Below are 459,257 nucleotides of genomic sequence, written 5' to 3'. Positions count from 1 at the left end.
AACCGCTCGCGGGCGACGTACTCGGCCGGGGTGCGGGGCGTCCGGGGGGCGGGCAGGGCGGTGGCCCCGGCGAAGCGACGGGCAGCGGTCTCCGCCTCGTCGTACGCCCGCCAGGCCTGGTCGACCCGCTCCTGCGCGGTCAGCCACTCCGTCCGACGGCGGCGGGCGGTCTGCGCGGCCCCGGCCGCGGCGACGGCCACCTCCTCGGCGTACCGGCGCAGGTCGGCCGGGTCGCCGACGGCGGGGTCGCCAGCGGCCGGGTCCGGGGCGGGTGGGGGCGGCACCCCCTCCCGTTCCCGCTCGGGGCGTGCCACCAGGACGGTGAGCACGGTCAGGGCGAGCACGAGCAGGGCGGACCAGATGGCGGCCGCCCGGGGCACGTCCACCAGGAACTCGTAGAGAACGATGTCCATCGTCGGCACCTCACGGAACACGGAGCGGGTGGGGGCCGCACGGACGCCTCGGGCGCGGGGCGCGACCATCGTCGCAGCCACCGGTGGACCGTCGGCGGTGCGGGGTGAGGTTCGTCGGATCAGCTCGGACCCCGGGGACGGGACACCCGGGGCGGACAGGTCAGCGAGGCGGTGGTGCCCGGGAGCCGGCCGCACCGGCGTCGGTGCCGACCAGCGGCCGGACCGGGGGCTGGCCGACCGCACTGGACGCGACCACCACGACCGGTACGCCGCCGGCCGGGCCGGTGCCGGAGGGCGTGCCCGCCTCGTCGCGGGCCACCGGCTCGACCCCGTCAGCCGTGACCCGGTGGGCGGGGTACGACCCGACCAGGACGGGCAGCCGTCCCACGGAGAGGCTTCCCCCGGCGAGGGCTGGCACACCGCCAGCGGAGAGGCCGCCGGCGAGGGCGCCGCCGCTCAGCGCGAGGGCGACCGCCACGGCGAGGCTGGTGAACACCCGGAACGCCCGGCGCACCGACCGCCATCGATGGCAGTCGAGCACGACGGGAGACACGCAGAGCAGGTTACCCCGAACGTCGGGTACCCGCATCGATGCCGGCCGTGCCGGAACCCGCGGCCTGGTCACCGGCCGGGACCACGGCGTGTCCGCCCCGGCCGCCGCCGTCGGCGGCCCGCTGCCGGGGCGTCACGGCCGCCCGGTCCCCGGTCGCGGACGGATCTGCGGCCGGGGCGGGACGCTTCCGGCTGGGGGCGAGCAGGCGCATCATCGGGGTCTCCACCCACCGGTACAGCAGCCAGGCCAGCAGCAGGTTCAGCAGCAGGAAGCCGACCGCCACCAGCGGCCCCGTCCAGCCGGTGAAGCCCACGCCGTAGTCACCGGTGAGCCGGAGGATGGTGACCATCACGAAGACGTGCACCAGGTAGAAGGCGAAGGACACCTCGCCGAGCCAGACCAGCGGCCGGGATCGCCACGGCGAGGGCAGGCCCCGCACGTCGGCCCGGGCCGCCGCGGTGATCACCAGGATGTACGCGGCCGACAGCAGCGCCGCCCAGAGTTCCGCGCGGATCCACTCACCGGCCACCGCCCAGGTGACCACGAAGACCAGGCTGGCCAGCGGCAGGGCGGGACCGCGCCAGTGGCCGCGCCGCATCAGCTCGGCCGCGGCGACGCCCATCCAGAACTCGGTGGACCGCACCAGCGGGAAGATCTGGGTGAACCACCAGCGGCTCTCCTCGGGCACCAGGAGCTGGCCCGGCCAGAGGGCGAGGATCACCAGCGGTACCGCGACCACGACGGCCCAGAGCACCCACGACGACGCCCGGCGCAGCGCCGGCAGGACGAAGGGCAGACAGAAGTAGAAGAACAGCTCGCAGGAGAGCGACCAGCTCACCGTGTTGACGCTGTAGAAGTAGCCCGGGGTGGGGTTCCAGGCCTGCACGAGCAGCAGGTTCTGCACCGCCGCCGAGGGGTGGACCGGGTCGGCGAACCAGAGCCCGACCAGCAGCACCACCGCCCACATCAGCACGTGGTTCGGGTAGATCTTGGCCATCCGGCGCCGCCAGAACGCCCACTTCGTGTCCTGCGGACGGGCGGACCAGACCAGCACGAACCCGCTGAGGACGAAGAAGAACTGCACCCCGGACAGGCCCAGGGTGAACAGTTGGTCCACCACGGCCTTGAACTCCGGCTCGACGATGATCCGCATCGTCCCGACGTGGAAGCCGAAGACCAGCATCGCCGCGATCCACCGCAGTCCGGTCAGGGAGGGCAGGCGGGACAGGGACCGGTCGGCCCCCGCCGTCGGGGTGAGGCTGGTCATGACACCGCCCGCGGGTACGGCTCGCGGATCGGCATGCGGGTTCTCCCGTCGGTCGGCCGGCGTACGCCGGATTGGTCACACCGGGCGGAACCGGTCGGCGCCGCCCCGCCGGGCACCCTACCCCGACCGACCGCCTCTCGTACGCGTGTACGAGAGGCGGGTAGGATCGGCCGGGTGGCCGACATCGCGTACCAGCCCTCGATGCTGGACCTCACCGACCAGGGCCCCGCCCTGGAACCGCTGGTCGGGCGGGTACGCCGGCACGAGTTGGGCCGGGGCGCCTGGGTCGACCACCTCCCCGGCTGGGTACGCGGCTCCGATCCGGTCCTCGCCACGCTGCTGCGGGAGGTGCCGTGGCGGGCCGAGCGCCGCCGGATGTACGACAACGAGGTCGACGTGCCCCGCCTCCTCTGCTGGTACGCCGCCGGCCGCCCGCTCCCCCACCCCGTGCTGACCGCGGCCCGCACCGCCCTCAACCAGTACTACGCCGCCGAACTGGGCGAGGAGTTCGTCACCGCGGGCATGTGCCTCTACCGGTCCGGCCGGGACAGCGTCGCCTGGCACGGCGACACCATCGGCCGGGGCGCGCACGCCGACACCATGGTCGCGATCGTCTCGTTCGGCACCCCCCGACCGCTGCTGCTGCGCCCGCGCGGCGGCGGGACCGGTCCGCGCTTCCCGCTCGGCCACGGCGACCTGGTCGTCATGGGCGGCTCCTGCCAGCGCACCTGGGAACACGCCGTCCCGAAGACCAGTCGTCCGGTCGGGCCCCGGGTCAGCGTGCAGTTCCGCCCCGCCGGCGTCGCCTGAGCCTCCCGCGCCGACCGTCCGCCCCGCGTCCGCCGCCACCGACGGCCGGTCCAGCGGGCCGGCCGCCGCCGGCACTCTGCTACAAACGTCCAGGGTCGCCGCCGCCCCACCAGGTCCCACCGACGTGAAGGGCAGTTGCGCCATGACCCCACCCCAGACCGGGACGCCCACCACGCCGCCGCGCCGGGGCCCCTGGCGCCTGCACGGCGACGGCCGGGCGGTACGCCCCGGTGACGTGGTCGCCCCGGACGAACGCCTCTCCTGGCCGCGAACCGTCGGCGTCGGCGTGCAGCACGTGGTGGCGATGTTCGGGGCCACCTTCACGGTGCCGCTGATCACCGGTTTCCCGCCGGCCACCACGCTGCTCTTCTCCGGGCTCGGCACCCTGCTGTTCCTGCTGGTCACCGGCAACCGGCTGCCGTCGTACCTCGGCTCGTCGTTCGCCTTCATCGCCCCGGTCATGGCGGCGAAGGCCGGCGGTGACATCGGCCCGGCGCTCGGCGGCATCGTGGTCGCGGGCGCGGCGCTGGCCCTGGTCGGTCTGGTCGTCCAGGTGGCCGGCACCCGGTGGATCGACGCGCTGATGCCCCCGGCGGTGACCGGCGCGATCGTCGCGCTGATCGGGCTCAACCTCGCCCCGGTCGCCTGGGACGGCAACGGCAGCGGCACCGGCGTCAAGGCGCAGCCACTGGTCGCGGTGGTCACCCTGGCCGCGATCCTGCTCACCACGGTGGCCTTCCGGGGCTTCCCGGGCCGGCTGTCCATCCTGGTCGGTGTGGTGGTCGGCTGGCTGTTCGCCGCCGCGACGGGCGGGCTCGACACGGCCACCTTGACCCGGCTGCGCGAGGCCGCCTGGGTGGGGCTGCCCGAGTTCCACGCGCCCAGCTTCAGCCTCCGCGCGGCGGTGCTGGTGATCCCGGTGGTCCTGGTGCTGATCGCGGAGAACGCCGGGCACGTGAAGGCGGTCGCCGCGATGACCGGCCGCAACCTGGACCGGGACATGGGTCGGGCGTTCCTCGGCGACGGGATCGCCACCGTGCTCGCCGGCTCGGCCGGCGGCTCCGGGACCACCACGTACGCGGAGAACATCGGCGTGATGGCGGCGACCCGGGTCTACTCCACCGCCGCGTACTGGGTCGCCGGGGCGGCCGCCGTGCTGCTCGGGCTCAGCCCGAAGTTCGGCGCGTTGATCCTGACCGTGCCGGCGGGGGTGCTCGGCGGCGCGACCACCGTCCTGTACGGGCTGATCGCCGTCCTCGGCGCGCGGATCTGGATCGAGAACCGGGTCGACTTCCACGACCCGGTGAACCTGTTCACCGCCGCGGTCGCCCTGATCATCGGAGCCGCCGACTACACCCTCACCGCTGGCGACCTCGCCTTCAACGGCATCGCCCTGGGCACCACCGCCGCCCTGGTCACGTACCACTGCATGCGCGTCGTTGCCCGCCTGCGTTCGCCCCGCGTCCCGACCTGACCCCCGCCCCGGGCACCCGGGGTACGGCCGGAGGCCGGCCGTACCCCGGGTGAACGGTCACTCGCGGGTCTGGTGGTGGCCCAGGAGGGTGGGGCCGAGCATGACCGCGAAGCCGGACCCGTCCCGCCGCGGGTCCTCCGCCGGCAGCTCGACCGGTTCGCCGGTGGCGGTGGAACCCACCGGCCGGGGGCCGACCCACGCCACGACCAGGTCCGTCTCGCCCTTGAGAAAGCGCTGGGCACGCACCCCGGCGGTCGCCCGCCCCTTGGCCGGGTACGCCGCGAACGGCGTCACCTTGACCGTGGCCCCGGTCGAGGTGACCACCATCGGCTCCCCGTGCACCGGGTCGTCGGTGCGCACCGCCCCGAAGAAGACCACCCGCGCCCCGGCCGGCAGGTTGATGCCGGCCATCCCGCCGCCCCGGACACCCTGCGGCCGGACCAGTCCGGCCGGGAAGCGCAGCAGCGACGCCTCGGAGGTGACGAAGGCCAGCGTCTCCGCCCCGTCGGTCAGCCAGGTCGCCCCGACCACCTCGTCCCCCTCGCGTAGGGAGATCACCTCGAACTCGTCCGAGCGCACCGGCCACTCCGGCGCGCACACCTTGACCACCCCCTGCCGGGTGCCCAGGGCCAGACCGGGCGAGCCCTCGGCGGTCGGGCCGAGCGGGGCCAGGGCGACCACGGACTCCCCCGCCGCGAGCGGCACCAGCTCGGCCACGGACATCCCACCGCTGAGCGAGACCGTGCCGGCCTGCTGGGGCAGGACGGGCAGCGGCAGCACGTCGACCTTGAACGCCCGCCCGGCACTGGTCACCACGAGCACCCGGCCCCGGGCGGTGGAGTGCACCAGCGCGCGTACCGCGTCGTGTTTCACCCGGCCACGGCGTCCACGCCCCTCGGCGGCCTCCTCCGACTCGGCCGCGGTCCGGGCGATCAACCCGGTGGCGGAGAGGATCACCTGGCACGGGTCGTCGGCGACCTCCAGCGGCCCGGCCGGCACGGACGCCGCCAGGACCTCCTTCAGGTCGCCGTCGACCAGGGTGGTCCGGCGCGGGGTCCCGAACTGCTTCACCACCGCGCCCAGCTCGTCGGAGACCAGCTTCTGGAGCACCTTCTCGTCGTCGAGGATCCGGGACAGCTCGGCGATCTCGCCGCGCAGCTTCTCCTGCTCGGCCTCCAACTCCAGCCGGTCGTACTTCGTCAACCGGCGCAGCGGGGTGTCGAGGATGTAGGTGGCCTGGATGTCGGACAGACCGAACCGGCTCATCAGGCCGTCCTTGGCGGCCTGGGCGTCCTCGCTCTCCCGGATCAGCCGGACCACCCGGTCGATGTCGAGCAGGGCGACGAGCAGGCCGTCGACCAGGTGCAGCCGCTCCTGACGCCGACGCCGCCGGTACGTGGTGCGCCGGGTCACCACCTCGTACCGGTGGGCGAGGAAGACCTCCAGCAGGGCCTTGAGCCCCAGGGTCCGGGGCTGCCCGTCGACCAGGACCAGGTTGTTCACGCCGAAGGACTGCTCCAGCGGGGTGAGCCGGTAGAGGTCGGCCAGGAGCGCCTGCGGATTGACCCCGACCTTGCACTCGACGACCAGCCGGGTGCCGCTCTCCCGGTCGGTGAGGTCCTTGACGTCGGCGATGCCGGTCAGCCGCTTGGTCTTCGTCACCTCGTTGGTGATCGCGGCGATCACCTTCTCCGCGCCGACGCCGTACGGCAGCTCGACCACGGTGATCGCCTGCCGGCCCCGGCTGCCCTCCACCGGGCCGATCTCCACCTTGCCGCGCATCCGCACCACGCCCCGCCCGGTCTCGTACGCGCGACGGACCTCGTCCAGACCGAGCAGCAGACCGCCGGTGGGCAGGTCCGGGCCGGGGACGAACTCCATCAGCTTGTCGAGGGTGGCGTCCGGGTGCCGGATCAGCCAACGGGCCGCCGCGACCACCTCGCCGAGGTTGTGCGGGATCATGTTGGTGGCCATCCCGACCGCGATCCCGGACGCGCCGTTGACCAGCAGGTTCGGGAAGGCGGCCGGCAGCACGGTGGGTTGGGTCAGCGAGCCGTCGTAGTTCGGCTCGACGTCGACGGTCTCCTCGCCCAGCTCGCCGACGAGCAGCATCGCCTCGCGGGACATCCGGGCCTCGGTGTAACGCGCCGCGGCGGGACCGTCGTCCGGGCTACCAAAATTCCCATGCCCGTCGATGAGTGGCACGTTGAGCGAGAAGTCCTGGGCGAGCCGGACCATCGCGTCGTAGATCGCGGTGTCGCCGTGCGGGTGGTAGCGCCCCATCACGTCACCGACCACCCGGGCGGACTTGACGTGCGCCCGGTCCGGGCGGAACCCGGACTCGTGCATGGAGTAGAGGATCCGGCGGTGCACCGGCTTCAGGCCGTCCCGCGCGTCGGGCAGGGCCCGGGAGTGGATGACCGAGAACGCGTACTCCAGGTAGGAGTCGGAGACCTCGGTGACCAGCGGGTTGTCGAACACCCGCGCACCGGCCCGGTCGAAGGCGGACAGGTCGACCTTGTCGCGGGTTTCCTTACGGCGTGCCATGGTTACGCTCTCTCCCGGGACGGGGGGTGGTCATGCGTCGATCGCCTCGCGGTCGACGCGGTCGGCGGACTCGATCAGCCAGTTGCGGCGCGGTTCGACCTTCTCCCCCATGAGCAGGTCCAGGATCCGCTCGGCGGCGTCGACGTCCTCCAGAGTGATCCGCCGGACCGACCGGGTGGCCGGGTTCATGGTGGTCTCCCAGAGTTCGTCGGCGTCCATCTCCCCCAGGCCCTTGAACCGGGGGATCGGGGTGACGATCTGTTTGCCGGCCTTCTCCAGCTTGCGGACCGTCGCCTCCATCTCGGCCTGGGTGTAGGTGTAGACGGTCTGCGGGTTGCGCCCCCTCGTGGTGATCTTGTGGAGGGGTGGCATCGCGGCGTAGAGCCGACCGGCCTCGATCAGCGGACGCATGTAGCGGGCGAAGAGGGTGATCAGCAGGGTACGGATGTGCGCGCCGTCCACGTCGGCGTCGGCCATGATCAGGACGCGGCCGTACCGCATGGCGGAGAGGTCGAACGTCCGCCCCGAGCCGGCCCCGAGCACCTGCACGATCGCCGCGCACTCGGCGTTGTCCAGCACCTGCTGGAGGTTCGCCTTCTGCACGTTGAGGATCTTGCCCCGGATCGGCAGGAGCGCCTGGTACTCGGCGGACCGGGCAAGCCGGCCGGTCCCGAGGGCGCTGTCCCCTTCGACGATAAATAATTCACTTCTGTCGATGCCTGCGGAGCGGCAGTCGACCAGTTTCGCCGGCATGGCCGCGCCCTCCAGGGCGGTCTTGCGCCGGGCGGCATCCTTCTGCTGCTTCTGGGTCAGCCGCACCCGGGCCGCGTCGACGATCTTCTGGAGGACGGTGCGCGCCTCGGCCTTGGTCCGGCGGTCCTCCAGCCACGCCTTGAGGTGCTGCTCCACCAGGGACTGCATGACCTTGGTGATGCCGGCGGTGGAGAGTTCGTCCTTGGTCTGCGAGGTGAACTGCGGCTCGGGGATGCGCACGTGCACCACGGCGGTCATCCCCTCCAGGACGTCGTCCAGGGTGGGCGGGTCCTCCTTGGCCCGGAGCAGGCCCCGGGTGTTGCGGACGGCGTCGGCGAGGGTCCGGGTCAGCGCCCGCTCGAAGCCCTTGCGGTGGGTGCCGCCGTGCGCGTTGCGGATGGTGTTGGTGAAGCACTCGACGGTGCGCTCGTAGCCGGTGCCCCAGCGCAACGCCACCTCGACCTCGGCGCGGCGCTGCACGTTGGACTGCATGACGCCGTTGGCGTCGGCGGCGTTCTCCCGGTAGGTGCCCTCGCCGGTGACCAGCAGGGTGCCGGAGACGGCCCGGTCGCCGGCCGGGGCGAGGAACTCCACCATGTCCGCGAGCCCGTTCGGGTAGTGGAACTCCTCCCGGGTCGGCTCCTCGCCGGTCTCGTCGCGCAGCAGGTAGTTGACGCCGGGCACCAGGAAGGCGGTGTTGCGCAGTTTCATCCGGACCGCGTCGACGTCCAGTTGCGCGCCGGTCTCGAAGTAGCGCGCGTCGTGCCAGTACCGGATCGAGGTGCCCGTCCGCTGGCCACGCTTCATCGCGCCGACCACCTGGAGGCCGGGGCCGGGGGTGAAGGGGTCGTCCGGGCCGGGGCCGTCGAAGATGCCGGGCACCCCGTGCCGGAACGACATGGCGTGGACCTTGCCGCCCCGGCGCACCGTCACGTCGAATCGACGGGAGAGCGCGTTGACCGCCGAGGCGCCGACGCCGTGCAGGCCGCCGGAGGTCTTGTAGCCGGAGCCGCCGAACTTGCCGCCGGCATGCAGCCGGGTCAGCACCAGTTCGACGCCGGAGATGCCGGACTTGGCGTGCACGTCGGTGGGGATGCCCCGCCCGTCGTCGTCGACCTGCACCGAGCCGTCGGCGTGCAGCACGACCTCGATCCGGGTGGCGTGGCCGGCGACCCCCTCGTCGGTGGAGTTGTCGAGGATCTCGTTGACGAGGTGACCCACGCCACGGCTGTCGGTGGAGCCGATGTACATGCCGGGGCGCTTGCGGACGGCGTCCAGCCCCTCCAGGTGGGTGAGGTCATCGGCCCCGTAGAGAGGCTCAAGCTCTGCGGTCAACTTGGTCGTACTCCCAGGTCTCGGCGGTGCGGGGCCACCTCCGGCGAAGATCGCCGGTGGACGGCACGCCGCAGCGAGCCTAGCCGGATGCGCCGACATAACGTCGCCGCCCCGCGCCGCGCCCGTCCGGGCGGACCGATCGTGAGCAGGGCGAGGGGCGTACCGCGCGGGGTCGGCCCGGGTCCGTCCGGCTCCGCGGGGCACGAATTCCATCGATCGAAACGGTGCCGAACCGTTGACGCCCGCGAGAGGGGCGTGATGTGATCGCGATCTCGAAGACTTTCTCACATTTCCATCATTGGATGGAGGTTCGATGTCCCTGTTCCGTCGTACCGCGCTCGCGGCGGCGCTGGTCGTGGCCTCGGCCGGCTTCACCGCCGCGGTCGCGTCCCCCACCCCGGCGACCGCCGCGCTCCCCACCGCCGCGGTGGCACTCGGCGACAGTTTCATCAGCGGCGAAGGTGCCGGCGCGTACGCCCCGGTGGTCGACGTCAACGGGGTGGCCCAGGGCTTCCCGGGCTGGTCCGCGCCGAACAACAACGCGTACTTCTGCCACCGCTCGTCGAACGCGTCCCTGCACCGGGCCAGCCTCCCGGGCATCCAGGACCGGTTCAACCTGGCCTGCTCCGGCGGGCAGCCGTACGACATCGGCGCCGCCTCGGCGGCGCGGGCCAAGGGCCGGCAGGTGGCCTCCCAGCTCGACCAGCTCCGCACGGTCGCCCGGACCCACGACATCGACCTCGTCCTGGTCGGGCTCGGCTCCAACAACAGCTCGTTCACCTTCGGCTCGGTGGCGGAGAAGTGCGCCAACCGGTTCATCGCCGACGCCTGGACCGGCTGGTGGGAGTTCTGGGCGTACCTCGGCGGCCCGGTCCCGCAGGAGCCGTGCAGCGACGCCGACCTGGCCACCCCGGCGCAGCTCACCGCGGCCACCGGGGAGACCACCTCGGCGGTCCGGCAGATCCTCGCCACCCTCGCCCAGGTCGACGCCGACGGCCAGCACCGGGTGGTGTTCCAGGACTACACCAACCCGCTGCCGTTCGACCTGTACCCGACCTTCCACGAGCAGGACAGCCGGGACGACACCCGGGACAAGTTCCGGGACCTCGGTGCCGAGCGGTACGCGGCCGGCTGCCCGATCCACCGGGCCAGCCTCGCCCCGGGACACCGCTTCTCCGCCAGCCTCGGCACCCTGGTGCGGTCGACCCGGGACGCTCTCGCCGCCGAGTTCCCCGGGGCGGACCTGGTCTACCTGAACGTGCAGCGCGCCTTCGACGGTGCCCGGCTCTGCGAGTCACCGACCAGCCCCACCGGCACCCTGGCCACCCCGATCCGGCTCCAGGACGGGCCGTCCGGGGTCTTCGTGACCAGCCTCTCCGGTTACGACAAGCTGGACATCCAGGACATCGCCAACACCTGCGTCACCTACTTCCAGACCTGCCAGGAGTCGTGGCACCCGAACGCCGCCGGGCACCAGGTGCTCGGGCAGTGCCTGACCGCGGCGGCCACCGCCGCCGCCCGCAGCGTGGCCTGCGTACGGGCACCGGACGGCAGCATCAGCGTCTCCTGATCGTCGCCGTCGTCGACGGACCACCGGGACCCCGCCCATCTCCGGCGGGGTCCCGTCGTGTTCCTGCCGGTCCCGTCTCCGAGGTGCGGCGGTCGGGGTCCGGCGCGTCCGGGCGGCGGTCAGCCCGACCGGCCGCCGAGGGTGAGCAGCACCGGGCCAGCCGAGCCCGCGACCAGGTCACCGAGGCGGACCTGGTCGAGCACGTCGAGGAAGGCGTCCTGCGCCCGGCGCAGCGCGCCGCGCAGGCGGCACCCGGGCAGCAGCGGACAGGCCGGACGGTCGCAGTCCACCACCTCGTCGTCGCCCTCGAACGCGCGGACCAGCGCGCCGACGGTCAGCCCGGTCGCCTCCTCGGCGAAGACCACGCCGCCGGAGCGCCCCCGGATGGTGACCAGCACGCCGAGCCGCTGGAGGCGTTGGACGACCTTCGCCACGTGGTTGCGGGGCAGGGCGAGCCGCGCGGCGAGTTCGTCCACGGTCGTCCGGTCCGGTGACGCGGCGGTCAGCATGGCGATCCGCAGCGCCATGTCGGTGGAGCGGTTGAGCTTCACCTCACGACCCTAGCCAGCGCGGCAGGTGGGCCGGCACGGCCGGAGGTCCCGCCGGGGTGTGATCCGGACAACCGTGGATCCGGGACTTTCGACCCTGAAGAGGTATTTGATCTACCTGTTTAGCTGGACGCGATCGATCGATCAGTGACCAGAAGGAGTGAGTCGTGCTCACGGAGTCATCAGCAGCGGTGGTCAAGGCGACCCTGCCGGCCGTACAGGCGCACGGGGAGCAGATCACCGGCCGGTTCTACCAGCGGATGTTCGAGGCCCACCCGGAGCTGCTCGACATCTTCAACCGGGGCAACCAGGCGACCGGGGCCCAGCGCGCGGCGCTCGCCGCCGCCGTGGTCGCGTACGCCGAGCACCTGGTCGGGGTGAGCAACCTGCCGTGGGGACCGGTGATGGACCGGATCGCGCACAAGCACGCCTCGCTCGGGATCACCCCGGCGCAGTACACCATCGTCGGCCGGCACCTGATGGCCGCCGTCGGCGAGGTGCTCGGTGACGCGGTCACCCCCGAGGTCGCGGCGGCCTGGGACGAGACGTACTGGCTGCTCGCCTGCGAGCTGGTCGCCCGCGAGGCGCGGCTCTACCACACCGCCGGGATCGGCGAGGGCGAGCCGGTGTGGCGGCCCTGGCGGGTCGAGCGGCGGACCCGGGAGACCGCCGACGTCGTCTCCTTCACCCTGGTCCCGGCCGACGGCGGGCCCGTGCCCGACTTCGTCCCGGGCCGGTACGTCTCGGTCGCCGTCGACCTCGGCGAGGGACGCGGCCAGCAGATCCGGCAGTACAGTCTCTCCGGCCGTCCCGGCGCGGACCACTGGCAGATCACCGTCAAGCGGGTACGCGGCATCGACGGCGCCCCGGACGGGATGGTCTCCACCTTCCTGCACGAGCAGGTGGCCGTCGGGGACACGCTGCGACTCAGCCCGCCCTTCGGCGAGGTCGCCTCCGCCCCCGGGGAGGGTCCGCTGCTGCTGGTCAGCGCCGGCATCGGGGTGACCCCGGCGATGGCCGCCCTGGAGCACCTGGCCGCCACCGCCCCGCACCGGCCGGTGACCCTGGTGCACGCCGACCGGGCCGGTGGCACGCACGCCCTGCGCAACCAGCTCCCCCGGCTCGCCGCCGCCCTGCCGGGGCTGCGCCTGCACCTGTGGTACGAGGAGGACGGCGACCTCATCGACGGGCTGGCCGCCGAGGTCAGCGCCGGTCGGGTGGACCCGGAGCTGATCCCGCTCACCCCCGACGCGCACGTCCACCTCTGTGGACCGCTGCCGTTCATGAACCAGGTCCGCGGCGGGCTGTTGCGCCGGGGCGTACCGGCCGGGCGGATCGCGTACGAGGTGTTCGGCCCCGGCATGCTCCGCGACGACGCCTGACCCCCACCGAGCCGGACGTGACCTGATCGGTTGGTTAGGTCGGACGGCTCAGGGTAGGGACCTGCCATGCGGGTCGGGCGTCCGCCCCCACCGGAACGTCACGGACGCGCCCCGGTCGGTACCCGCCGACCGGGACGCGCTCCGCCGGCCCGCGTCGGACGCGGGACGGCACGCCAGACGTTTCGACAGACCGTTCCCGAAGGCGACGGGACCGGTTGATGGAGGAGGAAGCATGCGCATCGCGATGATCTCGGAGCACGCCAGCCCGCTCGCCCTACCCGTCGAGCCCGATGCCGGCGGCCAGCACACGCACGTCGCGGAGCTGGCCGCCGCGCTCGTCGACGCGGGCCACGACGTACGGGTCTACACCCGCCGGGACTCCACCGCGATGCCCGACGCCGTTCCCGCCGGGGACGGCTACCTGGTCTGCCACGTGCCCGCCGGACCGCCGGAGCGGCTGCCCCGGGACGAGCTGCTGCCGTACCTCGGCGAGTTCGGACGCTGGCTCGCCGGAGCGTGGCGGGACGGGGACTGGCTGCCCGACGTCGCGCACGCGCACTTCTGGATGAGCGGCCTGGCCACCCTGCACGCCGCCCGCAGGACCGGGGTGCCGGTCGTGCAGACGTACCACGGGCTCGGCACGGTGGCCCGCCGGCAGCTCGGCAACCGGGACACCAGCCCACCGGGGCGGATCGGCTACGAACGCGCCATCGGCCGGGCCGTCGACCGGGTGGTCGTGCAGTGCCAGGACGAGGTCGGTGAACTGCTCCGGCTGGGGGTGCCCCGGTCCCGGATGACCCTGGTTCCCACCGGGGTCGACCAGGAGCTGTTCCGCCCCGACGGGCCGGTCGCGCCCCGGGACCCGGCCCGGCCACGGATCCTCACCGTCGGTCCGCTGGTCGCCGCGCAGGGCCTGCCGGACGTGGTACGGGCGCTGCCGGGCGTGCCGGAGGCGGAGTGCGTCGTGGTCGGCGGTCCCCCCGCCGACCTGTTGCACACCGACGGCACGGCCCGCCGGCTGCGGGCCCTCGCCACGGCCTGCGGCGTGGCCGAGCGGGTCCGCCTCGTCGGCGCGGTCCCGCGCCCGGAACTGGGCCGCTGGTACCGCTCCGCCGACATCCTCGTCGCCGCTGGCTGGCAGGAGCCGTTCGGCCTCACCCCCCTGGAGGGCATGGCCTGCGGGGTGCCCGTGGTCGGGACCACCGTCGGCGGGATCACCGACTCCGTGGTCGACGGGCTCACCGGCGACCTCGTCCCGCCCCGCGACCCCCGGGCACTCGGTACGGCGATCCGCCGGCTGCTGCGGGACAACGTCCGCCGGTTCTCGTACGCCACCGCGGCGCTGGACCGGATCCGCAGCCGGTACTCCTGGAAGCGGGCCGTCGAACAGCTCGGAGCGGTGTACACCGCGGTCAGCGGCGTGGCCCGGCCGGCCCCGGCGGTCGCCTGACCACCTCCGGCGACCGGTCGTCGGGAATAGCCGTCCGGGGGGTGGGTATGCCGCAGCGCCCACACGGCGGAAGGGGATCAGATGTCCGAACGACACACCGTACTGCGCTCGATGCACGACCTCGGCCTGGCGGCCTGGTTCGGCGGCTCCTTGATGGGCGCCACCGGGGTCAACGGCGCGGCAGCGAAGATCAGTGACAAGACCCAACGGCTGCCGGTGGCGTCGGCGGGCTGGGCCCGGTGGACGCCGGTCAACGCGGCGGCCATCGGGACCCACCTCGCCGGCGCGGTCGGCGAACTGGTGACGGAGAGCCCACGGGTGCTCACCCAGTCCGGGGTCGGCCGGATGAGCGCGATCAAGACCGCACTCACCGTCGCCGCCCTGGCCATCACCGGGTACAGCCGGATGCTCGGCATGCGGTTGGAGAAGTCGGGGCATCCACCGGTGGCCGGGGTCACCGAACCCCAGCCCGACACGCCGCGCGCGGTCGCGACCTCGCAACGGCAGATGAAGGTGCTCCAGTGGGCCGTCCCGGCCGTCACCGGGGCGCTGATCGTGGTCACCAGCTACGCCGGTGAGCAGCAGAAGCCCGGCCAGGTGTTCCGGGGCTTCCTCGGTCGCGCCGGCGGCATGATGACCGGGGCGGGCAAGGGCATGGGCATGGGCATGCTCAGCACGAACGGGAACGGCCGGACGCACCGCATGATGGCCCACCGCTGACGGCGGGCCGCGCGACCCGCGACCGACTACGGTCGCGGGTCGCCGCGTGGGTGGAAGCAGGGGCCCCCTGTTACCGCTTTCTGTCGAGCAGGGGGCCCCTGCAGGCACCCCGGCCCGGCGCGTCGACGGTCAGCGGCGGGCGGGCAGCGGGACCGGTCCGCCCGCCGGCACGCCCAGCAGGTCGGCCAGCCGGGCGGCGTCCCGCTGCGCCTGGTCGCCACAGCAGTTGTTCATCAGCACGTGCAGCTCGTCGGCCTGCCCGGCCAGCTCGGTCAGCAGTCCCGCCCAGTGCGCGAGCTCGTCCTCGGCGTACGCGTAGCGGAACCTCTCCTGCTTGTCGCCGCTCTCCCAGGCGCTGCTGTGCCCGTGGAACCGGATCATCGCCAGCCCGGCGGTGACGGTCAGGATGGGCGGGACCGACGAGGCGAACCCCTGGGGCATGTCGACGCAGACGAAGGTCAGGTCGTGCTCCCGGAGCAGGTCGAGGGTGTCCAGCACGGTGGGCTCGGCGAACCAGGAGTGGTGGCGCAGTTCGACGGCGACCCGGTGGGGCCGGCAACGCCCGGCGAGGTCGGCGACGCGCCGTTTCGCCGCCTCACCGTGGGCGAACCACGGCGGGAACTGCAACAGCACCGCGCCCAGCCGGTCGGCCCCGGCGAGCGGGGCCAACGCGGCGTGGAACCTCACCCACAGCTCGTCGTACGCCCCGTCCGGCAGGTCGCGGCGCTGTACCTGCCGGCGGGTACCGGCCGGACGCAGGTCCCGGGGCAGCACGGAGACCGGGGTCGGGTGTCCGGTGAACAGGCTGAACGCCTTGACGTCGAAGGTGAAGCCGTCCGGTGTGGCCGCCGCCCAGCCCTCGGCGGTCTCCGGTGTCGGCACCGCGTAGTAGGACGTGTCCACCTCGACCAGACCGAACCGGCCGGCGTAGTGACCGAGCCGGGCCGCGGGGGTCCGGGCGGTGCGGGGGTACCAGCCGGAGCGCAGCAGCATCTGGTCGGCCCAGGACGACGTACCTACCTTGATCACACCCATGGGTCCAGTTCACCCCCGGTGTCCGGATTCGGCAACCGGGGGGCGTCCCGACCGGGTCGTCCGCCGGGAAAGTGTCGGGGGCGACTCGTAGCGTGACTCCGCATCGGACGACCCGGAAGGACTCCCCCATGACCGTTTCCGACATCCCGGCGACCGGCGAGCGCGCCGACCTCCTCCACTCGCTGGCCCTGCACCGCGGCTTCCTCCGGCGCACCGTCGACGGGCTCACCGACGAGCAGGCCGCCCGCCGCACGACGGTCAGCGAGCTGTGCCTCGGCGGCCTGGTCAAGCACGTCGCCGGGGTCGAGGAACGGTGGCTGCGCTTCGTGGTCGAGGGTCCGGCCGCGATGCACGCCGATCCGGACGCCTGGGCGACGCAGTTCCGCATGGTCGACGGGGAGACCCTGGCCGGTCTCCTCGACCGGTACGCCGAGGTCGCACGTCGCACCGACGAGCTGCTGGCCACCGTCGACCTCGACGTCTCCCGTCCGCTGCCGTCGGCGCCCTGGTTCGAGCCGGGCGCCCGCTGGTCGGTGCGTCGGGTGGTGCTGCACGTCATCGCCGAGACGGCCCAGCACGCCGGGCACGCGGACATCATCCGGGAGGCGCTCGACGGGCAGAAGACCATGGGCTGACCCGCCCCGACGCCCCGGGCACCTCGGCCCGGGGTCGGTACGGGGGTGGGGGGGGATGGGGGGTGGGTCAGGCGCGGGGTGGGCCCTGGTAGTTCGGTGCGACGTAGACCGGCAGGCGCTCACCGCCGGCACGGGCGTAGCGACGGGTGTACGTCACGTGACCATCGGCTCGGGAGGGCGGGAACCCCTCCGCGAGGTCACCTGTCCGCTCCGAGGGCAGCGGGACGGTGAAGCTGACCGGGAGCGACCGCAGGGCGGCGGCTGCCCGGGCGGGCGTCACCTCGTGACGTTCGTTGTGCCAGGGACCACCGAGGAAGAGCACCTTCATGCCTTCATGTTCTCCTGTCGCTAACTGTGACGCCTCATCCATCGGTCCGTCGACTACTACCGTCCCGGTTGGACCTTGAGGTGTCGATCCGTCCGTTCTGCCGGTGACCCCAGGGATGATCCCGGACCGGTCCCGGGGACCGGGAGGATGATCCTCCGGTCGGTCATCCCGGCAGACCGGCACGTCCCGTGTGACGCCGGACGGTCCGGCGGCGCTGATCGACACGAGATGACCCCACACCACCAGCACCAGATCGACCGGGATACCGTCGAGCGCCTGCTCGACGGTGCCGCCGTCGACCGCCGACGGGTGCCCGACGACCTCGTCCGGCTGCTCGACGCGGTCCGCGCCGCTCCCCTGACGGAGGAACTGCGCGGCGAACACCTGGCGGTGCGGGCGTTCCACACCGCGCGACTGACACCGGCGCGGCGACCGTCGCCGCATCCCGCCCTCCGGGGCACCCTGGCCCGTCTGCTGGCGGCGAAGACGACCATCGCCGCACTGGCCGTGGCCGCGACCGGCGGCATGGCCCTCGCCACGGTACAGGGTGTGGTGCCCAATCCGCTGCGTCCGGCACCGCCGGCGACGACCGCTCCCACGCACGGACCGTCCCCCGGCAGCGACCCGGGCCGGGTCCGGACGTCACCCACCGGCAAGCCGCCGGCGCCGGAGCTGGTCGACTCGTGCCGGGCCTGGCGGGACGCGCGCGCCACGGACCCGGAGCGGACGCTGCGGAACCCGACGTTCGCCCCGCTGGTCCGAGCCGCCGGTGGGCGGGACGGGGTCGACGCCTGGTGCGACACGGTGCTGGGCGGCAACGGGACGCCGGGACCCCCGGCCGGCAGGCCGACCACCGGTCCCGGCGCTCCGGCGTCCGGTCGGCCCCACCCGTCGCCCTCGCTTCCGGCGGCCCCGACCACGCGCCCAGCGGTCCCGTCGACGAGGCCGACCGGGCAACTGACGGTGCCCACCCCGCTGCCGACGGTGCCCACCCCGCTGCCGACGGTGTCCACCCCGCCGACGGACGACCTCCCGGGCCGGCCCGGCCACACGACCGGCCCGCCAGCCCCGGTGGACGCCCTGCCGGAGCCCACCGGGGCTGGCGGGGACACCGCTCGCCGGTGACGGGCCCGCGAAGGACTGTTAACGTGCGCGGATGACTCTGCGGCGTAGGCCGGCGGCGCTGGTCCTCCGGCTGTTGGTCGTCGGCTGCGTACTGGCCGGGATCGTGCTCACCGCCGTCGGTCCGGCCACGGTGACCGGCCTGCTGCCGTACTTCACCATCCAGAGCAACCTCGCGGTCGGGCTGCTTGCCGGCTATACCGCCACCCGGGCCTGGCGGGGATTGCCCGACCCGCCGTCGGCGCTCAGGGGCGCGGTCACCCTGTACATCACCATCACCGGGGTGGTCTACCACCTGGTCCTGGCCAACCCGGCCAGCCCGTTCGCGATGCCGCAGCCGGACCGCACCCTGGCCGACGCGGCCGGCAACCAGTTCCTGCACACCGTGGTCCCGCTGCTCGCGGTGGCGGACTGGGCGTTCTTCGACCGCCGGGGCCGGCTGCGCCCCCGGTACGCGGCCTGGTGGCTCGCCTTCCCCCTGGCATACCTCGGGTTCGCGCTGGTCAGAGGGGTCCTGGTGGACTCCTACCCGTATCCGTTCGTGGACGCCGGTCAGCTCGGCTACGCCGGGGTGACCGTGAGCGCGCTGGGCTTCGCGGTGGTGTTCTGGCTGCTCGGCCTGGTCTTCGTGGGGGTGGACCGGGTCCTGGCCCGCCGCGCGCGGCCTCCGGTACCGGCCATCCCGGCGCAACCGGCCCCGAACCAGACGGCGGAGACATCCGGAACGGCGGCATCCGCGCAGGGCGTCACCCGGGACGGGTGAGTTCCCGTCGAGGCCGGGTAGTCGGGGCGGGCGACCACGACGAAGGGCGACGACCATGCGCGCGCTGCGACTGCCGGACTGGAAGAGTGAGCCGGAACTCGTCGAGGTGGACGAGCCGACTCCGGGACCTGGCCAGGTGGTGATCAGGGTCGGGGCGGCCGGCGCCTGCCACTCCGACCTGCACCTGATGCACGACTTCGAGGCGGGCACGGTGCCGTGGAACCCGCCGTTCACCCTGGGGCACGAGAACGCGGGGTGGGTGCACGCCCTCGGCGCCGGTGTCACCGGGCTGGAGGTGGGGCAGCCGGTCGCCGTCTACGGGCCCTGGGGCTGCGGCACCTGCGCACGGTGCCGGGTGGGTGTCGACACCTACTGCGAGAACCCCGCCGGTGCGCCGGTGCCCGGCGGGGGCGGCGGCCTGGGGCTGGACGGGGGCATGGCCGAGTACCTGCTCGTACCGTCCGCCCGGCACGTCGTCCCGCTGCCCGACGGGATGGATCCGGTGCAGGCCGCTCCGCTGACCGACGCCGGCCTCACCCCGTACCACGCGGTGCGCCGCTCCTGGGCCAAGCTGCCGCCGGGCAGCACCGCCCTGGTGATCGGGGTGGGCGGTCTCGGCCACGTGGGCGTGCAGATCCTCAAGGCCACCACCGCGGCACGGGTGATCGCGGTGGACACCCGGGACGAGGCGCTCGCCCTGGCCCGCGAGTGTGGGGCCGACCTGACCCTGCGCTCGGAGTCGGACCCGGTGGCCGAGATCCGCGCGGCCACTCCCCGAGACCGGGGCGTGGACGTGGTGCTCGACTTCGTCGGGGTCGACGCGACCCTCAGGCTGGGTGCGGCCAGCGCCCGCACCCTGGGTGACCTGACCGTCGTCGGCATCGGCGGCGGCACGCTGCCGGTCTCCTTCTTCTCGGTGCCGTACGAACTGAGCATCCAGACCACGTACTGGGGGAGCCGGCCGGAGCTGAGCGAGGTGCTCGACCTCGGGGTCCGAGGGCTGGTCCGGCCGAAGACCAGCACGTTCGGGCTGGACGAGGCGGTCGACGTCTACCACCGGTTGCGGGAGGGGAAGGTGGCGGGACGGGCGGTGATCGTGCCCTGACCGCCTGCCCTAGGGTGGGCCGGTGGTCGCCGCGCTGGAGTTGTATCTCGACACCGACGCCACCCGGCGGATCCGGGTGCTGTGGGAGGCGTTGGAGGCGGAGGGGGTGCAGAGCCTCCGGTACCTGCTCGACCAACGCCACCGGCCGCACGTCTCCCTGGCGGTGGCGCCCCGCCTGGACCCGGAGCGCGTCGCCGGGGCACTGGCCGGGATGACGGTGGCCGCGCCGCTGCGGCTGTCGTTCCTGCACGCCGGGCAGTTCGTCGGACGGGTGCTCTGGCTCGGCCCGACGCCGACGGCGGAACTGCTCGCCCACCACGCCGAGGTGCACGCCCGGCTCACCCGGGCCGGGGTGGGCCTCTCCGAGCACTACCAGCCGGGCCGCTGGGTGCCGCACTGCACGCTCTCGATGCGGGTGCCCAACGCGCTGATGGCTGCCGCCGTCCGCCGCTGCCTGGAGGTGCTGCCGATCGAGGCCCGGGTGGTCGGCGCGGCGGTGACCGACCACGCCCGGGGCATCGCCCACCCCCTGTCCTGACCGTCTCCACCCCGGTACGGGCCGGCGGGGGCGGGTGACGGCGGACTCAGGTCCAGCCGTACTCCGCCCGCAGGACCGCGGCGACCCGGTCGAACCGGGTCCGGTCCAGCACCGCCCCCTCCCGCCGGATGCCGTCCTCCCGCATGGTGAGCACCCGGTCGAGCCGTACCCAGCTCGGCCGGCTGTCCCGGTCCCACGCGCCCGGGCCGAGGGGGAACCAGTGGCGCTGGCCGTCGCGGTCGCTCTGGCTGGAGAGCATGAGCCCGAACAGCGTCCGGCTCTCCCGGCCGACCACCAGCACCGGCCGGTCCTTGCCCTGACGGGGGTCGTCCTCGTAGGCCACCCAGGTCCAGACGATCTCGCCAGGGTCGGCCCGACCGTCCGGTTCGGGCGCGTAGACGAGGTGCCGCCGACGCAGGGCCGCCGCCTGGCGCCCTCGGGCGACCTGGGCGGGGATGTGCGCCGGGGTTCCGGCACCGCTCCGGACGACCCGACCGACCCGTGCCGCCACGCTTCTGAAGAGTCCCGCCACGGCCGGAAGCCTAGCCGCCGGCCGCCAACCCCGCTGGGTGGCGACCACGCCGTCGGCGGGAACGCCCGGCGCGGACCGTGGTCGTCAGGGGGTCACCAGGTAGTTCCAGGAGCTCGGTCCGGGCGGCGGGGGGATCAGCGCGGGGCCGGCCCCGTCCCGCGACTCGGCGAGCACCCGCATCTCCACCTCGTGCCGAGCGGGCACGGAACCGGGGAGCCGGAGCAGGACGTTCGAGCGGACCCGGTCCTCCCCCCGGTTCCAGCGCATGGTGTTCGAGGGCAGGTGGCACACGGTGATGGTGACCCCGATCCGCGCGGCGAAGCGGGCCAGCCCGGACCGCCAGGACCTGCCGCCCCCACCCGCGGAGTCCGCGACGATCAGCAGCTGGCGGGCCTGCTGACTGGACTCCGCCCACCAGCTGCTGACGGTGGCCAGCGCCACCGCCCAGGTGTCCCGGTCGACGGGCTGGTCGGTCCAGTCGCCCTCGCCGGCGGGACCGGCCGCGCCCGGGTCGGCCGTCGGGGTGTCGGCGACCGCCGGCCCGCCGGCTCCGGCCGCGTCCGCCTGTTGCCGGCGGCGCAGGCTGAGCACGATCACCGGTTGCCCGGCGAGGACGCACCGTTGCACGTGGTCGTTGACCCGGTGGAACTGGGCGTCCCGGTCGAGTTGCTGGCCGGCGAGGAGCGGACGGGAGCTGGTCGACAGCCGGAAGCCGGCCTCCCGCAGCAGCCGGCTCACCGACCAGGCCGAGACCCGGTGCCCCAGTCCGGACAGTTCCTCGGCGAGCCGCCGGGTCGAGCGGGTGGTCCACTGGAGCACCGGACGCGGCTGGTGGCGGGGTTCCATCAGCCCGAGCAGGTCGGTCATCAGGCCGGGATCGGTCTCGGTGAGTCGCTTCCGCCCCCCACCCGGACGCCGCACGCGTGCCGGCCGCGCCCCCGGGGACTCGAGCTCCTCGATCCCCTTCGAGACGGTGCTCGGATGCACCCCGGCGGCGAGTGCGATCCGGCTGATCCCACCCCGCCCCAGCGACCGGGCGCGGGCCGCGAGCACCAGCCGGCGCTGCCGCTCGTCGAGATGCGGTTCGAGCATTCGGAACTCTTCGGCAAAACCCTTTACGCCATCCCCGTTCGTCCCCATGACTTGACGAGTATACGCATCTCAAACCACCGCACGAGATAGCTTGTGGTGAATTTCTGCACAGTCTCGCGCCCATTCTCGCCACCAACCGCGCACATCGTGACGCGTCTGACACCCATCGACACGGGTCGCAGTGCCTCATTCCGGCCCGACCGCACCGACCACACCGGCTCCGCAGCTCAGCGCAGCAAGGAGGCCCGTACCCCCTCGACCCGACCGCCCGGCGAGCCGAGGCGAGCCGGGCCGAACCAACCACACACAGCCGCCAACTGCCACGTAGTTATTTCCTCGCGAAACGCGTCTACGACTCAAGCCACACGCAACTCGAATCGCGCTACCTGCTGTTGCGGCGGGGCCGGATCAACATGTGGAACCACAAGTGGTCGCGCGAGAAAATAGGTATTTGGCGGCCATGGGAAAGTCGTGCTACCTCATTGGATCTGCGCGGCGCGAACTCGGGGGAACACAAGAGCCGGTTGGAGGCGTCAGTGTTGTTCGACCACGACAGACCGAACTGGCCGCTGCTGGGTGCCCAGTCCGGGATCTGGTACGCCGAGTCACTGGACCCGACCGGGGCGTCCTGGAGCATCACCGACCGGGTCGACATCCACGGCCCGGTCGACCCCGCCACCATGACCGCCGCCCACCACCAGGTGGAACGGGACTGCGAGGCGCTCCGCCTCCGGTTCGCGGTCACCGCCGCGGGGCCCGTACAGCACGTCGACCCGGACGCCTCCTCGCCGCTGCACCTGGTCGACGTCAGCGCGGAGGCCGACCCGGAAGCGGCGGCGGACGCCTGGACGACCGCCGACATGGCGGCCCCGGTCGACCGGCTCGGCACGGGGCTCTGCACCACCGCGCTGATCCGGTTGGCCCCGGAACACTTCGTGCTCTACCGGCGGGTGCACCACCTGATGGTCGACGGCTGGAGCATCGCCCAGCTGCACCGCCGGACGGCGGCGACGTACACCGCCCTGATGACCGGACAGGCCCCGCCGCCACCGCCCCCGCCGCTGCGGATCCTCGGCGACGGCGAGGCCGCGTACCTCGCCTCCGACCGGGTGGAACGGGACCGTCGGCACTGGCTGGACCGGCTGGCGGACCGGCCGGAGCCGACCCGGCTCGCCGGACGGCACGGCCGGCGCGGCGGACCGGTGATCCGTCGCCGGGCCAACCTCGGCGTCGCCCTGACCGAGCGGATGCGGGCCGCCGCCGGGCGGTTCGGGGTCGGCTGGTCGGAATTCGCCGTCGGGGTCGCGGCGGCCTACGTCGGGCGGATGACCGGCGGCACCGACGTGCTGCTCGGGCTTCCGGTCACCGGCCGGATGAGCCGCGCGGAACGCGACGTGCCCGGCATGACCACGAACGCCATGCCGCTGCGGGTCCGGATGCCGGCCGGCACCAGCCTGGCCGCCCTCCTCGCCGGGGTGGGCGCGGAACTGCGGGCCGGCCTGCTGCACAGCCGCTACCCCGCCGCCATGCTCGGTCGCGACCTGGGCCGGACCGGGCAGGGGCGGCCCTTCTGGGGGGCGGTGGTCAACGTCATGGGCTCGACCGCCCCGCTCCACTTCGCCGGACATCCCGCCACGGTGCGCACCCTCTCGCTGCCGGACGTCGACGACGTCTCCCTCGTCTTCTTCCAACTGCCCGACGGGGACACCGAACTGCTCCTCGACGCCGACTCCGTCGCCCACCCGCCCGCGGAACTCGACGCGCACCTGCGGCGGTTCCTCTTCTTCCTGGAGGCGGCGACGTCGGCGGAGCCCGGCACCGCGGTCGACGACCTGCCCCTGGTGGACGCCGGGGAACGGGAGCGCCTCCTCGGCTGGGGCCGGGGGCCGGTCCGGGACATCCCGCCGGTCGGCATGCACCAACTCGTCGAGCAGTGGGCGGAACGGACCCCGGACTCCCCCGCTCTCGACGACGACGGCACCCCGGTGAGCTTCCGCGAGCTGGACCGGCGGGCCAACCGGCTGGCCCGGCACCTGGTCGACCGGGGCGTCGGTCCGGGTCAGGTGGTGGCGTTCGCGCTCCCCCGGTCCGTGACGCTGGTCACCGCCGCGCTGGCGGTGCTGAAGTCCGGGGCGGCCTTCCTCTCCCTCGACCCCGCCTACCCGCTCGCCCGGCTGTCGTTCATGGTCGACGACGCGGAGCCGAGCCTGCTGCTGCTGTCCCGGGAGACCACGGCGCTCGGCGACCACCTGCCGGTACGACGGCTGCTCGTCGACGATCCGGAGCTGACCGCGCGACTGGCCACTCTCGACGCCGGTCCGCTCTCCGACCGGGAACGGACCCTGCCCACCTCCCCCTGGCAGCCGGCGTACCTGATCTACACCTCCGGTTCCACCGGCACCCCGAAGGGCGTGGTGGTCCGCCACCGGGGGGTGGTCAACCTGACCGCGGCCATGGTGGACCGGCTGGGCTCCGGTCCGGGCACCCGGACCCTCCAGTTCGCCTCCGCCAGCTTCGACGCCTTCGTCGGCGAGATGACGCAGTCGGTGCTGAACGGTGGCACCCTCGTCCTCGCCCCGGCCGAACGGTTGACGCCCGGCCCCGAGCTGACCCGGCTCATCCGGGAACGGCAGGTCAACGACCTCGTCCTCGCCCCGTCCGTGCTCGACGTGCTGTCCGGGCAGGACCTTCCCCCGGGCACCACCGTGTCGATCGTCGGAGAACTGTCCGCGCCGACGGTGGTCGAACGGTTCGCGCCGGTCTGCCGGCTGATCAACGGGTACGGGCCGACCGAGGCGACGGTCTCGACCGCGATGAGCGGCCAGCTCACCGGGGACCGGGCCGCCGCCCCACCGATCGGGACCCCGCTGCGCAACGTCCGGGTCTACCTGCTCGACGCGCACCGGCGGCTGGTGCCCACGGGCGCGGTCGGTGAACTGCACATCGGCGGCGCGGGGGTCTCGCTGGGTTACCGGGGCAACCGGGCGCTCACCGAGGAGCGCTTCCTGCCGGACCCGTTCGCCGCCGACGACGACGGCGAGGCGCGGATGTACCGCAGCGGCGACCTGGCCCGGTGGACCGCCGACGGCGAGTTGGTCTTCGTCGGACGCGACGACGACCAGGTGAAGATCCGGGGCTTCCGGATCGAGCTGGGTGAGGTCGAGGCCGCGCTGGTCCGGCAGCCCGGGGTGGTCCGGGCCGCGGCCACGGTCCGCGACGACGGCGCCGGGGGCCGGCAGCTCGTCGGGTACGTGGTGCCGGCCCCGGAGAGCGCGGTCGACCCGGCCCGGATCCGCGCCGGGCTGGCCGAGGCGCTCCCCGCCCATCTGGTCCCCGGGATCGTGGTGCCGGTCGACGAGCTGCCCCGCACGGCCAGCGGCAAGCTCGACCGGGGGGCCCTGCCCGACCCGTACGCCGCGACGCCCCCGTCGGACGCGACCGGCGGCCGGACGACCCGCCGGACCGACGCGGAGGAGGTGCTGGCCGCGCTCTTCGCCGAGTTGCTGGGCGTGCCGGCCGTCGGCGCCGACGACAGTTTCTTCGACCTCGGTGGACACTCGCTCTCCGCCACCCGCCTGCTGGGCCGGGCGCGGACCCTGCTCGACGTCCACCTGTCGGTACGCGACCTGTTCCGCCATCCGACCGTGTCGGCGCTCGCCGCCCGGATCGGTCCCCCACCGGTGGCCGCCACCGGCCCGGTCGCCGCCGTGCCGCTGCGGCGCACCGGCAGCCGGCCGCCGCTGTTCTGCCTGCCGCTGCCGGACGGCCGGAGCTGGCCCTGGCTGCGCCTGGTCGCCCGGCTGCCCGCCGAGGTTCCCGCGTACGGCCTCCAGGGCGGGGTGACCGGCTCGGCCGGCTTCGAGGAACTGGTCGCCGGGTACGTGGCCCGGATCCGCGAGGTCCGGCCCGAGGGCCCGTACCACCTGCTCGGCTGCGGGACCGGCGGCTACCTGGCGTACCAGGTGGCGGTGGCGTTGCAGGCGGCCGGCGCGGAGGTCGGGTTGCTGGCGCTGCTGGACAGCTTCCCGCCGGACGAGACGCATCCGTCGCCGCCACTGACCGATCGGGAGGCGCTGCTCGGCGTCCTCGACCTGTACGGCGTACCGCGCCCCGCGTCGGGCCCGCCGGACGCCGCCACCGTGGCCGGTCTGCTGCACGCCCGGGGCGGCGGGCTGACCGGGGTCGACGAGACGGCGGTACGCGACCAGGCCGACGCCCTCGCCCGGCTCAGCCACCTGGCGCACGAGTTCACGCCCGGCCGGTTCGTCGGGGACCCGCTGGTCCTCGCCACCCGCTCGGACGGGGCGGGGCAGCCGCCGACCGTGCCGGACTGGGGCAAGTACGTGACGGGTCGGGTCCGCGAGCGGCTGCTCGACGTCGACGGCGCGGATCCGCTGGGCCCCGACCCGGTGAGCGCCCTCGCCACCGCGCTGGCGGTGGCCCTCGACCCGGCCGGCCCGACAGCGGCGGACGGCACCGCGCCCGGGGAGCCGGCACCACCCGACACCGTGGCCACCGAGCGACCGCAGGAGGAGACGGGTACCCGTGAAACCCACCGATGAGGCCACCGCGCGCGCCACCCGGGCGGACGTCCGCAACGCCGCCCGGCATCTGCGCACCGAGGTCGACGACCGGTCCTTCGCGTCGAAGCTGACGCTCTGGGCCCTGCTGACCGTTGCCGGCGGGGTGCTGGCGGCCCGCCCGGAGATCACCCTGCGGGTGCTGGGCGTGGTGGTGTCGGGCTGCATGTTCGCCCACGCCGCCGAGTTGCAGCACCAGACGCTGCACGGGCTGGGATTCCGCCACGCGCGGGCGAACCGGCTGGTCGGCGTCCTGCTGGGACTGCCGATGCTGATCTCGTTCTCCGCGTACCGGGCCACCCACCTGCGGCACCACCGCGACCTGGGCACCCCGGAGAACCGGGAGTTCTTCGACTACGGCGACCAGTACGGCACCGACCGCCCCCGGTCCCGGCTGCGGACCGCCTGGGACTGGACGGTGCGCTTCACGATGCTGCACCACTACGGGCTGTTCCTGGTCGACGCCGGACGGGCGCTGCGCGGTGCGGACCACCCCGGGGAGACCGCCACCACCTCCCGCCGGATCCGGGCAGAGCACCGGCTCGTCCTCGCCGTGCTCGCCGCCGCGACCCTCGGCTCGGTGCTGCTCGGCGAGGCCCTGGTGGTGTGGTGCTGGCTGGCCCCGCTGCTGCTGGTCGCCGGGCCGGTGCACGCGTTGGTCGAGCTGCCGGAGCACTTCCGGTGCGCCACCCTGGACCGCGACCCGTTCGCCAACACCCGCACGATCCGGTCGAACCGGCTGATGACGTGGTTCACCAACGGCAACAACTTCCACGTCGAGCACCACCTGATGCCGAACCTGCCGATCGAACGCCTGCCCGAGCTGCACCAGCAGGTGCGGCACCAGCTGCACCACTTCCACCCCGGGTACGTGGACTTCTTCCGGACGTTGGTGCGCCGGTGAGCGCCCCGTCCACCACCGGGATGGTGTTCCGGCTGGCCGAGTCGACGGCGGACCGGGCGGCGGTGCTGCGGCTGCGGGACGCGGTCTACGTCCAGGACCAGGGGCGGCTGCACGACGCCGCCGACACCGAGCAGACCTTCGACCGCTTCGACCCGTACGCCCACTACATCCTCGCCCTCGACGGCGACGAGCCGGTCGGCACGGTCAAGGTCATCCCCGACCAGGCGGCCGGGCTGCCCTGCGAGGACGTGGTCGACCTGACCGCGCTGCGACCGGGCAACCGGCTGGTCGAGTTCGGGCACCTGATGACCCTGCCGGCGATCCGCAGCCGCTCGGTCGGGCTGGCGCTGATGCGCGAGGCACTGGTGCACAGCGTCCGGCGCTTCGGCGCCACCCACATCATCGGGGACTTCTTCGTCGACGAGAACTCCGGCCAGCTCCGGGACTTCTACCTGGAGATCGGCTTCGTGCCGCTCGGCGAGCCGTACCTCGACGAACGGTTCGCCGGGGGGCCGCTGAGCCTGGTGGCCTACCTGGACGTACCGGACGCGGTGGCCCGGTCCCGCACGCCCGAGGGGCGGCGCAGCCGCCTGTTGCAGTTCTTCTTCGCCGACTACCACGCGTACGCCAGTGCCCGGTGACCCCGGGCGGGAGGAGACGAGGGTGCGAACACGTCGTCAGGAGCTGGCCGAGGCGAAGGCGGCCCACAACCATCCGACCTACTCGACGATGTCTTTCGTCATGGGCTGCGGCGTGCAGGGTCCCGGCTCCGGCGCGCACGTGACCGACGGCGACGGCCGGGACCTGCTGGCCCTGTTCGACCAGTACGGCAACCAGTCGTTCGGCTACTCGCACGAGCGGATCGTGGCCGCCGTCGCCGAGCAGCTGGCCTCCGGCCGGCTGAACAGCACGAAGATCCTCTTCGAGGAGGAGCAGATCCGGCTGACCGCCCGGCTGGCCGAGCTGACCGGCGGCCGGCTCCCGTACGCCTATCTGGCCAACGGGGGCGGGGAGAGCATCGACAACGCGCTCAAGCTGGCCCGCGCCGCCACCGGCCGGACCACGTTCGTCAGCGCCCTCGACTGCTTCCACGGCAAGACCTTCGCCGCGCTCAGCGCCGCCAACCGGCCCGAGCACGCCGCCCTGTACCGCCCGTTCCTGGAGCGGTTCCGGCAGGTGCCCTTCAACGACCTGGCCGCGCTGGACCGCGCGGTGGACGGCGACACCGCGGCGGTGCTGCTGGAGCCGGTGCAGGCCGAGGGGGGCGTGGTCGTCCCCGACGAGGACTACCTGGCCGGGGTGCGGCGGATCTGCACCGAGCGGGGAGCCCTGCTGATCCTCGACGAGATGCAGACCGCCTTCGGCCGCTGCGGGCCCTTCTTCGCCTTCGACCGGTTCGGGGTCACCCCCGACCTGGTCTGCGTGGGCAAGGCGTTCGGCGGCGGGGTGGTCCCCCTGTCGGCGGTGCTCGGCACCGAGGCGGTGTGGACCAGCCTGCGGGCGCTCCCGTCCACCTTCGGTTCCAGCCTGGGCGGCAACCCGCTCTGCTGCCGGGTGGGGCTGGCCGCCATCGAGATCGCCACCGAGGAGTCGTTCGGCCGGACGGTGGCCGCGCACACCGAGACGCTCGGCACCCGCCTGCCCGCCCTGGTGGCCCGCTTCCCCCGGCTGCTCGCCGCGCACCGGGGCATCGGCATGATGCACGGCCTGGAGTTCCACGACGAGACGCTCGGTGGGATGGTGCTCGCGCTGCTGCTGCGGCACGGGGTGACGTCGACGTACTCGCTCTACCACAACCGGGTGCTGCGGGTGCAGCCGCCGATGGTCATCTCCCCGGCCGACCTGGCGTACGGGCTGGACGTGCTGGAACGGGTGCTGACCGAGGTGGACGCCCGGCAGGACGACCCGACCGGGCGACCGGCGGTGCCCTGCTCGCCCGTCACCCGCACGGCGCTGCTGCCGCTGCCCTGCGCCGAGCTGCGCGACCTGCTGCACCGGCAGCCCCACCTGCTGGATCCGTTCGCGCTGGACCCGGCCGGGTTGGCCCCGAGCGACGACGGGCTGGAGCCGGAGTTCGCCGGGACGCTCGGGCACGACCGGGTGGTCTGGGCCGACCGGGTCACCCGTACCCCGGAGGGCGTGACCGCCTCGGCCGTCCCCGACTGGCTCTGGCGACGGCTGGACCGCACCGTCCGGGTCCGCCCGGTCGACGGTGACGACCGGCGCAGCGCGGTCGAGGTCCGCATCGACTGGGACACCGGCTCCGGGCCGTACGAGCCGCTGCTGGCCGGACAGCTCGGGCCGTTCGTCAGCGACCGGCTCGACGCCCTGCTCGCCCGACTGGCCGACGAGATGGCAAGGACTTGACCATGAACCTGGCAGACCTCACCGACCGGTACCGCGATCGGCGCACCGCGCGGATCGTGGAGATCGACGCCGCTGGGCAGCGGCGGGAACTGACCCACGCCGAGCTGGCCGAGGCCGTGGACGAGCGGGTCGGGCGACTGCGTGCCGCCGGGGTGGGCCCCGGTGACGTGGTCGGCATCCGGGCCGGCAACAGCATCGACTGGGTGGTGTGGGACCTGGCGGTGCTGGCGCGCGGCGCGGTGCTCCAGGCGTTCGGCGACGAGACCACGATCGACGCGGGGTTCGCCGACCGGCACGGGCTGGCCCTGCTGGTCGACGGCGACCGGGTACACCCGACCGGCCGCCGGCCGCACCCGGTCGGCGAGATCCCGCCGGACCTGCACAGCCTGGTCTACTCCTCGGGCACCTCCGGCACGCTGAAGGGACTGCGGATCAGCCGGGCCGGCACCGAGTACGTGATCAGCCGGTTCGTGGACGCCTTCGCGGTCACCCCGGCCGACCGCCACCTGATCTTCCTGCCGTTGGCCAACTACCAGCAGCGGCTCTCCGTCTACTGCTGCCTGTGGGTGGGGGCCGACCTGGTGCTCGCGCCGTACCAGCGGGTCTTCACGGCGATCCGGCAGGAGCAGCCGACCTTCGTCATCGCCCCGCCGGTCTTCTACGACGCGGCCCGGCAACTGCACGCGCGGAGTGCGGCCGGCACGCCGTTGCCCGAGTTCCTGGGCGGCCGGATGCGCTTCATGATCACCGGCATGGCCCCGATCTCCCGGGCCACCCTGGACGCGTTCTGGGCCGGCGGGGTCCGCCTGCTGGAGGCGTACGGGATGACCGAGAGCGGCATGATCGCCTGGAACACCGCCGACGCGCACCGGCTCGGCACGGTCGGCCGCCTCATCGACCCGGACGCGGTGGAGTTCCTGCCCGACGGTGAACTGCTGATCCGGCGACCGGCCCCGTTGAGCCTCGGCTACTTCGACGTGCCGGCGGAGGTGGCCGGCGAGACCTTCCGCCCGGACGGCACGATCGTCACCGGCGACTACGGCCGGCTGGACTCCGACGGCTTCCTCACCCTCGTCGGGCGGAAGAAGGACGTGATCACCCTCGGCAACGGCCGGAAGGTGCACCCGGCCGAGATCGAGGCCCGCTTCACCGGCGTACCCGGGGTGGCCGACCTGATCGTGGTGCCGACCCGGTCGCACCGGCTCGGCGCGATCGTCACCCCGACGGCCGACTCCCCCGAGCAGCGGACCGCCGTGCGGGACGGCGTCGAGCGGGTCAACACCGGCCTGCCGAGCCACGAACGCCTCGCCGCCGTGGCGTTCAGCGCCACGCCGCTGCGCGGGGACCCCCGCTTCCTGACCGCCAACCTGAAGCTCAGCCGCACCGCGGCGGCGGACTGGTTCGCCGACCACGTCGGGGCGGACGAGCCGGCCGACTCGGCCCGCGTCGCGGTCGACGCTCCCGCCCAGGCGGGTTCCGCATGATCGTCGACGGGCACGTGGTGCTGGCCAGCGACCGGGTCATCCCCCGGGAGTACCTGGAGGAGCAGGCCGCGAACATCCACCACCGACTGGCCGCGCACGGGCGGGGCGGGAACCGCGCGGCGGTGACCGAACGGCTGCTGGCCATCCACTCCGACCACGACGCAGACCGCCTGGTCGCCGAGCTGGACGCCGCCGGGGTGGATGTGGCGTTCCTGGTGGCCGCCGACTTCTCGCACGTCTCACCCCGGGCCACGCCCCCGGACGAGCTGGCCCGCCTGCACGACCGGGTCTGCCGCCGGCACCCGGGCCGGTTCCGGGTGTTCTGGGGCGTGGACCCGCGCGCCGGGGCGGCCGGGCCGGAGGAGTTCGAGCGGACGGTGACCGGGTACGGCTTCGCCGGGCTGAAGCTCTACCCGCCGGCCGGCTACTCCCCCAGCGACCGGCGGCTCTACCCGTACTACGAGATCTGCGCGGCGCGCGGGCTGCCGGTGCTGACCCACACCGGTCCGGGCTGGGCGCCGCTGGACTTCACCTACGGCCCACCGCTGCTGGTCGACCAGGCGGCCCGGGACTTCCCGGGGGTGAACTTCGTCCTCGGCCACGGCGGGGTGACCCACGTGGAGGAGGCCTCGTACCTGTGCGCCCACCGGCCCAACGTCCATCTGGACGTCAGCCAGTTCCCGTCGATGCTGGCCGCCGACGGCTGGGTGGCGCACCTGAACCGACTGTTCCGCAGCGGCATCAACCACAAGATCGTGTTCGGCACCTGCTGGCCGTCGTACCGGATGTCGACGACCCTGCCGGCGGTGCTGGCCGCCTTCACCTCGGACGGCGTCTTCGCCGGCGTCCGTCCCTCCCACCAAAGAATGATCATGGGAGAGACCATCCTTCGCCTGGCCGGCGACCCGGTCGCCGCCACCACCCCGGGAGGCCACCAGTGAGTGTCGACGCGACCGTGTTGCAGGAGGAAGCGATCGAGTGGGTCCGGGAGTGGAACGAGGGTGACCTCCCGGTCGACCTGGACGCCGACACCCCCCTGCTGGCCAAGGGCCTGCTCGACTCGATGGGCATGGTCGCCTTCGTGTCGTTCCTGGAGGAGCGGTTCGACCTCCGGTTCGACTTCACCAGCTTCGTGCCGGGACCGAACGCGTCGATCCGCACCCTGCTCGACCACTGCCTCGGACGATGATCCACGACGGCCACTGCCACGTCGCCTCCACCGACTTCATCCCCCGGGCCTTCCTCACCGACGTCGCGGCGGGCATGCACCGGGGGCTCAGCGCGGTCACCACCGCACCGCCGCTGGCCACCCTGGTCGAGCGGTACGTCGCACAGCACCAGGACCACCACGCCGACCGGCTGGTGGCCGAGATGGACGCGGCGGGGGTGTCCACGGCGGTGCTGCTCGTCCCGGACTTCGGGCTGGTGATGTCGACCCCGCTGTCCCTGGCGGAGATGGCCCGGCGACACCACGGGATCCGGACCCGGCATCCCGGTCGGTTCCGGGTCTACCTCGGCGCGGACCCGCGCCGGGGCGAGGCGGGGGCGCGCGAGTTCGCCGACCTGGTGGACCGGTACGGCTTCGAGGGGATGAAGCTCTACCCGCCCTGCGGCTACTCACCGTCGGACCGGGCGCTCTACCCGTACTACGAGGAGTGCCGGGCCCGGTCGATGCCGGTCTTCGTGCACACCGGACCGACCGGGCGGAGCCTGAGCTTCAACCCCGCCCACCCGCTCCTGGTCGACCAGGCGGCCCGGGACTTCCCGGACCTGGTCTTCGTGCTCGGCCACGGCGGGGTCAGCCACGTCGACATCACCTCGTACCTGGCCCTGTACCGGCGCAACGTCTACCTCGACACCGGCGGCTTCGCCGGCTCGCCCGGCACGGGCTGGCCGCAGCGGTTGAACCAGCTGTTCCGGCTGGGCGTCAACCACAAGATCATTTTTGGTACGGACTGGCCGCTGAACCAGCTCACCGGCGGGCTGCCCCGGCTGCTCGCCGAGGTGTGCGACGGGTCCGAGGTCTTCGCCGGGGTGTCCCGGGGCGACCGGGACCTGCTGCTCGGCGGAAACCTGCTGCGGGTGCTCGCACCGGCGGACCGGCCGGCGCGGGCCGGGGCGGGACCGTGACCCGCCCGGCCGTCCCGCGGCGGCGGGTGGCGGCCGGGCCGGGCCCGGCAGGTGCGCCCCCGACGCCGTCAGGCCCCGGGCACCCCGGCGTACTGTCCCCGGACGATCTCGTCGAGGAACCGGTCCAGGAACTCCTCCAGGTGGTCGAAGGACTCCGCGCAGAACAGCACGGGCTGGTAGTCCTCGACCCGGTACCGCTGGGCGCCCATCGCCGCCGCGTCCAGCGGCCGGATCTGGGCCGCCGTGCGGAACTGGTCCAGTTCACCGATCGAGGAGAGCAGGCTCGCCCCGCAGGCGCGCACCTCGCCGTCCTCGCGGACCAGTCCGTACTCGAGGGTGAACCAGAAGACCCGGGAGAGCACGGACAGCGCCTCGTGGCTCTCCAGCCGCCGGGCCGCCGCCCCCACCCGCCGGTAGATCGCCGCGAGCCGGTCACTGGCCAGCGCGCTGCCGTGCCCGACCACCTCGTGGATCATGTCCGGCTCCGGGGAGAACCGGGGCGTCGAGCAGTGCCGGATGTACTGGGTCGCCTGGAACAGCCCGTCGGCGAGCGAACCGTAGAAGTCGCGCATCTCGACGATGCCGGCGGCCGGCCGGAAACGGAACCCGGTCAGCGCGGTCAGGCGCGCCGAGGCCGCCCCGAGCTGGGGCAGCCGGTCGGTCGGCAGGTCGAGTCGGCGTACGCCGTCGAGGAACTCCCGGCAGGCGTACCGCTGGTGCCGCTCCCGCAGCTCCGGGCCGACGATCCGCCACAGCTCGTGCTCCTGTTCGGTGTACTCCACGTCGGCGACCGGGCCGCCGGGCACGTGGTCCAGGGCGGCCTTCGCGATCCGCGCCCGGTGCCGTTGGTACGCCGGGTCGTCCCGGCCCGGGTGTCCATCGGCGAACACCACGGAGACCGTGCCGTTCTCCGTCCGGATCACCGGCGAGTACAACGTCGCTTCCTTGAACATCGTCGATTCCTCCCCCACGCCCGGCTCACGCGCGTCGAGAGACCGGCGTGGTGCCACACCCTCCGGCCGGTCCCGCGTTGCCATCGGATCGGGCGGCGGCATTTCCGCACCAGCCCGGTACGACCTCGTCCGCACAATTTCACGGGTGGTCACATGAACCGAGCATAACCCAGACGTCCACATAGTTGAGTGCCAGTAAATAAGTAGTGGAAAACGCTCCGGAATGAGCTGGAAACCGGCGGCGGGCGACACACGCTGCCCATTTGTGGCGCCACCGTTCCGGCCATTCCGCGTCTCGATCGGAGGGACCGTGCTGACCCGTACTCCCGTGTTCACCGCCGGCGGATCGGACTTCGACCCGACCGATCCCCACCTGTTCACCACCGACCGGCACCTGGAGGTCTGGCGGCAGGCCCGCAGCCGGCATCCGGTCGCCTGGCAGGAGTCGGCCGACGGCGGCTTCTGGTCGGTCACCGGCCACCGGGCGGGCAGCGAACTGCTCCGGCGGCCCACCGAGTTCACCTCGACCCTCGGCATGCGCCTGGGCAGCAGTCCGCAGGCCGTCCGCGCCGCCGCCGGACGGATGCTGGTGGTCGCCGACGGTACCGCGCACCGCCGGCTGCGGACCGCCCACTCGGCATGGTTCACGCCCCGGGCACTGGCCGGGCTCCGCGCCGACCTGCTCCGCCTGCTCGACGCGCGCCTGGCGGAACTGCTCGACCGGGGCACCCCGTTCGACGTGGTGGGTGAGCTGACCGCGCTCCTGCCGGCGTGGGCGCTGCTCGGCATGATGGGGGTGCCGGCCGCCGACTGGGACCACCTGGTCGGGCTGACCCTACGGGCCTTCGACGACGACGAGCGCGGCCCGGAGGCGGCGGCGGCCCGGACCGAGGCGCACACCGAGGTCTTCCTGTACTTCGGTGACCTGCTCGACCGGCGGCGCGCCGCGCCGGGCGACGACATGGTGAGCGCGCTGGCGCAGGCCGTGGTGGACGGCCGACCGCTGACGGACGAGGAGATCGTCCTCAACTGCGACGGCCTGATGAACGGCGGGTTGGAGACGACCCCGCACGCCGCCTCCGGCGCGATGCTCGCCTTCGCCCGGCACCCGGACACCTGGCGGCGGCTGCGCCACACCCCGGAGCTGGCCGACCGGGCGGTCGAGGAGATCCTCCGCTACACCTCACCGCCGATGCACGCGATGCGGACCGCCACCGTGGACGCCACCCTGGGCGACGCCACGATCCGGGCCGGCGACCGGGTGGTGGTGTGGTTCCCCTCCTGCAACGCCGACGACACCGTCTTCGCCGAGCCGGGGCGGTTCCTCCTCGACCGGTGGCCCAACCCCCACCTCGGGTTCGGTGGAGGGCCGCACTACTGCATCGGGGCGGCCCTCGCCCGGCTGGAGCTGCGCTGCCTGCTGGAGACCCTGGCCCGGCGGGTCGAGGCGTTCGAGGTCGCCGGTGCGGTCGTCCGCCAGCCGTCGAACTTCCTCAACGGCCTCCGCCGCCTCGACCTGGCACTGACCCCGGCCGGCACGGCGGCCGGGGCCGACCCGCTCACCGGGCCCCGGCACTCCGGGACGCCTCGATGACGTGCATCCCGGGTGGACCGGCCACGGTCCGCCCGAACACCCAACCCGCCCGCTCCAGCAGCGCCCGGTACTGCCCGAGGGTCCGTTCCCGCGCCCCCGGGTACAGCACCATCATCACCACGTCCGACCAGGCCTGGGTCGCCGCCAGCGGCCCCGACTCGGGGATCAGGTCCTCGAAGATCCGCAGCCGCGCGCCCGGGGACGCGCCCCGGGCGACCGCGCCGAGGATCCGGACCACCTCGTCGTCGTCCCAGTCGTGCAGGACCCGGGAGAGCAGGTACACGTCGCCGGCCGGCACCGGCGCGAAGAGGTCGTGCGGCCGGGTCTCGCTCCGGTCGGCCAGCCCGCGCTCCCGGAACCGGTCCACCGCCCGGGGCAGCACCTGCGGCTGGTCCAGCAGGATCCCCTTCAGCCCGGGCCCGGCGTCGAGCACCGCGGCCAGCAGCACCCCGCTGCCGCCGCCGACGTCCACCACCGTGCCGCCGTCGGGCCAGTCCAGCAGCGGTACGCACGGCAGCGAGAGCAGTCGGGCCTGCTCCGCCATCGCCTGGCTGAACACCGCCTGCTGGTCGGGACGGTCCGCCAGGTACTCCCAGAACCCGGTGCCCAGCACCCCGGGGACGGCGGGGCGGCCGGTGCGGACGGTGTCGACCAGCCGGTGCGCCACGTCGGAGATCCCGAGCGTGGCGAAGGTGGCCCAGACGGACATCGGATGGTCCCGCCGGAGCAGCTCGCCCCGGTCGGTGAGCCACACCCGGTCCGTCTCACGGTGGTGCACGACGATCTCGTGGCCGTCGAGCAGGCGCAGCACCCGGCGCAGCGCGTCCGGGTCGGCGGCCACCTCGGCCGCCAGGTCGGACACCGGCCGGGGACCGTCCGCGAGCCGGTCCGGAATCTCCAGTCTGGCGACCGCGCAGAGCGCGTGGAAAACCAGCCCGGACTGATAGACGTGGAACAGCTCAGCGATTTCCGCAATCGGCTCCCGGAACACCAGAAATCAACCTCCCCGCGATTGGACAACGAACGAAATCTAGCAAGGTTTGTCAATACGTACACCGGTTGGGTGGGCACGCGCGACGTCCCGGCGGACAACTGTCCGACGAGGACGGTGGGGAATCCGGAAAAGCACCGGCGGCCCCTTCGGCGTCCCCCCATGGCCGGTCGACCCGTGAAAGGATGCCGACGATGACGTCCCCTGTCCCCACGGTCGGCGGCGTGCTCCCGCCGGCCGTCGCGCCGGCCACGAGCGCCCGACTACCGCTCTCCTTCGCGCAGGAGCAGTTGTGGTTGGTGGACCAGCTCAGCCCCGGGGAGTCCGCCTACAACAGTCCCCTCGTCTACCGGTTGCGGGGGACGCTGGACGTCACCGCGCTCCGGGCCGCGCTGACCGCCCTGGTGGCCCGGCACGACGCGCTGCGGGCCACGTTCGGCACCGAGGACGGCACGCCGTACCAGGAGATCGCCCCACCGGCCCCGGCCCGGCTGGAGGTGCGCGCGGTGCCCGGCGACACCCCCGACGACCGGGAGACCGCCCTGCACCGGACGCTCCGGGCGGAGGTCGCCGCCCCGTTCGACCTCCAGGCCGGCCCGCTGTACCGCTTCCTGCTGCTCCGGGTCACCGCCGACGACCACGTACTCCTGCTGCTCCTGCACCACATCGTCACCGACGGCTGGTCGACCGGGGTGCTCCGGCGGGACCTGGCCGCCGGGTACGCCAGCGCGGTCGCCGGCCACCCCCCGCAGCTGCCGCCGCCGGGCCGCACGTACGCCGCGCACGTGCTGGCCCAGCGCGCCCGGCTCACGCCGGAGACGTTGGCGGCCGGGCTACGGCACTGGGAGCGGACGCTGCGCGACGTCCCACCGGTGGAGCTGCCCACCGACCGGCCCCGGGCGGCTGCCGTCGGACGGCCCGGCGCGACGGTCGTCCGGCCCCTGCCCGACGCGCTGGGACAGCGGGTGGCGGCGCTGTGCCGCGACCGCCAGGTGTCCCCCTTCATGCTGTTGACCGCGGGCCTGGCGGCGGTGCTCGCCACCGAGGCCGGCCAGGAGGACCTGTCTCTCGGCGTGCCGCTGCTCGGCCGGGCCGAGGCCGAGCTGGAGGACGTGGTCGGGCTCTTCGTCAACATGGTGGTGCTCCGCCTCGACCTGTCCGGCGATCCCACCTTCGACGACCTGCTGGACCGGGTCGCCGAGGCGAGCCTCGGGCTCTACGACCACGACGAGGTCCCCTTCGCGAAGGTGGTCGAGCGGGTCCGGCCGGTCCGCACCGAGGGGCGCAACCCGCTGTTCCAGGTCTGCGTGCAGCTGCTCGGCGCGGACACCACGGGGGCCGGACTGTCCCTGCCCGGCCTCACCGTCGAGCTGGTCCCGCCCCCGTCCGAGCGGTCCCCGTTCGACCTCTCCGTCGACTTCGCCGTCACCGGCGAGCGCATCGCCGTCCACCTCACGTACGCGACCGACCTGTTCGACCGGTGGCGGATCAACGCGCTGCTCGACCACCTCACCACCCTGCTGACGACCGGATGCGCCGACCCGGCCCGTCCGCTGTCGCGTCTCCCGCTGCTCTCCGCGCGGGAGCGGACGGCGCTGCTCGAACTCGGCGACGGTGGTCCGTTCCGGCCGGACGGACGTCCGCTGGACGCCCGGATCGCGGCGGTCGCCACCGCCCGTCCCGAGGCGGTGGCCGCGGTCTGCCGGGGACGGGAGCTGACCTACGGCGAACTGCTCCACCGGGCGGACGCCCTGGCCCACCGGCTGGTCCGGCACGGGGCGGGTCCGGAGCGGGTGGTCGCCGTCGTCGCCGACCGGGACCTCGACCTGCTCGTCGCCGTGCTCGGGGTGCTGCGGGCCGGGGCGGCGGTGACCGTCCTCGACCCGACGCACCCGCCCCGACGGCTGGGCCGTCTGATCGACACGGTCGACGCGCCGGTGGTGCTGGCCCGGTCCGCCCTGGTCGACCGGCTGCCGCCGCTGCCGGGTCGGGACGTGCTGCCGGTGGACGGCCCGGCGGCCGACCCGCCCGCGCCGGGGCCGCTGCCGGCGCACACCGCCGCCACCCTGGCCGCGGTGGTGACCACCTCCGGGTCGACCGGTCGCCCCAAGCCGGTGGCGCTCGACCACGCCGGCCTGGGCTGCTTCGTCGACCGCTACCGCCGGGCCCTCGACCTGGGGCCGGCCGACCGGATGCTCCAGTTCTGCTCGCTCACCTTCGACCTGGCCCTCGGCGAGGTGCTCACCGCGCTCACCGTCGGCGCCACGCTGGTGCTCGTCTCCCCCGAGGAGGGGTCCGCGCCGGACGAGGTGTCGGCGCTGATGCGCGCGCGTCGGGTCACCTACCTCGGGCTGACCCCGACCATGCTCGGCAGCCTCGATCCGGCCGGTCACCCCGACCTACGGGTCGTGATGAGCGCCGGTGAGGTGCTGACGACGGATCTGGTCGACGCCTGGAAGCTGCCCGGCCGCCGCATGGTCAACCTCTACGGTCCGACCGAGGTCTCGGTGGCCTGCACCGACCACGAGTGCGCCCCCGTCCCGGGGCACTGCCCACCGCCGATCGGACGTCCCCACCCCGGCCGCTGGCTGTACGTGGTGGACCGGTACGGGCGGCTCGCCCCCCGGGGCGCCCCGGGTGAGCTGCTCATCGGGGGCGTCGGGCTGGCCCGGGGCTACCTCGGCCAGCCGGCACGGACCGCGGAACGGTTCGTCCCCGACCCGTTCCGGCCCGGTGGCCGGGTCTACCGCAGCGGCGACCTGGTGCGCTGGAACGCCGCCGGCGAACTCGAGTTCCTCGGTCGCCTCGACGACCAGGTCAAGCTGCGCGGGTTGCGGATCGAGCCCGGCGAGATCGAGTCGGCGCTGCTGACCCACCCCCGGGTCAGCCGGGCAGCGGTGGTGGTCCGCCCCGACCCGCGCGGGGAACCCCGCCTGGTCGGGTACGTCAGCGCGGAGGGGCCGCCGCCCACCCCGGCGGAACTCCGCGCCCACCTCGACGCGGTGCTGCCGGCGTACCTGGTGCCGGGCGCGTGGTGCGTGCTCGACAAGTTCCCGCTGACCAGCTCACAGAAGATCGACCGGGCCGCGCTGCCGGACCCGGATCCCGTCACCGCACCGGGCGGCACCGCCCCGGCGGCCACCCCGACCGAGGCCGCCCTGGTGGCGATCTTCGGAGAGGTGCTCGGTGTGCCGGAGGTGGGCGTGGACGCCAACCTCTTCGCGCTGGGCGGCAGCTCGTTGCAGGGCATGCGGGTGGTCAGCCAGGTCAACCGGGCCTTCGGGGTGCGGCTGAGCCTGCGCCTGCTCTACGGCACCGCCACGATCCGCGACCTCGCCGCCCGGATCGACGGCACGACGCGGGGGGCGGTCAGGTGACCGACCGAGCGGTGCTGACCATCCGCGCCACCGGGCACCGGCCCCCGCTGTGCTGCGTACCGGCCATCTCCGGTTCCCCGTACCCCTACCTGCCGCTGCGGGCCCTGGTCGAGGCCGACCAGCCCGTCCTCGCCCTGGAGGCACCCGGATTCGACGACGGCCGTCCGCCGGCCGGCTCACTGCCGGAACTGGCGGCCGGCTACCTGGACTCGTTGCGCCGGGCCCGGCCCGACCGGGCGTACGCCCTGCTCGGATGGTCGATGGGCGGCGTGGTCGCGTACCACCTGGCACAGCGACTGCGGGCCGCCGGGTTCGGCGTGCCGGCGCTGGTCCTGGTCGACAGCATCGTGCCGACCCTGCTGCGGCACCCCGAGGGGTTGGCCCGGACGACGAGGTTCGTGGTGGACCTGCTGGCCACCTCGGGCCAGCCGGTCGAGCCCGCCCGGGCGGTACTCGCCGGGCTCCCGGCCGGTAGCACCCCGGAAGGGGCGTTCACCGCGCTGTCCCGGGCCGGTGTCCTCCCCGACGACCTCGACCACTCCTTCCTGCTGCACCGGTACGCGCTGTTCGACGCCCACCTCACGGCGCTGAGCCGGTACCGGCCCACCGGCGGATACGACGGACCGGTCACCCTGGTCCGCGCCGCCGACTCCTCCGCCGAGCTGATGCGCTGGGACGGCCTGGCCACGGACGTGACGGAGATCGTGGTCCCCGGCGACCACTACTCGATCTGGCGGGGCGAGGGGCTGGCCGCGCTCGGCCGGGCCCTGCGCCGCTGCCTGTCCACCACGTACGACGACCGAGGGCGCCCGTACGCCCGGAAAGGAACGGCCGACGCATGTCCTCCGCCACCTGGCGGCGCGTGACCGTACTGCTGGCTCTCGCCCTGTCCGCCTTCACCTTCAACACCACCGAGAACCTGCCGATCGGCCTGCTCCCGCTGATCTCCGAGGACCTGGACGTCACGTTCTCCTCGGTCGGCTACCTCGTCACCGGCTACGGCCTGACGGTGGCCGTCGTGTCGCTGCCGCTCGCCCAGGTGACCCGGGACCTGCCCCGCCGGTGGGTGCTCACCGGCGTGCTGGCGGTCCTCGTGATGTCCACCCTGGTCTCGATCGTCGCGGCCAGCTACTGGGTGCTGCTGACCGCCCGGATCGCGACCGCCGTCGCCCAGGCCCTCTTCTGGGCGGTGATGGCACCCGTCGCGGTGGGGCTCTTCGCCCCCGAGGTACGGGGACGGGTGATCGCCGTGATGTCGGTCGGGGGTTCGCTGGCCACCGTGCTCGGTGTGCCGGCCGGCACCTGGCTCGGGCAGCAGGGCGGCTGGCGGGCGCCGTTCCTGGTGCTGACCGCCCTGTCCCTCGCCGCGCTGGTGCTGATCGCGGCGCTGCTGCCGACCAGCCGCCCGCAGGACAGCCACGGCGCGTACGGCTCCGCCCCGCACACCGGCCGGTTCGTCGTCACGCTGCTGGCCACCGCCGTCTCGGTGACCGGCATGTTCGCCGGGTTCACCTACGTCGTCCAACTGCTCACCGACGTCACCGGCTTCACCGACGAGACGGTGAGCGCCCTGCTCTTCGTCTTCGGGCTCGCCGGCATCGCCGGGGTGAGCGGGGTCGGCCAGATCCTCGACCGGTTCCCCAACGGGTCGCTGGTGCTGACCATCGGGCTCCAGGCGGTCGCCCTGCTCGGCCTCTGGCTGTTCGCCACCGAGAAGGTCGCGGTGATCGCCATGCTCGCCCTGCTCGGCGCGTCGGCGGCACCGGTCTTCATGGCCACCCAGGCCCGGATCCTGGTGGTCGCGCCCGGGCGGACCGAGATCGGTTTCGCGGCCAACTCGGCGGCGTTCAACGTGGGCATCGCGGTCGGCGCGGCGGTGGGTGGACTGGTGCTCGCGCCGCTGGGCGCGCGCGGGGTGTTCGGCATCGGCGCGCTGGTCACCTTCGCCGCGCTGGCGGTCGTCGCGGGCGAGTCGCTGCTGGCTGACCGTCCGGGCGGAGGCCCCCGCCCGGACGGTCAGCCGTCCAGTCCGGCGGGACGGAAGGTCGCGACGTAGCGCTTCTGCCAGAACGTCTCGACCGCGCGGCGGTGGTAGTGCCGCCGGACGAAGGCCACCGCCTCGGCCGGCGGCACCCCGTCGATGACCGCGAGGCAGGCCAGGGCGGTGCCGGTGCGCCCCCGACCGCCGCCACAGGCCACCTCCACCCGCTCGCTCGCCGCCCGTTCCCACACCTCACGCAGCAGCGGCCCGACGGCGGCCCGGTCCCGGGGCAGCCGGAAGTCGGGCCAGGGCAGCCAGCGGCTCTCCCAGTCCACCGGCGGCGGTGGCGCACCGAGCAGGTAGACGGCGAAGGTCGGGGCGGGGCCGGTCGGCGGTCCCGCCCGCAGCCCGCGTCCGCGGACCAGCCGGCCCGACGGCAGGCGCAGCACCCCGGGGGCGGTCGGTTCCCACGTCGTGTCCATCAGGTGATGGTAGGGAGCGGGCGGTCCTGCGTGGACGGAAGGCCGGGCGTCGCTTGATCTGCTACGGTTCCGTGCTGATCTACGATCTCGAATGGCTTCCTCGAAGGGCCCAGACATGAACGTCGCCCTGTGGGTCACCGCGGGTCTGCTCGCCGCCGTCTTCCTGGTGATCGGTGGCATCAAGCTGGCCCGTCCCAAGGACCAGCTCCTCACCAACGGCATGGAGGCCCTGGAGCCGTTCCCGCCCGGCCTGATCAAGTTCATCGGCGCGGCGGAGGTGCTCGCCGCGTTCGGCCTGATCCTTCCCGGCCTGTTCGGCATCGCTCCGGTACTCGTGCCGCTGGCCGCCCTCGGCCTGCTCGTCATCATGGTCGGCGCGGTCGTCACGCACGCCCTGCGCCGGGAGGCCGGGCCGGTCCTGCGGAACCTGGCGCTGGTCGCCCTGCTCGTGTTCGTCGTCTGGGGCCGCTTCGGGCCGTACGCCTTCTGACCGCCCTGCCCGACCACCAGCCCGACCGGTAGCTCAGTCCAGGCCCATCGCCCGGACGTGCCGTTCCGCCGGGCCGGGTTCGCCGGCCGGCTCCGGGCCGAGCCGGTAGACGCCGCCCGCCCGGGAGAGGATCCGCAGGTCGACGAGGTACCGCCGGACCGTCACGTGGTCGACCTCTCCCCCGTCGCACCAGGCGCGGAGCCGGTCGTTGACGGCCGACTCCGGATAGTCGACGCCGGGCGTGAACGACCGCTCGGCGACGTGGCGCAGCCCACCACGAGTTCCTGCTCGCGTAGTCGACGCAGCGCCACCAGCGCCGCCTTCGCACCGAGGCCGGAGGCCGCCACGGCGGCGTCGGGCGTCACCGCCCCGAGCGCGACCGCGCCGAGGACCCGCAGCCGATCCGGCTCCGCCACCAACCGCACCACCGTCTCAGGAGTCACGCCCCCTTTCTTCCCGTTCCGCGCTCGTCCCTCAACAGGTTTTCCGTCGCCTGCGCCACCCGGTACCGTCCGGCTGTGCTCTTCCACATCGCCGAGGCGGCCGACTGGCAGCGGGCCCGCGAGGCCGGGGACTACCGGATGTCCACCCGGGGCCGGACCCTGGCCGACGAGGGCTTCATCCACGCCTCACGGCGCGACCAGGTCCTCGGTGTCGCCGAGGCCTTCTACGCCGACGCCGGTCCACTCCTGCTGCTGCACATCGACCCGGCCCGGCTCGCCGCACCGGTCCGCGACGACGAGGTGGCACCGGGGGTGGTGTTCCCGCACATCTACGGGCCGCTCAACCTCGATGCCGTCACCGCCGTGACCCCGCTGCTCCGGGCCGCCGACGGGGCGTTCCTCCTCCCCGACGAGCTGCGGTAGCGGCCGTCCTCTTGACCCGTCGTGGCAGCGTGTCTGTCGCACCGCAACGGACCAGGAGGACGTCATGTCCACGCCCGCGCAGAAGTCGGGGTCGCCCCTGCTCGCCATCGACGGTGGCATGCTCGTGGCCACCCTGCTCACCCTCGCCGGATATCTGCTGCCCTGGTTCCGCAAGGGCAGCGGGTACGCGTGGTCCTTCTCCGGCTGGGCGTACGCGTCACTCAGCGACGGGGGCGGCTGGACCCTGCTCACCTTCGGGTGGCTGCTGGTGGCCGGCGGGGCGGCCCTGCTGGCCCGGGGCAGCACGGCGGCGGCGATGACCGGTGTGGTCGCCGCCGTGGGCACCCTGGTCACCAGTCTCGCGGTGGTGGCGGCCAGCTTCGCCGTCGTCGGCGAGCAGACCGCGTTGAACCCGGTGGCGCAGTTGCCCTTCGGCATCGGCCTGCCGGTCATGGCCACCGGGCTGGGGCTGCTGCTGGCCACCTCGTGCCGGGCGATCGTCCGCGGCGAGGCCCGGGACCCGGCGCGCCTCGGCGAGCCCGACTGAGCACCGGCGACGACGCGTCGTCGAACAGTCACGAACCATCCGGCGGTTCGGGGAGACAGTCCGGGTAGACACTCTCTCCGAAGGGAAACGGCCATGAATCGCAGGATCCACCCGCTGGCAGCGGTGACCGGTCTGATCGCACTCCTCGCGCCCGGACTGGCGGCACCGGGCGCCGCCCACGCCCAGCCGGGCTCGGCACCGGGACGGTCGGCGCGCGACTGCACCCCGATCCGGCCCGAGTCCGACTTCTACGCCGGCGGACGGGTGGCCACCGTGCTGCTGGCCGTGCCCGACGACCCGACCTGCACCACCATCAGCGTCTCGCACGTCGTGGACGTGGCGGTGCCGACGGACCGCTGCCAGGACTTCCTCGTCGTCTTCTACCCCACCGACGGCAGCGAGCCGATCGCCACCGAGCCGGTCACGGCCTGCTCCCACGGCCCGCGTTCCCAGCCGGTGGTGCTCGCCACCGACGTGCCGGACGGCGCGTGGTACCGGGTGCTGTACGAGATCGACTACCTGGGCCAGGACGTCCGGTTCACGGTCCGGCACTGATCCGGCCGGGCCCGGTCGGCGCGGAGACACTCCGACGTCCGGCCGGGCCCGGTCCCGGGGTCAGCCGGCCCGGCGGGCCGCGCGGTGCAGGAGCAGGGCGGCCAGCAGGCCACCGACCAGGACGGCACCCGCGCCGACGGTCTGACCGACGACCACGGCCGAGGAGAACGCCTCGGCGACCGACTGGCGTTCCGGTTCGCTCCGGGCGGCGGCCATGGCCGCGGGGAACGAGGCGGCACCGGCCAGGGCGACCGGCAGCGCCGCCGTGAACCGCGCGTTCATCACCGCGCCGAGCACGGCCACGCCGAGGCTCGTGCCGACCTCCGCCATGGTGCCGTCCACCCCGGCCCCCGCACCGGCGCGGTCGGCGGGGATCGCGCTCATCACCGCCTCCACGATGGCCGGATTGGCCACCGCACAGCCGGCGCCCATCAGCACCAGACCGCCCAGCAGCACGCCGTAGCCGTCGGTCGGGGCGTGGGCGGCGACCACGAGCCCGACGGCGAGCGACGTCATGCCGGTGGCGATGGCGGCCGGGGTGCCGAGCACCCGGATGAGTCGGGCGGTGACACCGACCAGGTTGAGCAGGACCACGGTCAGCGCGAACGGCACCGTGCGCAGGCCCGCCTCCCAGGCCGAGTGGCCCCGGACGAACTGCAACTGCTGGGCCAGCAGGAACAGCGCGCCGGCGCTGCCGAAGGTGATCAGCACGACGCCGGCCACCGCACCGACGAACCGCCGGTCGCGGAAGAGGGTCATGTCGAGCATGGGATGCGGGACGCGCCGTTCCCAGCCGACGAAGAGGCCGACCAGCGTCACTCCGGCCAGTGCCGCGCCGAGCACCGGCCCGGAACCCCAGCCGTCCTCGGGTCCCCGGATGACCGCGTAGACCAGCGCGGTCAGTCCGGCGGTGGAGAGCACCGCCCCGACCAGGTCGAGGCGCCCGCCGGTGGCACCGTGCGACTCGGGCACCAGCAGCGCGGCGGCCACCACGCAGAGCAGCACGATCGGCACGTTCAACAGGAAGATGGCCGGCCAGTCGAAGTGCGCCAGGGCGAGCCCGCCCACCGGTGGCCCGGCGGCGAAGCCGAGCGCGCTGACCGCCGCCCAGATGCCGATCGCCCGGGGCCGCTCCTCGGCGTCGAAGACCTGCATGGCGACCGCCAGGGTGCCGGTGACCAGCAGGGCCCCACCGATGCCGAGGGCCGCCCGCGCGGCGATCAGCTGCCCGCTGGACTGCGCGGCCGCGGCGGCGAGCGAGGCGAGCCCGAACAGGACGAGCCCGGCCAGCAGCATCCGCCGCCGGCCGTAACGGTCGACCACGCTACCGGCGGTGAGCAGCAGGCCGGACTGCACCAGGGCGTACGCGTTGATCACCCACTGGATGTCGGCGGTGCTGGCGGCCAGGTCCCGGGTGAGTGCCGGCACCGCCACGGTGAGCACGGTGTTGTCGAGCACCACGACGAGTTGGGCGAGGCTGAGCACCCCGAGGATGAGCCAGCGGGTCGGCAGCCGGGTCGCGACGGCGTCGTCGCGGGTCGGGGGGCCGGCCGTGGCGGGTGCCACGGTCACCGGGCACCGCCTCCGGGACCGTCCGCCGGCGGGTGGACGGCTCGGGTCACCGGGCGGTCCAGTAGGCGAGCGAGGAGACCTGCTGTTTGCCGGCACCCAGGCCGCGCCGGAGGTGCCGGGCGATGGTCCGGTTGCTCGCCGCCTCGCAGGCGACCCAGTAGTACGCCCCGTCGGTGTCCGGCGGGATCGCCGCGCACACCGTGTCGACCAGGTACTGACCGCCGTCCTGGCGGGGCACCCACATCACCTTGTGGTGCCCCCGGGCACGCGGGGTCAACGCCTGTTCGTCGGTGTGGGCGTACTCCAGCCAGACCGTCGCCGGGACGTCCCCGGCGTGGTCGAGCAGGCTGTTGACCGCCGGCAGGGAGGCGGCGTCGCCGACCAGGTAGAGGTGGCGCGGGGCGGGGTCGGGCAGGGCGAACCCGGTGCCCTGGACGGTGGCGTCGATGGTGTCGCCGGGGCGGACGTCGGTCGCCCAGCGGGCGGCCACGCCGTCGTGCAGGGCGAACTCCAGGTGGAACCGCCCGGTCGCCGGATCCGGGTCGACCAGGGTGTACGCGCGCTGGTGCGCCTTGCCGTCGTTGTCGAACCACAGGCGGACCCACATCGTCGGGTGCACGCCGCACGCTTCCAGCAGCCCGCCACCGTCGACCAGCAGGCGTTGGTAGTGGGCGTTCACCGACTCGGACTCGAGCACGGTCAGCCGGAAGTCCCTGCCTCCCATGGCTTTGAGCACCAGGGCTTCCCAGTTCCGTTTCACGCGGTCCTCCCGTACAGTCCTGCCCAGTTAGGCAAGGCTAACCTAAACAACCGGTTCTGGGGAGAGGCGTCGTGCCGCGCACCGGACGACCCGCAAGACCATGAGATGAGGCACGTGATGTACCAGGAGACGATCCCCGGCTTCGGCACCCTGTCGCTGACACCGGTGGACCCCCCGGTCCACGCCGGACTGTTGCACGGCTGGGTCACCCAGCCCCGGGCAGTGTACTGGGGTATGGGCTCCTTCACGCCGGACGACGTCCGTGAGGTCTACGAGTTCATCGACGGCCTCACCACCCATCACGCCTACCTGATCCTGCTGGACGAGGTGCCGGTGGGCCTGTTCCAGACCTACGAGCCGGCGGCCGACCCGGTCGGCGAGCGCTACGAGGTGCGCCCCGGCGACATCGGCATGCACCTGCTGCTGGCCCCGCCGCCCGGCACGGGGCACGGCCTGACCACCGCGATCGGGCCGGCGCTGGCCCGGTTCCTGTTCCGCGACCCGGCGCACCACCGCATCGTGGTCGAGCCCGACGTACGCAACGAACTGGCGCTGCGCCGGCTGGAGCGGGAGGGCTTCACCTTCGACGACCAGATCGACCTGCCCGAGAAGCGCGCCCAGCTGGCCTTCCTCACCCGCACCCGCTTCGAGGCCGACCATCCGCAGCCGGTGGGCCGGTGACCGCACCGGCCGTGCGGGACTGGCCGGGTCCGTCCCGGGCGGGTCAGGCGGCGGAGTGGGCGTGGCGGGCGGCGCGTTCGGCCAGCCACAACCAGCGGCGCTGCACGTCAGCGGCGGTGGCGGCGACCATGGCCAGGGCGTCGGACCGGACGGCGTCGAGCGCCTCCGCCGTCGCCGCGTGGTCGTCCAGCACGGCCGCGCCGTCGGCGAACGCCTGCGCCTCCGCCGGGCCGCCGAACCGGGGGGCGACGTCGTCGCGCCAGAAGTCGGCCCAGGCCAGGTCCGGGTTCCAGGTGAACCGGGCGTACGCCAGGTAGCTGATCTCGTTCGTCGGGTGGTACGCCGACGGCTCGGCGAAGATGGTCAGCCCGCGCAGCCCGGCCGTCCCGGAGCGGGTGGCCATGTCGGCGTACATCTCCGGCACCCAGGAGTGCCGCTGCCGGTTCCACTGTGAACCCGCGTGGGTGCGCAGCACGTTGGTGGTGTGCGGAAGCCGGTCGACGTGGTCGGCGGTGAGCCGCTCCCGGTTGTCGTACCAGAAGCCCCGGTTCACGCAGTACTGGTAGGCGACGTCGTCGGGCAGGTCCGCGAGGGGCTTCTGCGCGTCGAGGTCGAAGATGTTGTCCCAGTAGACCTCGACCAGGTGCCGCAGCGGCACCCCGGCCGGGCCGGTCCGGCGGGCGGTGTCCAGCAGCGTCGGGTACACCGACCGCATCGCCTCGTACGACCACGAGGTGCGTTCCCCGCCGGTGCGGGCGGTGCACCGGGCGCAGGCGCAGCTGCCGTAGTCGCCGGTCTCGAAGTTGATCCCGCCCACCGGCAGGGTGTCCAGCAGCCAGTCGACGGCGTCGCGGTGCCAGGCCAGGTTGTCCGGCTGGGACGGGCAGGCGGCCATCATGTACTCGCTGGCCGGGAAGTGCAGGTCGCCGAACTCGTCGATGTCGAAGCCGACCTTCTTCGGCAGTTCGGCGGCGAGGTCGGGGCGCTGGCGCAGCCAGGTGGCGAGGTTGTAGCGGTGCCGGCCGTCGAAGTAGATGCCGCCGTAGGCGTTGACCCCGATGCCGGCGACGATCCGCACGCCGCGCTGGTTGGCGTACTCGCACAGCTCACGGGCCGCCTCGACGCCACCGTGGGCGTCGCGCAGCAGCCCGTACACGACGATGCCGCCGATCCGCTCCCGGCTACAGAAGTCGACCAGCCGCCGGTAGTCCGCGCCGAACGCCTCGGCCGACTTGGCGTACGGGTTGAGCGCGCCGATCTCCTGCTGGCCTAGCTGGCGCAGGTCCCAGTTGGTGGAGTGGTCCCAGGTCCAGAGGGTGCGCAGCGGCAGGCCCGGCGACCCGGTCCGGACGCCCACCGGCACGCCGGCCGGGGTGGCCAGGTCGGCCAGTTCCCGGGCGGCGTACACCAGCCCGGCGAAGGGGTCGCCGACGAGCCGGATCTCACCGGTCCCGGGCACCTCGACCCGGTAGCCGCCCTCGGGCAGGGCCGGGTCGACGGCGAAGCGGACCGGCACCCCCTCGGGCGACCGGCCGAGGGCCTCCTCCACCAGCCGGGCGGCGTACGGCGCGGACTCGGCACCGTGCACCCGCACCCCGGCGATCCGGCGGTACTGCGACATCATGACCTCCCGAGGGACTGCGGGGTGGCGGCGAGGTACTCGACCACCTCGATGGCCGTCCAGACCCCGTGCTGCCAGTACGGATCGTGTGCACAGCGGGCGCGTGCCGCGTCGGCGTCGGCGGCCCGCAGGACGAGGACGGAGGCGCCCAGGTCGGCCCGCGCCCCGGCGACCAGGGCGGTGCCGTCGGCCAGCAGGGACGCCACGTGGGCGAGGTGGGCGGCGCGGTGCGGCTCCCGCCGGGTGGCGGCGTCGGCGGCGAACGTGGCGGTGACCAGGAAGGTGGGCTCGAACCTCACGTGCCACCCCCGATCGCCTCACCGAGACGCTGCATGGCCACCCGGTAGACGGTCTGCGGCCGGCCCGCGCCCGTGCTGACGTGCAGCCCGACCTCCTCGGCGAAACCCGCCGCCCGCAGCGCCTTGAGCAGCCGGCGGGCGGAGCGGGCCTCCACCCCGTACGCGTCGGCCAGCCCTCGCGCGGTCACCTGGTTCGGGTCCATCTGGTGCAGCGCCTCCAGCAGCCGGCGGGTGGACAGCGGCCCGAGCCGGAGCTGCTCGGAGACCCGCAGCACGCCCGGCGCGGTCTCCCGGAGCCGCTGCTTGACCGGGCTCTCCCGGCTGGAGTAGATCTCCCCGTCCGGGAAGACCACGTGGGTGTCGCCGCTGCTCCGGCCGAGCGCCAGCGCCTTGCGGGCGTTGTCCTCGGCGGCGGCGATGGTGGTGCCGGCCCCGAAGCCGACGGTGTGCTCGACGTCGACACCGCGCAGGGTGAGCAGGGAGGCGTGCCCGGCCCGGAACCGGGCGATGGCGCTCTCCACGGTGCCCCGGGTGGTGGTGATGAGCATCGTCCGGTCGTCGATCGTGCCCAACCGGCCGCGCATCCGCTCGGCGTGCTCCAGCAGCGCCTCGCGCAGCCGCAGCCGCGCCCGTTCCGCCTGGTACGGATCGACCTGGCGGCTCGCCGGCTCGGCCAGCTCGATCATCATCACCGCGATCTGGGTGCCCCGGGACTGGCGTACCTCGGCGGCGAGCCACGCCCGGCGCAGCGCGTCGCGGACCGAGGCGCGGGTGTGCTCGACGCGCCAGACCGGCACCCCCGCCTCCCGCAGGTCCCGGTGCACCGCCCCGAGGCAGGTCAGGCAGGCCTCGACCGCCCCCGAGGCGTACCGCTCCCGGTGGTACGCGGTGATCTCGTCGAGGCCGGAGAAGAGCAGTCCGGAGGAGTCGGCGATGGGCAGGATCTCGGTCGGCGGGATCTGCTCGATGTCGTGGTAGGTCTCCCGGACGACGTCGGCCTCGATGGTGTCCACGCTGACCCGGGGCAGCCGCCCACCGGTGGCCAGCAGCATCCGGGACAACGTCCGGTAGAGGTCGATGCCGGCGTGCGGCACGAAGTCGATCTCGGCGCGCAGCCCGCCGGTGGCGGCGGCGAACGCGTACGGGATGCGTCCGGTGAAGAGCATGACCTGGCACAGCTCGTCGAGTTCCCGGGCCAGGTCGGGGGCCTGTTCCGGCCGGGTGTACGCGCGGACGGTGAGGTCGGCGGCGCGCTGTTCGCCCTCGGCGACCTCCTGGACGAGCCGGATCGAGTCCTCCGGGCCGATAATGCCGATCACTGTGCTGCCTCCACGTCGTCGCCGCCCTCGGGTGGGTGCTCAGCCGGTGTGGACGGTGCCGACGACACCGTCGCTGGCCGGCGACGCCAGCAGCACCAGTGCCGACGCCACGTCCTCCGGGCGGCCCAGCGCGGCCTCGATCGCCGCGACCCGTCCCCCGTCGGTGCCGTTGGCCCGCGCCTCGTCCAGCGACCGCCGCATCAGCGGTGTGTCGATGTCGCCGGGGCAGAGCGTGTGCACCCGGATTCCCTGTGGACGCAACTGCCGGTCCAGCGTGAGCGCCAGCCCGTGCAACCCTCCCTTACTCGCGCCGTAGGGTACCGAGCCGGAGCCGGTGAGCACGCCGGCCTTCGATCCGACCAGCACCAGCACGCCGCTGCCGGGGGTGAGGTGCCGGGTGGCGTGCCGGGCGACGAGGAACGGCCCGGTCAGGTTGACCGCGATCACCTGCGCCCACAGTTCGACCGGGACGTCCCGCACGTCCAGCCCCTGGCCGCGCATCACCCCGGCCACGTGCAGCACCGCGTCGATGCCGCCCAGTTCGGCGGCGACGTCGTCGAGGGCGGCGGCGACCTCGTCCTCCACGGTGACGTCGACCCGGCGGGCGCAGGCGGTCGCCCCGGCGAGCCGGGCGTCGGCAGCGGCGGAGGCCGCGCCCTCGCCGTCGGCGTCCAGGACGGCGAGCGCCGCGCCCGCGTCGGCGGCGGCCCGCACGGTGGCCCGGCCGATGCCGGAGGCACCGCCGACGACCACCACCCGCCGGCCGGCCAGCAGACCGGCCGACGGGGTGGGGTCGGCCGCTCTGCTGGCCGACGGGCTGGGGTCGGCCGGCGATTCCGGACCGGCCGAGGGGGTGGGGCCGGTCATCGACCGACCGTCCGCCGCACCGCCGCCGCCACGTCGGCGGCCTCGGGCACCACGGCCTGCTGGAGCGTGGGGGCGGCCGGCATCGGCAGGTCCGGCAGGCCCACCCGGGCCACCGGGGCGCGCAGGTCGGCGAAGCACTCCGCGGCCGCGCGGGCGGCGATCTCCGCGCCGAACCCGCCGGTCAGGTTCGCCTCGTGGGCCACTACGAGCCGGCCGGTGCGGGCCACCGAGGCGGCGACGGTGTCGAAGTCGAGCGGGTTGAGCCAGCGCAGGTCGATCACCTCCGCCTCGATGCCCTCCTCGGCGAGCGTGCCGGCCGCGTCGAGGGACGCGGTGACCATCCGGGACCAGGACACCACGGTGACGTCGCCGCCGGGGCGGACCACCCGCGCGCCGCCGACCGGTTCGACCGGGGCGTCGGTGCGTACCGGCCCGCGCGTCGGGTAGAGCATCCGAGCCTCGGCGACCACCACCGGGTCGTCGCTGACCACGGCCGTCCGCAGCATCTGGTACGCGTCGTCCGGCGTGGCCGGCAGCGCCACCCGCAGCCCGGGGGTGTGCGCGAAGTACGCCTCCGGGGAGTGGGAGTGCTGGGCGCAGGCGCCGGGCGAGTAGCCCTGCTGCATCCGGATCACCAGCGGGGCCTTCCAGCGGCCGTTGCTGGCGTACCGGATGGTGGAGATCTGGTTGACGAACTGGTCCATCGCGACGAACGAGAAGTCCGCGTACATGATCTCGGCGATCGGCCGCAGGCCGGTCATCGCCGCCCCCAGGGCCATGCCGAGGAAGCCGGTCTCGGAGATCGGGGTGTCGAAGATCCGCGCGGAGCCGAACCGCTTGTGCAGCCCCTTGGTCGCGCCGAACGGCCCGCCGGGCAGGGCGACGTCCTCGCCGAAGTAGACGGTGTCCTCCCGGCTGTCCAGGGCCCAGGTGAGCGCCGCGTTGACGGCCTGGATGTAGCGCAGGGACTCAGACATGGACGTGCTCCTTGACGGTCGCCGGGTCCGGGAACGGCACGGCGCGGGCGGCGGTCACGGCGGCCTCGACCTCGGCGGCCACCTCGGCGTCGACGACGTCGAGCCGGGCGGTCAGGTCGGCGTCGGCGGCCTGCCGGATCCGGGCGAGGGGCTCGCGTTCCCGGGCGGCGGCGATCTCGCCGGCCGGCCGGTAGTGCTGCACGTCGCCGCTGTAGTGGCCGACCAACCGTTCGGTCATCGCCTCCACGATGGACGGGCCGCCGCCCTCGCGGGCCCGGTCGACCGCCTCGGTGACCGCCTGGGCGACGGCGTCGCAGTCGTTGCCGTCGACCACCCGGCCCGGCATTCCGTAGCCGGCGGCCCGTTCGGCCAACTGACGGATCCGCACCATGTCCTCGATCCGGGACATCTCGGAGTAGACGTTGTTCTCCACGACCAGCACCAACGGCAGGGCGAGCACGGCGGCGAGGTTGAGCGCCTCGTGCACGTTGCCCTGGTTCATCGCGCCGTCGCCGATGCTGACCACGGAGACCGCGCCGCTGCCGGTGCGCTGGGCGGTCAGCGCCGCGCCCGCGGCGACCGGTACGCCCGCGCCGACGATGGAGTTCTCGCCGATGAACCAGCGGCCCGGGTCGGTCAGGTACGGCGAGGCGGCCCGGCCGCCGCAGAGGGCGGAGTCGCGCCCCATCATCTCGGCGAAGAGGCCGACCAGGTCCACGCCCCGGGCGATGGCCCAGCCGTGCCCCCGGTACGTGGCGGTCACGTGGTCGCCGTCGCGCAGGGCACGGGCGGCACCGACCGGGATCGCCTCCTGACCGTTGCACAGGTGGATCGAACCCGGGACCTCACCGGCGTCCTTGAGGGCGGCCAGCCGCTCCTCGAACCGGCGGATCCGGGCCATCAGCCGATAGTCGTCCGGCAGACCCATCACACCCCCAGTGGTAGTTAAGAGCCTTATTCCGGCTCGTTCGCATCGGAGCCTAGACCAGGGCTGCAAGGCTATGGAAGAGTGCAAGAGCAAGTTTCTGGCCGTTATTGGTCTCTAATTTGGGGGCAGGTATGGAGATCACCGCCGTCGAGTCGGTGGTGCGGGGCGACGCGCACTTCGTCCAGGTGCGGACGTCGGACGGTCTGGTCGGCGTGGGACAGTCCGCCTGCTGGGGCTACCCCACCGCCGTGCACGCCGTGGTGGAGGCGTTCCGGCCGCACCTGCTCGGCGCGGATCCGAACCGGATCGAGCACCACTGGCACCACCTCTACCGGATGGGCCCGTTCCGGGGATCGGTGCTGACCGCCGCCGTCTCCGCCGTGGACATCGCCCTGTGGGACCTGCTCGGCAAGCGACTCGACGTGCCGGTGTGGCAACTGCTCGGCGGCCGGGTGCGCGACCGGATCCGGCTGCACCTGCTGCTGCCCGGCACCGGGGCGGAGGCGCTGGCCGCGCAGGCGGCGGCGGCCGTGGCCGACGGTTTCACCGCGGTCAAGTTCGACCCGCTGCCCGCCGACTACGGCGACCTGTCGCTGGCCCGGCTGGTCACCGCCACCGAGGCGACCACCGCCGCCGTCCGTGACACCGTCGGCCCGGACGTCGACCTGCTGGTCGAGCTGCACCGCAAGCTCACCCCGTTGCAGGCGGAGACGGTGGTACCCGCGCTGGCCCGGCACCTGCCGCTGCTGGTGGAGGACCCGGTGCAGATCGACAGCATCAGCAGCCAGGCCGGCGTCGTCCGGCGGGCGCTCGGGGTGCCGATGGCCAACGGGGAGCGGCTGCACACCATCTGGGAGTTCAAGGAGCTGCTCGCCCAGGGCGGCGCCCAGTACGTCCGTCCCGACCTGGGGCTGGCCGGCGGCATCAGCCACGCCCGCAAGATCGCCGCGCTGGCCGAGGCGTACCACGCCGCCGTGGTCAGCCACAACTGCCTCGGCCCGCTGCTGACCATGGCCTCGGTGCACCTGGACGCGGCCATCCCGAACTTCGTGACCCAGGAGTACTCCCCGGTGGACGACCAGCTCGCCGACGGCCCCGCGCGGGCCTGCGTCCGCCGGCAGGGCGGCTGGCTGCCGGTGCCGGAGGAACCGGGTCTGGGGGTGACCCTCGACCTCGACGACCCCACCCCGCTGGACCTGACCGGTCGGCCGCTGATCCGCATTCCGCTGCGTGCCGACGGTTCGGTCGCGTACGCGGTCTGAGCGCCGGACCGCGTCCGGTCCGCTCGCGCGGTGACGTGGCCCGACGGGATCATCCCGGCGGGCCACGTCGTCGACCGCACGCTCAGCCCTCCGGGGGCCGGCCGGCATGGCGGAAGACGGGGTACGCCCAGAGCGGCTCGCCGTCGGCGTCGGCGATCTCGGCGAACAGGTGCGCCAACGACTCCGTCCACCGCCGCTGCACGGCCGACGCCCCGGTGACCCGGTCGGCGTGCCGGAACCCGTGCCGGGTGCGCAGCACGCAGATCAGCAGCAGGCCGTGCCGGTGGATGTGGTAGTCGTAGATCCCCGCCGAGTCGAGCAGCGCCGACATCTCCGGCCAGATCGCGGCGTGCCGCCGCTCGTACTCCTCCTCCGCACCGGGGCGGAGCCGGTACAGGTGGCACACCTGCTCCCCCGGCCCGGCGTCGGCCGGACCGGGGGTGGTGGCGGCAGCGCTCACTTGCCCGACCCGGCGAGGGCCCCGGAGACCAGTTGCCGCTGGAAGACCAGGTAGACGATGAGCACCGGGAGCAGGGCGACGATCAGGCCCGCGCTGACCAGCGGCACCGAGACGTCGTACTGCCCGCTGAGCAGGGACACCCCGACCATCAGGGTCTTGCTGTCCGAGCCTCCCATGATCACCAGAGGCAGCAGCAGGTCGTTCCACATCCAGACGAAGTTGAAGATGGCCAGCGCGGCCAGCGCCGGGGCGGCGATCGGGGTGAGCAGCCGGAACAGGATGGCGAAGTGCCCGGCACCGTCCATCCGGGCCGCCTCGATCAGCTCGTCCGGAATCTGCTGGAAGTACCCGGCGAGCTGGTAGGTGCCCAGCGGCAGCCCGAAGGCGGCGTAGGCGAGGATCAGCCCCTGGTACTCGCCGGACATGCCCAGGTCCAGCACGGTCTGGTAGAGCGGGTAGATGATCGCCTGGCTGGGAATGGTCAGCGAGACGATGATCAGCAGGAAGACCAGCCGGCCGCCCCGGAAGCGCAGCTTGGTCACCACGTACGCGACCAGCAGTGCGGCCAGCACCGACAGCACCAGCCCGCCCACGGTGGTGACGAGCGAGTTCAGCAGCAGCCGGGGCATGTCCATCCGGCGGAACGCCTCGAGGTAGTTCTCCAGGGTGATCCCGGCCGTCGGCAGGCCGAGCGGGTCCCGGGCGAAGCCGGTCTGCGTCTTGAGCGAACTGACCACGGTGAACAGCAGCGGGTAGAGCGCCGCGACCGCGACGACCACCAGCGCGAAGGTCAACAGGTAACGCCCGATCCGGGCGGCGTGCGTGTTCATCGCGGCTTGCGGGTCCCCTCTGTGAACATGTGCCGCACGCTGAACACGGACAGCAGGGCGACGAAGACGAACAGCGCGATGCCGATGGCCGAGCCGTAGCCCCGGTCGAGGAACTGGAAGGTGGTCAGGAAGACCAGGTACTCCGGCATCATGGTGGCGTCCCCGGGGCCGCCCTGGGTCAGGGCGTAGATCAGCGGGAACAGCCAGATCAGCACGCCGGACGCGCAGAGCACACTCCAGTAGGCCACCGTCGGGCGCAGCATCGGCACCACCACCGAGAACAGCCGCCGCCAGAAGCCGGCCCCGTCGAGGTACGCGGCCTCCAGCATCTCCTCGGGAATGGTGGAGAGCCCGGCCAGGTAGGTCATCACCCCGAGGCCGAAGAAGCTCCACAGCGCGACCGCGACCAGCGAGAAGATCGCGCTCCACCGGCCGTTGAGCCACTCGATGGCCAGCGGCTCCAGCCCGACCGTACGCAGCAGGGCGTTGATCGGCCCGTCCGGGGCGAGGATCTGCCGGAACATGATGCCGACCACGATCGGCGCGATGGTGTACGGGACGAAGTACACCGCCCGGAAGAACTTCCAGCCCGGCGACCGCTGGTGGATGAAGACCGCCAGGACCAGCGGGATCACCACCCAGAACGGCAGGGTGGCGACCACCAGCAGCGCGTTGCGGAAGCTGGTGAGCACCATCGGGTCGTCGAACATCCGGGTGTAGTTGTCCGCCCCGGCGAAGGACCCGCCGTCGAACCCGCCGGACGACTCGAAGCTGGTGATCACCCCTCGGACCAGGGGCACCACCTTGAACGTCACCACGAGGGCAAGGGCGGGCAGGACCAGGGCTGCCCCCAGCCACCACTCGCGCGCCCGGCCCGGCCGGCGCGGAGGGCGGGTGGTCCGGGCGGGTTCGTCGGCGCCGGCCGACTTCTCGACCGGCACGGTCGAAACGGTCATCAGGGTTCCTTCCCCGGGACTCACCGGCCGCAGGCGGCACGCCGGCCGCCTGCGACCGGTACGGTCACTTGCCCTGCTTCTTCGTGGGGCTGCGCTCCAGCGCCTGCTGCATCTGCTCGGCCCACTTGTCGACGGTGAGCTGGCCCAGGGTCACCTGCTGCCAGCCGCGGGCGAGCGCGTCCGCCTCCGGACCGGAGAGCATCACGCCGGCGTGCAGGGTCGGCTCGGCCACCAGTTCCTGGATCTTCCGGAACGCCGGGGACGAGGGCAGCAGCGCCGGGTCGACGTTCTTGTTCAACGGCTGGCCCTTGGCGTGCTTCACCCACAGCTCGCCGTTCTCCTTGCTGGCCAGCCAGGTGATGAACGTCAGACCGGCGTCCTTCTTCTCGCTCCACTTGGTGACGCCGTAGACGGCGCCCTCGATGCCGGAGAACTTCTGCGCCAGCGGGGCGTCCGGATTGATCGTCGGCCAGCGGGTGACGCCGAGCTTGTCGTCGCCGAGGGCCTTGCCGAAGGAGTCCCAGTTCACCGCGTCGGAGATGATCGTGCCGGCGAAGGCGGCGTCCCCGCGCTGGAAGATGTCCGCGCCGTCGGGCAGCATCGTGATCGACGGGGCGTTCTTGTTCGTCCAGCCCTTGGTGGTGATCTCGGCCAGCTTCTCCAGGACCGACACCAGCTTCGGGTCCTTCCAGGACAGGGTGCCGGCCAGCAGGCCCCGGATGTCCTCCTCGGACAGGTAGTTGCGGGCGATCTCCGGGAAGTCCCAGTAGGCGGGGAAGGTGCCGGAGAGGCCGAGCGCCAGACACGTCTTGCCGGACTTCTTCACCGCCTCGCAGGCCGCGCCGAAGTCTGTCCAGGTCGCCGGGGGCTTCTCCGGGTCGAGGCCGGCGGCGCGCAGGACGTCCTTGTTGTAGTAGAGGACGTTGCCCTGGTACGAGAAGGGCACGCCGTAGCAGGGCTTGGCGGTGTCGAAGCCCTCGCACGCGCCGCTGTAGGTGACCAGGTCCTTGTTGATCTCGGCAGCCTTGTCGCCGAGCGGCACGTACGCGCCGCGCCGGTCGAACAGCTCCAGCCCGGCGTTGTTCGCCATCACGTCCGGCCCGGACTGCGAGGTGATGTACGGGCCCTGCACCTCGGGGTACTTGTCGAACGGGACGGACTGCATCTCCAACCGGATGTCCCGGTGACTGGCCTCGAAGGCGGTCTTCACCTGCTGCCAGTACTCGGTGCCACCCGGCTCCCAGGTCAGCACCTTGAGGGTGACCGGGCCGTCGGAGGTGTCGTCACCGCCGCCGCAGGCGGTCAGCAGCGCGGCGATCGCCGCACCGGCGGCGACGACGCCGGCGAATCTACGTCGAAACATCGGCAGAAGCTCCTGTCACGTGTGGGGGGCTCGGGGGGATCCGGCGGACCGCGCCGCCGGAGGTGGCGCTGTCGACCACGGCCTCGGCGACGCGGACGACGTGCAGCCCGTCGGCGAGCGGGACGACCGCCGCCGGTTCGGTGCCGTCGATCTGGCCGAGGAAGTGCCGCAGTTCGGCGGCGAGGGCGCCGCCGCCGTCGGCCGGGGAGAGGAGCCAGTCGGGCGCCTCGGTCGGCTCGCCCTGGACGAGCAGCGTGGGGTGGCCGAGGTCGACGTGCGCGACCCCGTCGGTGCCGTACACCTCGACCAGGTCCGAGGTGTGGTTGGTGGCGTGCTCGGGGAGCAGGTAGCTGTTGCGGATCGACGACACGACGTCGTTGGCGTGCCGAAGCTCCGCCCACACCAGGACCGGGCTGACCGGTCCGGGTCGGGTCCGGGTCACCGCACGGACCTCGACCACCGGCGCTCCGGCGTACCAGAGCGCCAGGTCGATGTCGTGCACGGCGGTGAGCAACGCGGGGTGTTCGCGCGGAAAGAGGCGGCTGAGGGTACGGGGCCGGTCCCGGCGGGACGACACGGCGAGCACCTCGCCGAGCCGGCCGGCGCGGACCGCCTCGTACAGGGCGCGGTGCGGGGCGCTGTGCCGCAGGATGTGGCCGGGCTGGCAGAGCACGCCGGTCCGTTCGGCGGCGACCACGATCGCGGCGGCGTCGTCGACGGTGGCGGCCAGCGGCTTCTCCACCAGGACGGGCACCCCGGCGTCGAGCAGGTCGACGGCGACCGCCCGGTGCGCCGGGCCGGGCACGCAGACCGAGGCCGCGCCGGGCCGCTCGGCGGCGAGCAGGTCGGCGACCGAGGCGTACCGGTGCGGCACCGCGTACGCGGTGGCCACCCGGTCACGGGTCGCCGCGTCCGGCTCCACCAGCGCCCGGACCGGCACGCCGAGCGACCGGTACGCGGCCAGGTGCCGGACGCCGAACGCCCCGCCCCCGACCACCGCCACCGACCGGACGCTCATGCCCGGACCGCCTCGGTCTCGGCGGACCGCCCGACGTCGGTCGCGGTCCGGTCCCCGCCCGGGGCCGCCGTGCCGTCCCCGGCCGCCCCGGTCCCATCACCGGTCGGGCCGTCGTCCCCGCCGCCGAGCCGGCCGTCGAGGACCGCCCGGGTGAGCCGTTCCAGCGCGGTGACACCCGCCCCGAGGCATCGCTCGTCCACGTCGAACGCGCCGGAGTGCAGCGGCGCGCCACCGCGCTCGCCGGTCACGCCGAGCTTGACGTAGAGGCTGGGGCCGAGCACGCCGAGCAGGGCGAAGTCGTCCGTGGTCAGCGGCGGCTCGGTCAGGTCGGCCACCTCGACGACGCCCGGCAACTCGGCGTGCGCGAGGGTGACCAGGGAGGCCGCGTTGCGTACCGGGGGCATCTCGTTGGCCCAGGTGAACCGCACCCCCAGGTCGAGCGCCGCGGCCTGCTGCCGGGCGATCCGCTCGATGACCTCCTTGAGCCGCCCACGGGTGGCCTCGTCGTGGGTGCGCAGCGTGCCGGTGGCCTCCGCGTAGGCCGCGACCTGGCTCTGGCTCGCCCCGCCGGAGATCGTGCCGATGTTGAACGCGACCAGTTCGTGCGGGTTGCGGGACCGGGCCACCCCGGCGTGCAGCAGGTTGACGATGCCGCTCAGGCCGAGGATGGCGTCGCGGCCGAGGGCGGGGGTGGCGGCGTGCGCGGCCCGGCCGAGCACCTCGATCCGGAAGGCGTCCTTGGCGGCCATCGCCGTCTCGCGGTCCACGCCGACCGCCCCGACCGGCAGGTCGGGCCAGCAGTGCAGGCCGAGGACGGCGTCGTAGCGTCGCCCGCGCAGGGCCTCGTCGGCGAGCGCCGCGGCGGCACCGGACGCCTCGCCGAACGGAATCTCCTCGGCCGGCTGGAAGAGCAGGGTGACCGTCCCCCGGGCGGGCGGGTCGGCGGCGAGCCGGGCCGCCACGCCGTAGACGACGGCCATGTGGACGTCGTGCCCGCAGGCGTGACAGACCCCCGGGTTACCGGAGGCGTAGCCGACCGCCTTGGCGTCCTGAACGGGATAGGCGTCCATATCGGCCCGAAGCAGGACCGCAGGCCCGGTGGCACGCCCGTCGATCTCGGCCAGCAGACCGGTACCGGCAATTCCGGTCCGGACCCGGGCGATGGGAGCCAGCCGACCGGCCAGGGTGGCTGCCGTCCCGTGCTCCGTGAACCGCAGCTCGGGGTGCCGGTGGAGCTGCCGACGCAGCTTTACCAGATCGTCAACGTCCTCGTGCGCCTGCACCACGCGGCTCCACTCCTCGCCTCCGGCCGATAATCCGGACCTAATTGAGACAAGAACTTAAGCGAGCGGTCCTCCGACGTCAATGGCCTGGTCGGAGTGGGTTAGGGTCCCGCCATGGAACGCGCCGACGCCCACCTGCACCTGTTCGCCACCGGGTATCCGGGCCGCTACGGACGGTCCCCGGCCGGCGGCGACGAACTGGCCGTCTACGAGTCGCTGCGTCACGCACACGGCATCGACCGCGCGCTCGTCGTCGGCTACGAGGGCGCGCCGGAGTTCGCCGGCAACAACGCCTACCTGGCCGGGCTCGCCGCCGACCACGACTGGATCGCCCCCGTGGCGTACGTCCCGCCGTCCGGCCCGGCGGACCCGGAGGACCTGCGCCGCTGGTGGTCGGCGGGGTTCGTCGGGATCTCGGCCTACCTGGCCGACCCGGGCGCCAGCCGGGCCTTCGCCGGCTGGCCGGGCGAGGTCACCGCCGACCTGAACCGGGTCGGTGCGGTGCTCAGCCTGAACGCCACCCCCGCCGCCACCGCCCACCTCGGCCCGGCGCTGGCGCGGCTGGCGGGGTGCACGGTGCTGGTCAGCCACCTCGGCCTACCCGGCGCGCACCCGACCCCGCCCGACCGGGACGCCGCGGCGTCGGTGCTCGCGCCGCTGCTCGACCTGGCCGACCTGCCGCACGTCGGGGTCAAGGTCTCCGGCCTGTACGCGGTCAGCGAGCCGTCGTACGCCTGGCCGCACGACAGCGCCCGCCCGTTCGTCGAGGTGCTGCTCGACAGGTTCGGCCCGCAGCGTCTCTACTGGGGTTCGGACTTCTCCCCCAGCCTCGACCACGTCTCGTTCACCCAGACCCTGGACCCGGTCGGCCTGGCCGGGCTCTCCCCCGCCGAGATGACGGACGTGTACGGCGGCAACCTCCGCCGCGCGCTACGCCGTCAGGCGGATCTCGCCGCCTGACGGCAGATCAGAGCCGGTTCCGGCGCCGGGTGCCCGTCCCCTGGCTCCCCGTCGGGGGCGGACCCGTCGCGGCCGACATCCTCGTGGACAGAGCCGACATGTCCGCCAGGACTGGCCGCCCGCCACCGAGCCGACGTACGGCCACGCCGAGCACCCGCTCGACCGGGACGGCTCCGAAGTGCCGGGAGTCCCGACTCACCTCGGGGTTGTCACCGAGCAGCACCAGGTGCCCGGCGGGCACCCGCCCCGCCGGATCACTCGCCCAGGAGGGCAGGAACGTGGGCGCCGGTTCACCCGGTAGCGCCACGACGCGCTTGACCACCCAGGTCAGCGGCGGCCGGTCCGACGGGCCGCCGGGGCGGCAGGGCCCCGCCTCCTCGACCAGGACCACCTGACCCCGGCGCGGCACCCGGCCGCGCACCCGGCGGACCAGCACCAGATCACCGTCACGCAGGGTCGGCGTCATACTCAACCCGCTCACCGACACCACGACGACCCGACCGCGCACCAGCGCGACGGCCCCCGCGAGCAGGACGAGCAGCACGCCGACAGCGGTCAGCAGGACGCTCATCCCATCTCCCCCGCCACCGGGACCGGCTGGTCGTCCCGCCCGGTCGCCCGGTACCCCGCTGCCTGGAGCGTGAAGAGCCGCCCGTACGCACCGCCGGCCGCGACCAGTTCATCGTGGCCGCCGCGTTCGACGATCCGGCCGCCGTCCAGCACGACGATCAGGTCGGCCTCGCGCACCACGCCGAGGCGGTGGGACACCAGCAGGCTGGTCAGCCCACGCCGGTGCGCCCGGAGCCGGGTGTGCACCTCGTACTCGGCCTCGGCGTCCAGGGCCGAACTCGGCTCGTCGAGGACGAGCAGGTCGGGCCGGTCGAGCACGAGCCCACGGGCGATCGACAGTCGCTGCCACTGCCCGCCGGAGAGCACCACACCGGTGCTGGCGTCCGCGCGGTCGGCACCGGAGAAGAAGGTCCGGGTCAGCGGTGTCTCGTAGCCGTGCGGCAGGCGGGCGATCACGTCGTGCACGCCGGCCCGCCGGGCGGCCCGCTCGACCCGGACGGGGTCGTGCAGGGCGGTCAGGTCACCGAGGGCGACGTTCTCCCGGGCGGTGAGGTCGTACGTGGTGGCGTCCTGGAAGACCGCGCGGATCCGGTGCCGCAACTGTGCCGGGTCGACGTCACGCAGGTCGACTCCGTCCCAGAGCACCGCGCCCCGGGTCGGGTCGTACAGCCGGCACATCAGCTTGACCAGGGTGCTCTTCCCGGCACCGTTGAGCCCGACCACGGCGGTGCAGCGTTCGGCGGGGATCAGCAGGTTCACGCCCCGGAGCACCCACGGCCCGTCGTCGGTGTAGCGGAACCACACGTCGCGCAGTTCGATGCCGCGGCGCAGCGGCGGTGCGACCAGCGGCTTCGGCCGCAACGGCAGGTCCGGTCCGGCGTCGACCACCGCGACGTAGTGGCCGAACAGCAACCGTGCCTGGTGGATGCCGGCGGCGTCCGTCACCAGTCCGGAGAGCGCGCTCTGGACCGAGGCCACCGCGGCGACGACGAGCGCCACGTCACCCACCGTGAGCACGCCGACCGTCACCGACCGTACCGTCCACAGCAGGAGACCGGCGGCGACGCCGGCACCGAGCAGGGCCAAGCCGGCCTGGGTGGCCAGCTCACGCCGGTCGAGCCGGCGGTGGCCCTCGTTGATGGCCCGCAACTCCGCCGCCATCTTCCCCCACAGGTACGGCCCCGACCCGAACAGCCGGATCTCCTTGGCCGCCTGACCGTTGGTGAGCAGGCCGGCGTAGAACACCTCCCGCCGCTCCGCCTGGCCCACCTCGGCCACCAGCGCGGCGCGGCGACGGCTCAGCGCCAGCTCGGCAAGGAGCGCCGGGACGGCGGCGACCAGGACCGTCATCGCCACCCACGGGCCGAGCAGGAAGAGGGTGCCGCCGAACCCGACGACCGTGATCGCCGCGCTGGTGACCCCGAGTCCGCTGTCGACCACCATCCCGGGAGCGTTGACGCCGCTGGTCCGGGCGATCTGGATCCGGTCGAGGAAGGCCGGGTCCTCGAACCGGCGCAGACCCACGAAGCGGTCCACGGCGGCGTACAGCCGGGCCGTGGCGTCGAGGCGGATCCGGCGTTCGGTCTCCCGACGCAGGTAGCGGGCGGCGGACGGGAGCAGCGCCGCGGTGATCCCGGTGGCGGCCAGCGCGGCGACGAGTCCGATCAGGTCCCGCCACGCCACCGGGCCGCTCACCAGCCGGTCGATCACCAGCTTGGTGAGCCAGGCCGCCGCCAGCGGGGTGAGCCCGACGGCCAGGCTCACCCCGAGGTACGCCACCACCTGCGTCGGGGCGGCCTGCCGGGCGAGCGCCGTCGCCCGACCGAGCGTACGAAGCGAGGACACCGGCTCAGACCGAGGCGAGGGGCGCGGTGTCACGCTCGGTGACCACGGCGAGGTCGAAGCTGGACGCGGCCACCACGGCGTTCTCGACCAGCAGGAAGGCGGGGAACCCGTTGACCCCGAACGCCTTCTGCACCGGCCCCTGGTCGGGCTCCACCACGACGGTCGCCACCTGCCGGAGCTGCTCGACGGTCTCGGCGGCCTCCTGCGGCGTGCCGGCGACCACGGCGAGGACGTTGTCGGCACCACCGGCCCGGGACGCCGCGTACTCCACGAAGCCGGGCAGTCGTTCCTTGCAGGGCTGGCATTGCGGCGAGAAGAAGCCGACCAGTGGCCGCTCGCCGAGTCCCACCAGGTCGACCGGCCGCTCGTCGACGCTCGTGGCGGTGAACTCGCCGATCCGCGCGTCGACCGGCAGCGCGACGGCCGCGCCGGCGACACCACCGCCGGCACCACCCCGGCTGCGCAGCTCCGCCAGCTCGGTGGTGTGCTCACGCAGCCGCCGGACGACGCCGATGGTGAACAGCAGGTTGACGGTGGCGAGCAGGCCGACGAGGACTGCGGCTGCGGCTAGGTACGCCATCGGGACATCTCCTTCGATAGGTCGGTGCGGGACATCGGCGTGAGAAGCGCGACGATGTCGTCCAGGACGGTGACGAGCAGGCCGGCCACCGCACCGGCGAGCAGCGCGAGGAGCGTGCCCGCCGGGACCGCGGGACCTGCCGGCCCGACGAGCCCGGCGAACGCCGCGAGGCAGAGCACCACGTTGCGGACCAGGTGACGGCGACCCAGCGGGGTGGCCGAGGCACCGAAGCAGCGGCACGGCTGCGCGGTGCCCCGGGCCAGGACCACCGCCACGCCGGCGGCCAGCACGGCGAGCAGCGCGGCAGCGGCGCCGAACCCGACCCGCCGGGTGGCCGGAATCAGGAGCAGCACCACGGCCACGGCCTCCGCCACGGCGAGTACGGCGGCGACCGGCTCCGCCCACCGGGGCGGGACCAGCCGCATCGCGGCCAGCGAGCCCGCGAGGACGCGCAGGGCCTGCCCGCTGCGCAGCTTGCTCGTCGCGGAGACGAGCAGCACCACCGCGAGCAGGCCCTGACACGCTGTTACCAGGTACGGCATTTAGCAGCCGTCGCCCACGTAGTAGCAGGAGGTGCACGGCTGGAGGTCGCAGCAGGTCTTCTTGTACAGCCGGATGCCCGAGCAGTAGCACGAGATCTCGTAGCACGTCTGGATCTGCGCGGCCTGCGCGGTCGCCCTGGGTGCCACGGCACCCACCAGGCCGTCAGCGAGTCGGGTGAGAGTACGGATCATGGAGTCCTCCTCGACGCCGGATGCCGGGTGCATCCCAGCGGATCAATGGAAACCCGGCTCCCATCGCCGGACCAGGACGTTCAGCCGGACATTCATTCGGACGTTTAAACTCATCGATTGATCGATACCTACGGGGGTGGTTCGAATCAACGCGAACGCGTTCGCTTTTCTGCTGCGACAACACCGGCTCCGCCGCCGGCTGACCCAGGAAGCGCTCGCCGAGCGGGCGGGGATCAGCGCCCGGTCGGTGGGCGAGATGGAGCGGGGCGGCGGGCGGGGCCCGCGCCCGGGCACCGTCGACCAGCTCGCTGCGGCGCTGGAGTTGACCGTTACCGATCACGATGCGTTCGTCGCGGCCGGTCAGGCGCTGTTCTGGGAGAGTCGCGCCGGGCGGCGGGAGCGCGCCGCGCCAGCCGACGAGGTCGAGGGCGCCGGTGCGACCGACCCGAACGTCCGGCCCGGGGCCACCGCGCCCGGAGTGCCCCGCCAGCTCCCGATCGACCTGCCGGACTTCGTCGGACGCGACGCCGAACTCGCCCGGCTCTGCGCCGCCGTCACCAGCGGCGTACCGGTGGTCGCGATCTCCGGCCCGCCCGGCGTGGGCAAGACCGCACTGGCGGTGCACGCCGCTCACCGGCACGCCCCGGCCTTCCCGGACGGACAGCTCTACGCGGGGCTGCGCGGCGCGGGCGGCGAACCCGCCGACCCGGCCGACGTGCTGGCCAACCTGCTCCGGGTGCTCGGAGTGGAGGGCTCGACAGTACCGGCCGGGGTCGACGCCCGGGCTGCGTTGCTACGGGCCCGGCTGGCCGGCCGTCGCGTGCTGCTGGTGCTCGACGACGCGGGCGGCCACCACCAGATCGAGCCGCTGCTCGCGGGCGGATCGACGTCGATGCTCGTGACCAGCCGACTGCCGCTGACCGGACTACCCGGGGTGGCCGCCGTCGACCTGCGTCCCCTGCCCGGTTCCGCCGCCGTCGAACTGCTCGGACGGGTCATCGGCGCAGAGCGGGTACGGTCCGAGCCGAGCGCCGCGACCGAGGTGGTCGCCGCGTGCGGAGGACTACCACTCGCGGTCCGGATCGCCGCGGCCCGACTCGCCGCCCGGCCCGGACTGACGGTCGGCGCGCTCGCCCAGCGACTCGCCGACGAACGGCACCGCCTCGACGAACTCCGCCATGGCGACCTGGCGATCCGTCCCGGGCTGCACCTGAGCTACCAGGGCCTGAGCAGCGCCGCCGGCCGGGCGTTCGCACTTCTCGGCGGGCTCGGTTTCGCGACCTTTCCGGAGTGGCCGGTGGCCGCCCTGCTCGGGGTCGACCCGGCGGCCGGTGCCACCGTGCTCGACGAGCTGCTCAACGCCCGCCTCCTCGACGAACTGGGAGCTGACCAGGCGGGGCAACCACGTTACCGGTTCCACGAGATCACCGCCCTCTACGCCCGGGAGCGGCGCGATGCCGAGGTCAGCCGACCGGAGTGGACGGCCGCACTGGCCAGACTCGCCGGCGCCTGGCTCGGCCTCGCCCGAGAGGCCCGCGACCGGCTGTGCTGCCGACGGCTGCACCTCGACGATCCGAGCATCGGGGCACGTACGGTCTGCACGGAGGCGACCCGGGTGACGGTCGAACACCCCATCCACTGGTTCGAGGCGGAGCGGGAGACGCTGGCCGTACTCGTGCTGGCGTGCGCCGAGAGCGGGCTCTCGGCGGCCGCCCGGGAACTCGCCGCCTGCGGCGCCGACTTCTACCAGCTACGTGGCTACTACGAAGACTGGCGCACGGTGACGCAGAGCGCGCTCGAGGTCTGCCGGCGGGTCGGCGACCGCCGAGGCGAGGCTGCCATGCTGCGCGGGTTGGGTAGCTGCCTGGTCGACCTCGACGACGCGGCGGCGGCGCTGGTCACCCTGCGCGCCGCCCGGGAACTCGCCGACGAGGTGGGTGACCGGGCGGGCGCGGCGATGGCACGCCGGGACATCGGTTTCGTACTCGGCCTGACCGGCCGACTCGACCAGGCGGAGCGGGAACTGCGTGCCGCCACGGACGAACTCGCCCGAGTGCGACGGCCCGCCACCCGGGCATTGGCGCTGACCAACCTCGGCTTCGTCCTGCGGCAGCTCGGACGCACCGCCGAGGCGGTGCGAACGATCCAGCTCGCCCAGGCCATCGCCCACTCCTGCGGAGACCCGTTCGTCCAGGCGTACGCCTCGCGTGGGCTCGCCGGAGCGCTGCTCGCCGCAGGTCGGGCAGTCCCCGCCGAGCAGCAGGCCCGGCGGGCGGCCGCGTTGTTCCAGCAGCTCGGGGACCCGATCGGCACGGCGCAGAGCCTCCGGGCGCTGGGCGAGGCGCTCGCCCAGTCCCCCGTCCGGCAGGCCGAGGCGGAACGGGTGCTGGGCACCGCGGCGGCGCTGTTCCGGGACCGGGGTCACGAGTGGGGAGTCGCCCTGACCGAGCTGAGCCTCGGCGAGGTCGAGCTACGTCGGGGCGCGGAGAGCGCCGTCGACCGACTGCACCGGACACTGCGCTACTGGACCGCCGAGCAGATACCCGCGTTACGGGCCCGTACCCTGGCTGCCCTCGCCCGGGCCGCCGAGCAGGACCGGCGGCTCGCGACGGCGGCGGGAGGCGGGCCGGGTGGTGCGGACGGACCGGCTTCCTCAACGGTGTGCGGCTCCCGCCCGCGCGGGTCAGGACGCTCCGGCGGCACAGGAGAGCCGCCGGCGTTCCCGACCAACTTCCCGGAACGGTGAGCTGCCGGCGAACGCCGGGAGTCGGCACGGCGTTCGCATGGCCGCTCCGGACCGGCCCGGTCAGTCCGCGCCGACCACCATGACGCTGGCCTCGTCGTCACCGAGAGCCGCGACGAGCCGTTCCAGCGTCGCCGGCCCCTCGTGATCGATGGCCAGGACGGGACGCAGCCGGTCCCCGCAGGGGTCGCCCTCGGGGCTCAGCGCGGCCCGGTGGCCGGGACCGGGCAGCAGCCCCACCTGGTCGGCCAGGGCCGCCGGGTCGATCACGATCTCGCGGCGCAGCACGGTGACCCGGCCGTCCGGGAGTTCCTCCGACGCCAGGCCCGTGACGATCCGGCGGAACTCCTCGTCGAGGTGCCGCACCGCTTCGGTGACCCGCTGCGCGGACGTCACCAGTCGGACCACGAGCCGGTCTCCGACGACCTCGGCCCGGGCCCACAGGTCTCCGGGGAGCAGGTAGAAAACCCCCTCCTCGCCCTCGTGACCGTAGTTGAACAGGGCACCGGCAAGCTGCTCGTCGACACCGCCCAGGATGTCGACACCGAGCACGATGTTCACCTCGTCCGGCCCGACCGCCGGCACGGCGGTGACCCACATCCGCACGGAGTCGTCACCGAACCGGGGCAGCGAAGGGCTCATGCGGGTGATCCAACCACAGCCGGGGAACCACACCCCGGTCCTCGAACCGGTCCGGCGTCCTGGTGTCGGACGGCCCCGCTACCCTGCCGCCCATGATCACACGCCCCACCGCCCGATGGATTGCCAAGGTCCGTGAGCAGCGCGACAGCATCGCGGCGGGAACGCTCGCCGAGGAGGACGCCTACGCCGTGCACCACTGGCCGGAGGCGTTCACCGCCGCCGCCGACACCGCCTTCGACCGGTACGAGGCGGAGGTCGCCGCACTGCGGGACCCGTCCGACGAGGAGGTCCTCGCCACCGTCGAGCGGGTCGTCACGGCGCTGAACGACATCGACGAGACGCACGGGGTGATCGAGACCGGCGAGCGGGAGGAACTCTGCGAGCACGTCGACCGGGTCCTGACCTCGGCGGGTGTCGACGTCGGCGCGCTCATGGCGCGTCAGGGACGGGACAGGTCCGAGCTGACCGACCGCTGGCGTGACTGGTGATCCCACCCGCCGGGTCGGCCGGCACCCCGCCGGGACCGCCCCGAGGCGCGTCGGCTAGGAACGTCGCATGCCCCGCTACCTGCTCTTTCCGGGCCGCCACCACCTGCTGACCCGGTTCCAGGCCGACTATCTCCGCCGGCTCGCCACCGACGGTGACACCGCCCCGACCGACGGCGTCGACGGGGCTGCCGACCAGGCGACCGGCGACGGTGGCGGGGCCACCGTGATCTGGGCGGTCACCTCGGCCAACCACGAGAACACCCGGCGCAACCCGGTCCCCTACCACCGACGGGAGGCGGCGATCGAGCGGTTCAGCGTGCTCACCGGGCTCCGCTCGGTGGTGGTGCCGGTCTTCGACACCGCCGCGACCGACCGGTTCGCCGAGGTGACCCTGAAGAACGTGGCGGCGGCGACCGGACGGGAGCTGACCCCGGCCGACACGGTGGTGGCCTGTTCCACACCGGAGGTGGCCGCGATGTACGAGCGGCTCGGCTTCGCCATCGCCGGGGTGGAGGCCGACGCCGAGCCGACCCCCGCCCGGCCCTGGGACGTGCTGCTGCGGCTGGCCGCCGGTGATCCGACCTGGCGGGAACTGGCCCACCCGGCGACCATCGACGTGTACCGCCGCTACCGGCTGGACGACCTGGTGCGGGCGGTGGTCAACGACCCGGTGGTCGGCGACGAGGGCGGGCTGACCGCCACCCGGGACTACCGGACGTACGCCGAGGCGTTCGCCGACGCCGCGCAGCGCAAGTGGTCGGCGGTCCGGGAACACGTACGGCCGGGACGGATCGTCGACGTCGGCTGCGGCGCGGGAGCCGTGCTGGAACTGGCCGACCGGGAACCGGCGCTGCGGGAGAGCGACCTGATCGGCGTCGAGGTGGCCCGGCACCTGTTCGAGGAGTGCGTGCACAAGAAGGCGCAGGGCTTCTTCACCAACCCGAACGTCTTCTTCTACCGCCGCAACGTGCTCGGCGGGGCGGTGTTCGCGCCGCGTTCGGTGGACACCACGCTGACCTTCGCGCTGACCCACGAGATCTGGTCGTACGGCGAACGGATGGCGTCGCTGCGCCGGTTCGTGCAGGCCATCTACGACCACACCGTACCCGGCGGGGTGTGGATCAACAGTGACGTGTGCGGGCCGGACGGCCGGGACCGGACGGTGCGGTTACGCCTGTTCACCGAGGACGGCACGAACCCGGCGCAGCCCCGGACCGACCTGGCGTCCCTCCCACCGGAGGAGGTGGCGGCGTACGTCGGAGGCCTGTCGACCCGGGCCCGGCTGGACCAGTTCGCCGTCGACTACCGGTTCCCGTTCACCTACCGTCCCGTGCCTGACGCGGCGGACACGGCCCCCGGCAGGACAGATGCGCGCCAGACGGACTCCGGGACGGCCCCGGCCGGGGCCGTCGTCGAGTTGACGCTCGGCGACGCGATGGACTTCCTCACCCGCAAGGACTACACCGACAACTGGCTGTCGGAGACCCGGGAGCAGTTCTGCGGCCTGGAGTACGCCGACTGGAAGGCGCTCCTCGCCGACGTCGGCTTCGAGGTCGACCCGGCCAGCGGCCCGAGCCGCAACGACTGGATCGTCACCAACCGTCTCGCCCCGGTCGCCTCGCTGTCCACCATCGACGGCCAGTCGCTGGACTGGCCGGTCACCCACGTCTTCCTGGTCGCCCGCCGCCCGGTCAACACCTGACGGGCGGTGGCAGGGGTCCCCTGCCAACGCCTTTTGTCGTGACGGCCCGCACGGACGTTGCCATGGTGCAACTACGATCCGGGGATGGTTCGCGGAAAGGCTCTGGGCGACGAGCAGCGGTTGCGCCGCATCGAGGCGGTGACCGATGCCACCCTGTCCCGCCTCGACGCCGCCGATCTCTTCGACGAACTGCTCGACCGGGTCCGCGAACTGCTCAAGGTCGACACCGCCGCCATCCTGCTGCTCGACACCCGCGCCCAGCAACTCGTGGCCACCGCGGCCAGAGGGCTGGAGGAGGAGATCCGGCAGGGCTTCCGCGTCTCGGTCGGCCGGGGGTTCGCCGGCCGGATCGCCCTCACCCGGCGACCGGTGGTCGTCGACCGCGTCGCCCCCGACACGGTCGTCAACCCGGTCCTGCTGCACACCGGTGTTCAGTCCCTGCTCGGCGTGCCGATCATCGAACGCGACGACCTCGTCGGCGTCCTGCACGTCGGCACCCTCACGCCACGTCGTTTCACCGCCGACGACATCCGCCTCCTCGAACTGGTCGCCGACCGCGTCCGGCTGGCCCTTCCCGCCCGCGAGAACAGCCTGGACCAGAACGCCGCGCTCGCGCTGCAACGCAGCCTGATCCCCACCGAACTGCCCGACGTACCCGGTCTCGAACTCGCCGGTCGGTACGTGCCGGGTCATGCCTCGGGCGTGGGCGGTGACTGGTACGACGTCTTCACACTCCCCTCGGGCTGGCTGGGCATGGTCGTGGGCGACGTGTCGGGTCACGGACTCCAGTCCGCGGTGGTGATGGGACGGGTCCGCAGCGCCCTGCGGGCGTACGCCCTGGTCTGCGACGACCCGGCCGAGGCGCTGACCCTGCTCGACCGGAAGGTGGTCCACTTCGAGGCCGGCAACCTGACCACCGCGCTCTACGCGATGATCTCCCCCGACGGTTCCGCCATGCACGTCTCCCTGGCCGGTCACCCCCGCCCGGTCCTGGCCGTACCGGGTCGGCCGAACACCGTACTCGAGGTGCACATCGACCCCCCGCTCGGCATCGGGCGCCTGCTGCCCAAACGGCACACCACCCGGGTCGACTTCCTGCCCGGCACGGTCCTGGTCTCCTACACCGACGGGCTGGTCGAGCGGCGCGGTGAGGTGTACGACGCCGGTGTCGCCCGGCTGATGGCCGCCATCCCGCTGGCCCCCGTCGAAACCGTGTGTGCGACCGTGATGGCGACCCTCGACGTCGAACACCCGACCGACGACATCGCCCTGCTGGCGGTGCGGAGACTCCCGGTCTAGGAAGCACGCGGCAAGACCGGCTGCGCGCCCCCGCCCCCGGCCGCCGGAGCTACCCGCCGCAGTTGTTGCTGGTCCGCCGGACCGTGTACTCGGTGTCGTCGTGGGTGATGCCGGACGGCACCCCGTCGAAGTGGGCTTCCACCTTCTCCCAGCCCCGCCGCTGCTCGTAGTGCAGGTGCGGGGCACCGGAGTTGCCGGTGCTGCCGACCTTGCCGATCTGCTCGCCCTGCTCGACCCGCTGACCGACCTCGACCATGGGCGGTTCGAGCAGGTGGAGGTACTGCGTCTCCCACCGGCCACCGTGGTCGATCTTCACCCAGTAACCGCCGCCCCGCCCGCGCGGACCCTCCGGGTCCTCCGGGGTACGGCCACCCACCGAGCCGTTGACGCCCGCCTCGGTGACCCGGCCGCCGTAGGACGCGAGCACCGGCCTCCCCCACGCCTCCCCCTCGATGGGGAACAGGTCGACGTCGTAGTCGTCGTGTCCGGGGTAGGTGCCGAGCTGCCAGGTCTCGCCGCACGCGACAGGAAGTTGGAACAGCGGACGCGGCCCCGGCGGCCGAACGAGCGGCACGACGACCACGGCGACGGCGACCAGGGCCGCCAACGCGCCGAGCGCCAGGACGACGAGGACGAGGCGGCTCCGGCGGGGACGGTGACTACGCGGTCGGGGCGGTTGGCCGGTCACCGCTCCGAGGATGCCAGACAGCGGCAAGACGCGCGGCCCGCACCAGGAGTGCACTCTCCGGTCGGTTCGGCCCTCCGCCCGATTCACCACTATTGGTGATCGGCCGGTGACGACTTCTACAGTGGATGGCCATGGTCCGACCGGGTGCTCTCGTACGACGAGAGGCGCTGTCTGCCTACCGGCAGGCGGGCTGCGGCGACGAGTTCGTGCGGTTCCTCACCCGGTGGATCGAAGGTGGCCTGGACACCATCGACTCCGCGGTCATCTCCGTGCCGGCCCAGTACTCCGCGTCGGTGGTGCTCCTCAGCGATTAACGATCCCCACGGATAAATCCGGGGCATTTTCCTCCGGGGCCAGGCCCTGGATTCCCAGCTCGGACCGCACCTGATCCACCGTCCCGGAAGGAGGCGATCAGATGTCTTACGTCGTCGGCACTGGCACGGTCGCGTTCGGCCGTGGCGAGGAGCGTCCTCGCGGCGTTTCGGTCGCGGCATGCGGTATAGCCGCATGCCGCGCACTCGAAGGTACGGATACCCAGTCCGAGGCGAAGATTGGCTCTCTCACCGCACTCGGAGCAGGTCATCGTAGTGTAGGCGGGCGGTACCAGCACCACCTTGCGGCCCGCCCGCGTACCACACTCGATCAGTTCTTTCTTACATGCGCCGATCGCCGCGTCGGCCGCTTTGCGGGCCATCGTGGTGCGGGCGAGGAGTTTCGGCTTGAAGTCCTCGACCGCGATCAGCGCGTGGTGGTCAGTGACGTTCTTGGCCCAGACGCGGGCGTCGTGGGTGTTCTGTCGGGCGGCCTTCTTCGCGACCCGGGCGGCCTGCCGCTTTGCGGTCTGGTAGCCCTTCGACGGGGCGTGTCCCTTGGGACGACGGCGGCGGGCCATCTCGCGCTGGGCCTTGGCCATCTCGGCGGCGCACCGGCGGCGATGGCCGAGGTGCGGCAGGTCGAACGCCGGGTCGGTCGTGGCGGCGGTGGTCTTGACGCCCCAGTCGACGCCGATACCCGGCGAGTCCGACTCGGGTGCGGTGGTGATCTCACGGCGGACCACGAACGAGGCGTACCAGTGGCCGAGGGTGTCCTGGTAGACGCGCACGCTGGTCGGCTCGGACGGCAGTTCCCGCGACCAGACGACCGGAACGGTCACCGTGCCCGGCAGGCACAGCCGGCCGTCTTTGATCCGGAAGCCGCGGGTGGTGTACTCCAGGGTCGGCAGCGAGTCCTTGAGTCGCTTGACCTTCGGTCGGCCCCGGCCCTTGACCTTGAACGAGTGGTCCAGGGCGGCACCATAGGTGCGCAGTGTCTGCTGCTGTGCGACCTGCGATCCCTCGCGCAGCCAGGCATGACGGCTGCGGGCCTCGGTCAGCAGCTTCGACAGCTTCCCGAACGTCGGCTTCAGGAGTTCCCGCACCTCAAGTCCCGGATGCCGACCCTTGGACCAACTCGTACTTCGTCGCCACGACCGGCGGCGCCACTGTGGAGGTGATCAAGAGGTATGTCGAGAACCAACGCAACGTGTGACCAGACGCCCATCCGCCTTGGCGACGAATGGGCTATCCCTGACCTGCTCCGCAGGAATTCCGTTTCCTCCCCACGGCTAAAGCCGGGGGATTCCACGGAAGACACCCGATGACCACGGAACCGGACCAGGTGGTTCGTTGCGGGCACACGGGAGAGTTCCGGGACGTCGCGGTCCGCCCACTCAGGCCAGGAGGGCCGCTCGCATCTCCGCGCCCGGATTGAACCCGCCGACCACCCGGCTGCCGGCCGGGTCGAGGACGTCGACGGTGTTGTTGCGGCGCATCAGCTCCCGGACCGGGGGCGGCAGCGGAGGCGGATCACCCATGGCCGCGCGGATGTCCCGGGCGGCCATGATCAGCCGGTACGCCAGGGTCGCCGCCTCGGTGTCCACCCGCACCCGGCCGTACTCCCAGCCGACGATGGTGAGGTCGAGCACCTCGAACAGGTGGGTCAGCACCGGTTTCGGATCGGTCGTCTCCACGTACCGGGATGCCCCGCTGCCGACGACCGTGACCGCCGCCGCCACCTGCACGTACGGATGGAAGCCGGACGGCAGCTCGAACAGGGACCACCGCAGCGCCGGCGCGGCCTCCCTCCACAACGGCCGGTAGTTCCGGCGGTCGACGATCAGCCGACGACCGGTGCGCCGGTGCAGTTCGTAGGCCTGGGCGAGGAGGTCCGTGTGGGCGTCCTCGGCGAACTCGTGCAGGACCCGGGCCGCCACGGACAGACCGTCGTCGCCGTCCAGCAGTCGCGTGATCGCGTCGACCTGCTCGGAGACCCGGACCTGCACCCGAGCGCCGAACCGGTGCCGGACGTCCTGGAGCAGTGCTTCCTGTCGGCCCGGATCGTGCTGGACCTGCTTCTTACCCAGCATTTGCTGGAGCCACCGCATGTCGCCTCGTCTCAGCAGCCGCCTCAGAAAGGGGCAATGCTAGCCGAGATCCCGGCCGGGTCCGACGCGGCGCGCGTGCTGACTGGTGCGGCTCGTCAACGAGTGGAACGACAAGGTCGCGGAGGTAGGGAGGCTGCAGTTGGGAGAGGTACGGCTCTCAATCGGGCGTGCCGAACTGCAGCCAGACACGGACTCGCTCGGTGACCTTGTCGCGTCCTCCGAGGGCGTCGTGGACCTCGGAGGTGAACGCGGCTCGGTCCTGCATGGAGGGCAGTCGGTCGGCCGACATGGCGGAGAAGACGCCACCGACCATGTCGTCAACGGTGAGCGGTGCGTCGTACTGCACCAACGACTCCGCGTATCGGTAGCCGGCACGAACGAGAGCATCCTGGTTGCGCCAGCGTCCGGCCTCGTCGGTCTGGCAGGTCGCCGTGACGGGGTGCCCGAGCAGCCGTTCCAGGCACCCGCGCAGTGCCGCAGACCACTCGGCGTCCTGCAACCACAGCGGCGCGCCGTTGGTGACCACGGCGACGCCGCCGCCGGGACGCAGCAGCGGCCGGGCAGCCCGGAACAGTGTGTCGCGGTCCATGAAATGGATGGCGACAGCGACGGTCAGCGCCCCGATCGTTCGTTCGCCGAGTAGCCGGCCCAGCGCGGGCAGATCGCTGTCGGCACCGAGCAGCCACGTAGCGTTGACTCTCGCGGCGTTGAGGGCGGCCTGGCGGGCCATGGCCAGCATGTCCGGCGACGGGTCCACGCCGATGACGGCCCCCGCCCGGGCGGCGAGTGGGAGGCTCAGCTGACCGGTGCCGCAGCCGAGGTCGACCACCGTGTCCGCGGCGCCGAGGCCGAACGCTCCGACGAGGGCGTCGAGCACCTCGGGCGGGTAGCCACGCCGGTGCCTCGCGTAGTACGTAGCCACCTCGCCACTGAAGTCCGTTCCCATTCCGACAGCCTGCCCGCAACAGTCGGCGGGAGGCGAGCCATTCTGCTCAGGGCATCGTCAACCTGTTGACGGGATACCAAGGAAGGAGCCGGCCGGGTCGCCTGGCCGGTTCCTTACCCGCCAGGTCAGGCGTCGGTGACGGTGAGCAGGAGCGGACCGCCGGGCACCGGCAGCCCCTCCGGCCCGTACGTCGTGCGCAGCCCACTGCCGCCGTAGAGCACGAACCCTGGATGGCCCGCCCGGATCACTGGCCGTAAGTGTCAGATGCCACTGGGCGTCCCGCCATCGCTACCGTATGCGGCGTCGTGCGAAAGACTCGTGTTCCCTCCGCCGCCCTTACCACGGAGAGTGCCGCGTTGGGTTCGACGCCGGTCCTGCGCGATCTGGCGGGTAGCAACCCGCGCGGCCCGCATCACTTCCGCCCGGTCCTGCGGCAGAGCCGCACGCCTGCGACGACGCAACAGCAGGCCGGCGGCGGCAAGCCCACCCACCAAACCGACAGCGAGCAGTCCCCATGCCGCCGTAGCACCACTCATACATCGACGCTAAGAGCTATCGAGGGCGATCGGCATCCGGCGTACAGGTCGACTCGTCCGTCGCCCACCGACTCGGGGCCTTGATCATGGCTCTGAACTGGTACGGCGTGCCAGGAATCCGACCTGGTGTTCACCACCCGCTACGGCACCCCGATCGAGCCGCGCAACTCCCAGCGTTCCTGGCAGACCCGATGCGACCGGGCCGGCATACGGCCGATCACCGTCCACGGTGCACCTGCGGTCACGCTCCTCGCCGACCTGGACGTCCACCCACGGGTCGCCATGCGGATCCTGCGGCACGCCCGGTTCTCCGTGACGATGGAGATCTACACCCAGGTCTCGTCCACCGCGACCCGCGACGCCCTGAAACGGCTCAGCGATTCCCTCAGCCACTGACGTATTGCTGTATTCAACTGCTGCATGGGTAGCAGAAAGGCCACTTCCCTCGATGGGAAGTGGCCTTTGACCTACGTGGGCGATACTGGGATCGAACCAGTGACCTCTTCGGTGTGAACGAAGCGCTCTCCCGCTGAGCTAATCGCCCTCAGCGCGCATGACTGTACCTGATCGGGTCCGGACTCCGCGAATCCGGGGTCAGTTCGTCGCGAGGTAGTGCAGCAACCGGGCGACGACGTCGATACCGAGGCCCACCTTGAGGGAGAGCCAGACGACCCCGCCGACGAAGAGCAGGCCCACCGTGCCGAGGGCCAGGCGCACCGGCAGCGACCGACTGGTGACCCATCTGGTCCAGCGTTGCACGTGCCGGCGGGTGAACCCGAGCAGTCGCCTGGCCCAGTGGAACTCGACCGCCCAGATGCCGAGCCCGGCGATCACCAGCAGCCAGCCGGGGCCGGGCAGCGGGATGAGCACCACGCCGACGGCGACCACCAGGGCCCCGGCCACGGAGATGAAGACCTTGAGCGCGATGCGGCCGGTGGGATTGGCCCGGATCAGGTCCAGGGTCGTCCGCAGACGCCGCCAGCGGACCCGCCGCTCGGCGGTCCGCACACCCCCCGCGCCGTTGGCACCGTGGTCGCGCGGCCGGTCACGGCCACGCCCGTTCTCCGGCACCCCGTACCCCCGCTTTCCGGTCTTTCCGGTCACCGGACCCGGCAACCGACGCCCGGTCGCAGCCTCCATTGAGGAATGCTCCGCGACCATCTCACCCCCAGTGTCGTCCCGGCCCGTCACTCCTACCGACGACTGGACGTTACCGGAGTAAGTCGACGACTGAACCACCCGATGCCGGGCGGGATCCAAGTTCTGGGCAGAACCGGAAATCGTACATGAATTTTCACATTCTAACGCCGTTTCCGACCCTCTTCCCACCACTGGGTGAAGTCAGCGTATGGCGGAGCGTAGCCATGAGGAGCGCCTGAGTATGGAAAAGCGGAACACGCGCGTTCCGCAGCGGTGCCGGGGGGAGAACGTCCATGAGTGTCATCCGACCGACGACCGTAGAGGTCGAGACGTCGCTAAGGCTCGTCGCACCTGACGCCACCGCCTTGCCGGTGCGCGCCAGTCTGCGTTACGACCCTGCTGACCCGTATGCGGTCCATGTCCTGTTCCATGCCGAATCTGCCGGCGGCGAGGCGGTGAGCTGGTCGTTCGCCCGTGAACTGCTGGTCACCGGGCTCGACGAGCCGGCCGGCATCGGCGACGTCCGGGTGTGGCCCTGGGCCACCCCACGCGGCGACTTCGTCGCGCTGGCGCTGTCGTCACCCGACGGCAACGCCCTGTTCGAGGTGCCGCGCAGCGTACTGGTGCGCTTCCTGCGCCGCACCTACGTCGTCGTCCCACGCGGCCGGGAGGCCGAGCACCTGGACGTCGACACGGCGGTGAACCGGTTGCTGGCCGGTCGCTGACCGACGCCCGGCGGGGCCGCGCGGATCTGCCGAGTCCGCGCGCGCCCTGCCACCGACCACCGGGGTACGCCACGACGTTCCGGTCACGCGCTCAGCCGTGCGTCGTGATGCCCCCGTCGACCGGGATGACCGCGCCGGTCAGGTACGCCCCGGCGCGGGAGGCCAGGTAGATCGCGGTCCCGGCCATGTCCTCGGGCCGACCGATGCGGCCCAGCGGCACCTGCTGCTCGATGCCGGCCCGGGTGGCCGGGTCGTCCAGCGCGAACGCCATCATCCTGCTCTCGAACGGGCCGGGCGCGATCGCGTTGACCGTGACGTGCTCACCGGCGAGCTGGTGGGCGAGGCTGCGGGTCAGCATGTGCACGGCCGCCTTGGTGGCCGAGTACGCGTACACCTCCATCAGCGGCACCCGGATGCCGTCCACCGACCCGATGTTGATGACGCGGGCCGGGTCGTCGGCGCTGGCCGCCGCGCGCAGCACGGGCAACAGCGCGGTGGTGAGCCGGAACACCGCCTTGACGTTGACCGCCCAGAGCTTGTCGAAGGCGCTCTCCGGGTACGCCTGAAGCGGCGCGCCCCAGGTGGCCCCGGCGTTGTTCACCAGCACGTCGAGGCGGGAGGTGCGTTCCCGGACAGCGGCGGCGAGCGCCTCCGCGCCGGTGTCGGTGCCCAGGTCGGCCGGAATCGCCGTGCACCGCCCCTCTGCGGACAGCTCGGCGGCGACGCGCTCGCAGACCTCCGCCTTGCGGGACGAGATGATCACCTCGGCACCGGCCTGGACGAAGCCCCGGGCGATCATCAACCCGATGCCCCGGGAACCTCCGGTGACCAGGACCGTCTTGCCTTCGACCGAGAACAGATCCGTCATGTCCATCCCATCGCGAGTCGGCGGGTCCGCCCGCGTCCGGCAGACCGGGCGCTACCGACCGGTAGCCTAACCGCCCCGACCCCTGCCGGGCGGCGGCCGATCCCCTACGTCCCCTGCGTCGACATGCGGGAGACGGTGCGGAGGGCTACCGTCGCTGGTGATGGTCTCTTCCGGTCAACTCGCCCCGGCTGCGGACGCCGCTCCCGCGCCGGCCGCGACCGGGATCCAGGCCATCACCCTGGGTGATCTCAATACCGACCCGGCGTGGCGGCGACCGGTTCTGATCGGGTCGGACCACCTGATTCTGGTCACCGGCGGTCACGGCACCCTGGAAGTCGACTTCCGCCCGTTCCCCTGTCGGCCGGGCACCATGTTCCGGGTCCGTCCCGGGCAGGCGGTGCGTCGCACCGACGCGCTGGACGCGGTGGTGGTGCGGTGGAGCCCCGGTGCCCTGCACGGTCTGGACGTCGACCCGGACGCCGTACCGACCCACACCCAGCTCGGCGGTGAGGACGAGGAGGCGGTACTCAACGAGGTCAGCCAGCTCGTCGTGGACTGCCGCCGGCACCGGGGCTCAGGCGGCGAGAGCCTGCTGCGGCACCAGCTCGCCGTCCTGCTGCTGCGCCTGACGCTGACCGCCGCCCCGGCCGCCGGGACGGAGCCGCGCACGTTCCGGCGGCTCTGCCGCGAGGTCGAGCACCACTACCGGTACACCCGCCGGGTCGAGGACTACGCCGACCGGCTGGGCTGCTCGGTGCGTACCCTGACCCGGGCCTGCCTGGCGATGACCGGGCGCAGCGCCAAGCAGGTCATCGACGAACGGGTGGCGTTGCAGGCCCGCCGACTGCTCGCGGCGACCGACGAGCCGATCGCCCGGATCGGCCGGTATCTCGGCTTCCCGGAGCCGACGAACTTCGGTCGCTTCTTCAGCCGCGAGGTCGGCCTGAGTCCGGGTGCCTTCCGGGCGACCGGCGGGCGGGTCGCCGTTCCGGCCCGGATCGCCCGCCCCCGGCCACCGCATTGGACCGACCGGGCATGATGGCATCGTGCAAATCTCGGCACGCGGCGACTACGCGATCCGGGCGGCGCTGAGCCTGGCCGCCGCGTACCCCTCGCTGCTCTCCACCCAGTCCATCGCCGCGGAGCAGGACATGCCGCGCAAGTTCCTCGAAGCCGTCCTGGCGGACCTGCGCCGGGCCGGCATCGTCCGGGCCCAGCGTGGGGCCGAGGGCGGTTACACCCTGGCCCGGCCCCCACGGGAGATCGCCGTGGGGGCGATCCTGCGGGCGGTGGACGGACCGTTGGCCGGCGTCCGGGGGATGCGTCCGGAGGAGACGGAGTACCTGGGCGCGGCGGAGAACCTGCCCCGTCTCTGGGTGGCCGTCCGGGCCGCCGTCCGGCAGGTCGTCGACGAGGTGAGCCTGGCCGACCTGTCCACCGGCAGACTGCCGGCGCACGTGCGGCGGCTGACCGCCCGGCCGGGGGCCTGGGAGCCGCGCTGACGGCACCGGGCGACCGGTGACCGCTCCGCCGTCGGCCCCGGCGGCACTCCCCCGTGGGACGATCACGGGTTTCGTGAAACGGCCTTCCGGGCATGTTCGACACCGAACACGGACGGCTGGTCATGAAGGGAGGCCCCGACATGGGCCTGATGTTCCGCAAGCGGAAGAAGTACGGTCCCCTGGTCCTCAACTTCACCGAGAACGGTTTCTCCTCGTGGACCGTCCGGCTCGGCCGGTGGTCCTGGAACTCCAAGGCCCGGGCGCACCGGGTCGACCTGCCGGGCCCGCTCTCCTGGAAGCAGGACAAGTCCCGGTCCCGGGCGTAGCACCCGACGTGCAGGGGGGTGCCGGTGAACCACCGGCACCCCCCTGGCTGAGCGCCATCAGTGGGCGCCCGTGTCGCCGGGTGCCGGTTGGACGATCACGTCCCCGGCGAGCCGGCCGTCGGCCGGGGACCGGGTCACCGTGCCCGCGTCGAGCAGGACGGTCAGTGCCCGGAGCGCGTCGACGGCCCGGTACGGGGTCCCGGTGAGCACATGCCGGCGCAGCTCGGTGACCGTACGCGGACCACAGCGGTCCAGTTCGGCGCGGAGCAGGTCGGAAAGAGCGCTCGGGTCGGGCTCGGCGTCGAGGTCGCGCGGGGTGCCGTCGACGTCCCGGTGGCGCAGTCCGGCCGCCGCGCCGGCCCGCCAGATCGCGTCCTTGAACGCCTCGAGGTTGCGGTCGGAGTTGGTGCCGAGGGCGAACAGCCACGGCGGCGCGTCCCCGACGGGGACCGTCTCCACCTCGGCGACCAGCGGGAACCGGGACACGGCGGCGCGGGCCGTCCCGGCTTCGACGGCACCGCCGGCCCTGCCGGTTCCGGTGGCGAGGAGCAGGTCGGCCGGACGGCCACCGGTGGCGGCGGCGAGCAGGCCCCGACCGGCCGGGGTGTCGAGCACCTGTCCCGCCGGGTCGGCCAGGACGGTGAGCAGCGGCGTCCCGGCCGCGCCGGCTGCCTTGAGCACCACCGGCAGCCGGTCGGGGGTTCCGGGTACGGGGTGCACGGTCACCTCGGCGGGGAGCCCCGCCGCCAGGGGGGCGAGTCGGGCGGGCAGTCCGGGGTCCTCGGCGAGCACCACGACCGTGAGCCGCTGCCCGCGTACCCGGTCGGCGGCGGTGGCCACCGCCCGTAGGACGGTCTCGGCGCTGTCGCCCGGCGGCCCCGCGTACACCAGCGCGAGGGTGACCCGGCGGGAGCGGCGCAGCGCCCCGGTCAACCAGGTGTCGAGGAGACGGGCGACCAGCCCGCCCAGGACGGCGTCGGTCGGGTCGGCGGGCATCCTGCCGTTCTACCAGACGGGTTCGCCGGTCGGCCGGACGGGCAGGGCGGCGGGGAGTGGGCGGTTCGTGGACGGACCCGACCCGGTCGGACTCCGGTGGTACGGCTCGCGTCAGGCCGGGACGGAGACGCCGACCCCGCCCCGGGTCTGCCCGCCGTAACGCTGCCGCTCGCGGGCCAGGTCGAGCCGGCCGATCCGGGTACGCGCGGCGAGCGCCGCGTCGTCGAGCCGGTCGGCGGGAACCAGCCAGACGATCTCGAATTCCAGGCCGTCCGGGTCCCGGCCGTAGAGGCTCTTGGTGGTGCCGTGGTCGGACGTGCCGACCAGCGCGCCGGCAGCGGTGAGCCGCTCGGCGGTGACGGCCAGCTCGTCGAGGGTGTCGACCTCCCAGGCCAGGTGGTAGAGGCCGACGGTACGGCGGCCCGCCTCGGACGGGCCGGCGGCCGCGCCGATCTCGAAGAGGCCGAGGTCGTGGTCGTTGGTCGAGCCGGGCGCCTGGAGGAAGGCGGCGCCGGTGAACCCGTCCGGGGTCATCGGCACCCGCCGGAAGCCGAGCACGTCGCGGTAGAAGGCGACGCTGCGCTCGACGTCGCGGACGAAGAGGACGGCGTGGTTGAGGCGGTGGATTCCCATGTCGACCACGGTACCGCCATTTTGTTGAGCGTTCAACTATCTGCCGTATGATGGGCGTCATGACCCGCTGGTTGGACCCCGACGAGCAGCGCACCTGGCGGGCTTTCCTGGCCGCCTCCCGGACGCTGATGGAGACGCTCGACCGTGAGCTGCAACGCGACGCGGGCATGCCGCACGCGTACTACGAGATCCTGGTCCGGCTCTCCGAGGCTCCCGGGCGCGAGCTGCGGATGACCGACCTGGCCCTGGCCAGCGGCTCCTCGCGCAGCCGGTTGTCGCACGCGGTGGCCCGGCTCGAGGCGGCCGGCTGGGTGCGCCGCCGGGACTGCCCCACCGACCGGCGGGGCCAGCTCGCCGTCCTCACCGACGCCGGTTTCGCCGCGCTCGCCGCCGCCGCGCCCGGTCACGTCGAGGGGGTACGCCGGCACCTGTTCGACGCGCTGAGCCCGGCGCAGGTCGACCAGCTGCGCCGGATCAGCGAGTCCCTCGTGGACCATCTGGGCGGCGATCGACCACTATCCTGACCAAACTGCCACCTGACGGGTCTTGTACATACCGTCGCGGAATGCGCACGATGAGGCGTGTCCTCCCCCTTCGGTGAACTGACCGGCCAGGCGCACCAGCTCGTGGCCGCCGGCGACCTCTCCGGTGCCCAGGAGCTGCTCGCCGACGCGCTGGCCGACGCGGACCCGCGCCCGGCGAACGCCTCACCCGAGCTGGCCGAGGCCGCCGGCCTCCAGGCCCGGGTGCTGGTCACCCTCGGCGAACCGCACTCGGCGCGCGGCTGGGCGGCGTTCGCGTACGCCGCGCTGACCCGGCTCCACGGATCGTCCGACCAGCGGACCATCGCCGCCGCCGCGACCCTCGCCGCGGTGCTGCACCGGGTCGGCAGCTACGCCCGCGCCGCCCGGCTGTACCAGGAAGTGATCATCGAGCTGACCGCACTCGACGGCCCCGAGTCGCTGCGGGTGCTCGCCGCGCACGCCGACCTGGCCACCGTCGAGTACGCCCGGGGCGAGTGCACGGTCGCCCGGGAGCGCCTCCAGGACGCCTGGGAGCTGCACCGCGAGGTGTACGGCGACGGGCACGTCAGCGGGATCAAGATGCTGGCCCGGCTCGGCGCGATGCAGCGCGACTGCGGTCTCTTCGCCGACGCGCACGACAACCTGGCCCTGGCCCGGGAGCTGTGCCGCCAGCACCTGGGCCCGGACGACCCGCTCGCCGCCCAGGTCGCCGGCCTGGCCCGGGCCGCCGCCAACCCGGACCACACCTGCGACCACGTCGACGACGCCGAGCCGACGGCCCACCCGCAGGACGCCGGGCACGGGGCGGTTCCCCGTCCCCGCGTACCGGAGGAGCCGGTCGACCGCTCCGACGCGACCGGCGACGCGTACCCGGCGGAGCCGGACGGGTTCCGCACCCACCCCGGTGGCCAGCCCGAGGGGTGGACGGCCGGCAGCGGGTACCGGCCCGACGCCGACGACCGCTCGTACGCGCACGACCAGCGGTTCACCGGCACCGGCCGGTACGGCGACGACCCGGACGGCGACGACTGGTGGCCCCCGGAGGGGGCGGTGAACCGTCCCGACGAGCCGACCGGTACCCCTGGTCCGGCCGGGCCGCCGCTTCCGCCGTCCGTGGTCGGTCTCACCGGCGGACCGCATCCGGAGGAGTCGCCGGGCGTGCACCGGGTCGCCCACCTGCCGGTGCGGGTCGGCTCGCGGCTGCCGGTGCACGTGCCCCGCCCGCCGGCCGATCCGTCCCGCCGGCTCGCGCCGCTGATCGTCGCCGGGGTGGTCGTGGTGCTGCTCGGCACGGGAGCGGTGATCGCCGGGGTGGCGCGGGTCGACGAGCCGGCGGGGCAGCCGCCACCCGCCCCCGGCACTGCGGCGGCCACGAGCGCGACGCCCGGCGGCACCGCGAAACCGGCCAGCGGGGCACCCGGCGCCCCACCCAGCGGGGTCACCCTGCGCGACAACCGGGACACCGTCACGTTGAACTGGACCTACCCGGCGGGGGCGGAGGGGCCGGTGGTGGTCTCCGGTGGCCGGGTGGGGCAGGATCCACGTGCCTTCCAGGAGCTGCCCGCCGGCTCGACCAACTACATCGTCTACGGGCTGGACCGGGGCACCGACTACTGCTTCACGGTGGCGGTCGTCCACTCGGCGGACACCGTCGGCCGGGCGAAGCCGGTCTGCACGAAGCGGGGCTGACCGGGACGGGCCGGCCGGGCGGTCCTCCGCGCCCGCCGGTGAGGTCGGTCCCGGCCGGTCAGGTCTCCGCGTCCGGCAGGGCCGGCAGGTGCAACGAGACACGCAGTCCCGGCCCCGCGTCGGACAGCCGCACCGTGCCGCCGTGCAGCCGGACGAGTTCCCGGACGATGGCCAGCCCCAGGCCCGCGCCTCCGGCGTCCCGGTCCCGGGCGTCGTCCAGCCGGGTGAACCGGTCGAAGACCCGTTCCCGGTCGGCGGCCGGAATGCCCGGCCCGTCGTCGGTCACGGTGACCAGGTGGGTGCCGGCTCCGGGGTCGCCCGTCACCTCGATCACGACCGCGCTCCGGCAGTGGCGGACCGCGTTGTCGATGAGGTTCGTCAGGACGCGGTGCAGTTCGTCCGCGTCGCCGACCGTCCACCGGGGTCCGGACGCCGGCAGGACGCGTACCGGAGGGGACGGGAAGCGGGCGGCGACGGCCCGGACCAGTTCGACCAGCTCGACCGGTCCGGTGGCCCGCCGCCCGCGCACCGCCCCGCGACCCGGGGCTCCGGGCCCGGCGGCGGTGCCCGCGCCCACCGTCCCGGCGGCGGTGTTCCCGGCCTCGTCCAGGCGGGCCAGCAGCAGCAGGTCGTCGACGAGACGGCTGAGCCGTTCGGTGTCCGCGAGCAGGTCCCGGGACACCGCCGGCCAGTCGGTCCGCTCCCCCAGCCGCCCGGCCACCTCCAGTTCGGTACGCATGTTCGTCAGCGGGCTGCGCAACTCGTGGGCGGCGTCGGCGAGGAACGCCCGTTGCCGGGCCCGGGCCGCCTCCAACCGGGCCAGCATGTCGTTCAGGGTGACCGCCAACCGGTGGATCTCGTCGCGGGACGCCGGCACCGGCAGCCGCCCGCCACCGGCCCGGCCGGTGATCTCCTCGGCACCGCTGCGCAGCGCCTCGACCGGGCGCAGGGTGGCCCCGACCACCCGCCAGGCCACCCCGCCGAGGATCGCCACCAGCAACGGGAAGCTCACCAGCAGGACGAACCGGACCACCTCGGCGCTCTGCGTCACGTCCGCCATCGACTTGCCGACCAGGACGGTCAACGGCTCGGACGGCGTACCGGCCGGCACGCTGACCACCCGTACCCGGCCGGGAAGCCCCAGCCGTTCCCCCCGGACGAAGGTGCGGTCCCGGGCGGAGTGGTCGATCCGGTCCACCGGCAGCATCGGCACCAGCCGGTCGGCGTCGATCGAGGCGGCCCGGACCCGCCCCTGCCGGTCGACCACCTGGACGCGCACCTGACCGGCGGCCACCGGCAGCGGATCGGGCAGGGCGTTCTCGGCGGCCAGCAGCGCCACCGCGTCGGCGGTACGGAACGCCTCGTCGTCGACGCTGCGTTGCAGGACGTGGCCGAGCGCGCCGAGCAGCGCCAACCCGCCCACCGCCAGCCCGACGGCCAGCCCGAGGACGCTGACCAGGGTCAGTCGACCGCGCAGTCCGACGGTGGGCGGACGGCGCGTCCCGCGGCCACCCACCCGGGTCGCCCCGACCGGCCCCGAGTCCTGGTCCCGCTCCGACGGTCGGGTCATGGCGTGAGGCGGTAGCCGGCGCCCCGGACCGTCTCCAGGTGGTGCCGGCCGATCTTGCGGCGGAGGTAGCCGACGTACACCTCCACCGCGTTCGGCGCGGTCTCCAGGCTGGCGTCCCAGACGTGGTCGAGCAGTTCGGTCTTGGAGACCACCTCGCCGGGGCGGCGCATCAGGTAGTCCAGCAGGGCGAACTCGCGGGCGGTCAGGGCGACCTCGACGTCGCCCCGGGTCACCCGCCGACCGGCCGGATCGAGGCTCAGCTCGCCGACGGTCAGCACGGCGGGACGTTGCGGCGCACCCCGACGCAGCAGAGCCCGCAGCCGGGCCAGCAGCACCACGTACGAGAAGGGCTTGGTCAGGTAGTCGTCGGCCCCGCAGTCCAGCCCGTCGGCCTGGTCGTACTCGCCGTCCTTGGCCGAGAGCATGAGCACCGGCAGCCAGTGCTCCTCGGCGCGGAGCCGACGCACCAGCTCGTAGCCGGAGAGCCCGGGGAGCATCACGTCGAGGATCATCGCGTCGTACCCACCGTGCCGGGCGGCCTCCAGCCCGGCCGGACCGGTGGTCGCCACGTCGACCGCGAAGCCCTCCGCCTGGAGCCCCCGTTGCAGGGTCCCGGCGAGCCGGGTCTCGTCCTCCACCACCAGCAGTCGCACGGGTCAAGGGTGCCACCGCCGCGCCGCCCGCCGGTTCGTTCTCCTCAGCACCTTCACAGCATCCGTCGGGCAGGATGGCGGAAGGAGGTGCACATGTCTGTTCTGACAAGCCGTCCGGCGTTGCGCTGGGTCGTGCCGACGGCCGCGACGGTCGTCCTGCTCGGAGGTGGCGCGGCGATCGGCCAGTTCGCCGCCGAGGCCGAGCCGAGCCTGCCACCGAGGAGCGCCGCCCAGCTCCTGGTCGACCTTCAGACGTCCCGGCTGGAGGGGCTCTCCGGCACCGTGGTGCAGCGCGCCGACCTCGGCCTGCCGCCACTGGTCGCCAAGGTCGCGGAGCGCCGCGAGGACCTGACCGCCCTGGTCGCCGGTACGCACACCATGCGGGTCTGGTACTCCGGCCCGGACAAGGCGCGGATCGCGTTCAAGGACACCATGGGCGAGCGGGACGTGATCCGCAACGGCACCGACCTGTGGGTCTGGAACAGCAGGAAGAACGAGGCGTACCACCGGACGCTGCCGGCCGACGCCGGGCATCGGGCCGGTGCCGACCAGGAGCTGCCGGTCACGCCGGCCGAGGCCGCCGACCGGGCACTGGCCGCGATCGACCCGAGCACCGAGGTCAGCGTCGGCCGGTCCGCAACCGTGGCCGGGCGGGACGCCTACGAGCTGGTGCTCAAGCCGCGGGACACCGCCTCCCTGGTCGACCAGGTGCGGATCGCGCTGGACGCGAAGGAGCACGTGCCGCTGCGCTTCGAGCTCTTCGCCGACGCGGGGGACGCACCGGCGATCGAGGTGGCCTTCACCCAGGTCGACTTCAGCCGCCCGGCCGCCGACCAGTTCACCTTCAACCCGCCGCCGGGCGTGAAGGTGAACGAGGAGAAGTCCCCCGCACGTCCGGCGCGGCCGGAGCGGAGCGCGCCGGGGAAGGCGGGCGACGCGAAGGACCGGGACGCCACCGTGGTCGGTGAGGGCTGGGCCGCCGTGCTGGTCGCCCGGACCGGCACCGGGGCGGACCGGCCGGCGGGGAAGGACGCCCCCGCCAGCCAGCCGGAGAAGGCGGACGCCGCCGGGCTGGACCTGCTCAACCAGCTGCCGAAGGTCAGCGGGGCCTGGGGCAGCGGTCGGCTCTTCTCCGGGACGATCTTCAGCGTGCTGCTGACCGACGACGGGCGGGTGCTCGCCGGCCTGGTCACGCCGGAGCGGCTCTACGAGGTCGCCCGCGGCTGACCCGTCCGAACGACCATGACTCGCGTCACCGGAACCCGTTCCGGTGACGCGAGTTCTTTCCCGGGACTTGGTCGGCACCGCCCGGACACGCTATCTTTCTCAGTTCAGACACAAAAAGAACGACCATTAAAAATGGTCGTTCAGCATTATCTTAGCGAATTGGGAGAGGGCTTGTCAACGCAGTCCGACGAGCAGCAGCACACCGACGAGATCGGTCGCGAGCAGGAGTACGTCTCGATGCTCTACCGCCGGCTGGACGGGCTGCGGGACCAGGCCGCCCACCGGCTGGCCGAGGAGCTGCGCAGCGACGGTGGCACCATGCAGGCCCGGTCCCAGCGGGACACCGCCGTGCGGATGTACGCCGAACAGGTGGAGCAGTTCTCCGCCGTCGAGCAGGGGCTCTGCTTCGGCCGGCTGGACGCCGACGACGGCTCGCGCCACTACATCGGCCGGATCGGGATCTTCGACACCCGCGACGACTACGACCCGCTGCTGATGGACTGGCGGGCGCCGGCCGCCCGGCCGTTCTACCTCGCCACGGCGGCCAACCCCCAGGGCGTACGCCGTCGTCGGCACCTGCGGACCCGGGACCGCAAGGTGGTCGGGTTGCACGACGAGACCCTGGACCTGGCCAGCGCCTCCCCCACCGCGCACGAGGAACTGACCGGTGAGGCGTCCCTGCTGGCGGCGCTGGACGCCAGCCGTACCGGCCGGATGCGGGACATCGTCGAGACGATCCAGGCCGAACAGGACCGGGTGATCCGCGCCGACCTGGGTGGCGTGCTCGTCGTGCAGGGCGGGCCGGGCACCGGCAAGACCGCGGTCGCGCTGCACCGCGCCGCGTACCTGCTCTACACCCACCGCCGGGAACTCTCCAGTCGGGGTGTCCTGCTGGTCGGGCCGAACGCGACCTTCCTGCGCTACATCTCGCAGGTGCTGCCCACGCTGGCCGAGACCGGTGTGCTGCTGCGCACGCCCGGTGACCTCTTCCCCGGGGTGACCGCCCACCGCGCCGAGTCGGCCCGGACGGCGGCGCTGAAGGGCCGGCTGGTGATGACCGAGGTGCTCGCGGGCGCCGTCCGGGACCGGCAACGGGTGCCGGACGAGCCGCTGGAGATCGAGCTGGAGCAGCGGGACGTGCTGACGCTGACCCCGCAGATGTGCCGGGAGGCACGCGAGCGGGCCCGCCGTTCGGGCCGGCCGCACAACCTGGCCCGTGCCCTGTTCGACATCGAGGTCGTCCATGCCCTCGCCGACCAGGAGGCCGACCGCATCGGCGCGGACCCGCTGGGCGGGGAGAACCTGCTCGACGAGGCCGACATCGCGGAGATCCGCCGGGAACTGCGGGAGGAACCGGGCGTACGGGCGGTGCTGGACGAACTCTGGCCGGTGCTGACCCCGCAGCGCCTGCTCGCCGACCTGTTCGCCGCCCCGGACCGGATCGCCACCGCCGCGCCCATGCTCGACGAGGCGGAACGGGCACTGCTGCACCGCGAACCGGGCGGCTGGGCCCCCTCCGACGCACCGTTGCTCGACGAGGCCGCCGAGCTGCTCGGCGAGGACGACCGGGCGGCGGCGGCCCGCCGGGAACGCATCCGCGCGCAGGCCCGCGAATATGCCGAGGGCGTGCTGGAGATCTGGCGGGGTTCCCGTTCCATCGACGTGGAGGACGAGGCGGACGGCGGCGAGATCCTCGGCGTCACCGACCTGCTCGACGCCGACCGGCTGCTGGACCGGCAGGAGACCGGCGACTCGCTGACCACCGCCGAACGGGCCGCCGCCGACCGGAACTGGGCCTTCGGGCACGTCATCGTGGACGAGGCGCAGGAGCTGTCGCCGATGGCCTGGCGGCTGCTGATGCGCCGCTGCCCGAGCCGGTCGATGACCATCGTCGGGGACGTCGCGCAGACCGGCGCGCTGGCCGGGACCCCGTCCTGGCGGGAGGCGCTGGAGCCGTACGTGGCGGACCGGTGGCGGTTGGCGGAGTTGACCGTCAGCTACCGCACCCCGGCCGAGATCATGGCGGTCGCCGCCGACGTGCTCGCCCGGATCGACCCCGGACTGCGTCCGCCCCGCTCGGTACGCAGCACCGGTGTCGAACCCCGGTCGCTGACGGTCGCCCGGGAGCGGCTCGCCGCCGAACTGGTCGACGTGGCCACCCGGGAGGTCGCCGGCCTCGGCGACGGCCGGCTCGGCGTGATCGTGCCGGCCGGACACGTCGACGAGCTGGGCGCGGCGGTGAGCGGGGCGCTGCCGGAGGCGGCGGTGGGCGAGCACCCGGAGCTGGAGAGCCAGACCGTGGTGCTGACCGTCGCCCAGGCCAAGGGGCTGGAGTTCGACTCCGTCCTGCTGGTCGACCCGGACTCGATCGTCGCCGAGTCCCCTCGCGGTGAGAGTGACCTCTACGTCGCCCTCACCCGCGCCACCCAGCGCCTCACCACCCTCGTCCCCACCCCCTGAGCCGCTCCACCCCACCCCACCCGCGCGGCGCGCGGAGGGGTGGGGTGGCCGGCGTGGGTCAGTCGTCGGTGAAGCCGCCGATCTGGCTGGCGGCGGAGGACTGGTCGCTGGTCGCGCTGCCAGCCGGCGTACTCAGGCCACCGGTGGTGGCGTCCCCGGTGGTGGTCGGGGCGACCGTGCCGGGGTGCCGTTCCGGCTGCCGGGCGATGCGCCGTACGCTCGCCGGCCCGGCGGTGCCGCCGGTGGTGGTGACCGCTCCCTGGCCCCGGGTCGGGCCGCCGTCGCGCAGCACCTCCGGGTCGATCGGTACGTGCGCCGGGTCGCCCCGGTCGTCCTCCTGGAGCACCCGCTGGATGTCGCTCGGGGGCGAGTTCACCTCGTTCAGGGCGTCCTCGCCGTAGACCCCGGCGAGGAGTCGTTCCTCGGTCCGTCGGGCGGATTCGCGCATGTGCTCGGACACGTGGATCACCTCGCAGAAATGTCGGTGACCCGCTGCCTGCCCGACCCCGGCCCGGCTAAACGCGCCGGTCGGGGGCCGGGGTCGGTGGCATCCGGCCGGAGCTGCGGGTTACTGGCCCACCGACACCGGGTAGCCAGGCGGTGCCCCGCCAAGTACCGCCCCGTGACCGGAACGCGGAGTGGGGTGTGGGTGCAGGACTCATCGCATCCGAGGAGGACAAGATGAGCACGCAGGCTGCAAGCACCAGGCCGGCCAACCGTCCGGCGCAGGACATGCCGACCAGGATGGGACAGGACATGCCGAACCGCGCGGTCGCGGAGGCACCGACGCGTCCGATGGCGGCGATGCACGACGGTCGTTCCGAGGCCGTGCAGGCACCCGGTACGGAGACGAAGAACGCGTTCCGTACCACGGAGTTCTGGGTCTACGTCGCCGCCGTGGTCGGTGTCCTGGCCGCCTCCCAGTTGGTCGGACGGAACTCGACCGGGGTGGACGTCTTCCGGGCCGACAACGCCTGGTTCATGGTCACGCTGCTGACCCTCGGTTACCTGGGTAGCCGTGGTCTGGCCAAGGCCGGAAGCGCCTTCCGCAGCGGCGCGGAGCGCACCGCCCGGCACTGACCGACCGGGATGAACGGTACGGCCGGTCGTCGACCGGCGTCACCGCGACGGTGGCCTCCGGGGGTTCCCCGGAGGCCACCGTCGTCGGCGGTCACGGGTCACTCCTCGAAGAAGTCGCCCTCGAAGGCGTCCTCAAGCATCTCACCGGCGACCATGCCGCCGGCCACGCCGAGCGCCGCGCCGGCCACCATGCCGCCCATGCCCGCCCCCCGGCCGTGGCCGTGCGAGGTGAAGCCGTGCGGGCGCATGCTGCCGTGACGGTTGATGGTGTCGCGGAGCCACCCGTCCACCACCTGGGTCCAGTCGACCCGGTCGGCGTCGGTGTGGGCGACCGTGTAGCGGCCGAAGGTGTCCTGCCCGGGGGTGAAGAGCCCGCCGCGCTTGTCGCACTCCAGGATCACGTCGACGCCCTGCTGGCTGGTCACGAAGGTCAGCTCGACCTGGTTGACCGTCTGCGCGTACTGCGGCGCGGCGAAGTACTCGATCTCCTGGTAGAAGGGGAGCGTCTGCTGCACGCCGTAGATGTGCCCCCGCTCCAGGTCGGCGCTCCGGAACCGGAAGCCGAGGCGCTGGAACGCCTCCAGGATGCGCTCGTGCACCGGCAGCGGGTGCACCGAGACCTGGTCCAGGTCGCTCTTGTCGACCGCACGGGCGATCGCCAGCTCGGTCCGCAGCCCCATGGTCATGCCGTGCAGGCGCTGGCCGTACACGTCGGTGATCGGGGTCTCCCAGGGCACCGGCAGCTGGAACGGGATGGAGAGCTGCTGCTTCGGGGCGAGCTGGAGTGCGCTGCTGACCCTCATCCGGTGGAACTCCATCACGCCTGCGTACTCGCCGTCGCCGGTCTCCACCTCGACCCGCGTGACCAGCCCGACGGCGATCTGCTCGATGTTCGCCGGAGCGTCCCCGCCGACCAGGTTGACCTGGCCGTCCAGGGTGAGGCCGGGGCGGGTGTTCGGGTTGGTGAGGACGGTGTCCACACTCGGCCCGCCGACGCCGAACGCGCTCAACATCTTCTTGAAGACCATGTCGCAAACTCCCGGAAGATCGCACCGGCGCTCCAGGATGGAGACCGGCCGCCGCTTCGCGCAGCGTAACGGCTCCCACTGGGAACTGCCTGGGAGGACGCGGCCGATCGGGCGGTCGGTGCCCCGGGGCATCGAGCTGCCAGCACCGGTGCGGGGGCGGCACCGGTCGGTGCCACCCCCGCCCTCGCCGTCGGACGATGGATCAGGCGGCGGTGCAGGTGAGCGTCGGCGCGGTGGTGCCGCCCGGCGCGGAGCCGATGAAGCCGAAGGTCGTGCTGGCCCCGGTGCCGAGGTTGCCGTTGTAGCTGACGTTCTTCGCGGTGACGGCAGAGCCGCTGCTGGTCACCGTGGCGTTCCAGGACTGGTTGATCGTCTGGCCGTTGGCGAAGGTCCAGGTCACCGTCCAGCCGGTGATCGCGGCGGAGCCTGCGGTCACCTTGACCTCACCCTGGAAGCCGCCCTGCCACGAGCCGACCACCGCGTACGTCGCCGTGCAGCCGCCCGGCGGCGGGGTGGTCGGCGGAGGGGTGGTGGGCGGCGGCGTGGTGGTCGGCGGCGGCGGGGTGCCGCCGCCGCCGAAGACGGTCGCCTCCCGAGCGGTCTGCCTGATGCCGTTGGCACCGTAGAAGATCCGCTGACCCCAGCTGCTCAGGTTGGCCGGGTCGAAGTTGATCGCCATGTCCAGGTACTCGACGCCACCGCCGTTGCCGCTCCACGACCAGCCCAGGTAGCCGATGCCGTTGGCCTGGCTGTAGGAGAGGATGGCGTCCTCGTCCGGGTCACCGTCGGAGTGGTTGTGGCCGAACTCGCCGACCACGATGGGCAGTCCGGCCGTCCGGAACCGGCCGAGGTAGTCGCTGATCTTCGCGGCGGTGTTGAACACGCCGTACATGTGGATGGAGAAGACGGTGTTCTTGGCCGGGTCGGCGGCGAAGACCGACGCCGCGTTGTCCCGCATGGTGTACGTCCAGTCCTGGCCCCAGTTCGGCGCGTCCACCATGATGGTGTGCGCGAACCCGGCGGTCCGCAGCCGCTTGATCGCGTTGGCGGTGTCGGTCGCCCAGGTGGCGTAGTTCTGGTTGCCGTACGGCTCGTTGCCGATATTGACGATGACGTACTTCTCCTGGCCGGTCAGGGCCGACTGGACGCTGATCCAGTAGTCGACCGCCTGGTCCAGGGTGGCCGCGCCGCTCTGCTCGCCGTAGCCGGTGGTGTCGTGCACCTCCAGCACGCAGATCATGCGGTTCTGCTTGCAGAGCGAGATGACGTTGGCGACGTCGGCGGTGTCGTTCTTCGTCCAGCGGTGACCGCTGGAGAGCACCACCCGGACGGTGTTCGCGCCGAGCGCCTTGATGTTGGCGAAGGAACTGGTCTGGTGGGTGTACCAGGTGTGGGCGTGGTTGACGCCGCGCATGATGAATTCCGCGCCGTTGGCGTCGTACAGCTTGCCGTTGGCGACGGTGAACCCGGTCGCGGCGTGCGCCGGCTGCCCACCGAACGCCACCAGGCCCACGACGAACGCGAGCAGGGTGGCGGCGACGACGGAGAGTCGTGTCTTCATGGCCTTCCTCAGGGATGACCCCCGGCCCGAAGGGGGTGAAGGGTGTGACGAGGGGCGGCTGCAGCCCGACAGCCGCGCCCGACTCCACGGCGCGGGATCAGCGTAGGCCGATGCGTCTCCGGAGGCAACCTGAACCGGTTAAGAGAATCCGTTCCCCGGTCCCCGCAGGGACGACCGACGGAGGGTTGAGCGGCGGGGTCGGGGGTAAGCCGGAGGGACCGGTGCGGCGAGAGGAGCGTGCGATGGTCAACGTCGGCTACACCCTGATGTGCGAGCAGGCCGGCCCGAAGCAGCTGGTCGACTACGCGGTACGGGCGGAGGCGGCCGGCTTCGACCAGCTCGTCATCTCCGACCACTACTACCCGTGGCTGGACTCGCAGGGCCACTCGCCGTACGCCTGGTCGGTGCTCGGCGCGGTCGCGCACGCCACCAGCCGGGCGGAGCTGATGTCCTTCGTGACCTGCCCGATCCGGCGCTACCACCCGGCGGTCGTGGCGCAGAAGGCCAGCACCATCGGCGTCCTGTCCGACGGCCGGTTCACCCTCGGCCTCGGGGCCGGGGAGAACCTCAACGAGCACGTGGTCGGCGGCTGGCCGCACGTGCAGCAGCGGCACGAGATGTTCGAGGAGGCGTTGCAGATCATCCGGCCGCTGCTCAACGGGGAGACGTTGACCTTCTCCGGCAACCACTACGACGTGCCCGACGCGTACGTGTGGGACCGGCCGGAGCGGCCGGTCCCGATGGCGATCGCCGCCTCCGGCCGGCAGTCGGCCACCCTGGCGGCCGAGTACGGCAACGGCATCGTCGCCACCGAGCCGGACCGGCACATCATCGAGATGTACGACGACGCGGGCGGCGTGGGCCAGCCCCGCTACGGCCAGGTGGCGATCTGCTACGGCCCGGACGAGGCGGAGTGCCGCAAGATCGTGCACGACCAGTTCCGCTGGTTCGGCCTGGGCTGGAAGGTCAACGCCGAGCTGCCCGGCCCGGACTCGTTCGAGGCGGCCAGCCAGTACGTCCGCGAGGAGGACGTCGCCGAGGGCATCTCCTGCGGCCCGGACGTCGAGAGGCACGTCGCCGCGTTCCGGAAGTTCGTCGACGCCGGCTTCAGCCATGTCGCCATCGTCCAGGTGGGCGGAGACAGCCAGCCGATGTTCCTCGACTGGGCGCGCGAGGAGCTGCTGCCCCGGCTGCGCGAACTGTGAGCGCCCCGCCCGTCCCGGGCCCGAGGGGTGCCGGGCACGACCGGGCGACCGGCCCGGCACCGGATCGGTTCGGCTGGGCGCAGCTGCGGATCGCGCTGGCCGCACCGCGCCCGGCGGCGGGGCTGACCAGCGAATACCGGCTGGTGGACGGGATCCGCATCCACTGCCGGCGCTCCGCCGCCCCCGCCGACGGGCAGCTGCCCGTGCTGCTGGTGCACGGCCTCGCCGTCTCGCACCGGTACCTCACCCCGCTCGCCACCGCCCTCGCCCCCACGCACCCGGTCTACGTGCCGGACCTGCCCGGCTTCGGGTTGAGCGGGCCGCCCCCACGGCCGTACGACGCGGCCCGGCACGCCGCGCACCTGGCCGCCTGGCTGGAGGCGTACGCCCTGGGACCGGCCTGCGTGCTCGGGCACTCGTTCGGCGCGGAGGTGGCCGCCGCGCTCGCCGCCCGGCACCCCGGCGCGGTACGGGCGGTCGTGCTGGCCGGGCCGACCAGCGACCCGTCCGCGCGGTCCCGGTGGGGGCAGGTCCGGCGGTTCCTGGTGGACACCACGCGGGAGGCGAAGCTCCAGGCCCCGATCCTGTTCCGGGACGTCCGGGACGCCGGCCCGCACCGGGTGTACGCCACACTGACGCACTCGGTGCGCAACCCGGTGGAGACGGACCTGGCCCGGATCACCGCGCCCACCCTGGTGGTCACCGGCGCGCGGGACCCGATCGTGCCGCCCGCCTGGCGGGACACCGCCGTCGGGCTGATCACCACCGCCGAGCAGGTGACCGTGCCCGGCGCGGCGCACAACGTCACCACCACGGCACCGGCGCGGGTGGCCGACGCGGTCCGCGCCTTCCTCACCCGACACGGCCTCCCCGACGGACAGGTGGACACCCATGCGCATCGGTAACACGGAGATCCGGCCGCTCGGCGGTGGTCTCGGCTGCCTGCTGATGATCCTCTTCTCGGTGGTCGCCTCGGTCGTGCTGACCGTGCTGGTCAACGTCGTGCTCTGAGCGTCCCCCACCCGAAGACAGGCATGTTTTTCGAAATTTACCGCGAACAGTATGACGCGCACCCAGGGTGCGGCGGACTCGACGCCTTCGGCTCCAAGGAGCAGACGCTGCACGCCAACAACATGGGCGGACACACCGGCATCCCGCAGTTCGCAAGGCAGGACGCGGCCGCGTTCTTCGCCCGGCATCCCCGCGCTGACCGGCCGTCAGCACCATTGTGCTGACGGGCCCGAGTGCTGGTGGAATCCGTTACCGCACGCAGTTGTGGCAGCTCAGATACACGACACGCCGAGCGAATCACACCTCGGGCAGCCACGAAGCCTCGGACAACCTGACAGACGTGGGTGGGGCCCTGTCGTCCGATCAGTCAGGCGGTGTCAGTGCGCCAGCAGCAGCGGCCCGCGCAAATGCTTGCCACGCCTCCGGCGAGAAGGACAGCACCGGCCCCTGCCGGTCCTTGCTGTCGCGTACGCCGATGCCGTCACCGAACCCTGCCACTTCCACGCAGTTGCCCTCCCCGCCGGAGCGGGTCGACTTACGCCACACCCCGTCACGCTGCATAGCTCAGCTCCTTCGCAATTGCCGTGATCAGCTCACGGGAGTCGTCGGCGTTGAGCGACCGCTCGTTGAGCGACCGCCAGGCATCCTCGTAGGTCTGAATTTCGTACGGCTTGTCGAGGTAGACCGCGCCGCACGGGCCATCCCAAGCCCGCACTCAGCGGCAATACACGAATGGCGATGTTGCGCTGCCGAATCGCCACCAGCAGGGCGTCGAGCTGCCGAACCGTCGCAGCGGGCTCACGCAGGGGACGGCGAAGGACGGCTTCGCTGAGGATCACATGTGATTCCGACGGTCAGGCCGGGGTGAGGTCGAGGTCGACGACCACCGGGTAGTGGTCGGAGGCGTACTCGGTCTCGCCGCCCCGGACGACCCGGCAGCCCCGCGCCCGGCCGGCGAGCGCGGGGGTGGCGAGCAGGTAGTCCAGGCGCATCCCGGAGAACTCCGCGCCACCGCCGTGTGCCGTCGGCGCGGTCGCCGGCTCCCCCGCCCCGGCGTGGGTGAACAGGTCCACCAGACCGGCCCGGTGCAGCCGGGCCACCGCACGGGTCTCCACGGTCCGCCCGTCGCGGCGCAGGTGCCGCCGGCGGTACTCGGCCGGCAGCCGGGCGATCCGGGCGGTGTGGTCGACGCCCGGTTCGAGGGTGTTCAGGTCCCCGGCCAGCAACGCCAGGTCCCCCGGCGCCCGGCACAGCGCGGCGGCCAGCCAGCCCGCCTCCAGCAGCCGCCGCAGCCCGCAGTACGGGTCCAGGTGGGCGCTGCACACGGTGAGCGGCCCGGCGGCGGTGGCCAGGGTGACCCGTGCGGCGGCGTGGTGGAACGGTCGGCGTACCGGGGTGGCGGAGAGCACCCGCCACGGCGGACGCACCAGCACCGCGACCGGCTGGCCGAAACAGCTCCGGGCCAGGTACGCCCGCATCCCCACCGCGTCGCCGAAGCGCTCCGCCACGCCACGCGCTTCGAAGCCGCGTAGTTCCTGGAGGGTGAGCACGTCGGGCCGTTGGTCGTCCACCATCCGCAGCACCCGGTCCCGGCGGTCGGGGCCGGTGCGGTCCCGGCCGCCGGTCCGGATGTTCCAGGTCATCACCCGCAGCATGGGGCTCAGTCGACCCGGCCGGCCTTGGCCAACTCGTCGTCGAGGGTGTGCACGTCCTCGGACTCGATCGCCGGGCGGTTGCCCTCGGCCACGTCGGCGTTGGGGCGGACCACCCAGTAGAGGATGCCGATCCAGCACGCGGTGAGCAGGATCGCGCCCATGAAGTCGGTCGGGTGGTGCATGCCCCGGTACATCCGGGAGATCGCCACCCCGGCCGGCATGACGACGGCGAGCGCGACGAACACCCAGCGCCACCAGCGGTCGGTGCGCGGGAACACGACGATCGCGATGGCCACCCAGACGCAGAGGGTCGCGGCGATGTGGCCGGACGGGAAGGACGAGGTCGGCATCGGCCCGTCCAGGTTCTCGATCGGCGGGCGCGGCCGGTCCACCGCCGCCGCGCTGGCCAGGAAGAGACTCAGCTCGCCGAACATGGTCAGCGCCACGAAGAGCACCGGCCGCCAGCGCCGCCAGACCGCCAGCACCAGCGGGCAGAAGACCAGCGAGATCAGCAGGATGGCGTGGGTGTCGCCGACCTTGCTCCACCAGTGGCTGGCGTCGTCCCGGCCCGGGGTGCGCTGCGCGTCGAACCAGTTCGGCACGGCGCTGTCCAGGGTGGCGAAGAAGGTGCCGTCGGCGTGATAGCTGACGAAGGTGCCGAAGCCGTAGAGCACGCCGAGCACCAGTACCCAGCCGATGATCAGCTCGGCCACGCCGGCCCGGGGGTGGGGCAGCAGCCGCTCCTCGTCGGGCGCGGGCGCGACGTCGTGGGCGGCCTCCGGTTCCAGACCCTCCTCCAGCGGTACGGCGGGACGGCCGCGCTCCAGCCGCCAGAGCCGGAAGGCGTACGCGGTGACGCCGAGCCAGGCCGCGCCGAGCAACCAGGCCCCGAGCACGTCGGAGACGAAGTGCACGCCGAGCGCGATCCGGGTGAAGCCGATCAGGGCGACGACCAGGGCGGTGAGCGCGATCGCCGGCTTGCGCCACCGGTGGGACATGGCGGGCAGGAAGACCAGCAGCAGCGCCCCGTACGCCACCATCGAGCCGAGCGCGTGGCCGCTGGGGAAGCTCTCGCCGGAGTAGCTGCCGATGCGTACCTCGACCTCGGGCCGCAACCGGTCGACCAGCGCCTTGAGCGTCGGGTCGAGGATGAGCGCGCCGGCCCCGGTGACCAGCAGGTAGACGGCGAGGCGTCCCTGTCGGCGGATCAGCAGGCCGACCACCGCCACCGACACCAGCCAGAGGATCACCGCCAGCCCGCCGAGGTCGGTGATCGCGTTCAACACGGTGACCAGCGGGCCGTGCGGCGAGACCTGCTCGTTGAGCCACTCGGCGATCCCGTGGTCGACGTCGTAGAGGGGCGTCCACCGGCTGCGGACCAGCACGAGCAGCACCCCGAAGCCGACCCCGGCGCCGAGCACCAGGGCCAGACCGGCGAGGCTGCGTTCGGTGAAGTGTCCCAGGGGTCGACGCAGAACCTCTCTCACCTCGGCCACGGCAGCCTCCCTTTTCGCCTCTGGCGTGCGGCTGTACCCGATCGGCCGGTTCGGTACACCCGCCCCGGGCGCAGGGGGTGTCAGAGGGCGGTCATCTCCCCGGTGTCGTGGATCTGCTCCCGGTGGGCCTCCGGCTCCCAGAGGTCGGGCTGGGCGGGCTCCTGCACACCGATGCGCAGCGCCTCGAGCTGGGCGGCGAAGGCCAGCCCGCCGAAGAACGCCATGCCGGTGAGGTTGGCCCAGATCAGCAGCGCCATCATCCCGGTCAGTGGCCCGTACGTCTGCCCGAAGTTGTCGCCGAAGGCCACGTAGGCGGCGAGCAGCAGACTGGCCAGCCACCAGAGCACGGTGGCGATGGCCGCGCCGAAGAAGAGCCAGGACAGGCCGGGCTGCTTGCGGCGGGGCGCGTGCCGGAACAGCACCGCGACGGCGAGGACGATCAGGCCGAGGCTGAGCGGCCAGCGCAGCACGGTGAAGACGTTGTGCGCGGTGTCGCCCCAGGCGTAGTGCCGGCGTACCGAGTCGGCCAGCGCGCCGCCACCGACCAGGATGAGAAAGCCCACCAACGCCGGCAGGCCGGCGGTGACGGCGAGCACGGCGGCCCGCAGGTACTTCCACAGCGCCGGGCGGTCCCGCTCGACGCCGTAGATCCGGTTCGCGCCCCGCTCGATCTGGGCCATGGTGGAGGTCAACGCGACCAGCCCGGTCAGCAGACCCAGGGTCAGCGCCAGCTCGCCGGCCCGCTCGGTGCGCTCCCGGTCGCTGAGCAGTTCCCTGACCATGTCGTCGCTCGCGCCGGGGCTGAGGGCGAGCACGGTGTCCGCCACCACCTCGCCGCCCTCCTCCACGCCGAGTTCGCTGATCAGGCCGGTGAGCGCGATCATGAACGGGACCACGGCGAGGCAGAGCTGGAAGGCCAGGGCTCGGGAGTGGCTGAAGCCGTCGCCGTAGCGGAACCGCACGAAGGCGTCCCGCAGCAGGCACCAGCCGCCCTCGCGGCGCAGGGTGTGCCAGGCGTCGTCGGCGGAGAGTTCCTCGTCCGCCATCAGCTGGGTCTCGGGGACGATCCGGGTGCTACTCACGGCGTGCCTCCTCGACCCGCTGTTCACCCCGCTCCGCCACCGCGTCCGCGTCGTCGGCCAGGTCGGGTGCCTGCGCCGGGCGCGGTACGCAGAGCCACAGCGCCCCGGGACGGATCTCCGCCCGCAGCACCCGGCCGGGTTCGATCAGGTCGCCGTCGAGTTCCCGGGGCTGAGCCCGGTTGCTGGTGATCTCGACGTGCCGGCCCCGGAATACCTCCATCCGGGGCACCCGGCCGCGACGGCGCATCACCGCCCAGCCCAGGGCCAGCCAGTGCCGCAGCGTACGCGGGGTGAGCACGGCGACGTCGAGGTAGCCGTCGTCCGGTTCGGCCTCGGTCAGCAGGGTCACCCCGCCCTGGAGCCGCCCCACGTTGGCGACCAGCACCGAGCGGGCGCGGCGGCGCACCGGGGGCCGGTCGTCGATGCGGATGCTGACCCTCATCGGCCGGTCGCGCAGGTGGCGGGCGGCACCCACCACGTACGCGGGCCAGCCGATGCGGGCCTTCGTGGTCTCGGAGGTGTCGGCGAGCATCTGGGCGTCGAAGCCCATGCCGGCCATCACCACGAAGTGGTGCTCGTCGACGGCGCCCACGTCGAGGCGGCGGCGACCCCGCTCGACGGCGACCTCCAGCCCGGCGGCGAGGTCGCCCGAGAGACCGAGGTTCGCCGCCAGCAGGTTGCCGGTGCCCTGCGGGAGCACGGCCAGGGCCACCTCGGTGCCCACCAACCCGCTCACGCAGGACATCACGGTGCCGTCCCCGCCGCAGGCGAAGACGACGTCCACGCCGGCCGCGACGGCCTTCTCGGTCTGGCCGCGGCCCGGGTCCTCGACGGTGGTCTCGTACCAGAGCGGCTCGGGCCAGCCCGCGGCGGTCAGGGTCTCGTCGACGATGCGCCGCAGCTCGTCGAGATCGGCGACCTTGACCGGGTTGACCACCACGGCGGAGCGCAGCCCGCCCTGGTCCGCGTCGCGCCGTCCGCCCTCTCCAGCATCCACGGCGCAAGTGTGCAGCAATGTGGCGTCGGCAGCGACCCGGCGGAGCCCGTCGTCGCACATGCCACAGGAGGTTTGGAAAATCGGGCGGGTGGTCAGGCCACCGCCCGCACCGCCACCTCGACCCGGCGACGCAGGTCACGCAGGTCGACGCCGGCCTCGTGGAGGACCTGCGCGGCCACCCCGTCTCCCTCGGAGAGCAGGCCGAGGAGGATGTGCTCGGTACCGATGTGCCGGTGGCGCAGGTGCAGCGCCTCCCGCAGGGCCAGCTCGAGCACCTTCTTCGCGCGGGGTGTGAACGGACCGGCGGCCTGCCGACGCCACCAGCCCCGCCGGGGCGGAGGCACCGGCCGCCGGAGCGCGCCCGGGCCGAACGACTCGTCGATCCGGGCCTCGATGGCCGCGAGGTCGATGCCGATCTGCCGCAACGCGGCGGCGTCGGCCTCTCCGAGGACCGCGCTCCGGTCGACGTACCGGGCGATCCGGGCCCGCAGGTCGTCGGCGTGGACGCCGCCGTCGGCGAGCACCCGGGTCGCCAGGGCGTCCGGATCGGCGAGGAGGGCCAGGAGCAGGTGCCGGGTGCCCACCGACTCCCGGCCGGCCTCCTCCCGTGCCCGCCGGACCACCTCGCGCGACCGGGCGGTGAACCGTTCGAACATCACGCCTCCCAGGAGTGATCGACCGCCGGACGCCCGGCGTGCTTCTTGTGGACCGCCTGCCGGCTGACCTCGAGCGCGTCGGCGATCTCCTGCCAGGACCAACCCGCCCGTCGGGCGTTGTCCACCTGGACCACCTCCAACCGCTCCAGCAGCCGGCGCAGGGCGAGCACGGCCCGCAGCCCGACCCTGGGGTCGGCGCTGCCGGCCGCGGCCGCGAGTTCCGTAGCCTGACTCATGGCGTCAATCTACGTTGACACGCGAGCGACTGTCAACCCCAGTTGACAGCCTCCGCGCCACGACCGGGTGGGGTCCGGAACGCCTTCACAGGGAGCGGAGGTACGCGGCGACCACTCCCGCCTCCGCCGGGTCGGCGACCAGCCCGATGTGCCCGTCCGGACGGACGAGGACCAGGGCGTCGGTGCCGTAGGCGCGTGCCGCGGGTCCGTCGTCCAGGAAGCCGCCTGGCCCGACAAGGTAGGGCCGGACGATGTCCGTTTCGACGTCGTCGAGCACTGCGGCGCAGCGTTCGCCAAGGCCGAGCAGGGTGAAGTGCGGTCCACGGAAGAGGTCGAAGAGTCGGGTTGGCGAACCGGTGACCGCGTCGCGCAGTGGCGCGTCCGGTGCCCGGTCACCCGGCCCGGGTCCGCTGGACCGGCTCGCGGTGTGGCGGGAGAGCCGGCTCCACGGGTACCCGAGCATGAGTTGGGTGAGTTCGGGCGAGGCCGCGGCGTCCACGCCACCGCCGGGGGCCTTGATCGCGGCAAGGACAGCGTCGAGCCGTTCCGAGGTGATGTCGAGCAGCCAGCTCGCAATCGGCAGTCGTTCCTCCTCGTACGTGTCGAGCAACCCTGACGAGGCGTTGCCGGCCAGCACGAGCCCCAGCTTCCAGCCGAGGTTGTAGGCGTCCTGGATTCCGCTGTTCATGCCGAGGCCACCCGCGATCGGGTGTACGTGCGCGGCGTCTCCGGCGAGGAACACCCGGCCCACCCGGAGTTGGTCGACCATGCGCACGTTGACCCGGTAGCTCGAACGCCACGTCAGGTTGTGCAGCCGGACGGCCGGAATACCGGCGATCCGGCCGAAGGTCTGCTGGAACCGTTCCAGCGTCGGCTCCAGTGGCGAACCGTCCTGGTCGAGTTCGTGTGATGCCTGCACCTGGAAGGCGTCGGTGCCGGGGAGCGGGCACAGCATGATCGCACCGTCGGCGGTGAACCACTGGTGCCAGGCGTCGCGGCCAAGCCCGTCGACCTCGACATCGCCGACGGCCATGAGCTGGACGTCCGGCGTCTGGCCGCGCAGACTCAGGCCGAGTGCCCGGCGCACGGTGCTGCGGCCGCCATCGCAGCCGACCAGGTATCGCGCCTGGATCCGAGCCTCGCCGACCGTGGCGGTCACGCCGTCGGCGTGTTGGCCGAAGCCGCGCAGTTCGGCACCCCGTTCGACGGCGACGTCGAAGTCGGCCAGCCGCTCGCGCAGGATCTGCTCCACCCGCCACTGGGGGATCATCAGACCGGTCGGGTACGGGATGTCCGGCGTGGGCACCCGTCCGGCCTCGGGGTCGATCTCAGCGATCACCTCCGCTCCCCGGTACTTGCGATGCGGCAGGTGGGTGATCCCGGAGGCCAGTATCCGGTCGATCACCCCGAGGTCGTCGAACACCTCCAGACTGCGCGGGCTCAGTCCCTTACCGCGGGAACCGCCCGGGAACTCCTGTGCCCGATCGACGACGCGCACCGCGACACCACGCCGGGCAAGATCACACGCGAGGGTCAGGCCGGTCGGGCCGGCACCCACCACGAGGACATCCGTCTGCGACATGCCTCCATCAAAGCGTTACCGAGTTAAGAAAGCAACTCGGTAACTAATGTACGCTGATCATGTGATCGAGCCGCCCGGACTGCGGGCCCGAAAGAAGGCACGAACCCACGACGCGATCGCCGACGCGGCCATCTCGCTGTTCCTGGCACACGGCTTCGACCAGGTCTCGGTCAACGACATCGCCGCGACCGCCGAGGTCTCCAAGCCGACCCTCTTCCGGTACTTCCCCACCAAGGAAGACCTGGTGCTGCACCGGTTCGCGGACCACAAAGGGGAGACGGCGCGGGTCGTACGCGACCGCCAGCCCGGCGTCTCACCGTTGACCACGCTGCACCGGCACTTCCGGGCCGGTCTCGACCGCCACGACCCGGTCACCGGCCTCAACGATCATCCCGAGGTGGTGGCGTTTCACCGGCTGGTGTTCACCACACCGAGCTTGGCGGGACGGCTCACGCGGTACATGCTCGACGACGAGGAGGCGCTGGCGACCGCCCTCGGTCCCGGCATCGAGGCGCGACTGCGGGCCGCCCAGGTACTCGCGATCCAACGGGTACTCGCCCGGACCAACTGGCAGAAGATCGCCGACGGGCGTAGCGCCCTCGATGTCCACCCCGAGGCCGTCGCCGACGCCGACCAGGCATTCGCGCAACTGCGATCGGCAACCGGCGGCACCTCCCACGACTTCCACTGAGCACCCACGATCCGTACCATCGAGGCACGTCAGTGGCATCCCGGCACGGATGCCGCCGCGGAGCGGGACCACCCACCCACCGGCATGCGGGCTCATGCCGGTCGATCGGCGTGCGGTCCCCCGCGTCCTCCTCGCCCCGGCGGCCCGCGCGCGCCCACCCGCGACAGCATCGGAAGGATCACCCATGCGCGCTGTCAGGACGCGCCGCCGTCGGGCGTTGCCGGGCCTGCTGGCCCTGGCCGCCCTCGCCACCGCCGCCCTCGCCGCGGTGCCGCTGACCACACCACCCGCCCGCGCCGCCGACCCCGTGGTGGTGCTGGACGCCACCTTCGAGGACGGCACCACCCAGGGCTTCCGGGGCCGGGGCGGGGAGACCGTCACGGTCAGCACCGCCACCGCCCACGGCGGCACCCGCAGCCTGCTCGTCTCCGGGCGGACCGCGAGCTGGCAGGGCCCCGCCCGGGACCTGCTCGACGAGATGGTCAAGGGCACCCGCTACGAACTGTCGGTCTGGGTCCGGCTCGCCGCCGGCCAGTCCCCCGCCCAGGTCCGGCTCAGCGTCCAACGCGACTCCGCCGGCACCTCCGCCTACGACCAGGTGGTCGGCGACACGGCGGTCACCGCGGACGCCTGGGTCCAGCTACGCGGCACCTACGTGCTCGCGCACGACGTGGACGGGCTCTCCGCGTACGTGGAGACCGCCAGCGGGACCGCCGACCTGCACGTCGACGACTTCACCCTGTCGTACCTGCCCACCAAGCCGGTGCAGACCGACATCCCCGCGCTGCGCGACGTGCTCGCCGACGACTTCCCGATCGGGGCGGCGATCGGCAACCGGCAGATCATCGGCGACCAGGCCACCCTGCTGCGACGCCACTTCGACACGGTGACCCCGGGCAACGCGCTCAAGTGGGACGCCACCCAGCCGACCGAGGGCACGTTCCGCTGGGCCGACGCCGACGCGCAGGTCGGCTTCGCCACCACGCACGGACTGGCCGTACGCGGACACACCCTGGTCTGGCACCAGCAGACCCCGCCCTGGGTGTTCACCGACACCGACGGCACCCCGTTGACCTCGGACCCGGCCGACAAGGCACTGCTGCTGGCGCGGTTGGAGACCCACATCCGCACGGTCGTCGGCCGCTACGGCGACGCGATCGGGGTGTGGGACGTCGCCAACGAGGTGATCGACGAGAACCAGGCCGACGGCCTGCGGCGCAGCCGGTGGTACGAGATCAGCGGCCTGGACTACCTGCGCACCGCGTTCCGGGTGGCCCGCCAGGTCGCGCCGACGGCGAAGCTCTACGTCAACGACTACAACACCAACGTGCCGGCCAAGCGGGACAAGCTGCGTGACCTGGTGAGCCGGCTGCGCGCCGAGGGGGTGCCGGTCGACGGGGTCGGGCACCAGATGCACGTCAACATCCAGTGGCCGTCGGTCGCCGAGACCGAGGCGATGCTCCAGGCGTTCGTCCCGCTCGGCGTGGAGCAGCAGGTCACCGAGATGGACGTCAGCATCTACACCAACGCCGACGAGTCCTTCCCCGCCCCGCCGGCGGACCGGCTGCGTACCCAGGCGTACCGGTACCGGGACCTGTTCGCCCTCTACCGCCGGTACGCCGACCAGCTGACCTCGGTGACCCTCTGGGGGCTGGCCGACGACGACACCTGGCTGGACACCTTCCCGGTGGCCCGCAAGGACGCCCCACTGCTGTTCGACACCGAACTCCAGGCCAAGCCGGCGTACTGGGGGATCGTCGACCCGGCCCGGATCGACCCGACGCCGACGCCGACGGCCACGGTGAGCCCGACGGCCAGCCCGACGCCCACGGCCAGCCCCACGCCCACCCCGACCGGTGGGGTGGACTCCTGCCGGGTGACGTACGCCGTCACCAACCAGTGGTCGGACGGCTTCCAGGCGACCGTCCGGGTCAGCAACACCGGGACCCGGGCCCGCACCGGCTGGACGGTGCGCTGGAGCTTCCCGGACGGGCAGCGGATCACGCAGCTCTGGAACGGCACCCACCAGCAGTCCGGTGCCGACGTGACGGTCTCCCCCGCCTCCTGGAACGGCACGCTGCCCGGCGGCGGGACGGTCGAGGTCGGCTTCCTCGGCAGCTGGTCCACGGCCAACGACCACCCGTCCGCGTTCTCCCTCGACGGCCTGCCCTGCCTCCTCGGCTGAGCACGCCGGCTTCTCGGCTGAGCACACCTGATTGGAAGGAGGGGTCCCCTGCTACCGCTTTTTGTCGAGCAGGGGGCCCCTGCAAACACCCTGCACACACCCCTGCAAACACCCTGCACACACCCCAGCACACACCCTGCACACACCCCAGCCGCCCGCCCCGGTTCCGTCGACTCGCCCCGACGGCGGCGGCCACGCCACTACTGTCGGCCATGACAGGGTGACGGTCGGGAGGTGACACGGTGAGCGCAGCCGCCGACGCGCCCGTCGTGGTCGGGGTGAGCGGCACGGAGCAGAGTCTGCCGGTGGTCCGCCTGGCTGCCCGGGAGGCCGCCGAGCACGGGCGCCGGCTGCACGTGCTGCACGCCTTCAACTGGGAGGCGGCGCTGGCCGCGCCGAGCCTCGCCGGTGCCCGGTCCGAGGCGGACCGGGCGATCGACCGGGCGGTCGAGGTGGCCGGCGAGGTGGCCCCGGACCTGCCGGTGGAGGCCCAGGTCGTGGAGGGTGCGGCGGTGGCGGCGCTGCTGCGGCACTCCGCGTCGGCCTTCCTGGTGGTCGTCGGCGACGGCGGCATGACCGCCCGGGACTGCGTGTCGACCGAGGCGGCGGCCGTACAGGTGGCCGCCCGGGCCGGCTGCCCCACCCTGGTGGCCCGGCTCGATCCGCCGTCGGACGGTCCGGTCCTGGTCGGGTTGGACGGCTCGGCCACCTCCCGGTTCGCCCTGGACTTCGCCCTCGACTGCGCCGGCCGGCACGACGGCCGGTTGCGGGCGGTCCGGGTGATCGAGCCGGACGACGACGCCACGCGACCCGGGCAGGACGTCGCCGACCTGCTCGCCGAGCGGGGACGAGCGCACCCGACGGTCTCCGCCGAACCGGAGGTGCTGCGCGGCGACCCCGGCCAGGTGCTCATCGACCAGTCCCGGACGGCCCGGCTGGTGGTGGTCGGCACCCGGGGGGACCAGCCGTGGCGGGGCCTGCTCGGCGCGGTCAGCCAGTCGCTGCTGTACCACGCGCCCGCCCCGGTGGTGTTGATCCGTGGGGTCACCGACGCGCCCCTGGAGGCACCGTGACCAACGGGCCGTCCCGCCCGGCGGTTCCGGGACCAACGACCCTGAACCCACCGCCGTGGCCGGGGGAAGCTGAAGCCACCGGACGAATCCGTTGTTCCGGATGCAGGATTCCCCGACCCGCGAGAGGCTTGCGCAGATGGACACCGCTCGGGAGCTGCACGCCCCACTGACCGACGACGAGTTGCGCCGGCTGGACGCCTACTGGCGGGCGGCCAACTACCTGACGGTCGGCCAGATATACCTGTTGGACAATCCGCTGCTGCGGGAGCCGCTCACCGTCGACCACGTCAAGCCCCGACTGCTCGGCCACTGGGGCACCAGCCCCGGCCTGAACCTGCTCTACGCGCACCTCAACCGGGTGATCGTCAACCGCGACCTGAGCGCCATCTTCGTCACCGGTCCCGGCCACGGCGGCCCCGCCCTGGTGGCGAACACCTGGTTGGAGGGCACCTACAGCGACCGGTACCACTCGGTCGAGCGCGACGAGGCGGGCATGGCGAAGCTGTTCCGCCAGTTCTCCTTCCCCGGCGGCATCCCCAGCCACGTGGCCCCGGAGGTGCCGGGCTCCATCCACGAGGGCGGCGAGCTGGGGTACGCCCTCAGCCACGCCTACGGTGCCGCCTTCGACAACCCCGACCTGCTGGTCGCCTGCGTGATCGGCGACGGGGAGGCGGAGACCGGCCCGCTGGCGGGCAGCTGGCTGTCCAACGTGTTCCTCAACCCGGCCCGCGACGGCGCGGTCCTGCCGATCCTGCACCTCAACGGCTACAAGATCGCCAACCCGACGGTGCTGGACCGGATCCCCACCGACGACCTGCTCGCCATGATGCGCGGTTTCGGCCACGAGCCGTACGTGGTGGAGGGCGACGACCCGGCGCGGGTGCACCAGGTGCTCGCCGCCACCCTGGACCGGGCGGTCGACGAGATCACCGCCATCCAGCGCCGGGCCCGCTCCGGGGAGACGGTCACCCGCCCCCGCTGGCCGATGATCATCCTGCGGACCCCGAAGGGCTGGACCGGTCCGGACGTGGTCGACGGCAAGCAGGTCCAGGGGACGTACCGGGCCCACCAGGTGCCGTTGTCGGGCATCCGCGACAACCCCGAGCACCTCGCCGCGCTGGAGCGCTGGCTGCGGTCGTACCGGCCGGAGGAGCTCTTCGACGCCACCGGCGCGCCAGTGGCCGAGCTGGCCGCACTGCCGCCGACCGGGGACCGGCGGATGAGCGCCAACCCGGTCACCAACGGCGGCCAGGTGCTGCGCGACCTGGTCCTGCCCGACTTCCGGAAGTACGCGGTCGACGTACCCGAACCGGGTGCGGCCGGGATCGGCGCGACCGGCGCCCTCGGTCCCTGGATCCGCGACGTGATCACCGCGAACCCGCAGACGTTCCGCCTGTTCGGCCCGGACGAGGTCGCCTCGAACCGGCTCGGCGCGGCGTTCGAGGTCACCGACCGGGCGTTCGTCGCCCGCACCGGCCCGGACGACGACCACCTCTCCGCCGACGGCCGGGTGATGGAGGTCCTCTCCGAGCACCTGTGCCAGGGCTGGCTGGAGGGCTACCTGCTCACCGGGCGGCACGGCGTCTTCACCAGCTACGAGGCGTTCATCCACATCGTCGACTCGATGGTCAACCAGCACGCCAAGTGGCTGAAGGTGACCCGGGGCATCCCCTGGCGGCAGCCGGTCGCCTCGCTGAACTACCTGCTCTCCAGCCACGTGTGGCGGCAGGACCACAACGGCTTCTCGCACCAGGACCCGGGCTTCATCGACCACGTGGTCAACAAGAAGGCCGAAGTGGTCCGGGTCTACCTCCCGCCGGACGCCAACACCCTGCTCTCCACGATGGACCACTGCCTGCGCAGCCGGCACTACATCAACGTGGTGGTCGCCGGGAAGCAGCCCGCGCCGAACTGGCTGACCATGGACGAGGCCGTCGCGCACTGCCGGCGCGGCCTGGGCATCTGGGACTGGGCCAGCACCGACGAGGGCAGCGAACCGGACGTGGTGCTCGGCTGCGCCGGGGACGTGCCGACCCTGGAGACCCTCGCCGCCGCCGACCTGCTCCGCCGGCACCTGCCCGACCTGAAGGTCCGGGTGGTCAACGTGGTCGACCTGATGCGGCTCCAGCCGCCGTCGGAGCACCCGCACGGGCTGCCGGACAGCGAGTTCGACACCATCTTCACCCGGGACAAGCCGATCGTCTTCGCCTACCACGGCTACCCCTGGCTGGTCCACCGGCTCACCTACCGCCGGGCCAACCACGACAACCTGCACGTACGCGGTTACAAGGAGGAGGGCACCACCACCACGCCCTTCGACATGGTGATGCTCAACGACCTGGACCGCTTCCACCTGGTCATCGACGTGATCGACCGGGTGCCCGGACTGGCCGCCCGCGCCGCGCACCTGCGTCAGCTGATGGTCGACGCCCGGCAGGAGTGCCGCGACCACACCCGGCGCTTCGGTGAGGACTCCCCCCGGGTGGTGGAGTGGCGCTGGATCCGCGAGACCGACCCGAGCACCGCGAACGAGGGGCAGGCATCATGAGCGGCGAGGAGATCCTGGTCGGCTACGACGGCTCCCCGGACGCGGCGGCCGCCCTGGCCTGGGCGCTGGACGAGGCCACGCGGACCGGGCAGCCGGTGCGGCTGACGTACGTGTTCGAGTGGCTGACCGTGGGGGGTTGGATCGCCCCCGGCGTGGCCCCCGGCGCATGGCCGGACGCCGCCGCCCGGCAGCAGGTGGAGCAGCTCGTGCAGCAGGCCGTCACGGACGCCGCCACGGCCAACCCGGGGCTGACCGTGCGCGGCGAGGTGTTCGACGGGCCGCCCGCGCTGATGCTCCAGGAGCGCTCCGCCGAGGCGGCCCTGCTGGTGCTGGGCAGTCGGGGCCACGGAGGCTTCACCGGCCTGCTGGCCGGCTCGACCGCGGTCTCGGTGACCGCCCACGCGCACTGCCCCGTCGTGGTGGTCCGCCGCGACACCCCGACCGCCACCGGAAGGCGGGTCGTGGTCGGGGTGGACGGTTCCGAGTTGTCGCTGGTCGCGCTCGGGTTCGCGGTGGAACGGGCCGCCGGGCGGGACGCCCCGCTGCACGTGGTACGGACCTGGGCCCCGGCCCAGTGGCGGTCCCAGGGCTTCGACCCGGACGAGGCACAGGCGGCCGAGCGGGCCAGCCTCGACGAGTCGCTGGGACGGTGGCGGGAGAGCGTGCCGGGCCTGACGGTGACCACCGAGGTGCTCGCCGGGAACGCCGCCTCCGTGCTGGTGGAGGCGAGCCGGGACGCACAGCTCGTGGTGGTCGGCACCCGGGGGCGGGGCGGCCTGCGCGGAGCGCTGCTCGGTTCGGTCAGCCAGCAGGTGCTCCAGCACGCGCACTGCCCGGTGGCGGTGGTCCGCGAGCGGTGACCGGGCCGCCACCGCTCGGCCGGGGCCGGTGACCCACGCCCACCGGGTCGCTCAGCCGGACCCGGTGGAGCCGTCGCCGGACGGGACGGGGGTGGCCTGGTCCTCCCCGTCCCGGGCCGGCTGCGGGCCGCCGCCGAGCGCCCGCAGCGCGTTGAGGATCACCACCACGTCGATCCCCTCCTGGAGGAACGCCCCCGCCACCGGCGGCAGCCGACCCGCTGCCGCCACGATCATCGCCACCAGCGCCAGTCCCATCCCGACGGTGGCGCTCTGCACCGCGATCCGGCGCGCGCGCCGGGCGATCTCCACGGCGTCGGCGAGCCGGTCCAGCCGGTCCACGGTGAGCACCGCGTCGGCGACGTCGGCGGAGGCCCGCGCGCCGGTGGCCCCCATCGCCACCCCGACGTGCGCCTCGGCCAACGCGGGGGCGTCGTTCACCCCGTCGCCGACCATCACCGTCACCGCCCGCCGCGCCTCCTGACGGACCCGGTCGGCCTTCTCCCGGGGCGGACACCGGGCCACCACGTCGTCGACCCCGACCACCCGGGCGACCTGGTCGGCGACGCGCGGCCGGTCGCCGGTGAGCATGACCACCCGGGTCAGCCCGGCCCGCCGCAGCCGCCGCACGGTGCGGGGAGCGTCCGGGCGCACCGGGTCCTCCAGCAGGATCACCCCGAGCGGGCCCTGCCCACCGCTCACCCAGACGGTGGAGCGGCCGGTCCGTTCGGCGCGTTCCCGCACCTCCCGCGCCCAGTCGGGCAGCCCGTCGGCGAGCTGGCCGACCCGGACCACCCGGCCGTCCACCCGGCCCCGGACCCCCCGACCGGGCTCCTCGGTCACCTCGGTCGGCTCGGTCAGCGGCAGTCCCCGCTCGCGCGCCTGCCGGACCAGGGCCGCCGCCAGCACGTGCGGGGAGAGCTGCTCCACCGACGCTGCCAGCCGCAGCACCTCGTCGCGGTCGCCGCCGGGCGCGGTGACCGTCTCGGCCGCCCGGGGCCGTCCGGCGGTGAGCGTCCCGGTCTTGTCCAGCAGCAGGGTGCGGGCCCGGCCGAGCAGTTCCAGCGAGCCACCGTCGCGGACCAGCACCCCGCGCCGGGCCGCCCGGGACAACCCGGAGACGATCGCGATCGGTGTGGCCAGCAGCAGCGGGCAGGGCGTCGCCACCACCAGCACGGCGACCGCCCGCACCAGGTCACCGGCGAGCAGCCCGGCCAGCCCGGCCAGGCCGAGGGTGAACGGGACGAACGCCGCCGCGTACCGGTCGGCCACGCGCACCATCGGCGCCTTCCGGGCGGTCGCCTCCTCGGCCAGCCGGACGATCCCCGCGTACGTGCTGCCGGCCGCGTTCCGCGTCGCCCGCAGCCCGAACCCGGCCCCGGCGTTGACCACCCCGCTGGCCACCCGTTCCCCCGCCGCCCGCGCCACCAGCCGGGACTCCCCGGTCACCACCGACTCGTCGAGGGTGGCCGCCTCCTCGACCGTGCCGTCGACCGGCACCACGTCACCCGGGCCGACCAGCAGGCGGTCGCCCGCCGCCACCACGTCCAGCGGCACCTGCTCGATCCCGCCGCCGGGCCGGCGCCGCCGCGCCGACCGGGGTGCCCGGGCGAGCAGCGCGCGCAGGTCCCGGGTCGCCCGGTGCTGGGCGTACGTCTCCAACGACCGGCCGGTGGCGAGCATCAGCGCCACCACCGCGCCGGCCAGGTACTCCCCGACGACCAACGCGCCGGCCAGGGCGAGCACGGCGACCACGTCGACGCCGAACCGCCGGTGCCACAGCTGCCGCAGCATCGACCCGGTGGCCGGCACCAGGGTCAGGACGGTCGCCGCGGCCCACAGCAGCCCGGCGACCTCCCGTCGCCCGGCCAGCCAGAGGCCCGCGCCGGCCAGCACCACGAGGGTGAGACCGGCCAGCGGCAGCCACTCCCGCCACCGCCAGCGGGGTCGTCCCGGGCCGACCGGCCGCTCCGGGACGCATTCGCTGTCCCCCACCCGTGGATCATCTCAGCCACGAGGGGTGACCGACCCGGTATCCGGCGGTTCGACCGCACCGGAGGACCCGCGCCACGCCGACCGGGGGCATCGTGCGGGACCAACGGTGATGGCGCAGGATGGAGCCGCAAGCCGGCCCGGAGCACCGCTCGGGTGCGGCACGATGGGGTGGAGACGAAAGGTCGTTACATGAGCCACGAGACGCCGGCACGCTCGCTGACCACCGCGTACGCGGAGGCCGCCGCCACCGCCGGTTACGCCCCCTCGGTGCACAACACCCAACCCTGGAGCTGGCGGGTGCTGCCCGACGCCCTGGAACTGCGGGTGGCCTCCGAGCGGCGGCTCGCCGCGACCGACCCGGAGGGGCGGCTGCTCGCCCTGAGCTGCGGGGCCGCCCTGCACCACGCCCGGGTGGCGCTCACCGCCGAGGGCTGGACGCCGGCGGTGGAACGCCTGCCCGACCCGGCCGACCCGGAGTTGCTGGCCCGGCTCGTCGGCTCCCGCCGCGCGGAACCGGACCCGGAGGCGATGCGGTTGGTGCAGTGCATGCAGGTCCGGCACACCGACCGCCGCCCGGTCAGCGAGGAACCGGTGCCCACCGCCGCGATCAGCGAGATCGTCCAGGCCGCCGGCCTCGCCGGTGGCCGCCTCCAGATCCTCGACGGCGACCAGGTGCTGGAGGTGGCCGCCGCCGCCGCGCACGCCGGCGCGGTCGAGGCGGAGGACCCGCAACTGCGCGAGGAGCTGGCGTACTGGACCAGCCGGGCCGGCACCGGCACCGGCCTGCCGCCGGAGGTGCTGCCCGAGCAGGCACCGCAGACCACCGTCCCGGCCCGGGACTTCGGCCGGGCCGGCACCCTCCCGATCGGCCCCGGCCACGACCGGAGGGCCGTGTACGCGCTGCTCCACGGTGACGAGGACGAGCCGGACAGCTGGCTGCGGGCCGGCGAGGCGCTCTCCGCCGCGTGGCTGGCCGCGACCCGGCTCGGGGTGTCCGTGGTGCCGTTGAGCGGGGTGGTGGAGGTGGCCGGCACCCGGCAGACGCTGCGCCACCTGCTGGCCGGGCTCGGCTTCCCGTACCTGGTGTTGCGGCTGGGCATGGCCGACCCGGCGCACGCCGGTCCCCCGCACACGCCCCGGCTGCCCGCCGCCCAGGTGGTGGACACGTCCGCCGTGCAGGCGCGGCCCTGACGGCGGGGACGCGCCCTGCGCGTCGGGCCATGGAGGCGGACGTCACAGGGTCGCCTCCGGCGATCTTCGGGCGGTAGCATCCCCTGGTGGCCGCACCCGCGCACGACCCGTCTTCCGAGCAGCACCAGGGCACGCCGTCGCTGGGGCTGAGCCCGCTCTCCCGGGTCCGCCTCGACGAACTGCTCCAGGAGATGCTCGACCGGGTCGGCGACGTGGTCACCAGCCGGGAACGACTCCGCGCGCTGCTCGACGCGGTCGTCGGCATCAGCACCGACCTCGACCTGCACAGCACCCTGCAACGGATCGTGGTGTCGGCGTGTGAGCTGGTCGGTGCCCGCTACGGCGCACTCGGCATCGTCGGGCCGGACCGGACGCTGCACGACTTCATCGTGCACGGCATCTCCCCCGAGACGCACGCGCTCATCGGCGACCTGCCCCACGGCCGGGGCGTGCTGGGCCTGCTCATCGACGACCCGCGCCCGCTGCGCATGCCCGACATCACCCGGCACCCGAAGTCGTACGGTTTCCCGCCGAACCACCCGCCGATGCACACCTTCCTCGGCGTCCCGGTCCGCATCCGCGACCAGGTCTTCGGCAACCTCTACCTGGCCGAGAAGCAGGGCGGCACACAGTTCACCGAGGACGACGAGGAGATCGTGGTCGCGCTCGCCGCGGCGGCCGGCGTGGCGATCGAGAACGCCCGCCTCTACGCGCTGGCCCACCGCCGGGAACGCTGGCTCGCGGCGACCGCCGAGATCACCTCGGTGCTCCTCGGCGAGGTACGCCGGACCGACGCGCTGGCCCTGGTGGCCCGCCGGGCCCGCGAGGTCGCCGACGCCGAGCTGGCGCTGGTGCTGCTCTACGACGAGGACGCCGACCAGTTCACCATCGAGGTCGTGGACGGGGCCGGCGACCGGGTGCGGGAACTGCTCGGCTCGGTCCTCCCGGCCCGGGAGACCACGTTCCGCGGATCGGTCACCGAGCACCGGCACGAACTGCTGGAGAACCTCGCCGAAGCGGCGCCCTGGCCGGCGCCGGTGACCGCCGGGCCGGCGGTGGTCTGCCCGCTGGCCGCCGGGGACACCCTGCACGGCGTGCTGGTCACCGCGCACCTGCCCGACCGGGACGGCACCACCGACGACGACGTGGCCCTGCTGCGCAGCTTCGCCGGCCAGGCCGCGCTGGCCATGGAGCGCGCCCGGGGGCAGGAGGAACGGGAGCTGCTGGTGGTCCTGGAGGACCGCGAGCGCATCGCCCGCGACCTGCACGACGTGGTGATCCAGCGGTTGTTCGCCACCGGGTTGCAGTTGCAGAGCGCCGCCCCGATGTCCGCCCGCCCCGACATCGCCAAGCGGATCAACGCCGCCGTGGACGACCTGGACGCCACCATCCGGGACATCCGGCGCACCATCTTCGAGCTACGGACGCCGATGAGCGCGGCGCTGCGCACCGACATCCGCGAGGCGATCGACGCCGCCGCCGAGTCCCTCGGGTACCGCCCCGAGCTGGACCTGGTGGGGCCGATCGACAGCGCGGTGCCCGAGTCGATCCGACCGGACCTGCTGGCCGTGCTCCGCGAGGGCCTCTCCAACGCGGTGCGCCACGCGCGGGCGGACCGGGTCGGCGTACGGGTTCAGGTCGACGCGGGCCGGGTGACCGTGGTGGTCGCCGACGACGGCGTGGGCACGGACCCGGCCGCCGCCCACAGCGGACTGGTCAACCTGCGCGAGCGGGCCGAACGGCTCGGCGGCGAGTTCACCATCCGACCGGTCGACCCGCACGGCACCGAACTCTGCTGGAGCGTCCCCCTGCGCGACTGATCCCGGCCCGCTCGCGCGGTCAGGGTCGCTTGCCGAGCAGGCGGGTGGCCAGCACCGCCGCCTGGGTGCGCCGCTCCAGGCCGAGCTTGGCCAGCACGCTGGAGACGTAGTTCTTGACGGTCTTCTCGGCGAGGAACATCTTGCCGGCGATCTCCCGGTTGGTCAGCCCCTCGGCGACGTACTCCAGGATCCGCCGCTCCTGCTCGGTGAGGGACTGGAGTTCCCGGGGCTGTTCCACCCCGCTGCGGATGCGGTCCAGCACCCGGGTGGTGATCGCCGGGTCGAGCAGGGACTGCCCGGCCGCCACCCGGCGGACCGCGTCCACCAGGTCGGTGCCGCGGATCTGCTTGAGCACGTAGCCGGCGGCACCCGCCATGATCGCCGCGAACAGCGCCTCGTCGTCCTCGTACGAGGTGAGGATCAGGCCCTTGATCGACGAGTCGACGGCCCGGATGTCCCGGCAGACGTCGATGCCGTTGCCGTCGGGCAGCCGGGCGTCGAGGATCGCCACGTCCGGGCGGAGCGCCGGAATACGGCGCGTCGCCTCCTGAGCGGAGCCGGAATCACCGACCACCTCGATGTCACCGCTGCTGGTGAGCAGGTCGGCGAGGCCACGACGGACGACCTCATGGTCGTCGAGCAGGAACACCCGGATCATCCCTCGTTTGTACCCCGTTCGACCGGGCACCACAGGGGCCGAAGGTCCCGAACGCGGAACCCGGTGGCGGGCAGCTGGTCCCGACGGGTGGGGACGTCCGGCCCTGCCCGGTGCGCCCGCCGGCGACGCATCGTGGAGACCTGGCAGGAGCACCGCACGTCCGGAGGGAGCAACACCATGGACGCCGCCTACACCGTAGAGCAGCTGCGGGCCGCGGCGGCGGACGCCGTCCGGGCACCGTCGTTGCACAACACCCAGCCGTGGCGGTTCCGGTTGCACGAGGGGGGCATCGAGGTCGTCGTCGACCAGGCCCGCCGGCTGCCTGCCAGCGACCCCAGCGGCTGGGGGGCCCGGATCGCCTGCGGGGCGGCCCTGTACAACCTGCGGCTGGCCCTGGCGGCGGCCGGCACCCCGGCGTCGGTGCGGCTACGGCCGTACCCGGGCGAGCCGGACGTGGTGGCCCGGCTGGTGCCGGACCTGCCCCGCCGCCCCACCCCGGCCGAGCGGAGCCTGCACGCCGCCATCCCGCACCGGTTCAGCAACCGCCGGCCGTTCTGGCCCGACCCGGTGCCGGCCGACGTCCGGTGGCAGCTCGGCGAGGCGGCCCGGGCCGAGCAGTGCTGGCTCGAACTGGTGATCGGCACCAGCGCGGTGAGCGCCTTCGGCGAGATCGCCCGCAGCGCGCACCGTGTGCTGGACCGGGACCCGGCCTACCGGGCCGAGCGGGCCGAATGGACCCGCGCCGAGCCGGCCCCCGACGGCGTGCCGGCCGCGTCCGGCGGCCCGCAGAGCGAACCGCAGGACCTGCTCCCGCAGCGCGGCTTCGGCAACCTGCACCGGGCACCCGGCCGGGACTTCGAGCCGGAGCCCCTGGTGGCCGTGCTCATCGCGGCCGGCAACACCGCCACCGACCAGATCGTCGCCGGTCAGGCCCTGCAACGGGTGCTGCTGACCGCCACCGACGCCGACCTGGCCGTGTCGATGCTCTCCCAGCCGATCGAGGTGCCCAGCGCACGCGAGCAGCTGCGCCTCTCGCTGGGCCGGTTCGGCACCCCGCAGATGGTGATGCGCATCGGGTTCGGCCAGCCGGGGCGGCCCACCCCCCGCCGGATGGTCGACGACGTCCTCGACCTGCCGGTGTCGCAGCTCTGACCGGGGCCGCCGCCCCGGCCGGGACCGCACGTCGCCGCCCCGGCCGGGACCGACGTTCCGCGCGGCCGTCGGGCGACCGCGCCGACGGGTCAGCCGGACACCACCCGGTGACTCAGGTGGCTGCGGACCCGGGCCGGCAGGTGCCCGGCGAACCGGCTCACCCAGGCGTCGAAGTGCCCCGCCGAGTCGGTCAGGAAGGGCAGGTCGAAGACCAGCATCCGGCGTACGGCCAGCAGCGGCACCGGCGACCGCAACGGCCGGAAGTCCTCGTTCCACAACCCCGGGTTGGGGCAGTACGGGTGGAACTGCCCGACCATCAGCCCCTCGGTGACGAACTCGTCCTTCACCCGGGCCTGGAGGGCGTCCAGCGGCCCGGGATCGGTCCGGTCGACGTCCGGCAGCACGAGCAGGTAGGTCAGCAGCTCCGCCTCGTCGTCCGGCAGCGTCGCCACGGTCCGCTGGTAGCGGTCGCGCAACGCGCCGACGGCCGCGCTGATCCCCGGCACGTCCGTCACGCCGGGCAGTTCCGCCAGGTACAGCAGGTCCCGGCGCAGCGCCGGGGCGGTGTACGGGCAGACCGAACCGGTACGTCCCAGCTCCGGGTGGGGCGCGACCAGGTAGCGGACACACCACTCCAGCACCGTGCGCAGCGTGCCGGCGGCCGGGTCGGCCCGCACCTCGGTGGCCGACCGCAGCCGGGGCAGCGGGTCAGTGCCGGGCATGGGGCACCCGCCACATCGGTTGCAGGGTCGGCCCGTCGGGCAGCCGGATCGCCGGGCCCCGGGGTTGGAACCCGTACCGGCGGCCCAGCGCCCGTCCACCGGCGGAGCTGGCCTCGGCGTGCACCGGCAGCCCCTGGTCGTCGCAGTGCCGCAGGAATCCCGCCAGCAGCAGCGCGCCCCACCCGGACCGTTGCCGGTCCGGGGCCACGCCGGCGAACGACACGTGGTGGTGCGGCACCGCCGGCCGGTGCGCGTCGAGCAACCCCAGCACGGTACGCAGGGCTTCGGCGTCCTCGCCCGCCACGGCGTCCAGCCGCTCGGCGAAGCCGGCCGGCTCCGGGGTGTCCGGGCCGGTGGTGAGCAGTACGGCCCCGAGGTCGACGGTGGTCCAGACACCGTCCGCGCCGAGACTCAGGTCGTAGAGCGCCCGGAAGAAGCCGGGCAGCGCGCTGCGCCGCCGCCGTACGTCCGGAAAGATCCACACCGCGATCGGATCGTCCCGGAACGCGGTGGCGAGCAGCGACACCAACGGTTCCGCGTCGGCCGCGGTGCCCCGGCGGACGCCCCGGTCGGCTCCGGTGACGACGCCAGCGGCGGCGGTGTCCACGGTGTCCATCAGTCGCCTCCCTTCACGGCGAGTTCCTCGATGCGGGCGTGCAACGTGTCCAGGTGGGCCTCCGCCTCCGGCTTCATCACCACGCTGCGCAGCACCCGCGCGTGCGCGGCGTCCCGGACCAGGTCCGGGTGTCGCCGGCCGAAGTCCTCCGCGTCGACCCGCAGCGTGCTCAGGTAGACCGGGTCGACCGGGTCGTGCATCCCGGAGTGCAGCACCCGCCGGGTGGCCTCGTCCACACCCGACAGGGTCGGCCGGCGGGGGTGGTACGTGACGATGTCCAGGTCCGGCTCCTGGTACAGGTCCAGGTACGGCGAGTCGGCCAGCAGCGCCGCCCACCGCCGGGCGGTCCGCCGGGGCACCGCCAGGACCCGCCCCAGCCCCTCCGGGGTGGGCGGCAGCAACCGGAAGGTCAGCCACAGCGCGGCCGCCGCCGCGCCGGCCCGGGAGCACTCCAGGCTGATCTCCCCCAGGTGCAGGTCGCTCGGGGTGAAGTAGGTGTACGGGGAGTCGTGCAGGTAGTACCGGGCGACCGCCGGGTCGGCGAAGAGCACCGCCCCGCACCCGTACGGCTGCAACCCGTGCTTGTGCGGGTCGACCACCACCGAGTCGCAGTGCCGGATCGCCGCCCACGGCTCCGGCCGGACCGCCCCACTGCCGGCGAGCAGCGTGAAGAACCCCCCGTACGCCGCGTCGACGTGCACGCGGACGTCGTGACGTTCCTTGAGGCGTACCACCTCGTCGATCGGGTCGACGGTGCCGGTGCCGGTCGTCCCGGCGGTGAGCACGACGGTGCCGACCCGCCCGCTGCGCAGCAGTTCCTCCAGCGCGTCCAGGTCGATCCGGCCGTGGTCGTCGACCCGCACCGGGTACGCCTCGACGCCGAGCAGCCGGCACATCCGGGCGTGCGTGAAGTGGCTGTCGACGCTGAAGGCGATCCCCCGGCCGGGCCGGGCCTGCCGGGCCACCCAGAGCGCCTCCAGGTTGGCGATGGTGCCGCTGGTGGTGAGGTGACCCAACGCGTCCGGCAGGCCGAACATCCCGGCGAGTTGGGCCACCACCTCCCGTTCCATGTCGGTGGTGGCGGGCCCGCCCTCCCGGGCGTGGTTGTTCGGGTTGAGCAGCATCGCGGACAGGTAACCGACCACCGCCGCGGGGTGCGGCGGCCGGACCATCTGGCCGGCGTACCGGGGGTGGAAGAACGGATAGTTGTCCCGCATCCTGCGGGTGAACTCGTCGAAGGCCGCACCGAACGCCGAGTCGTCGACCACCTGGGACGGGTGCGGGGCGACGGAACCGAATTCCGCCGCCCACCCGTCGACCGCGTCGACCGCGCGGGCGAGCCAGTGTTTGAGGTCCATCAGGCGGTTTTGTTCACGACCTCGAACTGCGCCATCATCCCGAGCGAGGAGTGTTCCGGGAAGTGGCAGTGGAACGCGTACTTGCCGGTGAAGCCGGAGAAGGTGGCCTGCACCCGGACCGTCGAGCCCGGCGGCACGTGCACCGTGTCCTTCCAGCCCGCCTCGCCGGGTGCCGGCGGCACGCCGTCGCGGTCCAGCAACCGGAACTGCACCAGGTGCAGGTGGAAGTTGTGGTGGATGCCGAACGCGGTGTCCCGGTTGGTGACCCGCCAGATCTCCGTGGTGCCGTTGACCACCTGGGCGTCCACCCGGGTCGCGTCGTACGTCTTGCCGTTGACGGTGAAGGCGAGCTTGCTCGGGTCGAAGCTGAGCGCGATGTCCCGGGTGACCGTCGCGGCCGGCAGCGCCGGCAGCGGGATCAGCCGGTCCGGCACCCTGCTGTCGTCCGTGGCCGGGCCGGTGACGTCGAAGCCGATCACCGGTCCGGAGGTGTCCTCCAGCACCACCCGGGTGCCGGCCGGCTGGCCGGCGAAGTCGACGACCACCTCGACCCGCTCACCCGGGGTCAGCCGGACCTCGGACACCGCCAGCGGAGCCGGCAGCAACCCGCCGTCGGTGCCGATCTGGATCAGCTGCCCCCGGTCGAGGCGCAGCCGGAAGATCCGGTGCAGCGAGGCGTTGAGCAGCCGGAACCGGTACCGGCGCCCGGTCACCCGCAGGTACGGCTGAGGCTTGCCGTTGGCCAGGATGTGCGGCCGGTTGTCGGCGTTGGTCGGGTCGAAGACGAGCGAGCCGTCCGCGCCGATCAGCGCGTCCCGCAGCAGGATCGGGATGTCGTACTGGCCCGACGGCAGGCCCAGCGCCCTCTCCGCGTCGTCCTCGATCAGGTAGAAGCCGTGCAGCCCCCGGTAGATGTGCTCGGCCTCGGCGTGGTGGCTGTGGTCGTGGTACCAGAGGGTGGTCGCGTGCTGGAGGTTCGGGTAGGCGTAGCTGCGGGTGGCACCCGGCGCGATGAAGTCCATCGGGTGGCCGTCGTGGACGGCCGGGGTGAAGCCGCCGTGCAGGTGCACGTTGGTGGGGTTGGTGAGCTGGTTGGTCACCTGGAGCGCCACCGCCCGGCCCTTGCGGGCCCGGATGGTGGGGCCGACGAACTGACCGTTGTAACCCACCACCGGCGTGGCGAGTCCGGGCAGGATCTCGACGGTGCCCGTGCGCACCGGCAGCTGGTAGAGGTCCGATGTGGAACCCACGTACGTCGGGCGCAGCACCGGGGGAACCGGCATGGCGACACTGAACGGCTCGACCAGCGGGGCGGCGGCGACCGTCCGCGCGTCCGTGCCGCCGCCACCCGAGTCGCCGTGCGCGTGGCGCTCGGCGGTCCGGTCCTCCCCCTTGAGGGCGGCACTGACCGACACCGCGGACGACACGGCCGCCACGCCGCCGACCGCGAGTCCGCCCAGGGTGAGCATGCGTCGTCTGTCCACTCTCTCCACTCTCCTTCACAAGCGGGTCGACCGGGACGGACGCGGACGTCGCGCCGTCCCGCCCCGGGGAGACGCCATGGAAGACATCGGCGCTGGGCGGAGGTGAATTCGCGTGGGTCCCCGTGGGTCCTTCCTCGCACCGTCACCGACCGGAGCGGCGACCGCTCGGCGGACAGCGTCGGTACTTCCGGGAAGTCAACCGGAAAGACCTCGAGAACCGCTGGACAAAAGTGGCCTAAGCCATTGACGTAGATCGCTGAAAATCAATTCCGGAAAACGAAGCGACCCGACACCTGAATTAGGTGCCGGGCCGATATTTGCTTCGACAGAATTACTGGTGGGCGATACTGGGTTTGAACCAGTGACCTCTTCCGTGTCAAGGAAGCGCGCTCCCACTGCGCCAATCGCCCCTGCCCCTCAGGCGGGCCGCGAGCGGACGACGGGATTCGAACCCGCGACCCTCACCTTGGCAAGGTGATGCGCTACCAGCTGCGCTACGTCCGCACGTCCCCGGAGTGCCCCGGCGACGGGATGAACTCTACCCGAACCCAAGATCAGCCCGACACCGGGTATCCCCCGACCGGGCTCAGCCCGGACCCCGCCCCGGCCCCTGCGGCGGCTCCGGCTGCTGGCGCTGCCGGGGCGGTTGCGGCCGCGACGGCGGCTGCGGCACCGCAGGCCCGGGATGCGGCGGGTGCGACACCGGGCCGCCCGCGCCCCAGCCCGGCAGGACACCGGCGGCGGCCTGCTCCGGCGAGGCCGGCTGCGCGACGATCGGCGCCGGCTGGGAGAGCGTGACCTGACCCGGCACCCCGGAGGCCGGATGGGCGGCCTCCCCGGCGGGCGGCAGCGGCACCACCGGCAGCGGGTCCATCGTCATCCGGGGCAACGTGACGATCTCCGGGTTGCACTCCACCGCCTGCACCACCGAGCCACGCCCCTCCCCCTTCACCAGGAGCAGGGCGTAGTCCGGCAGATCCTGCAACACCCGGGGCTCGACGGCGTACTCGTACACCCGCTGCGCGGAGGCGGCGTCGCTCCAATTCGACCCGCTCGCCACCGACTGGGTCTGACTCCAGGTGCGGCTCCGGCTCCAGTTGCGGCTCCGCTGCCTGATCAGCGACTTCCCCTCACCCCGGGACCCCTCGCTGCCGCCCTCGGTCTCCGAGCCGCCCTCGGAGTTGGCCAGGGTGTGCGTCTGGTCCCCGCCCAGGGTGCGGGTCAGACCGCTGAGCACGAACCGGTGCTGCCGGCCGATGAACTCCGCCGCCTGCTGCGCCTCGTGGTGGTTGCCCAGTCGCATGAAGGCCACCTCGCCGCCGCCGAGAGCGTGCAGCGACTGCTCCCGCAGGTGCGCGAAGAAGAGCACCAGGCGGATCCCGCGCCGCTCGCAGAGCGTGCCCAACCGCTCGATCTGCCGGTGGTGCAGGTCGTCCGCGCCGACCAGCACGATCGACCCGCCGCTGATCGCCTCCCGGCTCACCCGGCGGATCAGCCACTGCACCAGCAGGTCCTTGAGCAACTCGTGCTGGGCGCTGCGGCCGTCCCGGTCGGCGACCAGGCAGGACAGCTCGGCCGTGGGCGGCCCCCCGGCGGCCTGCCCCAACCCCGTCAGCGGGCGCAGGAAGCTCTCCAGCCGCCGCAGGTGGTGGTGGGCCTGCCTGCGGGCCTCCTCCGGCATCAGCCCCGCCACCAGCGCGCACTCGATCTCGCTGAGCGCCGGCTGGCCGGGCCGGTCGGTCAGCACCCGCAGACCGCCGACCAGCCGCGCGATGCTCACGTCCTCACCGAGCACCTCGCAGAGTTCACCCAGCAGCATCGTGTCGCGGTGCCGGTCGGCGCGGTCACCGCCGGTGCCCTCGCCGTACATCGACTCGACCAGCAGGTCGACCAGTTCCCGGGCGGAGAGGCCGGCGAGCAGGTCCAGGTCGCGCAGGCCGGACGGGAACCCGGTGACCCGCACCGAGCGGCCGGTCTGCTCGGCCAGGGTCATCAGCTCGCCGCAGAGCGCCTCACCGGTGAAGTCCACCAGGGTCATCGGCCCCCGGGTGCTGAGCAGTGACCCACCGAAGACGGTCAGCAGCGCCTCCCAGCCGTAGCTGCTGCCACCGACGACGTCGATCCGCCGGGTGCCCGGGGACGGGGTCGCCGCGCTCCACTCGTACATCTGCTCCAGCGCCTGCTGCTGCTGGTGCTCGAAGGCCGCGCGGCGTGCGTCCCACCCCGCCCTGGCCTGCTCGAACGTGCTGCGGACCTGCTCCTGCGCGGTGGCCAGGTCCCGCTCGGCCTGGCGCTTGAGCAGCCAGACGACCGCCGCCCCGCCGATGCCGCCGAACGCGGAGAGGATCATCAGGAACATCACCAGCCAGCCGATCGGCTCGCCGAGGGCGGCGCCGAACCGCTGGCAGCAGCCGAAGAGCAGCGCCAGCCCGAGGCCGACGCCCAGGGCCACCCCCATCCGACGCATCGCCCGTTCCCTGGCGCTGGCGGCCCGGGTGACCAGCTCCGGCGGGACGGTCCCCGGCTCCGGTGGCGGCTCGGGGAACCGCCGCCGGTAGAGGTCGGGGTCCTGGTAGATCCAGCCGAACCGCTCACCGGGCACGGCGAGCCGAGGCAGCGGGTTGTCTCGGTGCGCGATCTCGGTCATGGGGCAGGGAGCCGCCTTCCACAGTGGCACGGTCCACGATCGAATTCGCAGTTAACCAGGCACCTGCCGAATCGAGAAGACCACCGTCCGCTACCCACCGGTACGGGGCCTAGAGTTTGTCCGGTCCCCGTCACCGGCCCGAGGAGACGTCATGGGCAACGCCATAGTGGCCGTTCTCCTGCTGCTGGTGGCGGTCGGGGTCGCGACCGCCTTCTCCCGCTGGCGGCGGCGGTCCGCTCCGGAGGCGTCCCGCTCCTCCGGGAGCCCGGCCCGCCCGGGGCGGGACCGGCCGTCCCTGCCCGAGCGCTGGCGGCTCCGGTCCGCCCGCTGGCTGCGCCGGCCCGGGGAGCCCCGACGTCCCGTGGTGGCGGAGGAGGTCACCCTGATCTGCATCACCTGCCAGGGGCGGGGGTGGATCGACCGGCGGGAGCGGACCCTGACCTTCACCGGCACCGGCTTCGCCGACGTGGAGAACCCGCCCACGATGTGTGAGACCTGCGCCGGCTCCGGTCGCGTCACCCGGTGATCCGGAGGCGGCGGACCCGGCGGAGCGGAGACGGCCGCCGACGTCCGGAGACCGGAGCACCCGGTCCGCACATGGGAGAAGCCCGTCACCGGCGTCCGGTGACGGGCTTCTCCGTCTGGTGGGCGATACTGGGTTTGAACCAGTGACCTCTTCCGTGTCAAGGAAGCGCGCTCCCACTGCGCCAATCGCCCTCGTCTACTGCCGAGGTGGAGACGGGATTTGAACCCGTGTACACGGCTTTGCAGGCCGTTGCCTCGCCTCTCGGCCACTCCACCGAGGTTGCCCCCGCATGCGTGGTGGCATCTCTCCGAGCGGACGACGGGATTCGAACCCGCGACCCTCACCTTGGCAAGGTGATGCGCTACCAGCTGCGCTACGTCCGCACGCCCCCGGTGTTTTCCGGTGACGGATGAGAACTTTAGCCGAGCCCGGGAACGCTTGCCAAATCGGGGGGAACATCCGGCGATTTCCACCCGGTGTGTCAGGGTTCCGGGGCAGGTCGGAGGCCAGATCGGGGCGGCGGATCGAGGGGCGGGGTCACCACTCCTAAAGCTTCCTAGGAGCCTGGATAGCAGGATCCCGGGAGGACGAGCGAGCAGGTGGACGGCCCTATGGGCGACCGTCGCCGACGGCTTCGGTCGCCCTTCCGCAGCTCATCGACGGCAGACCGGAGCGGTAACTCCTCGTGAGCGGCCCGATGGGCTACGGTAGCCGCGTGACGAGACGTGCCGCTGAGATCCGCCTGGATGCCCTGCTGCGCACGGCGTGTGACGTGATCGTGGAACGTGGCCTGGCCAACACCCGGACCGCCGACGTGGCGCAGGCGGCCGGGGTCAGCCAGGCGCTGGTCTTCTACCACTTCGCCACCAAGGACCGCCTGCTGGAGCAGGCGTTCGCGTACGCGGTCGAACAGGACCTGGCCCGCCTGGACGCGGTGGTCCGCTCCTCCGCCACCCCGCTGGCCAAGCTCAAGAAGATCCTGCGGCTCTACACACCGTCCGGGCGTTCCACCTCCTGGTCGCTCTGGATCGACGGCTGGTCCGAGTCGCTGCGCACCCCGGAACTGGAGAAGGTCTGCCGCCGCCTCGACCTGCGCTGGCGTCAGGACCTCGCCGCGGTCATCGCCGCCGGCGTCGAGGACGGCACCTTCGAGTGCGCCGACCCGGCCGGCGCGGCGTGGCGGATCAACGCGGTGATGGACGGGCTCGCGGTGCAACTCGCGGTGCACCACCGGGTGATCACCCGCCGCCAGTTCGTCGAGTGGATCCGCCTGGTCACCGCGCGGGAACTGGGTTTGGACCCGGCCGAGCTGGACTGAGCCGCCACCGTCGCCGGGCAGCGGCCCCGCCGGGCAGCACCCACCCGCCGGGTGGCGGCCACCGGCGGGCCGCGCGGCCCGGGAGCGGTCCGCCGGGCGGTCGCCCGGCTCGGGCCCGCCGACCGGAAACCGCCCCGTCCGGTCGACCGGACGGGACAATCGCGGCATGGACCTGCTGGAGACGTACCGACGCAGCCTGGCGGAGTTCACCGACCGGGTCGGCCGGGTGGGCCCACGACAGTGGTCGGCGCCGACGCCCTGCGCGGAGTGGGACGTGCGCACCCTGGTCGAACACGTGGTCACCGAGGACCGGTGGGCGGTGCCCCTGCTGGCCGGCGCGACCATCGAGTCGGTCGGCGACCGGTTCACCGGCGACCAACTCGGCGACGACCCGGTGAGGGCGGCCCGGGACGCGGCCCGGCAGGCCGAACGGGCTGCCACCGTACCGGGGGCGACCGAGCGTACGGTCCAGCTCTCGGCCGGTCCGACGCCGGCCCGGGAGTACCTCCACCAGCTCGTCGCCGAACACCTGGTGCACGGCTGGGACCTGGCCGTGGCGATCGGCGCGACCCGCCGGCTGGACCCGGCGGCCGTCCGTGAGTGCGCCCGGTGGTTCACCGGACGGGTCGCCGCCTACCGGGCGGGCAACCTCGTCCGCCCCGGGGTGGACGTCCCCGCCGACGCCGACGAACAGGCCCGGCTGCTCGCCCTGTTCGGCCGCGATCCGGCCTGGACGCCGGGGAGCTGACCCGCGCCACCGCACGGTCGCCCGGCCGGGAGGAGGGGCGCCGTGGCGACCGCATCACCGTACCGTCGTCCGGCCGGGCGCGGGGGCCACCGCGGGGCCGGCGGACACCGCGCCGGACTCAGCGGGACGACGGCTGCGGGGTGCCCGTTCCCGGCGGCGGGCCGGAGAGCCGCCGCCGGGCCGGCGGGTGGACGTTGGCCAGCGACAGGTCGCCGCCGTAGTGGGCCAGGACCCGGGGGTCCATCACCCGTCGCCACAGTGGCGGCACCAGGGCGGCGAGCACCATGGTGGCGTACCCGGCGGGCAGTTGCGGGGAGGAGTCGAAGCTGCGCAGCGTCTGGTAGCGGCGCAGCGGGTTGGCGTGGTGGTCGCTGTGCCGCTGGAGCTGGAAGAGGAAGACGTTGGTGACCGTCCGGTCGCTGTTCCAGCTGTGCCGGGGGTCGACCTTCTCGTAGCGCCCGGCGGCGGTGCGCTGCCGGGCCAGGCCGTAGTGCTCCAGGTAGTTGACCGCCTCCAGCAGCGAGAAGCCGACGACCGCCTGCACCGGCAGCAGGAGGAGCACGGCCGGCCCGAAGGCCACCGTCAGGACGGCGAACAGGACCACCGTCATGGCCCAGGCGTGCAGCACCTCGTTGCGCCACGTCCACGGGGTGCGTCCGCGCAGCCGGAGACGGTTGGTCTCCAGCCGCCAGGCGGAGCGCAGGCTGCCGACGACGGTACGCGGCCAGAACGCCCAGAAGCTCTCCCCCAGCCGGGCGCTGGCCGGGTCCTCCGGGGTGGCCACCCGGACGTGGTGCCCCCGGTTGTGCTCCACCTGGAAGTGCCCGTACCCGGTCGGGGCCAGGGCGATCTTGGCCAGCCAGCGTTCCGTCCGCTCCCGCTTGTGCCCCAACTCGTGCGCGGTGTTGATGGCGATGCCGTCGACGATGCCGAGCGTGACGGCCAGTCCGGCGCCGACCAGGGGACCCGGGCGGTCGTGCGCCCAGACCGCGCAGCCGAGCACCAGCCCGGCGTACTGCGCGGGCAGGTAGAGGTAGGTCAGCCAGCGGTAGTAACGCTCGCCGGCCAGCCGGGGCACCGCCTCCTCCGGCGGGTTCTCCTGGTCGTCCCCGACGAGCAGGTCGACTACCGGGATCACGCCGAAGACCAACAGCGGGGCGAGCCACCAGGCCCACCACCGGCCGGTGGCGTCCCACACCAGCCAGCTCAGGAAGGGCAGCCCCGGCACGAGCAGGGCCAACGGCCAGAACGGGCGGCGTGGGTCCCGCCAGGCGGCGGGTGGCGGGGTCGGATCGATGCCGTCGGCCATGCCAACCTCCGATCGACGACTACCCCGACTGTGACACGGACCACGTCGCTTTACAAGACGGTAGATTTTGTCAAATGTCGATAGACCATCGGGCCACCCGCGCCGACCCCGGAGGACGCGCACGGGGCAGAATCACCGGGTGTCCGAGATCTCCGCGGCCTTCGTCCGGCTGCACGCCCGACTGGCCCCCGTCGCCTTCGTCCCCGAGGTGCGGCTGCACCAGGCCGACGAACCGATCGGGCTCTGGGAGCTGACCGAGGGCGAGTTCCGCAGCGCGCAGCCGCCGCCGTTCTGGGCCTTCGCCTGGGCCGGCGGTCAGGCCCTGGCCCGGTACGTCCTCGACCACCCGGAGACCGTCGCCGACCGCCGGGTGCTCGACCTCGCCTCCGGCTCCGGCCTGGTCGCGGTCGCCGCCGCCCGCGCCGGGGCCGCCGCCGTCCGCGCCGTGGAGATCGACGAGCGGGCGGTCGCCGCCGTCGCGCTCAACGCCGGGGCCAACGGGGTACGCGTCGACGCCGAGCTGGGCGACGTCCTCGACGACCCGGACGCCGGGACGGCCGAGGTGGTGCTCGCCGGGGACGTCTTCTACAGCGAGGCGATGGCCAACCGGATGCTGCGCTTCCTGCTCCGCGCCACCCGGGCCGGGGCGCGGGTGCTGGTCGGCGACCCCGGCCGCGCCTTCCTCCCCCGGGACCGCTTCACCGAACTGGCCGGGTACGACGTGCCGGTGCCCCCGGCGCTGGAGAGCGTCCGGGTCCGGCACACCACCGTCTGGGAACTGAAGTCCGGTCGTCCCCGTGCCGACGGTTGACCGGTCCGACGTGCTGTTCCGTGGCTGGGGCCCGGCCCTGGACGGCGAAGCGCCCGACACGGTGACCGTCGCCGACCACCTCGGGGTCACGCACCTGCTGGTCACCCGGCACGCCCTGGTCCGGCAGGTGCTCGCCGACCCGGTCACCTGGCGACCCGACAACGCGTTGGACGCGGTCACCCCGATCCCGGTGGCCGCGCTGCGGGTCCTCGCCGGGCACCGGTTCCGGCTGCCGCCGACGCTCGCCAACAACTCCGGTCCGAGCCACCCCGGGATCCGGGCGCTGGTCGCCGAGGCGCTGCACCCGGAGCGGGTCGCCGCCCAGCGGCTTTGGCTGACCGCTCTGGTCGACGCGCGGGTCGGCCGGCTCACCGCCGGGCTGGCCGCCGGGGCGACCGTGGACCTGTACGCCGAGCTCGCCGCCGACCTGCCGCTGCTGGTGCTGGCCCGCCTGGTCGAGCTGCCGGACGCCCCGGTCGAGGCGGTCAAGGCGTTCGCCCGCGCCGCGCTGGAACTCTTCTGGGCGCCGCTGGACGAGGCCCGGCAGCTCGCCCTCGCCGCCGAGGTGGGCCGCTTCCACGGGGTGCTGCGGGAGTTCGCCGCCACCGGCGGTGGGCTGGCCGCCCGGCTGCGGGCCGAGGGGCACTCCGCCGACGTGGTGGTCGGCGCGCTCTTCTTCCTGCTCGTGGCGGGGCAGGAGACCACCTCCCAGTTCCTCACCCTGCTGCTGCACCGGCTCACCGGCGAACCGGCGGTGCTGGCCGGGCTGCGCACCGGCACGGTGCCGGTGGCCGACGTGGTGGAGGAGGGACTGCGACTGGAGCCGCCGATCGTCACCTGGCGGCGGGTCACGGCGGCGGACACCACGCTGGGCGGGACGCCGGTGCGGCGGGGCACCAGTGTCGTGCTCTGGCTGGCCCGGGCCGGGCGGGACCCGGCCGTGGTCGCCGAGCCGGGGCACTTCCGCCCCGGTCAGCGCGGCTCCCGCCGCCACCTGGCGTTCGGCGCGGGCGCGCACCGCTGCGTCGGGGCGCAACTGGCCCGGATGGAGGCGGCCGTGGTGGTGGCCCGTACGGCGGAACTGCTGGCCGGCGTCGAGGTGGTCCGGCCGCCGTGGTGCCCGGACAACCTCACCTTCCGGATGCCGGACACCTTCCTGGTGCGCCACCCACCCGGCCGGAGACCCTGACGAAGATCAGTGGTCCGTCCGGGCGATCGACGGTGCCGAACGGCCGCCCGCCGCCGTTAGCGTCCCGGCATGATGACTCCACGTCACGGCGGCCGGGCGGTCGCCGTACTCCTGGCCCTGGCGGCGGCGCTGACACCTGGTGGCGCGGTCGCGGCCCCGCCGCCGCCCGTGCCCGCGCTGGCCCTGCCCGCGCCGACCGGCCCGCACCCGGTCGGCACCACCTGGCTGCACCTGACCGACCACGCCCGGCCCGACCCGTGGCGGCCGGAGCAGCCCCGCGAGCTGATGGTGTCGATGTGGTACCCGGCGGCGGCCCCGGTCGGCACGCCCGCGCCCTACACCACGGCGGCGGTCTCCGCCCGGATCGTCGCCTCCACCGGGCTGCCGCTCCCGCCGGACGTGCTCACCACGGTCCGCACCCACGCCCGGCGGGACGTCCCGGTACGCCCGAACCGGCACGGCTGGCCGCTGGTGCTGCTCTCCCCCGGTTTCTCGCTCAGCCGGGAGTCGCTCACCGGGCTCGCCGAGGAGCTGGCCAGCCGGGGGTACGTGGTCGCCGGGATCGACCACCCGCACGAGGCGTACGGCGTCGAGTTCCCCGACGGCCGGGTCGCCGAGTGCCGGGCCTGCGACGAGTGGGGCGACGGCACGGCGCAGAAGGTGATCGCCGGGCGGACCGCCGACGTGTCGTTCCTGCTGGACCGGCTCACCGGACCGAGGCCGGTCTGGCGCGGCTTCGTCGACCGGCGGCGCGTCGCCATGGTCGGCCACTCCATCGGGGGCGCGTCGGCGGTCCGGGCGCTGGTCACCGACGCCCGGGTGGATGCCGCCGCCGACCTGGACGGGACGCTGTTCACCCCGGTCGGCCCCACCGTGCGGCCGGTCATGCTGGTCGGCGCCGAGCGGCCGGCGGACCACAGCTGGGTGCGGGACTGGCCCGACCTGGGCGGCTGGAAGCGCTGGCTGACGGTGACCGGCAGCGGGCACATGTCCTTCACCGACCGGCCGGTGCTCGGCGCGCAGCTCGGCCAGGACCCGGGGGCGATCCCGGCGGAGCGGCAGATGCTGGTCACCCGCGAGTACGTGGCGGCCTTCGTCGACCGGCACCTGCGGGCCCGCCCCGCGCCGCTGCTCGACGGCCCCGACCCCGCGTACCCCGAGGTGACCTTCCGGTGAGACCGGGTCCGCCGGGCGGGTACACCGCCCGGCGGGCCCGCTCAGTCGTCGGAGGGGACCAGTCCCGCCTCGTGTGCGAGGATCGCCGCCTGCACCCGGTTGCGCACCCCGAGCCGGATGAACACGCTGGACAGGTAGCCCTTGACCGTCCCCTCGACCAGGTGCAGCCGGCGGGCGATCTCGGCGTTGGACAACCCCGCCCCCACCAGGGCGAGCACGTCGCGTTCCCGGTCGGTCAGCGTGGCCGTGCGGTCCCGGGCCGCCGGTCCGCGGGCCATCCGCGCCCCGCTCAGCTCGATCACCCGGCGGGCCACCCGGGGCGACAGGTACGCGCCACCGTCGGCCACCGCCCGGACCCCGGCCAGCAGCTCTCGGGGATCGCCCGCCTTCAACAGGAAGCCGGTGGCCCCGTCGCCGAGCGCCCGGGCGACGTGGTCGTCGTCGCCGAAAGTGGTCAGCACGGCCACCGCCGTGCCGGGCACCAGGCGGCGGATCTCGGCGGCGGCGGCCAGCCCGTCCAGCCGGGGCATCCGGATGTCCAGCAGCGCCACCCGGGGCCGGTGGGCGCGGGCCAGTTCCACGGCGGCCCGGCCGTCGGCGGCCTCGGCGACCACCTCGATCCCCGGGTCGGTGGCGAGGATGGCCCGCACCCCGGCCCGGATCATCCCCTCGTCGTCGGCGAGCAGTACGGAGATGGTCACGGCATCCGTTCCTTCTCGACCAGCCGGCCCCGCACGAAGCAGAGCCGGTAGGCCGGTTGGGCCAGCGGGAAGTTCCCGTCGGTGTAGTACTCGCAGCCGGCCGGGGCGTCGACGGGAGCCTCGACCTGCCGGCGGGGCAGGCCGGTCAGCTCGGTGCGCTGCTGACCGGGGCGCATCCGCTCGTACGCCCCCGGCTCCAGCACCGCGTCGGCGGTGACGAACGGGTGGTAGACCAGCGCGAGCAGTCCGGCCAGGGTGACCGGCACCCCGACCGCGACGAGCAGACTGCGGCGCACCTGCCGCCGGACGTCGCCGAGCCGCTCGGGCAGCACGGCTGACCCGCCCGGGGGCACGGTGGCCGGCTCCGGCAGCACCGCTCCCGCGACCGGGGGCACGGTGGCCGGCTCCGGTGTCCCGGCTGCGGTCGGGGTGCGGGGAAGACGGGCCGCCACCACGAACCCGCCGTCGCGGGGACCGGCGTCGAGAGCGCCCCCGGCGAGCCGGACCCGTTCGCGCAGCGCCAGCAGCCCGGTGCCGGCCGACACCGAGGCGGGCGGTGGCACCGGCGGCGCGGCGTTGCGCACCGACACCTCGACGTGGCCGGAGTCGCGGTGGACCGCCACGGTGACCGGGACGCCCGGGGCGTACCGGGCGGCGTTGGTGAGCGCCTCCCGGACCAGTCCGCGCAGCGCCACCCCGGTCAGCGCGGGCAGGTCGCCGTCGGTCGGGTCACCACGCAGCGCGACCGCCATCCCCGCCGCCCGGGCCCCGGCCACCAGCGCGGCCACGTCGTCGACGGGATCCAGCGGGGACGGTCCCGCGTCGGTTCGGAGCACCCGGACGATCTCGCCGAGCCGCGCGGTCGCGGCGGTCACGCTGGTGCGCAGCTCACCGACGGCCGTCCGGTGCCGGGGGTCGAGGTCGCCGGCCAGTTCCAGCGCACCGGCCCGCAGGGCGATCAGGCTCAGGTCGTGGCCGAGTGAGTCGTGCATGTCCCGGGCGATCCGGGCCCGCTCCCGCAGCCGGACCCGCTCGGCCGCGCCGCGCTGCTCCCGGCGCACCGATTCGGCGTACTCCCAGCCGGCCAGCAGCAGCGTGTGCTGCTGGCGAAGGTACCGGCCGACCAGCCACGGGAACACCCCGGCGAAGATCAGCACGGTGGCCAGCAGGAACCAGGTCCGCGGCCGGGTGCCGAGCAGCCCCAGGTTGAGCATGCTCCCCCCGACCGCGAGGACCGCGAAGACCACCGCGGCGGGCGCGGCGCGGGCGTCCCGCCGGCCGACCAGGTAGCTGAACACCGGAATGGCGAAGACGAAGTTCCCGTCGACGGACGAGCCGAGCACCACCAGCACCAGCGCCGGCAGGGGCCGTCGCCAGGCCGCCACCACCGCCGTGGCGAGCAGCAGCAGCCCTACGACCAGCAACAACCCGGCGTGCCAGGAGTACGGCGGGGTCAGCCGGGGGTACGTGAGCGGCGCGGCGAGCAGTACGCCGAGCAGCCCGTCCCCCAGCAGCCGCCGCCGACCGCCGTCGATCCGTCGTCCGAGTGTCCGCACGCCGTCGGAGGCTACCCACCGGCGGGACCGGTCGGCACTGCCGAAAGTGGGTGGGTTCAGATCTCCTCGGCCCAGGCCCGCCAGTCGTCGAGCACCCCGTACAGCGCCGGGGTGAGCCAGCCCGGGGCGGACCGGCGGAACACCCCCGGATCCATCGCCCCGGCCCCGGTCGGCAGCGCGCCGAGCAGCTTCGGCACCAGCTCGCCGAGGTTCGCCCAGTGCACCAGTTCCGGCTCGGCCGGCCAGGCGCCGATCACCACCCCGGCCGGCACCGCCCGGCGCTCCAGCGCCTCAAGGGTGAGCGCGGTGTGGTTCAGCGTGCCCAGCCCGGCGCGGGCCACCACGACCGCCGGTGCGCCGAGCGCCACGGCCAGGTCGGCGACCGTCCACGCCTCGCCGGAGGGCCGCAGCCCCATCGGCACGAGCAGCCCGCCGGCCCCCTCGACGAGCACCAGGTCGTGCTTGTCCGCCTCCTCGCGGACCGCGTCGACGACCGGGTCGAACCCCAGCGGCTCCAGCTCGGCCACCCGGGCGGCGGTCAGCGGGGCGAGCGGGTCGGGGAAGCTGGCCAGCGTCCGGCCGGTCAGCGGGGCGGCCAGCCGGGTCACGCTGTCGACGTCGGAGGGCTCGCCGGTGGCCGTACCGGTCTGGCCGGGTTTGACCACGGCGACCCGCAGCCCGGCCGCCTGCGCGGCGGCGGTCACGGCCGCGGTCACCACGGTCTTGCCGACGCCGGTGTCGGTGCCGGTTACCAGCACCGCACCCTGCCACGGGGCGGTCACGCGACCACCCCGACCCGCGGCCCGCGCGCCCCGTCCGGCGCGCACGCCACGACGACGTCCAGCGCCCGCTCGAAGTCGGCCCGGGGTACCCCGGCGTTGAGGGTCAGCCGCAGCCGCGACCGCGGGTCGGGGGTGGAGGGCGGACGGAAGCAGCCGACCGCCACCCCCTGCTCCCGGCACTTCTCGGCCCACGTGGTGGCGGCCTCCGCGCCGGGGGCGGTCACCGACACCACCCCGGCGGCGGGGGTGGAGACGGTCAGGCCGGCGGCCCGCAGCCGGCGTACCGTCACCGCAGCCCGGTCGGCGAGCTCGGCACGCAGGTCGTCACGGGTACGGGCGAGACCGACGGCGGCCCGTACCCCGGCGGCGACGGCCGGCGGGAGCGCCGTGTCGAAGATGAAGGTCCGGCCGGTCTCCACCAGGTGCCGGACGAACGGTGCGGGACCGGCCACCACCCCGCCCACGCCACCGAGGGACTTCGAGAGGGTGGCGGTGACCACCACGTCCGGCGCTCCGGCGAGTCCGGCGGCGACCACCGCGCCGGCACCGGCCGGTCCGGTCACCCCGAGCGCGTGCGCGTCGTCGACCAGCAGCAGCGCACCGTACCGGCGGGCCACCTCGTGCAGCCGGGCGAGCGGGGCGAGGTCCCCGTCGACGGAGAAGACCGACTCGGTGACCACCACGGCCGGCCGGCCGGGGGCGGCGGCGAGCGCGGCCTGCACGGCGGACACGTCGGCGTGCGGGGTGACCACGGTCTCCGCCCCGGATATGCGGCAACCGTCGATCAGGGAGGCGTGGTTGTGCGCGTCCGAGACGAGCAGGGTACGGGGCTGGACGAGGGCCCGCAGCGCGCCGAGGTTGGCCAGGTAGCCGGAGGAGAAGACCAGCGCCCGTTCCGCGCCGAGCCAGTCGGCGAGCGCGTCCTCCAGCTCGTGGTGCACGTCGGTGGAGCCGCGTACCAGCCGGGACCCGGTAGCGCCCAGCCCGTACGCGCGCAGCGCGACCGCCGCGGCAGCGGTGACCTCGGGATGGGTGGCGAGCCCGAGGTAGTCGTTGCCGGCCAGGTCGACCGTGGCGTCGTCCGCGCCCCGGGGCCGCAGCCGCCGGGTCAGTCCCGCCTTCGCCCGCAGCTCGGCACGGCGTTCGAGCGCCGCCAGCCAGTCCGCCACCGTCACTCCCCTGCTCGCCGCCCGACCTCGTCGCCATGCCCGGCGACCGTTCCGCCGGGCGAAGTTACCATCCGTACCGGAGCCACCGGCGTGGCGCGGCGCGGCCCCCGGCGGAGCACTGCCCGGCCCCGCCGCAACCGGCTCGGAGGTGGCTGGAGCGGCGGGAAGCAGGGATTCGCCCCCGGTGGCCGGCCTTGTAGGGTACGAGCCATGCCAGAGATCCTCGACCAGGCCCGGACCCAGGTGCTGGAGCAGGGCGTCGGCCTCGACGAGGCCGGTGTCCTCGCCGTGCTCAACCTGCCCGACGAGCACCTGACCGCCGCGCTCCAACTCGCCCACGAGGTGCGGATGCGCTGGTGCGGCCCGGAGGTCGAGGTGGAGGGCATCGTCTCGCTCAAGACCGGCGGCTGCCCGGAGGACTGCCACTTCTGCTCGCAGTCGGGCCTGTTCGCCTCCCCGGTCCGCTCGGTCTGGCTGGACATCCCGTCCCTGGTCGAGGCGGCGAAGCAGACCGCGGCCACCGGGGCGACCGAGTTCTGCATCGTGGCGGCCGTGCGTGGCCCGGACGCGAAGCTGATGAAGCAGATGCGCGAGGGCGTCGCGGCGATCCGGGCGGCGGTCGACATCCAGGTCGCCGCGTCGCTGGGCATGCTCACCCAGGAGCAGGTCGACGAGCTGGTCGACATGGGCGTGCACCGGTACAACCACAACCTGGAGACCTGCCGCTCCTACTTCCCGAACGTGGTCACCACGCACTCCTGGGAGGAGCGCTGGGAGACCCTGCGGATGGTCCGTGAGTCCGGCATGGAAGTGTGCTGTGGCGGCATCCTCGGCCTCGGCGAGACGGTGGAGCAGCGGGCCGAGTTCGCCGCGCAGCTCGCCGAGCTGGACCCGCACGAGGTCCCGCTGAACTTCCTCAACCCCCGCCCCGGCACCCCGCTGGGCGACCGTCCGGTGGTCGAGGGCAAGGACGCGTTGCGGGCCATCGCCGCGTTCCGGCTGGCCATGCCGCGCACCATCCTCCGGTACGCGGGCGGGCGCGAACTCACCCTCGGCGACCTGGGCACCCGCGACGGGCTGCTCGGCGGCATCAACGCGGTGATCGTCGGCAACTACCTGACCACCCTGGGACGGCCGGCGACCGACGACCTCAAGCTGCTCGAGGACCTGAAGATGCCGGTCAAGGCGCTCTCCGCGACGCTGTGACGGCGGACGGAGCGGCAACCGTGGACACCGACGCAGCGGCGGACCACCCGGCGACCGTGGACACCGACGCGGCTCCGGCCGGCAGGGCGGCCATCGGCAACGGTGCGCCGGTGGACGACGCGGCGGGCCGGCCGAACGCGACGGCATGCGGCACGGTGGGTGGCCTGTGGTGCGACCGGTGCGGTGAGCCGGCCGGGGCGAGCGCCCACGAGGCGTGCCGGACCGCCCGGACACTCGAGCCGCCCCGGTACTGCCCGTCCTGCCGGCGCCGGATGAAGGTGCAGGTGCTGCCGACCGGCTGGCGGGCGACCTGCGTCGAACACGGCGCCATCAAGGACTGAGTCAAGCCACACCCAGCACCCGGGATCTTGGACAGTTACCGTCCTGTCAGGACGGTAACTGTCCAAGATCTGGCGGTGTGGGCGGGGTGCGCCGGTCAGGATCGGTGAGGTGTCCTTCGACCTTCCCCACGACGACGCCACCGCGCTGGACTGGCTGGCGTTCGAGCAGTCCGGAGTCCTCACCACCGCGCAGGCGACCGGCCTGCTGACCGAGGGCCTGGTTCGCAGCCGGATCCGCACCGGTCGGTGGCGGTCCATCTGTCGCGGCGTCCTGCTGACCGGCAACGGCCGGCTGACCCGGGACCAGCAACTCTGGGTGGCGGTCCTGGCCGCCGGGACGGGAGCCGTGCTGGGCGGCACCACGGCGGCCACCGAAGCGGGCGTGCGTGGCCTGCCCCGGGAACCGCTGCACGTGCTGGTCCCGGCCGAGCGGCGGGCCGCCCGGACGGTGCTGCGGCGGCTGCCGGTCGACATGGCGGCGGTGCACGTGCACCGCTCCTCGGTGCTCCCGCCCGAGCATCTCCAGCTCGGCCGGCCACCCCGTACCACCACCTCCCGGGCCCTGGTGGACGCGGCCGGCTGGGCGCGGAACGAGGCGGAGGCGCAGGCGGTGCTGGCCGCCGGTTGCCAGCAGCGCCGGGTGCTGCCCGAGGAGCTACGGGAGGTGGTGGCCGCCCTGCCCCGGGCACCACGTCGACGGCTCATCCGGCAGACCGTCGACGACATCACCGGCGGCGCCCAGGCGCTGTCGGAGATCGACTTCGTCCGCCTCTGCCGGCGGTACGGGCTGCCCCGGCCGGATCTTCAGGAGCGGCGTACCGACGCGGCGGGACGGACCCGGTGGCTGGACGCGTACTGGCGGGCGTACCGGCTGCACGTGGAGATCGACGGCGCGCACCACATGGACGTACGCCAGTGGGCGGCGGACATGCGGCGGCAGAACGACGTCTGGACGGCGGGTGACCGGATCCTGCGCTTCCCCGCCTGGCTGGTCCGCGCCCGCCCGGCGGAGGTCGCCGCCGACCTCCGCCGGGCCCTGTCGGCCGCCGGCTGGCGCTCCGCCGCCCAGGACGCCGGTCGCCCCGCCGGCTTCGGCCCGCCGCACGCGATTCGCCGGCACGGATCTTGGACAGTTACCGTCCACACACGACGGTAACTGTCCAAGATCTCTGCGGGGCCAGGCGGTGGGACTAGGCGATGGTGCAGGGGGAACCGTTGAGGGTGAAGGCGGTCGGCTTCGGGTTGCTGCCGGTGTGCGTGCCGTTGAAGCCGAAGCTGGTCGACGCCCCCGGCGCGAGGGTGCCGTTGTACGCCAGGTTGGTGGCGGTCACCGCCGCTCCCGACTGGGTCGCGTTCGCCGACCACGCCTGGATGAGTTGCTGCCCGGCCGGGAAGCTGAACCCGAGGCTCCAACCGTTCAGCGTGCCGGTGCCGGTGTTGGTGATGGTCACCGTGGCGGTGAACCCGGTGCTCCAGTCGCTGGTGGTGTAGCCGACCCGGCAGGACGCGGTCGGGGTGTCCGGCGCGGTGGTCACCGTGAGGGTGGGCGACGGGGCCGACGGGTTGCCGGCGGCGTCGACGGCGACCACGTAGAACGCGTACGCGGTGGCCGGGGTCAGCCCGGTCACCGGGTACGTGGTGCCGGGCACCGTGGCGACCAGGGTGTCCACCGGCCAGGTCTTCCGGTACACGCGGTAGCCGGTGACCCCGACGTCGTCGGTGGACGGCCCCCAGGCCAGGGTGAGCCCGGTGGGGCCGACCGCCGAGGCGGTGGGGGTGCCGGGCGGGGTGGGTGCGCTGGTGTCCGGGCCGTTGCCGGCCGGGGTGGTCACCGTCACCGTCGCCGAGGACGCCGACGAGTTGCCCGCGCTGTCCCGGGCCCGGACCCAGAACCGATAGGTACGGGCCGGGGAGAGCGAGGTCAGGGTCAGCGTGTTGGTGCTGGACCGGTGCAGGACCAGCGCGTCGCTGCCGACCGTCTCCTGGGTGATCTCGTAGCCGGCCACGCCGCTGCCGGCGTCGGTGGAGGCGGTCCAGGTCAGGGTGACGCCGGTGGCGGTGAGCCCGGACGCGACCGGGGTGCCGGGCACGGTGGGCGGGGTGGTGTCCGGCGTGGTGCCGGTCGGCTCCTCACCCCAGACCCGCTGGCCACCGGAGTAGAGCGGCACCTTCGGGTTCGGACCGGCGGTCGGCTGCCAGGACGGGTCGTTTGTCGGGTCCCAGGTGCCACCCTCCGGTACGCCGATCTTGAACTGCACCTCCATCCGGTGCTGCGACTGGCCGGCCGGGGCGATGGTGTGCCCGGTGCAGTCGACCTCGACGTACCAGAGGTCGCCCGCGACCTGGCGGGCGGCGGACGGCGACGGGCAGCCCTGGGTGTAGCCGGGGGTGACCTGCGCCGGCGAGCCGTCGGTACGGAAGTAGTACCGGAACCTGCCGTCGGTGAGCGCGCGGGCCGGGAAGGCGGACTTGTTGTAGACGATGGCCTTGAGCCCGACCGCGCGGGGCTCGTTCTGCATGACCGTGGTCTCCACGCTCAGTTCGGCCAGGTCGGGCTGCTCGGCGACCGGGAAGCCGGCCAGCGGGGTGCCGCCGTACTTCGCGGTCAGGGCGGCCAGCGCGGAACTGAACCCGGCGTTGTAGTCGGTGGCGACCTCGTTCATCACGTAGTCGGACCGGCTGTCGGTGTACTTGTCGTCCGGCGCGGACGGGCCGCCGACCAACGCCCCGTGCAGGACGTGCCGGGTCTCGGTGGGTACGGTCTGGCTGTCCCACCAGGAGCCGTGCGCGGTGCGGTGGTGCGGGTTACGCGGCGGGTTGACCCCGAAGCCGATCTGGTAGCTGGAGTTGCGCGGGTTGTCGCCGAGCGCGTAGTTGATCTGCCGGAGCGCGAAGTCGTGGTAGCGCGCCTTGCGGGTGGCGTCGGTGATCCGGTCGCTGTGCAGCAGCGCCACGAACGCGGTGTTGGCGGCGTAGCGCAGCGCGCCCCAGGAGTCGAGCACCGCCATCCCGCCGGGCGAGTAGCGCACCTTCTCCCCGTTGACGCCGACGGTCCACCAGTCCAGCCAGCGGTTGGCGTCGTCGAGGTACTTCTGCTTGCCGGTCAGCGCGGCCAGCAGCACGTACGCGCCGAACTGCTTGTTGTCCCAGGCGATGGTCCACCGGTACGACTTGGTGGTCGACTGGTTCTCGTTGCCGAGCCGGTCGTACTCGCTCTCCGCCTTGGCCAGGTAACTGGCCTCGCCGGTGGCCCGGTGCAGCCAGATCGCGCCCCAGACCAGTTCGTCCTGCCAGCCGCTCCAGGAGCGGTAGAAGCTGGTCGCGTCGGTGATGCACTCGTGGTAGCTCTTCCGCACCGTGTCGGCGAAGGTGTAGAGCTGCCGCGCGTGGGTGAGCAGGGTGTTGGCGTAGGTCGGGTCGGTGGGGCGGAAGACCATCGACGACGCGGCCATCGCCGCCGCCGTCTCCCCCGCCAGGTCCGCGCCGCCACAGCTCGCATCGATCTTGTACGCCGGCCGCGCCATCGGCATCACCTCGGCCGGACCCCACCACTTGTGGTCGTCGTCGCCCTTGCCGACCTGTCCGTAGAGGACGTTCGGGGCGGGGTGCGCCTTGATGAAGTAGTCGTTGACGAAGCGCAGGTTGTTGAGCAGGTGCGGCAGCTGGCCGGAGGCGGCGTAGCCGTTCCGGTACTCGACCGCGCCCCAGGCGAGCATGGTCGTGCTGAACGCCATCGGGAAGCCGAACTTCACGTGGTCGCCGGCGTCGTACCAGCCGCCGGTGAGGTCGAGGCCGACGTCCGCGCCGTCGGTGCGGGCGGAGTCACCGCGCCAGGAGACCCGGTTCCAGCCCGGCAGTTCGCCGGACTGCTGGGCCTCGTAGAAGAAGAGCGACTTCTGCAACGCCTCGGCGTAGTTGAAGGCGGGCGCCGCGGTGGCGGGGGGCGGTGCGGTGCCGGTGACGGCGAGGGCGAGGCCGGTGGTCAGCGCGGCACCGGCCGCGACGAGACGCCGGTACCAGGGCGGTTCGGACCGACCGCGGGCGGTGCGGAGGCGCATACCGGTGCTCCTGTCCGGTAGGGCGCCCGGCGACGTCGGCGGGGCGAGGGGTCGCGAACGGTGCGACGCCGCCGGGCGGTGGTGGTGGGGTGGGGTGATGGCGGGGTGGGGGCACATCCACATGGAAGCGCTCCCATGGATACGCGACAATGTAACGGGCGTCTCACCTGTTTGTGAAGGGCGCGGGTTCGACCGACCCGGCATCGCAGCGTCCGAGAGGGACGGAGCGTTACACGAACACGCCCGCGAAGGACCATGAGATGCGCGGCAACCCCGCCCGGCGCGGCTGCCGGACGACCCGTCCGAGCAGGTCAGACCGATTGCCCGATGCCGCAGAACGCGGTTGTCCGTGCGATCATGAGCCTGCCCCTCGACTACTCTCCGGAGGATCCCTCATGCCGCAGCGCCGGCACCTGGCCCGCGCGGTCGTCTCCGCCGTCGCCGCCACGACCGTTCTCGCCCTCGCCACCCCGGCCTGGGCGGCCACCACACTCGAGCTGCGCCAGTCGAACGTCACGGCGGGCGGCTTCGCCAACCAGGAGTGCGCCGACCCCCGTTTCGCCGACCTCCCCGACGACCACGACGGCTGGCACTTCGTCCTGCCCGAGCGGGCGCTGGGCGACCTCCTCAGCCTGAAGCTGACCTTCACCGACGGCAGCCGGACCGTCGAGGTGACCATCCCCGACGACTCCGACCCGTACCCGGACGCCCTCTACGCGACCGGCGGGCAGAACCCGCAGCTGAAGCACGCCTACCTCTTCACCCCGGCCGGCTGGACCCTGGTCACCGGGACCGCCTCGGTCACCGGCGAGGGCAGCAAGTTCAACCTGAGCCACACCTGCGCCGGCCAGCCGTCGGCCACCCCGACCCCGACGCCGACCGGATCGGCGAGCCCCAGCCCGGACGGATCGGCCACCCCCAACCCGGGCGACTCGGCGAGCCCGACGCCCGACGCGTCGACCACCCCCACCCCTGACGGCTCGGTCACCCCGTCGACCTCGGCGAGCCCGAGCGGTGGCACCGGCGGGGGCGGCGGCGACCTGCCGCTCACCGGTGCGGCCGTGACCACCATGGCCCTGCTCGGGGTCGGCCTGGTGGGTGGCGGCGCGACCCTGGTCCTGCTCCGTCGCCGCCGGGACGACGTCACGTTCACCAGCTGACCCCACCCGCGGTCGACCACCGCGCACACGACCGGCCGCCGGGCCCCACCCGGCGGCCGGTCGCTTTCCCGCAGACGGTGGCCGCCGCCGGACCGACCGCAGCCGCCGGGCTCCGTCAGGCGGGCCGGACGGCTGGACGACCCGACCCGCAAATTGATCAGTGTCTCTGATCACCATGCCCGCGGGCGCACCCTGCGTGACCGGGCCAACCTCGGCCGAACATGCCGGGAAAGCCCTTTCCCGTCAAGCCAGACTGAATCACATAATCGATAGCCTGCGATATAGTCTCGGAATAACAGCAGGTCAGCGAGGAGATGCGCGCATCGCCGGGTCGGATCCACCGACTCTCGGGCGTGGACGGCCGTCCTGGCATACGAACGTACTGTTGCCGCCGACGATCCGGGCACGGGACAGTACCGCCAAGCGGTGCCGTCGATGCCGCCGCTCCACTGGAAGACCCTGAGGAGATCGCGATGGCTCTACGACTCGCCGACGGCACCGCCTGGGCCGAGACCCTGTCCCGTGCCGTCGAGGCCGCCCCCGAGGCGTTCGACCCCACCGGCCCCGACGGCACCACCACCCTGCGCAACCTCATCGAAGGAGACTGGGCCTCGGCCGGCACGCCCAGCCCCGTCCGCACCCCGATCGACAACACCGTCCTGGTCAACTTGCCCCGGCTGGACGCCACCACGGCCCGCGCCGCCGTGGTCTCCGCCGCCACCGCGCACCGAGACTGGGCCGAGACCCCGCTCTCCGAGCGGAAGGCCCGGGTGAACGACGCACTCGCCGCGCTGCGCGACCACCGCGACCTGCTGGCCCTCCTGCTGGTCTGGGAGATCGGCAAGCCCTGGCGGCTGGCCTGCGCCGACGTGGACCGGGCGCTCGACGGCGTCCGGTGGTACGTCGACGAGATCGACCGCATGCTCGCCGACGGGCGCGAGCCGCTCCCCGGCCCGGTCAGCAACATCGCCAGCTGGAACTACCCGATGAGCGTGCTGGTCCACGCCGAACTGGTCCAGCTCCTCGCCGGCAACGCGGTCATCGCCAAGACCCCCTCGCAGGGCGGGGCGGTCTGCCTGACCGTCGCCCACGCGCTGATGCACCGGGCCGGCCTGCCCACCACCCTCGTCTCCGGTGGCGGCGAGGAACTGTCCGAGGTGCTCGTCCGCGCCCCGGAGATCGGTGCGGTCGCCTTCGTCGGCGGGCGGTCCAACGGCGGCAAGGTCGCCGCCGCGCTGCTCGACTCCGACAAGCGCCACTTCATCGAGCAGGAGGGGCTCAACGCCTGGGGCATCTGGAACTTCTCCCAGTGGGACATGCTCGCCGCGCACCTGAAGAAGGGCTTCGAGTACGGCAAGCAGCGCTGCACCGCGTACCCGCGCTTCGTCGTGCAGCGGGACCTGGTCGACGAGTTCCTCGACATGTACCTGCCGGTGGTCCGTTCGGTGCGCTTCGGCCACCCGCTCGCCGTCGGCGACGACTGGTCCGCCGGTGACCCCCTGCCCGAACTGGACTTCGGCCCGCTGATCAGCGCCACCAAGGCCGACGAGCTGCGCCGCAAGGTCGACGAGGCGGTACGCGGCGGTGCCGTCCCGCTCTACCGGGGCAAGCTCGACGGCGCACCGTTCCTGACCGGACAGGACACGTCGGCGTACGTGGCCCCGTCGGTGCTGCTCGCCCCGCCCGGCCGCTCCCGGCTGATGCACGCCGAGCCGTTCGGCCCGGTCGACACGATCGTGGTCGTGGACACCACCGACGAACTGCTCGCCGCGATGAACGCCTCCAACGGCGCGCTGGTCGCCAGCCTCGCCTGCGACGACGAGGAGGAGGCGGCGAAGCTGGCGGTGGACCTCCAGGCGTTCAAGGTCGGCATCAACAAGCCACGCTCCCGGGGAGACCGGGACGAGCCGTTCGGCGGCCGGGGCGCCTCCTGGAAGGGCGCGTTCGTCGGCGGTGAACTGCTCGTGCAGGCGGTCACGGTCGGCCGCGGCCGGCTCTTCGGCAACTTCCCCGACTACAACAGCTACCCGGCCACCTGACCGGCCACGCCCGGGGCCCGGCCGCACGGCGGCGGGGCCCCGCCGGCGCCACGGTCACCACCATGGCCGCGATCGAACAGATCTCCCTCGGCGTGTCCGGGCGGCGGGCCGGCTAGACCTGGGCCGGGCAGTGGCGGCCGGTGAGCGGGAGCGTGGCGGTGACCACCGACCCGTCCCGCTCCAGGCGCATCGGGCGGCCGAGCCGGTGCAGGATCCGCAGCATCGGGGCGTTCCCGGTGTACACGTACAGCTCCAGCGCCGCGTACCCGGCCCGGTCGGCGTGGGTGACCAGCCGGCGCAGCAGCGCGCCGCCGAGGCCACGGCGCTGCCGGTCGTCGGCGACCAGCAGCGCCGCCTCGGCCTGGTCCCCCTCGCCGAGCAGGTTCGCCATCGCGACCACCGACTCCGCCGAACCGGCGGCGTCGGTCTCGGTGGCGACCAGGGTCGTCCCCCGCGTCGGGTCGAGCAGCCGCCGCAACCGCTCCGGCGACGGGCTGCCCGCCCCACTCAGGTACCGGCCGTGCAGGCTCCGCGCCGAGCACCGCTCGTGCAGCCGCCCGACGGCGGGGAGGTCGTCCGGCCCGGCCGGGCGTACCCCCAGCTCGGTGCCGTCCGGTAGGACCAGGGTGACCTGCTCGGCGGCCCGGCGCGCGACGGTGGTCGCCAGTTCGACCAGCGCCTGCGCCCGGGCGTACTCGGCCGGGGTGAAGTCCGGCGCGGTCCGGGACAGGTCGAACGAGCCGCCGGCGGCGTCGCCGAGGCACATCCGGGTGCCCTCGACACCGGCCACCGGGGCACCACCGGTGCCGGCCACCGCGCTGCCGGCGGCGGGCACCGGCCGCCAGGTCACCGTCTCCGCGCCGAGCAGGGCGCGCAGCGCCTCGCCGGTCGCGTCCGGGTCGCGGACCAGCCGGGTGGCCAGCCCGAGCACCCGGGTGGGCTGGTCGACCAGGCCGCGCGCCTCACTACGGGCGATCCAGCAGTTCCGGCCCCGCCCCTTCTCGACGGCGGCGAACAGGTCGGCCTCGTCGAGGGCGTCCGGCGCGTCGACGAGGAAGTCGTCGACCGCCCCGGCCTCGGTGGTGTGCACCTGCACGGCGAGGATGTTCACCCCCCGCAGCGCGAGGCTGGCGGTGAGCACCGACAGGTAGCCGGGCCGGTCGTCCACCGTGGCCCGGATCCGCCAGAGGGTCACGACCGTCCCCCGGGGGCCGGAGCCGACGCCGCGCCCACCAGGTCGAGCCGGTCGCCGAGGATCACCGCGCTGGCCCGTACCAGCTGGGACAGCCGGTCCACCTCGGTGCGGTGGAACGCGGCCGGGGAGAGCGTCTCCGCAGCTCCTCGGGCCACCACCAGCACCAGCCCGGCCCGGCCGAACGGCGCGACCGCGTAGTGGCCGCCGTCGGGCGCGGTCATCGCGCGGGAGCGCAGCGGGGTCACCTCCGGCAGGATCGGCGCGACCGGGGTACGCCAGCTCGCATAGCCGACCGTGGCCACACCGCCGCCGGAGGAGGCCCAGTCGACCGGCACCACCGCGGCCACCGCCCAGTCCGCCGCCAGCAGGCCGGGCACCGCGTCGACCAGGGTGGCGAGCCCGTCGGCCGGGTTCGCGGCGACCTGGGCCAGCAACTCGGCGTCCTGCCCGGTGGCGGTCGGCGCGCCGATCGCCCGCCACACCCCGTCCACCTGCACACCGGGGATCGCGGCCAGACCGGCCATCAGCCGCTCCAGTCGGCCGGCGCCCGGCCAGACCACGGTGAAGTCGTCGACCGCGCGGCCACCGAGCCGTTCCAGCACCACCACCTGGACGATGTCGGCGCCGGAGACCCCCAGGGTGCGGGCCACCTGGCCGAGCGTGCCGGGTCGATCCGGCAGGGTCACCCGAACTCTCAGCAGCATGTCTGTCCCCCATCGCTCGGCGGCCGGTACCCGTCCGGCAGGCTGGTCCCCAGCGTGTCCGACGGCCGTTTCGCCCCTGTTGCCGCGCGGTGTCCCTGGCGAAAAACGCGTCTTGACACGAAGAGCCGAGGTGCCATCAACTATTCGGATGACCGATCCGGCCGTCGACGCGGTCCGGCCGGGGACCGGCTCGGCCTCCCCCGCCGGTACGCCCCCGCGCGGGCTCGACCTCGACCGGCTCGCCGCCCACCTGGCCGCCCACCGGCCCGACCTGGCCGGCGGCCCGTTGCGCGCCCGGCTGATCGCCGGCGGGAAGTCGAACCTGACCTACCTGCTGGCCATCGGCGACCGGGAGGTGGTGCTGCGCCGGCCTCCGCTGGGCCACGTGCTGGCCACCGCGCACGACATGGCCCGGGAGCACCGGGTGATCAGCGCGCTCGCCCCGACCGGGGTGCCGGTGCCGGCACCCCTGCTGCTCTGCACCGACCCGGCGGTGATCGGCGCGCCGTTCTACCTCATGGAACGGGTCGACGGAGTGGTCTACCGCAGTCACGCGCAGACCGACCGGCTCACCGCCGGGCAGCGGCGGGACCTGGCCACCGCGATGATGGACACCCTGGCCACCCTGCACTCGGTGCCGCCGGCCGAGGTGGGGCTCGCCGACTTCGGCCGCCCCGACGGCTACCTCGCCCGCCAGGTCCGCCGCTGGGCCGGTCAGCTCGACAAGTCGCGCAGCCGGCCGCTGCCCGGCGTCGACGAGCTACGCGACCGGCTCGCCGCGACCGTCCCGGAGGGGGCGAACGACGGTCGGATCGTGCACGGCGACTACCGGCTGGACAACCTCCTCGCCACCGTCGAACCGGTCGCCGTCCGCGCGGTGCTCGACTGGGAGATGGCCACCCTCGGCGATCCGCTGGCCGACCTGGGTCTGCTGCTGACCTACTGGGACGTGCTGGGCGACTCCGACCTCGCCGCCGGCAACCCGGTGGCCGACGGGCTCGGCCCGCGCGCCGGCTTCCCCACCGGCACCGAGCTGATCGAGCGGTACGCCGGCCGGGCCGACGTGGACGTCGGCCCGCTGCACTGGCACGTGGCGCTGGGCTGTTTCAAGCTCGCCGTGATCTGCGAGGGGATCCACTACCGGCACACCCTCGGGCAGACCCTCGGCGAGGGGTTCGACCAGATCGGGGCGCTGGTGGCACCGCTGGTCGCACACGGGCTGGCCGCCACCGGCAAGCGCGGCTGAGGCGGGCAGGAGGGCGGCCGGCGTCGCCGGATCGACACGACAGGGCGGCCGGCGGGCTGCCCGGGGAGGGACACATGGACTTCGGCTTCGACGCCCGGACCACCGAGCTGCGCGAGGTGTTGCTGCGGTTCCTGGAGGAACGGGTCCACCCGGCCGAGGCGGTGCACGCGGAGCAGGTCGCGGCGGCCGGTGACCCGTGGGCGCGTCCGCCGGTGCTGGCGGAGCTGAAGGCCGAGGCGCGGGCCCGGGGCCTGTGGAACCTCTTCCTTCCCGACCCGCGCCACGGGGCCGGCCTGACCAACCTCCAGTACGCCCCGCTCGCCGAGCTGACCGGGCGCAGCCCGCACCTGGCCCCGGAGGCGCTCAACTGCGCCGCCCCGGACACCGGCAACATGGAACTGCTCGCCGCCTTCGGCACCGGGGAGCAGCAGGAGCGGTGGCTGCGTCCGCTGCTGGACGGTGAGATCCGCTCGGCGTTCTGCATGACCGAGCCGGAGGTCGCCTCCTCCGACGCCACCAACATCGCCACCCGGATCGTCCGGGACGGCGACGAGTACGTCGTCAACGGACGCAAGTGGTGGTCGTCCGGAGCGATGGACCCGCGCTGCGAGCTGCTGATCGTGATGGGGAAGACCGATCCGGACGGTGAGCGGTACAAGCAGCAGAGCATGATCCTGGTGCCCCGGGACACCCCGGGCGTGACGATCCGCCGGGGCATGACCGTGTTCGGGTACTCCGACGCCGCGCACGGCGGGCACGCCGAGGTCGACTTCACCGACGTCCGGGTGCCGGTGGCGAACCTGGTCGGGGTGGAGGGCGGCGGCTTCGGCATGGCCCAGGCCCGGCTCGGGCCGGGCCGCATCCACCACTGCATGCGGCTGGTCGGGATGGCCGAGCGGGCCCTGGAGCTGATGTGCCGGCGGGCCGTCGACCGGGTGGCGTTCGGCCGGCCGCTGGCCGAGCAGGGGGTGGTCCAGGAGTGGATCGCCGAGTCGCGGGTACGCATCGAGCAGGCCCGGCTCCTGGTGCTCAAGACCGCCTGGCTGATGGACACGGTCGGCAACAAGGGCGCGCACACCGAGATCCAGGCCATCAAGATCGCCGCCCCGGCGATGGCGGAGTGGGTCATCGACAAGGCCATCCAGGCGCACGGCGGGGCCGGGGTCAGCCAGGACACGCCGCTGGCCGCGCTCTGGGCGCAGGCCCGCACGCTCCGCCTCGCCGACGGCCCCGACGAGGTCCACCGCGCCTCCCTCGCCCGCCGCGAACTCCGCGCCTACCGCACCTCCTGACCGCCGGCCCGGTTGCCCTTCCGAGGGGTCAGGCGGAGGCGCGGGGAACCAGGTGGGTGTCGAGCAGGACGTAGGGGGCGGGGAGGTCGTCGCCGCGGATCCGGGAGACCAGCAGGTGGGCCATCTGCCGGCCCATCTCCTCCACCGGCTGGAAGACCGTGGTCAACGGCGGGTCCGACTGCCGGGCGATCGGCGAGTCCTCGTAGCCGACCACCGCCACGTCCTCGGGCACCCGGCGGCCGGCCTCGCGCAACGCCCGCAGCGCGCCGTACGCCATCAGGTCACTGGCGGCGAAGACGGCGTCGAGATCCGGGCAGGACTCGAGCAGCCGTCGCATGCAGGCGGTGCCGCTGCCCTCGCTGAAGTCACCGTACGCGATCATCGCCGGGTCGACCTGGCCCCCGGTGGCCTCGACGGCCTCCCGGTAGCCGGTCAACCGGGCCAGGCCGGCGCCCATGTCCTGCGGGCCGGCGATGGTGGCGATGCGCCGTCGTCCCTTGGCGGCGAGGTACTCCACCGCCTGCCGGGCACCGCCGACGTTGTCCACGTCCACGAAGTAGGCGGGCTGGGCTCCGGGGCGCAGCATCCGCGCCGGCCGGCCGCCGAGCACGGTGGGCAGCCCGCGCTCCTCCAGCAGGGTGGGCAGCGGGTCGGCGTCGTGCAGGGACAGCAGCAGGACGCCGTCGACGTGCTGGTTGGTCAGGTGGTGCTCGACCCGCTCCCGCTCGACCGGTGACTGGGCCATGGCGAGCCAGAGCTGCATCGGGGTCTCCAGCAGCCCGGAGCTGATCCCCCGGACGATGCCGGCGAAGAACGGCTCGGTGAAGACCCGCTCCCCGGACTCGGAGACCACCAGGGCCACCGAGTCGGTACGCTGGGTGACCAGGGCGCGGGCGGCCCGGTTCGGCACGTACCCCAGCTCGGCGATGGCCTGCTGCACCGCGGCTCGGGCCTCCGGGCTCACCTGCGGCGATCCGTTGACCACGCGGGAGACCGTTCCGCGACCGACGCCGGCGCGGGCCGCCACCGCGTCGAGGGTCGGGCGCCCGAGCGAGCGGGTGCGCTGGGTTGTCATGGTTCTGCTCCTCCGACGTCGGACGGACCGGCGGGAGCCCGCAAGAGGGCACCCGCCGGAGCCGCCCGTTACTGGCTGGCCCTGCGGCCTATTGTGCGGCCAGACCGTTGCGTCGGATCACCTCGGCGTACCACCTGGCGCTGGACTTCGGGATGCGGAGCTGGCTGTCGTAGTCGACATACACCATGCCGAAGCGCTTGGTGTAGCCCCACGCCCACTCGAAATTATCCATCAGCGACCAGGCGAAGTACCCGCGCAGCGGCACCCCGGCGCCGATCGCCTCGTGGGCCGCCCGCAGGTGGGCGTCGAAGTACGCCAACCGGTCCGGGTCGTGGACCCGGCCGTCGACGACCGTGTCGACGAACGCCGACCCGTTCTCGGTGACGTACAGCGGCAGGTCGGTGTACTCCTCGTGCACCCGGCGCAACGTCTCGACCAGGCCGGGGGCGTCGATCTCCCAGTCCATGTCGGTGACCGGCACCCCTCGGGTGACGAACCGCACCGACTCGCTCCCCGGCCAGCAGGACGGCGCCCGCCAGTACTTCTCCGGCGCGGCCCCCTCGATCGGCGCGGCCACCACGTGCCGGCTGTAGTAGTTGACACCGACCAGGTCCAGCGGGGTGGAGATCGTCGCCAGGTCACCCTCGCGCACGTGCCCGAAGTCGCTCACCGGGCCCAGGTCGGCGACCAGGTCGGCCGGGTACCGACCGCGCAGGATCGGGTCGAGGAAGAACCGGTTGGCCAGCCCGTCGATCCGGCGGGCCGCGTCGGCGTCGCCGGGCGAGTCGCTGGCCGGGGTCACCGGGTACAGGTTGAGGGTCACCCCCACCTCGGCGGCGTGCCGGCCGGCACGTAGCGCCTGCGTGGCGAGGCCGTGCCCGAGCATGAGGTGGTGTCCGGCGCGGACCGCCTCGATGCCGGCGGAGCGGCCCGGGGCGTGCGCCCCGGAGCCGTACCCGAGGAACGCCGAGCACCACGGCTCGTTGAGGGTGGTCCAGTAGCGGACCCGGTCACCGAGGGCGTCGTGCACGAGCGTGGCGTAGTCGGCGAACCGGCTGGCCGTGTCCCGGGCCGGCCAGCCACCGGCGTCCTCCAGCTCCTGGGGCAGGTCCCAGTGGTAGAGGGTCACCCAGGGCTCGATGCCGTGGGCGAGCAGCTCGTCGACGAGCCGCCGGTAGAAGTCCAGCCCTTCGGGGTTGGCCGGGCCGGAGCCGCCGGGCTGCACCCGGGGCCAGGAGATCGAGAACCGGTACGACCTCAGCCCCAGCTCCGCCATCAGCCGCACGTCGGCGGGCATCCGGTGGTAGTGGTCGCAGGCCACGTCGCCGGTGTGGGCGGAGACCGTACGCCCGTCGGTGTGGCTGAAGGTGTCCCAGATCGACGCGGTCCGGCCGCCCTCGGTCGCGGCCCCCTCGATCTGGTACGCGGCGGTGGCCGCGCCCCAGAGGAAGCCGGGCGGGAAGAGCAGTGCCGGGCCCTGCTCCAGGAGGTCGACGCCGGACGGGGTGGCGGGGTTGCTCACGACTTGACGGCACCTTCCATGATCCCGCCGATGATCTGGCGGCCGAACAGGACGAATATGACGAACAACGGCAGGGTCGCGATCAACGTACCCGCGAAGATCTGCGAGTTGTCGGCGAAGTAGGCGGTGTTCAGGCTACGCAACGAGATCTGCACGGTCGGGTTCGCCGGATCGGCGAGCACCACGAACGGCCAGAAGAACTGGTTCCACTGCTCCATGAAGGTGAGCAGGCCGAGCACGGCCGCGGCCGGACGCAGCGCCGGAGCGACCACATGCCAGTAGACCCGCCAGGTGGAGCAGCCGTCCACCCGGGCCGCCTCGATCAGCTCGTTGGGGACGGCCTGTTCGGCGTACTGGCGCATCATGAAGATGCCGAACCCGCCGATCAGGAACGGCACCGTCACCGACGGCATGGTGTTCAGCCACTCCAGTTTCGCCATCAGGATGTACAACGGCAGGACGCCGAGCTGGATCGGCACCATCATCGAGGCCAGGATGACCAGCAGCAGCGCGTTCTTGCCCTTGAACTTCAGCTTGGCGAAGGCGAAGCCGGCCAGCGAGCCGAAGAAGACCGTGGCGACGGTGATCGTGCCCGAGACCAGGAACGAGTTCACCAGGCCCTTGACGACGTTGGCGTCGCCGTTGGCGAGCACCCGCTCGATGTTCTCACCGAGCTTGCCGCCGGGCAGGAACGGCGGTGGCCAGGAGTTCGCCGCGTCGTTGGTCCGCGACGCGATGACGATCATCCAGTAGAAGGGGAAGAGGGAGAGGAGCACGCCGAGGACCAGCCCGACCCAGGTGAGCGGGCTGGCCTTCCACAGCTGCGCGGCCCGGTGCCCGCGGGCGGGACGGCCGGAGGAGCGTACGGGGGGACGGAGCGTCGTGGTCGTCATCTGCGCACCCTCACTTGTCCGAGCTGATCCGACGGGCCAGCAGGTAGTTCACGACCGACATGAAGGCGATCAGCAGGAACAGCACGAGTGCGACCGCGCCGGCGTACCCCCAGCGGAAACGGGTGTTCATCACGTCGAGCAGGTACATGGTGATGGTCTGGAACTGGCCCTCGGAGCCGCCCGAGATGGCCCCGGCACCGCTGGTGAACAGCAGTGGCTCGGTGAACAGCTGCAAACCACCGATGGTCGAGATGATCAGCGTGAAGATGATCGTCGGACGGAGCTGCGGGATGGTGATCGACCAGAACTGCCGCCGCCGGGACGCGCCGTCGAGGGAGGCAGCCTCGTACATGTCCTTGCTGATCGACTGCATGGCCGCCAGGTAGATCAGGGCGTTGTAGCCGATCCACCGCCAGTCGACCATGGTGGAGATGGCGAACCAGGAGGCGTACCGGTTGGCCCGCCAGTCGATCGGATCGATGCCGACCAGGTCGAGCGCCCAGTTGGCCAGGCCGAACTCACGGGCGTAGATCATCGAGAAGATGAGCGCGACCACGGCGGTCGAGGTGATGATCGGCATGGCGATGGCCATCCGGAAGAACGTCTGCGCCGGGAGCCGCCGGTTGAGCGCGTTCGCCAGCATCAGGGCGATCAGCAGCTGCGGCACCGTGGACAGGGCGAACATCCCGAAGGTGTTGTAGACCGCGTTCCAGAACTGCGGGTCGTTGGTGAACAGCTCGACGAAGTTGTCCAGCCCGACGAAGCTGATGGTCGGGTTCATCGGGGAACGTTCGGTGAGCGCGATCCAGACCGTGTAGCCGATCGGGTACGCGCTGAAGACGGCGAAGAGGACGAAGAACGGCAGGACGTAGAGGTAGGGCGAGTACTTCAGGTCCAACCGGGTCAACGAGAGGCGACGGCGCGACTCGGCCGGGGCGGGACGGGGCCGGCGTCCGTCGGGGGGCGCGTCGGCGTGCAGGTCGAGACTCATCAGCGGTCCTTCACGTCAGGCGACGCCGCCCGGTCGCGGGCGGCGTCGGGCGGCACCGCGGGTGGCACCGACGCGTTGCCGCGCTCGGCGCCACCCGCGGGCAGCTCGGCCAGGGTCACTTGCCGGCGGCCTCGCCGTTCTTCAGCGCTGCCTGCCACTGCTCACGTGCGGGCTTGCCCTGCTCGACCGCGCGCAGCGTGTTCTCCACGGCGGTCCGGACCGCGTTGTTCTTCGGACCGAGGTACACCGGCTTCAGCTCCGCGGCACCGGCGGCGAAGATCTTGCCCACCGGGGCGTTGCTGAAGTACGCGTTGGTGGAGTCGGCGACCGCCGGGTCGGCCAGGCCCTGCGGGGACGAGGGCAGGTTGCCGACCTTCTTGAACGCCTCGACGTGGCCCTTCGCGTCGGTCAGGAACTTGGCCAGCTTGGCCGCCTCGGCGGCGTGCTTGCTGGACTTCGGCACGGCGAGGAAGGAGCCGCCCCAGTTGCCGCCGTTGCCCGGGGCCTTGGCGATGTCCCACTTGCCGGCCGCCGCGTCACCGGCCTGGCCCTTGATCACACCGGTCATCCACGCCGGGCAGGCGATGGTGGCGAAGGTGCCGTTCTTGAAACCGGCGTTCCACTCGTTGGAGAACGACTGGAGGTTGTTCGACAGCTTGGCGTCGATCATCTTGGTGGTGAGGTCGTACGCCGTCCGGACGTCCGGGTTCTCGCCGATGACCAGCTTGTTGCTCTTGTCGTAGTAGGTGTAGCCGGTGCCGGCGCCGGCGACCTGCATCAGCACGACGTTGAAGAAGTTGGTCGCCGAGTCGACGAACTTGTGCTTGGGGTCGGCGGCGGCGAACTTCTTGCCGGTCTCGATGAAGGCGTCCCAGGTGGGCCAGAGCTGGGCGACCTGCTCCCGGTCGGTGGGCAGGTTGGCCGCCTTGAAGAGGTCGCTGCGGTAGCACAGCGCCATCGAGCCGACGTCGGTGCCGAGGCCGAGCACCTTGCCGTCGGGGGTGGTGCCCTGCTCCCACTTCCACGGCAGGAAGTTGCCCTTGAGGTCGTTGGCGCCGTGGTCGGCCAGGTTCACGAACTTGTCGGCCTGGGCGTAGAACTGGACGATGGTGCCCTCCTCGAGGGCGACCACGTCACCGGCACCGGACCCGGCGGTGATCTGCTGGGTCAGTCGGGTGTTGTAGTCACTCAGGCCGAGACCCTTGCCCCGCTCCTGGATCTTGACGTTCTTGTTCGCGGCTTCGTACTGCTTGTACAGCTCGTCGTAGCCGAAGCCCTGGTCGCCGAAGACGTCGACGACCAGCGTGATCGGCCCGTCGGAGCTGCCGCTGTCCGAGTCGTCGGTGCCGCAGGCCGCGACGCTGGCGAGCGCGACGGAGGCGAGCGCGAGGGCCGCGAACCGTCGGCGGCGGAAGGTGAGGCTCATCCTGACCCCTCTTTCGGTGGTGAGGCTGTCGTGTGGTGGGGGCGCCTCGGGAGCGCTCCCATGAGATTGCCGCCGGGTAACGGGCGTGTCAATAGATCGTGGGAGCGTTCCCATATCGTTACCGCGAAAGCGTCTTCCGCCGACCGAAACGCCCCACTAGGCCCGGCTTGGCCTGCCTCCGTCGCCGTCGCCGTCGCCGCTCCGGCGACGGCGCACCAGTGATCGACTCCGCACCCGGTCAGGGGACGGTCAGCAGAACCGCCGCAGCAGGGTGCTGGCCCGACCGGCGTCGAAGAGGGACGGGTCGAAGGACCGACCCAGCCAGTCGCGCATCGCGTCGTGCTCGGGATGTGCCGGATCGGCCAGGGCGTCGAGCAGGAGCCGGTAGCCCGCCGGGCCGCCGACGTCCTCCGGCGGGCACGCGTGCTCGCCGTCCAGACAGACCGGGTAGCGCCCGTCCGGGTCGACGGTCAGCACGTCCTCGACCACCAGGTCGTGCTCCCACCAGTCGCCGAAGTCGTAGGTGTAGTGGAACCGGCTCCCCTTGCCCACCGCCGCGTCCAGCCGGGTGTCCAGCTCGTCGCGCGACGCCAGTCCGTCGTCCGGATCGGGGGCGCCGTACTGCACCCCGTCGATCTCGAAGCTGTGCAGGTGGCAGTCCCGCCAGCCCATGGCGTGCTGCACCACGCGGTGCAGCCGGTCCAGGGTGTACCCGCCGGGGACCAGCACCCGCCGCCAGACCGACGGCCGGACCCCGGCCAGCGAGATCCGCAACTGGAAGATCTGACGCGGCATGCTGTCCATCCTCCCTCGGCATAGGCTGCCAGCATGATCTGCCGAGCGTGCCGGGCGAAACGGCACGGTGACTGCCCGGGCCGGAACTGGTGCGACTGTCAGCACCGTACCCCCGCACCGACCCCTCCGGTCACCGGTCCGGCGAGCGAATGAGCGTCCGGATCCCGATCCACCGCGCCTGGCCGGGCCCGGCCACCGGGCCGCTGGACGACGCGGCGCTGACCGCCCTCTACGGTCGCGGCGACCGCCCCCGCCTCCGGGTCAACTTCGTGACCAGCATCGATGGCGCGGTCGCCCTGGACGACTACTCCGCCGGTCTCTCCGGTGAGCCGGACAAACGGGTGTTCGGACTGCTCCGGATGCTCTGCGACGCGCTCGTGGTGGCCGCCGGCACCCTGCGGCACGAGGGCTACCGGGCGGTACGCCTCGACGAGACCCGGCGTGCCTGGCGGCGGGCGAACGGGCTGGCCCCGTACCCGACGCTGGTGGTGGTCTCCGGGTCGCTCCGCCTCGACCCGGCGCAGGCCGCCTTCGCCGACGCCCCGGTCCGGCCGGTCGTGCTGACCACGGACGGCGCCACCGCCCCCGCCGGGCTGACCGACGTCGCCGACCTGGTCCGCTGCGGGACCGACCGGGTCGACCTCGCCGCCGGCCTGGCCGACCTGCGCCGACGCGGCCTCGACCACCTGCTCTGCGAGGGCGGGCCGCGACTGTTCGGCGCGCTCACCGCCGCCGACCTGGTCGACGAGGTCTGCCTGACCGTCGCGCCGCTGCTCGCCGGCGCGGGCGCGGGCCGGATCACCGCCGGGCCGGCCGGCCCGGCGCGCGGCCTGCCGCTGCGGCACGTCCTCGCCACCGACGACGGGGTGCTGATGCTGCGCCACGCCCGGGACTGACCGGTCGCAAACTGGCAACGTGTCGTACCGCTGGGGCAGGATGCAGCACGTGTGCCCTGAGCGAATGCCACTGACCAGCGGAGCCCGGCGATGACCGACGATCCCCCGGTGACGGCCGACGACGCGTTCGACGTCTCCGGCGAGGAGGTGGGGCGGGTCCTCGGCACCGCCGACGCCACCCCGCTCCAGTTCTGGACGGCGGTCGCCGACGGCAGCTACCTGCAACTCGACGACGTGGTGGTGACCCGGCGGGAGCTGCCCGACCGGGAGCCAGTGACCATCGCCGGGGTGGTGACCCAGGTCCGCGCCCGGCACGAGGGCGCCCAGTTCGACTCGGACGTCTTCGCCATCGCCGACGGCACCCTCCCCGCCCAGGTGCAGGAAGCGGCGGAGATCACCACCACCCGGGTCGACCCGGAGCTGTACGTGCCGCCCACGCCCGGCGCGGTGGTGCGCCGCGCCGAGGGCGACGCCCGGGCCCGGGCGCTGCACTTCGACCGGATGGAGCGGCGCATCCCGATGGGGACCGGCCGCGACGGGGTGCCGGTCTACCTCAACGCCGACTTCCTCGACGGCAGCCGGGGCGCGCACGTCTCCATCTCCGGCATCTCCGGGGTGGCCACCAAGACCAGCTTCGCCACCTTCCTGCTCTACTCGGTGTTCCGCTCCGGGGTGCTCGGTGGCGACGCGGTCAACGCCAAGGCGCTGATCTTCAACGTCAAGGGCGAGGACCTGCTCTTCCTCGACCACCCGAACACCCGGCTCGACGACCCGACGCGGGCGGCGTACGCCAAGCTCGGGCTGGCCGCCGGGGCCTTCCCGGACGTGCGCGTGCACGCCCCGCCCCGGGTCGGCGACTCCTCCGGCACGCCGGACGTCAGCAGCCGGCTCACCGGGGTGGACAGCTTCTACTGGACGTTGAGCGAGTTCTGCGCCGACCGGCTCCTGCCGTACGTCTTCGCCGACGCCGACGACGAACGCCAGCAGTACACGATGGTGGTGCACGCGGTCACCGCGCACCTGGCCCGGTACGCCCAGCCCGCCGACGGCGGGGTGAGCATCGACGGCGTCCGGCTGGGCTCCTACACCGACCTGGTCGACCACATCGTCGAGCAGCTCAACGACGACGAGACCCGCAGCGACTGGACCGGCAGCGCGGTCGGGATCGGCACCGTCAACGCCTTCGCCCGCCGGCTGATCGGCAGCAAGAAGGATCTCGGCCGGCTGATCCGGGGCGACCTCGCCACCCGCCGCCCGCACTCGATCAACACCGCGGAGAGCGCCCAGGTCACCGTGGTCGACCTGCACAACCTGCCGGACCGGGCCCAGCGGTTCGTGGTCGGCGTGACGCTGCGCGGCGAGTTCGAGCGCAAGGAGAAGGCCGGCACCGCCCGGCCGCTGCTCTTCGTCGTCCTCGACGAGCTGAACAAGTACGCCCCCCGGGAGGGCTCCTCGCCGATCAAGGAGGTGCTGCTCGACATCGCCGAGCGGGGCCGCTCGCTCGGGGTGATCCTGGTCGGCGCGCAGCAGACGGCGAGCGAGGTGGAGCGGCGGATCGTCACCAACTCGGCGATCCGGGTGGTCGGCCGGCTCGACCCGGCCGAGGCGTCCCGCCCGGAGTACGGCTTCCTCCCGCCGGCCCAACGGCAGCGGGCGCTGCTGGCCAAGCCGGGCACCATGTTCGTCAACCAGCCGGACATCCCGGTGCCGCTCTGCCTGGAGTTCCCCTTCCCGGCCTGGGCCACCCGGGTCTCCGAGGCCGGTCACGCCCCGTCGGAGACGCTCCGGTCGATCACCCAGGCCGCCGACCCGTTCGCCGTGGTCGGCTCCGGCGGCACCGACGACGACATCCCGTTCTAGGGGGACCACCCGTGAAGATCCTGCACACCTCCGACTGGCACGTCGGCAAGGTCCTCAAGGGCCAGTCCCGCGCCGAGGAGCACAAGCAGGTCCTCGCCCAGGTCATCGAGATCGCCCGACAGGAGCGGCCCGACCTGGTCGTCGTCGCCGGTGACCTCTACGACACCGGCTCCCCCACCCCGGAGGCCACCCGGCTGGTCACCCGGGCGCTGACCGCGCTGCGCCGCACCGGCGCGGACGTGGTCGCCATCGGCGGCAACCACGACAACGGCCCGGCCCTGGACGCGCTGCGCCCCTGGGCCGAGGCCGCCGGCATCGTGCTGCGCGGCAGCGTCCGGGACACCAACCCCGCCGACCTGGTCGTCGACGGCACGACCGCCGGCGGCGAGCGCTGGCAACTCGCCGCGCTGCCGTTCCTCTCCCACCGGTACGCGGTCCGCGCGGTGGAGATGTACGAGCTGACCGCCGCCGAGGCCACCCAGACGTACGCCGACCACCTGGGGCGGGTGCTCGCCCGGCTCACCGAGGGCTTCGACGAGCCCGACCGGGTGCACCTGGTCACCGCGCACCTGACCGTGGTCGGCGCGAGCACCGGCGGCGGGGAACGGGACGCGCACACGGTCATGGGGTACGCCGTCCCCGCCACGGTCTTCCCGGGCACCGCCCACTACGTGGCGCTGGGGCACCTGCACCGGGCCCAACGGGTCGACGGGCCCTGCCCGGTGCGGTACAGCGGCAGCCCGATCGCGATCGACTTCGGCGAGCAGGAGAACGTCTGCTCGGTGACGCTGGTCGAGGTGACCGCGCGCACCGCGGCACAGGTCCGCGAGGTGCCGATCTCCGCCGCGGTGCCGCTGCGCACCGTCCGGGGCACCCTGGCCCAGCTCGCCGAGCTGGAACCGCCGGAGGGGTGGCTGCGGGTGTTCGTCCGGGAGCAGCCCCGGGCCGGGCTGCGCGAGGAGGTCCAGGAGCTGCTCCCCCGGGCGCTGGAGATCCGGATCGACCCGGAACTGGTGCCCGCCCCCGGCAGCGGCGCCCGCGCCGCCCAGCGGGCCGGCCGCTCCCCGCAGCAGCTCTTCGCCGACTACCTGGCCGGGCGGGGACACGACGACGACGGCGTACGCGAGCTGTTCGACGAGCTGTTCGAGGAGGTCGACCGCTGATGCGCCCGATGCGGCTGGACATGGCGGGCTTCACCGTCTTCCGTGAGGAGACCTGCGTCGACTTCACCGACGCCGACTTCTTCGCGCTGGTCGGGCCGACCGGATCGGGCAAGTCGACGGTGCTGGACGCGATCTGCTTCGCCCTCTACGGCACGGTCCCCCGCTGGGGCGGCACGCGGGGGCTGGCCAACGCGCTCGCCCCGTCGGCCACCGAGGCACGGGTCCGGCTGGTGTTCGAGTCCGCCGGGGACCGCTACGTCGCCACCCGGGTGGTCCGCCGGGACGGCCGGGGCACCGTCAAGACCGCCAACGCCGGGTTGCAGCTCATGCCACCCGGCTTCGACGTCACCAAGCTGGACACCGGGCTCAGCCCGGAGGATCTCGGCGAGGTGCTGGCCGGCACCCCGGCCGAGATGGAGGCGGCGGTCCTGGAGGCGGTCGGGCTGCCGTACGAGCAGTTCACCAGCTGTGTGGTGCTGCCGCAGGGGCAGTTCGCGGACTTCCTGCACGCCAAGCCGGCCACCCGGCAGCAGATCCTGGTCAACCTGCTCGGCCTCGGCGTCTACGAGAAGGTGCAGAAGCACGCCACCGAGCGGGCCGGGAAGGCCGAGGCACGGCTGGAGGAGGTCGCCCGGATGCTCGGCGGCCTGACCGACGTCGACGACGCGGCGCTGGCCGAGGCGGAGTCCGCCGTGACCCGGGCACACGAGCTGGCCGGCGGGGTCGCCGAGGCCGTACCGGAGCGGGACCGGGCCCGGACGGCGGCGCGGGACGCGCACGCGGCGCTGGCCGCCCTCGACGCCGACCTGGCCGTGCTCGACGGGGTGCCCGCGCCCGGCGGGGTGGCCGAGGTGGCCCGGGCGGTGGCTGCCGCACGGGCCGGTGCCGACCAGGCGGCGAAGGCGGTGGCGCTGGCCGAGGAGCGCGAGGAGAAGCTGCGCGGCGAGCTGGCCGGTGCGGGTGACGAGAGTGCCCTGCGGCTGCTGCTGAAGGCGCACGCCGACCGGGACCGGCTCACCGGCGAGGCGGCGGCGGTGGCCGCCACGGTGGCCGGGGCCGAGGCGGAGCACGAGGCGGCGGTGGCCGCCCTCGCCGAGGCGCGGGCGGCAGCCGAACGGGCCGGGACCGAGCTGGAGGCGGCGTTCCGGGCGCACGAGGACGCGAAGGCCACCGACCAGGCGGTGGCGCTGCGGGCGCAGCTGGCCGACGGGGCGTGCTGCCCGGTGTGCGAGCAGGTGGTGCCCCGGGTGCCGGCGGTCCCGGCCGGCTCGGCGGTGGCCCGGGCCGTCGCCGCCGGGAAGGCGGCGCGGGCCGCCAGCGACACGGCGAAGCGGCGGATGCAGGAGTGCGACACCGCCGCCCGGGACCGGGAACGCGTGCTGCTGCGCGCCCGCGCCCAGCACGACCAGCTGCGGGGCCGCCTGGCCGAGGTGGACGAGCAGCTCGCCGGGGCCGCCACCGCCGAGGCGCTGCGGCACGGGCTGGCCGAGCACGCCCGGCTGCGCGCGGCCCTGGACGAGGCGGCGGGCGCGGTGCGCGCGGGGCGGGACGCCGCCCGGCACGCCCGGGGCGCGGTCGAGGCGGCCGAGGAGGGGCTGCGCACCGCGTGGCGGGAGTTCGACCGGGTACGGGACGGCCTGGCCCGGTTCGGCCCCCCGTCCGCCGACCGGGACGACGTCGCCGCCGCCTGGGCCGGTCTGGCCGGCTGGGCCGGTGGGGAGGCGGACCGGCGGCGCGCGGACCGGGCGGGCCTGGTCACGGCGGTGACGGCGGCGGAGGTCGCCGCCGGGGCGGTGGAGGAACGGATCGCCGGCATCTTCGCGACCGCCGGACTGCCGCCCGACGACGACCCGGTCCGGGCGGCCACCGTCGCGGTGGAACGTGCCGAGGCGGCCCACCGGAGACTGGTGGAACGCCGCGAACAGGCCGCCGAGCTGCGCGGGCAGCGGGCCGGACACGAGCGCGAGGCCCGGGTGGCCCGTGCGCTCGCCGGTCACCTGCGGGCCAACAACTTCGAGCGGTGGCTGCTCGCGGAGGCGCTGGACGTGCTGGTCGACGGGGCCTCCCGGATCCTGCGGGAACTCTCCGGCGGGCAGTACGACCTGGTCCACGACAAGGGCGAGTTCTTCGTGGTCGACCACCACGACGCCGGGCTGCGACGCGGGGTGCGGACGCTCTCCGGTGGGGAGACCTTCCAGGCGTCCCTGGCGCTCGCGCTGGCGCTCTCCGAGCAGCTGGCCGGCCTTTCCACCACGGCGGCGAGCCTGGAGTCGATCGTGCTGGACGAGGGGTTCGGCACCCTCGACGCGGCCACCCTGGACACGGTGGCCGCCACCCTGGAGAGCCTGGCCGCCCGGGGCGACCGGATGGTCGGGGTGGTCACCCACGTGCCGGCACTCGCCGAGCGGATCCCGGTGCGCTTCGAGGTCCGCAAGGACGCCCGCAGCGCCCGCGTCGAGCGGAGTGGCCTGTGAGCGCGAGGAGTGAGCTTGCGAGCCCCGCAGTCGCGAACGAGAGGCCGGCCCGGTGAGCGGGGCGGGTCGTCCCCAGTTCTTCGTGGACGCGTGGGACCCGGCGTACGGGGTGTCGTTCGAGGCGTCCCCGGGCGGCCCGGCCGCCCCGAGCAGCGCCCAGGTCGACCCGGACGTGGAGTTGCCGGCGGCCGACTGGCGGGCGCTCGATCCCCGGCCGGGGGTGCGGGCCCCCGAGGTGGTGCTCCTGGTCGACGGGGTGCGACGGATCGACGCCAGCGTCTGGACGGCCGAGGCCGACGGGGTCTCCTACCCCGGTGTGGCGGCGTCGTACGCGGCCGGCGTGGTCCGCTGCGACCTGGGGCGGGGCGCGGCGGAGATGGCCGGCGCCCGGGTGGCCCGGGGACTCTTCACGGCCAGCCCGTCGGCGCAGGAGATGGTGGCCGGGTCGGTGCGGTACCCGGTGCACCGGGTCGGCGGCAGCGGCGAGCTGAGCAAGCTGCCGGCCGCCGTACAGGGCCCGCTGACCGCACTGGAGGTGGCGGTCTCCGACGCCGCCCGGACCGACGGCGACCTGCTGGTGGTGGACGGCCCGTTGCGCGCCCGACGGCAGTTGCCGCGCACCCTGGGTTACGTCAAGACGCAGCACAGCCAGTACCTCGACGCCCGGCTGACGGCGGTGGTGACCGGGCTGGCGCCGGGGCAGCGGTGCCCGGTGTTCCGGCTCCGGGTGGGCACCGGCTGGGGCGGCTGGTCGTGGTATCTGCGGTTGCCGGTGACGCGGGGAGCGCCGTGGGCGGGCATCGTGCGCGTGGAGTGTTCACCGGACCTGGATCCGGCCGACGCGATCGCGCTCGCCGACCTCTCCCTGGCCACGCTGCCCCGGTTCGCCTCGACCCCGTACAAGGATCCGCGCGCCCCGCAGAACCTCGTCCCGATCGCCGGCCTGGAACGCCGGCTGCGCGCCCTGCTCGGCGACGCCCGCCTGCTGCACCGGGCGCTCTCCGCCGCCGCGCGCCGCCGCCGCTGACCGCTGGCCGTCGGTGCGCGGCCGACCGGGATACTGGGCCGCATGGGGCGCAGGCGGGGCGGGGACCGGGTGGCCGAACGGGTGGAGACCGGCGAGGCCGAGCTGCTGCCGGACGCCGACCGCCCCGGGTCGTGGACCCTGCTGCTGGACGGGGCACCGCAGTCGCACGTCGACCTGACCGACCCGACCCACCTGGAGTTCGAGTATGTGCGCCGGCTCGCCGCCGCGCTGGATCTACTCGCCCCGGCCGGCGTACCGCTGCGGGTGCTGCACCTCGGCGGCGGCGCGCTGACCCTGCCGCGCTACCTGGCGGCCACCCGGCCCGGCTCGGCGTCGCGGGTGGTCGAGGTGGACGGCGCGCTGGTGGAGCTGGTCCGCCGGGTGCTGCCCTGGCCGGCGCAGGCCCGCATCCGGGTCCGGGTCGCCGACGCCCGCGAGGTGGTGGCGACCACGCCCGACGCCGCGTACGACGTGGTCGTCGCCGATGTCTTCGCCGGTGCCCGCACCCCGGCGCACCTGACCTCGGTGGAGTACGCCGCCGAGGTGGCCCGGGTGCTGCGTCCGGACGGCTGGTACTTGGTCAACCTGGCCGACGGCCCGCCGCTGCGGTACGCCCGCGCCCAGGTGGCGACGGTCCGGACGGTGCTGCCCCGGGCCTGCCTGGTCGCCGACGCGGCGGTGCTGCGGGGCCGCCGGTACGGCAACCTGGTGCTGGTCGCCGGCCGGCAGGAGCCGCCGGTCGCGGCGCTGACCCGGCGGGCCGCCGGGGACTGGTTCCCCGGCCGGGTGGTCGCCGGGGCGGAACTGGACCGCTTCGTCGGGGGCGCGACCGTGGTCCAGGACGCCGGGGCGACCGCCTCCACCCCGCCCCCGCCCGGACTCTTCTCCGTCCGCCGCTGACATCCTCGATGCGAACTGGCGGCTGTCACGGCTGCGGGACGTCGCAGGCCTTCCCTCGGAGGTGAGCCCGCTGCGGGTGTTCGATGTGAGCTGCTGGTGCGAGGGCAAGGGCTGGCCCACCAGGGCGGTGGATGACGGCGAGGCACGAGAACGTGACAGCGTGTAGACGTAGGTCACACTGGTCTGGTGCACAGTGGACGCGCCCGGAAGGCGGCTTGGCTCGGAGTCGGCGCAGGAATCGTCCTTCTGCTGCTCGCGGTGCTACTCGCACTGGCGAAGGGGCACCCTGGCCGGCTCAGTGCAGCAGACCAGCTCGCCAGCGTAGCCAGCGGACTCGTCGGCCTGGTCAGCCTGGCCGTCAGTCTCATGTCGCTGCGGATTGCGGCACACGCCGAGCAACCCGACCCAGCCGTTCTGCTGGACCGTGCCTGCGAAGAACTGGCGAGGCAGGTACGGCAGCAGTGGGATCAGGAGGCAAAGGCGCGAGGGCTGCTCCGTCCTGAACCTCTGCGGGTGCGCTGGTCGTCCACCGGACGCCCCGTCTCGGCCACGCCAGTGGAAGTCCTCGGCCCCGTAGTTGGCCGGGTCATCCGGTTGAAGCTGCACGGCGATGTCACCGAGGTCGCCGACAAGTGGCGGCAACTGCCGGCCCGACAGTTGGTGGTGATTGGGGCTGCTGGGGCAGGCAAGACATCCTTGGCGGTGCTACTGACCCTCGATCTGTTGAAGGACCGGGATGCCGGCGAGCCGGTGCCGGTGCTGATGAACCTGACGGGGTGGGATCCCCACCGCATGCATGTGGACACGTGGCTGGCCCGGCAACTGGCGGAGCTGTACCCGGTACTGACCGATCGATACCGGTTCGGCCCCCATGTCGCGGTACGGCTCGTTGACTGGTCCCGGATCATCCCGGTGCTCGACGGCTTGGACGAAATGCCGCCACGGCTGCGCGGCGCCGCAGTGGCGGCGTTGACCGACGTGGTGAGCCGCGACCGGCCGCTGGTGCTCACCTGCCGGTCCCAGGAATATCAGGACACCATCGAGGAAACCGGCATCCCGTTGGCTCGGGCCGCAGTGGTGGAGATCGAGCCCGTAACCGGGCAGGAAGCCAGCGAGTACGTACGAGCTGGGCAGGTCCACGGCGAACGTCGGTGGGCACCCGTCGTGGAACACCTCCGGGCTCACCCACAGGGAGCACTGGCGCAGACTCTGTCCACCCCACTGATGGTGTACCTGGCCCGGACCGCATACACCCCGCGACACACCGATCCGGCCGCACTCACCGCCTTCACGGATCCGGCCTCGGTTGAGGAACACCTGCTCCAGGCATACCTACCCGCCATCTACGGCCCCCGCACCCCCACCCGTGACACCGACAGCCCACCATCCCTCCATGACTATCCCCCCGATCAAGCCCGCCAATGGCTGGCCTTCCTTGCCCGCCATCTGCAACAGCGACGCAGCCGCGACCTGCATTGGTGGCGGCTTCTCGCTGCCGTCCCCCGACCCGGACTCTTGTTCGCAGCCGTTTTTACCCTTGTTCTTGCGATCGCAGGCGGACTATCGACCGTAAGCACAGGAGGATTGATGGTCGCGCTCGTATGCGGCCTCATAATCTGGCTGCTCATGCTTCCGCCTGTCCTTGTGGCAGCTTCTCCCGATGACGTCGTCATCGACTCCACTCCGGGACGAATATACATAAACCCAAAAAGGATGCTGTTCAGGCTCGCGTCCGGACTCGCGATCGGGCTCACTATCGGGCTCGCGTTCAAGATCATGACCGGACTCACAGGATGGCTCTTGGCTGGGACCATTATCGGAGTCGTCGTCGGGGCCGTTACCGGGTTTGACAAACACGCCAAAAGCAGTGAAATTCTCGATATCCGGCCGACCATTCGAGACAACAGGACACTGTTCCTCGCGCTCGGACTTGGGCCTACGCTCGTACTCGGGCTCGGCTTCGGAATTGCTTTCGCACCCTCAGCCGGGATCGCGGCTGGATTTTACGCGGGGTGCGCGTCCGGACTATTTGGAATTGTCGGACATGGTCGCACCTGGTTTTGGTTCTGTGTGGCGCGTTTTTGGCTGGCGGCAACCGGGCGCCTCCCGTGGCGGCTGATGCGGTTCCTCCATGACGCCTACCACCGCGGGGTCCTACGGCGGGTCGGTGCGGCCTACCAGTTCCGCCACGCCCGGCTCCAGGACTACCTGGCTTCTGATGGCCAGCACCCTGCTGACACCCGCTGACCCCTGACCCCCTCGGTGCGAACGGGGGGCGCGGCGGACCGGTGCCACCGGCAGTCGACGCCGGTCGTGGCAGAGTGTCCCGGTGACCCCCACCCGGATCCTGCGCCCGCCGCCGGAGCACCGGTTCGCCGAGACGGTACGGGCGCTGACCTTCAGCCCGTACGACCCGTGTGCCCGGATCGCCGCCGGGGTGTTCTGGTGGGCCACCCGCACGCCGGACGGACCGGCCACGCTGTGCCTGCGCCGCCAGGACGGCGACCTGCTCGCCGAGGGGTACGGGCCGGGCGCCGACTGGGTGCTGGAGTGCGCCGACGCGATCGCCGGGCTGCGTGACGACCTGACCGGCTTCGCCGACCTGGCCGGCCGGCACCCGGTGGTGTCCCGGCTGGCCGCGGCGCACCGGGGCCTGCGGATGCCGGCCACCGGCCGGGTCTTCCGGCAGGCGCTGCGGACGGTCCTCGAACAGAAGGTCACCGGCAAGGAGGCGTACCGGACCTACGCGGCGATGGTCCGGCACTTCGCCGAGCCCGCGCCGGGGCCGTTCCCGCTGCTGCTGCCGCCGGATCCGGCGGCGGTGGCCGCCGCGCCGTACTGGGTGTTCCACCCGTTCGGGGTGGAGCAGCGGCGGGCCGAGACGCTGCGCCGGGTCGCCGCCCTCGCCGACCGGCTGGAGGCTTGCGCGGACACAGGCGAGGCGGCCCGGCGGTTGACCGCGATCCCCGGCATCGGCCCGTGGAGCGTCGCAGAGGTGGTGCGCATCGCGTACGGCGACCCGGACGCGGTCAGCGTCGGCGACTACCACGTCCCGAACACGGTGAGCTGGGCGCTGGCCGGCGAGGCGCGCGGGGACGACGCCCGGATGCTCGCCCTGCTGGAGCCGTTCCGGGGGCACCGGGGGCGGGTCTGCCTGCTGCTGGCCGCCGGGGGCGTGCACGCGCCCCGGTACGGCCCGAGGATGCCGCTGCGGTCGTTCGCGGCCTACTGACCGCCGGGTCAGCCCGGCCGCCGTCACGGCGCTGGCTGCTGCGCGGTGCCGGTCAGCCGGCGCGGGCGCACAGCCGACGCAGGGTGGCCGCCAGCCAGCGGGCGTACCCGTGCTGGAAGGCCCGACCGGCGGGGCCGGCGACGCGCATGACCCACCGTTGTGGGCGGCTGAACGCGCGGATCTCGAACCAGACCCGGCCCGCGTCGTCGCGTTCCACCACGAACGCCTCCTCGCCACACGCCGGGTGGCCCGGGAGCGTGCCGTACCCGAAGCCGGCCCGGCGGTCGTCGTCGGCGACCCAGACCACCTCGCACGGGGCGTCGAGCCGCAGCGGGCCGAGGCCGAGCCCGGAGGTGACGGCGACACCGGGCGCGGCACGCGGCGCGTCGGCGGTGATCCGGACCCCGGCGGCCCGGTGCAGCCGCCAGCTGAGCACGGCCGCGCCCGCCTGGGCGAAGGAGCCGTCGGGGAGCCGGACCCGGTGTCGCACGTGCCGCCAGCCGGGCGGCAGATCGCCGTCACGGGTCGCTCCGACGTGCGGGTAGGTCAGCGGCACGCCGCACCTCCGGGGTTCGTCGCGTACCGGGCCAGCGTACGACCACCGTCGGTGGTACGAGCTGGCACGGGCGGGCCGTCGGCGGGGCCGGGATCAGGCCGCCTCGCGCAGGTCGGCCAGGGTGAGCGGGGTACGGCGGGCCAGCAGGTCGGCCAGTTCGGGGATCGATCCGGCCTCGCCGAGGACGTCCTTGCCGCCGCCGAACTCCGGGCGGTAGCGGCGCACCAGCCGGTACCGGTACCGGCCCCGGATCAGCTCCACGCTGACCCGCCAGCGCCCGCAGCAGCCGCAGACGAACTCGCGCACCCGGCGACGGTAGCTCTGACCTGCGGTTTTGCGGATCGACCACGGGTGACGGACGGGCCGGCGCGGGACACACCGGCACCGTACGCACCCGTGATGTGCCTCACTGTTGTCGGTCCCGTCTGGTTGACTGTCGCCGTGGAACTGCCGTTGAACCCGCCGGTCGAGCCGATGCTGGCCAAGAGCGTCGCCCGGATCCCCACCGGGGAGCAGATGACGTACGAGCCGAAGTGGGACGGCTTCCGGTGCATCGTCTTCCGGGACGGTGACTCCGTCGAACTGGCCAGCCGGGGCGGCAAGATGATGACCCGGTACTTCCCCGAGGTCGTCGAGCAGGCCCGCCGGCAGCTGCCGGAGTGCTGCGCGGTCGACGGCGAGCTGATCGTGATCCGGCGCGACGGCCCCGACGGCCAGCCCCGGCTCGACTTCGAGCTGCTCGCCCAGCGGATCCACCCGGCCGCCTCCCGGGTGCGGCTGCTCGCCGAGACCACCCCCGCCGACTTCGTCGCCTTCGACCTGTTGGCGATCGACGACGAGGTGCTGCTCGACCTCCCCTACCCGCAGCGCCGGGCCCGGCTGGAGGCCGCGCTGGCCGGGGTACGCCCACCGGTGCACGTCACCCCGGTCACCACGGACGTGGACACCGCGCGCCGCTGGTTCGACGTCTTCGAGGGCGCCGGCCTGGACGGGCTGATCGCCAAGCCGGCGGACCTGCCGTACGAGCCGGGGAAACGGCTGATGTTCAAGGTCAAGCACGCCCGCACCGCCGACGTGGTGGTGGCCGGGTTCCGCTGGCACAAGTCCGGGCCGGTGGTCGGCTCGCTGCTGCTCGGCCTCTACGACACGCAGGGCACGCTGCACCACGTCGGGGTGTGCGCCTCGTTCACCATGGCCCGGCGCAAGGAACTGCTGGCGGAGCTGGAGCCGTACCGGGACGTCGGCGACGACCACCCGTGGGCGCACGGCGACCACGAGCGCGGCCAGCGCATCCCGGGCGGGGTGAGCCGCTGGACCGGCGGCAAGAACCTGGAGTGGGAGCCGCTGCGCCCGGAGCTGGTGGTCGAGGTCGGCTACGACGCGATGGAGGGCGACCGGTTCCGGCACACCGCCCAGTTCGCCCGCTGGCGGCCCGACCGCGACCCCCGCTCCTGCGGGTACGACCAGCTGGAACGCCCGGTCCGCTTCGACGTCGACCAGGTGCTGCGCGGCGAACCGGTGCCGACGGCCGAGCCGAGCTGACGCCGACACGATCCTGGAGGGCAGGCCGTGAGCCGCATCCCCGACCCGCCCCCGACCCGCCGGGTCCGACTCGCGCTGGCCGGGTTCGTCGCGGCGGCCCTGGTCGCCACCGGCTGCACCCTGCCGACGTTCGCGCCCCGGGCCGAGGTGGAGGGTGAGGCGTCGGTGGCCCCGCTGGGCGCGGCCCCCCGGTGGCGGTCCTGCCCGGAGACCGCCGAGCAGGTGGCCGGCCGCGCCGCACCGGACATGCGGTACGAGTGCGCACGGGTCGCCGTACCGCGTCGGTGGAACACCACCGGCCAGTCGGCGACGGCCACCCCGGGCGGCGGCGAGACCTTCGAGATCGCGCTGCTGCGGGCCCGCTCCACCAAGCAGCGTGACCGGATCGGGTCGCTGCTGGTCAATCCGGGCGGGCCGGGTGGCTCGGGAGTCGACACCGCGGTCTACCTCTCCTTCGGCGAGCAGTTCGGCGGCCTGCCGGCCTCGGTGACCGAGCGGTTCGACATCGTCGGCTTCGACCCGCGGGGCGTGGCCCGCTCCAGCCCCGTCGAGTGCATCTCCGACGCCGACCTCGACGCCAGCTTCGGCTACGACCCCGACCCGGAGTCCACCGCGGCGTTCGACGGTCTGGTCGCCCTCAACCAGCGGATCGGCCGGGCCTGCGGGACGAGGTACGGCGACCAGCTGTCGCTGTACGGCACCGAGCAGGCCGCCCTGGACATGGACGTGGTGCGCGCCGCCGTCGGCGACGAGAAGCTGACCTACCTGGGGTACTCCTACGGCACCCTGCTCGGCGCGGTCTACGCCCAGCGTTTTCCGGAGCGGGTCCGCGCGCTGGTGCTCGACGGCGCGATCGACCCCCGCCAGGGGGCGGTCGCCGCCTCGGAGAGCCAGGCGAAGGGCTTCGAGCGGGCCTTCGACAACTTCGTCCGGTGGTGCGCGGGGAACGCCGACCGGTGCCCGCTCGCCCCGGACGCCCGAGCCGCGGTGACCTCGGCCGTCGACAAGGCCCGGGTCTCGCCGGTCCGGGGCGCGGACGGGCGGGAGGCCACCTCCGGCTGGGTCTTCTACGCGGTCATCTCCTCGCTCTACACCGAGCAGGGGTGGCAGGAGCTGGCCCGCGCGATCGACCAGCTGGCCCAGGGCGACCCGGCCGGCGTGTTCCGTCTCGCCGACGCGTACGCCGGCCGGAACCCGGACGGCACCTACAGCAACCTGTTCGACGCCAACCTGGCCGTCAACTGCGCCGACGACGAGGAGAAGCCGGCCCTCAAGCGGATCCGCCAGCTCCAGGGGCAGTGGCGCGAGGCGTACCCGCTGTTCGGGCCGGCGCTGGCGGTGGGCCTGCTGACCTGCGCGAACTGGCCCGCCAAGCCGGACCCGTACCCGACCGGGAAGGCTGACGGCGCGCCGCCGATCCTGGTGGTGGGCACCACCGGCGACCCGGCCACCCCCTACGAACAGACCCCGGCGCTGGCCGCGATGCTCGGGGTGGGACGGGTGCTGACCTGGGAGGGCGAGGGGCACACCGCCTACCCGCAGACCAGCTGCGTCACCGAAGCCGTCGACGCCTACCTGATCGACCTGACCGTTCCCCCGGAAGGGCTGCGCTGCCCGGCTCGTTGACCTTCAGCACGTCCGGTGGCTCCGGCAGGGCGATGCCCTGCCGGGTGGCGAGTTCCTCCAGCAGCGCCCGCATCCGGCGGATGTCGGCCTTCAGTTCCTCCTGCTCCTCGTGCTCGAACGCGTCGTCGTCCACGATGAGCCGACTGGCGAAGTGAGCGGTGATCAGTGGAATGACCAGCAGCACCATGGTCGAGATGAGCAGCGCGGCGAGGGCTCGCCCCTGCCAGGAGGTCGGGGAGATGTCGCCGTAGCCGACGGTGGAGGCGGTGACCACCGCCCACCAGACCGAGTCGGCGGCGCTCTTGTTCTCGACCTGGCTGTAGATGGCTCCGGCCACGATGATCATCAGAAGGTACGAGGTCATGAGGGTGCGGGGTGAATTGGCGAACCAGACCAGTCCCCGGTAGATCACACGGAACGGCCACAGCACGAACTCCATGCCGGATCATGCTGCACCCACCCGGCCGCCCCCGCCAGGCGTACCCGCCAAATGGCTGTGCCATTCTCGGCGGTATGTCTGACCTGGTGTTCCGGACAGCGGTCCGCGCCGACCTGCCCGCGGTGGTCGCCCTGCTCGCCGACGACGTCCTCGGCCGGGGCCGGGAGGCCGCGGTGGTCGACGAGGCGTACGAGCGGGCCTTCGCGGACATCGAGGCCGATCCGCGCAACCAGCTCGTCGTCGGCGAGCAGGACGGCGAGGTGGTCGGCTGCCTCCAGATCACCTACATCCCCGGCCTGGGCCGGCACGGCGCGGAACGCTCGCTGATCGAGGCGGTCCGGGTCCGGTCCGACCACCGGGGTACCGGCGTCGGTCGGGCCATGGTGACCTGGGCGGTCGACCAGGCGCGGGAGCGTGGCTGTGGCCTGGTGCAGCTCACCACCGACAAGCGCCGAGCGGACGCGCAGCGGTTCTATCGGGGCCTGGGCTTCGTGGCCAGCCACGAGGGCATGAAGCTGCCGCTCTGACCAGCCGGGCTCCGGGATCCGGGCTCTGGAGTCGGGAGCCATCCGGTAGCACGGACGGGGCAGCTCCAAAGGACTCCGACCCGGACCGTACGGGCCCGGACCGCCCACCCCCGCCGCACCGGACGACGAACAGCGGGACGGCCCGCTACATTCACGGCCATGACAGGGCGGGCTCGGCTGGCACCGGCGGCGTGGACGACTCGGCTGCCCCCGGTGGCCTGGCTGGGGTTCGCCGCCACGCTGCTGGTCATCGCCGCCTTCGCCCGCTGGCGTACGGTCACCGGCGACCCGGTGACCGCCGCCACGCTGGAGCAGAAGATCGCGGCGGTCGGGTCGGTGGCCGGTCCCTGGCTGGTCGGGGCGACCACCCTGTTGGTGGTGACCCGGGCGGTGGCGGTCGCGGGCGGACGGCCACAGCGGCTGCTCCGGCTGGTCGGCACCGCCCTGGCGGTCGTCCTGCTGGTGCTGCTCGGGGTGATCGCGGTCGCCCTGGTGGGGACCGTCGAACCGCCCGTCGGCTCCGCCCGGACGTCGGTGTCCACCCAGCCCGGACCGGCGCTGCTGCCCGCCGCCGGTGCCGTACTGGCCTGTCTGGTGGGCATCTGGTCGGCGCCTGCGCGGCGGGCCGCGCCGGGACCGCGCGGGTCACGGTGGCGGCGGCTGGGCGTGCTGCTGCTCGCCGCCGGCTGGGCGACCGTCGCGGTCGCCGTCCTGTTGCCGGCATGGCGGCGGGAGTACCCGGACCACATCGAGGTGGACACCAGCCTCGACCTGGTCTTCGTGGCGCTGCCGTTCGCGCTGGCCGGCGCGCTGCTGGCGGTGCCCTCCCTGCTGCGGACCGGTACGGCCCGCCGGCCGTGGCGGGAGGCCAGCCGGGGCTGGTCGATCGCCACCACGCTCGGCTGCGGCACCTCGATCCTGGCGATCTGGTACTTCGTGGCGAACGACCCGTACCGCCAGGAGGCCGGCATGTCCTCGGCCCGGCCCGGCGCGGGCACCGCCCTGGCACTGCTCGGCTGCGTGCTGATCGCGGTCTCCGGGGCGCTTCCCGACGACCGCTGAGCGCCTCCGGCGGCTTCGACCGCCACCTGACGACACCGTCAGGCGCGACAGAGGATCTCGCCGTGCAGGATGGCGAACCAGCCGTCGTCGTCGGCGGCCCACTCCCGCCAGCCAGCCGACAGGCGGTCCAGGTCTTCCGTCGTGGCCAGGCCCGACGCCCGCACCTGGTCGGCCATGGCCGAATGCCGGATCCGGTCGGCCCACATGCCGCCCCACCACTGCCGGTCCTCGGGCGTGGCGAAGCACCAGGTGCTCGCCGTGGCGGTGACGTCGGTGAACCCGGCGGCGCGGGCCCAGGAGAGGAGCCGGCGGCCGGCGTCGGGCTCCCCGCCGTTGGCCCGGGCGGCCCGCTGGTAGAGGGCGAGCCACTCGTCCAGCTCGGGCACCCGGGGGAACCAGGTGAACGCGGCGTAGTCGCTGTCCCGGGCGGCGACGATCCCACCGGGCCGGCACACCCGGCGCATCTCGCGCAGCGCCTCGACCGGATCGGCCACGTGCTGGAGCACCTGATGGGCGTGCACCACGTCGTACGTCGCGTCGGGCAGGTCCAACCCGTGCACGTCGGCCACCACGAAGTCGACGTCGTCCCGTCCGCGGGCCCGCGCCTCGGCCCGCGCGAGTTCGAGGGCCTCCTCGCTGACCTCCAGCGCGGTGACCCGGGCCACCCGCCCGGCCAGGTCGGCGGTGATGGTGCCGGGCCCGCAGCCGACGTCGAGCAGAACCTGGTCGGACGTCAGGTGCGGCAGGAGGTATCCGGCGGAGTTCTCCGCGGTACGCCAGCGGTGCGACCGCAGCACCGTCTCGTGGTGTCCGTGGGTGTAGACGTTGCGCGCGGCGACCATGACGGGGCCTCCTCGTTCCGGGTGCCCCGAACCTAACCGCCGCATCCCTTGATGCGGGACGGCGATCCCGAAATGCAGGACTCAGGCAGGGTCGGGTCGCGCCCGGGAGGGCTGGACCCGCTTCGGTTCGCCCGGCATCTTCGGGTGGTCCGGCGGGTACGGCAGGTCGCCCGAGCCGGTGGCGTCGTCCCGGTCGGCCCACTCCAGCAGCGGGGTGATGTCCCACGGGCGCTCGTCGATGCCGGCGTGCGGGTCGCCCCGCTCGGCCAGCCGGGCCGGCACGCTGCCGAGGTGGAAGTCGTCCGGCTCGACGTCGGGCAGCTCGTCCCAGTCGACCGGGGTGGAGACGGTGGCCCGGGCGTTAGCCCGCAGCGAGTACGCGCAGGCGATCGTCCGGTCCCGGGCCATCTGGTTGTAGTCGACGAAGACGTGCGCCCCGCGCTCCTCCTTCCACCAGGCGGTGGTGATCAGATCGGGGCGGCGGCGTTCGAGTTCCCGGGCCAGGGCGATGGTGGCCCGGCGCACCTCGGTGAACGTCCAGCGCGGCTCGATGCGCAGGTAGACGTGGACGCCCCGGCCGCCGGAGGTCTTCGGCCAGCCCGTCGCGCCGAGTTCGTCGAGCAGGGCGCGCAGTTCGCCGGCCGCGGTCACCGCGTCGGCGAAGTCCGTGCCGGGCTGCGGGTCCAGGTCGACCCGCAGCTCGTCGGGCCGGTCCACGTCGGCGGCGCGCACCGGCCAGGGGTGGAAGACGATCGTGCCCATCTGCGCCGCCCAGGCGACGTGGGCCAGGTCGGCCGGGCAGAGCTCGTCGGCGCTGCGCCCGCTGGGGAAGTTGATCCGCGCGGTCTCCACCCACGGTGGCACGCCCCGGGCCGGCACCCGCTTCTGGAAGAACATCTCCCCCTCGATGCCATCGGGGAAGCGTTGCAGCGTGGTGGGACGGTGCCGCAGCGCCCGCATGATCCCGTCGCCCACGGCGAGGTAGTAGTGGAAGACGTCGGCCTTGGTGAACCCCCGGCCCGGGTAGATCACCCGATCCGGGCTGCTCAGCCGTACGGTATGCCCGGCCACCTCGATCTCGACGGCCGCTGCCTTGGTACCACCCATGCCGCGACCATATGTCACACCTGTGACAGGCGGCCTATTCTTGGCTGGTGAGTCTTTCCGAGAGCGAACTGCCCCGCACCGAGGACGAGTGGCGCGTCCGGCTCAGCCCGGAGGAGTTCCGGGTCCTGCGTCAGGCCGGCACCGAGCGCCCGTGGACCGGCGAGTACGTCGAGACTAAGACCCCGGGCGTCTACCACTGCCGCGCCTGCGGTGCCGAACTCTTCTCCAGCGACACCAAGTTCGACTCGCACTGCGGCTGGCCGAGCTTCGACGACGCGCTGCCCGGTGCGGTCAAGGAGATCCCGGACAACACCCTCGGCATGCGGCGCGTCGAGATCCGCTGCGCGCGCTGCGACAGCCACCTGGGGCACGTCTTCCACGGCGAGGGCTTCACCCCGAAGGACACCCGGCACTGCGTCAACTCGGTCTCCATCCGGTTGACGCCGCGCGAGGGCTGAGCCGGGGCGACCGGCGGGACCGGCCCTCAGACCGGCGGAACCGGCCCTCAGATCAGGAGCAGGCCACCCCGCTCGTCCACCAGGTCGGCGTGCTCGTCGTCGAGCCACACCCCGCCGGTCGCCAGATAGCGGAACCGGTACTCCCCCGGGCCCAGCTTCACGGTGACCGTCCGGGTGCCGTCCCGGCGGGCGACCAGTTCGTGCCGTCCGGGCTGCCAGTCGTTGAACGAGCCGACGACGCTGACCGTCCCCGGCGGAAGGTCGCGGGGCAGGCAGAAGGTGACACGGGTCTGGTTGCCGAAGAGTTTGTTGCGCTTGATCACGCCGATCCTCCGCCGGTCGGGTCCTCTCACCGGGTCCAACGCGCGACACGCCCGGCACGACGCGCCACCCGACCGGACGTCTTCGGCCTGTTCCGCCGCCACGCCGCCCTCCGGTGCCGCACTCTCGGGGCATGACTGCCGATGGGGGGATCCGTCATGGCGACCTGTGAGGTCTGCGGCAACGACTACTGGATGGCGTTCGAGGTCCGGACGGTCAGCGGTGACTCGCACACCTTCGACTCGTTCGAGTGTGCGGTGCACCGGCTGGCCCCGGTCTGCGAGCACTGCCAGCTCAAGATCGTGGGGCACGGCGTGGAGGTGTCCGGCCGGTTCTTCTGCTCGGCGCACTGCGCCCGCACCGTCGAGGGGGAACGCGCCGCCGAGGTCGCCGACGCCGTCGGCGTCCGGCCCGGCTGACTAGCATCGCGGTATGCAGCCCCGGACCATCGACCTGCGGGTCGCCTCCTTCGCCGACCTGGACACCCGCACCTTCCACGACCTGCTGAGACTGCGCATCGACGTGTTCGTGGTGGAGCAGGAGTGCCCGTACCCGGAACTCGACGGGCGGGACGTCGAGCCGGGCACCCGGCATCTCTGGCTGGCCGAGGACGGCACGCCGGTGGCGTACCTGCGGATCCTGGCCGACCCGGGCGGCGTCGAGCGGATCGGCCGGGTCGTGGTGGCGCCGGCGGCGCGCGGCGGCGGGCACGCCGGGCGGCTGATGACCGAGGCGCTGGCCGTGGTCGGACACCGCCCGTGCGTCCTGGAGGCGCAGTCGCACCTGGTCGACTTCTACGCCCGGTACGGCTTCACCGTCAGCGGCCCGGAGTACGTGGAGGACGGCATCCCGCACACCCCGATGCGCCGCGAACCCGCGTCCTGACCGGCGGCTCCGCCCGCCGACCCCGGATCGGGACCGGGGTCGGCGACGGCACCGGCCCGAATCAGGGCAGCGCGGCGACGATGTCGGTGAGCGAGCGGCGACGGCCGGTGTAGAAGGGGATCTCCTCGCGGACGTGCCGGCGGGCCCGGGAGGCGCGCAGGTCCCGCATCAGGTCCACGATCCGGTGCAGCTCGTCGGCCTCGAAGGCGAGCATCCACTCGTAGTCGCCGAGGGCGAACGAGGCGACCGTGTTCGCCCGCACGTCCGGGTAGCCCCGGGCCATCCGGCCGTGCTCGGCGAGTAGCTCGCGCCGCTCGGCGTCGGGCAGCAGGTACCACTCGTAGGAGCGGACGAACGGGTAGACGCAGACGTACGCCCGCGCCTCCTCGCCGGCCAGGAACGCCGGGATGTGGCTCTTGTTGAACTCCGCCGGCCGGTGCAGCGCCATCTGCGACCAGACCGGGGTCGTCGCCCGCCCGAGCGCGGTGCGCCGGAACCGGCCGTACGCGTCCTGGAGGTCGTCGCTGGAGGAGGAGTGCCACCAGATCATCAGGTCGGCGTCGGCGCGCAGCCCGGCGACGTCGTAGGTCCCCCGGACCACCACGTCCTTGCCGGCCAACTCCTCGACGAGCGCCTCGGCCTCGGCGCTGACGTTGTCCCGCAGGGCCGGCAGGGGGCTGGTGGCCCGGAACACCGACCACATCGTGTAGCGGATGCTCGCGTTCAGCTCCCGCAGCCGGGCCGCGTTGCTCTGCTCGTCGGTCATGTCGCCGGTCCTCCCAGTGCAGTGATGATCTCGTCGGCCGCCGTCTCGCCGGAGCGGACGCAGACCGGGATGCCGACCCCGTCGTACCCGGCCCCGGCCAGGGCCAGCGTCGGGTGGGCCGCCCGCAGTTCCGTCCGGGCCGCCGCCACCCGGTCGGAGTGTCCCGGGGTGTACTGCGGCAGCGCCCCGCCCCACCGTTGCACGTGGCTGGCCAGCGGCGTCGGCAGGGTGGCGCCGAGCACCCCGGACAGCTCCCGGTGCACGGTGGCGACCAGGTCGGCGTCGGGGAGTTGCAACTGCTGCTCCTCGCCGTACCGGCCGACCGAGGCGCGCACCAGCGCCACCCCGTCCGACCGGCGCAGGTGCCCCCACTTGGTGGTGAAGAAGGTGGACGCCTTGATCAGGAGGCCCTCGGTGCCGGGAACGAGGAAGCCGGAGAGAGCCGGCAGCTCCGGCTCGGGCAGGGCCAGGGTGACCAGCGCGACACTGGCGTAGTCGAGCCCGCCGACCCGGTCGGCCACCTCCGGGGCGACGCTGGTGAGCAGGCGCGCGGCCGGTCGGGCCGGCACGGCGAGCAGCACCGCGTCGACCTCCACCGACTCCGGGTCCCGGGTGGGGCCCACGGTCAGCCGCCACCGCCCGCCCAGCGGGGTGAGTTCACGGACCGTCGCGCCGAGCCGGAGCGTCGCTCCGCTGGCGCTCGCCGCCGTCTCGACCAGTCGGCTCATCCCACCGGCCAGCGCACCGAAGACCGGCGCGCCGGGCGCGCGGGGGGCGGCGGCCTGCGCCGCCCGGACCGCCCCGGTGAGGGTGTGCTCCACCCGGGCCGCGCGGGCCAGCGCCGGCATGGTGGTGACCAGGGACAGGTCGTCGGCGCGGCCGGCGTAGACGCCACCGAGCATCGGGTCGACCAGCCGGTCCACCACCTGGTCGCCGAGGCGGGCCCGGACCAGCGCGCCGACCGCGACGTCCTCGTCCGGGCCGAGCAGCGGCCGGCCGCCGTCGACGTCGGCCGCCGCGACGGGTTCGGCCACCGTCGCCACCTTGTCCAGGTCCCCCGGTACGCCCACCAGGGTGCCCCCCGGGATGGGGCGCAGCCCCCCGTCGACGGCGAGCGCGGCCTGCCCGACGGTCGGGTGCACGATCTCGGCGTCCAGCCCGAGCCGGCGGACCAGGGTCACCGCCGCGGACTCGCCGCCGGCCGGGTCGCGCATCAGGAACGACTCCGCGCCGAACTCCACCGGCCCGCCGGCGAGGCTGCCGGTGCGCAGCTTGCCGCCGAGCGCGCCGGACTGCTCGTACACGGTGACCTCGGTCCCGGCGGGGGCGCGGTCACGCAACCGGACGGCGGCGGCCAGCCCGGTGATCCCACCGCCGATGACCGCGATCCGCCACGGTTGCCGCATGGTCGCCTCCGGTCAGTCCACGGGCCGCGCGGACACCTCGTGCACCAGCGCGACCACCCGGGTCAGCACGTCGGGGTCGGTCTCCGGCAGGACGCCGTGACCGAGGTTGAAGACGTGACCGGGCGCGGCCCGGCCCTCGTCGAGGATGCGCCGCACCTCGGCCTCGACCACCGGCCAGGGGGCGAAGAGCACGCACGGGTCGAGATTGCCCTGGACCGCCCGGTCCGGGCCGATCCGCTTCGTGGCGACGTCCAACGGGGTACGCCAGTCCACGCCGACCACGTCCGCGCCGGCCTCCCCCATCGCGGTCAGCAGCTCGGCGGTGCCCACTCCGAAGTGGATCCGGGGCACCCCGGCGTCGGCCAGCCCGGCCAGCACCATCGCCGAGTGCGGCTGCACGTAGCGACGGTAGTCGGCCTCCGACAGCGCGCCGGCCCAGGAGTCGAAGAGCTGCACCGCGGAGACCCCGGCGGCGATCTGCACACGCAGGAACGCCAGCGTGACCTCGGCGAGCCGGCCGCAGAGCGCGTGCCAGAGCTCCGGGTCGCCGTACATCAGCGCCTTGGTCTTCGCGTGGGTCCGCGACGGACCCCCCTCGACCAGGTAGCTGGCCAGGGTGAACGGCGCACCGGCGAATCCGATCAGCGGGGTCTCGCCCAGCTCGGCGACGAGCAGCCGGACCGCCTCGTCGACGTACGAGACGTCCTCGACGGTGATCGGTCGGATCCGCTCGACGTCGGCGCGGTCGCGCACCGGCTCGGCGACCACCGGGCCGGTGCCGGGCACGATGTCCAGGTCGACGCCGGCCGCCGCGACCGGCACCACGATGTCGCTGAACAGGATCGCCGCGTCCACGCCGTGCCGGCGTACCGGTTGGAGGGTGATCTCGGCGACCAGCTCGGGACGGCGGCAGGACTCCAGCATCGCCACGTTGGCCCGGATCTCGCGGTACTCCGGCAGCGAGCGCCCGGCCTGGCGCATGAACCAGACCGGCGTGTGCGGGCCGGGTCGCCGGCGACAGGCCCGGACGAAGGGCGAGTCGGCGGTGCGGGATGCTCCACCCGCGCTCAGGCGGGTCTCTCCGTCTCGGGCAGCGCCGCCCGCGGTGGTGGTGGTCATCGCGGCAATCGTGCCACGACCGCCGCCACCGACGGTCACCCGGGTTGCGAAGGACACGTCCCCCGAGAGCCACCAGCCGGTCACGCTGCGCGTTCCCGGCGGGCGTGGGCGTCGACGGCGGCGCCGACGTCCGGCCGGTGCCGGCGCGCCGGCACCGGCCGGACGTCGCGGCGGCTTAGGCTGCCCGCATGTCCCCTCCGATCGCGCTTCCGGAGACCTTCGCCCGCGCGGTCGCCGGGCTGCGGTCGGTGGCGGCCCGGCCCGAGATCGTGATGGAGGAGGTGGGTGCGCCGAAGCGGCTCGCCCCGTACGCCTTCGCCCTCTCCGCCACGGTGCTGCGCGACGACGACGAGGTGGCCACCGGGCGGCTCATCCTGCTGCACGACCCGGCCGGGCACGAGGCGTGGCAGGGCACGCTGCGGTTGGTCAGCTACGTCACCGCGGACCTGGAGGCCGACCTCGCCGCCGATCCACTGCTGCCCGGGGTGGGCTGGACCTGGCTGACCGACGCGCTGGAGGCACAGGACGCGGGCTACCGGGCGCTCGGCGGCACCGTCACCCAGACCATGTCCACCCGGTTCGGCGACCTGGCCGGGCCACCGGCCACCGGGGACGTCGAGATCCGGGCCTCGTGGACCCCGATCGACGACGACCTGGCCCCGCACCTGCACGCCTGGTGCACGCTGCTCGCCTCCACCGCCGGCCTGCCGCCGCCGGGAGTGACCGCGCTGCCCGATCGCCGGCCCGCCGCCACCGGCTGACGCGTCGGTCCGGGACCCGTCGTCGCTTCTTCCGGCGGCAACCGGGCGACGACCGGCCCCGGACCGACCGGGACGCAGGCGTGTGTCAGAGGTACTTCTCAGCCTCGTCGCAGACCGCGTCGAGGCCCTTGACGGCCTGGTCGTAGGCCGTCTTGTTGCCGGCCGCGGCGGCGCTCAGGGCGGTGGTGAGCTTCTCCAGGCAGTTCGCGATGACCTTCTTCTGCCGGGCCTGCTCGTCGCGGTCGTTCTTGGTGCCGGTGAGGTCCTGCTGGGTGTCGGTCAGCTTGTCCTTGGCGGTCTGCAACTCGCCCTTGAGCTTCTCGATCTCCTTGACCTTGGTGTCCCGGTCGGTCGTCCGGGCGACCAGGTTCTTCTCGGTGCGCTCGAGGTCGCCGCTGGTGTTCAGGTAGAGCCCGGTCATCACGCCGCCGAGGACGAAGAGCAGACCGGCCACGATCGCCAGCACGAGCACCGCCCGGCCACGCCCGCCGCCCCTGCCGGGGGTGGTGGCCGGCGGCGGGTACCCGGGCGGGCCGGACATCGGCGGGCCGAAGGGCTGACCGGAGGGCTGGCCGGAGGTGGGGGTGTACTGGCCCGGAACCGGCACGCCGGAGGTCGGGGAGTAGCCAGCGGGTGCCGGCGTCTCGGCCGGCGGCGCGGACTGCGGGTAACCGCCGGGGTAGCCCGGCTGCGGGTAGCCGGCGGCCGGGGGCGCGGACTGCGGGTAGCCCGCGGCGGGCGGCGCGGACTGCGGGTAACCGGTGGCGGGCGGCGCGGACTGCGGGTAGCCGGACGGCTGCTGCGACAGCGTCGGGTCGATGCCGAACTGCTGGGTCGGCTCGTGCCCCTGCGGTTCGCGCTGGGAACCGTACAGCCCGCCGCCGGAACCGGCCGGCGGCTGCTGCGGGTACCCCGGCGGCGGATATCCGCCGGTGGGTGGCTGGGTCATGACTACTTCCTCCGAAAGGGCTGGTCCGGCTCCGGTTGACGGGGCGGACCGGGCGGGTACGGGCGCGTCGGCGGACGGGTCAGCAGATGTCGAAGCCGTCGCACGCGGTCTTGATCGGCACGGCCAGGCCGATGCCCTCGGCGTTGCGGGCCTTGGCGGTGGCGATGCCGACGACCTGCTTGGCGCCGTTGATGACCGGGCCGCCGGAGTTGCCGGGGTTGATCGGGGCGTCGAACTGGATGACGTCGCCGCCGCCGTTCTCCGCCTTGCGGAAGGCGCTCACCACACCGGTGGTGACGCTGTCGGTGAGGCCGAGCGGTGCGCCGACGACGACGATCTGCTGCCCGGACTTCACCGGGGTGGGGGCGGTGACCAGGCCGGTGAACTTGGCGGCCGTCCGCAGGTGGGCGACGTCGTTCTCCTCGTCGACCTTGACGATGGTGGCCGGGAACCGCTGGTCGGTGCGCTCCAGGAACACCTGGCGCTCGCCACTGGTCCAGAGCGACTCGACCACGTGGTAGTTGGTGAACAGGTTCGCCCCGCCCTCGGAGTTGGGCTTGCCGACGGCGAACGCCGTGCCGGTGGCGTTGCCGGCCCGGACACGGAAGACGCTCCGCAGCACCGTCGCGGCGATGTCCTCCGGGTTGAACACCGTCCCGGCCTGCTTCTCCAGTTCCTCCGCCCGCTACTCCACACCGTCGAGGCGAACGCCGTCGCGGTCCTGCGCGGTGGCCAGGTCGCGGCGGGTGTCGCCGAGCCGGTCGTTGAGCACGTGGATCTGGTACGCCTGGACGCCGGACACCAGGACCAGCAGCAGCGCCAGCAGCAGGGCGGCCCGGGGCAGCCAGCCGGAGCGCTGGCGGACGACGGGCGCCTCGCCCGGATGCGAGGTGCCCGGGAAGGCCGGCCCGGAGGCGGCCGGCGGCTGGCCGGGCGACCAGGTCGGCGGGGCCGGAACCGGCTGCGCCGGCGGTTGCCCGGTGTCGCCGGCGGTCGGCCAGGTGCCCCGGGGAGCGGGCACCGCGGCCGGGGCCGGCGCGGCGGCGTAACCGGCCGCCGGGGCGCCCGGGTGTCCTCCGCCCACCGGGGGCTGCCCGGGGACCGGGGCACCGGGCGCCGGGGGCGCGGGCCAGCCGCCCACCCCCGTGCGGGGCGGCTCCATCCGTGGTGGCAGCGGCCCTGGTCTACCTCCGTGGTCACCGGGTGCCGGCCCGACCGGTCCACCGTCCTGCGGCCCGTACCCCGCCGTCATGATTGCCACGTCCTCCCCGCTGAGCGCCTGCCGGCGGCCCTGCCGCCTGCGCTGCGCCGGCGGTGGGCTCGATGGACCGTACCGGCCCCGGATGACATTGTCTCCCCTGTTGTCCAGCCCTGCGACGGCGGCACCGGACCGGTTGCCGACACGCACCGGAGGAGGCTGCGCGCACCGGATCGCCGCGCGCACTAGGGTTGTCAGGTGACCGACGAACCACCCCTGCGCCGTCGGGCCGCCGAACGCCGACCGGGAAACGAACCGCAGCACCCGCCATCGGCCGCGCCGGAGCCGACGGACGCGGGGACCGAAGCGACCGCCGAGCAGCCCGTACCCCTGACCGCACCCCGGGAGGGCACACCTGAGCCGGTGGCCACATCGGCCGCGTTGGCCGAGGTGGTGGCCCGGTTCGCAGCGGGCACCGGACCGGTGGCCATCGACGCGGAACGTGCCTCCGGATACCGCTACAGCCAGCGCGCCTACCTGGTACAGCTGCGTCGACACGGCGCCGGCACCGTCCTGATCGACCCGTTGCCGCTGCCCGACCTCTCCACCCTCGACGCGGTGATCGGCCCGGCCGAGTGGGTGCTCCACGCGGCCAGCCAGGATCTGCCCTGCCTGGCCGAGCTGGGGCTGCGCCCGCGCCGGCTGTTCGACACCGAACTGGCCGCCCGGCTGGCCGGGTTCGAGCGGGTCGGCCTGGCCGCGCTGACCGAACACCTGCTGGGTTACACCCTGGAGAAGCACCACTCGGCGGCCGACTGGTCCAGCCGCCCCCTGCCGGAGTCCTGGTTGACCTACGCCGCCCTCGACGTGGAGCTCCTCGTCGACCTCCGCGACGCGCTCGCCGCGGAGCTGGAGCGGCAGGGCAAGCAGGAGTGGGCGGCGGAGGAGTTCGCCGCGCTGGTGGCCGCCGGGGCGCGACCGCCCCGGGTCCGGGCCGAGCCGTGGCGGCGCACCTCCGGCATCCACCGGCTGCGCGGCGCGCGGGCCCAGGCGCGCGTCCGGTCGTTGTGGTACGCCCGGGACCAGATCGCCGCCCGCCGGGACGCGGCTCCCGGACGGGTGCTCCCCGACTCGGCGATCGTCGCCGCCGCCGAGCTGGACCCGAAGGACGAGCGGACGCTGCTGACCCTGCCCGGCTTCGGCGGCCGGTCGGTACGCCGGCTGGCCCGCACCTGACTGGCGGCGTTGGAGGAGGCCCGGCAGCTGCCGGAGGACGCGCTCCCAGTCAGCCCGGCGGTGGAGGGTCCACCCCCGCCGCACCGGTGGGCGGAACGGGACCCGGTGGCCGCGGCGCGGCTGGCCCGGTGCCGGGAGGTGGTGGTCCGGATCGCCGGCGCGCACCGCCTGCCGCCGGAGAACCTGATCACCCCGGACTCGATCCGCCGGTTGGCCTGGACCCCGCCGGAGGAGATCACCGAGGAGACGGTGACCGAGACCCTGCGCGGGTTCGGCGCGCGGACCTGGCAGCTCGGCCTGCTGGTGCCGGAGCTGACCGCCGTCCTGCCCACGCCGTGACGGCGCACACCCACCCCGGGTTCCGGGGTGGGTGTGTCGTGGGACACAGGGAGGGCACGGGCACGGCTGGTTACTGGTGAGTAGCATGCGAGGAACCACGCCCGTGCCGGCGACCTTCGTCCGGCCCGGAGTGCCGCCTGTCGGCGCCCGGGTTGCGGATCATGGTCGAAAAGGAGGCTCAAGTGCCCCGTGAAGTTCGGGATGTCGTCTTCGTCGACGGCGTCCGCACCCCGTTCGGCAAGGCGGGTGGCATGTACGCCAACACCCGCGCCGACGACCTGGTCATCCGCTGCATCCGGGAACTGCTGCGGCGTAACCCGCAGCTGCCGCCGGAGCGGGTCGAGGAGGTGGCCATCGCCGCCACCACCCAGATCGGCGACCAGGGCCTGACCATCGGCCGGACCGCCGCGCTGCTGTCCGGCCTGCCGAAGACCGTGCCCGGCTACGCCATCGACCGGATGTGCGCGGGCGCGATGACGGCGGTGACCACCGTCGCCGGGGGCATCGCGATGGGCGCGTACGACATCGCCGTCGCCGGTGGCGTCGAGCACATGGGGCGGCACCCGATGGGCGAGGGCGTGGACCCGAACCCGCGCATCCTCGCCGAGAAGCTGGTCGACCCGTCCGCCCTGGTGATGGGCGCCACCGCGGAGAACCTGCACGACCGCGTCCCGCACGTCACCAAGGAGCGCGCCGACGCCTTCGCGCTGGCCTCGCAGCAGAAGACCGCGAAGGCGTACGCCAACGGCAAGCTCCAGCCCGACCTGGTCCCGGTCGCGATCCGCGACGGCGACGGCGACTGGGGTCTGGCCACGGTGGACGAGGCCCCCCGGGACACCTCGCTGGAGAAGCTCGCCACCCTGAAGACCCCGTTCCGCCCGCACGGCCGGGTCACCGCCGGCAACGCGGCCGGGCTGAACGACGGCGCCACCGCCAGCCTGATCGCGGCCGAGTCCACCGCCCGCGAGCTGGGCCTGCCGGTCGCCATGCGGCTGGTGTCGTACGGCTTCGTCGGCGTCGAGCCGGAGGTGATGGGCGTCGGCCCGATCCCCTCGACCGAGAAGGCCCTGCGCATCGCCGGGCTGAGCATCGACGACATCGGGCTGTTCGAGCTGAACGAGGCGTTCGCCGTGCAGGTGCTCGCCTTCCTCGACCACTTCGGCATCGCCGACGACGACCCCCGGGTCAACCAGTGGGGCGGCGCGATCGCCATCGGTCACCCGCTCGCCTCCTCGGGCGTACGGCTGATGACCCAGCTCGCCCGGCAGTTCGCCGAGCACCCCGAGGTCCGCTACGGCGTCACCGCCATGTGCATCGGCATCGGCATGGGCGGCACGGTCATCTGGGAGAACCCGAACTGGGAGGGTGGAGACAAGTGAGCGCGCTCGCCGCGGCGAACGAGGTGGTCACGAAGGCGCTGCTGCGCCAGGTGAACGTGCCCGGCCTGGACCGGCCGGCCGCGCTGATCACGCTCGACAACGGCTTCGACCACACCAAGCCGAACACCTTCGGGCCGGGCGGCCTGACCAGCCTGGACGAGGCGATCACCGCCGCGCTGGCCGCGAACCCGGCGTTCGTCGCGGTCACCGGCAAGCCGTACGTCTTCTGCGTGGGCGCGGACCTGGTCAGCCTGCCGCAGATCGCCGGCCGGGAGCAGGCGCTGGAGATCGGCCGGCTCGGCCACCGGGTCTTCGCCCGGCTGAAGGACAGCGACGTCCCGACCTTCGCCTTCGTCAACGGCGCGGCGATGGGGGGTGGCCTGGAGCTGGCCCTGCACTGCCACTACCGGACGCTCTCCGGCGGGGCGGCGGCCCTGGCCCTGCCCGAGGTGTCGCTCGGGCTGGTCCCCGGCTGGGGCGGCACCCAGCTCCTGCCCAACCTGATCGGTATTCCGGCCGCCACCCAGGTGGTCATCCAGAACCCGCTGATGCAGAACAAGATGCTCAGGCCGAGGCAGGCCGCCGAGATGGGCATCGCGGACGTGCTGCTGGAGCCGGCCGACTTCCTCGAGCGATCCCTGGAGTGGGCCGCCAGCGTGGTGCGCGGTGAGATCACCGTGGCCCGCCCGGAGGTCGACCGGGACATGTGGGACGGCGTGCTCTTCTTCGCCCGGCAGATGCTCGACCAGCGGCTGCACGGTGCGGTCCCGGCCGCCAACAAGGCCCTGGAGCTGCTGGCGCTGGCCAAGGAGGCCGACTTCGCCACCGGCAGCGCCGCCGAGGACGAGGCCCTGGCCGACCTGGTCTTCAGCGAGGAACTCCGCAGCGGCCTGTACGCCTTCGACCTGGTGCAGCGGCGGGCCAAGCGCCCGGTCGGCGCGCCGGACAAGGGGCTGGCCCGTGAGGTCACCAAGGTCGGCATCGTCGGTGCCGGCCTGATGGCCAGCCAGCTCGCGCTGCTGTTCGCCCGCCGCCTCCAGGTGCCGGTGGTGATGACCGACCTGGACCAGGCCCGGGTGGACAAGGGCGTCGGCTACGTGCACGCCCAGATCGAGAAGCAGGTCGCCAAGGGCCGGATGGACAAGGGTACGGCGGCGAAGCTGTACGGCCTGGTCTCCGGCTCGGTCGACAAGGGCGTCTTCGCCGACGCCGACTTCGTCATCGAGGCGGTCTTCGAGGACCTGGGCGTCAAGAAGCAGGTCTGGGCCGAACTGGAGAAGATCGTCTCGCCGGAGGCGGTGCTGGCCACCAACACCTCCTCGCTCTCGGTGACCGCGATGGCCGCCGACCTGGAGCACCCCGAGCGGGTCGTGGGCTTCCACTTCTTCAACCCGGTCGCGGTGCTGCCGCTGCTGGAGATCGTCCGGGGCGAGCGGACCGACGACGCCACCCTGGCCACCGCCTTCGCGGTCGGCAAGCAGCTGCGCAAGTCCTGCGTGCTGGTCGCCGACGCCCCGGCGTTCGTGGTCAACCGGCTGCTCACCCGCTTCCTCGGCGAGATCTTCACGGCCGTGGACGCGGGCACCCCGCTGGAGGTGGCCGACAGCGCACTGGACCCGCTGGGCCTGCCGATGCGTCCGCTGGCCCTGCTCCAGCTGGTCGGTCCGGCGGTCGCCCACCACGTGGGCGGCACCCTGCACGCGGCCTTCCCGGACCGGTTCGGCCTCAGCGACAACCTGAAGCGGATCGCCGAGTCGGGCCAGCCGGTCATGGTGGACGACGAGGTGAACCCCGAGGTGGCGAAGCTGCTGGTCGTCGGGGACACGCCGCTGACCGCCGAGCAGGTCCGGCAGGGCGCGCTCGACGCGCTGGCCCAGGAGATCCGGCTGATGCTCGACGAGGGCGTGGTGGCCGAGGCGCAGGACATCGACCTGTGCATGATCCTCGGTGCCGGCTGGCCGTTCCACCTGGGTGGCGTGACGCCGTACCTGGACCGGACCGGCACCTCCGAGCGGGTCACCGGGGCGCGGTTCCTGCCGCGCGGGGCGGCGAGCCTGCCCGCCTGACCCGATCCGACCACCGGGGGTCGGCACGTCGTGACGGCGTGTCGACCCCCGGCTCGTTCGGCGGGCGGCTCGCGGTGCCCCGATGGTGGAGCGTCCCATCGGGGCAACGGCCATGTCGGTCCGGCTGGTTAGGATCACGCGTCCATTCCTTTGATCTGGAGCGTCGATGTCCCAGCCGCACCACCCCCCGCAGCCGGAGTACGGCTCTGCCCACCCCCAGCCGTCGGGCGCGCCCGGCTACGGCACCGGTCAGCCGTACGGGGCCGACCCGATGGCGGCCGGCTTCCCCCCGCCGCCGAAGAAGAAGTCCGGCGTCGGCAAGGTCCTGCTGATCGTCCTCGCCGTGGTGCTGGTGCTCTGCGTCGGCGGTGGCATCGCCATCTGGGCCACCGTGGGTGACGACGTCGGCGAGGTCGTGGAGGCCACCAAGACCCGCGTGGTCGCCCCGGAGACGCTCAACGGCCGGCCCAAGGTCACCGAGCCGGGGCTGGTCGCGGCGTCCACGCAGATGGCCGCCGAGATCAAGAAGGAGGTGCCGGAGGCGACCAGCACGGTCGGCGGCTTCTACGGCGACCCGGCGAAGAACGACCTCGTCATGATCATCGGGGTCTCCGGCCTGATCGCCGACCCGAAGAAGGAGCTGGACGACGCGATCACCGCCCTCTCCAAGGACCTCGGGACCACCAACATGACCGCGGTGGAGGCGGGTCCGCTCGGCGGCGACGCCAAGTGCGGCGACGGCACCTCCGAGGGCGCCAAGCTCGGCATCTGCGTCTGGGCCGACCGGGGCAGCCTCGGCATGGTGATCATCTACTTCAAGACCGGCAAGGAGGCCGAGGCGGAGTTCGGCACCATCCGCTCCGCGATCGAGCAGCGCGACTGAGTCGTCCGGCAAAGGGGCCCCTCCCGTGCGGGAGGGGCCCCGTCGCGTTCCGGGTCAGGCCGTCGCGGCCCGCTCGGCGTCACTGCGCAGCACGCAGAACTCGTTGCCCTCGGGATCGGCCAGGACGACCCAGCCGGTGCCGTCCGGGTGGCGTCGGTCGTCCACCTGGGTGGCGCCGACGGCGAGCAGGCGCTCCACCTCGGCGTCCCGGTCCCGGTCGGCCGGCTCCAGGCACAGGTGCACCCGGTTCTTCACGGTCTTGCCCTCCGGCACCTGTACGAAGATCACCATCGGGCCGCCCGGCGGCAGCAGCATCGCCTCCGGGTCGCCGGGGAAGTCGTCAGGCTGGCGGGGGCAGCCGAAGACCTCTGCCCAGAATCCGGCCAGGGCGTAGGTGTCGGCGCAGTCGATGGTGACGCTGCGAACTCCTGAACTCATGGTTCTCCTCGTCGAGGATGGACGCGCCCCGCGGGAGTCGACTGTCAGCGGTGCCGGCGGCGAGGCGCGGGAATGATCATGGTGGACATCGACCGCACCTCCCTTCCTCCTCGGGGCTGACCGGGCGATCATGGCAGGCCCCCGGAACCGGTGCCACCGAATTACCGCAGCCGTCAGTCGGCCTTCACGTCGGCGGCGATGCGGGGCAGCACGCCGGTGGTCACCGCGGCCGAGGCGCTGACCACCGGGGTGACGGCCGCCGCAGGCAGGGTCACGGTCACCTCCAGGCCCCCGCCCGGCTGGGCGATGACCCGGACACTGCCGCCGTGCGCGTCGCAGACCGCCCGGACGATCGAGAGTCCCAGCCCGGAGCCGCGTGCCCCGGTCCGCTCCCGCCCACCACGCCGGAACGGCTCGAACAACCCCGGCACGTCCGCCTGGTCCACCTCGAAGCCGGTGTTGCCGACCACCAGCCAGGTCTCGTGCCCGTCGGAGCCGGTCCGCACCCAGAGCCGGCCGTGCAGGTGGTTGTAGCGCACCGCGTTCTCGATCAGGTTGCCGGCGAGCCGGTCGAGCAGTCCGGGATCGCCGACCACCGGGGCCGGCTCCAGCTCGGTCTCCACCCGCAGCTTGATCCGCTCCACCTCGCGGCGGACCGCCGAGAGGGCGTTGGCGGTGCCGTCGGCCAGGTCGCACTCGCTCTTGCGGCCGAGCCGTCGTCCCGCCTGCGCCTCGCTGCGGGCCAGCACCAGCAGCGCGTCGACCAGGCCGTTGGCCCGTTCCGAGGCGTCCCGCACCACGGTGGCCATCCGGCGGAACTCGGCGACGTCGGCCTCGTCGTCGGAGAGCGTCACGTCGATCTCGGTACGCATCACCGCCAGCGGCGTCCGCAGCTCGTGCGAGGCGTTGGCGACGAACCGCTTCTGCGCCTCGAACGCCCCGGCGATCCGGTCCAGCATCGCGTCGAAGGTCTTGGCCAGCTCGGCCACCTCGTCGTCCGCCCCGGAGTAGCCGATCCGCTGGTCGAGGGTGGCCTCGCCGAGCCGGCGGGCGGTGGAGGTGACCTGGTACAGCGGGCGCAGCGCCCGGCCGGCGACCGCGTACGCGCCGGCCACCGCGACGGCGCTGATCGCCAGCAGGGCCACCAGCCCCTTGGCGAGCAGTTCCCGGGAGGCGGTGTCGACCAGCTGGCGCTGCCACTGCCCGGCGTCCAGGGTCCGGCCGTCGGCGAGCACCACGGTCGTGCCGGGGAGCAGCTCGTCGGTGGGGCGGAGCGCGTCGCGCACCAGCAGCCAGGCCAGCAGGACGAGGATCGCCCCGGCACCGATCAGCAGGATGCCGTTGAGCAGGGTCAACCGCAGCCGCAGGGTGGGGCGCAGCCGGGGGCGGCGGGTGAGGTAGAGGGTCATGACAGGTCTCCGGCCGTCCGGTATCCGGCACCCACCACCGTCTCGATCAGTGGCGGGTCGCCGAGCTTCTTGCGCAGGGTCATCACGGTGACCCGGACGATGGTGGTGAACGGGTCGGTGTTGGCGTCCCAGACCCGTTCCAGCAGTTCCTCGCTGGAGACCACCGCGCCCCGGGCCTTGAGCAGTTCGCAGAGGACGCCGAACTCCTTGTTGGTCAGGTCGACCGGCGACCCACCGCGGGTGACCACCCGCCGGGCCGGATCGAGCACCAGGTCGGCCAGCTCCAGCACCGGCGGCGCGGGCGGCGTGGCCCGCCGGCCGAGCGCCTGGACCCGGGCGACCAGCTCGTCGAAGGCGAACGGCTTCGGCAGGTAGTCGTCGGCCCCGAGCTGGAGCCCCTCCACCCGGTCGGAGACGGTGCCGCTGGCGGTGAGCATCAGCACGCGGGTGAGGGTGCCGGAGGCGGCCAGCTCGGCGCAGATCTGGTCGCCGTGCACGCCGGGCAGGTCACGGTCGAGGATCACCACGTCGTACCGGGTGACGAAGGCCATCTCGTGACCGCTGTCCCCGTCGTACGCGACGTCGACCGCCATGCCCTTGCGGCGCAGTCCCCGCGCGATCGCGTCGGCGAGGTTGCGCTCGTCCTCGACCACCAGTACCCGCATCCCCGGCCTCCTCGCTGCTGCCCACCACAACCTAGTGTCGGCCGCCAAACGCGAGGTGGCCGCGGCCACCCGGACATTGCAAAGAATCTTCGGGTAGGCGATGCTGCACGAAACTCGTCTACGGATCGGACCGTGATGGCCGCAGCGGCGCAGCACCGGGACGTCGTCTACCGGGTCTTCCGGTTCCCGGCGGACCTCGACGACGGCACGGTTCTCGGCGTACGGCCGAACGACGGCGGGCTCGTCCTGGGCGGACCGCCGTCCCGGCTGGAGTACACCGATCCGCACACCGGTGTCCGCACCCGGTACGACGTGGGCCGCTGGGTCTCCCCGCCGGTCCGGGTCGGGTTCGGGGTCCACCAGGTGGTCCCCTCCTGGACCGCCGACGTCCCGGAGGGCTGCTGGGTCCAGGTGGAGGTGTGCGGCTGGGCCGACGACGCCGCGGTCACCGGCTGGTACGTCCTGGCCCGGTGGGCCGCCGACGACGAGGGGATCCGCCGTACCTCCGTGCCGGGGCAGCAGGACCGGCAGGCCGAGGTGGACACCGACACGCTGACCGTGACGGGCGCGCGGGCCACCGGCTGGCAGGTGCGGGTGACCCTGGCCCGCCCGGCGGGCACCGCCGTCGGGCCGACCCTGCGGACGGTCGGCGCGGTCGCCTCCGGCCCCCGCCCGACGACAACAGTCCCGACGCAGGCGCGAGCGGAGGAGACCGGAACGGACGCCGACCGGACCGTACCGGCGCGTACCGGACCGGACGGGACGGAGCGGGACGCGGCGACGGGTGACCCGGCGGCGCGCGGGCGGGTACTGGCGGTGCCGACGTTCTCCCAGCGGCTGCACGCCGGGCACTACCCCCGCTGGGGTGGCGGCGGGGACTCCTGGTGCAGCCCGACCTGCGTCACCATGGTGCTGGTCTACTGGGGTGTCGGCCCCACGCCCGAGGAGTGCGCGTGGGTGGACCCGACCGACCCCCGTCCGGAGGTCGACCACGCCGCCCGGCACTGCTACGACCACGCCTACCGGGGGGCGGGGAACTGGCCCTTCAACACCGCCTACGCCGGCCGCTACGGGATGGACGCCTTCGTCACCCGGCTGCGGTCACTGGCCGAGGCGGAACGGTTCATCGCGGCCGGGGTGCCGCTGGTGGTCTCCGCCGCGTTCCGGACCGGGGACGTGCCCGGCCTCGACTACGACACCAAGGGGCACCTGATCGTGCTCGTCGGCTTCACGTCCGACGGTGACCCGGTGCTCAACGACCCGTACGCGTCGGACGACACCGGGGTGCGCCGCACCGTCGACCGCCAGCGGTTCGAGGCGGCCTGGCAACAGGGCAGCAGCGGGGTGGCGTACGTCATCCGCCCCCCGTCGGTGCCGCTGCCCCCACCGCCCGCGCAGCCCAACTGGTGACCGCAGGCCCCGGTCAGTGGCGCAGCCACCAGAGCCGGAACGAGCCGTCCGCCTGCTGGCACAGCAGCACCTCGGGATGGAAACGGCACTCGCCGTAGGTGCCGGGCAACACGTCCAGGATCCGGGGTCGACCGCGTACGACGTCGAACTCGGCCACCAGCAGTCCCCGGTCCCGGATCTGCCGGGAGGCGACCGGCGGCCGGCCGTCGACCGGGGTCTGCAACCCGCTCCAGGTGCCCAGGTCGGCCAGTTGCCGGCCGGTCGCGGCGTCCAGCACGAAGACCTCCTCCCGGGCCGAACTGACCGACGTGGTCGCCACCAGCCGGTCCCCGACCGGGACGGCCGCCATCCACCGGGGGTCGTGCCACACCGTCCGGCCGGTCGCCCGGTCCAGCAGTCGCACCCCGCCGGTCTGCTGCCAGACGCAGAGCATCGCGCCGCAGCGGCTGACGTACCCCACCGACGGCAGCTCGGCCGTCCAGTGCCGGTCCAGCCGGTCCAGCCCGTACGCGGTCACCGTGGGCGGGTGGTTCCGGACGGCCAGCAGCAGGTCGTCGACCACCTGCCCACCCACGCCGTCGTCCGGGGAGCCGGTGTGGACCGGCGCGGCGGCCAGCACCCGGCCGGAGTCGGCGTCCCGCACCTCGGTCCGTCCCGACGGGAGGGTCCACACCAGCCGGTCGATCCCCCGCTCGGCGAAGCGGTAGTCGACCCGGTCCGGAGTCGTCGACGCCGACCAGCGCACCGCCCCGGTCGCCGGGTCGACCACCCGGACCGACTGGCCGTCCTCCCCGGCCGGAACGGTCAGCAGCACCCGGCCGCCCTCGGTCAGCATCGGCGAGCCGGGCTGACGCCAGCGTTCCCGCCCGGTCGTGGTCTCCAGGGCGACGGTGAACTGGCTGCCCCGTCTGCCTTCGTTGCTGGCCACCAGGAGAACCCCGGCGACGTCGGTCACCGGCCAGATCCTCGGCGTGTCCGGCACCGTCCGCCGCCAGCGGGCACGCAGCGCCGACGACGCGGACCGACCGCTGGCGGGCAGGTCGTAGGCGGCGAGTTCCCGGTCACCTGACGCGCCGACCGACGGGGGACCGACCACCACCAGCTGGTCGCCGACGAGGAACGCCTCGGCTCCGAGCCGGCCGGGCACCGTCACCGAGAACCGTCGGGGCGCCGGTGCCGCCCCGGCCAGGGTGACCAGGACGAGGCCGAGCACCAGCGCGAACCGCCAGCGCCGTGACACCCCGGGCCCCCGCCGCACCGCCGGTTCCGGGTCGTCGCGCACCTCACCCAGATCGATCAGCGCCATCCGCGTCCTCCCCGTGCCCCTCCCGCCAGCACCGGGACTGCCGCGCGCCGGCCGGTGCCCGCGACCGGCACCGGCCCGGCAAAAGCGACACGCCCTCTCGCGTACGATGGCGCGTCGTGGCTGTGCCGGTGGTAGACCCCTCGTTGAAGTCCGCGTCCGCGTCCGCTACGGCCGACCCGCCGGCGGACACCCGGCCGGCGACCGGCCGGTTCGTCCGCGCCGACGTCCTGGCCATCGGAGCCTATGTGCTCCTCGGCGTTCTCGTGTGCCTGAACTACTGGGGGGACGTCGAGAACCGGGTCTCCTCGCACCTGCCCACCGACCACAGCTGGTTCGAGTGGCTCTTCTCGCACGGCGCGCACTCCGTCCGTCACCTGGAGAACCCGCTCTTCTCCGCGCGGCAGAACGCCCCGGACGGGGTGAACATGATGGCGAACACCTCGCTGCTCGGGGTGACCCTGCCGCTGGCCCCGCTGACCCTCCTGCTCGGTCCGCAGGTGGTGTACGCCCTCTACCTGGGCGGCGCGCTGGCGGCCACCGCCGCCACGTCGTACTGGGTGCTCTCGCGTCGGCTGGTCGGTTCCCGGGCGGCAGCGTTCGTCGGCGGCGCGTTCCTCGGGTTCGCGCCGGGCATCGTGCACCACGCCAACGGGCAGCCGAACTTCGTGTCGAACTTCCTGCTGCCGCTGATCGTGGCCCGGGTGCTCCGCCTCGGCGAGCCGGGACGGTGGCGGCGCAACGGTCTGGCGCTGGGCCTGCTGGTCGCGTACCAGATCTTCGTCAACGAGGAGATGCTGCTGCTCACGGCGCTGGCCTGCCTGGTGGTCGTGGCCGCGTACGCGGTGGCGCGCTGGCGGGCGGCGCGGGCCCAGGCCGGCACCTTCCTCGCCGCCCTCGGCGTCGGCGGCGGACTGGCGCTGCTGCTGACCGCGTACCCGATCTGGTTCCAGTTCAACGGTCCGCAGTCCTACCGTGGCCTCCAGGGTGGCGTCTTCCACAGCTGGGGCGAGGATCTGGCCGCCTTCGTCACCTTCGCCCGGGACACCCTGGCCGGGGACCCGGCGGTGGAGAAGACCATCGGGTTGACCGAGCAGAACACCTGGTTCGGCTGGCCGGTGGTGCTCGTCACGCTGGCGGCGATCGTGCTGCTCTGGCGGCGTTCGTTGGCCGCCCGGATCGCGGCGGTGCTGGTGGCGGTCTTCACCGTGGCGTCGCTCGGCCCCCGGATCCGACTCAACGGCGTGGAGACCGAGACCTACGGCCCCTGGCACTACGTCCCGGACGACCTGCCGCTGGTCGAGATGATGATGCCCACCCGGCTGACCCTGGTGGTGACCGGCGCGGTCGACGTCCTGCTCGCGCTGGCCTGGGACGCCGTCGCCCGGAACGGACGACCGGTCGGCTCCGACCTCCCGCCGGCCGCCACCGGAACCGGCGACGGGGCCGCCGAAGCCGGGCCCCGCCGCCGCTGGGTCCGGCCGGTCGGGTACGCCGCGATCGCGCTGGCGGTGCTGCCGCTGGTCCCCCGGCCGCTGCCGGCCCAGCAGATCGACCCGCCGCCGGCCTTCATCACCTCCGGCGCCTGGCGGCCCTACGTGCCGGACGGCCGGACCCTGGTGCCGGTGCCCATCCCGAGCAACGTGCACGGCCTGTCCACGCTGCGCTGGAGCGCGCTGACCCGACACGAGTTCCCGGTGCCCGGCGGCTACTTCATCGGCCCCGGCCCGAACGACGAGGGCATCTTCGGCGCCCCGAACCGCCCGACCAGCACCCTGATCTACTCCACGATGGACAAGGGTGCGGTGCCGGCGCTGACCGACGAGGACCGCCGCCGGGCCGTCGAGGACCTGCGCTTCTGGCGGGCCTCGGTGGTGGTGCTCGGCGCGCATCCCCGGGAGGCGGTGCTGCGCGAGCTGATGACCGGCCTGCTCGGCGAGCCCCGCCGGGTGGACGACGTGTGGCTCTGGGACGTCCGTCCCCTGGTCTGAGCGACCTCCGGTCCACCGCCCGCTCGCCCGGGTGGTTGCAGGGGTCCCCTCCTCGGCACAATGCGGTAGGAAGGGCCCCCTGCAACCACGCGGGTGGACCGGCAGGTCAGTCGGTGCGGGTGGTGATCGGGCGCACGTCCCAGAGCCAGACGTCCTGTTCCCGCCGCGCCGGGCCGACGAGTTGCTCGACCGTCTGCCGCAGCGGCTCGACGTTCTTCTGGTCGACCGGCAACACCACGATCGCCGCCCGCCAGTGGCGCAGCTCGTCCAGGGAACGGCGGCGTTCCCGGTCGGTCAGCTTCGCGGTGCGCCCGGTGGTCGCCACCTGCTGGAGGATCTCGCCCACCCCGCTGGGCCGGCCACCGAACCGGCCCGGGTCACCGGTGTTGCCGTTGCGCGGCGCGAGGAAGTACCCACCGGGAATCTTGAAGTCCAGGTTGGTCGAGGCGGCCCAGCGCATGCCGTGGGTGTTGCCCATGCTCGGGATCGGCACCGGCACCAGGGTCTGCTCCGCCGCGACGTACCGCCGCCACTGGTCGGAGGTGATGAAGTCCGGCACCGGCGGGCGGCTGGTCACCTTCAGTGGCATCGGGGCGATCGGCAGCAGCGCCATGACCAGGCCGGCGCCGACCAGGGTACGGGTGTGCTGGGCCAACGGGCGCGTCGTCCAGGCCCGCTCGACGGCGACGGCCAGCAGCACGCCGATCACCACCGTCGTGATCATCCCGAACCGGGTGGGCACCACCGCGTCCAGCAGCGGCAGGTGGACCAGCCACTCCCACGGGCCGGTGAACAGGTCCCGGTCCCACCAGGAGATCCGCTCCCCCAGCGAGAGCACGGCGTAGAAGGCGCCGGTGACCGCGAGCGCCCGCACGACGACCTCCCGACGCAGCCACAGCACGATGCCGATGGTGATCAGCACCAGGCTCCACCCGAAGAAGGCGTTCTCCTCCGAGTAGTTGGGGGCCAGGTTGGCGTTGGCCCGCTCGTTACCGCCGAGGGTCGGCGAGCCCGGTGTGACGAACGCCGCGATGTCGTTGCCGTAGTCGCGGACCGCGTCGCTGAGCCCGTGGTACGCCATCGGGCCACCGAACTGGATGTAGAGCGGGTACGCCAGCAGCGCCCCGGCCACCACGGTGCAGACCCCGAGCGCGACCGCCATCGGCCGCCAGGCGGACGACCAGAGGTCCCGCCGCTGGGCCAGCACGGCGAGCAGGAAGATGCCGCAGGCCATCGCGGTGAAGAGCAGGATCTCCTCGTTGATGAAGGCCTGCCAGGTGACCAGCAGCGCCAGGATCACCCCGTCCCGCACCGGCCGCCGGGAACGGGTGATGACCAGCACCCGCCAGACGATGAACGGCAGCAGCCACTGCGAGATGATGTTGGGGTGCCAGTTGGCGTGCGAGAGCATGGCCGGTGAGAACCCGCAGAACCAGCCGCCGACCAGGGCCGCCAGTGGGGTCCGTACGACGTGCCGGGAGAGCACGAAGTACCAGGTCGAGGCGGTGCCGGCCAGGGCGAGGGTGACCAGCACCACGAAGGTCACCGCCGGGCCGAAGAGCAGCGTGATCGGCACCATCGGAATGCCGAGCGCCAGGATGGCCGTGTTGGCCATCAGGTTGACCCCGTCGGGGTAGTTGAACTGTTCGGTGTAGAACGGGAACTCGCCGTGCAGCACCACCCGCACCGAGTGGGCGAGGAAGAACTGCACCTGGGCCGGGTCGCTGCTGTAGAGCGAGGCCACCCGGCCGGCCGGGTCGACCCAGATCTGGCTGGTCACCCAGATCGCGGCGAGCAGGAAGAAGCCGAAGACGCCGAGGTCCCGCCGCCAGGTGGGCCAACGTCGCCGCCGGTCGGCGGTGGTGGTCCCCGCCAGGGCACCGGGGGCGTCCGTCTCGTCGGCTTCCGCCCGGACGACCGTCGGCTCCTCGTCGGCCGTGGTCCCGTCCACCGGTCCCCCGTCGAGCGTCCGCGCGTCGACGGAGCGGGCGGCGACCCGCCCGGTCACCGCTGTCGGCTCGCTTCCCGGGCCGGTGGTGGCGGATTCCAGCGTGGATACCCCACGGGGCACGGCAGGCGTCACAGTCGGCGGAGTCTACCGGAGCTGAGAAAAGCCACGAAAACGCCGGCGACGCCCGGGTCGGACGCCACAGTGCCCGTGTCCCGCGCACGCCCAGCGGCCCGAGGCGCCGGCCGGGGACCTCCGGACATCTCGTAGCATGTGGCTTCCGGACCGGGCAGAACGATCGGGGGCGTACACGTGGCTTCAGTCCGCTGGCGCGGGAGGACGGCCACGGCGCTGCTGGCCCTGGCCCTGACGGCGACCGGCTGCGGGCCGGTCGCCCAGCGGCAGCAGGCCCGGCTTCCGGTCGGCTACGACTCCCTCGACGGTGCCCTGGCGGTGTGGCCGGCGCGGGGCGGTCTGGCCGCCGACGCCGACGCGACGGCCGCGCTGACCGAGGCGGTCCGCGGCTGGCGCTCACCGGTCGACGACCGGGTCCACCTGCCCACCTCGGGCATCCTCTGGTCCGGCGAGGTCGGCGGGACGCGGCTGGCGCTGGTCGCCGCCGACGTGCCCGGGGAGAGTGCCTCCTGGCTGCTCCAGCTCACCGGCGACGGGTCGCGGTACACGGTCACCCGGGCCGTCGACTACACCGACCGGGGCTACCTGGTCTACGCCGACGTGCTGCCGGTGCAGCTCGGTGCCGAGCGCCGCTATCTCACCTCCGCCCGCGTGGAGCGCCTGCTCGGGCCGGACGGGCGGCCACTGGCCGTCACCGACGGTCTGACCGGGCCGGTCGCCGTCCCGGCCTGCGCGGCCGTGCCACTGACCGCCACCCTGCGGGCCACCGAGTCGCTGCCGCGCGGCCGGGCCGCGGACCGCCTGATCGACCTGGGTACGGCCACCGAACCGCCCCGCTACCCGCTGGTGCGCGACGAGTCCGGTGCCGGCCAGCGGGCCCTGCACGGGTTGGACACGTGCCAGCTCGCCGGGGAGGACGGCCCGTTCGTCAGCGTCCCCCGTCGGGTGCGCGACCGGGAGACCCCCGAGTCGGTCCCGCGCTCCTGGCCGATGGAGCAGGTCACCACCCGGGTGCTGGGCGAGATCACCCTCGACGGTGGCGCGTCGGCCGAGTTGAAGCAGCTCAGTTGGGAGAGCGAGGCGGGACCGATGACGGCCCTGGTGCACCGCTCCCCCGGCGGGGGCCCGACCGTGGTCTCCTCCGCCGACCGGACCAGCACCCTCCAGACGTACGTGCTGCCGGTGCCGGGACAGCCGCTGGTGGTCCTGAGCTGGCGGGCCAGCCGGACGACCTCCCTGTCCACCCCGCCGGGCACCCGACGGCTGGTGGACCGCCCCGGTCTGGTGGTCGTGCCGCAACCGGAGTCCAACCAGACCTTCAGCCTGGCCAACGCCGAACGCACCTACTACCGCTCGGTCAGCGGGCGCTGACCCGCTGCGGGCACCGGCGGGTGCCCGCGTCCCCGCCGGTCCCGGGCCCACCCGTCCGCCCCGGCCGTCGGCCAGGTAGCCGGACGGCCGGCGACCCGCGTGGGGTGCCGGCCGTCCGGAGGGTGGGTCAGTTCTGTGCCGCGGGTTTGCCGGCGGCGAGTCGGACCGGCTCGACCGGCTCGGAGTCCAGGCCGGAGATCCAGCCGGTCACGTCGCGGGCCACGTCCTGCGCGGTCAGGCCCAGGTCGGCGAGAATCTGCGCCCGGGTGCCGTGCGGGTGCCAGTCGGCCGGTACGCCGAGGTCGCGCAGCGGGACCCGGACGTCGGCGTCGCGCATCGCCTGGGCCAGCGCGTTGCCGACCCCGCCGGTGCGGACGCCGTCCTCGACGGTGACCACGAGCCGGTGTGCGGCGGCCAGCTCGACCAGTTCCGCCGGGACCGGCCGCACCCAGCGCGGGTCGACCACGGTGACCCCGTAGCCCTGCTCGGCCAGCCGGGTGGCGACCTCCATGCCGAGCTGGCCGAAGGAGCCGACCGCGACCAGCAGCACGTCGGTACGGGCCGACTCGGCCAGCACGTCCACCGGGCCGACCCGGCGTACGGCCGGCAGGTCGGCGGCGACCGTACCGGTCGGGAAGCGGACGATGGTCGGGCCGTCGTCGACGGCGACCGCCTCGCGCAGCTCCTCGCGCAGCGTGGCGGCGTCCCGGGGGGCGGCGATCCGCAGGCCCGGCACCACCCCGAACACGGACATGTCCCACAGTCCGTAGTGGCTCGGCCCGTCCGGACCGGTGATCCCGGCCCGGTCCAGCACGAAGGTCACCGGCAGCCGGTGCATCGCCACGTCGAGGAGGACCTGGTCGAAGGCCCGGTTGAGGAAGGTCGCGTAGACCGCCACCACCGGGTGCAGCCCGCCGAGCGCCAGCCCGGCCGCCGAGGTGGCTGCGTGCTGCTCGGCGATGCCCACGTCGTACACCCGGTCGGGGTACTTGCGGGCCAGCTTGGCGATGCCGGTGGGCTCGGCCATCGCGGCGGTGATGCCCACCACGTCGGGCCGCTCGTCGGCGATCGCGACCAGTTCGTCGGCGAAGACGTTCGTCCACTTCACCGCCGGCGCGGCGACCAGCTTGCCGGTCGCCACGTCGAAGGCGCCGGGACCGTGGAAGCAGTCCGCCTCGTCCTCCTCGGCGGGGCGGTAGCCGTAGCCCTTGCGGGTCACCGCGTGCACGATCACCGGACCGCCGAAGTTCTTCGCCGCCCGCAGCGCCGACTCGACCGCCTCCCGGTCGTGCCCGTCCACCGGGCCGACGTACTTGATGCCGAGGTCCTCGAACATCGCCTGCGGGGCGACCGCGTCCTTGATGCCCTTCTTGACCGCGTGCAGCACCTCGTACATCGGCCGGCCGACCAGGGGGGTCGAGCCGAGGGCGTCCTTGACGGTGTCCAGGATCTTCTCGTAGCCGGGGTTGAGCCGCAGCGACGAGAGGTGGTCGGCGAGCCCACCGATGGTCGGCGCGTACGAGCGGCCGTTGTCGTTGACCACGATCACCAGCGGGTTGCCGGCGGTGGCGATGTTGTTCAGCGCCTCCCAGCACATGCCGCCGGTCAGCGCGCCGTCGCCGACCACGGCGACCACACTGCGCTGCTCGCCGCGCAGGGCGTACGCCTTGGCCAGGCCGTCGGCGTAGGAGAGCGCGGTGGAGGCGTGCGAGTTCTCGATCAGGTCGTGCTCGCTCTCGGCCTGGCTCGGGTAGCCGGAGAGGCCGCCACGCTGGCGCAGCCGGTCGAAGCCGGCCTGCCGGCCGGTCAGGATCTTGTGTACGTACGCCTGGTGGCCGGTGTCGAACAGGAGCCGGTCGCGCGGGGAGTCGAAGACCCGGTGCATGGCGACGGTCAGCTCCACCACGCCGAGGTTGGGGCCGATGTGCCCACCGGTGCGGGACACCTTGGCGATCAGGAAGTCCCGGATCTCGGCGGCGAGGATGTCCAGTTCCTCGGCGGACATCCGCTTGACGTCCTGCGGACCGCGCACCGTGGCCAGTAGCCGGCCGTGGTTGGCCGTGTCCTCTTCAACACTCATAGGCGATGAGTCTATCGGCCGTCGCGCAACCCGCAGTCCGGGCCGGAACTCGCCCCGGACCGGCCGTCGACCACCCGCAGCCGTCGCGGGGCACCGGTGGCGACGCCGGCACGGGGCGGCCCGGCGGGGGTCCACGCGCCGAGCACCGCGGCCCGCCGCGCCCCGGTGACCGAGGGCACCGCCCCCGGCAGGCCGTGCCAGGAGAGCCAGCCCAGCAGGGCGAACGCGTACGCCTCCTTGGCCTGCGCCGGCACCCCCAGCTCGTCGGTGGTACGCAGCCGCCAGCGCCCCTCGCCGAGAGCGGCCAGCCGGTGCAGCAGGGTGGGGTTGCGCACCCCGCCGCCGGCCGCGACCACCTCGACCACCCGGTGCCGGTCGCACGCGGCGGCCACCGTCCGGGCGGTCAGCTCGGTCAGCGTGGCGAACACGTCGTCGACGGCCACCGGCCCGTCCAGCGCGGCGAGCCGGTCGGCCAGGTAGCCGGCGTGGAAGAGCTCCTTCCCGGTCGACTTCGGCGGCGGCGCGGCGTAGTAGGGCTCGGCGAGCAGCGACGCCAGCAGGGCCGGGTGCACCCGACCGGCGGCGGCCCGCGCGCCGCCTGCGTCGCAGGTCGCGTCGAGGAACCGGCGGGCCGCCGCGTCGAGCAGCGCGTTCGCCGGCCCGATGTCGTACCCGACCGGGGGCGCGTCGGGCGCGACCACGGTGAGGTTGGCGATGCCGCCGAGGTTCAGCGCCGCCCGGGGCGCGGTGGCGTCCGGGTCGGCGAGCAGCAGCGCGTCGAAGGCCGGTACCAGGGGCGCGCCCTGCCCACCGGCGACGACGTCCGCGCTGCGCAGGTCGCTGAGCACCGGTACGCCCACCCGGGCGGCCACCCGGGCCGGACTGCCGAGTTGCAGGGTGCCCCGGGCCCGCCCCGCCTCCACCCAGTGGAAGACCGTCTGCCCGGGTGAGACGACCAGGTCGGCCCGGCCACCGGCCAGCTCCACCCCGACCGCCGCCGCCTCGGCGAACACCTCGCCGAGCCGGTTGTCCAGCCGGCAGACCGCCTCGACGGTGGTCGGGTTCGGTGGCAGCGCCGCCCCGATCGCGGCGCGCAGGTCGTCGTCGTAGTCGATCCCCCGGTGGCCGAGCGGGCGCAGCAGCAGCGTCTCCCCCTCGACGGCGAACTCGGCGGCGGCCACGTCCACCCCGTCGTAGGAGGTGCCCGACATCAGGCCCACGATCCGTACCACGGCTCAGCCCTCCCGGGCCGGGGGCAGCAGCAGCCCCACCAGCTCGACGTGCTGGGTCATCGGGAACAGGTCGAACCCGCGCAGGGCGGCCAGCCGCCACCCGGCGGCGGTGAAGGTGCGTACGTCCCGGGCGAAGGCGGCCGGGTCGCAGGCCACGTACGCCACCGCCCGCGGCGCGGCGGCGACCAGGCCACGGACCACCTGGGCCCCCGCGCCGGCCCGGGGCGGGTCGAGTACCACCACGTCGACCGGGCCGGTGATCCGCCGACGGGCCAGGGCCGTCTCGACCCGGGCCGCCACCACCTCCACCCGCTCGGTGTCGGCCAGGTTCTCCCGGGCGGCCCGGACGCCGTCGGCGGCCGCCTCGACCAGGGTCACCCGGCCGGTCGGGCCGACCCGGTCGGCGAGCGCGGCGGCGAAGAGGCCGGCCCCGCCGTAGAGGTCCCAGGCGGACTCCCCGGCCCGTGGTTCGAGCAGCTCCAGCACCGCCGCGACCAGGGTGTCCGCCGCGGCCGGGTGGACCTGCCAGAAGCTGCCGGCCGGTAGTGCCCAGTCCCGGCCGGCGGCCACCTCGCGGACCGTCGCCGGCCCGCGCACCGGCGTGCCGACCCCCTCGGTGACCGCGGTGACGGTGACGTCCCCGCCGGTGGAGGCGACCACCTCCACCGCCTCGGCCTCCGGCCAGCGGGTGCCGTCGGCCGCCAGCACCCTCGTCTCCTGGACGGCCGGGTGGGCGATCAGGCAGCGGTCGACCGGGACGACCTCGTGCGAGCGGTGCTTGAGCAGCCCGGCCCGGCCGGCCGCGTCGACCGCGTACCGGACCCGGGAACGCCAGCCCAGCGGTCCGCCGGGCAACGCCGCGACCTGCGGGTCGAGCGCGTCCACCTCCGCGTCGGTCAGGCCACCGAGCCGGGTGAGCTGCTCGCGCACCACCGACGCCTTCCAGTCGCGCTGCGCCTCCGGCGCGACGTGCTGGAGGTCGCAGCCCCCGCAGCGCCCCGGCCCCGCGTACGGGCAGGGCGGTTCGACCCGCTGCGGCGCGGCCGCCAGGACGGTCACCGCGTCGGCCCGGAGGAAGCCCCGGTGCACCTCGGTGACCTCGGCGACGACCCGCTCGCCGGGAAGCGCGTGCCGGACGAAGACCACCTGCCCGTCGAGCCTCGCCACGCAGTGCCCGCCCGGGGCGACCGCCCCGACGGTCACCTCGATCCGCTCGGCCTCCTCCGGTCCCATCCGTGCCCCCTCCACCTCGACGTCGACGTCACTCATCGCCGGCCTCCCGGTCCCTGGCGGAGCCGCCCTCGCCGGGAGCCGCCACGGTCACCGGCGGGACGGTCGGCGGCAGCGTGCTGCGCGGGGCCACCCGGGGCCCCCGGGCCGGGCCCCGGGTGAGCGTCTCGTCGAACCGGGTCAGGTCCTTGCCCCGGGACGAGGCGAGCTGCCAGGGCACGCTGGTCACCATCACCCCGGGCTCGAAGAGCAGCCGGGTCTTGAGCCGCAGCGCACTCTGGTTGTGCAGCAGGTTCTCCCACCAGCGCCCGACCACGTACTCGGGGATGAAGACGGTGACCACGTCCCGGGGCGACTCCCGGCGGGTGGACGCGACGAAGTTGAGGATCGGCCGGGTGATCTCCCGGTACGGCGAGTCGATCACCGTGAGCGGCACCGGCACCGCCCGCCGTTCCCACTCGGACTGGAGGGCGCGGGTGTCCTTGTCGTCCACGTTCACCGTCACCGCGGTCAGCGAGTCCGGGCGGGTGGCCTGCGCGTACGCGACCGCCCGCAGGGTCGGCTGGTGCAGCTTGCTGACCAGCACGATCGCGTGGTTGCGGGCCGGCAGCACGGGCCGGCCGTCGTCCGGGGTCAGTTCGACGGCGACCCGGTCGTAGTGCCGTCGGATGGCGACCATCAGCCCGTAGATCACCCCCATCGCGGCGATGGCGATCCAGGCGCCGAGGAGGAACTTGGTGATCAGCACGATGACCAGCACGATGCCGGTCAGCACCATGCCGAAGCTGTTGATCGCCCGGGAGCGGAGCATCCGGCGGCGGGCCTGCGGGTCCCGCTCGGTGCGCAGCATCCGGTTCCAGTGCCGGATCATGCCGGCCTGGGAGAGGGTGAAGGAGACGAACACCCCGACGATGTAGAGCTGGATGAGCTTCGTCACCTCGGCCTGGAACCCGGCGATCAGCACGATCGCGAAGGCGGCCAGGAAGAGGATGCCGTTGGAGAAGGCCAGCCGGTCGCCCCGGGTGTGCAGCTGCCGGGGCAGGAAGCGGTCCTGGGCCAGGATCGAGCCGAGCACCGGGAAGCCGTTGAAGGCGGTGTTCGCGGCCAGGAAGAGGATCAGCGCGGTGGCGCCGACCACCACGAAGAGCAGCACCGAGCCGGAGCCGAAGATGGTCTCGCCGAGCTGGGCGGTGACGGTCTTCTGGACGTACCCCTGGGGGCCGGACACGATCTGGTGGTCCGGGTCCTCGACGAACTGGAGGCCGGTCAGCCGGGCCAGCCAGACGATGCCGACCAGCATGGTGACCGCGACCGTGCCGAGCAGCAGCAGGGTGGTGGCCGCGTTGCGGCTCTTCGGCTGCTTGAACGCCGGCACCCCGTTGGAGATCGCCTCCACACCGGTCAGCGCCGCGCAGCCGGAGGAGAAGCTGCGCAGCAGCAGGAACGCCATGGCCCACCCGGTCGTGTCGCTCCACTCGGCGACGATCTCCAGGTCGGCGCTGGGGGCGCGCAGGTCGTGCCCGAGCACGAAGACCCGGACCAGGCCGGTGAGGATCATGCCGACGACCACGATGATGAAGCCGTAGGTGGGGATGGCGAAGGCCGTCCCCGACTCGCGCAGGCCACGCAGGTTGATCGCGGTGAGCACCACCACCGCGGTCACCGCGACCAGCACCTTGTGGGTGGCGACGAACGGGATGACCGAGCCCAGGTTGGCCACCCCGGAGGAGACCGACACCGCGACGGTCAGCACGTAGTCGACCAGCAGCGCGCTGGCCACCCCGATGCCGAACCGGGGGCCGAGGTTGACCGTGGCCACCTCGTAGTCGCCGCCGCCGGAGGGGTAGGCGTGCACGTTCTGCCGGTAGCTGGCCACCACGGTGAGCATCACCACGACCACCGCGAGCGCGATCCACGGGGAGAACAGGTACGCCGACGCGCCCGCGATGGAGAGGGTCAGCAGGATCTCGTCGGGGGCGTAGGCGACGCTGGAGAGGGCGTCCGAGGCGAAGACCGGCAGGGCGATGCGCTTGGGCAACAGGGTGTGCTGGAGCCGGTCGGACCGGAACGGACGACCGACGAGGAGTCGCTTCAGCAGCGAGGTGGGACTGGCCACAACCGGTAAGCGTACGACCAGCACAGGCCGACGGCCCGGGGGTGGCCGGTCGCCACCCGCGACACGGCCGGGTACCGTCTCCTCCGCGTCGCGGCCGGGAACATGGCAGGCTCACAGACGACGATGCCCTTCGACGGGCGGGTGCGCACCTTCGGGAGGGACGCCGTGCATGTCGTGATCATGGGGTGCGGCCGGGTCGGCTCCACCCTCGCCCAGAACCTGGACGCCCGGGGGCACTCGGTGGCGGTCATCGACCAGGACGCCGACGCGTTCCGGCGGCTCAGCCCCGACTTCGCCGGGATCACCGTGACCGGTGCCGGGTTCGACGGGGACGTGCTGCGGCAGGCCGGCATCGAGCGGGCGGACGCCTTCGCCGCGGTCTCCAGCGGCGACAACTCGAACATCATCTCCGCGCGGCTGGCCCGGGAGACGTTCGGCGTGGCCCGGGTGGCCGCCCGGATCTACGACCAGCGCCGGGCGCAGGTCTACGAGCGGCTCGGCATCCCCACCGTCGCCACCGTCCGATGGACCGCGGACCGGATGCTGCGGCACCTGATTCCCGAGGGGAACGTGGAGATCTTCCGCGACCCGACCAGCACCGTGTCGATCATCGAGGTGCCGACCCACAAGGACTGGATCGGCCGGCCGCTGCGGGTGCTGGAGGAGACGACCGGCGCGCGCACGGCGTACCTGACCCGCTTCGGCATCGGCACCCTGCCCACCGCCTCCACGGTGGTGCAGGAGGGTGACCAGCTCTTCATGCTGGTCACCGACGACATCGCGGCGTCGGTCACGGCGGTGGCCGTGGCCCCGCCGGAAGGAGGGCACTGAGCATGCGCATCGCCATCGCCGGGGCGGGCAACGTGGGTCGCTCGATCGCCCAGGAACTCATCGACAACGGCCACCAGGTGATGCTCATCGAGCGTCAGCCGCGGATGCTCCGCCCGGACCGGGTGCCGGGCGCCGACTGGGTGCTGGCGGACGCGTGCGAGCTGACCAGCCTCGAGGAGGCCGAGATCGCCGACTGCGACGTGGTGGTCGCGGCGACCGGCGACGACAAGGTCAACCTGGTGGTCTCCCTGCTGGCCAAGACCGAGTTCGCGGTGCCCCGGGTGGTCGCCCGGGTCAACCGCGCGGAGAACGAGTGGCTCTTCACCGAGCAGTGGGGGGTCGACGTCGCGGTGAGCAAGCCGCGGGTGATGGCCGCCCTGGTCGAGGAGGCGGTCACCGTCGGCGACCTGGTCCGGCTGATGACCTTCCGGCAGGGCGAGGCGAACTTGGTCGAGATCACCCTGCCCCCGGCCGCCCCCTACGTCGGGCAGCCGCTGCGGGACGTGCCGCTGCCCCGGGACAGCGCGCTGGTGGCCATCGTGCGTGGCCGGCGGGTGCTGGTGCCCAGCCCCGACGACCCGATCGAGGCCGGCGACGAGCTGGTCTTCGTCTGCACCGCCGAGGTCGAGGACGCGGTCCGCGCGGTGGTCCTCGGCCCGGACAGCGTCGAACGCACCCGCAACGGCAGCCGCTGAACCGCGCCGCCGGACGGACCGGTGCCGCCGGACGCCGACGGGTCCCGGACGACGGTGCCAGCGACAGGTCCCGCACGACAGTGCCGGCGGTGGGTCCCGGACGACGGTGCCGGTGGCGGGTTCCCGGCGGCTCAGGCGGTGGGGGCGGCCGACTGCCGGGTCACCCGGCGGACCACCCAGACGGTGATCAGCAGCAGCAGCGCGTACGGCGGGTAGCCGAGCGCCAGCCGGGCGATGCCCAGCGCGGTGTCCATGTCGGCGAGGTAGAAGGCGGCCTGCACACCCACCTTGGCCAGCCAGACCACGCCCCAGAGCGCGGTCAGCCAGGTGAAGGTGCGCACCAGCCGGGGATCCTGCCGCCACTCGGAGCGCCCGCCGGCAGCCAGCACCGACCAGATCCAACCGACCAGCGGTTGCCGGATCGCGGCCGAGCCGAGCAGCACCAGCCCGTACGCGATGCCGTAGAGGATGCCGGGCAGGTAGAAGGTCTTCTCGTCGCCGGTGCGCCAGGCGATCGCCGCGCCGACGGCGACGCCGAAGAGGCCGTTGACCGCGTGCCGGACCGGCCGGCGCTGGATCAGCCGGAGCACGGCGATCACCAGCGCCACCCCGACCGACGCGACGATCGCCGGCCGCAGGTCGGTGATGAGGTTGGCCACCACGAAGACGACCACCGGCACGCTGGACTCGACCAGCCCGCGCCAGCCGCCGAGCTGGTCGGCCATCTGTTCGGCGAGGGTGGGCAGGCGCTCCTCGTCGGGTGAGTCGTCTCGGGGCGGGGCGGCCGGGTGCTGCCCAGTGGTCATCGGTACGTCCTCCGCTCGCAGGCCCGTCACCGTGGCGACTCGAGTTCGTAGTACGGGTTGTAGATGACCTTGCGGTCGTCCCGCACGGCCACCCGTCCCCGCACCGTGAGGTGTCGACCCGGCTCGATGCCGGCGATGTGCCGGCGGCCGAGCCACACCAGGGTCACCACGTCGCTGCCGTCGTAGAGGTCGGCTTCCAGCGTCGGCAGGTTCGTCCGGGGCGTGTACACCACGGTACGCAGTCGCCCGGACACCGAGACGACCTGCCCGCGCCGGCACTGCCGCGCGGGAGTCCCGCCGCACTGGGCGCTCTCCCGGCGCAGCTCCTGCGCCTCGATCTCGGCCTCGTCGGCGGTGAGCCGGCGCAGCAGGCGACGCAGCGACACCCGCCCTTCGTCGGTCACCATGACCTCCGTGTCACCCTCTTCACGCCGACCGGCGGACCGGTACCGGGCCGGGCCCGGCACCGGGACCCGTACCCGTCAGCGTACGCCGACGGTCGGGCTTCCCGGTGCCGCCGGTCGGTGCCGTCGGCTCAGGCCGCACCGGAGCCGTCGGGCGTGGTGCCCGCGCCCTGCGCCGCCGCCTGCGCCTGGTGCTCGTCGGCGACCTCCTTGGGCAGCCGCAGCGGCAGCGGCTCGCGCACCGGCTTCGCCTCCTGCCCCCGGTCGACCACCAGCCCGTCGAGGCACTCGGCGAGCGGGCCGGCAGCCGCCGGATCGACCGCGGCGAGGCCCTGGTAGACGCCCCGGACCATCCAGCGCGGGCCGTCCACCCCGATGAACCGCAGGTCGGTGATCCCCTCCGGGGTACGCAGGCGGGCCCGCAGCTCGGTGCCGTACTCCCCCGACACCTCCTGGGCGGCGGCCCCGTCGTTGAACAACGACTGCCGGATCTCCTCGCGCACCTCGTCCCAGATGCCGTCGCTACGCGGGGCGGCGAAGACGCCGAGCTGCAACGCGTTCTCCCCGTGCACCAGGACGACCTGCTGGACCACGCCCTGCGGGTCGGCCTGCACCCGCACCTCCACCCCGGGCACCGCCGGGATGTGCAGGCTGCCCAGGTCGAGGCGCTGGACGTCGTCGGGCGCCTCGGAGATGTCGTACGGGCCGCGGGCCGGCGTGCCCGCGGTCTCGTCGGCGTCCTGCCCGACCCGGAGCTCGGCGGCCTGTTCGTCGCGGGCGTGCCGCCCGGAACCGGCCCGCTTTCGGGAGAAGATCACTGCGCCCACCCTCCGCTGTTCGCACTCACCGTGCCACCTCTTCCGTCTGGTCGCCCGCCCGCCTCACCGTCGGCCGGCGGCGGGACGAGGCCGGCGTGCCCGCCGGTCGACCCGTGTCCACCGACCCCACGGCGGGAGTCGGGCAGCTCGGTCACCGGGTGGAAATCGGCCCGCTCCACCCGCTGCACAACGAGCTGCGCGATCCGATCGCCACGGGAGATCCTCGCCGGGCTCACCTGATCGTGGTTGATCAGGTTGACCATGATCTCACCCCGGTAGCCGGCGTCGACCGTACCGGGAGCGTTGAGCACCGTCACGCCGAGCCGGGCGGCGAGTCCGGAGCGCGGGTGCACCAGGCCGACGTACCCGTCGGGCAGCGCCAGGGCGACGCCGGTGGGCACCAGGGCCCGCTCGCCCGGCGCCAGGTCGACGTCGACGGCGGCCACCAGGTCGGCTCCGGCGTCGCCGGGATGGGCGTACGCCGGCAGCGGCAGCCGCGGGTCGAGCTGCCGCACGGGTACGGGTACGGGGTCGTTCACGTCTCGCCTCTTCCTCCGGTTCGCTCCGGTGACCCTGCCATCCTGCCGGTTCCGACGCCCGCGCCGCGCCGTACCCTCGGACTGTGAGCCTGTCGCCTTCCTCCCCACCCAGCCCACCCGGCGAGCACGCCGAGCGGCTCACCCTGCCGTGGTGGCTCTGGCTGGGCGGCCTCGCGGTCGCGGTACTGCTCGCCGCCGAGATCTGGATGGGCGCGTCCGGCCTGCGCGCCTGGCTGCCGTTCGCGGTGCTCCTGCCGGCCACCGCCGCCGGGCTGTGGTGGCTGGGGCGGATCCGCGTCGCGGTCGGCGACGGCGAGCTGCGGGTGGACGACGCCCGGCTGCCGGTGCGCTTCGTGGCCGACGTGGTGCCGCTGGACACGGACGGGCGGCGTGAGGTGCTCGGCGTCGCCGCCGACCCGCTCGCCTTCGTGGTGCAGCGACCGTGGATCGGCGGGGCGGTGCAGGTGCTGCTCGACGACCCGGCCGACCCGACCCCGTTCTGGGTGGTCAGCACCCGGCACCCGGTCCGGCTCGCGGCGGCGCTGCTGGCCGCCCGGGACGCCGCCGCCGACCGGCGGGAGACCGTTGCGGCCGAGGCCGACCCGGCCGGCGGCTGAGGACCGGTTCAGGGCGCGACCGGCGGCGGGCCGGGTAGGGCGCTGCGCTGCCGGCGCAGGTCGGCGCGGAGCTGGTCGCCCACCGACCGGGTGGCACGCCGGTTGAGGTAGCTGGCCACCGCCGCGCCGGTGAGGAACGGGCCGAGCGTGGTCAGGTTACGGCCGAAGCGCTTGAGCAGACTGTCCCGCAGTTCCTTCCGGGCGGCCGTGCCGAGCACCGCCGCCACCCCGACGCCCGGTGCCATCGGGTTGACGCCCCGCTGGGTGGCCCAGCTCTGCACCAGCGCGACCGCGCGCTGGGTGCCGCCGGTGGGCAACGGGGCGCCGTAGACCTCGTGCAGCTCGCCGATCAGTTTCAGCTCGATCGCCACCACGGCGACCGTCTCCGCGGCCAGCAGCACCGGCGCGGAGAGCAGGGTCGGGGCGACCGCCCACTCCACGGCGGCGACGCCGCCGCCGGCCGCCCCCACCCCGGCCGTCGCTCGCGAGGCGTTCCGGACCAGGCGTTCGGCGAGCGCCTCGCCGTCGAGTCCACCGTGGTGGCTGCGCAGGGTGGCCAGGTCCCGTACGGGCACGTACGGCGCGATATCGCCGACCGTGTCGGCGATCCAGCGCAACGCGGCCCGCGGCTTGAACAGGTCGGCCAGACCTCGGGTGCGGGCCTGGCCGACCAGTCGGGTCAGCAGCTGTCGACGTCGCCCCGTCGACAGGTCGTCGGCGGTCAGCGCGGCAACGGTCGCGCCCAGTTCCTCGCCGGCCGACAGGCCCCCCGCTGGGCCGTCGGGCGACGGGCCCGACCCCGCCGTGGTCGCCGGCTCCGGGGTCGGGCCCGGATCCGTTCCGCGTCCGCTCATACCGCCACCCTCCCGCGTCGTCCGCCGTTCTCGGGACACCCACCCGTACCGGTACCCGAGTGAATCAGCTCCCACACGACGGCGCACGACGATCGTGTCCCGCGACGGCTCCGTCGGAGGCGTCGCGGGACACGATCACACGCACTCGCGACAGATCAGTTCCCCGTTCCGCTCGGTGGCCAGCTGGCTGCGATGGTGCACCAGGAAGCAGCGGGCACACCGGAACTCGTCCTGCTGCATCGGTAGCACCTTGACTGTCAGTTCCTCGTCAGTCAGGTCGGCACCGGGCAGCTCGAAGCTCTCGGCCACCTCGGCCTCGTCGACGTCCACGGCGCCCGACTGTGAGTCGACCCGCCGGGCCTTGAGCTCTTCCAGGCTGTCCTCGCCGAGGTCGACCTCGTCGCGACGCGGGGCGTCGTAGTCGGTGGCCATCGGTTTCACTCTCCCATTTCGATATGGTCGCTACCCGGTTGTCACGCCGGACGACGCTGTTCCGGTTCCGCTGGCCGGCCACCACAGTGTCGGTCACCCGACCCGACAGTCGGTCGGATCGGGGCTTGCCAGAGGAACGTCCCCCAGCGAGCGCGGTACCTTACCCCCCTCTGGGCGAGGCATGTATACCGCCCTCGTGGCATGGATGTACGCCCTCGTCCCCAAAGTTGTTCCCAATGTGACTCAGGCGACACGAAGATAGGGGTAGTACTACCCGCTCGCCGGTCGGCACGCCGGCATGTCCGGCTGTTTCCACGCGTCCGCCGGACAACCGATAACCTCAGCGGCGTACCCGACGGCCCGTCCGTACGCCCCGACCCGTCGTGGGCCGTCCTCGTCCACCTCTCCCGGGGGAGCGCCCAGATGAGCTTTGCGCGAGTGCGAGCACTCGTTGTCGTCGGTCTGCTGGCGGCCTTCGCGCTGGTCTTCTCGGTCGTGGCACTGGTCAAGGACAGCCAGGGCGACGCCGGAGCCGCGAAGGGCTGCCCGGCGGGGTGGCCGCTGGCCGACGTCACACTGCGCGAATCCAAGGACGTCAAGATCAACGTTTACAACGCCACCGACAAGGCGGGGTTGGCCATCAGCGTGGCCGACGACTTCCGCAACCGGAAGTTCCAGGTGAAGAAGGCCAGCAACGACCCGCAGAAGCGGTCCGTCGACGAGGTGGCCGCGCTGCGGTACGGCCCGAAGGGCGTCGGCTCGGCGCACCTGTTGCGCGCGTACTTCCTCAACCAGGCCGTCTACGAGTACGACGCCAAGCGCGAGGACGACGTGGTGGACGTGGTGATCGGCGAGTCGTTCCAGCAGCTCGCCACCACCACCGAGGTCAACCAGTCCCTCGGTGACCTCGGCTCGCCGCAGGCCCCGGAGAACACCTGCCCGGCCCCGGTCGACAAGTAGCCGCCACCGGACGCCTGCGGCGGGTGTCACGGCCCGCCGGAGGCGTCCAGGTCGGCGAGACGGTCGTGCAGCGCGTCGTACAGCGCGGGCGGCGCCGCGACCACCATGTCCGGGCCCGGGGCACGCCCCCGCAGCCCGGAGACCCGCAGCCCCGCCTCGGCGGCCACCAGGGCACCAGCGGCCATGTCCCAGGCGGCCAGCCCCTTCTCGTAGTACGCGTCCACCCGCCCCTCGGCGGCCAGGCAGAGGTCGAGCGCGGCGGCCCCGAGCCGGCGGATGTCCCGCACGTGCGGGATGAGTCCGGCGACCACCCGCGCCTGGTGCGCCCGTCGGGCCTGGTCGTAGCCGAAGCCGGTGGCGACCAGCGCCTGGCCGAGATCGGTCCCGATGGAACCGCGCAGCCGTCGCCCGGCCCGGTACGCGCCACCGCCGAGGGTGGCGGTCCACTCGTCGCCGGTGGCGATGTTGCGGACCACACCGGCGACCACCCGGCCGTCGACCTCGGCCGCCAGCGACACCGCGTGGTACGGCAGGCCGTAGAGGTAGTTGACCGTGCCGTCGATCGGGTCGACGATCCACCGGACGCCGCCGGCCACGGCGGGCGGGCCCTGGCCGTACTCCTCACCCAGCACCGCGTCTCCGGGGCGCAGCCGGCGCAGTTCCGCGGTGACCTGCTCCTCCACCGCCCGGTCGGCGGCGGTCACCACGTCGGTGGCGGTGCTCTTGGTCGCGACCGCCGCGACACCCTCACCCCACATCCGGTGGGCCGTCGCGGCCGCGGCCCGGACGACCCCGACGGCGACCTCGAGCAGTTCCTCCGGCGTCGCCGAGCCCATGGTGTCCCCTTCCGCACGTCCCGGGGCGTCCCGGTGTCGCCCGCGAGTATCATCCATACAAAGTCCACAAGTTCGCCAATTTCGCGGCCCCGGCCGCCGGTACGCCGTGCGGCGCAGGATGATCGCCGCAGACGGCGTTACAATTCACCCCTGCCCACGCGCCACGGACCGCCAGACGACCGGCCGGCCCGGGACACGGGGGTCCCTCAACCACATCGCCCGACGCGGTGCCCCATGCTGCGCCGGACGAACCCGGCCGTGCTCGCTCATCGCCTCCGGAAGGTCATTCGTGACAGAACCCCGCCACACCGGCGCCGACGTACGCTCGCTCACCGACACGCTGATCGCCCACGCGCAGAGCGCCGGCGGCCAGTTGACGTCGGCCCAGCTCGCGCGCACCGTCGAGTCCGCTGAGGTGACTCCGGCCCAGGCCAAGAAGATCCTGCGCGCGCTCTCCGACGCGGGCGTGACCGTGGTGGTCGACGGTTCGGCGAGCACCCGCCGCCGGGTCGCTGCCGCCCGGTCGGCCACACCGGCGTCCCGGGCCACCACCGCCAAGACCACCAAGAAGACGGCCGCCCCGGCGCCGAAGCAGGCTCCCGCCGCCGAGGAGACGACCCCGACCCCGCGGAAGGCGGCGCCCCGGAAGGCGGCCGGCGCGACCGCGGAGGGGGCCGCCAAGGCGGCACCGGCCAAGGCCACCAAGGCGACCCGGGCCACCAAGGCGACGGCCGCCCCCGGAGCCCCGGCCAAGGCCGCCGGCAAGGCCAAGGGTGGCGAGGGGCCCGAGGGCGACATCGATCCCGAGGAACTCGCCGCCGAGATCGAGGACGTGGTGGTCGAGGAGCCGGTCGAGCTGGCCCAGGCCGCCGAGGCCGACGCGGCCAGCTCCGCCAGCGACAACGACTTCGAGTGGGACGACGAGGAGTCCGAGGCCCTCAAGCAGGCCCGACGGGACGCCGAACTCACCGCCTCCGCCGACTCGGTCCGGGCGTACCTCAAGCAGATCGGCAAGGTCCCGCTGCTCAACGCCGAGCAGGAGGTGGAACTCGCCAAGCGGATCGAGGCGGGCCTCTACGCCGCGGAGCGGCTGCGCGCCGCCGAGGAGGGCGAGGAGAAGCTCACCCGCGAGATGCAGCGCGACCTGGGCTGGATCTCCCGGGACGGCGAGCGGGCCAAGAACCACCTGCTGGAGGCGAACCTGCGGCTGGTGGTCTCCCTCGCCAAGCGCTACACCGGGCGGGGCATGGCCTTCCTCGACCTCATCCAGGAGGGCAACCTCGGCCTGATCCGCGCCGTCGAGAAGTTCGACTACACCAAGGGCTACAAGTTCTCCACCTACGCCACCTGGTGGATCCGCCAAGCCATCACCCGCGCCATGGCCGACCAGGCCCGCACCATCCGCATCCCGGTGCACATGGTCGAGGTGATCAACAAGCTCGGCCGCATACAGCGCGAGCTGCTCCAGGACCTGGGCCGCGAGCCCACCCCGGAGGAGCTGGCCAAGGAGATGGACATCACACCCGAGAAGGTGCTGGAAATCCAGCAGTACGCTCGGGAGCCCATCTCCCTGGACCAGACGATCGGTGACGAGGGGGACAGCCAGCTCGGTGACTTCATCGAGGACTCGGAGGCCGTGGTCGCCGTCGACGCGGTGTCGTTCTCGCTGTTGCAGGACCAGCTCCAGCAGGTCCTGCAGACGCTCTCCGAGCGTGAGGCGGGTGTGGTGCGGCTGCGCTTCGGCCTGACCGACGGTCAGCCCCGGACGCTGGACGAGATCGGCCAGGTGTACGGGGTGACCCGGGAGCGCATCCGGCAGATCGAGTCCAAGACGATGTCGAAGCTCCGGCACCCGTCCCGGTCCCAGGTGCTGCGCGACTACCTGGACTGAACGATTCCGTCAACCAACCGTGTCGGTTTGATCACCAGACGTACAACACGCCCTGGTGACCGGTCGGTTGCACGATTGTGATCGTTGACGTGGCACCCTTGGTGCACGGCACACTGTCTCCCATGTGTGACCCCGGTCCCCCGCGGGCACACTGGGAAGGCAGGGCCCCGCAAGGGTGTTGCACGATAGGTGAGCAATGACCGACGAGAGTGTTCATCGGTGACGACCAGAGGAGGAAGGCGATGACCCCGACCCTCACGCCGCCGCCCGAGACGGTGGCTCCCCCAGCCGCCGATGAACGGTGCGACCGCTGCAATGCTGCCGGCAAGCTCCGCATCACTCTGGCTGGTGGGAGCGAGCTGGTGTTCTGTGGGCACCACGCGAACAAGTACGCGGAGGATCTCGTGAAGATCACCGTGCGGTTCGCGACGGACCCGGAGTTCACCTGGCGTGGCGCCGATCTGATGGCGAACTAACCGCACAACCGACATATGGCAGGACCGGGAACCCGCTTGCGGGCTCCCGGTCCTCTCGTATGTCCGGGTCCTGGCCCGGTGTCCGGATCCCGTCCCCACCGTGCCGTCCCGGCGCCCGAGGTGCCATCCCGAATGCCCGCCCCGGAGCGGGACGGGGACGGTCAGAGGGTCTGGACGGTGGCGATGCGTTCCTCGAGCTGCTCGATGGTCGCCTGGGCGCTGGGCGGCCCGCCGCAGAGCCGACGCAACTCCGCGTGGATCTTGCCGTGGGGCTGGCCGGTGCGATGGTGCCGGGCGGCCACCAGGGCGTTGAGCTGCCGCCGGAGGGCCACCCGGCGCTGGGCGGCGTTCATCGGCGGCGGGGCCGGCGGCGCGGCGACGGCCGGTTCCGCCGTGCGGGTCGCGGACCGCCGACGCCGGGCGGCGAGCTGCTCGGCCTGCCGTTTGCTCAGCAGCAACGCCACCTGGTCGGCGGTGAGCAGGCCGGGGAGGCCGAGGTACTCCTCCTCCTCCGGCGTGCCGGCCTGGGCGGCGGTGCCGAACGAGGCGCCGTCGAAGATCACCTGGTCCAGTTCGGCGGTGGCGGACAGCGCGGCGAAACGCTTCTCCAGCTCGCCGCTGGCCTGGTCGTCCCGCTGGGCCCGCTCCAGCAGGTCGTCGTCGAAGCCGTCGGCCTCCTTGGGCTTGCCGAGCACGTGGTCGCGCTCGGCCTCCATCTCACTGGCCAGTCCGAGCAGGTGCGGGACGCTCGGCAGGAAGACCGACGCGGTCTCCCCGGTGCGACGGGCCCGCACGAACCGCCCGATCGCCTGGGCGAAGTACAACGGTGTGCTGGCGCTGGTCGCGTAGACGCCGACCGCCAGGCGGGGGATGTCGACCCCCTCGGAGACCATCCGCACCGCGACCATCCAGCGCTGGTCGGAGGCCGCGAAGGTGGCGATCCGGGCCGAGGCGCCGACATCGTCGGAGAGGACTACGGCCGCCTTCTCACCGGTCACCTGTTCGATCAGCTTGGCGTACGACCGGGCGGTCTGCTGGTCGCTGGCGATCACCAGGCCACCGGCGTCGCTCATGCCCGCCTTGCGCAGCACGGTCAGCCGGGCGTCCGCGGCGCGCAGGACCTGGGGCATCCAGTCGCCCGCCGGGTCGAGCGCGGTACGCCAGGCCTGCGCGACGAGATCCTGGGTCATCGGCTCGCCCAGCCGGGCGGCCAGCTCCTCCCCCGCGTTGGTGCGCCACCGGGTCTCCCCCGAGTACGCCAGGAACAGCACCGGCCGGACCACGCCGTCGCGGAGCGCGTCGGAGTAGCCGTAGACCGAGTCGGCACGGGAACGGAGCAGGCCGTCCCCGCCCCGCTCGTAGGTGACGAACGGGATGGGGTTGTCGTCGGAGCGGAACGGCGTACCGGTGAGCATCAGCCGGCGTTCCGCTGGTTCGAAGGCCGCTTTCACCCCGTCACCCCAGGACCGGGAGTCCCCGGCGTGGTGGATCTCGTCGAGGATGACCAGGGTCCGACGGGTCAGGGTGCGCCGTTTGTGCACGTGGGGTGCCATTCCCACCTGCGCGTAGGTGACCACCGCGCCGTGGAAGTCGGCGGAGGAGTGCAGGTCGGCGTTGCGGAAGGCGGCGTCGAGCTGGATGCCGACCCGCGCCGCCGCCAGAGCCCACTGGGTCTTCAGGTGCTCGGTCGGGGCGACCACGGTGACCGCGTCGACGGTGCCGTCGACGAGCAACTCCGCGGCGATCCGCAGGGCGAAGGTGGTCTTACCGGCCCCGGGGGTGGCGACCGCCGTGAAGTCGGGATCCCGGCGGCGCAGGTACTCCACCAGGGCCTTGCGCTGCCAGGCACGCAGTGGCGGAAACGTCTCGATCGCCGGCAACGGGGCAGGCACGCAACCGCTCCTCTCCGACCGCCGTAGGTCTTCGACCGCCGCAGGCGGAACCCGGCCGGGGCCACGGGTACCGCCGCCCATGAAAACGCCTCCGCGCGCGGATGCCGCGAAGGCCGGATCAGCATAACCAGGACACCCTGGCGGGTGCCCGTCGACACCACGCGCCGCCGGTCACACCGGCCACGCCCCACCGCCCACCGGCTCCCGCCGGACGTGGTGGGGTGGTGCCTTCTCCCGCCGGTGTGTGGTTGCAGGGGGCCCTTCCTCGCCAAAAAGCGGTAGGAGGGGTCCCCTGCAACCACACAACCCGCAGCGTCGCCGTCAGGAGGCGGGCGGCTGCCCGTCGGGGGCGTGGGGCGGCCGGAGGACGGGCACCGGGGCGGACCAGCGCCGGCGGAGGGCGATCAGGCGGAGCCCGAAGACCAGCACCGCCGCGGCGGTCAGCGGGACCGGCCCGGTGCGGCCGAGACCGTCCAACGCCGCCACCGCGGTCGCCCCGACCAGGGCGGCCACCGCGTAGATCTCCCGACGCAGCACGACCGGGATCTCCCCGGTGAGCAGGTCCCGGCCCAGGCCGCCGCCGATCCCGGTCAGCATGCCGACCAGGCACGCGCCGACCGGCGGCACCTGCGCGTCCAGGGCGCGGAGCGTGCCGGTGACGGTGAACAGGGCCAGCCCGGCCGCGTCCAGCACCAGCACGGTGGTCCGCAACCGGGCGAGGTGGGGGTGCCACCGGAACACGACCGCCGAGGTGAGCACGGCGGTGGTGGCGTACCGCCAGTCGGCGAAGGCGAGTGGGGGGACCTCGTCGACGACGAGGTCCCGCAGGATGCCGCCGCCGAGGGCGGCGACGAAGCCGACGAAGACGACACCGAAGAGGTCGAGTCGTTTGACCACCGCGGCGGAGGCCCCGGAGGCGGCGAAGACGGCCACGCCGACCAGGTCGGCCAGGAGCAGGGCGGTGGAGGTGGTCACCGCCGCAGGTTACGTGGGCGGCCGGGCGGGCCGCCCACGGTCAGTCGCCCCAGGAGTCGTAGATCTCCTTGCACGCGGGACACACCGGGGAACCGGGCTTGGCCGCCTTGGTCACCGGGAAGGTCTCCCCGCAGAGCGCCACCACGAACGTACCCATCACGGCACTTTCGGCGATCTTCTCCTTCCGGACGTAGTGGAACATCTCCGGGCCGGTATCGGCGTCCTTCAGCTCCGGACGCTCGAGAACCTCTGTGCTCACGTCACACCTCCAACTTTTCAGTCTGGCAGGTCACTTCCGCGTGGTCCACCGGAGAGGCCCCCGACCCGCGCCGTACGGTGGCGGCGTGACCGACTTTCACATTCAACACGGCAACGAGGTCGCCGAGGCGCTGCGGGACGGGCGTCCGGTGGTCGCCCTGGAGAGCACCATCGTCTCGCACGGCCTGCCCCGGCCGGACAACCTGCGGGTGGCCCGGCAGATCGAACAGGCGGTACGCGACGCCGGGGCGGTGCCGGCGACCATCGGCATGGTGGGCGGCCGGCTGGCGGTGGGGCTCGACGACGCCGAACTGACCCGACTCGCCACCGCCGACGGCGTGGCGAAGCTCTCCGTACGCGATCTGGCGGTGGCGGCGGCGGCCGGTGCGGACGGCGCGACGACGGTCGCCGCGACCAGCGCGGTGGCGGCGGCGGCGGGGATCCGGGTCTTCGCCACCGGTGGGCTCGGCGGGGTGCACCGGGAGGCCGCGCAGTCCTTCGACGAGTCGGCCGACCTGACCACCCTGGCCCGTACCCCGATCGCGGTGGTCTGCGCCGGGGTCAAGTCGATCCTCGACGTGGGGGCGACCCTGGAGCGGATGGAGACGCTCGGCGTCGGGGTGGTCGGCTACCGTACCCGCCGGTTCCCGGGCTTCTTCGTCACCGACGGCGGGTTCGACCTCGACTGGTCGGTCGACTCGCCGGAGCAGGTGGCGGCGGTGCTGGCCGCCCGCGCCGCGCACGACCTGCACGACGGCGCGCTGGTGGTGGCCAACCCGCTCCCCGTCGACGAACAGCTCGACCGGGACCTGCACGACCGCACTCTCGCCGACGGGCTGGCCCTGCTCGACCGGGACGGGGTGACCGGCAAGGCGGTGACGCCGTACCTGCTCGCCCACTTCCACTCGGCCACCGAGGGCGCGAGCCTGGCGGTGAACGTCCGTATCATCCTGCGCAACGCGGACCTGGCGGCCCGGATCGCGGTGGCCGCCGCCGGGACCGTCGCCGGATGAGCCGTCCGGGTCGGGTGGTCGTGGTCGGCGACGTCGTGACCGACGTGGTCGCGGTGGTCGCCGGGCCGCTGGCGACCGGTTCGGACACCCCGGCCGCGATCCGGGTCACCGGGGGCGGCCAGGCCGCCAACACCGCCGCCTGGCTCGCTGAGGTGGGCGTACCGGTCACCCTGGTCGGGGCGGTCGGCGACGACGACGCGGGCCGGGCGCGGGTCGTCGAGCTGACCCGCGCCGGGGTCGACTGCGCGGTCACCGCGTACCCCGACCGGCCGACCGGCAGCGTGGTGGTGCTCGCCTCCGGCGAGGAGCGGACCATGCTCACCGAGCGGGGGGCGAACGAGCGGCTGACCGGTACGCAGGTGCGGCGGGCCCTGGCCGCGCAGCCGGACGCGCGGCACCTGCACCTGTCGGCGTACCCGCTGCTGGACGCCGCGTCGCGTGACGCGGGACTGGCGGCGTTGGCCGCCGCGCGCGCGGCCGGCCTCACCACCAGCGTCGACGCGGCCTCCGCGGCGCCGCTGCGGCTCGTCGGCGCGACCGCCTTCCTGGACTGGGTACGCGACGTCGACCTGCTCCTGGTCAACACCGACGAGGCCGAGGCGCTCGCCGGCGGCACCGATCCGACGCGGCAGGCCCGGACGCTGACGGCCACGGCGCGACACGTGGTGGTCAAGTGCGGGTCGGCGGGGGCGGTGTGGGCCGGGCCGGACGGCGCGGTGACGACGGCACCCGCACGGCCGGTGACGGTGGTCGACGTCACCGGGGCCGGGGACGCCTTCGCGGCCGGGCTGCTCGCCGGCTGGCTGGTCGGGGCGACCCCGGCGGTGGCGCTGGCCCGCGCCGGTGAGCTGGGTGCCCGCGCGGTCGCCGGGATCGGCGCGCGACCGGCCGGGTGATCCCGCCGTACCTGCTGTGCCGGGCGACGGTCCGGGACCGGAAGGCAGCCGGGACCGGAAGGCAGCCGGGACCGGGCTCAGAGTTCGGCGTCGATGACCCGGTGCGGGCGCTCCTCGGTGGCGGCGAGGCTGCGCGGCGGAGGCGCCTCCCGGCGCGGTACCCGGTGGAACATGCGGTGCTCCTCCTTGGGCGGCCGGTCGTTGGCGATCAGCACGGCCAGCCAGGGGATGAGCACCATGCCGATGCCGCAGAGCGGCAGCCAGAGCCAGAGCAGCGGGGCCTCCACGCCGACCAGGACGGCTCCGGCGACCAGGCAGGCCGCCCGGATGGACATCATCACGACGTACCGTCGCTGGCGGCTGGTCAGCTGGTCGTCCTGGCTGCGCGGGGCGTCGGTGATCAGGATCGGCTCGTACGCCTGTCGCTTCACACGACCTCCTCGAGGGATTCGACCCATCCTGTCATCTCGGTGGTCGGGACGGCGAGAATCGACGCGACGGACTACGGGGGGTCACGTCCGTGGTGCGCTCCGGCATTGGGCCCTCGTCCAGCCCACCGTTGCCTGACCGGCCCGCCGTCCCGGTCACGGTCAGCTCTTCGCCGCCCGGGCCGCCGCCTTCTGCTGCTGCTTGTACTCCCGGACCAGGCGCAGCGACGTCTCGTCGGTGATGTCGGCCACCGAGCGGTACGCGTCCTCGTCGCCGTACCCGCCGGCCGCCTCCCGCCAGCCCGTCGGGCGGACGTCGTAGCGCTTGCCGAGCAGGGCCAGGAAGATCTGCGCCTTCTGCCGGCCGAACCCGGGCAGGTCGGTGAGGCGGCGCAGCAGCTGCGCGCCGTCGGCGGCGTCGGCCCAGACCCGGGCGGCGTCCCCGTCGTACCGCTCGACGAGCACCCGGCACACCTCCTGCACCCGGGCCGCCATCGCCTTCGGGAACCGGTGCAGGGCCGGCGGTCGGGCGAAGACCTCGACCAGCGCCTCCGGGTCGTACGCCGCCAACTCCCGGGCGTCCGGGGCGTGCCCGAGCCGCTGGGCCAGCACGTACGGCGAGGTGAACGCCTTCTCCAGCGGGATCTGCTGGTCCAGGACCATGCCGACCAGCAGGGCCAGCGCATTCCGATTGAGAAGTTCGTTCGCCGCAGGGTCGATCGGCAGGGAGAGTGTCATGGCGGCCATGGTCCCTCACCAGATCCTGCCGCCCGTGGCAGATGGACGAGGGACACGCAGCAACAAGCGCTTCCTCGACGCGATGGCACCGGAAGGAGAAGATCCAGACATGGGCCACGCCGACCTGATCGACAACGAAGAACTGCGGACTCCTCGACTGTCGTTGCGCCGCCCGAACGACGCCGACATCGACACCATCTATCGGATCCACAGCGATCCAAGGGCATACGCCCACAATCCGGCTGACGCGCTTGCCACCCGCGCAGAAGCTGAGGAGCGGTACCAACGATGGAACGAGCACTGGAACCAGCACGGGTTCGGCTACTGGACCGTCCACAGCCAGATGCGGACCCATCAGCCGCTCGGCTTCTGCGGCATCAAGCTGATGCAGCTACATGGCCGCACCATCTTGAACCTCTTCTACCGGCTTGACCCGCTGGCCTGGGGCAACGGAGTAGCCACCGAAGCCGCCACCACCGTGGTCAGTTGGGCAACAGCGCACCTGCCCGACTATCCGATCATCGCGAGAGTCCGGCCCGACAACGCAGCGTCGCTGAAGGTCGCTGCACGCGCCGGCCTGCGTCGCGCCCCTCAGCTGGACACGGACGGCGAGGATGGCCTCGACTGGATCTTCACGTTGAGCTGGCCGGGCGACGCCGAGCCGGTTCGCGACCCGCGCCCCTGAACCCGACTCCGCGAAGACCTAGGACGCCGTTTTCCCTGGTTCGACAATCTGCTGGTCCAGGACCACGCCGACCAGCAGGGCCAGCGGATCGTCGTTGAGTAGCCGGTTGGCCTCGGGGTCGATGGGCAGCGAAAGCGTCATACGCCTCATCCTGCCCGGCCGGGCCGGGCCGGGCCGGGCCGGGCCGGGCCGCGCCGACCGACGCGACGTACCGGAGCGGCCGGCGGCCGGCGTTCTGCCCGGATGTCGTGGGTGGTGCCGGTGCCGTCCCGCCGGACAGGCAGGATGACGAGGTGGACGAACACGACATGCTGCTCTCCCCCGCCGGGGTCGACCGGCTGCGCACCGCGCTGACCAGCGCCGGATTCACCGCCACCGGCGTTGCCGACCGGCTCGGGCCGCAGGCCACCGCGGCGATGGGCCGCAACGACCACCGGGCCGCGCTGCGCGCGACCGAGGACCGGGACCGGCTCGCGACGCTGATCCGCCTGTTCATCTGCGAGCAGACCGAGCCGACGGGGCCGGTCGCCGCCGCCCTCGCCCCGCTGACCGTGGCCGAGGCCCTCGACGCCGGGCTGGTCGAGCCACACGGTGACGGCCTGCGTGCCGGCATCGACCTGGAGCCCTACGGGGACGACTGGTGGATGCTCGCCGACCTGCCGGCCAGCGCCCGGCCCGGCCCGCTGCACGCCGAGCACGTGCTCGGCGTCGGCGGGGCGACGCAGACCCTGCTCGGCGCGACGGTCCGCCGGCCGGTGGAGACCGCCCTGGACCTCGGCACCGGTTCCGGCGTGCAGGCCCTGCACCTGGCCACCCACGCCCGACGGGTCACTGCCACCGACGTCTCGGCGCGGGCGCTACGGTTCGCGGCCACCACCGCCGCCCTCAACGGGCAGGAGTGGGAGCTGCTCCGGGGCGACCTGGTCGCCCCGGTCGCCGGTCGCCGGTTCGACCTGGTGGTGAGCAACCCCCCGTTCGTGGTCGGGCCGGGCACGACCACCCACGTCTACCGGGACTCCGGCCGGGTCGGCGACGCGGTCGGCGCGGAGCTGGCCGCCGCCGCCCCCGGGCTGCTCACCGAGGGCGGCACGATGCAGTACCTCGCGAACTGGGTGCACGTCTCCGGCGAGGACTGGGGCGAACGGGTCGCCGGCTGGTTCGCCGACACCGGGCTGGACGCCTGGGTGGTCCAGCGCGAGGTGGCCGACCCGATGGCGTACGTGAACCTGTGGCTGACCGACGTCGGCGAGACCCCGGACCCGCACCGGATGGCGGCCTGGCTGGACTGGTTCGACGCGCACCGGGTCGAGGCGGTCGGCTTCGGCATCGTCAGCCTGCGCAACAGCGGCCACGACGACCCGGTCGTCCGGGTGGAGGACCTGCGGCAGCGGGTCGAGCCACCGATGGGCGACCTCGTCGCCGGCTGGTTCGACCGGCAGGACTGGCTACGCGCCCACGACACGGAGGGGCTGCTGGCGCACCGGTACCGGGCGGCCGAGGGGTTGCAGCTCCGGCAGGAGGCGACCATGGGCGACGAGGGCTGGGCGGTGGACCGGCAGGTGCTGGCCGCGCCGCACGGGCTGCGGTGGAGCGAGGAGATCGACCCGCTGGTGCTGGCCCTGGTCGGCGGCGCGGACGGCCGGCTGCCGCTGCGCGACCAGCTCGCCCTGCTGGCCGCCGCGCACGACGTCGCCCCCGACGAGCTGGCCGAGGCGGCCGGCCCGATCGTGGCGCACCTGGTCGAGCGGGGCTTCGTCGAGCCGGTGACCGCCTGATGCGGGCGGTGGTGCAGACCGTCGGCCGGGCCAGCGTGACGGTGGACGGCGAGGTGGTCGGGGCGGTCACCGACGGCCTGCTGGTGCTGCTCGGGGTGACCCACACGGACACCCCGGAGACCGCCCGGACGATGGCTCGCAAGATCCACGAGCTGCGCATCCTCGACGACGAGCGGTCCGCGGCGGAGACCGGGGCGCCGGTCCTGGTGGTCAGCCAGTTCACCCTCTACGGCGACGCCCGCAAGGGCCGCCGGCCGAGCTGGACCGCCGCCGCTCCGGCCGAGGTGGCCGAGCCCCTGGTCACCGAGGTCGTCGAGGCGCTCCGGTCGAGGGGCGCCACGGTCGCCACCGGCCGCTTCCGCGCCCACATGCTGGTCGAGAGCGTCAACGTGGGCCCCCGCACCCTCCTGCTGGACCTCTGAGCCCGTATTCCCCTCCCCACCCGCCCTTTTCTCGGGGTCGGGTGGGGACGGGGAGGGGATCAGAAGAAGAGGCCGCGCCGCTGGAGGGACTGGCGGAGCCACCCGTCGAGCTGGGCGGGCCAGTCGGTCTGCCCGGCGGTGGCGTGGTCGACGGTGAACCGGCCGAACGCGTCCCGTCCCTCGGTGAACAGGCCGCCCCGCTTGTCGATCTCCAGCACCACCTGCACGTGCTGCGGGTTCGTGACGAAGGTCAGTTCGAGCTGGTTGATCGCGCTGGCGTACTGCGGCGCGGGGTAGAACTCGATCTCCTGGTAGAACGGCAGGTGCTGCTGCACGCCGTAGATACGGCCCCGCTCCACGTCGGCCCGGGAGAACCGGAAGCCGAGCCGCAGCAGCGCCTGGAGGATCTGCTCGTGGGCCGGCAACGGGTGCACCGCCACCGCGTCCAGGTCACCCTTGTCGACCGCCCGCGCCACCTCCAGCTCGGTGCGCAGTCCCATCGTCATGCCGTGCAGGTGCTGGCCGTACAGGCTGGTCAGCGGGGTCTCCCACGGCACCTCGAAGCGGAACGGCACGTCGTACCGCTGCCCGGCCTCCAGCCGGAACGCGCCGGTGACCTGCTGGCGGTGGAACTCCTGGGTGGTCTCGTACTCGCTGTCGCCGCTCTCCACCTCGACCCGGGTGACCAGCCCGAGCGCGAGGTACTCGATGTCCGTCGCGTGGTCCCCACCGAGCACCTGGATCCGTCCCTCCAGGTGTCCGCCCGGGCGGCAGTTGGGGTTGGCCAGCACCGTCTCGACCGAGGGACCGCCCATACCCATCGCCTGCATGAACTTCTTGAAGACCACACCGACCTCCGTTTACCTGTGTCGTGGCGGCCCGACGGGCCGACCGGTGGCAACGTAACCGGGCGGGGCAACCCCCGCCAACGTTCTCCCACTATTCCTGTCGGTTCCCCGATCGCCTCACTCCCGTTTCACGCGCTCCCCGGCAAGCTGTGTGTCACCGGCGCCACTGGCCCGGTACGCGCGAAGTTGACGCGGGGAGGCGACAGAGATGGTTCTGCAGATGAGCGAGCACCCGATGACCCCGGCCACGACCGACACCGACGACCACGCGTCCATGGAGACCCTGGCGGACCTGGACGCCACCGACGAGCGCGGCGCGTCGACCGACCTGGTCCGGGCGTACCTCAACGGCATCGGGCGGACCAAGCTCCTCACCGCCGCCCAGGAGGTCGAACTCTCCAGGCGGATCGAGGCCGGCCTCTTCGCTGAGGAGAAGCTCGCCACCTGCACCCCGGTCTCCGTCCAGCTCCGGGCGGACCTGGAGGTCGTCGCGGCCGAGGGCCGCGCCGCGAAGGACCACCTGCTGGAGGCGAACCTGCGGCTGGTGGTCAGCATCGCCAAGCGCTACACCGGGCGGGGCATGGCCTTCCTCGACCTCATCCAGGAGGGCAACCTCGGCCTGATCCGCGCCGTCGAGAAGTTCGACTACACCAAGGGCTACAAGTTCTCCACCTACGCCACCTGGTGGATCCGCCAGGCCATCACCCGCGCCATGGCCGACCAGGCCCGCACCATCCGCATCCCGGTGCACATGGTCGAGCAGGTCAACCGGATGGTCCGGGTCCGCCGCGAGCTCTCGGTCTCGCTGGGCCGGGAGCCCACCGTCGCCGAGGTGGCCGTCGCGCTCGGGGTGCCGGAGTTCCAGGTCATCGAGCTGATCTCGTACGACCGGGAGCCGGTCAGCCTGGACCAGGCCGTCGGCGAGGACGGCGAGAGCGCCCTCGGCGACTTCGTCGCCGCCGTCGACCTGCGGCAGGAACCCGGCGACGAGATCGCCAACGGCCAGCTCCGCCAGGAGGTCCGGATCGTGCTGGCCACCCTCTCCCAGCGGGAGGAGGCGGTGATCCGGCTCCGGTTCGGCCTCGACGACGGCCGGCAGCGCACCCTCGACGAGGTCGGCCGGGAGTTCGGCCTCTCCCGGGAGCGGATCCGGCAGATCGAGAAGGTCACCCTGCTCAAGCTGCGCGACCCGGAGCGGGCGCAACGGCTGGAGGCCTACGCCTGCTGAACCGGCACCACCCGAGGGCCCCGGCGGTTCGCCGGGGCCCTCGGCCGTCCGGGGCGGAGAATGGCCGCGACCGCGTGGGAAACCGATCGAGGGAGGCCGTCGTGAACTGGACGCTGGAGGTCGTGGTGGTGCCGGTCACCGACATCGACCGGGCCAAGGACTTCTACGCCGGGCAGCTCGGCTTCACCGTCGACCACGACACCCGGATCGGCGACGACGTGCGGATCGTCCAGTTGACCCCGCCCGGGTCGGGCTGTTCGGTGGTGATCGGCACCGGCGCGATGCCCCGGATGCCGCCCGGGTCGCTCAAGGGGCTCCAACTCGTCGTGCCGGACCTGCGCCGCGCCCACGCCGAGCTGACCGCGCGCGGGGTGCCGGTGGGTGAGATCCAGGTCGTCGGCGAGAACCCGCGCCCGGTGCCGGACCCGCTGGACAACGTCGGTTTCTTCTTCTTCGAGGACCCGGACGGCAACGGCTGGGCGGTGCAGCAGATCTCCAGCCGGGGGTGACCGGGTGCGGGGTGAGGTGGTTGCAGGGGGCCCTTCCTCACCGAAAACCGTGAGCAGGGGTCCCCTGCAACCACCTCACCACACCGCTGCCGCCTCCGTCACAGCCGACGGGGGCCGGTGTCCGGACGGGCTGCGGCGGCACCGATCCGGACGCCTGCGTGCAGCACCGAGATGCCGTCGGCGCGGACCAGCACCGGGTTGAGGGTCAGCGCCCGGACCCGGGGCTGGTCGTCGGCGAGCCGGCCGACCCGGAGCAACAGGTCGGCGAGGGCCTCCCGGTCGACCGGCTCGGCACCCCGGTAACCGCGCAGCAGCGGTGCCGCACGCGGCTCGTCGACCAGCTCGCGGGCATCCCGGTCGGTCAGCGGGACCGCGCGCCAGGCCCGGTCACCGAGCAGTTCGGTGGCGACCCCACCCAGGCCGAAACCGACCACCGGCCCGAACGTCGGGTCCTCCACCAGCTCCACCACGCACGCCACCCCCGGCGGGACCATCGCCTGGACCAGAGCGTCCGCCCCGAAGACCGCCGCCATCTCGTCGTACGCGCGGCGTACCGCGGCCGGGTCGGCCAGGTCGAGGCGGACCGCGCCGAGGTCGAGGCGGTGCCGCAGCCCGGCGGCCGCCGCCTTCAACGCCACCGGAAAGCCGAGCCGTCCGGCGACCGCGACCGCCTCCTCGGCGGAACGCACCGGCACCGAGTCGGCCACCTCGACGCCGTACGCGGCGAGCAGCCGGTTGGCCTGGCCGGGGCCGTCGACCCGGATCGCCGCCTCGGCCGCGGCGGTGTCGACGTCGGGCAGCTCGGGCGGGGTGCCCGGTGGCCGGCGCAGCCAGTCCGCGTACGTGGTGACCCGGGCCAGCGCCCGGACCGCCTCCTCCACACCGGAGTAGGCCGGCACGTCGGCCGGGACCCCGCCGGCCAGGAAGGTCGCCACCACCGGCTTGCCCGCGTCCAGCACGCCGGCCAGCGCGGCGGCGAAGTCGGCGGCGGTGTCCACCAGCTGCCCCGGCAGCGGCGGAGCGAAGACCGCGACCAGCGAGTCGACCCGCTCGTCGGCGGCGGTTCCGGTCAGGGCCAGGGCCAGCTCGGTCGCCCCCGCCCGGGGGCCGACGTCGCGGGGGTAGCCGACGGCGACGTCGAGCCCGTGTGCCGCGCAGGCCGTGGCGGCGAGCACGGTCAGCGCGGAGGAGTTGCCGACGACACCGACCCGCCGGCCGGTGGGCAGTGGCTGCTTGGCCAGCAGCACCCCGACGTCGAAGAGCTCGGCCACGGTGTCGACCCGGATCACGCCGGACTGGGCGAAGAGCGCGCTGACCGCCACCTCGTCCGGGCCGCCGGGCAGGGCGGCCGGGCGGGCCGGGGAGGCGAGCGCCACCACCGGCTTGGCCCGGCCGATCCGCCGGGTCAGCCGGGCGAACTTGCGCGGGTTACCGAAGGTCTCCAGGTAGAGCATGATCACGTCGGTGGCCGGGTCGTCCTGCCAGTACTGGAGCAGGTCGTTGCCGGACACGTCCGCCCGGTTGCCGGCGGAGACGAAGCTGCTCAGTCCCAGGCCACGCCGGTCCGCCTCGGCGAGCAGGGCCACCCCGAACGCGCCGGACTGGCTGAAGAACCCGACCCGACCGGCCGGCGGGAGCACCGGGGCGAGAGTGGCGTTGAGGCGTACCGCCGGGTCGGTGTTGGCGATGCCGAGACAGTTCGGGCCGACCACCCGCATCCCCGCGGCGTGCGCCTGGCGGACCAGGGCCCGCTGGGCCGCCGCCCCCGCCGCGCCGGCCTCGGCGAACCCGGCGGAAATCACCACCAGGCCGTGCGCCCCGGCCGCCGCCGCGTCGGCCACCACGGCCGGCACCGCTTCCGGGGCCACCGCGACGACCGCCAGGTCCACCGGCTGACCGGCGTCGGCCGCCGACGGGTACGCGGGCAGCCCGGCGACGGTGGCCGCGTGCGGGTGCACCGGGACGACCGCACCGGCGAACCCGAAGTCGCGCAGGTGCCCGAGCACCGCCGCGCCGACGCCCTGGCCGGAGGCGCTGGCACCGTAGACGGCCACCCCGCGTGGGGCGAGCAGCCGCGCGATCGACCGGGCCTCGGTGCGCTGCTCCCGGCCCCGCTGCACCTGGAGGGTCTGCTCGGTCGGGGCGATCGGGAAGCTCAGGTGCACCACCCCGTCGGCGAACTGCCGCTGGACCTGGTAGCCGAAGTCGGAGAAGACCCGCAGCATCGCCCCGTTGGCCGGGAGCACCTCGGCGACGAAGGACGTGATGCCGGTCCGCCGGGCCGCCTCGGCGAGGTGTTCCAGCAGCACCGAGCCGATACCCCGCCCCTGGTAGGCGTCCTCCACCACGAACGCCACCTCGGCGTCGGGTGAGCGGGGGCCGAGCCGCTCGTACCGGCCGACCGCGACGATCCGGTCGCCGGCCAGCACCACGAACGCCTCCCGGTCGTGGTGGTCGACGTACACGAAACGGTGCAGGTCCCGGTCCGGGATGCGCGGGTACGGGGAGAAGTAGCGCAGGTAGCGGGTGCGCTCGGAGAAGCGGGAGTGCATCGCCACGATGCCCGGCGCGTCGTCCGGGTGGATCGGCCGCAGCTGGACGGTCGTACCGTCGCTGAGCAGCACGTCCACCGGCGGGTCCGTGGTCACGTCCGGCACCTCCGGCGGCTGGTTCAATCTCTCGGATCGTGCGGGTCGAGCCCGAACAGCGGGAAGACCGCCCGGCGGGTGGCGGCGACGGCCCGGTCCACCGCGTCGGGCTCGCCGGTCGGCTGCCACGGCTCGTACGTCGGGTCGACACCGTCGCCCATGCGCAGCGGCACCTCCCGGCCCGGACGGCGGGTGGCGGCCAGGGCCCGCCAGGCCGGCGGGGTGAGGGTGGCCGGGTCGACCGGGTCGCCGGTGGCCACCGCGAGCAGATGGGTCCAGGCCCGGGGCACCACCTCGACCAGGGCGTACCCCCCGCCCCCGGTGGCCACCCAGCGCCCCTCGCACAGCTCGTCGGCGAGGGCCCGCAGGGCGAGGTAGGTGGCCCGTTGCCCGTCGACGCTGAGCCGCAGGTCGGCCAGGGGGTCGAGGCGGTGCCCGTCCGCGCCGCACTGGGTGAGGAGCACCTGGGGGCGGAACGCGCGCAGCACCGACGGCACGACCGCGTGGAACGCCCGCTGCCAGCCGGCGTCGTCGGTGCCCGGCGGCAGTGGCAGGTTCACCGCGCTGCCCGGTGCCGCCGGGCCGCCTGTCTCGTCCGGGAAGCCGGTGCCGGGGAAGAGCGCGAGCGGGGTCTCGTGCACGCTGACCGTCAGCACCCGGGGCTCGTCCCAGAAGATCTGCTGCACCCCGTCCCCGTGGTGCACGTCCACGTCGACGTAGGCGATCCGCTCCGCGCCGAGGTCGAGCAGGCGGGCGATGGCCACCGCCGGGTCGTTGTAGACGCAGAACCCGGCGGCACGCCCGGCCATGGCGTGGTGCAGCCCGCCGGCCACGCTGACCGCGCGTCGTGCCTCGCCCCGCCAGACCGCCTCGGCGGCGGCCACGGTCGCGCCGGCCACCAGCGCGCTGGACTCGTGCATGCCCTCGAAGACCGGATTGTCCGAGGTGCCCAGGCCGTACCCGGAGAAGAACGGGTCGTGCGGAGCCGCCCGGACCGCGTCCAGGTAGTCCGGGCGGTGCACCCGGGTCAGCAGCGCCTCGTCGGCCGGCGCGGGCCGGACCAGCCGTACCCCGGGCCGGTCGAGCACGCCCAGTTCGCGGGCGAGGGCGACGGTCAGTTCCACCCGTACCGGATCGAGGGGATGGTCACCGAGGTCGTAGGCGAGCAGCGCCTCGTCCCACACCACCACCGTGTCGTCGGCCATGGGGTCATCGTCGCACGCGGGCCGGATCCGACCCGCCGCACGCCGCCGGTCAGCGACCCGGCCCGGTCCCGGTGGCCACCGGCCGGTCCGGGTCGGCCACCCAGCCGCTCCACGAGCCGACGTAGAGGGCGGCGTCGGGCCGGCCGGCGAGGTGCAGCGCCAGCACCGCCTGCGCGGCGGTCACCCCGGATCCGCAGTACGCCCCGACCGGCCGGTCGTCGGTGACCCCGACGTCGGCGAACCGGTCCCGCAGGACGGCGGCGGGCGGAAAGCGTCCCTCGGTGACGTACGCCGGGGCGGGCAGGTTCGCCGCGCCGGGGATGTGCCCGGCGACCGGGTCGATCGGCTCGGTCTCGCCCCGGAAGCGGGGCGCGGCCCGGACGTCGAGCAGTACCGCCGTGTCGGCGGCGGCGAGCCGGGCGGCGGCGTCGGCGTCGAGCACCGGCAGCCCGCCGGGGCGGACGGTGACGTCCCCGGGCGTGGGGCCGGGCACATCGGTGTCGACCGGCAGACCGGCGGCGACCCAGGCCGGGAAGCCCCCGTGCAGCAGCCGGACCGGCCGGTGCCCGGCCCAGCGCAGCGTCCACCAGGCTCGGGCGGCGGCCATCCCGTCGCCGCCGTCGTACACCACCACCGGCTGCCCCTGCCGGACGCCCGCCCGGCGCAGCGCCGTCTGGAGCGCGACCGGGTCGGGCAGCGGGTGCCGCCCGGCGGCACCGGGCGGGCCGCACAGCTCGGTGTCCAGGTCGACGAAGACCGCACCGGGCAGGTGGCCGACGGCGTAGTCGTCCCGGCCGGGCGGGCCGGTGAGCCGCCAGCGGACGTCGAGCAGGGTCGGCGGGTGGTCGTGACCGATCTCGACGGCCAGCTCCGCCGCCTCGACCAGGAGATCCTCGGTACCGGACATGGCGTCCAGTTAACCCCATCGCGGGTCCTGACCGGCGGTTCGCCGGCGGTCGCCGGTCGGTCACCGGGGTAGCATCAGTTCCCGGGAGGACCTGCGACGTGAAGCATGATCTGGTCGACACGACCGAAGGCGTAGATACCTCCGATGAAAGGTGGGGGTAGATGGGCCGGCACGACCTCGTCGACACGACCGAGATGTACCTACGCACCATCCTCGAACTCGAGGAGGAGGGGGTGCCGCCGCTGCGTGCCCGGATCGCCGAGCGGCTGCGGCAGAGCGGTCCGACCGTCAGCCAGACCGTCGCCCGGATGGAGCGCGACGGGCTGCTCACCGTCGAGGGCGACCGGCACCTCGCACTCACCCCGCTGGGCCGCGGTACGGCGGTCTCGGTGATGCGCAAGCACCGCCTCGCCGAGCTGCTGCTGGTCAACGTGATCGGCATGCCCTACGAGGAGGCCCACGAGGAGGCCTGCCGGTGGGAGCACGTGATGAGCGACGCGGTGGAGAAGCGGGTCTACGACCTGCTCAACCGCCCGACCCGGTCCCCGTACGGTAACCCCATCCCGGGGCTGGAGGAGCTGGGTCCCCCGGAGCAGCCGGCCACCGAGGCGGCCGACGGCGAACGGAACCTGGCCTTCCCCGGTCTCGTCGGCACGGTGACGGTCCGACGGATCTGCGAGAGCGTGCAGACCGACGCGGACGTGCTGCGCCAGCTGCACGCCGCCGGAGTGGACCCGGGCGCCACGGTGACCGTCGCCCAGGAGCGGGACGCGGTCACCATCGACCGCTCCGGCGAGAAGATCCGCCTCCCCCGCGAGGTCGCCTCCCGGGTGTTCGTCGCCGCCGGCTGAGCCCCACGCGCGGGATCGCGGCCGACCGGCTCAGTCCGTGACGTACGGGCAGTGCCGGCAGCCGCGTCCGCAGCAGGTGCCGCGCCGGGCGAGGAAACCCACGGTGAGGACGAAGAGCCCGGTCGACGGGTCGGCGTAGCCGGCCGCACCGGCGGCCAGCGCGGCGGCGTGCGCGGCGAGGATCCGTTCCCGGTCCGGGTGCTCCGGCGCGAGGCGTGACGGATGCGGCTCGGTCAACGCCCGTGCCGCCAGCGACCGCCGCTCTCCACCCACCCGTGAAGTGTAGGTGGGCGGACGGCGAGGACCGGACGGCGGAAACCGGCTCGCATGGCACGGAATCCCGCTGCCGGGGTCGCGCCGTGTCGACCTTCGCCGCACCGGACGACACCCTGCTCGCGTACACGGACCATCGGGCCGGGCCGAACCCTGGTGTGCCTGCCCGGCGGGCGGATGCGCGCCTCGGTCCACCCGGGCGAGCTGGGTGGACTCTCCCGGTCGTGGCGTACAGGGACTACGCCGACAGTCGCCAGCCCCGCCTGCGGCGGCCGGAAGCGTTCGATCGGCTCTCGAGAGAGGCTCGACTCCGAACCGACAAAAAGACGTTTGTGAATATTGACAGGTGGCGCTAGGCGGTCCAGAGTGTCCAACATCATTTCGTCCCGCTAGGAGCTTCGATGTTCCGACGTACACTCCGGATCGCCGCTGCGCTGCTGCTCACCGCGACCGCGAGCCTGGTCGTCGCCACGACGACGGCCGCCCCCGCCCAGGCCGACACCTGTTACACCTGGCCCCGCTACCTGCACGCCGGCATGACCGGCGACGATGTGCGGCAGTTGCAGATCCGGATCTCCGGTTATCCCGCCTACGGCCAGGTCCTCGCCCTCGACGGCTCGTACGGCCCGGCGACCGAAGCGGCGGTGCGCCGGTTCCAGCAGGCGTGGGGGCTCACCGTCGACGGCAAGGCCGGACCGCAGACCCTCGGCAAGATCTACGACCTGCAGGACGGCGACTGCACCCCGGCCAACTTCTCCTACAGCGAGATGAACCGCTGCAACTCGGACTGGTCCGGCGGCGCGGTCTCCGCCTCGACGGCGAAGTTCAACGCGTTGGTCGTGATGTGGAAGCTGGAAGCGATGCGGCACGCACTCGGCGACGTCTCCATCAACATCTCCAGCGGCTTCCGCAGTTACGCCTGCAACAGTGCGGTCGGCGGCTCGCCGACGAGCAAGCACCTCTACGGGCTCGCTGCCGATCTCATCGGACGCCCGTCCCTCTGCACGCTGGCCAAGCAGTCCCGTTACCACGGGTTCAACCTGATCCTCGGCCCCGGTTACCCCGACCACAACGACCACACCCATGTCGCCACCCAGACGAGCCTCTACTGGGAAGCCCCTTCCTGCGGGATCTGAGCCGCAGCGAACGCCGCACGGGGAGCGGGGCCCGGTCGACGTACGACCGGGCCCCGCGACGCACCGGTCCGACCCCGCATCAGGTGACGGCCAGGCGGAAGACCTGCCGCGAGCCGCCTCCCGGACCGGCGGGCCGGGCCGGGGCGGGCCAGGGCAGCACGCGACCGCCCGGACCGGGATCGGTCCGGGCGGTCGTCACCGTACGACGTCAGCTGCAGCCGCTGGTGGAGCCGCAGCCCTCGCAGACGTAGCAGCTACCGGCGGGGCGCATCTTCGTACCGCAGGTGAAGCAGAGCGGTGCGTCGGCGGCCTTGCCGATCACGGCCTCCAGCAGCTCGGTGGAGGAACCGACCGACGCCGGCTTGGCGACGGCGGGCTCGGCGGCGGGCTCGGCCGCCGGCTCCGGCTTCGACTCGACCGGGGCGGAGGAGGCCATGGCGGTGAGGTCCGCACCGCCCTCGGCCGCCTCCGCCTCGGCCCGCATCTGGGCGGTCCGCTCGGCGGCGGTGAAGATGCCCAGCTCGGCACGGGTGTCGTAGGGCAGGAAGTCCAGCGCCAGGCGACGGAAGATGTAGTCCATCACCGAGGCGGCGATCCGCACGTCCGGGTCGTCGGTCATCCCGGCCGGCTCGAACCGCATGTTGGTGAACTTGCTGACGTACGTCTCCAGGGGCACGCCGTACTGGAGGCCGATGGAGATGGCCACCGAGAAGGCGTCCATCACGCCGGCCAGCGTGGAGCCCTGCTTGGACATCTTGAGGAAGACCTCACCCAGGCCGTCGTCCGGGTACGACGACGCGGTGAGGTACCCCTCGGCGCCGCCGACGGAGAAGCTGACCGTCTGGGACGGACGCTTCTTCGGCAGCCGCTTGCGCACCGGGCGGTACTCGACGACCTTCTCCACGACCTTCTCGACCTGGGCCGGAGCGGTCTCGGCTGCCTTGTTCGGCTTGGCCGCCGACAGCGGCTGGCCGACCTTGCAGTTGTCCCGGTAGATCGCCAGCGCCTTGAGGCCGAGCTTCCAGCCCTCGAAGTAGATCTTCTCGACGTCCTCGACGGTGGCCGCCTCCGGCATGTTGACCGTCTTGGAGATCGCGCCGGAGATGAACGGCTGGACCGCCGCCATCATCCGCACGTGCCCCATCGGGGCGATCGAGCGCTCGCCCATCGCGCAGTCGAAGACCGGATAGTGCTCCGGCTTGAGGCCGGGGGCATCCACCACGTGGCCGTGGTCGGCGATGTGCTCGATGATCGCCTCGACCTGCTCCTCCGGGTAGCCGAGGCTGCGCAGGGCACGCGGGACGGTCTGGTTGACGATCTGCATCGAGCCGCCGCCGACCAGCTTCTTGAACTTGACCAGCGCCAGGTCCGGCTCGACGCCGGTGGTGTCGCAGTCCATCATCAGGCCGATGGTGTTGTGGCTGACGAAGCCACCGGCGACGTACGTGACGTTCTCCGGCACGGACAGGTCGTACGTCGGCTGGATCCCGCCGTCCTCGTTCACGGCGACCGCCTCGAAGAGGTAGCCGAGGGCGTGGCCCAGCCGGTCGTCGCCGGTCTCCGCGAACAGCCGCATCGCCACCGCCCGGGGCACGCCGCCGGTCTTGCGCAGCGACTGGGTGACCGGCGAGCGCAGTTCGTGACCGGCCGGCACCAGCAGATCCCAGACCGCAGCGGGCAGGTGGACGCGGTCCCGGTTGCCGGTCTGCGTCGGCTCGACGACGAGCAGGCCGGCCTTGCGCTCGCCGATGAACCCGACGATCTCCTCGAAAGCGATGGCGTGCACGGTGTTGCGGAGCCGTACCTGCCACATGTCCGAGCCCAGGCCACTGGTCGTCTGCCGGGTGGTGGTGGCCATCCCGAGCGTCAACAGCAGGGTACGGACCTCGGCCGCGAACGCCTCGCTGGCCGTCGACAACGACGGCACGCCGGAGGCCACCGTGCCGTCGGCCTCGAACAGGCCCCGCAGGAACGCGGCGTACACGCTGACGTCGTTGGTCTCGAGCACCGCCGACGGCACCCGGGGAGACCAGCCCTTGCCGGTGTGGTCGACGCCCGGGAGGGTCTTCGCGAAGCCCGCCGCCTGCCACCACCGGGCAAGCCGGACGGACGCGAAGGTCACCTCCCGGTAGCCGGCCTGCTCGCTGACGACCGGCTCCAGGCCGAACAGGCCCTTGCCGAGCACCCGGAGGCGCTCGACGACGTCGAGGTCCGCGTCGGCCACGCAGAACCGCAGGCCCTTGGCGTGCAGGCTGCCGTCACCCATGAAGTAGCCGACGAGCTCGGCAAGCTCCGCGTCGACCACGTCCGGCACGTACAGCCGCCGGTCGTCGGTGTAGTACGCCTGGTCGAGCACCGGCAGGGGGACCCGCCGCGGCTCCCCCACCAGCGTGCCGAGCTGGATCGGCACCAGGTCACCCGCGGCGACCTCGGCCATCCGCTTCCAGACCCACTCGCCGCTGCCCGGGTCCACGACCTTGATCCGGTGGGCCAGGGTGCCCTGGATCCGGTAGCCGGCCTCGGTCACGATCCGTCGGGTCGGCTCCTCGCCGTTGACGAAGAACTTCGTCGCCTGACGCGCACCCTCGTCGGTCGAGACCTGCATGTCCAGGTCCTGCCAACGGTCGCCGTACACGTCGCCGATCTCGCCCAGCCGCATCAGCCCGCGGTCGGTCGTGACCATCGTGTCGGCGGTCAGACAGCCGGTGGGCGCCAACACGCTCGCCTGCGCGTTCCGCCAGCCGAACTTGTCACCGACCTTGTTGCCCTGGGTCCACTGCCGGGTCGCCTCGCGGACGATGGCGGTGGCCACGGTGCTGCTCGGCTTGATCTCGTCGTTGGCGGCGGCGTGCTTGCGCATCACCCGCTTGTGCGGCTCGGCGTTGCGGGCGTAGCCGTCGTACGGGCCGACGATGCCGGCCAGCTCGGCCGAGCGGCGGTACGCCGTGCCGGTCATCAGCGAGGTGATCGCGGCGGCGACCGAGCGCCCCTGCTCCGAGTCGTACGGCAGGCCCGAGGCCATCAGCAGCGCGCCGAGGTTGGCGTACCCGATGCCGAGCTGGCGGTAGGCGCGGGTGGTCTCGCCGATCTTCTCGGTCGGGAAGTCGGCGAAGCAGATCGAGATGTCCATCGCGGTGATGACCAGCTCGACCGACCGGACGAACTTCTCCACCTCGAAGCCCCCGTCGGCGCGGAGGAACTTCATCAGGTTGAGTGAGGCCAGGTTGCAGGACGAATTGTCCAGGTGCAGGTACTCCGAGCACGGGTTCGAGGCGGTGATCCGCCCGGTCTCCGGGCAGGTGTGCCAGTCGTTGATCGTGTCGTCGTACTGGAGACCCGGGTCCGCGCACTCCCAGGCGGCCTGGGAGATGGTGCGGAAGAGCTTCTTCGCCTCGACCGTCTCGATGGTCGCCCCGTCGAGCCGACCACGCAGGTCGAACGGGCCGTCGGTCTCCACCGCCGTCATGAACTCGTCGGAGACCCGCACCGAGTTGTTGGCGTTCTGGTACTGCACGCTGACGATGTCCGCGCCGCCGAGGTCCATGTCGAAGCCGGCGTCCCGCAGCGCGCGGATCTTGTCCTCCTCGCGCGCCTTGGTGACCACGAACTCCTGGATGTCCGGGTGGTCCACGTCGAGGATGACCATCTTGGCCGCGCGCCGGGTGGCACCGCCGGACTTGATCGTCCCGGCCGAGGCGTCCGCGCCGCGCATGAAGCTGACCGGGCCGGAGGCGTTGCCGCCGGAGGAGAGCAGTTCGCGGGAGGAACGGATCCGGGAGAGGTTCACCCCGGAGCCGGAGCCGCCCTTGAAGATCAGCCCCTCCTCCTTGTACCAGTCGAGGATCGAGTCCATCGAGTCGTCGACGGCGAGGATGAAACACGCGCTGACCTGCTGCGGCGATGGCGTACCGACGTTGAACCAGACCGGCGAGTTGAAGCTGAACACCTGGTGCAGCAGCATCCAGGTCAGCTCGTGGGCGAAGACCTCGGCGTCGGCCGGGCTCGCGAAGTAGCCGTACTTCTCACCGGCCGCGCGGTAGGTGCCGACCACCCGGTCGATGAGCTGCTTGAGCGACCACTCCCGCTCCGGCGTGCCCACCGCGCCGCGGAAGTACTTCGTGGTCACGATGTTGGCCGCGTTGACGCTCCAGAACGCCGGGTACTCGACCCCGCGCTGCTCGAAGTTGATCGAGCCGTCCCGCCAGTTCGTCATCACGACGTCCCGGCGTTCCCAGGTCACCTCGTCGTACGGGTGCACCCCCTCGGTGGTCCACACCCGCTCGACCTTCAGACCGGTGACCGCCCCGCCGGTCTTCGCCGTCCGCGTCCGACTGGCTGTCACGCCGTCCCCCGCCATCTCATCCGCCCCCTCGTCTGCGCGGCCACCCGACCGCGCGTCGTCACTTACCGTCTGGAAACTCAGTTGGTGCGGTCGGTCGCCCCGGCCGCGCCTCGGGCCCCGTCCGGGTCGCCCCCGACGCCGGCCCGCGCCCGCGCCGCCGCCCGCAGCGTCTCGATCTCGCGCTCGAAGTCGGCCAGCGAGTCGAACGACCGGTAGACGCTGGCGAAGCGGAGGTAGGCCACCTCGTCCAGGTCCCGCAGTGGGCCCAGGATCGCCAGCCCCACCTCGTGGCTCGGGAGTTCCGCCGCTCCCTTGGCCCGCACGGTCTCCTCGACCTTCTGCGCCAGCAGGGCGATCGAGTCCTCGTCGACCGGCCGCCCCTGGCACGCCTTGCGAACCCCGCCGATGATCTTCGTCCGGCTGAACGGCTCGGTCACCCCGCTCCGCTTCACCACGGCGAGGACCGCCTCCTCTACCGTGGTGAACCGCTTGCCACATTCCGGGCAGGCCCGGCGACGCCGGATCAACTGGCCGTCGTCGGCCTCCCGCGAGTCGACCACCCGGGAGTCGGCGTGCCGGCAGTACGGGCACCGCATCGCCGAACCTCCTTCATCGATCGCGGGCGCGCCCTGTTCCCGGACACGCGTGACCGCGACGGAACCATCGGTCGATGGCCGGCCGCCGTGGGCGCGAACGGGAAGTGCGGTGGGTAGTCAAACCCAACCTATAGGCGACTTACACCCATGTGACTACTACATCTAGGGGTCGACCGTATGCTGCCGACCGACCGCGGTCAAGTTGGCCGGCGTGTCCGGCGCGTCACCCGGGCCCCCCACGTCCAACGCGCGCCAGCGGGCACCGGTTACCGGCGAACCGGTCGGCAATTCGAACAGCAGTTCGAGCGGGCGTACCATTAAACAGAAAGCGGGCCACCCGAGGGGACGGATTTCCCCGCGACACGCCGAATCAGGTCGTACAGACGTTTGAAAATGACCCATCCCACCTATACGGTCGGGAACAACCGGGCGCGGGTGCGCCGTCCAGGCGAACCGGTGCTCACCCGTGCGCACCACGAGCCGCCGAGGCACCCAGCGCCGACCAGGGAGGACGGACGTGTCGACCGAGGACCGGGCCAGCCGGCCGAAGCCCCCGCAGCAGATCGCCGAGGCGGGGCCACCGGCCACCCGCCGTCGCACCGCGCGCAGCCGGACCGGGCAGCCCGCCGTGCGTCCGGTCACCCCGGTGGTCAGCGCCTTCCCCGACCCGGCCACGGTCGACCTGACCGCCCGGCAGCGGCGGATCCTGGAGTTCATCCGGGACTGGGTGGACCGCCACGGCTACCCGCCCAGCGTGCGCGAGATCGGTGAGGCGGTCGGGCTGGTCTCGCCGTCCAGCGTCGCCTACCAGCTCAAGGAGCTGGAGCGGAAGGGCTTCCTCCGGCGCGACCCGAACCGTCCCCGCGCGGTGGACGTCCGCCCGCCCAGTGACATGATCGACGACGAGGCGACCCGCTCGCAGCGGCCCACCCCGGCGTACGTGCCGATGCTCGGCCGGATCGCCGCCGGCGGACCGATCCTCGCCGAGCAGGCCGTCGAGGACATCTTCCCGCTCCCCCGCGAACTGGTGGGCGAGGGCGAGGTCTTCATGCTCCAGGTCAAGGGTGACTCGATGCTCGACGCCGCCATCTGCGACGGGGACTGGGTCGTGGTCCGGCAACAGCCCACCGCCGACAGCGGTGAGATCGTGGCCGCGATGCTCGACGGCGAGGCGACCGTCAAGACCTACCGGCACCGCGACGGGCACGTCTGGCTGATGCCGCAGAACCCGGCCTTCGACCCGATCCCCGGTGACGACGCCACCATCATGGGCCGCGTCGTGGCGGTTCTCCGCCGCATCTGACCAGGGCCGGCCAGCGGTCCCGGGTCGGTACGCCGGCCGGCGGATCAGTACCGGGTGCCCCGGTAGTCGTGGCCGGGGCCGTTGGCGCGTCCGTAGCCCTCCGGGTCGGGTCCGCCCCGGCGGCGGTACTCGTCCGGCTCGTCCCGCCGACGACCGGGCGCGCCCCGGCGCGGCGGCTCGGCCCGGCCGTCGTACCCGCCGCCGGAGGAGCCGCCACGGTAGGCGCCGTCGCCGCCGTAGCCGCCCCGACCGCCCGAGGGACCCCGTCCACCGCCGCCCCGGTAGCCGCCCTGTCCACCTCCGGGCGGGCCGCCGTACACGTTCGCACCGCCCTGACCGCCGTAGACCGCGCCCCCGGCTGGCGGGGCGGCCCCGCCGTAGACGTTCCCCCCGCCGGCCGGACCGGTCGGACGAGCAGCGGCGGGCGGCGCGCCACCGTAGACCGCGCCCCGCGAGGGCTCCCGGCCGGCTGGTGGCGCAGCACCGGGGCGACCGTCGGCACGGCGGTCGACGTCCGCGCGGTCGGGCAGCTCGCCACTGACGTACGGGTCGCCCGTGCCGCCGCGCCGGGGGGCTGCCGGTGCACGGCGACGGGCCCGGACGATGCCGACGATGCCCGCCCCGACCAGCAGTGCGCCGAGCACGCCCACCGCCGCGATCAGATACGTGATGTCGTCCAGGCTCAGCCTGTCCAGCAGGGAGCGGTCAGCCGCCTCCTTGCCCTTCGACTTGTCGGCCACCGGTGCGGCGCCCTTGATCGACGGCGGGTACGCCAGGATGTCGACCTTCGCGTCCTCGCCCAGCTCGCCGACGTCGGAGACGGTGACGAAGAGCTTGCCGTCAGGGGTGTAGGAGATGGCCTCGCCGAACGGGTCGGCCAGCGGGGTGACCCGGGGCTCGCCCTTGGTCAGCGCGGCGACGACGTCCCCGCCGGTCACGTCGTACTCGAAGGCGTCGGCGTAGGTGCGCAGCACCACCTTGCTGCCGTCCGGTGCACGGGCGGCCCCGGTGATCGCGATCCGGCCGGGCCCCTGGAGCACGTTGGGGGTCGTGGTCTTCGGCAGGGTGATCTCGCCGACCTTCGACATCGGCACCGGCTCGGCGTTGTTCTTCTTGAGCGCCGCCGTCGGGGTGAAGATCTCGGCCTTGCTGCCGAGCGCCTTCGTGATGATCAGGGGCTTGCCGTCGTCACCGATCAGCAGCGCCTCGGCGTCGTGCGGTTTGCGCTCCGGGTAGGCCACCCGGTGCAGTTCGGGCTGCTCCGAGCCGCTGACCGGCATGCTCCACAGGGCCACCCGCTCGCGCCGGTTGGTGCTGGTGAGGTTGTCGCCGATGTCGGCGATCCAGAGCGTCTTCCCGTCCGGGGAGAGGGCGAGGTCCTCCGGGTCCAGCGGCCCCTGACCGGAGTACCGGACGCTCTTGGTGACCGCGCACTTGGTGTTCAGGTAGAAGATCCGCTTGTGGCTGTCGACGTCGGTGCTGTCGTTGACCACGATGTAGCCGCTCCTGGTCGCCACCAGCCCGGAGAGTTCACGGAGCTTCTCGTCGGTGACCGAGCAACGCTTCTTGCCGGCCGCCGGGGCGGCGTCCGAGGAGGAGGGGGCCGGGGCGGCGACCGCCGCCCCGGCGATTCCCACGGTTGCCGTGAGCAGGCCGAAGGCAACCGTGATCGAGGAAACCGCGCGCCGCATGGGCTCAGTGTCGCATGTTCCGCTCGCCGTTCGGACGACCCGGAGGCCCCTTATGGACGACGTGTGGCGACCGCGTTCTCCTCCGTCTGGAACGGGGCCAGCTCGGCGGCGAGAGCCGCACCGACCCGGACGTGCAGCAACGTCCCCTCCGCCAGGTGGGCGGTGCTGAGCACCTCGCCCTGCCGGTGCACCCGGGCGACCAGGTCACCCCGGTCGTACGGCAGCACCGCGCGGACCTCGACGGCCGGACGCGGCAGCTGCGCCTCGATGGCGGCCCGCAGCTCGTCGGTCCCGCGTCCCGAGTGGGCGGAGACGAAGATCGCGTCCGGCCAGGCGCGCTTGAGTCGCAGCAGCGTCTCCTCGTCGGCAGCGTCGATCTTGTTGACCGCCAGCAGTTCGGGCAGCCGGTCGGCACCGACCTCGGCAAGCACCTCACGGACCGCCCGTACCTGCTCCTCCGGGTCGGGGTGGGTGCCGTCGACCACGTGCACCACGAGGTCGGCGTCGGCCACCTCCTCCAGCGTCGAGCGGAACGCCTCGACGATCTGGTGCGGCAGGTGCCGGACGAAGCCGACGGTGTCGGAGAGGGTGTAGAGGCGACCGTCGGCGGTGGTGGCCCGCCGGGTGGTCGGGTCGAGGGTGGCGAAGAGCGCGTTCTCGACCAGCACACCCGCGCCGGTCAACCGGTTGAGCAGGCTGGACTTGCCGGCGTTGGTGTAGCCGGCGATGGCCACCGCGGGCACCGCGTTACGGGAACGCCGGGCGCGCTTGGTCTGGCGTACCGTCCGCATGGCCTTGATCTCGCGACGCAGGCGGGAGATCCGGTGGCGGATGCGCCGCCGGTCGGTCTCCAGCTTGGTCTCACCGGGACCACGCAGACCCACGCCGCCGCCGGCGCCGCCGCCGCGACCGCTACCGCCGGTCTGCCGGGAGAGGGTCTCACCCCAGCCGCGCAGCCGGGGCAGGAGGTATTCGAGCTGGGCCAGCTCGACCTGCGCCTTGCCCTCCCGGCTCTTGGCGTGCTGGGCGAAGATGTCGAGGATCAGCGCGGTCCGGTCGACGACCTTGACCTTGGTGCGCTGTTCCAGGTTGCGCAACTGGGACGGGGAGAGCTCCCCGTCACAGATCACCGTGTCGGCACCGGTGGAGAGGACCACCGCGCCCAGGTCGTCGACCTTTCCCCGGCCGATGTAGGTGGCCGGGTCCGGACGGCCGCGCCGCTGGATGAGCCCCTCCAACACCTGGGAACCGGCGGTCTCGGCGAGCGCGGCCAGTTCGGTGAGGGAGTTCTCCGCGTCGGTCACCGTGCCCTCGGTCCAGACGCCGACCAGCACCACCCGCTCCAGCCGGAGCTGGCGGTACTCGACCTCGGTGATGTCGCTGAGCTCGGTGGAGAGACCGGGCACCCGACGCAGCGCCTGACGCTCCTCCAGTTCCAGCTCGCCGGTGGTGGCGTCGAGTTCCTCGTCCTCGACCGGGACGAAGCCCTGCTGCTCTCGCAAACCGCTCTCCTGTCCGTTTTGGTAAGTACGAAGCAATCGTGTCACGCGGCCGGCGCCACCGCACCTGCTATTTGCCCGCTCACCGGCAAAACACGCGCGGGTCACGTCACCCTCGACCGGGCCGCGTGTCGGTCCGATCCGGCGAACCGGTAGAAATGCGGGGGCGGCGTCGCCCGGGGCCGCCGAGCCGTGACCGGAGGGACCCTGTGGCCATCACCCGACTGCCGAGCGCCGGATTCTCGATCACCATCCGGATCGCCGTGCCCGCCGACGCCTCGTCGATCGGGCGGCTCACCACCTGTGTCGGGGAGGCCGGGGCGATCGTCACCGCGCTGGACGTGGTCGACTCCGACCCGACCCACGTGGTGGTCGACCTGACCTGCGACACCGCCGACGCGGGCCACGCCGACCAGGTGGTCCAGGCGTTGACCGAGCTGGACGGGGTGGACGTCCGCAAGGTCTCCGACCGCACGTTCCTGCTGCACCTGGGCGGCAAGATCGAGGTGACCCCGAAGGTGGCGCTGCGCAACCGCGACGAGCTGTCCCGGGCGTACACGCCGGGAGTGGCCCGGGTCTGCCAGGCGATCGCGGAGAACCCGGCCGACGCGCGGCGACTGACCATCAAGCGCAACACGGTGGCCGTGGTCAGCGACGGCTCGGCCGTGCTCGGCCTCGGCAACCTGGGTCCGGCCGCGTCGCTGCCGGTGATGGAGGGCAAGGCCGCCCTGTTCAAGCGGTTCGGCGGGGTGGACGCCTGGCCGGTGGTGCTGGACACCCAGGACACCGACGAGATCGTCAACATCGTCCGGGCCATCGCGCCGGCGTACGGTGGGATCAACCTGGAGGACATCGCCGCACCGCGCTGCTTCGAGATCGAGGCCCGACTGCGGGACCTGCTGGACATCCCGGTCTTCCACGACGACCAGCACGGCACCGCGATCTGCGTGCTCGCCGCCCTGACCAACGCGCTGCGCGTGGTGGGCAAGCAGCTCTCGGACGTCCGGGTGGTGGTCTCCGGCGCGGGTGCGGCCGGCACCGCGATCATGAAGCTGCTGCTGCGCCAGGGCGTGGGCGACATCATCGCGTACGACCGGCAGGGCGCGCTGCACCGTGGGCTCCCCGGGCTCAACTCGGCCTGGCAGTGGCTGGCCGAGAACACCAACAAGGAGAACTACTCCGGCGACCTGCGCGGTGCGGTGGCCGGCGCGGACGTCTTCATCGGGGTGAGCGCGCCGAACCTGCTCACCGGCGAGGACATCGCCACCATGGCCAAGGACGCGATCGTCTTCGCGCTGGCGAACCCGGACCCGGAGGTCGACCCCCGGGAGGCCCGCAAGTACGCGGCGGTGGTCGCGACCGGCCGTTCCGACCAGCCGAACCAGATCAACAACGTGCTCGCCTTCCCCGGGGTGTTCCGGGGCATGCTGGACGCGCACGCCGAGGAGTTCACCGAGGAGATGGCGATCGCCGCCGCCCGGGCCATCGCGGACGTGGTCGGCGAAGAGAAGATCAACCCGACGGTGATCGTGCCGAGCGTCTTCGACTCCCGGGTCGCCCCCGCGGTGGCCGCGGCCGTCCGCGCCGCCGCCCAGAACCCCGGCGCCACGGCTCCCCCGGCCGCCGACTCCGGCCCCGCCGACCTCACCGAGATCGCCGCCGCCTCCTCCGCCACCCCCTGACCACCGCCCTCCCGACCCACTCGATCAGGACGTCGACCGGACCGACCCGCCCGGCCGACGTCCTGTCGACACGGACGAGTGCGGGTCAGAGCAGGGTGCCGGTGGCCACCAGGACGGCGGGGCCGGCGAGCCAGCAGGCGTGCGGGTCGAGGGTCACCCTGAGACGCCCGCCGGGGACGTCGACCGCGACCACGCCGACCCCCCGGCCGGCGTCGCGGAGTGCCACGGTCGCCACCGCGCAGGCCCCGGTGCCGCAGGAGAGCGTCTCGGCCGAGCCGCGCTCGTACACCCGCATGAGCATGTGCCCGTGGGTGCCGTCGACGGGCTCACCCGGGCTGGTGAACTCGACGTTCACCCCGTCCGGGAAGAGTGCCGGGTCGACACCGGGCGGCCGGGTGAGGTCGAGCGTGGCCAGGTCCAGTCCGCCCGGCAGCACGCAGACCAGGTGCGGGTTGCCGACGTCGACGGCGGTGCCGGGCAGGGTCAGCCCGCCGAGGGTGGCCACCCCGGTGTCGTACAGGCGGGGGCGGCGCATCTCGACGGCGATGTCGTCCCCGTCGAGGAAGGCACGCACCACGCCGGCCCGGGTCGCCACCGGCACGAGATTCCGGGTCGGGACGGCGAGCCCGGTGTCGACGAGGTAGCGGACGAAGACCCGGACGCCGTTGCCGCACATCTCGGCGAGGGAGCCGTCGGCGTTCCGGTAGTCCATGAACCACTCGGCCTCGCCGGCCTGCCCGGCGCCGTCCGGGTCCTCCGCGGCCCGGACCACCCGCAGCACACCGTCGGCGCCGATGCCGCGTCGTCGGTCGCAGAGCGCGGCGACCCGCTCGGCGGTCAGCGTCAGGTACCCGTCCGGGTCGGACAGGATCAGAAAGTCGTTGCCGGTGCCATGGCCCTTGGTGAACTCCACGCCTCCATCATCGCGCAGCGGCCCGCGCCACCGGCGCGGTGCTCACTCCCCGGCGTCCCGCACCACCCGCAGGGCGACCTCCACCAGGTCCGGCGCGGCGGCGTCCAGCCAGTGCACCCGGGGGTCGCGGCGGAACCAGGAGCGTTGCCGGCGGACGAACCGGCGGGTGGCCCGGATCGTCTCGTCGTGCGCCTCGGCCTCGGTCGACTCACCGGCCAGGAACCGGAGCACCTGCTGGTAGCCGAGCGCCCGACTGGCCGTACGGCCCTCGGGCAGGCCGTGGCCGACCAGCTCGCGCGTCTCGGCGACCAGCCCGTCGGCCCACATCCGGTCCACCCGCCGGGCGATCCGTTCGTCGAGCAGGGCGGTGTCCAGGTCGACGCCGAGCTGCACCGACGGGTAGAACGGGGTCGGCTCCGGCAGCGAGGCGGCGAACGGCGCGCCGGTCAGCTCGACGACCTCCAGCGCCCGGACGATGCGCCGGCCGTTGCCGGGCAGGATCCCGGCGGCGGCGGCCGGGTCGACCGCGCGGAGCCGCTCGTACAGCGGGGCCGGGCCGAGAGCCGCCAGCTCGCGTTCCAGTCGTCCGCGCAGCTCCGGGTCGGTGCCGGGGAACTCGAACCGCTCCAGCACCGCGCGCACGTAGAGCCCGGAGCCGCCGACCAGCAGCGGCACCCGTCCCCGGGCGAGGATGTCGTCGACCGCCGCCCGGGCGAGCCGTTGGTACTCGGCGACGCTCGCCGGTTCGGTGACCGGCCAGATGTCGAGCAGGTGGTGCGGCACGCCCTCCCGTTCGACGGGGGTGAGTTTGGCGGTGCCGATGTCCATGCCCCGGTAGAGCTGCATCGAGTCGGCGTTGACCACCTCCCCGTCGAGGGCGTGCGCGAGGGCGATGCTCAGCGCGGACTTGCCGGCGGCGGTCGGCCCGACCACCGCGACGACCCTCACGCCCGCTCCCAGGTCGACACGAGGTAGGCCACGCCGTACGGGGCGGTGTGGTGGGTCAGGTCGCCCCGCCAGTCACCGCCGGCCGCGCGCACCGCGCCGGCCAGCACCTGCCAGGGGGCCCGGCCGGCGGCTTGCAGCTCCGTCGAGAGCACCGGGTCCAGGCCGAGCAGCGCGCCGGTGTCCGCGTGGGCCAGGGCCGCGGCCACCCCGTCGTCGTACGCCTGCGCGCGCGGGTCGTCGTATCCGGGTGCCTTCTGCCCCCGGCAGGCCGACCCGTCCCCGAGCACCAGCAGCGCGGTGCGCGGCCGGGCGGCGACGGTGGCCAGTTCCGCCCCGAGCCGGGCGCACTCGTCGGCCGTGGCGTCGGTGGCGACGGAGTGGGCGAACCGGGGCAGTTCCGTGCCGGAGCGACCGACCAGCCACGCGCCGACGGTGAGGCTGAGCGGGAGGTGTGGGCCGCCGGCGCAGTTGACCTTCCAGAGCCGGACCTGCCGGTCCACTCCGTACGGCCGCAGCGAGCCGTGGTCGGCGGGGTTGAAGCGGGTCGTCCGGGGCCCGGAGCCGATCAGCAGGAGCTGTTCCGGCCGGGCGTCGAGCAGCCGGGCGACCGCCGCGTCGCAGGCCGCACGGAGGTCGTCGAGTTCACCGGCGGCCGCACCGGCGACCTCGGGCACGAGCAGTGGCGGGTGCGGGCAGACGGCGGCGGCGACCAGGGACACCAGGCAACCGTAGCGGCCGGCACGCGAGCGGCGCCCCGGGGCCCGCGGGAACGCCGGCCGCGCCACGGCCCCGGCGGGAGCTACCCGGCCTGGTCGCCCCAACCGCCCTGGATCATGGTCTGGAACCGCCACTCGCCGCCGGTCCGGACCAGCACGTCGGCGTAGCGGCCCCGCTGGGACTGCCCGTCGACGGTGAACTCCGCCTCGGTGAAGACCACCGCGAGGCTGGGGGTGAGCAGGTACGGCGTGCGGGTCGAGGTCATCGTCAGATCGCCCGGGGCGCCGAGGGCCCCGCCCATCACCCGCAGGTACTCCTCCCGGTCGAGTTGCCGGACCGAACCCTCCCCGGACGAGTCGTCGGTGACGGTGTTCAGCGGGAACACGGCCAGGCTCGCCGTGCCGGCCACGTCGCCGGCCGCCGCGTACGCGTCGTAGCGCTGGAACCAGTCGTCCAGGGCGGCCAGCTCCTCCGGGCCCGGCGTGTAGGCGGGGTCGGCCGGCGGGACGATCCGCGAACTGGCCTGGGTCATTCGGTCCTCCTCCTGCGGGGCCCGGTGACGGGCCCCGATCCTTGGTACGTTGTACCGTACAGCGTACGTCAACCCCCGACAAGCCGACCGTCGAAAGACGACGGTCCGGGGTAGGACACCGTATGGTCACGGTCGGCGATAGGCGCTCGACGCGGACCCGGTGGGACCTGTGACAATGCCGGGGGAGAAACTTGCTGCGCCGTGGCGGCGATCACGGGACTGTCCCCGTCGACGCCGGGAGAACGAGGATGGGCACATGAGCGACTGGACTGCCTTCGGACGGGTGGACGCGGACGGCACCGTGTACGTCAAGACCGCCGACGGCGAGCGAGTGGTCGGATCCTGGCAGGCCGGAGCACCGGAGGAGGGGTTGGCCCACTTCGCCCGCCGCTTCGCCGACCTGGTGACCGAGGTCGACCTGGCCGAGGCCCGACTCAACTCGGGTGCGGCCGACGCCAGCGGGTCACTGACCACGATCCGCCGGCTCCGGGACTCGCTGGCCGAGGCGCACGTCGTCGGGGACATCGACGCGCTCGCCGCCCGACTGGACAAGCTCGCCGCGCTCGCGGAGGAGAAGGCCGGCGAGGCGCGGGCGGCCCGCGACGCGGCGCGGGTCGAGGCCGTGGCCCGCAAGACCGCCCTGGTGGAGGAGGCCGAGAAGCTCGCCGCCGAGTCCACCGGCTGGAAGACCGCGGGCGACCGGCTCAAGGAGATCCTCGACGAGTGGAAGACCATCCGCGGGATCGACAAGAAGACCGACGGTGAGCTGTGGAAGCGGTTCGCCGCTGCCCGGGACGGGTTCACCCGGCGCCGGGGCGCGCACTTCGCCACCCTCGACGCGCAGCGCAAGCAGGCGCAGTCCGCCAAGGAGCAGCTGGTCGCCGAGGCCGAGTCGGTGAAGGAGTCGACCGACTGGGCGGCCACCGCCAACCGGCTCAAGGACCTGATGGCCGAGTGGAAGGCCGCGCCGCGCGCCTCCAAGGAGGCCGAGCAGAAGCTCTGGGAACGGTTCCGGGCGGCGCAGGACGCGTTCTTCACCCGCCGGAGCGAGGTCTTCTCCGCGCGGGACAACGAGCAGCGCGCCAACCTGGAGCGCAAGCAGGCCCTGCTGGCCGAGGCCGAGGCGCTGAACGTCGACGGCGACCCGCGCGGTGCCCAGGCGAAACTGCGTGACATCCAGGCGCAGTGGCACGAGGCCGGACGGGTCCCCCGGGACGCGGCGGCCGGCCTGGAGCGGCGGCTGCGGGCGGTGGACGACCGGGTCCGCGAGGCGATGGACTCCGCGTGGCGGCGTACCGCGCCGCAGGACAACCCCCTGTTGGCCCAGATGCGCGCGCAGGTCGCCGAGGCCGAGGAGCGGCTGACCCGCGCCCAGGCCGCCGGGGACGCCAAGCGGATCCGGGAGGCCGAGCAGGCGCTCGCGTCCAAGCGGCAGTTCCTCCAGCTGGCCGAGCAGGCCGGCTGACCAACGGTCGACAGCCCCCTCGTGCCCCGGTTCCGGCGGCACGAGGGGGCTTCGTCGTTGCGCGCCTGCCGGGACGGACCGTTCCCGCCGTTGACGGGCGCGATCGACGGCGACCAGAATGAGCGCGGAGCCAGGGCACCCGCCACGCACGCGTGGCCATCTTCCGCACCGCAGGTCCGGGCACGGATTCCTCGGAATGGAGCTCTGGCAATGTCCCGTACCCTCCGTCGCGGCACGCTCGGCGGCGTTCTCGCCGCCGTGGTGACCGCGACCGTCGGCGTGCTCGTCGCCGCCGCCCCCACCCCCGCACCGGCCGTCGCCGCGAATGCCGGCACCGGCACCGGCTACCTGCACACCGACGGCAACCGGATCGTCGACAGCACCGGCACCACGGTCCGGATCACCGGCATCAACTGGTTCGGCATGGAGACCGACAACAAGACCTTCCACGGTCTCTGGTCGACCAACCCGTGGCGCAACCAGATCGACACCATGGCCCGCCTCGGCTACAACACCCTGCGGGTGCCGTACTCCAACGACGCGCTGAAGCCGGGCGCGACGGCCAGCGGCATCAACGACTTCGTCAACCCGGACCTGGTCGGTCTCTCCCCGTTGCAGATCCTCGACCGGGTGATCGACTACGCCGGCGGCAAGGGGATGCGGATCATCCTGGACCGCCACCGGCCGAGCGCGGGCGGGCAGTCGGCGCTCTGGTACACCCCGACGGTCTCCGAGCAGACCTGGATCGACGACTGGAAGACGCTCGCCCGCCGGTACGCCGGCAACACCACCGTCATCGGGGCGGACCTGCACAACGAGCCGCACGCCGAGGGCACCAACCCGAACGCCACCGGCGCCTGCTGGGGTTGCGGCGACCCGGCCCGGGACTGGCGACTGGCCGCCGAGCGGGCCGGCAACGCGATCCTCGGCGTCCAGCCGAACTGGCTGATCTTCGTGGAGGGGGTGAGCTGCCCGAGCGGCGGCCTCTCCAACGTCTGGGACGGCGACCCGAGCAACGACGAGGACTGCGGCTGGTGGGGTGGCAACCTGTCGAAGGCCGGTGCGTTCCCGGTCCGGCTGAGCGTGCCGAACCGGCTGGTCTACTCACCGCACGAGTACGCCACGTCGGTCTACGAGCAGGCCTGGTTCGACGCGCCGGACTTCCCGGCGAACCTGCCCGGGATCTGGGACCGGTACTGGGGTTACCTGTACAAGCAGAACATCGCGCCGATCATGATGGGCGAGTTCGGCAGCACCCTCGCCGATCCCCGGGACAAGGTCTGGCTGGAGCGCCTGATGGCCTACACGGGCACCGGGGTGAACGGGATGTCCTTCACCTACTGGTCGTGGAACCCGAACTCCGGGGACACCGGCGGGATCGCCCTGGACGACTGGACCACCATCAACACCACCAAGCAGGCCATCCTCCAGCCGTACCTGATCGCCCCGGTCGGCGGCGGCCCCTCCCCCACGCCGACCGGCGGGCCGTCGTCCCCGGCTCCGGGTGGTGGCTGCACGGTCGCCTACCGGACGACCAACACCTGGCAGGGCGGGTTCCAGGGTGAGGTGACCGTGACCAACACCGGTGGCGCGGCGGTCAACCCGTGGCGGGTCACCTGGTCCTGGCCGACCGGGGTGACCCTGGCCAGCGGATGGAACGCCACGGTGACCCAGAGCGGCGGCACGGTGACCGCGGCGGCGCCGACCTGGACGCCGTCGCTGGGCGCGGGCGCCTCGGTGACGATCGGCTTCACCGCGAACGGCCCGACCAGCACGCCGGGCGCGGTGACGCTCAACGGCACCGCCTGCTGACCCCCACCGGTGGCCGGCACCGGTCGAGGTGCCGGCCACCGGCGCGCGTCGGTGCCGACCGACGCGGGGATCGAAGTCGACGGGTGATCGACTTGTGACGCGGTGTTTACATCGACGGGCGGTTGTGCTTGTATCAGGAAAGCGCTTACCTGACCGGTCGAAGCGTAGTGCGGGAGCTGACACAGCACGTTCGGCACGGCAAGGACAACCGTCCCCCGGTCACCGGCCGACCCCGACGCCGCCTTGGGCACGGCGTCCCCACGGTCCGCCGGCCGGGTGTCCACCGCTCCACTGAAGGGAAGCAACCATGCTCGCAGGACGGCGTCGCCTGACGCTGCTCGCCACCACCGCCGGCGCCACCGCGGCGCTGGTCACCGCCGGGATGCTCACCTCCGTCACCGCCCAGGCCAGCCCCACCGCCGGCCCGGATTCCGCACCGCAGGCCACCTCGACCGCCCTGGTCGGCTGGGCGACCCAGAACGGCGGCACCACCGGCGGCGGGAGCGCCCCGACGACCACGGTCACCAGCGCCTCGGCGCTGACCAGCGCCCTCGGCTCCAGCAGCGCCGCGGTGATCCGGGTCTCCGGCACGATCTCCTGCTCCGGAATGCTGCGGGTCCGGTCGAACAAGACCATCCTCGGCAACTCCGGCGCGACCATCTCGGGGTGCGGTTTCAACATCAGCGGTGACCGCAACGTCATCATCCGGAACCTGACCTTCCGGGGCTGGAACGACGACGCGATCAACGTCCAGGAGTCGGCCACGAACATCTGGGTCGACCACAACACCTTCACCGGCGGCTACGACGGCGCGGTCGACATCAAGCGCGGGTCGGACTTCATCACCGTGTCGTGGAACCGGGTCTACAACCACGACAAGTCGATGCTGCTCGGGCACAGCGACGACAACGCCAGCCAGGACCGGGGTCACCTGCGGGTGACCTACCACCACAACTGGTTCGACGCCAGCACGCAGCGCCACCCCCGGGTGCGCTTCGGCAACCCGGTGCACGTCTACAACAACTACTACTACAACAACAGCGGCTACGGCGTGGCGTCCACCGAGGGCGCCGGCGTGCTCGTCGAGGGCAACTACTTCGAGAACGTCGACGACCCGTACCACCTCGGTGAGGGCGACTCCGGGCCGGGCACCCTGGTCGCCCGGAACAACCACTTCGTCAACTCGGGCAGCGGGCAGGCCGGCGGCAGCGTCGCCAGCATCCCGTACGGCTACACGCTGGACACGCCGAGCAGCGTCAAGTCGATCGTCACCGCCGGCGCGGGTGCCGGCCGGATCTCGGTCTGACCCGTTCGGCGTACCGGTCGGGGCCCGTCGTTCGCGGCGGGCCCCGACCCGGTCAGTGCGCGGCGCAGCCGGAGGTGGGCGCGGGCGACGCGGCCGGCGCGCCGACCGTGGGCAGCCCGAGCAGCACCCCGGGGGTACGCGGTGCGAGCCCCGCCTCGAACGCGTCCCCGGCCCGGGTACGCCGGTGCGCCACCGGTGCGCCGTCGGCGTTGAGGTGGTGCGGGGCGGCATAGGTGATCGTGGTGTGCACGATGTCGCCGGGGCGGATCCGACCGGCCGGGCTGCCGGCGTCGCCGGCCGCTCCGGTCCCGCCCTGCGAGCCGGTCGGCTCGGGTGCACCGGTCGCGAAGTGCACCAGGCGGCCGTCGCGGGCCCGGCCGGACATCCGTCCGGTGCGCTCGTCCTTGCGTCCCTCGCCGACCGCCACCAGCACCTCGACGGTCTCGCCGACCAGCTTCCGGTTCTCCGCCCAGGTGATCTCCTCGACGCAGGCGATCAACCGTTCGTAGCGCTCCTGCACGACCTCCTTGGGCAGCTGTCCGTCCATGGTGGCGGCCGGGGTGCCGGGGCGCTTGGAGTACTGGAAGGTGAACGCCGAGGCGAACCGGGACTCGCGGACCACGTCGAGGGTGCGCTGGAAGTCCGCCTCGGTCTCGCCGGGGAAGCCCACGATGATGTCGGTGGTGATCGCCGCGTCCGGCATCGCCGCGCGGACCTTGGAGATGATGCCGAGGTAGCGCTCGGCCCGGTACGACCGACGCATCGCCCTCAGCACGTCGTCCGAACCGGACTGCAACGGCATGTGCAGCGAGTGGCAGACGTTCGGGGTCTCGGCCATCGCCGCGATCACGTCGTCGGTGAAGTCCTTCGGGTGCGGGCTGGTGAACCGGACCCGCTCCAGCCCGTCCACGTCGCCGCAGGCGCGCAGCAGCTCGGCGAAAGCCGACCGGCCACCACCGCGTTTCCCGTTCGGCTCGCCAGCGTCGCCGAACGCCACCCCGTAGGAGTTGACGTTCTGCCCGAGCAGGGTCACCTCCAGCACGCCGGAGTCGACCAGGGTGCGGACCTCGGCGAGGATGTCGCCGGGGCGGCGGTCCTTCTCCCGGCCCCGCAGCGAGGGCACGATGCAGAACGTGCAGGTGTTGTTGCAGCCGACCGAGATCGAGACCCAGCCGGCATAGGTCGACTCGCGCCGGGTGGGCAACGTCGAGGGGAAGACGTCCAGGGACTCCAGGATCTCCACCTCGGCGGCGGCGTTGTGCCGGGCCCGTTCCAGCAGCACCGGCAGGGAGCCGATGTTGTGCGTACCGAAGACCACGTCCACCCAGGGGGCACGGCGGACGATGTCGCTGCGGTCCTTCTGGGCCAGGCAGCCGCCGACCGCGATCTGCATCCCGGGGTTCCGACTCTTGACCGGACGCAGGTGACCCAGGTTGCCGTACAGTCGGTTGTCCGCGTTCTCCCGGACCGCGCAGGTGTTGAAGACGACCACGTCGGGGTGGTCGTCGGCCTCCGGGGCGCGCACGTAGCCCGCCTGCTCCAACAGACCGGAGATGCGTTCGGAGTCGTGCACGTTCATCTGGCAGCCGTACGTACGCACCTGGTAGGTGCGCGGGCTGCCCACGGCTGCGGTAGTCATGACGGTGACAGCCTATCCGGGCCGGGTGGACCGGCCGGAACCGAGGAGGAACCATGTGCCGGAGCATCAAGACCCTGCGGGAGCCGTACGTCCCGGCGGTCACCGACGCGGACGTGCACGCCGCGGCGTTGCAGTACATCCGGAAGATCTCCGGGTTCCGCGCCCCCGCCGCGCACAACGCCGCCGCGTTCGAAGCGGCGGTGACCGCCGTCGCCGCCGCCACCCAGACGTTGCTCGACCAGCTCGTGGTCCGGGGCACCACCCGTCCCGGACCACCCCCCGCTGCCGCTGACGGCTCCGAGCAGACCGCCGACCTTCCCGGGTAGCCCGACGCCGTCGACCGCCCGGCTCGCCGGGCGCGACCGACCGCTCGGGGCGGGGCGACGCTCAGGCCGCCGCGAGCGCGGGCACCACCGAGTCGGGGGCCCACCGCGAGCGGTGACACTGGGACCAGCCCCGACAGCCGGGGTGGGCCAGGGTGCACAGCCGCTGGTCGGTGAGTTCCTCGCCGTCGTCGGTCTCCCGGACCTCGAAGTGCACCGGACGGATCGTCCCGTCCGGGGTGACCAGCAGGTGCCGTCCCGCGTCGAGGGTGTCGTCGCGGAGCACGCAGGGGCGGTCCAGCAGGCGGGCGAGCGCCGCCACGCTGGTGTGCTCGCCGAGCCCCTCGGGCACCCCGTAGCAGTCCACGACGGTGGCGAACTCCCCCGGCGCCTGCCACACGTCGCAGATCACCGCGTGCACCGGGAGCCGACCGGGGTCGGCCGCGGCGAGCGGCATCACCACCCGACCGAGCGCCTCCGCCAACGCCGGGTAGACCTCCACCGGTCGTACCCGGTCAATTCTCCAGCTCCACAGCTCGGTCATGCCGCCTCCTCGCTGTGCTCGTTCCCCAGGGGCCTCCGGATCGGGCCTTACTGACGATGGTGGAGGTGATTTGGTCGGAGGCGGGGGCAAGTTACCGGTCTGTGACCATTCCGGGCAGAATTTCCCTGCCCTCGCTCCCGGGACCTGACGGAAACCCGACACTTCATCAGGTATGGTGCCCTCCGGTCCGCAGCGAAGACCCCGGGTCCGGCGTCAGCGGACGACCACCATCCGCTCCCCCCTCGACAGCAGTTCGCCGATCACCGTGGCACCGGGCAGCTCGCCGGCGACCAGCAGGCCACCGGAGGTCTGGGCGTCGGCCAGCAGCAGCCGGTCGTCCTCGCCGACCCGGCCGAAGTCCGTCCACGGGGAGACCCACTCCAGGTTGCGGCGACTACCGCCGCTGACGTACCCGTCCCGCACCGCCTCCCGCGCCCCCGACAGGTACGGCACCCGGGCGGCGTCCAGCGCCACGGTCAGCCCGCTGGCCCGGGCCAGCTTGCTGGCGTGACCGAGCAGCCCGAACCCGGTCACGTCGGTGCCGCAGCGCACCCCCGCCGCGACCGCGGCCCGGGCGGCGTCCCGGTTCAGGGTGGTCATCGTCGCCACCGCCTCGGGGAAGCTCTCCCCGATCGCCTTGTGCCGGGTGTTGAGCACCCCGACACCGAGTGGCTTGGTCAACGACAGCGGCAGCCCGGCCTGACCGGCGTCCAGGGTGATCAGCTCTTCGGGACGGACCACCCCGGTCACCGCGAGGCCGTACTTGGGACCGTCGTCGTCGACGCTGTGCCCGCCGGCGAGGTGGCAGCCGGCCGCCCGGGCCACGTCCTGCCCGCCGCGCAGCACCTCGCGGGCCAACTCCAGCGGCAGCACCTCCCGGGGCCAGCAGAGCAGGTTGAGCGCGAGCAGCGGGGTGCCACCCATGGCGTAGACGTCGGAGAGGGCGTTGGTGGCGGCGATCCGACCCCAGTCGTACGCGTCGTCGACCACCGGGGTGAAGAAGTCGGCGGTGCTGACCAGACCGGTCCGCTCGTCGAGGCGGACGACGGCCGCGTCGTCACCGTGGTCCAGCCCGACCAGTAGTTCGGTGGTGCCGCCGGAGGGCCCGAGCCCGGCCACCATCTGCTCCAGCTCGCCGGGCGGAATCTTGCACGCACAGCCACCCCCGCGGGCGTACCGGGTCAACCGGACCGGTTCCATGACTGCCTCACCTTCACTCGGCCGGACCGGTGGCACCGGTCCGGCATCCGACCCCGGCGCTCCTACACTGCTGGTCGGACGCCGTCCACCCGCCGCGCGGCCTGCCGCCGGGCGCAGAGGTGCCGGATCTCGAACACTCCGCGACGATAGCCGCCGGTGTTACCGCTCCGTGACCCGCTGAGTTGCGCTCCGCCACGCCGGCCCGCCTAGAGTGGCCCCACCGGAGGTCGTCCGACCTCCGCGCCCAGGCGACGACGAGGGACGGTGGACGACGGTGACGACGGGCGAACCGCTCATCGTGCTCGATTCGGTCAACAAGTGGTTCGGTCCGCTGCACGTGCTGAACGACGTCTCACTCTCGGTCGGTCGGGGCGAGGTGGTCGTGGTGATCGGCCCGTCCGGCTCGGGCAAGTCGACGCTGTGTCGCGCGATCAACCGGCTTGAGCCGATCACCTCCGGCACGATCACGTTCGACGGGCAGCCCCTGCCCGCCGAGGGCAAGGCGCTGGCGAAGCTGCGCAGCGAGGTCGGCATGGTCTTCCAGTCGTTCAACCTCTTCGCGCACAAGTCGATCATCCAGAACGTCATGCTCGGCCCGGTCAAGGTCCGCAAGGAGAAGCCGGCGGTCGTCCGGGAACGGGCGATGGCGCTGCTCGACCGGGTCGGCATCGCCAACCAGGCGGACAAGTTCCCCGCCCAGCTCTCCGGCGGCCAGCAGCAGCGCGCCGCGATCGCCCGCGCCCTGGCCATGCAGCCCAAGGCGATGCTCTTCGACGAGCCCACCAGCGCGCTGGACCCGGAGATGGTCGGCGAGGTGCTGGAGGTGATGACCTCGCTGGCCCGCGACGGCATGACGATGGTCGTGGTCACCCACGAGATGGGCTTCGCCCGGCACGCGGCCAACCGGGTCATCTTCATGGCCGACGGTCAACTCGTCGAGGACGCTCCCCCGAGCGAGTTCTTCGCCAACCCGCGCAGCGAGCGGGCCCGGGACTTCCTCTCCAAGATCCTCACGCACTAGGCGTCCGTCCGGAGCGCGCCGTTCCCCGGCAAGCTCAGTCGAAGAAGGAGAAGATCATGCGGTTCAAGCGCGTGGCGGCGGCAGCCATGATGGCGTCGCTCGCCCTCTCGGTCGCGGCGTGCGGCAAGGAGGGGGACCCGACCCCGAGCGGGGACGGCAACGCCCCCGGCGGCGCCAAGTCCGACACCTGCCAGAGCTCGGGGGTGAACTTCACGCCGAAGACCGACGCCGCGATCACCGGCAGCCCCGCCTTCGACAAGATCAAGAGCGCCGGCAAGGTCGTCATCGGCGTCAAGTTCGACCAGCCCAACCTCGGTTACAAGGACGCCCAGGGCAACCGGTGCGGCTTCGACATCGAGATCGCCCAGTACGTGGCCAGCACCCTCGGCATCGACAAGTCGAAGATCGAGTACAAGGAGATCGCGTCCGCCAACCGGGAGACCGCGATCAAGGGTGGTGAGGTCGACTACTACGTCGGCACCTACTCGATCACCGACAAGCGCAAGAACGACATCTCGTTCGCCGGCCCGTACTTCGTCGCCGGCCAGGACCTGCTGGTCCGCAAGGACGAGACCGCGATCACCGGCAAGGAGACCCTCAAGGGCAAGAAGGTCTGCTCGGCGACCGGGTCCACCCCGATCCAGCGGGTCCGGGACGAGGGGCTGACCGAGCCGGAGAACATCGTCGAGTTCAAGACCTACTCGGAGTGCGTCTCGCAGCTGCTCGACAAGAAGGTCGACGCCGTCACCACCGACGACGCCATCCTCAAGGGCTACGCGGCGCAGAGCTCGGCCGAGCTCAAGGTCGTCGGCAAGCCGTTCAGCACCGAGAAGTACGGTATCGGCCTGCCCAAGGACGACAAGGCCCTGCGCGACTACGTCAACGACCAGATCCAGGCCGCGTTCACCGACGGCACCTGGCAGAAGATCTACGACGGCACGCTGGGCAAGTCCGGCTCGCCGGCCACCCCGCCGGCCCTCGAGCGGTACTGACCGACCGGTTCCATACGTGACGCGGCGGCGGGCGGACCTTCCGCCCGCCGCCCGTCCGAGGACTGAGAGCGAGAGGCATGGGCGAGTTCTTCCGCGTCCTGACGGACAACGCGGCCCTGTTCCGCGACGGTTTCACCACCACCGTCCAACTGTTCCTGATCGCCGGCGTGGGCAGCCTCGTCCTCGGCATGGTGCTCGGCGCGATGCGGGTCTCCCCGGTCCCGGCACTTCGGGCCTTCGGCGCCACGTACGTCAACCTGGTCCGGAACACCCCGTTGACCCTGGTCTTCGCGTTCCTCGTCTTCGCGGTGCCGAAGCTGGACGTCAACATCGACTACTTCGAGAGCGCGGTCACCGCGCTGACCGTCTACACCGCGGCCTTCGTCTGCGAGGTGGTCCGCTCCGGTGTGAACACCGTCGCCCCCGGCCAGGCCGAGGCGGCCCGGGCGCTGGGCATGACCTTCGGCCAGGTGCTGACGCTGATCGTGATGCCGCAGGCACTGCGGGCGATGGTGCCGCCGATGATGAGCGTCTTCATCGCCATGTTGAAGAACACCACCATCGCCGCCGGCTTCTCGGTGCTGGAGGCGGGTGCCATCCCGGCGTACATGGCCGAGCGCGGTGAGCCGCAGTTCGCCGTACTGCTCTGGATCACCATCGGCTTCCTGATCCTGATCCTGCCGCTGGTGGCCCTGCAACGATTCCTCGAGCGCAAGTGGGCGGTGGCGCGATGACGTCGGTGCTCTACGACCTGCCGGGGCCGAAGGCCCGTCGGCGCAACATGATCCTCAGCGTCGTCTCGACCGTCGGCATCGTCGCCCTCGTCGCGTTCGTGGTCTGGAAGTTCAACGCGACCGGCCAGTTCGAGGCGCGCAAGTGGGAGCAGTTCCAGTACGCCTCGGTGCAGCGGGAGCTGCTCGCCGGGCTCTGGGCCACCCTCAAGGCGGCCGGCATGGCGGCCGTACTGGCGCTGCTCTTCGGCGCGGTCTTCGCCAGCGCCCGGCTCAGCGACAAGTGGTTCCTGCGCTCCCCCGCCACGTTCGTGGTGGAGCTGTTCCGGGCCATCCCGCTGCTGATCCTGATCTTCTTCGGCTACTACGTGTCGTTGCAGTACGGCTGGCCGATCGACAAGCTGTGGGCACTGGTCATCGGTCTGATGCTCTACAACGGCTCGGTGCTGGCGGAGATCTTCCGGGCCGGCATCAACGCCGTGCCGTACGGCCAGACCGAGGGCGCGTACGCGATCGGCATGCGCAAGAACCAGGTGCTGCGGCTGATCCTGCTGCCGCAGGCGTTCCGGTCGATGCTGCCGGCGATCGTCAGCCAGCTCGTGGTGCTGCTCAAGGACACCGCACTCGGGTTCATCATCACGTACCCGGAGCTGCTCTTCGTGGGTAAGCAGATCGGCGGACGACTGCCGTTCGGCCTGCCCTACGTGCCGACGTACCTCCTCGTCGCCGCGATCTACATCAGCATCTGCGGCCTGCTCTCGCTCTTCGCCTGGTGGTTGCAGCGCCGGTTGGGTCGGATGCCCCGGACCGCCGCCAAGGTGATGCCGGCCCAGGACACCGGAGCGGACGCCGCCCGGATGGTCTGAACCGGAGGACGAACACCGCCGAGGGGCGGACGGCTGAGCCGTCCGCCCCTCGGCGGTATTCGCCATCTGCCCGTCCCCGTAGCCACGTCAGCCTGGTGAATCTCTCGTTCCGCCCCCGGCTCGCCGGCCTCACCGAGTCACCCCAGGTACCACGAGTAATTTACGTGCGCCCAGTTATGTCACGAACACGACAAGTAGCTAGGCCGACCGCCCACCCGGCCAACATCATGAGGTGGTCGACAGCGAAGATCGTCAATGTATCGCGTGCCTTGGCGTCCTTCGGCGGATATCCACCACCACACGACCACGCGACGGAACCGCAGAAACGGGGACAGCAATGAACCGCACCAGGAAACTCGGCATCTCGGCGGCAGCGGCACTCACCATGGCCACCGGTATGGCTCTGCTGGCATCGGCCACCCCGGCCCAGGCCGCGCCCAGCTGCCAGACCGGCGGGCAGATCGGCCAGGACGGCGGCTCGGGCTGGGTGAGTTGCACGGGCGTGACCAGCGCCCGGGTGCAGATCCGCTGCCAGGACAGCGGTGGGAGCCAGGGCATCGTGTCCGGCAACTGGGTCGGCCCCGGTTCGATCTCCAGCGCGCGTTGCCAGGCTGGCACGTGGCTCGTGAGCGTCACCTACCAGTACCAGCTCTGACGGGTACGGTGAGCCGGCGATCCAACCGGCAGGCTGACCGACGCGCAGCGGGCGGGCTGGGCGAGGCTCCCTCGCCGGTGCCGTCGGCCCACCTCTCCTGACGCGGTTGATCCGACACCCGACAGAGGGTCGGCCGGACGCCGGAATGGGGCAACCGAGCCATCGGTTGCCCCATTCGCGCCTGTTCCGGGCATGCGCCTGTCCCACCTCGACGCCGGCCGGCCCACCGTCCCTCGACGTGTCCGCTCAGCGGGCGATCTCGGTGACCCGGGACTCGCGGACCACGGTGACCCGGATCTGCCCCGGGTAGGTCAGTTCCTCCTCGATCTGCTTGGCCACGTCCCGGGCCAGCACCGCCGCACCGATGTCGTCCACGTCGTCCGGCTTGACCATCACCCGGATCTCCCGACCGGCCTGCATCGCGAAGACCTTCTCCACCCCGAGCTTGCCGGCGGCGATCTCCTCGATCCGCTCCAGCCGCTTGACGTACGCCTCCAGGCTCTCCCGCCGGGCCCCGGGACGGCCGCCCGAGCAGGCGTCCGACGCCTGGGTCAGCACCGCCTCGATGGTCTGCGGGGGCACCTCGTTGTGGTGCGCCTCGATGGCGTGGACGACGTCCTCGCTCTCGCCGTACTTACGGGCCAGATCCGCACCGATGAGCGCGTGGCTGCCCTCCACCTCGTGGGTGAGCGCCTTGCCGATGTCGTGCAGGAAGGCGCACCGCTTGATGGTCGGCACGTCCAGCCGCAGCTCGGCGGCCATGATCCCGGCGATGTGCGCGGTCTCCACCAGGTGCTTGAGCACGTTCTGCCCGTACGACGTCCGATAGCGCAGCCGGCCGAGGAGGGTGGCCAGTTCCGGGTGGATGTCGGTGATGCCCACCTCGACCAGGGCGTCCTCGGCGGCCCGCTGACAGAGTTCGTCCACCTCCTGCCGGGCCAGGTCGTGCACCTCCTCGATCCGGTGCGGATGGATCCGCCCGTCCAGGACCAGCTTCTCCAGGGTGAGCCGGCCGACCTCCCGGCGTACCGGGTCGAAGCAGGAGAGCAGCACCGCCTCGGGGGTGTCGTCGATGATCAGGTTGACCCCGGTGACCGACTCGAACGCACGGATGTTGCGGCCCTCCCGGCCGATGATCCGCCCCTTCATCTCGTCACCGGGCAGGTGCAGGACGCTGACCACGCTCTCCGCGGTCTGCTCGCTGGCGACACGCTGGATCGCGTCCACCACGATGTGCCGGGCCCGCTGTTCGGCGGTGCTGCGGGCGTCCGCCTCGATGTCCCGGACCAGCAGCGCGGCCTCCCGTTTGGCCTGCGTCTCGATCGCCTCGATGAGTTCCGCGCGGGCCGCCTCGACGGTGAGTCCGGCGATCCGCTCCAGTTCCCGGCGCCGCTGCTCCTCCGCCTCGACGAGGGCCTGCTCCCGTTCGACCAGCGCCGCCTCCCGGGCCGCGAGGGCGGCACTGGCGGCAGTGAGCTGCCGTTCCCGCTCGGCCAGCCGCTCCGCCTCCTCGGTGTGCAGCCGCTCCCGCTCGTCCATCCGGGCCGCCCGGCGCTCCACCTCGGCGGCCTGCTCGCGGGTGGTGGAGGCGAGTACGGCCACCTCCCGCTCGCCGCTGCGCCGGGCCGCTGCCCGCAGCTGTTCGGCGTCCGCCTCGGCCTGCTTGTGGGCCCGCTCCAGGACGGTGTCCGCCTCCAGCCGGGCCGCCTCCAGCACCCGGCGTGCCTCGTCCCGGGCGGCGTTCGCCTCGGCCTTGGCCGCCGCGGCCTCGGCCCGCGCAGCCGCCGCCGCCGACTTCGCCACGTCGGCGGTCGAGTGCGCCTCGTCGGCGGCGGTGCGCAGCGCCGCCAGTGACTGCTCCTGGCGGTCCTTCTCGGCGACGAAGGCCGGATCCTCGGGCGCCGGTGCCGCGCCGACCCGGCGCAGGGTCCGGGCACCGAGGACGACCGCGCCGACCACCACGAGGGTCAGGGCCACGACCGCCCCGAGGAGGACGACGTCGACGGCGCTCATGCCGGCACCCCGTGGGGACCACCGCTGATCCTCTGCCGCCCCGTCATGGCCGCCTCCCCTGGAACCGTCAGCGCCGCAGCGGTGACGTGCCGGTGAGCACGTGACCCTGCGGCTGTTAGACGCCCGACCGGAGCGACTGGCCATGGGTAGGTCTCCGTCGACGGTGACCCCCTTTGGTCATCGCCGACGGCCGGGTGCAGTTGTCTCGCCGGTGTCGCACCGGGTGGTCCGACACCGCCGTGCGGCCAGACGAGCTGGCCGAACTGATGCTGTTCTGTTACACGATCTATGTTGTGCGCTTAGCCTGCGCTGGTCGGGCAATGTGAGCCTGTAAGGCGAGGCTAGGTGTCGGGGGCCCCTCCGGTCAAGGACTCATGATCAAAATATGCCAACGCAGGGCAGTCGGACGGTCACGCCACGCTCACAGCTAATCGGACGGGCTTTGACAAAGCGGGCAGTTGTCCCCGGCAGAGCACCCCGGGGCGACTACCCAGGGTGCCGGGCGCATGACCGGCCCATCAGACTTCCCTCGACCGTCCCGTCGCCGCGCCCCGATCCGCCACCTGGAGATGACAACCACGGTGACGGGACGGGGAAAGCGTTGTCCCGCCCATGTACTTCATGATCACATAGACGGGAGGTCGGGGTCGAGGTCCGGGGTGAGGGCGTCGGGGTCGATCTGGTCGGCGAACTCGGCGGCCTCCGCGCTCCGCGCGGCCAGGGCGTCCTTGACCGCCCGGATCGCCAGGCCGGGCGGGTAGCCCTTGCGGGCGAGCATCCCGACCAGCCGTCGGAAGATCGCGTCGGGCTCGCCCCGGGCGGACCGGAGCTTGCGGTCCACCAGGGCACGGGCCGTCTCCGCCTCGGTGGCCTCGTCCAGCTCGCCGAGCGCCGCGCCGGCGACCTCACCGTCCACCCCGCGTTGGCGCAGTTCGTTGGCGAGCGCCCGCCGGGCCAGCCCTCGTCCGGCGTGCCGGCTGGACACCCAGGCCCGGGCGAACGCGGCGTCGTCGATGATGCCGACCTCGTCGTAACGGTCGAGCACCTCGGCGGCGACCTCCGACGAGATACCCCGGCGGGTCAGCGCGCCGGCCAGTTCCGCCCGGGTACGCGGCCGCACCGCGAGCTGCCGGAGGCAGATCTCGCGGGCCACCTCCGCCTCGTCGCGAGGCTCGGCGCGGGACGGCTCGCCGGTCGAGTCGTCCGGGGACCCGGTCGGCCGGACGCCCTCGTCGAACGGGTCGGCGGTCGCGCCCGGCCCGGAACGGCTCGGTCGCCCCCGTCGGGGTCGCGCAGGGGTGTCACCCGTCCGGGGAGGGGTGGCGTCCCAACCCCGCCCCGAACGGGCCCGTCGTCCCGCCACGCGGCCGGTCAGAAGTCGACCGGCGGCAACTCGGGACCGCCAGCCGCGTCGCTCGCCCCGGCACCCACGCCGAGCTTCTCCAGGATCTTCTTCTCGATCTCGGCGGCCACGTCCGGGTTCTCCCGGAGGAACTCGCGGGCCTTCTCCTTGCCCTGGCCGAGCTGGTCACCGTCGTAGGTGTACCAGGCGCCGGACTTGCGGATGATCGACTGCTCGACACCGACGTCGATCAGCGAGCCCTCGCGGGAGATGCCCTTGCCGTACATGATGTCGAACTCGGCCTGCTTGAACGGGGCCGCGACCTTGTTCTTCACGACCTTGACCCGGGTGCGGTTGCCGACCACGTCGGTGCCGTCCTTCAGGCTCTCGATCCGGCGGACGTCCAGCCGGACCGACGCGTAGAACTTCAGCGCCCGACCACCCGTGGTGGTCTCGGGGCTGTTGTGCACCATGACGCCGTCGACGAAGTAGTTGTGGTTGCCCTCCACCTCGATGTCGAACCGGTTCATCGAGCGGGTCTTCGGCTTGACGTGGATGTCGATGACCCGCGCCGGAACCGGCATCAGCTCAGCCGGGACGAACTGCGGCTCGACCACGCACCGACCGCGGAACCTCGGCAGCAGCTTCGCCTCCATGGCGGCCGGCACGTACGGGGCCACCAGCTCCTGGAACACCGCCGAGGCAGCGGTGGTGAACTGGACGTACGACATCTGCCGAGCACCCCGGACACCCAACGTCACGTCGAGTCCGTACGCGTCGCGCAGGTGCTCAACCAGCCGTGCACGGCTGCCCTCCGCCATTGCCTCGACGCAGATCTCGATACGGCCGGAGCCGCCCTCGGTGCGCTCCTGCACCCCCTTGGAACGGAGGGAGAAGCAGCCGTCGTCCATGTACCACACGGCAAGGGCGAGCGGAGTCAGCGCCTTGAGATAGTCCCAGCTGAGGTGTTTCTTCCCATCACCGAGGTAGACGGCGCGACGCAGCTCGTCCAACTCGGGCAACGGGGTGAAGTCCGCGAAGACCGCACCCCGGGAGTCGGTCCGGCGGGAGTGGGCGAGATTGCCCAGCAGGGAGACCTTCCAGTCGAGGTAAGCGGCCTGCTCGGCACCGTGACCGAGCCGAAACCGGACGCCGGAACGGTCACGCCGGTTCGGGGAGAGGGAACCGTCCCCCATCAGGGAACCGAGCACAACCTGCCACTGCTGTTCGCTGAGCTGGCGTGACTCGGCGAGCATGACGCGATCACCCGCGATCAGCTCGCCCGCCTCCCGCCACCCCCCGGGCGTCCGGATCAGGTGGTTCGCCGTGGCGGCGAACTGCGCGCGACCGTTGCCTCCCGACTTGGCGACGGTGAACTGGAGGAACTCCTCCGCCGGGCCGTTGTTGAACCAGTTGGTGATCCGCTTCGGCTCCACCCGGTCGGTCTCCGGGTTGTAGGAGAGAACCTCGACGTCCATCCGCTGGTTGACGATCTTGCCGATCTTCTCCTGCGTGCCGTCCGCCAGGGTGACCCTGGTCGAGTACGACATACAGCCGAACATGACGCCGATCTTCTCGCGGAGCTGGTTGATGAAGATCGCCGTGGTGCCGGTGTTGTTGAGCACACCGGTGATCTTCCGCAGGGCCTGGCTCATCAGCCGGGCCTGGAGACCGACGTGGCTGTCGCCCATCTCGCCCTCGATCTCGGCGCGCGGCACCAGGGCGGCGACCGAGTCGATCACGATGATGTCGAGCGCACCGGAGCGGACCAGCATGTCGGCGATCTCGAGGGCCTGCTCACCGGTGTCGGGCTGGGAGACCAGCAGCGCGTCGGTGTCGACCCCGAGGGCCTTGGCGTACTCCGGGTCGAGCGCGTGCTCGGCGTCGACGAAGGCGGCGATGCCGCCGGCCCGCTGGGCGTTGGCGACCGCGTGCAGGGCGACCGTGGTCTTACCGCTGGACTCGGGACCGTAGATCTCGACGACCCGGCCCCGGGGCAGACCGCCCACGCCGAGCGCCACGTCGAGCGCGATCGAGCCGGTGGGGATGATCGCGGTCTGGACGACCGGCCGCTCCCCCAGCCGCATCACCGAACCCTTGCCGAACTGCTTGTCGATCTGCGCGAGAGCAAGGTCGAGTGCCTTCTCCCGGTCGGGCGTTGCCGCCATGGTTACCCCTGCCTTCGCCGGCGTCTTTCCTGAGCTTCTCGTCACGCGGACACGCTAGGCGCTGGGTCCGACAAGAACCAGCCGACCGGCCGTGGCCTGTGGACGAGCACCCCGCTGTGGACAATAGCCGAACACCTGTACGAGACGACAGGCGACACACCCGGGCGACGGAAGAGCAGCTCAGCGTAGTCGCGCGGGCACCCGGTCCGGGTACGCGGCGCACACCGCCCGCCACACCACGTGGGTCTGCTCACCCGAGGCGAACGCCTGCTCGATGGTCCGCCCACCGAGCTGGGCGAGGACCTGGTCCCGGGCGATGCTGGCCGCGTAGCCGGGCCCGAACGCCTCCTCGAGCCGGCTCCAGAAGTCGGTCAGCCGCACCGCGTTCCCCCGTTCCGCACGTCACTCCTCCTCCGGCGCGGACACCGCCGCCGGCCGCAACGCTAGCGCCACCAACGGCACGACCGCGACCGCCGCGAGCAGGGTCAGCACGGGATAGCCGGCCACCTGCACGACAAACCCGCTGGCCGCGCCGGCCGCCGCGCCGGCCAGCCCCATGGTCAGGTCGGACAGGCCCTGGACGGTGGGGCGCTCGGCCACCGGCACCGACTCCGACAGCAGCGTGGAGCCGGCGACCATGGTGGCCGACCAGCCCAGCCCCAGCAGGACCAGCCCGACCGAGAGCAGCACGGTGTCGTGTCCGGCGGTACCGGCCACCGCGCAGGCGGCCAGGAGCAGTGCGGTGCCGCCGAGGATCACCGGCCGCCGACCGGCCCGGTCGGTGAGCCAACCGACCACCGGGGCGAGCGCGTACATGCCGGCGATGTGCAGGCTGAGCACGACGCCCACCACGTGCAGCACGTCGGCGTCGCCGTGCGACTCGCCGAGATGCACCGGGGTCATCGCCATCACCCCGACCATGACCAGGTGGCCCATGGCGACCGCGGCGATGCCCAGCCGGGCGGCCGGGCGCTGCCGCACGGTCCGCCAGGCGGACCACATGCCGGCCGCCCGGGGCCGCGCGCCGGGGAGCGCCGGCTCGGCCCCGTTCCGCGGCCCCGGCCCGCCCTGGCGGTCCCCGTCGCCGACCTCCGACGCCGCGATCCGACGAGCGGTGAGCAGCGGGTCCGGACGCAGCAACGCGAAGATCACCACCGCCGCGACCAGGAAGGCGACGGCGCTGAACGCGAACGGTCCGGCCAGCCGGGGCAGCCCCCAGCGGCTGGTGGTGTCGTCGGCGAGGGAGGCGAAGTTCGGCGCGGCGACCGCGCCGACGGTGGTGGCCCAGACGATCAGGGAGAGCTGCCGGCCACGCCGGGCCGGTTCGGCCAGGTCGACGGCGGTGTACCGGGCCTGGAGGTTGGCGGCGGTGCCCCCGCCGAAGAGGAGCATGCCGAGGAAGAGCAGCGGCACCGAGCGGGCGGCCGCGGCGGTCACCACCAGGACGCCGCCGAGCGCGCCGGTCAGGTACGCCAGGACCAGGCCGGGGCGGCGGCCGTACCCGGTCATGACACGGGTGATCGGGACGGCGAGGAGCGCGCCCCCGACCACGCCGGCGCTCTGCGCCAGGCCGGCCACGGCCGCACCGGCGATCCGCTCGGCAAGCAGCGCGCCGACCGAGATGCCGATGGTGACCCCGACCCCGCCGATGATCTGCGTGGTGAAGAGCAGTCGCAGGGTGCGGCGCTGGATCGGGGCGACGTCCGGGCGAACGCCGGCCGGGACGGCGAGGTGGGTGGTCATCTGCGACTCCTCGGGAGGGGGCGGTCCCATCCTGGCGTACGGGTGGTGTCGCCCGACGGGCGGTTCCACCCGGCCGGGCGACCCGTCACAGGTCGAGGCCCCGACCGATGATCTCCTTCATGATCTCGGTGGTGCCGCCGTAGATGGTCTGCACCCGCCCGTCCAGCCAGGCCTTCGCCACCGGGTACTCGAGCATGTAGCCGTACCCGCCGTGCAGTTGCAGGCAGCGGTCGGCGACCCGGTTCTGCAACTCGGTCGTCCACCACTTGGCCTTGGCCGCGTCGACCACGGTCAGCCGGCCGGCGTTGAACTCGGCGACGCAGTGGTTGACGAAGGTCCGGGCGATGGTGACCTCGGTGTCCAGTTCGGCGAGGAGGAAGCGGTTGTGCTGGAAGGAGCCGATCGGCCGGCCGAACGCCTCCCGGCCACGGGCGTAGTCCAGGGTGATCGCGAGCAGCCGTTCGGCGGCGGCGACCGCGGCGACGGCGATGCCGAGCCGTTCCCGGGGCAGGTTCGCCATCAGGTGGTAGAAGCCGTGGTTCTCGGTGCCGAGCAGGTTCGCCGCCGGCACCCGGCAGCCGTCGAAGAAGAGTTCGGCGGTGTCGTTGCCCTTCAACCCCACCTTGGCCAGGCGGCGGCCCCGGGTGAAGCCGGGGGTGCCGCTCTCCACGGCGATCAGGCTGACGCCGTGCGCGCCCTGCCCGGGTGCGGTCTTGGCGACCACGACCACCAGGTCGGCCTGCTCGCCGTTGGTGATGAAGGTCTTCTGCCCGTCGAGCACCCAGTGGTCGCCGTCGCGCACCGCGGTGGTGCGGACGCCGGCCAGGTCGGAGCCGGCACCCGGCTCGCTCATCGCGATCGCGGTGACCAGGTCGCCGGAGCAGAACCCGGGCAGCCAGCGGCGGCGCTGCTCCTCGGTGGTCAGCTCGGTGAGGTACGGCGCGACGACGTCGTTGTGCAGACTGAAGCCGAGACCCGAGCAGCCGGCGGCGACGACCTCCTCGGCGAGCACCGCGTTGAACCGGAAGTCCCGCTGGCCGCCGCCACCGTACGCGGGGTCGACGTCGGTGCCGAGCAGGCCGGCGACGCCCGCCTTCCGCCAGACGTCCCGGTCGACGATGCCCTCGGCCTCCCAGCGGTCGTGGTACGGCACCGCCTCCCGGGCGAGGAACTCCCGGCAGAGGTCCCGGAACTCTTCGTGGACGGGCTCGTAGAGATGCTGCTGCATGGCGGTCAGTGTGGCACCGGCCCTCCGCCCTGCCCAGGGGTCGGCGCGGACCGGTGGCACGCGACCGCCGGTTGCGGAGGCGGACCGGTGACGCGTCAGCCGGCCAGGGCCCGGGCGGCGATGGTGAGGTCGGCGACCAGTCCCTGGTAGGCGATGTCCTGGTTGTCGGCGCGCAGCACGGCGGACGGATGGATGGTGGCGAGGAGTCGGGCCGGTGGCGCGTCGGCGACCCCGCCCGCGGAGTCGACCGGCACCCGGGTGAAGTCCTCGGGGTGCTCCGCCGAGGCCGGCCAGGGCAACAGTTCACCGCGTTGGCGGGTGACCCGGAACGCCGGTCCGAGCAGCGCCTTGGCGGCGGTGGCGCCGAGCACCACCACGATCTCCGGACGGAGCCGGGCGAACTCGGCGACCAGCCAGGGACGGCAGGCGGTGATGTGCACCCGGTCGGGCGTCTGGTGGATGCGTCGCCTGCCGCGCAGTTCGAACCGGAAGTGCTTGACCGCGTTGGTGAGGTAGAGACCGGTGGGGTCGAGGCCGGCGTCGTCGACCGCGCGGCGGAGCAACCGCCCGGCCGGCCCGACGAACGGGAGACCCTTCTGGTCCTCCAGGTCGCCGGGCTGCTCGCCGACGAGGACCACACGGGCGTCCGCACCGCCCCGGCCGAAGACGGTCTGCGAGGCGTCCCGGTACAGCTCGCAGCCCTGGCAGGAGGTCGCGGCGGCCCGTAGCTCGTCGATCGTGTCGGCGCGGGGTGGAATGAACCGCTGCGCACCCGGGGCGGTCTGGGTCTGCTCGGACATGGCGACTGTTGTACCCGGACGCGGCCCGGTCACGCGGCGATCCCTGGTCGCCCCGGCGCGTCGCGACGACCCGACAGCCCGCGACCCGGGGGCCGGCCACCGGTCAGGCGGTGAAGCCGGCCGGCCGGGCCGGTCGGAGCGCGCGGGCGACCGCGTCGGCCAGTGCCGGGATCTCCGCGTCGTCGAGCGGGCTGACGGTCAGCCGGACCGCCGGGGGCGCACCGATCCGGAACAGCCCGCCGGGGGCGACCGCCCAGCCGGCGTCCCGCAGTGCGGTCACCGCGCTGGTCTCGTCGGGCACCGGAAGCCAGACGTTGATGCCGCTGCGGCCGTGGGCGGTGAGGCCGTGCCCGGCGAGGGCGGTGATCAGGGCGGCACGCCGCCGCTGGTAGCTCTCCTCCGCCCGGACGATCAACCCGCTGGTCGCCGGGTCGGCCCAGAGGGCGAGCACCAGACGTTGCAGCAGGGTGGAGACCCAGCCGGGACCGACGCTCATCCGGCCCGCCACCCGGGCCACGGTCGTCTCGTCGCCGGCGAGCAGGGCGAGTCGGAGATCCGGGCCGTACGGCTTGCTCACCGAGCGGACGAAGGCCCAGGACGGGGTCACCCCGGCCAGCGTGTGCAGCGGCAGCCGGGCCAGTTCGGCGGCGTGGTCGTCCTCGACGAGCAGCACGTCGGAACGGCCGGCGAGCAGCGTGCGCAACGCCGCGGCCCGGTCGGCGGAGACGGCGGCCCCGGTCGGGTTCTGCGCCCGGCTCGTGACGATCAGGGCCCGCGCCCCGAGGGCCAACGCGTCCCGGACCCCGGCCTCGGTCGGGCCGTCGTCGTCGACCGGCACGGCGACCGGCCGTAGGCCCAGCGCGGCGACCAGGTCGAGCAGGTTGGCCCAGCCCGGATCCTCCACCGCCACCGGGTCACCGGGGCGCAGGTGGGCGGCGAGCAGGCGTTCGATGCCGTCGAGGGCCCCGCCGGTGACGGTGAGCCCGTCGACCGGGACCCCGTCGGCGGCGAGCCGGTGGCGCGCGGCCTCGGCCAGCTCGGGCAGGACGCCGGCCGTGGCGTAGCCGGCGGGTGGGCCGATCCGGTCGGCCAGCCGGGCCAGGTGCGGACCGAGCGGGGGCAGCAGCCGGAGGTCGGGCTGACCCCGGGAGAGGTCGCGGACCCCGGGGCCCGGGGTCGGGTACCGGGCGGCGCGCCGGGTGGCGACCGGAGGCCGGGGACGGACCCGGGTGCCGTGTCGGCCGGCGGTCGCGACCAGGCCGCGTTGCCGCAGCTCCTGGTAGGCCCGAGCGACGGTGGCCGGGCTGACCGCGAGGGTGGCGGCCAGGGCGCGGACCGGGGGCAGGGGGCTGTCGGGAGGAAGGGCCCCGGTGCGGACGCCCGACTCGACACTGGCCGAGATCTCGGCCGCCGTACCGCCGGTGATCTGATAACGTACTGCCACAGTTCGAGTATTGTACTAGCACAAAGGCGGGATGTCACATGTACACGCCGACCGCCCGGACCACCCCCCACCGCTCGCGGGAACGGATGAGCTACGACCGGGCCGCCGCCCACGCCGTGCTCGACGAGGCGTACCACTGCATGCTCGGCTTCACCGTCGACGGCGAGCCGCGCCTGCTGCCCACCCTCCACGTCCGCGTGGGCGACACCCTCTACCTGCACGGCTCCACCGGAAGCCGGCCCCTGCTGGCCGCCCGGGGCCCGGACGGGCTGCCGGTCTGCGTCGGGGTCACCCTGCTCGACGGGTTGGTCTACGCCCGCTCCCAGTTCCACCACAGCGCCAACTACCGCTCGGTGGTCGCGCACGGCGTCGCTCGGCTGGTCACCGACGCCGGGGAGAAGTCCGCGGCGATGACCGCGCTGGTGGAGAAGGTCGGCACCGGCCGTAGCGCGGAGAGTCGCCCACCGAGCCGGCGGGAACTGGCCGAGACGGCCGTCCTGGCGCTGCCCCTCCGCGAGGTGTCGGTCCGGGCCCGCACCGGCGGGGTCCGCGACGACCCGGCCGACCTGGCCCTGCCGTACTGGGCCGGGGTGGTGCCGCTACGGCTGACCCCGGCGCTGCCCGAACCGGACGCCGGGGTCACCGCGCCGGTCCCGGCGTACCTGCGCCCGGCCCGCCCGCCGTGGTACGAGCCGGCACCGATGCGCGGCGCACACGTGGCGCTGGAGCCGCTCGACCTGGCGCACGCCGCCGAACTCTTCGACGCCACCGCCGACCCGGAGGTCTGGCGACACCTGACCAGCCCCCGACCCACGGACGCCGCCGACGTCCGCACGCTGGTCGCGGACGCGCTCTCGGCCCACCAGCGGGGCGAGCGGGTGCCGTGGGTGCAGCGCTGCGCGGTGACCGGGGCGGTGGTCGGCACCACCTCGTACTACGAGATCGACCCCGGCCGGGGGTCGGTGGCCATCGGCTACACCTTCCTCGGTCGGCCGTGGTGGCGCACCGGGGTCAACACCGAGGCGAAGCTGCTCCTGCTCGGCCGGGCGTTCGACGAGCTGGGCGCCCGCCGGGTGGTGTGGCACACCGACATCCGCAACGAGCGTTCCCAGCGGGCCGTGGAACGGCTCGGCGCGACGCGGGAGGGAGTGCTCCGGCTGGACCGGCAGCGCGCCGACGGCTCCTGGCGGGACACCGTCCAGTATTCGATGGTCGTCGACGAGTGGCCGGAAGCACAGCGCCGGCTGTGGGAAAAGCTACGCGCGGGGACCACCACGGCGTGATGATGACCGGCGTGCTGGGCATCACCGACTTCTGGACGTTTGTGCTGGGTACCGTGGCGATCGTTCTGCTGCCCGGGCCCAATTCGCTCTTCGTGCTCTCGGCCGCGGCGCGACGGGGGGTGGGCGCCGGCTACCGGGCCGCCGCCGGGGTGTTCGTGGGCGACGCCGTGCTGATGGTCCTCTCCGCGGCCGGGGTGGCCTCACTGCTCACCGCGTACCCGCCGCTCTTCCTGGTGATCAAATACGCCGGAGCGGCGTACCTCGGCTACGTGGGACTGAGCATGCTGCGCGGTGCCTGGCGACGCTGGCGCACCCGGCACGACCCGACCGCACCGCGCCTGGTGGAGGCCCCGGAACCGGCGGCGGTCCGGGCACCGTTCCGGCGTGCCCTGGTGGTCAGCCTGGTCAACCCGAAGGCGATCCTCTTCTTCGTCTCGTTCTTCATCCAGTTCGTCGACCCGGCCTATGCCTGGCCGGCGCTCTCCTTCCTCGCGCTCGGCCTGGTCGTCCAGGTGACCAGCGTGTTGTACCTGACCGCGCTGATCTTCGCCGGCACCTACCTGGCCAGCCAGTTCCGGGCCCGCCGCCGGCTGGCCGCCACCGCCACCACCGGGGTCGCGGCGCTCTTCCTGGGCTTCAGCGTCAAGCTCGCCACCGCCACCGCCGGCTGAGGTCCGGCGCCGCCACCGCCGGTCGAGGTCAGGGCGCGGTCACCCGAAGCGCGGCCACCGCCACCGCCGACCGAAGCGCGGCCCGCCGCCACCGCCGGTCGCGGTCAGGTGCCGTCGCCGGACCCACCGCCGATGCCGGCACCACCGGCGGTGCCGCCCAGCCCCTCCCCCGGGGCCACCGGGCGGTCGGGCGGACGGCTGACGTGGGCCGACCCGGTGATCTGGGCCGACCAGTCGGCGTGCGCCGCCGCCCCGGCGTGCCGGTTGATCGCCGCGCGCAGCCAACCGTCCACCAGGTTGACCCAGTCCCGCTGGCCGGAGTCGACATGCCACACCTTGAACCGGCTGATGCTCTGGTGGGTCACGCCGGCCAGGGAGAGCCGGCGGTCCATCCAGAGGATCACCTCGAGAGCCGCCGGATCCGCCACGAAGATCAGCTCCAACTCGGTGACCGGGCCGGCGTAGAGCGGCCCCACCCAGTAGTTGATCCGCTGGTGGACGGGAAGGGTCTGGGCCACCCCGGGCAGCCGGCCGGCCTGGAGCCCGGCCTGACGCAGGGTGAAGCCGAGGGTGCCCAGGGCGGCCAGCACGTGCTGCTGGGCGGGAAGGGGATGGACGAAGACCGGCACCATCGCGCCCTGGTCCAGCAGGCCGTCCAGCGCCACCTCGGTGCGTAGCCCCGTCCGGAGGCTGAGCAGCGGCACCCCACCGAAGATGGTCACCGGTGTCTCCCAGGGCAGCGGCAGCGCGAAGGCCACCGACCGTCGCCGCCCGGCCGGCACGACGAACCCGCCGGCCACCGCCGCCTGGTGGAACTGCACCAGGCGGCGGGGCTGGTCCGGGTCCTCCGGCTCGACCGTGCCGATCAGTCCCAGCCGGATGTGCCCGACCGGCACGTCGGTCGAGCCGGCGGTGAGCGTCACCCGCCCCGGCAGACGCAGGCCGGGGCGGGTGCTCGGGTTGGTCACGCAGGTGTGCACGGTCAGTCCGGTCGCGCCGGACCCCGGTGACACCCCCGTGAACCGCACCGTGGCCCTACCGCATCCGCCGCCCGCGGGGCACCGGGTCGGTCTCGTCGTCGAACTCGCCGATGACCTCCTCCAGGAGGTCCTCCAGCGCCACGAACCCGATCGGGCGGGTCGGGCCGCCACCGTTGCGCACCAGCGCGAGCTGCGCCTGCACCCCCCGCATCGCGGCCACCGCCTCGGTGACCGAGGCCGTGGCGGGCAGGGTAAACGCGTCGGTCATCAGCTCGCCAGCGGTCGCCGACCGGCCGGTCGTGGTGACCCGGACGGCCTCCCGGACGTGCACCAGGCCCACCACGTCGCCGGCCGGGTCGACCACTGCCAGGCGGGACCGGCCGCTGTCCCGGGAAACCTCCTCGACCCGCTCGGCGGGGTCGTCCCGGCGCACCGTCACGATCTGCCCGAACGGTTCCATCACGTCGGCCACCTTGGTGCCCTGCAACTCCAGCATGCTGGTGAGCATCTGGTGCTGCTCGGCACCGAGCAGCCCGTGCTCACGGGACTGCTCCAGCAGCATCCGCAGTTCCTCCGGGCCGTGCACCTGGGCGAGCTGGTCCTGCGGGTTGACCCGGACCAGGCGCAGCATCGCGTTGGCCAGCGCGTTGAGCAGCGACAGCACCGGCCGGGCCACCCGGGCGAAGGCCCGGAAGGGCAGTGCCAGCAACTGCGCCGAGCGCTCCGCGTCGGTGATCGCCCACGACTTCGGGGCCATCTCGCCGACCACCAGGTGCAGGAAGGTGACCAGGCTCAGCGCGAAGACCAGCGCGACGACGTGGCTGGCCGCCGTGGGCAGGCCGACCGCGTGCAGCACCGGGCTGAGCAGGTGCTCGATCGCCGGCTCGGCGAGCGCGCCCAGTCCCAGCGTGCAGAGGGTGATGCCGAGCTGCGCGCCGGCGAGCATCAGGGACAGCTCGCGGACGCCGTCGAGCGCCGCCCGGGCCGCCCGGCCACCGCCGGTCGCGGCGTGTTCCAGCCGGTACCGCTTGCTTGCCACCAGGGCGAACTCGGCGGCCACGAAGAAGGCGTTCAGCGCCAGCAGCACGACCGAGATGACCAGCGCGAGTCCGGTGCTCATGCCGCCACCTCACTGGTGCCGGTGACCCGCAGCCGGACGGAGTCCGCGACGTGCCGGTCCACCACGAGCACCTCGACCAGGGCCCGGGGTGCGGGCTCGCCGTCCTCGGCGGGCAGGCCGATCTCCAGCAGGTCGCCCACCTCGGGGACCCGGCCCAGCTCCCGCATGACCAGTCCGGAGAGGGTGTCGTACTCGGGCCCCTCGGGCAGCGCGATGCCGGTGCTGTCGGCCACCTCGTCGATCCGCCAGCGGGCCGGGACCACCCAGGACCCGTCGTCCTGCCGGGCGGGGGCCCGCTCCGGCGGGTCGTCCTCGTCCCGGATCGGGCCGACCAGCTCCTCGGCGATGTCCTCCAGCGTGATCACACCGGCGAACCCGCCGTACTCGTCGACCACGCAGGCGAGCTGCCGGTGCCCGACCCGCAGCCGGTCGAGCACCGTCGGCAGTGGCAGCGTCTCCGGCACCAGCAGCGGCGGTACGGCCACCGCGCTCACCGGCGTCGTCGCGCGCCGCGCCGGGGGTACGCCGAGCACGTCGGCGATCCCGACCACGCCGACCAGGTCGTCGACGCCCTCGGCACCCCGCACCGGGAACCGGGAGTGGCCGGTGTCGAGCAGCTGCACCACCCGGCTGATCGGTTCGTCGGCCCGGACGGTGTGCACGTCGACCCGGGGCACCATGGCCTCCCCGGCGGTCAGCTCACGGAAGTCCAGCCCCCGGTCGAGCAGGTCGGACATGGCCGCGTCGAGGCGCCCCTCCTCGCGGGACTCGGCGATGATCTGCTCCAGGTCCTGCGGGGTCGCCCCGCTGGGCAGTTCCTCGATCGGCTCGATGCCGACCCGCCGGAGCAGTCGTACCGCGGCCCGGTCGAAGAGTTTGATCAGCGGACCGGCCACGGCGAGGTAGATCAGGGTGGAGCGGCTGAGGGCCCGGGCCAACGGCTCGGGTCGGGCGATGGCGAGGTTCTTCGGGGCCAGCTCACCGAGGACCATCTGCACGACGGTCGCGATGGTCAGGGCCAGCGCCACGGAGAGCGGGAGGCTGACCGCGGTGGAGACGCCGACGCCGCCGAGCAGTTCGGCCAGGCCGGCACCGAGGTACGGCTCGGCCACGTATCCGACGAGCAGGGCGGTGACGGTGATGCCGAGTTGGGCACCGGAGAGCATGAAGGAGAGCCGGCTGGTGACCTGGAGGGCGCGGGCCGCGGCCGGGTCGCCGTCGTCGGCCATCTGCCGCAGTTTGCCGCGGTCGACCGCGACGTACCCGAATTCCTGGGCCACGAAGTAGCCGGTCGCGGCGGTGAGAACGATGATCAGGACGAGTCCGACGACGATCAACACGGGAGGCTCAGGGCTCCCGACGTCGCGGGCGGGGAAGGCCGGGTCGTACCCGGCCGGCTACTGCTGCCCTCCTGGGCAGAAGAGTCGATCATGCCGCCATTTTATCGGCCCCGGCTGGGTGCTGCCTGGATGTCCCGGGAAACGGTGTCACCGGTCGGCGAGTTCGTCGACGTCGAGCAGATTCCGGTCGAAGCGACCCGACCGGTAGACGGCCCGGCCGATCATCTGCGCGGCGACCGGCGCGGTGGCCAGTTGGAAGAGCCCGACCAGCAGGAGCATGCCCAGGTCGGTGGGGCTGCGCAGGCGCAGCGCCAGGCCCAGCAGGATCAGCAGCACCCCCAGCACCTGCGGCTTGGTGACCGCGTGCATCCGGTCGAGGGCGTTCGGCAGGCGCAGCACCCCGATCCCGGCGGCCAGGCTGAGCAGCGCCCCGGCCACCAGGAAGACGGCCGCGAGCGGGTCGGCCAGGTCGGCGGCGTTCACGATTCCTCCCCGGCGGCGAAGCGGACCAGGGCCACCGAGCCGAGGAACCCCAGCAGCGACAGGACCACCAGCACCGGCAGGGTCGTGGTGTGCCGGTTCACCGCCGCCTCGGTGCCCACCGCGGCGATCATCGTGGCCAGCAGCAGTTCCGTGGCGACCAGCCGGTCGAGCAGGGACGGGCCGCGCACGATCCGGGCCAGCGCGAGCAGGGCGGTGGCGGAGAGCAGGACGGTGAGGGCGACGATCACGGCCGGGTTCACGTGGCGGTTCCCTTCTCGACGGGGGCGCCCGTCACCAGCCGGACCTCGGCGGGCGAGCCGACGACGCGGACGATGCGCCGCTCGACGTCCTCGATGCGCCAGCGGGCACGACGCAGGTCCTCCGGTCCACGGACGTCGAGGACGTGGACGTAGAGCAGCCCGGCGCTCCGGTCGACGTCGATGATCAGGCTCCCCGGCACCAGGGAGAGCACCTCGGCGGTGAGGGCCAGGTTCAGGTCGGTACGCACCCGCAGCCGTACTGCGATGATCGCGCTGCGCGGCCGGTACCGCGGGCGGACGGCGACCCAGGCGACGTGGATGCTCGCGCCGACCAGTTGGGCGGCGAACCGCACCGCGAAGCGCAGCAGGTGGACGGGGCGCAGCCGGCTGTCCAGGGAGACCGGGGGCAGTGGGAAGAACACCAGCACCACCGCCGCGACGGCGCCCCCACCGATCAGGTTGCCGAGGGTGAACCGTCCCCAGAACAGGTTCCAGATGAGCACCATCCAGGCGGCGGCGATCAGCCGTTCCCGCCAGCGGGCGGCGCGGGCCCGGCCGGGGGCCGCCCCGGGGACCAACCGCCGGCGCGGGCCGGACGCGGGGACCGGCGGGTCGGGGATCACGGGGTGCCCCCGGGGAAGACGGCCCGCACGTACGGGGTCCGCCGGTGCAGGTCGTCCGCCGCGTCCGCGGTGACCGTGAAGAGCGGCCCGGCGGCGAGGGTGAACGCCACACCGAGCGCGACCAGCGCCACCGTCGAGCCGACCATCAGCCGGGGCAGCCGGGCGGGCGGGTCCTCGGGGAGGGGGCGGGGCGACCGCCAGAAGGCGATGTTCCACACCCGGGAGGCGGCGTAGAGGGTGAGCAGGCTGGTCACCGCCCCGGCGGCCACCAGGGCCCAGGGCAGCGCGCCGCCCACCGCCGCCCCGGCCTGGAAGAGGCCGAGCTTGCCGAGGAACCCCGGGAACGGCGGGATCCCGGCGAGGTTCATGGCCGGGACGAAGAACAGCACGGCGATCAGCGGGGTGACCCGGGCCAGGCCACCGAGGCGGCGCAGGTCGGTGCTGCCGGCCCGCTGTTCGATCAGGCCGGCGACGAGGAAGAGCGTGGTCTGGACGGTGATGTGGTGCATCACGTAGAAGATCGCGCCGGTGAGGCCGGCCACGGTGCTCAACGCGACCCCGAAGATCATGTAGCCGATGTGGCTGACCAGGGTGAAGGAGAGCAGCCGCTTCAGGTCGGACTGGGCCACCGCGCCGAGGATGCCGATCAGCATGGTCAGCCCGGCCACCACCATCAGCAGCCCGTCGACGCGCCCGCCGGGGAAGAGCAGCGTCTCGGTACGGATGATCGCGTACACGCCGACCTTGGTGAGCAGGCCGGCGAAGACCGCGGTGACCGGGGCGGGCGCGGTCGGGTAGCTGTCCGGCAGCCACGCCGCCAACGGGAAGACGGCGGCCTTGATGCCGAAGGCGAGCAGCAGCATCAGGTGCAGCGCCAGCCCCAGGTCCGCCGGCAGGGTGTCGAGCCGGCCGGCGAGCTGGGCGAGGTTGAGCGTGCCGGTCGCCGCGTACACCAGCCCCACCCCGCTCAGGAAGATCATCGACGCGAGGACGCTGACCACCACGTACGTCGAGCCGGTACGGATCCGGACGTCGGTCCCTCCCAGGGTGATCAGCGCGTAGCTGGCGGTCAGCAGGATCTCGAAGCCGACGAAGAGGTTGAACAGGTCACCGGCGAGGAAGGCGTTGGTGACACCGGCGGTCAGCACCAGGTAGGTGGGGTGGAAGATGCTGACCGGGGTGCCCTCGCCGAGGTCGGACTGGCCCTGGCCGATGGAGTAGAGCAACACGCAGAGCGTCACCGCCGCCGAGACGGTCAGCATCAGCGCGGCGAACTGGTCGGCGACCAGCACGATGCCGACCGGTGGCGTCCAGCCACCGATCCGGACCACCAGCGGGCCGTCGGCGTACGCCCGGACGAGCAGCACCACCGACACGGCCAGGGTGGCGACGAGCACGAGCACGCTGACCGCCCGCTGCGCCCGCGCCCACGGCAGCACCAGGGTCAGGGCGGCGCCCAGCAACGGCATCACCACCGGCAGCGGCACCAGGGCGGTCATCGGCGACCTCCCGGACCGGGGTCCACCTGCTCGGGGTCGTCCCCCGGCCCCTCGCCGCCCAGGTCGGCCGGTTGCGGGGCGTCCCGGTCGGCGAGCCCCACGATCTGTCGGTCCTCCGGGTCGTCCCTCGTCTCGTCGTGGCCGGTGAGCAACCAACTCCGGTACGCCACCGCCAACAGGAACGCGGACAGCCCCAGGGTGATCACGATGGCGGTGAGGATCATCGCCTGGGGCAGCGGGTCGCTCATCCGGTCCACCGGGGTGGTACCGACCAGCGGGGCCTCCCCGGCCGGGGCGCTGAGCAGGATGAGCACGTTGACCCCGTTGCTGACGAGGATCACGCCGAGCAGGATCCGGGTGAGGTTCCGCTCCAGCAGCAGGGTCACGCCCGTCGCGACGAGCACCCCGACGACGAGTGCCAGCACCAGCGTCGGGCCGTTCCCGGAGTCGGTCACCGTTGCCCTCCCCGCCGGTCGGCGGCCAGTCCCCGGTCCGCCTGGCCGCCGACCTGGATCTGGCGGTCCACCTCCGCGCCGAGGGTGCGCAGGACGTCCAGCGCCAGGCCGACGACGACCAGGTAGACCCCGATGTCGAAGACGAGGGACGTGACCAGGTAGAAGTCGCCGATTCCGGGCAGGTGAAGGTCGATCCGGCTGCTCTCCAGCAGAGTCCCGGTGGCCAGCAGCGCGACCACCCCGCTGCCCACGGCGGTCCCCAGCCCGACGCCGAGCACCGTGCCGGCTCCCACCGGGGCGGCGTCCTCCAGTTCGTACCGGCCGCCGGCCAGGTAGCGCAGGGTCAACGCCAACCCCGCCACCAGCCCACCGACGAAGCCGCCCCCCGGCGCGTTGTGCCCGGAGAAGAGCAGGAAGAGGGAGAAGAGCACGATGCTGTGGAAGATCAGCCGGGTGACCACCTCGAAGACCAGTGATCGGCGGCGCTCGTGCAGGGTCGGCCCGCCCCGCAGCCAGACCCGTTGACCCGGCTCGGAACGGACGGCGGACGCTCCCCGGCGACGCGGGCGGGGGTCGGTGCGGGACCGTTCGAAGATCAGACTGGCCACCCCGGTGGCCGCCACCACGAGTACCGAGATCTCGCCGACGGTGTCCCACGCCCGGATGTCGACCAGGATCACGTTGACCACGTTCCGGCCGTGCCCCTCCTCGACGGCGAGCGGGGGGAAGTCCACCGAGACCGCCGGGAGGCGACGGCTGCCGGCCGCCGCGACGGCCAGGCCGGCGAGGGCCGCGCCGACGGCCACCCCGATCCCCCGGCGGATCCACCGGCTGCGCCGCAGGGGGCGGACCGAGAAGCGGGGCGGCAGCCGGCGCAACGCCAACACGAAGACGGTGATCGTCGCGGTCTCGACGAGGATCTGGGTCAGCGCCAGATCGGGTGCGCCGTGCACCACGAAGATCATCGCGGTGCCGTAACCGGTCACCCCGACCAGCAGCATCGCGGTCAGCCGGGTGCGGGCGGCCACGGCGAGCACCGCCGCCACCGCGACGACCAGGCCCACCAGCAGTTGCACCGGGCTGTCCCAGAGCCGGGTGGGCACCGGCCAGGGCCGGACCAGCAGCATCGCCCCGCCGGGAAGCACCACCAGGACGACGAGGATGGTGCCGAGGTACTGCGGCAGGGAGCCGCGCTGGATCCGGCTGGTCAGCTCGATCGCGACCCGGTCGAAGGCGTGGACGGTCCGCTCGTACACGTCCGCACCCGGCACCGGGGTGGTCAACCGGGCCAGCACCGGGGCGAGCGCGCCACGCAGCAGGAAGAGCAGCCCGCCGGCGGCGAGCACCAGCAGGGACAACCACAACGCGGGCTGGAGCCCGGACCAGAGCGCCAGCGGGTGGTCGCCGCCGGGAAACGCCTCGGCGTACGGGGTGAGGAGCGCACCGACCGGCCCGGCGAGCGGCCCGAGGAGGAGACCGGTGAGGGCCAGCAGGGCCGGTGGGACCACGAGCGCGACGGCCGGCCGCTCGACGGGCACCGGGTCGACGCCGGGTTTCCCGCCGAAGGCGCCCCAGAGGAACCGGGCGCTGTAGGCGACGGTGAAGGCCGACCCGACCAGCACGACGCCGAGGGCGAGCGGGTCGTCGAGGAACGCGTACAGCACGGCCTCCTTGGCGACGAACCCGACCAGCGGCGGGACGCCGGCCATCGACGCGGCGGCGAGAAGGGCGACGATCCAGAGCAGCGGCAGCCGACGCCACAGCCCGGTCAGCTCACGCAGGTCCCGGGTGCCGGTGACGTGGTCGACGACGCCGACGACCAGGAAGAGCGTCGCCTTGAACAGGGCGTGTGCCAGCAGCAGCGCCAGCCCGGCCAGTGCCGCCTCCCGGGTGCCCGCGCCGGTCACCGCCACGAGCAGGCCGAGCTGGCTCAGCGTGCCGTACGCCAGCAGCAGCTTCAGGTCGGTCTGGCGCAGCGCCGCCCAGCCGCCGACGACCAGGGTGGCGAGCCCGGCCACGGTGGTGACCGGCCGCCAGGGCGGGGTGTGGGCCAGTACCGGGGCCAGCAGCCCGACCAGGTAGACGCCGGCCTTGACCATGGCCGCCGCGTGCAGGTAGGCGCTGACCGGGGTGGGTGCGGCCATCGCCGCCGGCAGCCACGCGGTAAACGGCAGGAGGGCCGACTTCGCCAGCGCCCCCGTCAGCACGAGCAGGACGGCGACGGTCAGGTACCCACCGTCGGGCGGCACCTCGGTGATCTCCGACCAGCGGTAGGTGCCGGCCCGTTGCCCGAGCATGACGAATCCGACCAGCATCGCCAGCCCGCCCAGCGTGGTGACGGTCAACGCCTGGGCGGCGGCCCAGCGGCTCGCCCGCCGCTCCGGGTGGTGCCCGATCAGCAGGTACGAGAAGACCGTGGTGAGTTCCCAGCAGACGTAGAGCAGGAGCAGGTTGTCGGCGAGGACGAGCCCGAGCATCGCCCCGGCGAACGCGACGAGGACGCCGGCGAACCGGCCGAGCTCCGGCTCACTCGGGGCGAGGTAGCCGGCGCAGTACACCAGCACCAGCGCGCCGATTCCGCCGACCAGCAGGGTCATCAGCCAGGAGAGGGTGGTCATCCGGAACGTCAGGTCGAGCTGGAGCTGACGGATCCAGGTGTGGTTCTCGACCAGGGCGGCCCCGTCACGTACCGCCGGGGTCCGTGCCAGCGCCCAGCCGAACGCGGCGGCGGGCGCCAGGGCCAGCGGATAACAGGCCCGCGGTCCCCACCACCGGACCAGCAGCGGCGCGAGCAGGGCCGCCACGAAGTGGAGGATCAGCAGTACGAGCACGCGTCCTCCCGGTAGGTGGCAGCGCCCGGCAGGGCACTCTCCGGCTACCAGGGATCACACGTCAGCGGACGGGACCTATGGGGCGTTTTGCGAAAAACACCCGGATTACCACCCGGTCGGGACGGGCGGCTCGCGCAGCGCGCGCTCGCGGCGGGTCTCCACCAGCAGGTCCGGGCGACCGAGCTGGAGGGCGACCCGGTTGGCCAACCGCTGTGCGGCGGCGAGGGACCGCACGGAGAGCAACTGACCCCGGCTCTCCCGGCGCAGGACGAAGTAGTGCACGGCGGCCCGCACCTGGGCGCGGTCGGCGGCACTGGCCTGGGCGGTCTGCACGACCAGCTCCCGCAGGCACCGGGCGAGCCGCTCGGCCAGCTCCAGCTCGGGGCCGTGCAGACCGACGCGGACGGCGGCGAGATGACTGTCGACCTTTCGGATGAGCACATCGGTGCCGGGCTCCGAGCCTCGCTCCACGGCCATCCGGCTCCCCTCCCCCGACCGGCGATGCGGGAGAAGTTACTGTATGTTTCCATCCACAAGCAAGCAGTTAAGTAAGACTTAACGTGCAAGCACCCCATCTTCTCCCGTAAGAAGCCCAGCCGGACATCGTTCCCGGTCCGACCGACGTGCGGGCGGGGCGTTGTCGCACCCGCGCGGCAGGATGGGAGACGTGACGGAGATGCTGGCGGGGTTCGGCACGCCGACCCGGGAGTGGTTCACCGCCGCCTTCGCCGCGCCCACGCCCGCGCAGGTGGACGCCTGGCGGGCGGTCGCCGCCGGACGACACGCACTGGTCGTCGCCCCCACCGGCTCCGGCAAGACGCTCGCCGCGTTCCTGTGGTCGCTGGACCGGCTGGCCCGGGAGCCGGTGCCGGAGGACCGGCGGCGACGCTGCCGGGTGCTCTACGTCAGTCCGCTCAAGGCCCTGGCGGTGGACGTCGAGCGGAACCTGCGCACCCCACTGGCGGGCATCCGGCAGGCGGCCACCCGGCTCGGGGTCACACCCTGCGACGTCACCGTCGGGATGCGCACCGGTGACACCCCCGCCGACGAGCGCCGGGCCTTCGCGCGCACCCCGCCGGACGTCCTCATCACCACCCCGGAGTCACTGTTCCTGCTGCTCACCTCGGCGGCACGGGACTCCCTGCGCGGGGTCGAGACGGTCATCGTCGACGAGGTGCACGCGGTGGCCGGCACAAAACGTGGCGCGCACCTGGCGCTCTCCCTGGAACGCCTCGACGAACTCCTCCCCCGGCCGGCGCAGCGGATCGGCCTGTCCGCGACGGTCCGCCCGATCGACGCCTGCGCCCGGTTCCTCGGCGGCTCCCGGCCGGTCGACGTCGTGCAGCCACCGTCCGCCAAGACCATCGAACTCAGCGTCCAGGTGCCGGTGGCGGACATGGCCCGGCTCGACGAGGTCGAACCCTCCGAGGGCGACCTCGGTGGTCCCGGTCCACGGCGGGCCTCGATCTGGCCGGCGGTGGAGGAGCGGGTCCTGGCCCTGGTCCGCACACACCGCTCGACGATCGTCTTCACCAACTCGCGGCGCAGCGCCGAACGGCTCTGTGCCCGCCTCAACGAGCTGGCCGCCGACCCACCGCCCGAGTCGGCCGATGCTGGGGCGGTCGGCTCGGCTCCGGGGGCGGTCCCCGCGCCGGCCGCCGGGGCGATGCTCCCACCGGCCGCGCGGCGACCGCCGGCCGAGATCATCGCCCAGTCCGGCACCGCCGACGGGGCCGCCCCGGTGATCGCCCGCGCCCACCACGGCAGCGTCTCCCGGGAGGAGCGCAAGCACATCGAGGAGGCGCTCAAGTCCGGGCAGCTGCCCTGCGTGGTCGCCACCTCCAGCCTCGAACTCGGCATCGACATGGGCGCGGTCGACCTGGTCGTGCAGATCGAGGCGCCGCCGAGCGTGGCCGCCGGTTTGCAACGCGTCGGCCGGGCCGGGCACCAGGTCGGCGCGGTCTCCCGGGGCGTGGTCTTCCCCAAGCACCGGGGCGACCTGCTCTCCTGCGCGGTGGTGGCGGACCGGATGGCCGCCGGGGCGATCGAGGAACTGCACCACCCGCGCAACCCGCTCGACGTGCTCGCCCAGCAGATCGTCGCGATGGTCGCGCTCGAACCGTGGCGGGTCGACGAGCTGGCCGCCGTGGTCCGCCGGGCCGCCCCCTTCGCCGAACTGCCCGACTCGGCCCTGCACGCGGTGCTGGACATGCTCTCCGGGCGGTACCCGTCGACCGCCTTCGCCGAGCTGCGTCCCCGCCTGGTCTGGGACCGCGCCGCCGACGTGCTGACCGGCCGGCAGGGCGCGCAGCGGCTCGCGGTCACCAGCGGCGGGACCATCCCGGACCGAGGGCTGTTCGGCGTCTTCCTGGCCGGGGCGGAACGCGCCGCCCGGGTCGGCGAGCTGGACGAGGAGATGGTCTACGAGTCCCGGGTTGGTGACGTCTTCCTGCTCGGCTCCTCGTCCTGGCGGATCGAGGAGATCACCCCGGACCGGGTGCTGGTCTCCCCCGCCCCCGGGCAGGCCGCCCGGATGCCGTTCTGGAAGGGCGACCAGGCGGGCCGCCCGGTCGAGCTGGGCCGGGCGATCGGAGCCCGGGTGCGGGCACTGCTGCGGCAGGACGACGAGTCCGCGCTGGCGGCACTGCGCGCCGGTGGGCTGGACGACTGGGCCGCCGGCAACCTGATGGCCTACCTGCGCGAGCAGCAGACCGCCACCCGCTCCCTCCCGGACGACCGGACGGTGGTGGTCGAGCGCTTCCGGGACGAGCTGGGCGACTGGCGGCTGGCCGTGCACAGCGTGCTCGGCGCCCGGGTCAACGGGCCGTGGGCGCTGGCGATCGGCCGCCGGCTGGCCGAACGGTACGGGGTGGACGCCCAGGTGATGCCCGCCGACGACGGCATCGTGGTCCGCCTGCCGGACACCGCCGACGCCCCACCCGGCGCCGACGTGGTCGCCTTCGACCCGGACGAGATCACCCAGCTCGTCGAGGAGTCGGTCGGCACGTCGGCGCTCTTCGCCGCCCGGTTCCGCGAGTGCGCGGCCCGGTCGCTGCTGCTCCCCCGCCGGGACCCGCGCCGCCGCCAGCCGCTCTGGCAGCAACGGCAACGGGCCGCGCAACTGCTCGACGTCGCCCGGGAGTACGCCGACTTCCCGGTCACCCTGGAGGCGGCCCGCGAGTGCCTCCAGGACGTGTTCGACCTGCCCGCGCTGACCACGCTGATGCGGGAACTGGCCACCCGGCGGGTCCGCCTGGTCGAGGTGGAGACGTCCCCGCCGTCGCCGTTCGCCCGCTCGCTGCTGTTCGGGTACGTCGGCGCGTTCCTCTACGAGGGGGACGCCCCGCTGGCCGAACGGCGGGCCGCTGCCCTGGCGCTGGACTCCGGCCTCCTCGGCGAGCTGCTCGGCCGGGTCGACCTGCGCGAACTGCTCGACCCCACGGTGCTCGCCGAGACCGACCGGCAGCTGCGCTGGCTGACCGAGCAGCGCCGGCCCCGCGACGCCGAGGACGTGGTGGAACTGCTGCGGGTGCTCGGCGACCTGACCGACGCGGAGCTGGCCGAGCGGGGCGTACCGGCGGACTGGCCGACCGGGCTGGCCGCCGCCCGCCGGGTGCTGCGGCTGCGCATCGCCGGCCAGGAGCGCTGGGTCGGCGTGGAGGACGCCGCCCGGCTGCGGGACGCTCTGGGCGTGGCGCTGCCGGTCGGCGTGCCGGAGGCGTACCTCGCGCCGGTCACCGACCCGCTCGGCGACCTGGTCTCCCGGTACGCCCGCACCCACGGCCCGTTCGCCGCGGCGACCTGCGCGGCCCGCTTCGGGCTCGGGGTCGCCGTGGTGGAACAGACGCTGCGCCGGCTCGCCGCGACCGGGCGGGTGGTCTCCGGGGAGTTCCTACCGGAGAGCGCGGGCACCCAGTGGTGCGACGCGGAGGTGCTGCGCCTGTTGCGCCGCCGGTCGCTGGCCGCGCTGCGTCGGGAGATCGAGCCGGTGCCGCCCCGCACGCTCGCCACCTTCCTGCCCCGCTGGCAGCAGATCGGCGCGGCGGCCCGGGGCGTCGAGGCGCTCGCCGCCGCCGCCGAGCAGCTCCAGGGCGTGGCGGTGCCGGCGTCCGCGCTGGAACGGCTGGTGCTGCCGGCCCGGGTGGCCGACTACTCCCCCGCCTTCCTCGACGAACTCTGCGCCAGCGGTGAGCTGGTCTGGGCCGGGTCGGGGGCGATCTCCGGCGGCGACGGCTGGGTCACCCTGGCGTACGCCGACGCCGCGCCGCTGCTGCTCCCTGCTCCGGACGAGGCGCTGGCCCTCACCCCGGCGCACCAGGCGGTGCTGGACGCGCTGGCCGACGGGCAGGCCCTCTTCTTCCGGTCCCTCTCCGACCGGGTGGGCTCAGGCGACGACGCGGCACTCACCGCCGTGCTGTGGGACCTGGTCTGGGCCGGGCACCTCACCAACGACACGCTCGCCCCACTGCGCGCGTTGCTCGGCGGGGGCGGGGCGCACCGGGCCCGACCCGCCGCCCCCCGCACCCGCTACCGCCGCCCCGGCCGGGTGGCACTGCCCGCCCGCAGCGGTCCCCCGACGGTGGCCGGACGCTGGTCCCGGCTGCCCGAGCGGGACACCGACCCGTTGCGGCGGGCCGCCGCCCTGGCCGACCTGCTGCTGGAACGGCACGGGGTGCTCACCCGGGGCGCGGTCGTCGCCGAGCAGGTCACCGGTGGGTTCAGCGCGGTCTACCCGGTGCTGTCCGGGTTGGAGGAACGTGGGGCGGCCCGACGCGGGTACTTCGTCGAGGGGTTGGGGGCGGCGCAGTTCGCGGTGCCCGGCGCGGTGGACCGCCTCCGTGCCCTCGCCGACACCGCCGACGGGACGCGGACGCGCGGCGGGGCACCCCTGGTGCTGGCGGCGACCGACCCGGCCAACCCGTACGGGGCGGCGCTGCCCTGGCCGGAGCGGGTGGTCGACTCCGGCGACGGCACCGCCCCCGCCACCGGCCACCGGGCCGCCCGTAAGGCCGGTGCCCTGGTCGTGCTGGTCGACGGGGAGCTGGTGCTCTACGTCGAACGCGGCGGGCGGACGATCCTGTCGTTCAGTGCCGAGGCAGAGGCGCTCACCGGCGCGGCCAAGGCGTTGGCCGACGCGGTGCACTCCGGCGCGCTCGGCGCGATCTCGGTGGAACGCGCGGACGGGGAGGCGGTGCACGCCTCCCCGCTGCGCGACGCGCTGACCACCGCCGGCTTCCGGGCCACGCCCCGGGGCCTGCGCCTGCGCGGCTGACGCACCGGCCGCAGCTCAGCCCAGGTCGGCGAGGACGGCCTCGTAGCGCCTGCGCTGCTCGGTGCTGGTGGTGGTGCCCAGGTAGCTGAGCACGACGGTGCCCTTCCGGTACGCGTCGGCGCCCCACATGTCGGCCCGGTTCACCGCGTTCGCCTCGTCGGGGAAGACGTACACCGAGACGGCGTCGGTGACGAGCAACTCGGCGCAGCCCAGCCCCGCGCCGTTCGGTCCGCAGTCGACCGAGCGGTCCCGGACGCCGGACACCGGCAGTTTCGCGGCCCGGAACGCGTCCACCACCTGCCGGGCACTGGGCGCACCGGCCGAGCGGGTCGGCATGACGAACTGCGGGGTGCGGGTCCGGCCCGGTCCGCCGGGCACCGGCGGGGTCGTCCGTCCGGCCCGGGGCGGGGCGCTCGGGGTCGTCCCGGCGCCCGGCGTCGCGGACGGGGCCACCGCCGGCGGGGTGCTCTCGGCCGGGGTGGCCCACACGGGCGCGCTGGCCGAGGGGGCGCTGTCGGCACGGTCGTCAGCGTCGTCACCGCAGCCGGCGAGGGAAGTGGCGAGCACGAGCAGGGCGGCGACGGTCAGGGTACGGGGTGCGGAGGTCACCCCTCGTAGTCTGCCGAACCGTCCGCATTCGCGGGAGGGCCGGTCGGTCGGCGACCGGCCACCAACCGCCACGGTCGACGCCCGTCATCCGCCTACGGTCGGCGTGACGGGTGGTCGGGCCGGGCGCGGTCGGGGTCGAGGGCAGCCGGCGCCTGGTGGCCCACAGGCAGAGACAACCGTTCACAGTGACGCAGCGTGTCCACGTTCGGGTGGCAGTGGATTCTCACACCGAGTGACCTCCCGCCAGGTGACCCAGTACCCATGTTTTCCCTTTGCTCTGCACCCGGATACGCGACACCGGCAACGAGCAGGATCGACGACGCTTCAGCGAATGCCAGCGCGGTGAATGGCCGCTCACGGAGGGTGGCTGGCGCGTCCAGGGGTGCAGAGCAAAGGGGCAAAGAGAGGTGTCGGCCACCCCGGACTGACATCACCCTGAGTGGTCAACCCCGCCAGGTTCTCTCGCCGAGCTGTTTGCCCGGGACGCGCCGTGCACAAGACGGATGCGGAACTGGCCCTCGGCGTAGAGGCCCTGAAGGACCTCGCAGACGCGCGGAGCGATCTGGCCAGGGTGCACGCGGTCAGCCGGCAATCGAGTACCGGGTGAACACGGGCGTGACGCACCGTCAGCCGGCAGAGTCGTTGGTGCGACGGCCCGGCAGGGCAGCCGGGGCGGCGACGACCGGACGTGACGACCTAGGGTGGGGTCCATGGGGTTCGGATGGGTGTCGTTGACCACGGACTACGGGCTCTCCGACGGGTTCGTGGCGGCCTGTCACGGCGTGATCGCCCGCCTGGCGCCGCAGGTACGCGTGATCGACGTGACCCACCTGGTGCCCCCGACCGACGTACGGCACGGGGCGGCGGTGCTCGCCCAGACCGTGCCGTACCTGCCGGCCGGGGTGCACGTCGCGGTGGTCGACCCGGGCGTCGGCACCAGCCGGCGGGGGATCGCCCTCGAGGCTCCGGGTGGGCTGCTGGTCGGGCCGGACAACGGGCTGCTGGTGCCGGCCGCCGAGGCGTTGGGCGGCGTCCGCGCGGCGGTCGAGCTGACCAACCCGCGGTGGCTGGCCCCGGAGGTGTCCCGCACCTTCCACGGCCGGGACGTCTTCGCCCCGGTCGCCGCCCGGCTGGCCACCGGGGCGGCCCTGGCCGAGGCGGGCCCCGCGCTCGACCCGGCCGGCCTGGTCCGACTGCCGGAGCCGGTGCTGGAGGTGACCCCGACGGGCTTCACCGCCGAGGTGCTCACCGTCGACCACTTCGGCAACGTCCAGCTCGCCGCACCCCCGTCGGTCCTGGCCGACCGCCCGGCGACGCTCCGGGTGGGCGGGCACGAGGCGGTGCACGGGCGGACCTTCGGCGACGCGCCCCCGGGCCAACTCGTGATCTACGTCGACTCCGCCGACCGGGTCGCGGTGGCGGTGAACGGGGGCCGGGCAGCGGACCGCCTGGGGGTACGACCGGGCGATCCGGTACCGGTCCGGCATCCGGGCTGAGCCGGTCCCCGCCTGCGCCGGTGTCGCCCACTGTGGAATGCTCGAAGGGTGGGCGAGCAGTGGGTTCCAACGACCTGTCCCTGCTGCGGTTACCGGACCGGTGGGGGCACCTGTCCGGTCTGCTTCTGGACAGACGACGGCCAGGGCGACGCGGACGCCGACGTGGTCCGGGGCGGACCCAACGGCGACCTGAGCCTGTCCCACGCCCGACTCAACTTCGCCATCTACGGCGCGAGCCACCCCCGCTACCAGGAGATGGTCCGCCCACCCCGTCCGGACGAGCAGCCCTGACGTCCGCACCGCCTGCCCCGGAGCCGGAGGTCCGGCCGCAGCCCGGCTGACCACGCCCGGCCCGGACGATCACGCCCCGAACCCGGCCCGCACCCGGCCCGCTCCCCGTGCCCGGCCCGGTGCGGCGAGGCAGGATGGACGGGTGCCCGAGGGTGACACCGTCTGGAACACCGCCCGCGTGCTGGACCGCGCGCTGGCGGGTCGCCGGCTGACCGGGTCCGACTTCCGGGTGCCACAGCTCGCCACCACCGATCTCACCGGCGCGACGGTGCACGGCTGCGTCAGCCGGGGCAAGCACCTGCTGCTCCGGCTGACGTCACCACCCGCCGAGTCCTCCGCCGAGGCCCCCGCCGGCGACCGGGACGGAGCCTGGACGCTGCACTCGCACCTGCGGATGGACGGGGCCTGGCGGGCGTACGCGCCGGGCGAACGGTGGACGGGGCGCCCGGCGCACCTGATCCGGGTGGTGCTGCGTACGGCCGACGCGGTCGCCGTCGGCTACCACCTGCACGAGGTCGCCCTGGTGCCGACCGCCGAGGAGGACGCGCTCGTCGGTCACCTCGGCCCCGACCTGCTCGGCCCGGACTGGGACGCGGCCGAGGCGGTCCGCCGGCTGGCGGCCGGCCCGACGGTCCCCGTCGGCGAGGCCCTGCTCGACCAGCGCAACCTCGCCGGGGTGGGCAACCTCTACAAGTGCGAGCTGCTCTTCCTGCGCGGTGTCTCCCCGTGGACACCCGTCGGCGAGGTGCCGGACCTGCCCGGCCTGGTCGACCTCGCCCAGCGACTGCTCGCCGCCAACCGGGGCCGGTGGACGCAGAGCAGCACCGGTTCGTTGCGCCGGGGCGAGACCAGCTACGTCTACGGCCGCCGCGCCCAGCCGTGCCGGCGCTGCGGCACCGCCGTCCGCAAGCGCGACCTGGGGGACCGGGTCACCTACTGGTGCCCCACCTGCCAGCCGGAACGTCCCGGCGGCACCCAGATTGACACGATTGGGTAATTCCCCAACCCGGGACGACTGTCGCATGCTGCGATTACGCGCTCACCCACCGTCAGCGCGGCGCCACGGGTACGACCTCGACCACACCGGGGTGGCGGTCGTCGTACCCCCGTCCCCGGGGGACACCATGGCCATCTTCCGCAGACTCCGCCCCGCCCGGACGGTTCCGGTGGCCCGGGGCACCGCCGACCCGCCCACGCCCGACCGGACGACCCCGCCGACGGGCACAGCCGGCGCGGTGCCGGCGCCGGGGACCGGAACGGACCCACCCGCCGCCCTGGACCCGGAGGCCGTCCCGCGCTGTTTCGGCCCGGAGCCGAACGTCGCCACCAGCCCTCGCCCCCGGATCGACGGCACCGGCCGGGTGGTGCCGGGCACCGGACTGCGCAAGTTCGTCGACCCGCTCCCCCGGCCGGGCCCCGGGCAGGCCGACGCGCTGGGTGGCTACCTGCCGGTGGCCGCGCCCGACACGATCAGCTACCCGGGCTGCGACTACTACGAGATCGGCCTCCAGGAGTACCGCCAACGCCTGCACCGGGACCTGCCACCGACCCGGCTGCGCGGGTACCGCCAGCTCAACCTCGGCACCGACCGGCACGGGCACAACACGGTCGGGCCGCCCGCGCGGGCGTACCACCTGGGGCCGATGATCGTGGCGCGCCGCGACCGGCCGGTCCGAATCAAGTTCATCAACCAGCTGCCCACCGGACGCGCCGGGGAGCTGTTCCTGCCGGTCGACGCGACCCTGCCGGGAGCCGGGACCGGACCGCTGGACGGGCCGGCACCGTACCCGCAGAACCGGGCGGTGCTCCGCCTCCAGGGAGTCCGGACCGCCTGGATCAGCGCCGGCAACCCCACCCAGTGGATCACTCCGGCCGCCGAGATCACCCCGTACCCGACCGGACCGGGGCTGACCCCCGTGCCGGACATGCCGCTACCCGGCCCGGGAGCCACCACCCTGTACTACCCGAACGACCAGAGCGGCCGGCTGATGTGGTTCCACGACAACACCCTCGGCCTGTCCCGGCTCACCACCTACTCCGGCCAGATCGCCCCCTACCTGCTCGTCGACCCGGCCGAGGAACGGCTGGTCGCCGACGGCGTCCTCCCGGCCGACCAGGTCCCGCTGGTGATCACCGACCGGACCTTCGTCCCGGACGACGCGCAACTCGCCACCGAGGACCCGACCTGGGACCGGGGCCGCTGGGGAGCCTGTGGCAGTCTCTGGTACCCGCACGTCTACCAGCCCCGGCAGAACCCGTTCCGCCCCGACGGACGGAACCCGACCGGCCGCTGGGACTACGGCCCGTGGTGCCGGCACCCGGAGAGCGCGGCCGTGCGACACGGGCCGACGCCGAATCCGTACCACGACCCGGTCGACGCGCCCGACCAGCCACCGCTGGCCCCGGGCGTGCCGCACCCGTCGGCCGTCCCCCAGGTGTACGGGGACACACCGCTGGTCAACGGCGTCGCCTACCCGTACCTGACGGTCGAACCCCGGGCCTACCGGTTCCGGATCCTCAACGCCTGTCCGGACCGGAGCCTCAACCTCCAGCTCTACCGGGCCCGCTCGGACCAGCCGATGTGGGACGACGACGGCAACCTCGCCGACGCCGGGGCGGGCGAGGTGCCCATGGTCGAGGCGGTCCGCACTCCCGGCCACCCGGCGTACTGGCCGAACGACGGGCGGGACGGCGGCGTGCCCGATCCCCGGGCGGCCGGTCCGGAGATCGTCCGGCTCGGCAACGAGTGCGGCCTGCTGCCCGCCCCGGTGGTGCTGGCAAACCGTCCGGTCGGCTACCGGTACGACCGGCTCGACCCGGGGGTGCTCAACGTCGACGGGCACACCCTGCTGCTCACCCCGGGCGAGCGGGCCGACGTGGTCGTCGACTTCGCCGCCGTGCCCCCGGGCAGCACCCTGATCCTGTACAACGACTGCCCGGCCCCGCTCCCCGGCGGCGACCCCCGGTACGACCACCACGCCGGTTCGCCCGGCGCGGTGCCCGGGTACGGCCCGGACACCCGTACCCTGCTCCAGTTCCGGGTGGCGGGCACGCCAGCCGACCGGTACGACGTGGACCGGCTACGGGACCAGCTGCCCGTCGCGTACGCGGCCAGCCAGCCGCCACCGATCGTGCCGCAGCCGGCGTACGACCGGGCCTTCGGCACCCGGACCGAGCGGGACACGGCCGTCCCGGTGCACGCCACCTCGGTCAGTTTCACCCCGGTCGGCGCGACCGGCCCGGTCACCCTGCCGGTGGTCGACCGGGCCGTCCAGCAGGTCTTCGAGCCGGATCACGGCCGGCTGACCGGTCGGCTCGCCGCCCCGCTCCCCGGCACCGGGAGGACCGACGGCAGGCCGCCCGCTCCCGGCGGGACACCCGACGGGGACCCGGTGGCCCGCGAACCGGAGGATCCGCCCACCGAGATCCTGTACGCCACCGACCCGGCCGTGCCGGTCGGATCACCCGCCGACGGCACCCGGCTCTGGCGGATCCGGGGCGAGGGACGGCTGACCCAACCGCTGCACCTCGGCGGCGGCGACGTGCAACTGGTCAACCGGGTGGCCCGGGACGGCACGGTCCGCCCTCCGGCGACGGACGAACGGGGCTGGAAGGAGACCGTCCGGGTCGACCCCGGAGAGGACGTGGTGGTGGCCGTGCGGCCCGTCCCGCCCGGCCTGCCGTTCACCGTCGGCGACTGTGTCCGTCCGCTCGACCCGACCGATGGCGACGCCCGCCCGGTCGACCTGGGCTGGGAGTACCGCTGGCACAGCCAGCTCGCCGCCCATCGGGACCAGGGCATGGACCGTCCGTTGGTGGTGCGGGTCTCCCCCCGGGCGCCCACCGGACTGACCGCCACCCCGGTCCCGGGTTCGGCCATCGCCCTGCCCGCGATCGCGCTGGCCTGGACCGGCAACGGCGACCGGCCGCCGGCCACCCGGCACCGGCTGGAACGGGCGACCGACATCGCCTTCGCCGGCCCGGTCACCGTGCTGGCCGTGGCCGCCGCCGCGACCCGGTACGTCGACGCCACCGTCACCCCGGGCGTGACCTACCACTACCGGATCCGGGCGGAGAATGCGGCGTCCTGTTCGGCCTGGTCGAACAGCGTCCTCGCGACGGTCCGGCTGGCCGCGCCGACCGGCCTGAGCGCGGTGGTCGCCGCCGCCGCGCCGTTGCGGGTCGCGGTGCGGTGGACCAACCGGTCCTTCGCCACCGGCGTCGACGTGCAACGGGCCACCAACCCGACCTTCACCAGCGGCCCCGTCACCACGGCGGTCGGGGTGACCGACCAGCACCTGGATCCGAGGGTCGCCCCGGAAACCACCTACTACTACCGGGTCCGCACCACCTACCTGGGTGCCGTCTCGCCCTGGTCCACGGTCGGCGTGGTGACCACCCCACCCGTGCCGAGGACCCCGACCGCGGTGATCGCCACGGCCTGTACGGCAGGCCCGGAGAGTGCCACGGCGATCCTCCGCTGGACCTCCGGCACGGCCACCGGGGCGGGCTGCGGGTTCGTCGTCGAACGCGCCGCCGACCCGGCCTTCTCCCGGGAGCTGACCGCCTTCACCGTCTCCGGACGCGGTTTCACCAACACCGGGCTACGGCGCGGGGTCTCCTACTGGTACCGGGTCCGCGCGTTCAACGTGGTCGGCAGCTCGGCGTTCACCGCGCCGGTGCCGGTGACCACCCCGGACTGAGCCGGTCGGCTAGTGGCTCGGGGCCCGGCGTGGATCGCCGACCGCGCGCAGTTCCGCCAGGGCCGAGGCCACCCCGTGCAGCAGGTCGGTCGCCTCGGTCAGCCGGGAGGCGGCCGGATGGGTGCCGGCGGGACGGGCGTCCTCGGCGACGTAGCCGGCCGCCGCGACGACGAGCTGCTCGTACGCGGCCACCCCCTCGTGCAGCTGCCCCACCAGCACGCGGTGGGTCTCGGCCAGCGACTCGCCGGCCGGTGCCGGGGCGAGTCGCATCGCCCGTTCCACGTTCGCCACCCGCTCGGCGAGGTCCCGCAGGGAACGGTCGGCCGCCGCCGCTTCGAGCACCGCCGGGTCGGCCAGCCCGGTGAGCCGGCCGGCCATTCCCGCGAGGGTCAACGCGGCCCGGTCCAGGCGGGCCCACGGCTCGGCCGCGGCGGTGCCGCGCAGTGCCATCCGGGCTCGGGCCCGACGCACCTCGGCGAGCACGTTCGGGCCGGCCGGGAGGCGTTCCACGGCGGCGACCAGCCGGGCCCGGGAACGGGCGGCGGCCTCGGCCGGGTCCAGCGGGGGCGGGGCCGGCCGTGCCGCGTGCGCCCGCAGGTCGACCCAGCGCCAGGCGGCCAGCATCAGGGCGCTGCCCGCCGCGCCGGCCCAGGCCGCGTCGGGCAGGCCGAGGCCGGCGTACGGGGTGAGGACCGCCGCCGCGCCGCCGAGCCCACCGGCGGTGACGCTCCACCGTCGGGCGGACCGGCGTAACCGGTGCAGCCGCCGGAAGTACCGCGCTCGCTCGTCTGCCACGCCTACCTCCTCGACCCGTCCGCTCAGCCGGCGGCGGTGGTGTCCCCGGTGCCCCGGTCGCGACCCATGCTGGCGCGAAGCTCGTCCAGCCGGGCCGCCGCGGCCGGGTCGGCGGCCGGTGCCGCCTGCTCGACTCCGGGCCGCTGCTGCCGGCCGGCGAGCTGCTCGCCGGCCATGCTGGCCCGGATCTGCTCCAGCCGGGAGGACCCGGCCGAGTCGAGCGCGGACTTCTGGATCTCCAGCATCCGGCCCTCGACCGAGTTGCCGGCCAGTTCGGCGCGGCCCATCGCGTTGGCGTACCGCCGCTCGATCCGGTCGCGCACCTCGTCCAGGCTGGGCGTGTTGGCGGGTGCGGTGAGGGCGGACATCGACTCCAGCGAGCGGGCCACGCTCTCCTGCATCTTGGCCTGCTCGAGCTGGCTGAGCAGCTTCGTGCGCTCGGCCAGCTTCTGCTGGAGGATCATCGAGTTGTTCTCCACCGCGCGCCGGGCCTGGGCCGCCGCGCCGATGGCCTGGTCGTGCAGGGTCTTGAGGTCCTCGGCCGCCTGCTCGGCCGAGACGAGCTGGGTGGCGAGGGCCTGCGCGGACTGTTCGTACCTGGTGGCCTCGGCCTCGTCACCCTTGGCTCGCGCCTGGTCGGCCAGGACGAGGGCCTGGCGGGCCATTCCCTGGAGGCGCTCGACCTCGGACATCTGCCGGGAGAGCTTCATCTCCAGTTGGCGCTGGTTGCCGATCACCGCCGCGGCCTGCTGCACCAGCGCCTGGTGCTGGCGCTGCGCCTCCTCGATGGCCTGCTGGATCTGCACCTTCGGGTCGGCGTGTTCGTCGATCCGGGCGCCGAAGAGCGCCATCAGGTACTTCCAACCCTTGACGAACGGGTTCGCCATCTCCGCGGTATCCCCTCAGTCGCGTCGCTGCGCCCGGTGACCTGTGCCGGACGGGCCGCCCGGCACGCCGGCGGCCTGTCCATCGTCGCAGCCGGGCGCCACTGGCGTCGGCTGTGGCGCGGACCGGACGACCTGCTGATCAACCCTACGCGGCCGGCGCCAGGTCGACCACGCGACGATCGGGGGGCGGGGCCGGTCAGGCGGCGCAGACCACGTCCCGCTCGGCCGGGCGGACCCGGGTGGTGCGCAGCGTGGCCTTCAGCGGCGAGTCCTGCCGGACGGCCACCGAGACCGGGCCGTCGGCGGTGACCTGCCGGACGCCCTGCGGGGCGACCTTGCGGACCGACGGGCGGGCCACCGGCTCGGCCGACTCGCCGGCGACCGGTACCAGCACGCCCGGCATCTGCTCGGCCAGCGCCACGGTGTCGCTGACCTCACGGAGCACCTCGGAGAGGCGGGCGCCGAGCGCGTCGCAGATGGCGGCCAGCAGCTCGCTGGAAGGCTCCTTCTGGCCGCGTTCGATCTCGGAGAGGTAGCCCAGGCTGACGTTCGCGGCCGAGGAGACCTCGCGCAGGGTGCGGTGCTGCCCCTGCCGGCGTGCCCGCAGTGCGTCACCGATCACCCGGCGTAGCAGGACCATCGCACCTCCCTTGACGGGACCTCTGCCCGGCGACCGGATCACGCCGGGCGCCCTCAGCCGTCCCGACACCGAAACCGTACCGTCGGAGCCTTCCCGCAACCGTACCCGCTGAGGGCCTCCGCGACATACCACCCCGCCCGGTCCCGCCCGCGCAGCGGTCAGCGCCCCGCGCTGGCGGTGACCTCCCCGGCCGCTCCGATCCGTTCGGTGAGCAGCCGCAACGCCTCGACGACGGCGGTCGACCGGATCCGGTCACGGCCGCCGTCGAGGTCGAGTTCCCGGACCGCCGTCCCGTTCGGTCCGGCGACCGCGACGAAGACCAGCCCCACCGGCTTGCCGTCCTGCGGCTCCGGGCCGGCCACCCCGGTGGTCGACACCCCCCAGTCCGCGTCGCAGCGGCACCGTCCGCCCTCGGCGAGCGCGACCGCCACGTCCGGGTCGACCGGCCCACGGTCCGCGAGCAACCCCTCGGGTACGCCCGCGAGCTGTGCCTTCAGCTCCGTCGCGTACACCACCAGTCCGCCCCGGAAGATCCCGCTCACCCCGGCGATCTCGACGATCGAGGCGGCCAGCGACCCGCCGGTCAGCGACTCCACCGAGGCGAGGGTCTCCCCCCGCTCGGAGAGCCGGTGCACGACCCCGGCCGCCGGATTGATCACCGGCCGGTCGTCCGGACCGCCCGACGTCGTCGTCCCACTGCTGCGCACCACCATGCCCGCAGTCCTTCCCCGGCGCGCCCGGATGAACCGTCGCCGGAGCGGTTCACCGCGCGGTGCGCAGGCGCAGCGCGCGGGCGACGTAGTCGAAGCCGGTGAGCACCGTGACGGCCACCGCGGCGGCCATGATCCACCCAGCGGCGCCGGCCACGGCGGCCGGCATCGGCCACAGGTACCAGACGATGGCGAGGATCTGCAACGCGGTCTTGGCCTTGCCACCCCGGCTGGCCGCGATCACCCCGTGCCGGATCACCCAGAACCGGATGAGGGTCACCCCCAGCTCCCGGGTGAGGATCACCACGGTCACCCACCAGGGGACCACCGCATACCAGGAGAGCAGCAGCAGGGCGGTCCCGGTGAGCGCCTTGTCGGCGATCGGGTCGGCGACCTTGCCGACCGAGGTGATCAGGGCGAACCGGCGGGCGATCCAGCCGTCCACGAAGTCGGTCAGCGAGGCGAGGGCGAAGACCAGGCAGGCCGCCAGCCGCCAGCCGGCGTGCGTCATCTGGGAGGCGACCACCAGCACCATGAAGACCGGCACCAGCAGCAACCGCAGCGCGGTCAGCGCGTTGGCCGCGTTGAGCACCGGCACCGGGGCCACCACGGCCGGCGGCGTCGAGTCGGCCGTCCCGGTCACCCGTCCGCCCCGATCCGGCGTTCCCGGTAACGCACCACGTGGCTCCCCCGCTCCGTCAGGGCCCGCCGTCACCGTGCCGCGCCGGGCGCCGCCGAGATCATCTCATCCGGAACCGCGATCAGGTCCACCCCTTCGGTGCCGGTGACCGTCGCCCGGACCAGATCGCCCGGACGCAACGCGGCCAGGTCGACACCGCCGCCGGACGGGGCGACCAGCGTGGTGGAGCCGTCCACCTCGGGGGCCTGGTGGGCCGCCCGGCCCTCGACGACGCCGCCGTCGACCGCGTCGACCAGCACCTCGACGGTCGAGCCGAGCCGGTCCTCGGCGCGCTGCGAGCAGAGTTCGTCGGCGAGTGCGCTGATCTTGTCGTACCGGCGCTTGACGGTGGCGGCGGAGACCTTGCCGGGCAGGTCGGCGGCCTCGGTGCCGTCCTCGTCGCTGTAGTCGAACACGCCGATCGCGTCGAGCCGGGCGGCGGTGAGGAAGCGGACCAGTTCCTCAACGTCGCCCCGGGTCTCGCCGGGGAAACCGACGATGAAGTTGCTCCGGGCACCCGCCTCCGGGGCCAGCTCGCGGGCGGTGGCGAGCAGTTCCAGGAAGCGGTCGGTGGAGCCGAAGCGGCGCATCCGGCGCAGCACCGGCTCGCTGGAGTGCTGGAAGGACAGGTCGAAGTACGGGGCCACGCCGGGGGTGGTGGCGATCGCCTCGACCAGGCCGGGACGGGTCTCGGCGGGCTGGAGGTAGCTGGCCCGCACCCGGACGATGCCGTCGATCGCGGCGAGCTGGGGCAGCAGCTTCTCCAGGGCGCGGGGGTCGCCCAGGTCCTTGCCGTACGAAGTGGAGTTCTCGCTGACCAGCACCAGCTCCCGGACGCCGGTCTTGGCCAGCCACTCCGCCTCGGCGAGCAGCTCGTCCGGCGTACGTGAGACGAAGGCGCCCCGGAAGGCGGGGATCGCGCAGAACGCGCAGCGCCGGTCGCACCCGCTGGCCAGCTTGAGCGAGGCGACCGGGCCGGTGTCGAGCCGACGGCGGAGCACCTGGCGCAGGTGCGCCGGGGTGTGCGCGTCGGTCTCCGGAGCCTCGGTGCGGACCGGGGTGCCGTGGCCGGGCAGCGACACCGCGCGGTCCCGCCGGGCCACCGGGGTCAGCGGCAGCAGCTCACGCCGGTCCCGGGGGGTGTGCGCGCCGACCGCCTCGCCGTTGACCACCGAGGTCAGCCGGGCGGAGATGTCCGGGTAGTCGTCGAAGCTCAGCACCGCCTGCGCCTCGGGCAGGCTGTCGGCCAGCTCCCGCCCGTACCGTTCGGCCATGCACCCGGCCGCGACCACCTTGGCGCCGGTGTCGGCGGCGGCCAGCAGGGTCTGGATGGAGTCCTGCTTGGCCTTGGCCACGAAGCCGCAGGTGTTGACGACCACCACGTCGGCCCCCTCGCCGTCGGTGGTCACCTGCCAACCGTCGGCGTGCAGGCGGGCGGCCAACTCCTCCGAGTCGACCTCGTTGCGGGCACAGCCCAGTGTCAGCAGGGCGACCCGACGACCGTCAGCGGCAGGCGACGGCTCCAGGTCGCGGGACGCCGGACGCGCCGAGCTGGAGCTGTCGGACGACTGCTCCAGGTCGCGGCGCGGCGCCGGATACCCCGCGCTGGAGCTGTCGGACGACTGCTCCAGGTCGCGGCGCGGCGTCAGACGCGCCGCGCTGGAGCTGTCGGAAGAGGTGGCAGACACCCCCCGAGGGTACCGGGCGCGGCGGGGCCGCCCACCGACGCCCGGTCACGCGACCGGCCCGGCGCGCACCAGCCGCGCTACGCGTCCGGTCATGCCACCACGGTGGCGGCGAGCCGGACGAGCCGGTCGAGGAGGAAGACCTCGGTGCCGCTCAGCCCGACCGAACAGAAGACGCTCACGTCGTCCCGACTGGCCCGTCCGGCCGCCGCGCCGGCCAGCACCGCGCCCAGGTCGGCCAGCCGTCCGGCGTACGGTGGCCGGGCGGCGAGCATCGGCGGGTCGTACGCGGCGGCCTGGGTGGGTGAGTCGGTGACCAGCACGTCGGCGGCGTCCAGCAGGTCGGTGCCGAACTCGGTGCGCCCGTGCTGCTTGAACCCGACGGTGTTGACGTGGGTGCCCGGGGCGACGTCCCGGGCGTCGAGCACCGGGGTCGCGCTGGTGGTGGCGAGCACCACCACGTCGCGATCCCGCACCGCCTCGGCGGCGGTGGACACCGCGCGGGCCGGCACGCCCAGCTCGGCCCGGACCCGGGCGGCGAACCGCTCCCGACCTGCCGGGGTACGGCAGTGCACGGTCACCTCCCGCAGCGACCGGACCGCGGCGACGGCCCAGACCTGGCTCCACGCCTGCCCACCTGCCCCGATCACCCCGAGGGTGGTGGCGTCCGGCCGGGCCAGCACGTCCGCCGCGACCCCGCCCAGTCCCCCGGTCCGCCGGGAACCCAACTCCTCGCCGACGGCCACCGCCCGCACCGCCCCGGTACGACCGTCGTGCAGCACGACGAGCTGCTCCGCCTCCGGATGGCCGAAGGTGTCGTAGGAGCGGAAGCCGTACCACTCGCCGGTGAGGTGGCCGGCGGTGAGCACCATCCGGCCCCCGCCCAGCGGGGCGGACGCGCGGGGCGGGGCGACCAGCCGTCCCTCGTACGCGGCCAGCAGGGCGGCCCGCATGGCGTCGACCGTGCCGGGCGCGTCGAGGACCGCGGCCACCTCCCGGTCGGTGAAGAGCAGAGTCATGCGTCAATCCTTGAACATGAAGGTACCTTCAGGTCAACCCCGTGGTCCCGATCACCCGCTCCCGGTCGACACCGGCCCACGCCCCCGCACCGGTGCTACGGTCGGCCTCGGCACTTGCGACCAGGGTGTCCCGGACGAGTGGTGGGCGTACCCGGTCACGCGAAGACGCCCCCGGACAGTGGTGGTCCTCGACCCGTCCGGGCCGGTCCCGGGCGCCTGTGACAGGGGTGACGTCATGGCCTGGCTCGTACTCGTGGTGTCCGGACTTCTGGAGACGGTGTGGGCGATCGCCCTCGACCGCAGCGCCGGCTTCAGCCGTCCCCTACCCACCGCGGTCTTCGCGGTCACGCTGGTGCTCAGCATGGCCGGGCTGGCCTACGCGCTCCGGGATATCCCGGTCGGCACCGGGTACGCCGTCTGGGTGGGCATCGGCGCGGTCGGCACCGCGGCCGTCGGCATCCTGGCGCTCGGCGAGTCGGCCAACCTGCCCAGACTGGCCAGCCTGCTGCTGGTGGTGGCAGGCGTGGTGGGACTGAAGGTGTTCCACTAGCAGGGCCGGTTGCCGCCCGTCTCCGGTCGTTGCCGCCCGCCGCCGAACGGGACGGGCGGCTGCTCCGCCGCGACGCGTAACGGCTGGGTCGAATGGGTAGAGACCGGTCGACGACATCGGTTTTCGTACCCGGAGGACGACATGGCGAACATGCACAGCACCGCCCGCCCGCGCAGCAACGCCGCACGCATCTGCACGATCCTGGCCTTCGTCTTCGCCGTGCTCGCGGTCTTCATCTCCCCACTGCTGTTCGGGGTGGCGGGCCTGGTGCTCGGCATCGTCGGCGCGGTACTCGGCGACAAGCCGCTCGGCTGGTACGCGGCCATCGCGAGCGTGGTCGGCGCGCTCGTCGGCGCCCTGCTCGTCGCCGCCCTGATCAACTAAGGACCTCCCGCCCACCCGGGCGCGTACCCACGGGCCCGCCGGTCTCCGGCGGGCCCGACGCATGTACCGGCCCCGAAAACCCACGTCGGGGTGGGGCGGTTGGGGCCTGGATTGGATGCAGGGGGCCCTTCCTCGACAAATAGCGGTAGGAAGGGCCCCCTGCAACCACCCGGGCGGGGCGGTGCGGTGGTGCGGCGGTGCGGCGGAGCGGGGGGCGGTGCGGAGCCGCGGGGGTGCTGCGGGGCGAGGGGGTGCTGCGGAGCGGCGGTGCGGCGGAGTTGCCGGCCGGGTCAGCTGTCGGCGGGCTGGAGGGCGGCCAGCGCCTCCTCCAGCTCGTCCGGCTTGACCAGCACGTCACGGGCCTTGGAGCCCTCGGACGGGCCCACGATGCCCCGGGTCTCCATCAGGTCCATCAGCCGGCCCGCCTTGGCGAAGCCGACCCGCAGCTTGCGCTGGAGCATCGAGGTGGACCCGAACTGCGAGGTCACCACCAGCTCGATCGCCTGCACCAGCAGGTCGAGGTCGTCGCCGATCTCCTCGTCGACCTTCTTCTTGTTGTCCTGCGCCGGGGCGAGCACGTCCGGCCGGAACTCCGGCTCGCGCTGGTCCTTGCAGAACTTGACGACGTCGGCGATCTCCTGTTCGGTGACCCAGGCGCCCTGGATCCGGATCGGCTTCGACGCGCCCATCGGCAGGAAGAGGCCGTCGCCCCGGCCGAGCAGCTTCTCCGCGCCCGGCTGGTCGAGGATGACCCGCGAGTCGGCCAGCGACGAGGTGGCGAAGGCCAGCCGGGACGGAACGTTCGCCTTGATCAGACCGGTGACCACGTCGACCGACGGGCGCTGGGTGGCCAGCACCAGGTGGATGCCGGCGGCCCGGGCGAGCTGGGTGATCCGGACGACCGAGTCCTCCACGTCGCGCGGGGCGACCATCATCAGGTCGGCCAACTCGTCGACGATCACCAGCAGGTACGGGTACGGCTTCATCTCCCGCTCGCTGCCCGGCGGGGCGGTGATCTCGCCGGTGCGCACCTTGCGGTTGAAGTCGTCGATGTGCCGGACCCCGTTGGCGGCGAGGTCGTCGTAGCGCATGTCCATCTCGCGGACCACCCACTCCAGCGAGTCGGCGGCCTTCTTCGCGTTGGTCACGATCGGCGTGACCAGGTGCGGGATGCCCTCGTAGCTGGTCATCTCGACCCGCTTCGGGTCGATCAGCAGCAGCCGTACCTCGTCCGGGGTCGCCCGGGTCAGGATCGAGACGAGCAGGGAGTTCAGCAGACTCGAGTTGTGCGTCGGGACGAGGGAGCGACCGGCGAGATACAGATGGCTCGGGCTGTCGACCTCGATGCACCGCACCGGTACTGACGGAACCGGTCGAACACCGACAATGTAGCGACGCGCGACGCTGGGACGACTCGCGTTGATCTGACGGCTCAGCTTCCGGGTCAGCCGGAAGACCTTGTCCTGAGGTGTGAAGTGGATCCGATAGCAGACGGAGGATTCCGGACTTCTTCCCGCCACCGCCTTCGTCGTCATCGTCGCCTGATAGCCGAGACCGAGGACGAGTTCGAGGGCATCCCGGGCAAGCCGCTCGTTGGTGAGCGCGAGTTCCACGCCACCCCGCTTCGAGACAGTGCCGTCAGTGTCCAGCAGACCGGCGAGCAGTGCCCGCCGTTGCGCCTCGGAGGCCCGTAGATAGGCGGGTGGGATGTGCTTCGCACCGATCTCACGAAGGAGCGCCCGTAACGTCCGGTACGGCCTCTGGGGGCGGCTGGGTGGCGCATCCGGTGTCTCCCAGCCCGCTTGCCCTGACTGTTTCCGCGCGAGGTACAACGCAGTGATCGACACGCCGACGTGTCTGGCCGCTGCCGGCCCACTCATGCCGCGATCGACGAGCAGCAACGCTTCGGCGATTCGCCGGCTCCTGTCCATCCGGTTGGAGAGGATGTACTGGATCTTGCCACGCGGGTGTTTGGTGACCTCGTAGCCGTCCAGGCGGATCTGCTCCAAGATCTCGCGGTCGGCGCAGGTCAATGCTGCGGAGCCGGTCGTCCCGTCACCCAACCAACAGCCAAGGGTGTAAGGGGCGACGGGAAGCTCCTGCTCGGGACACTCCAGTGGGCCGGCGACGGCGACGGCGTGGTTCGCCCACTCTCCGTTCGGTCCCACCCGGAGGGTCTCGGCGATCTCCTTCGTCGTCACCGTCGACTCGTCATACGACTTCCTGGTCACCGACCGGCCCGGATGGAGCACCCGAAGGGACAGCGCCCGGTACACCCCGTGCCGGGAGTAGGTGGGGACCCATCGGGTGATCAGGCGGCCGCCCCGCTCGTAGGGCGCTCGACTGAGTACCTGCTCCTTGGGAACGCCGCGAAGAATCTGATAGAGGGTGTTCTTGAACTGCTGGCCAAGATCCGTCAGTACCTCGCTGCTGGAGACTGGACGATCTGGCTCCGCCAGCACCTCGGCCGCGCGACGACTCACCAGGTCCCGGTCCGGGGCCGCCCAGTAGGAGCCGTCCCTCCACTGATGCCTGCGCTGGGTCCGTTCCGCCCGCGTCGTGGTACGCCACTCGTGGTCGGCATCCGCCACGATGACGGTGCCATCGGAGAACTCCACCTCGTAGCAGGGACGGTCGTGCATGACCGGCGTCGCGGCCAGCACCCGACACGGCCGACCGTGTTCGTCGAACACCTGGTCGCCAACCCGCAGCTCGCCCATGCTGGACCAGCCGTCAGGGGTGGCGATCGGAGTGTCCAGGGCCAGCGCCTTCCCGGCACCGGTGGCCCCGGCCACCAGGATGTGCGGCATCTTCGCCAGGTTGGCCACCACGTAGCCGCCCTCGATGTCCTTGCCGAGGGCGACCAGCATCGGATGGTGGTCGCTGGTGGCCGCCCGGGAGCGCAGCACGTCGCCGAGGGCCACGTTCTCCGGATCGGTGTTGGGGATCTCCACGCCGACCGCGCTCTTCCCCGGGATCGGGCTGAGGATCCGCACGTCCGGGGACTTCACCGCGTACGCGATGTTGCGGGAGAGCTGGGTGATCCGTTCGACCTTCACACCGGGGCCCAGCTCGACCTCGTACCGGGTGACCGTCGGCCCCCGGGTGAAGCCGGTGACCTCGGCGTCCACCCCGAACTGGTCGAACACCCCGGTGAGGGCGGCGATCACCTCGTCGTTGGCCTTGCTCCGGGTCTTCGGCGCGGCCCCGGTGTTGAGCAGGTTGGCCGGGGGAAGGGTGTAGTCGCCGGCCAACCCGGTGAGCGCGAGTTGCTCGGCCCGGGTGGGCGGCACGGAGTGCTCCGGCGGCTCCGGCTTGCGCCGGGCTGCGGGTACCCGGGCCGGCGGCTTGCGGGGCAGCACCAGGGTCTCCTGGAGGTCGACGTCGTCGGCGTAGGCGTCGTCGGTCTCCGCCGGGTCGTCCGGCTCCGGCGGCGGCGCGGACTTGCGGGCCGGACGGCGGCGGGCCGGCTTCTCGACCACCTCCACCACCTCGACCTCGTCCACCGCCGGGGCCGGCGGCACGCCGAGCACCCCACCGGTGAGCAGGCCGAGCCGCTCGGGGACCTTGTTGATCGGCGTCGCGGTGACCACCAGCAGACCGAAGACCAGCAACAGGATCAGCAGCGGTACGGCCACCCAGGCGGTGACCGCCCGGTCCAGCAGCCCGCCGACGCCCATGCCGACCAGGCCACCGGCGTAGTCGCGCTGCACGTGGTCGACCGGGTCCTGTCCGATGTGCAGCATCGCGGCGGTGGCGACGATCATGGAGCCCCAGCCGACCAGGCCGCGTCCCCGGTGCGCCGGGTCGGCGGGCTCGCGCATCATCCGCCAGGCGCCGATGGTCAGCAGCACGGGCACGATGATGGAGATCGCACCGAGGAAGAGTCGGACGCTGTCCGCCAGCCGGGCCCCGACCGGTCCCGCCCCGGAGAACCAGATCGCCACCGCGCTGAGGATCGCGAGCCCGAACAGGAGCAGGCCGGCACCGTCGCGCCGGTGCTCCGGGCCCACCTCACGGGCGGTGGCGGCCTGCCGGCCCGCGGCCCGGACCGTCCACCCGACACCGTGCGCGAGTCCCATCCAGACACTGGTGATCGCACGGCCCAGGTAGGCGCCGGGCGCGGGCCGGGCCGCCGGACGGCGGCTCCGGGCGGTCGCGCGGGTCTTCTTGGCCGGCTGACGGGCACGGTTGTTCGTGGTACCGCGCGGCGACGCGCCGCGTCGCCGGCTCGCCTGAGAGGTACGGCCCGCCATAGAGTCACGGTAACGGCGCGACCCGGTAGTTCGCCGCTTTTACCGTCGTGTCCGTGCGTCGCAGCGCGCTGTCGGCACTCAGCCGTGATATTCGCCTCAGGAACCTCAGGGAGGGGTGCCGCCGATGGTGCCGCCGGAGTTCGGGGACGGCCCGGAGGGCCCGCTGGGCGGACACCCGCACACGCTGCGTCCGCTGACCGGGGAGCTGGTGGCGGCGGTGCTGGCCACCCGGGGGTACGCCTGCCGCCCGGACACCGACGGCAACCTGGTCGGCCGCTGGGGGACGAGCCTGGTCTGGTTCCGCCGGCTGGGCGGGGCCGGTGAGGTGCTCCAGGTGCGGACGGTCACCGCGCCGCTGTTCGGGATCGAACACGTTCCGGCGCTGCGCGCCTTCTGCAACGACTGGAACCACTCGCGGTACTGGCCGAAGGCGTTCGTCGAGGTCGACGACGACGGGCGGGCCCGGGTCTGCGGCGAGGTCATCACCGACCTGGAACGGGGAGTCACCCCGCACCAGCTCGACCAGCTCCTCGACCGGGGCATCTCGGCCGGCTGCCGGCTGGCCGCCGCCGTGGCGGAACTGACCGACGGGGCCCGGGCGTGAGTGGCGACGCGGGGCGTGCGGCGCTCGACGCGGCCCGGGACCTGCCCGACGGGGAGGAGAGGCTCGTCGAACTGGAACGGATCGCCGCGCACGCCGACGCCGCCGGGGACGTCCGGCTCGGCGTGGACGCCCGGCTCGTACTGATCGAGACGCACCGGTACCGGGGCGAGCGGTGGCGACTGGTCGAACCGCTGGACCGTTGTCTCGCCGCGGTGGACCAGCATCCCGCCCTCTTCGACGCCGACGACGTCGCGATGCTGCGCAGCGGCCAGCGGGCCGCCGTGGAGGCGCTGCCCGCCAGCCCTCGGATCGGGCTGGACCAGGCCCGTGTCCTCCTGGACGACCTCGACCGCCGGCTGGGCGGGACGGAGCCCGGCACGGTGGCCGAGCTGCGCTGCCGGCTCGCCGACCACCTGGGGGACGAACCGGCCGCCCGGGAGTGGTACGCCCGGTGGCGGGCCGCCGGTCCGGGGCGCGACTGCGCCGCCTGTGTGGCGGTACGCCAGGCCGAACTGCTCACCGGTTGGGGCGAGTGGGCCGAGGCGGTACGGATGCTGGAACCGGTGATCGCCGACCCCGGCGACTGCACCGACCAACCGGAGGCCGCCCTGGTCGCGCTGCTCCTGCCGTACCTGCGGCTGGGACGGCACGACGACGCGGGGCGGGCGCACGTGCGGGCGTACCGCCGGCACCGGCGGGAGTGGACGGCCTTCGGGCACCTCCCGGCGCACCTGCTGTTCTGCGCGCTCGGCGGGCACCCGGCGCGCGGGGTGGAGATCCTCGTCGAGCAGTTGCCCCGGCTGGCCCGGCCGGTGGACGAGCGGTCCGCGATGGAGTTCACCGCCGCGGGTGCCCTGCTCTGCCGGCTGGCCGCCGAGTCGGGTGTGGGTCACCCGTCCGGGCCGGTCGACCCGGGGCCCGCCCGGACGCCGGGGCGGACGCTGGGCCTGGACCACGCGACCCGGCTGGCCGAGGCGTTCGGGCTGGTCCGGGTGACCCCGCCGGGCGGCACGCCGAGCCTGGCGGCGCTCGGCGGGGAACTGCTCGCCACCGCCACCGACCTCGCCGGGCGGTTCGACGCCCGCAACGGCACCGGGCACCAGTCCGGCCGGATCGCCGCCCGGCTGGCCGAGCGGCCGCTGACCACCGCGCCGCCCCCACTGCCGGCCGATCCGGTGGCCGACGACCCCGCCGGCCCCGGTGCGTTCGACGCCGGCTCCGGTCCGGAGCCGGCGGACGACGTCCCGCCGGACGAGCCCGCCCCGCTGACCGTCGCCGTGATCGTCTCCGCCGTGGAGCGTCGGGGTGACCGGTGTGCCGTCGAGCCGGGTGGCACCGTGGTCGGCCGCTGGGGTGAGGCGGTGATCCGGTTCGAGCGGGTCGGGACGCGGGCCGAGATCCTGCACGCCCGGGTGGTCGCCACCCGTCGCCTGCCGGTCGGCCGGCGCGCCGAGGCGTACGAGTTCGTCAACGCCTGGAACCGCGACCGGCTGCTGCCGAAGGCGTACGTGCACGAGGTGGCCGGCGGCGAACTGGTGCTGGCCGGGGACGTCACCACGGACCTGGCCCACGGGGTGGCGCCGGCGCAGGTGGAGGTGCTGGTCGAGGCGGTGGTCAGGACCGGGACCGCGTACGCCGACGCGGTGGCCGCCCTGCCCTGAGCCCGCCGGCCCGCGCTGGTCGCCGGGGCCTGAGCCCCGGGTGGTCCGGCGGGCCGCCGGACCACCCGGGTGGGTCAGACCTCGACCACGAACGGGACGATCATCGGCCGACGACGGTACGCGTCGTTGACCCATCGACCGACCGTCCGCCGGACGATCTGCTGGAGCTGGTGCGGGTCGGTGATCCCGTCGGAGGCGGCCCGGTTCAGCGCCTCGGTGACCAGCGGCACGACCGCGTTGAACGCCGCCGGGTCCTCGGAGAAGCCCTTGGCGGAGACGGTCGGCCCGCCGACCACCTTGCCGGTGACCGAGTCGACCACCACGGTGCAGGCGATGAAGCCGCCGTCGCCGAGGATCCGCCGCTCGGTCAGCAGCGACTCGCCGACGTCCCCGACGGCCAGCCCGTCGACGTAGACGTAGCGGCTGGTCACGTGCCCGACCAGGCTGGCCCGGCCGTCGACCAGGTCGACCACGTCGCCGTCCTCGCAGAGCACCACCCGGTCGGGGTCGACGCCGGACTCGATGCCCAGCCGGGCGTGCGCCCGCAGGTGCCGCCATTCGCCGTGCACCGGCATCAGGTTGCTGGGCCGGACCACGTTGAGCAGGTAGAGCAGCTCACCGGCGGGCGCGTGGCCGGAGACGTGCACCTTGGCGACGTCCTTGTGCACCACCACCGCACCGGCCCGGGCGAGCCGGTTGATCACCCGGTACACCGAGGTCTCGTTGCCGGGGACCAGGGAGCTGGCCAGGACGACGGTGTCACCGGGGGCGATGGTGATGTGCCGGTGGTCGCCGCTGGCCATCCGGCCGAGCGCGCTCATCGGCTCGCCCTGCGAGCCGGTGGACATCAGCACGATCCGTTCCGGGGGCAGGCTGGTCGCCTCGTCCAGGCCGACCACCAGTCCGGGTGGGATGTTGAGCAGGCCGAGGTCGCGGGCGATGCCCATGTTGCGGACCATGGACCGGCCGATCAGGGCGACCTTGCGGTCGTGCTCGGCGGCCGAGTCGAGCACCTGCTGCACCCGGTGCACGTGCGAGGCGAACGAGGCGACGATGATCCGGCCCTTCGCCTTGGCGAAGATCGAGTCGAGGACCGGGCCGATCTCCCGCTCCGGCGTGACGAAACCGGGGATCTCCGCGTTGGTGGAGTCGGACAGGAGCAGGTCCACGCCCTCCGCGCCGAGCCGGGCGAACCCGGCCAGGTCGGTGATCCGGCCGTCCAGCGGGAGTTGGTCCATCTTGAAGTCGCCGGTGTGCAGGACCAGCCCGGCCGGGGTGCGGATGGCCACCGCGAGCGCGTCCGGGATGGAGTGGTTCACCGCGAAGAACTCGCACTCGAAGGGGCCGAGCCGTTCCCGGCCCCCCTCCCGCACGGTCAGGGTGTACGGCTCGATCCGCCGCTCGGCCAGCTTCGCCTCGACCAGGCCGAGGGTGAACTGGGAGCCGACCAGCGGGATGTCCTGCTTGTGCGCGAGCAGGTACGGCACCGCGCCGATGTGGTCCTCGTGCCCGTGGGTGAGCACGATCGCCTGGACGTCGTCGAGTCGGTCCAGGATGGGGGCGAAGTCGGGGAGGATCAGGTCGACGCCGGGCTGCTCCACGTCGGGGAAGAGCACGCCGCAGTCGACGATGAGCAGCTTGCCGTCGTACTCGAAGACGGTCATGTTCCGCCCGATGGCGCCGAGCCCGCCAAGCGGGATGATCCGTAGACCACCCTCCGGAAGCGGCGGGGGAAGTTCCGCCTCGATGTGCGCCTCGGTCACGCAGCCACCTCATTCTGCGGGGCCGGCATCCGGCGCCCGCCGTGTCGTGTCGTCATCAGGGTAGGTCCAGACCCGCTGCCGTGCAGTCGGCACGGAGCTGGGCGATCTCGTCGGCGGTCGCGTCCACCAGCGGCGGGCGGACCGGCCCGGCCGGCAGTCCCGACGCCTTCAGGCCCGCCTTCACCAGGATCGTGCCCTGGGTACGGAAGATCCCGGTGAACAGCGGCAGCAGCCGCCGGTGCAGCGCCAGGGCGGTCGCGGTCTCCCCCGCGTCGTACCGCTCGATCATCTGCTTGGTCAGCGCACCCGTGAAGTGGGTGGAGGTGCCGACCAGGCCGACCCCGCCGACGGCCAGCAGCGGCAGGGTGAGCGCGTCGTCACCGCTGTAGACCGCCAGGTCGCACCGGCTGGTCACCCAGCTCGTGGCGGTCAGGTCGCCCTTGGCGTCCTTGACGGCCACGATCCGGCCGTGCTCGGCGAGCCGCACCAGGGTGTCGGTGGCGATGGCCACCCCGGCCCGGTGCGGGATGTCGTAGAGCATCACCGGCAGGCCGCTGGCGTCCGCGACCGCGGTGAAATGGCGCAGCAGACCGGCCTGCGGCGGCCTGCTGTAGTACGGGGTCACCACGAGCAGCCCGTCGGCACCGGCCTTCTCCGCCGCGGCGGCCAGCTCGATGGTGTGCCGGGTGTCGTTCGTGCCGACCCCGGCGACCACCCGGGCCCGGTCACCGACCGCTTCGACCACGGCCCGGACCAGGCGTTCCTTCTCCGCGTCCGTGGTGGTCGGCGACTCGCCGGTGGTGCCGTTGACCACCAACGCGTCGTTGCCCTCGGAGTCGACCAGGTGGGTCGCGAGCCGGGCGGCGCCCTCGAGGTCGAGCGAACCGTCGGAGGTGAACGGGGTCACCATGGCGGTGAGCAGTCGCCCGAAGGGACGCGACAACGCCCGCTCCGAGGCGACAGGGTGGTCGTGGGTCATGCTGACAACCTAGCAACCGACCGGGACGCCTCCGGCGGGGAAGGGCTCAGCGGGGTCGGCCGGCCGGACACCGCCGGCCCACGCACGCTCGCCGTGCCGGCCCGGCCACGTTCGGCGTACGTCGTCAGGACCGCTCGGCGTACGGGCTCGTCGCGACCTCGGTGCCGTCGGGCAGGGTCGAGACGACGAAGTCACCGAAGACGTTCGGCGCGACCCGCTGGAGCTGCCGCAGGCACTCCACGGCCAGCTCGCGGATCTCCACGTCGGCGTGCTCGGTCGCCCGCATCGCGACGAAGTGCCGCCACGCCCGGTAGTTGCCGGTCACCACGATCCGGGTCTCGGTGGCGTTCGGCAGCACCGCGCGGGCGGCCTGCCGTGCCTGCTTACGGCGCAGGGTGGGGTTGGGCTCGTCGACGAAGCGCCGTTCGAGGCCCTCCAGCAGCTCGTTGTACGCCCGCACGCTCGCCTCGGTCGCCTCCACGAAGCGCTTGTGCAGCTCCGGGTCCTCGGCGATCACCCGGGGCTCGACCATCGCGGCGTCCCGCTCGGGCACGTACCGCTGGGAGAGCTGGGAGTACGAGAAGTGGCGGTGCCGGATCAGCTCGTGGGTGAAGGAGCGGGACACGCCGCTGAAGTAGAAGGTCACCGAGCCGTGCTCCAGCACCGACAGGTGGCCGACCTCGAGGATGTGCGCCAGGTAGCCGGCGTTGCTGGCGGTGGCCGGGTTCGGCTTGCTCCAGCTCTGGTAGCAGGCCCGGCCGGCGAACTCGGCGAGCGCCTGCCCGCCGTCGGCGTCGGTCGACCACGGCACGTCGTCGGGAGCCTCGAAGTGGGTCCACGCGACGAGCTTGACCTGAGGTTGCACCATCTCCGGCATTCCTCGGACTGTAGTGGCCCCACCGGCGTCGACTGAACCCGACCCACCTGCCGCCACCTGCGGATTCACCGCCGACCCCACCCGCTTCGCCGCGTGCGTGTTCCATGTCTCGCCGGGTCGACCCCGGCGATGGAGGCTGCCGTCGACCACCCCGTACCCCGCGACGTCACGCGCCGCCGGAGGGGTCGGCGTGGTTCCGCCGGATGCGGCCCGCTCAGACGTAGAGCGAGGTGAAGGGGACCCAGGGCAGGTTCCGGGCCACCGAGAAGACCAGCCAGGCGACCAGGAAGCCACCGATCATCTTCGGGCTGATCCGCAGCTCCGGCAGTCGCCAGCCGAAGGCCTGCTTCGCCCCCCAGGCGACGAAGAGGTACGCCAGGAAGGGCAGCGCGAAGACGAACAGGAAGTGGTGCCGCGCGGCGGCGGGCAGGTCGGCGTGGAGCACGTACCAGAGGGCCCGCGTACCGCCGCAACCCGGACAGTCCAGCCCGGTGGTGAGCTTCAGCAGGCAGGTGGGCAGCGCGTCGGGCGCGGCCCGCGTCGGGTCACTGACCAGGGCGTACGCCACGCCGACGCCGACGCAGCCGAGGGCGGCCAACGGCACCGCCCAGCGGGGCGCACGGTCGTAGAGGCCGACCACGAAACGGGTGAACCGGTCCGGCTCGGCGACCTGGACCGCGCCCGCCGGCCAGTGCGGGTGCGGGTGCGGGTGCGCGGCCGGGCTGGCCGGCGTCGGGTCGGCCGGTGGAATCGGCGGGGCCGGCTGGGCGGCCGGTCCGTCAACGCTGGTCACGTGCTCACCGTACACCGGCCGTGCCGGCCAGCGCGGCGGCGAGCGGCCCGGCCAGGTCCCCGCCGGCCGGAGGCGCGACCGCGTCCAGCCCGAGCCAGCCGGCCAGCCGGTACAGCTCGGCGGCGAGGGCGAGCGCGGTCTCGCCGGGATCGACGCCGGGTTCGGCCCAGGCCGCCGGCACCAGCAGCACCCTCGCCTTCCGGTCGGCCTTCAGGTCGACCCGGGCGGTGAACCGGTCGCCGGAGAGGAACGGCAGCACGTAGTAGCCGTACACCCGTTTCGGCGCGGGCACGTAGATCTCGATGCGGTAGCCGAAGCCGAACAGCCGCTCGGCGCGGGCCCGCTCCCACATCACCGGGTCGAAGGGACTGACCAGGGTGTTCGCCCGGATCCACCGGGGCAGCCGGGCCTGCGCGTGCAGGTACGCCGGCTGTCGCCAGCCCTCCACGGTGACCGGGGTCAGCTCCCCCGCCTCGACCAGCTCCGCGACGGCCTGCCGGGTGCCGGCCGCCGGCAGCCGGAAGTAGTCGCGCAGCTCCGGTTCGGCGGCCACGCCCAGGCAGCGCGCCGCGACCGCGACCAGGGTGCGGTACGCCTCCGCGTCGGTCGGGGTCGGCGCGTCGAGCACCTCGGCGGGAAGCACCCGCTCGGGCAGGTCGTACCGGCGGGCGAAGGCGGTCGTCCGGTCGGCGGCGGTGACCTCGCCGGCCCAGAAGAGGTACTCCAGGGCCTGCTTCACCACCGACCAGTTCCACCCCCAGTTGCCGGTCTCCCGGGGCGCGTCGTGCTCGATCTCGGCGGCGGTGAGCGGCCCCCGGGCGGCGACCTCGTCACGGACCCAGGCGACCAGTTCCGGCTGTTCGCGCACGATCCGCCGCATGCCACCCCAGGCCTTCTCCCGGGCCAGCGCCATCCGCCACCGCAGCGCCGGGTGCAGCTCCACCGGCACCAGCGACGCCTCGTGCCCCCAGTACTCGAACAGGTCCCGGGGCGGGCGGTAGGCGGCCCGGTCGAGCAGGTCGGTCGGGTACGGCCCGAGGCGGCTGTAGAGCGGCAGGTAGTGCGCGCGTTGCAGCACGTTGACCGAGTCCATCTGGATCAGCCCGACCCGGTCGAGCACCCGGCGCAGGTGCCGCCGGGAGGGCACGCCGGCCGGCGGCGGGTCGGCGAAGCCCTGGGCGGCCAGTGCCACCCGTCGGGCCTGGGCGAGGGAGAGCGATTCCGGTGCGGCCATCGCCGGCACCCTAACCGAGCGGTACGACACGAACGAAAGCACTGGACCACAGGCCCGTTCGGGCATAGAACGGTCAGATGCGCACCATCCGCCGGGAGGAGCCCGACGACGCCGAGGCGGTCGCCCGGGTGCACGTACGGGGCTGGCAGGCCGGTTACGCCGGGATCATGCCGCCGGAGGTGCTCGGCCGGCTCAACGTCGCGGCGTGGGCGCAGCGGCGGCGGGACATGGCCACCGCCGATCCGGAGAACCCGTTCACCACCCTCCTCGCCGAGGCCGACGGGCAGGTCACCGGGTTCGCCACCTTCGGCCCGTACCGGATCAACCAGAGCCGCGCGGAGCTGGACCCGACCTGCGGTGAGGTGGTCGGGCTCTACGTCGACCCGGCGTGCTGGGGCGACGGGACGGCGGTCACCCTGCTGTCGGCGGCGCGGGCCGGGCTCACCGACCGGGGGTGGACGACCTACCGGGTCTGGGTGCTCGCCGACAACGCGCGGGCCCGCCGGTTCTACGTGCGGGCCGGGCTGTCACCGGACGGCGAGGAGTCGACCTATCCGGTACCGCGCTCCGGTGGGCGCGCCCCGCTCGCCCTCGCCGAGCTGCGGTACGCCGGCCGTGTCGACGGCGGCTGAGCCGGCCCCCTGGGTCGGTGCGGGCCGGCGGACCGGCAGGGCCACCAGGAGCGCGAGGCTGACCCAGACGTAGAAGTTGCTGAACACGAAGCCGTCCACCCCGCCGAAACCCCGCTCCCAGTGCCAGACCAGCCGGCTGATCAGCACGAGGTACGCGACGGCGGCGAAGGCGAGCAGCCCGCGTCGACGGCGGCCACCGGCCGGCGCGGCCATGGCGTTGTCGACCAGCAGGATCAGCGCCGGAATCAGCCAGACCAGGTGGTGCACCCAGGTCACCGGGCTGACCAGGCACATCACCACGCCGGTCAGGGCGAACCCGGTGGCCTCGTCGCCGACCGACACCGCCGCCCGGCAGCGGCGGGCCCAGACCAGCAGGGTGACCGCGACCAGCAGCAACCAGAGCAGGGTGCTCGGGTGCCCCGGGTCGAGCCGGGCCACCACGCCCTGCAACGACTGGTTGGAGATGAACGCCAGTTCCCCGATCCGGTCGGTGTTCCAGAACGCCTGGGTCCAGTACTCGCGGGAGGCGTCCGGGAAGAGCGCGGCGGCCAGCAGGGTGGCCCCGCCGGCCACGGCCGTCGCGGTGGCCGCGGCCCGCCAGCGGCCGGTGACCAGCAGGTAGACCAGGTAGATGCCGGGGGTCAGCTTGATCGCGGTGGCCAGCCCGATCCCCACCCCGAGCCAGCGGCTGCCCCGTGGGGCGAGCCAGAGCAGGTCCACCGCGACCAGGAAGAGCAGCAGCATGTTGACCTGGCCGAAGTTGACCGTCTCGCGCATCGGCTCGAAGGCGGCGGCCAGGCAGAGCGCCACGGCCAGGGTGAACCAGCGGCTCCACCCGGCACGGACCGCCACCGGGTCGAGCAGCCACCAGATCACCACGGTGCTGGCCAGCACGCTGAGGGTCACGCTGACCAGGATCGCGGCGTTCCAGGAGAGGTACGCCATCGGCAGCATGGCCAGGGCGGCGAACGGCGGGTACGTGAAGCCGTACTTGCTGCGGGGCTTGAGGTAGTCGTAGACCTCGCCGCCGTCGTGCACCCAGTAGGTCAGCGCGCCGTGGTAGACCTCCAGGTCGAAGAAGCCGTGCCGAACAGCTGCCACGGAGAGGAAGAGGGCCACCGCGATGGCGAGCCCGATCACGCCCGCGACCTGTGCGACCGTCCGTCTGGCACCCTGGGGCACCGTCGCCTCCCTCGCCCTGCGTAGGCTTGCGTCCCATGGCTCTCGGGTACGTCCGCCCGGCGCGTCCCGAGGACGCCGGCGAGATCGCACGAATCCAGCTCGCGACCTGGCGGGTCGCCTACCGGCGGATTCTGCCACGGCACGTGTTGGACAACCTGGACGAGGCGTACCTCGCCCGACGGTGGACCGCCGCGGTGCAGGAGCCGCCGTCGGCCGCCCACCGGGTGCTGGTCGCCGTCGAGCAGGCCGAATCATCGTATCTGGTGGGCTTCACCGCGTCCGGTCCGGCCGACGCGGAGGCGCTCGCCCCCGAGGAGCCGGCGGAGTCGCTGGGGCCGGACGTGGTGGCCGTGACCGACCTGCTGATCGAGCCGCGCTGGGGTCGACGCGGGCACGGCAGCCGGCTGTTGGCGGCGGCCGTCGACCACTGGCGGACCGACGGCTTCACCCGCGCGGTGGCCTGGGCGTTCGAGGGCGACGAGGCGACCCGGAAGTTCCTCACCGGCACCGGCTGGGAGCCGGACGGCGCGGCCCGCGCCCTGGACGTCGACGACATGCTCGTGCCCCAGCTCCGCCTCCACGTCGGGGTGCCGACCGAGCCGGTTCCGCAGGGTTGACGGGTCACCGGGCCGGGTACGCCGACCGGAGGCCGTGCCGCGCGTACGACACCGGGGCCGACCCGGACCCGTTGACCAGACGGACGCCGCGACCACGGCCGGAACGGAGACGACCATGTTCAGGGACACGCCGGCGTTCAGCGGCTTCTCGGTGGACGACACCGACCGCGCCCGGGAGTTCTACGAGCACACCCTCGGCCTGCGGGTGTCGCAGACCGGGGGTACGGGCGGGCTGCTGACGCTGCACCTCGCCGGGGACCGGAACGTCCTGGTCTACCCGAAGGCGGACCACACCCCGGCAGCCTTCACGGTGCTCAACTTCCCGGTCGACGACGTCGACCGGGCGGTCGAGGAGCTGACCGGGCGGGGTGTGCGGTTCGCCCGGTACCCGGGGATGCCGCAGGACGACAAGGGGATCATGCGCGACAACGGGCCGACCATCGCCTGGTTCACCGACCCGGCCGGCAACATCATGTCCGTCATCGAGCAGTAGTGGTCCGGTGGTGGTTCCCGGCCCACGGCGCGGGAACCACCACCGTCCTCAGCCCTTGTCGGCGCCGTCGTTGGCGTCCCGGACGAAGTAGCGCTGGAAGACCACGAAGACGATCGCCACCGGGATGGTGGCCAGCAGCGCCGCGCCGAGCTTGAGCGGGTACTGCGTGCCCGCGCCGAGCGACCCGCTGACCAGGTCGGCCAGCCCTCGGGGCAGGGTGAACAGGTCCGGGTCCTGGACGGCGACCAGGCTGTGCGGGAACTCGTTCCAGGAGCCCTGGAACGACAGGATGGTCAGCGTGATCAGGGCCGGTTTCGCCATCGGCAGCACCACCGACCAGAAGGTCCGGAACGGGCTGGCCCCGTCGATCCGGGCCGCCTCCTCCACGCTGACCGGGATCGACTCGAAGAACTGCTTCATGATGAAGACCCCGGCCGCGTCGGCCAGCAGCGGCACCACCAGCGCGGCGTGGGTGTCGTACATGCCGAGCTGGTTGAGCACCAGGAACTTCGGGATCAGCAGCACCACACCGGGCACCGCCATGACCGCGACCACCGCCGCGAACAGCCCGGCCCGGCCCCGGAAGCGCAGCCGGGCCAGGGCGTAGCCGGCGAGCGAGTCGAAGAACACCCGGCCGGCGGTGACCAACACGGTGACCAGCACCGAGTTGCCCATCCAGAGCGGGAACTCGGTGCCCTCGACGATCCGCTGGAAGCCGGCCAGGTCGACCGGGTCGGGCAACGGGGAGAGCGGGTTGGCCGCCGCGTCCGGCTCGGTCTTGAACGAGTTGGCGATCTGGATGACGAACGGGTAGAGGAACACCAGCCCGAAGAAGACCAGGGTGGCGTACCCGAGGAAGGTCGTCGCCAGGCCACGCGCGCCGCCGGGGCGGCGACGGGCGGTCACCGGGGCCGACCGAGGGCCCGCCGGCCCGGTCACCACGGCCATGTCAGGACCTCCCCGGTACGCGTCGACGCCACGACCGCCGCCCGACCTGGTCCTTCTCCCGCATCAGCCGGCGTTGCCCGAGGGTCAGCAGGATGATGATCAGGAACAGGACGAACGAGATCGCCGCGCCCGAGCCGTACTCGAAATCCCGGAACGCGGTCCGGTACGACAGGTATGCCGGGGTGAGCGTGGTCTTGGCCGGGTCGCCCTGGCTCATCACGTACACCTGGTCGAAGACCTGCCAGGTGCCGATCAGGCCGAGGGTGACCACCAGGAACGTGGTCGGCTTCAGCAGCGGCAGGGTGACGTGACGGAACCGCTGCCAACGGGTCGCCCCGTCCAGGGTGCTCGCCTCGTCCAGGGCCACCGGCACGTTCTGCAACGCGGCGAGGTACATCAGCATGAACGTCCCGGAGGTGGTCCAGACCACCAGCGTGATGATCGAGACCATCGCCACGCTGGGCCCGGAGAGCCACTCCCACCAGGTCAGGCCGAACGGGCCGCCGCCGGTCAGGGCGGCCGGCGGCTGGTCCACACCGACCGTGCCGAGCAGGATGTGCAGCACCCCGCGGGCGTCGGCGAACCACTGCGGCCCGTCGACGCCGAACGCACCGAGCAGCGCGTTGACCGCTCCGGAGTTGGCGAACAGGAAGAGGAAGACCACGCTGATCGCCACCGAGCTGGTGACCGAGGGAAAGTAGAACGCCGACCGGAAGAACGACTTCCCCCGGAGCATCCGGTTGTTCACGACCAGGGCGAGGCCGAGCGCCAGCGCGGTCTGCGTCGGCACCACGATCGCCACGTAGTAGAGGTTGTTCCGGATGCTGGTCATGAAGTCCCGGCGGGCCAGCCCCTCCTCGGTGAACAGCCGGGTGTAGTTGTCGGCTCCCACGAAGGGCACCTCGGACGTGAACGGGCTGCCCTGGCCGTTCCAGCCGGTCAGGCTCACCCAGAACGCCATCAGGATCGGCAGCAGCAGGAACAGCCCGAGGATCGCCACCACGGGCGCCACGAAGAGCCAACCCGCGAGGGTCTCGTCACCGCGTACGCCGCCGCGACGTCGCCCGCCGGGCGGCGCGGCCGACGGGGTGGCCGGCGCGGCCGGCGCGTCGATCGCCATCTTCCCTCCCTCCTCCCTCCGGGGGGTGGGATGCAGGGGCCCCCTGCTCGTCAAAAAGCGGTAGCAAGGGGCCCCTGCATCCCCCTCAGCTGCCGCCGAGCGCCGCCTTGGCGTTCTGGTCGAAACGGGCGAGGATCGCCTTCGGGTCGCCCGTGGCGAGGGTGTTCAGGCCGGTGTCGAGGTCCTTCAGGACGCTGTCCATCTTGGGGGCGTTCACCGGCCCCTGGGCGTACTCGGCGCCGTCGATGAACGGCTTGTCGTTCGGGAACTGCTGGGTGTACTGGTCACGGACCGACTGCCGGGACGGCATCACGCCGAACGCCTTGGCGAAGGTCATCTGCTGCTCGCCGGCGGTCATCGCCTCGACGAACCTGATCGCCTGCTCCTTGTGCTTGCTCTTGGCGGCGATGCCCCAGCAGTTGGTGAAGGAGAGGGTGCCCTGCCCCTTCGGCCCGGCCGGCAGCGGGACGACCTTGTACTTCACGTTCGGGAAGTCGTTCTGGAGGGCCCCCTTGATCCAGTTGCCCTCGATGGTCATCACCGCCTTGCCCTTGCCGAACGCCTCGCCGCCCCAGCCGGCGTCGAGCTGCTTCGGGTAGCGGGCCAGCCCCTCGGCGAGCAGCGTCTTGACGTAGCCGAGCGCCTGCACGTTCTCCGGGGTGTCGCCGGTGGCCTGCTTGCCGTCCTCGCTGGTCAACCAGCCGCCGGCCTGCACCATGAACGCGCCGATCCGGTCCCGGGTGTCGGCGACCACCAGCGGCACCTGCCCGGCCGCCTTCAGCTTGCGGGAGGTGGCGGTGAGCTGGTCCCAGGTGGTCGGGATGTCGGCGTCGGTGAGGCCGGCCTTCGCCCAGAGGTCGGTGTTGATCTGGAGGGCGAGGGTGGAGAAGTCCTTCGGCACGCAGTAGAACGTGCCGTCGTAGGTGAACGTCTGCCGCAGGCTCCCGTAGAAGTCGTCCGGCTTGCTGATCTTGTCGCCGTACGGTTCGAGCGCGCCGACGCTGGCGTAGTCGGCGAAGCGGCTGGCGTCGACGTAGAAGACGTCCGGCGGGTTACCTCCGGCGAGCGCCTGCCCGAGCTGCTGGGTGAGGTCCTGGGCCGGGGTGACCGTGGCGGTGTTCCCGGAGGCGCCGGCCCACTTCGCCGCCGCTTCCTGCACGGCCTTGGTCTCGGCCTCGCCGGAGGAACCGATCAGGATCTCCAGCTTTGCCGGGCCGCTGGACTGGGCCTCGTCGCCGGAGTCGTCGAAGCCGCTGCCGCAGGCCGCCGAGCCGAACAGGGCGGCGACGGCCAGGCCGGCCACCGCCGCGCGGCGGATCGATCGAGGAGCCATCTCTACTCTCCTGGTGGGGGATTCGGGTGGGGGAAGGTGTCACGCGGTCTGCCGGAGCACCAGGCGGGGCTTCAGCAGCACCTGGGGGTGGATCTGTCGGGGGGTGTCGTCGAGCAGGCCGGCCAGCAGTTCCACGCACCGCACCGCGGCCTGGTGCAGGGGCTGGCAGACGCTGGTCAGACCGACCGCGGCGGCGACCGGGGTGTCGTCGAAGCCGATCACCGGGACGGCGGGATCGGCGGCGCGGACGGCCTGGAGGGCACCGAGGGCGAGCGAGTCGCTGACGCAGATCAGGGCGGTCGCCGGACGGGCCGCATCGAGCAGGTCACGGGCGGCGCGCTCACCCTCGACGATGCCGTCCTCGGTCCGCCGGTCCAGGTCGACCGGGTCGACCCCGGCGGCCCGCAGGGTGTGCTCCCAGCCGAGGCGTCGGTCGTCGCCGACCCCGGAGCCGACCGGCCAGCCGACGAAGCCGATCTGCCGGTGGCCGAGCGCCAGCAGCCGCCGGGTCGCCTGGGCGGTGCCGTCGGCCCCGTCCACGTCGACCCACGGGTGGGCGGTCGGGTCGTCCCAGGGTCGTCCGAAAGTCACGAAGGGCACGTTCCGGGCGGCGAGCCAGGCGGTACGCGGGTCGCCCCGCTTGGTGCCGGTGAGCACGAAGGCGTCGAGGTCGTACGCGCCGAGCAGGTCGTCGTACTCCCGGATCTCCTGCTCGTCGTCGACGGCGGTGTAGAGCATCACCCGGTAGCCGGCGGTGCCCGCGGTCTCGGAGAGGCCGTGCAGGAAGCGGTCGAGCACGGAGCCGTTGATGCCGTCCCGGGTGGGTTCGATGCGCACGGCGATCAGCCGGGACCGGCCGGTACGCATCTGCCGGGCGGCCTGGTTGGTCCGGTAGCCGAGGGCGTCGATCGCCTCCTGCACCCGCTGCCGGGTCTCCTCGCGGACGACGTGCGGGGCGTTGAGCACATTGGAGACGGTCTGACGGCTGACCCCGGCCCGCCGGGCCACCGTCGCGATGGTCACCTTCTGTGCCACGAAATCCCTCTCGCCATCTTGAACGTTCCAAACTGGATAAGGCAGGATTGGATCGTTCAAGTTTCTGGAATGTTTCGCACTCTGCACTCCCCGAAACGATCTGTCAAGAGACCTCCGTTCCGCCGACGACCTGGAGTTCCCCTGTGACCGAACGGCACCTGCAACCCCTGCTGCACGAGCTGGTCGGAGTCGTCCACGCCCCGACCAGCGCACTCGGCGACGCGGCCGGGCAGATCCGGCCGGTCGGCGTGCAGGGCGTCTTCCACGCCGACGCCCGGGTGCTGTCCCGGGCCGAGCTACGCGTCAACGACCGGGAACCGGAAGGGCTGGCCGCCGGGGCGGACGGCCCCGACGGCGCCCGCTTCGTCAGCATCGCCCGCTGGCTCGGCGACCCGCACCCCGATCCCACCGTCCGCGTCGACCGGCTGCGTCGGGTCACCCGCGACGGTCTGGTCGAGGAACTGCACGTGGTCTCCACCGCCTCGGTCGGCGTCCGGGCCACGGTCAGCGTCGACCTCGGCTGCGACCTGGCCCCGATCGAGGTGGTCAAGTCCGGTGACAGCCGACCGGCGCTGCCGGCCCACCCCGGACCGGACGGCGGCTTCGGCTGGGCCGCCGGCGGGATCACCGTCACGGTCCACGGCGAGGGCGCGACCGCGTACGTCGACGGCGAGCACGCCACCGCACCCCGACTCGCCTGGCCGGTCGATCTCCCCGCCGGTGGTGGCAGCACCGTGCTGCGCTGGCGACTGACCGTCACCGACCCCCGCGCCGTCGTGGTGGCCCCGGTGGACGGCCCCGACTGGGCCCGTCCCGAGGTACGCGCCGACGACCGCCGCCTGGCCCGCCTCCTCGACCGCTCCCTGGCCGACCTGCGCGCGCTGCGCCTGGCCGAACCGAGCCACCCGGAGGACGTCTTCCTCGGCGCGGGCGTGCCCTGGTTCCTCACCCTCTTCGGCCGGGACAGCCTCTGGGCGGCCCGGATGATGCTCCCGCTCGGCACCGGCCTGGCCGCCAGCACGCTGCGGGTACTCGCCCGCCGGCAGGGCACCCGGGTCGACCCGTCCACCGGCGAGGCACCCGGCAAGATCCTGCACGAGCTGCGCCGCCACGAGTTCGCCCTCTCCGACGCGGGCCTGCGGCTCCCACCGGTCTACTACGGCACGGTCGACGCCACCATGCTCTGGATCAACCTGCTGCACGACGCGTGGCGCTGGGGTCTCTCCGCCGAGCAGGTCGAACCGCTGCTGCCCCACCTGGAGGCGGCGCTGCACTGGCTCGGCACGCACGCCGACGCCGACGGCGACGGGCTCGTCGAGTACGTCGACACCACCGGGCACGGCCTGGCCAACCAGGGCTGGAAGGACTCCGGCGACGCGGTGCGCTTCGCCGACGGCACGATCGCGCGGGCCCCGATCGTGCTGGCCGAGGTGCAGGGGTACGCGTACGAGGCGGCGGTGAACGGCGCAGCCCTGCTCGACGCGTTCGGTCGCCCCGGCGGGGACGCCTGGCGCGAGTACGCCCAGCGGCTCGCCGAGCGGTTCCGGGCCACGTTCTGGGTGGACGGCCGGCACGGCCCGCAGCCCGCCCTCGCCCTCGACCGGGACAAGCGCCCGGTCGACTCGCTGACCAGCAACATCGGTCACCTGCTCGGCACCGGCCTGCTCGACGACGACGAGTCGACCCAGGTCGCGCGGCTGCTCGCCACCGAGGAGATGACCGGCGGCTTCGGGTTGCGCACCATGTCCCGGGCCGACGGCGGGTTCAGCCCGCTGTCGTACCACTGTGGGTCGATCTGGACCCACGACACCGCCATCGTGCTCGGCGGGCTGGCCCGGGCGGGGCTGCACGACGCCGCGCGCACCCTCGCCGAGGGGCTGCTCCGCACCGCCGAGGCGTTCGACTACCGGCTGCCGGAGCTGTACGGCGGCGACGACCGGGACAGCCTGGGCCGTCCGGTGCCGTACCCGGCGGCGTGCCGCCCGCAGGCCTGGTCGGCGGCGAGCGCCGTCCTCCTCCTCCAGGCCGCCGTCGGCCTCTACCCGGACGTCCCCAGCGGGCGGGTGGCGCTCCGCCCGCTGGCCGGCCCCGAACTGGGTGCCGTCGCGGTGAGCGGACTCCGGATCGCCGGCACCCCCGTCGACGTGACCGTCACCGGCTACGGCGAGGTCAGCCTGACCAACGCTCCCGCCCACCTGGCTCCGGGGCACCTGCCCACCGTTCCCGCTCCGCGCACCGAGGCGGAGGCGCTCCCGTTCCGCTGACCACGTGGTTGGCGGCGGTCGTGGCGCGCCACGGTCGCCGCCACCGTCAGCGTGGCGCCCACCGGCTCAGAGGAGCGGGTCGAGACCGATGGTGAGGCCGGGTCGCTGCGGGACCTGGCGGACGGCGAGCAGGACGCCGGGCATGAAGGAGGCCCGGTCGTAGGAGTCGTGCCGGATGGTGAGCGTCTCGCCGGTGGTGCCGAACAGCACCTCCTGATGGGCGACCAGACCGGTGGCCCGGACCGCGTGCACGCGCACGCCGTCGACGTCGGCACCCCGTGCGCCCGGCACCTCGCTGGTGGTGGCGTCCGGCGACGGCCCCAGCCCGGCCTCGGCGCGGGCCTGTGCGACCAGCCGGGCGGTGTGCGTGGCGGTGCCACTCGGCGCGTCCAGCTTGCGCGGGTGGTGCTGCTCGACGATCTCGACCGACTCGAAGTACCGGGCGGCCTTCGCGGCGAACTGCATCATCAGCACCGCGCCGATGCCGAAGTTCGGGGCGATCAGCACGCCGACGTCGGGCCTGCCGGCCAGCCAGCCGCGTACCTGGTCGAGCCGCTGCTCGGTGAAACCGGAGGTGCCCACCACCACGCTGATCCCCCGGTCGATCAGCCAGCGCAGGTTGTCCATCACCACGTCGGGCGTGGTGAAGTCGACGACCACCTGGGCGTTCGCGGCGGCGGACAGGTCGTCACCCTGGTCGATCGTCGCCACCAGGTCGAGGTCGTCGGCGGCGTCGACCGCCCTGCACACCTCGACACCCATCCGACCCCGGGCACCCAGTACGCCGACCCGGACGGGCCCACCACGTCGCTTTCCCTGCTCGTCAGTCACGGGCACAACGTATCCCAAGCCGGGCATGGTCCAGCCTGCGGAACCGGGGACGCCCACCCTGCGGGCGGTCAGCCCGAGAAGTCGCCCTCGCCGAACGGGCCCACCACGGCCAGCGACATGGGTCGGCTGAGCAGCTCGGCGGCGAGGGTGTTGACGTCGTCCACGGTGACCGCGTCCACCCGGGACAGCAGTTCGTCGACGGGCATCAGCTCGCCGTAGAGCAGTTCGCCCTTGGCCAGCCGGCTCATCCGGGAGCCGGTGTCCTCCAGGCCGAGCACGAAGGAGCCCTTGGACATGCCCTTGCCCCGGGCCACCTCGGCCTCGGTCAGCCCGTCCGCGGCCACCCGGCGCAGCTCGGCGCGGGTCAGCTCCAGCACCTCGTCCACCTTCCCGGGCGCGCAGCCGGCGTAGACGGCGAACAGCCCGGAGTCGGCGTACTGGCTGGCGTAGGAGTAGACCGAGTACGCCAGCCCGCGCTGCTCCCGGATCTCCTGGAACAGCCGGCTGGACATGCCGCCGCCGAGCACGTTGTTGAGCACGCCCAGGGCGAAACGACGCTCGTCCAGCCGGTCGATGCCGGGGCAGCCGAGGATCACGTGCGCCTGCTCGGTCTCCTTCGGCTCGACCACGGTGGTGGCCGACCTCGTCCGGACCGCCGGCCGGCTCGCCCGGTGCGGGGCCGGGGACGCCGGCTCCGTGTCCAGCGGCGTGTCACGCAGCGCCTGCCGGACCAGCTTCACCACGGTGGCGTGGTCGAGGTTGCCGGCGGCGGCGATGACGATCTGCGGTGCGACGTACCGCTTCCGGTAGAAGCCCTGGATCTGCCGGCGGGTCATCGGGGTGACCGTCTCCTCGGTACCGGAGATCAGCCGGCCCAGCGGGTGGTCGCCGTAGACCGCCCGGGCGAAGATGTCGTGCACCTCGTCGCCGGGCTCGTCGTCGTGCATGGCGATCTCTTCGAGGATCACCCCGCGCTCGGTCTCGACGTCCGCCGCCTCGATCAGCGAGTCGGCGACCAGGTCGCACATCACGTCGATGGCCAGCGGCAGGTCCTCGTCGAGCACCCGGGCGTAGTAGCAGGTGTACTCCTTGGTGGTGAACGCGTTCGTCTCACCACCCACCGCCTCGATCTCGGCGGAGATGTCCAGCGCGGTCCGCTTGTGGGTGCCCTTGAAGAGCAGGTGCTCCAGGAAGTGCGCGGCACCGGACTGCGGGCCGGTCTCGTCCCGCGAGCCGACCGCCACCCAGATCCCGAACGAGACGCTGCGCATCGCCGGGATCGCCTCGGTGAGCACGCGCAGCCCGCTGGGGAGCACGGTACGCCGTACCGTGCCGCCCAACGGGTCGTCGCTCAGTGTCCGGGTCACCGCCCGGGCGGCGGCGGTCGGTCGGTCGGCACCGGCGGCGCGGGCCCGGTGACCCGTACCCCGTCGGCCTGCGGGGAAGGTTGCGTGGTCGACCCGACTCACAGGTGGCTGGCTCCTGACTGGACGACGCCGGTGGGGGTGGTGCCGTGTCCTCCGACGAACCAGCCCGGCTCGGCGAGCCGGGCTGGTCGACGGAACAGAACGGGTGGGTCAGCTGTGCCGGGTCCGGCGACGCGGACGGGAGTCGCCGCCCTCGCCACCCTCCCGGCGCGGGCGCTCGCCGCCCTCGCCGCCCTCGCCCCGGCTCGGGCGCTCGCCCCGGTCGCCACGCGGGCCCCGGTCACCCCGGTCCCGGCTGGCCGGACGCTCGCCCTCCTCGGCGGCGGCCGGCGCCTCGGCACCCTCCGGGCGGACCTTGTCCAGGTAGATCTTGCCGCGGGCGTCGATGTCCGCGATCTCCACCTCGACCTTGTCGCCGACGTTGAGGAAGTCCTCGACCTTCTCGACCCGCTTGCCGTCGCCCACCTTGGAGATGTGCAGCAGGCCGTCGCGGCCCGGCAGGAGCGAGATGAAGGCGCCGAACGCGGCGGTCTTGACCACCGTGCCGAGGAACCGCTCGCCCGCCTTCGGCAGGGTCGGGTTGGCGATGCCGTTGATCCGGTCGACCGCCGCCTGGGCGGACGGGCCGTTGGTGGCACCGACGTAGATCGTGCCGTCGTCCTCGATGGAGATCTCGGCGCCGGTCTCGTCCTGGATGGCGTTGATGGTCTGGCCCTTCGGGCCGATCACCATGCCGATCTTGTCGACCGGGATCTTGACGGTGGTGACCCGCGGCGCGTACTCCGACATCGTGGCCGGGGCCTCGATCGCCGCCTGCATCACGTCGAGGATGGTCTGCCGGGCCTCGTGCGCCTGCTGGAGCGCGGCGGCCAGCACGTCCGACGGGATGCCGTCGAGCTTGGTGTCGAGCTGGAGCGCGGTGACGAAGTCCCGGGTGCCGGCGACCTTGAAGTCCATGTCGCCGAAGGCGTCCTCGGCACCGAGGATGTCGGTCAGCGTCACGTACTCGGTCTTGCCCTCGACCTCGTCGGAGATGAGGCCCATGGCGATGCCGGCGACCGGGGCCTTCAGCGGCACACCCGCCGAGAGCAGGCCCAGGGTGGAGGCGCAGACCGAACCCATCGACGTCGAGCCGTTCGAGCCGAGCGCCTCGGAGACCTGCCGGATGGCGTACGGGAACTCCTCGCGCGACGGCAGCACCGGGATCAGCGCCCGCTCGGCCAGCGCGCCGTGGCCGATCTCGCGCCGCTTCGGCGAGCCGACCCGGCCGGTCTCACCGGTCGAGTACGGCGGGAAGTTGTAGTTGTGCATGTAGCGCTTGCGCGTCTCCGGCGCGAGCGTGTCCAGCATCTGCTCCATGCGCAGCATGTTCAGCGTGGTGACGCCGAGGATCTGCGTCTCGCCCCGCTCGAAGAGCGCCGAGCCGTGCACCCGGGGCAGCACCCCGACCTCGGCGGTCAGCGGACGGATGTCGCGTGGGCCCCGGCCGTCGATGCGGACCTGCTCGCGCAGCACCCGGTTGCGCACCTCGGACTTGGTCAGCGAGCGGAAGGCGGCGCTGAGCTCCTTCTCCCGGCCCTCGAAGCGCGGGCCGAGCTCCTCGGCGACCTTGGCCTTGATCCGGTCCAGAGCCTCCTCGCGGTCGGCCTTGCCAGCGATCTTGAGAGCCTCGGCGACCTCGGCGCGGACCAGGTCGGCCACCGCCGCGAAGACGTCGTCCTGGTAGTCCAGGAAGACCGGGAACTCGGCGACCGGCTTCGCGGCCACCTCGGCCAGCTCGCTCTGCGCCCGGCACAGCTCACGGATGGCCGGCTTGGCGGCCTCCAGACCGCTGGCGACGACCTCCTCGGTCGGGGCGGTCGCACCGCCGGCGACCAGCGCCACGGTGTGCTCGGTGGCCTCGGCCTCGACCATCATGATCGCGACGTCGCCGTCGGCCAGTGCCCGGCCGGCGACCACCATGTCGAAGGTGGCCCGGGCCAGCTCCTCGCGGGTCGGGAAGGCGACCCACTGCCCGTCGACGTGCGCCATCCGGGTCGCCCCGATCGGGCCGGAGAACGGCAGGCCGGAGAGCTTGGTCGACATCGAGGCGGCGTTGATCGCCACCACGTCGTACGGGTGCTGCGGGTCGAGCGCCAGGATGGTCTCGACGACCTGGACCTCGTTGCGCAGGCCCTTGACGAACGACGGGCGCAGCGGGCGGTCGATCAGCCGGCAGGTGAGGATCGCGTCCTCGCTGGGCCGGCCCTCGCGGCGGAAGAACGAGCCGGGGATCCGGCCCGCGGCGTACATCCGCTCCTCGACGTCGACGGTCAGCGGGAAGAAGTCGAACTGCTCCTTCGGCTGCTTGCCGGCCGTGGTGGCGGAGAGGACGACCGTCTCGCCGAGCTGGGCGATGACGGAACCGGCGGCCTGCCGGGCGAGCCGGCCGGTGGAGAAGGTGATCTCGCGGGTGCCGAGGGCACCGTTGTCGATCACGGCGGTACGGGATTCGGTGCCGAGTCGGTTCTCGGTCATAAGTAGGTCTTACTCCTCACGTCGGGGGGCCCACGACGCGCGGAAGCTGCTCAGACGGCCGGTCTTCGATCGAAGCGCCCGGGGGCCGGCGGATTCAACGCCGGGGATCCCGGGGGCCACTACCGGAGACCGGTACGCTGACCGGCTCCCGTCTCGGGTGGTCGCGCGGCCCTGGATTGTCGGTTGGTGACGCCGATCGGGGGAATGACCCGGTTGGTCACTCCCCCGTCACGTCACCGGCGCAGGCCGAGCCGCTCGATGAGCGACCGGTAGCGGTTGATGTCCTTCTTCTGGACGTAGTTGAGCAGCCGACGGCGACGGCCGACCAGCAGCAGCCCACGACGGCTGTGGTGGTCGTGCTTGTGCACCTTCAGGTGCTCGGTGAGCTCGGCGATCCGCTTGGTGAGCACCGCCACCTGGACCTCGGGGGAACCGGTGTCCCCCTCGGCGGTCGCGTACTCCGCGCGGATCTTGGCCTTGGCTTCCTGGTCGAGCGCCATTTTCTCCCTGTTTCGATGGGTTGTTCGTCAGGATCCGCCCGTCCCGTACGGGGTCGGAAACGGAGGCGAACCTCGCACCCGCGGCGTCGAGCAGGCGCGCGAGGCCCCACGTCGTTGAACGACGTCTCGGCCAGACTACCAGCATCCTGGGAAACCGCTCGTCGAAGGGCCGCGGGACGCGTCCGTCCGCTCAGCCCAGCGCCGTTCGGGTACGCGCGACGTCCTCGTTCATCTGCGCGATGAGCGGCTCGATCGCGTCGTACCGGCGCTGCTCGCGCAGGTGTGCCACGAAGTCCAGCGCGAGCCGCTCGCCGTAGAGGTCCCCGCTGAAGTCCAGCGCGTACGCCTCGACCCGACGCTCACGGCCGGAGAAGGTCGGGTTGGTGCCGATGGAGACCGCCGCCGCGAGCGGTTCCGACCGGCCCCGCCAGCTCAGCCGGGCGGCGTAGATGCCGTCGGCGGGCACCGCCGCGTACCGGTGGCAGAGCAGGTTGGCGGTGGGGAACCCCAGTTCCCGACCGCGCTGGTCCCCCCGGACCACCACCCCCTCCAGCCGGTGCGGGCGACCGAGCGCCGCCGCGGCCGGCCCGACGTCGCCGGCGTCGACGCAGGCCCGGATGTACGTCGAGGAGAAGACCGTGCCGTCCGCGGCGACCAGGGGCGCGCCCTCGACGGCGAACCCGAACGTCCGGCCGAGTCGTTCCAGCAGCGCCACGTCACCGGCGGCCCGGTGGCCGAAGCGGAAGTTCTCGCCGACCACCACCAGCGCGGCGTGCAGGTGCTCCACCAGGATGTCGTGCACGAACTGCTCGGCCGGCAGCCGGGAGAACTCGGGCGTGAAGGGCACCACGCAGAGCACGTCCACGCCGAGCGCCTCGACCAGTTCGGCCTTGCGCGCCGGCTCGGTGAGCACCGCCGGATGGGACCCGGGACGGACGACCTCGGCCGGGTGCGGGTCGAAGGTCACCACCACCGACCTGACACCCAACTCCCGGGCCCTCGCCACGGCGTGGCCGATGGTGGCCTGGTGTCCGCGGTGCACCCCGTCGAAGACGCCGATGGTGACCACCGAACGCCCCCAGCCACCGGGCACCGCCTCGTAACCCCGCCAGCGCTGCATCTCTCTCCTCCCCTGCCGCACCGTTCTCGGCCGGTGCGGTCCCCGGCGTCAGGCCGGGGCGAGCACGATCTCCGCGCGGGCCCGGCCCTCCCGCTCGCTGACGATAGCGATCAGCTCCCCGGCGGGGCCGAAGACCGCGTAGGGGCCGGCGATGCCGGCCGCGACCAACGGTCCACCGTGGGAGAGCACCCGGGCCTCGTCACCGCTGGCGTCCCGGCGCGGGAAGAACCGGTCGGCCGCCGCCGCGAGCGGGAGCGGGACCACGTCGGGGGCCCGCTGTTCCAGCTCCGGCAGGGTCGCCGCCTCGTCCAACGTGAACCCGCCGACCGCGGTCCGGCGCAGCGCGGTGAGATGCCCACCGACGCCCAGCGCGAGGCCGGCGTCCCGGGCGATGGCCCGGATGTACGTGCCGGAGGAGCAGGTCACGTCGACGTCCACGTCGACCAGGTCCGGTGCGTCCCGCCGGACGGCGAGCACGGCCAGCCGGGAGACGGTGACCCGGCGCGCGGCCAACGCCACGGTCTCGCCGTCCCGGACCCGCTTGTAGGCCCGCTGGCCGTCCACCTTGATGGCGCTGACCGCGCTCGGCACCTGGTCGATCTCGCCGGTGAGGGCGGCCAGGGCGGACCGGATCGCCTCGTCGGTCACCCCGGCGGCGGAGGTGGCGGCGGTGACCTCCCCCTCGGCGTCGTCGGTGACCGTGGTCTGCCCGAGCCGGATGGTGGCGGTGTAGCTCTTCGTCGCGCCGATCACGTACGTGAGCAGCCGGGTGGCCCGACCGACCCCGATGACCAGCACCCCGGTGGCCATCGGGTCGAGCGTGCCGCCGTGCCCCACCCGCCGGGTGCGGGCCAGCCGCCGGATCCGTGCCACCACGTCGTGGGACGTCATGCCACCGGGCTTGTCGACCACGATCAGACCGTCTGCGCTCACGTCGGCCAAGCCTGCCAGACCGTCCGGGACCGGTCCGCGCCGGACCGCCCGCCGGGAGCCGGGCGGTCCGCGCCGACGAAGGCAGCCGACCGGCCGGCGCGTAGGGTCGGAAAAGGGACGGCGGAGACCGCGATGCGGTGCCATCATCAGGCACCCGCTTCCCGTGCATGGAGCGGACCGACCGGTCACGGAGGAGCCCCGATGTCCACTGCGTACGACACCGACACCGACACCGACGGTCCGGACCGGGCTGGCCGGTCGGCCCGGTCGCGGCCGACCGGTCAGCCGTCGCAGCTGCCCGACTGGATGCGCGACCCGCCACCGGCCCGGCTCACCCTCGGCGACCGGGTCACCGCCGGGCTGCTGCGAGTGCCGGGAGCACCCCGGTTACGGCATGCCTGGTGGACGTGGCGGGACCGGCAACGGCTGCACCAGCGCTTCCCGAACTCCTTCAAGATCGTGGCCTTCTTCGTCTCCTGGGGGCTCGCCGTGGCCCTGCTGCTCGCCGCGTACGCCCTCTTCTCGCTGGCCTGACGACGGCAGGTCCACGCGGCCGCCGGGTGCTCAGTGGACGCCGGTCACCGCCCAGCGCCCGGAGCGCAGCCGCAGCGCCAGCGCGACCAGCCGGATCACGACGAAGAGGGTGAGACCCGCCCAGATACCGCCGAGGCCCAGGTCGAACGCGTAGGTGAGCCAGATCGCCGGCAGGAACCCGCCGAGGCCGGCGATCACGGCCAGGTTCCGCAGGTAGCGGACGTCCCCCGCGCCGATCAGCACCCCGTCGAGGGCGAACACCACGCCACCGAGCGGCTGGATCACCACGAACCACGGCCAGATCGCCGCCGCCTGCTCGCGCACCTGGGGATCGGAGCTGAACAGGGCCGGAACCAGGTTGGCGCCGACGGCGATGACCAGCGCGAACGCCAGCCCACAGACCCCGCCGAGCAGGCCGATCCGGCGGGCCAGCACGCGGGCGCCGGCCTCGTCCCCGGCGCCGAGCGCCGCCCCGACCAGCGCCTGGGCGGCGATGGCGAGGGCGTCGAGCAGCAGCACGGTGAAGAACCAGAGCTGCACGACGATCTGGTGCGCGCCGACCGCGGCGGCACCGAACCGCGCGGCGACGGCCGTCGCGGAGAGGAAGCTGGCCTGGAAGGCAACGCCCCGGACGAGCAGGTCCCGGCTGAGGGCCAACTGGTGGCGGATGACCCGCGGCCGGGGTCGCAACGACACCCGCTCGCCGACCAGCGCCGTGACGAACAGGACACCGCAGAGGGTCTGCGCGACGACGTTGGCCACCGCCGAGCCGACCAGACCCATCCCGACCGGATAGACCAGCAGCGGGCAGAGCAGCGCGGAGAGCAGGTTGGGACCGAGCACGTACCACAGCGGGCGCCGGGTGTCCTGGATGCCGCGCAGCCAGCCGTTGCCCGCGGCGGCCAGGAGCAGGCCGGGCGCACCGAGGGCCGCGATCCGCAGCCACTGGGCGGCCGCGTCGGCCACGTCGCCCGCCGACCCGGCCAGGGTACGCGCCAGCGGTCCGGCCAGGACCTGCATGCCGAGCGCGACGATCAGCCCGCCGGTGAGGGCGAGCCAGGACGACTGGACACCCTCGGCCACCGCGGCGGCCCGGTCACCGGCGCCGAAGCGACGTGCCGACCGGCCGGTGGTGCCGTAGGCCAGGACGCTGCCGAGCCAGGCGATCAGGGTGAGCACCGTCCCGCCGACCGCGACGGCGGCCAGCGGCACCCGGCCGAGGTGGCCGACCACGGCCGTGTCGACCAGGACGTAGAGCGGTTCGGCGGCGAGCACGACCAGCGCCGGCAGGGCCAGCCCGGCGATCCGCCGCGCCGACGCCACCGGTGCCGCGGGGGTGGCGGAGGCGGTCACCGCCCGATCCTGGCATGCCCCGCGTAACGTTTACAACCCTGCTCGCCCCTTACCGTCCCGTCGGCCGGAGCCCCCGCCGCTCACGTGACCGTCACGGACCGCACGGAGGATCGTCCAGCGTCCGGGCGACCCCGTGAGCGCGCGAGCGGGTGGGGCCGGACGGGTTACTGACGGGTGTCCATGGAGGTCTGGAGGGCGCGACGGGCCTGCTCGCGAGCCTCGTCGACGGTCTCGGGCTGGGGCTTGGTCGGCATGACGGTTCCCTTCCAGGGGAGGCACGCGTCGACGACGCGGCACACGTGGGCGTTCCTGCTGCACGCCCCGCCAGCGGCCGGGGGTGACCGGCTCGGCTGGCCCGGGCAGCGTGGACCCGGGTCGGTTCGACCCTGGAGGGAGGTGGCGTCCGGTGGGACCCACCACCAGTGGGCGACGCCAGCAGTACGCGCCGGCCCGCACCCAAGCTATCGTTAAGTTCCACATGTTGCCCGTGCTTCCCAACACGTGGACGCGTTCAGCGGGCGAAGAAGTGCCAGCCGAGCCACCACCAGAAGCCGAAGAGGCCGATCCGCCCCACCGGCACCGCGCCGACCTCGTACTGCATGACGTACGCGCAGACGTCACCGAACGACGGCACCCGCGAGCCCTCCCGGCGGGCCGCCCACTCGACGACGGCGAGCAGCACCAGCGAGGCCAGGAACCCGCCGATGGCCAGGGTCCGCATCATCGCCGCACCAGGCCCCAGAACGCCGCCAGCCAGGCGAACCAGGCAGCCGTTCGGACCAGCGGATCCTCCAGCAGGGGATCGGCCAGGCGGGAGAAGGTGGGGAAGTCGTCGCCGGCCGCCGCGACGAAGGTGGCCCCCTCGAACGCCCCGAAGACCACCACCGGCAGCACCCACCAGATCGCGCCCGAGCGCAGCCGCTCCGGCGCGGGGCGACGCGGCACCCGGTGGCTCAGCCCGAGCCAGACCAGCACCCCGCCGGTACCGAGGGTGTAGAGGTTCGCCGACGTCGAGAAGGAGGGGAACTGGCCGCCCACCAGAGACAGGAAGGCGAGCACCGGAACGACCACCACCGGACGGTCCCAGGCCCGGGGTGCCTCGGCGGCAATCTCGTGGGGCTGCTCCATCCCGCGATTCTCCCCTTCCGTCACGGAGTGCGGGAAGGCCGACACTCCCCGCGATCAGTCCTGCTCCACCGCCCGGACCAGCGCCGTGTCGAGTTCGGCCCGGATCCGGGCCACCACGTCCTGCGCCGTGCCGCGCCCGGTGAAGCCCGCCGCGAAACGGTGCCCGCCGCCGCCCAGGGCCACCGCGACCCGACTGACGTCCACCGCGCCCTTGCTGCGCAGCGAGACCGCCCAGCCGTCCTCGGCGATCTGCTTGAGCACCCCGCTGACGTCCGCCTCGGCGGTGCACCGCACCGAGTCGATCAACGGCTCCAGCACGTACGGCTGCTGGTCGTGCCGGGCCAGGTCGGCCAGCGTCGCGTAGGTCCAGACGAAGCCGTGGCCGCCGGCCGCCGCCGGCTCCAACCGGGTCCGGCCGAGCACGTCGCCGTAGAGACGGACGGCGCCGAACGGCCGGGTGTCGAAGATCCGCCGGGAGATCTCCCCCGGCCGGATGCCGGTGGCGAGCAGCCGGGCCGCCATCCGGTGCACGTCCGGGGTGGTGGCGTCGAAGCGGAACGAACCGGTGTCGGTGGCCAGCGCGACGTACAGGCACTCGGCGATCCCCGCGTCGAGCGGCACGTCGAGGCGGGTCAGCAGCTCCTCGGCGACCACCGAGGTCGCCGCGGCACGCGGGTCGACCAGGTGGATGTCACCGAAGCCGGTGTTCGAGGCGTGGTGGTCGAGGACCACCGCCGGGGCCGCGAGCGCCAACCGGTCGACCAGGTCACCCAGGCGGGACTCACTCGCCGCGTCGAAGCAGAGGACCAGATCCGGGTCGGGGTACGCCTCGACGGCCGGCACCAGCAGGTCGAGACCGGGCAGGTCCCGGAAGGGCTCGGGCACCTCCGGCGGACCGGGGAAGGTCGCCTGCACCCGGCGCAACCCGAGCCGACACAGCCCCAGCCCGAAGCCGAGCATGCTGCCCAGGGCGTCCCCGTCCGGATTGACGTGGCAGATCAGCAGCACCCGGGCGTCGGGGTCGAGCCGTCGCAGGGCGTCGACGGCGGCGGCCCAGTCGGCGTCGGCCGGACCGGACCGGACCGACGGGTCCTCCTCGACGAGCAACCCGCTGGTTGACCCGCCCGGATCGTCCGTCACCGCCGTTCCCGGGCGGCCGACGCGACGTCGTCGGACTCGTCGTCGACCTCGGTGTCGTCGTCCTCGTCCTCGTCGAGCCGGTACGGCTGGGCCTCCCCGGCGTACTCCGCCCGCGCGGCGATCCGCTGCACCTCGGCGTCGGCGCTGCGGGCCTGGGCGAGCAGATCGTCGATGTGCTTGACGTGGTCCTGGACGTTGTCCAGCACGAACGTCAGGGTCGGCGAGTGCCGCAGTCCGAGCGCCTTGCCCACCGTACTGCGCAGCATGCCCTTCGCGCTCTCCAGCGCGGCGGCGGTGCCGGCCTGCTCGGCGGCGTCACCGAGCACGGTGTAGAAGACCGTGGCGTCCCGCAGGTCGGCGGTGATCCGGGCATCGGTGATGGTGATCATACCGAGGCGGGGATCCTTGATCTGGCTCCGCACCACCGACGCGACCAGCTCACGCACCCGTTCGGCGTGCCGGCGTACCTTGGCCGGATCCGTCATCTCCGCCACCTCCACGGCATCGACGTCCCGGTTCGGACCGGGGCGCGGACGCCACCGGTGACCGAACCGGGCCAACAACTCGAACATTACCCGCGCGACCGGTCGGTCACGCCGGAGCACCGGCGGCCCCGGGCCGCCGGCCTCCACCGTCAGTCGTCCACGCCGTGGAGGCGTTGACGCACCGACAGCAGTTCCACCTCCGGGCGGCCCGCCACCAGGCGCTCGCACGAGTCGAGCACCTCGCGGACGTGTCCCGCCTCCGCAGCCACCACGGCCACGGCAATCTGGGCCCGACCGTGCAGGTCGAGCGCTCCCACCTCGGCAGCCGACACCTCGAAGCGGCGCAACGCCGCCACGATCGGCCGTACGTATGATCTCTTGGCCTTGAGCGACCGGGAATCACCCGGCAGCAGCAGGTCGAAGACCGCGGTTCCGGTGAACATCGCCTCGGACGATACCCGTCCACCGCCCCCCATGATCAAGGGGTTTACGCCCGTCCGGCGTAAACCCCTTGATCGGGTGTCCCGAGCGTCAGCTACGGGCCTTCTCGCGCATCTCGAAGGTCTCGATGACGTCGCCGACCTGGACGTTGTTGTAACCACCCAGGGTCAGACCACACTCGAAGCCCTCGCGCACCTCGGTCGCGTCGTCCTTGAACCGCTTGAGCGAGCTGATCGTGAGGTTGTCCGCCACGACCGCCCCGTCGCGCAGCAGCCGCGCCTTGGCGTTCCGCCGGATGATCCCGGACCGGACGATGCAACCGGAGATGTTGCCGACCTTGGACGAGCGGAAGACGTCGCGGATCTCCGCGGTGCCCAGCTCGACCTCCTCGTACTCCGGCTTGAGCAGGCCCTTGAGCGCCGCCTCGATCTCCTCGATGGCCTGGTAGATGACGGTGTAGTACCGGATCTCCACGCCCTCGCGGTCGGCGATCTCGCGGACCTTGTTGGCCGCCCGCACGTTGAAGCCGATGATCGTGACCGCCTCGGACGAGGCGCTCGCGAGCATGACGTCGCTCTCGGTGATCGCGCCGACACCCCGGTGGATGATCCTGAGCTGGACCTCCTCGGGGATGTCGAGGTTGAACAGCGCGTCCTCGAGTGCCTCCACGGAACCGGAGACGTCGCCCTTGAGCACCAGGTTGAGCGAGGTCTTCTCGCCCTCCTTGAGCTGCTCCATGAGCGTCTCGAGGGTGGCCCGGCCACGGGAGTTGGCGAAGCTCGCCGCCCGCCGCCGTGCCTGCCGCTGCTCGGCGATCTGGCGCACCGTGCGGTCGTCCTCGGCCGCCAGGAAGGTGTCACCCGCACCCGGCACCGCGGTCAGACCGAGCACCAGGACCGGACGGGCCGGACCGGCCTCGGCGACCTGGTTGCCGTTCTCGTCGAGCATCGCCCGGACCCGGCCGTGCGCCCCACCGGCGACGATCGAGTCGCCCGCCCGCAGGGTGCCCTTCTGCACCAGCACGGTCGCGACCGCACCACGGCCCTTGTCCAGGTGCGCCTCGATGGCCACACCCTGCGCCGGCCCGTCGATCGGAGCGGTCAGCTCCAGCGACGCGTCGGCGGTGAGCAGGACCGCCTCGAGCAGCTCGTCGATGCCGATGCCCGGCTTGGCCGCCACGTTGACGAACATGGTGTCGCCGCCGTACTCCTCGGCGACCAGGCCGTACTCGGTCAGCTGCTGGCGGACCTTGTCCGGGTTGGCCTCCGGCTTGTCGACCTTGTTGACCGCGACCACGATCGGCACGTCCGCCGCCTTGGCGTGGTTGAGCGCCTCGATCGTCTGCGGCATCACGCCGTCGTCGGCCGCGACCACCAGCACCACGATGTCGGTGACCTGGGCACCACGGGCACGCATGGCGGTGAACGCCTCGTGACCCGGGGTGTCGATGAAGGTCACTGCCCGGTCCTCGCCGTCGTGCGGGACGTGGACCTGGTACGCACCGATGTGCTGGGTGATGCCACCCGCCTCGCCGGCCACGACGTTCGCCTTGCGGATCGCGTCGAGCAGCTTGGTCTTACCGTGGTCGACGTGACCCATGACGGTCACCACCGGCGCACGGCTGACCAGGCGGTCCTCCGCGACCTCGGCGTCGAGGTCGATGTTGAACTGCGCGAGCAGCTCGCGGTCCTCGTCCTCCGGGCTGACGATCTGCACGTTGAAACCGAGGTGCTCACCCAGCAGCAGCAGGGTGTCGTCAGAGCAGGACTGGGTCGCGGTGACCATCTCGCCCAGGTTGAACATCTCCTGGACCAGCGAACCCGGGTTGGCGTTGATCTTGTCGGCGAAGTCCGACAGCGAGGCGCCACGGGAGAGCCGGACGACCTGACCCTGACCCCGGGGCGCACCCGAGCTCATGGTCGGAGCCGACAGGTTGTCGAACTCCTGTCTGCGCTGCTTCTTGGACTTGCGACCGCGCGTCGGCCGGCCGCCCGGACGCCCGAAGGCACCCGCGGCACCGCCGCCACGGCCACGACCGCCGCCACCGGGACGACCGCCGCCACCGGCGGGCGCGCCGGGACGGAACCCGCCACCGGCACCGGCGCCACCACCGGCGCCACCACCGGGACCGCCACGGAAGCCACCGCCACCGCCACCGCCACCGGGGCCACCGCGGAAGCCACCGCCACCGCCGCCGCCACCGGGACCGCCGCGGAAGCCACCGCCACCGCCACCGGGGCGGCCTGCGCCGCCGCCGGGACGACCCGCGCCGGGCCCGCCCGGACGACCGGGACGCTGGCTCGGCATGGAGGCCGGACTCGGCCGGGGCGGCATGGAGGCCGGACTCGGCCGGGGCGGCATCGAGGCCGGGCTGGGCCGGGGTCCGCCGGCGCTGCTCGCCGGCGGCCGGGCCTGGCCGCCACCCTGGATACCGAACGGGTTGTTGCCCGCGCCACGGGCCGGCGGACGTCCGCCGGGACCGGGACGACCCGGGGCCGGCGTGCCGGTACGACCGGCGGCCGGCGAACCCGGGCGGGGCGGGATCGCACCCGGACCCGGGCCCGGACCCGGCCGGGGGCCGGGGCGGGTGGTGCCGTCCGTCGGGGGCTCCCGGCGGACGTTCTCACGCTGCTGCTGCCGGGCGGCCTGGGCGGCCTTGACCGCGGCCTCCTGGTCGGCCTTCAGCTGGGCGGCGCGCGCCTCGGCGGCGGCCACCTCGATGTCGTGGGCACTCGCCGGCTTGGCGACCGGGGTCGCCGCGGCCGGCGGGCCGGGGACCGGCCCCTTCGGCTTCGGACCGGGCACCGGCCGCCGGGGCGGCATCGGCTTGGCCGAGATCCTGGGTTCGCCGGGGGTCGGCGGTGGGGTCGGGGTCGGTCGCGGGGCCGGGCTCGGGGTGGCCGCCGCCGGAGCGGACGGTGCCGAGCCATCGGCGGACGCGACGAATGCGCCCCGCAGCCGTCGGGCGACGGGCGCCTCGACGGTGCTGGACGCGGACTTCACGAACTCGCCCATTTCCTTCAGCTTGGCGAGAACGGTCTTACTCTCGACCCCGAGCTCCTTTGCCAGCTCGTGTACGCGGGCCTTACCTGCCACTGCACTCCTCACTCCGAGGTCGTGCGGGCAGCACCCGCAGCGACCTCACTCCTGCACTTGAAGCCTGGTCATTTCAGGGACTTCATCGTGTGCTCATGTCGGTCGTCCTACCTTGCTAGCGACTCCCGTCCGGTCGGGCTGACCGGACGTGAAGCTTGGCGCGTCGACGTGCTTCGCCAGCTCACCATGATCGGGAACCCCGGCGATCCGTAACGCACGCCCGAAGGCGCGGCGTCGCACCGCCAGCGCGAAGCAGGCCGGATCCGGGTGCAGGTTCGCTCCCCGACCCGGCAGCCTACGGGCCGGATCGGGTCGGAGGCTGTGACCAGCCTCGTCGCCAACCGCGACGATCCGCAGGAGTTCGCTGGCCGGCGCCCGTTTCCGGCAGCCCACACAGGTGCGCTCCGGCTGCGCGCGTCGTACCACTTGAGAAAGTCTACCCCTAGCTGCTCGAGATCGCGCCGCCCGGCTCCGGGACGTGATCAGCACCGCGCCGTCCCGCCGGGGCCGACTGCTCGGCGTCGGACCGGATGTCGATCCGCCATCCGGTCAGTCGGGCAGCAAGCCGGGCGTTCTGCCCTTCCCGCCCAATTGCCAACGAAAGTTGGAAGTCGGGCACGGTGACCCGTGCCGTCCGGGTGGCCAGGTCGACCACCTCGACCCGGAGTGCCTTGGCCGGCGACAGTGCGTTGCCGACGAAGGTCGCCGGGTCGTCCGACCAGTCGATGATATCGATCTTCTCGCCGTGCAGTTCACTCATCACGGCGCGGACCCGCTGCCCCATCGGGCCGATGCAGGCGCCCTTGGCGTTCACGCCGGGCACGGTGGAGCGGACCGCGATCTTCGTACGGTGACCTGCCTCACGCGCGATGGCGCTGATCTCCACGGTGCCGTCGGCGATCTCCGGCACCTCCAGGGCGAAGAGCTTCTTCACCAGCGCCGGATGGGACCGGGAGAGGGTGATCTGCGGACCACGCATGCCCTTGGCGACGTTCACGACCACGCAGCGGATCCGCTCTCCGTGCGTGTACCGCTCGCCGGGCACCTGCTCGGACTGCGGCAGCACACCCTCCAGCTTGCCGAGGTCGACGCTGACGATGCCCTTCTCGGCGCGGGCCTCGTGCGCCTGGACCACACCGGTGACCAGGTCCCCGTCGCGTCCGACGTACTCGCCGAAGTGCACCTCGTCGGTGGCCTCCCGCAGCCGCTGGAGGATCACCTGCTTGGCGGTCATCGCGGCGATCCGACCGAAGTCGTGCGGGGTGTCGTCGACCTCCCGGACCACGGTGCCGTCGGAGTCCAGTTCCTGGGCGTAGACCAGGGCCTGGCCGGTCTTGCGGTCGATCTCCACCCGGGCGTGCGACTGCGCACCCTCGGTGTGCCGGTAGGCGGTCAGCAGCGCGGTCTCGATCGCCGCGAGGATCGTGTCGAACGGGATCTCCCGCTCGCGCTCCAGTGCGCGCAGCGCCGCGAGGTCGATGTTCACCTCTCCTCGTCCTCCACATCATCTTCGTCGTCGATGTCGTCGATGTCGTCGCCGAACTCGTCGTCGGCCACCTCGTCGAGGCGGCTGAATTCGACCTGTACGCGGCCGGGGCCGAGTTCGGCGTAGGCCCTTTCCCACCGCTCGCCGTCCACGTCGAGCACCACCCGCTCGTCGCCCGCGTCCAGCACCCGGCCGGTGACCTGACGGTCCCCCGGCTCCCCGGCACGCTGGTCCGGCACGGCCGTCCGGGCGGTCACCCGTACCAGCCGGCCGACGTTGCGGCGCCAGTGCCGGGGCAGGGTCAACGGGCGGTCCACACCCGGCGAGCTCACCTCGAGCTGGTACTCCCCCGCGACGATGTCGCCGCTCGCCTCCTCCGCCGCGTCGAGCGCCGAGGAGACCGCCCGGGAGACGTCGGCCACCGCGTCGAGGCTGACACCCCGGTCACCGTCGACGATCACCCGGACCACGTGCCGGCGTCCGGCCCGCGAGACGGAGAGGTCCTCCAGGTCGTACCCGGCGGCGACCACCACCGGCTCGATCACGGCCCGCAGCCGGGACCGGCGGGCGGCGAGATCCCCACGCGGCGCACCGGCGGGACGGGGTCTCCCCGTCGACCTGGTGGCACGGCCACGCTGCGTCATCTGGCGCACCCCTCTCAGCATCGACGGCACCCGGGCGGGCAGCCACGGCGGCACGCCACCGGGGCGGTTCGCTGCCGGTGGCTGCGCAGAGCGTAACGCGCCGTCGGCCGGACCGGCCGGGCGGCGCACCGACGCCCTTGCCCGCGAACGGTAGCGGATGGTGTTGACTTGTCCGGTGGCGATCGGCAGAGCAACACAGCGCGACGGAGCGGCCGGACATTCCCGGCGGAGGGTGCTGCGTACCGGAGTGGTCCTGGTCCTCGGCGGAGCCACCGCGTCGGTGGCCGGCTGCGGACTCCTCGACCGGGACGACCCTCCGCCCCCGCCCGACCCGCTGACCCCCCTGGTCGACGGCGCGCTCGCCCTGGCGGCCCGATACCGGGCCGCGATCGACGCCGACCCGGCGCTCACCGACCGGCTCACCCCGATCGCCGAGGCCCACCGCGCACACGCCACCGAGCTGGCCGCCGCGATCGGGATGGCACTCCCCTCGCCCAGCCCGTCCGCGCCGGCCGCCGGTCCCACCGGGGACGCCGCCACCGTCCTCGCCGAGCTACGCGCGGACGAGGAGCGCGGACGCGCCGAGGCGGCGACCTTCTGCGCGCAGGCCCCGGCCGACCGGGCCGCCCTGGTCGGTTCGATCGCCGCGGCGCGCGCCACGCACGTGGAGGTGCTCCGGTGACCGCCGAGGAGGCGCTCGGCGCGGCGCTGACCGCCGAGTACGCGGCGATCTTCGCGTACGGGCCGATCGGGGTGCGACTCACCGACGCCGCCCGGCGGGCCGCCCGGGAGGCCGAGGCCGCGCACCGGCGCCGCCGCGACGACCTGGTGCTGCGCCTGAGCACCGGCGGCGGCACCGTCCCGGCCGACCGGGCCGGCTACGCGCTGCCCTATCCGGTCACCGACCGGGCCAGCGCGCTGCGGCTGGCGGTCGAGGTGGAGGAACGCACCGCGGCGTACTGGCGGGCGGCGCTGGCCGCCACCACCGGCGCGGAACGCACCCGGGCCCTGGCGGCGCTGACCGACTGTGCGCTGCGGGCGACCCGGTGGCGGCGCACCGCCGGCGTGACCCCGTCGACCGTTCCCTTCCCCGGTCGCCCCTCCTGACCCGGGCGCGGCCGACCCGGCTCTCCCGGGCGGCCGGCTTGCCCGGGGCGGCCCTGCTGACACGGCCGGCGTCGGCCGGCAGACTGGGAGGCGTGTCCGTCCTGGGAACCCTCGCCCGTCGTCTCGGGCACCGGCGCTGGTTCGGCGCGGCCGGTCGCCTGCTGGTCCCCGCCGACCGGCTGGTCGGGCGGCTCACCCGGGGGCGGGTGGTCGCCCTCGGCCTGATCCCGTCCCTGGTGCTCACCACCACCGGCCGCCGCTCCGGCAAGCCGCGCAGCAACCCCCTGCTGTACGTGCCGGACTCCGACGCGTACGTGGTGGTCGGGTCGAACTGGGGGCAGCCGAACCAGCCGGCCTGGGCGCTGAACCTGCTCGCCGAGCCGACCGCCGAGGTCGCCCTCGGGGGTCGCCGGATCCCGGTGCGGGCCGAGCTGGCCACCGGTGCGGAACGGGAGCGGCTCTGGCGGCTCCTGGTGACCGAGTGGCCGGCCTACCGCACGTACGCGCAGCGGGCCGGCGACCGGGAGATCCGGGTCTTCCGGCTCGTCCCCACGGGCGCGGCGGGGACCGGCGGAGGCGACCCCGGCCACTAGGGTGGGCCGGGACCGCGACGCACGCAGTGAGGTGATGGGCGGGTGGACCCGCACGACGACCCCCGGTGGCGGGTGGCGGAACAGGTGGCCGCGGCGCTGACCCGCCGGTTTCCTGCCGACGTGCTCGCCGTGGCGGTGCACGGCCCGCTCGCGCACACCGACGACGACGGTGGCGGGACGGGCGAGGTGGGCCTGCTGGTGGCGACCTACCGGCCCGACTCCGGCCCCCGGTCGACCAGCCGTCGGGTCGACGGGGTGCTGGTGGAACTGACCGTCACCGGGTCGGAGGAGTACCTGCGCGCGGCGCGGACCCTGTCGCCGGGGTGGCCGCTGACCGCCGACCGGTACGTCACCACCCGGGCGCTGCACGACCCGACCGGCTGGCTGCCGAAACTGCGCGACGAGCACCTGGGCCGGCTGGCCCGGGCCCGGCCCGCCGAGTTCAGCGCCGCCGCCCGGCAGGCCTGGTACCGGGGTTGGGCGGCGCACGCGCGGGCCGCCCGGCTGGCCGAGTGGTACGAGACCGACCAGGCGCTGCTCATGCTCGCCGAGGCGCGGCTCGCGGCGGCCACCGTCTCCGGTCTGCTGAGCCGCACGTACTACCGGGACGCGGGGGACGCGGTGCGGCGTACCGGACTCGCCGGGGCGGACATGACCGAGGTCGGCGCGGTGCTGCGGCGGCAGGCCGGCGAACTGGCCGCGCGCGGCCGGCCGGTGGACGGCAGCGTCGACGACCTGCTCGACGGCTGACCCGCCCGGTCAGCCGATCCCGCCCTGGACGCCGATCAGCGCCCCGATCAGGTACGTCGCGGCGGCCGCCGCCGCGCCGAGGAGAAGCTGCCGCAGCCCGCTGGTCCACCAGGGCCGGTTGGTGAACCGGGCGACGATCGCCCCGGCGGCGAAGAGCCCGGCCCCACCCACCGCGAGAGCCAGCCAGAGACTGGTGAACCCGACCAGGTAGGTCAGCAGCGGCACCAGCGCCCCGATCGAGAAGAACACGAACGACGAGAAGGCCGCCGTCCACGGGCTGGGCTGCTCGTCCGGGTCGACGCCCAACTCCTCCCGGACGTGCACCCGCAACGCCTCCTCCGGGTTGCGGCGGACCGCCTCGGCGACCTCCCGGGCCAGGTCGTACGGGAGGCCGCGGGCGGCCCAGGCGTCGGCCAGTTCCCGGGCCTCCGCCTCGGGGTGCCGCTCCAGCTCCCGGCGTTCCTTGGCGACCTCGGCGGCGATCTGCTCGTTGGCCGAGCGGACGCTGGTGTACTCGCCGAGCCCCATGGAGATCGCCCCGGCGACCAGCCCGGCGGTGCCGGTGAGCACGACGGCCCGGGGCGAGACCCCACCGCCGCCCACGCCCGCGATCAGGGCGATGTTGGTGACCAGGCCGTCCATCGCGCCGAAGACCGCCGGACGCAGCCAGCCGCCGGAGACGTCCGCGTGGTGCCCCTCCCGCAGCGCCGCAGGTGTGTCGGTCACGGCAGTGTCAGGATCTCGTGGCCGCTCTCGGTGACCACCACGGTGTGCTCGAACTGGGCCGTCCACTTCCGGTCCTTGGTGACCACGGTCCAACCGTCGTCCCACATGTCGTACTGGTGGGTGCCGAGAGTGATCATCGGCTCGATGGTGAAGGTCATCCCCGGCTCCATCACGTCGGTGGGACGCGGACTGTCGTAGTGCGGCACGTACAGGCCGCTGTGGAAGGCCTCCCCGATGCCGTGGCCGGTGAAGTCGCGCACGACGCCGTAACCGAACCGCTTGGCGTACGACTCGATGACCCGGCCGATGACGTTGATCTGACGGCCGGGCGCGACCGCGCGGATGCCCCGCATCATCGCCTCGTGCGTCCGCTCGACCAGCAGCCGGGCTTCCTCCCTGACCTCGCCGACACCGAACGTGGCGTTGGTGTCCCCGTGGACCCCGCCGATGTACGCGGTGACGTCGACGTTGACGATGTCGCCGTCGTGCAGCACGGTGGAGTCCGGGATCCCGTGACAGATCACCTCGTTGAGGCTGGTGCAACAGGACTTGGGGAAGCCCCGGTAGCCCAGCGTCGACGGGTAGGCACCCTGGTCGACCAGGAACTCGTGGACCACCCGGTCGATCTCGTCGGTGGTCACGCCGGGCTTGCAGTGCTCACCGGCGAGCTGCACCGCCTGCGCGGCGATCCGCCCCGCGACGCGCATCCGCTCGATGGTCTCCGGGTTCTGCACATGGGAGCCGGTCCACTGCTGCGGACGCTTCTTGCCCACGTACTCCGGGCGGCGGATGTGCGACGGCACCGGTCGCCACGGAGAGAGCGTGCCTGGGATCAACGGCGCTCGGACGGTCATCCGTCAAGCCTATCGCCGCCCCGGCCGGGGTCGGCACGCAGCGGGCGGCCCGGGGCGGCTGTTGCCCCCACCGGGGTGCTGTGCCATGGTGTCAGGCGTGGATCAAGGGGGAAGCGCTCCCGTCTTCGCTGCCAGTGTGCAGGTCGACGGTGACCACCTCCGGGTCGTGGTGACCGGTGAGGTCGACATGGCGACCGCCGACACCATGCTCCAGACCGCGCTCCGGGAACCGGCCCGACGGCTGACCCTGGACCTGCGGGCGGTCACCTTCTTCGACTCCGCCGCCATCCACGCCGTCGTCCGGGTCGCCGAGCGGTTCCCGGGCACGCTGGCCGTGCTGCCGTCCCGCCAGGTGCGCCGGGTGCTGGAGATCTCCGGTCTCGCAAGTCAGGACTGGTTCGACCCGAGCTGACCGGCCCACGCCACGACCGGCCGTTCAGGCGGCCTCGCCGGTCAGGACTGGTTCGACCCGAGCTGACCGGCCCACGCCACGACCGGCCGTTCAGGCGGCCTCGCCGCGGCCGGCCGTTCAGGCGGCCTCGCCGCGACCCGACCGCTCCGGCTCCCCGCGGCGGCCCGCCAGCCGACGACGCAGGGTCAGCTCCGTGCCGGTCGCGGTACGGCTGACCGAGAGGTCGCCGAGCGCGCGGATCAGGGAGAGCCCCCGGCCCCGGAACGTCGACCCGGACGACTCCCGCCACTGGCCGCTGTCCCGGACGGTGACCACCACCGTCCGCTCCTCGATGGTCACCTCCACGTCGATCACCGGTTCGGCCGGAGCCACCGGATGCTCGATCGCGTTCGCCGCCGCCTCGGAGACCGCCACGGTCAGGTCGAACAGATCCGTCTCGCCGACGTCGTGGGCGACGAGGAAGTCCTCCACCCGCTTGCGCAGCACGCTCAGCCGGGTCGGGTCGGCGGGCAGCCGCAGCGCGAAGCGGTCCCGCTCGGTCGCCTCCAACGCGAGCACCGCCACGTCGTCCCGGCGTGGACAGTCGACGACCCGCTCGACGACGGAGTCCACCAGGTCGGCGACGTGCCCGCTGAAGCCCGCCACGTCCGACCTGAGCTGGCCCAGTCCGACGTCGATGCCGAGGGTCCGGTCCTCGATCAGGCCGTCGGTGTAGAGCAGCAGCCGGCCGCCCGCCTCCAGCGTGTCCGTCTCGGTCCGGTACGACGTGTCGGGAATGGCACCGACCGGCGGGCCCAGGGCGCGGTCGTGCAGGAACGCCACGTCGCCTCCTCGGATCAGGAGCGGGGACGGATGGCCTGCGCTGGCGTACCGCAACCGCCCGGTTCGGGGATTGAAGCAGAGACAGACGACAGTGGCGAACGAGCGCCGCTCGACGGAGCCGACCAGCCGGTTGAGCCGGGTCAGCGACTCGCCCGGGTCGAAGCCCTCCAGCAGGTACGCGCGCAGCGCGTTACGGAGCTGTCCCATCGCCGCGGCGGCCTGCACACCCTTGCCCACCACGTCCCCGATGACCAGCGCCAGTTCGTCGTCGACCTCGATCACGTCGTACCAGTCGCCACCGACCTCGACATCACCGCTACCGGGCAGGTAGCGGCTAGCCACCACCGCGTCGGGCCGCTGCGGCAGGGAGCGGGGCAGCAGGCTGTGCTGGAGGGTGGTGGCGATGCGGTGCTCGGCCTCGTAGAGCCGGGCGTTCTCCAACCGCACGCCGATCAGCCGGGCCAGTTCGGTCAGCGCGGCCTGCTCGGCGTCGACGCGGGCTCCGGCCGACTGCCAGATCCGCAGTTCGCCGAGGGGTCCGCCGGTGGTACCGGCCAACGGCAGGACGACCGACGGGTCACCGGACGCGTCGCCGGCACCGTGCGCCTCGGAGCGGGCGTCCCCGGCGGTGACCACCGCCCGTACCGCGTCGACCAGGCTGAGCGCGTGCGCGGCGGCGACCGAGACCACGTCGGCGGTGGAACGGGCGGTGTTGATCGCCACCGCCGCGTCGGCGAGGGCGCGCAGCCGCCGGATGATCTGCCCGCGCAGCTGCCCGAGTTCGACGTTGGCCCGGACCCGGGCGATCAGCTCCTGCCCGGAGAAGGGCTTGGTCAGGTAGTCGTCGGCGCCGACGGAGAGCCCGGCGACCGCCTCGACCGAGCCGGCCCGGGCGGAGAGCAGCACGATCGGCACGTACCGGGTACGCGGATCGGCCCGTAACGCGGTGACCAGGCCGAACCCGTCGAGTCTCGGCATCATCACGTCGGCCAGCACCAGGTCGAACGAGGTGTTCTCGATCGCGTCCAGGGCGGCGACGCCGTCCTCGACCGCGACGACCTCCCAGGAGGGGGCGAGCAGCCGGGTGACATGTTCCCGCAGGTCGACGTTGTCGTCGACGACCAGGATGCGGCCCGCCCGGGGACCGGCCGGTTCGTCCGTTCCGTACGCCGGTGCCGGCCCGGCGGACCAGAAGGCGGCCTCGGAGACGTACAGCCGGGCCTGCTGGGAGTCGGGCAGCGGGGCGGGTCGGTCGATGACCCGGTCGGCCGGCAGGTGCGCGGAGCCGAACGGAACGGTGATGGTGAAGGTGCTCCCCTCACCCACCCGACTGGTGACGCCGATCTCGCCGCCGTGCATCTCCACCAGCTCACGGACCAGCGCCAGGCCGATCCCCGTCCCCTCGTGGGTACGCGAGCGCACCCCGGGCACCCGGTGGAACCGCTCGAAGACGTGCGCACGTTCGTCGTCGGCGATGCCGACGCCGGTGTCGGTCACCTCCAGCCGCGCACCGCCCGGCACCGCGAGGACGCGGACCCGGATCTCCCCGTCGAAGGTGAACTTCACCGCGTTGGAGAGCAGGTTGAACACGATCTTCTCCCACATGTCCCGGTCGACGAAGACCGGTGCGGGCAGCGGCGGGCAGTCCACGGTCAGCCGCAGCCCGGCCCGCTCGACGGCGGAGCGGAAGGTGCTGGCCAGCCGGGAGGTGTAGTCGGCCAGGTCGGTGGGGCGGTAGTCGGCGGCGAGCCGGCCGGACTCCAGCCGGGAGAAGTCCAGGACGGTGTTGACCAGCTTGAGCAGGCGCAGCGCGTTGCGGTGCATCACGGTGAACCGCTCGATGTGGTCCACCGGCAGGTCCGGGTCGGCGAGCAGGTCCTCCAGCGGCCCGAGCACCAGGGTCAGCGGGGTGCGGAACTCGTGGCTGACGTTGGCGAAGAAGTTGGTCTTCGCCCGGTTGAGCGCGGCCAGTTCGGCGGCGCGAACCCGCTCCTGCTCGTACGCCCGCTGCCGGGCCACGGCGCGGGAGACCTGGGCCGCGACGAGGTCGAGGAAGGTGCGGTACTCGGTGGTCAGCGGGAACCGTTCGGCGGTGCCGAGGACGAGAGCCCCGACGGTCTCGTTGGCGGCGAGCACGGGAAACGCCAGCGCTCTCGGTGCGCTCCCGGGTGGCGCCGGGTCGACCAGGTCGGTGAGGTCGACCGACCGGGCGTCGGCACCGGCGACCGCCTGGCGGACCGCCTCGGGCAGCGCCGTGGGGGACGTCACCCGGTCGGGGTCGACCCCGCTGCACCCGGCCAGGGTCACCTGGCCGGACGCGTCGGTCAGGTAGAGCAGACCGACGGGGAGGTCCTCGTGGTGCGCGTCGAGCACCTCGGCCGTGGCCCGCCCCAACTCGGCACCGTTCCCCACCTCGGCGAGCCGGGTGCCGAGGTCGGCCAGGGCACGCAGGCGGCGTTCACCGAGCACCCGGCCCGTGGTCTCGTTGACGATGCAGTACACCCCGTCGATCGATCCGTCGTCGACGCGGATCGGGTCGTAGGAGACGTCGAAGTAGACCTCTTCCAGGAAGCCGTGCCGGTGCAGCAGGAAGGGCCGGTCCTCGGCCCGGTAGGACTCACCGGTGCGGCGAACGCCGTCCAGCAGCGGTGCGAGGTCGGCCCAGGTCTCCGTCCAGTGGTCCCGAGCGGGCCGGCCGAGGGCGTGCGGGTGCTTGGTGCCGATGGTCGGCAGGTAGGCGTCGTTGTAGAAGGCCCGGTGGTCGGCACCCCAGAACATCACGATCTGGGCCTTGGAAGTGAGCATCATGGCGACCGCGTTGGCCAACGCCGTGGGCCACTGCTCCGGGCGGCCGACCGGACTGTCGGTCCAGTCAAGGTCACGAATCCGTGCGCCCATCTCGCCACCGGCCGCGAAGGCGGCCACCAACTGCGGGGGCAGTCCACCCCCGGTGGTGCCCCCGCACAGGCCACGCTCGTCCACGCCCCCCTGGGCCGAGCTCATGCTGCCTCCCGCTCCGGCCATGTCCGGCGCGCCCCTTGGATATTCGCCCGCCCGTGCTCCGAGTTGTACCCAAGCGGAACAGCAACGTAACGCATGCCGTCCACGCAACGCTGGTTACCCGTGCCTCATCCTGACGACCCCGGTCGACGCCCGGATCGTCAGGTCGGCCCGGACGGGTACGCCGGGGTCGGCCCACCGGCACACCACCGGCCGACGGACCGTCGACGGAAGGAGAGACGGCAGGTCAGAAGACCGGCAGGCCGTCGATGCTCGCGGCGTTCTTCGTCGCCCGGTAGACCACCAGGTCCTCGGTCGTCCGCCGGGAGTGGTTGGCGAGGAGCATGTCCCGGTCGCCCTGGTACTCCATCAGCGGCACCGAGAACCCGCACGAGTCGGAGACCCGGTCGACCTCGACGGTGACGACCGCCCGGACGGCGTGCAGGTCGGGCGGGTCGGGAAAGCCGGCGAGCCGGGCGGCGAAGTCAGGCGTGCCCACGGCGACCGTGTCGCCCCGCCCGTGCAACCGGACGACCTTCGGCGGGCCGGCGAAGGCACAGAACATCAGCGTGATCCGGCCGTTGTCCCGCAGGTGGGCGATGGTCTCCGCGCCGCTGCCGTGATAGTCGAGGTACGCCACCCGGTGCGGGCCGAGGACCACGAAGGTGCCCCGCATGCCCTTCGGCGACAGGTTGATGTGCCCGTCGACCGAGGTGGGGGCGGTCGCCACGAAGAAGACCGGCTGCGCCTCGATGAAGGTGCGCAGCCGCCCGTCGATCTCCGGATACACCTTGCCCATACCAGCCATCCTCGCACCGCCGCGTCGTTCCCGGTGCCCCGTGCCCGCCGGTCGGGACGCCTGCCTCCGACGCGCCTAATTGCCTTGCCGGCCCATTGACACCGGGCGCATCCTTGACGTCGTGACCAGGCCCGATCCGGGCCACCGCCGGGCACTCGGAACCCGGCACCGCGGCGGCGCGGGGCGTCGGTCACCTCTCTCTCACCGGTACGGCGATCCGCCGTACCCGACAACCGCCCCGCGCCGCCGCCTCCCGGATGTGGGTCACGTCACCGTTCGCCGCGCAGTCGGGCGGTGATCTCGTCGGCCGGCGCGGGTGGACCGAAGAACCTTCCCTGCCCGGTGTCACAACGCAGCGCGCGGAGCAGTTCGGCCTGCGCCGCCGTCTCCACCGCCTCGGCGGTGACCCAGAGCTCCACCGCGTGCGCCAGCCGCACCAGCGCGTCGACGATCCGCCCGTCCCGGTGTCCGGCGGGCGAGTCCGGACCGTCGGCGCGGATCCCCTCCACGAACGGCCCGGCCAGCTTCAGGGAGTGGATCGGCAGCCTCCGCAGGTACGCCAGGTTCGAGTAACCGGTGCCGAAGTCGTCGATGGCGAGTCGTACGCCGAGGTCGGAGAGGCGGTGCAGGGACCTCAGCGGCTCACCCGCCGTCCCCATCACCGCGCTCTCGGTCAGCTCCAACTGGAGCAGGTCGGCGGGGAGGCCGCTGCGGGAGAGCACCTCCGCGACGGTGGCCACGATCGCCGGGTCGTCGGCCTGCCGGGCGGCGAGGTTGACGCTCACCACCAACCGGGCGTCGGGGAACTCGGTCAGCCAGCCACGGGCGTCCCGGCAGGCCCGGTCGAGCACCCAGCGACCGAGCTGCACGATCAGACCGGTCTCCTCGGCCAGGCCGATGAAGGCGTCCGGCCCGAGCAGACCCAGTTCCGGGTGCTGCCAGCGGACGAGCGCCTCGACCGCCACCATGGTCGAGTCGAGCAGCGAGACGATCGGCTGGTAGTGGACCACGAACTCGCCCCGCTCCAGCGCCGCCGGGAGGCCCGCGACCAGCGCGGAGCGGGCGATGTCCCGGGCGCCGCGCTCGGGGTCGTAGACCGCCCACCGGCCCCGCCCCTCCGCCTTGGCCCAGTAGAGCGTGGTGTCGGCGGCCTTCATCAGCTCCGAGACACTGGTCTCCCCGACCGCGCAGTCGACGATGCCGACGCTCGCCGAGACGGCGAGCTGCTGCCCGGCGACGTGCACCGGGGCGGCCACGGCGGCCAGGGCGCTCTCCGCGACCCCGATCGCGCGGTCGAGCCCGTCGCCGCCGTCGACCAGGATGACGAACTCGTCCCCGCCCATCCGGGCGACCAGGTGCCCGTGCTCGGCGACGCAGCTCGCCAACCGCTCGCCGATCACCACCAGCAGCCGGTCACCGAGGTCGTGGCCGAGGCTGTCGTTGATCGCCTTGAAGCCGTCCAGGTCGAGGAAGCAGACCCCCACCCGGTGCTCCGGGGTGGCCTGGGCGAAGAGGCCCCCCAGGGTCTCGAAGAACAGCGTCCGGTTGGGCAGACCGGTCAGCGGGTCGTGCAGGGCCTGGAAGCGCAGCCGCTGCTGGAGTTCGTGCCGGTCGGTGATGTCCTCGATCATCGCCACGGTGAACCTCGGCCGACCGTCGTCGTACCGGATCAGGGAGACGGCCAGGTCGGTCCAGACGACGCTGCCGTCCTTACGGTGGTAGCGCTTCTCCATCCGGACCGAGTCGTGCCGGCCCGCGATCAGATCCTGGTACAGCTCCCACATCCCGGCCGCGTCGTCGACGTGGAAGAGCGCGGCCACGTTGGTCTCGCGCAGTTCCGCCGGGGTGTAGCCGAGCATGTCCGCGAAGGACTGATTGACGTCGATGATCCGCCCGTCGGTGCCGGCGATACCGATCCCGATCGCCGCGCCGGTGAACACCGCCCGGAACCGGGCCTCGCTGTCCCGTAGCGCCTGCTCCACGTCGTCCCGGGCCTGCCACGCGGACCGGGCGATCCGCTCCTGCTGGGTGAAGGTCCGGTCGCGCAGCGCCCGGGCGAACCCGGCGGCGAGCGCGCCCTGGAGGGCGGCGACCCGACCGGCGGCGTCCGGAACGTCGCGCTGCTCGGGAGCCTCATGCTGCTCGGAAGCGTCGCGCTGCTCGGGAAGGACCTGGGCGAGGAACCGGGTACCGAGGGCACGTACCGACCAGTCGAGCGCCCGGGGTTCGGTCAGGTGTGCCTCGACCAGCGCCCGCCCGACGTCCTCGGCCGGCTGGGAGGTGAAGACGGCGGCGCGGAGCGCGCCGGCCAGCCGTACCGTGTGGACCAGCAGCAGTCGCTCGGTCTCGGCCGCGCTCAGCGGCACGAACCCCAGCCGGCGCACCGCCCGCGCCCAGTCGGCGGCGTACCGCCGGGCTCCGGGGTGGTGCAGCCCCTCCTCGTCCGGTTCCCCGGCGGAGCCGCTCACCGTCGCCTAGCCGGCGGTACGGTCGTACCGGGCGACGGCGCCGAACGCACCGAACCGCTCCGGGTGCTCGTCCACGTCGGAGGGCGAATCCGGCCGCCAGAGCGGCATGTGCACCACGCCCGGGTCGAGGACCGTCCAGTCGCCGAGGAACGCGGCGACCGCGGCCCGCGACCGCAGGGTGATCTCGGTGTCGGTACGCGCCGAGAGCCGCTGCGCGTCCAGCATCTCCGGCGGCTGGTCCTCGAAGGTGGAGTGCGAGACGACCAGGAAGCTCCCGGGTGCGGCAGCGGCCCGCAGGGTGGCCAGGATCTCGGCCGGGCGGTCCACGTCCGGGACGAAGTGCACCACGCCGCCGAGGAGGATGCCCACCGGACGGTCGAGGTCGAGCAGGCCGCAGGCGCGTGCCTCGGCGAGGATCCGCTCCGGTTCGCGCAGGTCGGCGTGGAGCACCCCGGCCCGCTCGTTGCCGGCGAGCAGTTCCCGGCTGTGCGCCACCGCCACCGGGTCGATGTCCACGTAGAGCACCCGGGCCGCCGGGTTCGCCGCCTGCGCGACCTCGTGCACGTTGCCCACGGTCGGGATGCCGGAGCCGATGTCCAGGAACTGGTCGATGCCGGCGTCGAGCAGCACCCGCACCGCCCGGCGCAGGAACTCCCGTCCGGCCCGCATGGTGGCGGGCAGGTTCGGGGTCATGGCGGCGATCTGCTCGGCGAGCTGCCGGTCGACCTCGAAGTTGTGCGCGCCACCGAGGAAGTAGTCGTACACCCGGGCCGCGCTCGGGCGGCTCAGGTCGATCCCGGCGGGCGTTCCGTCCGGCTGCTGCATCGTCCACCCCAGTCCGTGGCCGCGGAGTCGCCGGCGGCTCCGCGGCCACGGACGCGGGCGATCACCGACGGACCCGCAGGTCGTGTGGTGTGCCCACTCTAGGCCGCTGACTCCAGAATCAGCGAGATCCCCTGACCGACTCCGACGCACATGGTGGCCAGGGCACGCCGCGCGCCCCGGTGCCGCAGCTCCAACGCGGCGGTCAGCGCGAGCCGCGCCCCGCTGGCGCCCAGCGGGTGGCCGAGCGCGATCGCCCCGCCGTTGGGGTTGACGTGTTCGGCGTCGGTGGGCAGGCCCAGCTCGCGCAGGACCGCGACGGACTGCGCGGCGAACGCCTCGTTCAGCTCGATCACGTCCACGTCGGTCAGCCGCAGGCCGAGCCGGTCGAGCAGCCGCCGGGTGGCCGGCACCGGTCCGATTCCCATGATCCGGGGCGGCACCCCGGCCGCCGCGGCGCCGCCGACGCGGGCCAGCGGGGTCAGCCCGTACCGGGCGACGGCCGCCTCACCGGCCACCAGCAGCGCCACCGCGCCGTCGTTGACGCCCGAGGAGTTGCCGGCGGTCACCGTCCCACCCTCCCGGAACGGCGTGGGCAGGGCGGCGAGCTTCTCCAGGGAGGTCTCCCGGGGGTGCTCGTCGGTGTCGACCAGCCGGGTGCCCCTACGCCCCTCCGGGACGGTCACCGGCACGATCTCCTCGGCGAACCGCCCGTCCGCCTGCGCCTTCGCGGCGCGCTGCTGGGAGCGGAGCGCGAAGGCGTCCTGCTCGGCCCGGTCGACGCCGAACTCGGTGGCGACGTTCTCCGCCGTGTCCGGCATCGAGTCGATGCCCCACTCCTTCTTCATCAGCGGGTTGACCAGCCGCCAGCCGATCGTGGTGTCGTACACCTCGGCGGTACGGGAGTACGGAGTGGCCGCCTTCGGCATGACGAACGGCGCGCGGCTCATGCTCTCCACCCCACCGGCGACCACCAGCTCCGCCTCCCCGGCCACCACCGCGCGGGCGGCGGTGGCCAGCGCGTCCAGGCCGGAACCGCAGAGCCGGTTCACGGTGCTGCCGGGAACGCTCTCCGGCAGACCGCCGAGCAGCGCCGCCATCCGGGCCACGTTGCGGTTGTCCTCCCCGGCCTGGTTGGCGCAGCCGAGGACGACGTCGTCCACCCGCTCCCAGTCCACCGTCCGGTGGCGGGCGACCAGCTCGCGGATCACATGTGCGGCGAGGTCGTCGGGGCGGACCCCGGCGAGCGCGCCGGCGTACCGGCCGATCGGGGTGCGGACTCCGGCCACCAGGTATGCCACGCTCATCGCTGATGTCCTTCGGGGGTGGGAAGGGGCGGGGGCGGTGCCGGCCGGGTCACGGCGGCACGGGCCAGGATATCGGCCATCGGAGCGGCGTGGTCGGCCGCCGGAGGCAGTCGGCGCACCGGAACGGGTCGACCGCCGGGGCGGTTGAGCCGCCGGGGCGGTTGAGCCGCCGGGGCGGTTGAGCCGCCGGGGCGGGTTAGATTGGCCGGCATGGGCCGTGCCGTGACCACCGCCGGGGGCGGGCCCGTGCCTGGACCCCCGACCCTCCGCCCCAACGCGGCCGTCCGGGCGTGACCGAACTCACCCGACGGGTCGCCGCAGGGGGCGCGACCGCCTGTGTGCTCGGCGGCACGGTCGCCGTCGTCGTCGCCGTGGTCGCCGGCCCCGGTCCGGGTCTCACCGGGTACGTCAGCGAGGCGGGCGTCACCGACAGCGGGTACGCCCCGACGTACCGGGCCGGGGTGTTCGCCCTGACCGCCGGCCTGCTGCTGCTCGCCGTGGCACTGTCGGCGACCGCCCGGGCAGCTGCCGCACTGCTGGTCGCCGGAAGCTTCTGCACCCTGCTCTCCGGGTCGGTGACGTGCAGCGACGGCTGTCCGCTGCCCCCGTTCGAGCAGGCCACCACCGCCGATCTGGTGCACGGCGGGGCGAGCGTGGCCGCGGTGGCCACCGTGTTCTTCGCGATGGTGGCGGTCGTCCTGTGCCCCGGCGCCGGCACACGGGTACGCCGGGTGGCCGCCGTCGGCGCGCTGCTCGCCCTGCCGCTGGCGGCCGCGGTGGGGCTGGCGATGCTGGTGGTGGGCCGGAGCACCCTGGTCGGCGTGCTGGAGCGGCTGCTACTGGCGGAGACCGTCGGCTGGGGCCTGGCGACGGCCGCCCTCCTCACCCTGCCCGCCCGCCCGCGCCGCCCGCCTTGGTGGTAGCAGGGGTCCCCTGTTACCGCTTTTTGTCGAGGAGGGGTCCCCTGCACACACCCAACCGTGGGCATGTAAGGAGCCTCACCCGAGCGGCTCCTTTCGGTGCGGAGAGTGGCCGGCGTATCGTCGCCAGGCGATGACCAACGTCTGGAATCTCACCGTCCGCCTGTACGTCGACCTTCGACGGCAGGCCAGCGGTGTCTGTCCGGCGCGGCTGCTCCCCTGACGCCGTTGCCGTTCCCCAGACCCTTGGACGTCCCATGCCCACCTTCCTGCGCAAGTTTCCCTTCTCGCTCCAGATCCTGCTCGGCCTCGTCGTCGGCGTCCTGCTCGGCTTCCTGGCCCGCGCCAACGACCTGAGCTGGTTGACCAGCACCCTCGACACCGTCGGCGGGCTCTTCGTCCAGCTGCTCAAGCTGGCCGTACCGCCCCTGGTCTTCACCGCCATCGTGGTCAGCGTGGTCAGCCTGCGCGGCGTCACCAACGCCGCCCGGCTGGCGCTGAAGACCCTGCTCTGGTTCGGCGTCACCGCCCTGGTCGCGGTGGGCGTCGGCATCGGCCTCGGCCTGCTCACCAACCCCGGCCGGGGCGTCACCCTGGACACCGCCGGGGCGACCGCCCCGCAACGGACCGGTTCCTGGACCGACTTCCTCACCGGCATCGTCCCGACCAACCCGGTCGGCGCGTTCGTCGAGGGCAACGTCCTCCAGATCGTCTTCCTCGCCCTGGTCGTCGGAGCGGCGGCGCTGCTGGTCGGCCCGGCCGCCGAACCGTTCGTGGCGGTCAACCGGGCGCTGCTGGAGATCGTGCAGAAGGCCCTGTGGTGGGTGATCCGACTCGCCCCGCTCGGCACGCTCGGCCTGATCGGCAACGCGGTCGCCTCGTACGGCTGGGACCTGCTCGCCCCGCTCGCCCGGTTCACCACGGCCGTCTACGTCGGTTGCGCGATCGTGCTGTTCGTGGTCTACCCACTCGTGCTGGTCGCCGCCGGCCGGCTCAACCCGGTGCGCTTCTACGCCGCTGCCTGGCCCGCCGTGCAGCTGGCCTTCGTCTCCCGCTCCTCGGTCGGCACGATGCCGGTGACCCAGCGGTCCGTCGAACGCCTCGGCGTCCCCCGGGAGTACGCGTCCTTCGCGGTGCCGTTCGGCGCGACCACCAAGATGGACGGTTGCGCGGCGATCTACCCGGCCCTGGCCGCGATCTTCGTGGCCCAGGTCTTCGGCGTCGACCTCGGCGTCACCGACTACCTGCTGATCGCCTTCGTCTCGGTGGTCGGCTCGGCGGCCACCGCCGGCCTGACCGGTGCCATCGTCATGCTGACCCTGACCCTGGGCACGCTCGGCCTGCCGCTGGCCGGCGCGGGGCTGCTACTCGCCATCGACCCGATCCTGGACATGATCCGCACCGCCACCAACGTGGCCGGGCAGGCACTGGTGCCGACCGTCGTCGCCGCCCGGGAGGGCATCCTCGATCGGGACGCGTACGACTCCGCCGGCCGGCGTGACGTGACGGATCCGGCGCCGGCGGACCGCCCGACCGCCGTCGGCCGCCCGGCCGGCGACCTCGCGCCAGCCCCGGCCTGAGCTGGTTGCAGGGGACCCCTGCTACCGCTTTTTGGGTAGCAGGGGTCCCCTGCAACCACCCCCACCCTGCAACCACGCACCCCCCGGCAACCACGCAGTCCCCGACCGCAACCACCCAGCCCGACCCGGCAACCACCCATCCCCTGAGAGGAACGGACATGAGCGCCCTCTTCACCCCCCTGCCGTTACGCGGGGTGACCCTCCCCAACCGGGTCGGACTGGCCCCGATGTGCCAGTACCGCGCCGACGCCGACGGGCGGCCGAACGACTGGCACCGGGTGCACCTCGGGGCCCGTGCCGTCGGTGGCGCGGGCCTGGTGCTGACCGAGGCCACCGCCGTACTGCCGGAGGGCCGGATCAGCCCGCACGACACCGGCATCTGGTCCGGCGCACAGGTCGACGCGTGGCGCCCGATCACCGCCTTCCTCGCCGGGCAGGGCTCGGTGCCGGCCGTCCAGCTCGCGCACGCCGGGTTCAAGGCGTCCACGTACCGGCCCTGGGCGCCACGACGCGGCGGGGTGGCGGACGCCGACGGCGGCTGGACGCCGGTCGGCCCCGGCGCGGACCCCTTCGCACCCGGCTACCGGACCCCCACGGCCCTGGACACCGCCGGCATCGAGGCGGTGGTCGAGGCGTTCGGGGCGGCGGCGGCACGGGCCGTGGACGCCGGCTTCGCTGCCGTCGAGGTCCACGCCGCGCACGGGTACCTGCTGCACGAGTTCCTCTCCCCGCTGACCAACCATCGCACCGACGGCTACGGCGGTGACCGGGCCAACCGGATGCGGCTCACCGTCGAGGTCGCCCGCGCGGTGCGCGCGGCGGTCGGCGCGGACGTCCCCGTCCTGGCCCGGATCTCCGCCACCGACTGGGTCGACGGCGGCTGGACGGTCGACGACAGCGTGGTGCTGGCCGGGGAACTGGCCGCCGCCGGGGTGGACCTGGTCGACTGCTCCTCCGGCGGAGCCTCCCCGGACGCGCGGATCCCGGTCGGGCCGGGATACCAGGTGCCGCTCGCCGCCCAGGTCCGCCGCGACGGGGGCGTGCTGACCGGCGCGGTCGGGCTGATCGTCGAGCCGGAGCAGGCGGAACGGATCGTCGCTGACGGCGAGGCCGACCTGGTGCTGCTCGGCCGGGAGCTGCTGCGCGACCCGTACTGGCCACGCCGGGCGGCGGCGAAGCTCGGCGCGGACCCGGGTTGGCCCGACCCGTACGCCCGCGCCTTCTGACCCGGCCCGCCCCGACCGGCGTACCGGCCGAAGGACCCCGCCTGGCGTACCGGCCGGCACGGCTCACCCGGTGCTCCCCCGGCCCGGCCCGGTTCTGACGGTGCCGACCCCGCCGCGGACGGGGTCGGCACCGGTTCAGCCGGCCAGGTGGGACCAGTGCTCGGTCAGGTCGTGCCAGGGCCCCTGCGCGGCCACCCGGCCGCCCACCAGCACCACCACGTGGTCGGCCTGGAGCAGGGCCGCCCGTTTCGACGTCGACCCGACCACCGTCACCCCGGTGGCCCGCAGCGCCGACCAGAGCGCCAGCTCGGTGGTGACGTCCAGGGCGGAGGAGACGTCGTCGGCGATCAGCAGCTCGGTACGGGGTGCCAGCGCACGGGCCAACGCGAGGCGCTGCAACTGCCCGCCGGAGAGCCGGGTGCCCTTGTGCCCGATCACCAGTCCGAGCCCGGCTCCGGCCGCCGCCAGGTCGTGTTCGAGCTGCGCGGTGGAGACCGCACCGGCGGCGTCCACCGCGTGCCCGAGCGTGATGTTGTCGACCACCGTCCCGGAGAGCACCCGGGGCAGCTGGCTGACGTAGCCGACCTGGTTGGGGCGGAGGAACAGCTCCGGTTCGGTGACCGGGTCCCCGTTCCAGGCCAGGCCACCGGTGTGGTGCACGATGCCGGCCAGCGCCCGCAGCAGCGACGACTTGCCCGCGCCGACCGGCCCGACGACCAGCACGAGCTGGCCGCGTTCCACGGTCAGGTCGACGTCGCGGACCGCGACCGTGCCGTCCTCGTGCACCGCCGAGAACCCGGTCAGGGTCAGCCGCCGCAGCGGACGCCGGGGGGCCGGCTCCGGCGCGGGTGCGGTGCCGTCGGCCAGGTCGAGCCCCGGCACCGTCGCCGAGTACGCCTCGACACCGGTCATCGCCACCGTGCGCCGCGTCCACACCCGGGCCGACGGGTACTGGGCGATCAGCGAGGCGGTGGTCCAGGCGAACCAGCGGGCGGCGCCGAGGGTGGAGACGGCGACCAGGGTCGCGCCCGCCGACAGCCCGCCGGAGAGGAAGAGCGCCCACACACCGATCGGCAGCAGGCCACTGACCACCGAGGGGGTCGACCGGGACCACACCTGCACCTTGATCTCCCGGCGCTGCCGGTCGCTGCGGACGGTGTCCAGGGTGGCCAGATGGCCCAGCACCGGGGCGGTGGCCCCGGCGAGCTTCACCGTACGGGCCGCCGACAGCGAGGACACCAGGGCGGTGGCGAAGGCGGCCCGGGCTGCCACGGTGGCCCGCGCGGACCGTTCCAGCCGGGGCCCGAACAGCGTCGCGGCGAGCGCGGAAACCACCATCGTGCCGAGGAAGAACAGTCCCGGTACGACGCTGCCGGAGACCGCGGTCATCGCCACCACGACCACCAGGCTGGTGGCGTTGTCCATCACGTTGTCGGCGAGCTGGACCACCCGCTCGGTGTCGCCGCCCTGGGCGACCACCTCGGCCGGGGTGTGCCCGCTGACCCGGCGGGGCCCGGTCTGCCCGTACACCAGCCGGGCGCTGATCCGCAGACTCTGCCGGACCCACCACTGCGGGAACCACAGGTTGGTCAGGTACGGCACCGGCAGCGTGACCAGGAGCGCGACGACGATACCCACGGCGGGCAGCCACAGGCTCCCGACGTCGTCGACGAGATCGGCCCAGAGCCAGGGCAACACCACGCCGTCCAGCCCGAGCACCGCGACCACGGTGAACATCGCCAGCGCGACCATGCCGTACCGGGCGTCGTTGACGACGAGACGGAGGATCTCCCGGATGGTCCGGGCCGGCGGCGTCGCCGGCAGCGGTGGCGCCTCGACCTTCGCCACCCGCGCCCCGGCCGGTGCCGGGCGGTCCGCCACGGCCACCGCCGACCGGGGCGCGGGTGCCGCCGCCCCGCCGGACCCGCCGCCCTCGCGACTCGTCCCGGGGCTGCCGCCGTCGGGGCCACCCCCGGCCGTGACAAGGACCCCGTGCGTGGTGTGGCTGGCGGCGAGCAGCCGGGCGAAGCGCTCCGACTCGTGCAGCGGACCGGCCTCGACCACCGCGCCGTCGGCCATCACCACCACCTCGTCGCACCGCCGCACCGAGGAGAGCCGGTGCGCGATGACGATGCCGATCCGGTCGGTGAGCAGACGTTCGGTGGCCCGCTGCACCCGCGCCTCGGTGACCGGGTCCAACCGGGCGGTCGCCTCGTCGAGGATCACCACGTGCGGATCGCGGACCAGGATCCGGGCGAACGCGACCAGCTGCTCCTGACCGGCGGAGAGGACGTACCCGCCCTCGCCCAGCCGGGTGTGCACGCCGTCGGGCAGCTCCGCGAGCCAACCGTCCAGGCCCAACTCGTGCAGGGCGTGGGTGGCGGCGTCGAGCAGGTCCGGGTCGAAGAGCGCGACGTTCTCCGCCAGCGTGCCGGCGAGGATCTCGGTGCGCTGGGGCACCACGGCCACGAACCGGCGCAGCTGCTCGATGTCCAGGTCGAGCAGGTCCGTGCCGGCGAGGAAGACGGTCCGCGGGGGCAGGTCGACGGCACGGGAGAGCACCTTCGCCAGCGTCGACTTGCCCGACCCGGTCCGCCCGACCACCGCGTACGAGCGACCCGGGACGAAGGTCAGGTGCACGTCGCGCAGGGCCGGGCCGCGTCCGCTGTCGCTGGTCGGGTACCGGAAGGTCAGGCCCTGGATCTCCAGCCGCCCCGGGACCGGCGGCGCACCGCCGGCCGGCTCCTGCCGGGCGTCGGCGAGCAGCTGTACCCGGGCCCACGCGCCGAGGGCCGCCTGGAGCTGCGGCACCATCCGGGTGACCTGCTCGACGGTGCCGCCGAAGGCCAGCACGAGCAGCCAGATGGCGGTCAGCCGGGCTCCGTCGACCCGGCCGGTGAGCAGCGCCCAGCCGCCGGCCAGGACCACGGCGGCGATCCCGCACCGGGTGACCACGGTGGCCGCGGTGCTGACCTGGGCGGTGAGTTTCCACACCCGCTCGCCCTTGCGCAGCACCAGGGCCGCGCGCTGGGCGAACAGCCGCAGCACGTACGGTCGGGCCAGGGTGGTCCGGACGTCGTCCTGACCGTGGATGGACTCCTCCATCACCGCGGCCATGTCGGACCAGGCCTCCTCCTCGGCCATCCGGGCCGGGGCGATCCGCGAGGTCGGGCCGCGCAGCACGAACAGCAGCAGGACGGTCAGCAGCAGCATGCCGAGTCCGGCCGGCCACCAGACCAGCAGGGCGACCACGGTGGAGAGCGCCCCGGTGGCCACCGCCTGGGTCAGCCGGACACCGACGTGGCGCACCTCCGCGCCGACCTGGTAGACGTCGCCGTCGATCCGGTCGAGCAGCTCGCCGACCGGGGTGCCCTCCAGGGTCGGCAGGTCCTGGCCGAACGCGACCCGGCACAGCCGTCGCCGCACGTCCGCCGTCCAGTCGGCGGTCAGCCCCGCCATCACCAGGCCGATCACCAGGTCGGCGAGCACGGCGGCGACCAGGGCCGCGGCCAGGACCACGAAGAGACCCCCGGAACGGTGCAGCAGCACCGGCCCGGCCAGGGCGGCGGCGGCGGACTGGCCGGCGGCACCCAGCAGGATCAGGACGGCCACGAACGTCACCCGGCGGGGCGAGGTGACCCACAGGTCGCGGAGCAGGCGCATGGAAGGAAATCCTCCGGTCCCGGGTGGCGGAACGTCCAGCCTCTCCGGCGACGCGGGACAACTCAACGCATTTACGCCACCGGCAGATGGTTGGTCCGGCTCAGAACAGCACGGTGGCGAGGGTGCCGACCGGCCGGAAACCGCACCGCTGGTACACCCGACGCGCGGGCAGGTTGAAGTCGTTGACGTACAGGCTCACCGTCGGCGCGACCCGTAGCAGGGCGTGGCGCACCACGGCCGCCATCGCCGCCGTGGCGATCCCCCGGCCCCGCCACTGCGGGTCGACCCAGACCCCCTGGACCTGGGCGGTACGCCGGGTCACCACGGCCAGTTCGGCCTTGAACACCACCTTGCCGTCGACGAACCGGGCGTACGCCCGGCCGGCGCGGACCAGCTCGGTCACCCGTCGCCGGTAGCTGCGACCGCCGTCGTCGACCAGCGGCGACACGCCGACCTCCTCGGTGTACATCGCCACCGCTGCCGGGAAGAGCACGTCGACCTCGCCGGCGTGGACCTGTCGTACCTCCCGGTCGACGGACACGCAGGGCAGCGCGTCCGTGGCCAGCAGCGGCTGGTTCGGGCGGACGTCCCGGGCCGGCCCCCAGGAGGCGGAGAGGCGGTCCCAGAGCCCGAGGACGGCGTCCGCCCGCCCGACGATCGAGGAGCAGATCCGCTCCTCGCCGCTGAGCAGGTCGGCGAAGGCCGCGACAGCGGGCCGGTCGGCGAGTACGGGGGTCAGGTTGCCGCCCAGCCAGCAGAGCGACTCGACGTGGCGGCGCGGGCCGTAGCCGAGGATCCGCCCCTCCGCCCGCCACCAGGCCAGCCCGCGGGCGGCGACCCGCTCCGCGACCTGCGCGCCCGCGTAGGGGTCGCGGTCGAGGAGCCGCTCGACCGAGCGGCGCTCCGACTCGCCCAACTGCCGCACCGGCACCGTCAGCACGAATACCAGCCTGCCAGATGCACCCGCCGTCGCGCCGGGCGAGTGGCGAGCCCGACGCGACGCGCAGCGGCCCGGTGGCGGTGCGCCACCGGGCCGCTGTACGGGTGGTCGGGGTTCAGTGCACGGTGACCGTCGCGCCGCCGACCAGACCGCGCAGGTCCTCGGGCAGTTCCGCGCCCATCTCCTCGGCGATCCGGAGCGCCTCTTCGATCAGCGTCTCCACGATTTGCGCCTCGGGCACCGTCTTGACGACCTTGCCCTTGACGAAGATCTGCCCCTTGCCGTTGCCGGACGCGACCCCGAGGTCGGCCTCGCGCGCCTCACCCGGGCCGTTGACGACGCAGCCCATCACGGCCACCCGCAGCGGGACGGGCAGCCCCTCCAGACCGGCGGTGACCTCCTCGGCGAGCTTGTAGACGTCCACCTGGGCCCGGCCGCAGGACGGGCAGGAGACGATCTCCAGGCCGCGCTCCCGCAGGCCCAGCGACTCCAGGATCTGGTTGCCGACCTTGATCTCCTCGACCGGCGGGGCGGAGAGCGAGACCCGGATGGTGTCGCCGATCCCCTCGGCGAGCAGCGCGCCGAACGCGACCGCCGACTTGATGGTGCCCTGGAACGCCGGACCGGCCTCGGTGACGCCCAGGTGCAGCGGGTAGTCGCACCGCTCGGCGAGCTGCCGGTACGCCCGGATCATCACCACCGGGTCGTTGTGCTTGACCGAGATCTTGATGTCCCGGAAGCCGTGCTCCTCGAAGAGCGAGCACTCCCAGAGCGCCGACTCGACCAGGGCCTCGGCGGTGGCCTTGCCGTACTTGGCGAGGAGCCGCTTGTCCAGCGAGCCGGCGTTCACGCCGATCCGGATCGGCACGCCCGCGTCGCCGGCCGCCTTGGCGATCTCCTTGACCTTGTCGTCGAACTGGCGGATGTTGCCCGGGTTCACCCGGACGGCGGCGCAGCCGGCGTCGATCGCGGCGAAGACGTACTTCGGCTGGAAGTGGATGTCGGCGATCACCGGGATCTGCGACTTCCTCGCGATGGCCGGCAACGCCTCCACGTCGTCCTGGCTCGGCACGGCCACCCGGACGATCTGGCAGCCGGACGCGGTCAGCTCGGCGATCTGCTGCAACGTGGCGTTGACGTCGGCGGTGAGGGTGGTGGTCATCGACTGCACGGAGACCGGGGCACCGCCACCGACGGGCACCGTGCCGACCATGATCTGCCGACTGGCGCGGCGGGGAGCCAGGGCCGGGGGTGGCACGACGGGCATACCGAGACTGACAGCGGTCACTTCAGGCACTCACCTTGAGAAGAGCGTGATCGGGTTGACGACGTCCGCCGTGATGGTCAGCAGCGTGAACACGCCACCGACCAGGATCACCGCGTACGTGACGGGCATGAGCTTGAGGTAGTCGACGCGGCCGGGGTCGGTCCGGCCGAACCGGGCGTAGAGCCAGGAACGGGCCCGTTCGAACCAGGCGATGGCGATGTGACCGCCGTCCAGCGGCAGCAGCGGCAGCAGGTTGAACACGCCGACGAAGAAGTTCAGTGAGATGAAGAGCAGGACGAACAGCTCCCAGGCGTCGTTGGCGACCGCCTCACCGCCGAGCCGGCTCGCGCCGACCACGCTGATCGGGGTGTCCACGTCCCGCTCGCCGCCGGTGATCGCCTCCCAGAGGGCGGGGACCTTCTCCGGGATGCGCTTCATCGCCTCGAACGTGCCGACGGCCATGTTGCCGGTGTAGTCGGCGGTCGCCCCGAGGGCGTCGACCGGGCCGTAGGTGACCATCGCCGGGGTGCTGGGACGCAGGCCGACGCCGAGCGCGGCGACCGGCCCGACCGGGCCGTCGGTGTCGTCCAGCGGGGGCCGCTGGGTGGTGGCCAGGGTGGCCCGGGCGGTGGCCGGCTGGCCGTCGCGGACGTAGCCGATCTCGGCGGTGCTGCCCGGGGCGGCGGCACGCAACGCGACGAGCAGCTGGCCGTAGTTGTCGATCGGGGTGCCGTTGAGGGAGGTGATCCGGTCGCCGCTGCGCAGCTGGGCCTGGGCGGCCGGACTGGCCGGGTCGGCGGGGGTGCACTCGCGGACCGTGTTCTCCGGCACCACGCACTCGCCGAGCGCGATCACCGCCGGCTCCTGCCGGGCCTGCTCCTCGTTGGTCGGGAAGTCCGGGTTGGGCAGCCCCATGAAGACGGCGGCGAGCCAGAGGGCGACGATGGCCAGGGCGAAGTGGGTGGCCGACCCGGCGGACATCACGATGGTCCGCTTCCAGACCGGGTACCGCCACATCGCCCGGGGCTCGTCGGCCGGGTCGACGTCGTCGTCCTGCGGGGTCATCCCGACGATCTTGCAGAAGCCGCCGAGCGGGATGCCCTTGAGGCCGTACTCGGTCTCACCCCGCTTGAACGACCAGAGAGTGGGGCCGAAACCGACGAAGTAGCGGGTGACCTTCATCCCGAACGCCTTGGCGGTGACCATGTGCCCCGCCTCGTGCAGGCTGACCGAGACGAGGATGGCAAGGGCGAAGAGCACCACCCCGAGCAGGTACGCCATCAAGCTCCTTCCACCGACGCCGCGATGATCTGCTGCGCGTGCGCGCGCGCCCAGGACTCCGCGGCGAGCACGTCCTCGACGGTACCTGGTTCGTCGAAGTCGGGAGCCTCCTCCAGCACCCGCTCCAGGGTGTCGACGATGCCCAGGAAGGGCAGTCGACCGGCGACGAAGGCGGCCACGCACTCCTCGTTCGCCGCGTTGTAGACGGCCGGGCGGCACCGCCCGGCCTCCCCGGCCGCCTTGGCCAGCGCGACCGCCGGGAACGCCTCGTCGTCGAGCGGGGCGAACTCCCAGGTGTGGGCGGTCGTCCAGTCGACCGCCGAAGCGGCGTCCGGCACCCGGTCCGGCCAGCCGATGCCGAGCGCGATCGGCAGCCGCATGTCCGGCGGGCTGGCCTGGGCGATGGTGGAGCCATCGACGAACTCGACCATCGAGTGGATCACCGACTGCGGGTGCACCATCACGGTGATGTCGGCGTACGGCACGTCGAACAACTCGTGCGCCTCGATCACCTCCAACGCCTTGTTGACCATGGTGGCCGAGTTGATGGTGACGACCGGCCCCATGTTCCAGGTCGGGTGCGCCAACGCCTGCTCGGGCGTGACCGTGGTCAGCTCGTCGCGCCGCTTCCCCCGGAACGGGCCGCCGCTGGCGGTGACGATCAGCCGCCGCACCTCGGCCCGCGACCCGGACCGCAGGCACTGGGCGAGCGCCGAGTGTTCCGAGTCCACCGGGACGATCTGCCCCGGCCGGGCCACCGCGGCCTTCACCAGGGGGCCGCCGGCGACCAGCGACTCCTTGTTGGCGAGCGCGAGCGTACGCCCGGCGCGCAGCGCGGCCAGGGTCGGCGCGAGCCCGAGCGAGCCGACCACGCCGTTGAGCACGACGTCGCAGGGCCACTGCGCCAGCTCGGTCATCGCGTCCGGCCCGGCCACGATCTTCGGGATCCGGAAGTCGCCGGTGGCGTACCCGCGCCGGCTCGCCTCGGCGTAGAAGGCGAGCTGGAGGTCCTGGGCGGCGGACGCCTTCGCCACCCCGACCGCCTCGACACCCAGTTCGAGGGCCTGGGCGGCGAGCAGCGCGACGTTGCCGCCACCCGCGCCGAGCGCGACCACCCGGAAGCGGTCCGGGTTGCGCCGCACGATGTCGATGGCCTGGGTGCCGATGGAACCGGTGGAACCGAGCAGGACGAGGTTCCGGGGAGAAGTCACCCGGCCATTCTTCCCCAGCCGCGCGAACCGCCCGCCGGGAGCCTCAGCCCTCGTCGCCGGAGTCCTCCGGAAGCGCCTCCTCGCCAAGCAGATCGGCCGGGTCGACGGCGAACTCGAACGGCTCCCGCATGAGGAACCGGGTGCCGGCGGCAGCCGCCGCCACCGGCCGGTACTCCCCCTCCGTCAACTCGAAGAGCGCAAGGGTGGGTACCCGGTTACGCAGGTCGACGCGGAGGAAGAACGGCACTCCCGCAGCGGCGTACTCGCGCGGCCGGTCGATGACGTCCTTGCGTCGGTTGCCAGGCGAGACGATCTCACCGAGCAGCACGGCATGCCGGATGTCCATCGCCGTGCGCCCGCCGGCAGGAACGTCGAGGACGACGATGTCGGGAATGAAGAGATCGTGCCCCGACACCACGTTCGCCTCGATGTAGAGCCAGAGCTTCGCGCGCCTCGCCGCCTGCTTGAGCAGGTAGGCAAGATCCAGCTCGGCATCCTGATGGTCGTATCCGGCGTGGGGTGTCACGATCACGCTTCCGCTCAGGACCTCAACCTTGGGGCCGTTGGTCTCCGGCAACAGGTCGAGGGCGAGCTGAGCGGTCCACGGCTCGTCATGCCAGCGCAGCACGTCGAACGACGGCTCGGCGGGCTGCTGCGCCGGCTCGGGCGCGAACGCTGCCTGGGCCATCGGGCTCACCCCCTCAGCGGACCATCCTGCTCGACCCAGCCTAGTCCTCGCAGCCCTCGCCGCACCGCGTCGCACACCCAGTCCGACTCCGGGCAGGGGCAGGCGATCAACGTCGGATGACCAACTCCAAAGCGCTCATGCTCACTGTTATCCGCATTCCCGCTCCCGCCCCCGCCCCACACAAAAGCCTGACCCCCTGCACACCGATCACTATGCGCCTGTTGCTGTGCGCGCAATTGCGTCACACCATGCCGATGGCCTGGCACCGATGGAGCCAGTAGAACCGAGCGGGCCCCTGTAGCGGTCAGAAGACGGACGCGTGCGCGCTTATGCTATCTGATTGCGAAGTTACTCCAACATCGAATCCTCGTCGAACCCCAACTCGTCCTCCACACACAGGCCTACTGCCGCATGCCACCGAATGGGGTCCGGCCACGAATCGGTAGTCATCTCGCAAAGGTAACGGCGAGCCTCCTCGGTGCCAATATCACACAGGGCACCGATAGCCTTCTGACAAAGCCAGTAGGCCGGAGCATCGGTCTCCAGCGACCGCTCGACAACTTGGAAGATTGTCCTTGCGGCACCAACCGCCCCTATCTCGCCGAGAATGTCAACCAAATCCTCTTCATTCAGGCCATCACGAACGTCAGAACTAAGTATCGACTGAAGCACCTCACCCAATCCGGGTGCTCTGAGCAGAGCGGCCAGGTTGGCGAGCCGCTCAACTCGGCGCCAGTCTCGCACGGCCGCAGCGTCTTGGATCCAACCAGAAATAGACTTGGCTGTTTCCGGGAACTCCGCTACGACAACTTGGGCGCGATTCGCACTTATATCACCTCTGGACAGGAAGTTGTCAACCGCGTCGGCCCGTTGGTCCGGAGACGTCACCAGTCCTTCGCCCTTCCTGAACTACCTACCCTGGAGTTGAACATGCCAACACTCCCTGGCCGCAATCCGAACGTGTCCCAGCCACGGCTTCGGCCGCCTTCTTCGCTGCCTGCCACGCCTTGACTGCTCGGCGGCGGATAGCTGGCGCTGACGTTTCAGGGGAGAGGACCTTGGCCGGGACGAACGTTCATCGTCGCGGTCCAGTGGTCGAACCACTGCCCCTTGACCGCTGCAATCCGACGTTCAGGTCGCAGACACCAGCGCCGGAACTACCGGAAGCCCCTGGATCATGCTGAGCGGAGGGGTGCCCATCTCCGCGAGGTGTTCGACGTGTCGGCGGTGAACCTGCCACCGACAAGGGCCCCGGTGAAGGCGGCCCACGCGGCCGGTCGGAAGCTCAGGACCGGTCCCTGCCGGTCCTTGCTGTCGCGTACGCCGACCACCTCCGGCAGGTTCGTCGCCACCTCCACGCAGGTGGAGCCACCGTTGTCACTGCGGGTGGATGTCCGCCACACCGCACCGGTCAGGTCCATGACTTCGCCATTTCCCGAACGAGGTCCCGAGACGCCCTTCGTGGCAGAGCCTCACCACGGAGGTTCTCCCATCTGCGCTGAAGGCTATCAACGTCCTCCGGCCGGTCGGTTACGTGCGCCCACAGCGGGTTGTCCAGATGCGCCACCTCAGCTCCGTCCGGTGTCTTGGCCAGGATGAAGGGCCCGGCCAGACCGGCATGCATACCGACGTCCGCCGGCACCACATGTAGATGGACATGAGGTCGCTCGGAGACCCGAAGCAGGTGCTCGAACTGTTCCCGCATCACCGCAGGCTCACCGGCCCTGCGATGCAGGACAGCCTCATCGATGACGACCACGAACTCGGGTGGATCGTCACCGGACAGAATCGCCTGCCGCTCCAGACGTGAACTCACCCGCTGCTCGATCTCGCTCTGCCGCAGCATGCCACCACCACCGAGCACCGCGCGGGCGTACGCCTCGGTTTGCAGCAGGCCGGGGACGAGAGACGGCTCGAACCAGCGGATCAGGGTGGCTTCCTTCTCCACCGAGATCCACTCGCGCAGCCAGGGTGGCGCGGCGTCGGCGCGGACCAGGGTGAGCAGCCGCTCGAAGAGGCCACCGGCCCGCAACTCCGCGTCGACGCGGGCGACGAAGTCCTGCGAGGGCGTGCGGTGCCCGATCTCCACCATGCCGATCAGCGAGGACGAGTAGTTGATCCGCTGGGCCAACTCCTCCTGACTCAGCCCGGATTCCTTGCGCGCCCGGCGCAACTCCCCACCGAGGAACTCCAGGGTCGACACCCGGCCAGCAACCATCACACCCCCACCACAGTTCCGCCGACAGCCGCCACCACCCGTCACCCCGGACGGGCCGACCGGCACGCCCTCCGCTGGGGCGACGCGCCATCTTCCGACCGTAGTCGAGCGACCGCAGAGTGTGAACAGACGCCCGACGAGAGGACCGACATGGCACGTCGTCACGACCCCGTACCGCTGGCACCCCGGCACCGCCGCGACTGGTCGCGGTTCGGTCGGTACTGCGTCTGCGGGCTGCGCTGGCCCTGCCCGGACCGGCTGACTCCCGTACCGGTGGAACCACCCGCTCCGCCGCCACCGCGTGCCCGGCCCGTCCGGCGGACCTGCGCGCCCCGGGTCGCCTCGCGGTGCGGACGGGGGCGGCGACGGTGAGCGGCGTGTCCCTGGCCGACCTGCGCCGGCACGTGGCCGCGCGGCCGACCTGGCGGTGCCGGGTCTGCGCCGCGCCCTGGCCGTGCCAGCCGGCGAAACTGGGCCTGCGCACCGAGTACGCCGACAACCGGATCGCCCTGACGCTCCACCTCTCCGCGCTCCTGTACGACGCGATCGCCGACCGGATCGACACCGGTTCGCCCGACGCCGGAAGGGCCGACCTCTTCACCCGGTTCGTCGGCTGGACCCGGGTGCGGTGACCGACGCCGGCCGGTCGACGTGCGACCCCGCCGGTCAGGATCGGGCCGACCCGGTCAGCCGGGCGTCGGCCGGTGCAGGACGAAGGTGTCGACCTCGGTGCCGCCGTACCAGTCGGTGCGCAGGCCGACGTAGCTCATGCCGAGCCGGCGGGCCACCGCCTTCGACGGCTCGTTGCCCGGGTGGACGACGGCGTGGATCGTCTCGGTCGGGGTGTGGGCGAACTCCCGGTCGATCAGCGCCCGGGCCGCCTCGGTGGCGTAGCCGTGGCCCCAGTGGTCAGGGTGCAGGTGCCAGCCCACCTCGATGTCGTCGGTCAGCACCGGGTCGTCCGGGCCGGGCAGTTGCTTGATCATGGTGGTGCCGACCACCTGCCCGGTGCCGCGCAGTTCGACCGCCCAGATGTCGTACCAGCCGTCGCGGGAACCGCGCAGCTCCCAGCGCCGCAGCAGCTCGACCGCCTGTTCCGGGGCGGTGAGCGGCAGGATGCCGCCGCCGAACCAGCGCACCACCTCGGGTCGGGAGTACATGTCGTAGAGGGCGTCCAGGTCGGCCGGCTCCCGCGTCCAGGGGCGGACCAGCAGGCGTTCCGTCTCGGTGATGACAGCCATGTCGCGGGATCGTAATGCGTGCCGTCCCCGGCCACGGGGAATAAGCCGGCGATGGGCAGCGGATGGCAGCGCACGACACGGATCGCCCGGGGGGCCTTCCGGCCGGTACGCGGCCGGGACCTGTCGCTGCACGCCGCCGCGATCACGTTCTACGGGGCGATCGCCGTGGTGCCGGTCGCCCTGCTGGCCATCTGGCTGACCGGGCTGCTCGCCGGGGCGGACCGGGTGCGCCGGCTCGCGTCGTACGCGGTGGAGACGCTGCCCACCGAGATCGGCGCGCACCGGGCGGTGGCCGCGCTGGTCGACGGCGGCCTGGAGCTGACCCCGGTGTTCGCGCTCGCCTCCCTGCTGCCGGCGTCGCTGTACGGCGAGGGTTTCCGCCGCGCCTTCGTCTCGGTTGCCACCCCGCCCGACCCGGACGAGTCGCTGGTCGGCTGGCGCGGCCGGCTCCTGCTCCTGCCGCTGCTCGCGCCGGCCCCCGCCCTGCTGCTGTCGATCCTGGTGGCGTTGCCGCTGACCACCCGGCTGGTCCGGCAGGGCGGTTGGATCGGCGCGCTCGGCGTGGTGCTGTCGTTCCTGTCGGTGTGGCTGGTGCTCACCCCGGTGCTGCTCTGGGTGTTCCGGGTGGTCGGGCCGGCGACCCCGGACTGGCTCTCCGCGCTGGCCATCGGCTCCTTCACCGCCGCGAACCTCTCCGGGTTCGTGCACGGCTTCGTGCTGTTCTGTTCGCTGCCCCTGGACCTCGGGGTGCCGTTCGGCGGCTTCGACGCCATCGGCGGGGGCGTCGCCGTCCTGCTCTGGCTCTACCTCTTCCACGTGATCGTGCTCGCCGGCTACTCGGCCACCCTCGCCCTCTCCCGCTGGCGCGCCCGCCGGTCCCTCTCCCCCGGCCGTGCCACCTCCCGGTGACCATGCCGGGCCGGGAACGACCCGAGCACATGATCACCGGGGGTGGCGGTGGTGTCAGGACCGGAACGGGCCGGTGACCTCGTAGGTGATGCCGTCGGTGCCGGCGATGCCGCCGCCCGGACCGCGCTGGGAGGAGAAGTAGAGGCGGCGGCCGTCCGGCGAGAAGGCCGGGCCGGTGATCTCCGACTCGGACTGTCCGGGCAGGCGTAGGAACGGGGCGACGACCCCGCCCGGCGTGATGAGGTTGATCTCCATGTTGCCGCCGTCCTCGGCCACGTAGAGGTCACCGCCCCGGGTGCCGGTGATGTTGTCGACGTTGGTCAGCGTGGCGGTGCCGGCCGGCACCAGCGAGTCGTCGTACGCCAGGTCGAGGCGCTGGTTGACCGCGTCGTACGCCCAGACCCGACCGTCGCCCTTGGTGGTGAAGTAGCAGACGCCCCGGTCGTACCAGCAGCCCTCGCCGCCGACGAAGCGCTTGGCCGCGCCGACCTGCTTGCGGGTGGGGGTCGGGAAGCCGTCCCGGTCCGGGATGTCGGCCCAGGTGACCGGGCCGGCGACCTGGTCGGCGGGGGCGCAGAGCACCTGCACCCGGCCGTTGCGCAGGTCGCCCCAGACGTCCGGGACGAACCGGTAGAAGCAGCCGTCCCCCTCGTCCTCGGTCAGGTAGACCACCTTCCGGTCCGGGTCGCAGGCGGCGGCCTCGTGCTTGAAACGGCCCATCCGGCTGCGTTCCTCCGCCGCGCGGCTGCCGTCCGGCCAGGTCTCGTAGACCAGACCGAGCGGCGTCTCCTCGCAGGAGAGCCAGGTGCCCCACGGGGTGGCACCGCCGGCGCAGTTCAGGTTGGTCTCGGAGAGGATCCGGTACGCCGACGCGATCGACCCGTCGGCCCGGAAGCGGACCGCGGACGCCCCGCCGAGCAGCGGGATCTCCGAGTTGGAGACGTAGATCCAGCCGTCGGCGGTCGGGAAGCAGGCCCCGCCGTCCGGCGCGGGGTGCCACAGGTAGCCGGTACCGGAGACCACCCGGCCGGAGCGGGCGATGATCCGGCTGGTGAAGCCGGCGGGCAGCTCGACCCCGTTGGCGTCGACGGGGAGCAGGTCGCCGTACGGGCTGGGGCCGGGCTGGGCGACGGCGGCGAAGGCCTGCTGCCAGAGTGCTCCGGCGAAGGTGGCGGTGCCCGCGCCGAGGATGGCGGCGCGCAGGACGGTACGACGCTCCACGGTTACCTCCAGAGATAAACGTCAATGCCCCGACGACACTACGGCCGTCGGGGCATTGATCGCAGTCCCTATCGGGATAACGCGGCGTGACGCTCACCGGTCGGGGCGGTTTCGTCGTCCCCGGACTCCGACTCGCGGATGCCGTACCGGCGGTAGACCCGACCGAGCGGTCCCGGGGCCCACCAGTTCCACCGACCGAGCAGGCGCATGCTCGCCGGCACCAGCAGCGCCCGGACCAGCGTGGCGTCCACCACGATCGCCACGATCATGCCGATGCCGACCAGCTTGATGTAGGCCATGCCGCCGGTGGCGAACCCGGCCACCACGACGATCAGCAGCAACGCGGCGGCGGTGATGATCCGCCCGGTGTACTGGAGGCCCGCCGCGACCGACGCGGTGTTGTCGCCGCTGCGGTCCCATTCCTCGCGCACCCGGGACAGCAGGAAGACCTCGTAGTCGGTGGCGAGGCCGAACAGGACCGCGAGCATGAAGATCGGGTTGCTCGGCTCGACGAAGCCGGTCGGCGTGAAACCGAGCGCATCGGCGAAGTGCCCGTCCTGGAAGATCCAGACCACCACGCCGAAGGACGCGCCGATCGAGACCAGGTTCATCAGGACCGCCTTGATCGGCAGCACCACCGAACCGAAGGCGAGGAAGAGCACGATCAGCGTGGCCGCCGCCATCAGCAGCGCCATCCAGGGCAGCCCGGCGGAGAGACTCTCGAGCAGGTCGTAGTCGGCAGCGGGGCGTCCGCTGACGAGGACCTCCGCGCCGTCCGGCGCGGGCAGTTCCCGGATCGCCCGGACCGCGTCCTGGGCGACGTCCCCGGTCGGCTCGCCGGTGTAGGTGACGCTGAGCAGGGTGGAGGTGCCCCGGTTGGCGGCAACGGTCACCCCGGTGATCCCCTCGACCCCGGCCACCCGGTCGGCGAAGGGCTGGACCTGCTCGACCGGGGCGCCGGAGACCAGCACGTCGATCGGGGCGACCGTGCCGCCCGGGAAGTCCTCGCTGATCCGGTCGGCGACCACCCGCGGCTCGGAGCCGGCCGGCAGCACCCGCTCGTCGAAGCCGCCGAACTCCATCCGCAACGACGGCACCGCGAGCACCGCGAGCACCGCCAGGACCCCGAGCAGGTAGGGCACCGGACGACGCATCACGCTGCGGGCGATCCGGGCCCAGGCGCCACCGGTCACCGCCGGCTGGGCACGCCGCCGCTTCGGCAGCGGTACGCGCAGCGCGTTGATCCGTGGGCCGAGCACCACGAGCAGGGCCGGCAGCACGGTCAACGAGGCGAGCATGGCGATCAGGACGGCGGCCACCCCACCGAGGGCCATGGAACGCAGGAACGCCATCGGGAAGATCAGCAGGCTGGACATGGCCAGGGCGATGATCACCCCGGAGACCAGCACGGTACGGCCGGCGGTGGCCATGGTCCGACTGATGGCGGATCCCACGTCGCGCCCGGCGTCCAGTTCCTCGCGGAACCGGCTGACGACGAAGAGCGCGTAGTCGATCGCCATGCCCAGGCCGATCAGCGTGATCACGTTGATCGCGAAGATCGACACCTCGGTGACCATGTTCAGCAGGCGGACGGCGATGAACGCGCCGAGGATGGCCAGACCACCGATGAGCAGCGGGGTCATGGCGGCGACCAGGCCCCGGAAGATCAGGATGAGCAGCACCAGCAGCACCGGCATGGAGAGGATCTCGGCCTTGGTGATGTCCTCGGTGGTCTGCTCGTTCGCCACGTGGTTGAACGGCACCGTGCCCCCGGTCTCGGTGCGCACGCCGGGGGTGTCGAAGACCGGGACGAGGTCGCCGTACGCGGCGGTCTTGTCGTCCACGTCGGTGGCGCGCAGCTGCACCAGGGCGTAGGTGGCCCGCCGGTCGTCGCTGACCAGGGTGGGTGCCTGGGTCTCGTACCAGCTGGTGACCTGGCTCACCTCGGCGTGCCCGCGCAACCGGGCCAGGGTCGCCGCGACCGGGTCCCGGAAGGCCGGCTGGTCGACGGTGGTCGTGTCGCTGGAGAAGAGGACGATCACGTCCGCGCCCTGCGGCCCCAGCTCCTCGGTGATCCGGACGACGGCCCGGCTCGACTCGCTGGCCGGATCGTCGAAGCCTCCCCCGGTCAGCTGGTCGAAGACCGCCGCACCCCAGGTCGCGCCGACCGCGACCAGGGCCAGCGCGGCGGCGAGCACCGCCCAGCGAAGCCGCACCACCACCCGCCCCCACCAGGCGAACATCGCATCTCCCTTCACCGACCCCGAGGTCGTAGGATGTAACTGTCGATCATTTGAGTGAACGCCGTTAACTTACGCAACGGCGTTCTCGTCCGTCAAGGAGCCCTGCCGCAGTGACCCCACCGAGTCGGCGCGAACGCCTCCGTACGGCAACCGTCTCCGAGATCAAGGACGGAGCACGGCGGTTGTTGGTGACGGGTGGACTCGACGCCGTCTCGCTGCGGGCCATCGCGCGGGACATGGGCATGACCGCCCCCGCGATCTACCGCTACTTCCCCAGCCTGGAGGCGCTCATCGCCGGCCTGGCCGCGGACTTCTACGACGAGCTGCGCGAGGCCGTCGAGGCGGCCCGGGACGCCGCCGGGGACGACCCCCTCGACCAGCTGCTCGCCATGAGCAGGGCGTTCCGCCGCTGGGGGGTCGACAACCGCGCCGAGTTCACCCTGATCTTCGGCAACCCGGTGCCGGGGCTGGAGGAGTTCACCGACGCCTGCGGCGACGAGGACCACCCCGGCGCGCGGCTCGGCACGGTCTTCGTCCGTCCGCTGGCCACCCTCGCCGAGCGGGCCGGGCTGCGCACCCCGCCCCGGGAGTTCCTGGAGAAGCACCTCGGCGACCGGCTCGCCCCGCTGCGCCGCAGTCACGGCGACCTGTCGCTGGAGGTCGCCTACGCCTTCCTCAGCGGCTGGACCCGGATCTACGGCCTGATCGCCATGGAGGTCTTCGACCACCTGCGCTGGGCGGTCACCGAACCGGAGGCCCTCTTCGAGACCGAACTGGCCACCTTCGTCGCCCAGCTCAGCCCCGCCGCCGACCCGTCCGGTACGCCCCGGGCGACGGTCCGGGTGGCCCCGCAGCGGGCCCGGTCGCACTAGGCTGCCCGGGCATGACAACCGAGCTGCCGTCCCGAGCCGACGTCGTGATCGTCGGAGCCGGGCACAACGGTCTGGTCTCCGCCGTCCTGCTGGCCCGTGCCGGCCTGCGTGTGGTGGTGCTGGAGGCCGCCGACACCATCGGCGGGGCCGCCCGGACGGAGAACCCGTTCCCGAAGGTCCCTGGCCTGCGCCACTCCACCGGCTCGTACCTGCTCGGGCTGATGCCGCCCGAGCTGCTCGCCACGCTGGACGTGCGCATCCCCGTGCTGCGCCGCGACCCGCACTACTTCCTGCCCACCCCGGGCGGGCCCGGCTCGCCGTACCTGCTGATGGGGAGCGACCGGGCGGCCACCCGGGCCCAGCTCACGGAGTTCTTCTCCCCCGCCGACGTGGCCGCCGACGACGCCATGCAGGCCGAGTTGGCCGCGCTCCGCGAGGACCTCGCCCCGGCCTGGCTCGCCGAGCCGCTGCCGGTCGAGGAGACCGCGCAGCGGTACGTCCGCCCCGCCCTGCGCGAGACCTTCGCCGCGCTGGTACGCGGTTCCGTCGCCGACTACCTGGCCCGGTTCGACTTCCGCTCCGAACTGCTGGTCAGCATGTACGCGGTCACCGACGGGCTCTCCGGGCTCAACGCCGGCCCGGACGACCCGGGCACCGGACACAACTTCCTGGTGCACAACATGTGCCGGCTGCCCGGCGCGGACGGAACCTGGATGATCGCCGAGGGCGGGATGGGTACCGTCTCCCGGACCTTCGCCGAGGCCGCCCGCGCCGCCGGGGCGAGCATCCACACCGGTACGCCGGTCACCGCCGTCCTCCTCGACGGCGGCGCGGTCTCCGGCGTGGCCCTCGCCGACGGCCGGACGGTCAGCGCCCGCGTGGTGCTCGGGGCCTGCGACCCGTACCGGCTGATGGGGCTGGTGCCCGACGGCGCGTTACCGGCCCCGCTCACCGAACGGATGACGGCCGTCCGCCGCACCGGCAGCACGCTGAAGGTGAACCTGGCGCTGAGCAGGCTGCCCCGCTTCTCGTGCTTGCCGGCGGACGCGCCGAGCCCGTTCGGCTCCACCATCCACCTGCTCCCCGGCTCGGCCAGCCTGGTCGGCGGCGGATCGGCGTCCCCGATGACCGCGCTGCGCGGGATGTGGGCGGACGTTCGGGCCGGGCGGCTGCCGGCCGAGCCGACCATCGAGTGGTACCTGCACACCACAGTCGACCCGTCGTTGCGCGACGACGCCGGGCACCACTCGTCAGCGCTCTTCGTGCAGTCGGTGCCGTACGAGCTGGCCGGCACCACCTGGGACGACGCCCTGCCCGGCTACGTCGACCAGCTCGTGGAGATCTGCGAGCGCTACGCCCCGGGCACCGGCGACCTGATCGCCGACGCCGTGCCGCTCACCCCACCCGGCATCGAGGCGCACTTCGGGATCACCGGCGGGCACATCCACCACGTCGACAACACGGTCTCGTTCACCGACCGGATGCCGTACGCCACCGGGATCGACGGCCTGTACGCCGGCAGCGCCGGCTGCCACCCGGCGGGCAGCGTGATCGGCGCGGCCGGTCACAACGCCGCCCGCCGCATCCTCACCGACCTGGCGTAGGGGCGGGGAAAGGTCCCTGCCACCGCCATCTGGGTGTGCGGCAGGGACCTCTCGACCCTCGGTGCGGCTCAGGTGGCCGGGACGCGGGCGTCGGTCAGGAGGCCGGGGTCTCGGCGCGGTGGGCGCGGATCTTGTGGCCGACGCTGGTCAGGCAGCGCCCGCTGGCCAGGTCGAACCTCCAGCCGTGCAGCTGGCAGGTGAGCTGGTCGCCCTCGACGATGCCGAACCGGGTCAGGTCCGCCTTCAGGTGCGGGCAGCGCCGCTGGACCACCCAGTCCCCAATGGTGACGTCCTCGGCGTCGCTGCTGCGCTCGTGCTCGTCGTACCAACCCTCGGCGTACTGCTGGCGCTCCCGGGAGAGGCACTTGAAGAACGCGTAGACGAACTCGTTGTACTGGCCGATCCGCGCCGCCGAGAAGCGGCAGGGGAGGAAGAGCGAGTTGACCCAGTCCACCTCGCCGATGTGCAACAGGTGCTCGACCAGGGCGCGCTCGGTACGGAAGCGGTACCGGACCTTCTCGTCCGCGTACGGCCGCACCTCCTTGCCCGGGAAGTCCACCACGATCGACTCGACCGACTCACCGTCGTAGCCGACCAGGTCGAAGCGGACCGGGCCGCCGACCCCCTTGGCCAGGTAGACCGACTCCTCCAGCAGCGGCTCGACGCGCCGCTTCATCTCCTTCAGGACGTCGATCTCCGGGTGCCGCCAGGACGCCTTCTCCGCCTCGATGACCGGGCGCTTGCGCTCCCGCATCTCCTCCAGGTGGGCGACCTTGTCGGCGAAGAACTCGTCGACCGGCACCGGGTGGGTGGTCTCGCAGGAGTCCGTGGTGATCTCGGCGACGCTGCCGGGCAGCAGCACCACGCCGTTGGTGCCGCCGACCTTGGCGTACTCGGAAAGGAAGACCGACTGGTCGGGGAAGATGTTCCCCTCGTCGCCGTGGATGTCGTTGAACTGCCACAGCTCGTCGTCGAGGAAGCAGGGCGGACCCGCGATCGGGAAGACGTGGTCGGCCTTCAGGTCGTCGATGTAGCGCCAGGTGCGGTCGAACTGCCGGTCCCGCTTCTGCTTGCCGAAGGCGGTCTTGGCGGCCTGCGGCAGCTCGTAGACCATCGGGTACCAGATCGCGCCGGAGAACTGGAGCATGTGCGCGTGCACGTGCCCCAGCTCGGCGAAGGTGCTCAGGTCGGTGGGGCGGGCGTCGTTCTGGTTGAGCAGGCGGACGCCGTCGTACTCCACCCAGAGCGAGGAGTCACCGATCGGCCCGTCGGTCGGGCTGGTCAGCGACTGGATCATGATCTTCAGCCCGCCGTCGAGCTCGTGCACCTCCTCGTTGCGGGTCCGGAGGAAGCTGGTGAAGCCCAGCTCGCGCAGCTCGTCCTCCATCTCGGAGGTGGGGAAGGCGGGCAGCAGCACGGTCGCCTTCTTGGACACGAACCGCTTCAGGTGCGCCGCGTCGAAGTGGTCCCGGTGCAGGTGCGAGACGTAGAGGTAGTCGACCTGGCCGAGCGTCTCCCAGTCGAGCTGGGAATTGTCCGGGAACGGGAACCACGACGCGAAGTAGGCCGGGTTGACCCAGGGGTCGCAGAGGATGCTGCCCGCCGCCGTGTCGATTCGCATGCTGGCATGCCCCGTACCGGTCACTCGCACCGTACAGTCCCCCTCAAAACGACAACCAAGGTGTACGACAAGACGCTACCGGAGTGGCCGTGGCCCGCTCACCGCGACGCCGGTAGTGCCCCTGGCCCCCGGACGCCGGCAGCCGCCGAGCCGGCCGGCCGGACCCTGCGCCGCGCCCGGTACGGGGCGTGCCAGACTAATCGGAGATCCGATCGCGAGGGAAGGACCGACAGTGGCAGGAAGCGAGCCGGTAACGTCGCCAGACCAGCACAAGCCGGGGCACCGCAAGGCCGGTCAGATCGGCGCGGTCGTCACCGCGCTGGCGTTGCTGGCGATGCTCTGCGGCAACCACGAGGGCAGGGTCGAGAACATCTTCCTGATCGCGGGTGCGGCACTGCTGCTGCTGGTCGTCATCGGCGACGTGGTGCTGCGCCGCAACGGCCTGCGGTCCTGACCGTCGGCTGGTCGACCCGTCCGACGACGTGCCGAGGGCCCGCTCCCCACTTCGGGGTGCGGGCCCTCGGTCGTTCCCGGGTCCGCCTGCTCGGCGTCAACGGCCGAGCAGGATCTCCTGGACGTCCTTCAGTGCCGCGTCGACCTCCGCCTCGAAGTAGCCGCCCGGCACGAGCGGGAAGCGCATGCTGTCGAGGTCCTTCGGGTTGACCGGCATCGGACCCCGCCCCGACATACCCCCGAGCAGGCTGTCGAAGAAACGGTCCACCTGATCCGGGTCGTACCCGCTGCCGAACCGCCGGACCTGGAATCCGCGCCGGATCTGGTCCACCCGGTGCAGGTCACTGCCGGGCGGGCCGGCCATCGGCGGCGGACCGGCCGGGGGGCCACTGGCCGGCTGCGCGGGCAGCGCCGGGGGCATCCCGGGCGGCGGGCCGGGGATCGGCGGACCAGCCGGGCCACGCCCACGCAGCTCCCGGTCGGGCATCCGGATCTCCGCCGTCATGTCCGCCCGGCCACGCCGTCCGGCCTCGAACCCGTCGAACCGGTCGTCCGGCCCATACCCGCCGGGGCCGGCGGGAAGGCCACGGGGCGGCGGACCGCCGGGCCCGGGCGGAGGTCCGCCGTGACCGCGAGGCGCGTCGTAGTCCTCCCGGGGCGCGTCGAACCCGCCCGGGAAGGCACCGGTCGGCTCGTCGTACCGGCCGTACCGGTCGGCGGGGTTGGCCTGCGCGGGCATCGGCCGAGGCGGTAGCGGCGGCGGGACGGGCCGGCCCCGCTCGTCACGCATCGGAGGACCCATCCGGTCCGGCGGGCCCATGGGATCGGGCGGACCCATGCGGTGCTCCGGTGGGCCCATGCGGTCGGGCGGACCCATCCGGTGCTCGGGCGGACCCATCCGATCCGGCGGTCCCAGGCGATCCGGCGGACCCATCCGGTCCGGGGGACCCATGTGTGCGGGCGGGCCCATCCGGTCCGGCGGGCCCAGGCGGTCGGGCGGAACCATCCGGTGCTCAGGCGGACCCATCCGGTCCGGCGGACCCATCCGGTCCGGCGGACCCAGGCGATCCGGCGGACCCAGGCGATCCGGCGGACCCAGGTGCGCCGGAGGGCCCAGGTGCGCCGGAGGGCCCAGGCGGTCGGGCGGACCCATCCGGTGCTCCGGTGGGCCCATGCGGTCGGGCGGACCCATCCGGTGCTCGGGCGGACCCATGCGGTCAGGGGGACCCATGCGGTCAGGGGGACCCATCCGGTCACCGACCCGGGAGGGGACGGCTCCGCCGCGCTCCTCCAGCTCGGCGAGCTGCCGCTCGACCCGGTCCAGGTGGAGGTCGACCTGCCACTCGTCGTACCCGTTGAAGCGGACCCGGAAGACGACGTCGTGCACCTCCTGGGAGGCCACGGGCGCACCGACCGGCTCACCGGCGAGGGTCGCCTCGACCCGGTCCAGGAAGGCGTCCACCTCGTCGACCTTGTAGCCCCGGCGGAGCGCCTTTCGCCGGAAACGCTGACCCTGACTCGCCACTATGTCTCCTGGTTCAGTTCGCTACGCCCCGTCACGCCGTCGCCTCGTCCTTCTCCCCCTCGGCCGCGGCCAGCTGCCCACACGCGCCGTCGATCTCCCGCCCACGCGTGTCCCGCACGGTGGTGGAGACCCCGGCGGCACGCAGCCTCCGGACGAACTCCCGCTCGACCGGTTTGGGACTGGCGTCCCACCGGCTGCCGGGGGTCGGATTGAGCGGGATGAGATTCACGTGCGCCAGCCTGCCGGCCAGCAACCGGCCGAGCAGGTCCGCCCGCCAGGGCTGGTCGTTGACGTCCCTGATCATCGCGTACTCGATCGACACCCGACGCCCCGTCCGGGCCGCGTAGTCCCACGCGGCATCCAGCACCTCGGCGACCTTCCAGCGCTGGTTGACCGGCACAAGCTCGTCGCGAAGCTCATCATCGGGGGCGTGCAGGGAGAGCGCAAGGGTCACCGAGAGGTCTTCGCTGGCCAGACGTCGGATGGCGGGCACCAGGCCGACCGTGGACACGGTGATGTGCCGCTGCGACAGGCCCAGGCCCTCCGGCGCCGGTGCGGTCAACCGGCGGATCGCCGCGACCACCCGGGAGTAGTTCGCCAACGGCTCGCCCATGCCCATGAACACCACGTGCGACAGCCGGGCCGGTGAGCCGGCGACCACACCCGAGGCGGCCACCCCGGCGAGGTAGACGGCCTGGTCGACGATCTCCGCAGTGGAGAGGTTACGGGTGAGACCGGCCTGGCCGGTCGCGCAGAACGGGCAGGCCATGCCGCAGCCGGCCTGGCTGGAGATGCAGACCGTCACCCGGTCCTGGTAGCCCATCAGGACACTCTCGACCAGGGAACCGTCGTGCAGCCGCCAGAGCGCCTTGCGGGTGGCCCCGTCGTCGCACGCCAGCTCGCGCACCGGCGTGAGCAGTCTCGGCAGCAGGGTGCCGGTCAGCCGCTCGCGGGCCGCCGCGGGCAGGTCGGTCATCAGTGCCGGGTCCCGGACCAGTCGCCCGAAGTAGTGCGTGGAGATCTGCCGCGCCCGGAAGGCCGGCTCCCCGATCTCGGCGAGGAGGGCCTGGCGACCCGCGAGGTCGAGGTCGGCGAGGTGGCGCGGGGGCAGCGAGGCTCGTCGGGCAGCGGCGGCGTCCGGATCGACCGGGATCATGGGCAGGCTCGTCATGGCCTGTCCAGTCTCCCACGCCCGCGCCGCCCCCGGCCCGTCCACCGGTGTCCGGCTGCCGTCGGAACCCCTGACCAGGACGGCAACCCGTCGTGATCCATGCCTCAGCTCACCACCGGCACGAAGACCGCGAGCAGCAGGTACGCCGTCGGCACCGCGAAGAGGATCGAGTCGAGCCGGTCCATCAGCCCGCCGTGGCCGGGGAGCAGATTGCTCATGTCCTTGATGCCGAGATCCCGCTTCATCATCGACTCGGCGAGGTCACCGAGGACCGCCGCGACCGACACGGCCACTCCGAACAGGGCCCCCCACCAGGGCGCCACGTCGAACAGCGCCCAGATCAGCAGGGCGCTACCGAGCGCCGCCGCACCGACCGAGCCGGCGAAGCCCTCCCAGGACTTGCTCGGGCTGATCGTGGGAGCCATCCGGCGCTTGCCGAAGTTGGCGCCGGCGGCGTACCCCCCGGTGTCGGAGAGGACGACCCCGGCCAGGGTGACCAGGACCCGCAGGTGGCCGTCCCCGGGCACGGCGGCGAGCAGCGCCGCGAATCCGGCGAGGAACGGCACGTAGACGGCGATCAGGGTGGCCGCGACCATGTCGCGACCCAGCCCGGCCTTGCCGTCGGCGAGCCGCCACACCAGGGTCGCCGCCACCGTCACCAGCAGTCCGAGCGTCAGCGCGTCCGGCCCGGCCCACCAGGCCATCCCGACGGTGAGCACGCCACCGGCGATCAGCGGGACCAGCGGCGGCCGGGCGTCGGCGCGGCGCACCGCCCGCCCCATCTCCCACATGCCGACCGCCACCGCCACCGCCAGCACGGCGAGGAACGCCCTGATCTCCGTGAAGAGCGGCACCAGGATCAGCGCGCCGAGCGCGAGCCCCACCCCGATCGCGGCGGGCAGGTTACGGCCGGCCCGGCTGGACCGGCTGTGCCCGGCGGCGGACCCGCCGCCACGGACCGGACGTCGCCGGCCGCGCCAGCGCCCCGGGGGTCGCTCCGGCGCGGGCTCCGCCCCCACCGGCCCCGTGGGGCGGTACGGGTCGTGCTCCGACGGGTCCGGTGCGCTCCCGGACAGCGGCTCCGGCTCCGTGCCGGCGACCGGCCCCGGTCCGGGGTACGGGTCGCCGTCCGGCCCGGGACGCGGGTCGGGATCCGGTGCGCCGGCAGGGTGGTACGGGTCGAGGCCATCGGTCGGCACCGGCTCGGCGGACCAGGCCCGCTCGAAGTCCGGATGACCGGGTACGAGGGTGGGCTGGTCGTCCGGCCGCGCCTCGTACTCCTCGGGGGTCCAGGTCACGGCGGGCTGCTCGGCGTACACGTGCCGGACCCGGCTACCGGGTTCCAGGTCGGGCTCCGGCCACGGAAGGGCGGGACGGGCCACGCGGTCCCTGCCGCGGGGCTCGATGCTGCCGTAGGAGTCGAGGTGGGACATCACGCACCGAACGGATGCGAGGCGAGTTCCACCGCAAGACGCAAGACCAAGACCATCCCCTGCACGCGACTGTTGTCCGTCCGGTACTCCCGCCCGACGGTCGGGAGATTCCCACTGTTCACGCTCCGGCAGTGGCGAATCGAGCCGAGCCTACTGCACCTGCGGGCCGCGCACTCCCGCAGACGAGGCCCGCCGTACGCCGGGTGCGACCCAGCGGGTGCGCGGCACCATGGGTGCCGTCCGGTGGGTGCGACCGGCAGCGGTGCAGCGGCGGGTGCGACCCGACGGTGCCGGACAGCCGACGGCACCGGTGCCCGCCGCCGCCAGGGCGGACAGCGCACCGGTGCCGGAGAGCGCGGACGACCAGCGGTCGTCGCGCCGCTTCACACCTCGAGCAGCTCGGCTTCCTTGTGCTTGACCAGCTCGTCGACGTTGGCCACGTACCGCTGGGTGAGGTCGTCGAGCTCCTTCTCGGCACGGCGACCGTCGTCCTCGCCGGCCTCCCCGTCCTTGACGATGCGGTCCAGCTCCTCCTTGCCCCGGCGGCGCACGTTGCGGATCGCCACCTTGGCTTCCTCACCCTTGTGCCGGGCGACCTTGATCATGTCGCGTCGGCGCTCCTCGGTCATCTGCGGGAGCAGGATGCGCAGCTGGTTGCCCTCGTTGTTGGGGTTGACGCCCAGGTCGGAGTCCCGGATCGCCTTCTCCATCGCGTTGAGCTGCGAATTGTCGTACGGCTTGATGATCGCCATCCGCGGCTCCGGGATCGCGACCGAGGCCATCTGGGTCAGCGGCGTGGGGGTGCCGTAGTAGTCGATGATGACCTTGGAGAACATGTTCGGAGTGGCCCGCCCGGTGCGGATCGCGCCGAACTCCTCCTTGGCGTGCTCGACCGCACGCTCCATCTTCTCCTCGGCCTCGAGGAGGGTGTCGTCGATCACCTGTCCCCTCGCCTCCTTCTTGTGCTCGTTGTGGGCCTGTCGTGTCGGATGGCCGGTCAGGCGGTGATCAGCGTGCCGATCCGTTCGCCGGCCACCGCACGGATGATGGTGTCCTCACCCTGGGCGCCGAAAACCAGCATCGGCAGACCGTTCTCCATGCAGAGGCTGAACGCGGCGGCGTCGGCCACCCGGAGGTTGCGGCGCAGCGCCTCGGAGAAGGTGATCGAGTCGATCTTGCTGGCGGTGGGGTCGAGGTTCGGGTCGGCGGTGTAGACGCCGTCCACACCGTTCTTGCTCATCAGCACCACGTCGGCGCGGATCTCCAGCGCGCGCTGGGCGGCCACCGTGTCGGTGGAGAAGTACGGCATGCCGGCACCGGCGCCGAAGATGACCACCCGGCCCTTCTCCAGGTGCCGGATCGCGCGCAGCGGAATGTAGGGCTCGGCGACCTGGGCCATCGTGATCGCGGACTGCACCCGCGTCTCGATGCCCTCCTTCTCCAGGAAGTCCTGCAACGCCAGGCAGTTCATCACGGTGCCCAGCATGCCCATGTAGTCGGCGCGGGCGCGGTCCATGCCACGCTTCTGCAACTCCGCGCCACGGAAGAAGTTACCGCCACCGATCACCACGGAGACCTGCACGCCGCGACGGACCACGGTGGCGATCTGCCGGGCGATGGCCTGTACGACGTCCGGGTCGACGCCGATCGCGCCACCACCGAAGACCTCACCGGAGAGCTTCAGCACGACCCGCCGGGCCCGGCCGGGTGGCGGTGCCGTCGGGTCGTCCTCCGCCCGGGTCCGATCACTCACAACCTGCGTCATCCGACCGCCCTTCCCCTCGCGCACGTTCCGCGCGCCGCCGTCCTGCGACTCTGCCCGATGTCGACCCTATGTGACGAGGAGGCCGCGGTGCCTGTGACGTACACCCGCGACCTCCTCCTCGACGTTCCTGCCCGCCGGGCGCGCCCGCGCCCGGCGGTCGGCTCAGGCCTGGCCGACCTCGAACCGCAGGAAGCGGGTCACCTCGATGCCGGCGTCGGCCAGCACCTGCTTGACCGTCTTCTTGTTGTCGGCGACCGACGCCTGCTCGACCAGGACGTAGTCCTTGAAGAAGGCGTTCACCCGGCCCTCGACGATCTTCGGCAGCGCGGCCTCGGGCTTGTTCTCCTCGCGGGCGGTCTGCTCCGCGATGCGCCGCTCCGACTCGACGACCTCGGCGGGCACCTCGTCCCGGGTGAGGTACTTCGGCCGCATCGCGGCGATCTGCATGGCCACGGCACGGGCGTCCGAGTCGGCGGCCTCGTCGGTCCTGCCGGTGTACTCGACGAGGACACCGACGGCCGGCGGCAGGTCCTGGCTCTTGCGGTGCAGGTAGACGGCGGTGGTGCCGTCCAGCTTGGCGAAGCGGTTCAGCACCAGCTTCTCGCCGATCTTGGCGGACTGCTCCTGGACCAGGTCGGCGACGGTCTTGCCGTCGAGGGTGCTGGCCAGCAGTTCCTCGGCGGTGGTGGCACCGCTGCGCTCGCCGTGCTCGACGAGCTGCTGGGCCAGGGCGACGAAGGCGTCGTTCTTGGCGACGAAGTCGGTCTCGCAGTTGAGCTCCAGCAGCGCCTTGCCGGAGTGCGCCACCAGGCCGTTGGCGGCGGTCCGACCGGCCCGCTTGCCGACGTCCTTGGCACCCTTGACACGCAGGATCTCGATGGCCTTGTCGAAGTCGCCCTCGGCCTCGGTCAGCGCCTTCTTGGAGTCCATCATGCCGGCGCCGGTGAGGTCGCGGAGCTTCTTGACGTCCGCGGCGGTGAAGTTGGACATGGCTCTCTCTTCGGTGTTGAGGCTCGGTGGGATGGTCTGGGTTACCGGTCGTCCGGAGGCGGGCCGGGCGCGGCGCGGGGCCGGGCGCGACCGGCGGTTCCGCCGCTCCCCGCCCGCCGGCCGGTGCCGACGGGCGGGGAGCGGCGGCGCGATCACTCCGCGGCGACGGCCGCCGGCTGCTGCTCCTCGTCGGCCTTCTTCGGCTCCTCGAGCAGCTCGCGCTCCCACTCGGGCAGCGGCTCGTCCGCACCGACGGCGCCCGCCTCGGGCTTCTCGTCCGCGCCCCGGCGGCGGCCGGAGCGGGCGATCAGACCGTCGGCGACGGCGGCGGCCACGACCTTGGTCAGCAGCTCGGCCGAGCGGATCGCGTCGTCGTTGCCCGGGATCGGGAAGTCGACCTCGTCCGGGTCACAGTTGGTGTCGAGCACCGCGATGACCGGGATGTTCAGCTTGCGCGCCTCGTCGACCGCGATGTGCTCCTTCTTGGTGTCGACCACCCAGATCGCGGCCGGGAGCTTCTGCATGTCCCGCAGGCCACCGAGGGTGCGGGTCAGCTTGATCTTCTCGCGGGAGAGCTGGAGCGTCTCCTTCTTGGTGTAACCGGCGGCGGTACCGCTGAGGTCACCGAGCGCCTCGAGCTCCTTCATCCGCTGGAGCCGCTTGTACACCGTCTGGAAGTTGGTCAGCATGCCACCGAGCCAGCGGTGGTTGACGTACGGCTGGCCGACCCGGGTCGCCTGCTCGGCGATGGCCTCCTGGGCCTGCTTCTTGGTGCCGACGAAGAGCACGCTGCCGCCCTCGGCGACCGTGTTGCGCACGAAGTCGTACGCCTTCTCGATGTAGTCGAGGGTCTGGCGCAGGTCGATGATGTAGATGCCGTTGCGCTCGGTCATGATGAAGCGCTTCATCTTCGGGTTCCAGCGCCGGGTCTGGTGCCCGAAGTGGACACCGCTTTCCAGCAGCTGACGCATGGTCACGACGGCCATGGTGGGGTACTCCTCAGAAGGTCCCTGGTTGTCACGCCCGGCCGGCGGCCGGACGTCCTGGCGTCTGGTCGCCGGTCATGGTGGGCCCGATCGGCATCGGGACCAGGGGACCGTCGCCCCACGGGACGACCGTGGAGAGGACGCGCGAAGTCGACCGCGCGAGGCGGTCGCCAGTCGACAAGTGTACGCCCCCACCCGACCCCTTACCCCCGGGGTGTAGCAGACGGGCCCGTGGTCACGGCCCCGCCCGCACCCCGGAGGTCGACACGGGCACGGATAACGCCCACACCCCGACGTCGACGCCGGGTGGGTGGCCCCCGACGGGCCGGAGCGATGCTCAGCCGGCGGCGAGGGCGGCCGCGACGAAGAGCACCAACCCGACGGTCAGGTACGCGGTGGGCGGGCGTAGCCAGCCCCGGCTGCCGTCGGCCAGCGCCAGGCCGCCGGTACGCAGCCCGTAGAGGCCGGCACCGAAGATCGGCAGACCGCCGACCAGGAGGATCCCGACGACGACGTGGGACACCGGCGCCGGATCGGCGGTCAGCCCGTGCAACAGCACCCGCAGGGCGGGAACCTCGAAGACCAGCACCAGCAGGGCGATGAGGACCGCGAGTGCCGGACGCCGGGTCCGGTAGACGCCGTCACCGGCGACGGGGCCGGGACGGCCGAGCGCTCCCACGGCGGGGTAGCCCAGCGGATCCGCCCCCGGCGGCGGCAGGTCCGGACGCGGGGTGACCGGCGGCATCGGACCGGTCGGCATCTCCAGCGGGTGAGGCGGTTCGACGGGCGGGCCGACCTCGGCACCACGCTCGACGTCGGCGGCCCGGGGGATGTCGGTGGCCCGGGGGATGTCGACACCCCGGCCCCCGTCGAAGCTCCGGCCGGCGTCCACGCCACGGTCGAGGTCGGCACCCCGGTCGAGGTCGCCACCCCGACGGTCGAGGACGACCCCACGACCGTGGTCGGCTTCGGCGGTCCGGCCCGGGTCCGTGCCCAGGTCGGCGTCGACCGTCCGGCCCGGCTCGACCCCCCGGCCCACCTCCCCGGGGCGGGACGGCTCGATGACCGGGTACCCCCCGAGCGGGGACTGCCGCATGGGGTCCGGAACCCGTCCCCGCTCCGGCGCCTCCACGCCGTCACGGAACGAGTCGACGTCGTCGCGGAAGGCCAACTCCTCCCCGGCGGATCGCGCCTCGCGGGAGCGGCGGGACGGGCGTTCGCCCCGCAGGTCACTCGCGGTGACTCCGCTGGCGGTGGGCTCGGCGCGCCGGGAACGAGGCGCCCGATAACTCTCCGCATCCGAACGCTCCACCCCCAGTGGGTCGTCCGCGTGGTACCGGCCCGACTCGGCATATCGGCTGACCGGCGGGTCGGTCAGGTCGCCGTACCGTCGCTCACCGGTGTCACCGCGCTGCTCAGGCGTCCGGAGGTCGTCGCCCCGGTAGCGATCATCGCCACCGGCGTGCCACTCGGACTCGCCGTAGCCACGGTCACCGGAGTACCAGCGTGACTCCTGATCTTCGGGAAAGCTCCGTCGTCCGTCCACGACCGGCACGGTATGTGACAGGAGCCATCCCGCGCCATTCGCCGCTCCGAGGTCACCTTTACCGACCATGACCGTTACCCGGAGTACAGATCGACGGGCTGTGCACCGGGGCCGGCGCGGGCCCGTCATAGCACAGCAGGGGCATGATCGTCCGGCTGTCCACAACCGCCTCCGTCGTCCACAGGCGGGGCCGTCCGGGCTGCGGGCGCAGGGCGGTCCGGGGCACCGTGCCGGCATGACGAGACGAAGCCAGGCGGTCGGCGCGTACGGCGAGCGGTGCGCCGTCCGACACCTGATCGGGGCGGGGCTGCGCCCGGTCGCCCGCAACTGGCGCTGCCCGGACGGCGAGATCGACATCATTGCCTGGGACGGCGACGTCCTGGCCTTCTGCGAGGTCAAGACCCGCCGCGACGGCAGCTTCGGCAGCCCCGCCGAGGCCGTCGTCCCGGCGAAGGTCCGTCGGTTGCGCGGGCTCGCGGTGCGATGGCTGGCCGAGACCGGGACACGCGCGGACGACCTGCGCTTCGACGTGGTCTCGGTGCACCTGTCCGCCGCCGGAGCCGCCCGCGTCGAGCATCTCAAGGGCGCGTTCTGAGATGGGCGGCCACCGATGAGCTACGCCAGGGTGCTCGGCGTCGGCCTGGTCGGGATGACCGGGCACCTGGTGGAGGTGGAAGCCGACCTGGCGCCGGGACTACCCGCCCTCACGATCAGCGGACTGCCGGACACCGCCCTGCAGGAGGCCCGCGACCGGGTCCGGGCGGCGATCGTCAACTCCGGCGAGACCTGGCCCAACCGCCGGATCACCCTCAACCTGCTCCCCGCGACGCTGCCGAAGTACGGTTCCGCCTTCGACCTGGCCATCGCGGCGGCCCTCCTCGGCAGCGCCGGTCGGCTGCCGCTGCTGCCCCTGGAGGGGGTGGTGCTCCTCGGCGAGCTGGGACTCGACGGGGCGGTGCGGCCGGTCCGGGGCGTCCTGCCGATGGTCGCCGCAGCGGCCCGCGCCGGCGTGACCCGGGCGATCGTTCCGGTGCGGAACGCCACCGAGGCCGCGGTGATCCCCGGGGTGCGGGTCCGCGCGGCCGACAGCCTGCACCAGCTGGTCGCCTTCGTCCGGGACGGCACGCCGCTGGCCGATCCGCCGCCCGTCGCGGCGACCACCACCGCGCCCGGCCCGGATCTCGCCGACGTGGCCGGGCAGGGGTACGCCCGCCGCGCGCTGGAGGTGACCGCCGCCGGTGGTCACCACCTGGCGCTGCTCGGGCCGCCCGGTACCGGGAAGACCATGCTCGCCGAGCGACTCCCGTCGATCCTGCCGGCGCTGGACGACGAGGCTGCCCTGGAGGTCACCGCGTTGCACTCGATCGCCGGTCTGCTGCCACCCGCCGGCGGGCTGCTGCGCCGGCCGCCGTTCCAGGCCCCGCACCACACGGCGACCGTGCCGGCGCTGGTCGGTGGCGGTCCGGGGCTGGCCCGACCCGGGGCGGTCTCGCTGGCCCACCGCGGGGTCCTCTTCCTCGACGAGGCCCCGGAGTTCAGCCGCGGCGCGTTGGAGGCCCTGCGGCAGCCCCTGGAGGACGGGCACGTCCAGCTCGCCCGCGCCCGGGGGGCCACCGAGTATCCGGCACGGATCCAGTTGGTGCTGGCCGCCAATCCCTGCCCGTGCGCCCGTCCGGTGGGGGACACCGCCTGCGAGTGCAGCCCGCTGGCCCGCCGTCGCTACCTCGGTCGCCTCTCTGGCCCGCTGCGGGACCGGATCGACGTCCAGGTGACGGTGCCGCCGTTGCGCGCCGCCCAACTGATGGAGACCGGGGAGGTGGGCGAGCCGTCGGCGGTGGTGGCGGTCCGGGTGGCGGCGGCCCGCGCGGCGGCTGCCGAACGGTGGGCGGCCGTCGGCCACCGCCTCAACGCGGAGCTGCCCGGCCCGGTGCTGCGCCGCCCGCCGTTCCGACTGCCCGCCCGGGACACCGTCGAGCTGCGCCGACGCCTGGACAGCGGATCGCTCTCCGCCCGGGGCTTCGACCGGATCATCCGGCTGGCCTGGAGCATCGCCGACCTGGACGGCCGGGCCCGTCCGGGTCGGGACGACGTGTGGGAGGCGATCGGCCTCCGGACGGGAGAAGAGTCATGACCGACCACGACCTCGCCGACCGGCTGGCCCGGATCGCCCTGACCTGGCTCGTCGAGCCGGGCAGCTGGGCGGTGCACCGCCTGGTCACCAGGCTCGGTCCGGTCGCCACGCTCGACCTGCTGCTCGATGGGGGCGCGCCGGAGGATCGCCTGCGCTGTGCCGTGGCCGCCCGGATCGGATCCGCCGATCCGCGGGCGGTGTCCGCGGAGGCGATGGCGCGTGCCGAGCGGTTGGGGGCACGCCTGGTCACCCCGGCCGACCCCGAGTGGCCGGTCCGGGTCGGTGACCTGCACCGGCTGGTGCTTCCCGGTGCCACCCGACGGGTGGACACCGAGACCGCTCCGCCGCTGTGCTTCTGGGTACGCGGTGGGTGGCCGCTCGACGAGGCGCTGGACCGGTCGGTGGCGGTCGTCGGCTCGCGGGCCGCCACATCGTACGGGGTGCACGTGGCCACCGAGATCGGCTACGGCCTCGCCGACCGGGAGTGGACGGTGGTCTCCGGTGGGGCGTTCGGCATCGACGCCGCCGCGCATCGGGGTGCGCTCAGCGCCGGAGGCGTGACGGTGGCGGTGCTCGCCTGCGGGGTGGATCGCCCGTACCCGATGGGCAACAGCGCCCTCTTCGACCGGATCGCCGAGACCGGCCTGCTGGTCAGCGAGTGGATGCCGGGTGCCGAGCCGCTGCGTCCCCGGTTCCTGATCCGCAACCGGGTGATCGCCGGGGTCACCCTGGGCAGCGTGCTGGTGGAGGCGTCGGCGCGCAGCGGGGCGACGCAGACCTTGCGACGGGCACTCGGCATCGGCCGTCCGTCGATGGTGGTGCCCGGCCCGGTCACCTCGGCGATGTCGGTCGGGGCACACGAGATGCTCCGCGAGTACGGGGACACCCGCCTGGTCACCGGTGTGCCCCACGTGCTGGAGGAGGTCGGGCGGATCGGCGCCGACCTCGCTCCCCCGGCCCGGGGACCGGACCGTCCCGGCGACCAGCTCGACGACGAGGCGGCGCTGCTGCGGGAGTCGCTGCCCCGCCGGGGTGTGGTGGGCCCGGACGTGCTCGCCGCCCGGGCCGGGCTCGACATCCGGACGGCGTTGCGCAAGCTCGCCCTGCTCGAGGAACTGGGCCTGGTGGTGCGCCGGGACGGTGGGTACGCGATCCCGCCGCGCCGGAGGGAGGCCGCGACGCCGGGGCGGGCCCGAGCAGGCGGTGGAACGGAGGTCAGTCCCCCTCCAACCGGATCTCCACGTCGTGACCCCGCATGCACCGACGGGTGAGGGCCGCCAGGCTCCGTAGCCGGGCCATCTCCGCCGGGGAGGCGGCGGACTCGGCGAGGCAGCGCAACTCGGCCAGGAGACGGGGTGCCTCCGGGGCGCTCACGACGAGTTCCCCGGCCGGGTCGAACCGGTCCAGCAACGGCGTGCGTCCGCCGCCGCGCACCCGGGTGAGCAGACCCAGCAACACGTCGTCGGAGTCGTCCACCACCTCGACCGGCACGAAGGAGGGACGGCGGGCCGCACCGGCGGACCGGACCACCCGGTAGAGCACGACATCCAAACCCATCCGGCCGCCTCCGCCCGTCGACGTCTGCCTGACCCCGTACCGGACCGGCTCACCTCGACGGACGGACGTCGGGCACGACGACCACGCCACCGGCGAGCCGGGACGGCCCCACGAGCGGGAACGCCGCTTCGGCGACGCACCGCGCGGTCGGGGCCGGCGGGTCCGCCGCGCTGCCACCCGCCTACCGTCGACCGTAAGCTGAACCGGTGCAGGGGGACAACCACATCCCGGCGTGGCCGGCGCGTCGGCGCCCCGGTGGCCGGGTGCTCGGCCCCGGGAGTGGCGGTCGCGACCCGCACCGGACGGCGGGACACCGGTGAGCCGCGCCGACGACGGCACCCGTGCCCTGCACGAGGCGCTGCCGCCGCCGCTGCGCGACGCGGTGGACGAGTTCGCCCGGCACCTGGCCCAGGTACGCGACCGCTCGCCGCACACCGTCCGGGCGTACGTCGCCGACCTGGTCTCGTTGCTCGACCACACCGTCCGGATGGGCGGCCGGGTCCCGGCCGACGTGGACCTGACGGTGCTGCGCAGTTGGCTGGCGAAGCAGCGGACGATGGGGGCGGCCCGCAGCTCGCTGGCCCGCCGCGCCGCGTCGGCGCGGACGTTCAGCGCCTGGGCGCACCGGTCCGGCCTGCTGCCGAGCGACGTGGCGGCCACGTTGGCCAGTCCCCGGGCGCAGCGCGAACTGCCCACGGTGCTCCGGGTCGACGAGGCCACCGCGCTGCTCGACGCGGCCCGCACCCGTTCCGACCCCACCCCGGCCGGCACCGACACCGGCGGCAACGACGAAGCCGTCCTGCTGCGCGACCGCGCCCTGCTGGAACTCCTCTACGCCACCGGAGTGCGGATCAGCGAGGCGTGCGGGCTGGACACCGGCGACGTCGACCACGGCCGCCGGCTGATCCGGGTTCTCGGCAAGGGCAGCCGGGAACGGTCCGTGCCGTACGGGCTCCCGGCCCAGCGCGCCGTCGACGAGTGGTTACGACGCGGGCGACCCGTCCTGGCCCGGCCCGGCTGCGGAGACGCCCTGCTGCTCGGCGCACGGGGCGGACGGCTGCACCCCACCACCGCCCGGCGGATCGTCACCGGCCACGCCGACGCCGCCGGGCTGCCCCACACCAGCCCGCACGACCTGCGCCACTCGGCTGCCACGCACCTGTTGGAGGGGGGCGCGGACCTGCGCGCGGTGCAGGAGCTCCTGGGCCACTCCTCGCTGGCGAGCACACAGATCTACACGCACGTCTCGGTGGAGCGCCTCCGCGCCGCCTACCGGCAGGCCCACCCGCGCGCCTGACCGCCCGGCCCGGACGCCGGATGCGCCCCGCCGACGGAGCGCACCGACCGGCCCCTGCGGTGAACCCCGAATCCCGGACCGGACCCGGGCTACGATCATCCGGTGACCGTCCCGCAGCCCCCCACCCCGCTGCCCGGTGCCCGGATGCTGTTCTCCCTCGACCCGGCGGTCTGCCATCTCAACCACGGCGCGTTCGGTGCCGTCCCCCTCCCGGCGCAACGGGCCCAGCAGCGGCTGCGGGACGAGATGGAGGCGAATCCGCACCGTTTCTTCTCGCGCGGACTGGTCGAGCGGATCGCGCACGCCCGACGGCACCTCGCCGATTTCCTCGGTGCCGACCCGGAGGGCAGCGCGCTGGTCGGCAACACCACCACCGGGGTCGCCGTCGTGCTCCAGTCGCTCGGCCTGCGCCCCGGCGACGAGGTGCTGATGACCGACCACTGCTACGGGGCGGTCGTCCTCTCGGTGCACCGGGAGTGCCGGCGGACCGGGGCCTCGTCCCGGGTCCTCCCGGTGCCGCTCGGCGCCACCGACGAGGAGATCGTGGAGACCGTCCGCACGGGGTTGCGGCCGGGTCGGACCCGGTTGCTCGTGGTCGATCAGATCAGCTCGGCCACCGCCCGCCTGTTCCCGGTCGCGGCCATCGTCGGCGTCGCCCGCGAGCAGGGGGTGCCGGTGCTGGTCGACGCCGCGCACGTGCCCGGCATGCTGCCGGTCAGCGTGGAGAGCATCGGTGCCGACTTCTGGGTCGGCAACCTCCACAAGTGGGGGTACGCCCCGCGCGGCACCGCCCTGCTGGCGGTACGCCCGCCGTGGCGGGAACGGATCGAGCCCCTGACGGTCTCCTGGGAGCAGGAGAACGGCTACCCGGCGCGGGTGGAGTGGCAGGCCACCCTGGACTACACCAGTTGGCTCGCCGCGCCGACCGGGCTCTACGCCCTCCGCAGCCTCGGCGTGGCCCGGGTGCGTGACCACAATGCCGCTCTCGCGGCGTACGGCCAGCGGGTGGTCGGGGACGCCCTCGGCGTGGCGCCGACCCACCTGCCGGACCCCGGCGGACCGGCGGTGGCGATGCGACTCGTCCCGCTGTCGCCCGGGACGGCCACCACCATCGAGGCGGCGAAGGCGCTGCGGGACCGGATCGCCGACCGGCTCGCCACCGAGGTCGCGGTGGCGGCGTGGGGCGGTCGCGGCTGGTTGCGCCTCTGCGGCCAGGTCTACAACAGCGCCGAGGAGTACGAGCGCCTCGCGGTACGCCTGCCGCCCCTGCTCGCCCAACGCTGACCCGGCCCGGCCCCCACGCGACCGGAACGACGCGTCGCCGGGACGCGGGAACGAGGAAACGCCGGGACGACGGGACGACGTAGACGCCGGGTCGCGGAGACGACGGAGCCGGGGACCGGCGGGTCGACGCGGGGCAGCAGCCGCACCGGGACCGGCCCGAGCAGGGCGAGCGGGTCGAGATAGTCCTCGCCCCGGCGCAGGCCCCAGTGCAGGCAGGCCGGCACCGGACATCCGGCGTGCCCCGGCGACAGCTCCCCCAGCGGTGTGCCGGCGACGACCCGGGTGCCGACGCGTACCGACGGTCGGACCGGCTCGTAGGTGGTTCGCAGCCCCTCGGTGTGCCCCACGGTGATCACGGGTCGGCCGGCGACCATGCCCGCGAAGAGCACCACCCCGGCGCCTGCCGCGCGGACCGGGGCGTCGGCCGGGGCGGCCAGGTCGACACCCCGGTGGCCGGGCAGCCAGGGTCGGGACGGTGGGTCGAAGTCGCGGACCGACGGGGACGGGTCGTCCAGCGGCCACCGGAAGCCCTGCCCCGGAAACGGTCGCGGCGGGGCGGGCACCGGCGGCGCCACGGGCTTCCCGGCGGCCGGGGCCGGGCCGACCGGATCGGGACCGTGGCCGGCCAACTCGACCGACGCCCCCGACGAACCCTGGAGCACGGCCAGGGTCAACGCCACCAGCGGGGCCACCAGCAGGGCCCGGGTCCACGCCCGGTGCCGTCGCGTCATGCCTGTCACACCCCGCAGCGTGCCCGCCACAGCCGGTCGACGCCACCGGCGGATGGTCACCTGTGGACGGTGTGTCGCCCTGTGGACGAGCACCCACACCCGCCGACGATCTGCTATGCCCGGCGGTCGGCGCGGCCGGCGTCCCGGAGTCTCTACGCTGGCTCCATGGACCGCGACTGGCACGCCTGGCACGCCGACTACGACGACCCGGACTCCCCGCTGGCCCACCGGCTCGCCGAGGTGCGGCGGCAGGTCGGCGCGGCCCTCGACCGCGCACCCGCCGGTCCGCTACGGGCGCTCAGCCTCTGCGCCGGGCAGGGTCGGGACCTGATCCCCGTGCTGGCGGAGCATCCTCGGGGCGCGGACGTCACGGCCCGGCTGGTCGAGCTGGATCCGCGGAACGCCGAACTGGCCGCCGAGGCCGTCCGGGCCGCCGGGCTCACCCGGGTCGAGGTGGTACGGGACGACGCCGCGCGCACCGACGTGTGGGCGGATCTCGTGCCCGCCGAGATCGTCCTGGTCTGCGGTCTCTTCGGCAACATGACCGACACCGACGTCCGAGCGGTGGTCCGACACTGCGGGCAGCTCTGCGCGACCGGCGGCACCGTCGTCTGGACCCGGCACCGGGATGCCCCGGATCTCGTCCCGACGATCTGCGATTGGTTCGCCGAGGAGGGGTTCGCGCTGCTCTCCCTCACCGGTCCGGCGTTCCCCAGCGCGGTGGGCGCGCACCGCCTCACCGGGCGGCCCCGCCCGCTGCCACCCGGGGTGACCATGTTCGAGTTCGTCCGGTGACCTGACCGGTGTCGGGGTCCGCCGGCCGATCGACGTACCGGGAGCGGTCCCGGTGACCACTGTGGAACGCCGCGCCGTCGAACATGGTGAGGTACTCCGGGCCGGCGAGGACGCCCGGGTCACGGCACCGCGCAGCGGCGCGGCCTGCCGATGGCGACCACACCGGACGGGGTCGGCCGAGGGCGGTGGGTGGGGATCAGCCGGCGGATCGGGTGGGTGGGGTCAGCTGCCGAAGCCGGAGTCGGCGGGGAGGGAGATGTCCGGCTTCTCCAACTCCTCCACGTTGACGTCCTTGAACGTCATCACCCGGACGTTCTTGACGAACCGGGCAGGGCGGTACATGTCCCACACCCAGGCGTCGTGCATCTCGACCTCGAAGTAGACCTCGCCGTCGGAGTTGCGCACGTGCAGGTCGACCTGGTTGGCCAGGTAGAACCGACGTTCGGTCTCCACCACGTAGGAGAACTGGCGGACAATGTCGCGGTACTCCCGGTAGAGCTGAAGCTCCATTTCGGTCTCGTACTTCTCGAGATCTTCCGCGCTCATCGCACTCCGCCCTCCATGACCACATCTTCCCCCACCGGTGCCGGCGGTCGAGGCTGCTCGCCCAACGCCACGCCGACGGTACCCCCTGACCGCCCCGAACGCTCCATCGGCTCGTGGCCGTCGGCGACGACGGGTCGTCGGGAGCGGGGTGGACGCCCGTCCCGGCCCGACACCGCCGCCACGTTGACGTACGAGAATCGGTGCTCCGCGCACGGCCCGTGCTCCCGCAGCGCGGCGGTGTGCTCCGCGGTGATGTACCCCTTGTGTTCGGCGAACCCGTACCCCGGGTACCGGCCGTCCAACTCCACCATGAGCCGGTCCCGGGTGACCTTGGCGAGCACGCTCGCCGCCGCGACGCACGCCGCGACCCGGTCGCCCTTCCAGACCGCCAGCCCCGGCACGTCCAGACCGTCGACGGGGAAGCCGTCGGTCAGCACGTACTCCGGCCGGGTGGTGAGCGAGGCGAGCGCGCGGCGCATCGCGGCCAGGTTGCACACGTGCAGGCCCCGGGCGTCGACCTCGTCCGCCGGGATCACCACCACCGCGTACGCCAGGGCCCGGGCGACCACCTCCTCGTACACCCGTTCCCGGCTGGCCGGGGTGAGCAGCTTCGAGTCGGCCAACCCGTCGATCTCGCCCCGCCGGCCCTCGGGCAGCAGCGCCGCGGCGGCCACCAGCGGTCCGGCGCAGGCCCCCCGGCCGGCCTCGTCCGCGCCCGCGACGTGCCGGAAGCCCCGGCGTTGCAGCGCCCGTTCCAGGGCGTAGAGCCCGGCGTCACGGCGGACGACGGTACGTGGTGGCGTCAGCACCCCGCCTCACCTCCCAGCACCCGGGTCAGCACCGCCGGCAGGTCCACCGGGTAGTACCGCTCGGTGGTGGCTGCCAGTTCGTCCCGTCGCCACCAGCGGTGCCCGGTGACGCTGGCCCGCTCGATGTCGTCGAAGCCCGTGGTGTCCACCTCCCAGGTGGGCACGCGCACCAGGAAGAACTCCTGCTCCTGGCGGTACCACACCCCGTCGAACGGGAACTCGACCGTCTCCCGCCAGACCGGCGGCCCCAGGTCGGCGGGGGCCAACCGGAGCCCGGTCTCCTCGGCCAGTTCCCGGGCCGCCCCGGCGGCGGGCTCCTCACCGGTGTCCAGGCCGCCGCCCGGCGTGAACCAGTACCGGAAGTCGGGCCGGCCCGGGTCGGCGGCGTGGAACAGCAGGACCCGCCCGGTCGCGTCGACCAGCAGGACACGCGCCGCGCGCCGGGGGGTGGGGGCAGTCACCTCTCCAGCCTGCCAGACCGGCCCCGGGCCGGCTGCGGCCACCCTGGGGCCCACCCACGGCGACCGCGACACGACACGACGGACGTCAGGGGTTCGGGATGTCCTCGAAGCCGCTCGGCACCGACAGCCAGGTGGCCCGGCTCACCGGCCAGAAGACGGTGAAGGCCCGCCCCACCACGTCGTCGACGGGGATGGTGGCCCGGTCGACGTCCTGGAGCCGTTCCCAGTGCTCCAGCGAGTCACCGGAGGCCGCCCGGTGGTCACCCATCACCCAGAGCCGCCCCTTGGGGATGGTGACGTCGAACTCCTGGTCCGCGGGCTTGTCCCGCCGCCCGTCCACGGAGTAGACGTACGGCTCGTCCAGCGACCTGCCGTTGATCATCAGCCGGTCCTGTTCGTCGCAGCAGACCACGCGGTCGCCCTCGACGCCGATCACGCGCTTGATGTAGTCCTCGCCGTCCGGGTTGCCGCTCCACTCGGTCGGCGCCTTGAAGACGATCACCTCGCCCCGTTCCGGGGAGCGGAAGTCGTAGACCAACTTGTTGACCAGCACCCGGTCGTCGATCTGGAGAGTGTTCTCCATCGACGGCGAGGGGATGAAGAAGGTCTGCAACACGAAGGCGCGCACCAGCACCGCGACCAGGATCGCCACGCCCAGGAGGACCGGCAACTCCTTCCAGAAGGAATTGCGGGGCTTGTCGGTCTGCTCGTCAATCACGAGTGGAGCCTACGTCGCCCGGCGCGTATCGATCGACCGGAACGCGCGACAAGCCAACCCGCACCGACCAGCGGGGCGAGCGGCACCACCTGGGGCACCGGGCCCGGACCGGTCGGCGCGGGGGCGGCCACCACGCCGTCGACCTCGGCGAACGTCTCCGGCACCGGCAGCGACGACCAGCGGGAGGACGGCCAGACGACCAGGAACGCCCGGCCCACCACGTTCTCGATCGGCACCGGCCCCTGGCAGCGGGCGTCCTGCGAGACCATCCGGTGGTCGCCCAACACGAAGATCTGCCCGGGTGGGACGACCACCTCGTCGAACCGGCGGGACCGGCACTCCCGGGCGTTGGGCGGCAGGTCCAGCGGGGAGTCGCGGAGCACGTACGACTCGTCGAGCGCGACGCCGTTCACGGTGACCCGGCCCTGCGCGTCGCAGCAGGCGACCCGGTCCCCGGGGACGCCGATCACCCGCTTGATGAAGTCCTTCTCGCCGGGGCGGCTCACCCCGACGAGGTCACCGAGGGTCTGACCGAGCTTCGCCAGGAATCCCGGCTCCGGCACCCCGTCCACCTGCGGCGCCCACCGGTCGGTGCCCCGGAAGACCACCACCTCGCCCCGGGCCGGGTCACGGACGTCGTAGACGACCTTGTTGACCAGCACCCGGTCCCCGACCAGCAGGGTGTCCTCCATCGAGCCGGACGGGATGAAGAACGCCTGGAGCAGGAACGTCCGGATCAGCACGGCGAGGCAGAAGGCGACGATCAGCAGCAGCGGCAGTTCCTGCCAGAGCGGCATCTGGCGACGGGGCCGCCGAGGCCGACGCCGCCACGGGTCGACCGCGCCGTCCTCGTCCACCGATTGCACCACGCCCACTCCCGCCTCACGCGCAAACGACTACCGCCCGCCGAGCCTCGTCGAGGCTCCACGGGCGGTGGACGATCCGTCGGCACTGCTACACCCGCCCGACCAGAGTAGTGCGCCCGGTTCGAGGGACGTCCGGCGTGCCGGCCGGCGTGGCGGCGAGATCAGCTGGGCTGCTTCTCGCGCTTCTCCTTGATCTTGGCCTTCTTGCCCCGCAGCTCGCGCAGGTAGTAGAGCTTGGCCCGGCGGACGTCACCACGGGTCACGATCTCGATGCGGTCGATCGCCGGGCTGTTGATCGGGTACGTCCGCTCGACACCGACGCCGAAGCTGATCTTGCGGACGGAGAAGGTCTCCCGCAGGCCGTCACCCTGGCGGCGGATGACCACGCCCTGGAAGATCTGCACACGGGACCGGTTACCCTCGACGACCCGCGCGTGCACCTTGACGGTGTCACCGGCGCGGAAGTCGGGGAGGTCGGTCCGCTTCGACTGGGCGTCAAGGGCGTCCAGGATGTTCATCGCTGCAACCTCGTAAGGCTCACGGCGCACCGATGCTCGGCACGCGAACGGGTGATTCTGATCCTCGGGTGGTGGCCGGTGGTGACGACCCCGGTCGGGGATCCTCGTGTCCGCCCACGGCGCGAGCGGATACGGCAACCCCTCTACTCTGCCATATCCCGTGCCGGCGCCGGAAACCCGGCCCGCTCCAGCGCCGCGCGGTCCCACCGGTCGAGGTCGCCGAGCGCGGCGACCATGTCCGGCCGGCGTTCCGCCGTCCGGCGCAACGCCTCGTCCCGCCGCCACCGGGCGATCCGGCCGTGGTCGCCCGAGCGGAGGATCTCCGGCACGTCGTGGCCCCGCCAACTCGGCGGCTTGGTGTAGACCGGCGCCTCCAGCAAACCGTGCGCGTGCGACTCCTCGTCCAGCGACCCGGCGTTGCCGAGCACGCCGGGCAGCAGCCGGGTGACCGACTCCAGGATCACCAGCACCGCCACCTCGCCGCCGAAGAGGACGTAGTCACCGAGGGAGACCTCGGTCACCGGCATCCGGGTGGCGGCGTGGTCCAGCACCCGCTGGTCGATGCCCTCGTACCGGCCGCAGGCGAAGAGGAGGTGCTCCTCGGCGGCCAGCTCGTGCGCCATCGCCTGGGTGAACCGGGCCCCGGCCGGGGAGGGGACCAGCAGCCGGGGCGGCGGGGCCTGCGCCGGGGCCAGCGCGTCGAGCGCCTCACCCCAGGGCTCCGGGCGCATCACCATGCCGGGCCCGCCGCCGTAGGGCGTGTCGTCGACCGTGCGGTGCACGTCGTGGGTCCAGGTCCGCAGATCGTGTACGGCCAACTGGAGCACGCCCCGGGCCCGGGCCCTGCCGATCAGCGACAGGTCGAGCGGGGCGAGGTACTCCGGAAAGATCGACACGACGTCGACGCGCATGCGGGGGTCGCTCCTGCGGGTGTCACGGATGGAGCCGGTGTCACAGGTCGAGCAGCCCGCCCGGCGGGTCGACGACGACGCGTCCGCCGGCCAGGTCGACCTCGGGCACGATCGCCCGGACGAACGGGATCAGCGCGGTACGCCCCTCGGGGCGACGCAGCACCAGCAGGTCGGAGGCGGGCGCGTGGTCGATGCGGGCCACCTCGCCCAGGTGCTCACCGGTGGGGGTGACCACGGCCAGCCCGACGAGCTGGTGGTCGTGGAACTCCTCCGGGTCCTCCGGCGGTGCGACCCCGGCGCTGTCCACGACGAGCAGCGTGCCGCGCAGCGCCTCGGCGACGTCGCGGTCGAGCACGCCCTCGAAGACGACCAGCAGGTGCCCCTGGTGCCAGCGGGCGGACTCGACGGTCAGCCGGTCGGGCACCTGGTAGGGGACGCCCGGGCCGGGCGCCGGGTTCGCGGGCTTCGCCCCCGGTTCGGTGGTCAACACCGAGCCGGGGGCGAACCGTGATTCGGGCTCGTCGGTCCGCACCTCCACGGTGACCTCACCGCGGACACCGTGCGGCTTACCGATCCTGCCGACGACGAGAAGCATCAGTACGAGTCGACGATGTCGACGCGGACCCCGCGCCCGCCGATGGAGCCGATCACCTGGCGCAGCGCCTTGGCGGTCCGGCCGGACCGCCCGATCACCGTGCCGAGGTCCTCCGGGTGCACGCGGACTTCGAGCCGCTTGCCCCGACGGGAGTCCACCAGCCGGACGCGCACGTCGTCCGGGTGGTCGACTATCCCCTTGACCAGGTGCTCCAGGGCCGGACGGATCGCCATGTCAGGCCTGCTCGCCGGAGTCCGCAGCGGCCGGCGCCTCGGTCTTCGGCGCCTCAGCCTTCTCGGCCTTCTCGGCCTTCTTCGCCGGCTTGGCCGGGGCGTCGGTCAGACCGGCCGCGGCCTTCGCCTCGGCCTCGTACGCCTCCTGGCGGTTGACCCGCTCGGCGGCGACCTTCAGCGGCGGCGGGGCCGGCAGGCCCTTGAACTTCTGCCAGTCGCCGGTCAGCTCCAGCAGACGCTGCACCGCCTCGCTCGGCTGCGCGCCGACGGACAGCCAGTACTGGACCCGCTCCGACTTGACCTCGATGACCGAAGGGTCCTCCTTCGGCTGGTAGATCCCGACGAACTCGATCGCGCGGCCGTCACGCTTGGTGCGCGAGTCGGCGACGACGATGCGGTACTGCGGGTTGCGGATCTTGCCCATCCGCAGGAGCCGGATCTTTACGGCCACAGTCTTTTCGCTCCTGTTGCGATTCTCACCGGCCCGAACGGGCGGTGCGGCGGGTGAGAGCCGACCGGCACAGTGGGGATGGGCCGGGGACTGCTCGGTGGACTGGCGGCATGCCCGGGTTAGAGGGCGCCGGACATGCGCCGGATACCAGCCAGCCATTCTGCCAGATTCCGCGCCGCTCCCTCGCACCGGGTCGACTCAGCGCACGGGTGGGCGGTCCCAGCCCGGCGGCAGGACCGGCGGGGGCGTCCAGTCCGGCGGTGGGGTGAAGTCGCACCAGGTGCCGTCGAAGGGGAACTCTCCCGCCTCGGCGAGCGCGATCACCCGCCGCCCCTCGGCCCGGACCGCGGCCTCGTCGGCCACCCAGTAGTGCTCGGCGAGGGCGAGCCGCTCGGCGAACTCCTCCTCGTCCTTCCACTGCCAGCTCAGGTCCGGCCGGACGACCACGTCGAGGTCCTGGTCGACCATGTCGATCCCGGCGAGGTCGCCGTCGTCCCAGCGGACGCCCGGTTCCTCCAGGTTGACGTACCAGTTGGCGAAATGCCCGTCCTCGTCGGAGAACCACCAGACCGAGTGGGCGGCCCCGACGGGTAGGAACTTCAGCAGCGGCGGGCCGTTCCAGCGGCTCTTCGCCAGCCCGTACGACGGGGAGGTCACCCACTCGGCGAACGGCATCGCCCGCATGCCCCGGCCGTCGGCGCTGACCTCGCTGGCGACCGGGGAGTCCCGGGCGATCCAGATCAGCAGGCCGCGGTCGTCGTCGCTGACCACCCGGGCCGGCCGTACCCAGCCGATCCGGCCCCGCCGCACGTTCCGGTGCACGATCAGTCGCCCCGGCTCGAACCGCACCCGCGCCCTCCCCCCGTCTCGTTCACCGCGCCCTCCCCCGTTCGTTTGCAGGGGACCCCTGCTCCGCACGAGGCGGTAACAGGGGTCCCCTACAAACCACCTGAGTCAGTACGCCCGAGCGAGGATGGCGACCAGGTCGGCCTCGTCCTCCGAGTCGGGCACGGAACCGTCGGCCCGCAGCAGGCAGCGCACCGTCACGCCCTGGGCGTTCGCCTCGGCCTCGCCCGCGACACCCACCGCCGACCACGGCACCCGGGCCCAGCCGGTGGCGGCGGCCTCGATCGCCTCGGCCAGCGTGGCCACCTCCCGGGTCCGGGACTCCCGGTGGGCCAGCGCCTGCTCGTACAGCGCCCGCTGGTCGTCGGTCAGCGCGGCGAGCACCGCGTCGACCACGCCGGCCACCGGCACCGGGGTCTTCGAACCGTCCGTACGCCGGACCAGCACCGCGTTGCCGGCGGCCAGGTCGCGGGGGCCGACCTCGACGCGTACCGGATAGCCGCGCAGCTCGGCGTCGACGGCCCGGCGGCCGAACGGGGTGTCGGTGCGGTCATCGAGCGCGACCCGGACCCCGGCGTCACGCAGCGCGTCCCGGAGCTTGGCCGCCGCCTCGCCGACGCCCTCGCCGTCCTTGACCACCATCACGTACACCTGGATCGGCGCGAGCTTCGGCGGCACCCGCAGGCCGTTGTCGTCGCCGTGGCACATGATCAGGCCGCCGAGCATCCGGGTCGAGGTGCCCCAGGAGGTCGTCCAGGCGTGCTCCCGGCCGCCCTCGGCGGAGGAGTAGGTGATGTCGAACGCCTTGGCGAAGTTCTGCCCCAGTTCGTGGCTGGTGCCGAGCTGGAGTGCCTTGCCGTCGCCCATCATGCCTTCGAGGGTGTAGGTGGCGGTCGCCCCGGCGAACCGCTCCCGGGCCGTCTTCAGGCCCACCTGCACCGGGATGGCCAGCACGTTGACCATCAGGTCCTCGTACGCCTCGTGCAGGATCTTGCGGGCGTAGGCGCGGGCGTCGGAGCCGGTCGCGTGCGCGGTGTGCCCCTCCTGCCAGAGGAACTCACTGGTGCGCAGGAAGATCCGGGGGCGCAGCTCCCAGCGGACCACGTTGGCCCACTGGTTGAGCAGCAGCGGGAGGTCACGGTAGGAGTCCACCCACTTGGCCATGAACTCGCCGATGACCGTCTCGCTGGTCGGCCGGACCACGACCGGCTCGGCGAGCTGCTTGCCACCACCGTGGGTGACCACCGCCAGCTCGGGCGAGAAGCCCTCGACGTGCTCGGCCTCCCGCTTGAGGTAGCTCTCCGGGATGAAGAGCGGGAAGTACGCGTTCTCCGCCCCGGCGTCCTTGATCCGGGCGTCCATCTCGGCCTGCATCCGTTCCCAGATGGCGTAGCCGGCCGGTCGGATGACCATGGTGCCCCGCACCGGCCCGTTGTCGGCGAGCTTCGCCTTGGCGATCAGGTCCTGGTACCAGCGGGGGAAGTCCTCCGCGCGGGGAGTGAGCACGCGTGCCATGACCGGACATCCTATGCGCCCGGCCAGCGGCGGCCGCGACCGGACGCGGGTCCCGTCCTCCGGGCGCGGCGGGTCCCGCACTCCGGGCATCCGGCGGGTCCCGTGTTGCATCCGGCGGGTCCCGTGTTCCCGGCGCGGCTCCCGGTCCCGGACGCGGCGGGTCCGGTGCCCCGGGCGGCCCGGCAGGCGGCTCTGCCATCATGAGGTGGTCGTCTCCGGGCTGCCGGACCGCACCGCCCGCCTCCCGGTCGCCCGGCGACCGGGACGGACGACCCGGCGGGCGACGCGGAGAACGGAGAGGCGGACGGTGGACCTTGCCGAGGCACTACGCCGGGTGCTGCACGCGTCGCACCGCGCCCGCCCGGAGGACCTGCCGGACCTGGCGATGCGGATCGCACCACTGCTGGACGCGAGCGCAGTGCTGCTCTACCTCGTCGACCACCAGCAACGGTGGCTGGTGCCGTTCGCCGGCACACTCGCCCCGGCCCGCCAACCGGTGACGATCTCCGGCACCATCGCCGGACGGACGTTCAGCACGCTGACCGACCACGAGGTCCCCGGTGCGGAGGGGGTGTCGCTCTGGACACCCGTCCTCGACGGTGCCGAGCGGCTCGGGGTGCTGGAGGTGGTCAGTGCCGGCGGCTACGACGCGGAGCGCCGCGACGACCTACGGGTCCTGGCCACCCTGCTGGCCGAACTGGTGGTCACCCGGGGCCTGTACGGCGACACCCTGGAACTGGTCCGGCGACGGGCGCCGATGCAGCTCCCCGCCGAGCTGCTGCGCGGCCAGCTACCGCCGCTCACCTTCGCCACCGAACGGCTGGTGATCAGCGGACTGCTGGAACCCTGCTACGAGGTGGGCGGGGACGCCTTCGACTACTCCGTCAACGGCGACCTGGCCCACCTGGCGCTCTTCGACGCGGTCGGCCACGGCTCCCAGGGCGGACTGCGGGCCGCGGTGCTCGCCTCGATCGCGCTGGCCGCGTACCGCAATGCCCGTCGCGGCGCACTGCCGCTGGTCGAGACGTACCACCACATCGACCGGGCTGTCCGCGCCTACGACCGGGCCGGGATGATCACAGCGATCCTGGTTGAACTGGACCAGGCCACCGGGCGGCTCCGGGCGATCTCGGCCGGGCATCCGAGCGGGCTGGTGCTGCGCGGCGGCAGGATGGTGCGGATCCTGCCGACGCCGACCGCGCTGCCGATGACCCTGGGCGACCTGCAACCCCCGCGGGTGATCGAGGAGGACCTGCAACCCGGCGACGACGTGCTGCTCTACACCGACGGCATCACCGAGGCGCGGTCGGCCGACGGTGAGCCGTTCGGCGTGGACCGGCTGGTCGACTTCACCGTCCGGGCCCTGGCCGACGGTCTGCCCGCGCCGGAGACCACCCGCCGGTTGGTGCACGCCATCCTCGATCACCAGAACGACGAGCTGGCTGACGACGCCACCCTGCTGATGGCCCGCTGGCTCGGCTGACGCATCGCCCGCGCCGCCGCTGCCCTGGCTGCAGGGGCCCCCTGCTACCGCTTTCTGTCGAGGAGGGGTCCCCTGCAACCACCGGACAACCGCCCGGCAACCGCCGAGCGACCAACCGACCGGGCACGGCGGTCACCGTAGACTTCGGCCGGATGGACGGGATCCGGGACACCGCGCGGCAGCGGCTGCGCGACACGATCGTCGACGCCGCCCGCGCGCAGGCCGTCGCCGTCGGCTGGGACGGCGTCCGCATGGGCAGTGTCGCGGGCGCGGCCGGGGTCAGTCGGCAGACCGTCTACAACGAGTTCGGCAGCAAGGCGGGGCTGGCCGAGGCGCTCGCCCGGCGGGAGGTCGACCGGTTCGTGGCGGACGTCCGGGCGGCGCTGCGCCGGCACGGCGACGACGTACGGGCCGGGGCGTACGCGGCGATCGCGCACACCCTCGCCGAGGCGGCCGGCAATCCGTTGATCAAGGCGATCCTGACCAGCGCCCGGGGCGGCTCGGACGCGCTGCTGCCGTACCTGACCACGCGGGCCGAGCTGGTGCTCGACGAGGCGACGGGCGCGTTGCTGGAGTGGGCCGGTCACCGGCTGCCGGAGGCCGACCCGGTGGCCCTGGCCTTCGCCGCCGACGCGGTCGTCCGCCTGGTGGTCAGCCACATCGTGCTGCCGCAGGCACCCCCCGACCGGACCGCGCGGCACCTGACGAACCTCACGCTCCACCTCCTTTCCGCCACCACCGTCACCCCGCTGGCCGATCAGGACGTCACCGGCACCCGTCCCCGGCGGGTCGCCCCGCCGACGCCCTGATCGCCGGACCAGGCGGTCGTCGCGTCCGGCCGACAGGATCGGGCCTACCAGCACGAACCAGACCATTCCGGGTCGAGCAACCTGCCAGACTGGCCCGGTGACGGAAGACCGAGCGACAGCCGGAGGTGGCGGGGGGAAGACCAGAGGGCACAAGCCGGTACGCGTACTGCTCCGCGACGCCGTCGGCAGCCTGTTCGGTCGGCGGCGGGTGGTCGAGGGCACGCGTACGGCCACCGAGGAGCTCTTCTTCGACCTGGTCTTCGTGTTCGCCTTCGTCCAGCTCGGCACGCTGATCCTGAGCGACTACACCCCTCAGGGCGTGCTCCGCGGGGCGCTCGTGCTGGCCCTGCTCTGGTCGGCCTGGTCCTCCTTCGCGTGGCTGAGCAACAATCTCCAGGCCAGCTTCGGGGTGATGCGGTTCGGGTTGTTCCTGGTCACCGCGATCACCTTCGTGATGGCGATGTCGACCCTCGTCGCGTTCGTCGACCGGCCCGGCGGGTTGTACGGCCCGCTCGTCTTCCCCGTCTGCTACTTCCTGGTGCGGGCGCTGCACCTGGCGCTGTATGCGTACGCCGTCTCGGCCCACGACCTGGCCCGGCACATCCTGGTGCCCGCGGTGCCGATGCTCGGCACCACCGCCCTGCTCGTCTTCGCCGCACTCGTGCCGCACCGGATCCTCGCCGACCAGCGTCAGGTCGCCATCACCGTGACCCTCCTCTGGCTACTGGCCGTGCTCGTGGACTACGCGACCAGCTTCACGCTGCCCGTCTGGGAGATCGGCATCTTCTCCGCCCGGCACTGGTGCGAGCGGCACGGACTGATCCTGATCGTGGCCGTGGGCGAGTCGATCATCTCGATCGGGACGGCCAGCTCCGACGTGTCGATCAGCTGGCCGCTCCTGCTCGCGGTCATGCTGGCCATGACCGTCACCGGCGCGCTGCTGTGGACCTACTTCGACGTGGTGGCGCTCGTCGGTGAGCAGGTCCTCGAACGTGCCGACCCGAGAACCAGGTTCGCCCTCGCCCGCGACGCCTACAGCTACCTGCACCTACCCATGGTCGCCGGCATCCTCCTGCCGGCCCTCGGGATACGCGAGCTGGTCAAGAGCGTCGGCCACGTCGAAGACCGCCACCCCGACGAACCGCTGTCCGCCATCGGCATCTTCGGCCTCTACGGGGGGATCGTCCTCTTCCTCCTGGCCAACGTCGCCTACCAGCTGCGGACCGCCCGGGCGCTCAGGACGATCATCTGGACCCGGGTGATCGCGGTGCTGGTGCTGGTCGCACTCGTCCCCGTCGCACGGCAGATGCCGGCGATCGGCGCGCTGGGCGTGCTGGCGGCCGTCTCCTTCGTCCTGATCGTCGTGGAGGTCGTCGTGGCCGACGGGCAGCGCACCCATCTGCGCGAGTCGGGCCTGGCCACCCGGGTGCGGACCTGAGGCCGGCGCCGCGAGGAGGTCAGCGGAGCGGGCGACCCCGGAGGACGACGCGGGAGGGGGCCCGCACGACGCGCAGGTCCCGACGCGGATCCTCGGGGTAGACGACGAGGTCGGCGGGACCGCCCTCGGTGAGCCCGCCGAAGCCGAGCCAGGCGCGCCCGCCCCAGGAGGCGGCGGCGAGCACGTCCGCCGGGGTCATGCCGGCCCGCTCGTGCAGCAACAGCATCTCGTCGGCGGCCAGCCCGTGGTCGATGCCACCGCCCGCGTCGGTGCCGACGTAGATCGGCACACCGGCCTCGTACGCGGCCCGGACCACGTCGGGAAAGCCGTCCCGCAGGGCGAGCATGTGGTCGGCGTACCCGGGGAACTTCTCCCGGGCCTGGTCGGCGATCCGGCCGAAGGTCTGAATGTTGATCATGGTGGGCACCAGGGCGGTCCCCCGTCGGGCCATCTCGTCGACCAGGTCGACGCGCAGGCCGGTGCCGTGCTCCACCGAGTCCACCCCGGCCCGCACCATGATCGCGACGGCCTCCTCGGAGAAGGTGTGCACCGCGGCGCGTACCCCGGCGGCGTGGGCGGCCTCGACCGCCGCGGTCATGGTCGCCGCGTCCCAGGCCGGGGCGAGGTCCCCGACCCCCCGGTCGATCCAGTCGCCGACCAGCTTGACCCAGCCGTTGCCGGCGCGGGCCTGCGCGGCCACCGTGGCGGTGACCTCCGCCGCCGGCACCTCCACCCCGATGTCGCGCAGGTAGCGCCGGGGTGGGGCGATGTGCCGGCCGGCGCGGGCCAGGCGCGGCACGTCGGGGTCGTCGTCGAGTTCCGGGTACGGGTACGGCGAACCGGCGTCCCGGATGGCCAGCACCCCGGCGTCCCGGTCGACGATGGCCAGTTCCCGCGCCTGCTCCAGCGAGCCGACCGGTGCGCCACCCCGGGCGATGCCGATGTGGCAGTGCGCGTCGACCAGGCCGGGCAGAATCCATCCGCCGTCGGCGATCGTCTCCGCGCCGGCGACCGGCTCGAAGGTCACCCGGTCCCCCACCAGCCACAGGTCGCGCTCCTCGTCGTCGGGAAGCACCACGCCGCGTACGTGCCAGGCCATTCGTCCTCCGTCTCAGCCGGTAGCGGGCGGTCGCGAGCCATTCTTCCCGGCCGCGCCGGAGGCCGGTGGACCGGGACGGGCCCGGCAGCCTCCCCCACACCTCCGGCCGAACGGTAACGAAACCAACACCCACGGCGACACGAACGGTCGATTGACAGATTTATCAATTTAAGCCTGTCTTGATGTTGGGGCCGCTCGGCATCAGGATGCTCCGATGGATCCCGGGGCACCGGGACCTCCGCCTCGCCTCACAAAGGAGCATCACAACCGTGTCACCACGAAGATGGCGTGTGGCAGCGCTCGGCCTCGCGGTCGGCCTGACCATTCCCGTCGGTGCCGTCGGGCAGCCCGCCTCGGCCGCGCCGGACCAGGCCGCCGCCGCTCGGGCGGTGGCCGCCAAGGTCGACAAGAAGGTCACCAACCGGATCGCCAGCACCGGCAAGTCGGCCTTCTGGGTCTTCCTCGACAGCTCGGCCGACCTGACCAGCACGTCGAAGCTGCGCACCAAGGCGGAGAAGGGCGCCGCCGTGCTGCGCGCCAAGACCGCCCACGCCGAGCGCAGCCAGGCCGGACTCCGCGGCCTGCTGACCAAGCGGGGGGCCGAGTTCACGCCCTTCTGGCTGGTCAACACCATCAAGGTCACCGGCGACGCCAAGCTCCTCGAGGAGTTGGCCACGCGTGGTGAGGTCCGTGAGATCGTCGCCGACGACCCGGTGACCATCCCCGAGCCGCTCCCCGGCCAGACCGTCGCCACGGTGAACGGCATCGAGTGGAACATCGACCGGATCAGCGCTCCCCGGGTCTGGAACGAGCTGGGTGTCCGGGGCGAGGGCGTCGTCATCGGTGGCATCGACACCGGGGTCAACTACCTGCACCCCGCGCTCAACGCCAGCTACCGGGGCCGTAAGGCCGACGGCACCTACGACCACAACTACAGCTGGTACGACCCGTCCGGCGCGTGCAGCGCCGACGAGCCCTGCGACAACAACGACCACGGCAGCCACACCATGGGCAGCATGGTCGGCCTGGACGGCGAGAACGTCGTCGGCGTCGCCCCGAACGCGAAGTGGATCGCCGCCAAGGGCTGCGAGTCCAGCTCCTGCTCCCGGACCTCGCTGCTGGCCTCCGGGCAGTGGATGCTCGCCCCCACCGACATCAACGGCCAGAACCCCCGCCCGGACCTCGCGCCGGACGTCATCAACAACTCGTGGGGCAACACCACCTACGACCCGTGGTACGCCGAGACCGTCTCGGCCTGGGTGGCCGCCGGCATCTTCCCGGCGTTCTCCAACGGCAACAGCGGACCGGGCTGCAACACCTCCGGCAGCCCCGGGATGTACTCGATCAGCTACAGCTCCGGCGCGTTCGACGTGAACAACGCGATCGCCAGCTTCTCCAGCCGGGGCACCGGCGAGAACGGCGAGATCAAGCCGAACATCGCCGCCCCGGGTGCGAACGTCCGCTCGTCCACCCGTACCGGGTACGGGTCGTTCAGCGGCACCTCGATGGCCTCGCCGCACACCGCCGCCACGGTGGCGCTGATGTGGTCGGCCTCCCCCGCCATCCACGGTGACGTCGCCGCGACCCGGGCCATCCTGGACCAGACCGCCATCAACGTGGACGCGCTCACCTGCGGCGGCACCGTCGAGAAGAACAACGTCTTCGGTGAGGGCCGGCTCGACGCGTACGCGGCGGTGAACGCCACCCCGCGCGGCGCGCTCGGCACCGCGAACGGCCACGTCACCTCCGGCGGCGCGCCGCTGGCCGGGGCCACCGTGACCGTGACCGGCCCGATGACCCGCACCGGTGCCACCGCGGCCGACGGCTCGTACGGGTTCGACCGGCTCATGGTCGGCGACTACACCCTCACGGTCAGCAAGTTCGGCTACCTCACCGCCACCGGGCAGCTGACGGTCACCGAGAACCAGACGGTCACCAAGGACATCGTCGTCGAGCAGGCCCCCTCGGCCACGCTCAGCGGCACGGTGAGCACCTCCGCCGGACCGGCCGCGGGCGCCACCGTCAGCGTGCTGAACACCCCGCTCACCGCCACCGCGGACGCGCAGGGCAACTACTCGGTCACCGTCCCGCAGGGCAAGTACGACGTTCGCTTCACGCACGCCTACCGGTGCGCGGACGCGGTCACCCAGCCGGCGACGGTCAACGCCGACACGGACCTGGACGTCACCCTGCCCGACCGGGTGGACACCTTCGGGTACGCCTGCGGCGCGGCCGGGGGCAGCTTCGTCCCGGGCACCCAGCTGCTGAACATCACCGGCGACGACCGGACCGCCACGGTGGCCCTGCCGTTCCGGGTGCCGCTGTACGGCAAGTCGTACAAGGACGCCTGGGTGAGCAGCAACGGCGTGCTGGGCTTCGGCACCGCCACCACCAACCGCACCAACACCACGATCCCGACCGCGGGCACCCCGAACCTCGCCCTCTTCCCGTTCTGGGACGACCTCTACGTCGAGGCCGACTCGGGCATCTACACCACGATCACCGGCAGCGCCCCGCGCCGCAGCTTCACGGTGGAGTGGCGCAACGTGGCGATCTACGCCGACCGCAGCCAGCGGCTGACGTTCAGCGCCACGATCGGTGAGGACGGTTCGGTCGTCTACCGCTACCAGGACGTCGACGGCACCGGCGCGGAGACCGGCACCGGGGCCACCATCGGCCTGGAGAACGAGAACGGCACCGCCGGCTTCCTCTACTCGTTCAACAGCGGCGCGATCGCCGACGGCACCGCCATCGCCTTCCGTACCACCCGCACCGGCGTGGTCTCCGGCGCGGTCACCGACGCCAACGACGGGCTGCCGGTGGCCGGGGCCACGGTCAGCGCCACGGTCGGCGACGTGACGGTCAGCGACACCTCGGACGCCAACGGCCGGTACCTGCTCCAGGCGCCGACCGGTGCGGTCACGCTGGGGCTCGCGTCGGAGAACTACGAGACCGCCGCCGCCACGGTCACCCTGGCCGCCGGTGGCTCGGAGGTCCGGTCGGCGGCGCTGCGCACCGCCCGGATCGGCGCCAACGTCACCAGCCTCGTGGTGACCGCCCCGGCCGAGCAGACCCGCGGCCGGTCGATCGCCCTGAGCAACACCGGTGCGCTCGGCACCGACGTCACCGTGACGGAGCTGGACTCCGACGGCCTGCCGGCGGACATCGGCTGGCTGGAGCTGTCCGGCACCACCACCACGATGGCGGCCGGCGCCCGGCACACGGTCGGTGTGGTGACCCGGACCGCCGGACTGGCGCCGGGCAGCCACCACCAGGCGAAGGTGCAGATCAGCTCGGCCAGCGGCCGGAAGCCGGTGATCGTCGTACCGGTCACCCTGGTCGTGCCGAGCTACACGCTGGCGATCGACGCCGGTGGCACCGCCGGCCGGACCGACGTCGAGGGGCAGACCTGGTCGCCCGACCAGGCGTACGCCGCCGGCAAGGCCGGGTACGTCGGCACCTCCAGCCGTCGGTACACCACCACGACGATCACCGGTACGAACGACCCGGCCCGCTTCGCCGACCAGCGTGAGGGGATGCACGAGTACCGCGTCGACGGGCTCGCCGACGGCTGGTACACCGTCGAGCTGGACTTCGCCGAGGTGCGCAGCCAGCGGCCGGACAAGCGCGTCTTCGACGTGCTGCTGGAGGGCCAGGAGGTCCTGCCGTCCCTGGACGTGGCCGGTGAGGTCGGCAGCTTCGCCGCGCTGAGCCGCACGTTCACCGTGCAGGTGACCGACGGGCAGCTCAACGTCCGGTTCGTCACGCACGCCGGCTACGGCCAGCCGATCGTCAACGCCCTCCGGGTGACCAACCGCCCGGACCTCGGCGTCTGACCTGAGGTGAGGACGTGGGGCCCGGCGGAAGCCGGGCCCCACGTCGTCGGTCGGGTGGCGTCGGCGGACCGCTGACCGGGACCGGGCCGCCCCGCGATCTCGTCCCTGGATCGACCTGGCAGGTCCGGTCGGTTCCCGCTACGTGCGCCGATCAGCCCTGCCTGCCGTCGCCGCCCTTGCCGAGCTTGTTGAAGTCGATCTTCGGCAGCTTGAAGCCCGGCGGGAGACCCTGCTGCCCACCCAGGTCGTTCGGGTTCACCCCCGGCGGGAGCTGCGGCATACCGCCCGGGAAACCGCCGGGCAGGCCGGCCCCGGCGCCCGCTCCGGTACGCGGCCGACCGCCACCCTTGGTGCCCTTGCGCTTGTTCTTCGGGCTCTTGGTGGCCTTGCGGCGCCCCGCGCCCGGCAGCCCCATCATGCCGCCCATCTGCTTCATCATCTTCTGCGCGTCGGCGAAGCGGTTGAGCAGCTGGTTGACGTCCATCACGGTGACCCCGGAGCCGTTGGCGATCCGCGCCCGCCGGGAGCCGTTGATGATCTTCGGGTTGGTGCGCTCGCCCGGGGTCATCGACCGGATGATCGCGGTGACCCGGTCGAAGTGCTTGTCGTCCAGCTCGGCGAGCTGGTCCTTCATCTGCCCCATGCCGGGCATCATGGCCAGCACGTTGGCGATCGGGCCCATCCGCCGGACCGCGATGAGCTGGTCGAGGAAGTCCTCCAGGGTGAACTGCTCGCCGCCCATCAGCTTGGCGGTCATCTTCTCCTTCTGATCGGAGTCGAAGGCCTGCTCGGCCTGCTCGATCAGAGTGAGGACGTCGCCCATGCCGAGGATCCGGCTGGCCATCCGGTCCGGGTGGAAGACGTCGAAGTCCTCCAGCTTCTCGCCGGTGGAGGCGAACAGGATCGGCTGCCCGGTGACCTCCCGGACCGACAGCGCGGCACCACCACGGGCGTCGCCGTCGAGCTTCGACAGCACCACACCGGTGATGCCGACGCCGTCGCGGAACGCCTCGGCGGTGCGGACGGCGTCCTGACCGACCATCGCGTCGATGACGAAGATGACCTCGTCGGGGTCGACCGCGTCCCGGATGTCGGCGGCCTGTTGCATCATCTCGGCGTCGATGCCGAGCCGGCCGGCGGTGTCGACGATGACGACGTCCCGGGCGGCCCGTCGGGCGTGCTCGATCGACGCCCGCGCCACCTGCACCGGGTCACCGGTGCCGTTGCCGGGCTCCGGGGCGTACACCTCGACGCCGGCCCGGCCACCGAGGACCTGGAGCTGCCCGACGGCGTTCGGACGCTGGAGGTCGGCGGCGACCAGCAGCGGCTGGTGCCCCTGGGCCTTGAGCCAGCGGGCCAGCTTGCCGGCGAGGGTGGTCTTACCGGAACCCTGGAGACCGGCGAGCATGATCACGGTCGGCGGCTGCTTGGCGAACTGGAGTCGCCGCCCCTCGCCACCGAGGACGGCGATCAGCTCCTCGTTGACGATCTTGACGATCTGCTGGGCCGGGTTGAGCGCCTGGGAGACCTCGACGCCGCGCGCCCGCTCCTTGACGTTCGCGATGAAGCCCTTGACCACCGGCAGCGCGACGTCGGCCTCCAGCAGCGCCAGCCGGATCTCGCGCGCGGTGGCGTCGATGTCGGCGTCGGTGAGCCGACCCTTGCCGCGGAGCTTGGTGAAGATCCCGGAGAGGCGGTCACTCAAGGTGTCAAACACGCGAACATCCCGTTTGTCAGTGTTACGGCGGGCACAACGCGGCCGGGGAACACGGTCCGGCCACCGTTAGGGTAGCCCGCCGCCCGTACCCCCGCTCCCGGCCGGGCACGGGCACGCCCGCGCCGAGGTGGTTGCAGGGGGCCCTTCCTCATCAAAATGCGGTAACAAGGGTCCCCTGCTACCACCGAACCCGGCTACCACCCGAACTCACACGGCGGCCAGCACGGCGGCTTCCAGGTGGAGGCGGGCGTCCTCGTCCGGGCCGCCGCCGACCAGGTAGAACGCGTCCACCACGTCCCCGCCGAGGGTGGAGATCCGGGCCGCCCGCACCTCGACGCCGGCCGCGTCCAGCGCGCTGGTCACCCGGTAGAGCAGTCCGGCGGCGTCGGCCGCCCGCAGTTCCAGCACCACGGCGTCGGTGGCCGCGTCGCGGTGCCAGACCACCCGGGGAGCGGCCCCGCCGTCCCGCGCGGTCGGGGCCCGTCCGCGCAGCCGCTGGGTGACCGAGACGTCGCCGGCCACGGCGCGGCGCAGGTCGGCGGTGAGCGCGACCGGGTCCGGCGGCAGCCCGTAGCGGGGCTGCACCCGGCAGGTGACCAGGGCCCGCCCGTCGACCGTGGCGGCGTCGGCGGCGACCACCTCCAGCCGGTGCAGGGCCAGGCAGCCGGCCACCGTCGCGAGCAGACCGCGCCGGTCCGCCGCGGCCACCGCCACCGTGTCGTCGGTCAGGTGCACGACCGGCAGCGGCCCCGCCAGCAGCGCCGGGTCCGGAGCGGGTGGCGCGGGCAGGGCACCGGTGTCCAGCGCGGTACGGACCCGGCGGACGAGGTCGGCGACGAGCCGCCCCTTCCAGCCCGACCAGGCGGCCGGCCCGGTGGCCGCGGCGTCCGCCCGGACCAGGGCGTGCAGCAGGTCGAGGGTGACGATGTCGCCGACCGCCTCGGCGACCCGGGTGATGGTCACCGGGTCGTCCAGGTCCCGCCGGGTGGCCACGTCCGGCAGGAGCAGGTGCAGCCGGACCAGCGTGCCGATCAGGGCCACCTCGGCCGGGGGCAGCCCGACCCGGGTCGCCACCGCCTCGGCCAGCGGCACGCCGAGCACGCTGTGGTCGGCGACGGCCCCGGAGGCGTCGGGCAGCCCCTTGCCGATGTCGTGCAGGAACGCGCCGAGCAGCAGCAGGTCGGGCCGGTCGACCTCGCGGGCGAACCGGCTCGCCTCGGCGGCGGCCTGCACCAGGTGCCGGTCCACGGTGTACCGGTGCACCGGGTTGTGCTGCGGCAGGCTGCGCAGCCGGGGCCACTCGGGCAGCCAGGCGTCGACCAGCCCGTACCGGTCGCAGGTCTCCCACGCGGCGACCAGGCCCGGACCGGCCCCGAGCAGGGTGACCAGCGCGGTGCGGGCCTCCGCCGGCCAGGGTGACGGCAGCGGCGGGCAGTAGGCGGCGAGCCACTCGCAGGTGGCGCGGGCGATCGGCAGCCGGGTGGTGGCCGCGGCGGCGGCCACCCGGAGCGACAGGGCCGGGTCGGGGCGGGCCCCGATGGCGGTACGGGCGAGCACCAGCTCGCCGTCGTGCTCGACCACGTCCCGGGCGACCGGGCGGCGTACCGGCCGACCGTCGGAACCCCGTCGCCGCCGGACGCGGAGCCGGTCGGCGGCCCGCCAGGCGTCGTCGAGCGCGTGGCTGACCGTGCGGGCGTCCCCGGCCACCCGGCGCAGCAGCGCGTCCCCGTCGCCGACGAGGGCACCCGGTGGGGCGGACGGCGCTCGCCCGAGGACGGTTCCCGGCTCCGGCCCGGCACCGGGCGGGGGCTGCGACGCGACGGCGCCCGGCGGCACGACGGACGCGCCGGGTGCGGGCTGGCGCAGGCCGAGCAGGGCGGCGACGCCGGCGCGCTCCTGCGCGAGCAGTCGGTCCACCCGCCGGCCGACCTGCTGGTGCAGGGCGTCCCGGGTGTCCAGCAGGCGCAGATGGGCCGCCCGGACGGCCGGGCGCAGCGCGTCGGTGAGTCCGGCGGTGGCGATGGCCCGCAGGATGCCCACGTCGCGCAGCCCGCCGGCCGCTTCCTTGAGGTCCCCTTCGAGCAGGAAGGCCAACTCGCCGTGGGCCTGCCAGCGGCTCTCGGTGGCCTCCCGCAGCGCGGGGAGCTGGCGGACGGCGGTGCGTCGCCACTGGTCGGCGGCGGTGCGGGCCAGCTCGTCGGCGACGGCCCGGTCCCCGGCGACGTACCGGGCGTCGAGCAGGCCGAGAGAGACCTTGACGTCGTCGAGGGCCACCGACAGTGCCTCGCCGACGGTGCGTACCGAGTGGTCCAGCTGGAGCCGGGCGTCCCAGACCGGGTACCAGACCGAGGCGGCCAGGTCGTCGATGCCCGGCACGCCGGTGTGCACGAGCACCAGGTCGAGGTCGGCGAAGGGGGCGCACTGCCGGCGACCGAGGCCCCCGACGGCGACCAGCGCCACGCCGTCCCGCTCGGGCAGCAGGGTGCGCAGCCACCGGTCGTGACGTTCGGCCCGTTCGTGGCGGGCGGCCGCACCGATGCCGGCGCCCGCCGCAACGGAATCGTCGGCACCGGCCACCGCCGGAGCGGGACCGGCGACCCCGCCGACCGCGGGGACCGGGCCGCCGGGGGCGGCGGCCGGGTCGGGTGCGGTCGGCGGGGTCATCGTGGGTCGCCGATCAGAGGGCGTCGAGGCCGCGCTCGCCGGTACGGACCCGGACGACCTCCTCGACGGCGGTCACCCAGACCTTGCCGTCGCCGATCTTGCCGGTCCGGGCGGCGCCGACGATGGCGTCCACGACCTTCCCGACGTCGATCTCGTCGGTGAGCACCTCGACCCGGATCTTGGGCAGGAACTCGACCGTGTACTCGGCACCCCGGTAGACCTCGGTGTGCCCCTTCTGCCGGCCGTAACCCTGGACCTCGCTGACGGTCAGGCCGGCCACGCCGAGGGCGTGCAGGGCCTCCTTCACCGCGTCCAGCTGATACGGCTTGATGACCGCGGTCACCAGCTTCATGTCCAACCCTTCCATCGCAGAAACGTTAGCCGGCGACCTTCTCGCTGACCGGGGTGGTGGGTTCGGGCTCGCCCCTCGGTGGCGTCGTCGCCGTCGGGGTGCCGATGCCGGCCATCGCGAACGCGCCGCCCGCGCTGCCGCCCGACGGCGACAGGTCGTAGCCGCTCTCCGCGTGCTCGGCGATGTCGATGCCGTTGACCTCGGCCTCGGCGGAGACCCGGAAGCCGATGGTCTTCTGGATGACGAAGCCGAGGGCGAAGGCCACCGCGAAGGAGTAGACCGTGACGATCAGGGCGCTGAGCGCCTGGACGCCGAGCTGGGTCACCCCGCCGCCGTAGAAGAGGCCCTCGTCGGCGACGAGCGAGCTGACCGAGCTGGTGCCGAAGAGACCGATCCAGAGGCAGCCGATCCAACCGCCCACGAAGTGCACGCCGACCACGTCGAGGGAGTCGTCGTAGCCGAGCTTGTACTTGAGGCCGACGGCGAGGGCGCAGACCGCACCGGCGACGACGCCGAGCAGGACCGCCGCCCAGGGGGCGACGAAGGCGCAGGCCGGGGTGATGGCGACCAGACCGGCGATGGCACCGGAGGAGGCACCCACCAGGGTGGGCCGCCCGTCCCGGACCTTCTCCACGACCAGCCAGCCGAGGACGGCGGCGGCGGTGGCGACCTGGGTGTTGAGGAAGGCGATCGCGGTGGTCGCGTCGGCGGTCAGCTCGGAGCCGGCGTTGAACCCGAACCAGCCGAACCAGAGCAGGCCGGTGCCGAGCGCCACCATCGGGACGTTGTGCGGCTTCATGGCCTCCTTCGGCCAGCCGAGCCGCCGGCCGAGCACCAGCACCAGGGCGAGCGCGGCGGCACCGGCGTTGATGTGCACCGCCGTGCCCCCGGCGAAGTCCAGCGCGCCGAGCTTGGCCCCGATGAAGCCGCCACCCCACACCCAGTGCGCCACCGGGAAGTAGACCAGCGTCGCCCAGCCGAAGGCGAAGACCAGCCAGCCGGAGAACTTGGCGCGGTCGGAGATGGCCCCGCTGATCAGGGCGACGGTGATGATGGCGAACATCATCTGGAAGGCCATGAACACGTAGAGCGGGATGCCGGTCTCGCCCCACAGGTCGGTCTCGGCCATGAAGGTCTTGGTGCCGAGGTACTGGCCGACGTCACCGATGACGCCGCCCTGGTCGGCGCCGAAGGCGACGCTGAAGCCGTAGAACAGCCAGAGGATGCTGACCAGCCCCATGGCCGAGAAACTCATCATGATCATGTTGAGCACGCCCTTGGACCGGTTCAGGCCGCCGTAGAACAGCGCCAGACCCGGTGTCATGAGCAGCACGATCGCACTCGATATCAGCAGCCACGCGGTGTTGCCGGTATCGATCGTCGGTGCTTCAGGCACGCTGGCCTCCTAAAGGTGAGGTTCCCTCCTTCGCGGCTTCCGGGGCAGCGTCGCCCGTACGCCGGATGCGCGAAAGAATCCGCCCCGGCTGTTTCACCTTCGGTCCCGGCGTGGTTTCCGGTCGGTCACGGGTTGTTTCGGACGTGTGACGAAACCCGCACCTCAGCGCAGCGCCCACTCCAGGGCGTGCCGTTCGTAGTCGAGCAGCCGCAGGTCGCGCATCGGGCGACGGAGGTGACCCTTGTGCACGATCCGGACGAACGCCGGATCACCGGCGGCGGCCATCCGGCGGATGCCCTCGACGTGGTCCACGATCCGCTTGCGGATGGTCCGGATCAGCCGGTGCCGGTCCCGGGGGATCAGCCCGTACGCGTCGGCGAAGAGCCGCAGCCGGCGCGGCCGGTCGGGGCGTTTCCAGCCGAGGGTGTAGGAGTCCCGGTCGGAGAAGATCGGCACCCAGGTCCAGGCCGCGTACGCGACGTCGTAGATCCGCGCGCCCGGCGAGGCGAGGTCGAAGTCGATCAGCCCGAGGGTGCCGTCCGGCCGCCAGATGACGTTGTGCGGGGCGGCGTCGTGGTGGCAGATGACCTCGGTGTCCGGCGGGGGCGGGCCGAACGAGCGCCAGACCGCCCCCGGCGGCGGGACGAAGCCGTACTGGGCGTCGTGGAACATCCGCAGCATCGTCGCCACGGTCACCAGCGCCTCGTCGGTGACCCAGTGCGGGGCGAGCGGGTACTCCCCGCACTCCCCCTCCAGGTACGACAGGACCTCGCGGTTGCGCTCGTCCATCCCGTACGCCCGGGGCGCGCCGGTGAAGCCGACGTACTCCAGGTGGCGCAGGAGGGCGTGCACCGCCGGGGTCCACGGCCCGGCGTTGCGCCGGACGGTGTCGCCCACCCGGACGACGGTGCTGACGTTCCCGCCGTGCAGCGGGATCTCCTGTGCGGTCACGTACGGTCTCCCGGGGCCGGTGCCGGCAAGCGGTGCTCGCGCCACCGGGTGCGGCGGCGGTCGTCGGTGGTCACCCGAGGTTACGCGTCCCGGGCGAGCGGCTCGGTGCCGAGCAGCGCGTCGACGAACTGGGTCGGCTCGAAGGGGGCCAGGTCGTCCTTGCCCTCGCCCAGTCCCACCAGCTTGACCGGAATGCCGAGTTTGCGCTGCACGGCGATGACGATACCGCCCTTGGCGGTGCCATCGAGTTTGGTGAGCACCACGCCGGTGACGTTGACCACCTCGGTGAAGACCCGGGCCTGTTCCAGACCGTTCTGCCCGGTGGTGGCGTCCAGGATGAGCAGCGTCTCGTCGATCGGGCCGTGCTTCTCCACCACCCGCTTGACCTTGCCCAGTTCGTCCATCAGGCCGATCTTGTTCTGGAGCCGGCCGGCGGTGTCGATCAGCACGGTGTCCACCCCGGTGCCGATGCCCCGCTTCACCGCGTCGAAGGCGACGCTGGCCGGGTCGGCCGCCTCCGGGCCGCGCACGGTCTCCGCGCCGACCCGCCCGCCCCAGGTCTCCAACTGGTCGGCGGCGGCGGCCCGGAAGGTGTCGGCCGCGCCGAGCAGCACGCTGCGGCCGTCCGCGACCAGCACCCGGGCGATCTTGCCGCAGGTGGTGGTCTTGCCCGCGCCGTTGACCCCGACCACCAGCACCACCGCCGGCATGCCCTCCTTCGGTGCGGTGCGCAGTGAGCGGTCCAGCGTCGGGTCGAGCGCGTTGACCAGCTCGGCGGCGAGCAGGGCGCGCAGCTCGGTGGTGGAGCGGGTGCCGAGCACCCGGGTCCGCTCCCGGAGCCGGTCGACGATCTCGCGGGTGGCCTCGATGCCGACGTCGGCGGTGATCAGGCTGTCCTCGATCTCCTCCCACGCGTCCTCGTCGAGGTGGTCCCGGCTGAGCAGCCCGAGCAGCCCCTTGCCGAAGACGTTCTGTGAACGGGACAGGCGGGACCGCAGCCGGACCAGTCGCCCGGCGGTCGGCTCGGGCACGTCCAGCGGCGGGACCTCGATGACCGGTGGGACCTCGACCACCGGCGGCTCGACCACCACGCCGGTGGCGGGTTCGGTGGGTGCCTCGACCGGTGGGACGACGGGCCGCTCCTCGACCCGGGTGGGTGCCTGTGCCTCCGGCAGCCGGGGCTCCGGCCGCCGCCGCAGCTTCGGCACGACCAGCCCCACGAGCGACAGGAGCAGCACACCGAGCAGGACCAGTGCGACTACGAGGTAATCCGCCATGCGGAAATCCTGTCAGATGCCGGCGTCGTCGGCTCAGCCACCGCGCCCGATCCCCGGGCGAACAGCGGTGACGCGGGGCGTGAGGCATGGGTGCGCGGTGCGGCGACAGGGTAGAAATGGTGAGCCGCTCTCGTCCCGGAGGTTCTGATGCCGAGTCCCCGCCTGCTCATCGGCCCGTTGCTGCGACGGGTCGTCGGCACGCGGGCCACCGTCTGGGTGGAGACCAGCGCCCCCGCGGTGGTCCGGGTCCGCACCGCCGACGGGGCCGAGGGCAGCTCCCCCACCTTCACCGCGTACGACCACCACTACGCGCTGGTCGTGGTGGAGGGGCTCACCCCGGACACCACCTCGACGTACGAGGTGCTGGTCGACGACGAGGTGGCCTGGCCGGAGCCGCGCAGCTCCTTCCCGCCGAGCGTGATCCGCACCCGGGCCGCCGACGACCGGGACCAGCCGGTCCGCCTGGTCTTCGGCTCGTGTCGGGAGACCACCCAGCACTCCACCGCGCGGAAGCTGCCGCCGGACGCGCTGGACGCGTACGCCCGCCGGCTGATGGCCGACCCGGACGGCCCGGAGCGGCCCGACCTGCTGGTGCTCCTCGGCGACCAGGTCTACGCCGACGAGACCTCCCCGACGGTCCGGCGGCTGCTGCGCCGACGCCGCCGCCGGCCGGCGGGCGCCCCCACCGACCAGGTGGTCAGCTTCGACGAGTACACCAAGCTCTACCTGGAGTCGTGGCGGGACCCGGAGATCCGCTGGCTCTTCTCCACCGTGCCCAGCGTCATGATCTTCGACGACCACGAGATCATCGACGACTGGAACACCTCGGCCGCCTGGCGGGCGGAGATGCGCGAGCAGCCGTGGTGGGCGGAGCGGATCGGCAGCGGCCTCGCCTCGTACTGGGTCTACCAGCACCTGGGCAACCTCTCCCCGGACGAGATCGCCACCGACCCGGTCTACGCCAAGGTCGTCGCCGCCGGGACCGACGCCACCGAGGTGCTCCGCGAGTTCGGCAGCCGGGTCGACACCGAGTCCGACCTGGCGCACGACACCGAGCGTTGGCGCAACGTGCAGTACCAGTGGAGCTACGCGCTCGATCTCGGCCGGACCCGGCTGGTGATGCTGGACAACCGGTGCAGCCGGGTGCTGGAGCCGGCGCAGCGGGCGATGCTCCCGCCCGGCGAGTGGGCGTGGTTCGTCGACCGGGCGCACGGCGTCTACGACCACCTGGTGGTCGGCTCGTCACTGCCCTGGCTGCTGCCGCCGGGCATCCACCACGTGGAGGCGTGGAACGAGAAGCTGGCCTCCTCCCGCCGGCCGTGGGTGGCCCGGGCCTCGGAGAAGCTGCGCCGGGCGCTGGACCTGGAGCACTGGGCCGCCTTCCAGCGGTCCTTCGACGCGCTCGGGGCGCTGTTCGCGCGGATCGGCACCGGATCACCCGGCGCGCCCGGCGACCGGGTCGGGGCCGGGCCGGCGTACGCGCCCCCGGCCTCGATCAGCGTGCTCGGCGGGGACGTGCACCACTCGTACGTGGCGCGGGCCCGCTTCGCCGACGGCATGGTGACCCCGGTGCACCAGCTCACCTGCTCGCCGATCCACAACCAGGTGCCGGCCGGGATGCGTCCGCTGATGCGGCTCGGCTGGTCGGCGGCCCCCTCGGCGGCGGTCCGGGCGCTGGCCCGCTCCGCCGGGGTACGCCGGTCACCGGTGCGCTGGCGCAAGCTCAGCGGCCCGTACTTCGGCAACGCGGTCGGCACACTGCTGCACCAGGGCCGGGCGGCCGAGGTGACCATCGAGGGCACCACCAGCGACGGCGCGCTGCATCCGGTGGCGTACCGGCGACTGACCACCCAGCGCTGAGCGGGGCACCGTACCCTCGTGCCGTGGATGATCAGCTACCGGAGCCGCTGCGGACGGTGGAGCACGAGTTGACCACCCTGCTGCGCCGTGGCCGGACGGTCTCCTGGGGGCTGGTCAAGGAGGTGCACCCGCACCTGGAGCCGAACAGCTACGGCCTCCTGCTCTGGCTGCGGCGCAGCGGCTCGACCCGGTTGACCGACCTCGCCACCCGGCTCGGGGTCGGCAAGGGGACGCTCAGCCGGCAGATCCGAGGGCTGGAGGCGCTCGGGCTGGTCCGCCGCGACCCGGATCCGGTGGACCGGCGGGCCGCCCAGCTCAGCCTGACCGAGGAGGGGCAGCGCCGTTTCGACGCGGCGCGCGGGACCCGGCTCGACGAGCTGGAGCGGTCCCTGCGGGAATGGCCGGCGGAGGACCTGACCGAGTTCGCCCGGCTGCTGCGTCGGTTCAACGAGAGCTGGACACCCGAGCGGGGTTGAGGCACGCCCCACACCCGGAACAGGGCTCCGGCACCAAAGGTTGTTGCTTCAGGCAACCAAAGCTACGGTTGCCTCACGCAACTTCTCGACGCCGGAGGTAGTCCCACGATGTCCCAGGCCGCCGCGCCCCCACGGACGACCCCGGTGGAGATGACCCACCGCCAGGTTCTGGAGGCCCTCTCCGGCCTGCTACTGGGCCTGTTCGTCGCGATCCTCTCCTCCACGGTCGTCTCGAACGCGCTGCCCCGGATCATCACCGAGCTACGCGGCGGGCAGTCCGCGTACACCTGGGTGGTCACCTCGACGCTGCTCGCCACCACCGCGACCACCCCGCTCTGGGGCAAGCTCGCCGACCTGACGAGCAAGAAGGCGCTGGTCCAGGTCTCGCTGGTGATCTACGTCCTCGGCTCGGTGCTGGCCGGGCTCTCCCAGTCCACCGGGCAGCTGATCGCCTGCCGGGTGGTCCAGGGCATCGGGGCCGGCGGCCTCACCGCGCTGGCGCAGGTGATCATGGCCACGATGATCGCGCCCCGGGAACGCGGCCGGTACAGCGGCTACCTCGGCGCGGTGATGGCGGTCGGCACCATCGGCGGCCCGCTCATCGGCGGCGTGATCGTGGACACCTCCTGGCTCGGCTGGCGCTGGTGCTTCTACGTCGGCGTGCCGTTCGCCGTCGCCGCGCTCGTCGTGCTCCAGAAGACGCTGAAGCTACCCGTGGTCCGGCGCGAGGCGAAGATCGACTGGTGGGGCGCGTCCCTGATCACCGCCGCCGTCTCGCTGCTGCTGGTCTGGGTCTCCCTCGCCGGGGACCGGTACGCCTGGGTGTCCTGGCAGACCGCCGCGATGGTGGGCGGGGCGCTGCTGCTCGGGGCGCTGGCGGTCCGGGTCGAGACCCGGGTGGCCGAGCCGGTCATCCCGCCGAAGCTGTTCCGCAACCGCACCATCGCGCTGGCCACGGTGGCCAGCGTCGCGGTCGGCGTCGGCATGTTCGGCGCGTCGGTCTTCCTCGGCCAGTACTTCCAGATCAGCCGGGGCCAGAGCCCGACCATGTCCGGCCTGATGACCCTGCCGATGATCCTCGGCCTGCTGGTCTCCTCCACCGTGACCGGCCGGATCATCACCCGGACCGGCCGCTGGAAGCGGTACCTGGTGGCCGGCTCGGCGCTGCTCACCCTCGGTTTCGCCCTGATGGGCACGCTCCGCTACGACACGAACTTCTGGTTGCTCAGCGTCTACATGGCCGTCATCGGCGTCGGCGTGGGCATGACCATGCAGAACCTGGTGCTGGCCGTGCAGAACACCGTCGGCCCGCACGAACTCGGCGCGGCCAGCTCGGTGGTCGCCTTCTTCCGCAGCCTCGGCGGCGCGGTCGGCGTCTCCGTGCTCGGCGCGGTCCTCGGCCACCGGGTGCAAGGCTTCCTCGCCGACGGCCTGGCCCGGCTCGGCGTCCCGACCAGCGGCGCGGCCGGCGGCGGAACCCTGCCGGACGTGCACACGCTGCCCGGCCCGGTGCGCACCGTGGTGGAGAGCGCGTACGGCCACGGCGCCGGGGACATCTTCCTGGTCGCCACCCCGTTCGCCCTGATCGCGCTGATCGCGGTCTGCTTCATCCGGGAGGTGCCGCTGCGGCGGCACAACGAGCCGCTGGCCGCCGGGGTCGAGCGGGCGGCCCCGGTGGCCACCGGGGCCGGCACGGCCGGCAAATCCGGTCGCCCGTTGTCACCCGCGCCGGCCAGGATGACCGGATGACCTGGAGAGCACCGCAGATCACCCGAACCCCCGAGCCCTACGTCGCCGACGAGCGCACCATGCTGGAGGGCTGGCTCGACTACCACCGGCAGACGTTGCTGCTCAAGTGCGCCGGCCTGACCGCCGAACAGCTCCGCACGCCCAGTGTCGAACCGTCCGGGCTGACCCTGCTCGGCCTGGTCCGGCACATGGCCGAGGTGGAGGCCTTCTGGTTCCGGGAGAACGCCGCCGGGGAGACGGTCGACTACCCGTACTTCACCGAGGCCACGCCGGACGCCGACCTCGACGTGACCGACGCCGACGCCGAGGCCGACCTGGCCGTCTTCCACCGGCAGGTCGAACTGGCCCGGGCCGCCGTCGTGGGTCGCTCCCTCGACCAGGTCTTCACCGACCGGGGCCGGGAGCGCAACCTGCGCTGGGTGTACGTGCACATGATCGAGGAGTACGCCCGGCACAACGGCCACGCCGACCTGATCCGGGAACGGATCGACGGGGTCACCGGCGACTGACCCGCCCACCGGCCGCGGCCGGGGCGGCCACCCGCCCCGACCGCAGCGGTCAGTACGCCAGCGCGGCCCGCACGTAACGCAGCCCCTCCGGGCCGCTCCACCGGTACGCCGACAGCCCGGCGACCCGGGCACCGCTGATCATGCGGTCGTCGTCGTCGACGAAGAGCACCCGCTCCGGCGGGGTGCGCAGCGCCTGGCAGGCCGCCTGGAAGTACTCCTTCGACGGCTTGTGCACCCCGATGGCCGAGGAGTTGACCACGGCGTCCAGCTCGTCGGTCAGGCCGAGCGCGGCGAGGTCGGCGTCGAGCAGGTCGGTGGCGTTGGTGGCCAGCCCGACCGGGATCCCGGCGGCGCGCACCTCGCGGACGAAGGCGAGCACGTCCGGGTCCACCTCGCCCCGGTACTCCTGCCACTCGGCCACCGCTGCCCGGGCCTGCTCGGGATCCACCGCCCGGCCGGCCAGCGCGTCCGCCACGCTGCCCATCCAGTCGGCGTGACTGACCCGCCCCACCAGGACCGGTTGGAGCCGACCCCAGTGCATGGCGATGTCGCCGAGCACACCCGGGGTCAGTCCGTACCGTCGTTCCACCCCGGCCGCCACGGCCGGGTCCCAGCGCCGCAGGACGCCGTCGAAGTCCACCAGGAGCGCCGTCGCGCGTTCCCGAGCCACTACTGATTCTCCTCGCTGCGGCCGAGCCGCTGATCCTCCGTGCTGCGGCCGAGCCGCTGTTCCGTGCTGCGGCCAGGCCGCTCGTTCTCCCCGTCGGTCCGGTTGAGCCGTTGGCTGATCACCTGGGTCACGCCGTTGCGCATGGTCACCCCGTAGAGCGCGTCGGCGACCTCCATCGTCCGTTTCTGGTGGGTGATGACGATCAACTGGCTCTTCTCCCGCAACTGTGCCAGCAGGGTGATCAACCGGCCCAGGTTGACGTCGTCCAGGGCCGCCTCGACCTCGTCCATGATGTAGAACGGGCTGGGCCGGGCCCGGAAGATCGCCACCAGCATCGCCACCGCGGTCAGCGACCGCTCCCCGCCGGAGAGCAGCGACAGCCGCTTGATCTTCTTACCCGGCGGCCGGGCCTCCACCTCCACCCCGGTGGTGAGCAGGTCGTCCGGTTCGGTGAGCACCAGCCGCCCCTCGCCACCGGGGAAGAGCACCGTGAAGACCTGCTGGAACTCCCGCGCGGTGTCGGCGAACGCGCTGGCGAAGACCTCCAGGATCCGGTCGTCGACGTCCTTGACCACGGTGAGCAGGTCCCGGCGGGTGGCCTTGAGGTCCTCCAGCTGTTCGGAGAGGAACTTGTACCGCTCCTCCAGCGCGGCGAACTCCTCCAGGGCGAGCGGGTTGACCTTGCCGAGCAGGGTCAGCTCCCGTTCCGCCTTGGCGGCCCGTTTCTCCTGCACCGCCCGCTCGTAGCGGACCGGCTCGGGCACCGGCGTCCCGTCCCGCTCGGCCGCGGCGACGTCCGCCTGGGTCGGCGGCACCGGCTGGTCTGGGCCGTACTCGCCGATCAGGGCGGCCACGTCCAGTCCGAAGTCCTCGGCGGCCTTCGCCTCCAGCTGTTCGATGCGCAGCCGCTGCTCGGCGCGGGCCACCTCGTCCCGGTGCACCTGGCTGGTCAACCGTTCCAGTTCCGCGCCGAGCCGCTTGGCCGCGCCACGTACCTCGGAGAGCTCGGCCTCCCGCGCGGCGCGTTCGGCCGCCACCGCATCGCGGTGCTCCTCGGCCCGCGCGATCGAGGTGGTCAACCGGGTCAGGGCGTCGCGGGCCCCAGCGGCCACCGCGCGGGCGATGGCCGCGCCCCGGGTACGCGCCGCCCGGCGGGCCGCCGCGCGTTCCCGGGCGGCCCGTTCGGCGCTCGCCTGGCGGCGCAGCGAGTCGGCCCGACCGGCGATCGAGGAGACCCGCTCCTCGGCGGTCCGCACCGCGAGCCGGACCTCCATCTCGTTCTGCCGGGCCTGCGGCACCATCGCGGCGAGCTGGTCGCGTTCCTCGGTCGACGGTTCCGCGTCGATCGGGGTGGCCTCGGCCAGCCGGAGCCGCTCCGCCAGCTCGTCGAGGGTGGTCAGGTCCCGTTCCCGGGCCGCCTGGGCGCGGGCCAGCGACTCGCCGAGCCGGTCGGTCTCGCCCCGCGCGCTGCGGGCGGCGGCCCCGAGTTCGGCCAGCCGGCGGGCGGCGGCGTTGCGGTGGCTCTCCGCCTCCCGCCGGGCGGCGGCGGCGTGCTGCACCACCTCTTTCGCGCCCGCCACCTCGGCCCGCGCCTCGACGAGTTGGTCACGCAACTCGGCGCTGGTCCGCTCGGCGGCGAGCCGGTTGGACCGGGCCTCCTCGACGGCCGCGGTCACCTCGATGAAGCTGGGCGCCTTCGCCGAGCCGCCGGCCGCCGCGTACGCCCCGACCACGTCGCCGTCCGGGGTGACCGCCCGCAGTTCCGGGTTGCCGGCCACCACCTCGGCGGCGGCGGCGAGGTCGTCGACGAGCACCACGTCGCGCAGGGCCCGGTGCACCGCCGGGCGCAGCTGCGCCGCGCACTCGACCAGGTCGGGAGCCCACCGCGCCCCGTCGGGCAGCTTCGGGCGCAGCGCGTCGGCGGAGCCGTCCATGCCGGGGCCGGCGGGGCTGCCGACCAGCAACCCGGCCCGGCCGGCGTCGGAGATCTTCAGCAGCCGCATCGCCTCGATCGCCTCGTCCACCCCGGTGACCGCGACCGCGTCGGCCAGCCCGCCGAGCGCGGCGGCGAGGGCCGCCTCGTGGCCGGGCGCGACGGTGAGCTGGCCGGCCAGGCTGCCGAGCAGGCCGGGCACCTCGTCGGCGCGGGCGAGCAGCGCGCCCGCGCCGTCCTTGCGGCGCAGGCCGAGGGCGAGCGCCTCCTCGCGGGCCTTCCAGGTGGCGGCGTCCTTCTCCGCCGCCCGCTCGGCGTCGCTCAACGCCCGGACACCGGCCTGTGCCTTCTCGTGGGCGGCGACCGCCTCGGCGTGCCGGGCGTCCAGCTCGGCGTTGTCCCGGTCCGCCTCGGTGGACTGCTCGGCCACCGCATCCAGCTCGGCCTGCGCCTGCTCGGCGCGAGCGAGGGCGTCGGCGTGCGCGGCGGCGAGCCGTTCGATCTCCTCACCGGCGCTGGTGGTCCGGGCCCGGGCCGAGTTGACCTGCCCGGTGAGGCGGGCCAGCCCCTCGCGCCGGTCCGCGATGGCCTTCGCCGCGGCGACCAGTTCCCGCTCGGCGGCGGCGAGCTGCCGCTCCAGCTCCTGCCGGTGCTCCACCGCCTCGGCGAGTCGGACCTGGTCGTCGGTGAGCGCGGCGCGCAGCTCCTCCTCCTGCTCGCGGACCCGCTCCGCCTCCGCCTCCAGCTGGTCGGGGTCGCGGCCGGGGCGTTCGTCGTCGGGGGTGGCGCTGAGGTGGCGCAGCCGCTCCCGGGCGAGCTGCTCGATCGACCGGAACCGCTCGGAGAGGGCGGAGAGCTTATACCAGGTGTCCTGGGCGGCGGCGAGCAGCGGCGCGTCCTCGGCCAGCGCCGCCTCCAGCTCACCGAGGCGCTGCTGCACCTGGGTGTGTTCCTCTTCGACCTGCTCGCGGCGCTCCCGCAGGGCGGCCTCGTCGGCGATCTCCCGGTCCAGGGTGGCGCGCAGGGTGGCCAGGTCGTCGGCGAGCAGGCGCAGCCGGGCGTCGCGCAGGTTGGCCTGGATGGCGGCGGCCCGCCGGGCCACCTCGGCCTGCCGGCCCAGCGGCTTGAGTTGGCGACGCAGCTCGGCGGTGAGGTCGGTGAGCCGGTTGAGGTTTGTCTGCATCGCGTCGAGCTTCCGCAGCGCCTTCTCCTTGCGCTTGCGGTGCTTCAGGACGCCCGCGGCCTCCTCGATGAAGGCCCGCCGGTCCTCCGGCTTGGCGTGCAGCATGCCGTCGAGCCGGCCCTGGCCGACGATGATGTGCATCTCCCGGCCGATGCCGGAGTCCGACAGCAGCTCCTGGATGTCGAGCAGGCGACAGGAGTCGCCGTTGATCTCGTACTCGCTCTCGCCGGAGCGGAACATCCGGCGGGTGATGGAGACCTCGGTGTACTCGATCGGCAGCGCACCGTCGGTGTTGTCGATGGTGAGGGTCACCTCGGCCCGGCCGAGCGGGGCGCGGGCGGCGGTGCCGGCGAAGATGACGTCCTCCATCTTGCCGCCCCGCAGCGCCTTGGCGCCCTGTTCGCCCAGCACCCAGGCGATGGCGTCGACGACGTTGGACTTGCCGGACCCGTTCGGCCCCACCACACAGGTGATGCCCGGCTCCAGCTTGAGCGTCGTGGCGGAGGCGAAGGACTTGAACCCCTTCACCGTCAGGCTCTTGAGATGCACCTTCTCGATCCTCGTCCGGTGGCCGCCGTACCGTCGCGGGCTGCCGCGCCGGGCTCGGTTGCCGTGCCGTGGTGGGCCGCGCGGACCTGGTCAACCCGCAGAGTAACCCGGTGCCGGGCGGGTCCCGGTGTGCGACCCACCCCGCGACGGACCGGAGGACGGACGGTGAACGACCGGTGCACAGAGCTGCGCGCCGGCACAAATGTGTCGGCGCGCGTTTTCTTTCTGCTGCGATTCAGTTGTCCGGAAACCGGGGATCAGGTCAGCGCGGGCTCGGCCAGCCGGAGCAGGTCGTCCGTCTCCGCCGCCGCCGCCGCGAGCCGATCGTTCTCGGCCCGCAGACGCGTGATCTCGAACTCCAGTGCCTGAACCCTGGCACGCAGCCGGGTGACCTCGTCGAGCAGGCGCCGATCGGACGCCGCACCAACGTGGCCGTACAGGGCCTTCGCCATTTTGACTCCTTGATATGCGCTGCCGGAAAGGCCGGCCAACGCGCGCCCACTGGTTCGCGGCTGCCACCCCGAGGAAACTTCGGGCATGACTGGGCGCGACTGGCGACACCTATATATTGAGCCGCCAACCCCTCGTTCGTCAAGTTCCCGCAGGCCGTGGATCATCACCGTGCCAACCCGAGCATCACTCGGATCGCCGCCAGGCACGGACGGACAGTGTCCGGACCGGACCACTGTAACTCCGTAGGGTGTCGAATCGGTTACCTTGCGAGCCGGTTTCGCCTTAACTCTTCCTTAGCGGCATTGCCGCTGCTCAGAGCGGCCACGTAGCGTCACCCCGGCCCGTGAACCCGACCCCGTGGAGGCACCGGAGTGTACGGCTGGACCGACCCGATGGAACCGGACGGCGCCGACCGGCGCCCCGAACCGCCGACGGAGGAGTCGCCGTACTGGGACAACGGTCGCCCGATGCCGCGCTCGTCGTACCTGTTCGGGGACGAGCCGGAGGGACCGACCGCCGGCTGGCACGACGGGCCGCACGCCGGCCGCCGGCACGGTGAGCGACCGACCGGGTACGCGTGGACCGGCGAGGGACAGCACGCCGGGCCGCCGGGCGGCCCGGTCCTGAGTGGGCCGGGCATGGACGTCCCGGCCCACCGTCGGGCCCCCGGAGCACCGGCCGGCGACGGTCGCCACCGGTCACGTCGCCGGATCTCCCGCCCGTTCCTGATCGTGGGTACCGCCGCGGCGGCCACGCTCGTGGTGGCCGTCGGAATCGGCACGGTGCTGGTGCGCGACGACCAGGCGCCGCCCGCCACCGTGGCCGCCGAGGATGTGCCGGTGGCACCGCCGCTGCCCGGCTCCGAGCTGTCCCCCTCGACGTCGGCCAGCACCAGCCCGTCCCCCCGGACGGCCGGCCCGACCCCCGCACCGAGCCGTAGCGTCCGGCCGACGCCGGCCCCGAGCCGCACCACCGCCCCGTCGCGGCGCACCGTCGAGCGGAGCAGGACCCCGACCGCCCGCGCCACCACCGCCGCCGCACCGGCCACCGGCGGCACCGAACAGGCCCAGGTCGTCGCCCTGGTGAACGCCGAACGGGCCAAGGCCGGCTGCGGCGCGGTGAGCGTCGACGCCAAGCTCACCACCGCCGCGCAGCGGCACAGCGAGGACCAGGCCACCCACCAGAAGATGTCGCACACCGGCAGCGACGGCAGCGACGTCGGCGACCGCCTCGCCCGGGTCGGCTACGACTGGCGCGGCTACGGCGAGAACGTCGCCTGGAACCAGCAGACCCCGGCGGCGGTGATGGCGGCCTGGATGAACAGCGCCGGCCACCGGGCCAACATCCTCAACTGCGCGTTCACCGAGATCGGCGTCGGGGTCGCGCGGAGCAACGGCCCGTACTGGACGCAGGTCTTCGGCACGCCCGGCTGACCGGTCCCGCCCGACGTCCCGTCCCGGCCGGCGGTTCGCCCCGGGTCGGGACGGGTCAGCCGCGTACGACGGCGCGGGGACGGGGCTGGCAGCGGGGGCAACTGTACGACGACCGGTTCATGAACGGCTCCCGCCGGATCGGCGCACCGCACCGCCGGCACGGCTCACCCTCGCGACCGTAGACGTTCAGGGACCGGTCGAAGTAGCCGCTCTCGCCGTTGACGTTGACGTACAGCGCGTCGAAGCTCGTGCCGCCGACCGTGATCGCCTCGCCGAGCACGTCCCGGACGTGGCCGAGCAGCCGCGTCACGGCCGGACGGGTCAACGCGTCGGTAGGACGCGCACCGTGCAGCCCGGACCGCCAGAGCGCCTCGTCGGCGTAGATGTTGCCGACCCCGGAGATCAGGGTCTGGTCGAGCAGGGCCCGCTTGACCTCGGTACGCCGCCGTCGCAGCGCCGCCACGAACCCGGCGTCGGAGAAGTCCGGGTCCATCGGGTCCCGGGCGATGTGCGCGATCTCGCCGGGCAGCTCCGCCCCACCGGCGGAGACGGCGAGGCCGCCGAACGTGCGCTGGTCGACGAAGCGCAGCTCCGGCCCGTCGTCGGCGAAGGTGAGCCGGACCCTCAGATGCAGCTCGTCGGGGGCGTCGGCGGGCTGGACGAGGAGCTGGCCGGACATGCCGAGGTGCCCGACCATCGCGTCCCCGCTGTCGAGCGGGAGCCAGAGGTACTTGCCGCGCCGCCGGACGTCCCGCACGGTCCGGCCGGTGAGCACGTCCGCGAAGTGCGCCGCGCCGGGCAGGTGCCGGCGTACCGCCCGGGGGTGGCGCACCTGCACCGCGTCGATCCGTCGACCGGTGACCCAGCGGGCCAGCCCCTGCCGGACCGTCTCCACCTCGGGCAGTTCAGGCACGGCCCGGCTCCGGATGGGCCTCCCCGGTGACGTCGGCCGCGATCCGGCCGTCCACGCCGTCGTCGGCCGCGATCCGACCGTCGGGGACGCCGGGGCCGGCCACGACCGCCTCGGCGACGGTGACCGCGACGGCACCGTCAGCTGCGGCATCGGTCCGGCCCTCGGCCGGCGCGGCGGCACCGTCGGCGGTCCGGGCACCGTCCGTGCTCCCGGCGGTGGCGGTGCCGGCGGCGGCGTCCGCCTCGGCCTGCTCGGTGAGGGTGCGCCAGGCCGACTCGGCGGCCCGCTGCTCCGCCTCCTTCTTGCTGCGCCCCTCCGCGCCGCCGTACCGGTTGCCGGCGACCACCACCCAGGCGGTGAACGTCTTCAGGTGGTCCGGGCCGGTCCCCTCGATGCGGTACTCCGGCACGCCCAGGCCGAGCGCGGCGGTCAACTCCTGGAGGCTGGTCTTCCAGTCCAGTGCCGCTCCCCGGCCGGCCGACTCGGCCATCAGCGGGTCGAAGAGGCGGTGGATGACCTCCGCCGCGATGTCCAGGCCGTACTGGAGGTAGATCGCGCCGAGCAGCGCCTCCAGGGTGTCCGCGAGGATGCTGGCCTTGTCCCGGCCGCCGGTCGCCTCCTCACCCTTGCCGAGGAGGAGGTACTGACCGAGACCCTCCGGCCCCAGCCCTCGGGCCACGTCGGCCAGCGCGCGCATGTTGACCACGCTGGCCCGCAGCTTCGCCAACTGCCCCTCCGGCAGGTCCGGGTGGTTGTTGAAGAGCGCGGTCGTGATCACCACCCCGAGCACCGAGTCGCCGAGGAACTCCAGCCGCTCGTTGGTGGGCAGGCCACCGTTCTCGTACGCGAACGAGCGGTGCGTCAGCGCGCGTTCCAGCAGCTCCGGATCCAGTGACACCCCGAAGGCCGCCTCCAGATGGCCCACCGGGGCACGGCGGCGCTTGTCGTTGTTCATGGGATCACCTCGGTGTGCGTGGTGCGGTCGGAAGTGTCGGCGGGGCGACCGGCGGCGAGCAGCGCGGCGACCCGGGTCGTGGCGTTGCACCGCCAGAGGTGGGCGGCGAGCGCGATACCGGAGGCGACGTCCTCCCCGGCCGCGGAGCCGTGGCACACGACCACCGTCCCGGCCACGCCGAGCAGGGCCGCGGCCCGGGGCGCGCCACCGCCCTCCGGCGGACCGCCGGCCATCGCGTACGCGCCCTCGACCGCCTTGAGCAGCACGTTACCGGTGAAGCCGTCGGTCACCACCACGTCGGCACGCCCGCCGAGCGCGACGTCGTAGCCCTCGACGAGGCCGACGTACCGGCCGTCACAGGGCAGCGACAGCGCCGCCAGGAGCGGGTCCGCGGCCCGGCGGAGCCGGTCCCCCTTGCCGGGCTCGGTGCCGACCGAGAGGAGGCCGACCCGGGGGCCGGTGATCGTGTGGGCGACCGCGGCGTACGCCGTCCCGAGCACGGCGTGCCGGGCGAGGGTGGTGCTCCGGGGTTCCAGGTTGCCGCCGACGTCGAGCAGCACCACCGGGCCGGCGACCGCCGGCAGGGTGGCGACCAGGGCCGGTCGGCGCACGTCCGGCCAGCGGCCGAGGCCGAGCGCGGCGGCGGTGACGGTGGCGCCGGTCGACCCGGCGGAGACGACCGCGTCCGCGGTGCCCTCGGCCACCGCGGCGACCGCCGCACGGACGGTGGTGGCGGCCCGGGGCGCGCGGGTGGGCTGGTCGGCCATGGTGACGGCGTGCCGGACCTGGCGCACGGTCACCCGGCTGCGCTGCTCCGGAGTGAGCACGCCGACGAGCCCGCCGGCCACCTCGGAGGGGCCGACGAGCAGCAGGTGCAGGTCCGGGTCGGCGCGCAGGGCCCGCAGAGCGCCGTCAACCACGACGGCGGGTGCATGATCCCCGCCGAGGAGGTCGACGGCGATCCGCGCGGTGCCCGGCTCCGCCGGAGCGCCGGCCGGGGCTTCCCGGCCGGCGACGTCGGGAGCCGGTGCACCGGGCGATCGCCAGGACGTGCGCGCCACCCGACCCGAGGTCGGAGGCGTCACCCGGCGTCCAGGTCAGACCTCGAGAACCTGGCGGCCGTTGTACGTGCCACAGACGCCGCAGGCGGCGTGCGGCAGCTTGGCCGACTTGCACTGCGGGCAGGCCACGGTCGCGACCACGGCCGCCTTCCAGTTCGCCCGGCGGGACCGGGTGTTGCTGCGCGACATCTTGCGCTTCGGGACGGCCACGGTTCCTACTCCTCTTTACGGGTCAGTTGCGACAGGCCCGCCCAACGCGGGTCGATCTGCTGGTGACTGTGGTCGGCCGGCAGCTCGTCCCAATGCACCCCGCACTCGGGGCACAGTCCTGGGCAGTCCTCCCGGCAGCGCGGGTTGGTCGGCAGTGTGAGCACCACCGCATCCCGCAGTGCCGGCTCCAGGTCGATCAGATCGCCCTGCATCCGGCCCACCTCGTCCTCCTCGGTCGTGGCGTCCGTGGTGCTGTTCTCGTACGCGTACAGCTCCTGGATCGTCACGGCCATGGAGGTGTTGATCTCCCGGAGGCACCGGCCGCACTCACCCCGCACGGGACCGGAGACGGTCCCCGAGACGAGCACGCCCTCGGACACCGACTCCAACCTCAGGTCGAGGTCGAGGTCCGCGCCCTCCGGCACGCTGATCAACTCCACGCCGAGGTCCGCCGGTGCCGGGGCCACCCGCTTGACCGTACGCAGAGCGCCAGGCCGGCGCGGTAGCTCCCTCGTGTCGAGGACCAGCGGCGACCTGGGGTCGAGGTGCGATGGCGAGTGCTTGGGCATAGTCAGACTCCGGCCGTGGACAGGCCGACACAAGAGGTTACCTGGACCGTCGCCCCACCGTCGAACCGGGGGCGACAGCCAGTCGCACCCCGGCCGGCCGCTGAGGTGCCGCTCAGAAGGTTAGCGGGCGCTCCGAGTCGTCGCCTCCGAAGGTCCCGATCTCCCGCAGCGCGTGCATCTTGTCCCGGCCGCGCTCGATCGAGGCGAGGGCCCGGGTCAGGAACTGTTCGAAGTTGGCCAGCGCGGTGTCGACGTAGTCGTCGACCTCCTCCCGGAGCCGCTGGGCCTCGGCGCGGGCCTCGGCGATGATCCGTGCGCCCTCGTGCTCGGCGGAGACGGTGATCTCGTTGACCGAGACCAGTCGGGCGTGCTCGGCCTCACCCTCGCTGATGATCCGGTCGGCCTCCCGCTTACCGGCATCCATGATCTTGTCCCGCTCCTCCAGGAGCGCCGCGGCCCGGCGCAGGTCGGCGGGGAGCTCGGCGCGCAGCTCGTCGAGTGCGGCGACCATCTCTCCCCGGTCGACCATGCAGTTGTTCCGGGACATCGGGACGGAACGGGCAGTCTCCACCATGGCGATCAGTTCGTCGATGCGGTCGAGCGGGTCCACCGTGTACCTCACTCCTGTCGTCGTCGGCCGACCTCCATGATGCGGTCCACGGCCGGGTTCCTGCTGCACCCATCATGCGGGGTGGGGGCGAGAGCCGGTCCATCCCGCCCGCCCGGCGCGTCGCCGCGCCGCCCGCACCGGGGCGTCAGCCCCGCCGCTGGACGGTCAGCCGGGCCCGCAGCTGTTCCCGGACCAGGTCGGGCACGTGCGGCGACACGTCGCCGCCCCACTTGGCGACGTCCTTGACCAGGCTGGAAGAGAGGAACGAGTAGAGCGGGTTGGTCGGCATGAAGAGCGTCTCCACCCCGGCCAGGCCGATGTTCATCTGGGCCATCTGGAGTTCGTAGTCGAAGTCGCTGACCGCTCGGAGCCCCTTGACCAGGACGCTCGCCTGCTGCTCCCGACAGAAGTCGACCAGCAGGCCCTGGAAGGACTCGACCCGGACGTTGTCGTAGGAGGCGGTCACCTCGCGGAGCATGGCGAGCCGCTCGTCGACGGTGAACAGGCCGCTCTTGGACTGGTTGATCAGCACGCCGACGATCACCTCGTCGAACAGCCGGCTGGCCCGACCGATGATGTCGAGGTGTCCGTTGGTGACCGGGTCGAACGAGCCGGGACAGACCGCACGTCTCATGATCGGCGACCGTACCAAAGAGTGGTCTCGCCGTAGCGCCGGCTGCGCTCGGCCGTGACACCCTCCACCCACTCGACGGGCCCGGACCGGGTCGCCCGCTCGACGACCACCAGGGCGTCGGGGGCCAGCCAGCCGCCGTCGACCAGGGCCGTCAGCACCGCGGTGACCTCCCGGTCGGCCACGGCGTACGGCGGGTCGGCGAAGACCAGGTCGTACGGGCCGCCCTCGGGGCCGGCGGCGAGCACGGTGGACACCTTCCCGGTCACCAGCCGGGCGGTCGGGGCGGCCCGGAGCAGGGCGATGTTCTCCCGGACCACCCGGGCGGCACGCGGGTCGGACTCGACCAGCAGCACGTGCGACGCGCCCCGGGAGACCGCCTCCAGCCCGACCGCGCCGGAGCCGGCGTAGAGGTCGGCCACCCGGGCCCCGGTCAGGTCCAGGCTCGCCTCGACCGCCCTGAACAGCGCCTCGCGCACCCGGTCGGAGGTGGGTCGGGTGCCGGCGCCGGGCGGCGCGGCGATCCGCCGTCCGCCGAGCGTCCCGGCCACGATCCGGGTCACCGTCGCTCCCTCTCCATGGCCCAGACGCTACGCGATCAACCGAAGGCGACGGCGACACGGCACGTAGGCGCGGACCGCCACCCGGGTGACCGCCCGGATATCAATGATCTCGCATTCATAACATCATCGGCGGCGGTGGGGGTGGGCTGCGCCGGGCAGGGCGGTATCGCTAGGGTCCTCCCGGTGTCGGCGGTTTATCCCGCCGACCGACGGTGTCGGGGAGGCCCGTCACGCCGACGCGCCGACGACCGGCAGCGACCGTCACCGCCGCCCCGTGCCGTACCCATGACGTTCCCTGACTCCGGGAGTACGTGTGATCCGTCCCAAGCTGTCGCTGCGGCGGCCGTTCTCCGTGGCCGCCGCCGGACTGGCCGGTCTCGCCACGGCGTTCGCGGTCGTCACGCCGGCGACCGCCACCCCCACCCCCACGCCGTCCGCCTCGGCGACCGGCTCCTCGGCGCCCTCCTGCGTGAGCGCCGAGGACGCCCGCTACACCCACACCTTCGACGGGCCGAAGGGCGAGGCCAGCATCGCCCTGACCAACGGCCCGCTCTGCGCGGGCGAGGAGCAGGAGTTCGCGCTCGTCTCGTACATCGCCCCGTCGGCGACGTTCGCCGTGCCGCAGTACGCCTTCGACACCTCGGTGAAGAAGCTCACCGGCGTGGCCGACGGCGAGGTCGGCGCGGTGACCCGGCTGGAGTTCGCGGTCGAGGTGCCGGCCTGTTTCACCCAGGTCGACTTCGTCTTCGGCAGCAAGATCATCGACCCGATCACCGAGAAGGGCGACCGCTACGGCGACCGCAAGGTCGGCAGTTCCACCGGCATCGGCGCCCGCTCCAAGGGCGACCGGGCCTTCTTCGGGAACCGCAGCGACGACGCCTGGTACAACGGCGGCGCGGGCACCTGCGTGCAGGCGCCGGCCGTCGAGGCCAAGTCGGACTGCGACGGCGGCGTCGAGCTGGTCCTGACCAACCGGGGCAACGTGCCGGCGACCTTCACCCTGCGCGGCAGCGGAAGCTTCGAGGAGAAGGTGACCGTGGCCGCCGGCGGGAACGTGACGAAGAAGCTCACCGCCGAGCAGGGCAAGGAGATCACCGCCGAGGCCCGGGGCATGCAGACCTGGAAGGGCGCCTGGGAGAAGCCGGCCGACTGCCAGGAGCCGGAGGTCGGCGAGCCGGAGACCTCCTACGACAGCACCTGCGAGGAGTTGACCCTCCAGGTCGCCAACCCGGAGAACGGGATTAGCCTCACCTCCACCTTCACCCCGAGCGTCGGCGAGCCGAAGACGGTCACCTTCGCCCCGGGCACCACCAAGAAGATCACCTTCCCGGCCGCCGAGGGGCTGACCGTGGTCGTCACCGGCGACCTGGCCTCGGAGAAGCCGATCACCTGGACCGCCCCGAAGGGCGGCTGCGGTGACGGCGGCACGGGCGGCGGTGACCAGGAGGGCGGCCTGCCGGTGACCGGCGCGGCGGCCGGCGGCATCGCGGCCGGTGCGGCGGCCCTGCTCGCGCTCGGCGCGGTGCTCTTCGTCGTCGCCCGGCGTCGGCGGATCCGCTTCACCGCCTGAGTCGACCCGACCTGAGCGTCGGTGCGGGGGCGCCGTCGACCTGCCCGGTCGACGGCGCCCCCTCGGTCCTCCTGGTGGAGCCTCAGCCCTTCTCCAGGTACTCCGCCCGCTCCTCGTCGACCAGGGCGGCGACCGAGGCGGCCAGGGCGGGGTGGCGGGCCAGCTCCGGATCCTCCTCGACCAGGGTGATCGCCTCGGCGCGGGCGTCGCGGATCAGGTCGGCGTCGCGCAACAGGGAGAGCAGCCGCAGGTGCGAGCGGCGGCCGGACTGGGTCGCGCCGAGCACGTCGCCCTCCCGGCGCTGTTCGAGGTCGAGTTCGGCGAGCTTGAAGCCGTCGGTGGTGGAGGCGACGGCGTCCAGCCGCTCCCGCGCCGGGGTGCCCTCGGTCGCCTCGGTCACCAGCAGGCAGAGCCCGGCCGCCGAGCCCCGGCCGACCCGGCCGCGCAGCTGGTGGAGCTGGGACACGCCGAACCGGTCCGCGTCCAGCACGATCATGACGGTGGCGTTGGGGACGTTCACGCCGACCTCGATGACCGTGGTGGCGACCAGCACGTCGAGATTGCCGTCGGCGAAGGAGCGCATCACCGCGTCCTTCTCGTCGGCGGGCAGCTTCCCGTGCAGCACACCGATCCGCAGCCCGTGCAACGGCCCCTCGGCGAGCAGCGGGGCCACCTCGGTCACCGCCAGCGGTGGCCGTCGCCCGGTGTCGTCGTCCTTCGGGGGCTCCTCCTCCGCGCTCGACCCCTCGCCGATCCGGGGGCAGACCACGTACGCCTGGTGGCCGGCGGCGACCTCCTCGCGCAGCCGCCGCCAGGCCCGGTCCAGGTAGGCCGGCTTCTCGGCGGCCGGCACCACGTGCGAGGCGATCGGCGAGCGGCCCTGCGGCAGCTGGGCGAGGGTGGAGACCTCCAGATCGCCGTAGACGGTCATGGCGACCGTGCGCGGGATCGGGGTGGCGGTCATCACCAGTACGTGCGGCGGCTGGTCGGCCTTGGCGCGCAGGGCGTCGCGCTGCTCCACCCCGAAGCGGTGCTGCTCGTCCACCACGACCAGCCCCAGGTCGGCGAAGTCGACACCTTCGTAGAGCAACGCGTGGGTGCCGAGCACGATGCCGGCGCGTCCCTCGGCCACCTCGGCCAGCGCCCGCCGCCGGGCCGCCGCGCCCAGCGAGCCGGTGACCAGCTCGACCCGGGTGGCGTGCTCGGCGGCACCCAGCTCGCCGGCCTGCGCGAGCGGGCCGAGCAGTTCCTGGATGCCCCGGTGGTGCTGGGCGGCGAGCACCTCGGTCGGGGCGAGCAGCGCCGCCTGGCCACCGGCGTCGACCACCTGGAGCATGGCCCGCAACGCGACCAGGGTCTTGCCCGAGCCGACCTCCCCCTGCAACAGCCGGTGCATCGGATGCGCGGTGGCGAGGTCGGCGGCGATCTCCCGGCCGACGTCGCGCTGACCGCCGGTCAGCTCGTACGGCAGGCGGGCGTCGAAGGCGGCGAGCAGCCCGTCCGGTCTCGGCGGCCGGGGCCGGGCCGGCCAGTCGGCGGCCCGGTGCTTGCGCTGCACCAGCGTCACCTGGACGGCGAACGCCTCGTCCCACTTCAGCCGTCGCCGGGCCCGGTAGAGGGCCTCCTTGGTGGACGGTCGGTGGATCTCCCGCAGGGCCACGTCCAGGCCGACCAGGTTGCGGGTGGCCCGGACCGTCGCCGGCAGCGGGTCCTCCGGCGGGGTGAAGGTGTCCAGCACCGTGCGGACGCACTTGGCGATCACCCAGGTGGGCACCGCCGCGGCGGCCGGGTAGACCGGGATCAGCGCCCCGGCGAACTCCTCGACCTCCTCGTTGGCCGCCGCCTCACCCTCGCCCCCCTCGCCGAGCAGGACGTACTCCGGGCCGTTGAGCTGCCGCCGGCCCCGGAACTCGGTGACCTTGCCGGCGAACAGCCCCCACCGGCCGGGCCGCAGTTCCCGTTCCCGCCAGGCCTGGTTGCCGAAGAAGGTGAGGGTCAGCAGGCCGCCGGAGCCGTCCCCGACGGTCACCTCCAGCAGGTTGCCCCGGCGCTGCCGCATCGGCCGTACCGCCGTCTTCTGCACCTGCGCCAGCACGGTCACCTGCTCGCCGACGTCCAGCGAGCGGATGTCGGTGTGCTCGCCGCGCTCGTCGTACCGGCGGGGGAAGTGGTAGACCAGGTCACCGGCGGTGTGCAGGTCGAGATGGCCGGCGAGGGCCTTCGCGGTCTTCTCCCCGACCAGCTTCTTCAGCGGCGTGTCCGCCGTGGACGACTCGGTCACTCGACCCCCACCAGGAGCGGATAGTGCGGCTGGCCCCCGGCGTACGCCTGGACCTCCACGAACGGCCAGCGCCGGGCGACGTGCGCGCGGACCGCGTCGACCAGCCCGGCCGGCGCGTCCGCTCCGGCGAGCAGGGTGACCAGTTCCCCGCCGCCGCCGAGCATCCGGTCCAGCAGGGCGGTGCAGGTGTCGAGCAGGTCCGCGCCGATCAGGTGCACCTCCCCCTCGACCAGGGCGAGCACGTCACCCGCGCGGCAGGGGCCGGCGACGGTGAGCGCCTCCCGGCGGGCGTGGCAGACCTCGGCGTACCGGCAGGCCCCGGCGGCCTCGGCCATCGCGATCACGTCGTCCTCGAAGGAGCGTTTCGCGTCGCGGACGGCGAGGGCGGCGAGCGCCTGCACCGGGGAGCGGGTCGGCACCACGCTCACCTTCACCCCGAACGGGTGCGCCTGGCGGACCACCTCGCCCGCCACCGACGCGGTGGCCGGGTCGTTCGGCAGGACCACCACCCGGGCCGCGCCGGTGGCCCGGACCGCGTCGAGCAGTTCCCCGATCGAGGGGTTGGCGGGGACCACGGTCGCTCCCTCGCGGGAGAAGATCTCCGTGATGCCGGCGCCGGGAGCGACCACCACGGCCGCCCGGGCCGCGCCGTCCGGGGCGGGCGGCGGGGCCGGTGCCGGCTGGTCGGCGAAGCGGGTGACCGAGATCCGGTACGGCCGCCCGGCCGCCACCCCGGCCTCGATCGCCGCGCCGACGTCGTTGACGTGGACGTGGACGTTCCAGGTGCCGGGCTGCCCCGGCGGCGGGTCGTCACCGACCACCACCAGCGAGTCGCCGAGCGCGTCGAGGGCGCTACGCATCCGGGCCACCGCCGCCGGCTCGGCGTCGAGCAGGAACTGCACCTCGTAGGCGTACGCGTCGGAGCCGGTCTCCCGGGCGGCGGTGGCCGGCGGACGGACCGGACGGGACTCCGGCGCCGGACGAGCCTGCGGTTCCCCGGTGACCACCTCGACCAGGGCGTCCAGCAGGAGGCAGAGGCCACGGCCACCGGCGTCCACCACCCCGGCGCGGGCCAGCGCCGGCAGTTGCTCCGGGGTGCGCGCCAGTGCCCGGGTCGCCGCGTCGGCCGCCGCCCGGGCCACCGCCTGGAGATCGTCGCTGGCCGTGCCCGACGCCCCGCCCGCCGCGGCGGCCACCACGCTGAGCAGCGTCCCCTCGACGGGGTGGGCGACCGCGGCCCGGGCGGCGGCGGACGCGACCCGCAGGGTCTCGGCCAGGGCCCCGCCCCGGATCACCGGGACGGGGGCGAGGGCGTCGGCCAGACCGCGCAGGATCTGCGAGAGGATCACCCCGGAGTTGCCCCGGGCACCGAGCAACGCCCCGCGCGCCATCAGCCGTAACGCGTGGCCGTGCGCGGTGGTCCCGCCCTCCGGTGAGGTGTCGAGGTCCAGCCCCAGCGCCTGCTGGGCGGAGGTGAGGGTGAGCACCAGGTTGGTGCCGGTGTCGCCGTCGGGAACCGGGTAGACGTTGAGGTCGTCGATCTCGCCCTGGTGGCGTCGCAGCGCCGCGAGCCCGGTGGCACACCAGCGGCGCACCGCTACCGCGTCCAGGGTCTCCAGCACGGCCGAAAGCCTACTGGCGGACACCGACAGCCGCCGGACATCATCGTCGCCGAGCCGGTGCGCGCCGGGGTCCGCCAACCGGTTCCGGCCCGTCGCGGCGGTCCGGTCGGGAGCCGGTTGGCTGGTGTGCGGGGGCATCGGGTAACCTGACCAGGTTGCCCGGGCAGCACCTGCCGGCGACCCTCGTGAACGAACAAATCCCAGGAGTATCCCGTGGCTAGCGTGTGCGACGTCTGTGGCAAGGGGCCGGGCTTCGGCCACAACGTGTCCCACTCGCACCGGCGGACCAACCGCCGCTGGAACCCGAACATCCAGTCGGTGCGTACCCCGGCCGGTGGCGGCAACACCAAGAAGCTCAAGGTCTGCACCTCGTGCATCAAGGCCGGCAAGGTCACCCGCGCCTGACGCGGTAACACCGCGCCCCACCGTCGTCACTGCCGGCGGACCCCTGTGGTCCGCCGGCACTGTCGTGTAGGGTCACGGCCCCGGCCGTGCCCGGTCTCCGCGCTCCCACGGGATCGCGGCCAGCGCCCTCCCGCCCCGCGCGGGACCGACTCCCCCGCGTACCGAACCACTTTCGGAGGGCCGCCCCGTGGCGCTGAGCCTCGCCCGAGACGAGATGATCATCGTCGGGGTGCCACCCGGTCTGCTCGGCGTGCTGGACGAGCTGCTCCCCGCCGGCAGTGTGGTGATCGTCGAGGATCCCGAGCTGATCCGTCGCCGTGACCTGCACGAGGCGCTGGCCGGGTTGCCGTTCGTCTCCCGGGTGGTGCCGGCGGCGTACCAGCCGGACGGGCTCGACGTCGACGCGCTCCTGGCGGCCGAGCCGACACTCGCCGCCGCCCGGCTGGTCATGCCCGGTGTGGAGTACGCGGTCACCGCCGCCGCGCGGTTGGCCGAACGGCTCGACCTGCCCGGTGCCGGGGAGGCCGCCGCCCAGACCTTCACCGACAAGCACCGGCTGCGGCGGCTCGCCGCCGGCCACGGCCTGCCCAACCCGGCGTACGCGCTGGTCCGCACGCCGGGCGAGGCGGAGGCGTTCGCCCGGCGGGTGGGCGGGCGGTGTGTGCTCAAGCCGACCCGACGCGCCGGCAGCCTCGGGGTGCAACTCCTCGACGGCCCGGACGCCGTCGCCCCCGCCTGGGCGGCCACGGTCGACCCGCCCGGCTCCCCCGACGAGGCCGCCGTGCCCACGGAGGTGCTGGTCGAGGCGGCCCTGACCGGTTCCGAGCACAGCGTCGAACTGCTCGTGGCCGAGGGCGAGGTGCTCTTCGGCAACGTCACCGACAAACGGGTGCTGCCCGGCCGGTACCCGGTCGAGATCGGGCACACCGTCCCGTCCGCACTACCCGGGACGCACCGCCGCGCCCTGCTCGACGTGGCCGGCCGCCTGGCCCGGGCCGCCGGCTTCCGCACCGGCGTGCTGCACAGTGAGTGGATCCTCGCCGACGGGGTGCCGACCCTGGTGGAGTGCGCCGCCCGTCTCCCCGGCGACCTGATCGCCGCGCTGATCACGGTCGCCTACGAGGCGTCGTTCGTCGAGGCGTACCTGCGGGTGCTCCGCGGGGAACGCCCGGTGCTGCCGGCCGGGGCGGGCGGGGCGGCGGCGGTGGAGTTCCTGCTCGCCCCGGCGGGCACCGTCACCGCGATCGAGGGCGTCCGCCCGGCCGGCCGGGTGCCCGGCGTACTCGACCTGCGCCTCGACGTGGGCATCGGCGACCGGGTGGCCGAGGTGGTCTCCTCCCGGCAGCGCAGCGGTCACGTGCTGGCCTGGGGTGCCGACCCGGCCGAGGCGGGGAACGCCGCGGGGCGGGCGGCCGGGCTGGTCCGCTTCACGGTGACCTGAGCCCGGTCGGGGCGTCAGAGGGTGCGGCCGAAGGAGACGCAGCCCGGCGCGTCCCGGTAGTAGCCGAAGTTGGGGATCCGCTCGTAGCCGGCCGCCTCGTACATGGCGATCGCCTCGGGCTGCCGGTCCCCGCACTCCAGGACGATCCGCTTGCGGCCCCGCTCCCGCGCCGAGCGCTCCACCGCCGCCAGCACCGTCCGGGCCACTCCCCGGCCCCGGGCCGCCGGGGCGGTGTACATCCGCTTCACCTCCGCCGCCTCACCGGTGTCGCCGTGGCTGCGCCAGCCCCCACAGCCGACCGGCTCCCCGTCGAGGTACGCCACCAGGAACGTGCCGTCCGGCGGTTCGAACTCGGTGGCGTCGACGGGGGTCTCGTCGCCGCTGCCGCCGTACCGGGTGCCCAGGTCGGCCAGGGCAGCCCGCACCAACCGCTGCGCCACCTCGGAGTCGAAACGCAGCACGCGGATCTCGATGTCGCTCACCCCCGAAGGTTACGACCGGCATCGGCCCAGACCGGGGCCGACCGGCCCCGACCTGTCGTACGTCACTGCCCGGCCGGGTCGACCCGGCGGACCGCCACGGGTGGGGTGGACCGGGGTTGTGTGGTTGCAGGGGGCCCTTGCTCTACAAAATCCGGTAGCAGGGGGCCCCTGCAGGCACCCGGAGGGGCCGGCGGCACGGAATCAGCGGAAGTGGTCCCAGCCGGCCGGGCCGCCCCAGGGTTCGCCGTCGACGGTCACCCCGCTCCCCTCGGCCACCCGGCCGATCACCCGCCACGGCGGCGGGAGCACCACCGCCGGGGGGAAGGTCGCGGCCAGGGCGTGGTCGTCGCCGCCACCGAGGATCCAGGTGTACGGATCGACGCCGAGCGCCTGGGCGGCGTCGGCCATCTGCCGGGGCACCTCGAAGGCGTCACGCCGGACGTCGACGGCGACCCCGCTGGCCCGGGCCACGTGCCCGAGGTCGGCCAGCAGCCCGTCCGAGACGTCGATCATGGCGGTGGCGCCGAGGCGGGCGGCGTACGGCCCGGCCGGGTACGGCACCTCCGGTCGCCGGTACGCCTCGACCAGCAGCTTCGGCGTCCGGAACCCCCGGGACAGCACGGTGTACCCGGCCGCCGCGTACCCGATCCGCCCGGCCAGGGCGACCACGTCGCCGGGGCGGGCACCGGAGCGCAGCACCGGGGGACGGCCCCCGAGGTCGCCGAGGGCGGTCACCGCGACGGTCAGTGTCGGGCTCGCGGACATGTCGCCGCCGACCACGCCCGCCCCGACCCGACCGGCCTCGGCGGCCAACCCGTCGGCGAGCCCCTCCGCCCAGGCCACATCGAGCCCTGGCGGCAGGCAGAGGGCGACCAGCAGGGCGGTCGGGGTGGCGCCCATGGCCGCGATGTCGGCGAGGTTCGCCGCCGCCGCCCGGTGCCCGACGTCCACCGCGCTGGACCAGTCCCGCCGGAAGTGCCGCCCCTCCACCAGCACGTCGGTGGAGGCGACCACCCGGCGGTCCGGGGCCGCCACCAGTGCCGCGTCGTCGCCCGGGCCGAGCAGGCAGGCCGACCCGTACGACAGCCGGGCGGTCACCCGGTCGATCAGCCCGAACTCTCCGCTGCCCACGACGCTCCTGTCGTTTCCGGCGTCACCGTTGCTGCGCTCCACGCCGCTGTGCTCGCTCACCGCTTCTCCTTGACCACCGATCGGGGTCGGACCTGGTGGGTAGGGTAGTTTCACTCCTCGGGCCGCCCCTGGTGGCGACGGACGGAGGTCGAGTCGTGGTACAGGCGTACATCCTCATCCAGACGGAGGTCGGCCGGGCACGTGACGTGGCCGGTGTGATCGCCGAGCTTGCCGGTGTCGTACGGGTCGACGCCGTCACCGGGCCGTACGACGTGGTGGTGCTCACCGAGGCGAACAACGTCGATGAACTCGGCAAACTGATTGTCAGCAAGGTGCAGATGGTGCCCGGCATCACCCGCACCCTGACCTGTTCGGTGGTGCGACTGTAAGTGGACGACGAGAAGACTCCCCCCACCGGCCCCGGGAAGACCACCGCGGACACCGGCGCGACGCCGGACCGCGCGACGCCGACCGGCGCGGAGCCCGCCGCCCCGGCGAAGCGGCGCGGCGGCTGGGACCGGACCACCCGGAACGCGGCCCTGGTCGCCGCGCTGGTCGCCCTGCCGGTCACCGTGGCGGTGGCCGGATTCACCTTCAACTCGCTCTCGTCGGACGAGCCGGCCGCCACGCCGAGCCCGAGCGAGAGCGTGCAGGCACTCGGGCCGAAGGCCACCACCCCGGTGCAGATGGCCGCCGAGCCGCTGGCCGAACGCCCCGCCACGGTCTGCCGGGCGTTGCTGGCGAAGCTACCGTCGACCGTCCGGGAGTTGCCCCAGCGACCGGTCACCGCCGGCCCCGAACAGAACGCGGCGTACGGCGACCCGGCGCTCACCGTGTCCTGTGGCGTTCCCGAGCCGGCCATCCCCGCGACCGACACGGTCTGGGTCGTCGAGCAGGTCTGCTGGCACGCCAGCGAGCAGAGCGACGTCACCGTGCTCACCACCGTCGACCGGGAGGCCGCGGTCCGGGTCACCGTGCCGAAGCGGTACGAGCAGCCGTTGCAGTGGGTGAGCCCGATCTCGGAGGCGATCGTCGCCTCCATCCTCACCGCCGGCCCCGTCCCGTCCGGTTGCCGGGGCTGAGGTCCCGCCGCCGGGGCTCCCGGTCCGGGGCCATCCCCGCAGGATCGGGTCCGCCCCGGCCCGGGGCCGCCCCAGCGGGATCGTCCGCCCCGGCCCGGTCGCCGGAAGGCGCTCAGCCGCGCCGCAGGGCGGTACGGATCAGCCGGTTCACCAGCTTCGGGTACTCCAGTCCGGAGGCGGCCCACATCCGGGGGAACATCGACGACGGGGTGAAGCCCGGCATCGTGTTCACCTCGTTGAGGTAGACGTCCAGTTCCGGGGTGACGAAGAAGTCGACCCGGGCCAGGCCGGCGCAGTCCAGGGCGGTGAAGGCGCGGGTGGCGTACTCGCGCACCCGTCGGGTGACGTGCTCGGGCAGCCCGGCCGGGATGTCGTACTCGCAGGCGGAGTCGGCGTCGATGTACTTCGCCTCGAAGTCGTAGAAGTCGTGGTCGCCGACGACCCGTACCTCGGCCAGGACGGACGCCTCGGGCGCGCCACCGGCCTCCCCCTCCAGCACGCCGCACTCGATCTCCCGGCCGACGACGGCCGCCTCGACCAGCACCTTCGAGTCGATCTGGCGGGCTACGGCGATGGCCGCGTCGAGCTGGGACCAGTCGGTGACCTTGCTGATGCCGAAGGACGAGCCGGCCCGGGAAGGCTTGACGAACACGGGCAGGCCGAGGCGCTGCTTCTCCTCCTCGGTCAGGGTCGCGCCGCTGCGCAGCACCGCGTACGGGCCGACCGGGATGCCCTCGACGGCGCAGAGCTTCTTGGTGAACTCCTTGTCCATCGCGGCGGCGGACGCGAAGACGTTCGCCCCGACGTACGGGATGCCGGCCATCTCCAGCAGCCCCTGGATGGTGCCGTCCTCCCCGTACGCGCCGTGCAGAACCGGGAAGACCACGTCCACCCCGGCCAGCGCCCGGGGCCCATCGGTCGGGTCGAGCACCATCAGGCCGCCGCTGGTCGGGTCGGCGCGGAGCACCACCTCCGCCCCGGTGGCCGAGGTGATCTCCGGGAGCCGACGGTCGGTGATCGCCAGACGGGACGGATCACCGTCGGCCAGCACCCACTGCCCGGCGCGGGTGATCCCGACCGGCACCACCTCGAACTCGTCCGGGTCCAGCGCGCCGAGCACACTGCCCGCGCTCACGCAGGAGATGCCGTGTTCGGGGCTACGGCCGCCGAAGACGATGGCGACGCGGGTCTTGCCTGGGGTGGTCACTGGCTTCATCTCCGGTTCGGCGACTGCGGTGGCCCGCGAGCCCGCTGGCGGCGCTCGCCTGGTCGACCCTACTGTGCGTGGCGACGCGCCGGTGCCGATACCCGGACCCGCCGCCATCCTCTCCGCAACCGGTCAACCCGTCCGCTACGGTGCGTGGTGCCGCATCGAGGACGCACGGGTCGATCGGCGGGCACTACCCTGCCCTGGTGACCAGTGCCGACTCCTTGATCGCCAGTCTCACCGCCGCCGTGGACGCCCGTCCGGACGACCTGCCGCTGCGCCTGCACCTGGCCGGCCTGCTGCTCGACGCCGGGCGCACCGGGGAGGGGATCGCCCACCTCGGACAGGCACTGACCCGCGACCCGGGCAACACCGGCGCCCAGGCGCTGATGCAGCGGGCGCTGGGCACGCCCCCGGGCGCAGGCACCGCCCCGGGCGGAGGCGCCACCCCTGGTCCGGCCGCGGCTCCGGACTCCCCCGGCGATCCTCTCGCCGCGTACGAGCGGGAGCTGGCGGACGTCGTACCGCCCCGGTTCGTCCGGTCGGGAGACGAGCCCGAGCCGGTGACCGGCGACGCGGACCGGGTCTACGACGTGGAGGCCTCGACGGTGCGGCTGGCCGACGTCGGCGGCATGGAGGCGGTCAAGGAACGGCTGGAGCTGGCCTTCCTCGGCCCGCTGCGCAATCCGGAGCTGCGCCGGATGTACGGCAAGAGCCTGCGCGGCGGCCTCATGCTCTACGGCCCACCCGGCTGCGGCAAGACGTTCCTGGCCCGCGCGGTCGCCGGCGAGATGGGGGCGAAGTTCCTGTCCCTGTCCATCGTGGACGTGCTGGACATGTGGATGGGCAACTCGGAGCGGAACCTGCACGAGCTGTTCCAGGCGGCCCGGCGCAACGCCCCCTGCGTGCTCTTCCTCGACGAGGTCGACGCCCTCGGGCACAAGCGCTCCAAGGTCACCTCCAGTTCGATGCGGACGGTCGGCAACCAGCTGCTGGCCGAGTTGGACGGCATGGAGGGCGACAACGAGGGCGTCTTCGTGCTGGCCGCCACGAACACGCCGTGGGACGTGGACCCGGCGCTGCGCCGGCCGGGGCGGCTGGACCGGATGGTGCTGGTGCTGCCGCCGGACCCGGAGGCCCGCCGCGCGATCCTGGAGTACCACCTGCGGGACCGGCCGATCGCCGGGATCGACCTGCGCAAGGTGGTGGCCGCGACCGAGGACTTCTCCGGTGCGGACCTGGCCCACCTGTGCGAGACCGCCGCCGAGTTCGCGATGGCCGACTCGGTACGCCGGGGCGAGGTGCGGATGATCGGGCAGGGCGACCTCGACCGGGCGCTGAGGGAGGTCCGGCCCTCGACGCGTCCGTGGCTGGCGACCGCTCGCAACGTCGCCATGTTCGCCAACGAGGGTGGCGTCTACGACGACCTGGTCGCCTACCTCAAGCGGCGCCGACTGCTCTGAGCCGGGCGTTCCGACGGCGGGTGCTCCGACGGCCGGGGGCTCCTGCGGCCGGGGGCTCCTGCGGCCGGGCGTTCCGACGGCCGGGATGCACCGTGGGACGGGTCAGCAGCTGCCGTAACGGCGTCCCACGGCGATCACCTTGACCCGCTGCCGGCCGGCGCGGACCATACCGAGCGCCATGAAGGCGGCGGCGATCCGGTCGGCGGCGGCCCGGCTGCTCGCGCTGACCACCTGGCGTCGCCGCTCCGGCATGGTCCGCTCGTTGCGGACCACGCCGTCGAGCGGGCGGACGTCGGTGAGCACGACCAGGAACCGGGTCACCGGGGATCACCGCCGCCGGTTCCCGTCATGCTCGGCGACACCCGGGGCAGCGTCGGCCCCCCGATGCCGAACGGCGCGTGCCGCGCCACGCCACCCCACGCGTGACGCGGCACGCCGTACCGGACGGTCGCTCCCGTCGTCCGGCACTTCCCGGTGCGTCGCGCACTCCCCTGCCCGGGCCGGCAGTGGGGTCGCGGACGCCCGGCGTCAGGACGCACGGCGCACCTGCTCGGGCTCGGCAGTGGTGGCCGCGAGGCCGCCGGAGGAGTCCCGGCAGACGTAGGCGAGGTCGGTGTGGATCCACGTGCCCTCGTTGTCCCGCAGCACCGGGCGTGCGCACCAGCGGCAACGCGACACCCGAGGCCAGCAACCGGTGGTCATCGGCGATCCCCTTCCGGTGCGCCCTGGTGGGAGACACGTGGTGGTCGGGTGGGGGAGTGGGAACCCGACCACCACGCGTCTCATTTCCCCTCCGTCACTCACCACCACCGTCGCCACGACCACCGGCGGTGAGGACTCGGTGACAGCCTGACACCTCGAACAGCGTGAATGCAACTCTCATCCCCCCTCTCTCATGCACGTATTCCCATGGATCTGTGCGACGATCGGGGCATGGCACCGAAGACCGCCCGGGCCCGTCGGCTCGGCATCGCGCTGCGCAGCCACCGGGAAGCGGCCGGCCTGACCCTCGAGGCCGCCGCGGACGAGATCAACAGCACCCGCAGCACCCTGTCCCGCTACGAGAACGCCCAGACGCTGGTCAGCCCGGCCACCGTCCGGGCGCTGCTCACGCTCTACGGTGTCGGCGCGGAGGACGTCGACGCCGCCGTCGCGCTGGCCAAGGACGCCCGCAAACCCGGCTGGTGGGTGTCCTACTCGTACGTCCTCGACAAACGGACCATCGACTTCATCGCCCTGGAGGCCGAGGCGAGCGCCATCGCCAACTTCGAGCCGTCCGTGGTGCCGGGCCTGCTCCAGACCGCCGACTACATCCGGGCGGTGATGCGGGGCGGCCCGCACACGCTCACCGACGAGGGGGTCGAGCAGCGGGTCAAGGCCCGGCTTGACCGGCAGCAGCGGCTGACCGGGCCGGAGCCGCCCATCTTCGACGCGATCATCGACGAGGGGGCCCTGCTCCGCCCGGTCGGCGACCAGGCGGTGATGGCGGCGCAGCTCGACCACCTGCTCAAGATGATCGAGCTGCCCAACATCACCGTCCAGGTCATCCCGCTGACGGCCGGTTACCACCGGGGCACCCGGGGCTCCCTGCACATCCTGGAGTTCCCCGACCCGGAGGACCCGATCATCGCCTCGGTGGAGACGGTGGCCGGTCAGATGGTCCTCGACCGCCCGGGTGAGTTGCGCACCTGCACCAAGATCATGGAACACCTGCGAAGCGTCGCGCTCAGCCCGGCGGACAGCCGCGACCAACTCGTTCGACTTCTGAAGGGACGGTAGACATGACACCGACGGCCCATCCGGCGCTGGCCACGGCCCGGTGGCGCAAGAGCAGCCACAGTGGAGACGAAGGTGCCTGCGTGGAGGTGGCGGTCGTCCGCGACCCCACCGACACGGTCGCGGTCCGCGACTCCAAGGACCCGCACGGGCCCGTGCTCCGCTTCCCCCCGACCGCCTGGGCCGCCTTCGCCGGCGCCCCGCCCGCCCCGCCGGCAGGCTGACCCCGGTGGTTGCAGGGGCACCCTCCGGTGCCTAGGCGGTAGGAAGGGGCCCCTGCAACCACCCCAGGCGCGCGGTGACCGCGACCGCGTCGAGTTCCGCCGAACGGGTGACCGTGGGCACCAGGCCACCGCGGGCCAGCTCCGCGCAGAGCGCGTCGACCTGACTCTCGCCGACCTCCACCACCAGATTCCCGCCCGGGGCGAGCCACCGCACCGCCTCCCCGGCCAGCCGGCGCAGCACGGCGAGCCCGTCCGATCCGCCGTCCAGCGCCACGGTCGGCTCGTGCAGGCGGGCCTCGGGCGGCATCAACTCCACCGCCTCCGTCGGCACGTACGGCGCGTTGGCCACGACCAGGTCCAACCGGCCCCGCCAGTGGGCCGGCAGCGGGTCGAACAGGTCGCCCTCGTACACCGGCACGCCCAGCCCGGCCAGGTTGCGCCGGGCGCAGGCGACGGCGGCCGGGTCGACGTCGGCGGCGGCCTGCCAACGGGGCCGCAGCCGCCGTGCCAGCAGCAGCGAGACGGCCCCGGAGCCGCAGCAGAGTTCCACCACCGCCGGGTCCGGCCCGGCCACCGCCTCGGCGGCGGTGGCCAGCAACGCGGTACGTCGCCGCGGCACGAACACCCCCGGGCCGACGGCCACCCGCAACCCACCGAACTCGGCCCAGCCGAGCAGGTGTTCCAGGGGATCGCCGGCCACCCGGCGGTCGGCGAGCGCCGCCAGCGCGGCGGGTGAGTCGGCGGCGGCGATGAGCAGGTCCGCCTCGTCCTCGGCGAAGACGCAGCCAGCGGCGCGGAGCCGACGGACGAGGGCGGAACGGTCGGAAGTGGACGGTGCCATGGTGGGACCTCTCGAAGACGCTCGTCGGCGCTCCCGGTGGTCACCTATCGTGGCGACGGCACCGGGAAGGTGCGCCGGTCCTGCTGCTGTCGGGGGATCGGACTCACCTCCTCGCGGTCGGGGCCCGCTCGGGCCGCAGACACGGTAACCCATCCGCGGCCGTTACGGGCGCGCGGCGTCCAGGGCTGCGGTCAGGTCGGTCACCAGGTCGGCGGTGTCCTCCACGCCGCAGGAGAGCCGGACGAAGCCCGGCGCGGTGTCGTCGCCCCACTGGGCCCGCCGGTCGGCGGTGGTGTGCAGCCCACCGAACGAGGTGGCGGCGGCGACCAGCCGCGACGCCGCCACGAACCGGGCGACCCGCTCGGCGTCGCCGAGGTCGAACGAGACGATCCCCGGCAGCCGGCGCATCTGGACCGACGCCACCGGGTGGGCCGGGTCGTCGGGCAGCCCCGGCCAGCGCACCCCGGTCACGTCGGGACGGTCGGCGAGCAGTCGGGCCACCGCCTGAGCGTTCGCCGACTGCCGGGCCAGCCGCAGGTCCAGGGTGGCCAGCGAGCGGTGCGCCAGCCAGGCGTCGAACGCGCCGGGCACCGCGCCGGTGGTGGTGCGCCAGGCGGTCACCGTCGCCAGCAGCTCGGCCGACCGGCTGGCGACGTAGCCGAGCAGCAGGTCGGAGTGGCCGGTCAGGGCCTTGGTGCCGGAGGCGACCACCAGGTCCGCGCCGAGGTCCAGCGG

At 73.3% G+C, this 459,257-nt stretch carries 411 protein-coding genes, 6 tRNA genes, 17 pseudogenes and 1 riboswitch (2 of these 435 running past the window's edge); of the genes and pseudogenes, 171 read left to right on the top strand and 263 right to left on the bottom strand.

What is annotated here, in order from left to right; all coding sequences use genetic code 11:
* From IGA62_RS21785 to IGA62_RS21775, 3 genes are all read right to left on the bottom strand, one after another.
* Nucleotides 1-413 carry the 5' portion of a hypothetical protein gene (locus IGA62_RS21785; RefSeq protein ID WP_190289194.1) on the bottom strand. 361 nt of this gene lie to the left of the window's left edge, so 413 of the gene's 774 nt are visible here — the first part of the coding sequence; it begins with the start codon at nt 411-413; the stop codon falls past the left edge of the window.
* 160 nt (nt 414-573) lie between these two features.
* Nucleotides 574-966 carry a hypothetical protein gene (locus tag IGA62_RS21780; protein WP_145819078.1) on the bottom strand — a complete coding sequence of 131 codons (393 nt, stop codon included), beginning with the start codon at nt 964-966 and terminating at the stop codon, nt 574-576.
* Nucleotides 967-976: 10 nt separating this feature from the next.
* Nucleotides 977-2,233, bottom strand: coding sequence for an acyltransferase family protein (locus IGA62_RS21775; protein WP_145819079.1), 1,257 nt, complete (start codon nt 2,231-2,233; stop codon nt 977-979).
* A 201-nt stretch (nt 2,234-2,434) separates the two neighbouring features.
* Between IGA62_RS21775 and IGA62_RS21770 the strand changes: the two genes are divergently transcribed.
* Together IGA62_RS21770 and IGA62_RS21765 are read left to right on the top strand one after the other, a co-directional pair.
* Complete coding sequence (locus IGA62_RS21770) at nt 2,435-3,043, top strand: alpha-ketoglutarate-dependent dioxygenase AlkB (protein ID WP_377465325.1); 609 nt, start codon at nt 2,435-2,437, stop codon at nt 3,041-3,043.
* Between the two features lie 142 nt (nt 3,044-3,185).
* Nucleotides 3,186-4,517 (top strand): uracil-xanthine permease family protein, encoded by a 1,332-nt coding sequence (locus tag IGA62_RS21765; protein WP_145819081.1) that lies wholly within the window; start codon nt 3,186-3,188, stop codon nt 4,515-4,517.
* Between the two features lie 57 nt (nt 4,518-4,574).
* On the opposite strand, the gene IGA62_RS21760 is transcribed toward IGA62_RS21765, so the two are convergent.
* Both IGA62_RS21760 and IGA62_RS21755 read right to left on the bottom strand, forming a co-directional pair.
* Nucleotides 4,575-7,064, bottom strand: a complete 2,490-nt coding sequence (locus IGA62_RS21760; protein WP_145819082.1) for a DNA gyrase/topoisomerase IV subunit A — start codon at nt 7,062-7,064, stop codon at nt 4,575-4,577.
* Nucleotides 7,065-7,094: 30 nt separating this feature from the next.
* A pseudogene (locus IGA62_RS21755) lies at nt 7,095-9,251 on the bottom strand (DNA gyrase/topoisomerase IV subunit B).
* A 214-nt stretch (nt 9,252-9,465) separates the two neighbouring features.
* Between IGA62_RS21755 and IGA62_RS21750 the strand changes: the two are divergent.
* A complete protein-coding gene (locus tag IGA62_RS21750) occupies nt 9,466-10,722 on the top strand; it encodes an SGNH/GDSL hydrolase family protein (RefSeq protein WP_145819084.1) in 1,257 nt (418 codons plus the stop codon).
* 119 nt (nt 10,723-10,841) lie between these two features.
* On the opposite strand, the gene IGA62_RS21745 is transcribed toward IGA62_RS21750, so the two are convergent.
* Complete coding sequence (locus IGA62_RS21745) at nt 10,842-11,273, bottom strand: RrF2 family transcriptional regulator (RefSeq protein ID WP_145819085.1); 432 nt, start codon at nt 11,271-11,273, stop codon at nt 10,842-10,844.
* Between the two features lie 164 nt (nt 11,274-11,437).
* Here IGA62_RS21745 and IGA62_RS21740 point away from each other — a divergent pair, with 164 nt between their 5' ends.
* From IGA62_RS21740 to IGA62_RS21730, 3 genes are all read left to right on the top strand, one after another.
* Nucleotides 11,438-12,652: a globin domain-containing protein gene (locus IGA62_RS21740; protein ID WP_232624731.1), complete on the top strand. Its 1,215-nt coding sequence runs from the start codon at nt 11,438-11,440 to the stop codon at nt 12,650-12,652.
* A 232-nt stretch (nt 12,653-12,884) separates the two neighbouring features.
* Complete coding sequence (locus tag IGA62_RS21735; RefSeq protein WP_145819086.1) at nt 12,885-14,102, top strand: glycosyltransferase; 1,218 nt, start codon at nt 12,885-12,887, stop codon at nt 14,100-14,102.
* Nucleotides 14,103-14,183: 81 nt separating this feature from the next.
* Nucleotides 14,184-14,822, top strand: a complete 639-nt coding sequence (locus IGA62_RS21730; RefSeq protein ID WP_232624730.1) for a hypothetical protein — start codon at nt 14,184-14,186, stop codon at nt 14,820-14,822.
* Between the two features lie 129 nt (nt 14,823-14,951).
* Here IGA62_RS21730 and IGA62_RS21725 read toward each other — a convergent pair whose 3' ends face one another.
* Nucleotides 14,952-15,857 carry a DUF72 domain-containing protein gene (locus tag IGA62_RS21725; RefSeq protein WP_145819087.1) on the bottom strand — a complete coding sequence of 302 codons (906 nt, stop codon included), beginning with the start codon at nt 15,855-15,857 and terminating at the stop codon, nt 14,952-14,954.
* A 128-nt stretch (nt 15,858-15,985) separates the two neighbouring features.
* Between IGA62_RS21725 and IGA62_RS21720 the strand changes: the two genes are divergently transcribed.
* On the top strand, nt 15,986-16,492 hold the full coding sequence (locus tag IGA62_RS21720) for a DinB family protein (protein ID WP_145819088.1): 507 nt from the start codon (nt 15,986-15,988) through the stop codon (nt 16,490-16,492).
* A gap of 67 nt (nt 16,493-16,559) precedes the next feature.
* Here the strand turns inward: IGA62_RS21720 and IGA62_RS21715 are convergent, their stop codons facing one another.
* Nucleotides 16,560-16,820 carry a hypothetical protein gene (locus IGA62_RS21715; protein ID WP_145819089.1) on the bottom strand — a complete coding sequence of 87 codons (261 nt, stop codon included), beginning with the start codon at nt 16,818-16,820 and terminating at the stop codon, nt 16,560-16,562.
* Between the two features lie 228 nt (nt 16,821-17,048).
* Between IGA62_RS21715 and IGA62_RS21710 the strand changes: the two genes are divergently transcribed.
* From IGA62_RS21710 to IGA62_RS21695, 4 genes are read left to right on the top strand one after another with little or no spacing between them, the layout of a single operon-like run.
* Nucleotides 17,049-17,945, top strand: a complete 897-nt coding sequence (locus IGA62_RS21710; RefSeq protein ID WP_145819090.1) for a hypothetical protein — start codon at nt 17,049-17,051, stop codon at nt 17,943-17,945.
* Between the two features lie 31 nt (nt 17,946-17,976).
* Entirely contained in the window at nt 17,977-18,705 is a 729-nt protein-coding gene (locus IGA62_RS21705; RefSeq protein WP_186499963.1) for a Pr6Pr family membrane protein, read from the top strand.
* 55 nt (nt 18,706-18,760) lie between these two features.
* Nucleotides 18,761-19,810 (top strand): NAD(P)-dependent alcohol dehydrogenase, encoded by a 1,050-nt coding sequence (locus tag IGA62_RS21700; RefSeq protein WP_145819091.1) that lies wholly within the window; start codon nt 18,761-18,763, stop codon nt 19,808-19,810.
* A 22-nt stretch (nt 19,811-19,832) separates the two neighbouring features.
* Complete coding sequence (locus tag IGA62_RS21695) at nt 19,833-20,348, top strand: 2'-5' RNA ligase family protein (protein ID WP_145819092.1); 516 nt, start codon at nt 19,833-19,835, stop codon at nt 20,346-20,348.
* 46 nt (nt 20,349-20,394) lie between these two features.
* Here the strand turns inward: IGA62_RS21695 and IGA62_RS21690 are convergent, their stop codons facing one another.
* A complete protein-coding gene (locus tag IGA62_RS21690; RefSeq protein WP_145819093.1) occupies nt 20,395-20,880 on the bottom strand; it encodes a type II toxin-antitoxin system PemK/MazF family toxin in 486 nt (161 codons plus the stop codon).
* Nucleotides 20,881-20,964: 84 nt separating this feature from the next.
* A complete protein-coding gene (locus IGA62_RS21685; protein WP_186499965.1) occupies nt 20,965-21,972 on the bottom strand; it encodes an ISAzo13-like element transposase-related protein in 1,008 nt (335 codons plus the stop codon).
* A gap of 536 nt (nt 21,973-22,508) precedes the next feature.
* Between IGA62_RS21685 and IGA62_RS21680 the strand changes: the two genes are divergently transcribed.
* From IGA62_RS21680 to IGA62_RS21645, 8 genes are read left to right on the top strand one after another with little or no spacing between them, the layout of a single operon-like run.
* Nucleotides 22,509-26,534 (top strand): non-ribosomal peptide synthetase, encoded by a 4,026-nt coding sequence (locus tag IGA62_RS21680; protein ID WP_186499967.1) that lies wholly within the window; start codon nt 22,509-22,511, stop codon nt 26,532-26,534.
* Complete coding sequence (locus IGA62_RS21675) at nt 26,518-27,456, top strand: fatty acid desaturase family protein (protein ID WP_145819096.1); 939 nt, start codon at nt 26,518-26,520, stop codon at nt 27,454-27,456. The genes IGA62_RS21680 and IGA62_RS21675 overlap by 17 nt, the downstream gene beginning before the upstream one ends.
* Nucleotides 27,453-28,097, top strand: a complete 645-nt coding sequence (locus IGA62_RS21670) for a GNAT family N-acetyltransferase (RefSeq protein WP_145819097.1) — start codon at nt 27,453-27,455, stop codon at nt 28,095-28,097. Before IGA62_RS21675 ends, IGA62_RS21670 begins: the two co-directional genes overlap by 4 nt.
* A gap of 22 nt (nt 28,098-28,119) precedes the next feature.
* A complete protein-coding gene (locus tag IGA62_RS21665) occupies nt 28,120-29,823 on the top strand; it encodes an aspartate aminotransferase family protein (RefSeq protein WP_145819098.1) in 1,704 nt (567 codons plus the stop codon).
* A 2-nt stretch (nt 29,824-29,825) separates the two neighbouring features.
* A complete protein-coding gene (locus IGA62_RS21660; RefSeq protein WP_145819099.1) occupies nt 29,826-31,307 on the top strand; it encodes an AMP-binding protein in 1,482 nt (493 codons plus the stop codon).
* A complete protein-coding gene (locus IGA62_RS21655; protein ID WP_145819100.1) occupies nt 31,304-32,248 on the top strand; it encodes an amidohydrolase family protein in 945 nt (314 codons plus the stop codon). Before IGA62_RS21660 ends, IGA62_RS21655 begins: the two co-directional genes overlap by 4 nt.
* A complete protein-coding gene (locus IGA62_RS21650; protein WP_145819101.1) occupies nt 32,245-32,496 on the top strand; it encodes an acyl carrier protein in 252 nt (83 codons plus the stop codon). The genes IGA62_RS21655 and IGA62_RS21650 overlap by 4 nt, the downstream gene beginning before the upstream one ends.
* Complete coding sequence (locus IGA62_RS21645; protein ID WP_145819102.1) at nt 32,493-33,437, top strand: amidohydrolase family protein; 945 nt, start codon at nt 32,493-32,495, stop codon at nt 33,435-33,437. The genes IGA62_RS21650 and IGA62_RS21645 overlap by 4 nt, the downstream gene beginning before the upstream one ends.
* 68 nt (nt 33,438-33,505) lie before the next feature.
* Here the strand turns inward: IGA62_RS21645 and IGA62_RS21640 are convergent, their stop codons facing one another.
* A complete protein-coding gene (locus IGA62_RS21640; RefSeq protein ID WP_186499969.1) occupies nt 33,506-34,390 on the bottom strand; it encodes a phenylalanine 4-monooxygenase in 885 nt (294 codons plus the stop codon).
* Nucleotides 34,391-34,700: 310 nt separating this feature from the next.
* On the opposite strand from IGA62_RS21640, the gene IGA62_RS21635 reads away from it, so the two are divergent.
* Nucleotides 34,701-35,984 carry a cytochrome P450 gene (locus IGA62_RS21635; protein ID WP_186499971.1) on the top strand — a complete coding sequence of 428 codons (1,284 nt, stop codon included), beginning with the start codon at nt 34,701-34,703 and terminating at the stop codon, nt 35,982-35,984.
* Here the strand turns inward: IGA62_RS21635 and IGA62_RS21630 are convergent.
* Nucleotides 35,950-36,975, bottom strand: coding sequence for an ArsR family transcriptional regulator (locus IGA62_RS21630; protein ID WP_145819105.1), 1,026 nt, complete (start codon nt 36,973-36,975; stop codon nt 35,950-35,952). The genes IGA62_RS21635 and IGA62_RS21630 overlap by 35 nt on opposite strands.
* Nucleotides 36,976-37,169: 194 nt before the next feature.
* On the opposite strand from IGA62_RS21630, the gene IGA62_RS21625 reads away from it, so the two are divergent.
* The 3 genes from IGA62_RS21625 to IGA62_RS21615 are packed head-to-tail and all read left to right on the top strand — an operon-like array spanning nt 37,170 to nt 42,408.
* Nucleotides 37,170-40,352: a non-ribosomal peptide synthetase gene (locus IGA62_RS21625; protein ID WP_145819106.1), complete on the top strand. Its 3,183-nt coding sequence runs from the start codon at nt 37,170-37,172 to the stop codon at nt 40,350-40,352.
* Nucleotides 40,349-41,218, top strand: coding sequence for a thioesterase domain-containing protein (locus IGA62_RS21620; RefSeq protein WP_145819107.1), 870 nt, complete (start codon nt 40,349-40,351; stop codon nt 41,216-41,218). The genes IGA62_RS21625 and IGA62_RS21620 overlap by 4 nt, the downstream gene beginning before the upstream one ends.
* The gene (locus tag IGA62_RS21615) at nt 41,191-42,408 is read left to right on the top strand and encodes an MFS transporter (protein WP_145819108.1); all 1,218 of its coding nucleotides are present in this window, start codon (nt 41,191-41,193) and stop codon (nt 42,406-42,408) included. The genes IGA62_RS21620 and IGA62_RS21615 overlap by 28 nt, the downstream gene beginning before the upstream one ends.
* On the opposite strand, the gene IGA62_RS21610 is transcribed toward IGA62_RS21615, so the two are convergent.
* A complete protein-coding gene (locus IGA62_RS21610; protein WP_145819109.1) occupies nt 42,369-42,815 on the bottom strand; it encodes a protein-tyrosine phosphatase family protein in 447 nt (148 codons plus the stop codon). The two genes, IGA62_RS21615 and IGA62_RS21610, sit on opposite strands and share 40 nt — an antisense overlap.
* 115 nt (nt 42,816-42,930) lie before the next feature.
* Here IGA62_RS21610 and IGA62_RS21605 point away from each other — a divergent pair, with 115 nt between their 5' ends.
* Nucleotides 42,931-43,305: a DoxX family protein gene (locus tag IGA62_RS21605; RefSeq protein WP_145819110.1), complete on the top strand. Its 375-nt coding sequence runs from the start codon at nt 42,931-42,933 to the stop codon at nt 43,303-43,305.
* A gap of 33 nt (nt 43,306-43,338) precedes the next feature.
* Here IGA62_RS21605 and IGA62_RS21600 read toward each other — a convergent pair whose 3' ends face one another.
* On the bottom strand, nt 43,339-43,575 hold the full coding sequence (locus IGA62_RS21600; protein ID WP_145819111.1) for a DUF2087 domain-containing protein: 237 nt from the start codon (nt 43,573-43,575) through the stop codon (nt 43,339-43,341).
* Nucleotides 43,467-43,748 (bottom strand): hypothetical protein, encoded by a 282-nt coding sequence (locus tag IGA62_RS21595; RefSeq protein WP_145819112.1) that lies wholly within the window; start codon nt 43,746-43,748, stop codon nt 43,467-43,469. The genes IGA62_RS21600 and IGA62_RS21595 overlap by 109 nt, the downstream gene beginning before the upstream one ends.
* A 75-nt stretch (nt 43,749-43,823) precedes the next feature.
* Here IGA62_RS21595 and IGA62_RS21590 point away from each other — a divergent pair, with 75 nt between their 5' ends.
* From IGA62_RS21590 to IGA62_RS21580, 3 genes are all read left to right on the top strand, one after another.
* Entirely contained in the window at nt 43,824-44,171 is a 348-nt protein-coding gene (locus tag IGA62_RS21590) for a DUF952 domain-containing protein (RefSeq protein WP_145819113.1), read from the top strand.
* A gap of 64 nt (nt 44,172-44,235) precedes the next feature.
* Nucleotides 44,236-44,718 (top strand): hypothetical protein, encoded by a 483-nt coding sequence (locus IGA62_RS21585; RefSeq protein WP_145819114.1) that lies wholly within the window; start codon nt 44,236-44,238, stop codon nt 44,716-44,718.
* A gap of 93 nt (nt 44,719-44,811) precedes the next feature.
* Nucleotides 44,812-45,273, top strand: coding sequence for a hypothetical protein (locus IGA62_RS21580; protein ID WP_145819115.1), 462 nt, complete (start codon nt 44,812-44,814; stop codon nt 45,271-45,273).
* Between the two features lie 60 nt (nt 45,274-45,333).
* On the opposite strand, the gene IGA62_RS21575 is transcribed toward IGA62_RS21580, so the two are convergent.
* The gene (locus IGA62_RS21575; protein ID WP_232624729.1) at nt 45,334-46,845 is read right to left on the bottom strand and encodes an MFS transporter; all 1,512 of its coding nucleotides are present in this window, start codon (nt 46,843-46,845) and stop codon (nt 45,334-45,336) included.
* A gap of 46 nt (nt 46,846-46,891) precedes the next feature.
* On the bottom strand, nt 46,892-47,605 hold the full coding sequence (locus IGA62_RS21570) for a siderophore-interacting protein (RefSeq protein WP_145819116.1): 714 nt from the start codon (nt 47,603-47,605) through the stop codon (nt 46,892-46,894).
* A gap of 114 nt (nt 47,606-47,719) precedes the next feature.
* On the opposite strand from IGA62_RS21570, the gene IGA62_RS21565 reads away from it, so the two are divergent.
* Nucleotides 47,720-48,286 (top strand): GNAT family N-acetyltransferase, encoded by a 567-nt coding sequence (locus tag IGA62_RS21565; protein ID WP_145822085.1) that lies wholly within the window; start codon nt 47,720-47,722, stop codon nt 48,284-48,286.
* Nucleotides 48,287-48,329: 43 nt separating this feature from the next.
* On the opposite strand, the gene IGA62_RS21560 is transcribed toward IGA62_RS21565, so the two are convergent.
* Genes IGA62_RS21560 through IGA62_RS21535 form a run of 6 tightly spaced genes read right to left on the bottom strand, consistent with a single transcriptional unit; the run spans nt 48,330 to nt 54,297 of the window.
* Nucleotides 48,330-49,907: a hypothetical protein gene (locus IGA62_RS21560; protein WP_145819117.1), complete on the bottom strand. Its 1,578-nt coding sequence runs from the start codon at nt 49,905-49,907 to the stop codon at nt 48,330-48,332.
* A complete protein-coding gene (locus tag IGA62_RS21555; protein WP_145819118.1) occupies nt 49,907-50,206 on the bottom strand; it encodes a YciI family protein in 300 nt (99 codons plus the stop codon). Before IGA62_RS21555 ends, IGA62_RS21560 begins: the two co-directional genes overlap by 1 nt.
* The gene (locus tag IGA62_RS21550; protein ID WP_145819119.1) at nt 50,203-51,525 is read right to left on the bottom strand and encodes a helix-turn-helix domain-containing protein; all 1,323 of its coding nucleotides are present in this window, start codon (nt 51,523-51,525) and stop codon (nt 50,203-50,205) included. The genes IGA62_RS21555 and IGA62_RS21550 overlap by 4 nt, the downstream gene beginning before the upstream one ends.
* Before the next feature lie 39 nt (nt 51,526-51,564).
* The gene (locus tag IGA62_RS21545; RefSeq protein WP_145819120.1) at nt 51,565-52,392 is read right to left on the bottom strand and encodes an SDR family NAD(P)-dependent oxidoreductase; all 828 of its coding nucleotides are present in this window, start codon (nt 52,390-52,392) and stop codon (nt 51,565-51,567) included.
* Nucleotides 52,389-53,369: an alpha-ketoacid dehydrogenase subunit beta gene (locus IGA62_RS21540; RefSeq protein ID WP_145819121.1), complete on the bottom strand. Its 981-nt coding sequence runs from the start codon at nt 53,367-53,369 to the stop codon at nt 52,389-52,391. Before IGA62_RS21540 ends, IGA62_RS21545 begins: the two co-directional genes overlap by 4 nt.
* Entirely contained in the window at nt 53,362-54,297 is a 936-nt protein-coding gene (locus IGA62_RS21535; RefSeq protein WP_145822086.1) for a thiamine pyrophosphate-dependent dehydrogenase E1 component subunit alpha, read from the bottom strand. The genes IGA62_RS21540 and IGA62_RS21535 overlap by 8 nt, the downstream gene beginning before the upstream one ends.
* Before the next feature lie 131 nt (nt 54,298-54,428).
* On the opposite strand from IGA62_RS21535, the gene IGA62_RS21530 reads away from it, so the two are divergent.
* Nucleotides 54,429-55,559 carry a mandelate racemase/muconate lactonizing enzyme family protein gene (locus IGA62_RS21530; RefSeq protein ID WP_145819122.1) on the top strand — a complete coding sequence of 377 codons (1,131 nt, stop codon included), beginning with the start codon at nt 54,429-54,431 and terminating at the stop codon, nt 55,557-55,559.
* Nucleotides 55,560-55,641: 82 nt separating this feature from the next.
* Here IGA62_RS21530 and IGA62_RS21525 read toward each other — a convergent pair whose 3' ends face one another.
* The 6 genes from IGA62_RS21525 to IGA62_RS21500 form a co-directional block, all read right to left on the bottom strand.
* A complete protein-coding gene (locus IGA62_RS21525; protein ID WP_198501092.1) occupies nt 55,642-56,019 on the bottom strand; it encodes an L-rhamnose mutarotase in 378 nt (125 codons plus the stop codon).
* Entirely contained in the window at nt 56,016-56,849 is an 834-nt protein-coding gene (locus IGA62_RS21520) for a carbohydrate ABC transporter permease (RefSeq protein ID WP_145819123.1), read from the bottom strand. Before IGA62_RS21520 ends, IGA62_RS21525 begins: the two co-directional genes overlap by 4 nt.
* Nucleotides 56,846-57,805, bottom strand: coding sequence for a carbohydrate ABC transporter permease (locus tag IGA62_RS21515; RefSeq protein WP_145819124.1), 960 nt, complete (start codon nt 57,803-57,805; stop codon nt 56,846-56,848). The genes IGA62_RS21520 and IGA62_RS21515 overlap by 4 nt, the downstream gene beginning before the upstream one ends.
* Nucleotides 57,806-57,869: 64 nt before the next feature.
* Nucleotides 57,870-59,168, bottom strand: a complete 1,299-nt coding sequence (locus IGA62_RS21510; RefSeq protein WP_145819125.1) for an ABC transporter substrate-binding protein — start codon at nt 59,166-59,168, stop codon at nt 57,870-57,872.
* A complete protein-coding gene (locus tag IGA62_RS21505) occupies nt 59,155-60,186 on the bottom strand; it encodes a Gfo/Idh/MocA family protein (RefSeq protein WP_145819126.1) in 1,032 nt (343 codons plus the stop codon). The genes IGA62_RS21510 and IGA62_RS21505 overlap by 14 nt, the downstream gene beginning before the upstream one ends.
* A complete protein-coding gene (locus IGA62_RS21500) occupies nt 60,183-61,472 on the bottom strand; it encodes a M20 metallopeptidase family protein (RefSeq protein ID WP_186499973.1) in 1,290 nt (429 codons plus the stop codon). Before IGA62_RS21500 ends, IGA62_RS21505 begins: the two co-directional genes overlap by 4 nt.
* A 111-nt stretch (nt 61,473-61,583) precedes the next feature.
* On the opposite strand from IGA62_RS21500, the gene IGA62_RS21495 reads away from it, so the two are divergent.
* The gene (locus tag IGA62_RS21495; protein WP_145819128.1) at nt 61,584-62,429 is read left to right on the top strand and encodes an amidohydrolase family protein; all 846 of its coding nucleotides are present in this window, start codon (nt 61,584-61,586) and stop codon (nt 62,427-62,429) included.
* Nucleotides 62,430-62,436: 7 nt separating this feature from the next.
* On the opposite strand, the gene IGA62_RS21490 is transcribed toward IGA62_RS21495, so the two are convergent.
* The 5 genes from IGA62_RS21490 to IGA62_RS21470 are packed head-to-tail and all read right to left on the bottom strand — an operon-like array spanning nt 62,437 to nt 66,158.
* Nucleotides 62,437-63,000: a S26 family signal peptidase gene (locus IGA62_RS21490; RefSeq protein ID WP_198501091.1), complete on the bottom strand. Its 564-nt coding sequence runs from the start codon at nt 62,998-63,000 to the stop codon at nt 62,437-62,439.
* The gene (locus tag IGA62_RS21485; RefSeq protein WP_145819129.1) at nt 62,997-64,844 is read right to left on the bottom strand and encodes an ABC transporter ATP-binding protein; all 1,848 of its coding nucleotides are present in this window, start codon (nt 64,842-64,844) and stop codon (nt 62,997-62,999) included. The genes IGA62_RS21490 and IGA62_RS21485 overlap by 4 nt, the downstream gene beginning before the upstream one ends.
* 4 nt (nt 64,845-64,848) lie before the next feature.
* Nucleotides 64,849-65,424 carry a TlpA disulfide reductase family protein gene (locus tag IGA62_RS21480; RefSeq protein ID WP_145819130.1) on the bottom strand — a complete coding sequence of 192 codons (576 nt, stop codon included), beginning with the start codon at nt 65,422-65,424 and terminating at the stop codon, nt 64,849-64,851.
* Nucleotides 65,412-65,966, bottom strand: a complete 555-nt coding sequence (locus IGA62_RS21475; RefSeq protein ID WP_145819131.1) for a MauE/DoxX family redox-associated membrane protein — start codon at nt 65,964-65,966, stop codon at nt 65,412-65,414. The genes IGA62_RS21480 and IGA62_RS21475 overlap by 13 nt, the downstream gene beginning before the upstream one ends.
* Nucleotides 65,967-66,158 carry a hypothetical protein gene (locus IGA62_RS21470; protein ID WP_145819132.1) on the bottom strand — a complete coding sequence of 64 codons (192 nt, stop codon included), beginning with the start codon at nt 66,156-66,158 and terminating at the stop codon, nt 65,967-65,969. It abuts the gene before it with no gap.
* Between the two features lie 136 nt (nt 66,159-66,294).
* Between IGA62_RS21470 and IGA62_RS21465 the strand changes: the two genes are divergently transcribed.
* Nucleotides 66,295-68,904, top strand: coding sequence for a tetratricopeptide repeat protein (locus IGA62_RS21465; RefSeq protein ID WP_145819133.1), 2,610 nt, complete (start codon nt 66,295-66,297; stop codon nt 68,902-68,904).
* Between the two features lie 60 nt (nt 68,905-68,964).
* Here the strand turns inward: IGA62_RS21465 and IGA62_RS21460 are convergent, their stop codons facing one another.
* Nucleotides 68,965-69,543 carry a hypothetical protein gene (locus tag IGA62_RS21460; protein ID WP_145819134.1) on the bottom strand — a complete coding sequence of 193 codons (579 nt, stop codon included), beginning with the start codon at nt 69,541-69,543 and terminating at the stop codon, nt 68,965-68,967.
* Between the two features lie 92 nt (nt 69,544-69,635).
* Here IGA62_RS21460 and IGA62_RS21455 point away from each other — a divergent pair, with 92 nt between their 5' ends.
* The 3 genes from IGA62_RS21455 to IGA62_RS21445 all read left to right on the top strand — a co-directional run bounded on the left by IGA62_RS21455 (nt 69,636) and on the right by IGA62_RS21445 (nt 73,032).
* Nucleotides 69,636-70,031: a hypothetical protein gene (locus tag IGA62_RS21455; protein ID WP_145819135.1), complete on the top strand. Its 396-nt coding sequence runs from the start codon at nt 69,636-69,638 to the stop codon at nt 70,029-70,031.
* A gap of 67 nt (nt 70,032-70,098) precedes the next feature.
* Entirely contained in the window at nt 70,099-71,733 is a 1,635-nt protein-coding gene (locus tag IGA62_RS21450; RefSeq protein WP_145819136.1) for a class I SAM-dependent methyltransferase, read from the top strand.
* An 84-nt stretch (nt 71,734-71,817) separates the two neighbouring features.
* Complete coding sequence (locus IGA62_RS21445; RefSeq protein ID WP_145819137.1) at nt 71,818-73,032, top strand: PP2C family protein-serine/threonine phosphatase; 1,215 nt, start codon at nt 71,818-71,820, stop codon at nt 73,030-73,032.
* Nucleotides 73,033-73,081: 49 nt separating this feature from the next.
* Here IGA62_RS21445 and IGA62_RS21440 read toward each other — a convergent pair whose 3' ends face one another.
* Nucleotides 73,082-73,720 carry a M23 family metallopeptidase gene (locus tag IGA62_RS21440; RefSeq protein ID WP_232624728.1) on the bottom strand — a complete coding sequence of 213 codons (639 nt, stop codon included), beginning with the start codon at nt 73,718-73,720 and terminating at the stop codon, nt 73,082-73,084.
* Nucleotides 73,721-73,851: 131 nt separating this feature from the next.
* Between IGA62_RS21440 and IGA62_RS21435 the strand changes: the two genes are divergently transcribed.
* Nucleotides 73,852-74,034, top strand: coding sequence for a hypothetical protein (locus tag IGA62_RS21435; RefSeq protein ID WP_145819138.1), 183 nt, complete (start codon nt 73,852-73,854; stop codon nt 74,032-74,034).
* Here IGA62_RS21435 and IGA62_RS21430 read toward each other — a convergent pair.
* Nucleotides 74,031-75,137 (bottom strand): RNA-guided endonuclease InsQ/TnpB family protein, encoded by a 1,107-nt coding sequence (locus IGA62_RS21430; RefSeq protein ID WP_232624727.1) that lies wholly within the window; start codon nt 75,135-75,137, stop codon nt 74,031-74,033. The genes IGA62_RS21435 and IGA62_RS21430 overlap by 4 nt on opposite strands.
* Between IGA62_RS21430 and IGA62_RS21425 the strand changes: the two are divergent.
* Nucleotides 75,123-75,247: pseudogene (locus IGA62_RS21425) on the top strand (IS200/IS605 family transposase); the annotation flags it as partial. The gene IGA62_RS21430 and the pseudogene IGA62_RS21425 sit on opposite strands and share 15 nt — an antisense overlap.
* Before the next feature lie 181 nt (nt 75,248-75,428).
* On the opposite strand, the gene IGA62_RS21420 reads toward IGA62_RS21425, so the two are convergent.
* The 3 genes from IGA62_RS21420 to IGA62_RS30630 form a co-directional block, all read right to left on the bottom strand.
* Complete coding sequence (locus IGA62_RS21420; RefSeq protein ID WP_332838450.1) at nt 75,429-76,124, bottom strand: hypothetical protein; 696 nt, start codon at nt 76,122-76,124, stop codon at nt 75,429-75,431.
* A gap of 175 nt (nt 76,125-76,299) precedes the next feature.
* The gene (locus IGA62_RS21415) at nt 76,300-77,088 is read right to left on the bottom strand and encodes a class I SAM-dependent methyltransferase (RefSeq protein WP_145819140.1); all 789 of its coding nucleotides are present in this window, start codon (nt 77,086-77,088) and stop codon (nt 76,300-76,302) included.
* A gap of 125 nt (nt 77,089-77,213) precedes the next feature.
* Nucleotides 77,214-77,336, bottom strand: a complete 123-nt coding sequence (locus IGA62_RS30630; RefSeq protein ID WP_269780455.1) for a hypothetical protein — start codon at nt 77,334-77,336, stop codon at nt 77,214-77,216.
* Between the two features lie 402 nt (nt 77,337-77,738).
* Here IGA62_RS30630 and IGA62_RS21410 point away from each other — a divergent pair.
* Nucleotides 77,739-78,020 (top strand): annotated as a pseudogene (locus IGA62_RS21410) (site-specific integrase); the annotation flags it as partial.
* 76 nt (nt 78,021-78,096) lie between these two features.
* Here the strand turns inward: IGA62_RS21410 and IGA62_RS21405 are convergent.
* Both IGA62_RS21405 and IGA62_RS21400 read right to left on the bottom strand, forming a co-directional pair.
* A tRNA-Val gene (locus IGA62_RS21405) sits at nt 78,097-78,168 on the bottom strand.
* Between the two features lie 50 nt (nt 78,169-78,218).
* Nucleotides 78,219-78,764: a TIGR02611 family protein gene (locus IGA62_RS21400; RefSeq protein WP_145819143.1), complete on the bottom strand. Its 546-nt coding sequence runs from the start codon at nt 78,762-78,764 to the stop codon at nt 78,219-78,221.
* Nucleotides 78,765-79,057: 293 nt separating this feature from the next.
* Between IGA62_RS21400 and IGA62_RS21395 the strand changes: the two genes are divergently transcribed.
* A complete protein-coding gene (locus IGA62_RS21395; RefSeq protein WP_007457244.1) occupies nt 79,058-79,489 on the top strand; it encodes an SsgA family sporulation/cell division regulator in 432 nt (143 codons plus the stop codon).
* A 91-nt stretch (nt 79,490-79,580) separates the two neighbouring features.
* On the opposite strand, the gene IGA62_RS21390 is transcribed toward IGA62_RS21395, so the two are convergent.
* Nucleotides 79,581-80,357, bottom strand: a complete 777-nt coding sequence (locus IGA62_RS21390) for an SDR family oxidoreductase (protein WP_145819144.1) — start codon at nt 80,355-80,357, stop codon at nt 79,581-79,583.
* A 160-nt stretch (nt 80,358-80,517) separates the two neighbouring features.
* On the opposite strand from IGA62_RS21390, the gene IGA62_RS21385 reads away from it, so the two are divergent.
* The 3 genes from IGA62_RS21385 (at nt 80,518) to IGA62_RS21375 (ending at nt 82,185) form a co-directional block, all read left to right on the top strand.
* Entirely contained in the window at nt 80,518-81,396 is an 879-nt protein-coding gene (locus IGA62_RS21385) for a helix-turn-helix transcriptional regulator (protein ID WP_145819145.1), read from the top strand.
* Between the two features lie 7 nt (nt 81,397-81,403).
* Nucleotides 81,404-81,859: an RrF2 family transcriptional regulator gene (locus IGA62_RS21380; protein WP_145819146.1), complete on the top strand. Its 456-nt coding sequence runs from the start codon at nt 81,404-81,406 to the stop codon at nt 81,857-81,859.
* A 140-nt stretch (nt 81,860-81,999) separates the two neighbouring features.
* A complete protein-coding gene (locus IGA62_RS21375; RefSeq protein WP_088985195.1) occupies nt 82,000-82,185 on the top strand; it encodes a DUF4236 domain-containing protein in 186 nt (61 codons plus the stop codon).
* 57 nt (nt 82,186-82,242) lie between these two features.
* On the opposite strand, the gene IGA62_RS21370 is transcribed toward IGA62_RS21375, so the two are convergent.
* Nucleotides 82,243-83,181 carry a hypothetical protein gene (locus IGA62_RS21370; protein ID WP_145819147.1) on the bottom strand — a complete coding sequence of 313 codons (939 nt, stop codon included), beginning with the start codon at nt 83,179-83,181 and terminating at the stop codon, nt 82,243-82,245.
* A gap of 111 nt (nt 83,182-83,292) precedes the next feature.
* Entirely contained in the window at nt 83,293-83,814 is a 522-nt protein-coding gene (locus IGA62_RS21365) for a VOC family protein (RefSeq protein ID WP_145819148.1), read from the bottom strand.
* A gap of 50 nt (nt 83,815-83,864) precedes the next feature.
* On the opposite strand from IGA62_RS21365, the gene IGA62_RS21360 reads away from it, so the two are divergent.
* A complete protein-coding gene (locus tag IGA62_RS21360; RefSeq protein ID WP_145822090.1) occupies nt 83,865-84,338 on the top strand; it encodes a MarR family winged helix-turn-helix transcriptional regulator in 474 nt (157 codons plus the stop codon).
* A 57-nt stretch (nt 84,339-84,395) separates the two neighbouring features.
* On the top strand, nt 84,396-86,027 hold the full coding sequence (locus IGA62_RS21355; RefSeq protein ID WP_145819149.1) for a tetratricopeptide repeat protein: 1,632 nt from the start codon (nt 84,396-84,398) through the stop codon (nt 86,025-86,027).
* A 58-nt stretch (nt 86,028-86,085) separates the two neighbouring features.
* Here IGA62_RS21355 and IGA62_RS21350 read toward each other — a convergent pair whose 3' ends face one another.
* Both IGA62_RS21350 and IGA62_RS21345 read right to left on the bottom strand, forming a co-directional pair.
* Nucleotides 86,086-87,597 (bottom strand): sensor histidine kinase, encoded by a 1,512-nt coding sequence (locus IGA62_RS21350; RefSeq protein WP_190289193.1) that lies wholly within the window; start codon nt 87,595-87,597, stop codon nt 86,086-86,088.
* Nucleotides 87,594-88,250: a response regulator transcription factor gene (locus tag IGA62_RS21345; RefSeq protein WP_145819150.1), complete on the bottom strand. Its 657-nt coding sequence runs from the start codon at nt 88,248-88,250 to the stop codon at nt 87,594-87,596. The genes IGA62_RS21350 and IGA62_RS21345 overlap by 4 nt, the downstream gene beginning before the upstream one ends.
* 93 nt (nt 88,251-88,343) lie before the next feature.
* Between IGA62_RS21345 and IGA62_RS21340 the strand changes: the two genes are divergently transcribed.
* Both IGA62_RS21340 and IGA62_RS21335 read left to right on the top strand, forming a co-directional pair.
* Nucleotides 88,344-89,477 (top strand): LolA family protein, encoded by a 1,134-nt coding sequence (locus IGA62_RS21340; RefSeq protein WP_145819151.1) that lies wholly within the window; start codon nt 88,344-88,346, stop codon nt 89,475-89,477.
* Nucleotides 89,478-89,714: 237 nt separating this feature from the next.
* Nucleotides 89,715-91,937 carry a HelD family protein gene (locus IGA62_RS21335; RefSeq protein WP_232625118.1) on the top strand — a complete coding sequence of 741 codons (2,223 nt, stop codon included), beginning with the start codon at nt 89,715-89,717 and terminating at the stop codon, nt 91,935-91,937.
* Nucleotides 91,938-91,995: 58 nt separating this feature from the next.
* Here the strand turns inward: IGA62_RS21335 and IGA62_RS21330 are convergent, their stop codons facing one another.
* On the bottom strand, nt 91,996-92,403 hold the full coding sequence (locus tag IGA62_RS21330) for a hypothetical protein (RefSeq protein ID WP_377464262.1): 408 nt from the start codon (nt 92,401-92,403) through the stop codon (nt 91,996-91,998).
* Nucleotides 92,404-92,618: 215 nt separating this feature from the next.
* Here IGA62_RS21330 and IGA62_RS21325 point away from each other — a divergent pair, with 215 nt between their 5' ends.
* Complete coding sequence (locus tag IGA62_RS21325) at nt 92,619-93,017, top strand: hypothetical protein (protein WP_145819153.1); 399 nt, start codon at nt 92,619-92,621, stop codon at nt 93,015-93,017.
* Nucleotides 93,018-93,115: 98 nt separating this feature from the next.
* On the opposite strand, the gene IGA62_RS21320 is transcribed toward IGA62_RS21325, so the two are convergent.
* Together IGA62_RS21320 and IGA62_RS21315 are read right to left on the bottom strand one after the other, a co-directional pair.
* Nucleotides 93,116-94,045: a sporulation protein gene (locus IGA62_RS21320; RefSeq protein ID WP_145819154.1), complete on the bottom strand. Its 930-nt coding sequence runs from the start codon at nt 94,043-94,045 to the stop codon at nt 93,116-93,118.
* Nucleotides 94,046-94,247: 202 nt separating this feature from the next.
* A complete protein-coding gene (locus tag IGA62_RS21315; protein ID WP_145819155.1) occupies nt 94,248-95,606 on the bottom strand; it encodes a cellulase family glycosylhydrolase in 1,359 nt (452 codons plus the stop codon).
* Between the two features lie 242 nt (nt 95,607-95,848).
* Between IGA62_RS21315 and IGA62_RS21310 the strand changes: the two genes are divergently transcribed.
* From IGA62_RS21310 to IGA62_RS21300, 3 genes are all read left to right on the top strand, one after another.
* Entirely contained in the window at nt 95,849-96,811 is a 963-nt protein-coding gene (locus IGA62_RS21310) for a TIGR03557 family F420-dependent LLM class oxidoreductase (RefSeq protein ID WP_145819156.1), read from the top strand.
* Nucleotides 96,808-97,716 (top strand): alpha/beta fold hydrolase, encoded by a 909-nt coding sequence (locus tag IGA62_RS21305; RefSeq protein WP_145819157.1) that lies wholly within the window; start codon nt 96,808-96,810, stop codon nt 97,714-97,716. Before IGA62_RS21310 ends, IGA62_RS21305 begins: the two co-directional genes overlap by 4 nt.
* 129 nt (nt 97,717-97,845) lie before the next feature.
* On the top strand, nt 97,846-98,046 hold the full coding sequence (locus IGA62_RS21300) for a hypothetical protein (protein ID WP_145819158.1): 201 nt from the start codon (nt 97,846-97,848) through the stop codon (nt 98,044-98,046).
* A gap of 139 nt (nt 98,047-98,185) precedes the next feature.
* Here IGA62_RS21300 and IGA62_RS21295 read toward each other — a convergent pair whose 3' ends face one another.
* The 9 genes and pseudogenes from IGA62_RS21295 to IGA62_RS21255 form a co-directional block, all read right to left on the bottom strand.
* Nucleotides 98,186-98,368 (bottom strand): DUF397 domain-containing protein, encoded by a 183-nt coding sequence (locus IGA62_RS21295; RefSeq protein WP_145822092.1) that lies wholly within the window; start codon nt 98,366-98,368, stop codon nt 98,186-98,188.
* Nucleotides 98,369-98,372: 4 nt separating this feature from the next.
* A pseudogene (locus IGA62_RS21290) lies at nt 98,373-98,661 on the bottom strand (Scr1 family TA system antitoxin-like transcriptional regulator); the annotation flags it as partial.
* Nucleotides 98,662-98,676: 15 nt separating this feature from the next.
* Nucleotides 98,677-99,477: an endonuclease/exonuclease/phosphatase family protein gene (locus tag IGA62_RS21285; protein WP_145819159.1), complete on the bottom strand. Its 801-nt coding sequence runs from the start codon at nt 99,475-99,477 to the stop codon at nt 98,677-98,679.
* A gap of 5 nt (nt 99,478-99,482) precedes the next feature.
* A complete protein-coding gene (locus IGA62_RS21280) occupies nt 99,483-100,973 on the bottom strand; it encodes a phosphatase PAP2 family protein (protein ID WP_145819160.1) in 1,491 nt (496 codons plus the stop codon).
* Nucleotides 100,974-101,053: 80 nt separating this feature from the next.
* Nucleotides 101,054-102,055 (bottom strand): YihY/virulence factor BrkB family protein, encoded by a 1,002-nt coding sequence (locus tag IGA62_RS21275; RefSeq protein ID WP_145819161.1) that lies wholly within the window; start codon nt 102,053-102,055, stop codon nt 101,054-101,056.
* On the bottom strand, nt 102,048-103,052 hold the full coding sequence (locus IGA62_RS21270) for a diacylglycerol/lipid kinase family protein (protein ID WP_232624726.1): 1,005 nt from the start codon (nt 103,050-103,052) through the stop codon (nt 102,048-102,050). The genes IGA62_RS21275 and IGA62_RS21270 overlap by 8 nt, the downstream gene beginning before the upstream one ends.
* Before the next feature lie 92 nt (nt 103,053-103,144).
* Nucleotides 103,145-103,708 (bottom strand): Clp protease N-terminal domain-containing protein, encoded by a 564-nt coding sequence (locus IGA62_RS21265; RefSeq protein WP_145819163.1) that lies wholly within the window; start codon nt 103,706-103,708, stop codon nt 103,145-103,147.
* Complete coding sequence (locus tag IGA62_RS21260) at nt 103,708-103,944, bottom strand: HTH domain-containing protein (protein ID WP_091463072.1); 237 nt, start codon at nt 103,942-103,944, stop codon at nt 103,708-103,710. The genes IGA62_RS21265 and IGA62_RS21260 overlap by 1 nt, the downstream gene beginning before the upstream one ends.
* A gap of 85 nt (nt 103,945-104,029) precedes the next feature.
* On the bottom strand, nt 104,030-105,526 hold the full coding sequence (locus tag IGA62_RS21255) for an FAD-dependent oxidoreductase (protein WP_145819164.1): 1,497 nt from the start codon (nt 105,524-105,526) through the stop codon (nt 104,030-104,032).
* A 61-nt stretch (nt 105,527-105,587) separates the two neighbouring features.
* On the opposite strand from IGA62_RS21255, the gene IGA62_RS21250 reads away from it, so the two are divergent.
* The 5 genes from IGA62_RS21250 to IGA62_RS21230 all read left to right on the top strand — a co-directional run bounded on the left by IGA62_RS21250 (nt 105,588) and on the right by IGA62_RS21230 (nt 112,883).
* Entirely contained in the window at nt 105,588-106,217 is a 630-nt protein-coding gene (locus IGA62_RS21250; protein ID WP_145819165.1) for a TetR/AcrR family transcriptional regulator, read from the top strand.
* Nucleotides 106,218-106,401: 184 nt separating this feature from the next.
* Nucleotides 106,402-108,402: an endo-1,4-beta-xylanase gene (locus IGA62_RS21245; RefSeq protein ID WP_145819166.1), complete on the top strand. Its 2,001-nt coding sequence runs from the start codon at nt 106,402-106,404 to the stop codon at nt 108,400-108,402.
* A gap of 242 nt (nt 108,403-108,644) precedes the next feature.
* Entirely contained in the window at nt 108,645-109,475 is an 831-nt protein-coding gene (locus IGA62_RS21240) for a universal stress protein (protein WP_145819167.1), read from the top strand.
* A 136-nt stretch (nt 109,476-109,611) separates the two neighbouring features.
* Nucleotides 109,612-112,023 carry a phosphoketolase family protein gene (locus tag IGA62_RS21235; RefSeq protein ID WP_145819168.1) on the top strand — a complete coding sequence of 804 codons (2,412 nt, stop codon included), beginning with the start codon at nt 109,612-109,614 and terminating at the stop codon, nt 112,021-112,023.
* Nucleotides 112,020-112,883: a universal stress protein gene (locus IGA62_RS21230; protein WP_145819169.1), complete on the top strand. Its 864-nt coding sequence runs from the start codon at nt 112,020-112,022 to the stop codon at nt 112,881-112,883. The genes IGA62_RS21235 and IGA62_RS21230 overlap by 4 nt, the downstream gene beginning before the upstream one ends.
* A gap of 51 nt (nt 112,884-112,934) precedes the next feature.
* Here the strand turns inward: IGA62_RS21230 and IGA62_RS21225 are convergent, their stop codons facing one another.
* Nucleotides 112,935-114,875, bottom strand: a complete 1,941-nt coding sequence (locus IGA62_RS21225; protein WP_145819170.1) for a heavy metal translocating P-type ATPase — start codon at nt 114,873-114,875, stop codon at nt 112,935-112,937.
* A gap of 189 nt (nt 114,876-115,064) precedes the next feature.
* On the opposite strand from IGA62_RS21225, the gene IGA62_RS21220 reads away from it, so the two are divergent.
* Together IGA62_RS21220 and IGA62_RS21215 are read left to right on the top strand one after the other, a co-directional pair.
* Complete coding sequence (locus IGA62_RS21220; protein WP_145819171.1) at nt 115,065-116,066, top strand: Acg family FMN-binding oxidoreductase; 1,002 nt, start codon at nt 115,065-115,067, stop codon at nt 116,064-116,066.
* 146 nt (nt 116,067-116,212) lie between these two features.
* Nucleotides 116,213-117,886: a sensor histidine kinase gene (locus IGA62_RS21215; RefSeq protein ID WP_377464263.1), complete on the top strand. Its 1,674-nt coding sequence runs from the start codon at nt 116,213-116,215 to the stop codon at nt 117,884-117,886.
* 19 nt (nt 117,887-117,905) lie between these two features.
* Here IGA62_RS21215 and IGA62_RS21210 read toward each other — a convergent pair whose 3' ends face one another.
* Nucleotides 117,906-118,544 (bottom strand): response regulator, encoded by a 639-nt coding sequence (locus tag IGA62_RS21210; protein WP_091463078.1) that lies wholly within the window; start codon nt 118,542-118,544, stop codon nt 117,906-117,908.
* A gap of 177 nt (nt 118,545-118,721) precedes the next feature.
* On the opposite strand from IGA62_RS21210, the gene IGA62_RS21205 reads away from it, so the two are divergent.
* Nucleotides 118,722-119,696, top strand: a complete 975-nt coding sequence (locus IGA62_RS21205) for an Acg family FMN-binding oxidoreductase (RefSeq protein WP_145819172.1) — start codon at nt 118,722-118,724, stop codon at nt 119,694-119,696.
* Nucleotides 119,697-119,785: 89 nt separating this feature from the next.
* Here IGA62_RS21205 and IGA62_RS21200 read toward each other — a convergent pair whose 3' ends face one another.
* From IGA62_RS21200 to IGA62_RS21170, 7 genes are all read right to left on the bottom strand, one after another.
* Complete coding sequence (locus tag IGA62_RS21200) at nt 119,786-120,418, bottom strand: DUF6875 domain-containing protein (RefSeq protein WP_145819173.1); 633 nt, start codon at nt 120,416-120,418, stop codon at nt 119,786-119,788.
* Nucleotides 120,405-121,034: an N-acetyltransferase gene (locus IGA62_RS21195; protein ID WP_145819174.1), complete on the bottom strand. Its 630-nt coding sequence runs from the start codon at nt 121,032-121,034 to the stop codon at nt 120,405-120,407. The genes IGA62_RS21200 and IGA62_RS21195 overlap by 14 nt, the downstream gene beginning before the upstream one ends.
* Complete coding sequence (locus tag IGA62_RS21190; RefSeq protein WP_145819175.1) at nt 121,034-122,392, bottom strand: pyridoxal phosphate-dependent decarboxylase family protein; 1,359 nt, start codon at nt 122,390-122,392, stop codon at nt 121,034-121,036. The genes IGA62_RS21195 and IGA62_RS21190 overlap by 1 nt, the downstream gene beginning before the upstream one ends.
* Nucleotides 122,392-123,876 carry a multicopper oxidase family protein gene (locus IGA62_RS21185; protein ID WP_232624725.1) on the bottom strand — a complete coding sequence of 495 codons (1,485 nt, stop codon included), beginning with the start codon at nt 123,874-123,876 and terminating at the stop codon, nt 122,392-122,394. Before IGA62_RS21185 ends, IGA62_RS21190 begins: the two co-directional genes overlap by 1 nt.
* 335 nt (nt 123,877-124,211) lie before the next feature.
* Nucleotides 124,212-124,286, bottom strand: a tRNA-Val gene (locus IGA62_RS21180).
* Between the two features lie 21 nt (nt 124,287-124,307).
* Nucleotides 124,308-124,380 (bottom strand) — tRNA-Gly (locus IGA62_RS21175).
* Nucleotides 124,381-124,462: 82 nt separating this feature from the next.
* Complete coding sequence (locus IGA62_RS21170) at nt 124,463-126,523, bottom strand: hypothetical protein (RefSeq protein ID WP_145819176.1); 2,061 nt, start codon at nt 126,521-126,523, stop codon at nt 124,463-124,465.
* Between the two features lie 151 nt (nt 126,524-126,674).
* On the opposite strand from IGA62_RS21170, the gene IGA62_RS21165 reads away from it, so the two are divergent.
* Nucleotides 126,675-127,049 (top strand): hypothetical protein, encoded by a 375-nt coding sequence (locus tag IGA62_RS21165; RefSeq protein ID WP_145819177.1) that lies wholly within the window; start codon nt 126,675-126,677, stop codon nt 127,047-127,049.
* A gap of 116 nt (nt 127,050-127,165) precedes the next feature.
* Here the strand turns inward: IGA62_RS21165 and IGA62_RS21160 are convergent.
* The 3 genes from IGA62_RS21160 to IGA62_RS21150 form a co-directional block, all read right to left on the bottom strand.
* Nucleotides 127,166-127,240 (bottom strand) — tRNA-Val (locus IGA62_RS21160).
* 13 nt (nt 127,241-127,253) lie between these two features.
* Nucleotides 127,254-127,324 (bottom strand) — tRNA-Cys (locus IGA62_RS21155).
* 35 nt (nt 127,325-127,359) lie between these two features.
* Nucleotides 127,360-127,432: transfer RNA gene (locus IGA62_RS21150), tRNA-Gly, on the bottom strand.
* A gap of 332 nt (nt 127,433-127,764) precedes the next feature.
* On the opposite strand from IGA62_RS21150, the gene IGA62_RS21145 reads away from it, so the two are divergent.
* Nucleotides 127,765-128,367: a TetR/AcrR family transcriptional regulator gene (locus IGA62_RS21145; RefSeq protein WP_145819178.1), complete on the top strand. Its 603-nt coding sequence runs from the start codon at nt 127,765-127,767 to the stop codon at nt 128,365-128,367.
* Nucleotides 128,368-128,533: 166 nt separating this feature from the next.
* The gene (locus IGA62_RS21140; RefSeq protein ID WP_145819179.1) at nt 128,534-129,115 is read left to right on the top strand and encodes a TIGR03086 family metal-binding protein; all 582 of its coding nucleotides are present in this window, start codon (nt 128,534-128,536) and stop codon (nt 129,113-129,115) included.
* Between the two features lie 118 nt (nt 129,116-129,233).
* Here IGA62_RS21140 and IGA62_RS21135 read toward each other — a convergent pair whose 3' ends face one another.
* Nucleotides 129,234-130,424, bottom strand: a complete 1,191-nt coding sequence (locus tag IGA62_RS21135) for an alkane 1-monooxygenase (RefSeq protein WP_145819180.1) — start codon at nt 130,422-130,424, stop codon at nt 129,234-129,236.
* Nucleotides 130,425-130,563: 139 nt separating this feature from the next.
* Between IGA62_RS21135 and IGA62_RS21130 the strand changes: the two genes are divergently transcribed.
* The 3 genes from IGA62_RS21130 to IGA62_RS21120 all read left to right on the top strand — a co-directional run bounded on the left by IGA62_RS21130 (nt 130,564) and on the right by IGA62_RS21120 (nt 133,600).
* Nucleotides 130,564-131,235 carry a class I SAM-dependent methyltransferase gene (locus IGA62_RS21130; RefSeq protein ID WP_145819181.1) on the top strand — a complete coding sequence of 224 codons (672 nt, stop codon included), beginning with the start codon at nt 130,564-130,566 and terminating at the stop codon, nt 131,233-131,235.
* The gene (locus tag IGA62_RS21125) at nt 131,222-132,424 is read left to right on the top strand and encodes a cytochrome P450 (protein WP_377464223.1); all 1,203 of its coding nucleotides are present in this window, start codon (nt 131,222-131,224) and stop codon (nt 132,422-132,424) included. The genes IGA62_RS21130 and IGA62_RS21125 overlap by 14 nt, the downstream gene beginning before the upstream one ends.
* A gap of 69 nt (nt 132,425-132,493) precedes the next feature.
* On the top strand, nt 132,494-133,600 hold the full coding sequence (locus IGA62_RS21120) for an alpha/beta hydrolase family protein (RefSeq protein WP_198501088.1): 1,107 nt from the start codon (nt 132,494-132,496) through the stop codon (nt 133,598-133,600).
* A 41-nt stretch (nt 133,601-133,641) separates the two neighbouring features.
* Here the strand turns inward: IGA62_RS21120 and IGA62_RS21115 are convergent, their stop codons facing one another.
* The 4 genes from IGA62_RS21115 to IGA62_RS21100 are packed head-to-tail and all read right to left on the bottom strand — an operon-like array spanning nt 133,642 to nt 137,808.
* Complete coding sequence (locus IGA62_RS21115; RefSeq protein ID WP_198501087.1) at nt 133,642-134,301, bottom strand: response regulator; 660 nt, start codon at nt 134,299-134,301, stop codon at nt 133,642-133,644.
* The gene (locus tag IGA62_RS21110; RefSeq protein WP_145819182.1) at nt 134,298-135,857 is read right to left on the bottom strand and encodes a sensor histidine kinase; all 1,560 of its coding nucleotides are present in this window, start codon (nt 135,855-135,857) and stop codon (nt 134,298-134,300) included. The genes IGA62_RS21115 and IGA62_RS21110 overlap by 4 nt, the downstream gene beginning before the upstream one ends.
* A 56-nt stretch (nt 135,858-135,913) precedes the next feature.
* Nucleotides 135,914-136,615 carry a dethiobiotin synthase gene (gene bioD / locus IGA62_RS21105; protein ID WP_145822098.1) on the bottom strand — a complete coding sequence of 234 codons (702 nt, stop codon included), beginning with the start codon at nt 136,613-136,615 and terminating at the stop codon, nt 135,914-135,916.
* Nucleotides 136,616-136,635: 20 nt separating this feature from the next.
* A complete protein-coding gene (locus tag IGA62_RS21100) occupies nt 136,636-137,808 on the bottom strand; it encodes an 8-amino-7-oxononanoate synthase (RefSeq protein ID WP_145819183.1) in 1,173 nt (390 codons plus the stop codon).
* Between the two features lie 210 nt (nt 137,809-138,018).
* Here IGA62_RS21100 and bioB point away from each other — a divergent pair, with 210 nt between their 5' ends.
* The 3 genes from bioB to IGA62_RS21085 all read left to right on the top strand — a co-directional run bounded on the left by bioB (nt 138,019) and on the right by IGA62_RS21085 (nt 140,511).
* Complete coding sequence (bioB, locus tag IGA62_RS21095; protein ID WP_091463088.1) at nt 138,019-139,014, top strand: biotin synthase BioB; 996 nt, start codon at nt 138,019-138,021, stop codon at nt 139,012-139,014.
* 110 nt (nt 139,015-139,124) lie between these two features.
* Nucleotides 139,125-139,355 (top strand): biotin synthase auxiliary protein BsaP, encoded by a 231-nt coding sequence (gene bsaP, locus IGA62_RS21090; RefSeq protein ID WP_332838472.1) that lies wholly within the window; start codon nt 139,125-139,127, stop codon nt 139,353-139,355.
* A gap of 109 nt (nt 139,356-139,464) precedes the next feature.
* Nucleotides 139,465-140,511: an endonuclease domain-containing protein gene (locus IGA62_RS21085; protein WP_232624724.1), complete on the top strand. Its 1,047-nt coding sequence runs from the start codon at nt 139,465-139,467 to the stop codon at nt 140,509-140,511.
* A 34-nt stretch (nt 140,512-140,545) separates the two neighbouring features.
* On the opposite strand, the gene IGA62_RS21080 is transcribed toward IGA62_RS21085, so the two are convergent.
* Nucleotides 140,546-143,413 carry a glycoside hydrolase family 9 protein gene (locus tag IGA62_RS21080; protein ID WP_145819185.1) on the bottom strand — a complete coding sequence of 956 codons (2,868 nt, stop codon included), beginning with the start codon at nt 143,411-143,413 and terminating at the stop codon, nt 140,546-140,548.
* Between the two features lie 395 nt (nt 143,414-143,808).
* Between IGA62_RS21080 and IGA62_RS21075 the strand changes: the two genes are divergently transcribed.
* The gene (locus IGA62_RS21075) at nt 143,809-144,573 is read left to right on the top strand and encodes an LPXTG cell wall anchor domain-containing protein (protein WP_145819186.1); all 765 of its coding nucleotides are present in this window, start codon (nt 143,809-143,811) and stop codon (nt 144,571-144,573) included.
* 473 nt (nt 144,574-145,046) lie between these two features.
* Nucleotides 145,047-146,612, top strand: a complete 1,566-nt coding sequence (locus tag IGA62_RS21070; protein WP_145819187.1) for an aldehyde dehydrogenase family protein — start codon at nt 145,047-145,049, stop codon at nt 146,610-146,612.
* Between the two features lie 112 nt (nt 146,613-146,724).
* Here the strand turns inward: IGA62_RS21070 and IGA62_RS21065 are convergent, their stop codons facing one another.
* Both IGA62_RS21065 and IGA62_RS21060 read right to left on the bottom strand, forming a co-directional pair.
* Nucleotides 146,725-147,807, bottom strand: a complete 1,083-nt coding sequence (locus IGA62_RS21065; protein ID WP_145819188.1) for a GNAT family N-acetyltransferase — start codon at nt 147,805-147,807, stop codon at nt 146,725-146,727.
* Nucleotides 147,804-148,511, bottom strand: coding sequence for an ACT domain-containing protein (locus IGA62_RS21060; RefSeq protein ID WP_145819189.1), 708 nt, complete (start codon nt 148,509-148,511; stop codon nt 147,804-147,806). Before IGA62_RS21060 ends, IGA62_RS21065 begins: the two co-directional genes overlap by 4 nt.
* Nucleotides 148,512-148,659: 148 nt before the next feature.
* Here IGA62_RS21060 and IGA62_RS21055 point away from each other — a divergent pair, with 148 nt between their 5' ends.
* Together IGA62_RS21055 and IGA62_RS21050 are read left to right on the top strand one after the other, a co-directional pair.
* On the top strand, nt 148,660-149,757 hold the full coding sequence (locus tag IGA62_RS21055; RefSeq protein ID WP_145819190.1) for a phosphotransferase family protein: 1,098 nt from the start codon (nt 148,660-148,662) through the stop codon (nt 149,755-149,757).
* A 74-nt stretch (nt 149,758-149,831) separates the two neighbouring features.
* Nucleotides 149,832-151,049, top strand: coding sequence for an acyl-CoA dehydrogenase family protein (locus tag IGA62_RS21050; protein ID WP_145819191.1), 1,218 nt, complete (start codon nt 149,832-149,834; stop codon nt 151,047-151,049).
* 28 nt (nt 151,050-151,077) lie between these two features.
* Here IGA62_RS21050 and IGA62_RS21045 read toward each other — a convergent pair whose 3' ends face one another.
* From IGA62_RS21045 to IGA62_RS21020, 6 genes are all read right to left on the bottom strand, one after another.
* Nucleotides 151,078-152,124, bottom strand: coding sequence for a LacI family DNA-binding transcriptional regulator (locus tag IGA62_RS21045; RefSeq protein ID WP_145819192.1), 1,047 nt, complete (start codon nt 152,122-152,124; stop codon nt 151,078-151,080).
* Nucleotides 152,125-152,212: 88 nt separating this feature from the next.
* On the bottom strand, nt 152,213-153,646 hold the full coding sequence (locus tag IGA62_RS21040) for a GH1 family beta-glucosidase (RefSeq protein ID WP_145819193.1): 1,434 nt from the start codon (nt 153,644-153,646) through the stop codon (nt 152,213-152,215).
* The gene (locus IGA62_RS21035; protein WP_145819194.1) at nt 153,643-154,539 is read right to left on the bottom strand and encodes a carbohydrate ABC transporter permease; all 897 of its coding nucleotides are present in this window, start codon (nt 154,537-154,539) and stop codon (nt 153,643-153,645) included. The genes IGA62_RS21040 and IGA62_RS21035 overlap by 4 nt, the downstream gene beginning before the upstream one ends.
* Before the next feature lie 10 nt (nt 154,540-154,549).
* Nucleotides 154,550-155,530 (bottom strand): carbohydrate ABC transporter permease, encoded by a 981-nt coding sequence (locus IGA62_RS21030; RefSeq protein WP_145819195.1) that lies wholly within the window; start codon nt 155,528-155,530, stop codon nt 154,550-154,552.
* 115 nt (nt 155,531-155,645) lie between these two features.
* Nucleotides 155,646-156,956: an ABC transporter substrate-binding protein gene (locus tag IGA62_RS21025; protein WP_145819196.1), complete on the bottom strand. Its 1,311-nt coding sequence runs from the start codon at nt 156,954-156,956 to the stop codon at nt 155,646-155,648.
* Between the two features lie 249 nt (nt 156,957-157,205).
* The gene (locus IGA62_RS21020; RefSeq protein WP_145819197.1) at nt 157,206-157,751 is read right to left on the bottom strand and encodes a plasmid pRiA4b ORF-3 family protein; all 546 of its coding nucleotides are present in this window, start codon (nt 157,749-157,751) and stop codon (nt 157,206-157,208) included.
* Between the two features lie 149 nt (nt 157,752-157,900).
* Here IGA62_RS21020 and IGA62_RS21015 point away from each other — a divergent pair, with 149 nt between their 5' ends.
* From IGA62_RS21015 to IGA62_RS20980, 8 genes are all read left to right on the top strand, one after another.
* Nucleotides 157,901-158,647: a pyrimidine reductase family protein gene (locus IGA62_RS21015; protein ID WP_145819198.1), complete on the top strand. Its 747-nt coding sequence runs from the start codon at nt 157,901-157,903 to the stop codon at nt 158,645-158,647.
* A gap of 90 nt (nt 158,648-158,737) precedes the next feature.
* Nucleotides 158,738-160,507: an ATP-binding protein gene (locus tag IGA62_RS21010; RefSeq protein WP_145819199.1), complete on the top strand. Its 1,770-nt coding sequence runs from the start codon at nt 158,738-158,740 to the stop codon at nt 160,505-160,507.
* An 11-nt stretch (nt 160,508-160,518) separates the two neighbouring features.
* Nucleotides 160,519-161,670, top strand: coding sequence for an exonuclease SbcCD subunit D (locus IGA62_RS21005; RefSeq protein WP_145819200.1), 1,152 nt, complete (start codon nt 160,519-160,521; stop codon nt 161,668-161,670).
* Complete coding sequence (locus tag IGA62_RS21000) at nt 161,670-164,144, top strand: AAA family ATPase (protein ID WP_145819201.1); 2,475 nt, start codon at nt 161,670-161,672, stop codon at nt 164,142-164,144. Before IGA62_RS21005 ends, IGA62_RS21000 begins: the two co-directional genes overlap by 1 nt.
* Before the next feature lie 52 nt (nt 164,145-164,196).
* Complete coding sequence (locus IGA62_RS20995; protein ID WP_145819202.1) at nt 164,197-165,171, top strand: hypothetical protein; 975 nt, start codon at nt 164,197-164,199, stop codon at nt 165,169-165,171.
* A 42-nt stretch (nt 165,172-165,213) separates the two neighbouring features.
* Nucleotides 165,214-166,071, top strand: a complete 858-nt coding sequence (locus IGA62_RS20990) for a spermidine synthase (protein WP_145819203.1) — start codon at nt 165,214-165,216, stop codon at nt 166,069-166,071.
* A gap of 186 nt (nt 166,072-166,257) precedes the next feature.
* Nucleotides 166,258-168,318: an NACHT domain-containing protein gene (locus tag IGA62_RS20985; RefSeq protein WP_145819204.1), complete on the top strand. Its 2,061-nt coding sequence runs from the start codon at nt 166,258-166,260 to the stop codon at nt 168,316-168,318.
* Nucleotides 168,319-168,400: 82 nt separating this feature from the next.
* Entirely contained in the window at nt 168,401-169,303 is a 903-nt protein-coding gene (locus tag IGA62_RS20980) for a DNA-3-methyladenine glycosylase family protein (RefSeq protein ID WP_145819205.1), read from the top strand.
* Between the two features lie 52 nt (nt 169,304-169,355).
* Here IGA62_RS20980 and IGA62_RS20975 read toward each other — a convergent pair whose 3' ends face one another.
* Nucleotides 169,356-169,859, bottom strand: a complete 504-nt coding sequence (locus tag IGA62_RS20975) for a DUF1990 family protein (RefSeq protein WP_145819206.1) — start codon at nt 169,857-169,859, stop codon at nt 169,356-169,358.
* A 93-nt stretch (nt 169,860-169,952) separates the two neighbouring features.
* Nucleotides 169,953-170,165 carry a hypothetical protein gene (locus IGA62_RS20970; RefSeq protein ID WP_145819207.1) on the bottom strand — a complete coding sequence of 71 codons (213 nt, stop codon included), beginning with the start codon at nt 170,163-170,165 and terminating at the stop codon, nt 169,953-169,955.
* A 135-nt stretch (nt 170,166-170,300) separates the two neighbouring features.
* Here IGA62_RS20970 and IGA62_RS20965 point away from each other — a divergent pair, with 135 nt between their 5' ends.
* Both IGA62_RS20965 and IGA62_RS20960 read left to right on the top strand, forming a co-directional pair.
* Complete coding sequence (locus tag IGA62_RS20965) at nt 170,301-171,401, top strand: ATP-dependent DNA ligase (protein WP_145819208.1); 1,101 nt, start codon at nt 170,301-170,303, stop codon at nt 171,399-171,401.
* Between the two features lie 27 nt (nt 171,402-171,428).
* The gene (locus tag IGA62_RS20960) at nt 171,429-173,027 is read left to right on the top strand and encodes an alpha/beta hydrolase (protein WP_145819209.1); all 1,599 of its coding nucleotides are present in this window, start codon (nt 171,429-171,431) and stop codon (nt 173,025-173,027) included.
* Here IGA62_RS20960 and IGA62_RS20955 read toward each other — a convergent pair.
* The gene (locus IGA62_RS20955; protein WP_145819210.1) at nt 172,954-173,466 is read right to left on the bottom strand and encodes a potassium channel family protein; all 513 of its coding nucleotides are present in this window, start codon (nt 173,464-173,466) and stop codon (nt 172,954-172,956) included. The genes IGA62_RS20960 and IGA62_RS20955 overlap by 74 nt on opposite strands.
* Nucleotides 173,467-173,540: 74 nt before the next feature.
* Here IGA62_RS20955 and IGA62_RS20950 point away from each other — a divergent pair, with 74 nt between their 5' ends.
* Both IGA62_RS20950 and IGA62_RS20945 read left to right on the top strand, forming a co-directional pair.
* Nucleotides 173,541-173,993, top strand: a complete 453-nt coding sequence (locus IGA62_RS20950; RefSeq protein ID WP_145819211.1) for a GNAT family N-acetyltransferase — start codon at nt 173,541-173,543, stop codon at nt 173,991-173,993.
* A 159-nt stretch (nt 173,994-174,152) separates the two neighbouring features.
* Nucleotides 174,153-175,055 carry a hypothetical protein gene (locus IGA62_RS20945; protein WP_145819212.1) on the top strand — a complete coding sequence of 301 codons (903 nt, stop codon included), beginning with the start codon at nt 174,153-174,155 and terminating at the stop codon, nt 175,053-175,055.
* Nucleotides 175,056-175,093: 38 nt separating this feature from the next.
* On the opposite strand, the gene IGA62_RS20940 is transcribed toward IGA62_RS20945, so the two are convergent.
* The gene (locus tag IGA62_RS20940) at nt 175,094-175,897 is read right to left on the bottom strand and encodes a class I SAM-dependent methyltransferase (RefSeq protein WP_145819213.1); all 804 of its coding nucleotides are present in this window, start codon (nt 175,895-175,897) and stop codon (nt 175,094-175,096) included.
* 81 nt (nt 175,898-175,978) lie between these two features.
* On the bottom strand, nt 175,979-177,004 hold the full coding sequence (gene ligD / locus IGA62_RS20935) for a non-homologous end-joining DNA ligase (RefSeq protein WP_145819214.1): 1,026 nt from the start codon (nt 177,002-177,004) through the stop codon (nt 175,979-175,981).
* A 47-nt stretch (nt 177,005-177,051) separates the two neighbouring features.
* Here ligD and msrB point away from each other — a divergent pair, with 47 nt between their 5' ends.
* A complete protein-coding gene (gene msrB / locus IGA62_RS20930; protein ID WP_091463117.1) occupies nt 177,052-177,462 on the top strand; it encodes a peptide-methionine (R)-S-oxide reductase MsrB in 411 nt (136 codons plus the stop codon).
* A 47-nt stretch (nt 177,463-177,509) separates the two neighbouring features.
* Here msrB and IGA62_RS20925 read toward each other — a convergent pair whose 3' ends face one another.
* On the bottom strand, nt 177,510-177,785 hold the full coding sequence (locus IGA62_RS20925) for an isoamylase early set domain-containing protein (protein WP_145819215.1): 276 nt from the start codon (nt 177,783-177,785) through the stop codon (nt 177,510-177,512).
* A 156-nt stretch (nt 177,786-177,941) separates the two neighbouring features.
* Between IGA62_RS20925 and IGA62_RS20920 the strand changes: the two genes are divergently transcribed.
* Nucleotides 177,942-178,202 carry a Prokaryotic metallothionein gene (locus IGA62_RS20920; RefSeq protein WP_091463119.1) on the top strand — a complete coding sequence of 87 codons (261 nt, stop codon included), beginning with the start codon at nt 177,942-177,944 and terminating at the stop codon, nt 178,200-178,202.
* 13 nt (nt 178,203-178,215) lie between these two features.
* Nucleotides 178,216-178,668: a GNAT family N-acetyltransferase gene (locus IGA62_RS20915; RefSeq protein WP_145819216.1), complete on the top strand. Its 453-nt coding sequence runs from the start codon at nt 178,216-178,218 to the stop codon at nt 178,666-178,668.
* A gap of 61 nt (nt 178,669-178,729) precedes the next feature.
* Here IGA62_RS20915 and hemQ read toward each other — a convergent pair whose 3' ends face one another.
* From hemQ to hemE, 3 genes are read right to left on the bottom strand one after another with little or no spacing between them, the layout of a single operon-like run.
* Entirely contained in the window at nt 178,730-179,434 is a 705-nt protein-coding gene (gene hemQ, locus IGA62_RS20910) for a hydrogen peroxide-dependent heme synthase (RefSeq protein WP_145819217.1), read from the bottom strand.
* Nucleotides 179,431-180,840 (bottom strand): protoporphyrinogen oxidase, encoded by a 1,410-nt coding sequence (gene hemG / locus IGA62_RS20905; RefSeq protein ID WP_145819218.1) that lies wholly within the window; start codon nt 180,838-180,840, stop codon nt 179,431-179,433. The genes hemQ and hemG overlap by 4 nt, the downstream gene beginning before the upstream one ends.
* A 12-nt stretch (nt 180,841-180,852) precedes the next feature.
* The gene (gene hemE, locus IGA62_RS20900; protein WP_091464294.1) at nt 180,853-181,959 is read right to left on the bottom strand and encodes a uroporphyrinogen decarboxylase; all 1,107 of its coding nucleotides are present in this window, start codon (nt 181,957-181,959) and stop codon (nt 180,853-180,855) included.
* A gap of 188 nt (nt 181,960-182,147) precedes the next feature.
* Here hemE and IGA62_RS20895 point away from each other — a divergent pair, with 188 nt between their 5' ends.
* Nucleotides 182,148-182,720 (top strand): DUF3000 domain-containing protein, encoded by a 573-nt coding sequence (locus IGA62_RS20895; protein ID WP_145819219.1) that lies wholly within the window; start codon nt 182,148-182,150, stop codon nt 182,718-182,720.
* Nucleotides 182,721-182,805: 85 nt separating this feature from the next.
* On the opposite strand, the gene IGA62_RS20890 is transcribed toward IGA62_RS20895, so the two are convergent.
* Complete coding sequence (locus tag IGA62_RS20890) at nt 182,806-183,669, bottom strand: hypothetical protein (protein WP_145819220.1); 864 nt, start codon at nt 183,667-183,669, stop codon at nt 182,806-182,808.
* A gap of 79 nt (nt 183,670-183,748) precedes the next feature.
* Nucleotides 183,749-184,921, bottom strand: a pseudogene (locus tag IGA62_RS20885) (S1C family serine protease).
* A gap of 204 nt (nt 184,922-185,125) precedes the next feature.
* Here IGA62_RS20885 and IGA62_RS20880 point away from each other — a divergent pair.
* The 4 genes and pseudogenes from IGA62_RS20880 to IGA62_RS20865 all read left to right on the top strand — a co-directional run bounded on the left by IGA62_RS20880 (nt 185,126) and on the right by IGA62_RS20865 (nt 190,770).
* A pseudogene (locus IGA62_RS20880) lies at nt 185,126-186,442 on the top strand (ribonuclease D).
* Between the two features lie 182 nt (nt 186,443-186,624).
* Nucleotides 186,625-187,821: a thiolase family protein gene (locus tag IGA62_RS20875; protein ID WP_145819221.1), complete on the top strand. Its 1,197-nt coding sequence runs from the start codon at nt 186,625-186,627 to the stop codon at nt 187,819-187,821.
* On the top strand, nt 187,818-189,887 hold the full coding sequence (locus tag IGA62_RS20870) for a 3-hydroxyacyl-CoA dehydrogenase NAD-binding domain-containing protein (RefSeq protein ID WP_145819222.1): 2,070 nt from the start codon (nt 187,818-187,820) through the stop codon (nt 189,885-189,887). The genes IGA62_RS20875 and IGA62_RS20870 overlap by 4 nt, the downstream gene beginning before the upstream one ends.
* Nucleotides 189,888-190,053: 166 nt before the next feature.
* Nucleotides 190,054-190,770 (top strand): hypothetical protein, encoded by a 717-nt coding sequence (locus IGA62_RS20865; protein WP_145819223.1) that lies wholly within the window; start codon nt 190,054-190,056, stop codon nt 190,768-190,770.
* A 54-nt stretch (nt 190,771-190,824) separates the two neighbouring features.
* Here IGA62_RS20865 and IGA62_RS20860 read toward each other — a convergent pair whose 3' ends face one another.
* From IGA62_RS20860 to IGA62_RS20850, 3 genes are all read right to left on the bottom strand, one after another.
* Complete coding sequence (locus IGA62_RS20860) at nt 190,825-191,208, bottom strand: VOC family protein (RefSeq protein ID WP_186499977.1); 384 nt, start codon at nt 191,206-191,208, stop codon at nt 190,825-190,827.
* Between the two features lie 173 nt (nt 191,209-191,381).
* A complete protein-coding gene (locus IGA62_RS20855) occupies nt 191,382-192,617 on the bottom strand; it encodes a sensor histidine kinase (RefSeq protein ID WP_232624723.1) in 1,236 nt (411 codons plus the stop codon).
* Complete coding sequence (locus IGA62_RS20850; protein WP_145819225.1) at nt 192,614-193,282, bottom strand: response regulator transcription factor; 669 nt, start codon at nt 193,280-193,282, stop codon at nt 192,614-192,616. The genes IGA62_RS20855 and IGA62_RS20850 overlap by 4 nt, the downstream gene beginning before the upstream one ends.
* Before the next feature lie 135 nt (nt 193,283-193,417).
* Between IGA62_RS20850 and IGA62_RS20845 the strand changes: the two genes are divergently transcribed.
* On the top strand, nt 193,418-194,692 hold the full coding sequence (locus IGA62_RS20845; protein WP_145822099.1) for a peptidase C39 family protein: 1,275 nt from the start codon (nt 193,418-193,420) through the stop codon (nt 194,690-194,692).
* Nucleotides 194,693-194,705: 13 nt separating this feature from the next.
* Here IGA62_RS20845 and IGA62_RS20840 read toward each other — a convergent pair whose 3' ends face one another.
* Nucleotides 194,706-195,998: an outer membrane protein assembly factor BamB family protein gene (locus IGA62_RS20840; RefSeq protein ID WP_190289192.1), complete on the bottom strand. Its 1,293-nt coding sequence runs from the start codon at nt 195,996-195,998 to the stop codon at nt 194,706-194,708.
* A 116-nt stretch (nt 195,999-196,114) separates the two neighbouring features.
* Here IGA62_RS20840 and IGA62_RS20835 point away from each other — a divergent pair, with 116 nt between their 5' ends.
* Nucleotides 196,115-197,986 carry a hypothetical protein gene (locus IGA62_RS20835; protein WP_145819227.1) on the top strand — a complete coding sequence of 624 codons (1,872 nt, stop codon included), beginning with the start codon at nt 196,115-196,117 and terminating at the stop codon, nt 197,984-197,986.
* A gap of 106 nt (nt 197,987-198,092) precedes the next feature.
* Here the strand turns inward: IGA62_RS20835 and IGA62_RS20830 are convergent, their stop codons facing one another.
* On the bottom strand, nt 198,093-199,862 hold the full coding sequence (locus IGA62_RS20830) for a glycosyltransferase family protein (protein ID WP_232625115.1): 1,770 nt from the start codon (nt 199,860-199,862) through the stop codon (nt 198,093-198,095).
* Between the two features lie 384 nt (nt 199,863-200,246).
* On the opposite strand from IGA62_RS20830, the gene IGA62_RS20825 reads away from it, so the two are divergent.
* Nucleotides 200,247-201,440 (top strand): hypothetical protein, encoded by a 1,194-nt coding sequence (locus IGA62_RS20825; protein ID WP_145819228.1) that lies wholly within the window; start codon nt 200,247-200,249, stop codon nt 201,438-201,440.
* 127 nt (nt 201,441-201,567) lie between these two features.
* Here the strand turns inward: IGA62_RS20825 and dxs are convergent, their stop codons facing one another.
* From dxs to IGA62_RS20805, 4 genes are read right to left on the bottom strand one after another with little or no spacing between them, the layout of a single operon-like run.
* Nucleotides 201,568-203,520, bottom strand: a complete 1,953-nt coding sequence (dxs, locus tag IGA62_RS20820) for a 1-deoxy-D-xylulose-5-phosphate synthase (protein WP_145819229.1) — start codon at nt 203,518-203,520, stop codon at nt 201,568-201,570.
* 11 nt (nt 203,521-203,531) lie between these two features.
* Nucleotides 203,532-204,752, bottom strand: a complete 1,221-nt coding sequence (locus IGA62_RS20815) for an anhydro-N-acetylmuramic acid kinase (RefSeq protein WP_280526174.1) — start codon at nt 204,750-204,752, stop codon at nt 203,532-203,534.
* Nucleotides 204,753-204,755: 3 nt separating this feature from the next.
* Nucleotides 204,756-206,021: a class I SAM-dependent RNA methyltransferase gene (locus IGA62_RS20810; RefSeq protein ID WP_377464228.1), complete on the bottom strand. Its 1,266-nt coding sequence runs from the start codon at nt 206,019-206,021 to the stop codon at nt 204,756-204,758.
* Nucleotides 206,014-208,098 carry an APC family permease gene (locus IGA62_RS20805; RefSeq protein ID WP_145819231.1) on the bottom strand — a complete coding sequence of 695 codons (2,085 nt, stop codon included), beginning with the start codon at nt 208,096-208,098 and terminating at the stop codon, nt 206,014-206,016. Before IGA62_RS20805 ends, IGA62_RS20810 begins: the two co-directional genes overlap by 8 nt.
* A gap of 165 nt (nt 208,099-208,263) precedes the next feature.
* On the opposite strand from IGA62_RS20805, the gene IGA62_RS20800 reads away from it, so the two are divergent.
* Nucleotides 208,264-208,929: a potassium channel family protein gene (locus tag IGA62_RS20800; protein ID WP_091464306.1), complete on the top strand. Its 666-nt coding sequence runs from the start codon at nt 208,264-208,266 to the stop codon at nt 208,927-208,929.
* Between the two features lie 2 nt (nt 208,930-208,931).
* Nucleotides 208,932-209,624 (top strand): potassium channel family protein, encoded by a 693-nt coding sequence (locus IGA62_RS20795; protein WP_186499981.1) that lies wholly within the window; start codon nt 208,932-208,934, stop codon nt 209,622-209,624.
* A 131-nt stretch (nt 209,625-209,755) separates the two neighbouring features.
* Here the strand turns inward: IGA62_RS20795 and IGA62_RS20790 are convergent, their stop codons facing one another.
* The 4 genes from IGA62_RS20790 to dut all read right to left on the bottom strand — a co-directional run bounded on the left by IGA62_RS20790 (nt 209,756) and on the right by dut (nt 212,191).
* Nucleotides 209,756-210,430, bottom strand: a complete 675-nt coding sequence (locus tag IGA62_RS20790; protein WP_145819233.1) for a DUF3159 domain-containing protein — start codon at nt 210,428-210,430, stop codon at nt 209,756-209,758.
* A gap of 26 nt (nt 210,431-210,456) precedes the next feature.
* Nucleotides 210,457-210,837, bottom strand: coding sequence for an OB-fold nucleic acid binding domain-containing protein (locus IGA62_RS20785; RefSeq protein WP_091464310.1), 381 nt, complete (start codon nt 210,835-210,837; stop codon nt 210,457-210,459).
* A gap of 128 nt (nt 210,838-210,965) precedes the next feature.
* Nucleotides 210,966-211,652 carry a DUF3710 domain-containing protein gene (locus tag IGA62_RS20780; protein WP_145819234.1) on the bottom strand — a complete coding sequence of 229 codons (687 nt, stop codon included), beginning with the start codon at nt 211,650-211,652 and terminating at the stop codon, nt 210,966-210,968.
* A complete protein-coding gene (dut, locus tag IGA62_RS20775; protein ID WP_145819235.1) occupies nt 211,649-212,191 on the bottom strand; it encodes a dUTP diphosphatase in 543 nt (180 codons plus the stop codon). The genes IGA62_RS20780 and dut overlap by 4 nt, the downstream gene beginning before the upstream one ends.
* An 83-nt stretch (nt 212,192-212,274) precedes the next feature.
* Between dut and IGA62_RS20770 the strand changes: the two genes are divergently transcribed.
* Complete coding sequence (locus IGA62_RS20770; protein WP_377464229.1) at nt 212,275-212,808, top strand: DUF3093 domain-containing protein; 534 nt, start codon at nt 212,275-212,277, stop codon at nt 212,806-212,808.
* An 8-nt stretch (nt 212,809-212,816) separates the two neighbouring features.
* Here the strand turns inward: IGA62_RS20770 and IGA62_RS20765 are convergent, their stop codons facing one another.
* Together IGA62_RS20765 and IGA62_RS20760 are read right to left on the bottom strand one after the other, a co-directional pair.
* Entirely contained in the window at nt 212,817-213,662 is an 846-nt protein-coding gene (locus IGA62_RS20765) for a hypothetical protein (RefSeq protein WP_232624722.1), read from the bottom strand.
* A 135-nt stretch (nt 213,663-213,797) separates the two neighbouring features.
* Nucleotides 213,798-214,094, bottom strand: coding sequence for a DUF4193 domain-containing protein (locus IGA62_RS20760; RefSeq protein ID WP_091464320.1), 297 nt, complete (start codon nt 214,092-214,094; stop codon nt 213,798-213,800).
* A gap of 438 nt (nt 214,095-214,532) precedes the next feature.
* Here IGA62_RS20760 and IGA62_RS20755 point away from each other — a divergent pair, with 438 nt between their 5' ends.
* Complete coding sequence (locus IGA62_RS20755) at nt 214,533-215,054, top strand: LytR C-terminal domain-containing protein (protein ID WP_186499982.1); 522 nt, start codon at nt 214,533-214,535, stop codon at nt 215,052-215,054.
* A 26-nt stretch (nt 215,055-215,080) separates the two neighbouring features.
* On the opposite strand, the gene IGA62_RS20750 is transcribed toward IGA62_RS20755, so the two are convergent.
* Entirely contained in the window at nt 215,081-215,890 is an 810-nt protein-coding gene (locus IGA62_RS20750; RefSeq protein WP_145819237.1) for an inositol monophosphatase family protein, read from the bottom strand.
* Between the two features lie 289 nt (nt 215,891-216,179).
* On the opposite strand from IGA62_RS20750, the gene IGA62_RS20745 reads away from it, so the two are divergent.
* Nucleotides 216,180-217,781 carry an RNA polymerase sigma factor gene (locus IGA62_RS20745; RefSeq protein WP_145819238.1) on the top strand — a complete coding sequence of 534 codons (1,602 nt, stop codon included), beginning with the start codon at nt 216,180-216,182 and terminating at the stop codon, nt 217,779-217,781.
* Between the two features lie 242 nt (nt 217,782-218,023).
* Nucleotides 218,024-218,257, top strand: coding sequence for a DUF7455 domain-containing protein (locus tag IGA62_RS20740; protein ID WP_145819239.1), 234 nt, complete (start codon nt 218,024-218,026; stop codon nt 218,255-218,257).
* Nucleotides 218,258-218,418: 161 nt separating this feature from the next.
* Here IGA62_RS20740 and IGA62_RS20735 read toward each other — a convergent pair whose 3' ends face one another.
* The 3 genes from IGA62_RS20735 to IGA62_RS20725 all read right to left on the bottom strand — a co-directional run bounded on the left by IGA62_RS20735 (nt 218,419) and on the right by IGA62_RS20725 (nt 221,383).
* Nucleotides 218,419-220,149 (bottom strand): DEAD/DEAH box helicase, encoded by a 1,731-nt coding sequence (locus tag IGA62_RS20735; RefSeq protein WP_145819240.1) that lies wholly within the window; start codon nt 220,147-220,149, stop codon nt 218,419-218,421.
* A gap of 321 nt (nt 220,150-220,470) precedes the next feature.
* Complete coding sequence (locus IGA62_RS20730) at nt 220,471-221,124, bottom strand: trimeric intracellular cation channel family protein (RefSeq protein WP_145819241.1); 654 nt, start codon at nt 221,122-221,124, stop codon at nt 220,471-220,473.
* Nucleotides 221,125-221,164: 40 nt separating this feature from the next.
* Nucleotides 221,165-221,383, bottom strand: a complete 219-nt coding sequence (locus IGA62_RS20725) for a DUF3039 domain-containing protein (RefSeq protein ID WP_091463146.1) — start codon at nt 221,381-221,383, stop codon at nt 221,165-221,167.
* 85 nt (nt 221,384-221,468) lie between these two features.
* On the opposite strand from IGA62_RS20725, the gene IGA62_RS20720 reads away from it, so the two are divergent.
* Both IGA62_RS20720 and IGA62_RS20715 read left to right on the top strand, forming a co-directional pair.
* Nucleotides 221,469-222,395 (top strand): pseudouridine-5'-phosphate glycosidase, encoded by a 927-nt coding sequence (locus tag IGA62_RS20720; protein WP_145819242.1) that lies wholly within the window; start codon nt 221,469-221,471, stop codon nt 222,393-222,395.
* The gene (locus IGA62_RS20715; protein WP_145819243.1) at nt 222,392-223,291 is read left to right on the top strand and encodes a carbohydrate kinase family protein; all 900 of its coding nucleotides are present in this window, start codon (nt 222,392-222,394) and stop codon (nt 223,289-223,291) included. Before IGA62_RS20720 ends, IGA62_RS20715 begins: the two co-directional genes overlap by 4 nt.
* Before the next feature lie 77 nt (nt 223,292-223,368).
* On the opposite strand, the gene IGA62_RS20710 is transcribed toward IGA62_RS20715, so the two are convergent.
* Both IGA62_RS20710 and IGA62_RS20705 read right to left on the bottom strand, forming a co-directional pair.
* On the bottom strand, nt 223,369-223,722 hold the full coding sequence (locus IGA62_RS20710) for a DUF3099 domain-containing protein (RefSeq protein ID WP_145819244.1): 354 nt from the start codon (nt 223,720-223,722) through the stop codon (nt 223,369-223,371).
* A 159-nt stretch (nt 223,723-223,881) separates the two neighbouring features.
* A complete protein-coding gene (locus tag IGA62_RS20705) occupies nt 223,882-224,466 on the bottom strand; it encodes an HhH-GPD-type base excision DNA repair protein (protein WP_145819245.1) in 585 nt (194 codons plus the stop codon).
* Here IGA62_RS20705 and IGA62_RS20700 point away from each other — a divergent pair.
* Nucleotides 224,456-225,142, top strand: coding sequence for a GNAT family N-acetyltransferase (locus tag IGA62_RS20700; protein WP_232624721.1), 687 nt, complete (start codon nt 224,456-224,458; stop codon nt 225,140-225,142). The two genes, IGA62_RS20705 and IGA62_RS20700, sit on opposite strands and share 11 nt — an antisense overlap.
* An 18-nt stretch (nt 225,143-225,160) precedes the next feature.
* On the opposite strand, the gene IGA62_RS30625 is transcribed toward IGA62_RS20700, so the two are convergent.
* Nucleotides 225,161-225,283, bottom strand: a complete 123-nt coding sequence (locus IGA62_RS30625; protein ID WP_269780454.1) for a hypothetical protein — start codon at nt 225,281-225,283, stop codon at nt 225,161-225,163.
* A gap of 152 nt (nt 225,284-225,435) precedes the next feature.
* Between IGA62_RS30625 and IGA62_RS20690 the strand changes: the two genes are divergently transcribed.
* A complete protein-coding gene (locus IGA62_RS20690) occupies nt 225,436-226,917 on the top strand; it encodes a DUF7782 domain-containing protein (RefSeq protein ID WP_186499984.1) in 1,482 nt (493 codons plus the stop codon).
* Nucleotides 226,917-227,339: a D-aminoacyl-tRNA deacylase gene (gene dtd, locus IGA62_RS20685; protein ID WP_145819246.1), complete on the top strand. Its 423-nt coding sequence runs from the start codon at nt 226,917-226,919 to the stop codon at nt 227,337-227,339. Before IGA62_RS20690 ends, dtd begins: the two co-directional genes overlap by 1 nt.
* 59 nt (nt 227,340-227,398) lie before the next feature.
* On the opposite strand, the gene IGA62_RS20680 is transcribed toward dtd, so the two are convergent.
* Entirely contained in the window at nt 227,399-228,187 is a 789-nt protein-coding gene (locus tag IGA62_RS20680) for a sporulation protein (protein WP_145819247.1), read from the bottom strand.
* A 220-nt stretch (nt 228,188-228,407) separates the two neighbouring features.
* Between IGA62_RS20680 and sigB the strand changes: the two genes are divergently transcribed.
* Nucleotides 228,408-229,415, top strand: coding sequence for an RNA polymerase sigma factor SigB (gene sigB, locus IGA62_RS20675; protein WP_186499985.1), 1,008 nt, complete (start codon nt 228,408-228,410; stop codon nt 229,413-229,415).
* A 101-nt stretch (nt 229,416-229,516) separates the two neighbouring features.
* The gene (locus IGA62_RS20670; protein ID WP_145819248.1) at nt 229,517-229,924 is read left to right on the top strand and encodes a VOC family protein; all 408 of its coding nucleotides are present in this window, start codon (nt 229,517-229,519) and stop codon (nt 229,922-229,924) included.
* Between the two features lie 98 nt (nt 229,925-230,022).
* On the opposite strand, the gene IGA62_RS20665 is transcribed toward IGA62_RS20670, so the two are convergent.
* From IGA62_RS20665 to IGA62_RS20655, 3 genes are read right to left on the bottom strand one after another with little or no spacing between them, the layout of a single operon-like run.
* Nucleotides 230,023-232,599, bottom strand: coding sequence for a bifunctional acetate--CoA ligase family protein/GNAT family N-acetyltransferase (locus tag IGA62_RS20665; RefSeq protein ID WP_186499986.1), 2,577 nt, complete (start codon nt 232,597-232,599; stop codon nt 230,023-230,025).
* Nucleotides 232,596-233,777, bottom strand: coding sequence for an acetoin utilization protein AcuC (locus IGA62_RS20660; protein ID WP_145819250.1), 1,182 nt, complete (start codon nt 233,775-233,777; stop codon nt 232,596-232,598). The genes IGA62_RS20665 and IGA62_RS20660 overlap by 4 nt, the downstream gene beginning before the upstream one ends.
* Before the next feature lie 49 nt (nt 233,778-233,826).
* Nucleotides 233,827-234,684, bottom strand: coding sequence for a sulfurtransferase (locus tag IGA62_RS20655; RefSeq protein ID WP_145819251.1), 858 nt, complete (start codon nt 234,682-234,684; stop codon nt 233,827-233,829).
* 161 nt (nt 234,685-234,845) lie between these two features.
* On the opposite strand from IGA62_RS20655, the gene IGA62_RS20650 reads away from it, so the two are divergent.
* Nucleotides 234,846-235,535 carry a metal-dependent transcriptional regulator gene (locus IGA62_RS20650; RefSeq protein WP_145819252.1) on the top strand — a complete coding sequence of 230 codons (690 nt, stop codon included), beginning with the start codon at nt 234,846-234,848 and terminating at the stop codon, nt 235,533-235,535.
* 30 nt (nt 235,536-235,565) lie between these two features.
* Here IGA62_RS20650 and IGA62_RS20645 read toward each other — a convergent pair whose 3' ends face one another.
* The gene (locus IGA62_RS20645) at nt 235,566-235,808 is read right to left on the bottom strand and encodes a DUF5522 domain-containing protein (protein WP_145819253.1); all 243 of its coding nucleotides are present in this window, start codon (nt 235,806-235,808) and stop codon (nt 235,566-235,568) included.
* A 401-nt stretch (nt 235,809-236,209) separates the two neighbouring features.
* On the opposite strand from IGA62_RS20645, the gene IGA62_RS20640 reads away from it, so the two are divergent.
* Nucleotides 236,210-236,944, top strand: a complete 735-nt coding sequence (locus IGA62_RS20640) for a D-Ala-D-Ala carboxypeptidase family metallohydrolase (protein WP_145819254.1) — start codon at nt 236,210-236,212, stop codon at nt 236,942-236,944.
* A gap of 208 nt (nt 236,945-237,152) precedes the next feature.
* On the opposite strand, the pseudogene IGA62_RS30805 reads toward IGA62_RS20640, so the two are convergent.
* The 4 genes and pseudogenes from IGA62_RS30805 to nrdR all read right to left on the bottom strand — a co-directional run.
* Nucleotides 237,153-238,358: pseudogene (locus IGA62_RS30805) on the bottom strand (TSCPD domain-containing protein); the annotation flags it as partial.
* 3 nt (nt 238,359-238,361) lie between these two features.
* Nucleotides 238,362-239,210, bottom strand: a pseudogene (locus tag IGA62_RS30800) (LAGLIDADG family homing endonuclease); the annotation flags it as partial.
* Nucleotides 239,211-239,639: 429 nt separating this feature from the next.
* Nucleotides 239,640-241,301 (bottom strand): annotated as a pseudogene (locus tag IGA62_RS30795) (vitamin B12-dependent ribonucleotide reductase); the annotation flags it as partial.
* Between the two features lie 62 nt (nt 241,302-241,363).
* Nucleotides 241,364-241,882, bottom strand: a complete 519-nt coding sequence (gene nrdR / locus IGA62_RS20630; RefSeq protein ID WP_145819256.1) for a transcriptional regulator NrdR — start codon at nt 241,880-241,882, stop codon at nt 241,364-241,366.
* A 517-nt stretch (nt 241,883-242,399) separates the two neighbouring features.
* On the opposite strand from nrdR, the gene lexA reads away from it, so the two are divergent.
* On the top strand, nt 242,400-243,185 hold the full coding sequence (lexA, locus tag IGA62_RS20625; protein WP_091463168.1) for a transcriptional repressor LexA: 786 nt from the start codon (nt 242,400-242,402) through the stop codon (nt 243,183-243,185).
* A 44-nt stretch (nt 243,186-243,229) separates the two neighbouring features.
* Here the strand turns inward: lexA and IGA62_RS20620 are convergent, their stop codons facing one another.
* Nucleotides 243,230-244,876, bottom strand: a complete 1,647-nt coding sequence (locus tag IGA62_RS20620) for a hypothetical protein (RefSeq protein ID WP_190289191.1) — start codon at nt 244,874-244,876, stop codon at nt 243,230-243,232.
* 50 nt (nt 244,877-244,926) lie between these two features.
* Nucleotides 244,927-246,378 carry a GTPase HflX gene (gene hflX / locus IGA62_RS20615; RefSeq protein ID WP_145819257.1) on the bottom strand — a complete coding sequence of 484 codons (1,452 nt, stop codon included), beginning with the start codon at nt 246,376-246,378 and terminating at the stop codon, nt 244,927-244,929.
* Between the two features lie 155 nt (nt 246,379-246,533).
* On the opposite strand from hflX, the gene IGA62_RS20610 reads away from it, so the two are divergent.
* Entirely contained in the window at nt 246,534-248,057 is a 1,524-nt protein-coding gene (locus IGA62_RS20610; protein ID WP_377464232.1) for an NAD-dependent malic enzyme, read from the top strand.
* Between the two features lie 85 nt (nt 248,058-248,142).
* Here IGA62_RS20610 and dapF read toward each other — a convergent pair whose 3' ends face one another.
* The 4 genes from dapF to IGA62_RS20590 all read right to left on the bottom strand — a co-directional run bounded on the left by dapF (nt 248,143) and on the right by IGA62_RS20590 (nt 251,167).
* The gene (gene dapF, locus IGA62_RS20605) at nt 248,143-248,970 is read right to left on the bottom strand and encodes a diaminopimelate epimerase (protein WP_145819259.1); all 828 of its coding nucleotides are present in this window, start codon (nt 248,968-248,970) and stop codon (nt 248,143-248,145) included.
* 42 nt (nt 248,971-249,012) lie between these two features.
* Nucleotides 249,013-249,930 carry a tRNA (adenosine(37)-N6)-dimethylallyltransferase MiaA gene (gene miaA / locus IGA62_RS20600; protein ID WP_377464264.1) on the bottom strand — a complete coding sequence of 306 codons (918 nt, stop codon included), beginning with the start codon at nt 249,928-249,930 and terminating at the stop codon, nt 249,013-249,015.
* Nucleotides 249,915-250,637, bottom strand: coding sequence for a class III extradiol dioxygenase subunit B-like domain-containing protein (locus tag IGA62_RS20595; protein WP_145819261.1), 723 nt, complete (start codon nt 250,635-250,637; stop codon nt 249,915-249,917). Before IGA62_RS20595 ends, miaA begins: the two co-directional genes overlap by 16 nt.
* 80 nt (nt 250,638-250,717) lie before the next feature.
* Nucleotides 250,718-251,167 (bottom strand): Cif family virulence factor, encoded by a 450-nt coding sequence (locus tag IGA62_RS20590; protein WP_145819262.1) that lies wholly within the window; start codon nt 251,165-251,167, stop codon nt 250,718-250,720.
* Between the two features lie 256 nt (nt 251,168-251,423).
* Between IGA62_RS20590 and IGA62_RS20585 the strand changes: the two genes are divergently transcribed.
* The 3 genes from IGA62_RS20585 (at nt 251,424) to IGA62_RS20575 (ending at nt 255,750) form a co-directional block, all read left to right on the top strand.
* Nucleotides 251,424-252,632, top strand: a complete 1,209-nt coding sequence (locus tag IGA62_RS20585) for a DUF349 domain-containing protein (RefSeq protein ID WP_145819263.1) — start codon at nt 251,424-251,426, stop codon at nt 252,630-252,632.
* A 210-nt stretch (nt 252,633-252,842) separates the two neighbouring features.
* Nucleotides 252,843-254,444, top strand: a complete 1,602-nt coding sequence (locus IGA62_RS20580) for a cellulase family glycosylhydrolase (RefSeq protein WP_145819264.1) — start codon at nt 252,843-252,845, stop codon at nt 254,442-254,444.
* Nucleotides 254,445-254,751: 307 nt separating this feature from the next.
* On the top strand, nt 254,752-255,750 hold the full coding sequence (locus tag IGA62_RS20575; protein WP_145819265.1) for a pectate lyase family protein: 999 nt from the start codon (nt 254,752-254,754) through the stop codon (nt 255,748-255,750).
* Nucleotides 255,751-255,802: 52 nt separating this feature from the next.
* On the opposite strand, the gene miaB is transcribed toward IGA62_RS20575, so the two are convergent.
* On the bottom strand, nt 255,803-257,389 hold the full coding sequence (miaB, locus tag IGA62_RS20570; protein WP_145819266.1) for a tRNA (N6-isopentenyl adenosine(37)-C2)-methylthiotransferase MiaB: 1,587 nt from the start codon (nt 257,387-257,389) through the stop codon (nt 255,803-255,805).
* Between the two features lie 53 nt (nt 257,390-257,442).
* On the opposite strand from miaB, the gene IGA62_RS20565 reads away from it, so the two are divergent.
* The gene (locus IGA62_RS20565; protein ID WP_145819267.1) at nt 257,443-257,715 is read left to right on the top strand and encodes a DUF2277 family protein; all 273 of its coding nucleotides are present in this window, start codon (nt 257,443-257,445) and stop codon (nt 257,713-257,715) included.
* Between the two features lie 61 nt (nt 257,716-257,776).
* Here IGA62_RS20565 and IGA62_RS20560 read toward each other — a convergent pair whose 3' ends face one another.
* A complete protein-coding gene (locus IGA62_RS20560; RefSeq protein ID WP_091463175.1) occupies nt 257,777-258,256 on the bottom strand; it encodes a hypothetical protein in 480 nt (159 codons plus the stop codon).
* A gap of 213 nt (nt 258,257-258,469) precedes the next feature.
* Nucleotides 258,470-259,456, bottom strand: coding sequence for a selenide, water dikinase SelD (selD, locus tag IGA62_RS20555; RefSeq protein ID WP_145819268.1), 987 nt, complete (start codon nt 259,454-259,456; stop codon nt 258,470-258,472).
* A 274-nt stretch (nt 259,457-259,730) separates the two neighbouring features.
* On the opposite strand from selD, the gene IGA62_RS20550 reads away from it, so the two are divergent.
* The 5 genes from IGA62_RS20550 to IGA62_RS20530 all read left to right on the top strand — a co-directional run bounded on the left by IGA62_RS20550 (nt 259,731) and on the right by IGA62_RS20530 (nt 263,721).
* Nucleotides 259,731-260,477: an amino acid ABC transporter ATP-binding protein gene (locus tag IGA62_RS20550; protein WP_145819269.1), complete on the top strand. Its 747-nt coding sequence runs from the start codon at nt 259,731-259,733 to the stop codon at nt 260,475-260,477.
* A 56-nt stretch (nt 260,478-260,533) separates the two neighbouring features.
* Nucleotides 260,534-261,469, top strand: coding sequence for a glutamate ABC transporter substrate-binding protein (locus IGA62_RS20545; RefSeq protein WP_145819270.1), 936 nt, complete (start codon nt 260,534-260,536; stop codon nt 261,467-261,469).
* Nucleotides 261,470-261,546: 77 nt separating this feature from the next.
* The gene (locus tag IGA62_RS20540; protein WP_091463179.1) at nt 261,547-262,203 is read left to right on the top strand and encodes an amino acid ABC transporter permease; all 657 of its coding nucleotides are present in this window, start codon (nt 261,547-261,549) and stop codon (nt 262,201-262,203) included.
* The gene (locus IGA62_RS20535; RefSeq protein WP_145819271.1) at nt 262,200-263,066 is read left to right on the top strand and encodes an amino acid ABC transporter permease; all 867 of its coding nucleotides are present in this window, start codon (nt 262,200-262,202) and stop codon (nt 263,064-263,066) included. The genes IGA62_RS20540 and IGA62_RS20535 overlap by 4 nt, the downstream gene beginning before the upstream one ends.
* A gap of 337 nt (nt 263,067-263,403) precedes the next feature.
* Nucleotides 263,404-263,721, top strand: coding sequence for a hypothetical protein (locus IGA62_RS20530; RefSeq protein ID WP_145819272.1), 318 nt, complete (start codon nt 263,404-263,406; stop codon nt 263,719-263,721).
* 246 nt (nt 263,722-263,967) lie between these two features.
* Here IGA62_RS20530 and rny read toward each other — a convergent pair whose 3' ends face one another.
* The 10 genes and pseudogenes from rny to IGA62_RS20490 all read right to left on the bottom strand — a co-directional run bounded on the left by rny (nt 263,968) and on the right by IGA62_RS20490 (nt 274,459).
* A complete protein-coding gene (gene rny, locus IGA62_RS20525; protein WP_145819273.1) occupies nt 263,968-265,734 on the bottom strand; it encodes a ribonuclease Y in 1,767 nt (588 codons plus the stop codon).
* A 625-nt stretch (nt 265,735-266,359) separates the two neighbouring features.
* Nucleotides 266,360-267,097, bottom strand: coding sequence for a regulatory protein RecX (locus IGA62_RS20520; RefSeq protein WP_145819274.1), 738 nt, complete (start codon nt 267,095-267,097; stop codon nt 266,360-266,362).
* An 8-nt stretch (nt 267,098-267,105) separates the two neighbouring features.
* Nucleotides 267,106-267,606, bottom strand: coding sequence for a hypothetical protein (locus IGA62_RS30620; RefSeq protein ID WP_377464265.1), 501 nt, complete (start codon nt 267,604-267,606; stop codon nt 267,106-267,108).
* A gap of 177 nt (nt 267,607-267,783) precedes the next feature.
* A pseudogene (locus tag IGA62_RS30615) lies at nt 267,784-268,350 on the bottom strand (LAGLIDADG endonuclease); the annotation flags it as partial.
* A gap of 42 nt (nt 268,351-268,392) precedes the next feature.
* Nucleotides 268,393-269,244: pseudogene (recA, locus tag IGA62_RS30610) on the bottom strand (recombinase RecA); the annotation flags it as partial.
* Between the two features lie 180 nt (nt 269,245-269,424).
* Complete coding sequence (locus tag IGA62_RS20510; protein WP_091463183.1) at nt 269,425-269,625, bottom strand: DUF3046 domain-containing protein; 201 nt, start codon at nt 269,623-269,625, stop codon at nt 269,425-269,427.
* Between the two features lie 21 nt (nt 269,626-269,646).
* Nucleotides 269,647-270,987, bottom strand: a complete 1,341-nt coding sequence (locus IGA62_RS20505; protein ID WP_145819276.1) for an MFS transporter — start codon at nt 270,985-270,987, stop codon at nt 269,647-269,649.
* A gap of 85 nt (nt 270,988-271,072) precedes the next feature.
* Nucleotides 271,073-272,215, bottom strand: coding sequence for an acyl-CoA dehydrogenase family protein (locus IGA62_RS20500; protein WP_145819277.1), 1,143 nt, complete (start codon nt 272,213-272,215; stop codon nt 271,073-271,075).
* A gap of 95 nt (nt 272,216-272,310) precedes the next feature.
* Nucleotides 272,311-273,015, bottom strand: coding sequence for a UdgX family uracil-DNA binding protein (locus IGA62_RS20495; RefSeq protein WP_145819278.1), 705 nt, complete (start codon nt 273,013-273,015; stop codon nt 272,311-272,313).
* Nucleotides 273,016-273,118: 103 nt separating this feature from the next.
* Nucleotides 273,119-274,459, bottom strand: coding sequence for an aminotransferase class I/II-fold pyridoxal phosphate-dependent enzyme (locus tag IGA62_RS20490; RefSeq protein WP_145819279.1), 1,341 nt, complete (start codon nt 274,457-274,459; stop codon nt 273,119-273,121).
* Nucleotides 274,460-274,497: 38 nt separating this feature from the next.
* Between IGA62_RS20490 and IGA62_RS20485 the strand changes: the two genes are divergently transcribed.
* Nucleotides 274,498-275,742, top strand: coding sequence for a bifunctional pyridoxamine 5'-phosphate oxidase family protein/GNAT family N-acetyltransferase (locus IGA62_RS20485; protein WP_145819280.1), 1,245 nt, complete (start codon nt 274,498-274,500; stop codon nt 275,740-275,742).
* Complete coding sequence (gene leuE / locus IGA62_RS20480) at nt 275,742-276,413, top strand: leucine efflux protein LeuE (protein ID WP_145822107.1); 672 nt, start codon at nt 275,742-275,744, stop codon at nt 276,411-276,413. Before IGA62_RS20485 ends, leuE begins: the two co-directional genes overlap by 1 nt.
* Nucleotides 276,414-276,517: 104 nt before the next feature.
* Here leuE and IGA62_RS20475 read toward each other — a convergent pair whose 3' ends face one another.
* From IGA62_RS20475 to IGA62_RS20430, 10 genes are all read right to left on the bottom strand, one after another.
* The gene (locus IGA62_RS20475; RefSeq protein WP_145819281.1) at nt 276,518-277,441 is read right to left on the bottom strand and encodes a sporulation protein; all 924 of its coding nucleotides are present in this window, start codon (nt 277,439-277,441) and stop codon (nt 276,518-276,520) included.
* Nucleotides 277,442-277,448: 7 nt separating this feature from the next.
* Nucleotides 277,449-278,513 carry a hemolysin family protein gene (locus IGA62_RS20470; protein ID WP_145819282.1) on the bottom strand — a complete coding sequence of 355 codons (1,065 nt, stop codon included), beginning with the start codon at nt 278,511-278,513 and terminating at the stop codon, nt 277,449-277,451.
* Nucleotides 278,510-279,853: a hemolysin family protein gene (locus IGA62_RS20465; RefSeq protein ID WP_145819283.1), complete on the bottom strand. Its 1,344-nt coding sequence runs from the start codon at nt 279,851-279,853 to the stop codon at nt 278,510-278,512. The genes IGA62_RS20470 and IGA62_RS20465 overlap by 4 nt, the downstream gene beginning before the upstream one ends.
* Nucleotides 279,854-280,000: 147 nt before the next feature.
* Nucleotides 280,001-280,336, bottom strand: coding sequence for a monovalent cation/H(+) antiporter subunit G (gene mnhG / locus IGA62_RS20460; RefSeq protein WP_145819284.1), 336 nt, complete (start codon nt 280,334-280,336; stop codon nt 280,001-280,003).
* Nucleotides 280,333-280,596: a monovalent cation/H+ antiporter complex subunit F gene (locus IGA62_RS20455; RefSeq protein WP_145819285.1), complete on the bottom strand. Its 264-nt coding sequence runs from the start codon at nt 280,594-280,596 to the stop codon at nt 280,333-280,335. Before IGA62_RS20455 ends, mnhG begins: the two co-directional genes overlap by 4 nt.
* Nucleotides 280,593-281,219 (bottom strand): Na+/H+ antiporter subunit E, encoded by a 627-nt coding sequence (locus IGA62_RS20450; RefSeq protein WP_332838448.1) that lies wholly within the window; start codon nt 281,217-281,219, stop codon nt 280,593-280,595. The genes IGA62_RS20455 and IGA62_RS20450 overlap by 4 nt, the downstream gene beginning before the upstream one ends.
* A complete protein-coding gene (locus IGA62_RS20445) occupies nt 281,216-282,718 on the bottom strand; it encodes a Na+/H+ antiporter subunit D (protein WP_145819287.1) in 1,503 nt (500 codons plus the stop codon). Before IGA62_RS20445 ends, IGA62_RS20450 begins: the two co-directional genes overlap by 4 nt.
* Nucleotides 282,715-283,173: a Na(+)/H(+) antiporter subunit C gene (locus IGA62_RS20440; RefSeq protein ID WP_232624720.1), complete on the bottom strand. Its 459-nt coding sequence runs from the start codon at nt 283,171-283,173 to the stop codon at nt 282,715-282,717. The genes IGA62_RS20445 and IGA62_RS20440 overlap by 4 nt, the downstream gene beginning before the upstream one ends.
* Nucleotides 283,170-286,004 carry a Na+/H+ antiporter subunit A gene (locus tag IGA62_RS20435; RefSeq protein ID WP_145819288.1) on the bottom strand — a complete coding sequence of 945 codons (2,835 nt, stop codon included), beginning with the start codon at nt 286,002-286,004 and terminating at the stop codon, nt 283,170-283,172. The genes IGA62_RS20440 and IGA62_RS20435 overlap by 4 nt, the downstream gene beginning before the upstream one ends.
* 105 nt (nt 286,005-286,109) lie before the next feature.
* Nucleotides 286,110-286,481, bottom strand: coding sequence for a hypothetical protein (locus IGA62_RS20430; RefSeq protein ID WP_091463197.1), 372 nt, complete (start codon nt 286,479-286,481; stop codon nt 286,110-286,112).
* 181 nt (nt 286,482-286,662) lie between these two features.
* On the opposite strand from IGA62_RS20430, the gene IGA62_RS20425 reads away from it, so the two are divergent.
* Nucleotides 286,663-291,276 carry an ATP-dependent helicase gene (locus IGA62_RS20425; protein ID WP_377464235.1) on the top strand — a complete coding sequence of 1,538 codons (4,614 nt, stop codon included), beginning with the start codon at nt 286,663-286,665 and terminating at the stop codon, nt 291,274-291,276.
* 15 nt (nt 291,277-291,291) lie between these two features.
* On the opposite strand, the gene IGA62_RS20420 is transcribed toward IGA62_RS20425, so the two are convergent.
* Nucleotides 291,292-291,885, bottom strand: a complete 594-nt coding sequence (locus IGA62_RS20420; RefSeq protein ID WP_145819289.1) for a hypothetical protein — start codon at nt 291,883-291,885, stop codon at nt 291,292-291,294.
* Nucleotides 291,886-292,595: 710 nt separating this feature from the next.
* Here IGA62_RS20420 and IGA62_RS20415 point away from each other — a divergent pair.
* The 4 genes from IGA62_RS20415 (at nt 292,596) to IGA62_RS20400 (ending at nt 298,375) form a co-directional block, all read left to right on the top strand.
* Nucleotides 292,596-293,381, top strand: a complete 786-nt coding sequence (locus IGA62_RS20415; RefSeq protein ID WP_145819290.1) for an SAM hydrolase/SAM-dependent halogenase family protein — start codon at nt 292,596-292,598, stop codon at nt 293,379-293,381.
* A 48-nt stretch (nt 293,382-293,429) separates the two neighbouring features.
* Complete coding sequence (locus tag IGA62_RS20410) at nt 293,430-293,672, top strand: CPCC family cysteine-rich protein (protein ID WP_145819291.1); 243 nt, start codon at nt 293,430-293,432, stop codon at nt 293,670-293,672.
* A 142-nt stretch (nt 293,673-293,814) separates the two neighbouring features.
* Nucleotides 293,815-294,669: a DNA-formamidopyrimidine glycosylase family protein gene (locus IGA62_RS20405; protein WP_145819292.1), complete on the top strand. Its 855-nt coding sequence runs from the start codon at nt 293,815-293,817 to the stop codon at nt 294,667-294,669.
* A 127-nt stretch (nt 294,670-294,796) separates the two neighbouring features.
* On the top strand, nt 294,797-298,375 hold the full coding sequence (locus tag IGA62_RS20400) for a multicopper oxidase domain-containing protein (RefSeq protein ID WP_145819293.1): 3,579 nt from the start codon (nt 294,797-294,799) through the stop codon (nt 298,373-298,375).
* Nucleotides 298,376-298,384: 9 nt separating this feature from the next.
* Here the strand turns inward: IGA62_RS20400 and pspM are convergent, their stop codons facing one another.
* The 7 genes from pspM to IGA62_RS20365 form a co-directional block, all read right to left on the bottom strand.
* Entirely contained in the window at nt 298,385-299,170 is a 786-nt protein-coding gene (gene pspM / locus IGA62_RS20395) for a phage shock envelope stress response protein PspM (protein WP_145819294.1), read from the bottom strand.
* Nucleotides 299,171-299,193: 23 nt separating this feature from the next.
* Entirely contained in the window at nt 299,194-300,057 is an 864-nt protein-coding gene (locus IGA62_RS20390) for a PspA/IM30 family protein (RefSeq protein WP_145819295.1), read from the bottom strand.
* A 196-nt stretch (nt 300,058-300,253) separates the two neighbouring features.
* Complete coding sequence (locus IGA62_RS20385) at nt 300,254-300,697, bottom strand: helix-turn-helix domain-containing protein (protein WP_145819296.1); 444 nt, start codon at nt 300,695-300,697, stop codon at nt 300,254-300,256.
* A 158-nt stretch (nt 300,698-300,855) separates the two neighbouring features.
* Nucleotides 300,856-301,410 (bottom strand): CinA family protein, encoded by a 555-nt coding sequence (locus IGA62_RS20380; RefSeq protein WP_145819297.1) that lies wholly within the window; start codon nt 301,408-301,410, stop codon nt 300,856-300,858.
* 49 nt (nt 301,411-301,459) lie between these two features.
* Entirely contained in the window at nt 301,460-302,050 is a 591-nt protein-coding gene (pgsA, locus tag IGA62_RS20375) for a CDP-diacylglycerol--glycerol-3-phosphate 3-phosphatidyltransferase (RefSeq protein WP_145819298.1), read from the bottom strand.
* 68 nt (nt 302,051-302,118) lie between these two features.
* Nucleotides 302,119-303,612, bottom strand: coding sequence for a 30S ribosomal protein S12 methylthiotransferase RimO (gene rimO, locus IGA62_RS20370; protein WP_145822109.1), 1,494 nt, complete (start codon nt 303,610-303,612; stop codon nt 302,119-302,121).
* A gap of 251 nt (nt 303,613-303,863) precedes the next feature.
* Nucleotides 303,864-304,790: an ornithine cyclodeaminase family protein gene (locus IGA62_RS20365; RefSeq protein WP_145819299.1), complete on the bottom strand. Its 927-nt coding sequence runs from the start codon at nt 304,788-304,790 to the stop codon at nt 303,864-303,866.
* 106 nt (nt 304,791-304,896) lie between these two features.
* A riboswitch (guanidine-III (ykkC-III) riboswitch) is annotated at nt 304,897-304,965 on the top strand.
* Nucleotides 304,966-305,025: 60 nt separating this feature from the next.
* Here IGA62_RS20365 and IGA62_RS20360 point away from each other — a divergent pair.
* Nucleotides 305,026-305,340, top strand: a complete 315-nt coding sequence (locus IGA62_RS20360) for a DMT family transporter (protein WP_145819300.1) — start codon at nt 305,026-305,028, stop codon at nt 305,338-305,340.
* A 141-nt stretch (nt 305,341-305,481) separates the two neighbouring features.
* Nucleotides 305,482-305,724, top strand: a complete 243-nt coding sequence (locus IGA62_RS20355; RefSeq protein WP_145819301.1) for a hypothetical protein — start codon at nt 305,482-305,484, stop codon at nt 305,722-305,724.
* 290 nt (nt 305,725-306,014) lie between these two features.
* Here the strand turns inward: IGA62_RS20355 and IGA62_RS31040 are convergent.
* Nucleotides 306,015-307,388: pseudogene (locus tag IGA62_RS31040) on the bottom strand (FtsK/SpoIIIE domain-containing protein); the annotation flags it as partial.
* A 1,068-nt stretch (nt 307,389-308,456) separates the two neighbouring features.
* Nucleotides 308,457-309,980: pseudogene (locus tag IGA62_RS30985) on the bottom strand (DNA translocase FtsK 4TM domain-containing protein); the annotation flags it as partial.
* 124 nt (nt 309,981-310,104) lie between these two features.
* Between IGA62_RS30985 and IGA62_RS20345 the strand changes: the two are divergent.
* Together IGA62_RS20345 and IGA62_RS20340 are read left to right on the top strand one after the other, a co-directional pair.
* Nucleotides 310,105-310,584, top strand: a complete 480-nt coding sequence (locus IGA62_RS20345) for a type III secretion system chaperone family protein (protein WP_145819303.1) — start codon at nt 310,105-310,107, stop codon at nt 310,582-310,584.
* Nucleotides 310,581-312,245 (top strand): type III secretion system chaperone family protein, encoded by a 1,665-nt coding sequence (locus tag IGA62_RS20340; RefSeq protein WP_145819304.1) that lies wholly within the window; start codon nt 310,581-310,583, stop codon nt 312,243-312,245. The genes IGA62_RS20345 and IGA62_RS20340 overlap by 4 nt, the downstream gene beginning before the upstream one ends.
* 74 nt (nt 312,246-312,319) lie before the next feature.
* On the opposite strand, the gene IGA62_RS20335 is transcribed toward IGA62_RS20340, so the two are convergent.
* The 5 genes from IGA62_RS20335 to IGA62_RS20315 all read right to left on the bottom strand — a co-directional run bounded on the left by IGA62_RS20335 (nt 312,320) and on the right by IGA62_RS20315 (nt 317,891).
* On the bottom strand, nt 312,320-314,008 hold the full coding sequence (locus IGA62_RS20335; protein ID WP_091463211.1) for a ribonuclease J: 1,689 nt from the start codon (nt 314,006-314,008) through the stop codon (nt 312,320-312,322).
* Between the two features lie 55 nt (nt 314,009-314,063).
* A complete protein-coding gene (gene dapA / locus IGA62_RS20330) occupies nt 314,064-314,987 on the bottom strand; it encodes a 4-hydroxy-tetrahydrodipicolinate synthase (protein WP_145819305.1) in 924 nt (307 codons plus the stop codon).
* 124 nt (nt 314,988-315,111) lie between these two features.
* A complete protein-coding gene (thyX, locus tag IGA62_RS20325; RefSeq protein ID WP_145822110.1) occupies nt 315,112-315,855 on the bottom strand; it encodes an FAD-dependent thymidylate synthase in 744 nt (247 codons plus the stop codon).
* A gap of 223 nt (nt 315,856-316,078) precedes the next feature.
* On the bottom strand, nt 316,079-316,672 hold the full coding sequence (locus tag IGA62_RS20320; RefSeq protein WP_145819306.1) for a DUF2752 domain-containing protein: 594 nt from the start codon (nt 316,670-316,672) through the stop codon (nt 316,079-316,081).
* Nucleotides 316,662-317,891 (bottom strand): winged helix-turn-helix domain-containing protein, encoded by a 1,230-nt coding sequence (locus IGA62_RS20315; RefSeq protein ID WP_145819307.1) that lies wholly within the window; start codon nt 317,889-317,891, stop codon nt 316,662-316,664. Before IGA62_RS20315 ends, IGA62_RS20320 begins: the two co-directional genes overlap by 11 nt.
* Nucleotides 317,892-317,968: 77 nt before the next feature.
* On the opposite strand from IGA62_RS20315, the gene IGA62_RS20310 reads away from it, so the two are divergent.
* Nucleotides 317,969-318,523 (top strand): GNAT family N-acetyltransferase, encoded by a 555-nt coding sequence (locus IGA62_RS20310; protein ID WP_091463215.1) that lies wholly within the window; start codon nt 317,969-317,971, stop codon nt 318,521-318,523.
* On the opposite strand, the gene IGA62_RS20305 is transcribed toward IGA62_RS20310, so the two are convergent.
* Nucleotides 318,419-319,705 carry a glycosyltransferase family 87 protein gene (locus tag IGA62_RS20305; RefSeq protein ID WP_145819308.1) on the bottom strand — a complete coding sequence of 429 codons (1,287 nt, stop codon included), beginning with the start codon at nt 319,703-319,705 and terminating at the stop codon, nt 318,419-318,421. The two genes, IGA62_RS20310 and IGA62_RS20305, sit on opposite strands and share 105 nt — an antisense overlap.
* A gap of 35 nt (nt 319,706-319,740) precedes the next feature.
* Between IGA62_RS20305 and IGA62_RS20300 the strand changes: the two genes are divergently transcribed.
* Nucleotides 319,741-320,322, top strand: a complete 582-nt coding sequence (locus tag IGA62_RS20300) for a GNAT family N-acetyltransferase (protein ID WP_145819309.1) — start codon at nt 319,741-319,743, stop codon at nt 320,320-320,322.
* Nucleotides 320,323-320,437: 115 nt separating this feature from the next.
* The gene (locus tag IGA62_RS20295; RefSeq protein WP_145819310.1) at nt 320,438-320,815 is read left to right on the top strand and encodes a VOC family protein; all 378 of its coding nucleotides are present in this window, start codon (nt 320,438-320,440) and stop codon (nt 320,813-320,815) included.
* 48 nt (nt 320,816-320,863) lie between these two features.
* On the opposite strand, the gene IGA62_RS20290 is transcribed toward IGA62_RS20295, so the two are convergent.
* The 4 genes from IGA62_RS20290 to IGA62_RS20275 all read right to left on the bottom strand — a co-directional run bounded on the left by IGA62_RS20290 (nt 320,864) and on the right by IGA62_RS20275 (nt 325,251).
* Nucleotides 320,864-321,763, bottom strand: coding sequence for a carbohydrate ABC transporter permease (locus tag IGA62_RS20290; RefSeq protein ID WP_145819311.1), 900 nt, complete (start codon nt 321,761-321,763; stop codon nt 320,864-320,866).
* A 1-nt stretch (nt 321,764) separates the two neighbouring features.
* Nucleotides 321,765-322,883 carry a carbohydrate ABC transporter permease gene (locus IGA62_RS20285; protein ID WP_145819312.1) on the bottom strand — a complete coding sequence of 373 codons (1,119 nt, stop codon included), beginning with the start codon at nt 322,881-322,883 and terminating at the stop codon, nt 321,765-321,767.
* A gap of 85 nt (nt 322,884-322,968) precedes the next feature.
* Entirely contained in the window at nt 322,969-324,216 is a 1,248-nt protein-coding gene (locus IGA62_RS20280) for a sugar ABC transporter substrate-binding protein (RefSeq protein ID WP_145819313.1), read from the bottom strand.
* A gap of 39 nt (nt 324,217-324,255) precedes the next feature.
* Nucleotides 324,256-325,251: a LacI family DNA-binding transcriptional regulator gene (locus IGA62_RS20275; RefSeq protein WP_145819314.1), complete on the bottom strand. Its 996-nt coding sequence runs from the start codon at nt 325,249-325,251 to the stop codon at nt 324,256-324,258.
* Between the two features lie 143 nt (nt 325,252-325,394).
* On the opposite strand from IGA62_RS20275, the gene IGA62_RS20270 reads away from it, so the two are divergent.
* Nucleotides 325,395-327,515 (top strand): amylo-alpha-1,6-glucosidase, encoded by a 2,121-nt coding sequence (locus IGA62_RS20270; protein ID WP_145819315.1) that lies wholly within the window; start codon nt 325,395-325,397, stop codon nt 327,513-327,515.
* Between the two features lie 66 nt (nt 327,516-327,581).
* On the opposite strand, the gene dapB is transcribed toward IGA62_RS20270, so the two are convergent.
* The 6 genes from dapB to truB all read right to left on the bottom strand — a co-directional run bounded on the left by dapB (nt 327,582) and on the right by truB (nt 334,843).
* Nucleotides 327,582-328,346: a 4-hydroxy-tetrahydrodipicolinate reductase gene (gene dapB / locus IGA62_RS20265; RefSeq protein ID WP_186499988.1), complete on the bottom strand. Its 765-nt coding sequence runs from the start codon at nt 328,344-328,346 to the stop codon at nt 327,582-327,584.
* A gap of 68 nt (nt 328,347-328,414) precedes the next feature.
* Nucleotides 328,415-329,815, bottom strand: a complete 1,401-nt coding sequence (locus tag IGA62_RS20260; protein ID WP_377464236.1) for a M16 family metallopeptidase — start codon at nt 329,813-329,815, stop codon at nt 328,415-328,417.
* Nucleotides 329,816-329,923: 108 nt separating this feature from the next.
* Nucleotides 329,924-332,290 carry a polyribonucleotide nucleotidyltransferase gene (locus IGA62_RS20255; RefSeq protein WP_145819317.1) on the bottom strand — a complete coding sequence of 789 codons (2,367 nt, stop codon included), beginning with the start codon at nt 332,288-332,290 and terminating at the stop codon, nt 329,924-329,926.
* A gap of 233 nt (nt 332,291-332,523) precedes the next feature.
* Complete coding sequence (gene rpsO, locus IGA62_RS20250; RefSeq protein ID WP_123239140.1) at nt 332,524-332,790, bottom strand: 30S ribosomal protein S15; 267 nt, start codon at nt 332,788-332,790, stop codon at nt 332,524-332,526.
* A gap of 190 nt (nt 332,791-332,980) precedes the next feature.
* Entirely contained in the window at nt 332,981-333,910 is a 930-nt protein-coding gene (locus tag IGA62_RS20245; RefSeq protein ID WP_145819318.1) for a bifunctional riboflavin kinase/FAD synthetase, read from the bottom strand.
* 48 nt (nt 333,911-333,958) lie between these two features.
* Nucleotides 333,959-334,843: a tRNA pseudouridine(55) synthase TruB gene (gene truB / locus IGA62_RS20240; protein ID WP_145819319.1), complete on the bottom strand. Its 885-nt coding sequence runs from the start codon at nt 334,841-334,843 to the stop codon at nt 333,959-333,961.
* A gap of 201 nt (nt 334,844-335,044) precedes the next feature.
* On the opposite strand from truB, the gene IGA62_RS20235 reads away from it, so the two are divergent.
* Nucleotides 335,045-335,377, top strand: coding sequence for a hypothetical protein (locus tag IGA62_RS20235; protein WP_232624719.1), 333 nt, complete (start codon nt 335,045-335,047; stop codon nt 335,375-335,377).
* 30 nt (nt 335,378-335,407) lie between these two features.
* Here IGA62_RS20235 and IGA62_RS20230 read toward each other — a convergent pair whose 3' ends face one another.
* The 10 genes from IGA62_RS20230 to rimP all read right to left on the bottom strand — a co-directional run bounded on the left by IGA62_RS20230 (nt 335,408) and on the right by rimP (nt 345,150).
* The gene (locus tag IGA62_RS20230) at nt 335,408-336,730 is read right to left on the bottom strand and encodes an MATE family efflux transporter (protein WP_145819320.1); all 1,323 of its coding nucleotides are present in this window, start codon (nt 336,728-336,730) and stop codon (nt 335,408-335,410) included.
* A 511-nt stretch (nt 336,731-337,241) separates the two neighbouring features.
* Nucleotides 337,242-337,451 carry a DUF6186 family protein gene (locus IGA62_RS20225; protein WP_186500315.1) on the bottom strand — a complete coding sequence of 70 codons (210 nt, stop codon included), beginning with the start codon at nt 337,449-337,451 and terminating at the stop codon, nt 337,242-337,244.
* Nucleotides 337,451-337,858, bottom strand: coding sequence for a hypothetical protein (locus tag IGA62_RS20220; RefSeq protein WP_145819322.1), 408 nt, complete (start codon nt 337,856-337,858; stop codon nt 337,451-337,453). Before IGA62_RS20220 ends, IGA62_RS20225 begins: the two co-directional genes overlap by 1 nt.
* Before the next feature lie 54 nt (nt 337,859-337,912).
* Entirely contained in the window at nt 337,913-338,965 is a 1,053-nt protein-coding gene (locus IGA62_RS20215) for a DHH family phosphoesterase (RefSeq protein WP_145822113.1), read from the bottom strand.
* A gap of 29 nt (nt 338,966-338,994) precedes the next feature.
* Complete coding sequence (rbfA, locus tag IGA62_RS20210) at nt 338,995-339,483, bottom strand: 30S ribosome-binding factor RbfA (RefSeq protein ID WP_145819323.1); 489 nt, start codon at nt 339,481-339,483, stop codon at nt 338,995-338,997.
* Nucleotides 339,484-339,632: 149 nt separating this feature from the next.
* A complete protein-coding gene (locus IGA62_RS20205) occupies nt 339,633-339,926 on the bottom strand; it encodes a DUF503 domain-containing protein (protein ID WP_091463226.1) in 294 nt (97 codons plus the stop codon).
* 88 nt (nt 339,927-340,014) lie between these two features.
* A complete protein-coding gene (infB, locus tag IGA62_RS20200) occupies nt 340,015-343,020 on the bottom strand; it encodes a translation initiation factor IF-2 (protein ID WP_145819324.1) in 3,006 nt (1,001 codons plus the stop codon).
* A 93-nt stretch (nt 343,021-343,113) separates the two neighbouring features.
* Nucleotides 343,114-343,446: a YlxR family protein gene (locus IGA62_RS20195; protein ID WP_091463228.1), complete on the bottom strand. Its 333-nt coding sequence runs from the start codon at nt 343,444-343,446 to the stop codon at nt 343,114-343,116.
* A 16-nt stretch (nt 343,447-343,462) separates the two neighbouring features.
* Nucleotides 343,463-344,506, bottom strand: coding sequence for a transcription termination factor NusA (nusA, locus tag IGA62_RS20190; protein ID WP_145819325.1), 1,044 nt, complete (start codon nt 344,504-344,506; stop codon nt 343,463-343,465).
* Nucleotides 344,503-345,150 carry a ribosome maturation factor RimP gene (gene rimP, locus IGA62_RS20185; protein WP_145819326.1) on the bottom strand — a complete coding sequence of 216 codons (648 nt, stop codon included), beginning with the start codon at nt 345,148-345,150 and terminating at the stop codon, nt 344,503-344,505. Before rimP ends, nusA begins: the two co-directional genes overlap by 4 nt.
* A 232-nt stretch (nt 345,151-345,382) precedes the next feature.
* On the opposite strand from rimP, the gene IGA62_RS20180 reads away from it, so the two are divergent.
* The 4 genes from IGA62_RS20180 to IGA62_RS20165 all read left to right on the top strand — a co-directional run bounded on the left by IGA62_RS20180 (nt 345,383) and on the right by IGA62_RS20165 (nt 347,600).
* A complete protein-coding gene (locus IGA62_RS20180; RefSeq protein WP_186499989.1) occupies nt 345,383-345,832 on the top strand; it encodes a hypothetical protein in 450 nt (149 codons plus the stop codon).
* On the top strand, nt 345,829-346,257 hold the full coding sequence (locus tag IGA62_RS20175; RefSeq protein ID WP_145819327.1) for a ferritin-like domain-containing protein: 429 nt from the start codon (nt 345,829-345,831) through the stop codon (nt 346,255-346,257). The genes IGA62_RS20180 and IGA62_RS20175 overlap by 4 nt, the downstream gene beginning before the upstream one ends.
* Nucleotides 346,258-346,349: 92 nt before the next feature.
* Nucleotides 346,350-346,850, top strand: a complete 501-nt coding sequence (locus IGA62_RS20170) for a nitroreductase/quinone reductase family protein (protein WP_145819328.1) — start codon at nt 346,350-346,352, stop codon at nt 346,848-346,850.
* A gap of 42 nt (nt 346,851-346,892) precedes the next feature.
* Nucleotides 346,893-347,600, top strand: a complete 708-nt coding sequence (locus tag IGA62_RS20165) for a nucleotidyltransferase domain-containing protein (protein ID WP_145819329.1) — start codon at nt 346,893-346,895, stop codon at nt 347,598-347,600.
* A gap of 9 nt (nt 347,601-347,609) precedes the next feature.
* Here the strand turns inward: IGA62_RS20165 and IGA62_RS20160 are convergent, their stop codons facing one another.
* Complete coding sequence (locus IGA62_RS20160; RefSeq protein WP_145819330.1) at nt 347,610-348,326, bottom strand: VIT1/CCC1 transporter family protein; 717 nt, start codon at nt 348,324-348,326, stop codon at nt 347,610-347,612.
* Nucleotides 348,323-349,180, bottom strand: coding sequence for a type I methionyl aminopeptidase (gene map / locus IGA62_RS20155; protein WP_145819331.1), 858 nt, complete (start codon nt 349,178-349,180; stop codon nt 348,323-348,325). Before map ends, IGA62_RS20160 begins: the two co-directional genes overlap by 4 nt.
* 97 nt (nt 349,181-349,277) lie before the next feature.
* Between map and IGA62_RS20150 the strand changes: the two genes are divergently transcribed.
* Nucleotides 349,278-349,592 (top strand): STAS domain-containing protein, encoded by a 315-nt coding sequence (locus tag IGA62_RS20150; RefSeq protein ID WP_232624718.1) that lies wholly within the window; start codon nt 349,278-349,280, stop codon nt 349,590-349,592.
* Nucleotides 349,593-349,709: 117 nt separating this feature from the next.
* Here IGA62_RS20150 and IGA62_RS20145 read toward each other — a convergent pair whose 3' ends face one another.
* The 5 genes from IGA62_RS20145 to pcaF all read right to left on the bottom strand — a co-directional run bounded on the left by IGA62_RS20145 (nt 349,710) and on the right by pcaF (nt 358,810).
* The gene (locus tag IGA62_RS20145; protein ID WP_377464238.1) at nt 349,710-353,417 is read right to left on the bottom strand and encodes a SpoIIE family protein phosphatase; all 3,708 of its coding nucleotides are present in this window, start codon (nt 353,415-353,417) and stop codon (nt 349,710-349,712) included.
* 244 nt (nt 353,418-353,661) lie between these two features.
* Entirely contained in the window at nt 353,662-354,213 is a 552-nt protein-coding gene (locus tag IGA62_RS20140) for a pyridoxamine 5'-phosphate oxidase family protein (protein WP_145819333.1), read from the bottom strand.
* A gap of 269 nt (nt 354,214-354,482) precedes the next feature.
* The gene (locus IGA62_RS20135) at nt 354,483-356,681 is read right to left on the bottom strand and encodes a putative bifunctional diguanylate cyclase/phosphodiesterase (RefSeq protein WP_145819334.1); all 2,199 of its coding nucleotides are present in this window, start codon (nt 356,679-356,681) and stop codon (nt 354,483-354,485) included.
* A 6-nt stretch (nt 356,682-356,687) separates the two neighbouring features.
* Nucleotides 356,688-357,506, bottom strand: coding sequence for an SAM-dependent methyltransferase (locus tag IGA62_RS20130; protein ID WP_145819335.1), 819 nt, complete (start codon nt 357,504-357,506; stop codon nt 356,688-356,690).
* A gap of 98 nt (nt 357,507-357,604) precedes the next feature.
* Entirely contained in the window at nt 357,605-358,810 is a 1,206-nt protein-coding gene (pcaF, locus tag IGA62_RS20125; RefSeq protein WP_145819336.1) for a 3-oxoadipyl-CoA thiolase, read from the bottom strand.
* 290 nt (nt 358,811-359,100) lie between these two features.
* Between pcaF and IGA62_RS20120 the strand changes: the two genes are divergently transcribed.
* From IGA62_RS20120 to IGA62_RS20110, 3 genes are all read left to right on the top strand, one after another.
* Entirely contained in the window at nt 359,101-359,733 is a 633-nt protein-coding gene (locus IGA62_RS20120) for a DUF998 domain-containing protein (protein WP_145819337.1), read from the top strand.
* 266 nt (nt 359,734-359,999) lie between these two features.
* On the top strand, nt 360,000-361,310 hold the full coding sequence (locus IGA62_RS20115) for a dicarboxylate/amino acid:cation symporter (protein ID WP_186500319.1): 1,311 nt from the start codon (nt 360,000-360,002) through the stop codon (nt 361,308-361,310).
* A 158-nt stretch (nt 361,311-361,468) separates the two neighbouring features.
* A complete protein-coding gene (locus IGA62_RS20110; RefSeq protein ID WP_145819339.1) occupies nt 361,469-362,536 on the top strand; it encodes an NADH:flavin oxidoreductase/NADH oxidase in 1,068 nt (355 codons plus the stop codon).
* A 135-nt stretch (nt 362,537-362,671) separates the two neighbouring features.
* Here IGA62_RS20110 and IGA62_RS20105 read toward each other — a convergent pair whose 3' ends face one another.
* From IGA62_RS20105 to IGA62_RS20065, 9 genes are all read right to left on the bottom strand, one after another.
* A complete protein-coding gene (locus tag IGA62_RS20105) occupies nt 362,672-366,199 on the bottom strand; it encodes an ATP-binding cassette domain-containing protein (protein ID WP_145819340.1) in 3,528 nt (1,175 codons plus the stop codon).
* A gap of 100 nt (nt 366,200-366,299) precedes the next feature.
* A complete protein-coding gene (locus IGA62_RS20100; RefSeq protein ID WP_145819341.1) occupies nt 366,300-367,139 on the bottom strand; it encodes a GNAT family N-acetyltransferase in 840 nt (279 codons plus the stop codon).
* Between the two features lie 115 nt (nt 367,140-367,254).
* Nucleotides 367,255-368,427: a flavodoxin-dependent (E)-4-hydroxy-3-methylbut-2-enyl-diphosphate synthase gene (gene ispG / locus IGA62_RS20095; protein WP_145819342.1), complete on the bottom strand. Its 1,173-nt coding sequence runs from the start codon at nt 368,425-368,427 to the stop codon at nt 367,255-367,257.
* Between the two features lie 9 nt (nt 368,428-368,436).
* A complete protein-coding gene (locus IGA62_RS20090) occupies nt 368,437-369,687 on the bottom strand; it encodes a M50 family metallopeptidase (protein ID WP_145819343.1) in 1,251 nt (416 codons plus the stop codon).
* Nucleotides 369,687-370,898: a 1-deoxy-D-xylulose-5-phosphate reductoisomerase gene (dxr, locus tag IGA62_RS20085; RefSeq protein ID WP_145819344.1), complete on the bottom strand. Its 1,212-nt coding sequence runs from the start codon at nt 370,896-370,898 to the stop codon at nt 369,687-369,689. Before dxr ends, IGA62_RS20090 begins: the two co-directional genes overlap by 1 nt.
* A 43-nt stretch (nt 370,899-370,941) precedes the next feature.
* Nucleotides 370,942-371,586, bottom strand: coding sequence for a Uma2 family endonuclease (locus IGA62_RS20080; protein WP_145819345.1), 645 nt, complete (start codon nt 371,584-371,586; stop codon nt 370,942-370,944).
* Between the two features lie 348 nt (nt 371,587-371,934).
* Nucleotides 371,935-372,330 (bottom strand): hypothetical protein, encoded by a 396-nt coding sequence (locus IGA62_RS20075; protein WP_145819346.1) that lies wholly within the window; start codon nt 372,328-372,330, stop codon nt 371,935-371,937.
* A 431-nt stretch (nt 372,331-372,761) separates the two neighbouring features.
* Nucleotides 372,762-373,007 carry a DUF397 domain-containing protein gene (locus IGA62_RS20070; RefSeq protein ID WP_145819347.1) on the bottom strand — a complete coding sequence of 82 codons (246 nt, stop codon included), beginning with the start codon at nt 373,005-373,007 and terminating at the stop codon, nt 372,762-372,764.
* The gene (locus IGA62_RS20065; RefSeq protein WP_232625111.1) at nt 372,998-373,804 is read right to left on the bottom strand and encodes a helix-turn-helix domain-containing protein; all 807 of its coding nucleotides are present in this window, start codon (nt 373,802-373,804) and stop codon (nt 372,998-373,000) included. The genes IGA62_RS20070 and IGA62_RS20065 overlap by 10 nt, the downstream gene beginning before the upstream one ends.
* A gap of 368 nt (nt 373,805-374,172) precedes the next feature.
* Between IGA62_RS20065 and IGA62_RS20060 the strand changes: the two genes are divergently transcribed.
* A complete protein-coding gene (locus tag IGA62_RS20060; RefSeq protein ID WP_232624717.1) occupies nt 374,173-374,436 on the top strand; it encodes a hypothetical protein in 264 nt (87 codons plus the stop codon).
* Between the two features lie 54 nt (nt 374,437-374,490).
* Here the strand turns inward: IGA62_RS20060 and IGA62_RS20055 are convergent, their stop codons facing one another.
* Complete coding sequence (locus IGA62_RS20055; RefSeq protein WP_145819350.1) at nt 374,491-375,045, bottom strand: GNAT family N-acetyltransferase; 555 nt, start codon at nt 375,043-375,045, stop codon at nt 374,491-374,493.
* A gap of 51 nt (nt 375,046-375,096) precedes the next feature.
* On the opposite strand from IGA62_RS20055, the gene IGA62_RS20050 reads away from it, so the two are divergent.
* Nucleotides 375,097-375,954, top strand: coding sequence for a YhjD/YihY/BrkB family envelope integrity protein (locus tag IGA62_RS20050; RefSeq protein ID WP_145819351.1), 858 nt, complete (start codon nt 375,097-375,099; stop codon nt 375,952-375,954).
* A gap of 54 nt (nt 375,955-376,008) precedes the next feature.
* Here the strand turns inward: IGA62_RS20050 and IGA62_RS20045 are convergent, their stop codons facing one another.
* Entirely contained in the window at nt 376,009-377,175 is a 1,167-nt protein-coding gene (locus tag IGA62_RS20045; protein ID WP_145819352.1) for an alkaline phosphatase PhoX, read from the bottom strand.
* 68 nt (nt 377,176-377,243) lie between these two features.
* On the bottom strand, nt 377,244-379,418 hold the full coding sequence (locus tag IGA62_RS20040; RefSeq protein ID WP_145819353.1) for an MMPL family transporter: 2,175 nt from the start codon (nt 379,416-379,418) through the stop codon (nt 377,244-377,246).
* 110 nt (nt 379,419-379,528) lie between these two features.
* Here IGA62_RS20040 and IGA62_RS20035 point away from each other — a divergent pair, with 110 nt between their 5' ends.
* Both IGA62_RS20035 and IGA62_RS20030 read left to right on the top strand, forming a co-directional pair.
* Complete coding sequence (locus IGA62_RS20035; RefSeq protein ID WP_145819354.1) at nt 379,529-380,290, top strand: TetR/AcrR family transcriptional regulator; 762 nt, start codon at nt 379,529-379,531, stop codon at nt 380,288-380,290.
* 11 nt (nt 380,291-380,301) lie between these two features.
* Nucleotides 380,302-381,894, top strand: coding sequence for a phytoene desaturase family protein (locus tag IGA62_RS20030; protein ID WP_145819355.1), 1,593 nt, complete (start codon nt 380,302-380,304; stop codon nt 381,892-381,894).
* Between the two features lie 94 nt (nt 381,895-381,988).
* On the opposite strand, the gene IGA62_RS20025 is transcribed toward IGA62_RS20030, so the two are convergent.
* Entirely contained in the window at nt 381,989-383,545 is a 1,557-nt protein-coding gene (locus IGA62_RS20025) for a Rieske 2Fe-2S domain-containing protein (RefSeq protein ID WP_145819356.1), read from the bottom strand.
* 202 nt (nt 383,546-383,747) lie between these two features.
* Here IGA62_RS20025 and IGA62_RS20020 point away from each other — a divergent pair, with 202 nt between their 5' ends.
* A complete protein-coding gene (locus IGA62_RS20020; RefSeq protein WP_145819357.1) occupies nt 383,748-383,969 on the top strand; it encodes a DUF2631 domain-containing protein in 222 nt (73 codons plus the stop codon).
* Nucleotides 383,970-384,065: 96 nt separating this feature from the next.
* On the opposite strand, the gene IGA62_RS20015 is transcribed toward IGA62_RS20020, so the two are convergent.
* The 10 genes and pseudogenes from IGA62_RS20015 to IGA62_RS30790 form a co-directional block, all read right to left on the bottom strand.
* Nucleotides 384,066-385,013 carry a DivIVA domain-containing protein gene (locus IGA62_RS20015; RefSeq protein ID WP_456299365.1) on the bottom strand — a complete coding sequence of 316 codons (948 nt, stop codon included), beginning with the start codon at nt 385,011-385,013 and terminating at the stop codon, nt 384,066-384,068.
* A gap of 300 nt (nt 385,014-385,313) precedes the next feature.
* A pseudogene (locus IGA62_RS31035) lies at nt 385,314-385,493 on the bottom strand (DivIVA domain-containing protein); the annotation flags it as partial.
* Between the two features lie 31 nt (nt 385,494-385,524).
* Nucleotides 385,525-386,664: a 23S rRNA (adenine(2503)-C(2))-methyltransferase RlmN gene (rlmN, locus tag IGA62_RS20010; protein ID WP_145819359.1), complete on the bottom strand. Its 1,140-nt coding sequence runs from the start codon at nt 386,662-386,664 to the stop codon at nt 385,525-385,527.
* 104 nt (nt 386,665-386,768) lie between these two features.
* On the bottom strand, nt 386,769-388,097 hold the full coding sequence (locus IGA62_RS20005) for a phosphatidate cytidylyltransferase (protein ID WP_145822116.1): 1,329 nt from the start codon (nt 388,095-388,097) through the stop codon (nt 386,769-386,771).
* A gap of 150 nt (nt 388,098-388,247) precedes the next feature.
* Nucleotides 388,248-388,484 (bottom strand): hypothetical protein, encoded by a 237-nt coding sequence (locus IGA62_RS20000; RefSeq protein WP_145819360.1) that lies wholly within the window; start codon nt 388,482-388,484, stop codon nt 388,248-388,250.
* A complete protein-coding gene (gene frr / locus IGA62_RS19995; protein ID WP_145819361.1) occupies nt 388,481-389,038 on the bottom strand; it encodes a ribosome recycling factor in 558 nt (185 codons plus the stop codon). The genes IGA62_RS20000 and frr overlap by 4 nt, the downstream gene beginning before the upstream one ends.
* Nucleotides 389,039-389,094: 56 nt before the next feature.
* Nucleotides 389,095-389,862 (bottom strand): UMP kinase, encoded by a 768-nt coding sequence (gene pyrH / locus IGA62_RS19990; protein ID WP_091463267.1) that lies wholly within the window; start codon nt 389,860-389,862, stop codon nt 389,095-389,097.
* A gap of 162 nt (nt 389,863-390,024) precedes the next feature.
* Nucleotides 390,025-390,852 (bottom strand): translation elongation factor Ts, encoded by an 828-nt coding sequence (tsf, locus tag IGA62_RS19985; protein ID WP_145819362.1) that lies wholly within the window; start codon nt 390,850-390,852, stop codon nt 390,025-390,027.
* A 152-nt stretch (nt 390,853-391,004) separates the two neighbouring features.
* Entirely contained in the window at nt 391,005-391,838 is an 834-nt protein-coding gene (gene rpsB / locus IGA62_RS19980; RefSeq protein WP_145819363.1) for a 30S ribosomal protein S2, read from the bottom strand.
* A gap of 337 nt (nt 391,839-392,175) precedes the next feature.
* On the bottom strand, nt 392,176-393,384 hold the full coding sequence (locus tag IGA62_RS30790; protein ID WP_377464240.1) for a hypothetical protein: 1,209 nt from the start codon (nt 393,382-393,384) through the stop codon (nt 392,176-392,178).
* Between the two features lie 235 nt (nt 393,385-393,619).
* On the opposite strand from IGA62_RS30790, the gene IGA62_RS19970 reads away from it, so the two are divergent.
* Genes IGA62_RS19970 through IGA62_RS19960 form a run of 3 tightly spaced genes read left to right on the top strand, consistent with a single transcriptional unit; the run spans nt 393,620 to nt 396,786 of the window.
* The gene (locus IGA62_RS19970) at nt 393,620-393,979 is read left to right on the top strand and encodes a YraN family protein (protein ID WP_145819365.1); all 360 of its coding nucleotides are present in this window, start codon (nt 393,620-393,622) and stop codon (nt 393,977-393,979) included.
* A gap of 15 nt (nt 393,980-393,994) precedes the next feature.
* A complete protein-coding gene (locus tag IGA62_RS19965) occupies nt 393,995-395,515 on the top strand; it encodes a YifB family Mg chelatase-like AAA ATPase (RefSeq protein WP_145819366.1) in 1,521 nt (506 codons plus the stop codon).
* Entirely contained in the window at nt 395,512-396,786 is a 1,275-nt protein-coding gene (locus IGA62_RS19960) for a DNA-processing protein DprA (protein ID WP_145819367.1), read from the top strand. The genes IGA62_RS19965 and IGA62_RS19960 overlap by 4 nt, the downstream gene beginning before the upstream one ends.
* On the opposite strand, the gene IGA62_RS19955 is transcribed toward IGA62_RS19960, so the two are convergent.
* The gene (locus IGA62_RS19955) at nt 396,731-397,072 is read right to left on the bottom strand and encodes a hypothetical protein (protein WP_145819368.1); all 342 of its coding nucleotides are present in this window, start codon (nt 397,070-397,072) and stop codon (nt 396,731-396,733) included. The genes IGA62_RS19960 and IGA62_RS19955 overlap by 56 nt on opposite strands.
* Before the next feature lie 316 nt (nt 397,073-397,388).
* Between IGA62_RS19955 and IGA62_RS19950 the strand changes: the two genes are divergently transcribed.
* Both IGA62_RS19950 and IGA62_RS19945 read left to right on the top strand, forming a co-directional pair.
* Nucleotides 397,389-398,369: a tyrosine recombinase XerC gene (locus IGA62_RS19950; protein ID WP_145819369.1), complete on the top strand. Its 981-nt coding sequence runs from the start codon at nt 397,389-397,391 to the stop codon at nt 398,367-398,369.
* 102 nt (nt 398,370-398,471) lie between these two features.
* Complete coding sequence (locus tag IGA62_RS19945; protein ID WP_145819370.1) at nt 398,472-399,653, top strand: aminotransferase class V-fold PLP-dependent enzyme; 1,182 nt, start codon at nt 398,472-398,474, stop codon at nt 399,651-399,653.
* A gap of 131 nt (nt 399,654-399,784) precedes the next feature.
* Here the strand turns inward: IGA62_RS19945 and IGA62_RS19940 are convergent.
* Nucleotides 399,785-400,384 (bottom strand): annotated as a pseudogene (locus tag IGA62_RS19940) (M23 family metallopeptidase); the annotation flags it as partial.
* 165 nt (nt 400,385-400,549) lie between these two features.
* Between IGA62_RS19940 and IGA62_RS19935 the strand changes: the two are divergent.
* Nucleotides 400,550-401,179, top strand: coding sequence for a methyltransferase domain-containing protein (locus IGA62_RS19935; protein ID WP_145819371.1), 630 nt, complete (start codon nt 400,550-400,552; stop codon nt 401,177-401,179).
* 222 nt (nt 401,180-401,401) lie between these two features.
* On the opposite strand, the gene IGA62_RS19930 is transcribed toward IGA62_RS19935, so the two are convergent.
* The 12 genes from IGA62_RS19930 to proS form a co-directional block, all read right to left on the bottom strand.
* Nucleotides 401,402-401,725: a DUF2469 domain-containing protein gene (locus IGA62_RS19930; RefSeq protein WP_011905215.1), complete on the bottom strand. Its 324-nt coding sequence runs from the start codon at nt 401,723-401,725 to the stop codon at nt 401,402-401,404.
* Nucleotides 401,722-402,534 carry a ribonuclease HII gene (locus tag IGA62_RS19925; protein ID WP_190289189.1) on the bottom strand — a complete coding sequence of 271 codons (813 nt, stop codon included), beginning with the start codon at nt 402,532-402,534 and terminating at the stop codon, nt 401,722-401,724. Before IGA62_RS19925 ends, IGA62_RS19930 begins: the two co-directional genes overlap by 4 nt.
* Entirely contained in the window at nt 402,528-402,995 is a 468-nt protein-coding gene (locus tag IGA62_RS19920) for an NUDIX hydrolase (protein WP_145819372.1), read from the bottom strand. Before IGA62_RS19920 ends, IGA62_RS19925 begins: the two co-directional genes overlap by 7 nt.
* Before the next feature lie 85 nt (nt 402,996-403,080).
* Entirely contained in the window at nt 403,081-403,713 is a 633-nt protein-coding gene (gene lepB / locus IGA62_RS19915) for a signal peptidase I (protein ID WP_145819373.1), read from the bottom strand.
* Complete coding sequence (lepB, locus tag IGA62_RS19910) at nt 403,710-404,582, bottom strand: signal peptidase I (protein WP_145819374.1); 873 nt, start codon at nt 404,580-404,582, stop codon at nt 403,710-403,712. The genes lepB (IGA62_RS19915) and lepB (IGA62_RS19910) overlap by 4 nt, the downstream gene beginning before the upstream one ends.
* 158 nt (nt 404,583-404,740) lie before the next feature.
* Complete coding sequence (rplS, locus tag IGA62_RS19905; protein WP_091458359.1) at nt 404,741-405,097, bottom strand: 50S ribosomal protein L19; 357 nt, start codon at nt 405,095-405,097, stop codon at nt 404,741-404,743.
* Between the two features lie 143 nt (nt 405,098-405,240).
* Nucleotides 405,241-406,008: a tRNA (guanosine(37)-N1)-methyltransferase TrmD gene (gene trmD, locus IGA62_RS19900; protein WP_145819375.1), complete on the bottom strand. Its 768-nt coding sequence runs from the start codon at nt 406,006-406,008 to the stop codon at nt 405,241-405,243.
* Between the two features lie 40 nt (nt 406,009-406,048).
* The gene (rimM, locus tag IGA62_RS19895; RefSeq protein WP_145819376.1) at nt 406,049-406,603 is read right to left on the bottom strand and encodes a ribosome maturation factor RimM; all 555 of its coding nucleotides are present in this window, start codon (nt 406,601-406,603) and stop codon (nt 406,049-406,051) included.
* Nucleotides 406,603-406,863, bottom strand: coding sequence for an RNA-binding protein (locus IGA62_RS19890; RefSeq protein WP_186500323.1), 261 nt, complete (start codon nt 406,861-406,863; stop codon nt 406,603-406,605). Before IGA62_RS19890 ends, rimM begins: the two co-directional genes overlap by 1 nt.
* The gene (gene rpsP / locus IGA62_RS19885; protein WP_145819377.1) at nt 406,838-407,287 is read right to left on the bottom strand and encodes a 30S ribosomal protein S16; all 450 of its coding nucleotides are present in this window, start codon (nt 407,285-407,287) and stop codon (nt 406,838-406,840) included. Before rpsP ends, IGA62_RS19890 begins: the two co-directional genes overlap by 26 nt.
* Nucleotides 407,288-407,485: 198 nt before the next feature.
* Nucleotides 407,486-408,136, bottom strand: a complete 651-nt coding sequence (locus tag IGA62_RS19880) for a DUF402 domain-containing protein (RefSeq protein WP_145819378.1) — start codon at nt 408,134-408,136, stop codon at nt 407,486-407,488.
* A gap of 105 nt (nt 408,137-408,241) precedes the next feature.
* Nucleotides 408,242-409,648, bottom strand: a complete 1,407-nt coding sequence (proS, locus tag IGA62_RS19875) for a proline--tRNA ligase (RefSeq protein ID WP_145819379.1) — start codon at nt 409,646-409,648, stop codon at nt 408,242-408,244.
* 307 nt (nt 409,649-409,955) lie between these two features.
* Between proS and IGA62_RS19870 the strand changes: the two genes are divergently transcribed.
* From IGA62_RS19870 to IGA62_RS19860, 3 genes are all read left to right on the top strand, one after another.
* Entirely contained in the window at nt 409,956-411,131 is a 1,176-nt protein-coding gene (locus IGA62_RS19870; RefSeq protein ID WP_145819380.1) for a PP2C family protein-serine/threonine phosphatase, read from the top strand.
* Between the two features lie 152 nt (nt 411,132-411,283).
* Nucleotides 411,284-411,940, top strand: coding sequence for a TetR family transcriptional regulator (locus tag IGA62_RS19865; RefSeq protein ID WP_145819381.1), 657 nt, complete (start codon nt 411,284-411,286; stop codon nt 411,938-411,940).
* A 97-nt stretch (nt 411,941-412,037) separates the two neighbouring features.
* Nucleotides 412,038-413,378: a low temperature requirement protein A gene (locus IGA62_RS19860; RefSeq protein WP_186499991.1), complete on the top strand. Its 1,341-nt coding sequence runs from the start codon at nt 412,038-412,040 to the stop codon at nt 413,376-413,378.
* Between the two features lie 19 nt (nt 413,379-413,397).
* On the opposite strand, the gene IGA62_RS19855 is transcribed toward IGA62_RS19860, so the two are convergent.
* Nucleotides 413,398-414,477, bottom strand: coding sequence for an amidohydrolase family protein (locus tag IGA62_RS19855; protein WP_145819383.1), 1,080 nt, complete (start codon nt 414,475-414,477; stop codon nt 413,398-413,400).
* Between the two features lie 290 nt (nt 414,478-414,767).
* Between IGA62_RS19855 and IGA62_RS19850 the strand changes: the two genes are divergently transcribed.
* A complete protein-coding gene (locus IGA62_RS19850) occupies nt 414,768-418,313 on the top strand; it encodes a S8 family serine peptidase (RefSeq protein ID WP_198501086.1) in 3,546 nt (1,181 codons plus the stop codon).
* A 151-nt stretch (nt 418,314-418,464) separates the two neighbouring features.
* On the opposite strand, the gene ffh is transcribed toward IGA62_RS19850, so the two are convergent.
* The 6 genes and pseudogenes from ffh to ftsY form a co-directional block, all read right to left on the bottom strand.
* Entirely contained in the window at nt 418,465-420,030 is a 1,566-nt protein-coding gene (gene ffh / locus IGA62_RS19845; protein WP_145819384.1) for a signal recognition particle protein, read from the bottom strand.
* Nucleotides 420,031-420,237: 207 nt separating this feature from the next.
* Nucleotides 420,238-422,580, bottom strand: a pseudogene (locus IGA62_RS19840) ([protein-PII] uridylyltransferase); the annotation flags it as partial.
* A 127-nt stretch (nt 422,581-422,707) separates the two neighbouring features.
* The gene (locus IGA62_RS19835; protein WP_186500327.1) at nt 422,708-423,046 is read right to left on the bottom strand and encodes a P-II family nitrogen regulator; all 339 of its coding nucleotides are present in this window, start codon (nt 423,044-423,046) and stop codon (nt 422,708-422,710) included.
* Nucleotides 423,047-423,071: 25 nt separating this feature from the next.
* Entirely contained in the window at nt 423,072-424,442 is a 1,371-nt protein-coding gene (locus IGA62_RS19830; protein ID WP_145819387.1) for an ammonium transporter, read from the bottom strand.
* 162 nt (nt 424,443-424,604) lie between these two features.
* Nucleotides 424,605-425,393: an aminoglycoside phosphotransferase family protein gene (locus tag IGA62_RS19825; RefSeq protein ID WP_088980205.1), complete on the bottom strand. Its 789-nt coding sequence runs from the start codon at nt 425,391-425,393 to the stop codon at nt 424,605-424,607.
* Between the two features lie 80 nt (nt 425,394-425,473).
* Nucleotides 425,474-426,670: a signal recognition particle-docking protein FtsY gene (ftsY, locus tag IGA62_RS19820; RefSeq protein WP_091458334.1), complete on the bottom strand. Its 1,197-nt coding sequence runs from the start codon at nt 426,668-426,670 to the stop codon at nt 425,474-425,476.
* A gap of 147 nt (nt 426,671-426,817) precedes the next feature.
* Here ftsY and IGA62_RS19815 point away from each other — a divergent pair, with 147 nt between their 5' ends.
* The 4 genes from IGA62_RS19815 (at nt 426,818) to IGA62_RS19800 (ending at nt 431,264) form a co-directional block, all read left to right on the top strand.
* A complete protein-coding gene (locus IGA62_RS19815) occupies nt 426,818-428,530 on the top strand; it encodes an alkaline phosphatase D family protein (RefSeq protein WP_145819388.1) in 1,713 nt (570 codons plus the stop codon).
* Nucleotides 428,531-428,553: 23 nt separating this feature from the next.
* Entirely contained in the window at nt 428,554-429,006 is a 453-nt protein-coding gene (locus IGA62_RS19810) for a MarR family winged helix-turn-helix transcriptional regulator (protein ID WP_145819389.1), read from the top strand.
* A 108-nt stretch (nt 429,007-429,114) separates the two neighbouring features.
* Nucleotides 429,115-430,755 (top strand): MDR family MFS transporter, encoded by a 1,641-nt coding sequence (locus IGA62_RS19805; protein ID WP_145819390.1) that lies wholly within the window; start codon nt 429,115-429,117, stop codon nt 430,753-430,755.
* On the top strand, nt 430,752-431,264 hold the full coding sequence (locus IGA62_RS19800; RefSeq protein ID WP_145819391.1) for a DinB family protein: 513 nt from the start codon (nt 430,752-430,754) through the stop codon (nt 431,262-431,264). Before IGA62_RS19805 ends, IGA62_RS19800 begins: the two co-directional genes overlap by 4 nt.
* 49 nt (nt 431,265-431,313) lie before the next feature.
* On the opposite strand, the gene IGA62_RS19795 is transcribed toward IGA62_RS19800, so the two are convergent.
* The 3 genes from IGA62_RS19795 to IGA62_RS19785 form a co-directional block, all read right to left on the bottom strand.
* Nucleotides 431,314-431,934, bottom strand: a complete 621-nt coding sequence (locus tag IGA62_RS19795) for an HAD-IA family hydrolase (protein WP_091458323.1) — start codon at nt 431,932-431,934, stop codon at nt 431,314-431,316.
* The gene (gene smc / locus IGA62_RS19790) at nt 431,934-435,599 is read right to left on the bottom strand and encodes a chromosome segregation protein SMC (RefSeq protein ID WP_232624716.1); all 3,666 of its coding nucleotides are present in this window, start codon (nt 435,597-435,599) and stop codon (nt 431,934-431,936) included. Before smc ends, IGA62_RS19795 begins: the two co-directional genes overlap by 1 nt.
* A gap of 257 nt (nt 435,600-435,856) precedes the next feature.
* Nucleotides 435,857-436,051, bottom strand: coding sequence for a hypothetical protein (locus IGA62_RS19785; RefSeq protein ID WP_091458317.1), 195 nt, complete (start codon nt 436,049-436,051; stop codon nt 435,857-435,859).
* A 372-nt stretch (nt 436,052-436,423) separates the two neighbouring features.
* Here IGA62_RS19785 and IGA62_RS19780 point away from each other — a divergent pair, with 372 nt between their 5' ends.
* Nucleotides 436,424-437,485, top strand: coding sequence for a CAP domain-containing protein (locus tag IGA62_RS19780; protein ID WP_145819392.1), 1,062 nt, complete (start codon nt 436,424-436,426; stop codon nt 437,483-437,485).
* A gap of 55 nt (nt 437,486-437,540) precedes the next feature.
* Here the strand turns inward: IGA62_RS19780 and mutM are convergent, their stop codons facing one another.
* From mutM to rsmD, 8 genes and pseudogenes are all read right to left on the bottom strand, one after another.
* Nucleotides 437,541-438,398, bottom strand: coding sequence for a bifunctional DNA-formamidopyrimidine glycosylase/DNA-(apurinic or apyrimidinic site) lyase (gene mutM / locus IGA62_RS19775; RefSeq protein WP_145819393.1), 858 nt, complete (start codon nt 438,396-438,398; stop codon nt 437,541-437,543).
* Nucleotides 438,399-438,603: 205 nt separating this feature from the next.
* Nucleotides 438,604-439,353, bottom strand: a pseudogene (gene rnc / locus IGA62_RS19770) (ribonuclease III); the annotation flags it as partial.
* The gene (locus tag IGA62_RS19765) at nt 439,350-440,315 is read right to left on the bottom strand and encodes a phosphate acyltransferase PlsX (RefSeq protein WP_232625110.1); all 966 of its coding nucleotides are present in this window, start codon (nt 440,313-440,315) and stop codon (nt 439,350-439,352) included. The pseudogene rnc and the gene IGA62_RS19765, both read right to left, overlap by 4 nt.
* 135 nt (nt 440,316-440,450) lie before the next feature.
* Entirely contained in the window at nt 440,451-440,624 is a 174-nt protein-coding gene (gene rpmF, locus IGA62_RS19760; RefSeq protein ID WP_091458307.1) for a 50S ribosomal protein L32, read from the bottom strand.
* Nucleotides 440,625-440,629: 5 nt separating this feature from the next.
* Nucleotides 440,630-441,193 (bottom strand): YceD family protein, encoded by a 564-nt coding sequence (locus tag IGA62_RS19755; protein WP_145819395.1) that lies wholly within the window; start codon nt 441,191-441,193, stop codon nt 440,630-440,632.
* A 112-nt stretch (nt 441,194-441,305) separates the two neighbouring features.
* On the bottom strand, nt 441,306-441,803 hold the full coding sequence (locus tag IGA62_RS19750; protein WP_145819396.1) for a hypothetical protein: 498 nt from the start codon (nt 441,801-441,803) through the stop codon (nt 441,306-441,308).
* A gap of 145 nt (nt 441,804-441,948) precedes the next feature.
* Nucleotides 441,949-442,437, bottom strand: coding sequence for a pantetheine-phosphate adenylyltransferase (coaD, locus tag IGA62_RS19745; protein WP_145819397.1), 489 nt, complete (start codon nt 442,435-442,437; stop codon nt 441,949-441,951).
* Nucleotides 442,434-442,997 (bottom strand): 16S rRNA (guanine(966)-N(2))-methyltransferase RsmD, encoded by a 564-nt coding sequence (rsmD, locus tag IGA62_RS19740; protein WP_190289188.1) that lies wholly within the window; start codon nt 442,995-442,997, stop codon nt 442,434-442,436. Before rsmD ends, coaD begins: the two co-directional genes overlap by 4 nt.
* Before the next feature lie 313 nt (nt 442,998-443,310).
* On the opposite strand from rsmD, the gene IGA62_RS19735 reads away from it, so the two are divergent.
* A complete protein-coding gene (locus IGA62_RS19735; RefSeq protein ID WP_145819399.1) occupies nt 443,311-444,567 on the top strand; it encodes a hypothetical protein in 1,257 nt (418 codons plus the stop codon).
* Between the two features lie 82 nt (nt 444,568-444,649).
* On the opposite strand, the gene recG is transcribed toward IGA62_RS19735, so the two are convergent.
* Nucleotides 444,650-446,848, bottom strand: coding sequence for an ATP-dependent DNA helicase RecG (gene recG / locus IGA62_RS19730; RefSeq protein ID WP_145819400.1), 2,199 nt, complete (start codon nt 446,846-446,848; stop codon nt 444,650-444,652).
* Entirely contained in the window at nt 446,845-448,470 is a 1,626-nt protein-coding gene (locus IGA62_RS19725) for a DAK2 domain-containing protein (protein WP_190289187.1), read from the bottom strand. Before IGA62_RS19725 ends, recG begins: the two co-directional genes overlap by 4 nt.
* Nucleotides 448,471-448,683: 213 nt before the next feature.
* On the opposite strand from IGA62_RS19725, the gene rpmB reads away from it, so the two are divergent.
* Together rpmB and IGA62_RS19715 are read left to right on the top strand one after the other, a co-directional pair.
* Nucleotides 448,684-448,875: a 50S ribosomal protein L28 gene (rpmB, locus tag IGA62_RS19720; RefSeq protein ID WP_011905179.1), complete on the top strand. Its 192-nt coding sequence runs from the start codon at nt 448,684-448,686 to the stop codon at nt 448,873-448,875.
* 187 nt (nt 448,876-449,062) lie between these two features.
* Nucleotides 449,063-450,316, top strand: a complete 1,254-nt coding sequence (locus IGA62_RS19715; RefSeq protein ID WP_145819401.1) for an ATP-grasp domain-containing protein — start codon at nt 449,063-449,065, stop codon at nt 450,314-450,316.
* Nucleotides 450,317-450,330: 14 nt separating this feature from the next.
* Here IGA62_RS19715 and IGA62_RS19710 read toward each other — a convergent pair whose 3' ends face one another.
* Nucleotides 450,331-450,798, bottom strand: coding sequence for a GNAT family N-acetyltransferase (locus IGA62_RS19710; RefSeq protein WP_145819402.1), 468 nt, complete (start codon nt 450,796-450,798; stop codon nt 450,331-450,333).
* 201 nt (nt 450,799-450,999) lie between these two features.
* Complete coding sequence (locus IGA62_RS19705) at nt 451,000-451,971, bottom strand: thiamine-phosphate kinase (RefSeq protein WP_145822118.1); 972 nt, start codon at nt 451,969-451,971, stop codon at nt 451,000-451,002.
* 113 nt (nt 451,972-452,084) lie between these two features.
* On the opposite strand from IGA62_RS19705, the gene IGA62_RS19700 reads away from it, so the two are divergent.
* Nucleotides 452,085-452,318, top strand: a complete 234-nt coding sequence (locus IGA62_RS19700; RefSeq protein ID WP_145819403.1) for an Lrp/AsnC ligand binding domain-containing protein — start codon at nt 452,085-452,087, stop codon at nt 452,316-452,318.
* The gene (locus tag IGA62_RS19695) at nt 452,319-453,011 is read left to right on the top strand and encodes a DUF3515 family protein (protein ID WP_145819404.1); all 693 of its coding nucleotides are present in this window, start codon (nt 452,319-452,321) and stop codon (nt 453,009-453,011) included.
* 112 nt (nt 453,012-453,123) lie between these two features.
* On the opposite strand, the gene IGA62_RS19690 is transcribed toward IGA62_RS19695, so the two are convergent.
* Nucleotides 453,124-454,218 carry a D-alanine--D-alanine ligase family protein gene (locus tag IGA62_RS19690; protein ID WP_145819405.1) on the bottom strand — a complete coding sequence of 365 codons (1,095 nt, stop codon included), beginning with the start codon at nt 454,216-454,218 and terminating at the stop codon, nt 453,124-453,126.
* A 206-nt stretch (nt 454,219-454,424) separates the two neighbouring features.
* On the opposite strand from IGA62_RS19690, the gene IGA62_RS19685 reads away from it, so the two are divergent.
* Nucleotides 454,425-455,681 (top strand): ATP-binding protein, encoded by a 1,257-nt coding sequence (locus IGA62_RS19685; RefSeq protein WP_198501085.1) that lies wholly within the window; start codon nt 454,425-454,427, stop codon nt 455,679-455,681.
* Between the two features lie 102 nt (nt 455,682-455,783).
* On the opposite strand, the gene IGA62_RS19680 is transcribed toward IGA62_RS19685, so the two are convergent.
* Together IGA62_RS19680 and IGA62_RS19675 are read right to left on the bottom strand one after the other, a co-directional pair.
* A complete protein-coding gene (locus IGA62_RS19680) occupies nt 455,784-456,002 on the bottom strand; it encodes a hypothetical protein (protein ID WP_145819406.1) in 219 nt (72 codons plus the stop codon).
* A gap of 207 nt (nt 456,003-456,209) precedes the next feature.
* Nucleotides 456,210-456,383: a hypothetical protein gene (locus tag IGA62_RS19675; protein WP_186499995.1), complete on the bottom strand. Its 174-nt coding sequence runs from the start codon at nt 456,381-456,383 to the stop codon at nt 456,210-456,212.
* Nucleotides 456,384-456,614: 231 nt separating this feature from the next.
* On the opposite strand from IGA62_RS19675, the gene IGA62_RS19670 reads away from it, so the two are divergent.
* Both IGA62_RS19670 and IGA62_RS19665 read left to right on the top strand, forming a co-directional pair.
* A complete protein-coding gene (locus tag IGA62_RS19670; RefSeq protein ID WP_091458285.1) occupies nt 456,615-457,460 on the top strand; it encodes a helix-turn-helix domain-containing protein in 846 nt (281 codons plus the stop codon).
* A gap of 2 nt (nt 457,461-457,462) precedes the next feature.
* Nucleotides 457,463-457,681, top strand: coding sequence for a DUF397 domain-containing protein (locus IGA62_RS19665; protein ID WP_145819407.1), 219 nt, complete (start codon nt 457,463-457,465; stop codon nt 457,679-457,681).
* A gap of 31 nt (nt 457,682-457,712) precedes the next feature.
* On the opposite strand, the gene IGA62_RS19660 is transcribed toward IGA62_RS19665, so the two are convergent.
* Nucleotides 457,713-458,522: a putative protein N(5)-glutamine methyltransferase gene (locus IGA62_RS19660; RefSeq protein WP_145819408.1), complete on the bottom strand. Its 810-nt coding sequence runs from the start codon at nt 458,520-458,522 to the stop codon at nt 457,713-457,715.
* Nucleotides 458,523-458,684: 162 nt separating this feature from the next.
* On the bottom strand, nt 458,685-459,257 hold the final stretch of the coding sequence (locus IGA62_RS19655) for a cystathionine gamma-lyase (protein ID WP_145819409.1). The gene runs 573 nt beyond the window's last position; the window shows 573 of its 1,146 coding nt (coding positions 574-1,146); its start codon lies beyond the right edge, outside the window; it ends in the stop codon at nt 458,685-458,687.

It is taken from the genome of Micromonospora sagamiensis, assembly GCF_014680085.1.
In the GTDB taxonomy this organism is placed as follows: domain Bacteria; phylum Actinomycetota; class Actinomycetes; order Mycobacteriales; family Micromonosporaceae; genus Micromonospora; species Micromonospora inyonensis.
The sequence above is the reverse complement of the archived record's forward strand: the minus strand, read 5'-3'. Positions and strand labels throughout refer to the sequence as shown.

Coding starts and splice junctions, on each gene's coding strand:
- IGA62_RS21775 (WP_145819079.1), bottom strand. CDS start 2,233: ATGACCAGCCTCACCCCGACGGCGGGGGCCGACCGGTCCCTGTCCCGC.
- IGA62_RS21770 (WP_377465325.1), top strand. CDS start 2,435: ATGCTGGACCTCACCGACCAGGGCCCCGCCCTGGAACCGCTGGTCGGG.
- IGA62_RS21765 (WP_145819081.1), top strand. CDS start 3,186: ATGACCCCACCCCAGACCGGGACGCCCACCACGCCGCCGCGCCGGGGC.
- IGA62_RS21760 (WP_145819082.1), bottom strand. CDS start 7,064: ATGGCACGCCGTAAGGAAACCCGCGACAAGGTCGACCTGTCCGCCTTC.
- IGA62_RS21750 (WP_145819084.1), top strand. CDS start 9,466: ATGTCCCTGTTCCGTCGTACCGCGCTCGCGGCGGCGCTGGTCGTGGCC.
- IGA62_RS21735 (WP_145819086.1), top strand. CDS start 12,885: ATGCGCATCGCGATGATCTCGGAGCACGCCAGCCCGCTCGCCCTACCC.
- IGA62_RS21730 (WP_232624730.1), top strand. CDS start 14,184: ATGTCCGAACGACACACCGTACTGCGCTCGATGCACGACCTCGGCCTG.
- IGA62_RS21725 (WP_145819087.1), bottom strand. CDS start 15,857: ATGGGTGTGATCAAGGTAGGTACGTCGTCCTGGGCCGACCAGATGCTG.
- IGA62_RS21720 (WP_145819088.1), top strand. CDS start 15,986: ATGACCGTTTCCGACATCCCGGCGACCGGCGAGCGCGCCGACCTCCTC.
- IGA62_RS21715 (WP_145819089.1), bottom strand. CDS start 16,820: ATGAAGGTGCTCTTCCTCGGTGGTCCCTGGCACAACGAACGTCACGAG.
- IGA62_RS21710 (WP_145819090.1), top strand. CDS start 17,049: ATGACCCCACACCACCAGCACCAGATCGACCGGGATACCGTCGAGCGC.
- IGA62_RS21705 (WP_186499963.1), top strand. CDS start 17,977: ATGACTCTGCGGCGTAGGCCGGCGGCGCTGGTCCTCCGGCTGTTGGTC.
- IGA62_RS21700 (WP_145819091.1), top strand. CDS start 18,761: ATGCGCGCGCTGCGACTGCCGGACTGGAAGAGTGAGCCGGAACTCGTC.
- IGA62_RS21685 (WP_186499965.1), bottom strand. CDS start 21,972: ATGCTCGAACCGCATCTCGACGAGCGGCAGCGCCGGCTGGTGCTCGCG.
- IGA62_RS21660 (WP_145819099.1), top strand. CDS start 29,826: ATGAACCTGGCAGACCTCACCGACCGGTACCGCGATCGGCGCACCGCG.
- IGA62_RS21655 (WP_145819100.1), top strand. CDS start 31,304: ATGATCGTCGACGGGCACGTGGTGCTGGCCAGCGACCGGGTCATCCCC.
- IGA62_RS21645 (WP_145819102.1), top strand. CDS start 32,493: ATGATCCACGACGGCCACTGCCACGTCGCCTCCACCGACTTCATCCCC.
- IGA62_RS21640 (WP_186499969.1), bottom strand. CDS start 34,390: ATGTTCAAGGAAGCGACGTTGTACTCGCCGGTGATCCGGACGGAGAAC.
- IGA62_RS21625 (WP_145819106.1), top strand. CDS start 37,170: ATGACGTCCCCTGTCCCCACGGTCGGCGGCGTGCTCCCGCCGGCCGTC.
- IGA62_RS21615 (WP_145819108.1), top strand. CDS start 41,191: ATGTCCTCCGCCACCTGGCGGCGCGTGACCGTACTGCTGGCTCTCGCC.
- IGA62_RS21610 (WP_145819109.1), bottom strand. CDS start 42,815: ATGGACACGACGTGGGAACCGACCGCCCCCGGGGTGCTGCGCCTGCCG.
- IGA62_RS21605 (WP_145819110.1), top strand. CDS start 42,931: ATGAACGTCGCCCTGTGGGTCACCGCGGGTCTGCTCGCCGCCGTCTTC.
- IGA62_RS21585 (WP_145819114.1), top strand. CDS start 44,236: ATGTCCACGCCCGCGCAGAAGTCGGGGTCGCCCCTGCTCGCCATCGAC.
- IGA62_RS21580 (WP_145819115.1), top strand. CDS start 44,812: ATGAATCGCAGGATCCACCCGCTGGCAGCGGTGACCGGTCTGATCGCA.
- IGA62_RS21560 (WP_145819117.1), bottom strand. CDS start 49,907: ATGTCGCAGTACCGCCGGATCGCCGGGGTGCGGGTGCACGGTGCCGAG.
- IGA62_RS21545 (WP_145819120.1), bottom strand. CDS start 52,392: ATGACCGGCCCCACCCCCTCGGCCGGTCCGGAATCGCCGGCCGACCCC.
- IGA62_RS21540 (WP_145819121.1), bottom strand. CDS start 53,369: ATGTCTGAGTCCCTGCGCTACATCCAGGCCGTCAACGCGGCGCTCACC.
- IGA62_RS21535 (WP_145822086.1), bottom strand. CDS start 54,297: ATGGGTCTGCCGGACGACTATCGGCTGATGGCCCGGATCCGCCGGTTC.
- IGA62_RS21530 (WP_145819122.1), top strand. CDS start 54,429: ATGGAGATCACCGCCGTCGAGTCGGTGGTGCGGGGCGACGCGCACTTC.
- IGA62_RS21520 (WP_145819123.1), bottom strand. CDS start 56,849: ATGAACACGCACGCCGCCCGGATCGGGCGTTACCTGTTGACCTTCGCG.
- IGA62_RS21515 (WP_145819124.1), bottom strand. CDS start 57,805: ATGACCGTTTCGACCGTGCCGGTCGAGAAGTCGGCCGGCGCCGACGAA.
- IGA62_RS21510 (WP_145819125.1), bottom strand. CDS start 59,168: ATGTTTCGACGTAGATTCGCCGGCGTCGTCGCCGCCGGTGCGGCGATC.
- IGA62_RS21505 (WP_145819126.1), bottom strand. CDS start 60,186: ATGAGCGTCCGGTCGGTGGCGGTGGTCGGGGGCGGGGCGTTCGGCGTC.
- IGA62_RS21495 (WP_145819128.1), top strand. CDS start 61,584: ATGGAACGCGCCGACGCCCACCTGCACCTGTTCGCCACCGGGTATCCG.
- IGA62_RS21490 (WP_198501091.1), bottom strand. CDS start 63,000: ATGAGCGTCCTGCTGACCGCTGTCGGCGTGCTGCTCGTCCTGCTCGCG.
- IGA62_RS21480 (WP_145819130.1), bottom strand. CDS start 65,424: ATGGCGTACCTAGCCGCAGCCGCAGTCCTCGTCGGCCTGCTCGCCACC.
- IGA62_RS21475 (WP_145819131.1), bottom strand. CDS start 65,966: ATGCCGTACCTGGTAACAGCGTGTCAGGGCCTGCTCGCGGTGGTGCTG.
- IGA62_RS21470 (WP_145819132.1), bottom strand. CDS start 66,158: ATGATCCGTACTCTCACCCGACTCGCTGACGGCCTGGTGGGTGCCGTG.
- IGA62_RS21460 (WP_145819134.1), bottom strand. CDS start 69,543: ATGAGCCCTTCGCTGCCCCGGTTCGGTGACGACTCCGTGCGGATGTGG.
- IGA62_RS21455 (WP_145819135.1), top strand. CDS start 69,636: ATGATCACACGCCCCACCGCCCGATGGATTGCCAAGGTCCGTGAGCAG.
- IGA62_RS21450 (WP_145819136.1), top strand. CDS start 70,099: ATGCCCCGCTACCTGCTCTTTCCGGGCCGCCACCACCTGCTGACCCGG.
- IGA62_RS21445 (WP_145819137.1), top strand. CDS start 71,818: ATGGTTCGCGGAAAGGCTCTGGGCGACGAGCAGCGGTTGCGCCGCATC.
- IGA62_RS21435 (WP_145819138.1), top strand. CDS start 73,852: ATGGTCCGACCGGGTGCTCTCGTACGACGAGAGGCGCTGTCTGCCTAC.
- IGA62_RS21420 (WP_332838450.1), bottom strand. CDS start 76,124: ATGCTGGGTAAGAAGCAGGTCCAGCACGATCCGGGCCGACAGGAAGCA.
- IGA62_RS21415 (WP_145819140.1), bottom strand. CDS start 77,088: ATGGGAACGGACTTCAGTGGCGAGGTGGCTACGTACTACGCGAGGCAC.
- IGA62_RS21400 (WP_145819143.1), bottom strand. CDS start 78,764: ATGGAGGCTGCGACCGGGCGTCGGTTGCCGGGTCCGGTGACCGGAAAG.
- IGA62_RS21395 (WP_007457244.1), top strand. CDS start 79,058: ATGAGTGTCATCCGACCGACGACCGTAGAGGTCGAGACGTCGCTAAGG.
- IGA62_RS21390 (WP_145819144.1), bottom strand. CDS start 80,357: ATGACGGATCTGTTCTCGGTCGAAGGCAAGACGGTCCTGGTCACCGGA.
- IGA62_RS21385 (WP_145819145.1), top strand. CDS start 80,518: ATGGTCTCTTCCGGTCAACTCGCCCCGGCTGCGGACGCCGCTCCCGCG.
- IGA62_RS21375 (WP_088985195.1), top strand. CDS start 82,000: ATGGGCCTGATGTTCCGCAAGCGGAAGAAGTACGGTCCCCTGGTCCTC.
- IGA62_RS21370 (WP_145819147.1), bottom strand. CDS start 83,181: ATGCCCGCCGACCCGACCGACGCCGTCCTGGGCGGGCTGGTCGCCCGT.
- IGA62_RS21365 (WP_145819148.1), bottom strand. CDS start 83,814: ATGGGAATCCACCGCCTCAACCACGCCGTCCTCTTCGTCCGCGACGTC.
- IGA62_RS21360 (WP_145822090.1), top strand. CDS start 83,865: ATGGGCGTCATGACCCGCTGGTTGGACCCCGACGAGCAGCGCACCTGG.
- IGA62_RS21350 (WP_190289193.1), bottom strand. CDS start 87,597: ATGACCCGACCGTCGGAGCGGGACCAGGACTCGGGGCCGGTCGGGGCG.
- IGA62_RS21340 (WP_145819151.1), top strand. CDS start 88,344: ATGTCTGTTCTGACAAGCCGTCCGGCGTTGCGCTGGGTCGTGCCGACG.
- IGA62_RS21335 (WP_232625118.1), top strand. CDS start 89,715: ATGCTCTACCGCCGGCTGGACGGGCTGCGGGACCAGGCCGCCCACCGG.
- IGA62_RS21325 (WP_145819153.1), top strand. CDS start 92,619: ATGAGCACGCAGGCTGCAAGCACCAGGCCGGCCAACCGTCCGGCGCAG.
- IGA62_RS21320 (WP_145819154.1), bottom strand. CDS start 94,045: ATGGTCTTCAAGAAGATGTTGAGCGCGTTCGGCGTCGGCGGGCCGAGT.
- IGA62_RS21315 (WP_145819155.1), bottom strand. CDS start 95,606: ATGAAGACACGACTCTCCGTCGTCGCCGCCACCCTGCTCGCGTTCGTC.
- IGA62_RS21310 (WP_145819156.1), top strand. CDS start 95,849: ATGGTCAACGTCGGCTACACCCTGATGTGCGAGCAGGCCGGCCCGAAG.
- IGA62_RS21300 (WP_145819158.1), top strand. CDS start 97,846: ATGTTTTTCGAAATTTACCGCGAACAGTATGACGCGCACCCAGGGTGC.
- IGA62_RS21285 (WP_145819159.1), bottom strand. CDS start 99,477: ATGCTGCGGGTGATGACCTGGAACATCCGGACCGGCGGCCGGGACCGC.
- IGA62_RS21265 (WP_145819163.1), bottom strand. CDS start 103,708: ATGTTCGAACGGTTCACCGCCCGGTCGCGCGAGGTGGTCCGGCGGGCA.
- IGA62_RS21260 (WP_091463072.1), bottom strand. CDS start 103,944: ATGAGTCAGGCTACGGAACTCGCGGCCGCGGCCGGCAGCGCCGACCCC.
- IGA62_RS21255 (WP_145819164.1), bottom strand. CDS start 105,526: ATGTCGCAGACGGATGTCCTCGTGGTGGGTGCCGGCCCGACCGGCCTG.
- IGA62_RS21245 (WP_145819166.1), top strand. CDS start 106,402: ATGCGCGCTGTCAGGACGCGCCGCCGTCGGGCGTTGCCGGGCCTGCTG.
- IGA62_RS21235 (WP_145819168.1), top strand. CDS start 109,612: ATGGACACCGCTCGGGAGCTGCACGCCCCACTGACCGACGACGAGTTG.
- IGA62_RS21230 (WP_145819169.1), top strand. CDS start 112,020: ATGAGCGGCGAGGAGATCCTGGTCGGCTACGACGGCTCCCCGGACGCG.
- IGA62_RS21220 (WP_145819171.1), top strand. CDS start 115,065: ATGAGCCACGAGACGCCGGCACGCTCGCTGACCACCGCGTACGCGGAG.
- IGA62_RS21210 (WP_091463078.1), bottom strand. CDS start 118,544: ATGATCCGGGTGTTCCTGCTCGACGACCATGAGGTCGTCCGTCGTGGC.
- IGA62_RS21205 (WP_145819172.1), top strand. CDS start 118,722: ATGGACGCCGCCTACACCGTAGAGCAGCTGCGGGCCGCGGCGGCGGAC.
- IGA62_RS21200 (WP_145819173.1), bottom strand. CDS start 120,418: ATGCCCGGCACTGACCCGCTGCCCCGGCTGCGGTCGGCCACCGAGGTG.
- IGA62_RS21195 (WP_145819174.1), bottom strand. CDS start 121,034: ATGGACACCGTGGACACCGCCGCCGCTGGCGTCGTCACCGGAGCCGAC.
- IGA62_RS21190 (WP_145819175.1), bottom strand. CDS start 122,392: ATGGACCTCAAACACTGGCTCGCCCGCGCGGTCGACGCGGTCGACGGG.
- IGA62_RS21170 (WP_145819176.1), bottom strand. CDS start 126,523: ATGACCGAGATCGCGCACCGAGACAACCCGCTGCCTCGGCTCGCCGTG.
- IGA62_RS21165 (WP_145819177.1), top strand. CDS start 126,675: ATGGGCAACGCCATAGTGGCCGTTCTCCTGCTGCTGGTGGCGGTCGGG.
- IGA62_RS21140 (WP_145819179.1), top strand. CDS start 128,534: ATGGACCTGCTGGAGACGTACCGACGCAGCCTGGCGGAGTTCACCGAC.
- IGA62_RS21135 (WP_145819180.1), bottom strand. CDS start 130,424: ATGGCCGACGGCATCGATCCGACCCCGCCACCCGCCGCCTGGCGGGAC.
- IGA62_RS21120 (WP_198501088.1), top strand. CDS start 132,494: ATGATGACTCCACGTCACGGCGGCCGGGCGGTCGCCGTACTCCTGGCC.
- bioB (WP_091463088.1), top strand. CDS start 138,019: ATGCCAGAGATCCTCGACCAGGCCCGGACCCAGGTGCTGGAGCAGGGC.
- IGA62_RS21080 (WP_145819185.1), bottom strand. CDS start 143,413: ATGCGCCTCCGCACCGCCCGCGGTCGGTCCGAACCGCCCTGGTACCGG.
- IGA62_RS21075 (WP_145819186.1), top strand. CDS start 143,809: ATGCCGCAGCGCCGGCACCTGGCCCGCGCGGTCGTCTCCGCCGTCGCC.
- IGA62_RS21070 (WP_145819187.1), top strand. CDS start 145,047: ATGGCTCTACGACTCGCCGACGGCACCGCCTGGGCCGAGACCCTGTCC.
- IGA62_RS21060 (WP_145819189.1), bottom strand. CDS start 148,511: ATGCTGCTGAGAGTTCGGGTGACCCTGCCGGATCGACCCGGCACGCTC.
- IGA62_RS21055 (WP_145819190.1), top strand. CDS start 148,660: ATGACCGATCCGGCCGTCGACGCGGTCCGGCCGGGGACCGGCTCGGCC.
- IGA62_RS21050 (WP_145819191.1), top strand. CDS start 149,832: ATGGACTTCGGCTTCGACGCCCGGACCACCGAGCTGCGCGAGGTGTTG.
- IGA62_RS21045 (WP_145819192.1), bottom strand. CDS start 152,124: ATGACAACCCAGCGCACCCGCTCGCTCGGGCGCCCGACCCTCGACGCG.
- IGA62_RS21035 (WP_145819194.1), bottom strand. CDS start 154,539: ATGACGACCACGACGCTCCGTCCCCCCGTACGCTCCTCCGGCCGTCCC.
- IGA62_RS21030 (WP_145819195.1), bottom strand. CDS start 155,530: ATGAGTCTCGACCTGCACGCCGACGCGCCCCCCGACGGACGCCGGCCC.
- IGA62_RS21025 (WP_145819196.1), bottom strand. CDS start 156,956: ATGAGCCTCACCTTCCGCCGCCGACGGTTCGCGGCCCTCGCGCTCGCC.
- IGA62_RS21020 (WP_145819197.1), bottom strand. CDS start 157,751: ATGCCGCGTCAGATCTTCCAGTTGCGGATCTCGCTGGCCGGGGTCCGG.
- IGA62_RS21015 (WP_145819198.1), top strand. CDS start 157,901: ATGAGCGTCCGGATCCCGATCCACCGCGCCTGGCCGGGCCCGGCCACC.
- IGA62_RS21010 (WP_145819199.1), top strand. CDS start 158,738: ATGACCGACGATCCCCCGGTGACGGCCGACGACGCGTTCGACGTCTCC.
- IGA62_RS21000 (WP_145819201.1), top strand. CDS start 161,670: ATGCGCCCGATGCGGCTGGACATGGCGGGCTTCACCGTCTTCCGTGAG.
- IGA62_RS20990 (WP_145819203.1), top strand. CDS start 165,214: ATGGGGCGCAGGCGGGGCGGGGACCGGGTGGCCGAACGGGTGGAGACC.
- IGA62_RS20955 (WP_145819210.1), bottom strand. CDS start 173,466: ATGGAGTTCGTGCTGTGGCCGTTCCGTGTGATCTACCGGGGACTGGTC.
- IGA62_RS20950 (WP_145819211.1), top strand. CDS start 173,541: ATGTCTGACCTGGTGTTCCGGACAGCGGTCCGCGCCGACCTGCCCGCG.
- IGA62_RS20945 (WP_145819212.1), top strand. CDS start 174,153: ATGACAGGGCGGGCTCGGCTGGCACCGGCGGCGTGGACGACTCGGCTG.
- IGA62_RS20940 (WP_145819213.1), bottom strand. CDS start 175,897: ATGGTCGCCGCGCGCAACGTCTACACCCACGGACACCACGAGACGGTG.
- ligD (WP_145819214.1), bottom strand. CDS start 177,004: ATGGGTGGTACCAAGGCAGCGGCCGTCGAGATCGAGGTGGCCGGGCAT.
- IGA62_RS20920 (WP_091463119.1), top strand. CDS start 177,942: ATGGCGACCTGTGAGGTCTGCGGCAACGACTACTGGATGGCGTTCGAG.
- IGA62_RS20915 (WP_145819216.1), top strand. CDS start 178,216: ATGCAGCCCCGGACCATCGACCTGCGGGTCGCCTCCTTCGCCGACCTG.
- hemQ (WP_145819217.1), bottom strand. CDS start 179,434: ATGACCGACGAGCAGAGCAACGCGGCCCGGCTGCGGGAGCTGAACGCG.
- hemG (WP_145819218.1), bottom strand. CDS start 180,840: ATGCGGCAACCGTGGCGGATCGCGGTCATCGGCGGTGGGATCACCGGG.
- hemE (WP_091464294.1), bottom strand. CDS start 181,959: ATGACCACCACCACCGCGGGCGGCGCTGCCCGAGACGGAGAGACCCGC.
- IGA62_RS20895 (WP_145819219.1), top strand. CDS start 182,148: ATGTCCCCTCCGATCGCGCTTCCGGAGACCTTCGCCCGCGCGGTCGCC.
- IGA62_RS20890 (WP_145819220.1), bottom strand. CDS start 183,669: ATGACCCAGCCACCCACCGGCGGATATCCGCCGCCGGGGTACCCGCAG.
- IGA62_RS20865 (WP_145819223.1), top strand. CDS start 190,054: ATGTCCCAGCCGCACCACCCCCCGCAGCCGGAGTACGGCTCTGCCCAC.
- IGA62_RS20860 (WP_186499977.1), bottom strand. CDS start 191,208: ATGAGTTCAGGAGTTCGCAGCGTCACCATCGACTGCGCCGACACCTAC.
- IGA62_RS20855 (WP_232624723.1), bottom strand. CDS start 192,617: ATGACCCTCTACCTCACCCGCCGCCCCCGGCTGCGCCCCACCCTGCGG.
- IGA62_RS20850 (WP_145819225.1), bottom strand. CDS start 193,282: ATGCGGGTACTGGTGGTCGAGGACGAGCGCAACCTCGCCGACGCGATC.
- IGA62_RS20845 (WP_145822099.1), top strand. CDS start 193,418: ATGGCCGCAGCGGCGCAGCACCGGGACGTCGTCTACCGGGTCTTCCGG.
- IGA62_RS20840 (WP_190289192.1), bottom strand. CDS start 195,998: ATGGCGCTGATCGATCTGGGTGAGGTGCGCGACGACCCGGAACCGGCG.
- dxs (WP_145819229.1), bottom strand. CDS start 203,520: ATGAGTGTTGAAGAGGACACGGCCAACCACGGCCGGCTACTGGCCACG.
- IGA62_RS20810 (WP_377464228.1), bottom strand. CDS start 206,021: ATGAGTGACGTCGACGTCGAGGTGGAGGGGGCACGGATGGGACCGGAG.
- IGA62_RS20795 (WP_186499981.1), top strand. CDS start 208,932: ATGCGCATCGCCATCGCCGGGGCGGGCAACGTGGGTCGCTCGATCGCC.
- IGA62_RS20790 (WP_145819233.1), bottom strand. CDS start 210,430: ATGACCACTGGGCAGCACCCGGCCGCCCCGCCCCGAGACGACTCACCC.
- IGA62_RS20785 (WP_091464310.1), bottom strand. CDS start 210,837: ATGGTGACCGACGAAGGGCGGGTGTCGCTGCGTCGCCTGCTGCGCCGG.
- IGA62_RS20765 (WP_232624722.1), bottom strand. CDS start 213,662: ATGAGCGGACGCGGAACGGATCCGGGCCCGACCCCGGAGCCGGCGACC.
- IGA62_RS20760 (WP_091464320.1), bottom strand. CDS start 214,094: ATGGCCACCGACTACGACGCCCCGCGTCGCGACGAGGTCGACCTCGGC.
- IGA62_RS20750 (WP_145819237.1), bottom strand. CDS start 215,890: ATGGGCTCGGCGACGCCGGAGGAACTGCTCGAGGTCGCCGTCGGGGTC.
- IGA62_RS20740 (WP_145819239.1), top strand. CDS start 218,024: ATGACCCCGACCCTCACGCCGCCGCCCGAGACGGTGGCTCCCCCAGCC.
- IGA62_RS20715 (WP_145819243.1), top strand. CDS start 222,392: ATGAGCCGTCCGGGTCGGGTGGTCGTGGTCGGCGACGTCGTGACCGAC.
- IGA62_RS20700 (WP_232624721.1), top strand. CDS start 224,456: ATGGCGGCCATGGTCCCTCACCAGATCCTGCCGCCCGTGGCAGATGGA.
- IGA62_RS20705 (WP_145819245.1), bottom strand. CDS start 224,466: ATGGCCGCCATGACACTCTCCCTGCCGATCGACCCTGCGGCGAACGAA.
- IGA62_RS30625 (WP_269780454.1), bottom strand. CDS start 225,283: ATGACGCTTTCGCTGCCCATCGACCCCGAGGCCAACCGGCTACTCAAC.
- dtd (WP_145819246.1), top strand. CDS start 226,917: ATGCGGGCGGTGGTGCAGACCGTCGGCCGGGCCAGCGTGACGGTGGAC.
- sigB (WP_186499985.1), top strand. CDS start 228,408: ATGAGCGAGCACCCGATGACCCCGGCCACGACCGACACCGACGACCAC.
- IGA62_RS20660 (WP_145819250.1), bottom strand. CDS start 233,777: ATGGCCGACGACACGGTGGTGGTGTGGGACGAGGCGCTGCTCGCCTAC.
- IGA62_RS20655 (WP_145819251.1), bottom strand. CDS start 234,684: ATGTCCGGTACCGAGGATCTCCTGGTCGAGGCGGCGGAGCTGGCCGTC.
- IGA62_RS20650 (WP_145819252.1), top strand. CDS start 234,846: ATGGGCCGGCACGACCTCGTCGACACGACCGAGATGTACCTACGCACC.
- IGA62_RS20640 (WP_145819254.1), top strand. CDS start 236,210: ATGTTCCGACGTACACTCCGGATCGCCGCTGCGCTGCTGCTCACCGCG.
- nrdR (WP_145819256.1), bottom strand. CDS start 241,882: ATGCGGTGCCCGTACTGCCGGCACGCCGACTCCCGGGTGGTCGACTCG.
- IGA62_RS20620 (WP_190289191.1), bottom strand. CDS start 244,876: ATGCGGCGCGCGGTTTCCTCGATCACGGTTGCCTTCGGCCTGCTCACG.
- IGA62_RS20610 (WP_377464232.1), top strand. CDS start 246,534: ATGCGGGGGCGGCGTCGCCCGGGGCCGCCGAGCCGTGACCGGAGGGAC.
- IGA62_RS20590 (WP_145819262.1), bottom strand. CDS start 251,167: ATGACCCAGGCCAGTTCGCGGATCGTCCCGCCGGCCGACCCCGCCTAC.
- IGA62_RS20585 (WP_145819263.1), top strand. CDS start 251,424: ATGAGCGACTGGACTGCCTTCGGACGGGTGGACGCGGACGGCACCGTG.
- IGA62_RS20580 (WP_145819264.1), top strand. CDS start 252,843: ATGTCCCGTACCCTCCGTCGCGGCACGCTCGGCGGCGTTCTCGCCGCC.
- IGA62_RS20575 (WP_145819265.1), top strand. CDS start 254,752: ATGCTCGCAGGACGGCGTCGCCTGACGCTGCTCGCCACCACCGCCGGC.
- miaB (WP_145819266.1), bottom strand. CDS start 257,389: ATGACTACCGCAGCCGTGGGCAGCCCGCGCACCTACCAGGTGCGTACG.
- IGA62_RS20565 (WP_145819267.1), top strand. CDS start 257,443: ATGTGCCGGAGCATCAAGACCCTGCGGGAGCCGTACGTCCCGGCGGTC.
- IGA62_RS20560 (WP_091463175.1), bottom strand. CDS start 258,256: ATGACCGAGCTGTGGAGCTGGAGAATTGACCGGGTACGACCGGTGGAG.
- selD (WP_145819268.1), bottom strand. CDS start 259,456: ATGGAACCGGTCCGGTTGACCCGGTACGCCCGCGGGGGTGGCTGTGCG.
- IGA62_RS20545 (WP_145819270.1), top strand. CDS start 260,534: ATGCGGTTCAAGCGCGTGGCGGCGGCAGCCATGATGGCGTCGCTCGCC.
- IGA62_RS20540 (WP_091463179.1), top strand. CDS start 261,547: ATGGGCGAGTTCTTCCGCGTCCTGACGGACAACGCGGCCCTGTTCCGC.
- IGA62_RS20535 (WP_145819271.1), top strand. CDS start 262,200: ATGACGTCGGTGCTCTACGACCTGCCGGGGCCGAAGGCCCGTCGGCGC.
- IGA62_RS20530 (WP_145819272.1), top strand. CDS start 263,404: ATGAACCGCACCAGGAAACTCGGCATCTCGGCGGCAGCGGCACTCACC.
- rny (WP_145819273.1), bottom strand. CDS start 265,734: ATGAGCGCCGTCGACGTCGTCCTCCTCGGGGCGGTCGTGGCCCTGACC.
- IGA62_RS30620 (WP_377464265.1), bottom strand. CDS start 267,606: ATGAACCGGTTCGACATCGAGGTGGAGGGCAACCACAACTACTTCGTC.
- IGA62_RS20505 (WP_145819276.1), bottom strand. CDS start 270,987: ATGACCACCCACCTCGCCGTCCCGGCCGGCGTTCGCCCGGACGTCGCC.
- IGA62_RS20500 (WP_145819277.1), bottom strand. CDS start 272,215: ATGCAGCAGCATCTCTACGAGCCCGTCCACGAAGAGTTCCGGGACCTC.
- IGA62_RS20495 (WP_145819278.1), bottom strand. CDS start 273,015: ATGTCCGAGCAGACCCAGACCGCCCCGGGTGCGCAGCGGTTCATTCCA.
- IGA62_RS20485 (WP_145819280.1), top strand. CDS start 274,498: ATGTACACGCCGACCGCCCGGACCACCCCCCACCGCTCGCGGGAACGG.
- leuE (WP_145822107.1), top strand. CDS start 275,742: ATGATGACCGGCGTGCTGGGCATCACCGACTTCTGGACGTTTGTGCTG.
- IGA62_RS20470 (WP_145819282.1), bottom strand. CDS start 278,513: ATGAGCACCGGACTCGCGCTGGTCATCTCGGTCGTGCTGCTGGCGCTG.
- IGA62_RS20445 (WP_145819287.1), bottom strand. CDS start 282,718: ATGACCGCCCTGGTGCCGCTGCCGGTGGTGATGCCGTTGCTGGGCGCC.
- IGA62_RS20430 (WP_091463197.1), bottom strand. CDS start 286,481: ATGGCCGTGGAGCGAGGCTCGGAGCCCGGCACCGATGTGCTCATCCGA.
- IGA62_RS20425 (WP_377464235.1), top strand. CDS start 286,663: ATGGGAGACGTGACGGAGATGCTGGCGGGGTTCGGCACGCCGACCCGG.
- IGA62_RS20415 (WP_145819290.1), top strand. CDS start 292,596: ATGGGGTTCGGATGGGTGTCGTTGACCACGGACTACGGGCTCTCCGAC.
- IGA62_RS20400 (WP_145819293.1), top strand. CDS start 294,797: ATGGCCATCTTCCGCAGACTCCGCCCCGCCCGGACGGTTCCGGTGGCC.
- IGA62_RS20390 (WP_145819295.1), bottom strand. CDS start 300,057: ATGGCGAACCCGTTCGTCAAGGGTTGGAAGTACCTGATGGCGCTCTTC.
- IGA62_RS20385 (WP_145819296.1), bottom strand. CDS start 300,697: ATGGTCCTGCTACGCCGGGTGATCGGTGACGCACTGCGGGCACGCCGG.
- IGA62_RS20380 (WP_145819297.1), bottom strand. CDS start 301,410: ATGGTGGTGCGCAGCAGTGGGACGACGACGTCGGGCGGTCCGGACGAC.
- IGA62_RS20365 (WP_145819299.1), bottom strand. CDS start 304,790: ATGACTCTGCTCTTCACCGACCGGGAGGTGGCCGCGGTCCTCGACGCG.
- IGA62_RS20360 (WP_145819300.1), top strand. CDS start 305,026: ATGGCCTGGCTCGTACTCGTGGTGTCCGGACTTCTGGAGACGGTGTGG.
- IGA62_RS20355 (WP_145819301.1), top strand. CDS start 305,482: ATGGCGAACATGCACAGCACCGCCCGCCCGCGCAGCAACGCCGCACGC.
- IGA62_RS20345 (WP_145819303.1), top strand. CDS start 310,105: ATGGTGCCGCCGGAGTTCGGGGACGGCCCGGAGGGCCCGCTGGGCGGA.
- dapA (WP_145819305.1), bottom strand. CDS start 314,987: ATGACCCACGACCACCCTGTCGCCTCGGAGCGGGCGTTGTCGCGTCCC.
- thyX (WP_145822110.1), bottom strand. CDS start 315,855: ATGGTGCAACCTCAGGTCAAGCTCGTCGCGTGGACCCACTTCGAGGCT.
- IGA62_RS20315 (WP_145819307.1), bottom strand. CDS start 317,891: ATGGCCGCACCGGAATCGCTCTCCCTCGCCCAGGCCCGACGGGTGGCA.
- IGA62_RS20310 (WP_091463215.1), top strand. CDS start 317,969: ATGCGCACCATCCGCCGGGAGGAGCCCGACGACGCCGAGGCGGTCGCC.
- IGA62_RS20300 (WP_145819309.1), top strand. CDS start 319,741: ATGGCTCTCGGGTACGTCCGCCCGGCGCGTCCCGAGGACGCCGGCGAG.
- IGA62_RS20295 (WP_145819310.1), top strand. CDS start 320,438: ATGTTCAGGGACACGCCGGCGTTCAGCGGCTTCTCGGTGGACGACACC.
- IGA62_RS20290 (WP_145819311.1), bottom strand. CDS start 321,763: ATGGCCGTGGTGACCGGGCCGGCGGGCCCTCGGTCGGCCCCGGTGACC.
- IGA62_RS20285 (WP_145819312.1), bottom strand. CDS start 322,883: ATGGCGATCGACGCGCCGGCCGCGCCGGCCACCCCGTCGGCCGCGCCG.
- IGA62_RS20280 (WP_145819313.1), bottom strand. CDS start 324,216: ATGGCTCCTCGATCGATCCGCCGCGCGGCGGTGGCCGGCCTGGCCGTC.
- IGA62_RS20255 (WP_145819317.1), bottom strand. CDS start 332,290: ATGACCGAGAACCGACTCGGCACCGAATCCCGTACCGCCGTGATCGAC.
- rpsO (WP_123239140.1), bottom strand. CDS start 332,790: ATGGCGCTCGACCAGGAAGCCAAGGCCAAGATCCGCGCGGAGTACGCG.
- IGA62_RS20245 (WP_145819318.1), bottom strand. CDS start 333,910: ATGCAGCGCTGGCGGGGTTACGAGGCGGTGCCCGGTGGCTGGGGGCGT.
- IGA62_RS20235 (WP_232624719.1), top strand. CDS start 335,045: ATGTCCACTGCGTACGACACCGACACCGACACCGACGGTCCGGACCGG.
- IGA62_RS20225 (WP_186500315.1), bottom strand. CDS start 337,451: ATGCGGACCCTGGCCATCGGCGGGTTCCTGGCCTCGCTGGTGCTGCTC.
- IGA62_RS20220 (WP_145819322.1), bottom strand. CDS start 337,858: ATGGAGCAGCCCCACGAGATTGCCGCCGAGGCACCCCGGGCCTGGGAC.
- rbfA (WP_145819323.1), bottom strand. CDS start 339,483: ATGACGGATCCGGCCAAGGTACGCCGGCACGCCGAACGGGTGCGTGAG.
- IGA62_RS20205 (WP_091463226.1), bottom strand. CDS start 339,926: ATGTTCACCGGAACCGCGGTCTTCGACCTGCTGCTGCCGGGTGATTCC.
- rimP (WP_145819326.1), bottom strand. CDS start 345,150: ATGACGCAGCGTGGCCGTGCCACCAGGTCGACGGGGAGACCCCGTCCC.
- map (WP_145819331.1), bottom strand. CDS start 349,180: ATGACCGTCCGAGCGCCGTTGATCCCAGGCACGCTCTCTCCGTGGCGA.
- IGA62_RS20145 (WP_377464238.1), bottom strand. CDS start 353,417: ATGAGCTCGGCCCAGGGGGGCGTGGACGAGCGTGGCCTGTGCGGGGGC.
- IGA62_RS20140 (WP_145819333.1), bottom strand. CDS start 354,213: ATGGGCAAGGTGTATCCGGAGATCGACGGGCGGCTGCGCACCTTCATC.
- IGA62_RS20130 (WP_145819335.1), bottom strand. CDS start 357,506: ATGCAGCAGCCGGACGGAACGCCCGCCGGGATCGACCTGAGCCGCCCG.
- pcaF (WP_145819336.1), bottom strand. CDS start 358,810: ATGAGCGTGGCATACCTGGTGGCCGGAGTCCGCACCCCGATCGGCCGG.
- IGA62_RS20110 (WP_145819339.1), top strand. CDS start 361,469: ATGAGCGCCCTCTTCACCCCCCTGCCGTTACGCGGGGTGACCCTCCCC.
- IGA62_RS20105 (WP_145819340.1), bottom strand. CDS start 366,199: ATGCGCCTGCTCCGCGACCTGTGGGTCACCTCGCCCCGCCGGGTGACG.
- IGA62_RS20090 (WP_145819343.1), bottom strand. CDS start 369,687: ATGGCGTACCTGCTCGGGGTGGTGCTCTTCGCCCTTGCCATCCTCGTC.
- IGA62_RS20080 (WP_145819345.1), bottom strand. CDS start 371,586: ATGGCCCAGGCAGCGTTCGCGCCCGAGCCGGCGCAGCAGCCCGCCGAG.
- IGA62_RS20070 (WP_145819347.1), bottom strand. CDS start 373,007: ATGGACCTGACCGGTGCGGTGTGGCGGACATCCACCCGCAGTGACAAC.
- IGA62_RS20065 (WP_232625111.1), bottom strand. CDS start 373,804: ATGGTTGCTGGCCGGGTGTCGACCCTGGAGTTCCTCGGTGGGGAGTTG.
- IGA62_RS20055 (WP_145819350.1), bottom strand. CDS start 375,045: ATGGCTGTCATCACCGAGACGGAACGCCTGCTGGTCCGCCCCTGGACG.
- IGA62_RS20050 (WP_145819351.1), top strand. CDS start 375,097: ATGGGCAGCGGATGGCAGCGCACGACACGGATCGCCCGGGGGGCCTTC.
- IGA62_RS20040 (WP_145819353.1), bottom strand. CDS start 379,418: ATGTTCGCCTGGTGGGGGCGGGTGGTGGTGCGGCTTCGCTGGGCGGTG.
- IGA62_RS20030 (WP_145819355.1), top strand. CDS start 380,302: ATGACAACCGAGCTGCCGTCCCGAGCCGACGTCGTGATCGTCGGAGCC.
- IGA62_RS20015 (WP_456299365.1), bottom strand. CDS start 385,013: ATGGGTCCGCCGGACCGGATGGGTCCGCCTGAGCACCGGATGGTTCCG.
- rlmN (WP_145819359.1), bottom strand. CDS start 386,664: ATGACGAGCCTGCCCATGATCCCGGTCGATCCGGACGCCGCCGCTGCC.
- IGA62_RS20005 (WP_145822116.1), bottom strand. CDS start 388,097: ATGTCCCACCTCGACTCCTACGGCAGCATCGAGCCCCGCGGCAGGGAC.
- pyrH (WP_091463267.1), bottom strand. CDS start 389,862: ATGACGCAGGTTGTGAGTGATCGGACCCGGGCGGAGGACGACCCGACG.
- tsf (WP_145819362.1), bottom strand. CDS start 390,852: ATGTCCAACTTCACCGCCGCGGACGTCAAGAAGCTCCGCGACCTCACC.
- rpsB (WP_145819363.1), bottom strand. CDS start 391,838: ATGGCCGTCGTGACCATGCGTCAGCTGCTGGAAAGCGGTGTCCACTTC.
- IGA62_RS19970 (WP_145819365.1), top strand. CDS start 393,620: ATGACGAGACGAAGCCAGGCGGTCGGCGCGTACGGCGAGCGGTGCGCC.
- IGA62_RS19965 (WP_145819366.1), top strand. CDS start 393,995: ATGAGCTACGCCAGGGTGCTCGGCGTCGGCCTGGTCGGGATGACCGGG.
- IGA62_RS19960 (WP_145819367.1), top strand. CDS start 395,512: ATGACCGACCACGACCTCGCCGACCGGCTGGCCCGGATCGCCCTGACC.
- IGA62_RS19955 (WP_145819368.1), bottom strand. CDS start 397,072: ATGGGTTTGGATGTCGTGCTCTACCGGGTGGTCCGGTCCGCCGGTGCG.
- IGA62_RS19935 (WP_145819371.1), top strand. CDS start 400,550: ATGGACCGCGACTGGCACGCCTGGCACGCCGACTACGACGACCCGGAC.
- IGA62_RS19930 (WP_011905215.1), bottom strand. CDS start 401,725: ATGAGCGCGGAAGATCTCGAGAAGTACGAGACCGAAATGGAGCTTCAG.
- rplS (WP_091458359.1), bottom strand. CDS start 405,097: ATGAACATCCTGGACGCCCTTGACGCCCAGTCGAAGCGGACCGACCTC.
- trmD (WP_145819375.1), bottom strand. CDS start 406,008: ATGCGCGTCGACGTCGTGTCGATCTTTCCGGAGTACCTCGCCCCGCTC.
- rimM (WP_145819376.1), bottom strand. CDS start 406,603: ATGCTTCTCGTCGTCGGCAGGATCGGTAAGCCGCACGGTGTCCGCGGT.
- proS (WP_145819379.1), bottom strand. CDS start 409,648: ATGGCACGCGTGCTCACTCCCCGCGCGGAGGACTTCCCCCGCTGGTAC.
- IGA62_RS19865 (WP_145819381.1), top strand. CDS start 411,284: ATGGACGGGATCCGGGACACCGCGCGGCAGCGGCTGCGCGACACGATC.
- IGA62_RS19855 (WP_145819383.1), bottom strand. CDS start 414,477: ATGGCCTGGCACGTACGCGGCGTGGTGCTTCCCGACGACGAGGAGCGC.
- IGA62_RS19835 (WP_186500327.1), bottom strand. CDS start 423,046: ATGAAGCTGGTGACCGCGGTCATCAAGCCGTATCAGCTGGACGCGGTG.
- ftsY (WP_091458334.1), bottom strand. CDS start 426,670: ATGGCGGATTACCTCGTAGTCGCACTGGTCCTGCTCGGTGTGCTGCTC.
- IGA62_RS19815 (WP_145819388.1), top strand. CDS start 426,818: ATGCCGAGTCCCCGCCTGCTCATCGGCCCGTTGCTGCGACGGGTCGTC.
- IGA62_RS19805 (WP_145819390.1), top strand. CDS start 429,115: ATGTCCCAGGCCGCCGCGCCCCCACGGACGACCCCGGTGGAGATGACC.
- IGA62_RS19800 (WP_145819391.1), top strand. CDS start 430,752: ATGACCTGGAGAGCACCGCAGATCACCCGAACCCCCGAGCCCTACGTC.
- IGA62_RS19785 (WP_091458317.1), bottom strand. CDS start 436,051: ATGGCGAAGGCCCTGTACGGCCACGTTGGTGCGGCGTCCGATCGGCGC.
- IGA62_RS19755 (WP_145819395.1), bottom strand. CDS start 441,193: ATGCCCAAGCACTCGCCATCGCACCTCGACCCCAGGTCGCCGCTGGTC.
- coaD (WP_145819397.1), bottom strand. CDS start 442,437: ATGAGACGTGCGGTCTGTCCCGGCTCGTTCGACCCGGTCACCAACGGA.
- IGA62_RS19675 (WP_186499995.1), bottom strand. CDS start 456,383: ATGACCACCGGTTGCTGGCCTCGGGTGTCGCGTTGCCGCTGGTGCGCA.
- IGA62_RS19670 (WP_091458285.1), top strand. CDS start 456,615: ATGGCACCGAAGACCGCCCGGGCCCGTCGGCTCGGCATCGCGCTGCGC.
- IGA62_RS19665 (WP_145819407.1), top strand. CDS start 457,463: ATGACACCGACGGCCCATCCGGCGCTGGCCACGGCCCGGTGGCGCAAG.
- IGA62_RS19660 (WP_145819408.1), bottom strand. CDS start 458,522: ATGGCACCGTCCACTTCCGACCGTTCCGCCCTCGTCCGTCGGCTCCGC.